Here is a 448,805-nt window from a genome sequence, read left to right on the forward strand (position 1 = left end):
CCTCCCAAAGTGTAACGGAGGCGCGCGATGGTGGGCTCAGAGCGGTCGGAAATCGCTCGTCGAGTGCAATGGCATAAGCCCGCCTGACTGCAAGACTGACAAGTCGAGCAGAGACGAAAGTCGGCCATAGTGATCCGGTGGCTCCACGTGGACGGGCCATCGCTCAACGGATAAAAGGTACGCCGGGGATAACAGGCTGATGACTCCCAAGAGTCCATATCGACGGAGTCGTTTGGCACCTCGATGTCGGCTCATCACATCCTGGGGCTGGAGCAGGTCCCAAGGGTTCGGCTGTTCGCCGATTAAAGTGGTACGTGAGCTGGGTTTAGAACGTCGTGAGACAGTTCGGTCCCTATCTGCCGTGGGTGTCGGAGTTTTGCGAGGATCTGTCCCTAGTACGAGAGGACCGGGATGGACATACCTCTGGTGCACCGGTTGTCACGCCAGTGGCATGGCCGGGTAGCTAAGTATGGACGGGATAACCGCTGAAAGCATCTAAGCGGGAAACCCACCTCTAAACCAGAGCTCCCTTGAGAGCCGTGACAGACCATCACGTCGATAGGAGGCATGTGGAAGGGCGGCGACGCCTGAAGCTAAGCCTTACTAATCGCTCGATCGGCTTGATCCCAACCCCACACAACCGCGCCATGCGCAGCAGCAAGTCTGCTTGACGCAAAAAAAGCCGGTTCGATACATCCTCATCCTCACTTGCACGTTCAAGCATATGCCTTGTTGGAAGGAGCGTCGGTCTTGTGCCTCGGTGACCTGGTGGTCATGGCGAGGTGTCAAACACCCGATCCCATCCCGAACTCGGCCGTGAAAAGCCTCCGCGCCAATGGTACTGCGTCTTAAGACGTGGGAGAGTAGGTCGCCGCCAGGTCGCTCAGGCACAAGAGACAATCTCTCCAAAAACAAGCTGCTTGCTTCTTCAAACTCAAAACCGAAAGGCCCCGCACTCAATATGAGACGGGGCCTTTCGCTGTTGGCAGATCAGAAACGCGCCGGTAGGCGTTGCCTGTGTATGCATGCGGTGAGCTTGCTAGCCGCCTTTATTCACCAGGGTGGCGAGCGGTCTGGTCGCCGCGTTGAGATGATCAACGTTGGGCTGTATGGGCGCGCGTCGTCGGCCGCCGCGCTGACGGCGGCGTGACGGTGTCGGAGTTGGTGGTGGAGGGGATTGGGTGACGGCTGGGGCACGCTGCCCCGGTGCTCAGCAGATGAGCCGGGGCATGCGGCCGAGGGCGAGGTGGATGATCGCCTGATCAGGCGCGCTGGTCGGCAGGTGCACCTTGATCTGCGTCTTCATCTCCACGATACGCGCGGCGGTCTTCACCAAGCGCAGCCGCAAGGTGTCGAATTGCACCGTGCGCCAGCGGGAGCGTTTCGGCATCAGCGAGCGCAGGCTCCACAGCAGCCAGTACGCCCCGGCGTGCAGGAACAGGCGGAACTGGTTGGCCGTCGCCTTGGTGCAGGAGGTCCGGTCTGCGGCAAGGTGGGATTTCCAGGCTTTTATATGATTTTCCGCCTGTCCCCTCGCGCAATACAGGCCGGCATACAGCCAGCGACCCGTGCCGTGGCGTAGGTTGGTGACGATGAAGCGGCTGTCGGTGCCCTGGTCTCCTGCCTCGACGCGCGCGACGATGCGGCGGACCCGGCTCCAGGTGCTGGCCCCGTCATAGAATTCCTTGAAGCGGCGCACCTTGTCGGCTCCGGGCATGGCCTGGAAGCGCGCCGCGGTGCTGGCCTCCAGCGTGGTGACGTGACGGCGCAGTGTGCTGCTGGTCGGCAGACCGAGCACGTAGTCGAGCCCCTCCGCCTCGCACCAGTCCAGCACCTCCGGGCAGGCGTAATGGCCGTCGGCGCGCAGCAGGATCTCGGTCTTGGGCCAGTTTGCCCGAATGGCGCGGAGCAGGCGACGCAGGAAGGTCCGGATCTCCGTCCCCTTGGGCCGCTTGGCTGGGCGCAGCACAGCGGTGACAAAGCGGCCGTTGCCGTCGAAGACAACGATGGGCTGGAAGCCGTACTCGTCATAATGGGCGTTGAACAGGCGCAACTGCTGACCGCCATGCACCGTGTCGAAGGTGTCGTCTACATCCAGCACGATGCGCTTGGGCACCTGGCGAAAGGACGCGCAGTAGAGATCGACCATGGCTCGGCCCATGCGCAGCAGTGCGCGGGTATCCGGCAGGTTCTCCAGGCGCGAGATGGTGGCTTGCGAGCAAAGGTCACGCTCGGACGGCAGGCGTTCCAGGGCCATCTTGAACAGCGGGTCGGAGCGTAGGCTGCCGGCGTCGTTGCCGTCCTCGTAGCCCGCCGCGATGGCCAGCAGGCGAAAGCCGATGATGTCGGCCAGCGAATGCACGGTGCGCGTTGGATCGCGCGGGTCCTCAATACAGGCGGCCAGCCGATCGGCAATCCGCAGCCGCTTCGCCACCTCCCGCAGCACCAGCAGCCCGCCATCGGAGGACAGGCGGCCGCCATCAAAGCGCCCGATCACCGGCTTTCCAGCAACGGGTGACAGGCCGGGCAGCGGCAGGGTATGATCAACCATGGCGGGTGGGCGCTCCGGAAACGGCAGGAGTTGGCGTCAGCACCCAAATCCTACGGCCGCTCAACGGATGCCGCTACACCCGCCAACCCTCATGAATTTTCCCGGCTAGAGCTCGGAACGTGTCAACGACTGTGAGACAGCCCGAGTTATGAATTAGGCGTACGCATCCGGTGAGTGACGCGGGTGCGGATCGAATCGTTCAGCGTGCTGCTCGGTGGATTTGGATGAGTTCCTTAAGGCTTTCGACGCCATCTTCGGTCAGGGCATGGAACCACTGCTCGCCTGGGCCGAACACGGCCAGGCAACCGTCCTCCGGCTCCAGCTCGATGGCAATGTCGATCAGCCATTCGACGTCCTCGCCGAGGATCTCGGCGACGCGCTCCATGGTCACGAGGTTGCGGGTTCTGGCCATGGTTCCTCAGGTCGCCGTGGTCGCCTCGTGCAGCCGCTTCCATTCCCAGGGCAGCAGTTCGTGCAGCTTGGTCTGCGGCAGATCGTTGATGCGGGCCAGGACGTCGGCCAGCCACGCCTGGGGATCGATGTCGTTCATCTTTGCCGTCACGATCAGGCTGTACATGGCGGCGGCGCGCTGCCCGCCTCGATCCGATCCGCAGAATAGCCATGCCTTCCTGCCAAGGGCGATTCCACGCAACGCTCGTTCGGCAGCATTGTTGGTCAGGCAGACCCGTCCGTCACGCAGGAAGCGGGTGAAGCCTTCCCAGCGGGTCAGCATGTAGTCCATCGCCTTGGCCACCGGCGCGTGCTTCGACATCCCGGCCCGGGCCGTTCGCATCCAGTTTTCCAGTTCCTCGACCTGGGGCTTGGACAGCTCTGTGCGCACCGCCAGACGGTCGGCTGCCGAGCGCCCGAGGGCTTCGCGCTCGATGTCGAACAGCGGGTCGATGCGCCGCACCGCCTCCAGCGCCAGCGGAGAAATCGGGGGCGCCCCCTTGCCGCGCCGCTTGTTGGCGGCGATATCGGCGAGTTCGAAGAATTTCCGACGCGCGTGCGCCCAACACAGGACCTCGGCCACGGGCTCCGGCTGGCGGCTCGCGTCGTAGAGGCGGTTGTATCCGGCATAGGCGTCGGCCTGCAGCACTCCGGCCCAACCGGCCAGATGTGCCTCGGGATGCCCGCCGCCACGGTCGCGGGAGTAGTGGAACAGCGCCGCCGGTGCCGCCGCGCCCGCGAAGGGGCGATCGTCGCGCACATAGACCCAGATGCGGCCGGTGTCGGTCTTGCCCTTCGCCAGCACCGGCACGGTCGTGTCGTAGCTTCGCTGGCCCTTCGGGCTCGCCGTGCAACCGCTCCGCCGCCAGCACATGCGCTGCGAGCCGGTCGAGCAGCGGCTTCAGCACGCCGCAGGCCGCCCCCACCTGGTCGGCCGCGGTGGACAGGCTGATCTCCATGCCCTCCTTGGCGAAGCGCTCGCACTGGCGGTTCAGCGGCTGATGCTGGCCGAACTTCTCGAACAGCAGCGTGGCCAGCAGGTTCGGCCCCGCCCAGCCGCGCGGCGTGGTGTGGAACGGTGCCGGCGGCTGGCTGATCGTCTCGCAGTCCCGGCAGGAGAATTTCTCGCGCACCGTCTGGATGATTTTCCACCGCGCGGGAATGCGCTCGGCCGTCTCGGTCACGCTTTCACCCAGCTTGCACAGCCGGGTCGAGCCGCAGCATGGGCACACCGCCGGCGCCGGGATCACGACGCGCTCGCGCGGCAGGTGCGCCGGGAACGGCTTGCGCGACGGCGCCTTGCGGGTGATGCGGGCCGCGCCGGTCGCCTCGGCCACCTGTTCCGCCGCCAGATCGTCCTCGCCGACGCTTGCCTGCGCCTCCTCCAACTGGAATTCGAGCTGGCCGAGCAGTCGGGAGGTCCGTTCGGAGCGCCGGCCGTAGAGGTCGCGCTGGAGCTTCTCGATCTGGAGCTTCAGGGTGGCGATCAGCGCCTGGTCGCCGGACCGTTCGGCCCGCGCCTGGGCGGCGTCCGCCTCGGCCAACGCAGCCCGGCCACGCGCTTCGATCAGCGCGGCGCGCAGGGCGTCGATGGTGTCGGGCAGGGCGTCCATGGGGCCGGATTGTACCCGGAAACCCGCACCGATCCTCGCTCTTCCCGCCGGAGAGCGGCGGGTTGATTCACTGTGCCGCAGCCTATCCGGCCGAGCGCGGTCTCCAAGTCTGCTGCGGATTGCGCCAGTCGATGGCGTCGAGCAGATACGCGAACTGGGACGCGGAAATGGCCACGGCTCCGCTGGCCGGGCTGGGCCAGATGAAACGGCCCCGTTCAAGCCTCTTGGCGTACAGCGACATGCCGAGCCCGTCATGCCACAGGCACTTCACCATGTCACCGCGACGTCCACGGAAGACGTATAAATCGCCGGCATGGGGATCGCGGCCAAGACCCTCCTGGACCTTCAGCGCCAGAGAGTTCATCCCGCAGCGCATGTCGGTGACCCCGCCCGCCAGCCAGACCCGAACGCCCGAGGGGACCGGGATCATGCCGACCGTCCCGACAGCGCGGCGATCACCGTGCCGACCAGGGCCGGATCGACCGGGCCGGTGATGCGCAAGCGCGCCGTCGCGAATTCGACCTCGATGAGACCGGCTGGTGGGGCCGCTGGCGCCGCTGTCGGCTCTGCCACCTCCTCCGGTGCCGGAGCGTCGGTGGCGACGGTGATCGGCATGAAGGCGGGCAGCCGGGGCTGCTGACCGAAGAACTGGCGGCGCCAGCGGTACAGCAGGCTGACGTCCACGCCCAGGCGCCGGGCGACTTCGGTCGCCTTGACGCCCGGCTGGAACGCCTCTTCGACCAGCCGCAGCTTCTCCTCGTCGCTGAACTGCCGCCGCCGCTCCTGGCCCGTGATCACCTCGACGCGTTGGATAGTCATAGGGACTGCCATAGGGATAGCCATAGGGACAGGCACAATGATTCAGCTTCCCCGCTCGGTCACAAGGCGGCGCTCGGCGGAGGGGTACGCTATAGCGTTGTGCGTTTCATATTAAACGCACAACGCTATAGAGCTTCGAGGGTTGCGTATTTCGGCGAATTCGCCCAGGCGTTTCGGTTGAAAGCGCCCACCGTTTCGGCGAAGCCGCCCACCCGAATTGAAAGCTGGTGGGTGCCGGGGCCGAACCCTGGATTTACGTTATGAAGGTTGTGGGTTTAGTTGCCAAGCACCGGCCTTAGGTGTCGGGGGTTTCGCAGGCGGCGTCGGCCTTGGTGCGGCGCATGGGGTCGCCATGCAGGTCGATGCGGTAGGCCCGGTGCACGAGGCGGTCGAGGATGGCGTCGGCGTAGGTGGCATCGCCGATGAGCCGATGCCAGTTGGCCACGGGAACTTGGGTGGCCAGCATGGTTGCGGCCCGGTCGTGGCGGTCGTCGATCACCTCCATCAGGTCCAGGCGCTGAGCCGCGGTCAGCTCGGTCATCGCCCAGTCATCCAGGATCAGCAGGTCGAGCCGGGCGATCCGTCGCAGCAGCCGGGCGAGCGAACCGTCCAGGCGGGCGGTGGCCATATCGTCCAGCAAGGCGGGTCAGCCGGGTGTAGAGTACGCTGTGGCCTTCCCGCGCCGCCTGGTTGCCGAGTGCACAGGCCAGCCAGGTCTTGCCGATCCCGGTCGGGCCGGTGATCAGAACCGGCCGGTTCTCCGTCACCCAACGCCCGGTGGCCAGCTCGCGCACAACACCGCGGTCGAGCCCACGCGGGGTGCGCAGGTCGAGATCCTCCAGGCAGGCAGTCTGGCGCAGCCGGGCGCGCTTCAGCCGGCTGGCGAGTGCGGTGTTGGCCCGCTCCGCCGCTTCCCGCTCGATCAGCGTGCCCAACTGCTCGTCGAAGGCCAGTTGGCCGCGATCGGGCAGGCGTTCCAGCGCCTCCAGCCCCTTGGCCATGCCGTACAGCCGCAACTGGCGCAGCCGCTCGTGGTTGACGTGCTTCATCATCGTGTCTCCGTCAGTGATAGTAGGAAGGGCCGCGCAGATTGGCGTGCTCGCCGGCACCGGCCGGGTCCGCCGACGTGGCGGGGGGCGCCGCCAACCAGCGCTGGACGTAGCGGTAGGATCCGACGTTGGCCTCCAGCGCCGCCTGGCAGGCCTGCTCCAGCCGGCTGGTGCCGTGGGTGGCCGCTAGGCGGATCAGGCCGATCCCGGCCCGCACCGCCTGTTCGGGATGATCGGCGCCGGCCAGGATGCGCGCGAACAGCAGCGCGGCGGCCGGGCCGATGGCGGCCAAATCGGCCTGAATGGTGTCGGGGGTGAAGCGGGCAACGGCCCGGTGGTTGACAGGGCGATGGGCGTCCAGCGTCACGGTGGCGCCATCCTGCCGGCGGACATGGCAGGCCATCCGCTTGCCGCGCAGGAAGACGCTGATCACGCCGGCAGTGCTGTGCACGTCGACCGTCTTGCCGATCAGCGTGTCGGGCACTGAGTAGACGCCGCCGTCGAGGGCGAGATGATAGTCGGGCGGCACCTTGTGGCGAGCCCAAGTGCCGGGCACGAAGCGGTCCGGCGGCAAGGGGCGCAGGGTCGGCTTCTCCTCGGTGGCGAACAAGCCGGCGCGCGTGTCCTGTGGCCTGCGGCTCAAGGGAGCGGCGTTGAGGGTGGCCAGCTTGTCGCGCAAGGCTGCGTTGGCAGCGTCCAACGTGGCGAAGGGCGTATCGCGCAACGGGGCCAGCACCCGCCGCTCGACCTGCTGCACACCGTTCTCGGCGCTGGGCTTATCGCGTGGGCGCCGGACCCGGGCCGGCAGAACGGCGGTGCGGTAGTGCCGGGCGAGATCGTGATAGGCCGGGTTGATCGCCGGATCGTAGAAGGAGGCGTGGCTGACGCCGACCTTGAGATTATCCGGCACCAGCTTGCCCGGCACGCCGCCCAGATGTTCGAACAGCCGGACGTGCGAGGCCAGCCACTCCTCCGCCTGCTGGGTCCAGGTCGCCTCGGCATAGACGTAGCCCGAATACGGCAGACAGGCGACAAACACCTGGGCCTGTCGCGCCTCGGCGCCGAGCCCGACGCTCAGCGTCATCCCGGCGTAATCGACCTCGATCGCCGCCCCCGGCCGATGCTCCCGGCGCAGACGCGGCTCGGCATGGGCACCCTGCCATGCCCGGAAATGCTGGACGAATTGGGTGTAACGATAGCCGCCGGGATGGACCTCCAGGTATTCCTCCCACAGCAGCCGCAGCGTTACGCCACGGCGGCTGAGTTCACGGCTGATGTGCTGCCAGTCAGGCACCGGGCGCGCCGACGTGACCGGAGGCGGGAACAGCCGCTCCTCCAACTCGATGTCCGTCCAGCCCAGCACATCCGCGTACCGCAGCCCGGAGGCCCGTAGCCGATCCAGGTAATCGCGCACGGTGCTGCGCGGCAGCCGGCAGGCATCGGCAATCTGCCGTTGGCTGGCGCCGAACTCATCCCGCAGACGAAGGACTTCTCTGATCCGCCGCATGTCCGAACTCGCTCGGGGCATCCCGATCCTCCTTGGCCTGTGCCGTGGAAAGATCATGGGGATGCCAAAGGCTGGTTCGGACCCTGACACCACCACCCCTACGGGTGGGCGAATTCACCGAAACGGCTGGGCGCTTTCACCGTTCTGCCCGGGCGCTTTCCGCCGTTCCCGTTGGGTGCTTTCCGCCGAAATATGCAGAATCCCATCGAAAGCGTGTTCGCCACCGTCCGCCACCGGACCGTCCGCACCAAGGGCGCGCGCTCACAAGAAACCGCCAAGCTGATGGTTTTCAAACTGATCACCGCCGCTTTGAAGACCTGGCGCCGTTTGCAGGGCGAAAACCAGTTGCCCAAGGTCATCCAGGGCGTCACATTCCGCAACGGCATCGAGGTCACCGAGCCCGCGTCACAGAACGCCGCCTGACCAGACCGTCACCCAGTTTCCCGCATAGCTCGGCGCGGGCAAATGCATCATGGAGACCAGCCGTGTCGAGGGAGGGCTCTGGCTCCGCTTCCAGTATCGGCAGGCTGGCCGGAGTTCGCTTGAGCAGTTCATCCAGCTTGTCGTGGGCACTCTCGACACTCTCCGCCACGGCACGAACAGGATCCGGCGAATGAGCCCTGCGCAGCAAGCAGCCGGTGTCCCGCAGCCGCATCTCCAGCCCGGCGCGGTCGATGCCCTTGCGGTTGGCCGACAGGCTCTTCGGTGCGTGGCACAGCGTCACCCACGCCGTCCTTGCGTTCTGTCCATCCGCGAGAACTCGATTGCTCAGCACGGTTTCCATCGCCGTGCGGCCGTGGGTGCCGTCGCCAAGCTCCAGCACCGTAACCCGGACAAAGGCCAGGAAATGCCGCAGATCGTCGTCGGTCGCGACGGACTTGAATTCCTCTTGCCAGAGGGCGCGCAGGAGACTCAGCAGACTGGTCAGCGCCTGCTTTTCCTTCGTGTTGGCAGCCGCGCGTTCGATGGATGCCGCCGGCGGCAGGCCTGCCATCCGCGACAACACCTCGCGCAGACGAGCGCGGACGGTCTCTGGGCTTTCCGGCCCGACGGCAAGCACGATGCGGTCGCGTGCCGCATCGAGAGGACGGTGTGGATCGGTGGCCCCGGCGGCGTGCTGGCGCAGGAACTGCCGCCAGGTCTTGCCCATTTCGGAGGCCGGACGCGCGGAGTGCTCGATCCGTTCGTCGGTGTCCTGGCCGGTTTCGCTGGCCACATGCTCGAGCGAGGTCGAGTTTGGTAGCCCGAAAGGTGTTGCTCCGGCGAGCAGGTGGACGAAAAGATCGGCGCCCACCTCATCCTGGAAGCGGCCGCCCCCGGACATGGCGGCGCCACCGGCACTCTGCCGGTCGGCCTTGCCGCCGACGTTGCTCCCGCTGGACTTTGGTGCTTTTGCCATGATCACTGGATAACCGCAGGGTGATTATGGGTTTTCCCTGTGGTATGCCCTATTATGCTGGCTGACGGAACCCGTCGCCGATGTTGTTCACAACTCAAGTCGCGCCAGTCCGTCGACCGCCTGCCCCATGTTGCGCAAATGGGCATGATGGGTGAAGAACAGCACCTGCGTCGAGGCGGCAAGCCCAGCAAGGACGTTCAAACCGGCTTCCGCGCGGTCGTCGTCGAAATTGACGAACAGGTCGTCGGCGATGAAGGGAACCCGCACACCAGCGGCAATCGACTGTTCGACCGCCGCCAGTCGCAGAGCGAGGAACAGCTGATCCCTCGTGCCCTCGCTCATGCCTTCGATGGAGACAAGGGTCTCCCCATCCTGCCGCAGCCCCAGCAAACGCGGTGTCGATGGATCGTGATCGATCCGGAAGTCGACGAAGCGTCCGAGGGTCAATGTGCGGAAAAGCGTGCCGGCGCGCGTCAGCAACGGCGCCTGCCGGCGCGCGCGGTATTGTTCGACCGCGCGGCTCAACAGAAGCTGCTGCGCCCGTTTGAGCACATAGAGGTCCGCCTCGGCCTTCATGTCCGCCTTTGCCGCCTCCGCGTCGGCCGCGGCATCGGCCGCGCCATGGGAGGACTGGCCCAGGCTCTGGAACACCATCCGGGCCTCACCAAGCGCATTGGCCGCTTCGGCCACCTCCTTGTTCAGCGCTTCTAGCGTCTGGCCCAATGTGGCCGACTGGGAGGCCACCATGTCGGGATCGCAGGCTTCCCAGGCGGCGATGAGATCGGCAAGCGGCAGAGCGTCGCCATCCGCGACGATCTGCCGTTCGGCCTCAGCCAGCCGGGCAAGGCGTTCCTGATGGGCTTTCGACCGGTCGAGGAGCGGAGGCAGAAGCGCGACCTCGGCAACTTCGGCGCGGTTCATGAAGGAGCCCAGGCGATCGAGTGCGATGGTTCGATCGATGGCGGCGCGATCCATGTCCGCCTGATGCTTCTTCCGCTCGGCCTCCAGCGTCTCGACCTCCTGTGCGACCGAACGCGCCTTGGCCAAACGCTCCCGAAGAGCGTCGAGCGTCCGCATCGGGTCTGCCTGTACGTCCATCTGCGCGTCGGCTGCCAGCGCCTCCACCTCCGCGTCGAAGGACTTGCGGTCCTTGCCGATGATGTCGAGCCTGCGGTCGTGTGCGGAGATTCCGTCAAGGATGCCCCGCAATTCCTCGACCAGTTCGAGCCAGTGGTCGATACCCGCGATGTCCGCGGCGATTCCCAGCCGCGCCGATGCCTCGGTCCAGTCGGTGACCGCAGCCTGCAAGGCCCGGCGATCCTGGATGTCCTGCCGCTCGCAACGGGAGATACTCTCCTCCAGGGCGGCGAGCTTGGCGTTTTTCTCGCGGAACGCCTGCTCCAGGATCTCGCCCTTCATCCGTTCACGGTCGGCAGCCGCCAGCAGCGGCGACAGCCGGTCGTTCTCCGGCGAAACCGTCAAGGCCCTTGCAAGGATGCCGACCGCTTCGGCCCTGCGTTCCATCAGGCGCGCGGCCTGCCGCCGGGCCTCGGCCGTCTGGCGATGAAGATCCAGCGCGGCGCGACGTTGGGCAAACCAGGCGCGCAGCCTCAGCGGCGTCAGGGGCGGCAGTCCTTGCGCGCGAAGGCGGTCTTCCCAGGAGATCGTTTGTGCGGATAGCGCGCTCTCAGCCTCCTGTACGGCCTTTTCCGCCTGCTGCCGCGTCAAATCCAGGAGGGCCTGCTGGTGGTCCAGGGCAGTCAGGCGCGCGGACTCCTCGGCGGTCGCGTAGCGGCGGTCGGCGATGGCGTCGGCGTCCTGAAGCGCCGCCGTGAAATCGTCGCCGAGCGCCTGGGCCTCCGCGGCGCGGCCCTGCCGCAAATGGGTGCCGATGGCCGTCCACAGATCATCCCGCGCCTGCCGCGCCCTAAGAACCTTGTCCGCCGACACCGCCTGCCCGGTTTGAGCCAGCAAGCCGCGCTGGGTTCCGAGCTGTTCGATCTCGTTTTCCAAGCGGCGGAGTTCGGCCTGGTCGCTTTCCAATCTGGTGGCGAGCTTGAGTTCCGCATCGGAGGCGGCCTGGAGTTCTCCATCATCGAATTCGCAGAGCATGGCCAGCCGGTCGGCGCCGCCCTGCCAAGGAGCAAGGGCCGCCAGCGCCAGCTGCGTCTCGGCGTCCGCGCGCTCGATGTCTGCCTGGGCTTCGGCACAACGGTGGTCGATGTCGTCGCCCAGCCCACGGGCAAGACCGATCACGGCCCGGAGCTCGTCCAGCCCTTCGGCGACGACCGCGTCGGCCAGGTCCTCGCGCAGTGTCCGGGCATCGGTCCGCAGGTTTTCGAGCTCCCCATCCCGCGCCCCCAGGCCGTCGGCGAGGCTGAGGTGACGTTTGGCGATGTCGCGAAGCTTCCTGACCTCAAGGCCGGATGGCAGGTCGCCGGGTAGGGTCAGTTCCGTGCGCAGGGATGTCGCGCGTTCCAGCAGCCCTTGCCGCTCGACCGTCAGCCGGTCCAGATCGGTGACATCCTTGGTGATCCCGCCCCGCTTTTCGATCAGGCGCTCGATGTGCTCGCCAAGCGCGGCGATGGAATCTGGTTGGAGCCGGCTCAGCTTTTCCGCCATGTCGTCGCGGTGCCGCTTGGCCGCATCATGGGCTTCGCCCGCCTTCGTCAGGGCCGCCAGCAAGGTCCGCGCCGCGGTATCCTCCGCGGGTGAGAAGACGGTCACCGCTCCTTCCGCGGCGATCTCGGCCAACAGGGCGGCCCGCGACCGCATTGCGGTGCCGATGCGGCGCAGCCGTTCGGCGTCGTCGCGCTGGGCGGTCAGCGTATTCTGCCGTTGCAGCAGATCCCGAAGGGTCTGTTCGCAAGCCTCGACCTTCGCCTGCGCGTCGGACCATTCCTTGGGTCTGAGCTGCGCCTCGCGCATGGTTTTCAAACAGGCATCGAGTTGCCTTTCCGCGGCAACGAAGGTCCGACGGGCGGCAGCGCGCTTGCCCCAGATCGCATCCAGTTCGTTGTCGAGCGCCTCACGAACCTTGCTGATTTCCGTCAGTCCGGATCCGGCGGCGAACAGGGCCTGCCCCAGATCGTCCGAAGCCTGAAGCATTGCTTCGCCGCCGTTGCGCAGTCCGGCTTGGTCCAGGCTGAAGCCGGCGCTGAAGGTTTCGCGGTTCAGGCCGTGCAGCAGGGCCGACAGTTGACCTTCATCCAGGGGGCGGTCCGTCGCATCGATCAGGCTCTGGTCTCGGGACTTGCGGCGCCGGCAGGCCAGGTGCCGTCCATCCTCCTCGAGCACCGCGCCGATGCGCAGAAGCGCGTAATCGAAGCGGAAATTGAAGGGGCTGCGCATCGGAAAGCCGAACAGCAGGTCGGAGACGGCCGAGAGAGTGGTCGATTTTCCCGCCTCGTTGGGGCCGTAGACCATATGGAAATCGGGAGCTCCCGCCTGGAAGGGCAGGCGGCAATCCTCGAAATGGCCATAGCGTTCCAGATGGAGTTCGGCAAACCGCATCACTCTGTCTCCTTACCGGTGAGGCGGGCTTCCAGCGCACTTCCCGCAATCGCCAACAGAGCCTGCCAGTCGTCCCGTGTCGCCATGGCGGCGAGGCTGTCCTCGTCGAATTCCCCGGCCCTGGCCGCCGCGGTCAGGAAGGGAAGGAGGTCCGCCTTCAGGTCCTGGGCCAGTTCCGGCGATTGGCGGACCTCGGCCAGCAGAGCCATGATGTCCTCCGCGGCCCCGTCGGCGACCGGCGCCGAACCGGGCATGGTGACGTCCAAATGAACCTTTTCGATCCACAGGTCCGGCGCGACCGCGGCGGCCAGGGCGCGCACGGTGTCGCGCTGGGTCGCCCGTCCGTCCTGAAGTTTGCCGGCCAGGGACGTCGAGCCGGTCAGCACCACACGGGCGACGGTCGGACGTCCGTCGGACAGTTCGGCATGCCGGTTGGCGAGGGCGGTGCGGATCGCGGCGTCGATCTCGTCCGGCTTGCTGATTCCGGTGCAGTCCACCTTCACCCGAAGCCAGCGCACGGTGTCCAGCGGCACATGGGTCAGACGGGCGACGGCGCCGTCCTCCACCTCCACATGGACAGCCCCCTTCGGTCCGGTCTCCCGGATGTTCCGGCCCTGGAGGTTGCCGGGGAACACGATGTAGGGCGATTCGGCGACGACGGTGAAGTCATGCACATGCCCCAGCGCCCAATAGTCGTAATGGCGGGCCCGCAGATCGTCGATGGTGCAGGGTGCGTAGGTCGCGTGTCCCGGATGGCCAGTCAGCGCGGTGTGAAGAAGGCCGATGTTGAAATGATGCTCCACCCGGTCGGGATAGCCGGCGGCGAGATTGTCGGTGACATGGGCATTCGGAAAGCTCTGCCCGTGGATCGCGACGCCCAGATGGTCGATGACGTGGGTGTGCGAGCGGCGCGGCCTGAACTGCTTCACGGTGTCCGGCCAAGGCAGCGACCGGGTCAGGGCGGAGGCCGCATCATGATTTCCGGACAGCCAATAGACCGGGATGCCTGCCGCCGCCAGCCTTCCCATCGCGCGGGCGAAGTAGAGACCGGTGCCCATGTCCTTCCAGTCGCCGTCGAACAGGTCGCCGGCGATCAGCACGAAATCCACCGCCTGATCGCAGGCATAGGCGACCAGATTGTCGAAGGCCGCCCGCGTCGCGCCACGCACTTCCTCCGCCGGCACCCCGTCGTAACGTGACAAGCCGTGCAAGGGGCTGTCGAGGTGGATATCGGCTGCGTGGAGGAAGTGGAAACTGCCCATAGCCAACCCTCGATTTTCGAATATAGTGCGAAATCACTCTACTTCAGGCGGTGGACATCATCATGGAATCGACCGTAGGCGTCAACGTTATGGAGTCTCGTACTGAAACAGCGAGTTCCGCGCTGGCGATCGACGCCGTGATCACTCCCAAAATCAGCTTCGCCACCCATCAGAGCGCCGTTCCTGTCCTTCGTGATCTCCGCCTGATCAACCTGGGTGGAGAGCCGCTGCAAAACATCGTGGCCGAGATCCTGGCCGACCCGCCGGTCTTCGAGCCGGTGCAATGGCGCATCGACCGCATCGCCGCAGGTGGCGAGGCGCACATCACCAAGCGCGACCTGCGGCTGAACGCCGGATTGCTGTTCCAGTTGAACGAAGCGATCCGTGCGACGGTGACGCTGCGGGCCACGGCGGAGGGCATGGATGGCGGCGATGCCGCCGAGCGCGTGCTGCCGGTCGAGCTGCTGGCCCGTAACGAATGGGGCGGTGCCTCGGCGATGCCGGAACTGCTGGCCGCCTTCACCCTGCCGAACGACCTGGCCGTCAGCAGACTGATCAAGGCGTCGAGCGACGTGCTGCGGCGCGGCGGCCGCCCGGACGGCATCGAGGGATACCAGTCGAAGAGCCGCACGCGGGTGCATGAACTGGCCTCAGCCATCTGGTCGGCCGTGGCGTCCCTGCGCCTGACCTATGCCGAACCGCCGGCCAGCTTCGAATGGCAGGGACAGAAGGTGCGTTCGCCCTCCCAGATTCTGGAGACCGGGCTGGGGACGTGTCTCGACACGGCGCTGCTGTTCGCGGCGGTGCTGGAGCAGGCCGGCCTTTATCCGGTGATCGTCGTTACGCGCGGCCATGCCTTTGCGGGCGTGTGGCTGCAACCGCAGGAGTTCGCCACCCTTCTGGTCGATGACGCCGCCAGCCTGCGCAAGCGCGTGGCGCTCCAGGAGCTGGTGCTGTTCGAAACCACTTTGGCCACCGGCGGGCACCCGTCGCCCTTCTCGCGCGCCATCGCCCAGGCCAACCGCCAGATCGACGAGGAGCGCGAGGGCGAGTTCGTCATGGCGCTCGACATCCGCCGCGCCCGGATGCAGCGCCTGCGCCCGTTGGCTCTGGCGGAAGCCGCATCGTCGGGGACGGGGCAGGGGACGGCGGAAGCCGACATCGTCCCGATGGGGGATGTCCTCGAAGCGGCTCCGGCCCTGCCCGATTTCGATCTCACCGAGTCCAGCGAGACGCGGGACGGGGTCGCCACGGCGGAAGGACGGCTGGACCGTTGGCAGCGCAAACTTCTGGACCTCACCACGCGCAACCGGCTGCTCAACGTCAAGCCGGGTGCGACCAGCATCCGCCTGATCTGTCCCGATCCGGCCACGCTGGAGGACAGGCTTGCCGACGGCGCCAGCTTCCGCGTCGTGGCGGCCCCGGCGATGGACGGGGGGGCCGGCCGCGACACGAATTTGCACCTCCAGCGCACGGGAGAGGAGCTGGAGGCCGCCTATGCCCGCGACGCCATGGAGCGCGGCGAGATCCTGTCGCCCATGCCGACCGACAAGCTCGATGCGCAACTGGTCGACCTATACCGCAAGACACAGCTCGATCTGGCAGAGGGCGGCGCCAACACGCTGTTCCTCGCGGTGGGCTTCCTGGTCTGGAAGAAATCCGGCAGCGACACGCGCCATTACCGCGCCCCGATCATCCTGTTGCCGGTGAAGCTGCAAAGGCGCAGCGCACGGTCGGGTGTGCGTCTGTCCAGCCACGAGGACGAACCACGCTTCAACCTGACCCTGTTGCAGATGCTGCGCCAGGATTTTGAACTCGACATTCCCGAGCTGGCCGGGCCGTTGCCGGTCGACGAGTCCGGGATCGACGTTCCGCGCATCTGGACCCTGGTCCGCCGGGCGGTGCGCGACATGCCGGGCTTTGAAGTGGTCGAGGACGTGGTGCTGGGCGCCTTCTCCTTCGCCAAATACCTGATGTGGAAGGATCTGGTCGACCGCACCGACGCCTTGAAGCGCAATCCGGTGGTGCGGCACCTGCTGGAAACGCCACGCGACGCCTATGCCGGCCAAGGGGAGCCGCCCCAGCCGTCAAAGCTGGACGAGCTTGTCGCGCCGGAGGAGCTGTTCGCGCCGCTCGCCGCCGACTCCTCCCAGCTGGCGGCGGTTGTCGGCTCGGCGCAGGGATGCGACTTCGTGCTGGATGGCCCGCCGGGCACCGGCAAGTCGCAGACCATCGCCAACATGATCGCCCACAATCTGGCGCTTGGCCGCACCGTGCTGTTCGTCGCGGAAAAACGGGCGGCTCTGGACGTAGTCCATCGCCGGCTGGTTGCTCATGGCCTTGGTCCGTTCTGCCTTGAGCTGCACAGCAACAAGGCATCCAAGCAGGATGTCCTGCGCCAGCTCGACGCCGCATGGACCACGGCGGAGGTGCCGCCGGCCGAGCTGTGGAGCCGCCGCGCGGCCGAACTCAAGACCAGTCGCGATCGGCTGAACGATTTCGTCCGGGCGCTGCACCGGCGGCACGCCAACGGCCTTACCCTCTATAGCGCCATCGGGCGGGTCGCCCGGGACGGCGCGGCCGCCGCGTTGCGTCTGACGTGGACGAGAGGGATGGAGCACGCTGAAACAGATCTGGAAAGCCTGCGGGACACCGCCCACAGGCTGGATCTGCACCGCGCGACGGCATCGCCGGAGAACCGGGCCGCCTTCGGGCATATCGGGCGGACCGAATGGTCGAACGCTTGGCAGGCCGAGTTGCTGGCCGCTGCCGCCGCGCTAGCCACCGCCTCCAAGACATTGGAGTCGGCCCGCGCCCGGCTCGCCGACGGGCTCGGTACCGCTGTGGGTGGAGACCGGCGCGGCCTTGCCGCTGCCGCCGCCCTGGCCCACGCCCTGGGAGAGGTCGGTGAGCTGAATCTGGGATTCGCCTTCACGCCCGATGCGGCCAGGATGATCGAGCAGGGCACGCGGGTGCTGCCGTTGCTCGGTGCATATCGGACGGAGGCCGCGCTGCTCTCTCGCCCGATGGATCCCGAGCGGGTCAAAGCCATGCCCCTGGCGGAACTCGATGCCGAATGGGCAGCGGCGGGCGAGGCGATCTGGCCACTGTCGTCGCTGCGGAAGAAGGCGGTGGCGAAGCGGCTCGACCCCAGCGGGACCGCTGATCCGGAGACCGATCTTCCCCGGCTGCGCCGGTTGCAGGAAATCCTGGCCGAGATCGACGGCCTTCCCCAGGCGCAAGCGCTTCCCGGCTGGCGCGGAGTCGCCACCGATCCGGACCGGCTGGACCGCAAGCTGAAGGCTGCCGGAACGGTGCGGGCGGCGCTTGGCGGTGCTGCGCAAAGCCCCGATCAGCTGATCGCCCTGCGGACATCGCTCAAGCGGCTCTGCACCGAGGCCGGTGACCTGCTGGCCCCCGAAGGGGTGGTCGGGCAGGCGATGCGGCAGTATCTCGACAGCCATGCCGCCTTCCTGGATGCCAAGGACGCGTTCGAATGCACCGCCGGTGCGCCGGAACCGGTCGACGGCGCCGATCTGTTGGCGGAGTGTCAGACCATCGCCGCGGCGATGGCGGCGCGGCCGACGCAGCTGAATGCCTGGACGGCGTGGCAGCGCGCGCGGCAGGCTGCGGTGCAGCAGGGATTGGACGGGCTGGTGGCGGCGGTGGAGAATGGCACCGTCCCGCCCGGCCTTGCGGCGGAGGCCTTCGACATCGCCTATGCCCGCTGGTGGGCGGACTGGGCGATCGACATCGAACCGCTGGTTCGTGACTTCAACGTCACCGAACACACGGATACCATCGGCCGCTTCCGCGCTCTGGATCACGAGTTCGGCGAACTGACGCAACTCTATATCCGTGCCCGGATCGCCGGCGGCATCCCGGCCAAGGACTCGAAGTCGCCGCCCGCCGGCTTCGGCACGCTGGCGCATCAGTTGAAGCTGCAGAAGCGGCACAAGCCGGTCCGCCAGCTGGTGGCGGAGATTGGGCCGGCGCTGACCACGCTGACCCCCTGCCTGCTGATGAGTCCGCTGTCGGTGGCACAGTTCCTGCCGCCGGAGATGCCGCCGTTCGATCTGGTCATCTTCGACGAGGCATCGCAGATCACGCCGTGGGACGCGGTGGGCGCCATCGCCCGCGGCCGGCAGCTGGTGGTCGCCGGCGATCCCAAGCAGATGCCGCCGACCAGCTTCTTCGATCGCGGTGCCGGTGCGGAGGACGATGACAGCGAGATCGAAACCGATCAGGAAAGCATCCTGGAGGAGTGCCTGGGCGCCCGCCTGCCGCAACGCCGCCTGACCTGGCATTACCGCAGCCGGCACGAAAGCCTGATCGCCTTCTCCAACCACCGTTACTATGACGGCGACCTGATCACCTTCCCCGCCCCGGTGACGCGGGAGACGATGGTCAGCCTGCGGCAGGTCCCCGGCGCCTGGTCGCGCGGCAAGAACCGCAACAACCAGACCGAGGCCGAGGCGGTGGTGAGGGAGGTTCTGCGGCGCCTTCTCGACCCCGCCTTCGTCGATGAACGGGGCAACCGCCTGACGCTTGGGGTCATCACGCTGAATTCGGAACAGCAGAAGCTGATCGAGGATCTGCTGGACCGCGCCCGGCGGCGCTACCCCGAACTGGAGCCCTATTTCGCCGAGGATGCGCCTGAGCCCGTCGTGGTCAAGAATCTGGAGACGGTCCAGGGCGACGAGCGCGACGTGATCCTTCTGGGCATCGCCTATGGGCCGGAAACGCCCGATGCCCCAACGATGCCGATGAATTTCGGGCCACTGAACCGCGACGGCGGCTGGCGGCGACTCAACGTCGCCATCACGCGGGCGCGTCGGGAGATGGTCGTCTTCACCTCCTTCCCGCCCAACCTGATCGATCTCAACCGCACCAGCTCGTCCGCCCTGCGGGATCTGCGGCATTTCCTGGAATATGCGGAGCGGGGAACGCGGACCTTGGGGGAGGCGGCCGGCGCGTCCGCCGGTTCGGCGAACTCCCATTTCGAGCAGGCGGTTGCACAGGGACTGGGCGGGCGCGGCTGGACGGTGGTTCCGCAGGTCGGGGTGTCCCGCTTCCGCATCGACCTCGGCGTGGTGCATCCCGATCGTCCGGAAGATTATCTGATCGGCATCGAATGCGACGGTGCGTCCTATCACGGTGCCGCAACGGCGCGGGACCGCGACAAGGTGCGCGAGGCGGTGCTGAGGGGACTGGGCTGGTCCCTGGCGCGGGTATGGTCGACAGAGTGGTGGATCGATCCGGAGGGGGCGCTGGACCGGCTCGACGCCGCGCTGAAGGAGGCCTTGGAACGGTCCACGTGCCGAAGCGGTCGCCGCGCCTGTGACGGCGGAGGCGCCGGATGTGGTGCTCGATCTGGGGGCGGACGGAGAGGATGGCTCCGACGAGGCCGAGACCCCGATGGAAACCGAGGACGACCAAGCGGCCTATGGCGGGGAGTATCGGCGGACGGATTTCGGCGCCATCGCCGGCATCGATCCGGACCGGTTCCAGGAGAACGACTATTCCGCCATTCTCAAGGAGATGGTGTTGCAGGTCGTCGCGGCGGAGGCGCCGATCCGCGACAGCCTCCTGGTCGAGCGCATCGCCCGCGCCCATGGATTCAAGCGTTCCGGCCGCCAGATCCGGGAGCGGATCATGGCGGTGGCGCGCGGTGTCGCCCATGTCGAGACCGAGCATACCGGCGCCAGCTTCGTCTGGCCGGACGCGATGGTGGTCGCGGCGTGGGAAACGGCCCGGTTTCCCAACACTGGCGCTGATGTCCGATCCATCGAGGACATCGCCCTGCCCGAGCTGTCGGCCGCCATCCGCGGCTGCATCGATGTCGACGATCCGCTGACGGGTGCGGCCCGACAGTTCGGCATCAGAAGGCTGAATTCAGCGGCCCGCGACCGGCTAAAGATGGCGAAGCCGCTCGAGGGGCATATCAGGGAGTAAGGGCTTGTGTCATGGCAAGTCAGTTCTGCCGCCTCTCCACGGCTGTTTGAACGGGGGGGCTACCAAGATACCGCGACGAAGCCTTATGGCGCGTTCGGTAAAGGCCAAATCCTGCCCCGCAACCAAATCAAGCCAGCAATCCCCAGGGGTTGCTGGCTTTTTCGTTGTCATAGTCCTATCCCATGGTGCTGCGGATGCCCGTGTCGGCAATGGCCTGTCCGCGGCCATGGTCCATGACTCGAAAGGGCCGGACGGGGCGGGTCTGACCCGCTCCCGTCCGGCCTCCTCATCCCCTCCGCATCGTCAAGAGCTGGGCGCCAGAGCCTTGACGAATTGCTGGAGGTTCTGACGCATCATGTCGATGTAGGTCGCGGCAGGGCCGTCCGCCGGCGACAGCGCGTCGGAATAGACCCGTCCGCCGATGCGCGCTCCGGTTTCCCGGCTGATCTGTTCGAGCAGGCGCGGGTCGGCGATGTTCTCGACAAAGACCGCCTTGATCCTGTCCTTCTTGATTTGGCGGATCAGCTTGGCGATGTCGCCGGCCGCCGGTTCCGCCTCGGTCGACAGGCCGACCGGGGCGAGGAAGGTGACGCCATAGGTCTTGCCGTAATAGCCGAAGGCATCGTGCGAGGTGACGATCTTGCGGTCCTTGCGCGGAATCGGCTTCAGCGCCGTCTTGATCTCGGTCTCGACCGCGTCGAGCTTGGACCGGAAGGCGGCGTGGTTGGCGCGCAGCGCGTCGGCCTTGTCGGGGGCGACGGCGATCAGCCCCTTCAGGATGTTGTCGGCATAGATCCTGGCGTTGGCGACCGACTGCCAGGCATGCGGGTCGAAGGCATGACCGTGCTCATGCCCATGGTCATGATCATGCCCGGCCTCCTCATGTTCCTCCTCGCCGGCGATCGGCTTGACGCCGGTGCTGGTGACGGTGATCGGCCCCTTGTAGCCCGACGCCTTGACCAGCCGGTCCATCCAGCCTTCCATCCCCAGCCCGTTGGTGACGACGAGGGCGGCGCCGCTCAGCGCGCGGGCATCGGCCGGAGTCGGCTCATAGACATGGGCGTCGCCGTTGGGGCCGACCAGCGTGGTTACCGCGACCTCGTCGCCGCCGATCTGGTGGACCATGTCGCCGAGGATGGTGAAGGTGGCGACCACCTTGACCGGCTCGGCCAGGGCGGGAAGGGCGAACAGCGCCAGGGCCGCCGCCAGCGAGGCGGCGAATGTGCGTTTCATTGGGGGAACTCCAGGGAAAGGACCTTGGGGGAAGCGGAGCGGGCCATCGGGGTCAGGCCTCCAGATGGCGGCCGGGAAACCAGCGGATGCGCAGGCTGCCGACCCGGCCCAGGGACAGGGACAGCAGATAGCCGGCCCCGGCGACCAGGACGATGGCCGGGCCGGACGGCAGGTTCAGATGGTAGGACAGCAGCAGCCCGCCGACGCCCGAGGCGAAGGCCAGCGCCATGGCGGTCAGCGCCAGGGTGGTGATCCCCTCCGCCCAGAAGCGGGCGGACGCGGCGGGAAGCATCATCAGGCCGACCGCCATCAGCGTGCCGAGCGCCTGGAAGCCGCCGACCAGATTGAGCACCACCAGCACCAGGAAGATCAGATGGCAGACGGCGCCCAGCCGGCCGCGCGATCCGCCAACCGCACGCAGGAAGCCGGGGTCGAAGCATTCCACCACCAGCGGGCGGTAGAGCAGGGCCAGTGTCAGCAGCGTGGCGGTGGCGATGCCGGCGACCAGCAGCAGCCCGTCGTCGTCGACCGCCAGGATGGTGCCGAACAACACATGCATCAGGTCGATGTTGCTGCCGCGCAGCGAGACGATCAGCACCCCGCCGGCCAGCGAGATCAGGTAGAAGGCGGCGAAGCTGGCGTCCTCGCGCAGCGAGGTCACCCGCGACACCAGCCCGGCCAGCAGCGCCACCGCCAGCCCGGCGAGGAAGCCGCCGATCCCCATCGCCCACAATGACAGGCCGGCGGCGAGAAAGCCGATGGCGGCGCCCGGCAGCACCGCATGGGACATGGCGTCGCCCATCAGGCTCATCCGCCGCAGCACCAGCATCACCCCGACCGGGCCGCAGCCCAGCGACAACGCCAGGCAGGCGGCGAGCGCGCGGCGCATGAAGGCGAATTCCAGGAAGGGGTCGATCGCCAGTTCGGAAAGGGTCATGCCGTCGGTCTCCGGCAGGGGCCGGCCTTGTCGTCCCAGCCCTCCGCCATGGCGCGGGCGCGGGCGAGGTTGTCCGGGGCCAGCGCCTCGGCGGTGCGGCCCCAGGCGATCGGCTCGCGCGCCAGCAACAGCGTGTCGGGGAAATGGCCGCGCACCTGATCCAGGTCGTGCAGCACCGCGATCACGGTGCGCCGCTCGCCGTGCCAGCGCCGGACGATGTCGAGCAGGTCGGCCGTCGTCTTGGCGTCGATGGCGGTGAAGGGCTCGTCCAGCAGGATCAGGCGGGCGTCCTGCACCAGCATGCGGGCGAACAGCACGCGCTGGAACTGGCCGGCGGACAGGGCGGCGATCGGGCGATGCCCGAAGCCGGACAGGCCGACCACCGCCAGCGCCTCCTCCGCCCGCTCGATCAGCGCTCGGCCGATGGGGCCGAACAGGCCGACCCGCCGCCAGTGACCCAGCAGCACGGTGTCGAGCACGTCGATGGGAAAGTCGCGCTCGACATCGGCCTGCTGGGGCAGATAGGCGATGTCGGCGACGGTCAGGCCGTTCAGGGTCACCCGGCCGTCGAAGGGGCGGAGCGCGCCGACGATCGCCTTCAGCAGCGTGCTCTTGCCGGCGCCGTTCGGGCCAACCACGGCGGTCATCGAGCCCCGGCGGAATCCGCCGCTCAGATGATGGACCGCCGGATGCCGCCGGTATCCCAGCGTCAGGTCGGTCAGCCCGACCAGCGTGTCGGCCGCGGCGGCGGAGACGGACATGCTCATGCGGGGAGCCCCCATTCCAACGCCCAGGCGACGGTCAGCCAGAGCAGGACGCACAGAAGGGACGCGACGGCGATCCGCGTCGTCGCGGAGGCCGCCAGGGGCGAGCGGAAGCGGTCAGTGCTCATCATGGTCCAGGCAGAGCAGAAGACGGGGGGCTCCCGACGGGTCGGCGGGCGGCGAGCGATGGACGAGGCCGCGCCCGCGGTTGCCGGGCCATCCCTCCCCCTTCAGCAGGGCGACATGGCCGGTCCGCAGCGACTGGACGCGGCCGGGATCGGACAGCACCGCTCCGTTGTCGCCCTGGCCCAGCGCCGAACGGGTCAGGGCCTCGTCGGGCACCCACTGGGTTCCGGCGCCGTGATAGGTGCAGAGCAGGCGGAGGCCGACATGATCGACGTGGAAGAACCGGCAGCCGTCGCCCGACAGGCTCTCCAGCCGCAGCCGAACGGCGGTGCACCCGACGATGCCGGCATAGACCCGCAGCAGATGGATGATGTCGTGCAGCAGCGGCCCGTCGATCCGGCGCGGCGGCAGTGCCGCGGTCAAATCCTCCCCGGCCTGATCGGGGGAGGTCGCGAGATGGCAGGACAGCCGGTTCGCCGCGATCCGCGCCCCTTGCGCCCCCGCGCCTGCCGGCAAGCGGCGGCGCCAGACCGCCATGGTCACCTCGGAGCGGCGGATGACGGACAGGCCGCCAGCCGTGCGGCAGAAGGCGACATGACCGTCGGCGGCACCGTTCGTCCCCCGGTCCGCCGTCGACGCGGCGGCGGACCGGGAAATGACGGCGGACCGGGAATGGGGAAGGCTGAGCATGCGGTCTCGGCGGAAAAGCGAAGCTATCAAAGTAATGTTATATCATAACGTACATTGCAAGCGCGCTCTTGTGCCGCCGGGCTTCCGGGACCAGGCTTTCGGGGTCGGGCTTTCGGGGCCGGGCTCCCGACGAGAAGCCCCGAAAGCCCGGCGGCTCGGAAGTCCCCGGTCAGAATCTCATCGAGAAGGTCAGTTCCGCCGAGCGCGGCCGGCCGAGCACCCAGCTCGTCGTGTTGCCGGCGACGGCATAGACCTCGTCGAACAGGTTGAAGGCGCGCAGGCTGAGCGTGCTGGTGTCGGTCGGACGATAGTCCAGCCCGGCATTGACCACCGTGTAGGATGGACGGACGCCGCTGTTGGCGGCGTCGGCGTAGGTCTGGCCGACATACTGCACGCCGGCCCGTACTTCCCAGTCCGGCAGGAAGGCCCAGCTGGCCCAGGCGTTGGCGGTGCGTTGCGGCACGCCGGCCGGCACGTTGCCGGCATAGGAGACGGCACGGCCGCCGACGGCCTGGGTGAAGTCGTCGTATCGGGCCCGCAGCAGTGCGCCATTGACGTCCACCCTCACCCCCTCCCACAGGCCGAGCGACAGCGACGCCTCCACCCCGCGCGAGGATTGCTGGCCGATCTGCACCGTCACCCCCGGCTGGTTGGGGTCGGTGGTCAGCAGCTTGTCCTTGACGATGTGGTAGGCGGCGAGCGTCCATTCGCCCCGCCCGTCGAGGACGGATTGTTTGACGCCGACCTCGATCTGCCGCCCGGTGGACAGCGTGAAGTCCTTCTGCGCCGGCGACAGCGAGATCAGGTTGCCGACCGGATCGACGGCGGTGGCGTATTGGCCGTACAGCGCCAGACCGGGGGCCAGCTCGTACACCGCGCCGGTGCGCCAGCTGGTGGCGTGGAAATCCTTGCTGTAGGCGGTGCCCGCCGCCAGATCCCAGCGCTCCACCGTCGGGGCGTCATGGCGGATGCCGCCGACCAGCGACAACTGCGGCGTCACCGACAGCCGATCTTCGGCGAACAGCGCATATTGGCGGGTGCGCGACCGGCTGCGCGGCGAGGTGCCGGCGGTATTGAGGAACAGGCCCGGCGCCGGGTCGAAGGGGTCGACCATGCTGGAGCCGCCATAGGGTGAATTGTTGGTGTGCTTGAACTCGATCCGGTTCAGGTCGAAACCGCCGACCATCTCGTTCCTCATGCCGAACAGGCTGCTGCGCCAGGTCGCGTCGAAGCGGTCGCCGACCTGCCGCTGGTCGTGATAGATCTCGATGTAGCTGTCGCGCCGCACCTGCCCGCCGGCGGCGGTCCAGGCGTAGTTCTCCACGTCCCGCCAATGGCGGTGGCTGGTCAGTTGATAGGCGGTGTTGCGCAGGGTCAGCGCGTCGGACAGCGCCCATTCGGCCTTCAGCTGGTTCCAGTTGTCGCGATAGCGGATGTCGCTGTCGGCCACGTTGAAGTTGCGGTGGCGCAGCGCGCGGTCGAGCCGGCCGGCGATCAGCGGCGTGCCGAAATATTCCTGCGGCTCCTGGTCGCCATAATCGTTGGACAGGGTGACGGCGAAATCGGGCGTGGCCTGGAGCTTCACCGCGCCGGACACCGCCAGATTTTTCATGTCGCCGCGGTCGACCCAGCCGTTGGAGCGGTTGCCGCTGACGTCCAGCCGGTAGGACAGCGTCTCATTCACCGGGCTGCCGCTGCCGATGGCGGCGCGCCGGGTGCCGTCGGTGCCGATGCCGACCATCGCCTCGTTGCGGAACTCCGTGGTCGGCCGCCTGGGCACCACATTGACCACGCCGCCGATCGCCCCCTCGCCATAAAGGACGGAGGCGGGGCCGCGCAGCACCTCGATCCGCTCCGCCGACCATGTGTCGAAGGGGAAGGTCACGGTGCCCGACCCGACATAGAGCCGCGTGCCGTCATAGAGCTGCATCACCGAACCGTGGCCGGCGAATCCGCGCGTCGCCAGCGACGTGCCGCCATTGCCGGGGGCGCCCAGCGAGGTGAAGCCGGTGGCGTTCTGGGTGACGGCCTCGGTCACGCTGGTCTGGCCACGCTCGCGGATGGTCCGGCCGGCGATCACCTCGACGCTGGCCGGGGTTTCCAGCGGGGTGAGGTCCAGCCGGCTGCCGCCGCTGTTGGGCCGGTCGAGCGCCAATCCGGGCGCCAGTCCGGACGGGGCGGCGTCCGCCGGGCGGCCGGTCACCGTGACGGGGGCGAGCGTCAGCGGCGGGGGCGGCGGCGGGGTGGCGTCCTCGGCGTCGGCGGGGAACGGCGCGACGGAGGCGGCGACCAGAAGCAGGGTCGCCAGCGGGGCGGAGGGGCGGCGCGAGGCGAAGCGGGCGGGTGGCATCGGGTGAGTGTCTCCAGGGTGGCTTGGGAAAAGGGCATGAGGGGGCGATCCGCGAAGGCGGGGCTTCGCGGTGGGGGGATGGTTCGGGAAGCCTCGGACGGCGTCAGGGGGCGGGGCGGCGGCGCATCAGCCAGAGGAAGAAGGCGCCGCCGACCAGCGCGGTGGCCATGCCGACCGGGATTTCGCGCGGGGCGAACAGCGTGCGGGCGGCGGCGTCGACCCACAGCAGCAGCAGCGCTCCGCCGAGCGCCGCCACCGGCAGCAGCCCCCGCAGATGGCCGCCGACCAGCAGGCGGGCGATGTGGGGCAGCACCAGCCCGACGAAGCCGATGCTGCCGCAGGCCGACACCAGCGCGCCGGTCATCAGGGCGGTGACGGCGAACAGCTCCAGCCGCAGCCGTCCGGGGTCGCCGCCGAGCGAGCGGGCGGCGTCGTCGCCCAGCGCCAGCGTGTTGATCCTGTCGGCGCGCAGCCACAGCCAGCCGAGCCCGCACAAGGTGGTCAGGGCGGGGGCGGGCAGCACGCTCCAGCGCGCGGTGCCGAAGCCGCCCATCATCCAGAACAGGGCGGCGTCGGCGCTGCGGTCGGCGCTCGCGACGATCAGCGTGTTGGTGACGGCGTGCAGGATGAAGGCGACGGCGACGCCGGTCAGCACCAGCCGGTCACTGGTCACACCGCCGTCGCGTCCGCGCGCGGCGGCGAAGACCGCCAGCATGGCGGCGAGCGCGCCGAGGAAGGCGGCTGTGGGCAGGCTCAGGGACTGGCCCAGGGCCTGGCTCAGGAATTGCCAAACGCCGCCGATCACCGGCAGCGTGGCGATGGCGCCGGCGAACAGGATGACGCTCACCGCCCCGACCGAGGCGCCGGCCGACACCCCGAACAGATAGGGGTCGGCCAGCGGGTTGCGCGTCACCACCTGCAACACCGCCCCAACCGCCGCCAGCCCGGCGCCGGCCAGCGCCCCCAGCAGCACGCGCGGCAGCCGCAGCTCCCAGACGATGTTGCGCTCCGCCCGGCTGATGCCGTCCGCCGGGAAGAGGCCGGGCCACAGCTCGTGCGAGACCACCGACCAGACGGTCGGCAGCGGGATGCGGGCGGCGCCGAAGCCGACCGCCGCGACCAGGGACAGCAGCAGAATGGTCGCCAGCAGCAGGCAGAGCGGCGGAATCCGCGGGCGGCTCATGGCTGGAACAGCTCCGGGTGCAGCGTGCGGGCCATGCGTTCCAGCGCGTCGACGTCGCGTGTCGAGGGCGTCTGTTCGGCATAGGTCAGGACGATGAACTGGCGTTTGCGCACCGCCTCGACATCGGCCAGCTGCGGGGCGGACAGCAGATAGCGGATGGCGGCCTCGGCCGGGACGCGGTGGTCGCTGACGATGATCCATTGCGGGTCGCGCCGGGCCATCTCCTCCCAGCTGACCCGGACATAGCTGTCGGGGATGTCGTCGAAGATGTTGCGGCCGCCGGCCAGCTCCATCAGCAGGCTGGTCATGCCCTCGCGCCCAACCGACAGCGGGGCGGCGTCGGTGTGGCAATCGTCGCAATACATCACGCGCGGCCTTTGCGTGGCTCCGCCGATCCTCCGGGTCACCGCGGCGACGCGGCGGCGGAAATCGGCCACCATCGCCTCGGCCCGGTCGGCGATGCCGAAGATGCGGCCCAGCGCCAGCAGATCGGCATAGAGGGTGTCCATGCTGATCGGCTCGCGCCGGCCGATGCGGATGCAGCTTTCCCGCAGCGTGTAGGTGGCCACGCCCAACTCGGCGAGGCGGGCCGGGGTCAGGCCGCGCGCCTCGTTGAAGCCGTAACTCCAGCCGGCGAACAGGAAGTCGGGGTTGGCGGCCAGCACCGCCTCCAGCGTCGGGGCGCGGTCGGGCAGCTGGGGCAGGGCGGCGACCACGCCGGGCGGGGCGATCAGGTGGCGCTCGGCCCCGGCGATGCCGGACACCGCGACCAGCCGGTCGGCCAGACCGAGATCGATCATGGTCTGGGTCATGTTGACGTCGTTGACCATCGGCCGCTTGGGCGGAGCGTCGAAACGCGTGGTGTCGAAGCAGTTGGCGATCTCGACCGGATAGCCGGCCGGAGGGGTTTGGGCGAGCGCCCCCGCAGGGATGGCGGGGGCGAGGGCGAGGCCGAACGCGGCCAGGAGGGTACGGACGGGGGCTGGGGGCATGCGGGGTCCAGTCGGGAGGGCGGCGGAGGGAACGGGACTGGGGAGGCGGAACGGGGGAAGCGGAACGGGGGTCAGAGGGGCGACAGCTCGATGCGCAGCCGGCCGTCGCCGGGGTGGCGGTCGACAGTGGCGGCGACCCGGTAGACGGCGGTCAGGCGCTCGGCGGTCAGCGCCTCGTCCGGGACGGCGTCGGCCTGAAGGCGGCCATCCTTCAGCAGCAGGAGGCGGTCGCACCAGCGCGCGGCCAGATCGATCTCATGCAGCGTCATCACCACGGTGATGCCGAGCGAGCGCACCAGATCGAGGATGGCGAAGCGGTGCTGGATGTCGAGATGGTTGGTCGGCTCGTCCAGCAGCAGGATGCGCGGGCGCTGGGCCAGGGCGCGGGCGATCATCACCCGCTGCCGCTCGCCGCCCGACAGCTGTTCGACCGGGCGGTCGGCCAGGGCCGCGAGATCCAGCCGGGCCAGAGCCTCGTCGACGATGGCGCGATCCTCCGCCCCGTCTCCGGAAAAGACCGAACGGCGATGGGCCAGCCGCCCCATGGCGACCACGTCGCGCACGGTGAAGCCGAGGGCGGGGCTGCTGTCCTGCGCCTGCAACGCCAGACGGCGGGCCAACGCCGCCGGCCCGACGGCCCGCGGATCGGCTCCCTCGACGCGGATGGTTCCGGCCGAGGGGGCCTGAAGCCCGGCAAGGCAGCGCAGCAGCGTCGATTTGCCGGAGCCGTTCGGTCCGAGAATGCCGAGGACCATCCCCTCCGCGACGCTGAAGCCGATGTCAGACAGGACCGCGCGGCCGGCCAGCCGGCAACTCAGCCCCGTCACCGCGATGGCGGGGGAGCGGGCGGCCGGGCGGCCGGGGTGGGAGGCCGCGATGGGGAAAGGCGTGGGCGTCATCCGTGCTTCCTGCCGTGGCGGGCGGAGCGTGTGGGCGGACGCCTTGCGGCATGCGGGGCGGAACCGGTCGCGGAATCCGGGCACGCGCATGGCAAGCGTTCCACCGGGACACCCCGCCCGAGGACGTTGATCGTGGTGCTGGCAGGTCTCCTGGCTTGCGGGTCGTCGCCGGTCCGTCCAGCCTTCCCAGCGCCGCGAGGGGCGCCAGTGGCGGAAAATGACGGATCGGCTCGCCGCTCACAGTTGCGGGGGCAGCCCCGGTCTCGCCGCTCGGCGCGGCTCACCGGGTTCCCTCTTAGCTTCCGGCGGATGCCGCCGGAAGAACCAGAACCGGGGATAGTGATGAGCGAGCCGGCGTCGGCGGTCAAGACCGGCATGGGGGAGGCCGCGCGATTTCCCCGACCCGGTCCATGCCTGGCGGGTTCGCGGGAGTGTCGCCCGCACAGCGATCCGGAGAAGGGGTGTCGTCATGGTGGTTCGGCTGTTCGTCGCAACGGAGCATCAAAATGTTATGTTATAACATAACGTATCTGTTCGATCGGGACAGGGCAAGCGGAAGATCGTCGCAAGAATGCTCGTGCCTGCCTGGGCGACGACCCGGCTGCCATCGTCGCCCGGTTGCGTCAACCCGCCGGTCGCCGGTCTCAGTCGGCCTCGGTGCCTCAAACGCGTTGCATGGTTTCATATGAAACGATATGGTTGGCCCAACCGATCAATGGCCGGCGATCCTCCGGGAGGGCAGGGGGGCGTCGCCGGCACCTGTGGAGAAACCGGATGTCCAAGAATTTCGCCTCGCATGCCGACCTGGACGAGAAGACCGTCAGTTTCGACAAGCTGTCGGACAATGCCTACGCCTACACGGCGGAGGGCGATCCCAACACCGGCATCGTCATCGGCGACGACGCGGTGATGGTGATCGACACCCAGGCGACGCCGGTGATGGCCCAGGATGTCATCCGCCGCATCCGCGAGGTCACCGACAAGCCGATCCGCCATGTCGTGCTGTCGCATTACCACGCGGTGCGGGTGCTGGGCGCCTCGGGCTATGCGCCGGAACAGATCATCGCCAGCGAGGACACCCGCGACCTGATCGTCGAGCGCGGCGAGGCCGACATGGCGAGCGAGATCGGCCGCTTCCCCCGGCTTTTCCGCGCCGTCGAATCGGTTCCCGGCCTCACCTGGCCGACCATCACCTTCCGTGGCCACATGACGCTATGGCTCGGCTCGCTGGAGGTGCGCTTGCTGCAACTTGGCCGTGGCCACAGCAAGGGCGACACGGTGGTCTGGCTGCCCCGGGAGAAAATCCTGTTCTCCGGCGATCTGGTCGAGTATGGCGCCACCCCCTATTGCGGCGACGCCTACTTCACCCATTGGCCGGCGACGCTCGACGCCATCGCCGCCCTGGAGCCGGAGAAGCTGGTGCCGGGCCGCGGTGCCGCCCTGACCACGCCGGAACAGGTGCGGGAAGGGCTGCGTGGCACCCGCGCCTTCACTGCCGAGCTGTTCGAGCTGGTGAAGCAGGGCGTCGCCGCCGGCAAGGATCTGCGGACCGTCTACAAGGACAGCTACGCCGTGCTGAAGCCGAAGTTCGGCCATTGGGTGATCTTCGACCATTGCATGCCCTTCAACGTCACCCGCGCCTATGACGAGGCGTCGGGCCACAGCGATCCCCGCATCTGGACCGCCGAGCGCGATCTGGAGATGTGGCGCCAGCTGGAAGGCTGACGCCACCTCCTCCCGTCGGGCGGCGCCGATCAACTGGAGACGATCAGCCTGCGACAATCAGCCTGACATGGCGCTTGCGGCCGGCCGACAGCACGGCCGGCGCGGTCAGGGTCGCCGCCTCGTCGCTCACCGGCTGGCCGTCCAGCCGGGCGCCGCCCTCGCGGATCAGCCGCCGCGCCGCCCCCTTGGAGGCCGACAGGCCGGCGGCGACCAGCGCATCGACCAGCGGCACGCCGTCGGCCCCCGCCTCCCGCCGCAGGGTGATCTCCGGCAGGCCGTCGCCGCCGGGCGCAAAGGGGCTGCCGGCCGCCGCCGCCGCCTTTTCCGCCTCCGCCGAACCGTGGCACAGGCGGGTGGCCTCCGTCGCCAGGATGATCTTCGCCTCGTTGATCTCCGCCCCCTCCAGCCGCTCCAGCCGGGCGATCTCGTCCAGCGGCAGCTCGGTGAACAGGCGCAGGAAGCGGCCGACATCGGCATCCTCGGTGTTGCGCCAGAACTGCCAGAAATCGAAGGGCCTCAGCGCGTCGGCGTTCAGCCACACCGCCCCGCCGGCGGTCTTGCCCATCTTGGTGCCCGACGCGGTGGTCAGCAGCGGCGTGGTCAGGCCGAACAGCTCGCGCCGCTCGACCCGGCGGGCCAGCTCGATGCCATTGACGATGTTGCCCCACTGGTCGGACCCGCCCATCTGCAACAGGCAGCCGTGGCGCCGCGACAGCTCCAGGAAATCATAGGCCTGGAGGATCATGTAGTTGAACTCCAGGAAGGTCAGCGGCTGCTCGCGCTCCATCCGCTGGCGCACCGACTCGAAGCTCAGCATGCGGTTGATGGTGAAATGGCGGCCGATGTCGCGCAGGAAGGGCACATAGTCCAGCCCGTCCAGCCAGTCGGCGTTGTCCACCATCATGGCGTCCGCCGGGCCGTCCCCGAAGCTCATATACTGGCCGAAGACTCCGCGCAGCCCGGCGGCGTTGGCGGCGATCTGCGCGTCGTCCAGCATCGGCCGGGTGGTGTCGCGGAAGCTGGGGTCGCCGATCCTGGTGGTGCCGCCGCCGATCAGCACGATCGGGCGGTTGCCGGTGCGCTGAAGCCAGCGCAGCGCCATGATCGACAGCAGATGGCCGACATGCAGGCTGGAGGCGGTGGCGTCGAAGCCGACATAGGCGGTCAGCACCCCGCCCGGCGCCGCGGCGGCGAGGCCCGACAGGTCGTCGGCCGGATCGCTGCATTGATGGAGAAAGCCGCGCTCGCGCAGGATGCGCAGGAAGTCGGCGGCATTGGACCGGCTGGCGTTGGACTGGGTCGGCATCAGGACGTCTCCAGGGTTGGCCGGGCCGTCCGGAGACCGTCTCTGTCGGGAAGAGAACCATGGCCGCCGGACTTGCGACGGCATGGTTTCGGGTATGACCGATAAACGCCGCGCTATGGGAGCGGCGGATAATACATCGGAGAGATGGGGGCGATGCGGTCGGTCATGGCGACTTCCCTACACCGCCCTCCCGCAAAGATCCAGGGGGAACCGGGGAGATCCGGGGGGCAGGCGATCAGTTCCGGCCCAGCATCTGCCGGCGGGCCAGCGCGCGGTGCAGCTGCATGCGCTGCGACACCGTGCGCAGGCGGGTGCTGCGGGCGCCGGGGGCGAACAGCCCGTCGAGATTCTGGCCGAACATCTCCCAGCTGCGCAGCGGCCCGGTATCGATGTGCAGGAAGTGGGAGCGCGGATACCAGCCCACACCGCCGCGCTTCAGGTCGAGCGCGCTGCGGTGCGCGTCGGGCAGGCGCGCCGGCAGCGTGATGTCCAGCGCCCGGCCGACCAGATGCTGGCTGTGTTCGGCGACGCCCAGGCTGCGCGCGGCCAGCATGGCGTTGGTTTCCGGCGTGCGGAAGGCCGACAGGATGGTCGCCTTGGATTGGCCGACGGCGTCGAGGATGTCGGCCAGGAAGTCGAGCGTGCCGACGTCCACCGGCCCTTCCTTGTTGGCGCGGTGGTCGCGCAGGAATTTGGCGAGGTCGGTCATGGCGTCGGGCAGCGGGCCGGACCCGTCGCGGTAGGGGCCGTCGAAGCTCTCGCCGGTGTGTTCGTTCCTCAGGCTGAGGCGGCGCGGCGCCGCCGGGGCGGCCAAGGCCCGGTCGGACATCAGCACCAGGGCGCCGCAGCCGATCAGCAGGCTGCGGCGCTTCAGGGAGAGGGGGGAGGAGGACATGCGGTCGGTCGATTCTTTTGCGGAGGCAGCGTCAGGTCAACAAAATGGCGGCCGATTCGCAAACGCAAAGTGGCGGCGCATGGCGCGGCTGCATGAAAAGCGGGGGCGTAAGCGGGGGCGACCGCGGGTCACAACAGACGCTGCGCCTTGAAGCTGGTGTGCCGTCCGCCCTTGCCGATCACCAGATGGTCGTGGATGACGAGGCCGACGGCGTTGGCGGCGCGGACGATCTCCTTGGTCATCTCGATGTCGGCGCGGCTGGGGGTGGGGTCGCCGGACGGATGATTGTGCACCAGGATCACGGCGGCGGCCGACAGCTCCAGCGCCCGTTTCACCACCTCGCGCGGGTAGACCGGGGTGTGGTCGATGGTGCCGCGCTGCTGCACCTCGTCGGCGATCAGCGTGTTCCTGCGGTCGAGGAACAGCAGGCGGAACTGTTCCGTCGGCTCATGCGCCATGGCGGCGGAGCAGTAATCGATCAACGCCTGCCAGGAGGCGAGCGCCGGCCGGTCGATCACCCGCTGTCGCAGGGCGCGCAGCGCCGCCGCCCCGACGATGCGCACGCTGGCGACGGCGTTGTCGGTGCCGAGCGACACCCCGTCGGCCTTCAGGCCGCGCAGCCTTTCCGGCGGGGCGTTGACCACACCCCAAAGATCGCCGAAGGTCCGGATCAGCAGCTTGGCGAGCGGTCTCACGTTGCGCCGGGGGCTGACGGCGAACAGCACCATCTCCAGCAGCTCGTAATCCTCCAGCGCGTCGGCGCCGCGGTCGAGGAAGCGGCGGCGCAGCCGGTCGCGGTGGTCGAGATAGTGGGGATCGCCGTCCTCCACCCCCTCCTCGGCTCCGCCGTCCGGGGCGGTGGTCATGTCGGCGGTCATGTCGGCGGCGGCGCCGGACCCGGCGGCATCGGCATCGGTCCGGGCCTGCCGGTGGTCCGGGAATGGCAGAAGACCGGCGGTGGCGCCGGCATCGTCCATTTGCGGCTCTCCGCCCTTGCCCGCCATGCCCTTGCCCGCCATCCCGCCGGCCTTCCGGCCGCGTCCCCCCGTGCTCTGCCCTGCCATTCTGCGGTCTGCCATCGGTCATTGCCATGCGTATGTATGGCAATGACTATAACGTCTGAAGGCGCGAGCGCACAGGGCCGGCGCTCGCGCGGGTGGAGAAACCGCCCGGATTTCCGTCCGGTCAGTCGGCGAGGCCGGGATGTTCGTCCGCCTGCCGGCCGGGCAGCATGCGGGCCAGCACGCCGTCGCGGCGGATGAAATGGTGCCACAGCGCCGCCGCCGCATGCAGGGCGGCCAGCGCCAGGATCAGGTTCGCGGCAAGCTCGTGGATCTCCTTCACCGAGCGGCCGAGGTTGCGGTCCACCTCGAGGGGGGAGGGGATGGTGAACAGGTCGAAGAATGTCAGAGTGGTGCCGCGCAGCCAGGCCAGCACCACCCCGATCAGCGGAACCGCCAGCATCAGGGCGTACAGCCCGAAATGGACGGCATGGGAGGCGCTGCGCTCGGCCGGCGTCATGTCGGCGGGCAAGGCGGGGGTGCCGCGGGCGAGGCGGAGACCGATCCGTGCCGCGACCAGCCCCAGCAGAGCCAGACCAAAGGAATAGTGCAGCCACCAGATGGTGGCGCGCATCGGATTCCCACGCTCGTAGATATCCACGATGAAGGTCAGCAGATACAGGCCGACGATCAGCAGGGCGATCAGCCAGTGCAGGGTCTTCTGGGTTGCGCTGTAGGTGGTGGGCATCGGACGGGCTCCGGAGGAACGCAGGCTCGGGTCAGGCGGTGATGTTGAGCGTGCGGCCACGGTTGGGATCGGTCGGAAGGCTGGGGGCGCCGCCGGGCGACTCGGCGGCCTTGGCCGAAGCGCTTTCCTGCGTGTCGTTGTCGCGGTCGCCATCGCTGTCGATGGGAGCCGGGGCGGGGGCGGCCATGGCCGTGGGGCGGCTCTGCAACGGCGACGGCATCGAGGACGGGGAGGAGAGGGCGGTCAGCATCGGCGGTGATCCTGTCAGGGGGGCCCCGCATCGCGCTGGCCGGAACGGCCGCGGACGGGGCTTTCCCCACCGGTCTATCCCGCCAAACTTACAAGGGGCTTACGGGCGGGCTTACGGGGTGGCTTGCGCAGCGCTGGCGGCGGGGGGCGGAAAGCGCAGGGTGAAGGTGGCGCCGCCGCCGGGGGTGTCGTCGACCGAGATGGTGCCGCCATGCGCCGCCATGGTGCGGGCGACGATGGACAGGCCCAGGCCGGCGCCACCCGCGCCGTTTCCCGTGCCGCCGCTACGGTCGCGGCCACCCTGCCAGAACCGTTCGAACACGTGGTCGCGCAGGGCCGGCGGAACGCCGGGGCCACGGTCGATGACGCGGAGCAGGGGGGCACCGGTGGCGGACAGCGCCGGTTCGACGCTGACCATGCTGCCGGCGGGGGCGTGGCACAGGGCGTTCTCCACCAGATTGCGCAGCGCGCGGAACAGCGGGTCGTGGACGCCGCGCACCGGCAGCGGCCGCTCGTCCGCCGCCAGCTCTCCCACCACCTCGATCAGACGGCCCCGGCCCAGCGCCAGCGGTGCCAGATGGGCCGACACCTCCACCGCCAGCCCGGCCAGATCCACCGAGTCGGCCGGGCCGATCCGCAGGGCGTCCAGCCGCGCCAGGTCGAGCAGCTGATCGACCAGACGGGCCATGCCGGCGACATCCTCGCTGATCGCCGCACCCGGCGCGCCGATCAGCGCCAGATGGGCGTTCAAAACCGCCAGCGGCGTGCGCAGTTCATGCGCGGCGTCGGCGATGAAGCTGCGCTGGGCCTCGTACCCCGCCTCCAGCCTGTCCAGCGCCTGGTTGACGGCGCGGACCAGCGGCAGCACCTCGCGCGGCATGCCCTGTTCCGGCAGCCGTTCCGACACGCTGTCCGGCCCGATCGCGGCGGCGCGCGCGGACGCGCGGCGCAGGGGCCGCAGGCCGCGATGGATGATCACCAGATTGACCAGGATCAGAATCAGGGCGAAGGGCAGCCAGATCCAGCCGAAATGCTCGATGAACTCCTCCAGCAGCCATTCGATGTGCAGCTCCTCCTCGGCGGAGGCCACCTGGATCCAATAGCTCCGGCCGCCGACGCTGATGCGCTGGCTGAGGCCGTAGAGCGGCGTTCCGGCGGTCGGGCCCGGCACCCGGAAGACGCTGCGCGCCCGGTCCGTCGCGGTCGGGTCGAGCGGCCCGATCGCCCCGTCGGATCCGAACAGCAGCCGGCCGTCGGCGTCGATCACCGCGAAGGAGGCGGCGTTCACCCGCAGCATCGCCTGGACCGACTCGGGCAGGCCGGTGTTCAGCCGGTCATCCGGCGCACGGATCGCCTTCTCGATCACGCGGACGACGCCGGACAGGGTGCGCTGGCGCATGCGGTCGTGGCTGCTCTTGAACTCGACATAGAGCAGCAGGGCCGTGGTGGCGACCGCCAGCAGCGTGACCAGCACCAGCCAGCGCGCGATGGCGGCCAGCAGCGACGGCGGGCGGCCGGTCACCGCCCGCGCTCCCCGCCACTGTCCCCGCCAGTCCCTCCGCCGCTTTCCTGGCCACCGTTTTCCGGGCCACCGCTTTCCGGGCCACCGCTTTCCGGGCCGGTCTCCGCCGGGGTTTCGGTCAGGATATAGCCGATACCGCGCAGGGTCTGGACGCCGGCGGTTGCGCCCGCGGCTTGCAGCCGCTTGCGCAGCCGGTGGATCAGCACCTCCACCGCGTTCGACCCGATCTCCTCGCCGAAGCCGTACAGGCCGTTCTCCAGCGCCGTCTTCGACACCACCCGGCCGGCGCGGCGCAGCAGCAGTTCCAGCGCATCCAGCTCGCGCCGGCTCAGATCCAGCGGCCGGCCGGCGACGCTGGCCAGCCGGGCGTCCGAATCGAAGGCGACGTTTCCCTGTTGCAGCACCAGGCCCAGCGCCGCTCCCGGCCGGCGCAGCAGGGCGCGGATGCGCGCCACCAGCTCCTCCAGCGCGAAGGGCTTCACCAGATAATCGTCGGCCCCCAGGTTGAGGCCCCTGACCCGGTCGTCCACCCCGTCGCGCGCGGTCAGCACCAGCACCGGGGTGGTGTCCGCCCGTGCCCGCAGCGCCGACAGCAGCGTCAGCCCGTCGGCATCGGGCAGGCCGAGGTCGAGCAGCACGGCGTCGAAGGCGGCGACCGCCAGGGCGGCCGACGCGTCCTCCGCGCTGTGGACGAGGTCGACGGCGAAGCCGGCCTTGCCCAGCCCCTCGGCGGTCAGGGTGGCGAGCCGGCGGTTGTCTTCGATCAGCAGCAGCCGCAAGGGGAGGATTCCGGGACCGGTGGACGGGAGGGGGGAGGCCGCGACTCTCCCCCTTTTGCCCGGCCGCCGCAAGCCGGCCTGGTCACGCCGCAGCGGCCGGTCGGCTCAGATGATGGCGGTGTCCGGGATGCTGCCGGTCAGCACGGCGCGGACATTGTCGGCGATCATGTGGCCGGTGCGGATCCGCGCCTCGTCGGTGGTGGCGCCGATGTGCGGGGTCAGGATCAGGTTCGGCACGCCGTGGAACGGGTTGTCGGCCGGCAGCGGCTCCGTCGCGTAGACATCCAGCAGGGCGCCGCCGAGATGGCCGCTTTTCAGCGCGGCGGCCAGTGCCGCCTCGTCGACGATGCCGCCGCGGGCGACATTGACCAGGATGCTGCCGGGCTTCAGCCGGGCGATCACCCCGGCGTTGACCAGATCGTGGGTTTCCGGCGTATAGGGCAGGTGGAGCGACAGCGCGTCGGCCGTCTCCCAGAGGCGGTCGAACGACACCTTCTCCACCCCCGTCCGGGCCCAGACCGGATCGTCGGCCGGCACATGCGGGTCGGCGGCGATCACCGTCATGTCGAGCCCCTGGGCGCGGCGGGCGACAAGGCGGCCGATGCGGCCGAAGCCGACGATGCCGAGCGTCCTGCCCGACACCTCGCGCCCGATCAGCCGGCCGCGCGGCCATTTCCCGGCGACCACGTCGGGCGTGGCGAAATAGGTGGTGCCGCGCACCAGCATCATCAGCCCGGCGATGGCCAGTTCGGCCACCGAAACCTCGTTGGCGCCGGTGGCGGGCAGGACGGCGACGCCGCGCTGGCGGCAGGCCGGCACGTCGATGTTGTCCAGCCCGACGCCCAGCCGGCCGACCGCCTTCAGATTGGGGAAGGCGTCGAAGAAGGCGCCGCGGATCTCGGTCTCGTTGCGGATGCAGATGGCGCGGGCATCGGCGCCCATCGCATAGAGTTCGTCCAGGCGCCGGTAGAGCGTCTCGTCATAATGGACGTCGAAGTCGCGGCGCAGCTCGTCCACCGCGCTCGGCTGCATGAATTCGGATATGATGATGTCGGGCATGGCGGGAGGCTCCGCTGGGAGGGGCGTTGGATGCGGGGCGGATCAGAGCGTGATGCCGGCGGCGTCCAGATAGGGCTTCAGGTTCAGAAGCTCGATCGTCGTTTCGCCGGCTTCCAGCTTGGGGCGATAGGCCTCTTCCGCCGCCTCGCGGGCGGCCGCCGCCTTCAGCGTGTCGGCGGCGAGATCGCGCGGCACCACCACGACACCGTCATCGTCGGCGACCACGATGTCGCCCGCCGACACCATCACGCCGCCGACCACGATCGTGGTGTTGATGTCGCCCTTGGCGTCGGTCTTGCTGGTGCCCTTCATGTTGGTGCCGCGGCAGAAGACCGGAAAGCCCATGTCGCGGATGGTGGCGGCGTCGCGCACGCAGCCGTCGATCACCAACCCGCCCAGCCCGCGGGCGACGGCCGACGCGGTCAGGATGTCGCCCCAGGGGCCGGCCTCGGTCATCCCCTTGAAATCGACGACCAGGATGTCGCCCGGCTTCGCTAATGCCACCGCGATGTGGATCATCAGGTTGTCGGTCGGCCCGCAGGACACGGTCAGCGCCGGGCCGCACAGCCGCATGCCGGGGAACAGCGGCTTGATCGGGTGGCCCATGGCGCCCTTCTTGCCCATCGCCTCGTGCAGGGTGGCCGGAGACTGGGCGCGCAGTGCCTCGACCGTGGCGGCGTCGGGGCGAACGAAATCCTTGTGAACGGTCATGTCGGGAACAGCCTTTCTGAAAAGAACGGAATCCGGGTCCTGATGTCCCTGATTGTTCCTGTGACGGGTGTGGAAATATGTATAAACAATTATTAGAATATACTACCGCAACAAGAAACATCGAAACGACGGTTGATCTGAGAAAAAACGCCTATACGATGGATTATGACGTTGGGTGACGCTGATCCGGCGCGGTGCCGCCGGGAAAAAGCAACTTGAAGATGCCGCATCCGCATGGGCGATCATCCCGTGGCGGTTACCCAGGGCGATCTTCCGGCGGATTTTCGCCGGAACAGGTTCGGAGAACCGCCTTTGGTTGTCGTCCGGGCCGCAGGGCGGATGCGAACCGAAGGAGGCGATGTATGGTGATGAACGCGCATTCCGCCGTTCAGTGTGGATCGTCGGCGACGCCCTCCACCGCGGCTGGGGCTGGCCGGTTCGGCGCCCTTTCGCGCGGGTTGCGGCGGCTGACCGCCTTGGCGATCGCCGCGGTCGCCGGGCTGGCGGCGCCCGGCGGGGCCTGGGCCGCCTATCCGGAGAAGCCGATCAGCCTGATCGTCGGCTATGCGGCCGGCGGCGGCTCCGACTTCATCGTCCGTTCGCTGGCTCCCTTCCTGGAGAAGGAGCTCGGCAATGGGGCCCGGGTGATCGTGATGAACCGTCCCGGTGCCGGCGGCGAGATCGGCTTCGCCGCCATCGCCGACGCCGCTCCCGACGGCTACACCATCGGCCTCATCAACTCGCCCAACGTCGTGACCATTCCGATCGAACGGCATGCGCGTTTCGCGCTGGACCGGCTCGACCCGCTCTACAATCTGGTCGATGATCCCGGCTCCTTCGTGGTCCACAAGGACAGCCCCTTCAAGTCGTTGGCCGATGTCGCCGCCTTCGCCAAGGCCAACCCCAACAACGTGACGGTCGGCACGACCGGCATCGGCTCCGACGACCATCTGGCGATGCTGATGTTCCAGCGCCTGACCCAGACCCAGCTGACCCATGTGCCCTTCCCCGGCAGCGCCGATGCCCATCGCGCGCTTCTGGGCCGGCATATCCAGGTCACCTCGATGAACATCGGCGAATCGGCGCGGGCCCGCGAGGGCGATCCGATCCGCATCCTGGGCGTGATGACCGAACAGCGGTCGGAGCAGGCGCCGGATGTCCCGACCTTCAAGGAGATGGGGTTCGACGTGAAGATGTCGTCGCTCCGTGGCCTCGCCGCCCCGGTCGGCCTGCCGCCGGACATCCGCGCCCGGCTGGTGGAGGCCATCGACAAGGCGGTGAAGCATCCGGAATTCCAGGATCTCGCCCGCAATGCCTATCAGCCGTTGCGCCTGCTGCCCCCCGATCCCTACGCGGCGGAACTGAAGGTGCAGGAGGCGACCTTCCGCGCCATCTGGAACGAGACGCCCTGGCTGAAGTGAGGGGCCGCGCCCGATGGGGGAAAGGCGCCGGCGATCGCCGGCGCCTTTTCCTTTGCGGGCGGCTCCTTGAGGCTGCCCCGCCAGTCAGCCTCGCCTGGGGCTTACTTCAGCCACGGGTTGGTGGCCCACAGCTCGCGCAGCTCCTTGGTCGATTCGGCCAGCTCGGCGGCGTATTTCTCCGGCGGCAGCAGGCGGATCGGCTGGTAGAGCTCTTTCGCCTTGGCCTGGAATCCCGGATCGTTGGCCGCCTTGTCCAGCGCCTCGACCAGCTTGGTCCGCACGTCGGGCGGCAGGCCCTTGGGGGCCGCGACGCCGCGCAGCGACGACATCAGGGCGGCGAAGCCCTGCTCCTTGAAGGTGGCGACGCCGGGGGCCTGGGCCACCTTCTGCTCCGACATCACGCCCAGGATGGTGACGGGATCCTTCTGCTTGTACTGCATCACCTCGCCGATGTTCACGGCGCTGAGCATGATCTTCTTGTTGGCCAGCGCCGCCTCGTTGGCGGCGGAGCCCTGGAAGGGCACATGGGTGAAGGTCACGCCGGCCTGGCGCTGGAACACCAGCATCGCCAGATGGTCGTCGGAGCCGATGCCGGTGGTGCCGACGGTGACGCCGTTGGGGTTGGCCTTGGCGAAGGCGACCACGTCGGCCAGGGTCTTGAACTGTCCCTCGGCGTGGACCGCGAAGGAGCTGGGATCGTCGACCAGATTGTAGAGCGGGTCGAGCCGGTCCAGCGAATAGCGGGCCTGGCGTTCGATCGGGATGGCGTTGACGTTGGGCGAGTTGATGGCGCCGATGGTGTAGCCGTCGGGAGCGGCGTCGGCGATGGCGGCGAAGCCGATCTCACCGCCGGCGCCCGGCTTGTTCACCACCTCGACCCGGCTGCCCTCGCCCAGCTGCTTTTCCAGGAAGGGCGCGAGCGCGCGAATCAGCAGGTCGGTGCCGCCGCCGGCACCGAAGGCCACGATCATCGTGATCGGCTTTTCCGGATAGGCCGCCTCGGCGGTGTTGGCCGACAGGAACAGCGCGCCGGCCGTGGCCGCCAGAGTCAGTGCTTTCCAGACCTTCATGGTTCCCCCCTTCGATCATGCGCGGCGCAGGCGGCCTGATGCGGCATGCCGTGCGCATTAACGGGGCGGTGTCCGAACCGGTGCATCGCGACTCGGCAGCCATACCGGCGGATTTGGCTGTAATCGCGCAGGGAACCGGACGGGATGCCGCCTGATGTCAGAGGATATCTCTACATCGTAAATAAAATATGTTCAATGTCGCGGCGCAACATTCTGACTCATCGCGGCAATACACCGCAGAATATTCGAATTGATTCTGAATATTCCAATATGATCAAATAAATACTGCGTAATCACCGATAATTGTGATGTTTCTTGCTGGAATTCACGGGCCGGGCATAAGTCGAGGAACGCCGGGGTGCAATTGTCTTCCGGCGGTGGCGGGCCGGCGGCTATGGATGGGAGGTTGTATATCTCCCATGCGATTTGCCAAACCTCTCTCACGGCTTCCCTTTATTGGAGAGAAAGCATTTATCTCCAATCCTGCCGGTACGTTCCGCGTTTTCCGTTTCCCGCGATCGCCGGTTCCGTTCGGTCGGCGATCGTCCGGAAAGCCGGTCGGCGGTGATGCGGATCCGGACCGTTGCCGGGCGTTGACAGTCGGTGGGCACCGCACTATGGTGCGCGCCTTCAATCGAGCCGCCGAGCGTCCAGGAACAGCATCATGAAAATCGTCAACTCCCTGAAGTCGATGAAGACGCGCCACAAGGCCTGCCGCGTGATCCGCCGCAAGGGCCGCGTCTACGTCATCAACAAGCAGAACCCCCGTTTCAAGGCCCGCCAGGGCTGATCGATCCGCAAGGGTCGATCGACTGCGAGGCCGGGCATCATGCCCAGCCTCTCCGTCATCGGGTGTTTACGCAAGAGCCGCGCCTTCGGGTGCGGCTCTTGCGTTTTGGGGCTCTTGATCGGGAGCGGCATCGTCTTGTGCCGGGTGTCTTGTCTTAGGATCGTGGCGGATGGTACGTGTGGCGGACGAGTTCGCCGCAACGGGATGAGGACCGCCCGCGATGAAGATGCCGGTGCCGGACAGCGGAATCATCGCCCGCCGCCGGGAGATCGTCGAGGCGCTGCGCGCCATCGTCCCGGGCGAGGGCGTGATCGTCGACGAGAACGAGCTGCGCGCCTATGAGTGCGACGGGCTGACCGCCTTCCGCCAACTGCCGATGGTCGCCGTGCTGCCCGGCACGGTGGAACAGGTGTCGCAGGTGCTGAAGACCTGCAAGGCGATGGGGGTGAAGGTGGTGCCGCGCGGGGCCGGCACCTCGCTGTCGGGCGGCGCCCTGCCGCTGGCCGACGGCGTGCTGCTCGGCATGGGCAAGTTCAAGCGCATCCTCGACATCGACTACGCCAACCGCTGCGTCACGGTTCAGCCGGGGGTGACCAACCTCGGCATCTCCAACGCCGTGGCGCATGAGGGCTTCTATTACGCCCCCGATCCGTCCAGCCAGATCGCCTGCACCATCGGCGGCAACATCGCCGAGAATTCCGGCGGCGTGCATTGCCTGAAATACGGCCTGACCACCAACAATGTGCTGGGGCTGGAGATGGTGCTGATGGACGGCACCGTCATCCGGCTCGGCGGCAAGCATCTCGACGCCGGCGGCTACGACCTGATGGGCATCGTCACCGGGTCGGAGGGGCTGCTGGGCGTGGTGACCGAGGTCACCGTGCGGATCCTGAAGAAGCCGGCGACCGCCCGCGCGGTGCTGCTCGGCTTCCCGACCAGCGAGCAGGGTGGTGATTGCGTGGCCGCCATCATCGCCGCCGGCATCATCCCCGGCGGGATGGAGATGATGGACCGTCCCGCCATCCACGCGGCGGAGGATTTCGTCCATGCCGGCTATCCGCTGGATGTCGAGGCGCTGCTGATCGTCGAGCTGGACGGCCCGGCGGCCGAGGTCGACCATCTGATCGACCGGGTGGAGGCCATCGCCCGCGAGCGTGGCGCCTGCTACGCCCGTGTCTCGACCAGCGAGGAGGAGCGGCTGGCCTTCTGGGCCGGGCGCAAGGCCGCCTTCCCGGCGGTGGGGCGGATCAGCCCCGACTATTACTGCATGGACGGCACCATCCCGCGCAAGGCGCTGCCGCTGGTGCTGAGACGGATGCAGGAGATGTCCGACCGCTGCGGCCTGCGCGTCGCCAACGTCTTCCATGCCGGCGACGGCAACCTGCACCCGCTGATCCTCTATGACGCCAACAAGCCGGGCGAGCTGGAGGCGGCGGAGGAATTCGGCAACGACATCCTGCGCCTGTGCGTCGAGGTCGGCGGCGTGCTGACCGGCGAGCATGGGGTGGGGGTGGAGAAGCGCGACCTGATGACCGACCAGTTCGACGAGGCCGACCTGCGACAGCAGCAGCGCCTGAAATGCGCCTTCGACCCCGACGGGCTGCTGAATCCGGGCAAGGTCTTCCCGACGCTGCACCGCTGCGCCGAGCTTGGCCGGCTGCATGTCCACCAGGGGGAGCTGCGCTTCCCCGACATCCCGCGCTTCTGAGGGGGCGTCCGCCGCCATGACCATCACCATCCTGAAGCCGGAAACCACCGCGCAGGTGACCGAGGCGGTGCGCTGGGCGTTGTCGGCCGGCGAGCCGCTGGAGATCCTGGGCGGCGGCAGCCGCCGCGGCCTGGGGCGTCCGGTGCGGGCCGCCCACGGGCTCGACCTGTCCGCCCTGTCCGGCATCGTCGCCTACGAGCCGGAGGAGCTGGTGCTGACAGCGCTTGCCGGCACGCCGATGGCGACGATCCGCGCCCTGTTGGCCGGGCGCGGGCAGCATCTGGCCTTCGAACCTCCCGAGGGCGGGACTTTGGGAGGTTTGGTCGCCTGCGGGCTGGCCGGGCCGCGCCGCATCGCCGCCGGGTCGGCCCGCGACCACACGCTGGGGATCGCCGGAGTCAGCGGCCGGGGGGAGGCCTACAAGGGCGGCGGCAAGGTGGTGAAGAACGTCACCGGCTATGATGTGCCCAAGCTGATGGCGGGATCCTTCGGCACGCTGACCGCGCTGACCGAGATCACGGTGAAGGTGCTGCCGGCGCCGGAGGACACCGCGACCCTGCTGCTGGCCGGTCTGGACGATTCGGCGGCGGTGGCGATGCTCGACCGCGCCCTGCGCAGCCCCTACGAGGTGTCGGGGGCGGCCCATCTGCCGGCGGCGGCTGCCGCGCGGTCAGGCGTGTCCGCCATCGCCGGGGCGGGCGGGGCGGTGACGCTGGTGCGGCTGGAGGGCTTCGGCCCGTCGGTCGCCGCGCGCGTCGCCATGCTGCGCGAGGAGCTGCGGGCCGACGCCGTGCTGGGCCGCGACGAGTCGCTGGCGCTCTGGCGGGAGGTGAGGGATGGGGCGTGTTTCGGGGGAGTGGCTGCCGACGGCCCCCATCTCTGGAAACTCTCCGTCCCCCCCGCCGCCGGCCCCTCGACCGTCGCGGTCCTCCGCCGGACGCTCGACGTCGAGGTTTTCTATGACTGGGGCGGCGGGCTGGTCTGGCTGGCGCTTCCATCCGACACGGCGGCGTCCGACTCGGCAGCAACCATCCGAAGCGCGCTGACCGCCGGCGGCCACGCCACGCTGGTGCGGGCCCCCGAGGCGGTGCGCGCCGCGACCGAGGTGTTCCAGCCCTTGCCCGAGCCGCTGATGGCGCTGAGCCGCCGGGTCAAGGAGAGCTTCGACCCCAAGGGCATCCTCAACCCCGGCCGCATGTATGCGGGGCTGTGACGGGACGACCGAACGCGATGCAAACCAACTTCTCGCTGGCCCAGCTGGCCGACGCCGCCATCCGCGACTCCGAGCGGATCCTGCGCAAATGCGTCCATTGCGGCTTCTGCACCGCGACCTGTCCGACCTACACCATCCTCGGCGACGAGCTGGACAGCCCGCGCGGCCGCATCTACCAGATCAAGGACATGCTGGAAAAGGGCGGCCCGCCGCCGGAGACCACGGTCAAGCACATCGACCGCTGCCTGTCCTGCCTGTCCTGCATGACGACCTGCCCGTCGGGCGTCCATTACATGCATCTGGTCGATCACGCCCGCGCCCATATCGAGGCGACCCACAGCCGTCCGCCGGCCGACCGGGCGATGCGCGGCCTGATCGCGCGGGTGCTGCCCAACCCGCGGCTGTTCCGGCTCGCCCTGCTGGGGGCTTCGCTGGGGCGGCCCTTCCGCGTCCTGCTGCCGAAGCGGCTGTCCGCCATGCTGGCGCTCACCCCGGCCAGCGTGCCGGCACCGAGTCCCAGCGACCGGCCGGGCGTCCACCCGGCCGAGGGGACGCGCCGCAAGCGGGTCGCCCTGTTGATCGGCTGCGCCCAGCGGGTGCTCGCCCCGCAGATCAACGAGGCGACCATCCGCCTGCTGACCCGCCACGGCGTCGAGGTCGTGGTGTCGAAGGGAGCCGACTGCTGCGGCGCCCTGACGCACCATATGGGCAAGGAGGATCTCGCCCACGCCGCCGCGAGGAAGACCATCGACGCCTGGACCAGGGAGATCGAGGGGGAAGGGCTCGACGCCATCGTCGTCAACGCGTCCGGCTGCGGCACCAGCGTCAAGGATTACGGCCACATGTTCCGCGAGGATCCGGCCTATGCCGCCAAGGCGGCGCGGGTGGCGGATCTCGCGAAGGACGTCACCGAGCTGTTGGACGGGATCGGGCTCTCCCGCCCGGTGGTGGAGACCGGGCAGGCCATCGCCTATCACTCCGCCTGCTCGATGCAGCATGGCCAGCGCATCAAGGAACCGCCGCGCGCCCTGCTGCGCGCCGCCGGCTTCCAGGTGAGGGAGATCCCGGACGCGCATCTGTGCTGCGGCTCCGCCGGCACCTACAACCTGTTGCAGCCGGAGCTGGCGGGGGAGCTGCGCGACCGCAAGGTCGCGGCCATCGAAAGCACCGGTGCCCAGGCGGTGGCGGCCGGCAATCTCGGCTGCATCGCCCAGATCGCGTCGGGTACCGGCCTGCCGGTGGTCCACACGGTGGAGCTGCTGGACTGGGCGACCGGCGGACCGCTGCCCGACGCGCTGGCCGGACGGGCGGCCTTCCGGCCGGGCGGGGCGCCTCGGGCGTGAGGGGGGCGTGACAGGCCGGGGCTTTCGGGCGACCACAATTCTGTGTTTATCTGCGCGCATCTGTGTCAGAAAATCCGCCCGCCTCACCGCCTATCGTCCCAGCCCGCCCGTCCAGGTCACAGCCTTGTCCTTGCCACCCACGGAAAACATCGGCATGAGCGCCGGCTACGGAATCACCCACCGCCTGTCGGCCTGGGGGGTGCACATCTTCACGGCCAGCGGCGCCGTGCTCGGCCTGCTCGGCCTGCTGGCGGCGGCGGCGGGCGACGCCAAGCTGTGCCTGATGTGGCTGGGCATCGCCCTGGTCGTCGATGGCGTCGACGGCACGCTGGCCCGTCGCGTCTCGGTCAAGCAGGTGCTGCCGGGGATCGACGGTTCGGCGCTCGACCTCGTCATCGATTACCTGACCTATGTCGTGGTGCCGGCGGTGTTCATGCACCGGTTCGGCCTGCTGCCCGGCGGGCTGGTCAGCGTCGGGCTGGCCGCCTGGGTGCTGCTGACGGCGCTCTATTGCTTCGCCAATGTCGGGATGAAGAGCGGCGACAATTATTTCGTCGGCTTCCCGGCGATCTGGAACGTGGTGGCCCTCTATCTCTGGCTGCTCGACCTCAGCCCCTGGTTCAACGCGGTGGTGGTGGTGGCGCTGGGGCTGTTGACCTTCACCACGGTCAAGTTCCTGCATCCCTTCCGCGTCAAGGCGCTGATGCCGTTGAACATCGGCGTGACCAGCGTCTGGCTGCTCTGCTGCATCGCGCTGGTGGTGCTGGAACCGGCGCGGCCGGGCTGGCTGTTCGGCCTGTGGCTGGCGACCTCGCTCTATTACGGCGCGGTCTGCGCCTGGCGGACTTTCCGCGGTCCCTGATGTCCGGCCCATCCGGCCGGGGAACCACGCCCGCGTGACGGGCGTTGCCGGGGAGGCGAGCCCGCCACGGCAGAGGAGGATCCCCGTCTTGCCCTCAGGCCACCTCCACCCGATCAGGCCCCGCCCGATCCGGATCGGCACCGCCGGCTGGAGCATTCCCAGCCATGCCGCGCCGGCCTTTCCCGCCGCCGGCACGCATCTGGAGCGCATCGCCCGCGTCCTGCCGATGACCGAGGTGAACAGCAGCTTCCACCGGCCGCACAAGCCGGAGACCTGGGCGCGCTGGGCGGCCTCGACCCCGCCCGGTTTCCGCTTCGCGGTGAAGCTGCCCAAGGCGATCAGCCATGACGCCCGGCTGATCGGCGCCGAAACGGCGCTGGAGCGCTTTCTGGCCGAGGCCGGGATGCTGGGCGACCGTTTCGGTCCGCTGCTGGTGCAGCTGCCGCCCAGCCTGGGCTTCGACCGGATGGTCGCGGAGGATTTCTTCGCCCTGCTGCGCGCCCGTTTCGACGGCGACGCCGTGTGCGAGCCGCGCCATCCCTCCTGGTTCACCGACGCGGCCGAGTCCCTGCTGGCCGCCCATCATGTCGCCCGCGTCGCCGCCGATCCCGCTCCGGCGCCGGCTGCGGCGGAGCCCGGCGGCTGGGACGGGCTGCGCTACTGGCGCCTGCACGGTTCGCCGGTGATGTACCGCTCCGCTTACGAACCGGCGGTGCTGGACGCGCTGGCCGAACGGTTCCAGGCGGAGGCGGCGTCGCGGCCGGTCTGGTGCGTCTTCGACAACACCGCCGACTTCCACGCTCTTGACGACGCGCTGGCGACGATGGCGCGGCTGGGGGCGGCCGAGGCCTGACCCGGCCCCTGACCCGGCTCCGGTGACCTGCCCGGCTCGCCATTCGGGGCGCCTCCAGCAGGGCCGAGACAGTGGATTGTTGCAAGATTATGATCCGCGGGAAGCCCTCCGAATTGGGGGCCGTGGCATCCTGGCGGAGCGGTCATGGAGTTCATCGTCCTACTGCTGGTCTTCGGCGTCGCCGTCCACCGCTTGAACCGGCGGCAGAACGAGCAGCGCATGGAGATCGCCGCGTTGCAGCGGCGCCTGGACAGGCTCGGGGGCCAGCCCGCCGCGGAGGTCAGCGCGGTGCCCGTGACGGCCGAGCCGCCGGTTCCGGCGGAGGACATCCCGCCCGAACCGGTCTTCGCCGACGAACGGGCCGACGAACGGGCTGACGAACAGGCCGACCAACCAGCCCGGCCGCCCGAACCGGCGCCTCCGCCGCCGCGCTCGGGATGGCGCGAACTGGAGGAGTCGCTGGCCTCGCGCTGGCTGATCTGGCTGGGCGGCGGCACCATGGCGCTGGCGGCGGCCTTCTTCATCAAGCTGTCGGTCGATCATGGCTGGCTCGGGCCGTCGGTCCGGGTGGCGCTGGGGCTGCTGGCCGGGCTGGGGTTGATGGTGGGGGGCGAATGGCTGCGCCGCCGGCCGATGCAGCGCGCCGTCGCGGCGTTGCGGCCGGATTACGTGCCGCCGGTGCTGACCGCCGCCGGCCTGTTCACCGCCTTCGTCAGCGTCTATGGCGGCTTCGCCCTGTTCGGGCTGTTCGCACCGCTGGTCGCCTTCGCGCTGCTGGCCGGACTGTCGCTGGCCGGCATCGGCCTGTCGCTGCTGCAAGGGCCGCTGATCGCGGCGCTGGGACTGCTGGCCGGCTATGTCTCCCCGCTTCTGGTCTCCACCGGCAATCCCGACGCCTGGAACCTGTTCGCCTATCTGCTGGCGCTGAACGGCGCCGGGATGGCGGTGGTGCTGTATCGCGGCTGGCGCTGGCTCGGCTGGGGCGCGCTGGCCGGTGCCGGGCTGTGGCCGTTCTTGTGGATGATCGACCCGTGGCGCGGCGGCGACGCGCTGCCGACCAGCCTCTATCTGCTGGTGACGACGGCGCTGTTCCTGGTGCCGGCGGTGTTGGGCGTGCTGGACCAGACGCCGCCGCAGCCGGTCCCCGCCAGCGGCTGGCGCACCGCGCTGCCGGACTGGATCCGGCGCAAGCGCCGCCATCCCGCCGACCGGTTGGCGATGATGGCGATGTGGGTGTTCGGGCTGCTGGTCGTCGCCGTCACCGGGCTCGATTCGCACGGCTCGGTGTCGCTGGCCGCACTCGCCCTGTTCGCCCTGCTGGCGCTGGTCGGCGGGCGGCGGACGGAGCGGATCGCCGGCATCGCCTGGATCGCGGCGCTGGCGGTGCTGCTGTCGCTGGAGTCCTGGAGCCTGCCTTACGTCCCGTCCAGCCCGCCGCCGTTGAATGCGCAGGGCCAGCCGCTGATCGCCATCGATCCGGCCGGCTATCCGGCTTCGGTCGTCCGCTTCCTGTGGGTGGCGGCGGGATTCGCCGCCCTGTTCGGCGTCGGCGGCTTCATCGCCTTGTGGGAGGCGCGGCGGGCGGCACTCTGGGCCTCGCTCTCGGCGCTGGCGCCGCTGGCCCTGCTGACGCTGGCCTATGCCCAGGTGAAGCCGCCGGAGACCGGCATCGGCTGGCCGGCGGCGGCGCTGGGGCTGGCGGCCCTGCTGGTCGGCGCCACCACGCCGCTGGCCCGCCACCGGCACCGGCCCGGCGCTTCGCTGGGGCTGGCCGCCTTCGCCGCCGGGGCCACCGGCGCCATCGCGCTCGGCGCCACCATGCTGTTGCAAGAGGCGTGGCTGACCGTGGCGCTGGCGATGCAGGTGCCGGTTCTCGCCTGGCTGGAGCGCCAGCTCGCCCTGCGCGAGCTGCGCGGCGTCGCCCTGCTGGTGGCCGGCGCGGTCCTGGTGCGGCTGGCGGTCAATCCCTATGTACTGGATTACGAGGGCTATGGCTGGATCGCCTACGGCTACGGCCTGCCGGCGCTGGGCTTCCTGCTGGCGGCGCGGGTGATGCGCGCGGCGCCGGACGGCAAGGGCGACGATCCGGTCGTGATGGTGCTGGAGGCCGGCGCCCTGGTCTTCACCACCCTGATGCTGTCGCTGGGCATCCATCGCTGGATGTCCGGCAGCCTGGAGGCCGCACCGTCGACCCTGGCCGAGGTGGCGCTGCACACGCTGTCCTGGCTCGGCCTCGCCCTGCTGCTGGCGGCCGACCGGCGGTGGAACGCGCGGGCGGTGGCGGTGTGGGGCCGGCGCCTGCTGGTCCTGCTGGCCGCCGCGACCGCCCTGCTCCTGCATCTGGGGGCGTTGAACCCGCTGTGGAGCGACGAGTGGGTCGGCGCGTGGCCGGTGGTCAACCGGCTGCTGCTGGCCTATGGCGCGCCGGCCGTGCTGGGGCTGCTCTATCTCTGGTACGACCCGCCCCCCTCGCGGGCCTTGCGCAACGCCGCCCCGGTGCTGCCGCTGCTGCTGCTCGCCGCCAACCTGGCGCTGGAGATCCGCCGCAGCTTCCAGGGGCCGGTCCTGTCCGGCTTCGAGATGTCGGACGCCGAATGGTACGGCTATTCCGCCGGCTTCCTGCTGCTGGCGGTGGCGATGCTGGTGGCGGGGATCCGCGCCGGCTGGGGATGGATGCGCCATGCCGGGCTGATCCTGGTGCTGGCGGTGGTCGCCAAGGTGTTCCTCAGCGACATGTCGGACCTGGAGGGGATGTATCGCGTCGCCTCCTTCCTCGGCCTCGGCCTCAGTCTGGTCGGCACCGGCTGGCTCTATCAGCGGCTGCTGCGCCCATCCCCCGGCCCGGCGGATGATTTGTTGGACGAACGGACGCATTGACAGGCCCGGCGGCGGGCGCTCCCATACGGGGACGGATGGGCCGGGATGAACCCGGCCCGCTCAAGCGGAGGAGCAAGGCCCGATGACGCGCGAGACGCACATGACCCGCGAAACGCACGGCACCGCCTATCCGATCCTGCCCGACGGCGAGGAGGGCTTCACCGTCGAGGCGGCGCGGATGAAGTTCGGCCCCGGCATGCTGGCGGAGCTGGGCGGCGACGCGCTGGCGCTCGGCATGACGCGGGTGGCGCTGTTCACCGATCCACGGGTCGCGGCGACGGCGCCCTTCGCCATGGCGCTCGAGTCGCTGAGGCGGGCCGGCGTCGATGCGGTGGTCTATGACCATTGCCGGGTCGAGCCGACCAGCGCCTCCTTCCTCGACGCCGCCGCCTTCGCGCGCGACGGCGGCTTCGACGGCTATGTCTCGATCGGCGGCGGGTCGGTGATCGACACCGCCAAGGCGGCGAATCTCTACGCCACCCACCCGGCCGACTTCCTCGCCTATGTCAACAAGCCGCTGGGGGAGGGCATCCCGGTGCCCGGCCCGGTCAGGCCGCACATCGCCTGTCCGACCACCTGCGGCACCGGCAGCGAGACCACCGGCGTCGCCATCTTCGACCATGTGGAGATGCGGGTGAAGACCGGCATCTCGTCGCGCCATCTGCGGCCGAGCCTCGCCGTCGTCGATCCGCGCACCATCGACAGCCTGCCGCCAGGCGCCATCGCCGCCACCGGCTTCGACGTGCTGACCCACGCCATCGAGAGCCATACCGCGCGCCCCTTCCGCTCGCGCCCGAAACCGGAGCAGCCGACGGCGCGCCCGCCCTACCAGGGCGCCAACCCATGGTCGGACATCGGCAGCCTGCAAGCGATCCGGCTGGGCGGGCAATGGCTGGAACGGGCGGTCAACGACCCCGACTGCCTGGAGGCGCGCGACGCCCTGATGTTCGCGGCGACGCTGGCCGGTCTGGCCTTCGGCAATGCCGGGGTGCACATCCCGCACGCCATGTCCTATTCGGTGGCGGGGATGAACCACAGCTTCACCGCGACCGGCTATGAGGCGGTTGAGCCGATGGTGCCGCACGGCATCTCGGTGGTGCTGAACGCGCCCGCCGCCTTCCGCTTCACCGGCCTGGCAGCACCCGAGGCCCATCTGCGCGCCGCCGAGGCGCTGGGGGCGGATGTGCGCGGTGCGGCGCCGGCGGATGGCGGCGAGCTGCTGGCGACCCGGCTGATCGCGATGATGCGGGCGACCGGCCTGCCGAACGGGCTGTCGGCGCTGGGTTACGGCGAGGCCGACATTCCGGGGCTGGTTCGGGGCGCAGCGGCTCAGCAACGCCTGCTGACCATCGCCCCGCGCCCGGTGTCGGAGGAGGATCTGCGCGGGCTGTACAAGGATGCGATGCGTTACTGGTGAGGGGTGCGAGGCGCGCCGCCTTCGAGTTTGGCGAGGGTGGCGGCTTGGCGGCGGGCGAACTCGTCGGTGTTTCCCTGCGCCGAGGCGCGGGGGCAGCGGCCTGGGCGTTCTCCAACGTGTCCAGCAGGCTCTCGGCGCGGTTGTAATCGCCTTTTTAAATGGCGGCGCGGGCCTCCGCCAATGTCGGGCGGTCATCCGGGCCGGCGGCCTGCTCCAATGCGGACACAGCTCCCGCATTCTGCTCGGCGTTGAGCCATTCCCAGATCGTTCCGGCGAATGTGGAGAGCGTATCGGTCATGGAAGCGCGCAGCTTTGGGGAGAATTGCACGCATCGTGCCATATGGGTGAAGTTTGCAACAAGCTGGACGTGTCACGTGCGGGCCGGCGCGCCGACAATGGCCCTCTCCCGTCCCGGGAGAGGGAGGGGACCCACGAAGTGGGGAGGGTGAGGGGTATGGCAAGAATCAAGAACCGCATGGTTCCTTGGATCACCCCTCACCCTTCCCACCGCTTTGCGGCGGGCCCCTTCCCTCTCCCGGGGCGGGAGAGGGAGACAGCTGCATTTTCCGCGAAAGGTTGCCGGGAACACCGCGCCGTTATAGGAATGATAACCTATATCCGCGCGGAGTCCCCATGCACCCCGTTGCCCGGTTTCCCACCCCCTTCACCATTCCACGCCGCCATCGCGCTGGCGGCGTGGAACAACTGAACAGGGGCCGGAAAACCGTTTCACGGTGTTTCAAACGTTCCATCCGCTCCAGCGAAACAGGGGTGCCGACATCAGAACTGATCCTCGCTCAGCGCCATCACCGTGTTGCGGGCGCTGGCGATGGTCGGCAGCAGGGCGGGGGCGGTCGCCAGAACCTGCTCGGCATAGAAGCGGGCGACAATCAGCTTGGCTTCCAGGAAAGAGGCGTTGGCGCCGGGCCGGCGCAGCCCCTCCATCGCCGTCATCGCCGAGCGCGCCAGCATCCAGCCGCCGGCAACATTGCCCCACAGCTTCAGATAGGCCACCGCGCCGGCCGCCGCCCCTTGCAGGTCGCCCTCGGCCTGGGTGGCGACCATCCAGTCGATGGCCTTGTCGAGCGCGTCCAGCCCGGCCGACAGCTCGCTGCGGATCACCGCGAGGTCGTCGCCGGGGGCCGTTCCCAGTTCCGCCACCGTCGCCCGCATGTCGGCGACGAAGGCCCGCGCCGCCGCCCCCTTGTCGCGGCCGGTCTTGCGGAAGGTCAGGTCGTTGCCGTGGATGCCGTTGGTGCCCTCATAGATCGGGGTGATGCGGGCGTCGCGGTAATGCTGGGCCGCCCCCGTCTCCTCGATGAAGCCCATGCCGCCATGGATCTGCACGCCGGTGGAGGCGACCTCGCAGCCGATGTCCGTCGACCACGCCTTGACGATCGGGGTCAGCACATCGACCCGCGCCAATGCTGCGGCGCGCACCGTCGCATCCGCGTGGTGGCGGGAGATGTCCAGCTGCGTGCCGGCATAGAGCGCCAGAGCGCGGGCGGCTTCCGTCTTGGCCCGCATGTCCAGCAGCATGCGGCGGACGTCGGGATGCTTGATGATGGCGACGCCGGACCCCTTGGGATCGGCCAGATCCTTGCTCTGCACCCGGCTCTTCGCGTAGTCGCGGGCCTGCTGGTAGGCGCGCTCGGCGATCGCGACGCCCTGGATGCCGACGCCGAGCCGGGCATTGTTCATCATGGTGAACATGTATTCGATGCCGCGGTTCTCCTCGCCGACGAGGTAACCGATGGCGCCCTCGTCGTCGCCATAGGCCATGACGGCGGTCGGGCTGGCCATGATGCCCAGCTTGTGCTCCAGGCTGGCGCAGCGCAGGTCGTTGCGCCGGCCGGGCGTGCCGTCGGCCTCGGGCAGGAATTTCGGCACGATGAACAGGCTGATGCCCTTGATGCCGGCCGGGGCGTCGGGCAGGCGGGCCAGCACCAGATGGATGATGTTCTCCGTCAGGTCATGCTCGCCATAGGTGATGAAGATCTTCTGGCCGGTGATGCGATAGCTGCCGTCGCCGGCCCGCGCCGCCCGGGTCCGCACCGCGGCGAGGTCGCTGCCCGCCTGCGGTTCGGTCAGGTTCATCGTCCCGGTCCACTCGCCGGAGATCATCTTCGCCAGATAGACCGCCTTCTGTTCGGCGCTGGCATGCTCGGTCAGCAGATCGACCGCACCCTGGGTCAGCAGCGGGCACAGGCCGAAGGACAGGTTGGACGACTGCCACATCTCGTTCACCGCGAAGGCGACGGTCCAGGGCAGGCCCTGCCCGCCATGCTCCGGCTCGAAGGGCAGGCTGTTCCAGCCGGCCTCTGTGAACTGGGCGTAGGCGTCCTTCCAGCCGGTGGCGGTGCGGACGACGCCGTTTTCCAGCGTCGCCCCCTCCTTGTCGCCGATCCGGTTCAGCGGGGCGAGCACGCCGGAGGCGAATTTGCCGGCCTCCTCCAGGATGGCGTCGACCAGATCGGGGGCGGCGCCGTCGCAATGGGGCAGGGCGGCGATGGCGTCGAGGCCGACCACCTCGTTCAGGACGAAGCGCAGATCGTCGACCGGAGCGGTGTAGGTCATGGCGGAACGGATCTCCCAGGGCGGATTTGTTCGGAGCGGATTGTTTGGTTCACCTATAGGTCAACATACAGCATCGCATGGTCCTTGGCGAGAGGGCGGGATGCCGCGCGTCCTGAAAGGCGAGGATCAAAGGCTGGGCCCGCCACGGGGCGGCCTCAACCCCTCCCCGAACTGGCACGGCGTCTGCATGGATGGTTTCGCCTTCCATCGGGGCCTCTCACACGGGGATCGACCCATGACCTACGCTTCCGCCCTCGGCAATCCCAGCGACACCGCCGCCCAACAGGCCCGCGCCGCCCGCGGTCCGGCCAATGTGGAGGCCGCCGTGCGCAATGCCAGCGCGAAGACCGGGGTCGATTTTGCCTACCTGATGGAAAAAGCTGCCGTCGAGAGCGGATACCGCACGGATGTGAAGTCCTCCTCCTCGTCGGCGACCGGGCTCTACCAGTTCATCGACAGCACCTGGCTGCAAACCATGAAGGACCATGGCGCCGACCATGGCCTCGGCAAATACGCCAGCGCCATCCAGACCCGCGGCGACGGCCGCCCCTATGTCTCCGATCCGGAGATGAAGAAGGAGATCCTGGACCTGCGCAAGGACCCCAACGTCTCCGCCCTGATGGCCGCCGAATACACCCGCGACAACAAGGAATATCTGGAGGAGACGGTGGACGGCAAGATCGGCTCGACCGAGCTGTATCTGGCGCATTTCCTCGGGGCCGGCGGGGCGTCCAAGTTCCTGAACGCGATGCAGGAGAATCCCGGCCGCACCGCCCGCGACGTCTTCCCCGACGCCGCCGCCGCCAACAAGAACGTCTTCTATGACAAGAGCAGCGGCAAGGCGAAGTCGTTGCAGGAGATCTACGACCGCTTCGCCTCCAAATTCTCCGAGAATCCGCTGTCCAGCTTCGCCCCGGCCCAGGTGGTGAACGACGCGGTGCGCAAGCGGGACATGCCCGATGGCTTCACCACCCAGGTGCCGATGGCTCCGGTCAAGGCGCTGAACGGCACGCCGCTGTCGATCTATCAGGTGCTGGCGCTGAACGCGCTGGAGACGCCGGACGAGGTCGACAGCGTCAGCGGCCGTCCAGCCCGCCTGCGCGACAAGGAGCACCGCCGCATGCGCGACGAGCCGGTCCGCACCGATCAGGCGGCCGGCAACGGCGTCGCCGTCGGCTTCGGGTTGGGGCTGGGCCGGATCGTCGGCTCGGAATCGGCGACCCCGGTCGCCTCGGCCACGGCGGGGGCGGCTGGAACCGACGTGGTCGCCAAGGCGGCGTGAGGTCGGAGGCGGGGCAGGCGGCCGGGCGGCGGGGGCAAAATGCCCTACTCTGGCGCTTTGACTTGATCGCCGGATGGGTGCAAGGTCGCGCCGTTTTTTGGCGCTCACCCCTCAGGACCGATCATGAGCAACCAGCAGCCCGCCGTCACCTTCGAGGAAATCCGCGCGCTCGTGCGCAACCTGCCCGGCCCCGACCTGGAGGCCGGCACCGCGGCCCTCCAGCGCGAACGGCAGCTGACCAAGCCGGCGGGCTCGCTCGGCCGGTTGGAGGAGATCGCGCAATGGATGGCGACCTGGCAGGGCCAGCATCCGGCCGAGGTGCGCCGGCCGCGCGTCGCCGTCTTCGCCGGCAACCATGGCGTGGCCGCCCGCGGCGTCTCGGCCTATCCGGCCGAGGTGACGGTGCAGATGGTCGCCAACTTCCAGACCGGCGGTGCCGCGGTCAACCAGCTCTGCGAGGTGGCCGACGCCGACCTGCGCGTCTATGAGCTGGATTTGGACAACCCGACCGCCGACTTCACCCAGGGCCCGGCCATGGGCGAGGAGGAGTGCTGCCGCACCATGGCCTACGGCATGATGGCGGTGGAGATGGGTGTCCAACTGCTGGCGCTGGGCGAGATGGGCATCGCCAACTCGACCTCGGCGGCGGCGCTCTGCCTCGCGTTGTTCGGTGGCGAGGCGGCCGACTGGACCGGCCGCGGCACCGGCGTCGACGATGCCGGGCTGGCCCGCAAGATCGCCGCGGTCGAGGCCGGCGTCGCCGCCAACCCGCAGGCCAAGGACGACCCGTTCGAGGCGCTGCGTCGCCTGGGCGGTTACGAGTTCGCCGCCATCGCCGGCGCCATCCTGGCCGCCCGTGTCGCCCGCGTCCCGGTGCTGCTCGACGGCTTCGCCTGCACCGCCGCCGCCGCCGTGCTGTACAAGGCCGATCGCCGCGCGCTCGACCATTGCATGGTCGCCCATCGCTCGGTCGAGCCGGGCCACAGCCGCCTGATGCGGGCCATCGGCAAGGAGCCGCTGCTCGATCTCGGCATGCGGCTGGGCGAGGGCTCCGGTGCGGCGCTGGCGATCAACATCGTCCGGGCGGCCACCGCCTGCCATGCCGGCATGGCGACCTTTGCCGAGGCCGGCGTCAGTACCCAGGGGTGATGCGGAGCGGGGGCGTTAGCCCCCCACCCTCACAGCATCCCGTCGGCCAGATCGCTGATCGCCGCCGACAGGAACAAATCCAGCATCACCAGCGCCGCCGCCGCCAGTCCCGACAGGGACAAAGCGGTGCGCAGGACGAACCACTGGTAGGTCAGCATCGCCATCATCACGCCGAAAACCAGCGATTCGGACAGCATCTCCGGCAACAGGCCGGCGGCGGACAGCAGGATGGCCGGCAGATAGATCGCCATCTGCACCACCGCCGACCAGTTGTAGGCGGTCAACGCGCCGGGATAGAGCTCTTCCTTGCCGAGCAGCGCCGCTATGCGGAACAGGGCGAGCGGGAAGGCGGTCCAGCTGACGACATAGGCGATGCCTTCCACCGTCACCAGTTGCAGGACTGGCGTGCCGTCGAGCTGGCCCCACAGCCGGATCACCAGCAGCAGGGCATAGGCCGGCAGCACCACGACAGCCGCATGGAAGGAATTCAGCGCCCCGTCCGGGGTGCGGTCGAAGAACTCCATCCCCGTCCGGTCGAAGCGGGCCAGCCGCCAGGCGCCGGTCAGCGCGGACAGGATGGCGGGGGCGGTCAGCGGCATCGTCTTGTCCCGGTCAGGCGTCCTACCCCGCGAGGCGTGCGAAGACGCCCGTCAGGATCGACTCGTAGATGGCGGTCAGCTGGCGCAGATCCTCCACCGAGCAATATTCGTCCACCTTGTGCATGGTCTGGCCGACCAGCCCGAATTCCACCACCGGGCAGACATTCTTGATGAAGCGGGCGTCCGACGTGCCGCCGGTGGTCGAATAGTCCGGCCGGCGCCCGGTCACGCCCTCCACAGCCTCGGCCACCAGTTCGGTCAGCGGGCCGGGCGGGGTGACGAAGCTGTCGCCGGAGCAATAGACCTCCAGCTCATAGGCGCCGCCGACGGCATCGAAGGTCCGGCGCAGCCATGCCTCGATGCCGGCCGGGGTATGGGCGTCGTTGAAGCGGATGTTGAAGGTCGCCTTGCCCTGGGCGGGGATGACGTTGGTCGCCGCGTTGTCGACGTCGATGGTGGTCAGCGCCAGGGTGGAGGGCTGGAAATGCTCGGTGCCCTCGTCCATCGGCTGTTCGGTGATGGCGGCCAGCATGCGGACCAGCCGCGGCAGCGGGTTGTCGGCCAGATGCGGATAGGCGACGTGGCCCTGGGCGCCGAACACGGTCAGGAAGCCGGTCAGGCTGCCGCGCCGGCCGATCTTGATCATGTCGCCCAGCGCCTTGGGGTTGGTCGGCTCGCCGACGACGCAGGCGTCGATGCGTTCGCCGCGCTCGGTCATCCAGTCCAGCACCTTGCGGGTGCCGTTGACCGCCACCCCCTCCTCGTCGCCGGTGATCAGCAGGCTGATCGAGCCGGCGGGCGGGCCGTCCTGAAGGCGGCGCGAAACGGCGGCGACGAAGGCGGCGATGGCGCCCTTCATGTCCACCGCGCCACGGCCGAACAGCCGCCCGCCCATCACCGCGCCGGCGAAGGGATCGACCGTCCAGCCGCGGTCGCCCGGCGGCACCACGTCGGTGTGGCCGGCGAAGCAGAAATTGGGCCCCTCCGTGCCGAGCCGGGCATAGAGATTCTCCACCGGCTCCGTCCCTTCCTGCTGGAAGCGCAGGCGGTGGCAGGTGAAGCCCATCGGTGTCAGCGCCGCCTCCAGCACGCCGAGCGCGCCGTCGTCGCGCGGCGTGACGCTGGGGCAGCGGATCAGATCCTGGGCGAGGGCGACGGGGTCGATGGTCATGGAAGGTCCGGATTCGCAAGCCATGGTCCCGCCCCGGCCTCTTGCCCAAAATGGTTTTAAGCAGGAGGCCGGAACGGGCTTAGAAGCGGATCAATCGCGCAACAGGTCGTTGATCGCGGTCTTCGAGCGGGTCTTCTCGTCGACGCGCTTGATGATGACGCAGCAGTACAGGCTGGGGCCGGGCGTGCCGTCGGGCAGCGGCTTGCCGGGCAGCGAGCCGGGGACGACGACCGAATAGGCCGGGACGCGGCCGACGAAGACCTCGCCGGTGTGGCGGTCGATGATCTTGGTCGAGGCGCCGATGAAGCAGCCCATGGAGATGACCGCTCCCTCCTCGACGATCACGCCCTCGACGATCTCGGAGCGGGCGCCGATGAAGCAGTTGTCCTCGATGATGACCGGGTCGGCCTGCAGCGGCTCCAGCACGCCGCCGATGCCGACGCCGCCCGACAGGTGGACGTTCTTGCCGATCTGGGCGCAGGAGCCGACGGTGACCCAGGTGTCGACCATGGTGCCGCTGTCGACATAGGCGCCGACATTGACGAAGCTCGGCATCAGGATGACGCCGGGGGCGACATAGGAGGACTTGCGGGCGATGGCGCCGGGCAGGGCGCGGAAACCGGCATTCTGGAACTGGCCTTCGGTCCAGCCCTCGAACTTCGGCGGCACCTTGTCGTACCAGGAGGAGCCGGCGGGGCCGCCGGGGATCATCTCGTTGGCGTTCAGGCGGAAGGACAGCAGAACCGCCTTCTTCAGCCACTGATTGACCGTCCAGCCGCCGGCGGTCTTCTCGGCGACGCGCAGGTCGCCGGCGTCCAGCGCGTCCAGCGCCGCGTTAACGGCGTCACGGACGGGGCCGGTGGTGGCGGTGGTGAGATCGGCGCGGTTTTCCCAGGCGGCGTCGATGGTGGCTTGGAGGCTGGCGTGGCTCATGGCGCGGTCGTTCTGCTGTCGATTGTCCAAGGGACGGCACCATGGAGCCGGTCCGCTCCCCTGTCAACCACACCCGGTTCGGCGACCGGCCGCAAGGCTCTAGACCCCCGCCACCGCCGCCAGCCAGGAGGGCAGATCGTCGACGGTGTGGTCGATATGGACCCCGGCGCCGACGCCGGCCTTCTCATACTCCTTCTCGCCGCGGACCCAGATCGTGGTCATGCCCAGCGCATGGGCGGGGGCGAGGTTGCGGGCGATGTCCTCCACCATGCAGGCATCCGCCGGATCGACGCCGTGGCGCTCCACCAGCGTGGCGTAGGGGCGGGGATCGGGCTTCGGCACATAGCCGCCGGCGGCGATGTCGAACACCGCCTCGAAGCGGTCGAGGATGCCGAGCCGGCCGGCGACATTCTCGGCATGGCGGACCGAGCCGTTGGTGTAGATGATCTTGCGGCCGGGCAGCGTCGCCAGCGCGTCGTCCAGCAGGGCGGAGGGCTGGATGCCGGTGACGTCGATGTCGTGGACATAATCCATGTAGGCGACGGGATCGACGTCATGTTCCGTCATCAGGCCGCGCAGCGTCGTGCCGTAGTCGCGGAAGAAGCGCTTCTGGCGGACCCGCGCCTCGTCCATGCCGATGTTGAATTGGGCGGCGATGAACTCGCTGATCCGGCGGTCGACCTGGGCGAACAGGTTGCAGGATGCCGGGTAGAGCGTATTGTCAAGGTCGAAGATCCAGACGGCGCGGTCGCGGAGCGCGGCGGGCGGCCTGAGGGCGGGAGCGGGCGCCGGTGCGGCGGAGGAGGTCGGGACGGTCATCCCCCGAGAATGGGGCCGCCGGCCGCCGGCGGCAAGGCGCTTTGCGGGGCCGGCGCCGGCCGGTGCCCTTCCCGCCGATCCTCGCCATCGGGGGTTCCCCGCCTCGTTGGTTGATTGAAGATTAACCCTTAAAAGGGTAGCATGCGCCGGAGGTTGCAATGCCTTGCAGCCCGAAGTTTTCGCCAGCCCGCCTTGTGGTTTGCCCAATCTGGGATCGCCGTGGACCTTCTCCTGACAACCGGTATCTCCGCCTCCGACGCCGGCCAGCCCGGTTCCGTGACGCTGGTCGCGCTGTATCCCGGCCCGGCTCTGCGGCTGGATCCGTCCCTTGCCGTCGCCGAGGCGAATGCCGAGGCGGAGGACATGATGGACAGCGACCCGCGCTGGCTGCCGGAGCTGCGCAACTGGCTGTCGGGGGCCAGCGTGGCGCCGGGATTGCGGTCGGTTCCGGTGGAGTCGCTGCGCGGGATCATGATCGTCGAATGGGCCGGCGTGCCGTTGCCCGACGGCGGCTTCCTGCTGCTCGGCCGCGACGACACGCTGGAACGGCAGCTGCGTCACACGCTGACCGAATCGCGGCGGCGCTACAAGGATTTGGTGGAGGTCTCGTCCGACTTCGCCTGGGAGACCGGGCCGGACGGCGGTTTCGTCTTCGTCAGCCACAAGGGTGCCCTCGGCTATCCGGCCGATGCGCTGATCGGCCGCGACCCGCGCAGCCTGGCGCTGGAGGAGGCGGAGGATCTGCCCCTGCCCTTCGATTGCCGCCGCGCGGTCGACCAGACGGAGCTCTGGCTGAAGAGCGCCGATGGGACGCCGGCCTGCGTCGTCGCCTCCGCCCTGCCGCTGTTCGGGCCGCAGGGCGACTGGATCGGCGCCCGCGGCGTCTGCCGTGACGTGACGGAGCAGGTGCTGCGCTCCAACGAGCTGGCGCGCATCCGTTACCGCGAGCGCCTGCTCGGCCACATCGTCCACACCCTGCGCGACCGGCTCGATGCCGCGGAGGCTCTGGCCGTGGCCGCGACCGAGACGGCCAGGGCGCTCAGCGCCGACGGCTGCCGCATCTACCGGGCGGAGGAGGGGGCGGTGCCGGGCGGCACCCGCGTCGTCCTCTCGCTGGTCGCGGAGTTCGGCGCCAAGCTTCCGGAGGTCGGCACCGCCCTGCTCGACCGCATCGCTACCGGCAAGGGGCTGGTGGTCGACCGGTTGGGCGATGTCCAGCTGATCGGCGAGCGGACCGAGTACCGGCAGGCGGTGAATGGCGCGCTGCTGGTCTGGCGCACCGCAGATTCGGAACCCTGGGACGATGACGACCGCCAACTGATGGCGGGCGTCGCCGACCATATCGGCATCGCCCATGCTCATCTCGCCTATCAGGAACGGCTGCGCCGCCTGTCGGAGCGTGACGGGCTGACCGGCCTGTTCAATCGCCGCACCTTCTTCGAACGGCTGGACGAATCGATCTCCCGCCCGGACAGCGGCCCTTCGGCGTTGCTTTATGTCGATCTCGACAATTTCAAGGCGGTGAACGACCTGCATGGTCACCAGCAGGGCGACGCGGTGCTGAAGGCCATCGGCACGCTGCTGTCCACCGGCGTCCGGCCCGGCGACCTGCCGGGGCGGCTGGGCGGCGACGAGTTCGTCCTGTGGCTGGGCCGCACCGACGAGGCGAAGGCCCGCATCGTCGCGGAGCGGCTGCTGACCGGCATGCGCGAGCTTGCCCACCTGTCGGCCGGTCCCGAAAAGCCGCTGGGCCTGTCGATCGGCATCGCCGTTCACAGTCCCGGCCGCGGCGAGACGGTTCGGGAGTTGACCGAGCGCGCCGATGCGGCCATGTACCACGCCAAGAAGAGCGGCAAGGGCCATTACGCCCTCGCCCCCGCCCATCAGGTCTGTTCGCCCGACAGTTCCGCCGCGGAGCCTGCCCCGTGACCCCGCCAGCCACCCCGCGTTCCGAAGCGTTCGATCCCGCCGACTATGAATCCGCCAAGCGGATGGTGCAGAGCGAGGATCCGGCGATCCGCCGGAAGGTCGCCGAGCATCCCAAGACCCGGCCGGAATTGTTGTATTTCCTCGCCGCCGATGCCGCGGCCGAGGTGCGGCGCGCCATCGCCACCAATGCCGGCACGCCGCGCCAGGCCGACCTGCTGCTGGCCAAGGATCGCGAGGTCATGGTGCGGCGGGCGGTGGCGCAGAAGATCGCCCGCCTGTTGCCCGAACTGTCGGCGGATCAGGCGATCCAGATCGAACGCCTGACGGTGGAATGCCTGGAAACGCTGGCCCGCGATCAGGCGAGCGAGGTACGCGGCATCCTGGCCGAAGCGCTGAAGGATCTGCCCAACGCCCCGCACGGCGTCATCAACCGGCTGGCCCGCGATGTGGAGCTGTCGGTCTGTGCGCCCGTCCTGCAACATTCGCCGATCCTCACCGAAGAGGATCTGACCGACATCATCATGAAGGGGCCGGTGCGGGGCGCGATGACCGCCATCGCCAGCCGGCACAATGTCTCGGCCTCCGTCGCCGACGCCATCGCGCGGTCGGACGACGAGGCGGCGGTGACGGCGCTGCTCGGCAACCCCTCGGCCCAGATCCGCGAGGAGACGCTCGACCGCATCCTCGACCATGCGCCGCAGCACGAGCCCTGGCATTCACCGCTGGTCCGCCGCCCCCGGCTGCCGGCGCGGGCGGTGGCGCGGCTGGCCAGCTTCGTCGCCGACAGCCTGCTGAAGGTTCTCCAGGACCGCGACGATCTGGAGCCGGAGGCGGCGCGCGGGCTGGTCGAGGCGGTGCGCCAGCGGGTGGGGCAGGCCGCGGCGGCGGTACCCGGTCTGCCGCTCGGCCCGGTCGATTTCGGCGAGGAGACGGCCGGCGGTGCCGCCGCCGGGCCGGAAAAGCCGGTCGAACGCCCCAGCGACAAGGCGGCCCGCCTGAACAAGGAAGGCAAGCTGACCGAGAAGCTGATCGAAGGCTCGATGGTGGAGGGCGACCGCGGCTTCGTCATGGCGGCGCTGGCGGAGCTGTCGGGGATTCCGCTGCCGGTGGTGGACCGCATCGTCGCCACCCACGCGCCGCGCGCCGTGACCGCGCTGGTGTGGCGTACCGGACTGTCGATGCGCTTCGCCCGGCAGGTCCAGCTACGGCTCGCCCAGATTCCGCCAAAAACAGCGCTTAATGCTCGCGACGGCACCCATTACCCGATGACCGACGAAGAGATGCGCTGGCAGCTCGAATTCTTCGGCGTCGAGGCGAAGGCGTGACGTTTTCCACTGCTCTCGGATTTTCTCCGGCATGCGTGTCGCCTTTCTCGCCTTCTTCGTCGTCCTGATCGCGGCATCCACCGGTTTCGCCGCCCCGCCGCGCGAAACGCCGGAGGAGCGCGAGGTCGCCGCGACCTTCGACGCCGCCCGCAGCGCGCTGGCCGAAAAGCGCGGATCGGCGGTGATCCCGCTGCTGAGCCGCAATTCGGTCAAGGCTCTGGAGTCGGTGCGCGAGGCCGCCCGTCAGCCCGGCGATGCGCCGTTGCAGCGGCTGGAGCCGGCGGAACGCTTCGCCGCCATGGGCTTGCGCCGCTATCTTGGCCCGGCGGAACTGCGCCGCATGTCGGTCGGCGACATCGCCAACTATGCGCTGGCCGCCGGCTGGCTCGGCCCCAACATCATCGCCCGCAGTGGGCTGGGGCCGGTGCGGGTGAAAGGCGACCGGGCATCCGGCCTGCTGATGGTCGACAACCGGCCGGCGCTGGTTCCCGCCGACTTCGTCCGGGAGGGCGGGGCCTGGCGCATCGACCTTGCCAGCGTCTTCACCTTCGGCAGCCAGATGCTGAAAGGTTTCGCCGCCATGTCGGGCAAGGACGAGACCGCCTATATCGCCGATCTCCTCGACCGGCTGCCGGCCAAGCCGGGTGCGATGAAGACGCGGTGAACCGCAGGGCATCATCCCTCCAATGATCCTCATCGGGGCGATTCGAGCGATTGCTTAGACTCGCGCGGCTTCCACCATGTGTTGGCGCCGACGGTCGCCTGCCGGGAGCGGATGGGCCAGCTGATCGACGCCCGCAATCTGCTGGCCCATCATGTCCGCAGCGTCTACGGCTCCGGCGACTGGATGGCGCGCCGGGGCGGGTCCGCCGCCTGACCCTTCCGCATCCGGACGGCATCAGTCGGCGAGACCGATCGCCTCCTCGATGATCGCCTGATCCAGCTTGGCGCCGGTCAACATGGCGCCGGTCAGGTCGGCACCGGTCAGGTCGGCCTCGCTGAGATCGGCACCGGTCAGGTCGGCACCGGCCAGATTGGCGCCGACGAGATTGGCCTTGCGCAGATCGGCCTTGCACAGCGACGCCTGGCCCAGCCGGGCGCGTTGCAGGTTGGCGCGCCAGATATGGCCGCTCATCGTCTGGATATGGACCGGGCCGAGCTGGGCGCCGGTCAGATTGGCGCCGGTCAGGGTGGCGCGCTCGAAATTCACGCCGCGCAGGTCGGCGTTGGAGAGATCGGCCTTGCGCAGGTCGGCCAGCGACAGGTCGGCGATCGCCATCGACGTGCCGGACAGGTTCGCCCCGCGCAACGCGATGCATTGCAGGATCGCCGCCGACAGGTTGATGCCCTCCAGCATCCGTCCGGACAGATCCAGGGCGGAAAGGTCGGCGCGCTTGCCGGTCTTGCCGCCGCTGTCGATCCAGGTCAGATGCTCCATCAGCATGTCGCGGAGATCGTCCTCCGGATTCTCCAGCGTCTTGGCGAGAACCGCCGCCTGGAGGTTGGGAGAGCGCATCTGTGCGGCGTCCAGGATGGCGCCGATCAGGGTGGCGCCGGTGAAGTTGGTGCGGTTGATGGCGCAGCCGGTCATCACCGCCCCCGACAGCCGGGCTCCCGAAAGGTTCGCCTCCGTCAGGTCGGCGTCGGTCAGGTCGCAGCCGGTCAGGTTGGAGCCGGTGAGGTTGGCCCGCATGAATTTCGTGCCGCGCAGGATGGCGTCGGTCAGGTCGGTCTGCATGACGAAGGCGTTGGCGACCTTCGCCCGCGACAGGTCGGCGCCGCGGATGGTCGCCGCCGTCAGTTCGGAGGTGAGGACGGAGTCCTCATGTTCATGCGCGTACATCGCGCCGCTGGAATCATAATGCAGCAGCGTGCCGTCGCGCAGGTCCACCTCCACCAGGGTCGCCTCGCTCAGAACCGCGCCGCGCAGGCAGGCGCCGCGCAGGTCGGCCCGCCGCAGATCGGCCTTCTCCAGATTGGCGAGCCTGAGGTCGGCGGCATAGAGATTGGCGTTGGCGAGGTTGGCGCCGGTCAGCCGGGCGCTGAACAGCTTGGCGCCGGACAGGTCGGCGTCGGACAGGTCGATGCCGGACAGATCGAGATGCGACAGGTCGCGCATCTTCAGATTGGCACGGACGCCGCCGGGCTGGCTCTTGCGGAAGGCCTGGTGCCGCAACAGGATCGCGTTGAGCTGGCTTTGGTTCAGCTTGGTTCGCGGGCTGTTGGACCCAAAGCCCTGGGCGGACGACATCGCCGGGATACCCTCTCTGTGTGGTTGCCCATACTGTAAAAGAGTCGCCAAAATTTCGTTAAGGGTCTGCGAACTGTGACAAGCTTGGGACCGATAACCACCGATCGCAAGGCGGATCTTCGGTCACGGGCGCGGGTCGGGCGGGAAAAAGCCGTTTGTGACGGTTGACTCGGCCCGTCCGCTTCTCTATGGTCCGCCGACCTGTCTCCCGCAAAGCCGATAGACCGGGTACCCCGGCCCCATGCCGGGTATCTCCGCCAGTCCGCGAATTTCGCGCACTGGCGCTTTCGTGCTTGTGCGGGTGGCGGCTCTGACGCTGGACCCGGAACTGGGGAACGAGTATCGCATGTTCGAAGGCCTGACCGGACGCCTGGGCGACATCTTCGACAAGCTGCGCCGCCGTGGCGCGCTGACCGAGGAGGACGTCTCCGCCGCACTGCGCGAGGTTCGCGTGGCGTTGCTGGAGGCCGACGTCGCCCTGCCCGTCGTCAAGCAGTTCGTCACCCAGGTGAAGGAACGCGCCGTCGGGCAGGAGGTGCTGAAGTCGGTCACCCCCGGCCAGCAGGTCATCAAGATCGTCCATGACAACCTCGTGGAGATGCTGGGCGAGGGCTCCGAGATCAACCTGAACGCCGCCGCCCCGGTGCCGGTGCTGATGGTCGGTCTCCAGGGCTCGGGCAAGACCACCAGCACCGCCAAGATCGCGCTCCGCCTGAAGACGAAGGAGCGCAAGAAGGTCCTGATGGCGTCGTTGGACGTCCGCCGTCCGGCCGCCCAGGAGCAGTTGAAGGTTCTCGGCGAGCAGACCGGCGTCGCCACGCTGCCGATCGTTCCGGGACAGGATCCGGTCGCCATCGCCAAACGCGCCATCGAGACCGGCCGTCTCGAAGGCTATGACGTCGTCATGCTCGACACCGCCGGCCGCCTCGCCATCGACGAGGAGCTGATGGCGGAGGTCGCGGCGGTCCGCGACGCGACCAAGCCGGTGGAAACCCTGCTGGTCGCCGACGCGATGACCGGCCAGGACGCCGTCACCGTCGCCACCAATTTCAACGACAAGGTCGGCATCACCGGCATCGTGCTGACCCGCATCGACGGCGACGCGCGCGGTGGCGCCGCCCTGTCGATGCGCCAGATCACCGGCAAGCCGATCAAGCTGCTGGGCGTCGGCGAGAAGATCGACGCGCTGGAGCCCTTCCACCCCGACCGCATCGCCGGCCGTATCCTCGGCATGGGCGACGTGGTGTCGCTGGTGGAGAAGGCCGTCGAGACCATCGACAAGGACGAGGCTGAAAAGCTCGCCCGCAAGATGGAGAAGGGCCAGGGCTTCGACCTCGACGACATGGCGATGCAGCTGAAGCAGCTCCGCAAGATGGGCGGCATGTCCGGCCTGATGGGGATGCTGCCGGGCATCGGCAAGATCAAGGACCAGCTGAAGGACGCCAACGTCGACGACGGGATGATCAAGCGCCAGGAGGCGATCATCTCCTCGATGACCAAGGCGGAGCGCAAGAATCCCGACATCATCAAGGCTTCGCGCCGCAAGCGCATCGCCGCCGGTTCCGGCACCTCGGTGCAGGAGGTCAACAAGCTGCTGAAGCAGTTCGAGACCATGCGCGGAATGATGAAGCAGGTGCAGAAGCTGGGGAAGAAGGGGATGCTGCGCGGCGGTCTCGGCAATCTGCTGCCCAAGGGTTTGGGCGGCTTCGGCGGGAAGGGGCCTTTCGGCTGATCCGACCGCCTCACCAGTTCATCTGACAACCGTTTGACTTGAGAAGAGAAAGTTTCGACCAATGGCTCTGAAGATTCGTCTGGCTCGCGGTGGTGCGAAGAAGCGTCCGTTCTACTCGATCGTCATCGCGGACGCCCGCAGCCCGCGTGACGGCCGCTTCATCGAGAAGATCGGCACCTACAACCCGATGCTGCCGCGCGAGCATGAGCAGCGCATCATCCTGGACGCCGAGCGCGCCAAGCATTGGCTGTCGGTCGGCGCCCAGCCGACGGAGCGTGTCGTCCTCTTCCTGGCCAATGCCGGCCTGGTCGAGAAGCCCGCCGTCCGCGAGACCCCGAAGAAGTCGGCTCCGAAGGCCAAGGCGCAGGAGCGTCTGAAGGCCGAGGCTGCCGCCGCCGCTGCCGCCGCCGAAGCCTAAGGTTGGGACAGAGGTCTGGGTTGAGGTCGTGACGACGTGCCGGGTGCTCCTTCGATGACCGTCAAAATCTGTGTCGGCCAGTTCGCGGGATCGCACGGCGTGCGGGGGCTGGTGAAGCTGCGCAGCTTCACCGCCGAACCCGCCGACATCGCGACCTATGGCCCGCTGTCGGACGAGGCCGGCGCCCGCCGCTTCACGCTGACGCTCCAGGGCATGGTCAAGGATAACTTCCTGGCCAAGGTCGATGGGGTGACGAGCCGGGAGCAGGCCCAGGCGCTGGCGGGGGTCCGGCTCCATGTCGACCGCGACGCCCTGCCGGCGACGGAGGACGAGGACGAGTTCTACCATGCCGACCTGATCGGTCTGCGGGCGGAGCTTGCCGATGGAAGCCTCTACGGCACGGTGAAGGCGATCTATGACTTCGGAGCCGGCGACGTGCTCGAAGTCCGGACCGCCGGCGGGCCGCTGGAGATGCTTCCCTTCTCCAAGGCCTGCGTGCCGGTGGTGGATGTCCGGGGCGGCCGCATCGTCGTCGATCTTCCGGCCGTGATCGAGGCCCGCGAGGGTTCCGGTGACGACTCGGAGGATGAGGGGGGCGAGGGTGGAGACCAGAGCGGGGAGGCGGGGCCGTGAATCACGGCGCCGACGGCCCGCGGGTCTGGACGGCCAAGGTTCTGACGCTGTTCCCGGAGATGTTTCCGGGGCCGCTCGGCCACTCGCTGGCCGGCAAGGCGTTGGAAAATGGAGTCTGGGCGCTGGAATCGGTGGACATTCGCTCGTTCGCGCGCGATAAACACCGCTCCGTCGACGACACCCCCTTCGGCGGAGGGGCCGGCATGGTCATGCGGCCCGATGTGCTGGACGCGGCTTTGACCGCGACGGCGGGACCTGTGGGGGCACCGGGACGCGGCCGGGCGATCTATCTGTCGCCTCGCGGACGGGTGCTGAACCAGGAACTGGTCAAGGAGCTGGCCGCCACCCCGGTGGTGACGCTGCTCTGCGGCCGGTACGAAGGGGTGGACCAGCGGGTCCTCGATGCGCACGGCCTCGAAGAGGTCAGCCTCGGGGATTTCGTGCTGTCCGGCGGGGAACTCGCCGCGCTCAGCCTGATGGATGCCGTGGTGCGTTTGCTCCCCGGCGTCATGGGCAACGTGGAGACGGCGGGCGAAGAGAGTTTCGAACGGGGGTTGCTCGAATACCCCCACTACACCCGGCCGGCGGTCTGGACCGACGGGCAGGGTGTGGAGCGCGCGGTGCCGGAGGTTCTGCTCTCCGGACACCACGGAAAGGTCAAGGCCTGGCGGCTGGCCGAGGCGGAGAGGATCACGGAGGCCCGACGGCCGGACCTGTGGTCGCTCCACCAGGCGGGCCGTCCGGCGCAAACTGTTACGAACAAGGGTCGACGGCAGGCTCGCCGGCGCGACCCGAAACCGGAGTGACGGTCCGCCGCGAGGCGCGCCGATAGAAAAGGGGTAGTGCTATGAACCTGTTGCAGCAGCTTGAGCAGGAGCAGATCGAGAAGGCCCTCGGTGGCAAGACGATCCCGGAGTTCTCCTCGGGCGATACCGTCCGCGTGAACGTGAAGGTCGTCGAAGGCACGCGCGAGCGTGTCCAGGCCTATGAGGGCGTCGTGATCGCCCGCAAGAACGCCGGCCTGAACAGCTCCTTCACCGTTCGCAAGATCAGCTATGGCGAGGGCGTGGAGCGCGTGTTCCCGCTGTACTCCCCGCGCATCGACTCGATCGAGCTGGTCCGCAAGGGCGCCGTCCGTCGCGCCAAGCTGTACTATCTGCGCGATCTGCGCGGCAAGGCCGCCCGCATCGCCGAGCGCACCACCGGCCGCGGCATGGTCAACGGCCGCCGGGCCGCCGAGTAAGGCGCCTTTCGGTTCGGTTCAGGTTCATAGATTTGACGCCCGGCCAGCCGGCCGGGCGTCTTCTTCCCGTCACCATCAGCAAAGCTTAAGGAGTAGGCGCCATGAAGCGCACGTTCCAGCCGTCCAAAATCGTGCGTAAGCGTCGTCATGGCTTCCGCGCCCGCATGGCCACCGTCGGCGGCCGCAAGGTGATCGCCCGCCGCCGCGCCCGCGGCCGCAAGGTTCTGAGCGCCTGATCCCCGCGATGGCGGCGCCGGACCATAGGGTCGGGCGCCTGATGCGGCGGCCGGAATTTCTGGCCGTGGCCGGGACACGGCGCAAGCATGTGGCTCCCGGCCTGATCCTCCAGGTGCGCCGGCACGACGACAAGCAGCGGCCCGCCGATGGTGGACCGCCGATCCGTCTCGGTTTGACGGCGAGCCGCAAGGTCGGCAACGCGGTGGTGCGCAATCGTGCCCGCCGCCGTTTGCGTGAGGCCGCGCGGCAGATTCTGAGCGTTCATGCGGCGCCTGGCCATGATTTCGTGCTGGTCGCCCGCGGCGACACGGCCGAGCGGCCGTGGACCGACCTGCTCGGCGACCTGACCGCCGGGCTGAAGCGTCTCGGCCTGTGGCGCGAGGCGGAAGGGTAGGGGGCCCGCGACATCATGTTTCGCATCGCCGGCCTCAGCCCGCTCGCGCATCTGCTCCGCGCCCTCGTCTATCTCTATCGCTGGACCTTGTCGCCCTTCGTAGGCTGGCAGTGCCGTTTCCAGCCGACCTGCTCCCGCTACGCCATCGAATCGCTGGAAAAGCACGGAGCCATCCGGGGGGGATGGCTGACGCTGCGCCGGCTCGGGCGTTGCCATCCCTGGGGCGGGTCAGGCTGGGATCCCGTGCCCGATCCCGCCGCGCCACCGGCGCGCATGATGCCGCATCGCTGCGGTTCGCGGGAAAAAGGGCATGCGGCGGTTGCCCAGCCCGGCGAAAACCCGTAACAAGGCCGCGCACACGCCGCCCTTCTTTCAAAGGCCCCACGGCAACCGGGACGCCATGACCGACCAACGCAACCTCATCATCGCGATTGCCCTGTCGATCGCCATCCTTCTGGGCTTCCAGTATTTTTACGAGAAGCCGCGGGTGGAGCAGCAGAAGCAACTCGCCGCCCAGCAGGCCGCCCAGACGGAGCAGTCGGTGCCGGTGCCGGCCCCCGGCGTGCCCGCCCAGCTGCCCTCCGGCATGAGCACGGCCGAGGTCGCGAAGGAGCGTCCCGTGCTGCTCGCCGAGCAGATGGCGGCCGGCACCCGGGTGAAGATCGACACGCCCGCCCTGCACGGCTCGGTCAACCTCGTCGGCGGCCGCATCGACGACCTGACGCTGGCCCAGTATCACGAGACCCCGGACCCCAAGAGCCCGGAGATCGTGCTGCTGGCCCCGGCCGGCACGCCCGCCGCCTATTACGCCGAGTTCGGCTGGGTGCCGCAGGGTGCCGGCGTCGCCACCCCGACCGCGACCACCCGCTGGACCGCCGATGGCGCCGCCCTGACCCCGGAAAAGCCGCTGACCCTGAGCTGGGACAATGGCCAGGGGCTGGTGTTCGAGCGCAAGATCGCCGTCGATCCCGACTTCATGTTCACGGTGACCCAGACCGTGCGCAACACCGGCGCCGCCCCGGTCACCCTGCTGCCCTACAGCCTGGTGTCGCGCAGCGGCACGCCGCACACGTCGGGCTACTACATCCTGCATGAAGGCCCGCTCGGCGTCTTCAACGGCTCGCTGACCGAAGAGAAGTACGACGACGTCCGCAAGGCCGGCTCGATCGCCAAGGACACCACCGGTGGCTGGATCGGCATCACCGACAAATATTGGCTGGTGTCGCTGGTGCCCGACCCGAGCGAGAAGGTCACCGCGCGCTTCCTCTACAACCAGGTCGCCAACGCCGACCGCTACCAGACCGACACCATGGGTGCCCCGGTCACGGTGGCGCCGGGCGCCTCGGCCGAGAACACCGGCCGCCTGTTCGCCGGCGCCAAGCAGGTGAAGCTGCTGGACGGCTACTCCGAGAAGCTGAACATCAAGAATTTCGACCTCGCGATCGATTTCGGCTGGTTCTACTTCCTGACCAAGCCCTTCTTCTACGCGCTGGATTTCCTGGGCCGCATCATCGGCAATTTCGGCATCGCCATCCTGGTGCTGACCGTCTGCGTCAAGGCCGTCTTCTTCCCGCTCGCCAACAAGTCCTATCAGGCGATGAGCAAGATGAAGGCCCTGCAACCCAAGATGCAGGAACTGCGCGAGAAGTTCAGCGATGATCAGGCGCGCATGAACCAGGAGCTGATGGCGCTTTACAAGCGCGAGAAGGTCTCCCCGGTGTCCGGCTGCCTGCCGATCGTGATCCAGATCCCGGTGTTCTTCTCGCTCTACAAGGTTCTGTTCGTGACCATCGAGATGCGGCATGCGCCCTTCTTCGGCTGGATCCACGACCTGTCCTCGCCCGATCCGACGACCATCTTCAACCTGTTCGGCCTGATCCCCTGGGATCCGCCCGCCATGCTGCATCTCGGCCTGTGGCCGCTGATCATGGGCGTGACGATGTGGTTCCAGCAGAAGATGAACCCGGCACCGCCCGATCCGGTCCAGGCGAAGGTGTTCCAGTTCCTGCCCATCGTCTTCACCTTCATGCTCGCCGGCTTCCCGGCCGGTCTGGTGATCTACTGGGCCTGGAACAACACCCTGTCGGTCCTCCAGCAATGGACCATCATGAAGCGCATGGGCGTGAAGGCCTGACCGGCCTCCCTCCTCTGCCCAGTTTGTGAGATCTGCCGCCGGCAAAGGCCCTTGACGGGACTTTGCCGGCGGTATGTTTTTCAGCCCATCCCAACGAGAGCGCCCGCCATGACCACCTCCGACACGCCGACCCCCAGCAGCCCCAGCATCGTTTCCGGCTTCGACGAGGCCGCGCTGGAGGCCGGCAGGCTGCTGTTCGCCAAGGAGTGCGACTTCGTCTGGGGCGCCAACGCGCTGAACCAGCTGCCGGAGGCCGACCTGCCGGAGGTCGCCTTCGCCGGCCGGTCTAATGTCGGCAAATCGAGCCTCGTCAACGCGCTGACCGGGCGCAAGACCCTGGCCCGCACCTCCAACACGCCGGGCCGCACGCAGCAGCTCAACTTCTTCAACCTCGGCGACCGGCTGAAGCTGGTGGACATGCCCGGCTATGGCTACGCCAAGGAATCGAAGGAGAAGGTGGAGGCGTGGAACGACATGGTCCGCCGCTTCCTACGCGGGCGAGTAACCCTGCGCCGGGCGCTGGTTCTGATTGATTCCCGCCATGGACTTAAACCCAATGATCATGAGATCATGGAGATGCTCGACCGCACGGCGGTGCCTTATGTCGTTGTGCTTACCAAGGCGGACAAGGTGAAGGAGGCCGATTTGGACAAGGTGCGGCGCGCCACCGAACTCGGGTTGAAGAAGCATCCAGCTGCCTTCCCCGACATTCATGTGACCAGCTCCGAAAAGGGCCTTGGCATCGCGGAGCTTCGCGCCAGTCTCGCGTCGCTCGCCCTCGTCGCGGAATAGGGCGAAGCGGCGATGGGCGGCCTTTCTCCCGCGCTGCTGTTTCTGATCCAGTCTCTGCTGCTGATCGCCGGGCCGTTCTTCCTGTGGCGGCTCGGCGGCGGGCGCCACATCGCGCCGATGGTGGTGATCCAGATCCTGTTCGGGGTGGCGCTCGGCCCGTCGCTGCTCGGCCGGCTGGTGCCGGACCTGTGGGGGGTGCTGTTCGCGCCGGCGGCCCTGGCGCCACTGTCCGGGCTGGCGCTGATGGCCGTGCTGTTCTTCGCCTTCCTGACCGGCCTGCATCTCGATCCCGCCGAGTTCCGCGGTCGTGGCGGGGCGTTCGCCACCGTGGCGCTGTCCAGCATGCTGGTGCCGACCCTGTTGGGGGTGGGTCTGGGCTGGTGGCTGGCCGGGGCTTTTCCCGCCATGACCGGTCCGCGTGCCACCCCCGGCCTGTTCGCCGCCGGTTTCGGCATCTGCGTCGGCGTTACCGCCTTGCCGGTGCTGGGCGCCATCCTGCGCGAGATGGATTTGCTGGGCGAGCGGGTGGGGCGGCTGGCGCTCGGCTGTGCCGCAGTGAATGATGCGCTGTTGTGGTTGCTGATCGCCGCCGTTCTCGCCTGGTCGACCGCGGACGGCGGTGATCGCTGGACGGTCGCCTGGGTGGGGGTGTTCGGCTTTGTCTATGTCGGGGTGATGGTCCTGGCGGTGCGCCCGTTGCTCGACCGATTGCTGGAGCGGGTGGTGCCGGACGGGCGGATGGGTGATACCGCGGTGGTGGTGACCTGTGCCGCGCTGCTGGCGTCGGCCGCGGTGACCGAACTGATCGGGCTGCATTACATCCTGGGTGCCTTCGTCGCCGGCAGTGCCATGCCGCGCCGCCATGCCGCCGCGATCCTCGACCGGCTGGAACATTTCTCCACCCTGATCCTGCTGCCCTTCTTCTTCACGCTGACCGGTTTGAAGGTGACCTTGACGCTGGACGATCCGGCGCAATGGACGGTCTTGGCGCTTGCCAGCCTCGCCACCCTGGCCGGCAAGATGGCGGGCACCGCGCTGCCCGCCCGCCTGACCGGGGAAAGCTGGCGGGATGCGCTCAGGCTCGGCACGCTGATGCCCTGCAAGGGGCTGATGGAGGTGATCGTGCTGACCGTGCTGCTGGAGGCGGGGGTGCTGTCCGCGTCCTGCTTCTCGGCGATGGTTCTGATGGCGGTGGCGGTCACCGCCCTGACCCAGCCGATGACCCGGCTGGCCGGCTGGCGCCGTCCGGTCGCCGCCGCTGTCTCCGGCGCCCGGTCGCGGGGTGTGTGACCGTTAAATTCACCCCTAGGCAACCGCCCGGCCTTTCCGTTAAAGAAGCCCGACAGTCCAACCCGACAAAGGGCATCCTCCCGTGCAGACTCCCTCCCGTGACGAGTGGCTCGCCAAGGCCCGCACCCTGTCCGAAGCGCTGCCCTACATGCGCCGTTATGCCGGGAGCACCTTCGTCATCAAGTATGGCGGGCATGCCATGGGCGATGCCAGCCTGGCGGAGCTGTTCGCGCGCGATATCGTCCTGCTGAAGCAGGTCGGCATCAACCCGGTGGTCGTCCATGGCGGCGGCCCGCAGATCGGCCAGATGCTGGAGCGGCTGAAGATCAAGTCCAGCTTCATCGACGGCCTGCGCGTCACCGACAAGGAGACGGTCGAGGTGGTCGAGATGGTGCTGGCCGGCTCCATCAACAAGCAGATCGTCGCCGCCATCAACAGCGCCGGCGGCCGCGCCGTCGGCCTGTCGGGCAAGGACAGCAACCTGATCACCGCCCGCCGGCTGGAGCGCGTGCAGCGCGACCCTGACAGCAACATCGAGAAGGTGCTGGATCTCGGCTTCGTCGGCGAACCCTACAAGGTCAATCCGCAGATCCTGCATGCGATGGCCCAGTCGGACATCATCCCGGTGATCGCGCCGGTCGGCTTCGACGTGAAGGGCGACACCTACAACATCAACGCCGATACGGCGGCCGGTGCGGTCGCGGCGGCGGTGAAGGCAGCGCGCTTCTTCCTGCTGACCGACGTCGCCGGCGTGCTCGACAAGGAAAAGAAGCTGATCGAGAGGATGTCGCTGGAGGATGCCCAGAGGGCCATCGCCGACGGCACCGCGTCCGGCGGCATGATCCCGAAGATCGAGACCTGCATCGGCGCGGTGGAGCAGGGCGTCGAGGCCGCGGTCATCCTCGATGGCCGCGTGCCGCATGCGCTGCTGCTGGAGATCTTCACCGAGGGCGGCGCCGGCACGCTGATCGGCAAGGCCTGATCCGTCGACGGGGACTGCTGGGGGGACCAGATGACCGACCTGCGCAAGGAGCTGCTCCGCCAGATGCAGGCCATCCGCGAGCGGATGGACCCGAAGCTGGTGGAGCGCGCCAAGCTGGCGGCGTTGGGCAAGGTCCCCTATGACAGCGACGCGGCGAAGGAGGCGGTCGGCCATTTCCTCGACGCCAAGCGGGATGGCGGCGCTTTCCGCCGCAAGCTTGAGCAGGCGCTGAAGGCCGAGGGGGCGACGCTGGATCTCGACGGGGAGAAGGCCGCGCCCGAGAAGCCGAAGCGCGGTGGCCGGCTGACGTAAATTGCCCCTCTCCCGGGGCGGGAGAGGGGCGGGTTACCTACGCAAGGAGCACCGCCTTGCTGCATGTCTTCGTCAATGACGGCGGCCTGTTGCGTTGGGCGAGGGGGGCCGCGGAGGACGCGGCGCCGCTGCCCGACAGCACGGTCTGGCTCGACCTGATCAACCCGACGCCCGACGAGCTGTCGCGGGTGGAGGCGCTGATCGGCACCGGCCTGCCGACCCGCGAGCAGATGGCGGAGATCGAGGAATCGAGCCGGCTGCGCATCGCCGGCGGGGTGCTGACCATGACCGTCACCGCGCTTGTCTGGGCCGACACCGACGAACCGCGCATCGCCACCGTCAGCTTCGTTCTGGCCGGGCGGCGGTTGGTGACCATCCACGACATCGATCCCCAGCCCTTGCTGGCCTTCCGCCGCCGCGCCATCCACGGCCGGGTGGCGGCCTCCCGCGGCGAGCTGGTGCTGGCGGCGCTGGTGGATGGGATGATCGACCGCACCTCCGTCGTGCTGCGGCGGACCGGGGTGGAGCTGGACGCGCTGAACCGGCGCTTCTTCCGCGGGCGCAAGCTGCGGTCGCGCGGCGAGACGCTGGATGACGCCCAGACGTTGAAACGCATCGGTCATGCCGGGCATCTGATCGGCAAGGCGCGGGTCAGTCTGGCCAGCCTGACCCGCATGACCGATTTCCTGGCGCGCGGCGATGGCTGGCATTCCGGCAAGGCGGCGCGGCGCTGGGCCAAGACCACGTTGCAGGATCTGCGGGGGTTGGACCAGTATGCCCGTTTCCTGTCCGGCAAGGTCGCCCTGGCGCTGGACACGGCACTCGGCCAGATCAATGTCGAGCAGAACGAGATCGTCAAGATCGTCTCGGTCCTCACCGTCCTGCTCTATCCGCCGATCCTGGTGACCAGCATCGGCGGCATGAATTTCACCGACATGCCGGGGCATGAATCGCCCTTCGGCTATCCCGGCGCCCTGGGGCTGGTGCTGCTGTCGGCGCTGCTGCCGGTGATCTATGTGCGGCTGAAGCGCTGGATGTAGCGTATTTCCACAATGTGGCCGGCGGATCGTCCGCCGCGCTTTCCTTTTGACACGACCGTCCGCCGGCGGCAGGATGGGCGCATTCCAGGGGGGTCCCGACAGGGGGCTGAGATACCAACGGCCAAACGGCGCGAAGCGCCATCGGCAGCGTGGTGACCCTTTGAACCTGATCCGGGTCATACCGGCGAAGGGAGGGACCTCGTGACGGGCCGATTTCCGCCCCGTCCGGCCGAGCAAACCCCGCCAGTCCGGGGACCCATGACAGGGAATCGGCCCGCACGATGATACCGCACCTCCGTCCGCAGTCCCGGGTTTGTCCGCCCAACTCCGACGGAGAAACCCAATGCCCAAGGACTTCAACGAGAACGCCATCCGCATCTCGACCGGCCCGCTGCCGTCGTCGCGGAAAATCCATGTGCCGGGCACGCGCTTTCCCGACCTGCGCGTCGCCCTGCGTGAGATCGCGCTGTCGGGCGGCGAGCCGCCGCTGACCGTTTATGACGCGTCAGGCCCCTACACCGACGAGACGGTCGCCATCGACGTGCGCGCCGGTCTGGCCAAGCATCGCCGCGACTGGATCCTGGCGCGCGGCGATGTCGAGACCACCGACGGCGGCGTGCTGCGCGCCAAGGGTGGCGGGGCGGTGACCCAGATGGCCTATGCCCGCGCCGGCATCGTCACCGCCGAGATGGAATATATCGCCGTCCGCGAGAATCTCGGCCGCGCCGCCGCCTTGGAAGCGGCCCGCGACGGCGAGGATTTCGGCGCCGAGATCCCCGACTTCATCACCCCGGAATTCGTTCGCGACGAGGTGGCGCGCGGGCGGGCGATCATCCCGTCCAACATCAACCATCCCGAGTCGGAGCCGATGATCATCGGCCGCAATTTCCTGACCAAGATCAACGCCAACATCGGCAACTCCGCCGTGACCTCCTCGATCGAGGAGGAGGTGGAGAAGATGGTGTGGTCGATCCGCTGGGGTGCGGACACCGTGATGGACCTGTCCACCGGCGCCGACATCCACCAGACCCGCGAATGGATCCTGCGCAACTCCCCGGTTCCGATCGGCACGGTGCCGATCTATCAGGCGCTGGAGAAGGTGAAGGGCAAGGCCGAGGACCTGACCTGGGAGCTGTTCCGCGACACGCTGATCGAACAGGCGGAGCAGGGCGTCGATTACTTCACCATCCATGCCGGGCTGCGGCTGGCCCATATCCCGCTGACCGCCAAGCGGGTGACCGGCATCGTCTCGCGCGGCGGCTCGATCATCGCCAAATGGTGCCTGGCGCATCACCGCGAGAATTTCCTCTACGACCATTTCGCCGACATCGTCGAAATCTGCCGCGCCTATGACGTGGCGCTGTCGATGGGCGACGGCCTGCGGCCGGGCAGCCAGGCCGACGCCAACGACGCCGCCCAGTTCGCCGAGCTGGAAACCCTGGGCGAGCTGACCAGGATCGCCTGGGCGCGCGACGTCCAGGTGATGATCGAGGGGCCGGGCCATGTGCCGATGCACAAGATCAAGCACAATGTCGAGAAGCAGCTGGCGCTGTGCGGCGAGGCGCCCTTCTACACGCTGGGGCCGTTGGTGACCGACATCGCGCCGGGTTACGACCACATCACCAGCGCCATCGGCGCGGCGATGATCGGCTGGTTCGGTACGGCGATGCTCTGCTACGTCACGCCGAAGGAGCATCTGGGTCTGCCCGACCGCGACGACGTCAAGGCCGGCGTCATCGCCTACAAGATCGCCGCCCATGCCGCCGACCTCGCCAAGGGCCATCCGGCGGCCCGGCTGCGTGACGACGCCATGTCGCGCGCCCGCTTCTCCTTCCGCTGGCGCGACCAGTTCGCCCTGTCGCTCGATCCCGACACGGCGATGGCCTACCATGACGAGACCCTGCCGGCGGAGGGCGCCAAGACCGCGCATTTCTGTTCGATGTGCGGGCCGAAATTCTGTTCGATGAAGATCACGCAGGAGATCCGCGACGCCGCGGAGTCCGGCATGGCCGAGATGTCGCAGAAATTCCGCGAATCGGGCGGGGAGATCTACCAGCCGGCGGCGGAGTGAGGTCCTGGCGTTGCTGCCCCTCCCTCTCGAAGAGGGGGAGGGATGGGGAGGGGGCATCAACGCCCCCAACTCACCCCGCGTACCGGATCTCCAGCACCTCGACCTGTTCCATCCCCGCCGGTGTGCGCACGTCGACCATGTCGCCCTCCCGCGCCTTCAGCAATGCGCGGGCGATGGGGGAGATCCAGCTGACATGGCCGCGGTCGGGATCGACCTCGTCGGCGCCGACGATGGTGACGGTGTTCTCGGATCCGTCCTCGCGGGCATAGGTGACGGTGGCGCCGAAGAAGACCTGTTCGCGGTTCTTCTGGTCCTGCGGATTGACCACCACCGCCGATTCCAGCCGCTTGTTCAGGAAACGGATGCGGCGGTCGATCTCGCGCAGGCGTTTCTTGCCGTAGAGATAGTCGCCATTCTCAGAGCGGTCGCCATTGCCGGCGGCCCAGGACACCACCTCCACCACCTTCGGCCGCTCCACCCGCAGCAGATGGCGCAGTTCCTCCTGCATGCGCTGGAAGCCCGGCGGGGTCATGTAGTTCTTGAAGCCTTGGGGCAGCGGTGCCGGATCGTCGAGATCGTCGTCGTCCGGCGTGTCGTTCTCGCGGGTGAAGGCCTTGCTCATGGTCCGACCTGTCCTGTGGCGGGATGATGACGTCCGGGAAAAGGAAAAGGCGCCTTTTCGGCGCCTTTTCCCGTTTCACAGCGTCCGGTGGGCCGTTCGGCTTACCGCTTCCACCAGCCGCGGCGCGGCTTGGCGTCAGCCTCGGTCTCTGCCGGTGCGGCGTCGGGCTCGCTGGCCGGGGCGGGCGCCTCGGCAACCACCGGAGCCGCGACCGGCGCTGCTTCGGCCGGGGCCTCGGCGGCGGCCTTGCGCTTGCGCGACGCCTTCCTGGCCGGAGTGGCCTCGGCGGCGGGGGCCGGAGCTGCTTCCACCGGAGCCTCGACCGGAGCGGCGGCGACCTTGCGCTTGCGACCCCTGGCGGGGGCCTCGGCAACCACCGGGGCAATCACCGGGGTGGCGACCGGCGCGGCCTCGGCCGGGGCCTCCGCGGCGGCCTTGCGCTTGCGCGACGCCTTCTTGGCCGGCGCGGCCTCGGTGACGGGGGCCGGAGCGGCCTCCACCGGAGCCTCGACCGGAGCGACGGCGGCCTTGCGCTTACGGCCCCTGGCGGGGGCCTCGGCAACCACCGGGGCAACCACCGGGGTGGCGACCGGCGCGGCAGCGGCCGGCGCCGCTTCGGCCGGAGCCTCGGCGGCGGCCTTGCGCTTGCGCGACGCCTTCCTGGCCGGAGCCTTGGCCGCTTCGGCCGGAGCCGGGGCGGTCACCGGCGGTTCGGCGGCAGGCACCGGCACCGGGACATCCTCGGCTTCGGGAGCCGTGTCGCCGGCCAGGATCCAGTCGAGGTCGGACGCCTCGGCCGTGGCCGGAACTGGGGCGGCCGGAACCGGGGCGGCCGGAACCGCGGCGGTCTCGGCCGTGGTCACGACCTCCTCGCCACCGTCCACACCCTCCACACCGTCGCGACGCGACCGCCGGCGGCCACCGCGCTTGCCGCGGCGACGCTTCTTGCGGCCTTCGCCGTTGCGATCACCGGCATCGGCGCCGAACTCGTCCTCACCCTCATCCTCGTCGGCATCGTCGCTCTCGCCGTCGGAGTCGGTGGCGGGCTCGGAGATGGCGACGGTGGAGATCGCCTCGGCGGCAACCGGAAGGTCGGCCGGCAGCCCGACGGGCTGATCGGCCAGGTCGGCGTCCTCGTCGGTCTCCTGACCGGCCTCGTCCATCTCGGCCTCGCCCTCGGCGCTCTCGCCTTCGACGCGGCCGTCCTCGCGGTCACGGCCACGACCGCGGCGGCGGCGGCGGCGGCGGCGGCGATCCTCGCCGGTACCGTCGCCGTTGGCGCCGACGGTCTCGGCGCGTTCGCCGGCCTCTTCGGCCTGGACGGCTTCGGCTTCGACCTCCGGCTCCTCCGCCGGCTCGACCGGCTCGGCGGCGAGCGCGCGGTCGGTCTCGGCCATCACGCGGTCGGCGCTGACCAGAGGACCGTCCTCGTCGGGCAGGCGGGCCTTGTTGCGCTCCAGACGATGGTCCGGGGCGATCAGGCTGTCGTCGGCCTGGACCATGACGCTGAAGGCGTGGCGCTCTTCGATCTTGGCCAGCTCACCGCGCTTCTGGTTCAGGATGTAGAGCGCGATCGAGGTCGGCACATAGATGCTGATCTCGGCCGACCGCTTGCGGATGCCCTCCTCCTCGATGGCGCGCAGGACGTGCAGCGAGGCGGATTCGACCGAGCGGACGACGCCGGTGCCCGAGCAGTGCGGGCAGCGCTCGAAGTTGGTCTCCAGCAGCGACGGGCGCAGACGCTGGCGCGACAGCTCCAGCAGGCCGAAGGCGGAGATGCGGCCGAGCTGGATGCGCGCCCGGTCGTTCTTCATCGCCTCCTTCATGCGGCGCTCGACGGCGGCGTTGTTCCGCGGCTCCTCCATGTCGATGAAGTCGATGACGATCAGGCCGGCCAGATCGCGCAGACGCAGCTGGCGCGCCACCTCGTCGGCGGCCTCCAGGTTGGTCTTGTAGGCGGTTTCCTCGATGTTGCGCTCGCGGGTCGATTTGCCGGAGTTGACGTCGATGGAGACCAGCGCCTCGGTCGGGTTGATGACGATGTAGCCGCCGGAGCGCAGCTGCACCACCGGGCTGTGGATGGCGTCGATCTGGGTTTCCACCTGATAGCGGTGGAACAGCGGGATCTGGCTGTCGCGGTAGAGCTGGACGCGCTGGGAATGGCCCGGCATCAGCATGTCCATGAACTCGCGCGCCGTGCGGAAGCCGGCCTCGCCCTCGACCCAGATCTCGTCGATGTCGTTGGAATAGAGGTCGCGGATCGACCGCTTGATCAGGTTCGCCTCTTCATAGATGAGGCAGGGCGCCGACGACTTCAGCGTCTGTTCGCGGATGTCGTCCCACAGGCGCAGCAGATATTCCAGGTCGCGCTTGATCTCGGGTTTGGAACGCTCCAGACCGGCGGTGCGCAGGATGACCGCCATGCCATCGGGAATGTCCAGGTCGGACAGGATTTCCTTCAGGCGCTTGCGGTCGGCCGGGTTGGTGATCTTGCGGGAAATCCCGCCGCCACGGCCGGTGTTGGGCATCAGGACGCAGTAGCGGCCGGGCAGCGAGAGATAGGTGGTCAGGGCGGCCCCCTTGTTGCCGCGCTCCTCCTTCGTCACCTGCACCAGCATGACCTGCCGGCGCTTCACCACTTCCTGGATCTTGTAGGAACGCAGCGGGCGCGAGCGGCGGCGCTGGGTTTCCGCCTCCTCGTCCTCGTCGCCGCCGACCATGTCGGGGGCCTCGGCGGGCTGGGCGGCGGCCCCGGGGGCGGCCCGCTCCTCGCCGGTCTCGCCCTCCTCGGCGGCGTCCTCGCCGCCATTCTCCTCGTCGCCCGCCTCATCCGACGCCTCGGCGGCGATGGGGGAGGGCATCGGCGACCATTCCTCGACGACCTGTTCGGGGCGGATCGGCTCGGCCATCACGGCGCCGTCGGCGGCGGCCTCGGCCCGGGCCTCCGCCTGCTCCTCCAGCCGGCGCTCCTCGGCCAGCAGGGCCTCGCGGTCGGCCATCGGGATGCGGTAATAGTCGGGATGGATTTCGGAGAAGGCGAGGAAGCCGTGGCGGTTCCCGCCATATTCCACGAAGGCCGCCTGGAGCGAGGGCTCGACCCGCGTCACCTTCGCCAGGTAGATGTTGCCCTTCAACTGCTTGCGGCTGGCGATCTCGAAGTCGAGTTCTTCCAGCCGGTTCCCACTGACCACGGCGACCCGGGTTTCCTCCGGGTGCGTGGCGTCCACCAGCATGCGCTTGGCCATATACGATCCTCAACGGCGCGACCCAGGGAACCCGCGCGACCGGTCGGGCCGCCTGGACGCAGCGTCAGTTGTGGGTGAAGCATACGGCACGACGGACCGGAACCGCCGAACGGCGCTGACGAAAGCAGCCAGGACGGCCCGGTCGACACGCACCGGACTGCCGCCTTGCGGCCACAGCCAGCTTCGAGGTTTCGTCCTCTCACCGCCAACCCGAACGCGCCACCCCGCGACGTCCCTCCGGCGCGGATGGCCGGACAGGCGGTGTCGGAGGCGACGCCGCAGCCCCCTGGTCGGCCCCGTGACCGGCGATCGGCTGTGCTTCGGATCGATTGGATCGATGTCCGGAGACCAGCGAATCGGCGCTCATTTAAGGATTCCGGCCGGAATCTGGCGAATTGCGGTCTGTCGCAAAGATACCATAGACAAGCGATCCCTCTTGCACAACGCGGAAATGCGGCGATTCGGTGAACAAGTTCGTCGCGGGGAGGCGGCGGCGCGTCCCGCCGCCGGCGCGGTCCGCCCGCGGCCTTCCGGCCCCGCTTCCCGGCGGCACTGTTGCAGGAACGGCACCCCTGTCCGGAATTGGCCCCGGTTCCGATGATCCGCGTTGAGAGCGTTGAATTGACTGGGCTATAGCTGGGCGGCCAGTGTTCAGTTCCGCCGCCGAGGAGATTTGATGCCACGGCTGCCCAGCCTGCCGACCATCGCCGGACCCTCCCCCCTTCCGCCTGCCGACCGTTTGGCGCGCGGGTTCGTTCGGCGTGCGCTGGGCCTGCTTCTGTCGCTTCTGCTGGCGCTCCTGCCGCTCGGCTTCGACGCGGCCGGAGAGGCGATGGCCCAGACGGCGATGACCCAGACCACGGCGGCCCTGCCGTCCGCGCCGGCGCCGCGCCCGGCGGTGGTCGACGCCCGGCTCGGCATCCATCCCGACAAGACCCGCTTCGTGCTGGAGCTGAGCGACGCGGTGTCCTTCACCGTGTCGGTGGCCACGGATCCCTACCGCGTCATCGTCGATCTGCCGGATCTGGTCTGGCCCGGCGGATCGCTGCCGGTCGAGGGCAAGGGGGTCGTCGCCCGCTACCACCACGCGGCCGGCGGCCCGCGCGGTACCCGGCTGACCTTCGAGACGGTGGGCCCGGCGCGGCTGCGCGAGGGCTACATGATCCCGGCGCGCGACGGTCACCAGCCGCGCCTCGTGCTCGACCTGGAGAAGACCACGCCGGCCGAGTTCCGGCAGCTCGCCCTGGCGGGGAAGGAGGTTGGCGGCAAGGAGCCGGTGACGATGAGCTCCATCGTCTCGTCGGCGATGGCGGTTCCGGCTCCACCCGCGACGGAGCCCGAGACCATCGCGACCGCACCGCCGCCCTTCGCGCCGCTGCCGCCGATCCCGCCGGCCCAGCTCATGCCGGCCGCTCTGCCCGCTCCGCCGCCACCGCCGGAGAACAAACCGCCGACGGTGGCGGAAAAGCCGCTGATCGTGCTGGATCCCGGCCATGGCGGACAGGACCCTGGCGCCATCGGCGTCGGCGGCATCTATGAAAAGGACATCACGCTCGCCACCGCCAGGGAGGTGAAGCGCCAGCTGGAGGGAACCGGCCGCTACCGGGTGAGGCTGACCCGTGACAGCGACGTCTTCATCCGCCTGCGCGACCGCGTCGCCATCGGGCGCGAGGCCGGGGCCGACCTGTTCATCTCGCTGCACGCCGACAGCATCAGCAGCGGCGAGACGCGCGGCCTGTCGATCTACACCCTGTCGGACAAGGCCTCCGACCGCGAGGCGGAGATGCTGGCGGCCAAGGAGAACCGGGCCGACGCCCTGGTCGGGCTCGACCTGTCGGGCGAGAACCAGCTGGTCGCCAACATCCTGATCGATCTGGCCCAGCGCGACACGATGAACCATTCCAAGCGCTTCGCGACGCTGGCCTTGCAGAGCCTGGGGCGCGACGTGCCGCTGATCCCCAGCCGGCCGCACCGTCAGGCCGGCTTCGCCGTGCTGACCGCGCCCGACGTGCCGTCGGCGCTGATCGAGATGGGATATCTGTCGAACCGGCAGGATGTCGGGCTGCTGACCTCCTCCGCACACCGCGAAAGGCTGGGGCGGGCGCTGGCGCGCACCATCGACAGCTATTTCCGTTGGCTGCACAGCCCGCAACGCAACTGAGCGGGGCCTTGGCCCTCGGGAGTCCACCTCCTTTGCGCCGGCGCTTTCTTGCGTATGCCCTCTGCGCGTCACATTTCCCTGACATGACGGGAACGGGTGCGGTGCTTCGCGGCGTGGCGGTGTAGGATGCGCCGCCCTGTCAGGCATGGCCGCGGCCCGGACCCGGAATGGGCGGGCCTTCGCCATGCCGTTCGTCGTTTCTTGCGGGATTGGTCATGCGCCTTCTTTTGTCCTTGCTGATGGCCTTCGTGATGCTGGCGCTCGCCGGCGCCGGCGGGCTGGTCTTCCTCTTCGAGCATTACGACCACGACCTGCCCGACTACACCAAGCTGGCCAACTACGAGCCGCCGGTGACCACGCGCATCTATGCCGGTGACGGGCGCCTGATGGCCGAATTCGCCGCGGAACGGCGCATCTTCGTGCCGATCGACGCCATGCCGCGCATGGTGATGAACGCCTTCATGGCGGCGGAGGACAAGAATTTCTACGCCCATCAGGGTGTCGACCCCATCGGCATCCTGCGCGCGGTCCTGACCAACATCGAGAATTTCGGCCGCGAGCGCCGGCCGGTCGGCGCCAGCACGATCACGCAGCAGGTTGCCAAGAACATGCTGCTGACCAACGAGGTCTCCTTCGCCCGCAAGATCAAGGAGGCGATCCTGGCGGTCCGCATCGAGCGGGCCTTCAGCAAGGACCGCATCCTGGAGCTGTATCTGAACGAGATCTTCCTGGGCAACCGTTCCTATGGCGTGGCGGCGGCGGCGCTGAACTATTTCAACAAGGCGCTGGACGAACTCAGCATCGAGGAGGTCGCCTTCCTCGCCGCCCTGCCCAAGGCGCCGTCCAACTACAACCCCGACCGCCAGCATGACGCCGCCATCGCCCGCCGCAACTGGGTGATCGGCCGCATGGCCGAGGACGGCTACATCACGCAGGAGGAGGCGAAGGCCGCGCAGGGACGGCCGCTGGTCACCCGCAAGCGCGATGAACAGGAGGTGGTGACCTCCGAATATTTCGCCGAGGAGATCCGGCGCGAGCTGGTGAAGCTCTATGGCGAGCAGGCGCTGTATGAGGGCGGGCTGTCGGTGCGCGCCTCGATGGACCCGGTGCTCCAGGCCACCGCGACCAAGGCGTTGCGCGACGGGCTGATCGCCTATGACCGCCGCCATGGCTGGCGCGGGGCCGTCGGCAAAATGGAGAATTTCGACAATTGGCCGAAGAAGCTGGCCGCCATGCCGCCCCCCGCCGGGTCGGACGGCTGGAAGCTGGCGGTGGTGCTGAAGGACGATCAGGCCGACGGGCTGGACATCGGTCTGGCCGACGGCAGCCGTGGCCGCATTCCGCTGTCCGAGCTGCGCTGGGCCCGCGCCTCCAAGGACGGCGACATTGCCGGCCCGGCGATTCGCAAGCCGTCCGACGTCGCCAAGCTGGGCGATCTCCTGCTGGTCGAACCGGTGAGCGGCCCGGTCGCAAAGGATGAGGACGAGAAGCCGGCGAAGAAGGGGGACAAGGCGGCGGCCAAGGATCTGCCGCCGGGCAGCTACGGCCTGCGCCAGATCCCGCAGGTGCAGGGCGGCCTCGTGGCGCTCGACCCCCACACCGGCCGCGTGCTGGCGATGGTCGGTGGCTTCTCCCCCGCGATGAGCGTGTTCAACCGCGCCACCCAGGCGCTGCGCCAGCCCGGTTCGTCCTTCAAGCCCTTCGTCTATCTGACGGCGCTGAACCAGGGCATGACCCCGTCCTCGCTGGTGATGGACGCGCCCTTCTCCTATGATCCGGGCGGCGGGCAGCCGGTGTGGCGGCCCGAGAACTACAGCCGTGAATTCTACGGCCCGACCCCGCTGCGCGTCGGCATCGAGAAGTCGCGCAACGTCATGACCGTCCGCCTGGCCCAGCATATCGGCATGGACAAGGTCAAGGCGCTGGTCGAGAAGTTCGGCATCGTCGACAATCTCCAGCCCTATCTGCCGATGTCGCTGGGGGCCGGTGAAACCACGGTTCTGCGGCTCGCCACCGCCTACGCCATGCTGGACAATGGCGGCAAGCGGGTGGTGCCGACCTTCATCGACCGTGTGCAGGACCGCAACGGCAAGACCGTCTTCCGTCACGACAACCGCCCGTGCGAGGGCTGCGCCAACGTCCCCTGGAGGGAGGGGATGGGTGTCCCGGCGGTGCCCGACACCCGCGAGCAGGTGAACGACCCGCGCACCACCTACCAGATCGTCTCGATCCTGGAAGGCGTGGTCCAGCGCGGCACCGCCGCGGCGCTGCGCTCGCTCGGCAAGCCGCTGGCCGGCAAGACCGGCACCACCAACGACAGCTACGACGCCTGGTTCATGGGCTTCTCGCCCGATCTGGTGGTCGGCACCTACATCGGCTTCGACCAGCCGCGCTCGCTGGGCGGGCATGAGACCGGCGGGTCGGCGGCGGTGCCGGTGTTCAAGGAGGTTATGCAGGTCGCGTTGAAGGACAAGCCGGCGACCCCGTTCCGCGTGCCGCCCGGCCTGCGTCTGGTCCGGGTGAACCCGGCCAACGGCCAGCTGGCCCAGCCCGGCGACAGCCGCGCCATCTGGGAAGCCTTCCTGCCGGGCACCGAGCCCAATCCCGACCAGCCGCCGGTGGTGCTGGACGGGTCCTCGCAGGCGGCCGGCGCGATGACGGGCGACCCGAACGCCACCGCCGGCTTCGGCACGCCACAGCCCGGCGTGCCGGCTCCGCCGACCGCGGCGACGCTGGGAACCGGCGGGCTCTACTGAGGAAGGCTCCGGCGGGAAATCTGGCGGGAAATCAAAGAGGGGCGCCCGGCCTTGGGCGCCCCTTCCTCATCGTGCCGCCTTCACGCCGCCGTCACTGTGTCGCCGCCGTCCGGCTCCCCGACAGGGATGCCATGGCGTCGACCGGGCAGGCGCCGAGCGGGCGCAGATCGGCTTCCAAGGCTGCGAACATCGCGCGGACACCTTCCTGGTTGACGTGAAGGGCGTCCATGAACAGCTCGTCCCTGTCCACGGCGCGGCGGGCGTCGATCACGGTGACGCCGGCGGGCAACCGGCCCTTCAGCTCGTCGAAGAAGGCGTCGAAATTCCTCAGCTTGCGGGCATAGGTCGGGAAATAGGGGGTGATCACCACCGCCACCCGTGTGCCTTTGGCCTGGGCGCTGCGGATGACGCCGTCCAGCGCCTGCCAGTTGGCGTCGTCGGCGGTCATCATCTCGTCCGGTGCCGCCGCCAGCTGGGCCTTCAGCGGTTCGGGGATGGCGCCGACCAGGGTGCGGTCGGCGGCGGGTTTCAGCAACCCGGCGACCAGCCGCATGGTCTGGTTGTTGTTGAAGGTCATCAGGTGGAAGGCGTGGTTGGCCATCCACAGCGCCTCGTTCTCCCGCCGGACGAAGGCGTCGATGCGCGGCGAGTAATGGGCCAGCAGCGGCAGGTCGGCGAGGTCGTGCGGGCTGTCGACCACGCCGGTCGGCTCCAGCACCAGCAGGCGCGGGGCACCATGCCGCTCGACATAATCCTCCCACAACAGGGCCGACAGCACGGTCGGCGCCCCGCCCATCCCCAGATTCAACGCCCGGCCGCAGGTCATGTCCTGCAGGGCGGAGACCGGGAAATGGTTGTCCGCCCGCGAATTGCCGAGCACCAGGACGTCGGCGGGCCCATCGCTCCGCCGCGGCTCCGCGGTGAGGGCCGCCTTCACCATCAGGGCGCCCGGCTGCTTCTCCGGCATGGTTGGCGCCGGCATGGTGGCGGGTGGTGCCGGTTCCGCCAGGCGATAGACCGCCATGAAGCGGTCGCTGGAGTGCAGCAGCAGATCGCCCAGTGCCGAGGCCAGAACCCGGTCCATCGCCGTGACGGTGGCCAGGATCAGCGCGATGCAAGCCAGAAGGCGGTACATGGGAGGGGTCTCCGTCCGGTCAGAACTGGAAATAGATGAAGGCGTGGTTGGCGAAGCTGCCGAACAGCAGCATCACCAGGATCAGGGCCGAACAGGCCATCGAGCGGGCCACCACATTGGTCCCGGCATAGCGCCGGCCCGCCCCGCGCTCGACCAGCGCGTCGACCATCAGCACGATCAGCCCGGTGACGGCGACGCGGACCAGCGAACTGGCCTGGAGGTTGCCCTGTTGCAGGCCGAAATCGCCATGGGCGATGATGCCGAGGATGGTCCAGACCGTTTGCAGATTGTCGGCGCGGAAGGGCAGCCAGGTCAGCGTGACCACGGCGAAGACCAGCCCGATCATCACCAGCCGCCCGGCCGCCAGCACCGGGCCGCCGAGGCGCCAGGGGCTGAGGGCGGCCAGCCGGCGCAGCCCGTCCTCCACCAGCATCAGCCCGCCATGCAAGGCCCCCCACAGGACGAAGGTCCAGTTGGCGCCGTGCCATAGGCCGGAGACCAGCATGGTGATGACGACGTTGCGGATGCGCAGCCAGCGCGTGCGGCTGCCGCCCATCGGCACATAGACATAGTCGCGGAACCAGCTCGACAGCGAGATGTGCCAGCGGCGCCAGAAATCGCGCATGCCGGTGGAGAAATAGGGCCGGGCGAAATTCTGGCACATGGTGTAGCCGAAGATCTGCGCCAGCCCGATGGCGATTAGCCGCCTTTATTCACCAGGGTGGCGAGCGGTCTGGTCGCCGCGTTGAGATGATCAACGTTGGGCTGTATGGGCGCGCGTCGTCGGCCGCCGCGCTGACGGCGGCGTGACGGTGTCGGAGTTGGTGGTGGAGGGGATTGGGTGACGGCTGGGGCACGCTGCCCCGGTGCTCAGCAGATGAGCCGGGGCATGCGGCCGAGGGCGAGGTGGATGATCGCCTGATCAGGCGCGCTGGTCGGCAGGTGCACCTTGATCTGCGTCTTCATCTCCACGATACGCGCGGCGGTCTTCACCAAGCGCAGCCGCAAGGTGTCGAATTGCACCGTGCGCCAGCGGGAGCGTTTCGGCATCAGCGAGCGCAGGCTCCACAGCAGCCAGTACGCCCCGGCGTGCAGGAACAGGCGGAACTGGTTGGCCGTCGCCTTGGTGCAGGAGGTCCGGTCTGCGGCAAGGTGGGATTTCCAGGCTTTTATATGATTTTCCGCCTGTCCCCTCGCGCAATACAGGCCGGCATACAGCCAGCGACCCGTGCCGTGGCGTAGGTTGGTGACGATGAAGCGGCTGTCGGTGCCCTGGTCTCCTGCCTCGACGCGCGCGACGATGCGGCGGACCCGGCTCCAGGTGCTGGCCCCGTCATAGAATTCCTTGAAGCGGCGCACCTTGTCGGCTCCGGGCATGGCCTGGAAGCGCGCCGCGGTGCTGGCCTCCAGCGTGGTGACGTGACGGCGCAGTGTGCTGCTGGTCGGCAGACCGAGCACGTAGTCGAGCCCCTCCGCCTCGCACCAGTCCAGCACCTCCGGGCAGGCGTAATGGCCGTCGGCGCGCAGCAGGATCTCGGTCTTGGGCCAGTTTGCCCGAATGGCGCGGAGCAGGCGACGCAGGAAGGTCCGGATCTCCGTCCCCTTGGGCCGCTTGGCTGGGCGCAGCACAGCGGTGACAAAGCGGCCGTTGCCGTCGAAGACAACGATGGGCTGGAAGCCGTACTCGTCATAATGGGCGTTGAACAGGCGCAACTGCTGACCGCCATGCACCGTGTCGAAGGTGTCGTCTACATCCAGCACGATGCGCTTGGGCACCTGGCGAAAGGACGCGCAGTAGAGATCGACCATGGCTCGGCCCATGCGCAGCAGTGCGCGGGTATCCGGCAGGTTCTCCAGGCGCGAGATGGTGGCTTGCGAGCAAAGGTCACGCTCGGACGGCAGGCGTTCCAGGGCCATCTTGAACAGCGGGTCGGAGCGTAGGCTGCCGGCGTCGTTGCCGTCCTCGTAGCCCGCCGCGATGGCCAGCAGGCGAAAGCCGATGATGTCGGCCAGCGAATGCACGGTGCGCGTTGGATCGCGCGGGTCCTCAATACAGGCGGCCAGCCGATCGGCAATCCGCAGCCGCTTCGCCACCTCCCGCAGCACCAGCAGCCCGCCATCGGAGGACAGGCGGCCGCCATCAAAGCGCCCGATCACCGGCTTTCCAGCAACGGGTGACAGGCCGGGCAGCGGCAGGGTATGATCAACCATGGCGGGTGGGCGCTCCGGAAACGGCAGGAGTTGGCGTCAGCACCCAAATCCTACGGCCGCTCAACGGATGCCGCTACACCCGCCAACCCTCATGAATTTTCCCGGTTAGCGAATAGCCGGCGAAGTCGCCATAGATCTGCAAGGAGAAGCAGAAAAGCCCGATCACATGCTGGAGCGCGTTGAAGAACTCCGGCTGATGGAAACGGGCATCGACCACCACGGCGGCGTTGTCGGCCAGCCCGATCTTGAGGAAATAGCCCCAGATCACCTTTTCCAGCCCGGCGAAACGCTCCTCGAACGGGATGTCGCGCGGGCGCTGCTGGATTTGCGGCAGCAGGTCGCGCGCCCGCACGATCGGACCGGCCACCAGTTGCGGGAAGAAGGCGACGAAGGTGGCGTAGCGGACCAGCGAGCGTTCGGGTTCCTTCACCTCGCCGCTGTAGAGGTCGATGCCGTAGCTGAGATTCTGGAAAGTATAGAAGGAGATGCCGACCGGCAGCAGGATGTCCAGCGTCCGCCGCCCGACCTCCATCCCCAGCGAGGACAAGGCGATCACAGCGCTGTCGGCGAAGAAATTATAGTATTTGAAGAAGAACAGCATGCCCAGGTTGGCGCCCAGGCTGATGAACAGGTACAGCTTCCTGGTCCGGCGGTCGGGCGAGTCGGCGATCTTCAGCCCGCAATAGAAGTCGATGAAGGTGCTGAGCGCCAGCAGCGCGCAGAACCGGTAATCCCAATAGCCGTAGAAGATATAGCTGGCGACCAGCAGGAAGGGTGTGAAGGCGTGCGTGCGCGCCAGCGCCATGAAGCCGGCGCTGAACACGGTGATGAACAGCAGGAAGTTCAGGCTGGTGAAGCTCATCGTGCCCCCGGTGGAGATGGTCGCGCGTCGATGCGGCCGCGCGGGGAACCGGCCCCGTGGGGGCGCGCAGGAAAGTCCCCCTGCGCGGTCGCGCAAGAAAGGCGAGGAACGAGGCCGACGATACCCTCGATTTCGGGGATTCCCCGCCGCCGCGGTGGGGTTGCGCCGCTGGATATGGGACGTACTCTGAAATGAACCGCGACGATGGGTCCGAACGGATAGGGCCTTCAAGCGGGGGCTGGACCATGCTCCAAAGTGGCAAGCCTTCCCGGAGCGGGAGTCCGGCCGGGGTCATTAAGGGGGTGCAAGGCGGGAAGGGAGCCGCTACATATGCGGACGACGAATTTTTCAACTCTGGCTGACGAGGAGGCACCGCCATGCGGGCCGAGATCGAAGCGGCCGCCGGCGAGATCAGAGAATCGCTGGCGCTGCTGAGGAGGCATCTTTGACTGGGACAATGCACTGCGGCGTCTCGACGAACTGAACAACCTCGCCGAGGACCCCAAGCTTTGGGACGATCCGGCGCGGGCCCAGACCATCATGCGCGAGCGCACCCAGCTCGACACCTCCGTCGCCGGCTACCGCGCGCTGGAGCGTGACCTGTCCGACAGCCTGGAACTGATCGAGATGGGCGAGATGGAGGAGGACGCCACCGTCGTCGCCGATGCGGAGGCCCAGCTCTACGGCCTGCGCGACCGCGCCAACAAGCTCCAGATCGAAAGCTTGCTGTCGGGCGAGGCCGATGCCAATGATTGCTTCGTCGAGGTGAATGCCGGCGCCGGCGGCACGGAGGCCCAGGATTGGGCGCTGATGCTGATGCGCATGTACACCCGCTGGGCGGAGCAGCACGGCTACAAGACCGAATGGCTGGACGAGACGCCGGGCGAAGAGGCCGGGATCAAGTCCGCGACGGTGCAGATCAAGGGCCACAACGCCTATGGTTGGCTGAAGACCGAGGCCGGCGTGCACCGTCTGGTGCGCATCAGCCCGTTCGACAGCCAGGCGCGGCGCCAGACCAGCTTCGCCGCCGTCTCGATTTCCCCGGTGATCGACGACAAGATCGACATCGAGATCAACGAGAAGGATTGCCGCATCGACACCTACCGGGCGTCGGGCGCCGGCGGCCAGCACATCAACAAGACCGACTCGGCGGTGCGCATCACGCACATCCCGACGAACATCGTGGTGAGCTGCCAGCAGGAGCGCTCGCAGCACAAGAACCGCGCCAAGGCGTGGGACATGCTGCGCGCCCGCCTGTATGAGCGGGAACTGAAGATCCGCGAGGATGCCGCCGCGGCGCTGGAGGCCACCAAGACCGACATCGGCTGGGGCCACCAGATCCGCTCCTATGTCCTGCACCCCTACCAGATGGTGAAGGATCTGCGGACGGAGGTGGAGACCTCGCAGAGCCAGGCGGTGCTGGACGGTGCGCTCGATCCCTTCCTGGAGGCGGCGCTCGCCTCCCGGATCAAGGGGCAGAGCGACGATGCGCACGCCGCCGGGGGCTGACGGGTCGAAAGGAGGGGAGGGCGGTCGCTTGCGGCCGCCCTTTTCGATTCGAGAGCGCAGTCCTCTGGGCGTCTTTGGCCCATGGTGTCTTTGGAATGAAAGGCTGGGCTTGGCTGTTTCAACAGGCTGCCATCCCAACGATTCGGAGCAACCGATCCATGAACAGGCTTCTTCTTCCGGCCCTTTGCGGTGCCCTGCTGCTGGCAACCCCTGCCTTCGCCGCCTGCGACTCCGACAACCTGCCCGACGAGATGCGCCGGGCCTTCCTCACCGGCGCGCAGGAGGCGCTGAACGAGCATGGCTTCAACGCCGGGCCGGTGGATGGCAGGATGGGCTCGCGCACCCGTACGGCGATCCGCTCCTACCAGCGCGCGGCGAAGCTGCCGGTCGATGGCTGCGTCAGCCAGGGGCTGCTCGACCACCTGAACTTCACCCAGCCCAAGATCTACGGCCCCGGCAAGCGCCGCTGACCTTGATTTCCCATGCGATTCACGCTTCAGACGATTCCGTCCGAACCGATCGCGCCCTAGGCCAGCATGTCGAGCAGTCGCTGGCTGTTCTCCTGCGTCGCCTTCAGGACCTTGGCGTTCGCGGCGAAATCCACCTGGGCGGAGGTCAGGTCCACCACCACGGCCGGGTCCAGGTTGCCGGCCGCGACCTGCTCGGACGCCGCCTCGGCGCGGGCCTGGGCGTCCTGCAAACCGTCGAGGGCGCTGGCCTGCGGCCGATAGGGCGTGGCGGTGGTGGCGGACCCGATATCCATGGCGTGCCGTCCGGCTGGTTGAACGGCCAGGATAGAGGGTGAGGGTTTAGGGTTGGTGAATAGGGCCGCTCAGGCCGCCGCCGGCCGCTCCGCCAACCGGTCGGCCAGCCGCCCGAGGAAGGCCGTGGCCTCCGCCGGATCGGTCACGCTCCAGGTCGCGGCCGTCTCGGCGGGGTTGTCCATCACCCGGATGCCGATCCCGCCACGCCCGCCGCGCTCCGCCAATGCGCGGAAAGCGTCCTCGTCCGTCTCATCGTCGCCGAGATAGACCGGCATATGGCCGTTCCCATCCAGCCCCAGGGACTCCAGCAGGGCGAGCACGGCGCGACCCTTGTCCCAAGGCAGGTTGGGGCGAAGTTCGAACAGTTCCTTGCCGCCGGTCACGCGCAGGCGCGGCTGGGCTGCGACCACCGCGCGGACGGTGTCGGCGACCAGGGCCTTCTCCGGCGGCGCGACCTGCCGGGTGTGGATGGCGATGCCGAAGCGCTTGCGCTCCACCAGCGCACCGGGGATGTCGCCGAGCCGGTCGCGCAGATGCCGTTCCGCAAGGTCGAGATCGGGGACATACTCCACCCCCACCTGTCGGCGCAGCCGCGGACCGCGCAGATCGAAGCCGTGGCTGCCGGCGTAAACCAGCCCATCCACCCCCACCATCGCGGTCAGGTCGTCGAGATCGCGACCGCTGACGAACGCGACCGGGCAGAGCGACGACAGACGGCGCACCACCGCGCGCGCCTCCTCCGGCATCACCGCCAGGTCCGGCCGGGGCGCGATGGCGGCCAGCGTGCCGTCATAATCGAGGAACAGGGCGGGAGTCCGGCCGCCGAGAGATGCGATGAACGCGTCGAACTCGGCAAAGGCGGATGGAGGGGAGATGGGCAAGGCTGAATCCTCGACACCGCTGTCTATCGGGATGCGGCGGCTGATCCGGACCGATCTGCAATTGGCCTGTGCCGGCACGCCACGCCTGGATAACAGGTTGAGCGGGGCCATGGCCTCATCCTTGAGCACAACGCAGCTTTGCTGTTGCTGACAGGCAACAGGAGATATCCAAAAAAAAGCTGGCACGCCCGGAGTGGCGGCTTTGGGGGTTGCGGCGCCCCTGGCTTCTGGTACTGTTGCAGTGCAGCAAGCGATTGCTGCTTCGCCCTTCTTGGGCGTTTCCTCCCTAAACTCAAGGCCGCTGCCTTCAGCGGCCTTTTTCTTGCCAGAAATCCCCCTGGCAAGGCAACCCCTGACAAAGGTCATAGCGCTGCGATTTTGTCGCTCCGGCGCCGGGGTTTGGCGGGGGGGCTGCCGCTGCCGACGTCGCCTGCGGCTTTGGCAAGTCTCCTGCCATCGCGGTGGTGGTCCGTCCGCCGGAATTTTTCGTGGGCCGGCAGGCGATGGCGGATCGGGAGCGAAAAACCGCCGCAGGGGGACGGAAGGGCTGCCCCTGGCGCCGGAACTGTCGTATAGATCAAAGCGAAACGCCGATCCGTCCTCATCCACAGGAGCCTTTCCCATGGACATCGCCATCATGGTCCTCGCCGTCGCCTTCTTCTTCTGGCAGACCATCACCGATTGAACAGGCCTCCACCGATCGGGTGGATGTGATTGGACGAATGGGAAGGGCGGCCCCTGTGGGTCGCCCTTTTCCATGTCGCCGGTGATGATCGGCCTGCGGTTGATGGGGACAGCCGGCGGGGCTCCCCATCAATCGGCGGCGATCGGCGGCTCCAGCCGGGCATGGGCCGAGGCGATCAGTTGCAGGGTCTCCATGATCGAGCCAATGGCTTCATGAAGGTCCGCCTGCTCGTCGCCGCGCACGGTCGCCAGAAGCGTTTCCAGCTCGACCGCGGCGTTCTGAAGACTGGCACAGGCATGCTCCAGATGCCGGCAGGGGCCGGTTTGGTCGGAATGGTCGTCCCGGCCGTCCGCTTGGGCGGTCTCCTCATTTGCAGAATGCAAACGGGTCGCAGGTTTGCCGCCCCGCGTTGCGTTCCGGTTTGCAAAATGCAAATGGACGCCGTTGCCCGTCGCCCGTGTCCCCAATTTTTTCCGCATCATGGGCGTGCCCTCGTTCGGTCCTGCCGACGATGCGCAAGTCCCGTGCCACCTTGTGACCGTTGGTTGCGGATGACGTGGGGAAATGGTCGCCCGTCACTCCGGCCACAGGCGGGCGGCGCCCCGCATTCCGCTTTCCGCGCCATGGCGGGCGATCGCCATCCGGGTGCGCGGTGTCGCCGCGAGGGCCCAGGAGCCCCATCGCCGGGTCACCGCCCCGCACAGGCCGGGCAGGGCGGACAGGCCGCCGCCGACCACGACGACATCCGGATCCAGCAGGTTCAGCACCGGGGCCAGGGCGCGGGCCAGCGCATCGGCATGGCGGGCCAGGGTCGCCGTCGCGGCGGCATCGCCGGCCAGGGCGCGGACGGCGATCTCCGGCGGGTCGAGGGTCTCGCCATGCAGGTGGCGGTGCAGGCGCGACAATCCGGCTCCGCAGAGCGCGGTTTCCAGGCAACCCGGCTTGCCGCAGCCGCAGGGAACCGGGGGGCCGTCCGCCGGCTCGCGCCAGGGAAGCGGGGCATGCCCCCATTCGCCGGCCAGCCCATTGGCGCCGGGCAGGATGCGGCCATCCACCACGATGCCGCCGCCGACCCCGGTGCCCAGAATGACGCCGAACACCACCGGGGCTCCCACCGCCGCTCCATCCGTCGCCTCCGACAGGGTGAAGCAGTTGGCGTCATTGGCGATCCGCACCGGCCTGCCGATCCGCCGCGCCACGTCGTCGGCGAAAGGCCGGCCGTTCAGCCAGGGCAGGTTGACCGCGCGCACCCGTCCGGCGGCGGCATCGACCACGCCGGGCAGGCTGATGCCGAAACCACCGCGTCCCGCCGGATCGAGGACCGCCACCGTCTCCGCCAGCGCTTCCAGCGTCTCGTCATATCCGCGGGGGGTTGGCCGGCGGTCGCGGGCCAGTTCCGCCCCGTCCCGGTCGAGCGCCACGGCGGCGATCTTGGTGCCGCCCAAATCGATTCCGACTCGCATGACTGTCGCCGTCCGGGTGATGGGAATGAGCGAATGACCGAATTCAGGGGCAATCCTATACCGCCTGCCCGTCCGGTGGGCCAGGACCGCTTCCACACCGGAAGGGTCAGTCCACCCACCCCGGAAGAGAGGGCCGGAAGAGAGCGGGCGACCAACCTTTGCCCCGTCGGGGCTTGGGGGACGCATCACTAGAGTCTCAACAGCGCATCCTTCACTGATCGGCGTCTTGAGATGTCCATGGACCGTTCTGCCCCGAACCAGTCTTCGCGCGCCCGGCGGGCCGCTCCGGGCCATCACGATCCCGCCACCAACCCCGGCCGCGGCTCCGTGGGCGCCACGGCCGTCGAGAGCCGCGATGGGCTGGTTCTCGCCTTTCTTGCCCGCAAGAGGCTTCTGGTGCTGGTCGGCGATGCCGGGTCGGGGCGGCCCGCGCTGTTCCGCCAGCTGGTCGATCATGTCGCGGCGGACGGCGCCATGGCGTTGCCGGTCATGGCGTCGGTCGGCGCGGAGCTGGAGGATCTGATCGGTGCCGCCGGCAGCGGGGCCTTGCCCGATCTGGCCGTCGGTGAGAATGGAGGCGAGGATGGGGTCGAGGTCGATTTCGACGGGCTGATCACGGCGCTGGAGGAGCGGCTGGAGCTTGCCGGTTCCGGGCTGCTGGCGGTGGACAATGCCGCCGTGCTGGCGCCACCGGTGCTGGCCGATCTGGTCGAACTGACGCGGGCGGAGACGCCGAGCGGCCGCTTCCTGCAGGTGTTGCTCTGCGGCACGCCCGAACTGGAAGGGACATTGGCGCGGGCCGGGCTGGCGGATGCGCTGCGTGACACGGGCGTGATCTACCGGCTCGCACCGGGTGGTGGCGGTGCCGATGATGCGCGCGAGGCTCCCCGTCCGGCGCCGGTCATGGCCGTCCCGCTCCAGACCCCGCCAGCGAATGACCGGCCCGCAGGGCGATGGCAGGATCAGGAGGAGGAGCGTTGGAGCGAGCGTGAGGCCGCGACAGTCACCGCTCCGGACATGGCCCATCCTGACGGCGGCCGTGGACATGGCGACCACGGGACCGTGGGTCATGGGACTTTCGACCAGGATTTCGACCGGGGGCCGGAGCCGGGCATGCGGGCGCCGCGTCGGGCCGCGCTCCTTGCCGGAGCGGCGCTGACCACGCTGGTCCTGCTGGGGGCCGCCGGAGCGGCGATCCTGACCGCGATGCCGGGAGGCACGACCGACCGCGCCCTGTCGATGATCGAGGATGGATGGAGCCATACCCGCGATGCGGTCGAGCGGACCCTGCGGGATGTGACCGGCGGCAAGGCCCCTGTCGCCGGGCGGCAGGCCGCCGATACCCCGCCCGCCTCCGCCGCTCCGGTCGGCCAGCCCGTCGCGCCGCAGGCCACCGCTGTGAACACGCGGACGGTCGCGACCGCGGCGACGTCGCCGGCAGTGCCGGCTATATCCCCGGCCACTGCCCCGGTAGCGGCCGCTCCGGTCGAGACCGCGCCGCAGCCACAGCCACAGCCATTGGCCGCCGCCAAGCCCGCCGCCTCGCCGGGCAACACCGAAGCGGCGCCGGGCGTGGCGTCGCTGCCACCGCTGGAGGATCCGTCGGCAAGCGCCGCGCTTCCCGCCGCGCCGCGTGCCGCGGTCCCCGACGCCGACACCCTCCAGCGCGTGCGCGCGATGGCCGATCAGGCCCGCCGCCAGATCGCCGGCAAGCGCCTGACCACCCCCCCCGGCGACAACGCCTACGAGACGGTGCAGCGCATCCGGCAGATCGCCCCGTCGGCACCGGAGGCGGCGGAGTTGCTGACCGCCATGACGGATATCTATCGCCGCTGGGCGATGCAGGCGGAGCGCGACGGCGACTGGTCGGAGACGAAACGCTTCTACGAGCGGGCGCAGATGATCATGCCCGACAGTGCCGATCTGGCCGAACGGATCCGCGCGGCGAGCGAACAGCGGGTCTATGAGGGCCCCTCCGGCGGAGCTTCCACGGGGACCGGCGCCGGTGCCCCCGCGGCGCCGGTGAAGGCCACTCCCGGTCTGGGCGACCGCGACTCGGTGCTGGCCCTGCTGCGCAACCCGGCGGACCTGTCGCGCGCGCTCCAGGCCGGCGCCAGCGCCGACACAAGGGTGGACAGCGGCAAGACCCTGCTGATGCTCGCCGCCGAGCAGGGGTTGCCGGATGCGGTGCGCGTGCTGCTGGACCGTCATGCCCGCACCGACCTGCGCACCTCCGACGGCGCAACGGCGGTGATGTATGCCGCCTGGGAGGGCCATGACGCCGTCGTTCGCGCGCTTGCCGATGGCGGCGCCGACCTCGACACCACCAACAGCGACGGCAAGACCGCGCTGATGGCCGCCGCGGCCCGTGGACATGAGGATGTGGCCCGCACGCTGATCCAGCGCGGGGTGATGGTGGACCGCGCCACCGCCTTCGGCTGGTCGGCGCTGATGTATGCCGCCAACAACGGTCACGAGGCGGTGGCGAAGCTGCTGCTCGACAGCGGCGCCAACCCCTATCGCATGGACGCCAACGGGAATTCCGCCCTGACGCTGGGCGCGCTGCAAGGGCATGTCCAGGTGGTCGAGGCGCTGAAGCCGCGCTGACGGGTGTCCGCCCTCCAGACGGCCGGCGGTCTCACTGGTCCAGGCGGACGGAGCCGCGCCACAGCCCGGCGCTCTGTCCGCCGGTGCCATAATGGAAGACGCCCGGCCCGTCGGGCTGGCCGTTGCTGAAGCGTCCGGCGAAGCGGCTGCCGTCGGTGAAGGTCATCACGCCATAGCCGGACATCAGGTCGCCCGACCACTCCCCCTCATAGGTCTGGCCGCTGACGAACCGGTAGACCCCCGCCCCCTCCCGGATCGGCCGGCCGAGCCCCGAGTTCGACGAGGGCTGGGCCCAGGTCCCCTCATAACGGTCGCCGCCGGAGAAGCCGTAGCTCCAATAGCGGCTGTCGGGGCGGCCGCGCGCCCGTTCCGCGGCGGTGCGGGCGTCGCCGGCCGCCCGCGCCGCCCGCTGTTCCGCCTCCACCGCCGGGCTCCCCGGCATGGTGGTGCCGGATGGCCCGGTCTCCGATGGCCCGGTACCGGAGGGCATGTCGGGAAAGCCGCGCGGCTGTTCGGTCCCGATCGGATCGGAGCTGCCGAAGGAAGGGCTGGTCTCCACCGGGCCGCGGGCGCGGGCGGCGAGCGGCGTCGGGTCGGTCCAGCGGGCGGTCAGCGCACCCGCGGTGAGATAGCCGGTCCGCTTCGACGCATCGCGTACATGCAGCCAGCTGCCATTCGGCACGGCCTCCAGCACCGTCACGGTGCTGCCGGCGGCCAGCTGCGCGACACCTTGCGCCCCCACGGCCGGCCGGTCGAACAGGACGCCCGGTCTCGCCATTTCATAATCGCCGGGCGGCAGGCTGGCGCCGGTTACTGCCGGCGGCTCCTTCGTCGCGGTCGTGGCCGGCGTCTTGGTGACGGCAGGGGCGCCGGCGGGGGCGGCGGCCGGCACCAGCACGAGGGAAGCGCCCAGCCGGTCCTGTAGCCAGGGCAGTTGCCGGCCATCGCTGCGTTCGGCGACCGCGCGCGCCACCTCGGCCAGCGAGTCACGGAAGGCGACGCCGGGCTTGACCATCTCACGCGCCAGCGCGGCGGTGAAAGGGTCGGGGGTCTTCCCCGATTTGGTCGGCACCGGCGGCGCGCCGGGGCGATGGGCGTAGACGACGAACAGGCCCTCTGCCTCCATCGGCGTGCCCAGCGCGCCGCCGCCGACCCGTTGGGCCAGGGTTTCGGCGACGCTTGGGTCGATCACCACCACGATCTTGCGGCCGCTGTCCCGCAGGTCGCTCAACAGAGTGTCGAGATCCAGGGCGCTGCGCGGCAGATCCTCGGCCCCGGCGGGGGCGGCGTCGGTGGGAAGCAGAAACTCCCGCTCCCCCAGCCCGACGGCGAGGCCGGTGTAGTAGACGAAACCGAGTTCCGCTCCGGACAGCGTCTCGCGGAAGCGCTCCAGCGCCGATTCCATGGCGACACGCCCGACATTGTCGGCCCGCGCCACCGCGAAGCCGGCGCCGCGCAGGGCCGACGCCATGGTCGCGGCGTTGGCGGCGGTCTGGTCCGGCCGGCTGTCGAGGCTGGCGTAGCGTCCATTGTCGATGATGAGCGCCACACGTTTGCCGCCCTCCGCCAGCGCACCGGCGGAGGGGATGGCGGACAGCGAAGCGGTCAGCAGCGCCGCCGTCAGGACGGTCGCCCCAAGCCGTCGCCGGCGTTGGGCGGCATGGCTGCCGGAGCAATGGACTGGCTGGCTGGCGGTCGGGGTCGCGGTCGTCGTCACGGCGTTGCTTCCTTCGTCTTCGCGGCGGCCTCCAGCCAGGGCGTGGTCCCGTGCGGCGCCGGTTGGCGGGGGCGTGCCGTCGCCGGGAGCATAGCCTGTTCCGCCAGCCGGGAAGCCCGCTCATTCGGAGCGTGGGCCGAGGCGGCGTTACCCCGCGCGGACGACGGGCCGCCGGATCACAACGCCGGGATGTCGCGATGTATCGCTTTCCCTCCGCGGCGAAGCCGCTTATATGACGGTCCTTCGCAGACAACGAGGTTCGCCATGCCGCCCGCCAAGCCGTCCGTCGTCCGGATGTCCGACACCGAAATCGCCCGCGTGCAGATGTATCTGCGCAAGACGCTGGGCAACCCCAAGATCGTGATCGAGCCGCCGGCCAAGGCCGGCCAGTCGGCCGAAGTGACGGTGGATGGCGAGTTCTTCGGCACGCTGAACCGTGACGAGGACGAGGGCGAGGTGTCCTACGCCCTGAACGTCGTCATCCTGGAAGAGGATCTGCCGGAGCCGCCGGCCATTCCGCGTCGCTGATCACCGCTTTTCGATCTAGCGGCCATGGGCGCGAAGCTCCGCCGCCAGGGAGGCCAGCAGGGTCTGGCCTCCCGACAGGCTCAGGCCGCGCACCAGCACGATCGCCCTTCGTCCGCCGCGCCGATGCATGACCAGCCGCACGTTGCGGCTGCCGGCGGCTTTCAACTCCGCCTTCACCGCGTCGTTGGGCGCCACGCTGCCGGTGACCAGCTTCATCTCCGCCTTGTGGCCGTAATCGCGCGTCGGATCGATCCAGGCGACGAACAGCGGCTTGCCGCCGACCATCGGATAGAGCGCCAGGTCCCGGATCGTCTCATGGGGATGGATGCGGGCGCCGTCCACCGTCAGTCCGCGTTCGGTCACGCCCAGCCGTACGGCGCGGCGGCGGACCGTGTCGGTCAGCATCACCACCCACAGCAGCAGCACCGGCACCGCGCAGAAGACGGCGAGCCATTGCAGCATGCTGGACAGTTGGTCGGGCGCCAGCCCGGCTCCGGCGATGAAACCGGTCGCCAGCAGTCCGGCGACCAGCAGATAGCGGGTGCGGATCGTCGGGATCATCACCGGCCTCGCCACGAACACGGCGCCGGCGACGCCGTCCTCACGGGTGATCTCGAGGCTGGGGGGTGGCTTGGTTGCGGACATGTCGCGGGGGAGTTGCAGGAAGCGGGCGTGATCCTGTTCCGGCAGGGTGCCGGCCGTCCAGTTCTTTCGCCTGTCCGCAACCCTGGTGCCGGAACCGGGGCGGTGATAGTTTGCGGTCGGGATGATTTCCGACCTAACCGACAAGACCGACCCGTTGCGAGGGACCGCCGCCCGTGACCTCCCCAAATCCGCAAGATGTCCGGGGGGCGAGCGCGTCCCGGCAAATGCCGAGCCCGGCTGACGTCATGGCCGTGGCCGACATTGTGGCCGACGTTGTGGTTAGGGCGCGCAAGCTGTCGCTGGTCTATGCCACCGCGGACAAGCCGGTCACCGCGCTGAGCGAGGTCGACCTGACCATCGCGCGCGGCGATTTCGTGTCGCTGATCGGTCCCAGCGGCTGCGGCAAGACCACCCTGCTGCGCGTGATCGCCGATCTGGAGCGCCCGACCTCCGGCAGCATCGCCATCGAGGGGATGACGCCGGAACAGGCGCGGCTGAAGCGGCTCTACGGCTACGTCTTCCAGGCTCCGGCGCTCTATCCCTGGCGGACGGTGGAACGCAACGTCATGCTGCCGCTGGAGATCATGGGGGTGGCGCGTGCCGAGCGCCAGGCCCGCGCCCGCGAACAGCTGGAGCGGGTCGGCCTGTCGGGCTTCGAGCGCAAGTTTCCCTGGCAGCTGTCGGGCGGCATGCAGCAGCGGGTTTCCATCGCCCGTGCCCTGGCGCTCCAGCCCGACCTGCTGCTGATGGACGAACCCTTCGGCGCGCTCGACGAGATCACCCGCGACCATCTGAACCTGCATCTGACCCAGCTGTGGCGGGCGACCGGCAAGACCTGCGTCTTCGTCACCCATTCGATCGCCGAGGCGGTGTTCCTTTCCACCCGCATCGTGGTGATGAGCCCGCGCCCCGGCCGCATCCTCGACGTCATCGACTGCGCCAGCCTGCCGCGCGAGCGCACGCTCGACATCCGCGAATCGCCGGAATTCGCCGCCATCGCCCACCGCGTCCGTGAAGGGCTGAAGCAAGGGCACAGCTACGATGATTAGGCGGGCGCTTCCGGTGACGGTGATGACGCTGCTGCTGCTGGCGGCGTGGTATGGCGGGGCGGCGTGGCTGAACTGGCCGCAGGCGGCGGAGACGCTGGCCCGCGCCGACAAGCCCGCCGGCTTCGCGGATGTGCTGGCCCAGGCCTATGCGATGAAGCGGCCGATCCTGCCCACCCCCGATCAGGTTCTGATGGAGCTGTGGAGTTCGCTGACCGGCTACGCCCCGACCAGCCCGCGCAACCTGCTGTTCCATGCCTGGGTGACGGCGGAGGCGGCGTTGACCGGGCTGGCGATGGGGTTGGTGCTGGGCATCCTGCTGGCCGCCGGCATCGTCCACACCCGCACGCTGGAGGCCAGCCTGCTGCCCTGGGTCATCGCCTCGCAGACCGTGCCGATCCTGGCCATCGCGCCGATGATCGTCGTCATTCTCGGCAACGTCGGGCTGACCGGGCTGCTGCCGAAGGCGGTGATCTGCATGTATCTGTGCTTCTTCCCGATCACCGTCGGCATGGTGAAGGGGCTGCGCTCGGCCGATCCGCTGTGGCTCGACCTGATGCGCACCTATTCGGCCAGCGGGCTGCGCGCCTTCTGGTCGCTGCGGCTGCCGGCCTCCATGCCCTTCCTGTTCGCCAGCCTCAAGGTGTCGGTCGCCATCAGCGTGGTCGGCGCCATCGTCGGCGAATTGCCGACCGGCGGGCAGGCCGGGCTGGGGGCGCGGCTGCTGTCGGGGTCCTATTACGGCCAGACCGTGCAGATCTGGGCGGCGCTGATCATGGCATCGCTGTTGTCGGTGGCTCTGATCGCCGTGGTGCGCGGGTTGGAGCTGGTCCTGCTGGGCCGGGCGGGGGCGCGATGAGCGGTTTGGCGAACGATCCGACGAGGAATCCCTACCGCACCAGCCTGCGCACGGCCGTCGATTGGGGGCTGGTCGCCATCGCCCTGCCGGCGCTGGCCGCATTGGCCCTGCCGTTGGGCGTCCAGGCTGGCGCCTCCGTCAGCTGGTTCGGCGGAACCATGGCGCCGCTGTTCCTGATCGGGGCGGTGCTGGCCGTCGTCGCCGGCGCGTCGGCGCCGAAGCGGGTCTGGGGCGCCTGGGTGGAGCTGGCCGGCGTGGCGCTGGCCTGGCTGCTGCCGCCGCATCTGCTGAATGAGGGGCTGGATCTGTCGGCCGATTGGGGGCTCTGGCTGTTCCTGCTGGCGGCGACGCTGCTTTTATGGCGGGTGATGGGGGTGCTGGCCGGCGTGCCGGGCTGGACACGCTCCGTCATCGTGCCCGGCCTGTTCGGGCTGGGCCTGCTGGTGGGGTGGGAGGTGCTGGTCCGCGGTTTTCAGGTGCCGGCGATCCTGCTGCCGCCGCCCAGCCGCATCGCCTTGGCGCTGGCCGCCAACGCCCCGGTGCTGTGGGACGATTTCCGCCAGACCGTGCTGACCTCCGTCCTGCGCGGCTCTGTGATGGGCTGCGGCGCGGGCTTCCTGGTGGCAATCCTTGCCGACCGTGTGCCCTTTCTTGCCCGTGGATTGCTGCCGCTCGGCAATCTCGCCAGCGCCATTCCCGTGGTGGGCATCGCGCCGATCATGGTGATGTGGTTCGGCTTCGACTGGCAGTCCAAGGCCGCCGTCATCGTGGTGATGACCTTCTTTCCCATGTTGATCAACACGCTGGCGGGTCTCGGCAATTCGGAGCGCATCCAGCTCGACCTGATGCGCTCCTACGGCGCCGGCTATGGCACGACGCTGGTCAAGCTGAGGCTGCCCAACGCGTTGCCCTTCCTGTTCAACGGGTTGAAGATCAATTCCACCCTGGCGCTGATCGGAGCCATCGTCGCCGAGTTCTTCGGCACGCCGGTGGTCGGCATGGGATTCCGCATCTCCACCGAGGTGGCGCGGATGAATCTCGACATCGTCTGGGCCACCATCGCCGTGGCGGCGCTGACCGGCTCCGGCCTTTATGGTGCGCTGGCTCTACTGGAGCGGGTGACGACGGCCTGGCATCCGTCGATGCGGCGGCGCTGAGTGGTGGCGCCGACTGGCGGCGCTGGCACGCCCGTTGCTTTTACCCCGCCGTTCCAGCCGGCAGGGGAGGTGGGCATGGCCGACATCGTCATTTTGAAGCATGTTCGTCTGGCGCGGGCGCTCCAGGTCCTCGAGACGGCCGCGGCCTCCCTCGATGGCGAGCTTGCGGCCCTCTCCGCCGCCGGACGGGCCGGTCTGCTTGGCGATCATGCCGAGGAGGCCACGCTGCTGCGCACCTATGTCCGCACGCTGCGCATCCTGTTGCAGGCGATGACTCCTGACGAGGTCGAGGAGGCTGGCCTCGCCGAGCGTCATGCCCTGGCGGAGGCCGCGGTCGCCCGTTGCGCCGCCGTCTTGCGGGCGCTGGAACCGCCGGCCGGTGGCGGCGCCGTGATCGGCATCGCTTGACGAGCGTTGTCGCGAAGCCGACAGGACTTGACGCCCTTCGGCCGGCGCCATACTGCCGTATGGCTGGGATGCGGAATGGCTTTCCCCTCTCCGTCGCCGGACCGCCGCGCTATAGTGGCGGCCGCAACGAACAGTCGAACCGGCCCGGAAAAAGGATGCCGGCGCAAAAGGGTGTGATGAGGCTTCTCGTTTCCAATCTGACCCACCGCTATGACGACCTGACCGTCCTGGACGGCATCGACCTGACCTTGGCGGAGGGGGAAATCCTGGCCGTGATCGGCCCCAGCGGCTGCGGGAAATCGACGCTGCTCGGCATCGCCGGCGGCATCGTCGCCCCGACCTCCGGCTCGGTCCGGGTCGAGGGCGAGGTGCCGGACGGCTGCCTGAACCCGATCACCTTCATCTTCCAGGATTTCGCCCTGCTGCCCTGGCGCAGTGTGGAGGACAACATCGCCCTGGTGCTGGAGCATCATCCGCTCTCCTCCGCCGAGCGGCGCGAGCGCATTGACAGCGGCCTGCGCCGCATGGGGCTGTGGGAGTTCCGCAAGGCCCTGCCCAAGCAGTTGTCGGGCGGCATGCGCCAGCGGGTCGGCATCGCCCGCGCGTTGGCGGTGCGCCCGGCGATGCTGCTGCTGGACGAACCGCTGTCGGCGCTCGACGCCCAGACGCGCGAGCTGCTGATGGATGATTTCCTGGAGCTGTGGCGGCGGGAGAAGACCACCGCCCTCTACGTCACCCACAATCTGGACGAGGCGCTGCGGCTGGCCGACCGTGTCTGCGTGCTGAGCCGCCGCCCCGGCCGCATCCGCGAGCTGGTCACCATCGAGGAGCCGCGCGAGCGCCGACGGGAGCCGTCGGCCCAGGCCCATCTGGCCGAGGTGCGCGACCGCCTGTGGCACCTGATGAAGGCCGAAGCCCAGATGGCCGACCGGGAGATCGCCCGTGCCTGACAGCCTGAACCCCACCACCGCGCCCACCGTCTCCGCAATCGGCCAGCCCGTCCGTTTCCGCGGCGGTGGCTTCACGGTGAAGCGCCATCCCTGGGCGGCGCTGGCCGCCTTCGCCCTGCTGATCGGACTGTGGGAGGGGGCGAGCCGCCTCGGCCTCGCCAGCCCGCTGTTCCTGCCGCCGCCGAGCGCCGTCGCCCGCGCGCTCGCCGGCATGGTGGCGGACGGCTCGCTGTGGCTGAACCTGAAGGCGTCGCTGGCGCGCATCGCCGTCGGCTGGGTGCTGGGCACGGCGGCCGGCATGCTGGTCGGCTTTTCCATGGGCATCTTCTCCACCGCCCGCGCGGTCGGCGTGCCGCTGGTGTCGGCCTTCTTCCCGATCCCGAAGATCGCGCTCTTGCCGCTGTTCATCCTGTGGTTCGGCATCGGCGAGCCGTCGAAATTCGCCACCATCGGCTTCGGCGTCTTCTTCCCCACCGTCATCGCCACCTACAGCGCCATCGACCAGGTGCCGCGCAACCTGATCCGCATGGCGCAGAGCTTCGGCCTGCCCTGGCGGGCGATCCTGCGCTCCATCGTGTTGCCCGGCGCCCTGCCGGGCATCCTTGCCGGCTTCCGCATCACCGCGTCGATCGCGCTGATCCTGGTGGTGGCGGCGGAGATGATCGGCGCGGAATACGGCATCGGCGCCTTCGTGCTGATGGCCGGCAACCTGATGCAGACCGACACGCTGCTGGCCGGGGTGCTGGTGCTGTCGCTGCTGGGGCTCGCCATCGGTACCGTGCTGTCGCAACTGGAGCGGCGCCTGCTGAACTGGCGCTGACCGCATGCTGAACAACCTTGAGCATCCTCGGGAGGATTTCCGTCCATGACCCTCGTCCGCCTCACCCGGCGCGCCCTGATCGCCACCGCCGGCGCCGCCTTGGTCACCAGCTCCCTGATGTCCGCGGCGCTGGCGCAGCCGCTGGAGAAGGCGACGGTCGGGGTGCTGGCGCTGTCCTCCTCCGGGCCGATCTTCATCGCCAAGGCCAAGGGCTATTTCGCGAAGGAAGGGCTGGACGTCGAGCTGAAGATGTTCACCTCGGCCCAGCAGGTGCCGGTCGCCGTGACCTCGGGCGATGTCGATTTCGGCGTCACCGGCCTGACTGCCGGCTTCTACAACCTCGCCTCGAAAGGGGCGGTCACCATCATCGCCGCGCAGAGCCGCGACGAGCCGGGCTTCCCCTTGAGCGCCTATCTCGCGACCAACGCCGCCTATGACGCCGGGCTGAAGTCGCCGGCCGACCTGAAGGGCAAGCGGATCGCCATCACCACCGTCGGTTCGACCTTCCATTACATGATCGGTCTGCTGGCGAAGAAGCACGGCTTCACCGTCAAGGACGTCACCATGGTGCCGTTGCAGGACGTGCCGAAGATGGTCGCCGCCTTCAGGGGCGGGCAGGTCGACGCCATCATCGCGCCGTCCACCGTGTCACGGCAGCTGGTGGCCGACGGCGCCGGCAAGATGCTGGGCTGGGTCGGCGACGAGACGCCCTGGCAGCTCGGCGCCCTGTTCACCGCGCCCAAGACGATGAAGGACCGCCGTCCGCTGGTGGAAAAGTTCGTCCGCGCCTACAAGACGGCGCTGGCCGAATACCACGCCGCCTTCAATGGCAAGGACGCGTCCGGCGCTCTGGTGAAGGGCCCCGGCTATGACGAGCTGCTGACCATCATCGCCGACGCGACCAAGCAGAAGCCGGACATCGCCGCCGCCGGCCTGCCCTATGTCGATCCGCAGGCCCGCCTGCTGGTGGACGACATCGTCAATCAGGTGAAGTTCTGGCAGTCCGAGGGTCAGGTCGACAAGGCGCTGGACCCGATGTCGGTGATGGACCTCAGCGTCGCCGGGCGGTGACGATATCAGCCCTCTCCTTTATCTTTGAGCAAGGAGAGGGCTGATTCTCTTTATTTTTCGCTCGAATTTTCGCTCTTTTCTATTAGGCGAATGGATGCGTGAATTGTTGCTAGATAATAATAGAATATCCAGCTATAGAATATTGGCTTGTCATAGTCTTCCTGTTGTTTCTCATCGTGGTGCCGGATTCCGAACCTGTTTGCTATCTCAAATAATGATGCCTCATCTTTCTTATGAAGAACTTCTTTTAGCTTTGGCCTGAGGTACTCTAGAACGTCAGCAAGATCTCTGATGGCGTCGCGACGATCGTTCATTGATGAGCGGGATCTTCGGAATTTTATCTGAGCTGATTCTATCCTTTCTGTAATATTCCTTGGGGTTGCTGTTGGAAGCGAAGCACTGAAAAGGCCCTCCAAGCCAGATTCTGGGAGTGTTAGAATTTCGCCCCCAATAGAAAGTTCATAACCTGCGCCGTATAAATTAAGTATTTTATTCGCTTTTTCTCTAAACTCTTGTCGACCTTGAGTTCTGTCAAAAGTACTACAGTGCCATCCGCAATCAGAATAACTGTGGTACGTTCGATCAATCGGCTTTGAGCAATTATCGTATAAGAATTCAATAATATCAAACAGATCATCTTCAGAGTAGCTGTTTATCATCTGACTTATTGGAGTCATATTTCTTTTTCTTAATTCGATCAGTATGATGGCTTCAATATCATCTCCTAGAAGCCCATGATTAAATCCTGTATCAACGCAATAAAATCCAAGATTTTCCTGAAAATATCCTTCTAATTCAAGAGACAAATACAAACTTTTAAACAAAGTTATAACTGAATTTAAATCAAGTCCGTGCGAAAGGGGATTTTTTCCTGTCCGTACTGAGTAGTATGGCTTTTCTCTTTTGTGGATGATTTTCATGGTATTTTGATTGCCCGCGTGAATTGATCCTTCTATGTTAAGATCTTTCGATAGCTTCAATAGAACGGCGTCAGATATTCCTCGCAGGGCGCTCTTTGAATAAACCCACTTGCTATTTACCATTACGTCTTTGGGAGGAGCGATGCCATACTCGGAAAGAAATATATCAATTTCTCTGAATGTAAATTTTGACTGAAGCTCCCTTCCAATTTTATCGATTAGTGCCATTTTCTCTGAAGGATTCATCGATGCCTCTGAGAAATTCGTTCGATATTAGGGGAAAAGAGGATTTTCCCAACAGATAGTGTTTTCAGCCTATGATCTGGAAGCTCTGTAGCAAACACGCGAGAATGTTAGCTTCGTGCCTCCAGTTCAATGCCGTCAAGGTGCAGCAATGCAGTCTCCATAAAAATTTGCTCGACTCCTGTCTGTACATGGAAACTGAAAAAGCATCACACCGCCAGATAGGCCGCCCTCACCGCGTCATCGGCCATCAGCTCCGCCATCGTGCCGGCCCAGCGCGGGCGTCCCGTCTCGATGACGCAGGCGCGGTCGGCGACGGAGGAGGCGAAGGACAGGCTCTGTTCGGACAGCAGCACCGACAGCCCCTCCGCCTTCAGCCGCCGCACCGCGTCGGCCATCTGCCTGACGATCAGCGGCGCCAGCCCCTCCGACGGCTCGTCGAGCAGCAGCAGCGACGGGTTGCCCATCAGCGTGCGGGCCAGGGTCAGCATCTGCTGCTCGCCGCCGCTCATCCGGGTGCCGCGTCGCCCGCGCATCTCCGCGAGGTTGGGGAACAGGGCGAACAGCCTCTCCGGCGTCCAGGCCGGGGCGCCGGGGCGGGGCGGCTGGCGGCCGACCTCCAGATTCTCCTCGACCGTCAGGTCGGCGAAGATGCGGCGATCCTCCGGCACATAGCCGACGCCGAGCCGGGCGATGCGGTGGGCGGGCAGGGCGGACAGGTCGCGGCCATCGAAGCGCAGCACCGCCGCGCGCCGCTCCACCAGCCCCATGATCGCCTTCAGCGTGGTGGTCTTGCCGGCACCGTTGCGGCCCATCAGCGCCACCACCTCGCCACGGCCCACCGTCAGGGCGATGCCGTCGAGGATGTGGGCGCGGCCATACCAGGACTGGAGGCCGTCCACCGTCAAAAGCGCGTCGCTCACGCCTCGCCTCCCAGATAGACGGATTGCACGCGGGGATCGGCGCGCACCTGATCCGGCGGGCCCTCGGCGATGAGGCGGCCGCGGTCGAGCACCAGCACGCGGGTGGCGTGGCCGAAGACGGCGTCCATGTCATGCTCGGTGAACAGCACGGCGAGGTCGCGCTCACGCACCAGCTCCGCCGTCAGCGCCATCAGGGCGAGCCGCTCGGCCGGCGCCATGCCGGCGGTCGGCTCGTCCATCAGCAGCACCGTCGGTTCGCTCGCCAGCGCCATCGCCAGCTCGACCCGCTTGATGTCGCCATAGGCCAGCACGCCGCAGGGCCGGTCGGCTTGGGGACCCATGCCGACCCGCTCCAGCAGGGCCAGCGCCGGCTTGCGGAACTGGGCGGCGGCGGGACGCCACAGGCCGAACAGCCGGCGGGCGCGCGACAGCAGCACCATCTGCACATTCTCCGCCACCGTCATCGAGGCGAAGGTGGCGGTGATCTGGAAGGTGCGCCCGACCCCCAGCGCCCAGATGCGCCGGGGCGGCAGCCCGACCAGCTCGGCGCCGTCCAGCCTGACCGACCCCGAGTCGGGGCGGAGCTGGCCGTTCAGCAGGTTGAAGCAGGTGCTCTTGCCGGCGCCGTTCGGGCCGATCAGCGCCAGCAGGTCGCCGGCGCGCAGGGTGAAGGAGACGCCGCCGACCGCCTGCACCCCGCCGAAGGAGCGGTGCAGGTCGCGCACCACAAGCTCGCTCATGCCCGCCTCCCGCCAAAGGATGAACGCAGGCCGGACAGGAAGCCGACGATGCCCTTGGGGAAGGCCAGCACCAGGGCGACGATGGTCAGGCCCAGCGACAGCCGCCACCAGTCGGTAAGGCTCATCACCTTGGCCTCCAACAGATGGAAGGCCACCGCACCGGCCAGCGGGCCGGCGACGGTCTGGAGGCCGCCCATCAGCACCATCACCAGCGCATCGACCGATTGCGGCACCGCCAGCAGGCTGGGGAAGACGCTGCCCTTGGCGAAGGCGTAAAGCCCGCCGGCCAGTCCCGCCGCACTGCCGGCCAGCACGAAGGCCATCCATTGGAAGCGGCGCACGTCGATGCCCACCGATTCGGCGCGCAGGGCCGAGTCGCGCCCGGCCCGCAGCGCATAGCCGAAGGGGGCGAAGGCCGTCCGGCGCAGCAGCCACAACGCCCCGCCGCACAGAGCCAGCGTCAGCCAATAATAGGCGGCCTTGCCCGCCGCCCAGCCCGACGGCCAGACGCCGAGGATGCCGTTGTCGCCGCCGGTCACCGCGTACCATTGGAAGGCGACGGACCAGACGATCTGGGCGAAGGCCAGCGTCAGCATGGCGAAATAGAGCCCCGACCGCCGGACGCAGAACCATCCAGCCACCAGAGCCCCAATCCCGGCCAGCAGCGGCGCGCCCGCCAGCGCCAGCGGCATCGGTGCGCCCAGATGCTTGACCAGCAGGGCCGAACCATAGGCGCCCAGCCCGAACCATGCCGCATGACCGAAGGACACCAGCCCGCCCAGCCCGATCAGCAGATGCAGGCTGGCGGCGAACAAGGCGAGGATCACCACCTCGGTCAGCAGGATCAGGGCGTAATCGCCGGCGACCAGCGGTGCGGCGACCAACAGCGCCAGCAGGACCAGCGCCCACAGCCCGGCATGGCTCCCGGCGGACAGCGGCACGGTCACCGTGGCCGGGGCGGTCGGCGGCGTCTCCTCGGCCCGGCCGAGCAGGCCGTGTGGGCGCAGCACCAGAACCACCGCCATGAACAGGAAGACGATCACCAGCGTGATCTGAGGGAAGACCAGGATGCCGAAGGCCTGCAACTGGCCGATCAGCAGCGAGGCGAGGAAGGCGCCGGTCAGGCTGCCCATGCCGCCGACCACGACGACGACGAAGGCCTCGACCACGATCGCCATGTCCATGTGCAGCGTCACCGCCTCGCGCGGGACCTGAAGGGCGCCGCCCAGCCCGGCCAGCGCGCAGCCGAGGACCAACACCCCGGTGAACAGCCGCGCCGGATCGACGCCGAGCGTGCTGGCCATCTCGCGGTCCTGGGTGGCGGCGCGCACCAGCGTGCCCCAGCGGGTGCGGTTGAACAGCAGCCACAACAGCCCCAGCACCAGCGGCCCCAGACCGATCAGCACGAGGTCGTAGAGCGGGAAGGGTTGGTCGAGAATGTCGACGGAGCCCTTCAGTCCCGGCGCCCGGCGGCCCAGCAGATCCTCCGGTCCCCAGATCCAGGCGGTCAGATCCTGCACCACCAGCACGACGCCGAAGGTGCCGAGAAGCTGGAACAGCTCCGGCGAGCGGTAGAGCCGGCGCAGCAGCCCGATCTCCATCACCGCCCCCATCACGCCCGTCAGCACCGCCGCGGCGGCGACCGAGCCCCAGAAGCCGGCCGGCGTGCCGCCGAAGCGCTCGATCAGCGACCAGCCGGCATAGGCGCCGACCATGTAGAAGGAGCCATGCGCGAAATTCACGATCCGCGTCACGCCGAACACGATGGTCAGCCCCGACGACACCAGGAACAGCGTCGCCGCGGTCGCGAGCCCGCTGAGGGCCTGGACGAGGAGGAAGGACATGGGGATGACCGCTTCGGTGGCGGGCGCCGGCAGCCCGATGCCTTATTCCGCCGGCCGCATCTTGCGGGCGGCCTCGTCCGGCGGCAGGTAGTTGGCGCCGTCGGCATAGCGCCAGTCCTTCATGGTGCCGCGCCCGTCCTTGACGGTGGTGACGCCGACATAGGCGCCCATGGTCGCCTGATGGTCGGATGCGCGGAAGGTCACCGGGCCGACCGGGCTGTCGATGGTCAGGCCGGCCAGCGCGTCGACGATCGGCTCGGCATTGGCGGATTTGGCCTTGGTGATTCCGGCGGCGACCGCCTTCATGGTGATGTAGCCGACCAGCGAGCCCGCCTTGGGCGATTCCTTGAAGCGCGCGGTGTAGGCGGCGACGAAGGCCTTGTGGGCGGGGGTGTCGATCTGGTCCCAGGGATAGCCGGTGACGATCCAGCCCTCCGGCGCCTCCTCCTTCATCGGCTCCAGATATTCCGGCTCGCCGGTCAGCAGGCTGACGACCTTGCGGTTGCGGAACAGCCCGCGCCCCTCGCCTTCGCGCACGAATTTGGCGAGGTCGGCTCCGAAGGTGACGTTGAAGATGGCGTCGGGCTTGGCGGCGGCAAGCGCCTGCACGGTCGGGCCGGCCTCCAGCTTGCCCTGCGCCGGCCATTGCTCCGCCACGAACTCGACGTCGGGGCGCTTTTCGCTCAGCATCTGCTTGAACCACGCCACCGCCGACTGGCCATACTCATAGTTGGGGGCGACGGTGGCCCAGCGCTTGGCCGGCAGCTTCGCCGCCTCCTCCACCAGCATCGCCGCCTGCATGTAGGTGCTGGGGCGCAGGCGGAAGGTGTAGCGGTTGCCCTTGGACCAGGTGATGGCGTCGGTCAGCGGCTCGGCCGCGACGAAGGGAATCTTGTTACGCGCGGCGAAATCGGCGACGGCCAGCCCGATGTGGGAGAAATAGGTGCCGGCCAGCACGTCGATCGCCTCGTTGCTGACCATCTCCTGGGCGACGCGCACTGCGTCGTCGGGCTTGCCGGCATCGTCATGCGAGACGACCTGAAGCTCGCAGCAGCCGATCACGCCGCCGGCCGCGTTGATCTCCTCCAGCGCCAGCTGCCAGCCCTGGCGATAGGGGATGGTGAAGGCGGGCAGGCCGGTGTAGCTGTTGATCTCGCCGACCCGCACCGGCGCGCCGGAGAACCTGGCCGATTGGGCTATGGCGGGGCCGGCGAACGCCGCGGCGCAGAAGGCGGCGGCCAGAGTGGCGGGGACAAGGACCTTCGCCAGCGGCGAGGTGGTCGGGCGGCGGTGCTTCATCCTGCGGGGACCCCGGTTCGGTAAGAGACCAGCGGCGTGCGTGTCCGGGTCGCGGTGCGACGCAACACACCGCGTTCATAGCAAACCCCGCGCAAAAGTCACCGACTGATCGGCGCCTTTCCCTCCTACGGCCCCTCCCATGGCCTGTCCCGCGGCCCGTTCCGATGCGCGTCCGACCGGGCGGCGGCCTACATCAGGCGGGCCAGCAGCGTCATGAACTGTACCCGCTCCTCCTCCGTCAGGGGGGCCAGCGTGCGCTCGTGGGCGGCGGCGGCGTTCGCCGTCAGGTCGACGACCAGGGCCTGGCCGATCCGCGTCAGACGGACGCTGGTGCGGCGGCGATCCTGCGGGTCGGGCTGGCGTTCGACCAGATTGCGCTCCACCAGCCGCAGGATGACGCCCTGGGTGGTCGCCGGGTCCATGTAGGTCAGCCGGCCGAGCTGGTTCTGCGACAGCGGGCCTTCGGCATGAAGGGTCGCCAGTGCCGACCATTGCGTCGGTGTCAGCATCGAATCACCGATCAGGTCGATGAAGATCGACGATGCCCGCTGGTGGGCGCGGCGCAGGCGGTGATGAGCCTGACCGGCCAACTGGTAGTCGTCGGGAGGCAGTCGTCCGAAGTCGTCCATGGCGCAGGCCCGTGGTTCGCGCCCGCCTTCGGTCCGGGGCGAAGGCTGGGGCGGGCGTGGACCGCCGCTCCCGGCTGCGTGGGCAGGGGTGTGCGGCGCTTCCCGCCTGTCGCCACCCCGTCTGTCCATTATGCGTTCCTCATGGAAAGGGTAGGAAACACAATGGCCGCGGTGCAACCTTCGCAGATGCGTCATAGAGCCACAGGACTGTAATCGTTACCAGACGCGCAACAATAGAAGCGCCGCCGGTTCGGAAATAAGCTACGGGTCGGTTCTCCTCGAATTGGGGCCGTCATCCTCCTGGCGTCATGGCCGCGGCATCCTGTTAAGCGGTGCCGGCCGCCGCATCTTGTCGCCTGTTCTTCGTCACGGGGCCCGCTTGGGCGGATAGCTGTCGGGCGGAGCGGTCTTCTCCTGCGGGCTGACGGTGTCGCCGCTTTCCGGTGGCGTCACGCCGCCCGGCGTATAGGGCGGGGTCGTGGCGTCGGGCGGGCGCTTGGTCGAAGGCGGCGGGGGCGGGGTGTCGAGTCGGCGTGTCATGCGGCACCTTTCCGGATCGGAAAACCTGATGAACAACCGCGTGGCGGCCAAGCGGTTCCAAGCAAGAAGCCCAGGCTGCCGCCAGTTCCATCCGAATAATCTATGACCTTCATCTTAGGACCATGGCAAAAGGGGGCTGAAAGCAAGCCCGTCATTGATGTCGCCGTCATTACCCCATCGATTTCTTTTTGTTGCGTCGACACCACAGGACGCGGCAAAAGCGGCGATGCGCGGGCTTCACTGTTGCGTGGGAAGCACGGTTTGTTGTGTCTTTGCCGAGGATGTGCCGTCATCGGTTCCGGCAAGGACCAGTTGAACGGGCGCGTTCCACCAAGGAGCCGAACTCCCGGCCCAGTGAGCCGACCGAACCCAGCCAAGAGCGGTGACTCCATGAAAACCAGCACCTTTTCCATTCTCGCCCTCGCTCTTGCCTCGACCGGGCTGACGTCGCTTCCCGCCGCCGCCCAGGATGACCTGCAGCGTGGCGAAACCGTGCTGGAGCGCCGCCGGCCGGAGCTGGAGCAGCTCGGGCTGCGCGCCGGCTCCTTCCTGTTCCTGCCGCGGGTGGAGGCTGGCGCCACCTATGACAGCAACGTCTACGCCACCCGCGACGATCATAAGGACGACGTCATCTGGACCGTCCGGCCGCGGCTCGACATCAAGTCCGACTTTTCGGAACATGCGCTGAACTTCTCGGCGTCGGCCGATGCCGGGCGCTACAGCGACCACACCCGTGAAAACTTCACGGACTATGCCGTTCAGGCCGACGGGCGTTTCGATGTGAACAAGGGCGGCGCGCTGGACGGCCGGCTGTTCCACCGCCGCAACCATGAGGGCCGCGGCGACATCAACAGCCTCCAGGGCTATGCCGAGCCGGTGACCTATCTCACCAGCGGCGGTGAGGCGGGCTATACCCAGCGCTTCAACCGGCTGCGCGCCCGCCTGTCCGGCTCGGCCCAGTACATCTCCTATGACGATGTCGATCTGGTCGGTGGCGGCATCGCTCCCCAGGGCGACCGCGACCGTTGGGAGTACGCGACGGTCGGCCGTGTCGGCTATGAGTTCATCGACGGCTACGAGGCCTTCGTCCAGGGCACCTATTCCTGGACCCGCCACAAGAACGACCGCGACGCCTTCGGCATCGACCGCGATTCCGACGGCTATGAGGTGGTGGGCGGTCTCGCCACCGATCTGACCGGCCTGATCACCGGCGAGGTCTTCGCCGGCTATCTTGTCCGCAACTACAAGGATTCGCGGCTGGAGGACTTCAGCGGCCTGTCCTTCGGCGGGCGCGTGAACTGGGCGGTCACGCAGCTGACCGGCATCAGCGCCACCGCCAGCCGTCAGGTGCGCGAGACCTCGGCCAGCCCGGGGCTGGGCAGCGCGTCCAGCTACACCCGCAGCCTGTTCGCGCTGGGCGTCGACCATGAACTGTTGCGCTCGCTGGTGCTGAACGGCCGGTTGCAGTACCGCCAGGACGATTTCAACGGCAATGACCGCAAGGACAAGGTCTACACCGGCAGTGTAGGCGGAACCTATCAGATGAACCGCTATCTCTATCTGACCGGCGGCTATACCTATGAAAAGCGCAACTCCAACCTGAACAGCGCGGATTACAGCGATAACCTGATCTATCTGCGTCTCGGCGCGCAGATGTAATCCGGTGGGCCGGGATCGACCGTCCGGAAAGTCCAGGCCGAAGGTCCTAAAGGTTCCGCTGAACAGGGCAGGGCGTCCGTCCTATGACGGGCGCCCTTCTCTTATGCCTGCTTTTATTATCGACGGCGATGTATTGCCCGGATCCGAAGGCGGTAATTCCTCTCCACTTTTTCCCAAGCGCTTGCGAGTTGCTAGTCTCCACCCGAATTCAAGGGCGTGACCACAGAGCGCCGCGGCAGGCATCCACCAGCCAGGGAAAGGGTTTTAGGGATGAATCGACGTCATGTGATCCGTGCGCTGGGCCAGGGGATTGGATTGGCGGCGCTCGCCGTCGCCATGGTCGGCTGTGCCGGCAACGACGCGCCGATGGAGGCGGCCGGCGCCGGTCAGATCGGCGAATACCGTCTCGGTCCCGGCGACGCCCTGCGCGTCATCGTGTTCGGCGAGGAGCAGCTGTCCGGCGAGTTCCGCGTGGATGGCACCGGCAAGGTCGCCATGCCGCTGATCGGCGAGGTCTCGGCCAAGGACCGCAGCACCCGTGATCTGGAGAAGGAGATCTCCACCCGTCTGGCCGCCGGTTACGTCAAGGATCCGAAGGTCAGCGTCGAGGTGCTGAACCATCGGCCGTTCTTCATCCTGGGCGAGGTGCGCAACCCCGGCCAGTACCAGTATGTCAACGGCATGACCGCCCTGTCGGCGGTGGCGATGGCCGGCGGCTACACCTACCGCGCCAAGGAGGATTATGTCCTGATCACCCGCGGCAGCGATCCCAAGAAGGAGATCCGCAAGGCCCCGATCACCACCGCGGTGATGCCGGACGATGTCGTCCGCGTGCCGGAGCGCTATTTCTGAGCGACGGGAATAGAGAGGGAGGGGCGGCGGCGGAACGGCCGTCTCTTTCCCGAACGCCGGTCAGGTGTCGAGGGTGTCGCCGCCCTTCTTCTGACCGGACGGCATGCGTTGGTTGGGGGGAACCACCGGATCGCGCGAGGGTCCATGCGGCGGGGTGGTGCCGGCGGCCTCGTCGTCGGTGCCGAGCGGTGCGGCGGCGGGATCGAGGGCAGGGACCTTGTCGCCGGTCAGCCCGCGATCGATGTCGGCGCGCATCCGGTGGGCTTCGGCGCTGGGCGTGGTCGGCGTGTCATTGCCCGACTCGGGACGCAGGGGATCGGTCATGATCGGACTTTCGCGTAGGGCTGACCGAGGAGCGGCCAGGGTCCTTTTCCAACCGCCTCCAACCGCCGAGGGTTCCCTGTCCGTGGCGTTCGTGGGACCATTCCCGGTCAGGCGCGGTTGAGACCATGGGAGTGTGCGATGTCCGACACCGGCATGACGTTCCTGGCGTTCGGCATTCCCGCCCTGGTGGTCACGCTGTTCGTCGTGGCGACGCTCCTGATGGTGCGGAACCGGGGGTGGGGGCGGCTCTATTGGGCCTTTTGTGCGCTGCTGATCGGTTTCGGCAGCGCTGGCGTTGCCGGATCCCTGTGCTGCTTTCCCCCGCTGGAGCTGCCGGATGGCACGATCAGCGGGGAAATGCCGCCCACCTTCGGCGCGGGGTTGATGGTCACGGCGATGGGATGCGGCGCAACGCTGCTCGGTCTGTTCGGCCTGGCATACCGGAGCCGTCTGCGCGGGCGTCGCGGCGTCGGGGCGGGATAAGCCGGCAGGTCCGCCGCGAAACGACGCCATGGACCCCGCATAGGGAAAGGCCCCGAAAGGCGTTACCTTTCAGGGCCTTGGCGTGGTGCCGGATACAGGAATCGAACCCGTGACCTTCTGATTACAAATCAGCTGCTCTACCAGCTGAGCTAATCCGGCGCTCCCGTCGCTCGCGGGAGGCACACCTTAGCGTCCCTTTCCCGTGCAAACAAGCACTTGAGAACGCAGGCGGCGGTGCCCGCCTCACTCGCGCAGGCGGGCCACTTCGTACAGCGCCACCGCGGCGGCGTTGGAGACGTTCAGGCTGCCCACCGGCCCGCCGGTCGGCAACCGGGCGATGGCGTCGCAACGCTCCATGGTCAGCCGGCGCAGACCGCTGCCCTCCGCCCCCATCACCAGCACCGTCTTCCCGGTGAGATCCAGCTTCGCCAGCGTCGACGGCCCCGATTCGGCCAGCCCGACCGACCAGAAGCCGTTCTGTTGCAGGTCGGTCAGCGCGCGGGCCAGATTGGTGACGCGGACCAGCGGCACCGCCTCCAGCGCGCCCGAGGCGCTCTTGGCCAGAACGCCGGTCGTTTCCGGCGCGTGACGCTCGGTCACCACCACGGCGCGGGCGCCGAAGGCGGCGGCGGAGCGCAGGATGGCGCCGACATTGTGCGGGTCGGTCACCTGATCCAGGGCGACGATCACCGCCGACGGCTCGGACGCCAGCTCGTTGCACAGATCCTCGATGCCCAGTTCGGGCAGCGGCGAGGCGTCGATGACGATACCCTGATGCACGGCCCCCGGTGGCAGCATCCGATCAAGTTCCACCCGGTCGGCCGGCGATGCTTCTGGCCGCTGAAGTCCGCGAGCCCGGGCCTCTGCGATCACCGGCTCCAGTGCCGCCCGGCCCGAGTCGGTGACCAGCAGGCGGTGGATCCGCCGTTCCGGATTGGTCCAGGCGGCGGCGACCGGATGCAGGCCGTACAGCAGCACGCCGCGTGCCGCCGGGGCGCGGCCGCCCTTGGTCGCCCCCCGGCGCCCGCGCCCGGCATCGTCGGTCTGGTCCTGCCGGGATGCGGCGCCGTGCTGCGGCTGATGTTGCGGTTTGGCGCCGGTCCGCTCCGCCTGCCGTTCGGAATTCCGGGGGGAAGCGGGGCTGGAGCCCGGGTGTCTGGAGCGCGTCATGGGACCCACGAGGAAGGGGAGGGGACCGCCGGAATCGGCGGCGGAATTTTTTCTGGTGTGAACCGCTTAACCCGTGTTGACAAGGTCTGAAAAATTCGCATATTGCCGAACTCCGCGGCGGGCACTGCCAGGCCGCGGACTGGAAGGGTGGCCGAGTGGTTAAAGGCAGCAGACTGTAAATCTGCCCGCGTACGCGTACGCTGGTTCGAATCCAGCCCCTTCCACCACTACATTCCACGGCTTGTCCGTGATCGCGTTTGCCCCGGACGGTCGCGCCGGCGGGATGGCTCGGGCGGGTGTAGCTCAATGGTAGAGCAGAAGCCTTCCAAGCTTACGACGGGGGTTCGATTCCCCTCACCCGCTCCAATCCCCTGCGCGCCACGGAGAACCGATCTCGGCCGGGCCATTGTGTGCGTCCGGAACGTCGGGAACGAAAGACCAAAGCGATGGCGAAGGCAAAGTTTGAGCGGAACAAGCCGCACTGCAACGTTGGCACGATCGGCCACGTCGACCACGGCAAGACGTCGCTGACGGCGGCGATCACGAAGGTGCTGGCGGAGTCCGGCGGCGCGACCTTCACCGCTTACGACCAGATCGACAAGGCGCCGGAAGAGAAGGCGCGCGGCATCACGATCTCGACGGCCCATGTCGAGTACGAGACGACCAACCGCCACTACGCGCACGTCGACTGCCCGGGCCACGCCGACTATGTGAAGAACATGATCACCGGCGCCGCCCAGATGGACGGCGCGATCCTGGTGGTGTCGGCCGCCGACGGCCCGATGCCGCAGACCCGCGAGCACATCCTGCTGGCTCGCCAGGTCGGCGTTCCGGCGCTGGTCGTGTTCATGAACAAGGTCGACATGGTCGACGATCCGGAGCTGCTGGAGCTGGTCGAGCTTGAGGTTCGCGAGCTGCTGTCGTCCTACCAGTTCCCCGGCGACGACATTCCGATCACCAAGGGTTCGGCCCTGTGCGCCCTCGAGGACCGTCAGCCGGAGATCGGCCGTGACGCCGTTCTGGCGCTGATGCAGACGGTTGACGAGTACATCCCGCAGCCGGAGCGTCCGAAGGACCGTCCGTTCCTGATGCCGATCGAGGACGTGTTCTCGATCTCGGGCCGCGGCACCGTTGTGACCGGCCGCGTCGAGCGTGGCATCGTGAAGGTCGGTGACGAAGTCGAGATCGTCGGCCTGAAGGCGACGGTGAAGACGACGGTGACCGGCGTCGAGATGTTCCGCAAGCTGCTCGACTCGGGCGAGGCCGGCGACAACATCGGCGCGCTGCTGCGCGGCACCAAGCGCGAGGACGTCGAGCGCGGCCAGGTTCTGGCCAAGCCGGGTTCGATCACCCCGCACACCAAGTTCAAGGCCGAAGCCTACATCCTGACGAAGGAAGAGGGCGGCCGTCACACCCCGTTCTTCACCAACTACCGTCCGCAGTTCTACTTCCGCACGACGGACGTGACCGGCATGGTCTCGCTGCCGGAAGGTGTGGAGATGGTGATGCCGGGCGACAACGTCGCCATGGAAGTCGCGCTGATCGCACCGATCGCCATGGACGAGGGCCTGCGCTTCGCCATCCGCGAGGGTGGCCGCACCGTCGGCGCCGGCGTCGTTGCCAAGATCGTCGAGTGATGCTATAAGCCTGCCTCCCCCGCCGAGCTTCGGTTCGGCGGGGGAGTTCTATCTGGGTAAAGAGTGTGGCTGGGCTTCGGCGACGCCGCTCTGGAAAGTTCTTCCGAAAGTCGGGTCGAAAGGCCTTGACACCGCCGCCTAAAGAATGCTTTAAGCGGCGTCCCACGCCGGAAGGTGTGGCTGGACGGAGATAGGAGTGTAGCTCAATTGGTAGAGCACCGGTCTCCAAAACCGGGGGTTGGGGGTTCGAGCCCCTCCACTCCTGCCATCCCGTCCCAATAACGGCCGTCTCAACAGCGGTTAGGGTAAAAAGCGGCGCCCTTCATAGTCGCTTCGGAGCTCGCACGGTTCGCACGATGGCTAAAGTCAATCCCGCAGAATTCGCGCGCGAGGTCCGCCGCGAGGTAGCCAGGGTCACCTGGCCGACCCGCAAGGAAACCGGCATCACGACCGCCATGGTCTTCGTCATGGTCGTCGTCGCCGCCCTGTTCTTCCTCGTCGTCGATCAGGTGCTGGCGGTTGCCGTCCGCTTGATCCTTGGGCTGGGAGGCTGAGACATGGCTGCGCGCTGGTACGTCGTTCACGTCTATTCGGGTTTCGAAAAGAAGGTCTCCCAGGCGATCCGCGAAAAGGCGGCTCAGAAGGGTCTGGAAGACAAGTTCGAGGAAATCCTGGTCCCGACCGAGGAAGTGGTCGAGGTGCGCCGGGGTTCCAAGATCAACACCGAACGCAAGTTCTTCCCCGGCTATGTCCTCGTCAAGATGGACCTGACCGACGAATCCTGGTCGCTGGTGAAGAACACGCCGAAGGTGACGGACTTCCTGGGTGGCGGCGGCAAGCCGCAGCCGATCTCTCAGCGCGAGGCCGAGCGGATCATTCATCAGGTGCAGGAAGGCTTTGAGCGCCCCAAGCCCTCGATCACCTTCGAGGTGGGCGAGCAGGTTCGAGTGAGCGACGGCCCCTTCACCTCGTTCAATGGCGTCGTCGAGGAAGTCGACGAAGAGAAGTCCCGCCTCAAGGTGGCGGTGTCGATCTTCGGCCGTTCCACGCCGGTCGAGTTGGAATACACCCAGGTCGAAAAGATCTGAGCGCAAGGTTCCAAAGTGTTTCGAGTCGGAGCTGCCGGTGCTTGCATCGGTGGCTCCATTCTGTTGCGGGAGGCTCGCCATGGCCGAACCGCAAAGCCCCGCGGCGCCAAGCCGGACCATCCGGTCCAAGGCGTGAGGCGTCGTCTTAGGAGGTTGTGAGATGGCGAAGAAAATCGTCGGTTACATCAAGCTGCAGGTCCCGGCCGGCAAGGCCAACCCGTCGCCGCCCATCGGCCCGGCGCTCGGTCAGCGCGGCCTGAACATCATGGAATTCTGCAAGGCGTTCAACGCCAAGACGGCGGACCTGGAAGTCGGCATGCCGATTCCCGTGGTCATCACCGCCTATGGCGACCGCACCTTCACCTTCGTGACCAAGACCCCGCCGGTCAGCTACTTCCTCAAGAAGGCTTCGGGCAAGGACAAGGGTTCGACGACCCCCGGCAAGGGTGGCTTCGTCGGCCAGGTCACGACCGCGCAGATCCGCGAGATCGCCCAGAAGAAGATGGCCGACCTGAACGCGCACGACGTCGAAGCCGCCGCGACCATGATCGCCGGCTCCGCCCGCTCGATGGGCCTCGAAGTGGTGGAGGGCTGATCCTATGGCGAAGCTGGGCAAGCGTCTGACCGACGCCTACAAGACCGTCAACCGCGACAACTTCTACGCGCTCGAAGAGGCCGTCACCCTGGTCAAGGGTGCCGCCAAGGCCAAGTTCGACGAGACGATCGAGATCGCGATGAATCTCGGCATTGATCCGCGCCACGCCGACCAGATGGTCCGCGGCGTCGTGAACCTGCCGAACGGCACCGGCAAGACCGTCCGCGTCGCGGTGTTCGCCCGTGGCGCCAAGGTCGATGAGGCTCTGGCCGCCGGCGCCGACGTGGTCGGCGGCGACGACCTCGCCGAACAGATCCTGGCCGGCAACATCAACTTCGACCGCTGCATCGCCTCGCCCGACATGATGGGCGTGGTCGGCAAGCTCGGTAAGGTTCTCGGCCCGCGCGGCCTGATGCCGAACCCGAAGCTGGGCACCGTGACCCCCGACGTCGCCGGCGCCGTCAAGGCCGCCAAGGCTGGCGCGGTGGAGTTCCGTGCGGAGAAGACCGGCATCATCCATGCCGGCGTGGGCAAGGTCAGCTTCTCGGAAGAGGCGCTGGTCCAGAACATCCGCGCCTTCATCGACGCCATCACCCGTGCCAAGCCGACCGGCGCCAAGGGCCAGTATGTGCTCAAGGTCTCGCTGTCGTCGACCATGGGCCCGGGCCTGAAGCTCGACCTCGCCACCGTGTCGGCTGCGGCCGGCGCCGCGGCGTAACCGACCGTCTTTCGCCGCCGGCGCCTTCGGGTGACGGCGGCGACCGGGTGGATGATCCAAGGGGCCTCGCCCTGGCGGATCGCCCGCCCACCCCTGTCCGAGACCGCAGGTGTCCGACCCTTCCCCGGAAGGCGAGGGCTTAAAATTCACCGGCGCAGACAGGAGTTGAACCCGTTGACCATTCCGGTCCCCGCCGCGGCGGGGCCACCGGTTCAGGAACGGCTTGAACTTCTGGGACAGGTTCGCCGGACCTCCGGCCCGCGAGGGCGGGGGGTTCATGTAAACCTCTGTACAAGGAGGCGATCCGTGGATCGTACACAAAAAGAAGCGACGATCGCGGCTCTGCAATCGAAGCTCCAGGACACGGGCCTGGTGGTGGTCACCCACCATCTTGGCCTGACGGTGAAGGAAGTCACCGACCTGCGTGCGAAGGTTCGGGCTGCTGGCGCCAGCTTCAAAGTGACGAAGAACCGGCTCGCCCGTCGTTCCCTTCAGGGGACGCAGTTCGAGGGCCTGGACGGTCTCTTCAAGGGACCGACGGCGATCGCCTTCTCGAAGGATCCCGTCGCGGCCGCCAAGGTGGTGGCCGACTACGCGAAGACCAACGAGAAGCTGAAGATCGTCGGCGCCAGCCTCGGCACCCAGATTCTGGACGCGGAGGGGGTCAAGGCCCTCGCCTCGCTCCCGTCGCTGGACGAACTGCGTGGCCGCCTCGTGGGCATGATCCAGACCCCGGCGACCCGTATCGCCGGTGTCCTCCAGGCTCCGGGCGGCCAGGTCGCCCGCGTGCTTGCCGCCTACGCGAAGAAGGACGACGAGGCAGCCTAAGCTGGCCCGCAAGGCCAGTCGGACTCACTCGTTTTTTATACCCCCAGAACTCAAGTCGTTTGGAGTAGTAACATGGCTGATCTGCAGAAGCTCGTCGACGATCTGTCGGCCCTGACCGTCCTGGAAGCCGCCGAGCTGTCGAAGCTGCTCGAAGAGAAGTGGGGCGTCTCCGCCGCCGCTCCGGTGGCCGTCGCCGCCGCCGGCCCGGCTGCTGCCGCCGCCGCCCCGGTCGAAGAGCAGACCGAGTTCACGGTGATCCTCGCCGATGCCGGCGACAAGAAGATCAACGTGATTAAGGAAGTCCGTGCGATCACCGGCCTGGGCCTGAAGGAGGCCAAGGACCTGGTCGAGGGCGCTCCGAAGCCGGTCAAGGAAGGCGCCACGAAGGACGAGGCCGCCAAGATCAAGAAGCAGCTTGAAGAGGCCGGCGCCAAGGTCGATATTAAGTAAGACCTTGTTGCGTTACGGATCATACAGTTCCACGCCGGACGGCGGTTGGTTCCCCAGGGAACCTGCCGCCGCACGGCGTTTTCTGCCTTCCGCCGGACCGGGCTCGCCCGGCCCGGCTCTTTCCGTCCCCATCATGGGGATGGCCCGCGCGGGCGCCCTCGGGACATGTCGACACCAGTCGGCTTGATCCTGCGGTCGGTTGAACGGTCGGTATAACGCGCATCACGTACAGACGTTTGGGGACATCCATGGCCAAATCCTTTACGGGTCGTAAACGTGTTCGGAAGAGCTTCGGGCGCATCCCGGAAGTCACCCAGATGCCCAACCTCATCGAGGTGCAGCGCAGCTCCTACGATCACTTCCTGCAAATGGACGTCGCCCCGGAAAAGCGGGCGAACCTGGGCCTGCAGGAAGTCTTCAAGTCGGTCTTCCCGATCAAGGACTTCTCCGACCGCGCCGTGCTGGATTTCGTCAAGTACGAGCTTGAGCAGCCGAAGTACGACGTCGAGGAGTGCCAGCAGCGCGGCATGACCTTCGCCGCGCCGCTGAAGGTCACCCTGCGCCTGTCCGTGTTCGACGTCGAGGAGGATACCGGCCTCCGTTCGATCCGCGACATCAAGGAGCAGGACGTCTACATGGGCGACATGCCCCTGATGACGGCCAACGGCACCTTCATCATCAACGGGACCGAGCGCGTCATCGTCTCCCAGATGCACCGCAGCCCGGGCGTCTTCTTCGACCATGACAAGGGCAAGACCCACGCGTCGGGCAAGTATCTGTTCGCCGCCCGCGTCATCCCCTACCGCGGTTCCTGGCTCGACTTCGAGTTCGACGCCAAGGATCTCGTCTATGTGCGCATCGACCGCCGCCGCAAGCTGCCGGCCACCACGCTGCTGTTCGCTCTGGACGGCGCGGACACCGAGGCTCTGCGCGCCGAGCGCAAGGCGAACCGCAAGGACCTGCTGCCCTACGAGGCGCAGGGCATGTCGAAGGAAGAGATCCTCAACTACTTCTACGACACCATCACCTACTCCCGCTCCGCCGGCGGTTGGAAGACCCCGTTCAGCGCCGAGCGCATGAAGGGCGTCAAGCTGGTGTCCGACCTCGTCGATGCCGCCACCGGCGCCATCGTCGCCGAGGCCGGCGCCAAGATGACGCCGCGCGCCATCAAGAAGCTGGTCGAGGCCGGCCTGACCGAGCAGCAGGTCTCCACCGAGGAGCTGACCGGCCGCTATCTCGCCGTCGACATCATCAACGAGCGCACCGGCGAAGTCCTGTTCGAGGCCGGCGACGAGCTGTCGGCGAGCGATCTCGACAAGCTGGAGAAGACCGGCGTCGACGAGCTGCCGGTGCTGGCGATCGACCATCTGAATGTCGGCGCCTACATCCGCAACACGATGAACGCGGACCGCAACGCCAGCCGCGAAGACGCGCTGATCGACATCTACCGCGTCATGCGTCCGGGCGAGCCGCCGACCCTGGAGTCGGCCGAGGCCCTGTTCTCCGGCCTGTTCTTCGACAGCGAGCGCTACGACCTGTCGGCCGTCGGCCGCGTCAAGATGAACGCCCGTCTGAACTTCCAGACCGACGACCAGATGCGTGTTCTCCGCAAGGAGGACATCCTGGAGATCCTGAAGGTCCTGGTGAACCTGAAGGACGGCCGCGGCGAGATCGACGACATCGACCATCTCGGCAACCGCCGCGTCCGCTCGGTCGGCGAGCTGATGGAGAACCAGTACCGCGTCGGCCTGCTGCGCATGGAGCGTGCGATCCGCGAGCGCATGAGCTCGGTCGAGATCGACACGGTGATGCCGCATGACCTGATCAACGCCAAGCCGGCCGCCGCCGCCGTGCGCGAGTTCTTCGGCTCGTCGCAGCTGTCGCAGTTCATGGACCAGACCAACCCGCTGTCCGAGATCACGCACAAGCGTCGTCTCTCGGCGCTCGGCCCGGGCGGTCTGACCCGCGAGCGCGCCGGCTTCGAGGTGCGCGACGTGCATCCGACGCACTACGGCCGCATCTGCCCGATCGAGACGCCGGAAGGCCCGAACATCGGTCTGATCAACTCGCTGGCGACCTACGCCCGCGTGAACCAGTACGGCTTCATCGAAAGCCCCTACCGCAAGGTCATCGACGGCAAGGTCACCAACGAGGTGGTCTATCTGTCGGCGATGGAGGAGGGCCGCTACGTCGTCGCCCAGGCGAACGCCGAGCTGAACCCGGACAACGGCTTCGCCGCCGATCTGGTGTCCTGCCGCCAGGGCGGTGAGTACCTGATGTTCCGGCCCGAGGCGATCGACCTGATCGACGTGTCGCCGAAGCAGCTGGTGTCCGTCGCCGCGGCGCTGATCCCGTTCCTGGAGAACGACGACGCCAACCGCGCGCTGATGGGCTCGAACATGCAGCGTCAGGCGGTGCCGCTGGTGAAGGCCGACGCCCCGCTGGTCGGCACCGGCATGGAGGCGACCGTCGCCCGCGACAGCGGCGTGACCATCGTCGCCAAGCGCTCCGGCATCGTCGACCAGGTGGACGCCACCCGCATCGTCGTCCGCGCCACCGACAGCTCGGACAGCACGGCGCCGGGCGTCGACATCTACAACCTGCTGAAGTTCCAGCGCTCCAACCAGAACACCTGCATCACCCAGCGTCCGCTGGTGAAGGTCGGTGACCGGGTGAACGCCGGCGACATCGTGGCCGACGGCCCGTCGACCGATCTGGGCGAGCTGGCGCTCGGCCGGAACGTGCTCGTCGCGTTCATGCCGTGGAACGGCTACAACTTCGAGGACTCGATCCTCATCAACGAGCGCATCGTCAAGGACGACGTCTTCACCTCGATCCACATCGAGGAATTCGAGGTCATGGCCCGCGACACCAAGCTGGGCCAGGAGGAAATCACCCGCGACATTCCCAACGTGGGTGAGGAGGCTCTGAAGAACCTCGACGAGGCCGGCATCGTCTATATCGGCGCCGAGGTCCGTCCGGGCGACATCCTGGTCGGCAAGGTGACGCCGAAGGGCGAGAGCCCGATGACGCCGGAAGAGAAGCTGCTGCGCGCCATCTTCGGCGAGAAGGCCTCGGACGTCCGCGACACCTCGCTGCGCCTGCCGCCGGGCGTCGTCGGCACCATCGTCGAGGTCCGCGTGTTCAGCCGCCGCGGCGTCGACAAGGACGAGCGCGCGCTCGCCATCGAACGGGCCGAGATCGAGAAGCTGGCCAAGGACCGCGACGACGAGCGCGGCATCCTGGAGCGCAGCTTCTACACCCGCCTGAAGGAAGTGCTGATCGGCCAGACCGCGCAGTCCGGCCCGAAGGGCATGAAGGGCGGCACCGTGCTGACCGACGAGGTGCTGGCCGGCCTGTCGAAGGGCCTGTGGCGCCAGATCGCCATCGCCGACGAGCAGGTGATGGAGACCGTCGAGAACCTGGCCAAGGTGTTCGACGACTCGATCAAGGCCCTGCAGGACCGCTTCGAGAACAAGGTCGACAAACTCCAGCGCGGTGACGAGCTGCCGCCGGGCGTCATGAAGATGGTCAAGGTCTTCGTCGCGGTGAAGCGCAAGCTTCAGCCGGGCGACAAGATGGCCGGCCGTCACGGCAACAAGGGTGTCGTCTCGCGCATCATCCCGCAGGAGGACATGCCCTATCTGGAGGACGGCACCCCGGTCGATCTGGTGCTGAACCCGCTGGGCGTGCCGTCGCGCATGAATGTCGGTCAGATCCTGGAGACCCATCTCGGTTGGGCCGCCTCGGGTCTCGGCAAGCAGATCGGCCGCGCGGTCGACCAGTACCGTCTGGCGATCCGCCAGAAGGCCGAAGGCGCTCCCCAGCTGGAGGCCCTGCGCGGCACGCTGAAGTCGGCGTATGGCGAGGTGACCTACAATGAGGACATCGCCGACATGACCGACGGCGAGCTGCTGGAGCTCGGCGGCAACCTGCGCAAGGGCGTGCCCTTCGCGACGCCGGTCTTCGACGGCGCCCGCGAGGAGGACATCTGCGTCCATCTGGAACGCGCCGGCTTCGACCGGTCGGGCCAGTCGACGCTGGTGGACGGCCGTACCGGCGAGACCTTCGACCGCAAGGTGACCGTCGGCTACATCTACATGCTGAAGCTGCACCACCTGGTGGACGACAAGATCCACGCCCGGTCGATCGGCCCCTACTCGCTGGTCACCCAGCAGCCGCTGGGCGGCAAGGCCCAGTTCGGCGGTCAGCGCTTCGGTGAGATGGAGGTGTGGGCGCTGGAAGCCTACGGCGCCGCCTACACGCTGCAGGAAATGCTGACGGTGAAGTCGGACGACGTGTCCGGCCGCACCAAGGTCTACGAGGCCATCGTCCGCGGCGACGACAACTTCGAGGCCGGCATTCCGGAGTCGTTCAACGTGCTGGTCAAGGAGCTGCGCTCGCTCGGCCTGAACGTCGAACTGAACCAGCGGTCCTACTGAGCCGATTTGACGTGACCAAACCCCGGAACGGCGTGTTCGTCGTTCCGGGGTCATGCACTGCCCTTAACCGACAACGCGGCGATGCCAGCGGGAGACGGTCATGAATGAGTTGATGAACATTTTCGGCCAGGTCCAGGGGCCGCAGAGCTTCGATCAGATCCGCATCCAGATCGCGAGCCCCGAGCGGATCCGGTCCTGGTCCTACGGCGAGATCAAGAAGCCGGAAACCATCAACTACCGCACCTTCAAGCCGGAGCGCGACGGCCTGTTCTGCGCCCGCATCTTCGGCCCGATCAAGGATTACGAGTGCTTGTGCGGCAAGTACAAGCGCATGAAGTATCGCGGCATCATCTGCGAGAAGTGCGGCGTCGAGGTCACGCTGTCGAAGGTCCGGCGCGAGCGCATGGGCCATATCGAGCTGGCGTCCCCCGTCGCGCATATCTGGTTCCTGAAGTCGCTGCCGAGCCGCATCGGCCTGCTGCTCGACATGACGCTCAAGGATCTGGAGCGCATCCTCTATTTCGAGAACTACGTCGTCATCGAACCGGGCCTCACCCCGCTCAAGCTGCATTCGCTGCTGAGCGAGGAGGAGTACATGAACGCCCAGGATGAATACGGCGAGGACGCCTTCACCGCGTCGATCGGCGCCGAGGCGCTGCGCATCATGCTGTCGGCGCTCGACCTCGACGAGGAGAAGAAGCGCTGCCGTGAGGATCTGCGCGACACCAACTCCGAGGCCAAGCGCAAGAAGCTGGTCAAGCGCCTGAAGCTGATCGACGCCTTCCTGGCCTCGCAGTCGCGGCCCGAATGGATGATCCTGGAAGTCATTCCGGTGATCCCGCCCGAGCTGCGTCCGCTGGTCCCGCTCGACGGCGGCCGCTTCGCCACCTCCGACCTGAACGACCTGTACCGCCGCGTCATCAACCGCAACAACCGCCTGAAGCGGCTGATCGAGCTGAAGGCGCCGGACATCATCGTGCGCAACGAGAAGCGCATGCTTCAGGAGGCCGTCGACGCGCTGTTCGACAACGGCCGCCGTGGCCGCGTCATCACCGGCGCCAACAAGCGTCCGCTGAAGTCGCTGTCCGACATGCTGAAGGGCAAGCAGGGCCGCTTCCGTCAGAACCTGCTCGGCAAGCGCGTCGATTACTCGGGCCGTTCGGTCATCGTCGTCGGTCCGGAGCTGAAGCTGCACCAGTGCGGCCTGCCGAAGAAGATGGCGCTGGAGCTGTTCAAGCCCTTCATCTACGCCAAGCTGGAGCTCTATGGCCTTGCCTCCACCATCAAGGCCGCCAAGCGGATGGTGGAAAAGGAACGTCCCGAGGTGTGGGACATCCTGGAGGAGGTCATCCGCGAGCATCCGGTGATGCTGAACCGGGCGCCGACCCTGCACCGTCTCGGCATCCAGGCCTTCGAGCCGACGCTGATCGAGGGCAAGGCGATCCAGCTGCACCCGCTGGTCTGCACCGCCTTCAACGCCGACTTCGACGGCGACCAGATGGCCGTGCACGTTCCGCTGAGCCTTGAGGCCCAGCTGGAAGCGCGCGTCCTGATGATGTCGACCAACAACATCCTGTCGCCCGCCAACGGCAAGCCGATCATCGTGCCGTCCCAGGACATCGTTCTGGGTATCTACTACATCTCCATGGACCGCCCCGGTGAGAAGGGCGAGGGCATGGTGTTCGCCACCGTCTCGGAGATCGAGCAGGCGCTGAACGCCAAGGTCCTGTCGATCCATGCCAAGATCAAGGCGCGCTACGTCGGTGTCGACGACGAGGGCAACGAGAAGATCAGCATCGTCGAGACGACGCCGGGCCGCATGCTGCTGTCGGAGATCCTGCCGCGCAACCCGAAGGTGCCCTTCTCGCTGATCAACCGCGTCCTGACCAAGAAGGACGTCGGCAACGTCATCGACGCCGTCTACCGTCATTGCGGTCAGAAGGAGACGGTGATCTTCGCCGACCGGCTGATGAAGCTCGGCTTCGGCCACGCCTGCCGCGCCGGCATCTCCTTCGGCAAGGACGACATGGTCATCCCCGTCGCCAAGGAGAAGCTGGTCAACGAGTCGAAGGAGCGGGTGAAGGAGTTCGAGCAGCAGTATCTCGACGGTCTGATCACCCAGGGCGAGAAGTACAACAAGGTCGTGGACGTCTGGTCGGAATGCACCGAGAAGGTCGCCTCCGAGATGATGAAGGCGATCTCGACCACCGAAGCAGGCAAGCCGGTCAACTCGGTGTACATGATGGCCCACTCCGGCGCCCGCGGTTCCGCCGCCCAGATCCGTCAGCTCGCCGGCATGCGCGGCCTGATGGCCAAGCCGTCGGGCGAGATCATCGAGACGCCGATCATCTCGAACTTCAAGGAAGGCCTGACCGTGCTGGAGTATTTCAACTCCACCCACGGCGCCCGCAAGGGTCTGGCCGACACCGCCTTGAAGACGGCGAACTCCGGTTACCTTACCCGCCGTCTGGTCGACGTGGCGCAGGACGCCATCATCGTCGAGCATGATTGCGGCACCGAGCGCGGCATCACCGTCAAGGCGGTGATCGACGGCGGCGAGGTCATCAGCCCGCTGGGTGACCGCATCCTCGGCCGCACCGCGGTCGGCGACGTGATCGACCCGCTGAACGGCGAGCTGATCATCGAGGATGGCGGCCTGATCGACGAGCCGACGGTCGACCGCATCGAGCGGTCGGGCATCGACTCGGTCAAGATCCGCTCGGTCCTGACCTGCGAGACCAAGGACGGCGTCTGCGCCAAGTGCTATGGCCGCGATCTGGCCCGCGGCACGCTGGTGAACACCGGCGAGGCCGTCGGCGTCATCGCGGCGCAGTCGATCGGCGAGCCGGGCACCCAGCTGACGATGCGCACCTTCCACATCGGTGGTGCTGCGCAGCGCGGTGCCGAGCAGAGCCAGATCGAGGCGGCGTTCGACGCCACGGTGCGGATCAACAACCGCAACGTCGTCATGAACTCGTCGGGCATCCCGGTCGTCATGGGCCGCAGCACCGAGGTGATCCTGCTCGACGAGCAGGGCCGCGAGCGGGCGCGTCACCGGGTCCCCTATGGTGCCAAGCTGCTGGCGGACGAGGGCGTGAAGGTCGAGCGCGGCGCCAAGCTGGCCGAGTGGGACCCCTACACCCTGCCGATCATCACCGAGCGCGCCGGTACCGCCCGCTACATCGACCTCGTGGAAGGCATCTCCATGCGCGAGGTGATGGACGAGGCGACGGGCATCAGCTCCAAGGTGGTGGTGGACTGGCGCCAGCAGCCGCGCGGCGCCGATCTGAAGCCGCGCATCGCGCTGGTCGATGACCGGGGCGAGCTGATCACCCTGCCGAACGGCCTGGAAGCCCGTTACTTCATGTCGGTGGACGCCATCCTGTCGGTGGAGAATGGTGCCGAGGTCCGCGCCGGCGACGTGCTGGCCCGTATCCCGCGCGAGTCGTCCAAGACCCGTGACATCACCGGTGGTCTGCCGCGCGTGGCCGAGCTGTTCGAGGCGCGTCGTCCGAAGGACTTCGCCATCATCTCGGAGATGAGCGGCCGCGTTGAATTCGGCAAGGATTACAAGACCAAGCGCCGCATCGTCGTCCGCAACGACGAGACCGGCGACGAGAAGGAGTATCTGATCCCGAAGGGCAAGCACATCTCCGTGCAGGAGGGTGACTATGTCGAACGCGGCGATCTGCTGATGGACGGCAACCCGGTGCCGCACGACATCCTGGCGGTGATGGGTGTGGAGGCTCTGGCCGACTATCTCATCAACGAAATCCAGGACGTCTATCGACTTCAGGGCGTGAAGATCAACGACAAGCACATCGAGGTGATCGTTCGCCAGATGCTGCAAAAGGTCGAGATCACCGACGCCGGCGAGACCACCTTCCTGGTGGGCGAGCAGGTCGACCGTCAGGAGTTCGACGAAGAGAACGAGAAGACCATCGCCGAGGGTCTCCAGCCAGCGCATGGCCATCCTGTTCTCCAGGGCATCACCAAGGCCAGCTTGCAGACGCGATCCTTCATCTCGGCCGCGTCGTTCCAGGAAACCACCCGCGTCCTGACGGAAGCGGCGGTCGGCGGCAAGGTCGACAATCTGGAAGGCCTGAAGGAGAACGTCATTGTCGGCCGTCTGATCCCGGCCGGCACCGGCTCGGTGGTGAACCGCCTGAAGCTGATCGCCGCCGAGCGTGACCGCGAGGCGGCCCTGGAGGCCGGCGCTCCGGAGGAAACTCCGGCCCTGCCGACCCCGGGCGAGGAGAGCAGCGCCGCCTGATGCGCCGCTGACCAGTTGGGTGTTAAAAAAGTCCGGGTGCTTCCGAGAGGAGGCCCCGGACTTTTTCTTTGTCCGGCTTTTCCCTTGCCCGGATTGGGGGGATGACATGATAGGGCTGAGGCTGATCGGGTTTCTCAGGGTGGTCCTCGCCACGCTCATCCTGCCGGCGGCCACCGGATCGGCCCTTGCCGACCCAAAGGCAACGGCTGTGGCGGGATACCGGTCGATGACCGTCGCCTCACCGGTGCGGGGCGGCGGGGTGATGATCGGCATCTGGTATCCCGTCGGCAGCGATGACGATGGTGGGGGCGGCGCGCTTGTCGGGGGTAGCCGGGTTTTCGAGCCGACCCCGGCCCGAATGGGCGCGCTTCCCAAGGGACGCCATCCCCTGTTGGTGATGGCGCATGGCGGATTGCGCGCGGGACGTCATATCGGAGACTGGCTTGCGGCCGGGTTGGCGGGGGCTGGCTATGTCGTGGCGCTCGTCGAACCCGCTGGGTTCGAGCCGGATGGCGCCGGTGTGCTCAAGGAACTGCCAGCGCGGCCCGCGGACATGAGCGCGGCGATTTCCGCGCTGCTTGGAGACGCCGCGTTGTCATCGGCGATCGAACCCGGACGGATTGGCGCGGTTGGGCTGTTGCGTGGCGGAACCTCGATCATGGCGCTGCTCGGAGGGCGAATCAGTGGTGAAGGGTACGCAAGCTTGTGCGAACGCTCACCGGGTGATCATGATTGCCGTTGGTTTGCCAGGGCCGGCATTTCCTTCTCCGGTCTGGATCTCGGGCCGGTGGGGGCGGACCTCCGTGACGCTCGGGTGGTGGCCGGTGTGGCCGTGGCCCCGGAATTGACCAGTGTCATGACGCCGGAGGGGCTGACCGCGGCCAGCCGCTCGATGTCTGTTCTGCTGCTCGGCGAGGCGCCGATACCAGGGGCGACGGCGGACGATCTGACCCGCTTCCTGCCGCCCGGACGTCTTCGCTCCATAACGGGGGCGACCCCCTTCAGCCTCTTTCCGACTTGTGCCGCCCAAGCGGCCGCGCTGTTGCGGGAGGATGGGGAGGATGATTCCCTTTGTCGTGAGGAGGCCGGTCGAAGCCGTATGGCCATTCACCGGGAATTGACCGACCTGATCGTCCGCGCGCTGTCTGAGACCGGGCTGCCCCCGATGATGGCCGATCTTCGGTGACGGTTTGGTGGGCCGGTCCCGGTTCTCCGTGCCAAACGCAGGAAAGGATTGTTTGACTAGGGAAGTGGATTAGCCTGATCTGCGCCACTTGGGAGCCAACAATGATGCCGCCGTCGTTGAATTTCGGTCTGCTGCTGTTCCCCGATGTTACCCAGCTCGACCTGACCGGTCCCTACGAGGTGCTCGCGCGCGTCCCTGGGGCGAGCTTGCATCTGCTGTGGAAAGACCGGACGCCGGTCCGCTCCGACATGGGGTTGAGCATCCTGCCGACCACCACCCTGGCCGACTGTCCTGTGCTGGATCTTCTGCTGGTTCCGGGTGGTCCTGGCGTGCATGCGCTGATGGTCGACGAGTTGGTGCTCGACTTCATCGCCGGTCGGGCGTCGTCCGTCCGCTGGCTGGTTGGCATCTGCACCGGCACGCTGGTGCTCGGCGCTGCCGGACTGCTCCAGGGCCGTCGCGCCGGCACCCATTGGAACTCCCGCCATTATCTGCCGAGATTCGGCGCGGAACCGTCGGATCGCCGGGTGGAGGTCGACGGCGCGCTGTTCACCGGCGGCGGGGTGACCGCAGGGATCGATGTGGCGTTGCGGGTGGCGGCGGAGATCGGCGGCGATGAACTCGCGCAACTGATCCAGCTTGGCATCGAGTATGACCCGGAGCCGCCGTTCGACGCCGGCACGCCGGGAAAGGCGGGCGAGGCGTTGACCAACCGCTTGTTGTCGCGGATGGCACCCCGCATGGCGGAGCGTGATGCGGCCGTGGAGGCGGCGACCCGGCGGTTGGCGCGCGACGCGGAGCGCGCAGGCAGGCCCGTTTCAAACGCGGCGCAAAGCCCGCTTGACTCCATCGACCCCTTTCCCTAAAGTCCGCGAACTTCAGAGGACCCCTGGGGCGACCCGTGCGTCCGTTTGAATCCACCGATCCCGCCGGTCGGAGTGTTCCGATCGGCTTTCGCTCATTCAGCCCGCTCGGAACGGTCTCGTTCCGCAGGCGGGCTTTTGCTTCGTCCGGCTCCGCCGGCCGAGTGATCTTGAAGGGATGAAGGGCAGATATGCCGACGATCAACCAGTTGATCCGTAAGCCGCGCGAGCCGTTGGCCGCGCGCAACAAGGTTCCCGCGATGGAGGCCTGCCCGCAGAAGCGTGGCGTCTGCACGCGCGTTTACACCACCACCCCGAAGAAGCCGAACTCGGCGCTCCGTAAGGTCGCCCGCGTTCGTCTGACGAACGGCTTCGAGGTGACGAGCTACATCCCTGGCGAGGGTCACAACCTCCAGGAACACTCGGTGGTCATGATCCGCGGCGGTCGTGTGAAGGATCTTCCCGGCGTTCGCTACCACATCATTCGCGGCACGCTGGATACCCAGGGCGTCAAGGATCGTAAGCAGCGTCGTTCGAAGTACGGCGCGAAGCGTCCGAAGTAAGGAGAACTCACGATGTCCCGTCGTCATCGCGCCGAGAAGCGTGAAGTCCTGCCGGACGCCAAGTATGGCGACCGCGTCCTGACGAAGTTCATGAACTGCCTGATGCTGGACGGCAAGAAGTCGGCCGCCGAAGGCATCGTCTATGGTGCGCTCGGCCGCATCGAGGTCAAGACCAAGAACGACCCGGTTCAGGTCTTCCACGACGCCCTCGCCAACGTGAAGCCGCACCTGGAAGTCCGTTCGCGCCGCGTCGGCGGTGCGACCTATCAGGTTCCGGTCGAGGTCCGTTCGGACCGCGCCCAGGCCCTGGCCATCCGTTGGCTGATCAGCGCCGCCCGCGCCCGCTCGGAAAACACCATGACCGAGCGTCTGTCGGGCGAGCTGCTCGACGCCGCCAGCCAGCGCGGCACCGCCGTGAAGAAGCGCGAAGATACGCACCGTATGGCGGAAGCCAACAAGGCGTTCTCGCACTACCGCTGGTAAGGTTCACGCCTGCCCTGGTGATTTTGCATGCCCCGTTCGCACGCCCTCGACCGTTACCGCAACATCGGCATCATGGCCCACATCGATGCCGGCAAGACGACGACGACCGAGCGCATCCTGTTCTATACCGGCAAGTCCTATCGCATGGGCGAGGTCAATGACGGCACCGCCGTCATGGATTGGATGGAGCAGGAGCAGGAGCGGGGCATCACCATCACCTCGGCGGCTACGACCTGTTTCTGGCGCGACCACCGCATCAACATCATCGACACGCCCGGCCACGTGGATTTCACCATCGAGGTCGAGCGGTCGTTGCGCGTTCTGGATGGCGCCGTCGCCATCTTCGACGCGGTCGCGGGGGTCGAGCCCCAGACCGAGACCGTGTGGCGGCAGGCCGACAAGTACGGCGTGCCGCGCATGGCCTTCGTGAACAAGATGGACCGCGTCGGCGCGGACTTCGACGGCTGCGTCGCCATGATGGCCGACCGCCTTGGGGTGAAGCCGCTGGTTCTGCAACGTCCCATCGGCAAGGAGGCCGGCTTCTCCGGAATCGTCGATCTCGTCGAGATGCGCGCGACCGTGTGGAAGGCCGAGACGCTCGGTGCCGAATTCGAACACACCGATATTCCCGAGGATCTGGCCGGACCGGCCGCAAGCGCCCGTCAGGCGCTGCTGGAGGCCGTGCTCGACCTCGACGAGGCGGCGATGGCCGCCTATCTGGAGCGTGGCGAGGAGCCGGCGCCCGACGCCCTGCGCGCCCTGATCCGCAAGGGCACGATTTCCGGGGCCGTCGTTCCCGTGCTGTGCGGTTCCGCCTTCCGCAACAAGGGCATCCAGCCGATGCTGGACGCCGTCGTCCAGTATTTGCCGGCGCCCAACGACATCGGCGCGGTTAAAGGCCATGCCGTCGGCGGCGAGCGGTCGGAGGAGCGGGCGGCCAACGACAGCGCGCCCTTCTCCGGCCTGGCCTTCAAGGTGATGAACGATCCCTATGTCGGGACGCTCACCTTCTGCCGCATCTATTCCGGCACCGTCGGCGTCGGCGATTCGCTGCTGAACCCGGTGAAGGGCGATCGCGAGAAGATCGGCCGCATGCTGCTGATGCACGCCAACAGCCGTGAGGACATCGAGCGCGCCCACACCGGCGACATCGTCGCCTTCGCCGGGCTGGAGCACACCGCGACGGGCGATACGCTGTGCGATCCGGCCAAGCCGATCGTCCTGGAGCGTCTCGACATTCCCGAGCCGGTGATCGAGATCGTGGTGGAGCCGCGTAGCGACGCCGACCATGAGAAGATGGCGGCGGCTTTGAACCGCCTGGGCCACGAGGATCCGTCCCTGCGGGTCGCGCTCGACCGCGAAAGTGGCCAGACCATCATCCGCGGCATGGGCGAACTGCATCTCGACATCATCGTCGATCGCATGAAGCGGGAATTCCGCGTCGATGCCGCGGTCGGGGCGCCCAAGGTCGCCTACCGCGAGACGGCGCTGCGCCCTGCCGAGATCGATCACACCCATGCCCGCCAGACCGGTGACCGCGCCCAGTACGCGCGCGTGACGCTCAAGCTCGAAGCGCTGGACCGTGGCGCCGGCTTCGTCTTCGAGAACCGGGCCGGAGGCTTGCCGCGCGAGTTCGTCGCCGGGGTGCAGAAGGGCCTGGAGGCCGCGAAGGACAGCGGTGTCGTCGCCGGCTATCCGGTGGTGGATGTCAAGGTGACGCTCACCGGCGGTGACGCGCACGACATCGACTCCTCGCCGCTCGCCTTCGAGCTGGCGGCGCGCACGGCCTTCCGCGAAGCGATGGCGAAAGCCGCTCCGGTGCTGCTGGAACCGCTGATGCGGGTCGAAATCATCACGCCGGACGACTATATGGGTGATGTCATCGGCGACCTGAATGGCCGCCGCGGGCAGATCACCGGCATGGACCAGCGCGGCAACGCGCGAATCGTCACGGGACTGGTTCCCTTGGCGGCCATGTTCGGCTATGTGAATTCCCTGCGCTCCATGAGTCAGGGCCGCGCGCAGTACAGCATGCAGTTCGACCATTATGAGCCGGTGCCACAGGCCATCGCGGAGCATGTCCGCGCCAAGGTGGCCTGAAGACCGCTGGAACGATTGAGAAACGGAGAGACCACCCCATGGCCAAGGCAAAGTTCGAGCGGAACAAGCCGCACTGCAACGTTGGCACGATCGGCCACGTCGACCACGGCAAGACGTCGCTGACGGCGGCGATCACGAAGGTGCTGGCGGAGTCCGGCGGCGCGACCTTCACCGCTTACGACCAGATCGACAAGGCGCCGGAAGAGAAGGCGCGCGGCATCACGATCTCGACGGCTCACGTCGAGTACGAGACGACCAACCGCCACTACGCGCACGTCGACTGCCCGGGCCACGCCGACTATGTGAAGAACATGATCACCGGCGCCGCCCAGATGGACGGCGCGATCCTGGTGGTGTCGGCCGCCGACGGCCCGATGCCGCAGACCCGCGAGCACATCCTGCTGGCTCGCCAGGTCGGCGTTCCGGCGCTGGTCGTGTTCATGAACAAGGTCGACATGGTCGACGATCCGGAGCTGCTGGAGCTGGTCGAGCTCGAGGTTCGCGAGCTGCTGTCGTCCTACCAGTTCCCCGGCGACGACATTCCGATCACCAAGGGTTCGGCCCTGTGCGCCCTCGAGGACCGTCAGCCGGAGATCGGCCGTGACGCCGTTCTGGCGCTGATGCAGACGGTTGACGAGTACATCCCGCAGCCGGAGCGTCCGAAGGACCGTCCGTTCCTGATGCCGATCGAGGACGTGTTCTCGATCTCGGGCCGCGGCACCGTTGTGACCGGCCGCGTCGAGCGTGGCATCGTGAAGGTCGGTGACGAAGTCGAGATCGTCGGCCTGAAGGCGACGGTGAAGACGACGGTGACCGGCGTCGAGATGTTCCGCAAGCTGCTCGACTCGGGCGAGGCCGGCGACAACATCGGCGCGCTGCTGCGCGGCACCAAGCGCGAGGACGTCGAGCGCGGCCAGGTTCTGGCCAAGCCGGGTTCGATCACCCCGCACACCAAGTTCAAGGCCGAAGCCTACATCCTGACGAAGGAAGAGGGCGGCCGTCACACCCCGTTCTTCACCAACTACCGTCCGCAGTTCTACTTCCGCACGACGGACGTGACCGGCATGGTCTCGCTGCCGGAAGGTGTGGAGATGGTGATGCCGGGCGACAACGTCGCCATGGAAGTCGCGCTGATCGCCCCGATCGCCATGGACGAGGGCCTGCGCTTCGCCATCCGCGAGGGTGGCCGCACCGTCGGCGCCGGCGTCGTTGCCAAGATCGTCGAGTGATGATGCTTCCGGCAGCCGCAGCGATGCGGATGCCGGAAGGAAGGGTAGGGCGGCGGGGCGACCCGCCGCCGGTTGAAAGAGACGGGTCGTCCTCCCCGCGCGAGCGGGGAGGACGACCCGCCGGTTCTAGCCATCGGGCGTCGGCATTCGGGACCGCCCGCCTGTCAACCCAGCTTCCTTCGAGCCGAGGGGAGATTCAGGATTGACAGGCGGGCGCTGAGCGCCTAGAGATTACGCCCTCTGGATTTTGGGTTGGTGGTAGGCAGCTTCGGCCTAGACGCAGCCCGAGACGAACGGCTCAGGCGCGCCTCCCAGCGAGGCGCGCCGTCTGCTGATCGAAACATCCCCTCCGCGCCATCCGCGCAGGGGATGTTTCTTTTCGTATCGGCCCGTCGCATCGGTCACAGTGTCGCCCGTCGGCCCCGTTTCGGTGGTTCGGCGCGCGGCCTTGCGCTGTCGGCGATGCCCCGAAGCAAGCTCGTGGAGTTCCGGTGACGCGTCCGCGTCATCGCTAGAAGGTGCAAGGGACGTTTGGACATGGACAGCCAGAACATCCGCATCCGTCTGAAGGCGTTCGATCATCGCGTGCTCGACCAGTCGACCAGCGAGATCGTCAACACCGCCAAGCGGACCGGCGCGCGCGTGCGGGGCCCGATTCCCCTGCCGACGCACATCGAAAAGTTCACCGTGAACCGTTCGCCGCACATCGACAAGAAGTCGCGCGAGCAGTTCGAGATCCGCACCCACAAGCGCCTGCTCGACATCGTCGACCCGACGCCGCAGACCGTGGATGCGCTGATGAAGCTCGACCTCGCCGCCGGCGTCGACGTCGAGATCAAGCTCTGATTTTGGTTGGTAAGGGACCTCTCCGGTAAGCGGATGTCCCTGGTCAGGAGATAAAGAACAATGCGATCCGGTTTGATCGCGCAGAAGGTCGGCATGACCCGCGTCTTCACGGACGACGGCCAGCATGTTCCGGTCACTGTGCTGAAAGTCGACAGCTGCCAGGTCGTCGCCGTTCGCACCGAGGAGAAGGATGGCTACACCGCCGTCCAGCTCGGCGCGGGCGCCATCAAGGTCAAGAACGTCAACAAGCCTGAGCGTGGGCATTTCGCCAAGGCGCGTGTGGAACCGAAGCGCAAGCTGGTCGAGTTCCGCGTCGATGCCGATGCCCTGATCGAGGTCGGTGCCGAGCTGTCGGTCACCCACTTCGTCGCCGGCCAGTACGTCGACGTCACCGGCACCTCCATCGGCAAGGGCTTTGCCGGTGCGATGAAGCGCTGGAACTTCGGTGGTCTGCGCGCCACGCACGGCGTGTCGGTGTCGCACCGTTCGCACGGTTCGACGGGTAACCGTCAGGACCCCGGCAAGGTCTTCAAGAACAAGAAGATGGCCGGTCATCTCGGCGACGAGCGGGTCACGGTCCTGAATCTTCAGGTCGTCGCCGTCGACGAGGCCCGTGGTCTGATCATGCTCAAGGGTGCCGTCCCCGGCGCCGAGGGCGGTTGGCTGCGCATCCGTGACGCCGTCAAGAAGAAGGCTCCGGAAGGCCTGCCCTTCCCGGCCGGCATCAAGTCTGCTCCGGCGGCGGAAGCCCCGGCCGAGACGCAGGAGTGAGCGCCATGAAGGCCACGATCAAGAATCTGAACAACGAAGCCGTCGGCGAGATCGAGCTGTCGGACGCCGTGTTCGGTCTGCCGGCCCGCACCGACTTGCTGGCCCGCATGGTGAACTGGCAGCTGGCCAAGCGCCGCTCCGGCAACCACAAGACCAAGGGCATCAGCGAGATCAGCGGCACGACCAAGAAGCCCTACGGGCAGAAGGGCACCGGCCGGGCTCGTCAGGGCTCCATCCGTTCGCCGCAGTTCCGCGGCGGTGCGACCATCTTCGGCCCGGTCGTGCGTTCGCACGCCCATGAGCTGACCAAGAAGGTCCGCAAGCTGGCGCTCAAGACCGCCCTGTCGGCCAAGGCCGCCGAGGGCAAGCTGATCGTCCTGGAGGCTGCGGCCGCCGAGACGCACAAGACCAAGGAGCTGGCGGCCCGTCTCGCCACCCTCGGCCTGACTTCGGCGCTGATCATCGATGGCGCGAACCTGGACGAGAACTTCGCCAAGGCTTCGCGCAACATCCCGCTGATCGACGTGCTGCCGGAGCAGGGTGCGAACGTCTACGACATTCTCCGCCGCGACACGCTGGTCCTGACCCGCAACGCGGTCGAGCAACTGGAGGCTCGCCTGAAATGAGCAAGCAGTCGAAACCTGCGGTGAGCCAGGAGCGGATGTACGACCTGATCCTCGCTCCCGTCATCACCGAGAAGTCGACGTTGGTGTCGGAGCACAACCAGGTCACGTTCCGCGTGCCGCTCACGGCCTCCAAGCCGGAGATCAAGGCCGCCGTTGAAGGTCTCTTCAACGTCAAGGTGACCGCGGTCAACACCCTGGTTTCCAAGGGCAAGACCAAGCGGTTCCGCGGCACCATCGGCCGTCGCTCGGACTTCAAGAAGGCCGTCGTCACCCTCGCCGAGGGTAACAAGATCGACGTGACCACGGGCATCTGAGCGGGAGTGTGATCCGATGGCTCTGAAGCAATACCGCCCGATTACGCCGTCGCTCCGCCAGCTGGTCATCGTTGACCGCTCGGAGCTGTGGAAGGGCAAGCCGGTCAAGACCCTCACCGAGGGCCTGACCAAGTCTGGTGGCCGCAACAACACCGGCCGCATCACCGCGCGCCGGATGGGTGGCGGTCATAAGCGCACCTATCGTCTGGTGGACTTCAAGCGTCGCAAGTTCGACGTTCCGGCCACCGTCGAGCGGCTCGAATATGATCCGAACCGCACGGCCTTCATCGCGCTGATCAAGTACCAGGATGGGACGCTGTCCTACATCCTGGCGCCGCAGCGCCTGAAGGTCGGCGACACCGTGATCTCCGGCGAGCGCGTCGACGTGAAGCCCGGCAACGCGATGCCGCTGAAGAACATCCCGGTCGGTTCGATCGTGCACAATGTCGAGCTGAAGGCCGGCAAGGGTGGTCAGGTGGCTCGTTCCGCCGGCACCTACCTGCAGCTGGTCGGCCGCGACGGCGGCTACGCCCAGCTGAAGCTGCCTTCGGGCGAGCTGCGCATGGTTCGTGGCGAGTGCATGGCCACCCTGGGTGCCGTGTCCAACCCGGACCAGATGAACACCAACCTTGGCAAGGCCGGTCGCAACCGCTGGCTGGGCAAGCGTCCGTCGGTCCGTGGCGTCGCCATGAACCCGATCGACCACCCGCATGGTGGTGGTGAGGGTCGCACCTCGGGCGGCCGTCATCCGGTCACGCCGTGGGGCAAGCCGACCAAGGGCAAGAAGACTCGTCACAACAAGAAGACGGATGGCCTGATCCTGCGCCGCCGTCATTCGAAGTAAGGAGGTCGAACGATGGCACGCTCCGTTTGGAAGGGCCCGTTCGTCGACGGCTATCTGCTGAAGAAGGCGGACAAGAGCCGGGCTTCGGGCCGCAACGAGATCATCAAGATCTGGTCGCGTCGTTCGACCATCCTGCCGCAGTTCGTCGGTCTGACGTTCGGCGTCTACAACGGCCACAAGTTCCTGCCGGTTCTCGTCACCGAGCATATGATCGGTCACAAGTTCGGCGAGTTCGCTCCGACGCGGACCTTCTATGGCCACGCGGCGGACAAGAAGGCGAAGAGGAAGTAAGCCATGGGCAAGTCTGCCAACCCCAGCCGGGTCGCGGAGAACGAGGCTCTGGCCCGCAATCCGATGATCCGCACCAGCCCGCGGAAGCTCAACCTCGTCGCCCAGCTCATCCGGAACATGGATGCCAGCCGCGCCGTTGCCGAGCTGACCTTCTCCAAGCGCCGCATCGCCGGCGAGGTGAAGAAGGTCCTGCAGGCCGCGATCGCGAACGCCGAGAACAACCACCAGCTCGACGTCGACCGTCTCTACGTGTCGTCGGCGACGGTCGGCCGCGCTCTGGTGATGAAGCGCTTCCACGCCCGTGCCCGCGGTCGCGGCGCCCGGGTCGAGAAGCTGTTCAGCAACCTGACGATCATCGTGCGCGAGCGTGACGCCGCCGTTGCCGAGGGGGCCGAGTAATGGGTCAGAAAATCAATCCGATCGGGCTGCGCCTCGGCATCAACCGGACCTGGGACAGCCGTTGGTTCGCCAAGCGCGACTACGCCAACCTGCTGCACCAGGACCTGAAGCTGCGCGGCTATCTGCAGGGCCGTCTGCAGCAGGCCGGTTGCTCGCGCGTCGTGATCGAGCGTCCGGCCAAGAAGGCCCGCATCACCATCCACTCGGCCCGTCCGGGCGTGGTGATCGGCAAGAAGGGCGCGGACATCGAGAAGCTGCGTCTCGAGCTGTCGAAGATGACCGGCAGCGAGGTGAGCCTGAACATCGTCGAGATCCGCAAGCCGGAGATCGACGCCCGCCTCATCGCCGAGAACATCGCCAGCCAGCTGGAGCGCCGCGTGGCGTTCCGCCGCGCCATGAAGCGCGCCGTGCAGTCCGCCATGCGTCTGGGCGCCCAGGGCATCCGGATCAACTGCTCCGGCCGTCTCGGCGGCGCGGAGATCGCCCGCATGGAGTGGTACCGCGAGGGCCGCGTTCCGCTGCACACCCTGCGCGCCGACATCGATTACGGTGTGGGCACCGCCAAGACCACCTACGGCACCTGCGGTGTCAAGGTGTGGGTGTTCAAGGGCGAGGTCATGGCTCACGACCCGATGGCGCAGGACAAGCGCATGGGGTCCGAGCCGGTGTCGACCGACGGCGAGCCGCGCCGCGAGCGGCACGATCGCCGCGACCGTCGCGAGCGCTCCGAGCGCTCCGAACGCGAGTAAAGGGGCCGAGCGATGCTTTCTCCCAAGCGCACGAAATTCCGTAAGGCCCACAAGGGCCGCATCCACGGCAACGCCAAGGGCGGCACCGCCCTGAATTTCGGCTCCTACGGCCTCAAGGCCCTGGAGCCGGAGCGCATCACCGCCCGTCAGATCGAAGCGGCCCGCCGCGCGATCACCCGTGCGATGAAGCGTCAGGGCCGCGTCTGGATCCGCATTTTCCCGGACCTCCCGGTCTCGACCAAGCCCGCCGAAGTCCGCATGGGTTCCGGTAAGGGTTCGCCCGAGTACTGGGCGGCCCGTGTCAAGCCGGGTCGCATCCTGTTTGAGCTGGACGGCGTGCCGGCGGATGTGGCAAAAACCGCCTTCGCTCTGGCGGCCGCGAAGCTGCCGATCAAGGTGAAGCTGGTGACCCGCCTGGGCGGTGTCGAGGAGACCGCGGCATGAAGGCCGTAGACATTCGTACGAAGAGCGCGGACGAGCTGAACGATCAGCTCCTCCAGCTCAAGAAGGAACAGTTCAACCTGCGTTTCCAGAAGGCCTCCGGCCAGCTGGAGAACACCGCGCGGGTGAACACGGTGCGCCGCGACATCGCCCGCATCAAGACCATCCTCGGCGAGCGTGCCCGCTCCGCCGACGCCGGCAAGTAAGGGGGATCATCCATGCCTCGCCGCGTTCTGCAGGGCACGGTGGTCAGCGACAAGTGCGACAAGACCGTTACGGTTCTCGTCGAGCGCCGTGTCATGCACCCCGTGTACAAGAAGTTCATTCGTCAGTCGAAGAAGTACGCCGCCCACGACGAGGGCAACCAGTACAAGGTCGGCGATACCGTTTCGATCATCGAATGCCGCCCGATCTCGAAGTCCAAGCGTTGGACGGTCGTGACGGAGTCCGCCGCCGACAGCGGCGCCGCGTGATAACGAAAGGTCGTAAACAATGATCCAGATGCAAACCAACCTGGAAGTCGCCGATAACAGCGGGGCGCGCCGGGTGCAGTGCATCAAGGTGCTTGGCGGGTCCAAGCGGAAGGTCGCGACCGTGGGCGACGTCATCGTCGTCTCGGTCAAGGAGGCCATTCCGAAGGGCCGCGTCAAGAAGGGCGACGTGCATCGTGCCGTCATCGTCCGCACCGCGAAGGAACTGCGTCGGGAGGACGGGTCGGCGATCCGTTTCGACCGGAATGCCGCCGTGCTGATCAACAAGCAGGGCGAGCCGATCGGCACCCGTATCTTCGGGCCGGTCACTCGCGAGCTGCGCGGCAAGAAGTTCATGAAGATCATCTCGCTGGCGCCGGAGGTGCTGTGATGGCCGCCAAGATCAAGACCAAGGACAAGGTCGTCGTCCTGACCGGCAAGGATAAGGGCAAGACCGGCGAGGTGCTCCAGGTTTTCCCGAAGGAGAACCGCGCGGTTGTCCAGGGCGTGAACGTGGTGAAGAAGCACCAGCGCGCCAGCGCCCGCTCGCAGGGTGGCATCATCGAGATGGAGGCGCCGATCAACGTCTCCAACCTCGCTCACGTCGATCCCAAGGATGGCAAGCCGACCCGCGTCGGTTTCAAGATCCTTGAGGATGGCCGCAAGGTGCGTGTCGCCAAGCGGTCCGGCGAAGTCATTGACCTGTGAGGACCCGGGCATGACCGCACGTCTGAAAGAAGTTTACGATTCCAAGATCCGCGCCGCTCTGAAGTCGGAATTCGGCTACAAGAACGACCTGGAAGTTCCGCGGATCGAGAAGATCGTGGTCAACATGGGTGTCGGCGAGGCTGTCGCCGACTCCAAGAAGATCCAGCTCGCCGTGGCCGAGATGGCCGCCATCACCGGTCAGAAGCCGGTGGTGACCAAGTCGCGCAAGTCGATCGCCCAGTTCAAGCTGCGCGAAGGCATGGCGATCGGCTGCAAGGTCACGCTTCGTCGCGACCGCATGTACGAGTTCCTGGATCGCCTGGTGACGATTGCGTTGCCGCGCGTCCGTGACTTCCGCGGTATCCCGGGTGACAGCTTTGACGGCCGTGGCAACTACGCCATGGGCGTCAAGGAGCAGATCATTTTCCCGGAGATCGATTACGACAAGATCGATCAGATCCGCGGCATGGACATCATCATCGTCACTTCGGCGAAGACCGACCAGGAAGCCAAGGCTCTCCTGAAGGGCTTCGACATGCCGTTCGTGAGCTGAGGCTGGAGCACGACCATGGCTAAGACCAGTGCCATCGAAAAGAACAAGCGTCGCGCCAAGCTGGCCAAGCAGTACGCGAACAAGCGTGCGCGCCTGAAGGCGATCGCGAACGACAAGACCCTCCCGCCGGAAGAGCAATTCGCCGCCCGCCTGAAGCTGGCCGAACTGCCGCGCAACTCCTCGAAGGTGCGCATCCGGAACCGCTGCGAAATGACCGGGCGTCCGCGCGCGTTCTATCGCAAGTTCAAGCTGTCCCGCGTCACGCTCCGCGAACTGGCCTCGACCGGCCAGATTCCGGGCATGACGAAGTCGAGCTGGTAAGGAGGGTCCGAGAATGTCTTTGAGCGATCCGCTCGGCGATATGCTGACCCGCATCCGCAATGGTCAGCACGCCCGTATGTCCGTTGTGGTTTCCCCGGCGTCCAAGCTGCGCGTCAACGTCCTGGAAGTTCTGAAGCGTGAAGGCTTCATCCGCGGCTGGTCCGAGGAAGAACTGCGTCCGGGCGTCAAGAACCTGAAGATCGAGCTGAAGTACCACGAAGGCGAGCCTGTCATTAAGCAGATCGCCCGTGTGTCGAAGCCCGGCCGTCGCGTCTATTCGAAGATCGCCGACCTGCCCCGCGTCTACAGCGGTCTGGGTCTGTCGATCCTGTCGACCCCGCGCGGCGTGATGTCGGACAACGAGGCCCGCGCCGCCAACGTCGGCGGTGAAGTCCTCTGCCGCGTGTTCTAAGGGGGATTGGCAGATGTCGCGCATTGGCAAGCATCCCGTGCCGGTCCCGGCTGGCGTCGACGTAAAGGTCGACGGTCAGCAGGTGACGGCCAAGGGCAAGCTGGGGCAACTCAGCCTGACCCTGATCGACGACATCACCGCCTCGCTGGAAGACGGCAAGGTGGTGGTGAAGCCGGCAAATGACAGCAAGCGCGCCCGCGTCATGTGGGCGACCTCGCGCACCCTGATCAACAACATGGTCACCGGTGTCAGCCAGGGCTACACGATCAACCTGGAAATCAACGGCGTCGGTTACCGCGCGGCCGTGCAGGGCAAGGAGCTGGTTCTCCAGCTCGGCTTCTCGCACGACGTCAAGTACCCGATCCCGGAAGGCATCACGATCAAGTGCGACAAGCCGACGGCCATCTCGGTCAGCGGCTATGACAAGCACAAGGTCGGTCAGGTTGCCGCCGAGATCCGCGGTTGGAAGAAGCCGGAGCCCTACAAGGGCAAGGGCATCAAGTACGAGACCGAAACCATCCTGCGCAAGGAAGGTAAGAAGAAGTAACCGCCATGCTGAAGCCAAAGCAACTCCACGAGCGCCGCAAGCAGCGCGTGCGCGCGCAGATTGCCAAGAAGGCCGGCGGGCGCGTTCGCCTCTCGGTCTTCCGGTCCAATCTGCACATCTACGCCCAGATCATCGACGACGAAAACGGCAAGACGCTCGCGTCGGCCTCGTCGCTCGAGAAGGAGCTGCGCGAGCAGCTCAAGCACGGCGGCAACGTCGATGCTGCCAAGCGCATCGGCGAGCTGATCGCCGAGCGCGCCAAGGCCGCTGGGGTCACCGAGGTCGTGTTCGATCGCGGTGGGTATATTTACCATGGCCGGGTCAAGGCCCTGGCCGACGCCGCCCGTGAGGGCGGGCTGTCGTTCTAAGGAGGCCCGGATATGGCACGTGAACGTGGGGAGCGGGACAACCGCGACCGGCAGCCGCGCGAGCGGGAAGAAAGCGAGCTGATCGAAAAGCTCGTCGGCATCAACCGCGTCGCCAAAGTCGTCAAGGGTGGCCGTCGCTTCGGCTTCGCCGCCCTGGTCGTCGTCGGTGACGGCAAGGGCCGCGTCGGCGTTGGTTCGGGCAAGGCCCGCGAGGTCCCGGAAGCCATTCGCAAGGCGACCGATCAGGCCAAGCGCGGCATGATCCGTGTTCCGCTGCGCGAAGGCCGCACGCTGCATCACGACAGCAACGGTCACTTCGGTGCCGGCAAGGTCGTGCTGCGGGCGGCTCCGGCTGGTACCGGCATCATCGCCGGTGGTCCGATGCGCGCGATCTTCGAGGCTCTCGGCGTCGCTGACGTCGTGACCAAGTCGATCGGCACGTCGAACCCGCACAACATGATCAAGGCGACCTTCGACGCCCTGACCCAGGTCACCAGCCCGCGGTCCGTCGCGGCGCGCCGTGGTCGTCGCGTGAGCGACATCCTCGGCCGTCGCGAGGCCGGCGCCGGACAGGAGGCCTGATCATGACGGAGAAGAAGACCGTCGTCGTGACCCAGATCGGCAGCCCGATCGGCCGCAAGCACGACCAGCGCGAGACGCTGGTCGGTCTGGGTCTCAACAAGCTGCACCGGACCCGCGAGCTGGAGGACACTCCGGCCGTGCGGGGCATGATCGCCAAGGTCGCGCACCTGGTCCGCGTCGAGAACGAGGGCTGAGATCATGACCAAGCTGAATGACCTGCGTGACAACGCCGGTGCCCGCAAGGCGCGCATGCGCGTCGGTCGCGGTATCGGTTCCGGCAAGGGCAAGACCGCTGGCCGCGGCGTGAAGGGTCAGACCTCGCGCACCGGCGTGGCGATCAACGGCTTCGAAGGCGGGCAGATGCCTCTGCACCGCCGCCTGCCGAAGCGCGGCTTCCGGAACATCTTCGCCAAGGAATATTCGGTGGTCAATCTGGGCATGATCCAGAAGGCCATCGACCTCGGCAAGCTGAACCCGGCCGAGACCATCGATGCCGCGGCGCTCAACGCCGCCGGCGTCACCGGCAAGGTGAAGAAGGACGGTGTCCGTCTGCTGGGCAAGGGCGAGCTGACCGCGAAGGTTTCCTTCACGGTCGCCGGCGCTTCCAAGTCGGCCATCGAGGCGATCGAGAAGGCGGGTGGCAGCGTCACGCTGACCGCTGCCGCCGCCGAAGCCGCCGAGTAAAGTCCCGCGACAAGCCCGTGCTTGCGCGCGGGCTTTCGTGGCACTACAAAAAGCGAAGTCGCGAGGGGCGGCCTGCGTCATGCAGTGCCGCCCCGTTCGCGCTTACGGGACAGGGATTGGACCATGGCATCAGCGGCCGAGCAGCTTGCCGCCAACATCAATTTCGGGGCTTTCTCCAAGGCGACCGAGCTGAAAAAGCGGATTTGGTTCACCTTGGCGGCCCTGATCGTCTATCGGCTGGGCACTTACATCCCGATTCCGGGCATCGATCCGCATATCCTGCAGGACGTGTTCAAGCAGCAGGGCAGCGGCATCCTCGGCATGTTCGACATGCTGGCCGGTGGTGCGCTGCACCGCATGACCATCTTCGCGCTCAACATCATGCCGTACATCTCGGCGTCCATCATCGTGCAGTTGCTGACCGCCGTGTCGCCGCAGATGGAGGCCATGAAGAAGGAAGGCGAGGCCGGGCGCAAGAAGCTGAACCAGTACACCCGTTTCGGCACGGTGGCGCTCGCCACGGTGCAGGCCTATGGCCTCGCGGTCGGTCTGGAGTCGATGCGCGGCTCCACCGGGGCGGCGGTCGTCGATCCCGGCCTGTTCTTCCGCATCGCCACGGTGATCACCCTGGTCGGCGGCACCATGTTCCTGATGTGGCTGGGCGAGCAGATCACCGCGCGGGGCATCGGCAACGGCACCTCGCTGATCATCTTCGCCGGCATCGTCGCGGAACTGCCGCGCGCGCTGGTCAACACGCTGGAACTCGGGCGCCAGGGCGCGCTGTCCACCCTCTTCATCGTCCTGATGCTGGTGATGGCGGTTGGCGTGGTGTTCTTCATCGTCTTCATGGAGCGCGCCCAGCGCCGCCTGTTGGTGCAATATCCCAAGCGCCAGGTCGGCAACCGGGTGTTCGGCGGCGAAGCGTCGCACCTCCCGCTGAAGATGAACACGGCCGGCGTCATTCCGCCGATCTTCGCCTCGTCGCTGCTGCTGCTGCCGCTGACCGCGGTCGGCTTCGCCGGTGGCGAGGGGCCGGAGTGGCTACAGGCGGTGTCGCGCTACGTCGCGCACGGCACGCCGCTCTACATGCTGCTCTATGCCTCGCTGATCGTCTTCTTCTGTTTCTTCTACACCGCCATCGTCTTCAACCCGACGGAGACCGCCGACAACCTGCGCAAGTATGGTGGGTTCATCCCCGGCATCCGTCCGGGCAAGAACACCGCCGACCACATCGACTATGTGCTGACGCGGTTGACGGTCATCGGCTCCGCCTACCTTGTGGCGGTTTGTCTCCTCCCTGAAATCCTGATATCCCAGCAATCGGTTCCGTTTTATTTTGGCGGCACCAGCCTGCTGATCGTGGTCACCGTCACGATGGACACGGTCGCGCAGATTCATTCCCATCTGCTGGCCCACCAGTATGAGGGATTGATCAAGAAATCGAAGCTTCGGGGGAGAAGGTAATGAACCTCATACTGCTCGGTCCGCCGGGCGCCGGGAAGGGGACCCAGGCGCGCCGTCTGGAAGACACGCGTGGTCTGGTGCAGTTGTCCACGGGCGACATGCTCCGCGCCATGGTGGCGGAAGGCGGACCGCTCGGGCAGCAGGCGAAGGAGATCATGGCCGCCGGCAAGCTGATGCCGGACGAGCTGATGGTCAGCATGATCGCCGAACGCATTTCCAAGCCGGACGTCAAGAACGGCTTCATCCTCGACGGCTTTCCGCGCACCGTGGCCCAGGCCGAGGCGCTGGACAAGATGCTGGACGAGAAGGGCCTGAAGCTCGACCATGTGATCGAGATGCGGGTGGTCGATGACGTTCTGGTGGAGCGCATCACCGGCCGCTACACCTGCGCCAAATGCGGCAAGGGCTATCACGACAGCTTCGAGAAGCCGAAGGTCGAGGGTGTCTGCGATGCCTGCGGCAGCACCGAGTTCAAGCGGCGCGCCGACGACAACGCGGAGACGGTGACCACCCGTCTCGCCCAGTACCATCAGCAGACCGCTCCCATCCTGCCCTATTACCAGGGCCGGGGCGTGTTGAAGGCGGTGGATGGCATGGCCGACATCGACGAGGTTACCAGACAGATCGAAACGATCCTCGTAAACTGAGGGCTGTTTCGGTTCCGATATGAAAAGGGCCGCTGCCTCGGGACTGAGGCGGCGGCCCTTTTTTTCTAGGACGGGCAGGAACCCGCGTCAGCGGGCGGAGGGGGAGGACGGGCTGCCGATGGCGCCGGGCGGATGATCGGCTCCCGGATGATCGGGCCCCGGATGATCGGACATGGTACGGTAGCGGGCCAGGACCCAGCCGAGATGGGCGGTGACCGCATTGGCGGCGGCATCCGGATCGCGCCGGGCGATGGCCTGATGGATGGCGCGATGATGCTCGATCATCAGCGCCTCGTGGTTCTCCATATAGGGCTCGGTGTGCTTCATCTCGACCATGTTGCCGAGGATGTCGCGGATGGTCGACAGCAGGTGCAGATAGACCGGGCTGCCGGATGCCTGGGCGAGGGCGACATGGAAATCCATGTCGTCGGCGGCCCGCCCGCCATCGCGGTCGGTCTCGCTCATCGCCGCCAGGATGCGGCTGATCGTGTCGACCTGCTCGGGCGTCGCCCGCTCGGCGGCGCGGCGGGCGGCCCAGCTTTCCAGCGCCATGCGGATTTCGACGAGGTCGCACAGGTTCTGGTGGGTGCTGCGCACCATGGCGGTCAGGGCGCCGTCCATCACGCCGGCCGACGACACCACGCGGGTGCCGCCGCCCTGGACGGCGGTCAGGAAGCCCTGGGTCTTCAGCTTCTGCAGGGCGGCGCGGACGGACACCCGGCTGACATGCAGCTGTTCGGCGAGCTGTCGTTCGCCCGGCAGACGCTCCCCCGGCACCAGCTCGCCCCGCGCGATGCGGTCGAGAAGCTGTTGGGCCACCCACTCCGAAATGCGCTGCGAGGAGGAGGGGACGTGAGCGCTGTCGTCGGTGCCGGACACGGGTGGTTCCCCTTTGGTCGGAAAGCTGTTCTTCAGCGGTTGGTCATACCGGTAGCGGTCCCCGCGGGTGCGGTCAATGGCTGACAGGCCCCTTGGAGCGCCTTGCCCACCGGACGGAAAAACATGGGTGGCGCCCTGGCGTTCCCACGCCTCAGCGGCTGGCCCGGCGGGCGATCAGGATGCCGCCCAGGATCACCGCGGCGCCGACCGCCTGCCACCGACCCAGCGGTTCGTTCAACAGGATCCAGGCGAGGATCGCGGCGGCGGCCGGCTGCATCAGCAGGCTGACCGACGAGAAGGAGGCCGGCAGATGGGCCAGCGCGTAGGCGATCAGGCTTTGGCCACCGGCATGGCTGAACAGGGCCAGCCCAACCAGCGCCGCCCAGCCGGAGGGGCCCGCCGGCAGCATCGCCTCGCCGTCATGAAGGCTGAGCGGCAGCAGAACCGCGGCGGTGATGGCGCCGCTCCAGGTCATGATGGTGGCGGTGGAGAATTCGCCGCGCAGATGGCCGACCGACAGGATGTAGCCGGCATAGAAGATGGCGGTCAGCAGCCCCAGCGCGTCGCCGAACAGATGGTCGGCGCTCAGTCGCAAGCTCTGTCCCATCAGCACGACGGCGCCGGCCAGCGCCAGCAGCATGCCTAGGACGAAGCGGCCGGTGATCCGCTCCTTGAACAGGAACCAGGCGGCCGGGGCGACGAACAATGGCGCGAAATTGGCCAGCAGCGTGGAATTCGCGACCGAGGTATAGCGGATCGACGTGTGCCAGATCGCGAGATCGCCGGCGAAGAACAGCCCGGCCAGCGACAGCCGGCCATAGTCGGCGAGGCCGGAGGGGCGGCGGCTGGCGCGTCCGCTCCCGCTCCGGGATTCGCTGGCCATCCACAGGGCCAGAAGCGGCGTCGCCAGGGCGGTGCGCCAGAATCCGATGGCGGCCGGCCCGACATCGGACAGGCGGACGAAGATCGGGGCGAAGGCGATGCCCAGGGCGCCGAGCAGCAGGGCGATCAGGGCAAGCCGTTGCGTCCGCTGCGCATGATCGACGGAAAAAGAGCTGGCATCTGACATGCCCCCTTATAGCCGTGGTCCGGAGGACGGGCCAGCGGGGTGCGCCTCATGGCTGCCGCGCGCCTCCGGGTTCTCCCCGGAGGCTGTCGGGCAATCGGCGTCTCAGCGCGGACGGATGCGGCGCAGCGACACCGCCTCGTCGTCCTCCGCACCGTAATCGTCGTAATGGATCGGGCAGCGGCCATCGGCGCGCGGCTGGTCCTTCACGGTGGCGGGGAACCAGTCGCCCTCCGATTCCACCTGCACCCGCATGCCGGGCTGGCACAGCGAAGCCCCGGCGGGATAGTCGCCGCCGGTACCGGCCGGAGCCTGCATCCGCGGGGCCTGGCCGGGGCTGGGGACGCCGCCGGGCGGGATCGGGCTCAGCGCCGGGGCCGGGCTGGCGGCCGGCTTCTCCTGGTCGCAGAAGGCGGTGCAGACCGTCTTGGCGATCACCTGTCCGCCGCAGCTTCCGCCGAAGCAGTCGCGGTAATCGGCGTCGCAGCGCGCCTCGCAGCTGCTGTTGCCGCAGGAATAGGAGCTGTCGAAATCGCCGACCGATTTCTTGATCGGCTTCTTTTCCGCCTGCTGGCGGTTCACATAGGCCTGATACTCGTAGAGCGCGCGGGACCGCGCCTCGTTGACGCAGGCCTGCTGCGACATGCCGCAATTCTGCCGGCAGTAGTTGCGGTTCTGCTGGCACTGGTTGACGCACAGCCGGCCTTCGGCCGATGTCGGCGGGATCAGGCTGTATTGCGTCTCGTAGATGGGGCCGCAGGCGCTGAGCAGAGCCATCACGGCCAGACAGAGGGTGAGCAGGCGGAGCATGCGGTGGGTCTTCCGGGTGGGTTCGCGCGGGAAAGGCCGTCAGGGTAACATTTTGCCGTTCGTGCTACCACCTTCGGCCGTGCTTCCGCCGCGCGCCTTGCTTCGTTAGTGTGCATCATGGCTTCCTCACCGTCCGAACACCGCCAGCCCGTCACCGCTCCCGCACCGGCGCCGCGCGCGGCAACCCCCTTGCTCGGCCCCGGCGATCCGCCGCCGGCGACCACGCTGAATCCCGATGCCGGCGGCCCCCTGCTGCTGGTCTGCGATCACGCCTCCCGCGCGATTCCCAGGAGCCTCGGCGACCTCGGGCTTCCCGAGGAGCAGCTTTGCCGCCACATCGCCTACGACATCGGTGCCGCCGAGGTGACACGCCGGCTGGCGGCCCGATTCGGCTGCACCGCGGTGCTGTCCGGCTTCTCTCGGCTGGTGATCGACCCGAATCGGGCGCTGGAGGATCCCACCGCCATCCCGGTGGTCAGCGACGACGTGGTGATCCCCGGCAACCGCGCGCTCGACGCCGAGGCCCAGACGCGGCGGGTGGAGGCGCTGTTCAAGCCCTACCACGCCGCGGTGGCGGCGGCGGTGGCGGCGATCCGCGCGGGTGGGCGGGTGCCGATTCTGTTGTCGGTCCACAGCTTCACCCCGGCGATGCGCGGGGTGGCGCGGCCCTGGCACATCGGCGTTCTCTGGGACAATGACCCGCGCCTGCCGGTGCCGCTGATGGCGGCGCTGAAGGCGGACGGCCGCTGGTGCGTCGGCGACAACCAGCCCTATTCCGGCCGCGGCACGCTGGGCGGCACGGTGGAGACCCACGCCACCCCCGCAGGCTACCCGAATGCTTTGCTGGAGGTGCGCCAGGATTTGATCGCGACGCCGGAGGGGGCCGATCTGTGGGCAGGGGTGATCGGCGACGCGCTGGAGCCGCTGCTGTCCCTGCCGTCGCTGGCGGTGATCGACCATCATCCCCGGGCGCCGGCCTGAACGCGCGCCCCCGAACCTGCTGAAGGAAGCGCCGTGACCGAACCGTCCTTCACCCTCGGCCTGGAAGAGGAATATCTGCTGGTCGACCGTGGCACGCGCGACATCGTGCCCAGCCCGCCGGACGAGATGCTGGAAGCCTGCCAGGATCAGGCGCCCGGCCGCATCCATCCGGAATTCCTGCGCTGCCAGATCGAGGTGGGGACGCCGGTCTGCGGGACCCTCCAGGAGGCGCGGGCCGAACTGGCGTCGCTGCGCGCCACCGTGGCCGGGGTGGCCGACCGCTATGGGCTGGCACCGATCGCCGCCTCCACCCATCCCTTCGCGGCGTGGGAGCCGCAGAAGCACACCAACCGCGACCGCTACAACATGCTGGCCCGCGATCTCGGCGCGCCGGCCCGCCGGCTGATGATCTGCGGCATGCATGTCCATGTCGGGATCGAGGATGACGACCTGCGCATCGACCTGATGAATCAGGTCCGCTATTTCCTGCCGCATCTGCTGGCGCTGTCGACCTCCTCGCCCTTCTGGCGCGGACGCGACATGGAACGCCGTTCCTACCGCCTCAGCGTCTGGCACGAGCTGCCGCGCACCGGCATGCCCGCCGGCTTCCAGAGCTTCGGCGAATACCAGAGCCATGTCGCGGTGCTGGTCAATGCCGGGGTGATCGAGGATGCCAGCAAGCTGTGGTGGGACATCCGTCCCTCCTCGCGCTTCCCGACGCTGGAGATGCGCATCACCGACATCTGTACCCGTCTGGACGATGCGGTGACGGTGGCCGCCCTCTATCGCTGCCTGCTGCGCATGTTGTGGCGGCTGAAGCTGCGCAATGTGACGTGGCGTCCCTACAAGAATTTGCTGATCGAGGAGAACCGCTGGCGGGCCCAGCGCTATGGGCTGGACAGCGGGCTGGTCGATTTCGGGCAGGGGCGCATCGTGCCCTACGCCGACCTGCTGGATGAGATCATCGAGCTGACCCGCGAGGATGCCGCGCATTTCGGCTGCGCCGTCGAGGTCGAGCGGGCGCGCGAGATCCTGGCGCGCGGCACCAGCGCTCATCGGCAGATCGCCATCCACCGGCAGGCGCTCGCCGACGGCGCCGGCGAGGAGGAGGCCCTGCGCCGGGTGGTGGACTGGCTGGCCGGGGAGACGATGGTCGGCGTGCGCTGACCATTGGCGCTGACCATCGGCGGATTGGCGGTCAGCTCAACGGCGTGTCGAACAGATGGGCCTCGCCCTGGACATGGATGCGCACGCGGCTGCCGATCCGTGGCAGCTCCATGCTGGAATGGCGCAGCAGCAGCGGGCCGCGATGGCCCGGCGCATTTCCCAGCGAGACCGCGACCTTGCAGACCGAGCCGCCGAACTCGACGTCGATGACGCGTCCCCAGCCTCCGCCGGGCCCGCCGGCGCCATTGGCGGGAAGCTCATGGTCCTCCACCACCAGCCGGAGCTGTTCCGGGCGCAGCATGATCTCGGCGGCACCGCGCCGGGGACCGGCGGAAACCGCCAGCCGCCCGAGGCTGCACAGCGCCCAGCCATTCTCCAGCTCCGCCGGCAGGATGATGGCGTCGCCAAGGAAGGTCGCGGTCTCGCGGTCGCGCGGCCGGCGGTACAGCTCCTGGGGCGGGCCGACCTGGGTCAGGCGGCCTTCGCGCATCACCGCCACCTGATCGGCGAAGGACAGGGCCTCGGCCTGGTCGTGGGTGACGAGGATGGTGGCGATGCCGGCTTCGCACAGCACGCGGGCGACGGTGCGGCGCAGCGAGTCGCGCAGGCCGGTGTCGAGGGCGGAGAAGGGCTCGTCCAGCAGCATCAGCGCCGGCTTGCGGGCCAGCGCGCGGGCCAGTGCGACGCGCTGCTGCTGGCCGCCGGACAGCTCGTGCGGCCGGCGCTCCAGCATCTGCGGGCCGAGTTCCACCGCCTCCAGCAGTTCCAGGATCCGGCTGCGGCGGTTCGCATCGCTGCGGTCCAGGCCGAAGCCGATGTTGTCGGCGATGCTCAGATGCGGGAACAGGGCGCCGTCCTGCGGCACATAGCCGATGCCCCGGCGATGGGCCGGCACCATCTCGGCGCCATCGACCAGCGGGCGCCCGTCCAGCACGATCCGGCCGCCGTCGGCGGTCTCGAAGCCGGCGACGATGCGCAGCAGCGTGGTCTTGCCCGATCCGGAGCGGCCGACGATGGCGGTCCGGCTGCCGACGGGCACCGTCAGCTCGACATCCTCCAGCGCCACCGCGTCGCCATAACGCTTCGCCAGTCCCTGAACCTGAAGAAAACTCATCGTCCGGCGGCCCGCTTCGATTGGAGGTGGAGAAGGATCGTCATCGGCAGGGAGGCGGCGACCATCATCACCGCATAAGGGGCGGCGCCGGCATAGTCGATCTCGCTGGTCATCGCCCAGAATTCGGTGGCGAGCGTGCGCGTGCCGCTGGGCGCCAGCATCAGCGTCGCCGTCAGCTCGTTGGTGATGCCGAGCGCCACCATCGCCATGCTGGCGGCGGCACCGGGGGCGGCGAGCCGGAAGGTGATCTGGCGCACCGCCTGCAACGGCGTCCGGCCCAGCGCCATGGCGGCGCGCTCCAGTTCGACCGGTGCCTGGGCGATGCTGGCGCGCAGCCCGACCAGGGCGCGCGGCAGGAACAGCAGCAGATAGGCCAGCAGCACGGTGCCGACGGTCTGGTAGAGCGGCAGGGCGACCCGCACGGTGATCGTCACCAGCGCCAGCGCCACCACCACGCCGGGCAGCGAGCCGACATAATAATGGCAGGCCTCCAGCACCCGCTGCAACCGGCCGGGGGCGCGCACCGACAGCCAGGCCATCGGTGCCGCGGCCAGCGTGGTCAGCAGCGCCCCGGCCAGCGCCAGCGCCATCGTTTGCAGGATGGCGCCGCCGATGTCGGCTCCCTGCCAGATGCGGGCGCCGCCGATGGCGAGCCAGCGGCCGAGCGTCAGCATCGGCACGCCCAGCGCCAGCGCCGCGAACAGCAGCGGGATCAGCAGGCAGGGCAGGGCGGCGCGGCCGAGTCTCGCCGGGGCGGCCCGCCGCGCGGCGCCGCTGCCGACGCGGGCATAGCGCTCCCGGCCGCGCAGCAGCAGCTCGCCGCCCATCAGCCCCAGGCAGAGCAGCACCAGCACGCCGGCCAGCATGTTCGCCGCCGGTCCGTTGTAGGCCGACTGGAACTGGTCGACGATCGCCGTGGTGAAGGTGTCGAACTGGATCATCACATAGAGGCCGTATTCGGCCAGCAGATGCAGCCCGATCAGCAGGCAGCCGCCGCAGACCGCCAGCCGCAGCTGCGGCAGGACCACCGTCAGGAACACCCGCCAGGGACCATGGCCGAGCGAGGCGGCGACATCCTCCATCGTCGGGTCGAGCCGGCGCAGCTGCGCCGCCACCGGCAGATAGAGGAAGGGGGAATAGGCCAGGACCGAGACCAGGACGGCGGCGGCCAGACCATGCAGGCCGGGGGCGACGGTGACCCAGGCATAGCTGTGGACGAAGGCGGGGACCGCCAGCGGCGCCACCGCCAGCCAGGCCCAGAAGCGCCGTCCGGGCAGGTCGGACCGCTCGGTCAGCCAGGCCAGCGTCACCGCCACCACCACCGACAGCGGCAGGGTCAGCAGGACCAGCAGCAGCGTGTTGACCAGCAATTCGCCGACCCGGCGGCGGAAGACCAGTGCCACCACCGTGTCCCATCCGGTCTGGATGGTGATCCACAGCACGAAGGCGAGCGGCATGAGGGCCAGCGCCGCGACCAGCGCGGTGACGGCGAGGACGGGCGGCGACGGGCGGCCGGTTCCCCGTGCCGTGACCAGCGGTGCGGCGGCCCGGAACGCGGTCCGCTTGCGGAGCGGCGGGGATGGCGATTGTTGTGGGGGAAAAGCGATGGCGGCGGACTCCGGAACCGGCCCCGTCCGGGTGGACGGGGCTGGACTGCCGTCGCCCGCGGCCCGATGCCACGGGCGACGGCAGTAGGGATTACAGCAGGCCGGCCGCGGTCATCAAGTCGGTGACAGCCTTATTGTTGAGCGCCTCCGGCTTGACCTTCGGGGCCTGGAGCTTGTCGAGCGGTTCCAGCCTGGCATTGGAGGCGACGCCGCTGGCCACGGCATATTCGTAGGAATCGCCGTCGCGCAGCACTTCCTGCCCGCCCTTGCCGGTCAGGAACCTCACGAAGGCCTCGGCCTCGCGCTTGTTCTTGCTGGAGGCCAGGACGCCGGCGCCGGAGATGCTGACGAAGGCGCCGGGATCGCCGTTGCGGAAATAATGCAGGGCGACGTTCTTGCTGTTCTCGCCGCCGGTGCGGGCCTGATCGCCGACGTAATAGTAATGGTAGATCACCGCCCCTTCGATCTCGCCGGCATTCACCGCCTTCATGGCGACGCTGTTGCCGCGATAGGGCTTGGCGTTCTCCTTCATCGCCTTCAGCCAGGAGGCGGTGGCCGTCTCGCCCTTCAGTTGGAGGAGCGCGCCGACGATGGCCTGGAAGTCGGCCCCGGCCGGCGAGGCGGCCCAGCGGCCCTTCCATTCGGGGGTGGCGAGGTCGAGCAGCGACTTCGGCAGCTTGTCCCGGGTCAGCTTGCCGGTGTTGTAGGCGAAGACGGTGGAACGGGCGGCGATGCCGACCCAATGGCCGTTGGCCGGGCGGAAATTCTCCGGCACCGAGGCCAGCGTCTCGGCGCCGAGCGGCGCGAACAGCCCGGCATTGTCGACCAGCGCCATCGCCGGCGAATTCTCGGTCAGGAACACGTCGGCGGGGGAGGCGGCGCCCTCCTGCACGATCTGGTTCCCCAGCTCCATGTCGCTGCCGTTGCGCACGGTCACCTTGATGCCGGTCTCGCGGCTGAAGCGCTCCACCCATTCCTTGGCCAGGCTGGCGTGCTGGGCGTTGTAGACCGTGATTCCCTCGGCGCTGGGTGCCGTCTGGGCGGAAGCCGACCCGGTGAGGGCCGCGACCGGCAGGGCGGCGAGCGCCGTGGCGAGGGAGAGCGAGCGGATGAACCGGGAGCGGGAGATCTTCATTCCAACCTCTTTTGCGGGCGGGCTGGCCTTTCGGGCCGCGCCATCCCCGCCTTTTAGTCCTTCCCTCGGCTTGCTGCAACTTGTTCTCATTCGCGCGATTTTGGCCGTTCGTCTTCGCGTCGGCCGATCCAACCGCCTTGACGCGCGCGTGAGGTGTCCATAGGCTTGCCCACCGTCGATACCGCTGGAACGCGGGTTGAACAGGGCTGGCAAATAAAAAGCTGAAAAGCGGGGAAAGGGCCGTTCCACCATGGGCGGCCCTTTTTCAACATCAAGGGGAGGGGGGCATGGCGGGCGCCAAGTTCCTGAAGTTCGACACGCAGAGCCTTCATGCGGGTCAAAGGCCCGATCCGGCGACCGGGGCGCGGGCGGTCCCGATCCATCTGACCTCCTCCTATGTCTTCGACGACGTCGACCAGGCGGCGGCGCTGTTCAATCTGGAGCGGCCGGGCCACATCTATTCGCGCATCTCCAACCCCACTGTCGCGGTGCTGGAGGAGCGGCTGGCGACCCTGGAGGGTGGCGTGGGCGCGGTCTGCACCGCCAGCGGCCAGGCGGCGCTGACGCTGGCGATCATGACGCTGATGGGGGCGGGCGGGCATATCGTCGCCTCCTCCTCGATCTATGGCGGCAGCCGTAACCTGCTGGCCTATACGCTGCCGCGATTCGGCATCACCACCAGCTTCGTCCATCCACGCGACTTCGATGGCATCCGCGCGGCGATCCGCCCGGAGACCCGGCTGGTCTTCGGCGAGGTGCTGGGCAATCCGGGGCTGGAGGTGCTGGACCTGCCGAAGGTCGCGGCGATCGCGCATGAGGCCGGCATTCCCCTGCTGATCGACTCGACCTTCACCACCCCCTATCTCTGCCGGCCCTTCGAGCATGGCGCCGATCTGGTCATGCATTCCTGCACCAAGTGGCTGGGCGGGCACGGCACCGTCATCGGCGGCGTGGTGATCGACGGCGGCCGTTTCGACTGGGAGGCGTCCGGCGGCTTCCCGACCCTGACCGAGCCCTATGCCGGCTATCACGGCATCGATTTCGCCGAGGAATACGGCCCCGCCGCCTTCATCGCCCGCGCCCGCGCCGAGGGGCTGCGCGATTTCGGCGCCTGCATGAGCCCGATGAACGCCTTCCAGATCCTTCAGGGGGTGGAAACCCTGCCGCTGCGGATGAAGGGGCACATCCACAACACCCGCAAGATCGTCGGCTTCCTGGAAGGGGAGCTGTATGCCGAGAAGGGGGCCGTCGCCTGGGTCTCCTATCCGGAACTGGTGGATCATCCCGACCATGCGCTGGCCGCCCGGCTGCTGCCGCAGGGGGCCGGCTCCATCATCTCCTTCGGCATCCGGCCCGGCGCTCAAGGCGGTGGCCGCGAGGCCGGGCGCCGCTTCATCGAGTCGCTGAGCCTGTTCTCGCACCTCGCCAATGTCGGCGACGCCAAGTCGCTGGTGATCCATCCCGCCAGCACCACCCATGCCCAGCTCGATGCCGAGGCGCTCGCCGCCGCCGGGGTGGGGGAGGACATGATCCGCCTGTCCATCGGGCTGGAGGATTGCGACGACCTGATCGACGACCTGAAGCAGGCGCTGCGCGCCGCCACCAAGGGCTGAGGGCCGCGCCATGCAGCTGACCGTCAACGGAACCCCCGTCTTCGTCCACACCGGCGGCCGGGAGATCGATCCGGCGCGTCCCCCCGCCCGTCCCGCAGTGGTGCTGATCCATGGCGCCGGCATGGACCACGGCGTGTGGAGCCTGCAAAGCCGCTATCTGGCCCACCATGGCCGTTCGGTCCTGGCGGTCGATCTGCCGGGCCATGGCCGCTCCGGCGGCGAGCCGCTGGGCAGCATCGCCGCCCTGGCCGACTGGGTGGTCGCCCTGCTGGACGCCGCCGGGCTGGAGCGGGCGGCGCTGGTCGGTCATTCCATGGGCGCTCTGGTGGCGCTGGACGCCGCCGCCCGCCATGGCGGCCGGGTCGAGTCGGTCGCCCTGCTGGGCGTGGCGGAGCGGATGCCGGTCCATCCCGACCTGCTGGCCGCCGCCCGGGCCGGCGAGCAATCGGCCACCGGGGCGGCCACTGGGGCGGCCACCGGGGCGGCCATCGAGATGGTGATCGGCTGGGGGTTCGGTCCGCGCGGCCATGGCGGTGCCCAGGGCGGCGGCTGCCCCATTCCGGGGCTGGCGCTGATTCCCGGCGGACGCCGGTTGATGGCGTCGCTGCGGCCCGGAGTGCTGGGGGTCGATCTGGCGGCCTGCGATGCCTATGCGCGCGGGGCCGAGGCGGCGGCGGCGCTCGGCTGCCCGGCGCTGTTCCTGCTGGGGGCGCTCGACAGGATGACGCCGGCCAAGGCCGGGCGGTCGCTGGCGGCCCGCGTCAAAACGGCGCAGGTGGTCGTCCTGCCCCAGACCGGGCACATGGTGATGAGCGAGGCTCCCGACGCGGTGCTGGAGGCGTTGACGCCCTTCCTGTCCCTGCGGCGGGAATGATGGGGCCGGAGCCGGCGCGCCGGGTCGGGGTCGACCCTGACATGAACCATTAACGCCCCTTGATTACCCTGGATGGTGGGACCGCATCCGTCCCGCCATCGTCAGCAGGGTTGGGGGTGCCGTCATGCCATCGGACGATTGCCGTCAGGCCGCCACCCGCGACGCCCAGGGCGATCCCGGTCAAGCCGATCCTGGTCATCCTGACCTGGATGACCTGATCGCCCTGGCGAAGCTGCTGCGCGTCAGCAAGGCCCGCTACCGCACGCTGTTGGAGGCGGTGCCGGTCGGCATTCTGCATGCCGACGCCGGTGGCCGGGTGCTGTTCGTCAATTCCCGGCTGGCCGGCATCACCGGGCTGTCGCCCGACCGTTTGCTCGGCGCCGGCTGGCTCGACGCCGTCCATCCCGAGGACCGGGCGCGGGTCGCGGCGGATTGGCGGATCGAACCGGCCGGAGAGGGTCGTTCCGCGCCGCGCTCCACCGATTTCCGTTTCCACGACCCCGATGGGGAGGGTGCCGAGCGTCGCGTGCTGTGCCAGCGCGTCGCCCTGGAGGAGGGCGGCTTCATCGCCACCGTCACCGATGTCAGCGAATATGTGCATACCGCGAACGCCCTGCGACTGTCGGAGGCGCGCAATGAAGGGATTCTCGACACCGTCGCCGAGGCGATCCTGACCATCGACGAGGCCGGTATCCTGATCAGCTTCAACCGCGCGGCGGAGGCGATGTTCGGTGTCGTGGCCGACGATGTGCTGTGGCGCCCGCTTGGCCGTCTGATCCCCCTGGCCGATCTGCTGGAGGCGGGGGGAGAGCGGCTGGACTTCGCGCCCGGCCAGACGATGGCGCTGGTCACCCGTGACCGGGCGGCGGAGGCGGAGCGTGCCGACGGCACCCGCTTCCCGGTGGAGTTGTCGGTCAGCGCCAGCGAGGTGGAGGGGCGGCGGCTCTACACCGCCATCCTCCGCGACGTGACCGAACGGCGTCGGGCCGAGGCCGAACTGCTGGCGGCCAAGGCGGCGGCGGAGGCCGGCGACCGCGCCAAATCTACCTTCATCGCCGTCATGAGCCATGAGCTGCGCACCCCGCTGAACGCGGTGATCGGCTTTTCCCAGCTGCTGGAGCTCCAGGCCGGGGATGCCGCAGGCGACGGGCAACTGCTGAGCTGTGTCGACGCGATCGGTCAGGCCGGACGGCGGCTGCTGGCGATCATCGACGACATTCTCGACATGGCGCGCGTCGAATCCGGGGGACTGTCGCTGTCCGAGGGGGTGGTGGATCTGTTCGCGCTCGTCGAGCGCTGCGTGGCCGACCTGCGCTTCCAGGCCACCCGCCAGGGGGTGACGGTGTCGGTCGCGCTCGACGGCGATCTGCCGCCGCTCCGTGGCGACTGGCGGCGCCTGGGGCAGGCGCTGGGCAACCTGCTGTCCAACGCCATCAAGTTCAGCCATCCGGGGGCGGAGGTCGCCCTGGCGGCGGCGATCGCCGAGGATGGCTGGGTGGAGCTGTCGGTGCGCGACCAGGGCGTCGGCATGCGGCCGGAGGACATCGACAGGGCGCTGGCGCCCTTCGCGCAGATCGATCAGGCGGCGACGCATCATCACGAGGGTGTCGGGCTGGGGCTGCCATTGGCGCGGCGTCTGGTCGAGGCTCATGGCGGCGTGCTGCGGCTGGACAGCGCGCCGGGCCTGGGCTGCACGGCCACGCTCCGTCTGCCGCCGTCGCGCATCATGACCGTCGAGGAACTGCTGGCGTCCCTGTCCTGATCCGGCGACCGCTCTGGCCTGATCCGTCCGGATGTGCCAGAAGCTGACCGCAGAGGTGTCAGCTTGGGAAAGGCAGGTGTGCGATGGCCGGTCCGGATGGGCGCAAGGATGCGGTGGTGCTGGTCAGTGGCGGGCTCGATTCGACCACGGTGCTCGCCATCGCCAAGGCCGAGGGCTATCGGGTCAACGCGCTCAGTTTCCGCTACGGCCAACGCCATTCGGTGGAGTTGGAGGCGGCCCGGCGGGTGGTCGCGGCGATGGGGGTCGAGCGGCATGTGATCGCCGACATCGACCTGCGCGCCTTCGGCGGTTCGGCCCTGACCGACGCCATCGCCGTGCCGAAGCATGACAGCGCCGCCGATCTGGAGGCCGAACTGGGGCAGGGCATCCCGGTGACCTATGTGCCGGCGCGCAACACCGTCTTCCTGTCCTTCGCGCTGGCCTGGGCCGAGACATTGGGGGCGTCCGACCTGTTCATCGGCGTCAACGCCCTGGATTACTCCGGCTATCCCGACTGCCGGCCCGAATATATCGCGGCCTTCGAGACACTGGCCAATCTGGCCACCAAGGCGGGGGTGGAGGGCGGCAGCCGGTTCCGCATCCATGCGCCGCTGATGACCCTGGACAAGGCCGCCATCGTCCGTCGTGGGCTGGAACTGGGGGTGGACTATAGCCTGACCCATTCCTGCTACGACCCGACGCCGGCGGGCCTATCCTGCGGGGCTTGCGACAGCTGCCTGTTGCGCCTGAAGGGTTTTTCCGAAGCTGGAACGACCGATCCGATTCATTACGATACCGGAAAGAATGCCTGACCGATCGGATCGTTCCGATAGCGTTTCTTATTTCCAGGGCGTCTCGGCCCACAGCTTGCGGAAGTCGCTGTCGAGCTGGGTCAGCTCGGCGGCGAAGGCGTCGGGGGCGACGATGCGCAGCGGCTGGAAGGTCTCGCGGGCCTTGGCCTGGAATTCCGGATCCATGGCGGCCTTGGTGATCGCATCGATCAGGGTGCCGCGAATTTCCGGCGGCAGGCCCTTCGGCGCGCCGATGCCGCGCATCGACACCATGTCGATGGCATAGCCCTGCTCGCGGAAGGTCGGCAGGTCCGGCGCCATGTCCCAACGCGACCGGCTCATCACCCCCAGCATCCGCACCGGGTCGCCGCCGGCCAGGCCGCGCAGCCCCTCGCCCAGATTCTGGTTGGTGATCTGGATGTGCTGGCCCAGCATCGCGCGGTAATTCTCCGCGCTGCCGGGGAAGGGGACATGGGTCAGATGGACTCCGGCCTGCCGCTCCAGCAGCACCATCGCGAGATGGTCGTCCGAACCGATCCCGGTGGTGCCGACGGTCAGGGTGCGCGGATTGGCCTTGGCGTGGTTGACCACATCGGCGACGGTGTGGAAGGGGCTGTCGGCGCGGACGGTCATCACGCCCGGGTCGTCGATGACGTTCACCAGAGGATCCAGCCGGTCCAGGCCATAGCGGGCCTGGCGTTCGATCGGGATGGTGATCAGGTTGGGCGTGTTGATGAAGCCGATGGTGTAGCCGTCGGGAGCGGCGTCGGCGATGGCGGCGAAGCCGATCTCGCCGCCGGCGCCCGGACGGTTCAGCACCACGATCCGCGCGCCGCCCAGATTGCGCTCGATGTAGGGCGCCAGCATGCGGGCGGTCACGTCGGTCGAGCCGCCGGCCCCATAGGCGACGATCATGGTGATCGGCTTTTCCGGATAGGCGGCCTGGAGCGCCGGGCTGGCGCCGGCGCTCAGGATCAGGCCCGCCAACGCCATGCCGGCGAAGGACGCGGCTCGGCGGCAGGCCGCGCGCAGGAAGTGGGTCGCTGCTGTCATCATCTTTCCCTCTGATTTTTCTGATCGGCTTATTGGGGCCCCTGACCAGGGTCGCGCCCCCGGATATACGCGTGTATGATCGGATGAAATCCGTATCCATGCGAGCAATTTGACGCTGATGCCCAAGCAAAAATCCGATGAAGTGCCGATTGATCCGGATTTATAAGGGCGCATTGATGGGATGATTCGACCAAGAGGGGTGTATCTTCCGAAGCTTGCGCAACTCCATCGGCGAAAGAGGCTTGGGGGCGGATCGGCGGAGGTGGCCGGCCGCAGCACAGGCGTCCCGCCTCGTTGAAGCAGAGGTCGCGGCCAGCGATCCCGTCGCCATCACATGCCTGAGAGAGCGGACATCCATCCAATGACACATATTTCGAGATCGCCCAGGCCGCCGGCTTCCCGGCTGAGATCGCCCCAGGATTTCGCCGCCGGGCTGTTGTTCGGGGGCATCGCCCTTGGCGGGCTGTGGTTGGCGCGCGGCTGGTCGGCCGGATCGCTGGCGATGATGCAGGCGGGCTTCTTTCCGCGCCTCGTCTGCTATCTGCTGCTGGCGACCGGGCTGGTGACGATGCTGCGCGGCTTGACCGCCGAGGCGCCGGCGACGCTGGGCTGGGCATGGCGGCCGTTGATCGCCATCACGGTCGCGGTGGTGGCGTTCGCCGCCCTGCTCGACAGGCTCGGGCTGGTGCTCGCCATCCTGGCGTTGATCTGGATCGGCGGGCTGGCCGGCCGGCCGTTGCGTCCCGGACCCTTCACCGCCCTATGGGCGACGCTGGCGTCGGTCTGTGTCGCCATCTTTTCCTGGGGGCTGGGCTTGCCGCTCCAGATCTGGCCATGACCGACGTCTTCGCCAATCTCTGGCTTGGGCTGGGCGTGTCGGTCGAACCGATGAATCTGGTCTACTGCTTTCTCGGCGCCCTGATCGGCACGCTGATCGGCGTCCTGCCCGGCCTGGGTCCGACGGCGACGGTGGCCCTGCTGCTGCCGATCACCTTCTATCTGCCGCCGGTCGGCGCGCTGATCATGCTCGCCGGCATCTTCTACGGCGCCCAGTATGGCGGCTCCACCACCGCCATCCTGGTCAAGCTGCCGGGCGAATCCTCCTCGGTCATGACCTGTCTGGACGGCAACGCCATGGCGCGCCAGGGCCGCGGCGGTGTCGCCCTGGCGACGGCGGCGCTCGCCTCGCTGTTCGCCGGCATCGTCACCACGCTGGTCATCGCCATCGCCGGCCCGCCGCTGGCCGGGGTGGCGCTGGCCTTTGGCCCGTCGGAATATGTGGCGCTGATGCTGGTCGGCCTGATCGGCGCGGTGATCCTCGCCCATGGCTCGGTCGTGAAGGCGGTGGCGATGATCCTGATCGGGCTTCTGCTGTCGATGGTCGGCACCGACGTCAATTCGGGGCAGATGCGCTTCACCTTCGACATTCCGCAGCTCTATGACGGGCTGGATTTCGTGCCGCTCGCCATGGGTCTGTTCGGACTGGCCGACATCATCATCAACCTGGAGGAGACGGAGGGCCGCGGCATCGAGCCGTCGCCGATCCACAGCCTTTGGCCGAGCTGGGCGGACTTCAAGGAGGCCTGGCCGGCGGCGGTGCGCGGCACGGCGCTGGGGGCCTTCCTCGGCATCCTGCCGGGCGGCGGCGCCACGCTCAGCGCCTTCTCCTCCTACGCGTTGGAAAAGAAGGTGGCGCGCGATCCCGCCGCCTTCGGCAAGGGCGCCATCCAGGGCGTCGCCGGGCCTGAGGCCGCCAACAATGCCGGCGCCCAGGCCAGCTTCATCCCGATGCTCAGCCTCGGCATTCCGTCGAATGCGGTGATGGCGCTGATGATCGGCGCCATGATGATCCATGGCATCACGCCGGGGCCGCAGATCATGACCAAGCAGCCGGAGCTGTTCTGGGGCATGATCGCCAGCATGCTGGTCGGCAATGTCATGCTGGTGGTGCTGAACCTGCCATTGATCGGCATCTGGGTACGGTTGCTGCGCGTGCCCTACGCCTATCTGTTCCCGGCCATTCTGGTCTTCTGCTGCATCGGCACCTACAGCCTGCGCAACGACGTCTTCGACGTGGCGGTGATGGCCGGCTTCGGCCTGTTCGGCTATGTGCTGAAGAAGCTCGACTGCGAGCCGGCGCCGCTGCTGCTCGGCTTCGTCCTCGGTCCGCTGCTGGAGGAGAATCTGAGCCGGGCCATGCTGCTGTCGCAGGGCGACCTGACCGTCTTCGTCAGCCGCCCGATCAGCGCCGGTCTGATGGCGGTCGCCGCCGGGCTGCTGGTCCTGGTCCTGCTGCCGGCCTTCCGCCGCCAGCGCGAGGTGGCCTTCAAGGAATAGCCGGGGGGCGAGATCGCGACGCCGGATCCTGCGGCATCAATGCCGTGGGATCCGGCTCTTGCCATATAAGATAAAATTTTATATAAAAGTATATCGACTTATCCGGATTAAGCTGTTCGGGGTAAGCAGGGAGCGCATCATGGCCGCCACCGCCTGGATGGGACAACGCCTGAACCGCCGCGCCGCGCGGGCCGTGTTGCGCGAGCATCGCCGGGCCAACGCCCGCAAGCGTGTCTGGACCCGCGATATCGCCCGCCTGATGCTGGTCGCCTCGGTCCTGGTCCTGGGCGTGCTGGCGGTGGAGATCGGGCGCAAGGCCGTTACCATCCTGAGCCACAGCGCTACCCAGAACACGGTCGAGATCACCGGCTGAAACGGATCTCAGGGCAGGACGACCACATAGCGCTTGGTGGTGGTGGCGACCACCGTCCAGCTCCCCTGGAATCCCGGTTCGATGACGAAGCGGTCGCCGGCCTTCAGGGGCCATGACCGCCCATCCTCATGGGCGACGACGCTCTCGCCCTCCAGGATCTCGCAATATTCCCACTCGTCATAGACGATGCGCCAGGACCCCGGCGTCGATCGCCAAGTGCCGGCGAAGCGCTTGCCGTCGGCCGACTCGTAGCCGTTCCATGTGGTGAAGACCGGAGCCCCCGACAGGAGGCGGTCGGCCGCCGGGGCGCCGGTCTCGGGCGTGATGCCGGCAAGGTCGGGCAGAGGGGACAGGATCACGGGCGGCGCTCCTTCTTCAAATCGCCAGCAGGGCCGGCAGGTCGCGGATCGACTCCAGCCGGCGATACTGCTCGTCCGGCACCTCGGCCTCCTCATGCGCCCAGGTGATGGCGTAGGGGATGTGGACGGCGTGGGCGCCGGTGGCCAGAACCGGCAGGATGTCGGAGCGTAGCGAGTTGCCGACCATCAGGAAACGCGCCGGGTCGATGCCGTGACGATCCATCACCCGGCGGTAGGTCGCCGGGTCCTTCTCGCTGACGATCTCCACCGCATGGAACCGCTCCGACAGGCCGGAGCGCGCGATCTTGCTCTCCTGGTCGAACAGATCGCCCTTGGTGATCAGCACCAGCCGGTGGCGCCCGGACAGCTTCTCCACCACTTCCGCCACGCCCGGCAGCAACTCCACCGGATGCGCCAGCATCGCCTTGCCAAAATCGATCAGGCTTTGCAGGTCGCGGGCCGGGACATGGCCGTCGGTGACCGCGATCGCCGTTTCGATCATCGACAGGACGAAGCCCTTAATGCCATAGCCATAGACACCGAGATTGGCCCGTTCGGCCTCCAGCAGGCGGCGGTCGAGGTCGGCGGGATCGGCGGCATGGGCGAGCAGGGCGCGGAACCGGTCCTGCGTCATCGAAAACAGCGATTCATTGTGCCAGAGCGTGTCGTCGCCATCGAAACCGATGGTGTCGATGCCCGGCGGGAGGAGGGGGAGGGGGCTGTTCATCGTCCGTCCATCGGCCTGCTCGCGCGCTCGCGCGATTGATCAGTAAGTAAAACAATACATCGCCCAAGTCGGTCCGGCTTGTCCAGCGGATGTCGATGCGCAGGTTCCTTATTGTCTGTGTTGCTGACGGTAAGTATCCGCAATGACGATTTTGCCACAGATCGGTGACATTCCATGGTGAGTTCTTCGCTGCCTGCAAAGCGGGCATGTTGCCGACGGGGGTGGCAACATGGCGGAAAGGAGCGTAATTATATTTCCACACAAGGAGGACGTGATCGCCGACCGGCGGACCCTCCATAACAAGACATCTCAGGAATCTCCATCATGGCCACCATGCTGCATTCGGCCGAAGCCGGCCGCACCACCTCGACCTTCGCCCATGTCGTCGAGGTCGCTTCCAACCTGTTCGGCCTGTGGCGCCAGCGCGTTATCACCCGCCGCGAGCTGGGTTATCTGGACGACCGCATGCTGCAGGACATCGGCTTCAGCCGCCTGGATGCCGAGCGCGAGATGTCCAAGCCGTTCTGGCGCGAATGAGCGCTTGCACGCCGGCCGGCGAACGCATCGAAAAAGGCCGCTTCCGTTGATCGGAAGCGGCCTTTTTCATTGCCCGGATTTCGGGGTGCCTAAAAACTGATCAGCTTAAAAACTGAGCATCTCAGAACGAAGAAGCCCGCCGCCGGATGACCGGCAGGCGGGCTTTTACTTGACGCGTCGGGCAAGGGCAGGGTGGAGACCCGCCCCCGTCTTTCAGATGCAGTAGTGCTTGAGCGGCTCGAAGCCGTTGAAGCAGACGGCCGAATAGGTGGTGGTGTAGGCGCCGGTGGCATGGATGCGCACGCGGTCGCCGGCCTTCAGCCCCATCGGCATCCTGTACTCGGCGCGCTCATACAGCACGTCGGCGCTGTCGCAGGTCGGGCCGGCGAGGATCACCGCCTCGCGGTCGTCGTCCTGCCCGTCGATGGCCTCGTCGCCCAGCACCTCGATCGGGTACTGGATCGCCTCATCCATCGTCTCGGCCAGACCGCCGAACTTGCCGATGTCGAGATAGACCCAGCGCTTGGCGTCTTCGGCCGACTTGCGCGACACCAGGACCACTTCGCTCTCGATGATGCCGGCGCTGCCGACCATGCCGCGGCCGGGCTCGACGATGGTTTCCGGCAGGTGGTTGCCGAAATGGGTGCGCAGCGAGTCGAAGATCGCCTGGCCGTAGGCGGTGCATTCCGGCACGTCGGTGCGGTAGCGGGTGGGGAAGCCGCCGCCGAGGTTGATCATGCCGAGATCGACGCCGAGAACCTCAAGCTCGCGGAACAGCTGCGCCACCTGGAAGATGGCATGGTCCCACTGCATCAGGTCCTTCTGCTGCGAGCCGACATGGAAGGACACGCCATAGGGCTGGACGTCCATGTCGCGGGCCTTCAGCAGCAGCGCGCGCGCCATCGCCAGATCGCAGCCGAACTTGCGCGACAGCGGCCATTCCGCCCCTTCGCCCGAGGTCAGGATGCGGCAGAAGACGCGGGCGCCGGGGGCGGCGCGCTCGATCTTCTCCAGCTCCGGCTCGCTGTCGAAGGCGAACAGGCGCACGCCCAGCTCATAGGCGCGGCGGATGTCGCCTTCCTTCTTGATGGTGTTGCCGAAGGAGATGCGGTCCGGGGTGGCGCCGGCGGCCAGCGCCATCTGGATTTCCGGGACGGAGGCGCAGTCGAAGGCGGAGCCGAGACGGGCCAGCAGGCCGAGGATTTCCGCGGCCGGGTTCGCCTTCACCGCATAGAAGATGCGGGCGTCGGGCAGGGCGTCATGCAGATCGTTGTAGTTCTGCTCGACAACGTCCAGATCGATGACGAGGCAAGGGGTCTGCGGGCGCTGCTCTTCGAAAAAGCGCGCAATCTTCTGGGTCATCTCAGTCTCCTGGGACGCAAGATGATGGAACGGAAAGGGCGAAGTCGGGGGAACGGAGCGGCCCAGCGCGAACCGATCGGCGAAAAAAGCCGATCAGGCGCTCAGGCCGCCAATACTGGATTGCCCCGTACAGAAGCCGGTTCTGTCCGTATGGTCCAGGAGCGAGGGAGTTCGGAGACGGGTGAGCGCGCGCCCACCCACAACAACATCAACCATCGTAACCTCCAAGTCGCCGCCTTGTTTAAGGGACGGTCGGGGATCACGCGTTACGTCGTTGCATAACCACATCTCGGAGACGCCGAGGGGCGGGCCAGCGGCACGTGCGCTTGCGAGTTCGCGTTACATAGATCCAACGGGATCGGATTCAAAGTGAAAAATGCCCCACGTCCCAAAAAAGTGGCAGGCCGTCGGGGAGCTAGGAAAACCGGAGCGATTTCATGGACTTGACCGCGATTCTGACCATGGAGGAGATGGGGTTGCGGTTGCTGGCCGCCGCCTTTTGCGGGGCGCTGCTCGGGCTGGATCGCGAAATGCGGGGCAAGGCGGCGGGGCTGCGCACGCATACGCTGATCTCCATCAGCTGCGCCCTGACCACCATGGTCGCGCTGGAGCTTTTCGCCGGCTTGCAGGCCGGCGGCGGCGAGCGGCCGAGCGACCCGGTGCGTGTCATCCAGGGCGTGGCGCAGGCGGTCGGCTTCATCAGCGCCGGCGTGATGTTCCGCTCCGGCGACAGCGTGCATGGCGCCACGACCGCCGCGGTCATCTGGATGGCGGGCGGGCTCGGCATCGCCTGCGGTGCCGGCTTCTATGGGCTTGCCGGTATGACGCTGGCGCTGTGCCTGGGCGTGACCGTCCTGTTCACCCTGCTGATCGACCATTTCCCTCCGCCGGGACGGGCGGTGTCCGGCGATCCCCGTTCCGATGAGGCGCGCAAGCCGCGGGAGCGCCGCCGCGTCGCCCGGAACGCGGCCCGAGATGCCGGCCCCCCGGATGCCGCTGCTACTGGCCGGATCAGGCGGATCGCCCGCTCTTCGCCGCGGGGATGACCAGCAGCCGGTGGGACAGCAGCGCCCCCAGCGCCACCAGACCGATGGTCCCCATCATCGGCAGGGCGGTGCCGTTGTTCATGTGGCCGACGACGATGCCGATGACGGCGGCGATGGACATCTGGGCGAAGCCGAGCAGCGAGGAGGCGAGCCCGGCCATGGTGGGGTAGGGGCCGACCGCGTTGGCGGTGGCGTTGGGCAGGGTCAGTCCGGCGCCCAGGATGAACAGGAAGACCGGGACCACGATGGCCGCCAGATGCAGGACGCCGGCCAGCGCCAGCCCGCCGCCCGTCAGCCCGCCGCAGAGCGACAGCAGCGTGCCGATCCGGATCATCCGCGCGCCGCCGAGCCGCCGCGTCAGCCGCCCGGCCAGGAAGGAGCCCAGCATATAGCCCAGCACCACCGCGCCGAAGCTGGCGCCGAACTGCGCCGGGCTCAGATGCAGCTGTTCGATCAGCACGAAGGAGGAGCCGGAGATGAAGGAGAAGATGCCGCTGTAGGAAAAGGCCACCACCAGCACGGAGCCGAGAAAGCCGCGGTTGCGCAGCAGAAGCAGATAGTTGGCGGCCAGCCGGCCGGGCTGGAGGGCCTCCTCGTCGCGCTGCGCGTTGGTCTCGGGCAGGAGAAGCCACACCGCCGCCAGGATGGCGCAGGCGAAGACCGTCAGCAGGACGAAGCTGGCACGCCAGCCCGACAGTTCCATCAGCACGCCGCCCAGCATCGGCGCCACCGCCGGGGCCAACGCCATCGCCATCGCCATATAGGCGAGCACCGTGGTCGAACGGTCGCGGCCGAAGACGTCGCGCACCACCGCGCGGGCCACCACCGGTCCGCAGCAGGCGCCGAGCGCCTGGAAGAAGCGGGCGGCGATCAGCCCTTCGATGTTGCTGGTCAGGGCGCAGACGGCGCTGGCCGCCAGATAGATCGCCACCCCCACCAGCAGGGTCGGCCGCCGGCCGAAGCGGTCGGACATCGGGCCATAGACCAGCTGCGACACCGCGAAGCCGACCAGGAAGATCGACAGCGTCAACTGCACCGTGGCGACATCGGTGTCGAACACCCGCACCAGCGTCGGCAGCGACGGCAGATAAAGGTCGGTGGAGAGCGGGCCGAAGGCGACCAGCGCGGTCAGCAGGACGCGGATCGTCAGGGAATCGGGACGGGGCATCGGGGCGGCTTGCCGAGGGAAGCGGAAACGGGGCGGCACTGTATCAGATGAAACCACGGCCACCAGCGCGCATCGCGCACGGCATCCCCGCCGCCAACGCCCGCCGTCCGCTTGTCCGTCCCGCTTATTTTTCCGGCAACACCATGCGGATGCAGCGCGACAGCACGGTGTTGCCGGTCATCTCGCGATAATTCTGGATGATGATCGGCTCGGCCGCCTTGCACTGGTCCAGGCTGGCGAATTCCAGCGTGGTCGGGCCGCCCTGGTTCAGTATGAACAGCAGCATGAGAACCCGTTCCATCCCGGCATCCCTCCCTTTCAGCCGGCCGTCAGCATGGCGCGGGCGGCGGCGGCATCCTGCACGATCTGGTCCTTCAGCGCGGCGAAGCTGGGGAACTTCATTTCCGGCCGCAGGAAATCGATCATCCGCACCCGCAGGTGCAGATCGTACAGGTCCAGATCGACGTCGAACAGGTGGGCCTCCAGCCGGGCGACCGTGCCGTCGACGGTGGGACGGGCGCCCAGATTGGCCACGCCCGGCAGCCAGACGGTCTCGCCGCCGCGGTCGACCCCGGCGCGGATGGCATAGACGCCGAAGGCCGGGCGCAGATACTCGCCCAGCTCGATGTTGGCGGTGGGGAAACCGATGGTGCGGCCGCGCTGGTCGCCATGGACGACGCGCCCCTCGATCTCCCAGGGGTGGCCCAGCACATGGGCGGCTTCGCGCGGCCGGCCGGCGGTCAGCGCGTCGCGCACGCGGGTGGAGGAATAGACGCCGCCCTGTTCGTCGGACACCGGTCCGACCTCCGTCACGCCGAAGCCCTGGGCGTGCCCGGCGGCCTGAAGGAAGGCCGGATCGCCCGACCGCCTGTGGCCGAACAGGAAGTCGTAGCCGCAGACGACATGGCGCACGCCCAGCCCGCCGACCAGCACCTCGTCGACGAAGGCCTGCGCGGTCTTGTGGCGGAAGCCGTCGTCGAAATGGCAGACGATCAGCTGGTCGACGCCCAACGCCTCGATATGGCGGGTCTTCACCCGGAAGGGCGTCAGGCGGAAGGGCGGGTCGTCGGGGCGGAAGACGCTGCGCGGATGCGGCTCGAAGGTGACCACGGCCGATGGGACGCTCATCTCGGCGGCAAGGCGCTGGGCGGTGCCGATGACCGCCTGATGCCCGCGATGGACGCCGTCGAAATTGCCCAGCGCCACGACGGCGCCGCGCTCCTCGGCCGGCAGGTCGGCGGTGTGTCTGTACAGTCGCATGCGCGCCCCGGTGCTGTGGGCGGACCCCGGCGGGTCCGCTTGCTCGGGCGTCTATATAGACCGACGCCGGCGCGGGGTAAACGCGCCGGCGCGCTTTACGATGGCGAGCGGGCCAATTGGCGGCGGGCAGGCCGATTGGCCGGGGCTCAGCCGCGGGACGGCACCATCAGCAGCGCCTCGCCCTCGACCACCACGGTCTCGCCGACGGTGCAGACGGTCTTGATGACGCAGCGGCGCTTTTCCGGGATCAGCTCGGTGATGGTGGCGCGGGCGGTGACGGTGTCGCCGGCGCGGACCGGGGCCTTGAACTTCAGCGTCTGGCTCATGTAGATGCAGCCCGGCCCCGGCAGCTTGGTGCCGAGAACCGCCGAAATGAAGCCGACCGTCAGCATGCCGTGGGCGATGCGGCCCTGGAACATGGTGGTCGCGGCATATTCCTGGTTGATGTGGACCGGGTTGGTGTCGCCGGAGATGCCCGCGAACAGGACGATGTCGGCCTCCGTCACCGTCTTGGCGAAGCTGGCCGTCATGCCGACGGACAGGTCTTCGATGCAGTAGCCTTCGGTATCCTTGCGGACCTGACGCACGTCGTCCATCGCAGCAATTCCTCTTTCTCTCGGTGCCTGTTCCAGCGTCTGGCGCCCGGGCGCCGCGCCGTTCGCCGCGATGCGTCATGTGCAGCGCAGCGAGGAGAATGGCACCACGTCTCCTCCAAAAAAGCAAAAAAATCTCTAACGGTTGCTTCAAGTCGGCGGGGTGGGCGATTGCCCGGTCCGGCAGGCGCCGTGACAATGGAGAGGCATCTCCCGCCGCCGGATTACTTCCAGTCGGAGGTATAGGGGGCGGAATGATGCAAGATCAGTGGGTTACTGTAAGAGTCATATCGCTTTGACGGAGTGGGCGCCCTTGAGGGCGACTTTTGAAGGAAACGCCGGGATGGCGGCACCAAAGTCTGTTTCTTTTCAGGGGCCTGACCATCCGGTGACTGTTGGTTCGCCGACGCAATAAATGATCGGCGGCGGATGCGGCGAATCGGAAGCCGTCTTCGCCGCGCCGCAGCATTACTTTCCGGACCCAGGGTGCGACACTGTGTCGCTTCTTCCGCTGGCATCATCACCAGTGCCGCCGCTGGCCGCGCCGCGGCGGCTGTCGCGCTCGGCGACCTGGCTGGCGGGGGCGAGCTGGTCCACCTTCTCCTCCACCTTTTCGCGGGCGGTGTCGGTGGGCTGCTCCGACGGCTTGACCTCGACCTTCACCGGGGCGGTGCCGTCCTCGATCATGTCCAGCTTTCTGGCGGCGGATCGCGACAGGTCGATGACTCGGCCATCGACATAGGGTCCGCGGTCGTTGACGATGACGTCGACGCTCTTGCCATTGTCCTGGTTGGTGACGGTCGCCTTGGCGCCCAGCGGCAGGGTCCGCGACGCGGCGGTCGGCTTGTTCTGGTTCATCGGTTCGCCGCTGGCGGTGGTGCGGCCATGGAATTTCTGGCTGTAAAAGGACGCTTCGCCCTTGTGGACCAGGATCGGTTCGCCATCCTCATGCTCGACATGCACGGGTGGAACCTTGGCCTTATCCTTCGCCAGCGCCGGGACGGCGGTCCCGCTCAGGGTCGTGGCGGCGATCGCCAGGACGATGATGCGTGTTGTCTTCATCGGTACACCTCCAACCGCGGACCAACGCCGTTCAAGGAAAAGAGTTCCCATGCCGGGGGGCAGAAAGACATCGCCGCTATTTCCGGTTTCCAATATCTTGACGAATTCGGATCCCGGGGCCTTTCCGAGGAGCCATCCCGCTTCCAACACAACGGTCAGGGGAGAAAGCATGGCCGATGATGCTGCCTGGACTGCAACCGCCTCCGGGATGACGGCCCCGTTCGACAGCGCCGGGGGGGCGTCTGCCGCCTCGGTGGAACCGCGCCATGTCGTGATGCGCGATATCGCGATGCGTGACGGGGCGCGGCTGCGCGTCGCCGTCTGGCCGGTGCCGCGGCGGGTCCACGGCACGGCCCTGGTGCTGACCGGGCGGGCGGAGTTCATCGAGAAATATGCCGAGACCGCGGCCGCGCTCGCCGCCCGCGGCTTTCGCGTGGTGGCGGTCGACTGGCGCAACCAGGGCCTGTCCGACCGGCCGCTGCCCAACCGGCAGATTCATCATCTGACCGATTTCGCGACGCTGGTGGACGATCTCGACGAGCTCCATCGGCAGGTGGTGGCGCCGGTGGCGGCGGAGACGGGCGGACCGCTGATCCTGCTGGCCCACTCGATGGGCGCGCTGGTGGCGACTCTGGCGCTGGCCCGCCATTGCGACGACGATCCCGGCCGCTATGCCGCCGTGCTGCTCTCGGCGCCGATGTACGCCGTCAACAGCGCGCCGCTGCCGCGCTGGCTGATGCGGGGGCTGGCCGCTCTCGCCCTCGCCTGCGGCTTGGGCACGCGCTACGCGCTGGGGCAGGGCGATTACGATCCGGCGAATGGGCGCTTCCGGCCGGGCAACCGGATCACCTCCGATCCCCGGCGCTATGCCGCCTTCCATGGCCCCTATGCCGCGAGGCCGGAGCTGCGCGTCGGCGGCGTCAGCTTCGCCTGGGTCGCCGCCGCCCTGGATGCCGAGGATGCGCTCCGCCATGCCCTGCCGCTGGAGCGGGTGCGCACGCCGGTGCTGCTGCTGAGCCCGCCGGACGACCGGGTCGTGCGGGCCGAGGCGCACCACGCGGTGGCCGCGCGGCTCGGCAACGCCCATCTGATCGACTATCCGGGGGCGCGGCACGAGCTGCTGATGGAGTGCGACGCCATCCGCGACCGGGTGTGGGCGGACATCGACGCCTTCCTCGACAAGACGCTTGCGCCCGATGGCGGCCCCGTCGTCGGATAGCCTTCTTCAGGACCAGAGGTGCCCAGCAGCATGACCGATTTCTGGACGGCGTCCGGCTTCCACCTGTTGACCCGCGACGCCGACAATCATCTGGCGGTGACGCCCGATTTCCTGCGCGCCTACCTGCTGCGGCCGGAGATGCGCCCGCCGGAGGAGGCCTGCGACGCCGAGCGCACGCTGCACGCCGCCTTGCTGGACGAGCCGGCGCGCAGCGTGCCCGCCCCGCTGCTCGGCGCCATCGCCGATCCGGACGCGCGGGAGAATTTCCAGGTCTGGCTCGCCTTCCGTGACCGGCTGCTGGCCGCCGGGACGCTGGAGGGCTGCTATATCCGGCTCTTCCGCGAGGGCGCGCGCGGCGTGCCCGGCCTGTTCATCGACCAGCTCGCCCATGCCATCCTGCGCGGCATCCTCGACGGAACCCCGTCCGGCCTGCGGGCGCGGGCGGGGGAGCTGTTCTTCCGCGAACAGACGGTGTCGCTGGAGGATGGCCGTGTCCGTCTCGCCGATGCCGAGACGGTGGAGGTGATGGCGGCGTCCGGCGGCTTCGGCTCGCTCGGCCGGCTGGTGGTGGAAGCCGGCACCGCGCCGCGCGGCGTCGAGCTCGACATCCTGGACGAGACCAACCATCCGCTCTACTGGGGCCGCGACGCCCGCCACGACACCGTGCTCGACATCACCTTCGCCGCCGCCGGGCTCGACGCGCTCGCCCGTGTGCTGGAGGCGTGGGTGGCGCATTTCCTGGGGGTGACGGTCAACATCCAGCCGGTGCGGAGCATCCACGACGACCGCTGGGTCTGGCATGTCGGGCTGGACGGCGCCGCCACCGCGATCCTCAACGACCTCTACAACGGGGTGGAGGTGGGGGAGGACCGGCTCGCCCGCATCCTCGCCCTGTTCCGCCTGGAGTTCGCCGACCCCGCCGCCATGCGCCCCGATCTCGCCGGGCGGCCGGTCTATCTCGGGCTGGCGATGACCGAGGGACGGCGGCTGGCGCTGAAGCCGCAGAATCTGCTGGTCAATCTGCCGCTGGCCCCGGTGGCGTGAGGGCGCCGGCTCACCCTCCCAGCAGCGCGCCCACCGGCTTCAGCGGCTCATGCGCGTCGAACAGGATCTTGAGGATCGCCAGGATCGGCACCGCCAGCAGCGCGCCGGGGATGCCCCACAGCCAGCCCCAGAACAGGATCGACACGAACACCGCGATCGGGTTCAGCGCCAGCCGCCGCCCGACGATCATCGGGGTCAGGAAATTGCCCTCGATCGTCGTCAGCGCCACGAAGGACAGCGGCGGCAGCAGGATGGTTCCGATGCCCTCGAAGGTCATCACCGACACCAGGAACAGCACGCCGGTCATCACCGCCGGACCGATGAAGGGAATGTAGTTGGCCAGCGCCACCAGGACCCCCCACAGCGCCGGGTTGGGCAGTCCCCACAGCCACATCACCAATCCGGTCGCCAGCCCCAGCATGGCGTTGATCAGGGTGATGGTCAGCAGATAGGCGGCGATGTTCTGCTGAAGCGTCGCCGCGACCATGGCGTAATGCACGCGGTCGTCGACGTCGCGCATGGTGCCGATCAGCGCCTCCAGCGAATGCCGTCCCCGCGCCAGGAAGAAATAGAGCAGCACCTGAAGGATCACGACGTTGGCGAGCACCGATTCGACCTGGCTGACCGCCTGTTCCATCAGCGACGGGCCGCGCACCACCACCTCGCGCGCCGGGCCGGTCTCGTTGCCGGTCTCCTGGGTGATCTGCTCGATCTGGCGCGAGGCCTCGCGGGCGCGCTCGATGCCGGCGCGGATGTCGCCCAGCTTGAATTCCAGCTCGTGCAGGACCCGCGGCATGCGGTTCACCCACTCCGCCGCCGGGGCCGACAGGGTGTAGACCGCCAGCAGCACCCCGCCGAACAGGGTGATCACCAGGACGGCGGCGCCGATCCCCTCCGGCACGCCGACCCGGTACAGCGCGCGGACCAGCGGCCGCAGCAGGAAGCTGAGGATCAGCGCCAGCATGATCGGCAGCAGCACGTCACGCCCGAAATACAGCATGAACAGGACGGCGATGACGAACAGCCCGACGGCGGCCACCGCCAGCGGATCGCGGCGATGGCCGGGTGGGGGCAGGGGGGCCGTCGCCGGTTCCGGCGTGCCGGCGGGCGGGGCCTCCGGGGCCGGGTGGGGTGAGGCCGGATGGGCGGGTGCCGGGGGGTGCTGGGCGAACGGACTGCGGTCTGTCATCGCGGTGGCCGGGCCTCCGAAGGGCGGCGCTTGACGGTGGCGCCCGATCCTCCGATCTAGGGGAGTGTTTTGCCGGACCGCGCCGCTCGCGGTCCCGCCCGTCCCTGCCGGAGACCCAGTCGCGATGCGCAGCCCGTTTCCCCTGATGAACGTTTCCGCCGGCCTTTTGGTTCTGGGCCTGCTCACCGCCGGGCTGATGCCGCGCCCGGCGGCCGCGGACGACGTTGTCGGCCGCTTCTCCAACGACTGGACCGGCAACGGCCTGCAGGTCCAGGCCATCGAGGATCCCAAGGTGAAGGGCATCACCTGCCATCTGGTCGATTTCGACCGCAGCCTGATCGACCGGCTGAGCAAGGGCAACTGGTTCGAGGATCCGTCCAACGCCTCCATCGCCTGCCGTCAGACCGGGGCGGTGACCGTCGGCGACATCGACCTGTCGCAGAAGGGGGAGGAGGTCTTCTCCGAGCGGAAGAGCCTGATCTTCAAGTCGATCGCCATCCGCCGCATCTATGACCGGCCGAACGACACGCTGGTTTATGTGGTGTACAGCCGGCAGGTGAAGGACGCCTCGGCCAAGACCTCGATCTCCACCGTGCCGCTGTTCAGCGCCAACGCCACCTGGACGAAGGGCAAGCCGGCGGCGAAGTGAGGGCGCCGCGCCCGAGTCTTCACCTGTGGTGCTTCCGCCTGCCGTGCCTCACCCGACGATCCGCCCCAGCCGCACCGCCGTCTGGCCGGACTTCACGCGGCGGGCGGGCATGATCAGGACGCAGTCGTCATAGGGGGTGGTGATCGCATGGTCGTCGTCCCAGCCGATGACCGTGCCGGCGCGGCCGATCACCTCCATCCCGACGAAGGGGGCGGTGAAGCGGAAACGCTCGCTCGACGCGGTGACGGCCTCGGTCACCTCGACCACGCGCTGCGGTTCGCTGCGCGGGCGCAGGCGGGGGCCGTTCGCCGGCGGCGCGATTGCCTCGGGAGGGATCATCTCCAGCCCAAGCAGCAGGCGCAGGCAGCTTTCCAGCGCGACGGTCGCGGTCTCCGCCCGCCAATGCTGGCCGCATTCGACCAGGATGGCGGTGCGCGAGCCCTCCGGTTCGGCGAATCCGCCGTAATCGATCAGCCGCTTGCCCCCGGCATGCCCACCATCCGCCACCACCCAGGCCGGATAGCCGAGGCCGAGCGCCAGATCGCGCCCGCGATTGGTCCGGCCGCACAGGGTCAGCGGCGCGGTGTCCGCCGTCATCGAATGGAGGTCGAGCAGCAGGTCCGCCGACTCATAGACCGGGCGCAGGATGCGGGCCCGCCGCAGCTCCGCGCTGTCGCGCCGGCCGTCGAGATGCTCCGGTGACCACAGGCGGTTGAAATCCTCGTCGAGATAGCGCGAGGCGTAGGGGTTCCGGGGATCGAAGCCGGCATAGGCGGCGGTGTTGGCGAAGACGAAGGTCAGCCGCCCGCGCGCCGGCCGCAGCCCCATCCGCAGCAGCGCGTCGAGCGCGATGGCGCCGCACAGCTCGTTGCCGTGGACCAGCGCGTTCAACACCACATGCGGCCCCGGCTCCGCCGCCGATAGGCTGGTGACATGGTCGATGCCGGTATTGCCGCGCCGGTGGGGGGCGATGTCCGGCGGGGTGAGTTCGACGGGGGCGAAGAGGGGATCGGTCAAGCGGAAGGCTCGCCAGCGGTGGGCGTTCTCAACAGTATGGCGAACCAAACGACCCCGCGCCAGTGCGGCCGGATCGGATGCCACGGCTTTTTTGGCCGGCGGGCCCGGCGCACTGTTGCGGCGGCATGGCAGGATCATGAAGAATTGGCGTCGACGGCGGCTTGACGCTTGGGTTATAGGATTTCCCTGACCGATCAATGGCGTCGGTCGGGCTTGCGCCTCCACAGCTCGGGTTTTCCATGTTTGGTCGTCTGGTCGGAGCCGGTCGATGAGCCTCGTGATCGATGACGTGCTTGTCCGCAACGATCCGGCCGGCCATCGCCTGCCGGTGCTGTTCGATTCGCCGCACAGCGGCAGCGTCTATCCCGCCGATTTCCAGGTGATCTGCCCGCTTCCCCTGCTGCGTCAGGCCGAGGACACCCATGTGGAGGAGCTGTTCGCCAGCGCTCCCGACCATGGCGCCACCCTGCTGTGCGCGCTGTTCCCCCGTACCTGCATCGACGTCAACCGCGCCGTTGACGACATCGACCCGGCGTTGATCGACGGCGACTGGCCGGCGCCGCTGCGTCCGACCCCGCGCAGCACGCTGGGCATGGGGCTGATCCGCAGCATGCTGCGGCCGGGCGTGCCGCTCTATGACGGGAAGCTGCCGGCCGCCGCGGTGGCCGACCGCATCGACCGCTATTACCGGCCGTACCATGCGCAGATGCGGCTGGCCCTGGACGGTCTGGCGGCGCGGTTCGGCGTGGTCTGGCACGTCAATTGCCATTCCATGCCATCGTCCTTGCGGCCGGACGGGCGCGACCCGCTGGCGGTGGATTTCGTCATCGGCGACCGCGACGGCACCACCAGCGAGCCGGGATTCGTCCGGCTGGTGGCGGAGACCCTGCGCGGTTTCGGCCATCGCGTGGCGATCAACGATCCCTACAAGGGGGTGGAACTGCTGGCGCGCTACGGCGAGCCGGCGCGCGGCCGCCATTCGATCCAGCTCGAGATCAACCGGCGCCTCTACATGAACGAGGACACGCTGGAACGCCACGACGGTTTCGTCCGGCTGAAGGGCGAGATCGACATGCTGATCCGCCGCATCGCCGACTATGCCGGCCAGCATGTCCTGGGCCGCGCCGCGGAATAGGGAACGCGTGACGGATCGCCCGCCGCCGGCGGCGGCGGGGTCCCGGCGGGCGGATTGGCGGGAGCTTGGCGGAGCCCGGTCAGTCCCGGTTCACCTGCTGCCGCGCGATGTCGAGGAACTGCGCCATCTGCTTCTCCACCCGGTGATCGGAGATGTCGACGCCGCGGGCGTGCAGGTCGGTGCGCAGCCGGTCGCGGATGTCGTGCGGGCCGGGGGTGGCGATGTCGGTGTCCACGATCTGGCGGGCATAGGCCTCGGCCTCGGCCCCGGACAGCCCCATCAGGTCGGCGGCCCATTCGCCGGCCAGCCGGTCGCGCCGGGCGCGGATGCGGAAGAGCAGGTCCTCGTCGTGCTGGAACTTGGTCTCGAAGGCCTTTTCGCGGTCGTCGAAGGTCGTCATGGGACCCAGGCTCCTTTATTGGTTTCACTCCCCTTGGTAAGGATTATATAGCCCGGACGCGGGGTCCGTCACTGTCCCGCCGCGTCGCAGCCGAAGATATTCCGCAACGTCTTCCAAAGCGTCGTCCGGCACCGCGTTTTCGAAGACCGCATCACGACAGACAGGGCAAGGCATGTGCAGCGTGATCCTCCTGCGTAGACCGGACGCGACCTGGCCGCTGGCCCTCGCCGGGAACCGTGACGAGATGGCCGGGCGGCCCTGGCGGCCCCCCGCCCGCCATTGGCCCGACCGCCCCAATGTGGTCGCCGGTCTCGACGAGCTGGCCGGCGGCTCCTGGATGGGGCTGAACGACGAGGGGGTGGCGGCGGTCATCCTCAACCGCTTCGGCACGCTGGGGCCGGAGGCCGGCAAGCGCTCGCGCGGCGAGCTGGTGCTGGACGCGCTCGACCATGCCGACGCCGCCGACGCGGCGCGCGGCTTCGCCCATCTCGACATCCGCGCCTACCGCCCCTTCAATCTGGTGATCGCCGACAACCGCGACGCCTATCTGGTGGTCCATCGCGGCGCCAACCCGCGCCACCGGCCGGAGGTGTCGTCGATCCCCGCCGGCGTCCACATGCTGACCGCCTTCGAGCTGGACGACCCGCAGGATCCGCGCACCGCCTTCTACCGCCCGCTGTTCGCCCATGCCGTGCCGCCCTCCGCCGACGCCGCCGACGCGGAGTCCTTCGGCTGGGGCGGCTGGCCCGAGCTGATGGGCAGCCGCATCTGGGAGGGGACGCCGGACGAGCGCGGCGCCATGGACTTCCTGCTGCCCGGCGGCTTCGGCACCTCGTCCAGCTCGCTGCTGGCGCTGCCCGCGGTGGAGCGCCCGGACCTGAAGCCGATCTGGCGCTTCGCCCCCGGCCGCCCGCACGCCGTGGACTATGCGCCGGTGGCGCTGTGAGGAATGGAGCGGCGGCGGCACAATCCTGCCCTCCGCCCCCCGTCGTTGTGTTCGCTCCCCCGGCTTGCTATATCACTGAAGCACATTCCTGGGCCGGCAAGCTCGCTTGACCGGTCCTTACGTATTTGGACGAAACACGCGATGACACGACGCCGGCGCATCTACGAAGGCAAGGCCAAGGTACTCTTCGAAGGTCCGGAGCCGGGCACCCTGGTGCAGTACTTCAAGGACGACGCCACCGCCTTCAACAACCAGAAGAAGGGCGTCATCACCGGCAAGGGGGTGCTGAACAACCGCATCTCCGAGTATCTGATGAGCCGCCTGTCCGAGATCGGCGTGCCGACGCACTTCATGCGCCGCCTGAACATGCGCGAGCAGCTGGTGCGCGAGGTGGAGATCATCCCGATCGAGGTCGTCGTGCGCAACGTCGCCGCCGGCAGCCTGTCGAGCCGCTTCGGCATTCCCGAGGGCACGCCGCTGCCGCGCTCGATCATCGAGTATTATTACAAGTCGGACGAGCTGAACGACCCGATGGTCTCGGAGGAGCACATCACCGCCTTCGGCTGGGCGGCTCCGCAGGATCTCGACGACATGGTCGCGCTCAGCTTGCGCGTGAACGACTATCTCTCCGGCCTCTTCCTCGGCATCGGCCTGCGGCTGGTGGACTTCAAGCTGGAGTTCGGCCGGCTGTGGGAAAATGAGGAGATGCGCATCGTCCTGGCGGACGAGATCAGCCCCGACAATTGCCGGCTGTGGGACGTCAAGACCAACGAGAAGCTCGACAAGGACCGTTTCCGCCAGGATCTGGGCCGTGTCGAGGAAGCCTATCAGGAGGTCGCGCGGCGCCTCGGCATCCTGCCGGAAGGCGGGCCGAGCGACGTCAAGGGTCCCAAGACGATCCAGTGATCAGTTACCATCCCCTTCCACCAACACCCCAAAACGAGCGGACATCCGATGAAGGCCAAGGTTCACGTCACCCTCAAGCGCGGCGTTCTCGACCCCCAGGGCAAGGCCATCGCGCACGCGCTGCACACGCTGGGCTTCGACGGCGTCGAGGACGTCCGCGCCGGCAAGGTGATCGAGCTCCAGCTCAAGAGCACCGACGAGGCGACCGCCCGCAAGGAGGTCGAGGCGATGTGCGGCAAGCTGCTCGCCAACACCGTGATCGAGGATTACGCCATCGAGCTGGTGGCCTGATCCACCCGGTCCGGGGCATGGGGCGCGGCCGATGAGCATCGCCTATCTGGCCGCGCTCGACCCCATCTTCGCCGAATGCCTGCGTGTCGGCGGCCCGGTGATCCGCGACTTCGTCCGGCCGACCGGCTTCGTCGGCCTGCTGCGCATGGTGATGGAGCAGCAGCTGTCCACCAAGGTGGCGCTGGCGCTCTGGGCCAAATTGCAGGAGCGGGTCGGCGGCCCGGTGACGCCCGAGGCGATCCTGGCGCTCGACGATGAGGCTTTGCGTGCCTGCGGCTTCTCCCGCCAGAAGATCGGCTATGCCCGCGGCCTCGCCGAGGCGGCGGCGGGCGGCCTGCTCGATTTCGACATCATCCATGACCTGCCCGACGAGGAGGCGATCGCCCGGCTCGTCGCGCTGAAGGGCATCGGCCGCTGGAGCGCCGAGGTCTATCTGATGGCCGCGCTCGACCGGCCGGATATCTGGCCGGTCGGCGATCTGGCGATCCAGCTCGGCGTCCAGCGGCTGAAGGGCTGGGCGGACAGGCCGACGGCCAAACAGCTGATCGAGGTGGCGGAGCCTTGGCGGCCATACCGTTCGCTGGCCGCCAGGCTGGTCTGGCATCATTACGTGGCGCTTCAGGAGCAGGCGAGGGCGGCGCGCAAGGCCCGCCCGTGAGAGCCTTCACCCCGCCAGCACCGGCAGCCGCCATCCCGCCAGCGTGATCTCCACCGGCAGCCGCGCCAGCACATCGCCGTCGCCCTGCACCGCGTCGGCGAACAGCCCGTCGCCTGCCGGCCCCTCGATCCGCACGCGCTTGGCCGTCACCACCCGGTAATCCGGGAAATGGGCCAGCCGTCCGCCGGTGACGCCCCAGACATAGCGCAGCGCGTTCAACCGCCCGCCGCGCGGGAACAGGCAGACATGCAGTTCCGGCTCGGTCAGCCGGGCATCGGGCGCGCAGACGAACCGGCCGCCGTAGAAATGTCCCTTGGCGACGATCACCGACGCCACCTCCTGCGCTTCGCCGTCGTCGAGCGTGACGAGATAGCGGTGGTCGGGCCGGGTCGCCAGCTGGACCAGCGTTTCCGCCACATAGGCGCCCTTGCCGATCAGCCGCTTCACCTGTGGATCGACCTGCTCCACCACCCGGGCGTCCAGCCCGACCCCGGCCATCATCGAAAAGATGCGGCCATTGGCCTGGGCCGGCCAGATCACCGCCCGCCGCCCGCCGGCGATCGCCGCGGCGATGGCGTCCGCATCGGTGCCCAGCCCCAGTTCGGCGGCCAGCACATTGGCGGTCCCCATCGGCACGATGCCGAGCGGCAGCGGCCGCCCCGCTTCCGCATGGATCGCCAAGCCGTTGATGACCTCGTTGATGGTGCCGTCGCCGCCGGCGGCGATCACGGCATCGACGCTGGCGGGATCGGCGGCGCGGGCGAACTCCTCGGCATCGCCGCGCTTGCCGGTCGGCTTGACGGCGACGCTCAGCCCACGGGCCTCCAGCCGGGCGACCACGGCGCGCAGCCGCCGCGCCCGCCGGCCGCCGGCCGTCGGATTGTGGATCACCAGAAGCCGCCGTACCTTGATCGCCGCATCGCCGCCATGGCCGCCATCGCCGGCGTCGATCGCCGGACCTTCATCCATCAGCACCGTGTCACGCACCGATTCGCTCTCCCTGACCGGCGCATGGGGCGCCTTCTGTTGCGGAATTTTGAAGGATTTGCGGCTCTGTCATTTCGGTAAAAAATCAATGCTGTGACAGCGCGCGAAATTGCTGTGACGAATAGGTGCGGTCATCTCAAATGATTGTCAAGGTAGGTGCTTTCCTTTATACCGCAGTTGTCTTGATGGCCACCGGTCATGGCGACGACGGAGCGGAAGATGGACGCCGTCCCAGCGGTCAAGCGTTACCGCAGCATTTGGATATCCGACGTTCATCTGGGAACGCGCGGTTGTCAGGCGGAACTGCTTCTGGATTTCCTGAAGCACACCGAATCGGATCACCTGTTTCTTGTCGGCGATATCGTCGACGGCTGGCGGTTGAAGAAAAGCTGGTACTGGCCGCAGGCGCACAATGACGTGGTGCAGAAGATCATGCGCCGCGCCCGCAAGGGGGTGGAGGTCTATTACATCCCCGGCAACCATGACGAGGCGGCGCGCGACTATGTCGGGCTGCAATTCGGCGGGGTGCAGGTGGTGGATGAATGGATCCACACCACCGCCGACGGCAAGCGGCTGCTGATCACCCATGGCGACAAGTTCGACGCTGTGGTGCGCTATGCCAAATGGCTGGCCCTGCTGGGCGACCATGCCTATGTCGCGCTGCTTCAGGTCAACACCGCCTTTAATTGGATTCGCCGCAAGCTCGGCTTCAATTACTGGTCACTGTCGGCCTACCTGAAGCACAAGGCGAAGACCGCCGTCGAATTCATCGGCAAATATGAAGAGGCGCTGGGCGAGGAAGCCCGCCGGCGCAAGGTCGACGGCGTCGTCTGCGGCCACATCCACACCGCCGAGATGCGTGACATCGAAGGAATCCTCTATTGCAACGACGGCGATTGGGTCGAGTCCTGCACCGCCTTGGTCGAGCACGACAATGGCGCGCTGGAGATCATCCATTGGGCGGAGGTCATGGCCCGGCGGGTGCCGGCCACCAGCCCCGGCACGGACAAGATCACGGCGAAGGAACGGGAAGCGGCGTGAACATCCTGATCGTCAGCGACGCGTGGCACCCGCAGGTGAACGGCGTCGTGCGCACCATCGGCACCGTCCGCCAGGAACTGGAGGCGATGGGCCATTCCGTCGAGGTGATCGGCCCCGACCGTTTCCGCACCCTGCCGATGCCGACATATCCGGAAATCCGGCTGGCGTTGGGGGCCAAGCGCCGGCTGTGGGCGATGATCGAGGGCATGCGCCCCGACTGCATCCACATCGCCACCGAAGGGCCGCTGGGTTTCGCGGCGCGGGCCTATTGCCTGAAGCATGGCAAGCCCTTCACCACCGCCTACCACACCCGCTTCCCCGAATATGTGCGCGACCGCGCGCCGATTCCGCTGGCCCTGTCCTACGCGGTGGTCCGCCGGTTCCACAAGCCGTCCTCGGCGGTGATGGTGGCGACCCAGACCATCGAGGACGCGCTGAAGGGCCGCGGCTTCACCAACATCCGCCGCTGGACCCGCGGCGTCGACACCGAGCTGTTCCATCCCCGCGACAAGGGCTTCCTCGACCTGCCGCGCCCGGTGTCGATGTATGTCGGCCGCGTCGCGGTGGAAAAGAACCTGGAGGATTTCCTGCGCCTCGACCTGCCCGGCACCAAGGTGGTGGTCGGCGACGGTCCGGCGCGGGAGGACCTGCAACGCAAATACCCCGGCGTCCATTGGGTCGGCGCCAAGCATGGCGAGGATCTCGCCAGGCATTACGCCGCCGCCGACGTCTTCGTCTTCCCGTCGCGCACCGACACCTTCGGGTTGGTCCTGCTGGAGGCGCTGGCCTCGGGCGTGCCGGTGGCCGCATATCCGGTGCCGGGGCCGCTCGATGTGGTGAACGGTTCGGGCGCCGGCTGCCTGGACGAGGATCTGAAGCGGGCGGTCGAAGGCGCGCTGACGATTTCCGGCGAGAAGTGCCGCGACTATGCGCTGGGCTATTCCTGGCGGAGGTCGGCCGAACAGTTCCTGTCGAACCTGCGGCCCTTCACCTGACCGCTTCCGGCCGGCGCGGTTCCGCCGTGCGGTTTCAGCCGGCGCGGTCTCCGGCGAGCGGCGGCGTTTCCCGCCGCCGCTGCCCGACACCGCCGCCGTTCCTCAGGCGTTGGCGCAGCAGCAGGCGCGTGCGTGCCCGCGCGTCGTCCACCAGCGGGACGATCGCCAGCAGCACCAGGAAGCCGGCCAGCGGGACGGTGCTGATATAGCCGACATATTTGAAGCCGGCCGCGCCGATGACGCCGCCGCCGCAGAAGGCGGTCAGCAGGGCGAACAGCACGCCCAGACGCGGCCAGTTCGCGTGCACCGGCTGGTAGCGCGCCGATTCCTTGCCGAGATTGATGTAGACCAGCTTGCCCAGCTCGATCCCGATGTCGGTGACGACGCCGGTCATGTGGGTGGTGCGGATCTCCGCGTTGGAGACCTTGGTGATGATGGCGTTCTGCAACCCCATGATGAAGCACAGCAGCAGAACCGTCGCCGGGGTGAACAGCGCCCGGTGTTCGTCCAGGCTGTTGCCGAGAAACCCGAATCCCAGCAGCAGCAACGCCTCCCAGAACAGCGGGTAGGCATAGGCGCTGTGCATGCGGTGATGCCGGCCCCAGCTGATGAGGATCGTCGAATAGGCGGCGCCCGAGGCGAAGGACGCCACCGACGCCAGCCCGGTCGCCAGCGCCACGAGATTCCCCAGCACCAGATTGTCGGCGATGGACGAGACGATGCCGGACATGTGCGAGGTGTATTGCAGAACCGCCAGCAGCCCGCCCGCGTTGATCGCCCCGGCGACGAAGGCCAGCGACACGCCGAGATGGATGTTGGCGCGTCTGGTTCGCTTGGTCTCCGAGATCGAACGGAGAAATGAGACCGGCATGCTGCACCGTGGGACGGAGGGTTGCAAACCAGGATAGCGGATGGACGGGGCCGGGGACAATGCGGCGGGGTGGCGGCAGGGATGCCGAGACGGCGTGGATTGAAGCGGTGGGCGCGGCTGTTCGTTCCCCTTGGTCCGGTTCGCGCTTCATGGTTCCTTCGTCGGGCCTGCGCCACTCCATCGCACCGGCCCCTGTTATGAAGCGGTGGCCGCGTGCTAAGGTGCCGCCGGGCGCGCGGCCGGTGGTCCGTATCGGGGGGACCGGCGACGCGCCCGTTGTCGTATGTTTCCAGTTCCGGACCTTGATGCTGCATTCCCTCTACCGTGGCCTGACGAGCGTTGCCGGGCCGGCGGTGCGCTTTTATCTCGACCGCCGCCGTGCCGTCGGCAAGGAAGACCCCGCGCGCCAGCCGGAGCGGTTGGGCACGGCGTCCCGCGTCCGGCCCGACGGCCCGCTCGCCTGGGTCCATGCCGCCAGCGTGGGAGAGGCCAATTCGGTCCTGGTCCTGATCGGGCGGTTGTTGGACGAGGCTCCCGACCTGACCGTGCTGATGACCACCGGCACCGTCACCTCGGCCGAGCTGATGGGCCGGCGTCTGCCGGCGCGGGCGATCCATCAATATGTGCCGGTCGATCTGCCGGATGCCGTCGACCGCTTCCTCGATCATTGGCGGCCCGACGCCGTGCTGTGGACGGAATCGGAGATCTGGCCGAACCTGCTGTCGGGCATCCGCGACCGCTCCATCCCGGCCGCCCTGGTCAACGCCCGCATGTCCGAACGCAGCTTTTCCCGCTGGCGCAACGCGCCGGGTCTGATCGGCGGCCTGTTGTCCACCTTCCAGGTCACGCTGGCGCAGACCGAAGGCGATGCGGACCGGCTGCGCCGGCTGGGTGCCACCGGCGTCGCCAGCGTCGGCAACCTGAAATTCTCCGCCGAGCCGCCGCCCGCCGCGGCCGACGCGATGGATCCGCTGCGGGCGGCGCTGGCCGGACGGCCGGTCTGGCTGCTCGCCAGTTCCCATCCCGGCGAGGACGGGATCGCCGCGGCGGTGCATGCGGCGCTGGCGCCGGCACTGCCCGGCCTGCTGACCGTCATCGCCCCGCGCCATGCCCATCGCGGCGACGCCATCGCCGAGCTGATGCGGGCGCGCGGGCTGCCGGTGCGGCAACGGACGGCCGGGCATTTGCTGCCGGGGCCGGAGCATGCCGTCTATGTCGCCGACACGATGGGGGAGCTGGGGCTGTTCTACCGCGCCGCGCCGGTGGTGTGCATGGGCGGCTCCTTCATTCCCCATGGCGGGCAGAATCCGGTCGAGCCGGCGCAGCTCGGCTGCGCCGTGCTCTATGGTCCGCACATGTTCAATTTCGGCGAGATCACCCACATGCTGGAGGCGGCCGGCGGCGCCTTGCCGGTGGCGGACGGCGACGCCCTGATCCGCGAGACCCGCCGGCTGCTGACCGACGATCGGGCGCGCGACCGCGTCGTCGCCGGCGCCGCGCGGGTGACGGCCGACAACCGGCGGATCATCGACCGGGCGTTGAGCGCGCTGGCCCCGGTGCTGGGCGCGGCCGGCATCGGCACCGCCGCCTGACGGGACGCCCAGCCGTGAAGACCCCCGCCTTCTGGTACCGGCCGCCCGGTCTGGCCTCCGCCCTGCTGGCGCCGCTGGGGGCGCTCTACGGTCTGGCTGGCCGGCGGCGCATCGCCGGAACCGTGCCGCGCCGGATCGGCGCGCCGGTGGTCTGCGTCGGCAATCTGGTGGCGGGCGGTGCCGGCAAGACGCCGGTCGGGCTGGCGCTGATCGCCGCCTTGCGGGCGCGCGGCGTCGCCGTCCACGCGCTGACCCGTGGCCATGGCGGGCGGGAGGCCGGTCCGCTGGCGGTCGATCCGGCCCGCCACACCGCCGCCGACGTCGGTGACGAGGCGCTGCTGCTGGCCGGCGCCTCCCCCTGCTGGGTCGCCCGCGACCGGGTGGCGGGGGCGGAACGGGCGGTCGCCGCCGGGGCGGGGGTCATCGTCATGGATGACGGCTTCCAGAATCCGGCCCTGTACAAGGATCTGGCGCTGATCGTCGCCGATGGCGCGGTCGGCTTCGGCAATGGCCGGCTGGTGCCGGCGGGGCCGCTGCGGGAGCGGGTGGCCGACGGCCTCGCCCGCGCCGACGCCCTGGTGATCCTGGGCGAGGATCGCCACGGCGTGGCGGCCCTGGCCGGGGGCCGTCCGGTGCTGGCGGCCCGGCTGGAGCCCGATCCGCGGGTCGCCGCCACGCTCGCCGGCCGTGACATCCTCGCCTTCGCCGGCATCGGCCGGCCGGAGAAGTTCTTCGCGACGCTGGAGGCGCTCGGCGCCCGCATCGCCGACGCGGTGCCCTTCGCCGACCATCATCCCTACCGCCCGGCCGAGCTGGCGGCCCTGATCGGGCGCGCCCGGGCGCTGGGTGCCGTTCCGGTCACCACCGCCAAGGACGCGGTGCGACTGCCGCCCGATCTGCGGGCGAAGGTCACGGTCCTGCCGGTGTCGGTGCGCTGGGCGGAGGAGGGAGCGGATGATGGGCCGCTCGCCGCCCTGCTGACGCGATTGTTGCTGAAAGGAAGCGCCGATGGCCAAGCCGCGTAGCCCGTTGCGGAAATGGCTGGAGCGCCGGATCGGCTATCCGGTGGAGGCGCTGCTGGTGCATGGTGTCTGCCGGCTGTTCCGGGCGCTGCCGCTCGACCGCGCGTCGGCGCTCGGCGGCTGGATCGGGCGGACGGTGGGGCCGTGGCTGCCCAACAGCGCCCGCGCGCGGCGCAACCTGACCCGCGCCTTTCCGGAGAAGGGCGGGGCGGAGATCGACGCGATCATGCGCGGCATGTGGGACAATCTCGGCCGCACCATCGCCGAATATCCGCATCTGGAGCAGATCGGCCGCGAGCGGATCGACATTGTCGGCATCGAGCATGTCGATGCCCTGCGCGACGACGGCAAGGCCGGCTTCATGGTTTCCGGCCATCTGGCGAACTGGGAGGTGCAGTCGGTGGCGGCCCGTCTGCGCGGGCTGGAGCTCGGGCTGGTCTACCGCGCGCCCAACAACCCGATGGTCGGTGAATTGCTGGTCAAGCTGCGCGGCGCGGCGACCGGCACCCATATCCCCAAGGGGCCGGACGGCGCGCGGATCCTGCTGCGCCACCTGACCAAGGGCGGCCATGTCGGCATGCTGATCGACCAGAAGATGAATGACGGCATCCCCGTCCCCTTCTTCGGCCGCGACGCCATGACGGCACCCGCCGCCGCCGTTCTCGGCATGAAGCTGAAGCTGCCGCTGTGCGCGGCGCGGACGGAACGGCTGGAGGGCGCCCATTTCCGCGTGACCGTCCTGCCGCCGGAGGAATACCCGACCAGCGGCGACCGCAACGCCGATGCGCGAATTCTGATGGAACGGTTGAACCGTCTGTTGGAGGATTGGATCCGCGACAAGCCGGCGCAATGGCTGTGGATCCACCGCCGCTGGCCTGATTGAGCGCCCGAACCCATCGTCCGAAGGCCCGCCCGCGATGACCCTGCCGCTCGACCTCCATCTGCTGCAACTCTATCTGGTCGCCGTCTTCGTCCTGGTGCTGGCGCCGGGACCGGATTCGCTGCTGGTGCTGACCCGCAGCATCGCCGACGGGCGACAGGCCGGGGTGGTGGCGACGGTCGGGATCTGCGTCGGCAACACCGTCCACTCGCTGCTGGCCGCCGCCGGCATCTCCGCCCTGATCGCGGCCTCGACCGCGCTGTTCGACCTGCTGCGCTATGCCGGCGGCGCCTATCTCGCCTGGATCGGCCTGCGCGCGTTGTGGAGCGTCTGGATCAGCCGGGGCGACGAACCGGTTCCGGCGGTCGAGGCCCCGGCTCCGTCCCGCGCGGGCCGCGTCTTCCTCCAGGCGCTGCTGACCAACCTGCTGAACCCGAAGATCATCCTGTTCCAACTGGCCTTCGTGCCGCAATTCATCGCCCCCGCGCTGGGCCATGTCGCGTTGCAGACCTTCATCCTCGGCAACATCATCTCGGTGCTCGGCGGCCTCTATCTGGTCGGCATCGCCGCGCTCAGCGCCGGCGCCGCGCGGCGGGTGCTGTCCAGCCCGCGGGTGCGCCGGGCGATGGACGGCGTCGCCGGGGTGCTGTTCCTCGGCTTCGCGGTTCGGCTGCTGCTGACCGACCGCAAATTCGCGTGAGCCCTCCTTACCCCAGTCCTCCTTATCCCAATTCCCCTCACCAAAGATCGTCCTCATCCTCCGCCCCGGTGTCGACATCGAAGGTCGCGGCTTGGCGCACCACCGGATGGCGCTCCTTCCACTCCTCGAAATCCGACACCACCGCCGGGCGGAGGCCGAGCGCCAGCACCGGGCAGCCGCCGCCGCGCCCGGCGTCCAGCCGGTAGAGCAGCTTCTTCATCCAGGTGGTGCTGGCGCCGTACTTGTTCTGGAAATTCTTCATCTCCACCCGCCGGGCCACCTCGGTGAACAGCGGGATCAGCTCGGCGCTGCGGGTCAGCAGGACGCCGGCGTTGATGATTCCGCATTCGTAGAAGGTGCGGGCGGCGTAGAGATCGCGGTCGAAGGTCTGGTCCTTGCTGTTCCATTCCAGGTCGAAGGACACGCGCCCCTTCACGAAATCGATCTTGTGGCCGTCGATGAAGCCGTTGACCTTGTACAGCTCCTCGCGCTGGCGCTGTTCGGTCACGGTCTGGCCGCGGTTCTTGCCGGCGATGCGGCGCTTCTCCTCATGCGTCACGATCATCTTGGTGATGAACAGGTCGCCGCGGATGCGCGTCTCGTTCCAGCCCAGCGGATTCAGCATCCGCTCCATCGTCTTGGCGATCTGCGACTTGTTGCCGCCGGACGCCACGATGTCCTCGGTGCGGATGCGGAACTCCATCAGCCGTTCGGTGATCTCGCGGAACTCGGCCGTGCAGGCATGGGCCAGGATGCGCGCGGCGTTGCGGTAGCTGTGCACCTCGTACAGCTCGAGAAAGCCAGGCGGGAACAGGTCGCCCAGGTCGGGATCCCGCGCCTCGATCAGCGGGGCCTTGTCATGGATGCAGGCAAGCAGGGTCATGGCGGCACATGCGCGATGGAAAACGGCGCCACCATGGCGGCTGCCGCCCGGCAAATCCACCCTTTCCGCCTGCGGGTTCCGCCCATGGCGGCACCGGGGGCCGATCTGGCGGCCATTCTATCACCTATGGTAAGGTCGCCCGCGCGCCGGGGTGGAAGAAACACGGCCAATTCGCCGGGGGACCGTGATGAGCGACGAATTTCTGTTCGCGGAGGAGGAGCCCGCCGTCGAGGCGCCGGGCGAGGCTGCCGAACCGGTCGAGCCCTGGCTGATCCTGATCGTCGATGACGACCCGGCCATCCACGCCACCACCAAGATGGTGCTGCGCGGCTTCAGCTTCGAAGGGCGCCCGGCGCAGTTCCTGTCGGCGGCGACCGCCGGCGAGGCGCGCGGGCTGCTGCGCGACACGCCGGCCATCGCGGTGATCCTGCTCGACGTCGTGATGGAATCCGACGACGCCGGCCTGCGTCTGGTCCGCTTCATCCGCAACGAGCTGAACAACCGCCGTGTCCGCATCATCCTGCGCACCGGCCAGCCGGGGCAGGCGCCGGAACGCGACGTCATCCTCAGCTACGACATCAACGACTACAAATCGAAGACGGAACTGACGGCGCAGAAGCTGTTCACCTCCGTCGTCGCGGCGCTGCGCGGCTACCAGGACATCACCGCCATCGAGGACCATCGCGAGGGGCTGGAGCGCATCCTCGACTCCTCCTCCACCCTGCTGGGCAAGCGGACGATGGCGGAGTTCGTCCGCCACGCCGTGGCGCAGATCGTCGCCGTCTGCCCACCGGGCGACGGGGTGGCGCTGGTCAGCCGCCTCACCGATGGGCCGCGTCCGGCGGAACCGCTGGTGCTGGGCGGCGCCGGCCGCCATGCCGGGATGGAGGGGACGCTGCTGTTCCTGGCCCTGCCGCCCGATGCGGCGCAGGTTGTGAGAGCGGCGCTGGCCGATGGCCGCAACCGCTATGAGCGCGGGCACAGCGTCCTGGTCTTCCGCTCCGCCACCCGCCGCCACGACACCGTGGTCTATCTCGGCCATGGACGGGCGTTGAGCGCGGACGAGCGCCGGCTGCTGGAGGTGTTCTGCGCCAAGGTCGCCATCGGCTTCGACAATGTCCACCTCTATGAGGAACTGACCGAGCTGAACCGCAGCCTGGAAGGGCAGGTGGCCCAGCGCACCCGCGATCTGGTGGCCGCCCGCGAGGCGGCGGAGGCGGCGCGGTCGGAGGCGGAGGCGGCCAATCAGGCCAAATCGCTGTTCCTGGCGACCATGAGCCACGAGATCCGCACGCCGATGAACGGTATCCAGGGCATGCTGGAGCTGCTGGAGCATACCAGCCTGACCGGCGACCAGCGCGAACTGGTCAGCGTGGTGCGGGAATCGGCGGGCGCCCTGCTCACCATCATCAACGACATCCTGGACTTTTCGAAGATCGAGGCCGGGCGTCTCGATCTGGAGCGGGTGCCGGTGGCGCTGGCCAATGTGGTGGAGGGGGTGGCCGACACGCTGGCGCCCAGCGCCCGGGCCAAGGGGCTGTCGCTGGTCACCTACATCGATCCCGATCTGCCGGCCGAGGTGCTGGGCGATCCGGTCCGCATCCGTCAGGTGCTGTTCAACATCGCCGGCAACGCGGTGAAATTCACCCAGAGCGGGTCGGTGACGGTGCGGGTGGAACTGGCCCATTTCGATGGCGACCGCGTCACCATCCGCGTCGCGGTGATCGACACCGGCATCGGCATCGCCAAGGAGGACCAGAGCCGGCTGTTCCGCCCCTTCACCCAGGCGGAGGTGTCCACCACCCGCCGTTTCGGCGGCACCGGACTGGGGCTGTCGATCTGCCGGCGTCTGGCCGAGCTGATGGGCGGCGACGTCGGCGTCACCAGCGAGGTCAATGCCGGTTCCACCTTCTGGTTCACCTTCGCCGCCGAACTGGTCTCCACCACGGTGGACGAGCTGCCGCAACGGGCCCCGTTGCAGGGCGTGACCGTTCTGCTTCTTGTCGCCGATGAGCAGGAGCGCGGCTTCCTCGCCCGCTATCTGAACGCCGACGGCGCCCAGGTGGTCGAGGCGGCCAATGCCGCCGTGGCGCTGGACACCCTGTTGCCGACCGCCGCCTGCGATGTTCTGGTCTTCACCCATTGCACCGACGTCACCGCGCTTGAGAGCGACCCACGCGGCCGGGTGCGCGGCCGCGTGCTGATCGGCGGCGAGACGTTGAAGGCGGACGAGCCGCCGCCGCCGGGAGCCTCCGGCGCAGGGGCCGGAACCGTTGTCCTGAGCCGGCCGGTGCGGCGGGGCGGGCTGGTCCGCGCCGTTCTCGCCGCCGCCGGTCGGGTGGCCGCCGGAGAAAGCGGGCGCGGCGACCAGCAGCCTCAACCGGAGCCCGCCGCCCTTGCCGCCGGCCGGCGCCGCCTGCCGACGGTGGAGGAGGCGCGGGCGCGCGGCCGTCTGATCCTGGTGGCGGAGGACCATCCGACCAACCGTCAGGTCATCCAGCGCCAGTTGACCCTGCTGGGCCATGTGATGGAAACCGCCGAGGACGGCCTCCAGGCCCTCGCCCTGTGGCGGGCCGGCGGCCATGGCCTGCTGCTGACCGACTGCCAGATGCCGGAGATGGACGGCATGGAACTGGCCCGCGGCATCCGCGCCGCCGAGGAGGCCGGCGGGTCGCCGCGGCTTCCCATCGTCGCCATCACCGCCAACGCGACGGAGAACGAGGCGCAGCTCTGCCTGCTCGCCGGGATGGATGACACGCTGGCCAAGCCGGTCAGCCTCGCCGATCTGCGCCGGGTGATCGACCGCTTCCTCCCCCCGTTGGAGGGCGAGGATTGGGAGCCGGAGGAAGCCGGTGACCAACCGCGGGGCCATCAGCTTCAGGACGACCATCCGCAGGACGGGCCGCGGCGGGACGGGCCGATGTTGAACATGCCGGCCGGGACCGCGGGGTTGCATCAACCCGCTCGTCATGGCACCCCCGCTCCCGTCTTCACCCCTCCCGTCATCACCGCCGGGCTGCCGCCGCTCGATGTCGAGGCGCTGATCGCGCTGTTCGACGGTGACGGTGACTTCGTCCGCCATCTGCTGGGCGAGTTCGTCACGTCCAACAGCGCGTCGCATCGCTGGCTGACCGAGGCGCTGGCCGGCGGGAGTTGGGACGAGGTGCGGCAGGCCGCCCACAAGCTGGCCGGATCCTCGCGCACCGTCGGCGCCCGCGACCTTGCCGAGGCCGCCGCCGCGGTGGAGCTGGCGGTGCTCGACCAGACGCTGGACGGCATCGCCGCCTTGGCCGCCCGCGTCGATGTCGAATTGAAACGCGTCATCGCCCACATCGAGACGGTCTGAGCCTACCGCTCCAGAGGCTGTAGCGAAACCGACATGGACGTCCCCTTGTCGCCTTTGCGACATGGGGACGATGTCCGCCTCCATCAGAAAATTCCAGTTTTTCCCGTGCTTTGGCCGGCTTTCTCCGGCTGGCACGCCGTTTGCTGTTCTGGCGGTGTCCGGTTTGGTGCCGGTCCCAACCCCACATGCGCGCCACAGCGAAGCGGAAGCCAAGGAGAACGGGATGCACATCGTCGTCTGTATCAAACAGGTGCCCGACAGCGCCCAGATCCGCATCCATCCCGTCACCAACACCATCATGCGGCAGGGTGTGCCCGCCATCATCAACCCCTTCGACCTGTTCTCGCTGGAAGAGGCGCTGCGGCTGAAGGACAAGGTCGGCGCCCGCGTCACCGTGCTGACCATGGGACCGCCGATGGCGGAGACCTCGCTGCGCAAGGCGCTGTCGCTGGGGGCCGACGACGCGGTTCTGCTGACCGACCGCAAGTTCGCGGGCTCCGACACGCTGGCGACCTCCTACGCCCTGACCTCGGCCATCCAGAAGCTGGCGGAGGAGGAGCCGGTCGACATCGTCTTCTGCGGCAAGCAGACGGTCGACGGCGACACCGCCCAGGTCGGTCCCGGCATCGCCACCCGGCTCGGCTTCGAACAGCTCACCTACATCACCAAGATCGAGGATCTGGACATCGCGTCCAGGGAGATCGTGGTGCAGCGCCGCTCCGAAGGCGGCGTGCAGGTGCTGAAGACGAAGCTGCCCTGCATGATCACCATGCTGGAGGGCACCAACACCATCCGCTTCGGCAAGATGGACGACATGTTCCGCGCCGCCCGCTACGAGCTGAAGAGCTGGAGCCGCGACTTCACCGGCGCCGAGGAGGGCCGCGTCGGCCTGAAGGGTTCGCCGACCGTGGTGTCGAAGGTGTTCGTGCCGAAGCCGCGGGCGGAAAAGGCCAGGATGATCGAGGCCGCATCCGATAGCCCCGACGCGATGGCCGCCGCCGCCATCGACGCCATCTTCGCCGCCCAGCCCAAGCTGGCCGACGATTTGCTCGCCCGCGCCGCGGCCGGGCTCTGACGATCAATCCGCGGGAGACCCGACGATGAGCGAACCGAGCAAACCCCAGGGCCGCAAATTCCAGCTTCCCGAACACCTGAAGGTCTACAAGGACGTCTGGGTGATCGTGGAGCAGGAGCGCGGCATCGTCCATTCCGTGTCGCTGGAACTGCTGGGCGAGGCCCGCAAGCTGGCCGACAAGCTGGGGGTGGAGGTTGGTGCCGTGGTGCTGGGCGCCGAGAGCCCCGACCTGAACCGCATCTGCGGCGACGCCATCGGCTATGGCGCCGACATCGTCTACAAGGTGGCCGACCCGGCGCTGGCCAACTACCGCACCGATCCCTATTGCCGCGTCATGACCGAGGTGGTGAACACCCACAAGCCGGAGATCGTGCTGCTGGGCGCCACCACGCTGGGCCGTGATCTGGCCGGTGCCATCGCCACCACGCTGGCGACCGGCCTGACCGCCGACTGTACCGAGCTGGACATCTACGCCGACAACCGCTCGCTGGCCGCCACCCGGCCGACCTTCGGCGGGACGCTGCTCTGCACCATCCAGACGCTGGCCTATCGGCCGCAGATGGCGACGGTGCGCCCGCGCGTCATGGCGATGCCGGAGCGCGACGACGCCCGCACCGGCCGCGTCATCGAAATCCGGCCGGACCTGCGCGAGGAGGACATCGTCACCAAGGTCCTGACCTTCATCGCCGACCGCGAGCAGAACGAGGCGCAGCTGGCCTTCGCCGACATCATCGTGTCGGCCGGCAAGGGGCTGGGCAAGGTCGAGAACATGAAGCTGGTCTTCGACCTCGCCAAGGTTCTGGGGGCCGAGGTCGGGGTGACCCGTCCGCTGGTCCAGGCCGGCTGGGCCACCAACGACCGTCAGGTCGGGCAGACCGGCAAGACGGTGCGGCCGAAGCTCTACATCGCCGCCGGCATCTCCGGCGCCATCCAGCATCGGGTCGGCATGGAGAAGTCGGACCTGATCCTGGCGATCAACACCGATCCCAACGCGACGATCTTCGACTTCGCCCATCTCGGGCTGGTCGGCGACGCGCTGAGGATTTTGCCGGCGCTGACCGATGCCTTCGGCCGCCGCCTCTCCGTCAACCGCATGGCCGGCTGACCGCCGGACGAGAAAGGAGCCTGTCGACATGGTCGAAAAGTTCGACGCCATCGTCATCGGTGCCGGCCCGTCCGGCAACGCCGCGACATACACGCTGGCCAGCCGAGGGCTGAAGGTCCTCCAGCTTGAACGCGGCGAATATCCCGGCGCCAAGAATGTCCAGGGCGGCATCATGTACGCCCATGAGCTGGAGAAGATCATCCCGGATTTCCGGGACGATTGCCCGACCGAGCGCCACATCATCGAACAGCGCGTCTGGCTGCTGGGCGACGACAATTACGTCGGCACCAACTACCGCTCGGAAGCCTTCAACTCCGACAAGCCGAACCGCTACACCATCATCCGCGCCAACATCGACAAATGGTGGGGCGAGCGGATCCGCAAGGTCGGCGGTCTCCAGATCTGCGAGACCACGGTGACCGAGTTGATCCGCGACCCGTCGGGCAAGGTCATCGGCGTGCGCACCGACCGCGAGGGCGGGGAGATCCTGGCGGATGTCGTGATCATGGCCGACGGCGTCAACGCCCTGCTGGCCAAGCGCGCCGGTCTTCAGCCGGAAGCGGCGCCGGAGAATGTCGCGCTGGCGGTCAAGGAAATCCTCTTCATCGATCCCGAGCTGATCCAGCAGCGCTTCGGCATCAAGGAGGACGAGGGTGTCGTCATCGAGATCATGGGCAAGGTGACCAAGGGGATGGTCGGCACCGCCTTCCTCTACACCAACAAGGAATCGCTGACGATCGGCATCGGCTGCCTGATCTCCGATTTCAAGAACGGCTCCTGCCCGCCTTACAAGATGCTGGAGGATCTGAAGAACCACCCCGTCATCAAGCCGCTGATCGAAGGGGCGGAGATGAAGGAATACGCCGCCCACATGATCCCGGAAGGCGGCTACAAGGCGGTGCCGCAGCTCTATGGCGACGGCTGGATGGTGGTCGGCGACGCCGCCCACTTCAACAACGCCGCCCATCGCGAGGGCTCCAACCTCGCCATGGCCTCGGGCCGGATGGCGGCGGAGACGGTGCTCGACCTCAAGGCCACCGGCAAGGCCTATACCGCCTCCAACCTCGCCGCCTACAAGAAGAAGCTCGACGACAGCTTCGTCATGAAGGATTTGAAGAAGTATCGCGAGCTGCCCGGCATCATGCATGGCAACAAGCAGTTCTTCGGCGCCTATCCCGACGAGATCACCGCCGCCGCCCACAACTGGTTCACCGTGGACAGCGTCGACAAGAAGTCGAAGGAGAAGCAGATCATGAAGTCCTTCATCAAGCGCCGCTCGGTGATGGGACTGGTCGGTGACGCAATCAAGCTGGTGAGGGCCGTGCGATGAGCATCATGGTGAAGGTCGAAGAGAAGCTCTATCAGAACCGCTACATCGTCGATGAGAGCCGGCCGCACATCCAGATCAAGAGCGTGGAGGCCTGCCAGACCTGCGAGAAACAGGCTTGCACCGTCTGCTGTCCGGCTGCCTGCTACAGCAAGAACGAGACCGGGGGCGTGACGCTGGTGACCGACGGCTGCCTGGAATGCGGCACCTGCCGCGTCGTCTGCCAGGACAAGGGCAACATCGCCTGGGACTATCCGCGCGGCGGCTACGGCATCAGCTACAAGTTCGGCTGAGCGGGTCTCTTTGGTGTTTTACCCCGGATCTGGATGGCCTCCGCGCAGGGCTGCGCGGGGGCCGATTCGTGTTCGGGGGTGGCAGCGGAAATCAGCAGCCACCCCTCCGCAATAGCTCCGCGGCCTGCCCCAGCGCCCGCTGCAACTCCGCCGGGAAGTAGGGCTTGCGGACGAAGCCGAAGGGGTCGCATGCGGCGGCGCGGTACCGGGTCTCCGCATCGGCGAAGGCGGAGGTGAAGATGCAGCGGATGCCGGTCTGCGCGCGGATCGCCGCCGCCGCCCCGATCCCGTCGCCCGGACCGAGCAGGCGGACATCCATCATCACCACATCGGGACGCAGCCGCAGGGCCGCCTCGATCGCGGCATCGGCATTGTCGGCGATCCCAACGATGACGAAGCCGAGCATGCCCAGGATCTCTTCCAAAGCCATGGCGGCCAAGCTCTCATCTTCGACGATGAGGATCCGCAAGGGGGGGTCGGAGGCGGGCGGTGGGTATGTCATCATGCATGCACAAAGTCTGTCACAGCGATTCTACAGGACCGGCGCGGTTGGCGAACCTGAAAAGCATGGTGTTATGACCAATGGCACAGCCCGGGTCCGAGACATGGAGCCTTTGGGGAAGCTTGGCCGGCAAAGGCGAATTGCTCCTGTTTTTCACCAGCGCGGCGCACCATCTCTATGCCATGGCTGTTTTCACCAGCGGGAATCGCGGACCCGTCCTAGCTCCTTTCGGATATCCGGGTTGGACGGGGGGACGGGCGCTTCCCTCCCAATGAGGAGACCGGTGATGGACCTGCGTGTCTGTTTCGAAAACATGGAAAGCGTCAACGTCAACGACGCGGCGATGATGAAGCACTACACCAGGAGCTATCTGGCGGATTTCGACCCGGAATGGGCGGGCTTCATCATGCTGCCCCATGACGAGACCATACGGGCGACGATGGAGCCGGCCTGGCAGGTGTTGATCCGCGATGCGACCGCGCGGACTGAACAGCAGCTGCTGCGCTATATCGACGAGAACCCGATGGCGGCCTATCACGTCCATGTCTACCGTCGCGACGACGGCCCGAACGAGCGCAAGATCCACTGACGGTCTCCACTGGCGGCATTCACGAACGACGACGGGGGCGCCATGGGGCGCCCCCGTCCGCCGAACTCCGTCGCGCGGCGGTTCAGCCGACCGGCGAGCCCAGCAGGCTGTCCAGCGGGACGAAGCGGTCGGCCATCTTGCGCGCCTCCTCCTTGTGGACCTTGAAGGTCTTTTCCGCGATGGCGTTGGACACGACGAAATCCTGATAGGCGCGTTCCAGATGGAAACGGTAGCGCGCCGACGTGCCGTCGTCGTCCAGCCCCTCCATCCCATGGTCCGCCGACAGGTAATCGTGGAAGCGCTGCAGGATGTGCAGGCGGTTCACGTTGACCACGCGCTGGTCATAGGTGACGTGGAAGAAGCGCAGGAAGTCTTCCGCGGTTTCCAGATCGTCGAGGTCGTCGGTGAATTCGCTCATCGTCGAAGGCTCCTCACGCATGCTGCTGGGTGGAAGGGGAGGGGCCGCAGCCCTCCTGGTCGCAGATGTTGCCACAAGCGCCGCAGGCGACACCGTCCAGACGTATGTCGGTCAGGTGAATTTCCGCCAGGCGGATGTTCTTATCAAGAAATTGTGACGGTATCGCTGCGCCCCGGTTAATTGGGGGGCTGTTCAGGCGGTCATCCAGCCGGGCTTCGATGCGGTTGATGTGGTCGATCAGGCAGGCGATGGCCTTGCCGACCGGGTCCGGCATCAGATGATGTTCCAGATCGATGCCGTGGTCCGGCAGGGGAGCGTCGGAGGACCGGCGCTGGGTTTCCGGCCGCACCACCCGGCCGGGGATGCCGACCACGGTCATGCCCGGCGGCACCGGCTTGGTCACCACCGAATTGGCGCCGACCCGCGCGTTGGCGCCGACGGTGATCGGCCCCAGGATCTTGGCGCCGGCCCCGACCAGCACGCCGTCCATCAGCGTCGGATGCCGCTTGCCCTTGGTCCAGGAGGTGCCGCCCAGCGTCACCCCGTGATAGAGCGTCACATCGTCGCCGACCTCCGCCGTCTCGCCGATCACCACGCCGGCGCCATGGTCGATGAAGAAGCGGCGGCCGATGCCGGCGCCGGGATGGATGTCGATGTTGGTCAGCGCGCGGGCGAGATAGGAGAGGAATCGCGCCGGCCAGCGCAGCCCCCGCCGCCACGCCGCGTTGGCGAAGCGGTACATCACCAGCGCATGGATGCCGGGATAGCAGGTCAGCACGTCGAAGACGTTGCGTGCCGCCGGGTCGCGGTCGAACACGCAGGCGACGTCCTCGCGCAGCAGGGCGAGAATGCCGGGTGTGGCATGGGGGGCGGTGCCGGAAATCGGAGCGGTCCGGGTCATGTCATCGCCTCCAGGCAGGCCTCCAGAAAGGCGTGCAGCTCCTCGGGCGTGGGCGGCCGCTTGGCGCGGGTGGCGAGTGCGCGCACGCGTGGCAGCACCGCTTGCGCCATGCTGTCGTCGCAGGCGATGCCCAGCCCTTCATAGGCCAGCTTCACCGCCGCGGTCCCGGAATGCTTGCCCAGCACGATGCGGTGTTCGCGCCCGACCTCGGCCGGGTCGAAATTCTGATAGGTGGCGCGGTCGCGCAGCAGCCCGTCGACATGAATGCCGGCCTCATGGGTGAAGACGGCGGCGCCGACGATCGACTTGTTGACCGCCACCGGCCGGTTGGAGGCCCGTTCCACCAGATCGCTGATGGCGCCGAGCGACCGCGTCTCCACCCCGCTGTCGATGTGGTAGAGGTGCTTGAGCGACACCACGACCTCCTCCAGCGGCGCGTTGCCGGCGCGCTCGCCCAGCCCGTTCACCGTGGTGTTGACATGGGTCGCGCCGCCCAGCACCGCGGCCAGCGAATTGGCGTTGGCGAGGCCAAGATCGTCATGGGCGTGGATCTCGATCTCCAGGTCGGTGGCCCGGCGCAGCCGTTCGATGCAGGCGCGCGTCTGGAAGGGATCGAGCACGCCCAGCGTGTCGGCGAAACGGAAGCGCCGCGCGCCGGCGGCCTGCGCCACGCTGGCGGCGGCGATCAGGAAATCCATGTCGGCGCGCGACGAATCCTCGCCGCCGACGCTGACCTCCAGCCCATGGTCGCGCGCCTGCTTCACCCGGCGTTCGATTTCCGCCAGCGCCCAGGCGCGGCTGCGTTTCAGCTTGCGGGTGATGTGGATGTCGGACACCGGCATCGACAGATTGACGAAGCCGACATCGCAGGACAGCGCCGCCTTCAGGTCGGTGTCGTGCATGCGGCACCACACCATCAGCCGGCCCTTCAGCCCCAGCGCGGCCACGGCGCGGATGCCCTCGCGCTCCTCCTCGCCCATGGCGGGGATGCCGATCTCCTGTTCCGGCACGCCGGCGGCGTCGAGCGCCTTGGCGATGGCGATCTTCTCGTCGAGCGTGAAGGCGACGCCGGCGGTCTGCTCGCCGTCGCGCAGCGTGGTGTCGTTGATGGTGGCGAAGGTGGTGGGCATGAGGGCACCTCGCGCACGGGGAACAGCGGTCCCCTTTGGAGAATGTCGCAGACCGGGCCGGGAACCCGCCCCGACGGGGTGTCGTCGGGCGGGGTGCCGGGACGGGCCACCGGCCCGGTCTGCGATTCCGGTGTTACGAGTAAACGGGTGCGAACTCTTTCGGCCGTCCGGCCTCCTGCTGCCAGTAGGGCGACAGGCTGCGCAGCTTGGCGATGATGCCCGGCACCACGGCGATGACCCGGTCGATCTCCTCCTCCGTCGTGTCGCGCGACAGCGAGAAGCGGGTGGCGCCATGGGCGGCGGTGTAGGGCACGCCCATGGCGCGCATGACGTGGCTCGGCTCCAGCGATCCCGAGGTGCAGGCCGAACCGGACGACGCGGCGATGCCGGCCTCGTTCAGCAGCAGCAGGATGGCCTCGCCCTCGATATATTCGAAGGCGATGTTGCAGGTGTTGGGCAGGCGGTGGTCCGGGTTGCCGGTGACGAAGCAGCTCGGCACCGCCGCCAGGATCGCCCGTTCCAGCTTGTCGCGCAGCGCCTTCACCCGCGTGTTCTCCTCGCCCATATGGACGAGCGCCAGCTGGGCGGCGGCGCCGAGCCCGACGATGGCGGGCGCGTTCTCGGTGCCGGCGCGGCGCGAGCGTTCCTGATGACCGCCGCGCAGCATCGGGCGGAAGCGCAGGCCGCGCTTGACATAGAGCGCGCCGATGCCCTTGGGGGCGTGCAGCTTGTGGCCGGACAGCGACAGCATGTCGATGGCGCTGTCGGCCAGCTTCATCGGGATCTTGCCGACCGACTGCACCGCGTCGGTGTGGAACAGCGCGCCGACCTCCTTGGCCATGCGCGCCAGCTCCTCCACCGGGAAGATTGTCCCGGTCTCGTTGTTGGCCCACATGAAGGAGACGATGGCGACCCGGTCGGACAGGGCCGCGCGGTAGGCGTCCATGTCGAGGTCGCCCTTGCCGTCCACCGGGATGCGGTGGACGGTGCAGCCGCGCTTCTTCTCCAGATACTCGCAGAGCGCCAGCACGCCGGGATGTTCGACCACGCTGGTGATGATCTCGCGCTTCTTCGGATAGGCCTCCAGCGCCGACAGGATGGCGGTGTTGTCGCTTTCCGTCCCGCCGGAGGTGAAGACGATCTCGCTGTCATGGGCGGCCCCCAGCAGGGCCTGGACCTGGCGGCGCGCCCATTCGATCTTGCCGCCCACCGCGGCGCCGAAGCCGTGCATCGAGGACGGGTTGCCGAAATGCTCGGTGAAGAGCGGCAGCATCTCCTGCAACACTTCCGGATCGACGCGGGTGGTGGCGTTGTTGTCGAGATAGATGGCCTGGTTCATGGTCTGACGGCTCATGGCTTCGTGCTCCCCTTAGCCCGCATGGGCCGGCATGAGGGACGCGGGCTTGACCCGCACGAACTCGCCGAGCTTCTCGACCAGCTTCATCTGCACGCCCATCATCGTGCCGGCCGACTGCGAACAGCCGGAACAGGCGCCGGAGAGCCGCACATAGATGTCCTTGCCGTCGATGTCGACCAGTTCCACGTCGCCGCCGTCGCGCTGGATCTGCGGGCGCATCTCCTCGATGGCGGACATGATGACCTTCATGCGCTGAACGTTGGTCAGCTTGGGCGCCGCCGCCGGCTCCGCCCTCGGTTCCAGCGGCTTGATGGCGTCGAGCCCGACGGTGCCGGGGGCGTGTTTCGCGGCGGGCTTCAGCGCGCCGGTCTTGGCCAGCACCTCCTCCAGCACCTCCTCGATCTTCTCGTGGCAGGTCTGGCAGGAGCCGCCGGCCTTGGTGTAGTGGGTGACCTCCTCCAGCGTGGTCAGGCCATTGACGGTCACCGCGCGCTCGATCATGGCGGCGTCGACGCCGAAGCATTTGCAGACCAGTTCGCCTTCCTCATGGTCGTCCTCCCACGCCTCGCCCTTGTAGTTGGCGATGGCGGCGCGCAGCGCCTCGGCACCCATGACGGAGCAGTGCATCTTTTCCGGCGGCAGGCCGCCGAGATACTCGGCGATGTCGCGGTTGGTCAGGGTCAGCGCCTCGTCCACCGTCTTGCCGATGATCATCTCGGTCAGGGCGGAGGAGGAGGCGATGGCCGAGCCGCAGCCGAAGGTCTGGAACTTGGCATCCAGGATGATCTGGCTGTCGGGATCGACCTTCAGCATCAGACGCAGCGCGTCGCCGCAGGTGATGGAGCCGACCTCGCCGACCGCGTTGGCGCTGTCCAGGACACCGGAGTTCTTCGGATTGAAGAAGTGTTCCTTGACCTTGTCGGTGTAGTTCCACATGTCGCTGCTGCCTTTCCGTGGGGTGCGCGCCTAGGGGAAGAGCTGTCCGGGAAGAGTGTCCGGGGCGGGATCAGTGAGTGGAGTAGGGGGCCGACGACCCGCAGCCCGACGAGGAGGTCGGCGAGGAGGTCGAGCAGGAGCCGCCGCCTTCACCGCCGGCCGAGAAGGATTTGCCGCAGCCGCAGCTGCTGGTCGCGTTCGGGTTGTCGAATTTGAAGCCGGAGCCTTCGATGCCCTCGACGAAATCGACCACCACGCCGCTGAGGAAGGGCTGGCTGTTGGCGTCGACGAAGATGGTGACGGGGCCGAAGCTCAGCACAGCGTCGTCGTCGGTTGCCGCCGCTTCCAGACCCATCTGGTATTTCAGCCCGGCGCAGCCGCCGTCGGTCACCGCGATCCGCAAGCCGGCGGCGGCACCGCCCGACTTCGCCAGGACCCGTTCCAGGGTGGAGACCGCCGCATCCGTCAGAGTCACCATGTCCCGCCTCCTCAAACCGCGTCGCCGGGGATGCCGGCCGATCTGGGGAGGTTAAAAGCAAAGGGTGTGCCAACTTATCAAGTTATTGATTCTAAATGATTGTCAGGTCTGAAAGGGCTGGCGAATGTCTGACATAGTTTCGCTAACCAACATTTTTGTCGGGTTTTGCGCGTGTCGCTTTTGCGACAGCCGCGACACTTCGCCGCACAAAAAAATTATGGTCTTTCACGGCGCCCGCGCGCGTACCATGGGCCGTCGTCGGTGCGTCGGATGGTTGATTTTCTCAACGGAAAATCCGGACGGATGTCCGGGCAGCGGAAAGGCGAGGGACAGGATGGCGATGGAGGATATGGACGGGCAGCCGATCGAACTGCGGATATCGAACGGCCGCATGGCCTTCGGCGACGTGCCCGAACCGGTCGACGAGTTGCTGCAAGAGGCGGTGAAGGCCCGCGACGTGCCCGACGCCTGCGAGGCTCTGCTGTGGGAGGCCCACCGCAAGGGGCCGCGGGTGCTGCCGGTCTTCTACGCGCTCTATAAATTCTACTTCAACCGCAAGAAGCTGGCGGAGGCGGAGCGGGTGGCCCGCATCGGGCTGGACGCGGCGGCATTGCAGGGTGGCTTTCCCGCCGACTGGCCGCGGCTGAGGGGCGACAGCACCGACTGGACGGCGGCCGGACCGGCGCGTTTCTTCCTGTTCACCATGAAGGCGCTGGCCTTCATCGAACTGCGCCGCCACAATCGCGAGAAGGCGCTGGCGATCCTCGCCAAGATGGCGGAGATCGACCCGGCCGATCAGGTCGGCTACGGCACCATCGCCGCGCTCGCCAGAGGGCTGGAGGGCGGGCTGGAGGGAGAGGGCGGGGCGGCGTAGCGGCCCAGCCCGATTGAGCGGCCCCTCACAAAAAAGCCCCCCGGCCCAGGGGGGAACCGGGCCGGGGGCAGCGGGGATCCGCGTCTCACGACGCACTCACGACGCGCTCTCTCACGTCGGGAGTTATTGCGGCCTCACCGGGGTGGTGGGGCCGCAAACCGGTCAGGCGGCGATGGATTCCAGGGCCGGATAGTCGGTGTAGCCCTTGGCGTCGCCGCCGTAATAGGTGTTGCGGTCCGGCTCGGCCAGCGGCGCCTCGGCCCGCAGGCGCAACGGCAGGTCCGGGTTGGCGATGAAGGCCTCGCCGAAGCTGACCGCATCGGCCTCGCCCTTGGCCAGCGCCGCATCGGCGTCGGCCCGGCTGTAGCCGCCATTCAGGATGAAGGGGCCCTTGTAGACGGCGCGCAGGGCGGCGGCGGCATGGGGCGCGCCCTCCGGCGGCGCCATGTGATGGCCGGGGCGGCCTTCGATCACATGCAGATAGGCGAGGTTGAAGGGGTTCAGCGCCTTGGTGACCGCCAGGAAATGCGGCAGCGGGTCGCTGTCCCTCATGTCGTTGAACACGCCGGTCGGCGACAGGCGGACGCCGATGCGGTCGGCGCCGACCGCATGGGCCGTGGCCTCCAGAATCTCCAGCAGGAAGCGGCAGCGGTTCTCCACCGATCCGCCATACTGGTCGGTGCGGGTGTTGGTGCTGTCGCGCAGGAACTGGTCGATCAGATAGCCGTTGGCCGCATGGATTTCGACGCCATCCAGACCGGCATCGAACACCGCGCGCTTGGCGGCGTCGGCGAAATGGCGGACCAGGACGGGGATCTCCGACGTTTCAAGGGCGCGCGGAACCGGGAACGGCTCCATGCCGGCGCCGGTGAAGAGCTGGCCCTTGGCCGCGATGGCCGAGGGAGCGACCGGGGCGGCGCCGTTCGGCTGGAACAGCGGGTGGGAGATGCGGCCGACATGCCAGAGCTGGGTGACGATCCGCCCGCCCGCCGCATGCACCGCCTCGGCCACCGCGCGCCATCCCAGCGTCTGGGCGTCGGTGTGGATGCCCGGCGTGTTGGGATAGCCCTGGGCGGTGTCGCAGACCTGGGTCGCCTCGGTGATGATCAGGCCGGCCGAGGCGCGCTGCGCGTAATAGTCGGCGGTCAGCGCCGTCGGGCAATTGCCGTCGCCGGCGCGGCCGCGGGTCATCGGCGCCATGATGACGCGGTTCGGCAGCTCGATGGCGCCGAGGCGCAGCGGCGTGAACAGATCCGGCGTGGCGGTGCTGTGCGACATGGCGGAAATACCCTCCGTTGGACAATTGGCTTGTCGGGTAACCGGGTGTATGTATGTGAGTACATACTTGAAGCAAAGCCTGCCGCTTGTCAAGTATGTATCTGCATACTTATTATCAAGCCGAAGCGACCGGCTGGAGAGGGACGGGCTTTGGACGCAAGCAAGGAAGCCGCGGGCAAGGACGATGGCGGCTGTTGCCCCGGCAATGGCAGCGAGGGCGAGGGCGGGGGGCGCCGGCGCGACCGCGCGGCGACCGAAAACGCGTTGCTTGACGCCGCCAAGATGGTGTTCGCCGAACGCGGCTTCGACGCGGCGACGACGCGCGAGATCGCCGGCCGGGCCGGGGTCAACGAACAGCTGATCCAGCGCTATTTCTCAGGAAAGAGCGGGCTTCTGCTGGCGGTGGTGGAGCGCTATTGGCGCGAGGAATCGGGCGGCTGCGCCTTGCCGCCGCCGGATGAGGATCTGGAGACCGACCTTGTCCATTTCCTGCACGCCCAGTTGAAGCACAGCTGGGCGTGCCGCGACTTCACCCGTGTCGTGCTGGCCCGCGCGCTGGTCGATCCGGCGATCGCCGACGAGATGGCGCGCACCCTGTCGCAGAGCCGGATTCCCTGTCTGATCAAGCGGCTGGAGGGCCATCGCGACCGTGGCGCCATCGCCGCCGACGCCGATCTCGCCAATGTGGCGGCCGGCATCGCGACGCTCAGCTTCGGGCTGGGCTTCCTCGATCAGGTGGTGTTCGGCCGCGACGATGCCGGCATCTGCGCCATGGTCGGCACCCTGGCCCACACCATCGCCCACGGTCTCACACCCCGCTGACCGTTCACTCGGCCGCCGCCGCCGCCGCCGCGCGGCTGGTCCGGCGGTGGTTGTGCACCGCGTCGGCGGTGAACACCGCCAGCGCCACCCAGATGCAGGCAAAGGTGATGGCATGGCCGCGGGTGAAGGCCTCGCCATAGACCAGCACGCCGAGCAGCAGCTGCCCGGTCGGCCCGACATATTGCAGCAGCCCCATGGTGGTCAGCGTCAGCCGCCCGGCGCCGATCATGAACAGCACCAGCGGCACCGCCGTCATCGGTCCGGCCAGCACCAGCAGGATGCTTTCCCCCCAGCCATGGCCGAAGGCGCCGCCGCCGCCCAGCCACAGCAGATAGCCCAGCGCCGCCGGCAGCAGCAGGGCGGTTTCGACCAGCAGCCCGATCAGCGGGTCGATCGCCGCCTTCTTGCGCACCAGGGCGTAGAAGCCGAAGGACAGCGCCAGCGACAGGGCGACCCAGGGCACCGCGCCATAGCTGGCGACCAGGCTGCCGACGCCGGCGGTGGCGATGGCGACCGCCAGCATCCGGCCGCGGCTGAGCCGCTCATGCAGGAACAGCACGCCGAGCAGCACATTGATCAGCGGGTTGATGAAATAGCCCAGGCTGGCCTCGACCAGCCGGCTGTTCACCACCGCCCAGATGAAGACCGTCCAGTTGACGGTCACCAGCAGGGTGGTGACCACCAGGACGCCGAGCCGGCGCCAACTGCCGACCGCCGTGACGATCGCCGCCGGCCCCCGGGTCGCCAGCACGATCGAGCCGACCAGCACCACCGTCCACACCACCCGGTGGGCGACGATCTCCACCGCGCCGACATCGCCCAGCGATTTGAAGAAGACCGGGTTGACCAGCCCCCAGATCAGGTAGGAGGACAGCGCCGCGACGAACGCCGCGCTTGTGGAGGTCGGGGCCTTGGCGGGCGTCGGTATCGAGGACATACCGTCCGTTTAGCACATTGTTTGGGCAATTCGGCAGCGGTCGGCCGGACATGGCCGGGCTGCGCCGCCGGCATCGCTGTTTGTCCGCCGGGGCGCGGGCATGAAAAAGCCCCGCCGAAGCGGGGCTCTTCCGATCCTGCCGGAGCCGCGACGCCGTCAGGCGGCGGTGGCGACGCCCTTGTCGGCCAGCAGGGCCTGCAACTCGCCCGACTCGTACATCTCGCGGACGATGTCGCAGCCGCCGACCAGCTCGCCCTTGACGTAGAGCTGCGGGAAGGTCGGCCAGTTCGAATATTCCTTCAGACCCTGGCGCAGGCCCGGATCCTCCAGGATGTTGACGCCCTTGAACTTGACGCCGGTGTGGCTCAGCACCTGGACGACGGCGGCGGAGAAGCCGCACTGCGGGAACACCGGGGTGCCCTTCATATACAGCACGACGTCATTGTGCTTGATGTCCTGCTCGATGCGCTCGACGACGGTTTGATCGACCATGGCTCGATAACCCTTCCGATGCGGCCCGGCGCGGCCGGGGCCTTGTTCACTGCGACATGCGTTGACGGGGCGCGGCCTCAGGCGCCTTCCGGCACTTTTCTCAGGCGCCTTCCGGCACCGCGGTGGTCAGCGCCAGGGCGTGCAGTTCGCCGCCCATCTTTCCCTGGAGGGACGCGTAGACCATCTGGTGCTGCTGCACCCGGCTCTTGCCCTTGAAGGCGGCGGAGGTGACGAGCGCGGCATAATGGTCGCCGTCGCCCCGCAGATCCGCGATCTCGACGACCGCGTCCGGGATGCCCTCCTTGATGAGCTTTTCGATCGTGGCGGCTTCCATCGCCATGGGTTCAGTCCTCGCTCTGTTCGGGATTGCCCCGCCCGGGCACACGCTTCGCAAGATAGAGTAGGAGCGGACGGGCCGTTTGTCATCCTCCGGCAAGTCTTTGCCGCCCTGCGGAAGATGGGGTGACGGCCCGGCCGGTCCAGCCGGTCAGGCGCCGAACACGCGCTTGAACACGGTGTCGACATGCTTGGTGTGGTAGGTCATGTCGAACATCGGCTCCAGCTTGTCGCGGCCGATATGCTTGGCGATGTCGGCGTCGTTCGACAGCAGGTCCAGATAGTTGCCGCCCTTCTCCCACACCTGCATGGCGTTGCGCTGCACCGCCTTGTAGCTGTCCTCGCGGCTCATGCCGGCCTGGGTCAGTGCCAGCAGCACGCGCTGCGAGAAGACCAGCCCGCCCAGATCATCCAGGTTCCGCTGCATGCGCTCCGGATAGACCACCAGCTTCTCCATCATGCTGGTCAGGCGCACCAGGGCGAAATCCAGCGTGACGGTGGCGTCGGGGCCGATCATGCGCTCGACGGAGCTGTGCGAGATGTCGCGCTCGTGCCACAGCGCGACATTCTCCAGCGCCGGGACCACGGCGGAGCGCACGATGCGGGCCAGACCGGTCAGATTCTCCGACAGGACCGGGTTGCGCTTGTGCGGCATCGCCGACGAGCCCTTCTGGCCGGGGTGGAAATACTCCTCCGCCTCGCGCACCTCGGTGCGTTGCAGGTGGCGGATTTCCGTCGCCAGATTCTCGATGCTCGACGCGATCACGCCCAGCACGGAGAAGAAGAAGGCGTGGCGGTCACGCGGGATGACCTGGGTCGACACCGGCTCCACCGACAGGCCGAGCTTGGCGGCGACATGCTCCTCGACCCGCGGGTCGATGTTGGCGAAGGTGCCGACGGCGCCGGAGATGGCGCAGGTGGCGATGTCCTGGCGCGCCTGGACCAGACGCTCGCGCCCGCGGGCGAAGGCGGCGTAATGGCCGGCCAGCTTCAGCCCGAAGGTCGTCGGCTCGGCATGGATGCCGTGGCTGCGGCCGATGGTGACGGTGTTCTTGTGCTCCAGCGCCCGGCGCTTCAGCGCCGCCAGCAGCGCGTCCATGTCGGCCAGCAGCAGGTCGGCGGCCTGGGTCAGTTGCACGGCCAGGCAGGTGTCCAGCACGTCCGACGAGGTCATGCCCTGATGGACGAAGCGGGCTTCCGGACCGACATGTTCGGCGAGGTTGGTCAGGAAGGCGATGACGTCGTGACGGGTCTCGCGCTCGATCTCGTCGATGCGGTCGATCTCCCACTTGCCGCGCTCCCACACCGCCTTGGCGGCCTCCTTCGGGATCACGCCCAGCTCGGCCTGCGCGTCGCAGGCGTGCGCCTCGATCTCGAACCAGATGCGGAAGCGGTTTTCCGGCTCCCAGATGCGGGCCATCTCTTGGCGGGTATAGCGGGGGATCATCGGCACTCTCCGGAGGATGCGGGCGCTGGATTGGACGTGGCTTGCGGAACTCTTCGGCACGCGCGCGCGACCATAGCGGCGCCGGCATGCGTTTTAAAGCCTCGCGATGGCTCCCCTTCGTCCGGGCGGCCGGCGGCGTTAATCTTCGCACCCGGATTGTTGCCGGCCGAAGGGAATTCCCACCTATGGCGGGGCGGGCGGACTTTCCGCGAATCCTCTGTGCGCGCGCCGCTCCCCGCCGGTTTGCCCATCCCGGAGCGAGGAAAACAGTCAAAGAGTCGCGCCGGGGTGGATTTGATTGGCTTGCGGTTGAATCCTTACGGGCATTAAGCAACACTTGTACGGCGTCCCGGGGGCGACCCCGACCGGCGTTTCGCAAATCGTCCAAGACAGGCCATCCGAAGGGAGCCCTTTTTGTCCGACCCCGTCGCCGAGCTGGTCCGCGCGCCGTCGCGCTCGTCCGACGAGGCGCGGCTGTACCGCCTGCAATTCCTGGCGTCGATGGTGCTGGTGTCGGCGCTCGTGCTCGGGCTCGGGCTCTACTTCGTCTGGCAGCATTGGGCCGACCTGGAGCATGATCTGGAGCAGAGCGAGGCGCGCTATGTCCAGGAGCAGCGCCAGGCCCTGGCGCAGGAGGTGGAGAATGCCCAGTCCTACCTCGCCTACATGCGCTCGCGCGTCGAGCCGCTGCTGAAGGAGCAGCTGCGCGCCCAGGTGGACGAGGCCTATTCCATCGCCCGCAGCATCCATGACCGGGAAAAGGACATCCTGCCCGAAAAGGCGGTGAAGGAGTCGATCAAGGAAACGTTGCGGCCGCTGCGTTTCTCCGGCGGGCGCGGCTATTACTTCATCAGCGACCTGAACGCCGACACGGTGCTGATGCCGGTCGATCCGTCGCGGGAGGGGACGTCCCCCTTCGCCACGCCCGATCCGCAGGCGGCCGCGGCGGCGCGCGAACTGATGCGGGCGGTCCAGGATCCGAGCCTGCGCGGCTTCGCCCGCTATCGCTGGCATCCACCGGACGATCCGGCCCATACCGCAGACAAGCCGGCCGGAGACAAAACGGCCCCGGTCACCGACAGGCCCGCCATCGACAAGCTGGCCTTCGTCCGCCGTTTCGAGCCCTATGGCTGGGTGATCGGCGCCAGCGATTCCCTCAGTGCGGTGGAGGCGCGTCTGCAACGCGAATCGCTGGACCGGCTGCGCGCCTTCCGGTTCGGCGAGACCGGCTATATCGGCGTGCTGCGCCAGGACGGGCAGGTGCTGCTGTCGCCCACCGCTCCGGCGTCGGAGGGGATGAACGCCCGCGACCTGCCGTGGAAGACCGAACGCGATCTCGTCATCCGCCTGCTGGAGCTGGGGCGCCAGGGCGGCGGGGAGTTGCGCTATGACTGGATCCATCCGGTCACCGGCCAGCCGACGCCGAAGATGGCCTATGTCGCGGCCCCCGGCGTCTGGGGCTGGATCCTGATCGCCGGCTTCTACATCGATGATGTCGGCAAGGAGATGGAGATCCGCCGGGCGGAGATCAGCCGGGGCGTCAACCAGCGGGTCTGGACGACCGTCGCGGTGCTGGCGCTGGCGCTGGCGGCGTCGGTCGGCGTGTCCTGGCTGGTCACCGGCTGGATCCGGCGCATCGTCGGCTCCTACCAGCAGCGGGTCAGCCACAGCGACAGCATGCTGCGCGAACGGGCGCGCCAGCTCTATCTCGCCAATTTCTTCGTCGATCACGTGTCGGAGATCGTCGTGCTGGCCGACGCCGGCCTGCGCATCACCTACGTCAATCCCTTCGGTTGCCAGGCCCTGGGCGGGACGCTGGAGGATCTGGTGATGGGGCAGGCCGACCTGCTGAAGCGCTTCGCCGCCGAGGGCGAGAATGCCGCCAGCCATTACGAGACCGTCTACCACACCGCCGACGGCCGCATGCTGGAACTGGAGGTCACCGCCAGCCGCATCACCTACGAGGGGGAGGTCTATTACTCCGCCATCGCCCGCGACGTCAGCGAGCGCAAGCGGGCCGAATGGCAGCTGCGGCTGTCGGCCAAGGTGTTCGACAACGCGTCGGAGGGCATGTTCGTCGCCAACGACCAGCGGCAGATCGTCGCCGCCAACGACGCCTTCTCCCGCATCACCGGCTATGGGCGGGACGAGGTGCTGGGGCAAGGCCCCGGTTTTCTGCGTTCCGACCGCAACCCTCCGGGCTTCTATGCCGAGCTCTGGGCGCAGCTGCGCCGCGACGGCCATTGGGCCGGCGAGATCTGGAGCACCCGGAAAAGCGGCGAGGTGTTCCCGGAATGGCTGAGCGTCACGGTGGTCAGGAACGAGGATGGCGCCGTCGCCAACTATATCGCCGCCTTCACCGACATCACCGAAACCCGCGCGCAGGAGGAGCGGATCCGCCATCTGGCGCAGTTCGATTTCCTGACCGATCTTCCCAACCGTTTCCTGCTGCGCGACCGGCTGGAGCGCGCCATGCTGGCCGCCGGGCGTCACGGCTCCCGGGTGGGGCTGCTGTTCGTCGATCTCGACCGCTTCAAGACCATCAACGACAGCCTGGGCCATCAGGTCGGCGACAGCCTGCTGCGCGAGGTGGCGGCGCGGCTGGTCGGCACGGTGCGGGCCAGCGACACGGTCAGCCGGCAGGGCGGCGACGAGTTCATCATCCTCATCGGCGACATGGACGACGGCGAGGCGGCGGGCATCGTCGCGCGCAAGGTGCTGCGCTCGGTGTCGGAGCCCTATCTGATCGACGGGCACGAATTGCAGGTCACGCCGTCCATCGGCATCGCCATCTATCCCGACGACGGCACCGGCATCGACGCCTTGCTGAAGAGCGCCGACATGGCGATGTACGCCGCCAAGGAGGGCGGGCGCGCGACCTACCGCTTCTTCACGCCGGAACTGAACCGCCGCGCGTCCGACCGTCTGTGGACGGAGAACAATCTGCGCCGGGCGCTCGCCAACAACGAGCTGGAACTGCATTTCCAGCCGCAATTCTCGATGGACGGCCGGCGCCTGATCGGGGCGGAGGCGCTGGTGCGCTGGCGCCAGCCCGACGGCACGCTGATCATGCCGGGGCAGTTCATTCCGGTGGCCGAGGACACCGGACTGATCCTGCCTTTGGGCGACTGGGTGCTGGGCGAGGCCTGCCGCCGCGCGGCGGAGCTGATGCGCCACCGCACCCTGGTGATCGCCGTCAACCTGTCGGCGGTGCAGGTGCGCCGCCCCGGTCTGGCGGAGCGGGTGGCCGGTTGGCTGGCGGCCTACGGCGTTCCCTCCTCGGCGCTGGAGCTGGAGGTGACGGAAAGCGTCCTGATGGACGAGTCCGACGTGGTGTCGGAGACCTTCGCCCAGTTGCGCGAGATGGGGGTGCCTGTCGCCATCGACGATTTCGGCACCGGCTACTCGTCGCTGGCCTATCTGAAGCGCTTCCGGGTGGACAAGCTGAAGATCGACCGCAGCTTCGTCAGCGGCCTGCGCGCCGGCAATCCGGACAGCGGCGCCATCGCCGAGGCGATCATCGGCATGGCCCGTTCCCTGCGCATGCAGACCCTGGCCGAAGGGGTGGAGACGGAAGAACAGTACGACTGCCTCGCCAGGCTCGGCTGCGACCAATGCCAAGGCTATCTGCTGGGCCGCCCGATGCCCTACGAGGAGTTCCTGGCCCTGGTTCGGCGCGATGCCGGCATGGCCGGGAACCGGGTGGCCGAAGTGGTCGCCGAGGTGGTGGACTAGAGTCCGTCTGAACCGATCGCGCTCTGGGCGCGCGCGGGGTGTCGTTCCGACCTCAGCCGTAGCGCAGCAGCCGTGTCCCGTTCGCCTTCAGCCAGGCCCGCGGCCAGTCGACGCCGCGGCCGGCGGTCAGGCTGGCGCACAGCGCCCAGAAGCGCTGGGAATGGTTCATCTCGCGCAGATGCGCCACCTCGTGCCCGACGACATAATCCAGCACCGGCTCCGGCGTCAGGATCAGCCGCCAGGAGAAGGACAGCCGGCCGGTCGAGGAACAGCTGCCCCAACGGCTCTTGGTGTCGCGGATGGTGACGGCGGCGACGCGGGCGCCGATGGAGGCGGCTTTCAGGCGGGCGCGGGTCGCCAACTCGCGCTTGGCTTCGGCGGTCAGGAAATCGCGGACGCGGCGGGCGACATGCTCGGGCTGGCCGCCGACCAGCAGGGCGCCATCCTCGATCCGGCTCGGGCCGCGCAGGGCCGGGTCGTGGCGGATGACATGCTCGACCCCGAGATAGGGCACGCTGGCGCCGTCGGCGAAGGGCAGGGACGGCGGCATCGCCGCCAGCCGCGCCCGCAGCCAGCCGTCATGCCGGCCGACGAACTGGCGGGCGTCGGTTTCCGACACGCCGACCGGCACCACCACCTCGACCAGACCGCGGCCGGCATCGACGCGCAGGGTCATGCGGGTGGCCCGCGCGCTTTCCCGCAATTCCAACGGAACCGGCAGGCCGGATATCTCCAGCGCCCGCGGCGGCTGGGGCGGTCGGGGCGGCCGGGCGGCGGTTCGCCGGCGGCGGCGCGCCGGGGCGGGGAGAGTGGCGGGGAGGGGGGAAGGGCCGCGTTGCACCATGGCGTCTTATAGCGCGGCGACCGCCGGATGCGGAAGCCTCCTCCGCCCTTTGTCCGACTGGCGCAAGGCGGTGGTTTCGGCTTAAGGCGTTAGGGCTTTCGAACGAACCTAGGCCATGGATTGGACCGAGGTCACATTTGACACGATCGATCGGGGCACAAGATAAAGCAGAGGTAACGCGGTGGTCTGGAGATAGCCATTTTTCGCCGGTTCCGCCGCTTACTTGCTTGTGATTGGTCCTCCCCTCAGCCTTGCCGGACATATGCCGATGCCTCTCATTCCAGAACGGACGCCGACACGCGAGGATTGGCTGGACGCCCTGCTGTCGGCCGAGGGCCACCCCCAGGCCCTGCTTGGCGCGGACGGGCGGGTTCTGGTGGCCAATCGCGCCTTCGCCGACGGTCTCGGCCGTCCGGCCGCCGCGGTGGAGGGGCGTCCGCTGGCGGAGCTGCTGCCGGCCGACGGGGTGGACGGGATCGGCAGCCTGCTGCGGCAGGTGATGGCGACCGGGGCGCCGGCGCGTGCCGTGGGCCCGGTGCCGGGTCTGGCGGGGATATCGGCGCTGACATGGGCGTTGACCCCGGTGCCGGATGCCGGCGGGCGGATCCGCGCGGTGGCGCTGGCCGCCGACCCCGCCGCCGCCCTGACCGCCAAACTGGCCGCCGATCTGGCCGAAGCCCGGACCGAGGTGATGCGGGCCCGCGCCGACGCCGAGCGCGCCCGCACCGCCAAGGGCAAATTCCTGTCGGCGGCCAGCCACGACCTGCGCCAGCCCTTCCAGGCGATGCATCTGTTCCATCATCTGCTGAGCAGCCGGCTGACCGATCCCGCCGCCATCGAGCTGGCGAACCGGCTCGAGCAATCGATCATCGGCGGCGAGACCCTGCTGCGCGCCCTGCTGGAGGTCTCGGCGCTGGAGGCCGGGCTGGTCACCGCCAAGCCGCGGGTCTTTCCGGTCGATGACCTGCTCGCCAGGATGCTGGAGGAGTTCGGGCCGGAGGCGGAGGCCAAGGGGCTGCGCTTCAACGTCCACCCGCTGGATGCAGAGGTCGCCAGCGACCCGGCGCTGATGGAACGGCTGTTGCGGCCGATCCTGGCCAACGCCCTGCGCTACACCCAGTCGGGCGGCGTGCTGCTGGCGGCGCGGCGGCGCGGCGCCACTCTGCGTATCGAGGTGTGGGACACCGGCATCGGCATCGACCCCGCCCATCACGCGGTGATCTTCGAGGATTTCCACCAGCTCGGCAATCCCGGACGCGACCGCAAGCAGGGACTGGGCCTCGGCCTCGCCATCGTGCGGCGGCTGGCGCAGGTGCTGGGGCATCCGGTGACGGTGCGCTCCCGGCCGGGCAGGGGCTCGGTCTTCGCGGTGGAGGTGCCGCTGACCGGCGCGGATGGCGACCGGGCGGGCGGCGACTCGTCCGACAGCGAGCCCGAGCCGGGCGCCGGGCCTTCATCAGCCGGGCCTTCATCAGCCGGGTCCCCGTCAGGCGGTGCGGCGGCCGGCACGGTGCTGGTGATCGAGGATGATGCCATGCAGCTGGAGGGCATCGGGCTGCTGTTGCGGGGCTGGGGCTACGAGGTCATCCCGGCGCGCGGCATCGACGAGGCCTGCGCCGGGCTGGACGGCGCCGCCACGCCCCCCGACCTCGTGCTGTCCGACCTCCGCCTGTCGGGGCCGGAGAGCGGCATCGACGCCATCCAGGCGGTGCGGGCCCGTTGCGGGCGGCGGGTGCCGGGGGTGATCGTCACCGGCGATACCGACCCCGACCGGCTGCGCAGCGTCGACCGCAGCGGCTTTCCCCTGCTTCACAAGCCCTGCGATCCCGCCGTCCTGCGCCGCCTGCTCAGCCGCAGCGTGACCGGAGGTCCGGACGGCGCTCCCGCCGCCGGACAGAGGACCGACCCCGCCGGTTTCCGCTGACCAATCCGCTTTCGCGCGTTTTCGATCCGCAACATTTCCTTCGGGTTGTTTTTCCGCGCCATGGAACCGCGAATCGGCGCCTTGACAGACCTCGTCCCGCATGGTCAGTGTGACCGTTAGGGCAACAAAACAATTTTGTAACCGACCATTGTGCCGCCGGCCTGTTTTCGCAAGCGCGCACAACGCCGTATGCGTCTGCCATCAAAACTTCACGGAAGCATCGCGGGACGGCAACCCGTTGCCCTCATGACAACCGCGACCCATACCGGGACAGGGAGACCCACCGCATGTTGACCCGCCGCAAGCTTGCCCTCCTGACGGGCGCCGCCGCCACCACCGCGCTGCTGCTCGCCGCCCTGCCGGGTGCCGCCCTGGCGCAGGGCAGGACGGTGATCGATTTCTGGCACGGCCTGCCGCAGCCGCTGGGCGGCCAGCTGGAGCAGATCGTCAAGGATTTCAACGACAGCCAGCAGGCGGTCCAGGTCAACGCTTCCTACAAGGGCAGCTATCCGGAGACGATGCAGGCGGCCATCGCCGCCTTCCGCGCCGGCAACGCCCCGCACATCGTGCAGATGTTCGAGGTCGGCACCGCCACCATGATGGCCGCCGGCCCGGCGGTGAAGCCGGTCTACCAGCTGATGCAGGAGACGGGCGCCTCCTTCGACCCCGACGCCTACATCCCGGCGGTGAAGGGATATTACTCGTCCAAGGACGGGAAGATGATGGCGCTGCCCTTCAACAGCTCCACCGCCATCATGTTCTACAACAAGGACGCCTTCCAGAAGGCCGGCCTCGATCCGGCCAAGCCGCCGGCGACCTGGCCGGAGCTGATCGAGACGGCGAGGAAGCTGAAGGCGTCGGGGTCGAGCTGCCCCTTCACCACCTCCTGGCCGACCTGGGTGCAGTTGGAACAGTTGGGCGCCATCCACAACACCCCCTTCGCCACCCAGGCCAACGGCTATGGCGGGCTGAACGCCGAGCTGAAGATCGACGCCCCGGTCTATGTCAAGCATGTCCAGACCCTGATCGACATGCAGAAGGAGGGGCTGTTCAAGTATGGCGGCCGCGACAACAAGCCGGACGCGCTGTTCCCGTCGGGTGAATGCGCGATGATCCAGGGCTCCTCCTCGCTGCGCAGCCGCATTTTGAAGGAGGCGACCTTCGCCTGGGGCGCCGCCCCGCTGCCCTACTGGCCCGAATTCGCCAACAACGACCCGAAGAACGGCATCATCGGCGGCGCCACCTTCTGGGTGATGACCTCGCCCAAGCGCACCCCGGCCGAATACAAGGCGGTGTCGGAGTTCTTCACCTATCTCGCCAAGCCCGAGGTCGATGCCAAGTGGCACATGGACACCGGCTATGTCCCGGTGACGCTGAAGGGCATCGAGATCGCCAAGGCGCAGGGCTATTACGAGAAGAACCCCGGCGCCGACGTGCCGGCGGCCCAGCTGACCCGCACGCCGACCACCGAGAACAGCATGGGCCTGCGCCTGGGCAACCTGCCGGAAATCCGCAACATCATCCAGGAGGAGCTTGAGAAGGCCTTCCAGGGCCAACAGGACGCCAGGCAGGCCCTCGACGCCTCGATCAAGCACGGCAACACCGTGCTGCGCAACTTCGAGCGCGCCAACAAGGGCTGATCGGTTGGTTGTAACCTCCCTCTCCCGCCCCGGGAGAGGGAAGGGGCCCGCGAAGCGGGAAGGGTGAGGGGGGATCCAAGGAACCATGCGGTTCGGAAGTCTTGCCTTGCCCCTCACCCTCTCCACCGCTTCGCGGCGGGTCCCCCTCCCTCTTCCGGGACTGGAGAAGGCGTAAAAAGAGAAAGACCATCCCGTGCAGCGTCGCGTCACCTTCGACAACCGGCTGTTGCCCTATCTGCTGCTGGCGCCGCAGGTGTCGGTCACGCTGGTGTTCTTCATCTGGCCGGCGGCCAACGCCATCTGGCAGTCGGTGCATCTCCAGGACGCCTTCGGCATCCGCAGCGAGTTCGTCTGGTTCGAGAATTTCACCAATGTGCTGGGTGACCCGAACTACATCGACACGCTGAAGGTGACCGTCGTCTTCAGCGTCGCGGTCACCGTGCTGGCGATGGGGGTGGCGCTGCTGCTGGCGGTGCTGGCCGATTCGAAGATCAAGGGGGCGCAGGTCTACAAGACGCTGCTGATCTGGCCCTATGCGCTGGCCCCCGCCGTCGCGGCGGTGCTGTGGATCTTCATCTTCAATCCCGACATCGGCTCCCTGGGCAAGGGCTTGCGGGCGCTCGGCTATGACTGGGACTACCGGCTGAACGGCGGTCAGGCGCTGGTGATGGTCATACTCGCCGCCAGCTGGAAGCAGGTGTCCTACAATTTCATCTTCTTCCTGGCCGGTCTCCAGGCGATCCCGCGCTCGGTGATGGAGGCGGCCAGCATCGACGGCGCCGGGCCGGCGCGGCGGTTCTGGACCATCACCTTTCCGCTGCTGTCGCCGACCACCTTCTTTCTGCTGGTGGTCGACATGGTCTACGCCTTCTTCGAGACCTTCGGCACCATCCACGCCCTGACCCAGGGCGGGCCGGGCAAGGCGACGGAGACGCTGATCTTCCGCGTCTATCAGGACGGCGTGGTCAACAACGACCTTGGCGGCTCCTCGGCGCAGTCGGTGATCCTGATGGTGATCGTCATCGCGCTGACCGCGGTGCAGTTCCGCTTCGTCGAGCGCAAGGTCCATTACTCATGAAGACGACCCGTCTCATCGATCTGGTGCCGCATATCGTCCTGATCGCCGGCGTCCTCATCTTCGCCTATCCGATCTATGTGACGCTGATCGGCTCGACCTGGGATTCCGGCACCATCGGGCGCGGCGAGCTGCCGCTGTGGCCGGGCGGGCGGGGGATGGCCAACTACGCCCAGGCCTGGGCCGGCGAGGCCGGCGAGCGGGCGCTCTACACGCCCGTGCGCATCATGATGCTGAACAGCCTGGTGATGGCGCTGTCCATCGCGGTCGGCAAGATCGCCATCTCCATCCTGTCGGCCTATGCGGTGGCCTTCTTCCGCTTCCCGCTGCGCATGGCCTTCTTCTGGCTGATCTTCATCACCCTGATGCTGCCGGTGGAGGTGCGGATCATCCCGACCTACAAGGTCGTCGCCGATCTCGGCCTGATCAACAGCTATGCCGGTCTGGCCATCCCGTTGATCGCGTCCGCCACCGCGACGCTGCTGTTCCGCCAGTTCTTCCTGACCATCCCGGACGAGCTGCTGGAGGCGGCGAAGATCGACGGCGCCGGGCCGGTGCGCTTCTTCATCGACGTGGTGCTGCCGCTGTCGCGCACCAACATCGCCGCCCTGTTCGTCATCCTCTTCATCTATGGCTGGAACCAATATCTCTGGCCGCTGCTGGTCACCAGCAGCACCGACATGGAAACCATCGTCACCGGCATCACCAAGATGATCGGCACCGGCGAATCGGCCAATGACTGGCACCTGATCATGGCGACCACGGTGCTGGCGATGCTGCCGCCGGTGGCGGTGGTGGTGCTGATGCAGCGCTGGTTCGTCAAGGGTCTGGTCGACAGCGAAAAGTAAGACGCGGGCGAAGGGAAAAGAACAATGGCAACCGTTGAAATCCGCGACGTCCGCAAATCCTACGGCCCGGTCGAGGCGATCAAGGGCGTCGACATCGCCATCGGCGACGGCGAGTTCCTTGTCCTGCTCGGTCCGTCCGGCTGCGGCAAGTCGACCCTGCTTCGCATGGTCGCCGGGCTGGAGGGCATCACCGGCGGCGAGATCGCCATCGGCGAGCGCGTGGTCAACGATCTGGACCCCAAGGACCGCGACATCGCGATGGTGTTCCAGAACTACGCGCTCTATCCGCACATGACGGTCTTCGACAACATGGCCTATGGCCTGAAGATCCGCGGGCTTCCGAAGGCGGAGATCCGGGCGCGCGTCGACAAGGCGGCGGCGATCCTCGAACTCGGCCGTTTCCTCGACCGCCGGCCGAGCCAGCTGTCGGGCGGCCAGCGCCAGCGCGTCGCCATGGGCCGCGCCATCGTCCGCGAACCCGCCGCCTTCCTGTTCGACGAGCCGCTGTCGAACCTCGACGCCAAGCTGCGCACCCAGATGCGGGTTGAGATCAAGCGGTTGCAGGACCGGCTCGGCATCACCAGCCTCTACGTCACCCATGATCAGGTCGAGGCGATGACGCTGGCGGACCGCATCCTGGTGATGAACCATGGCGTCGCCGAGCAGATCGGCACGCCGCTGGAGGTCTACCAGCGTCCGGCAAGCCTGTTCGTCGCCGGCTTCATCGGCTCGCCGCCGATGTCCGTGCTGGACGGCCGCATCGACGACCATGGCGGGGCGGTGCTGCTGCCCGGCGGGCAAAGCCTGTCGCTGCCGCGCCCGCGCCCAATCGACGCCGGCCGCCCGATCAAGCTCGGCATCCGGCCGGAGCATCTGGCCGTCGCCGAGGCCGGCTTCTCCCCCGGCTTTTCCATCGAAGTCGAGCTGGTGGAGGCGCTGGGGGCCGACACCGTGGTCTATGGCCGTCTGGCCGGCGGCGAATCGCTGCTGGTCCGCATGGCCGGCATTCCCACCGTGCGCGAGCGCGACCGGCTGACGGTCGTCCCGCAGGCCGACGCCCTGCATCTGTTCGACGCGGCGACCGGGCGCCGGGTGGAGTGAGAAGCTCTCCCTCTCCCGAGGCGGAAGAGGGCGTCGAGGCGCCCCCTCAGAAATCCGAACAGCGGCCCTTGAACTCCCAGTCGCCGTAGCGGGTCGGTTCCGGCCCCTTCGGGCCGCCGATCTCGCCGGGCTTCTGTTCAGGGCCTTTGGGTTCCGCTGCCTCTGTGATGGTGGTGTCGGCCACCGCCTCGGCGGCGTCCTGCTGCGGCTTGGTCGGTTCGGTCATCATATCCATCGCGATACTGTGGACATCCGGGCGGGCATCTTGAACGCCGGCTCGGTTCGGACCCATATCTGGGGACGGAGTGGATCACTCCATCCCGGCCCATCCTGAACCGATATGGCGACCATGACCAGCTATCTGAAGACCACCATCCTCCTTGCCGGGCTGACGGCGCTCTTCATGGCGGTCGGCTTCCTGCTGGGGGGCAAGACCGGCCTCGTCATCGCCTTCGTCGTCGCCTTGGGCATGAACCTGTTCAGCTACTGGAATTCGGGCGACATGGTGCTGTCGATGTATGGCGCCCGCGAGGTCGACGCCTATTCCGCCCCCGAATTCCATGGCATCGTCGCCCGGCTGGCGGAGCGCGCCGGCCTGCCGATGCCGCGCGTCTACATCATCGAGAACGACCAGCCCAACGCCTTCGCCACCGGCCGCGATCCGGAGCATGCGGCGGTCGCCGCCACCACCGGCCTGCTGCACCGCCTGACGCCGGAGGAGATCGCCGGCGTGATGGCGCATGAACTGGCCCATGTGAAGAACCGCGACACGCTGATCATGACCATCACCGCCACCATCGCCGGTGCCGTGTCGATGCTCGCCAATTTCGGCCTGTTCTTCGGCGGCTCCAGCAATGACGAGCGCGGCGGCAATCCGCTGGGCATGGTCGGCGCCATCCTGGCCGCCATCCTCGCCCCCATCGCCGCCACCCTGGTGCAGATGGCGATCAGCCGCACCCGCGAGTTCGAGGCCGACCGCATCGGCGCCGAGATCTGCGGCCGCCCCAACTGGCTCGCCGACGCGCTGGCCAACATCCACAACAGCGCCACCCACATCCCCAACCAGCAGGCCGAGGCGCATCCGGCGACCGCCCATCTGTTCATCGCCAACCCGCTGAGCGGCGCCAGCATGGCCAGCCTGTTCTCCACCCACCCCGACATGGGCGAGCGGGTGGCCCGGCTGCGCGCGATGGCGGCCCCGGCCGGCGGCTTCGGAGGTGGTTTCGCGGCTGCCCAGCCCCAGCCGCGGGATGGCCGCTCGCCCTGGGGTGCGCCGCCGCAGGGCGGCGGGGGAAACGCCGAGGGCGGCTTCATGCCGCGGAACCGGCGCGGCCCCTGGGGCTGATTGGGCGCTGACCTCCGCGACCGTCCTCTGGTAAAGGATTGCGCGCCGAAGGGGTGGGCGACTACCCTTTCGGCACGCGCTCACCCATGACGGTCGCCAGGGGAAACTTGCATGTCCGACGCCGTGAAATACCGCCTCGTCACCCGGTCCGATTTCGATGGTCTCGTCTGTGCCGTCCTGTTGAAGGATCTCGGCATCCTCGACGAGATCAAGTTCGTCCATCCCAAGGACATGCAGGACGGCAAGGTCGAGATCACCGGCCGCGACATCACCACCAACCTGCCCTATGTCGATGGCGCCCATCTGGTGTTCGACCATCACCTGTCGGAGACCATGCGCGTCGGCGAGAAGCCCAACTACGTCATCGACCCCAAGGCGCCGTCCGCCGCCCGCGTCGTCTATGAGTATTATGGCGGGAAGGAGCGCTTCCCCACCATCTCCGACGAGATGATGACGGCGGTCGATCAGGCCGACTCGGCGCAGTACCAGCGCGAGGACATCCTCAACCCGACCGGCTGGACCCTGCTGAACTTCATCATGGACGCGCGCACCGGGCTCGGCCGTTTCCGCGAGTTCCGGGTGTCGAACTACCAGCTGATGATGGATCTGATCGACCATTGCCGCAGCCTGGACATCGCGCGGATCCTGGAACTGCCCGACGTCAAGGAGCGGGTGGAACTCTACACCCAGCATGCCGAGCTGTTCGTCGACCAGCTGAAGCGCTGCGCCACCGTGCGCGGCAACGTCGTCGTGCTCGACCTCCGCAAGGAGGAGACGATCTATGCCGGCAACCGCTTCATGATCTACGCGCTGTTCCCCGACACCAACGTCTCCATCCATGTGCTGTGGGGGCTGAAGCGGCAGAACACCGTTCTGGCCTGCGGCAAGTCGATCCTGAACCGCAGCGCGAAGACCGACATCGGCCCGCTGATGCTGCAATATGGCGGCGGCGGCCATCAGGCGGCCGGCACCTGCCAGATCGGCAACGATCGGGCCGAAGAGGTGCTGGAGGCCATCGTCGCCCGCATGCGGGCCGACGGGTGAGGATGACCGGCGGGGTATCGAGAGATTGAGCGCTTTTCTTCCGTTCCCCGACGGCGCCCTGTTCGACATCGGCTGGCTGTCCGCCCTGGCGGACGAGGTGCCGCGCGCCGAGGCGCTCGACCGCGCCCGTCCGGTGGTGGCGGGCGCCATCCGCCGCACCGACGCGGCGGGGGCGGCGGCGCTGGCCGCCATCGACGCGCTGGTGACGGGCGCGGCGCTCGACGCCATCCCCGCCCTGCTGGCCGCCGAAACCGAGGGCCTGCCCGAGGCCGCGGCGGCGAGCGAGCGCTCGCTCCATGATCTGATGAGCCGCGTCGCCTACAAGCGGCGCGAGCTGATGCCGCTGTTCCCGCCGCTGATCGAACGGATCGCCGCCGTCCATGCCGCCGCGATCCAGGCTTGCGGCCGGGCGCGCTGGCGGCTGATGGCGGCGCGGGCGCGGCTGCGGCCGGGCCGCCCCTCCAGCCCGATCCAGGGCGCCGGCACCCGTTATGTGAAGAGCGACCGTTTCGACGCCCGCGCCGCCGAGAGCCTGCCAGCCATCGACCGCACCCGCGCCGACCGCATCCTCAAGCGGCTGGGCGAGGTACCGGTGCCGGACGAGCTGGAGCTTCGCCCGCTGGATGACGGCGACGATCTGTGGACGATCAGGGCTGGCGGCGCCAGCCGCTTCATCCTGCGGGTCGAGCGTGACCGGCGCGGGCCGTTCTACATGGTGGAGGATGTCGGGCCGCAGGCGGCGTGAGCGAGCGCTCAGTCTCCCGCCAGCCCCCACAGCAGCAGCGCCACCAGCCCGACCAGCAGCAGAGCGGCGACGGCGGAAAGAGCGAGCGCTCGTCCGATGTCGGCGGGGGTGGCACGGGCGCGGCCGTCGCCGATCCAGCTTTCGGTGATGACGACGCCGCCGTCGCGGTGCGGACCGCCCAGGGCCAGCCCCAGCGCCCCGGCCATCGCGGCGATCGGCCAGCCCATGTTCAGCGACGGATGCTTGCGGGCGTCGCGGCCCAGCGCCCGCAGCGCGGCGCCGGCCTTGGCGGTGGCGATGAAGGGGGCGGCCAGCGCCAGCAGCAGCCCGGCCAGCCGGGCGGGCAGGGCGTTCAGCGCGTCGTCCAGCGTCGCCGCCGTCGATCCGAAGCGGCCATGGCGGATGCCCGGACTGCCGAGCGCCGCGTCGGCGCCGTCCATCGCGGTCCAGACGAACAGGCCGGGCAAGCCGAGCAGGGCATAGCCGAAGACCGGCGCCACCAGCTTGCGGTCGAAGGCGCGGGCCGCCGCCTCCACCGCCGCGCGGGCGACGCCATGTTCGTCGAGCCCATAGACATGGCGGCGGGTCAGCGACTGGATCGCCTCCTGCCCGGCGACGACCCCGCCGCTTTCCAGCGCGCGGCGCACCGCCCGCACCCGGCTCCAGGCCGCCCGGCCGCGCAGGCCGCAGAGCAGGCCCAGCAGCTCCACCATCCAGCCGCGGCCGATGGAGCCGATCCATTCGACCAGCAGCCCGGCCGCCACCGCGATCAGCAGCAACGCCAGCACCACCAGCGCGCCACGGATCACCTGCGCCGACTTCCCGCGCTCGGCCCGGTTCAGGCGGGCGTCGGCGGCGTTGCAGAAGCGTTGCGCCAGCTTCGCCGGGTCGGGCAGGACGCGGTCCAGCCAGTCGCCGAACAGCGCATCGATTCCGAGCGCCAGCAGCAGGAGCAACAGCGGGCCGGGGCCGCCGAAGGCCGAACCGAACATGAGGTCTCCGCGTGATGGGGGCCGGTCGCCGGGGTGAAATGGTCTGGGGGGTGACGCGGTCTACTTCGCGCCGGCCTGGCGCAGCAGGGTGCCCACGCGGGCGTTGCGGCTTTCCTGCGCCCAGTTCAGCGCGGTCCGGCCGGTGAAGTCGGAGCGGTCGACCTTGGCCCCGGCCTTCAGCAGGCGGTCGACCACGTCGGCCCGGCCGTTGCGGGCGGCCACCATCAGTGGGGTCATGCCCTCGCGGTTCTCCAGATCGACCTTGGCGCCCTTCTTCAGCAGCAGGTCGACAAGCTCCGAATGGCCATTCTCCGCCGCGCTCAGCAGCGGGGTGTTGCCGGCCTTGTCGGCGCGGTTGACGTTGGCGCCATTGTCGAGCAGCAGGCTGACAAGCGCCGGGTTGGCGCGGTCGATGGCGCTCAACAGGACCGTCTTGCCATGGATATCGGCCTGGTTGGGGTTCTCGCCGCGCAGCAGGGCGCCCTTCGCCTTGGCGACATCCCCGTCATTGACCGCCTGCATCAGGCCGGTGTCCTGGAACAGGCTGATCTGGGCGAAGGCCGGAGCGGACACCGGCAAGGCGGATACCGACAGGCCGGCGGCGAACAGGGTGGCGAGCAGGAGCCGCTTCATGGCGGGGATCCTTCCTTGACAGCATGGGTGCCGGATACTAGCCAGAAGACCGCCGTCTTTGCCAGATCGGCCTTCATCGCCCAAGCCGGCCCGATCGACCCTTGGCGGTCTCCCGATCCATGCCCCGCGATCCGCCGGCCCCCGCATCGCGGTCCTGACCCGGAACCTTGCCCCCGCCGTCCGGTTGGATCCGGATCATCCGCGAATCCTGTCACGCGAAGGGGGTAGGCATGATCGAAAGCCATGACCACAAGCCGACCACGGTCGACTCCAGCGCCTGGACGGGAGACGCCGCCACCGGCGCCAATGCCACGCTGCGCGAGGCGGTGGCGGTCTTCGACAGCCGCGACGCCTTGCAGAACGCCGTCGACGACCTGACCCTGGCCGGCTTCCAGCGTCATGAGCTGAGCCTGCTGGCCAGCGACGAGACCATCCGTGAGCGGCTTGGCGATGATTCGCCCCGCGACGCCGACAGCCTCGCCCATGATCCCGACGCCCCCCGGCAGGCCTACCTCTCTCCGGAGGATGTCGGCAGCGGCAAGGGGGTCGCGGTGGGTTTCCCCGCCTATGTCGGGGCGATCATCGCCACCGGCGCGGTTCTGGCCACCGGCGGGACGGCGCTGGCCGCCGCCGCCGCGGCCGCGGCGGCCGGCTTGGGCAGCGGGGCGGCGGGGTCGTTCCTGTCGCAATGGATCACCGACAAGCGCAACGAGCCGATGCTGCAACGGCTGGATGCGGGCGGCATCCTGCTGTGGGTGGCCGTCGGCGACGCGGCGCGCGAAGCCATGGCGCTGGAGATCCTGAACCGCCACGCCGCCCGGCCGGCGGAGACCCATGATGTCCGGCAAAGCGGATCGATGTGAGCGGATCGCTGTGAGCGCTTCGCCGTGTGGTGGCGGTCTCAGCCCCGGCGGCCGCGACGGATCAGGGCGTCGGCGGTGAAGTCCTCCGGCGTCAGCGGCGCGTCGAACTGCGGCGGTGGCTGGCCGTTCTCCATCCCGCGGGCGGCGTAGCGGTCGGCCGTCAGGTCGAAGGCGAACTCCACCGTCGGCAGCAGGACCGGAACCTGCCAGTGCGGCAGGGTGTGGGCCTCGGCGTAGCGCAGGAGGTCGCCCTTGCCGTTGTAATGTTCCGAGGCCAGGATCTGCCAGCTGTCCTCGTCCAGGTAGAAGGTGCGGTCGGGCAGGGCGTGCTTGAAGTTCGGCTTCAGCCGGGCATCGACCACCCAGACCCGGTGCATCTCGTACCGCAGGAATTGCGGGTTGGGATGGCCGGGCCACAGGGTGTCGCGCATGGCCAGGTTGGGGTTGACCAGCCGGTGGGCGTTGTACGGCATGTACATCTCGCGCCGGGTCACCAGCGTGTAGTCGAAGCGGTCGAGCGCGCCGCTGAACATGTCCAGCATGTCGGCGGTGCAGATGCCGCCCGTCACCGGGTCCGGCGTGTCATAGGCGAAGTCGGGCGCCGGCACCACGCGCCCGCGCTCCCCCTCGCGCACCCAGGCGCGGGTCCGCGTGGCGATCGGGTCGAGCGTGCCCTGGAGGATCAGGCTGCCGCCCGCCTGCTCCTTCGGGTCGAGGATGGTGCGGCGGTAGAGCAGCGGCGGCGCCGCCATGTCCCCGGCGGCATAGGGGGAGAGGAAATCCTCGCGCAGCCTGCTGAAGGACCGGGTGCCGTCGCCGGCCTGCACAACGGTCAGGCTGGTGCGCGACAGCGGGCCGCCGCGCCAACGCAGCTTGTGGTTCCACATCGCCTGGACGCCGTTGGCCGGGATGGGGAAGGGCACGCCGACCGTGGCGTCGCGCAGAGCCATCCCGTTCTCGCCGACGGCGGCGCGGCCGGCGTTGGCCAGCGAGGCGTCATAGATCCGTTGGGGGGCGGCGGCGCTGCGGCGGCAGGGGAACAGCGCCAGCTGGAAGCTTTCCGGGTATTTCGCCAGCAGCGCCTGCTGCCCGGCGGTCAGCCGGACCTTGTAACGCTCGACATCGGCGGCGGTCACGGTGAACCAGCGGACATCCTCGATGTAGGGATCGGGCGACGGACGCCCCGGCACATAGCCGCGCGGCGGTTCGGTCAGCCCGCCGGTCCAGGGCGGGATCGCCCGTGTCCGGTTGCCCGCCCGCACCGCGCCGAAGGGCGTCAGCTCCTCGCCCAGCCGGGGCACGCCGACATCGGCGGGAGGCGTGGGCGGCGCGGCATTCGCCGGTGGGGTACCCTGTGCCAGGGCGGGCTCCGCCGCGCTCGCGGCGGCGGCCGAGGCGGCGGCGCCCAGCAGCAGGCCGAGGGTCTGCCGCCGGTCGGGGCGGAACCCGGTCGGACCGCTCATGCCGTCGGCCGCTCCGCGCCGGCCAACTCCTTGCCGATGGCCTCGCAGGTGGCGGCGAAGACCGCGCGCAGCCGGTCCGCCGCTTCCGTCAGACGGGCGAGTGGCGCGCCTTCGGCGGCGGCCTGCTCCAGCAGGCGGGCGGCCTCCGCCAGCGGCTTGGCGCCGGCGTTGCGCGACGACCCCTTCAGATTGTGGGCGCAGGCCCGCACCCAGTCGCGGTCGCCATCGTCCAGCGCCATGCCCAGGTCGGCGACCACGCCGCGGCCGATGGAGACGAAATCGTCGAGCAGTTCCGCCAGCATCGCCGCATCGCCGCCGCACAGGGCGCGCAGGCTGCCCAGCTCGACCAGCGGCTCCCGGCCGGCGGAGGAGGACGGCGCGGACGTCCGGTCCGCCACCCGATCGGCCATTTGATCCGTCGCCGGGGCCGGCGGCATCCAGCGCGCGAGCGTCGCGGCCAGTTGCGACAGCTCCAGCGGCTTGCTCAGCACATCGTCCATGCCGGCGGCGAGATAGCTTTCGATGTCGGCGGGAGCGGCGTTGGCGGTGATGGCGATGATGGGCAGGCGGGTGCCCGTGTCGGCCGGGGCCTCCCCGGAGCGGATCCGGCGGGTCAGCTCGAACCCGTCGATCTCGGGCATCTGAACGTCGGTCAGCAGCAGGGCATAGCGGCGCCGGCCCTGTCGCATGGCGTCGAGCGCCGCCAGCGCCTCCGCCCCGCCAGGCGCCATCTCGGCGGCATAGCCCAGCGCCTGCAACTGCATCAGCAGCACCTTGCGGTTCACCGGATTGTCTTCCGCCACCAGGATCAGGCGCCCGGCGGCCATCGCCTCTTCCAGGGTCGGGGCCGCCGCCGGCCCGGGCGCCGCGGTCTTGGGTGCGGTCTTGGGCGCGGTTACGGTCGCGGGCGGGGCCGTGGATGGTTCCGGGGCGTGGGCGGCGGGCTGGGGTTGGAGTTGCGGCTGGGCGCCGAGCCGGCCGGCGGCGACGGCCACCGCGCGGAGCAGGACCAGCCGGCGCAGCGGCCGGCTCAGCACCACCGCGCCGGCTTCCGTTCCCCGCGTTCCCGGAAGGGGACCGGGATAGGGCGATCCGCCGGTCTCATGGCAGAGCAGGACCACCGGCGGCCGGGCTTCGCCGCTGCGGCGGCCCAGCTCGTCCGGCGCGAAGGCGGCGGCGGGCACATGCAGCGCCTCGTCGATGGTGACGACGCCGACGGCGCAACCGGCCTCGCGCGCGATGCGGGCCTGGGCGGCCAGTTCCGGCGGGGAGGCGGCGGGCAGCACGCGGGCGCCGGCCTGCTCCAGATAGCTGGCGAGGAAGCCGCGCTCCGTGTCGTCGGGCACCCCCAGCAGAACCGTCAATCCCGTCAGCTCGATCGCCTCCTGCGGCTCTTCCGCCGACGGCGGAAGGGCGCCATGGGCCATCGGCAGGCGCAGCCAGAAGATGGAGCCGGCGCCGGGGGTGCTTTCCACCCCGATCTCGCCGCCCATCAGCGCCGCCAGCCGGCGGCTGATCGACAGCCCCAGCCCGGTGCCGCCGAAGCGCCGGGTGGTGGAGCTTTCCGCCTGGGTGAAGGGCTGGAACAGCCGTTGGCGCGTGGTCTCGGTGATGCCGATGCCGGTATCGCAGACGGCGATGCGCAGAATGGGCTCCGTCCCGGTCCCTGTCCCCGGCCCGGCGCCGTCGGCCGCCGGTTCCAGTTCGGCGCGCAGGATGACCCGGCCGGATTCGGTGAATTTGATGGCGTTGCCGGCCAGATTGAACAGGATCTGGCGCAGCCGCACCGGATCGCCCAGCAATGCCTGCGGAATCGCCGGATCCACATAGGTCAGCAGCGTCAGCCCCTTGGCCCCGGCGGCCGGGGCCAGCGTTTCCGCCACCCCTTCGACCAGCGAGGGGACCGACAGAGCCACCCGCTCCAGATCCATCTTTCCGGCTTCGATCTTCGAGAAATCCAGGATGTCGTCGATGATCCGCAGCAGGGCGTTGGCCGATTCGCGCATGGTGCCGACGGTGTCGCGCTGGTGGTCGTCCAGCTCCGTCCGTTCCAGCAGGCCCAGCATGCCCAGCACCCCGTTCATCGGCGTGCGGATCTCGTGGCTCATGGTGGCGAGGAAGGCGGATTTGGCCTTGGTCGCCTCCTCGGCCTGCTCGCGGCTCTCGCGCAGCTCGCGCGTGCGTTCCGCCACCCGGGTCTCGATCGACTGGATCTGGTCGAAGGCGCGCAGCGCCGCGATCACCGTGGTGAACAGGCCCTCCGCTGACAGATCGGCCTTCGGCTTGTAGTCGTTGATGTCGTAATCGACGATCACGTCGCGTTGCGGCGCCTGTCCGGGCTGGCCGGTGCGCAGGATGATGCGGACGTCGCGGTTGCCCAGCTCGTCGCGGATCCAGCGCACCAGCTTCAGGCCGGAATCATCCTCCTCCATCACCACGTCCAGCAGGATCACGGCGATGTCGCGCCGGTGTTCCAGCACGGCGCGGGCATCCGCCGCGGTGAGGCAGCCGATGAGGTCGAGCCGCCGCCGCTGGAAGACGACGTCGTCCAGCAGCAGTCCGGTCATCGAATGGACGTCGGCCTCGTCATCCACCACCAGGATGGTCCAAGGGGGCGCGGCCGCATCGATGGCGGCGTCACGCGCCTCATGGGCGGCGCCGGGAACGGAGGCGGCGCCCGCCGCCTCGTCGGCGAACAGGATTTCGTCGTCGTCGGGGACGCCGGTGCTCATGCGGGTTCGGTCTCCAGCGATACGGGCGGCGGCGGTGCGGCGGTGGGCGGTTGCGGGGTGGCGGCGGTCTTCGGGATGCGCAGGGTGAAGGTAGTTCCATCGCCGGGAACGCTGTCAACCGAGATCCGCCCGCCCAGCGACTGGGTGACCAGATTGAACACGATGTGCAACCCCAGCCCGCTGCCGCCGGTGCCGCGCCGCGTGGTGAAGAAGGGCTCGAACACCTTGGGCAGATTTTCCGCGGCGATGCCGACGCCGTCGTCGGAGAAGCGGATTTCCACCTCGCCCTCGGACAGCTCGTCGACATCGATCACGATGTGCCCGTTGCAGTCCTGCGGGAAGGCGTGGGTCAGCGCGTTCATCACCAGATTGGTCATCACCTGGCTCAGCGCGCCGGGAAAGCTGTCCAGGACGATGCCGGGCGAACAGGCGATGGCGACGCGGTGGGGGCTCTTGCGCAGGGTGGGGCCGAGCGAGGTCACCACCTCGTCCAGATAGGCCAGCAGGTCGAAACGGCGCCGTTCCTCGCTGGTCTGGTCGACGGCGACCCGCTTGAAGCTCTGGATCAGCTCGGCGGCGCGGGTCAGGTTCTGCTCGATCAGCCGGGAGGCTTCGCTGGCGGTGGCGACATAGGCGGCGAGTTCCGATTTCCTCATCGTTCCGCGCTCGAACGTCTCGGCCAGCTGGCCGGTCCGGCCGGAGAGGTGGGTGGCGCAGCTGAAGGCGATGCCGATCGGGGTGTTGATCTCATGGGCGACGCCGGCGACCAGCAGGGCGAGCGAGGCCATCTTCTCCGCCTGGACCAGATTGGCCTGGGTCTCCTTCAGGTCGGCGTAGGCGCGTTCCAGCTCCTGCATCGCATTGAAGATCTCCTCGGCGGAACGCGCTTCGACCGTCACGTCGGTCAGGGTGCGGACGAAGCCGCCTTCCGGCAGCGGGTTGGTCCGCACCTCGACGATGCGGCCGTCTGGCCGGCGGCGCTTGAAGGTGAAGGGCTGGTCGACCATTCCGGCCGGTTCGTCCGCGTCGCCGCCGTGTCCCGGCCCGGTCCCGTAGGTCAGATAGAGGTCGGGATCGTCGCCCATCTCGCCGAATTCGCCCTGGCGGCGCTGACGCGCCACCACGTCGGCGAAAGGCGGATTGCCGGCGAGCGCCGTCGGCGGGACGTTCAGCAGCTCCGCCGCCCGGCGGTTCGCCGTCACCACCCGGCCGTCGCCGTCGACCTTGATGATTCCCTGGTCGGTGTTGTCCAGCGTGACCTGAAGCACATTGCGCTCATGCGCCAGATCCAGTTCCGCCCGCACCCGCTCGGTGATGTCGGACATGGTGCCGGTCAGGCGCCGGGCGCGGCCGTAGGCGTCGCGCTGGGCGGTGGCGCGGTCCTCGATCCATGCCCACTGGCCGTCCCGCCGCCGCATGCGGTAGACGGCGGTGTAGGCCATGGCGCGGTCGCGCAGCCGCCGTCGCGAGTCGACCATCACCCGTTCGGCCTCGTCCGGATGCAGCAGCGAGGCCCAGGTCGCCGCCGTCATCGGCAGTTCGCTCGGGCCGTAGCCGAGCAGAAAGGGGAACTCCTTCGACCACCAATATTGTCCGGTCTCCAGATCGTAATCCCAGACGGAGGAGCGGGTCGCGGTGATGGCCAGCGCCAGCCGCTTCTCGCTCTTGCGCAGGGCGGCCTCCTCCTGGCCGAGCCGGGCGAGCATCGCGTTGTGGGCCTGGATCACCCGCCCCAGCTCGTCCGCGGCGCGCCAGTCCACCGGCTGGTGCCCGCCGCCCCGTTCGGATTCCAGGATGGAGGCGACCAGCCGGTTCAGCGGCCGCCCCACCGTCAGGCGCAGCGCCGCCAGCGCCGCCGCGACGGTGCCGCCCAGCATCAGCAGAAGCAGCACGGCGGCGCTGACCACCTCCTGGCGCAGCTGCTCGCGCACGGCGGCGTCGCCGTAATGCAGGGTGAGGGTGCCGATCCGGCCGGTTTGCGAAGGGATCGGCCGCCGTTCGACGCCGGTATCGCCGCCGGACGGGCAGCCCTGCGCCTGCGGCCGGGGCGGCCAGCTGAACAGCCTGCCGGCGAGATCGTCGCTCACCTCGATGCAGGTCACTTCCCGGTTGGCGCCGATCGCCCGCATGGCGTTGCCGATCATCTGGTCGTCGAGGGTCCGCAGGATATTCGACAGGGCCGGCGCGTTGATGTCGGCGATGGACGCCACCTTGCCCCGCAGCGTCTCCTTCAGATCGGCGTAACGGTCACAGAAGAACAGGGTCGAGAACAGCGAGACCGCCACAACCAGACTGGGGACCAGAATCAGCAGGAATTTGGCCGATACAGTCGGGATGCGCCGCCACGCCTCAACGATCCTGGTCATGCATTGCCGTTCCGGACGTTTGTGATTGGACGGTCGGGTGTTGTTTTGGCGGTCGGTGACCGCGGCGGATCGTCGCGGCGTCCGGCCTGGATCGGGGTCCGGCCCCAAGCCCGACCCCGGTTCCGGCGGCGCGGCATGCGGCTCGGTCGTTCGTCCGAAAAGCTTCTACCCCGTTATGCGCGGCCCGTCCATGGGGGGAAGCCCCAGCATCCGCATCGGACCGGGCGTATTCGGGAAAAACCATCGCGCTCCAAGGGAAAAGGTCAATTCTTCATTGTATCTTGCTTGAGATGGGGCGATTGCCTGCACTACTGTGCATACGCACATAGTGCAGGTTTCGCGCGCATCCGTATGAATGCGGCCAGGGCTGCCGATCGGTTGAGAGGATTTATGGATTTCAAGACGACCAACACAGGCGATGCGACCGAAGTCGGGATGACGGGGCGCCTGGAGTTCACCGACCATGACCGGCTGCGCGACATCGTCGAACTGCTGGAGACGCCCGGCATGCGGCGCTTCATCATCGAGATGTCGGGGCTGGAGTTCATCGACTCCGCCGGTCTCGGCATGCTGCTGATCCTTCAGGAGGAGGCGGAGACCCGCAACATCAAGATGATCGTCCGCTGCCCTCCGGGAGATGTGAGACGGTCGATCGATCTGGCGCGGCTGGGCGAGATTCTCACCCTCGAAGCCTGAGCCGCCGGGCGCCTTTCGCAAGGCCGGTCTCTGTCCGATGGGAGTGTGCCGCATGGACGGCGTTCATCACGATTGCGCCGGCGACCGTCCGGCCGAGCCGGCCTTGCGCGGCTTCAGCCTGCTGCGCGACAGCGTGCCCGCCGAGATGGCCGCCCGCGTGGTGGCGCGTTTCGGCGGAACGGCGCATGGACGGCCGGACTGGCGACCGGACGGGCCGCCGGGCGGTCAGCCCGACGAATCGGGCAACCCTGCGGGTCGGGCGATGGAAACGCTGCTGATGGAGCGGGCCGACCGCGACCGCCTGCGCGCCGCCTTCGATCGCCGCCCGTTCCTGACGGTGGAGCTTGGGGAAGGGGTGGACGAGGCGGCGGCCTTGCAGGACGACTGGTCCGGCGTGCCCGCGGCGGATCATCCCGACCTGCCGGGATTCTATCTGTCATTGACCACCGGGACCGCCTATGGCCTGCAATGCCCGGTGCTGGTCTGCGACGAGCTGGAGCGGCGCGGCGTGCTGGAGCCGCAGCGCCGTTCCAGCGTGGAGCTTTGCCTGCATGAGGCGGTCGCCAACGCCATCGTCCATGGCAATCTCGGCCTGTCCAGCGCGGTGAAGGGCGAGCCCGGCGGCTATCGCCGCTTCAGCGAGATGATGCGCGACCGGCTGGAGGATCCCGCCGTGCTGCGCCGGCGCCTGGACATCTTCTGCCGCTGGACCATGCACGGCATCGCCATCGCCGTGGTGGACCAGGGCGGCGGTTTCGACGCCGACCTGGCCCCGGCGGTTACCGGCAACAAGGCGCGCTCGGGCCGCGGCTTCGTCTTCATGCGCTCGCTGGCCTCGCGGGTGACGGTGACCGATGGCGGACGCTGCACCGTCCTCCAGTTCGACCGCTGACGGAGCCGCCATGGCCGCGCCCGCCCTGTCGCTGTCGGATTGCCGTGTCCTGATCGTCGACGACAATGAATTCAACCGCAAATCGCTCGCCCTGGTGATCCGCCGGGCCGGCATCACCGACATCGCCTTCGCCGAGAACGGACGGGAAGGGCTGGCGGCGGTCGACCGTTTCCGCCCCGACCTCGTGCTGCTCGACGTCGACATGCCGGTGATGAATGGCTGGGAAATGTGCGAGGCGCTGCGCCGCAACGCGACGCACGAGGAGTTGCCGGTGCTGTTCCAGACCGCGCTGGACAGCGACGACGAGCAGGTCCGTTGTTTCGAGGCCGGCGGCAACGACTTCATCTCCAAGCCGATCAAGCCGGGCGAATGCGTGGCCCGCGTCCGCCATCAGCTGGAAAAGCGCAAGCTGTTCAACGACCTCGCCACCTTCCGCGAGCGGGTCCAGCGCGAGCTGTCGCATGCCCGCGCCATGCAGACCTCGCTCCTGCCGGAAAACCGGCGGCTGGTCGAGGTGGCGGAGCGCTACGGCCTCACCCTCGATGCCCATTTCGAAACCTCGTCCGAACTGGGCGGCGATTTCTGGGGGCTCTACCCGCTGGGGGATGGGCGGCTCGGGCTGTTGATGGTCGATTTCGCCGGGCATGGCATCACGGCGGCGATCAACACCTTCCGCCTGCACACGCTGATCGACCGCCTGCCGATGCAGCACATGGCGCCGTCGCAATGGCTGGGACAACTGAACGCCGCGTTGAAGGACGTGCTGCCGACCGGCCAGTTCGCCACCGCCTTCTTCGGCATCCTCGACCTCGCCATCGACACGCTGACCTTCGCCGCGGCGGGCTCGCCCAATCCGGTGCTGGGAACGCCGGGCGGCCCCAAGCGGAACGGGCCGGACATCCGCCTGCTCGATTCGGCGGGGCTGGTGCTGGGCGCCTCGCGCCGGGCGCGGTATGTCGACCAGAGCCATCGCCTGCCGCGTGGCGGCTTCCTGTTCCTCTACAGCGATGCCCTGATCGAATGCGGCGGGGAGGGGACCGCTCCGCTGGGCCAGGATGCCGTCCCCGATTTCGTCCGTGACGGGCTGGCCCGCGACCGCCAGCACCCGTTGCGCCCGATGATGGACAGCTTCTATGCCCGCACCAGCCTGCCGCTGCGCGACGATCTGACCGCCGTCTGGGTCGCCCGGCGGGCCTGAGGCCCGACCGGCGAGAGAGGATGATCAGGGCGCGAACTGTTCCTTCAGGATGCGCTCCTCGAAATTCAGCTCGGGGTCGAACAGCAGGGTCAGGCCGACATCGCGGCACTCCTGCACCTCGACCCGCAGAACCTCGCGCACCTCGGTGAAGTCGGCGACGGCGCTGACCGGGCGCTTGGTCTCCTCCAGCACGTCGAAGGTGATGCGGGCGGCATGCGGAAGCAGGGCGCCACGCCAGCGCCGCGGGCGGAAGGCGCTGATCGGGGTCAGGGCCAGCACCCCGGCGTTCAGCGGGACGATCGGGCCATGGGCCGACAGGTTGTAGGCGGTGCTGCCGGCCGGCGTCGCCACCAGGGCGCCGTCGCAAATCAGCTCGGGCAGCCGGACCACCCCGTCGATGGTGATGCGCAGCTTGGCCGCCTGGCGCGTCTCGCGCAGCAGCGAGACCTCGTTGATGCCGAGCGCCTCGACCCGTTCGCCATTCATCCGCGTCGCCACCATGCGCAGCGGATGCAGCCGGACATGCTGGGAGGCCACGATGCGCTCCGCCAGATCCTCCTCGCGGTAGGCGTTCAGCAGGAAGCCGACCGACCCGCGATTCATGCCGTAGACCGGGGTCGGTCTTTCGCGGTTGCGGGTCAGCGCCCGGTGCAGCGTTTCCAGCAGGAAGCCGTCGCCGCCCAGCGCCACCACCACGTCGGCCTCGTCGGCGATGGCGTTGCCATAGCGGTGGACCAGCCTGGTGCGGGCGGCGCGCGCCTCGTCGGTGTCGGCGCAGGCGAAGGCGATGCGCAGCGCGTCGGGCGCGGGCAGCAGGGGCGCCTGCGCATCGGCGGACGGGATGTCGGCTGGCTGCATGGTGGCCTTCGGGGCGGCTGGGTCGGTCATGGCGCGACCATAGCGCAGTCCGGCCTTCCGGCAAAACCATCGCGCGGTGACGAAGCGATGCAAAACAGCGCAACCGTCGGCCGCACCCCTTGGCCACACAACGGGAAAGGGGGCCGCGGACGGCCCCCTTTTTCACCATGCGGGACGGATCGGCCGGGGTTACTCGGCCATCTCCGACACCATCTCCTCGTCGTCGTCGCCGGAGGTGCGCTTCGGCCGGCTGCCTTCGGTATAGTCGAAGGCCGGCTTGTCGTCCTTGACGGTGACCTTGACCAGACCGCCCTTGCTGAGCTTGCCGAACAGCAGCTCCTCCGCCAGCGGCTTCTTGATGTATTCCTGGATCACCCGGCCGAGCGGGCGGGCGCCATAGAGCGGGTCATAGCCCTTCTTGCCCAGCCACTCGCGCGCCTCCTCGTTCAGCTCGATGGACACGCCGCGGTCTTCCAGCTGCGCTTCCATCTGCATGATGAACTTGTCGACGACGCGGTTGATCACCTCCTGCGTCAGCGGCGCGAACGGGATGATCGCGTCGAGGCGGTTGCGGAACTCCGGCGTGAACATCTTCTCGACCGCTTCGATGTCCTCGCCGACCCGGCGGTCACGCTCGAAGCCGATGGCGGGCTTGGCCATGTCGGCCGCCCCGGCGTTCGAGGTCATGATCAGGATGACGTTGCGGAAATCGACGATCTTGCCGTTGTGATCGGTCAACTTGCCGTGGTCCATGATCTGCAACAGGATGTTGAACAGATCCGGATGGGCCTTCTCGATCTCGTCCAGCAGCAGGACGCAATGCGGGTGCTGGTCGATGGCGTCGGTCAGCATGCCGCCCTGGTCGAAGCCGACATAGCCCGGCGGGGCGCCGATCAGCCGCGACACCGTGTGCCGCTCCATATACTCCGACATGTCGAAGCGGGTCAGCTCGATGCCGAGCGTCATGGCGAGCTGGCGGGCCACCTCGGTCTTGCCGACACCGGTCGGGCCGGTGAACAGGTAGTTGCCGATCGGCTTCTCCGGCTCGCGCAAGCCGGCCCGCGCCAGCTTGATCGCCGAGACCAGCGCGTCGATCGCCTTGTTCTGGCCGAAGACCATCGTCTTCAGGTCGCGCTCCAGGTTCAGCAGCGTCTCCTTGTCGTCGCGGCTGACCGACTTCGGCGGGATGCGGGCGATCTTGGCGACCACCGCCTCGACGTCCTTCACGCCGATCTTCTTGCGGCGCTTGTTCTCCGGCAGCAGCATCTGCGCCGCCCCGACCTCGTCGATGATGTCGATCGCCTTGTCGGGCAGCTTGCGGTCACCGATGTATTTGGCCGACAGCTCGACCGCGACGCGGATGGCGTCGTTGGTGTAGGTGACCTTGTGATGCTTCTCGTAATAGGGCTTCAGGCCCTGGAGGATCTTGATCGCGTCCTCGATCGACGGCTCGTTGACGTCGATCTTCTGGAAGCGGCGGACCAGCGCCCGGTCCTTTTCGAAATAGCTGCGGTATTCCTTGTAGGTGGTCGAGCCGATGCAGCGCAGCGAACCCGACGCCAGCGCCGGCTTCAGCAGGTTGGACGCGTCCATCGCCCCGCCCGAGGTGGCGCCGGCGCCGATCACCGTATGGATCTCGTCGATGAAGAGGATGGCCCCCTCCGTCGCCTCGAGCTCCGACACGACGGCCTTCAGCCGTTCCTCGAAATCGCCGCGATAGCGCGTGCCGGCCAGCAGCGAGCCCATGTCGAGCGCGAAGATGGTGGCGTTGCGCAGCACCTCCGGCACTTCCTGCTGGACGATGCGGCGGGCGAGGCCCTCGGCGATGGCGGTCTTGCCGACGCCGGGGTCGCCGACATAGAGCGGGTTGTTCTTCGACCGCCGGCACAGGATCTGGATGGTCCGTTCGACCTCCTGCTCCCGGCCGATCAGCGGATCGATCTTCCCGCCCGACGCCTTCTTGTTCAGGTTGACGCAATAAGCCTCGAGTGCTTCGCTGCCTTTTTTCACGACCTTCTCCGCCGCCGCCTCGTCGTCGGCGCCCGAGACCCGCTTGGTATCCGAGCGGCCCGGAGCCTTCGCGATTCCGTGAGAGATGTAGTTGACCGCGTCGAACCGGGTCATCTCCTGCTCTTGCAGGAAATAGACCGCGTGGCTCTCGCGTTCAGAGAACAAGGCGACGAGCACGTTTGCTCCCGTCACCTCCTCACGTCCCGACGACTGGACGTGGATGGCCGCACGTTGCAGAACCCGCTGGAAGCCAGCCGTCGGCTTGGCGTCGTCGGGCCTGTTCGTGATAAGGTTCGCAAGCTCGTTGTCGAGATAGTCAGAGAGTTCCGCGCGCAGTCGGTCGAGATCGATCCCGCAGGCGCGCAAGACGGCGGTAGCATCGGAGTCTTCGGTCAACGCGAGAAGCAGATGTTCGAGCGTCGCGTATTCATGCCTGCGCTCGTTCGCGTGGGCCAGGGCTCGGTGCAGCGTCTGTTCCAGGTTACGCGACAGCATGTGTGGGTCTAATCCTTTTCTAACGTGCATTGCAGCGGGTGCTGGTGCTGGCGCGCAAAGTCCATCACCTGCGTGACTTTCGTCTCCGCCACCTCGTAGGTGAACACGCCGCACAACCCCACACCCCGCCGGTGCACATGCAGCATGATCTGGGTCGCTTCCTCGCGCGATTTGCTGAAGAAGCGTTCGAGAACGAGAACGACGAACTCCATGGGAGTGTAATCGTCGTTCAGCATCAATACCTTGTACATCGACGGCTTTTTTGTCTTCGGCTTGGCCTTTACGACCACGCCGCTGTTCGTGCCGTCGTTGCCCCGCTTGTCAGAGTCGGCCATGGTCCCAGTCGAATGTCATCGCGATGCACTGTCACTGGAATGATATGGTCATTTCGGCCGTGCTGGGAAGGGGCCGTTTTCGGTTCCCCTCCATTTGGCAGACCCTCCTTTGGTCCACAGGCCCTTCCGTTACCCAGGAATAGGAGACACCTCTTTCGGATGGGCCGCAATCGGCGGAAAACCCTAGGCGTCGTTCGGGGGAAAACCCTAGGCGTCTTTCCTGGCGCCGCGCCGCAAAAAGGGCCGCCGTACCGGGACGCCGAATGCGAAACGGCCCGGCATCCCTGTCCGGGGTGCCGGGCCGCTGCGATGTGATCCGTCAGGTGGGCTCGGATACCCGGCGCTCAGGTCCCGCCTTTGCCCCGGCCCATCCCCATCGCTCAGGCGGCGACCGGCTTCTTCGACAGGATCTCGACGGTGGCGTTGACGCGGGCGCTCAGCGGGGCCAGCGCCTCGGTGGCGATCTTGACGGTCAGTTCCTGCAGCTTGGTGCTCTCGGCCAGCAGCGCGTCCAGGCTGGACTTGGTGTAGGCGCTTTGCAGCTCGACCAGCTCCTGGATCGTCTTCACCGCCAGCAGGGACTTGGCGTTCGACACACCCTTCTCCAGCGAGGACTGGGTGAAGGCGGCGACCTGCTTGCCGGCCTCTTCGGCGCCCTTGGCGACCACGGTGCCCGACTTGACCAGCGCGTCGACATTCTCCTTGGTGAGAACGGTCAGCTCGTCATAGCTCTTCAGCACCTTGGCGGACGCCTTCTCGATCTGCTCCTGCTGGGCCTTCACCAGGCCCTCGACATTCTGCTTGGCGGTGGCGATGGCGTCTTCGACGGACTTGGTGACGGCGGCGATCTGGTCGGACATGGGTAAGCTCCTTGCGCTCTCTTTTGGGGGGCGACCGCGCGGCCCCGGCGAAGCGGCGGCCGGACGCGGCATGGACTTCGGTCCCTCGGACCCCGTCAGGGCGGGCGCCCGAGCTATGTTGCACTGCAACATGAGCAAAAGATAGGCGGAGCCGGGCGCCGAGTCAACGGGCGAATTGTGCGCTGCACAAAATCTTCCGGCGCGCAGGAGGATGCCCCGTGACGGCTTGTTTGGCGGCCCGGTGGCAATCCGGATGCGCACGCAAAACGGCCCGGCAACCGCGTGAGGGTTGCCGGGCCGTCGGCGATGCCGGGGCTTGGCCGAACAGCGGTTCGGCCCCCCTAAGTCGGCAGCCGTCCCGTCAGGCGGCGATCGGCTTGGAGAAGGTCTCGACCGTCGCGGTGACGCGGGCGTTCAGCGGGGCCAGCGCGTCGTTGGTGACCTTGGTGCCCAGCTCCTGCAGGCGGCTGGTCTCGGCCAGCAGCGAGTCGAAGCTGGACTTCAGGAAGTCGTTCTGCAACTCGACCACTTCCTGCAGGGTGCGGGCGGTCAGCAGGGCCTTGCCGGTGGTGATGGACTTGTCCAGTGCCGACTGGCCGTAGGCGACGACCTCGCGTCCCAGATCCTCGGCGCCCTTGGCGGCGATGGTGCTGCTGGCGATCAGCGCCTCGACATTGGCCTTGCCGGCGGCCTGGAGATCCTCGTAGCTCTTCAGCAGCTGCGCGGCGGTCTTCTCGAACTGCTCCTTGGCGGCGGTCGCGGTCTGCTCGAACTGCTTGACCGTCTGCTCCTGGCCAGCCTTCACCAGGCCCTCATACTGTTCCTTGGCCTGGGCGGCGACGGTTTCGAGCGACTTCGGCGAGAACTGGTTCATGGCGCGCGTTCCTTCCTGGCTGATGGCGGCCCGGCTGATGCCGGCTTTTGGATGATGGACCTGATTTGCTGACCTGACTTGCTGACCTGTCTGGCGAGACCGGCCGCCGCCATGCGTGGCACGGGACCCGCCGGCGGCGTGGCGCGTTGCGTTTTCACGCTGTGCAGCCGTCGCCGTGACGGTCCCGGCACCGCGTGGAATACCGGGGAATGCTGCACTGCAATATAAGACTTTTATGGGCTAAGCACGGCGCGGTGTCAACAGTCCGATCGGAGGGTATCGGGCGTACCACCCTTCAGCCGCGCCGCGTCCCGGCCGCGCGAAATTCCATCCGCGGCCTCGTCCCCGCCGTTGTCGGCCGGCGCCGTCGATGGCCTTGATGGCGGAATTCTTTAACGAAGACTTTACCGAGGCTGCGACAAGTGTAGCGTGGCCGTGGGCGGCATCCGCCCTGGCCAATGGTCAGGTGCGGCGCTTGGACGCGGCGCGCCCGACCGTCCGCTCTCAAGGCCGCATTTCGGGACCCTTTCGATCATGACCTATTGCCTTGGCATCAAGACCCGCGACGGCCTGATCGGTCTGTCGGACGGCCGGATCACCAGCGGCTCGCAACTCTCGTCGGCCCGCAAGGTGACGATGATGGGCAGCGGCGGCGACCGCTTCTTCATCATGAATTCCGGCCTGCGCAGCGTCCGCGACAAGACGCTGGCCTATCTGCGCCGCGACATGCAGAAGCGCCGGGGCGAGTCCTATCCCACCATGCTGGACGCGGTGTCGGCCTTCACCGCCTGCCTGCGGCAGGTCGCCGCGGAGGACCGGGAGTCGCTGGAGGCGTCCAAGCTGAATTTCAACCTGCACGCCATCATCGGCGGACAGTTGGCCGAGGACCGCGAGCCCTACATGTTCCTGGTCTATCCGGAGGGCAACTGGATCGAGGTGGACGAGCGCACACCCTACCTGTCGATCGGCGCCACCGCCTATGGCAAGCCGATCCTGGACCGGGCGCTGACCTATGGCACCGACATGCAGACGGCGCTGAAGCTGGCCTATCTCTCCTTCGACAGCACCCGCTTCTCGACCAACGACGTCGGCTTTCCGATCGACATGGTGTCCTACCACGCCGAATCGCGCAGCTGGCGCCAGTCCAACTATGATTACGACGATCTGGGCGAACAGCGCCAGTGGTGGAACCGCAACCTGACCGAACTGGCCCGCCGCATGCCGGACGGCCCGTGGGTCGAGACGCTGGTGCCCGAGGAGATGCGCGTGCGCCGGACCGCCGACGAGACGGCCTGATCCGGTATCCGCGCCGACCGGCGCGGCGGCGGCATCAGTCCCGCGGAAGGGCGCTCAACAGCAGCGCCCCGAAGGGGGCGGTCGGACCGACCAGCCCGTAATGGCCGCGTCCGTCGCGGCCGATCCGCACCTCGAAGAAGACGCCGCCGTCGGCCAGCTGGCCGGAGGAGGGCAGGGTACGCGGCGCGTCGTCGGGAGCCGGCAGTCCGGGAAAGGCGATGCCGGTGGCGTCGATGCCGCGCAGAAGCTCCGGGAAGCCGGCGTCGGTGAAGCGGCTCGACGGGTAGCGGTAGGCGGTGAAGAACCACTGACCGCCCCGGCAGCCGCTGATCAGCCAGTAGAAGCCGTTGGAGGGCAGCCGCAGCCCGTCCGGCGGCGGGTCGAAGGCCCCGTCCTCGCGCAGGCGGCCGATGAAGCTGTCATATTGCGTGGCATCGAGTTGCAGCGTCGCGGTGCGGCCGCGGGCGGCGGAGAACGGGTCGGCCAGGGTCAGGCGGGCGAGGTCGGTCGCCTCGATCACATGGGCTTCCACGGCCGCGCCGCCGCGGTCGGCCTCCCGGACGATGTCGTAGGTCCGCACATGCCGGTTGTAGTCGGCGTTGAAGATCAGGCGGAAGCGGTCGGCGCCATCCTTGCCGCAGCTCGACCGCAGATCGTCGCCGTTCAGGTAGCTGAACCAGGTCAGCTTGCGCGCCAGCGGATTGTCGGTCGGCCCGAGCGAACCGCAGCCGGCGAGCGCCAGCAGCGATGCCGCCATGGCCGCCGCGGCGATGGCGCGGGCGGTCCGGTGGCGGCGGACAGGGAGCCTTGCGGTTCTTTGTTGACCCTGGTTCATTGTCGCTTGCCTCGCGTCGGCGGCCCCTGGTAGGTGGAGCATGAAGGGTGAAACGGCAAGCCCGGCCCTGCCGTTTCCACCGCTTCCCAATTCCTAATCCCCAGGACCCGCGATTTTGGCCACAAACACCGAGAAAAGCCAAAGCGGTAAATTAACGAATTCATGCTAGACACTGATTTCGCACGAATTTACCATCGAACCAAGCACCAGGATCTAGCGGTTGGCGGGGCCATCATGAGTGTAACGCGCAACACCGTTCGTAACGGATTGTTTCCGTTCGCCTTTCGCGCGGCGGATGCGGCCGGTGGGCGGAGTGCGGCGGGTGTCGGTCGCCATCTGCTCGCGGCCGCCGCGCTGCTGGGGATGGTGACGGCCGGGTCCTGCCTGTCCGCGGCCGAGGCGCTGGCGGCGAAGGCCGCGGCCATCGTGGTCGATGCCCGGACCGGGCAGGTGCTGATCGACCAGGACGCCGACGCCATCACCCATCCGGCGTCGCTGACCAAGATGATGACCCTCTACCTGACCTTCGACGCGCTGGAGGATGGTCGCCTGACCCTCGACCAGCAGTTGCCGGTCTCGTCCTGGGCGGAGAGCATGTCGCCGACCAAGCTCGGCCTGCGCGCCGGCCAGACGCTGAAGGTGGAGACGGCGATCCTCGGCCTCGTCACCAAGTCGGCCAACGACGCCGCCGTCGTCCTGGCCGAGGCGCTGGGCGGCACCGAATCCCGCTTCGCCGAGATGATGACGCGCAAGGCCCGCGAGCTGGGGATGCGCCACACCGTCTACCGCAACGCCTCCGGCCTGCCGAACATGGAGCAGGTGACCACCGCCCGCGACTATGCCGCGCTGTCCCGCGCGCTGATGCGCGACCATGCCAAATACTACCCCTATTTCAGCCGCCGCAATTTCGTTTATGGCGGCCGGACCCTGCCCAACCACAACCGCCTGATGTCCCGCTACGAGGGCATGGACGGCATCAAGACCGGCTACACCGTCGCCTCCGGCTTCAATCTCGCGGCGTCGGCGGTGCGCGACGGGCGGCGTCTGGTCGGCGTGGTGCTGGGCGGCAAGTCGGCCGTCTCGCGCGACAACAAGATGGCGGCGCTGCTCGACCAGGCCTTCGGCCGGCCCAACCGCGGCCGCGACGACGAGCCGGTGGTGGCGAGCCTCGACACCAGCCGGTCCGACGCCGTCGACGGCGAGGGGGACGATGATGACGAGGATACCGAAGAGACGGTGGTGAAGGCCGCCAAGCCGGTCCGCGCCTCCTTGCAGACCGCGGCGGTCCCGGCCGCCCCGGAGCGGCCGGAGAAGTCCGCCGGCAATGCCTCCTCGCGTTGGGGGGTTCAGGTCGGCGCCTTCTCCAGCAAGGCGGCGGGCAACAAGGCGGTGGCGCAGGCGGTCAAGCAGGCGCCGTTCCTGCTGCGCTCGGCCAAGGCCAGCGTGGTCGAGGCGAAGACCGGCAAGGACACCGTCTATCGCGCCCGCCTGATCGGTCTGGACGAGAAGGATGCCCGCAAGGCCTGCTCCGTCCTGACCAAGAGCGGGCACCATTGCGTCGCCGTGTCGCCCGGCGAGCGCGGCTGACGCCCGTCCCTTTCCGTTTCGGGAGTTACCCACGCGCCGCGGCGGCGCATCCCTTGAGGAACGCCAGCGCCGGCGCCAGCGCGCCGGCCAGCCCCTCCGCGAGCAAGGCCCGTCGCGCCGGATCGGCTTTTGGCCGATCGAGCTCCGCTTCCAGGGCGCGGGCCGCCCGGCGCAGGTCGAGGCAGCCATATTGGCCCGACACGCCGGCGATCTTGTGCGCCATCGCCCCGGCGGTGCCCAGGTCTTCCTGTCTCAAGGCCTCGTTCAGCGCCTGCCCGTGCTCGCGCAGCACCTCGGCGGTTCTTTCGATCAGTTCGGCGGCACGGGCGGCGGGCAGAATCTCCCGCATCGTCCTGATCGCCCCCTCGTCGAATGCCGGTTCGGCCGCCGGTTCCGCCGCCGTCGGCGCCGGCCGCGCCGACCCATCCGGCAGACCCGCCAGCATGTCGAGCCGCAGCGGCTTGGCCAGCACGCCGTCGGCGCCGCAGCCGGAACAGCGGTCGTTGCCCCGCCAGCCGGCGCTGGCCGTCAGCATCAGGATACGCGGCGCCGCACCGTGCGGCAGCCGGCGGATGGCCCGCACCGCCTGGTCCCCCGGCAGGTCGGGCAACTCCAAATCCATCAGGATCAGGTCGAAGATGGTGTGTGTGGCGGCGGCGACCGCGGCGGCGCCATCCGCCACCGCCACCACCCGATGGCCGGCCCGTTCCAGCACGGCGCGTGCGGCGAGGCGGGTGACCGTCTCGTCCTCCACCAGCAGAATATGCATGTGGGACGTGCCCCCCGTCCGCTCCGCCGTCATGCCGGCCCGCTCTTTCCGGTTGATGTGAGGAGATCAGTTTATAGCGTTGTGCGTTTAATATGAAACGCACAACGCTATGGCTTTATGTCTGACGATCGGATTCACGCTTCAAATCGATTCCGATTTTACGCGATCCGATCTAGCCGGTCCGACGCCGTCGCGCATCCCCACGGTCGGGGAATCCGTTTTACGCGATCCGATCTACATCTGGGTGAACATCGGATCCTCAATCCGGTGCAGGCGGCCGGCGCCGGTCATCGCGGCGCGCAGCAGCAAGGTCTTGCGGCGGGCGGCGGCGAGCTTGGTCACCGGCGCCTCGCGCAGGATTTCCGCGCCATAGGCGTCGGCGACCATCACGCCGCAGTCCGGCGGGATCAACTCGGTCGGGAAACCGTCATCGACGGCGAAATAGAAGGCATCGCACCAGTCGCGGTATTCCCGCCATTTCTGGTCGGAGCGGAAGTCGGGCACGCCGCTCTTCACCTCGATGATCAGGATGCCGCCGGCCTCGTCGATGGCGAGCACATCGGCCCGCCGGCCGCTCGCCAGCCGGAATTCGGTCAGGCTGGCATAGCCGCGCATCGCCAGAGCCCGCCGCACGCCGCGGAAGATCGGCGGGGCTCCCCCGGCCGGCAGGCCGGGATCCTCAGGACCAGCCGGCAGGCCGGGCTTGCCGGGGCGGGAGTCCGCATCGGATACCGATGCGGCGATATCGTCGCTCATCGGGCGCCACCACCATCGAAACAGGAACGGGTCAGGAACATGACTGGGACAATGACCGGTCCGCGGCCTGGTGCCAAGGGGCAAAAGCCGGGGGGCCGGATCAGCCCAGCCAGATCAGCCTGTCCGGATCAGTCCGGCAGGATGACGGGCGGCAGGGGGGCCGGTCGGCAGCGGTCACGCGGCAGGCTGCGCTCGGCCGGGAACACCAGAACGACGGAGGTGCCGACACCGGGCTGGCTGGTCAGTTCCATCCGTCCGCCATGCATCTCCACCAGCCGCTTGACGATTGGCAGCCCCAGGCCGGTCCCGCAGGAGTTGCGGGCGATGGTGGAGTCCGGCGGATCGAACGGGTCGAGAATGCGGGGAAGATCGGCGGTCGGGATGCCGACACCGGTGTCGGCCACCATCACGCCGATCCCGCCATCGGGCATCAGGTGAGCGGTCAGCACCACCTCGCCGCCAGGGCGGGTATGGGTGACGGCGTTGGATAGCAGGTTGGTCAGCATCTGGGTCAAGGACTGGGCGTCGCCTTGCAGCAGCGGCAGGTCGGGCGCCACCTCGCGTCGCATGATGACGCCGCCTTCCGCCGCCGCCTCCCGCAGGGCGGTGACGACCCGCAGCGAAAGCATGTCCAGGTCGACCCCTTCCGCCGCCATCGGCATGCCGCCGCCGTCGAGCCGCGACAGCTCGAGGATGTCGTCGATCAGCGCCAGCAGATGGGTTCCGGCATCGCGGATGTCGCCGACATAGCTGCGGTAGCGCGGATTGCCCAGCGGTCCGAACGCCTCCGTCAGCAGCATCTCCGAGAAGCCCAGCACCGCGTTCAGCGGCGTCCGCAACTCGTGGCTCATCTGCGCCAGGAAGGCGCTCTTGGCGCGGCTGGCGGCCTCCGCTTCGCCGCGGGCGGCGCGGGCCTCGGCCTCGCGCAGCCGCAGCCGCTCCTCGTTCAGCTTCAGCATGGTGACGTCGGTGTAATGGACCAGCACGCCGCCCGGCACCGCATGTTCGCGGCTGAGCAGCCAGCGCCCGTCCGCCAGGGGCACGACCATCGGCGGCTCCAGCCGGTGATGGCGGTCCAGCCTCGCGGCGATCCAGGCGGCGCGTTCCTCTTCCGTGGCCAGGCGCGGGTCGGCCAGGGCGAAGCCGCGGGCCAACTCCTCGAACGGCACGCCGGGAACAAGCCTGTCGGCGATGGTCGGCAGGTCCCTCTTCAGCCGCTCATTCGCATGAACCAGCCGGTCCTCATGATCGAACAGGGCGAAGCTCTCGGCGCTGAGGTCCAGGGCGGCGGTCAGGTTCTCGGCCAGCGCCTCGGCGATGGAGGAAGTCTCGGGGCCGAGATCGGTCAGGACGGCGCACAGCCCGCCGGGCGTCGGACCGGCCGCCACGCGCCAGCGCACCGGTATGGTGCCGCGCCATGCCGAAACGGTGCGTTGCACCGGGCCGTGCAAGGCATCGGCCAGCGTGGCGAACAGGGTCGGACAGGCGGCATCGGTGCCGCCGCCGCGCAGCCGCCGTCCGGCCAGCGGAGCGATGCCCAACAGCCGCTCCGCCGCCCGATTGGCCGAGCGCCATTCCAGATCGGTCAGCGCGCCGGCGCCGTCATGGAGCGCCTCCAGTATCGCGACGGCGTCCGGAAGTTGCAGCATGGCGAACAGCATCGGATCGGCGGACGGGAATTCCCCGGACCCGGTCCCATCACCTTTGCCATCGGCGCAAATCTGCGTGTCGCAATCCATCCCGGCATCATTGCGAACTATTCCTAACAAACGCTGAAGGTCGGGGTGGAACCATCGCCGGATATTTAGCGAATCGCGGCAGAACAGCGAGGGTGGCCAGGAAATACTTTGGATTTACCGAAAAAACAATGAAAGATTTGATTGTGAGTGACACCCTGACCTTCCCGTGCGATCCGCCGAATGGCGGGCTTTGCAACAAGCCATGCCTTCCCTACTGTTGGGTCCCATCAAGATATGCGGCATGGGAAGCAGGTGGAACCGTGAATGGCAGCCACGATGACGCCGGTGGCGCTGTGCCGCCGCTGCTGGTGTTCGGCGCCGATGGGCGGCTGGCCGACTGGACGCCGGCGGCGTCGGTTCTGCCGGGACTGGCCGGTCGCCTCAGCATCGGCCTTCAGGCCCATGAGCTGGAGTCCCGGTTGTCCGACGGGCCGGAGGCCGGAGCGCCCCCGGCGCGCAGGACGCAGACGCTTGCCGGGGGGGGAGCGCTCTGGTGGTTCGGCGGCTCCCCGTCCCGCTCGCCGCCCCCGGCCGAGCCGATGCGTGATCCGGTCGGCCGCCTTTTCGCGGCGGCGAGCCATGACCTGCGTCAACCTCTGGCCGCGCTGTCCCTGCTGATCGGCACGCTGGACAGCCGGCTCGATCAAGCGACCGGTGTCCGGCCCGAGGGGGGAACAGCCGCTCGCGACCTGTTGCGTTCGATGGCGCAGGCCGTTGAATCGATGCGCAGCATGGTCGACGGCCATTTCGACCTCGTCCGCCTGGAAAGCGGGCTGATCGAGCCGGACATCCGCACCCACGCGGTGAACGGGGTGCTGATGCGTTTGGCGCTGGAGGTGGCGCCGCGTTTCGCCGACCGTGGGCGGCATTTTACCGTGATGCCCTGCTCGGCCATGGTGAGAACCGATCCCGCGTTGCTGGAGCGGCTGCTGCATGGGCTGGTCGCCCACATCCTGCGTGGCACGGTGCGTGGCCGGGTGCTGCTCGGCTGCCGCGCCTGCGGCGACAGGCTGCGCATCGAGCTGTGGGACAGCGGCCTGGGCCTGACACCGCAACGGTTGGGATCCCTGCGGACCGAACTGGCGAAGCCGACGGGGGAGGGGGCGGGACTCCTGGGGCTCGATCTGACGCTGGTGCGCGGCCTTGCCTGCAAGCTCGGCCTCGGGGTGGAGATCCGGTCGGTTGAGGGACGGGGAACCGTTTTCACCGTTACGGTTCCGTTGTCCGTCGAACTGGAGGCGGGGGGCGCCGCCGAGGCGGCAGCCCTTTCCGGACGGGCGGCCTCCTCCCCGAACGCCCTTCCGAACGCCCCACCGAAGGCCAGCGCCGCGGACATCAGCCGCAGCCGTATCCTGGTGATCGAGGACGATCCCATGGTGCTGGCGGCGTTGGAGGCGCTGCTGGCGCAATGGGGGTGCCGAATCGTCGGGGCCGAGTCCTACGACATGGCGGTCGAGCGCATCGGCCGGGCGCCGGAGCCCGTCGACCTCATCATTTCCGATCTGCGGTTGAGGGGGGCGGCGAATGGAATCGTCGCGATCCGACAGATCGCCAAGCTGTTCGATCATCCGGTGCCCGGCATGATCCTGACCGGCGACACCGACCCCAAGCGACTGCGCGAGGCGCGCTTGTCCGGCTATCCCCTGCTTCACAAGCCGGTGGCGCCGCTCGCCCTGCGTGCCGCCGTCGTCCGCCTGATCGGCCGTGAACCGGTTTGATCGGCGGAAGAATGCGAATGAATTCTTCGCGTTCCGGAGAATTCCGGGGAGAAAAGCATCAGCGTTGTCGAACTTTGCCACCGTGCGATTACGTTTCTGAAACAGCGGCCGAGCTTATGCGGCAAAATGTCACTGGTGCGGTCCTATCATCATTGGGATAACGACCATGATGATCCCCCCAATGGTTAGAAAGATATCTTCTTTTGGTTTAGAACTGAACTTTAACATACCTATTTATGCCTTCCCTTCGCTATGATCCGATCCGGCCATTCCCTGTTCGAATGGGTTGGGTGGAGGTGTTCGGATGAAGCGGCGGTATCTGGAGGGGGGACGGACGCCGGCGCTATCGGTGATCGTCATCGCCGGGTTGTTCCTGTCGCTCGCAGCCTTTCTGCTTATCCGCAGCGCGACCCGCGATGCCGCGCATGCTCTGGCGGACCGTCAGGCGATCCAGCTCCAGGATGAGCTGAAGGCGCGTTTCGAACAGCAGAGCCTGCTGCTGCGCGCGCTCAGCGGTCCGTTGACCGGCCCCGCCCCGGTCACGGATGCCAGCTTCGCCACCGCTGTTGGTCCATTGCTGCCGCTCTATCCGAATTTGCGCGCCGTCGCTTGGGCGCGCCGGATCGCCGGGCGGGACGTGCCGTTGCTGGAACGGGCGATGCGGTCGGCCGGACACAGCTTCTTCACCGTGCGCGGTGCGGGGCCGGGCGGGCGCGATGCCGACGATCGATCGCCCGCCGATGAATTCGTCAATGTCCTCGTCGAGCCGCGCTCCGCCGACGGGCTGATCGGGCTGGACATGGCCGCACTCCCCGGCCAGCGCGACGTGCTTGTCCGCTCCTGCGCCGCCAACCGTGTCATCATCGCGGAAGGCGAGCCGCTGAAGGCGGAGCTGGGGATGAACACCGCGCTGATCTACCTGCCGGTCTATTCCCGCGAGGTCGATCGCGATGACGGGCTGGCCGAGGGCCGCCCGCTCTGCGACGTGCTGACCGGCTTCCTGTGGACCGGTTTCGATGTCGGGCGGTTGCTGCGGGATTCGGCCCGCCGGATCGGCTTGACCGTCGGCGACGCCTATCTGCTGGAGTCCCCGGAGCGGTCGGATGGGGCGCCGCCGCGCCTGCTGGCCGCCGAAGGGGCGCTCGGCGATTCCGGCGCGCTTTCCCATCCGCCGGAGCGGCCGCTCTCCGTCGAACAGCTCACCGGTCCCGCGGCGGCGCATGTCATCATCCGCGACATCGCCTATGGCGGACGGGTCTGGCGGCTGATCGTGCTGCCGCAAACGGCGCATTCGTTCGGCGCGGAGGACCGGCTGGCCTGGAGCATGCTGATCGGCGGTCTTCTGTTGACCGCCGGTGTCGCCGCCTACGTCCTGCGGGAGGCGCGGACCAAGCGCCTGTTGCAGACCGAGGCGCGGGCCCGCGCCGCCATGGCCCGCGCCCTGCGCGAGAGCGAGGAACGCTTCCGGCTGGCCCTGCGCTGTTCCAAGGTCACGCTGTTCAGCCAGGATCGCGAGCTCCGCCATTTATGGGTTTACTGCCCGCGCGCCGACCTGCGGCCGGAACGGATGATCGGGCACACCGACGCCGACCTCTTCCCGGAGGAGGAGGCGGAGCGGATGTCGGCGATCAAGCGCTCCGTGATCGACAGCGGGGCCGGGGCCCGGTGCGAGCTGCAACTGACCTATGGCGGCAGCCGCCGGGTGCTCGATCTGTCGGTCGAGCCGATGCGTGACGACACCAGCGCGGTGACCGGCATCATGTGCGCCGCCATCGATGTGACCGAATCGGCCGCCATCCGGGAGGCGCTGGCCCGTGCCCATGCCGAGGCGGAGCGGGCCAACGACGCCAAGAGCCGCTTCCTCGCCGCCGCCAGCCACGATCTGCGTCAACCTTTCCAGGCCATGAGCCTGTTCCATCACATCCTGATGTCGAAGCTGGACGATCCGGGTCAGCGCGAGGTGGCGACCAAGCTGGGAGAGGCGCTGACCGCCGGCAACATGCTGCTGTCGACCCTGCTCGATACCTCCGCGCTGGAGGTCGGCACCATCAAGCCGCGGGTCGTCGATTTCAAGGTTCAGACGATCCTGAGCCGCTTGACGGTGGAGATCGGCGACCAGGCGACCGACCGGGGGCTGCAACTGCGGACGGTCCCCAGTTCCGCCCGCGTGCTGAGCGATCCCATCCTGCTGGAGCGGATGGTGCGGAACCTGCTGGTCAACGCCCTGCGCTACACCGGCGAAGGCCGCATCCTGCTGGGGTGCCGCCGCCGCTCCGACGGCCAAGGCGGGTCGCGCCTGTCCATCGAGGTGTGGGACACCGGCCCCGGCATCGCCGAAGCGGAGATGACGGCGATCTTCGAGGATTTCTACCGCTGCGGCACCGACCAGCGTGACAGCGGGGGCGGGCTGGGGCTGGGGCTGTCCATCGTCCGCCGCATGGCCCAGGTGCTGGACCACCCCGTCGCCGTGCGGTCGCGGCCGGGACATGGCACGATGTTCGCCGTCAGCGTGCCGCTGGCCGAGCGGCATCGCGCCTGCTGCGCCGCCGCGGAATAGGGCCGCCGCCCGTCTTCCGTCATGCCGCACCGCGCAATCGTGGCAGTTCCGCCGGCCTTTCCGCTTTTCCATCCGCAGCCACGCAAGTTTCGGTTATGCTGCGTTTGCTCACTGATTCGAAACGGAACCAGTAACCAAGCTGCAACAATGGCTTGACGACTTTATTGATGTAGGTCATTGGGCGCCCTCGCCATAGGGGCTATTTCTTTCGCACAAGCACACTCCTTGGCGAAAGCTTGGAGGGTGAAGGTTCCGCTTCGACGGAACCCAACAAGATGGGGCCCGGCCCGTCGCCATGGCATGCCCTCCCAGGGGCGCCGGCGGCACGGGAATCCGGGCTTGGGAGGATACGGCCTGCCGCCGCGACGGATGCCCTGGTCACCGGGTCATCCGTTCCGGTCTCCGGCATTCGGGTTTCCGCCGCTTCCGGCGGGGTCCGTTGGTCGGGCGCCGCGATCCTTTTCAGGAGCATTCTAGTATGGACACCGCCATCGCCGCCGCCTCCTCCGCTCCGGCGGGTCGCAGCGGCATCGTTCAGACCGGCAGGAACGGCAGCCCCATGATCGAAAACGTCACCTTCGAGGAAATCCGCGTCGGCCAGCAGGCCAGCCTGTCGCGCCGCCTGACCATGTCCGACATCGAGCTGTTCGCGACGGTGTCCGGCGACCTCAACCCGTCCCATGTCGACGAGGATTACGCCGTCGACCACAAGGTGGTCGGCCATGGCATGTGGTCGGGCTCGCTGATCTCCGCCGTTCTCGGCACCCTGCTGCCCGGCCCCGGCACCGTCTATGTCGGCCAGGATCTGCGGTTCGAGCGCCCGGTGCTGCTCGGCGACATCGTCACCGTCACCGTGACCGCCAAGTCCAAGGACGCGGTGCGCAACACGGTCGTCTTCGACTGCCTGTGCGTCAACCAGGACGGCCGCACGGTCGCGACCGGCGTCGCCGAGGTGATCGCCCCGACCGAGAAGGTCCGCCGCGCCGCGGCGGAGCTGCCGCAGGTGCAGGTCATCCGCCATGACGGCCACGAGCTGATGCTGAAGAAGTGCGAGTCGTTGCCGCCGGTGCCGACCGCCGTCGTCCATCCCTGCGACGAAAGCTCGCTGCGCGGCGCCGTCGAGGCGGCCGAGGCCAACCTGATCGATCCGGTGCTGGTCGGGCCGGCGGCCAAGATCCGCTCGGTCGCCGACGCCCATGGCCTCGACATCTCGCGCTACCGCATCGTCGATGTCGCCCACAGCCATGCCTCGGCCGAGACCGGCGTGCGGCTCGCCCGCACCGGCGAGTGCGAGGCGGTGATGAAGGGCAGCCTGCACACCGACGAGCTGATGGGCGAGGTGGTGAAGAAGGAGACCGGCCTGCGCACCGGCCGGCGCGTTAGCCACGTCTTCGTGATGAACGTTCCGACCTACCCGCGGCCGCTGCTGATCACCGACGCGGCGATCAACATCTATCCGACGCTGGAGGACAAGGTCCACATCGTCCAGAACGCCATCGACCTCGCCAAGGTGCTGGGGGTCGAGGTGCCGCGCGTCGCCATCCTGTCGGCGGTCGAGACGATCAACACCAAGATCGCCTCGACGCTGGAGGCGGCGGCGCTGTGCAAGATGGCCGACCGCGGCCAGATCACCGGCGGCGTGCTCGATGGTCCGCTGGCCTTCGACAACGCCATCAGCCGCGAGGCCGCCATCACCAAGGGCATCAAGTCCGAGGTGGCCGGTCAGGCCGACATCCTGCTGGTTCCCGACCTGGAGGCCGGCAACATGCTGGCCAAGCAGCTGTCTTTCCTCGCCCATGCCGACGCCGCCGGCATCGTGCTCGGCGCCCGCGTGCCGATCATCCTGACCAGCCGCGCCGACACCGTCCGCACCCGTCTGGCCTCCTGCGCCGTGGCCGTGCTGTCGGCCGCCGCCCGCCGCCGCGGCGCCGCCTCCGCGGCCGAGTGAGAGAATCCAAGCCCATGCCCAACGCGATCCTCGTCATCAATGCCGGCTCCTCCAGCCTGAAATTCTCGCTGTTCCGGGATCAGGACGGCGGGGATCCGGTGGTCACCATCAACGGCCAGATCTCGGGCATCGGCACCCAGCCGGTGTTCGAGGCCAAGGACGCCCAGCGCCGTCCGCTCGCCGAGAAGAGCTGGGGGGCGGGGGAGGCCGGCGACCGCACCGCCCTGCTGTCCTATCTGCTCGACTGGATCGAGGAGCGGCTGGACGGGGCGACGCTGATCGCCGCCGGCCACCGGGTGGTGCATGGCGGCGTGCGCCATGCCGCCCCGGTGCTGCTGACCCCGGCCGTGCTGGAGGAGCTGGACGGTCTGGTGCCGCTGGCGCCGCTGCACCAGCCGCACAATCTCGCCGCCATGCGGGCGCTGGCGGAGGCGCATCCGGAGCTGCCGCAGGTCGCCTGTTTCGACACCGCCTTCCACCGCAACCAGCCCTGGCAGGCGCAGACCTTCGCCATCCCGCGCGAGCTGACGGAGGAGGGCGTGCGCCGCTACGGCTTCCACGGCCTGTCCTACGAGTATATCGCCCGCCGCCTGCCGGAGATCGCGCCGGATCTGGCCGACTCGCGGGTGGTGGTCGCCCATCTCGGCAGCGGCGCCAGCATGTGCGCCATCCATGGCGGGCGCAGCGTCGACAGCACCATGGGCTTCACCGCGCTCGACGGCCTGCCGATGGGCACCCGCTGCGGCACCATCGACCCCGGCGTGCTGATCTATCTGATGCGCAAGGGCATGGATGCCGGCGCCATCGAGAAGCTGCTCTACAACAAGTCCGGCCTGCTCGGCGTGTCGGGCATCTCCAACGACATGCGCGCCCTGCTGGAAAGCGGCGACCCGCATGCGCAGGAGGCGGTCGAGCTGTTCTGCTTCCGCATCGCCAAGGAGACCGGCGCGCTCGCCGCCTCGATGGGCGGGGTGGATGCCGTGGTGTTCACCGCCGGCATCGGCGAACGCTCCGCCCCGGTGCGGGCGCGGGTCGGCGACAAGCTGGCCTGGATGGGGATCGAGATCGACGCGGCGGCCAACGAGGCCAACGCGACGAGGATTTCGACTCCGGCCAGCCGCCTGCCGGTCTATGTCATCCCGACCGACGAGGAACGGATGATCGCGCTGCACACGCGGAAGCTGCTGACGGGGCGGTGAGGGTTTGCTGGGGGCGCCTGCTGACGGTGCCCCCGACATCTCCCTGGAGCCCTGTCCCCATTCGGTGCTAGCTCACCCCTGACATCAAGCATCCGTTCGGGGAAGCCGTGGTCCGGCCCTATCTGCCGTTGAACGCCCTGCGTGCCTTCGAGGCGTCGGCGCGGCATCTCAACTTCACCCGCGCCGCCATCGAGCTGCGCGTCACCCAGGCCGCCGTCAGCCATCAGGTCAAGCTGCTGGAGGATCGGCTGGGCGCCAGCCTGTTCCACCGCCTGCCGCGCGGCCTCGCCCTGACCGACGAGGGACGGGCGCTGTTGCCGACGCTGGAGGAGGCGTTCGACCGCATCGGCGGCCTGCTCGACCAGTTCGAGGGCGGGCGCTTCCGCGAGGTGCTGACGGTCGGCGCCGTCGGGACCTTCGCCGTCGGCTGGCTGCTGCCCCGCCTGCCGCGCTTGCGCGAGGCGCATCCCTTCGTCGACCTGCGCCTGTCCACCAACAACAACCGTGTCGACATCGCGGCGGAGGGGCTGGATTACGCCATCCGCTTCGGCGACGGCGCCTGGCACGGCACCGACGCGGTCCGGCTGTTCGATGCGCCGCTGTCGGTGCTCTGTCCGCCGGAGATCGCGCGGCGCCTGCGCGAACCGGCCGATGTCGGGCGCGAGACCCTGCTGCGCTCCTACCGTTCGGACGAATGGCCGGGCTGGTTCGCCGCCGCCGGGGTCGAGCCGTCGGCGATGCCGCCGGTCAAGGGACCGGTCTTCGACTCCTCCTCGCTGATGGTGGAGGCGGCGATCCAGGGGGCCGGGGTGGCGCTGGCCCCGGTGGCGATGTTCCGCCGGCCGCTGGCGCTCGGCCTGATCGAACAGCCCTTCGCCGTCACCGTGTGCAAGGGCGCCTATTGGCTGACGGCGCTGAAGTCGCGGCCGGAGACGGCGACCATGCGCGCCTTCCGCGACTGGCTGTTCGCCATGATCGCGGAAGGCGCGGCAGGGTAAGGGGGAGGCCGCCCTTACCGGTGCGCCCGCCACCACGCCATCAGCCCGGTGGTGGAGCTGTCATGCGCTCTCTCGGCCGGGCCGCTCTCCATCTCCGGCAGGATGGTGTTGGCCAGCTGCTTGCCCAGCTCGACGCCCCACTGGTCGAAGCTGTTGATGTCCCAGACGATGCCCTGGACGAAGACCTTGTGCTCGTAGAGCGCGATCAGGGCGCCCAGCGTCGCCGGGGTCAGGCTCTCCATCAAGATGGTGTTGGACGGGCGGTTGCCGGGGAAGACGCGGTGGGGCACCAGCGCCTCGACCTCATCCGCCGGCTTGCCGGCCTTGACCATCTCCGCCCGCACCTCGTCGGCGGTCTTGCCGCGCATCAGCGCTTCCGCCTGGGCGAATACGTTGGACAACAGGATGCGGTGATGGGCGCCGGCCTCGGCGCCGATCGGGTTGTGGGTGGTCGCCGCCGCCACGAAGTCGCAGGGGATCAGCGAGGTGCCCTGGTGGATCAGCTGATAGAAGGCGTGCTGGCCGTTGGTGCCGGGCTCGCCGAACAGCACCGGGCCGGTCTGGTAATCCACCGGCTCGCCGCCGCGGGTCACCGACTTGCCGTTGCTCTCCATGTCCAGCTGCTGGAGATAGGCGGGGAAGCGGTGCAGATACTGGTCGTAGGGCAGCACCGCATAGGACGAGGCGTCCCAGAAATTGCGGTACCAGACGCCGAGCAGGCCGAGCAGCACCGGCATGTTGCGCTCCAGCGGCGCCGTGCGGAAATGCTCGTCCATCGCATGGGCGCCGGCCAGCAGCTCGGCGAAGCGCTCCGGCCCGATGGCGATCATGATCGGCAGGCCGATGGCCGACCACAGCGAATAGCGGCCGCCGACCCAGTCCCAGAAGCCGAACATGTTGGCGGGGTCGATGCCGAACTTGCGCACCTCCGCCTCGTTGGTGGAGACGGCGACGAAGTGCTTGGCGACATGCGCCTCGTCCGTCGCGCTCTCCAGGAACCAGCGGCGGGCGGAATGGGCGTTGGTCAGCGTCTCCTGCGTCGTGAAGGTCTTGGAGGCGATGACGAACAAAGTCGTCTCCGGATCCAGCCATTTCAGCTGCTCGGCCAGATGGGTGCCGTCGACGTTGGAGACGAAATGGAGCGCGACATGGGCATGGGCGAAGGGCTTCAGCGCCTCCGTCGCCATGACCGGGCCGAGGTCGGAGCCGCCGATGCCGATATTCACCACGTCGGTGATCGGCTGGCCGGTGTAGCCGCGCCAGTCGCCGTCGCGCACGGAGGTGGCGAAGGCGTCCATCCGCTCCAGCACGGCGCGCACGCCCGGCATCACGTCGCGGCCATCCACGGTCACCGGGCGGTCGGAGCGGTTGCGGAGCGCGCTGTGCAGGACCGCGCGCTTTTCGGTCAGGTTGATCGGCTCGCCGCCGAACATGCGGGCGCGGGCGCCCTCGACATCCTGCTGGCGGGCGAGGTCGAGCAGCAGGCCGACCGTGTCCCGGGTGATGCGGTTCTTCGAATAATCGAGGAACAGCCCCGCCGCCTCCAGCGAGAAGGCCGTGAACCGGCCGGGATCGGCGGCGAACAGCTCACGCATGTGCGTGCCGGCCATGTCCTGGCGGTGCTGGGCGAGGGCGGTCCAGGCGGAAGAACGGGTCAGCGCGGTCATGATGCTTTGGACTCCTTGACGTCAGCGGTCCTTTGACGCGGGCCCTTTGCGGGGCGTGGGGAGCCTAGCACCGACAACCGTCCACGGCCACGGCGCAAAACGCGGCGGCCGGCACCGCCGATCGGCCTATGCGGGACGGCAGAGGAAAAGCCGGCCCGCGCCTCAGCTCCCCCCGTCGATCGTCCGCGTCGGGGTGACGCCCTCCGGCTTGCCGACCAGCACGGTCAGCAGCGTCGCCGGGTCGAGCAGGCGCCGCGCGACGCGCTTGATGTCGTCCTGGGTCACCGCGTTGATGTAGCGGTCGCGCTGGTTCAGGTAGTCGATGCCGAGATTGTCGCGCTTCACCTGCAACAGGATGCGGGCGATGGCCTGGGTCGAGCCGAGTTGCAGCGGGAAGGAGCCGGTCAGGAAGGTCTTGGCGTCGGCCATCTCCCGGTCGGTCAGGCCGTCCCTGGCCATGCGCGCCCATTCCTGGCGGATGATGTCCAGCGCCTGACCGGCCTTGGCGTTGACGGTGGAACCGCCGGCCATCACCAGCGCCGCATGGTCCATCGGGATCAGGTAGCTGTAGACGCCATAGCTGAGGCCGCGCTTCTCGCGCACCTCCTCCATCAGGCGGGAGCCGAAGCCGCCGCCGCCCAGCACATAATTCATCACCGTGGCGGCGTACCAGTCGGGATCGTCGCGCTTCACCCCCGGCTGGCCCATCAGCATGACGGTCTGCGCCGTCGGCCGCGGCAGCAGGATGGTCTGGCCCTGCCCGGACATCGTCACATCCGCGACCGGCTTCGCCTCGGCCTTGGCCGGCAGGGCGCCGAACACCCGGTCGAGCGCCTTGCCGAGATCGTCGGGCGAGATGTCGCCGGTGGCGGCGACCACCAGCCGGTCACGGCCGAACTGATTTTTCACGAAGCCGCGCAGATCATCCGGGGTGATGGCGGGAAGGGTTTCGAGGCTGCCCCGGCTCTCGCCGCCATAGGGGTGATCGGGGAAGGCGGTGGCGTAGAACTGGCGCCGGGCCACATAGTTGGGATCGGCGAGATCCCGCTTCAGGCCGGCCATGATCGAGGCCCGCATGCGGTCCAGCGAGTCGGGCGTGAAATGCGGCTCGGTCAGGGCGAGCCGGGTCAGGTCCAGCGCATCGTCGCGATTCTCGGTCAGGGTGCGCAGCGATCCGCTGAAGCCGTCGCGCCCCGCGGTGAAGCCGAGCGCGATCGCCTTGTCCTGAAGCCGGGCCTGGAAGGCCTGCGAGTCGTAGGGGCCGGCGCCTTCGTCCAGCATGGTGGTGGCGAGGTTGGCCAGCCCCTCCTTGCCCTTGGGGTCGGTGCCGCCGGCCCCGTCGAAGACCCATTCCAGCGCCAGCACCGGAACCTTGTGGTCCTCGACAAGCCACGCCTCGATCCCGCCGGGGCTGACTACCCGCCTGATGTCCATGGCCCGGGCGGGGAGGGCGAGGGCGAGGATGGCGAGCAGCAGCGTGGCGACGCCCGCCCGCATGGAGAAATGACGCACGCTCATCCTCAACTGTCCTTTCCCGTCGGCGGCAGCAGCAGGCCGGTGACGTGGTTGGTCTGGCTCAGCACGGCGCGGGCGGCGGCGTTGACCTGATCGGCGGTGACGGCATCGATGCGCACCGGCCAGTTTTCCACCTCGTCGAGGCTCTGGCCGGTGGCGAGTGCCGCACCCAGCGTCTGCGCCGGACCGGTCAGGCTGTCGCGGGCGTAGGCCGCGGCGGCCAGCATGCGCTTGCGGGCGGTGGCCACCTCCTCCTCCGTCACGCCGGAGGCCAGCAGCTTGTCGACCTCGGCCCACAGCGCCGATTCCAGCTTGTCCATCGGCACCCCGGCGGCCGGGCTGGCGCCGACGCTGAGCGTCGCCATGTCCCAGGCGGTCGGGCCATAGCCGAGCCAGGCCGAGGTGGCGAGCTTCTGGTCGATCACCAGACTGCGGTAGAGGCGCGAGGTGCTGCCGCCGCTCATGATCTCGGCCAGCACCTGCAACGCGTAGGCCTGCTGGCTGGGGTCGAGGCGGTAGGAGGGGGCGACCCACAGGCGGCGGACCGAAGGCTGGCGCACCTCGGCGTCACGCAGGACCACCTGACGCGACGAGGTCAGCGGCGGTTCGGTCACGCGGCGGCGCTCCGGCACCGGGCGGGCGGGAATGGCGCCGTAATAGCGTTCGGCCAGAGGTTTCAACTCGGCCGCCGTCACGTCGCCCGACACCACCAGGATGGCGTTGTTGGGTGTGTACCAGGTCTTGTAGAAGCGCTCCGCCATCTCGCGGGTCAGGGCCGACATCTCCTGCGGCCAGCCGATCACCGGGGTGCCGTAGGGGTGGTGGACGAACAGGGTGGCGTTGATCTGCTCGCCGATGCGGTCGGCCGGCTCGTTCTCGATGCGCTGGCGCCGCTCCTCGATGATGACGTCGCGCTCGGGATAGACCACCGCGTCGGTCAGCTTCAGGTTGGCCATGCGGTCGGCCTCCATCCGCATCACCATCTCCAGCCGGTCGCGGGCGACATTCTGGTAATAGGCGGTGTAGTCGTAGCTGGTGAAGGCGTTGTCGCGTCCGCCATTCTTGGCGATGATCCGGCTGAATTCGCCGGGCTGGATGGTGTCCGTTCCCTTGAACATCAGATGTTCCAGGAAGTGGGCGATGCCGGACTGGCCGCGCTCCTCGTCGGCCGCCCCCACCCTGTACCAGACCATGTGGGTCACCACCGGCACCCGGTGGTTGGGGATGACCACGACCTGCATGCCGTTGGCCAGGGTGAAGCTTTCGGGGAAGAACACCCCCTTTTCCGCCGCCTGGGCGGGCCGGATCCCGAGGGGTATCGGCATCGGCGCCGGCGTCGGCGGAGCGGCGACGGTCAAGGTCAGGGCGAGAAGTCCGGCCGCGGCGAGGCGGCGGGCTGAGGAACAGGCGGGCATGGGGGCTCCCGGAGCAGGAGGTCCGAATCGAAAGGGGCGCCCTCCGCTGGGAAAGGCGCCCCCCGAAACTGGTGTGATGCCGCGCCCGGGACAAGGCTCGACCATGCGAGGCGAACCGTGCGGGCGCGGGCGGGGTCCGTTTAGAACAGCCCCTCCAGCGGCGCCTTGCGCTTGCGCTCGATGGTCGGGGTGGCGGCGCCGTCGACCGGCTTGCCCTGGGCCTGGGCCTCGCGCAGGCGCTGCTGCTCCTTGCCGGGATCGACGATGGAGACCGGCGGCTCTTGCGTCTGCCAGAACAGCAGCGAATCGATCCAGCTCTTGTCGGCGACGATCAGCTGGGTGGTTTCCTGATCGACCTTGGCGCGGATGTTGGGGTCGATACCGTCGCGCGCCGCCGCCTGGGCGACCAGCGACTTCTCGCCCGCCGTCGAACCGGCGGTCTTCGCCGCGCCGCGCGCGGCGTTGCCGAACACGGCGCCGGCGGCGGTCTGGGTCGGGGTGGCGTCCTGCGGGCGCGCGGCGCCGGGGCGCGGCTTGGGCAGATCCTGCATGCTGGGCGGCAGGGTCAGCGGAGCGCGGGAAACGACGGAGAATTCGTCGGGGCTCTGGCGGTCGAGACCGATCGACCGGCGCACATCCGAGCAGCCGGCGAGCGTCATCGCCGCGAGCGCCAGCCCGATGAGCGGAAGCCGCGCCAACGGAAGCCGATTCCGGGGGAAGGAGAGGGCGGAGGAGATGCTGGTCACGTTCGGAGGATCCCGTCGTCTGTCACGTCGTTGCGACCCGGCTCGGAGGTCGAGGCCGCATGGTCAGCGCTCGCCGGAGGTTATAGCGCCACCGGCGACGGAACTCTTACGACTTTTCGCGGCCCGCGAACAGTCCGTCGATCAGCAGCAGGACCACGCCGACGCTGATTCCGCTGTCGGCCACGTTGAAGGCCCAGAAATGCCAGCCGGCGAGATGGAAATCGAGGAAGTCGACCACCGCGCCATGCATCAGCCGGTCGGCGACATTCCCCACCGCCCCGCCGATGATGAAGCCGAGCGCCAGCGCCACCAGCCGCCGTTCGGCCTGCCGCAGCCAGGAGATCAGGCAGACGGCGATCACCGCGGCGACGGCGCTGAGGATGTAGGGCATCATCGCCCCGCCGCCGGCGAAGGTGCCGAAGCTGACGCCGAAGTTCCACACCAGAACGAGGTTGAAGAAGGAGGTCACCTCGATGACATGCGGCACCGGCTGCATGACCTGTTCGAGGATCCACCATTTGCTGATCTGGTCGAGGGCGACGACGATCACGGCGACGATCAGCCCGAACAGCCAGTGGGAATGGGTTCGGTTGGCGACGAAGGCGTTCATGGGGCCATACATCTTTCTTCTCCCCTCCGGGGAGAGGGTCGGGGTGAGGGAGATGCGCGGCGACGGGCGTCCGGCGGGCGGATCCCCCTCACCCTAACCCTCTCCCCGCTTTCGGCGGACCGGAGGTCCGTCTGTCGCGTCAGCGCAAAGGAAGTTTGCACGTGAGCGGGGGGGAGAGGGGATAGAGCCGCGGCTGTGGAGGCTGACCTCATGCCACCGCGTCGGCGCAGCGGACGCAGAGCGTCGGATGATCGGCGACCGTGCCGACCTCCTCCAGGACCTTCCAGCAGCGCTCGCACTTGCCACCCTCGGCCAGAGCCGGGGCGACGGCGATGCCGGGAACGTCGGGCAGGGTGAAGGCGCCCTCCGGCGCCGCCGCGTCCGTCACCTCGATGGCCGAGGTGATGCAGACATCCTGGAAATCGACATCGGCCAGCAGGGCCTTGGTCGCGGCGTCGACGAAGACGGTCGGATCGGCCTGGAGAGACGAGCCGATGGTCTTGTTGGCGCGCTCCAGCTCCAGGGCGCCGGTGACGACGCGGCGGACGGTGCGCACCGTCTCCCACTTGGCCGCCAGCGCATCGTTCCGCCACGCCGCCGGCACCTCGGGGAAGCCGCGCAGATGCACGCTCTCCTCGCTCCAGCCCAAACCCTCAGGCCGGGCGAGCCATGCCTCCTCCGCGGTGAAGCAGAGGATCGGGGCGAGCCAGGCGGTCAGGGTGGAGAACAGATGCTCCATCACCGTCCGCACCGAGCGGCGGCGCACCGAATCGACCGCGTCGCAATAGAGGCTGTCCTTGCGGACGTCGAAATAGAATGCCGACAGCTCGACCGCGCAGAAGTTATGCAGCGCGACGAACAGGGCGTGGAAGTCGTAGGCATCGACCTTCTCGCGGACCAGCGTGTCCAGCTCCGACAGGCGGTGCAGGACCCAGCGCTCCAGCTCCGGCATCTCCGCGGCGTCGATCCGCTCGGCCGGGCCGTAGTCGGCCAAGGCGCCCAGCAGGTAGCGCAGGGTGTTGCGCAGGCGGCGGTAGAGGTCGGCCTGGGTCTTGATGATCTCCTTGCCGATGCGCAGATCCTCCGAATAGTCGGAGTTGATGATCCACAGCCGCAGGATGTCGGCGCCATACTGGTCGCAGACCTCCTGCGGGGCCACCACGTTGCCGAGCGACTTGGACATCTTGCGGCCCTGCTCGTCGAGCACGAAGCCGTGGGTCAGCACCGCGTTGTAGGGCGCCCGGCCGCGGGTGCCGCAGCTTTCCAGCAGCGAGGAGTGGAACCAGCCGCGATGCTGGTCGGAGCCTTCCAGATAGAGGTCCGCCGGCCAGGCCAGCTCCTCCAGCCGCTGCTCCAGCACGAAGGCGTGCGAGGAGCCCGACTCGAACCAGACGTCGACGATGTCGCGGACCTGCTCGAACTCGTCGGCGGCATAGGAATTGCCGAGGAAGTCCTGGGGATCGCGGGCGAACCAGGCGTCGGCGCCCTCCTGCTGGAAGATGTCGGCGATGCGGGCGAACACCGCCTCGTCACGCAGGACCTCACCGGTCGCCTTGCGCACGAACAGCGCGATCGGCACACCCCAGGCGCGCTGGCGGCTGATGCACCAGTCGGGGCGGCTCTCGATCATCGAGCGGATGCGGTTCTCGCCCTGCGGCGGCACCCAGCGGGTATCGGAGATCGCCTGCAAGGCCACCTTGCGCAGCTCGTTCGTCTCCATCGAGATGAACCATTGCGGCGTGGTGCGGAAGATCAGCGGCGCCTTGGACCGCCAGCTGTGCGGGTAGCTGTGCTTGATGCGGTTGCTGGCCAGCAGCGATCCGACCTCCCCGAACGCCTCCAGCACCGCCTTGTTGGCGGGGCCGGGCTTGCCCTGGTCGGTGTAGACGGCCAGACCGGCGAACAGCGGGACATGGGCGTAATAACGCCCGTCCTCGCCCACCGTCTGCGGCACCTCGATGCCGTTGGCCTGGCCCAGGCGGAAGTCGTCCTCGCCATGGCCGGGGGCGATGTGGACGAAGCCCGAGCCGGCGTCGGTCGTCACGAAATCGCCGGCCAGCAGCGGCACCTTGAAGTCATAGCCCTTGCCGTTCAGCGGGTGGCGGCAATAGGTGCCGGCGAGGCGCGAGCCGGGGAAGCGGTGCAGCTGCTTCCACTCGGTGATGCCGGTCTCCCGAGCCACGCTCTCCGCCAGCGCCGTGGCGAGCACGAGGCGCTCGCCGACCACCGCCTTGGAGCCTTCCGCGACCGCCGTGACCTTGAAGGTCGCGTATTCGATCTCGTCGCCATAGGCGATGGCGCGGTTGCCCGGCAGGGTCCAGGGGGTGGTGGTCCAGATGACGATGCTGGCCTCGTCGACCTCCGGTGCCGAGGAGCCCCAGACGGGGAAGCGGGCGAAGACGGTGGTGGAGGTGTGGTCGTGGTATTCGACCTCGGCGTCGGCCAGCGCGGTCTTCTCGACCACCGACCACATCACCGGCTTGAAGCCCTTGTAGAGGCCACCGTTGAGCGCGAACTTGTGGATCTCGCGGACGATCTGCGCCTCAGCCGGGAAGGTCATGGTGGCGTAGGGCCGCTTCCAGTCGCCCTCGACGCCGAGCCGGCGGAACTCGGCGGCCTGGATGCCGACCCATTCCTCGGCGAACTGGCGGCATTCGGCGCGGAACTGGATGATCGGGACGTCATCCTTGTTCTTGCCGGCCTTGCGGTATTTCTCCTCGATCTTCCATTCGATGGGCAGGCCGTGGCAGTCCCAGCCGGGGACATAGTCGGCGTCGAAGCCCTGCATCTGGCGGAAGCGGACGATCACGTCCTTCAGGATCTTGTTGACGGCGTGACCGATGTGGATGTTGCCGTTGGCGTAGGGCGGGCCGTCATGCAGCACGAACTTCTTGCGGCCCTTGGCGCCGGCGCGCAGCTTGCCGAACAGGTCCATCTCGGCCCAGCGCTTCAGCAGCTCGGGTTCCTTGGTCGGCAGGCCGCCGCGCATGGGGAAGTCGGTGCGGGGCAGGAAGACGGTCGATTTGTAATCGCGGGTCATATCGGATCCCTGGGGGAAAGCATCACCGTCGGGCGGCAGGCAGGACGAGCCGTCACGCCACCCGGAACACAGCAGGTCTCTATCCCGGCCCTCCTCAGAGAGCCGGGCCGGTAATTCGCGCGCGATGCGCCGGGGCGCGCATCATCATCGGGATCCGCAACGAGACGTCCATGGCGCCGGATATTAGCGGCGCGGGCCGCGCGGTCAAGGATCGCTCACAGGCGCCCCAGGGTAATCTTGTTCCGCTCCGGAGCGGCGATGTCCGGCCGGGAACCCTTCCTTCCTTACGGGGGGCTCGAGGGGCGATGCCCGCCGCAGGCCGGCCTCGCTCCGGTGTGCGCTCACTTCTCGGTGGCCATAATATTCATAATATTTCTTAGCGTGCCTAGTGAATACGAGCGCATTATTTTGCGCATCAATGAAAAATACAAGCGCGTGTGTATTATTTTGTGACAAGAATCCATTTGCATTATTTTTTTATCGAGACTGTAATTGAGTCGAACGCAAGAATTTGCGTTCAAATAATATGATCAATTATTATCTTTCATATCTGTGTGTGCTGCCTGAAAAAGCATAGCACAAGCAAGCAAAGGGAGTTTCGAATGTCGGATGTCGCAGAGGCTATCCCGACCACTCGGGTGGTCAGCAAGGACATGGTGAAATCCGCCGAGGATATGTTCGCGCAAGGCGTCACGTTGTCGGACGCGGCGGTCTTCCTCTACGGTGACTATGCTCCGAACATCAACGATCTGGCGGAGGTGCTGATCGCCGTGTGGGCCGATTCCCTGGGGGTCGGCACGGCCAGCCCCAACACGAGCAAGCTGACCAACACGCTCTACAACGCCGGTGGCGACGCCAGCGGCGGCAATTGGACCCGCAACGACTGCCAGAAGGCCGCGCAGAAGGTCTACGGCGTCTGGCACAGCGGCCTCGTCCGCAAGAGCCTGTCGGACACGGGCGCCATTCCCTATCCCTCGACCAATGTCTACTCATCGCCGGACATCATCTGCAACGGGGCGACCAGGGCGACGGACCAGCAGCTCTCGACCTGGACGTCGACCTCGGGATGGAACACGGCCCCCTGGGTCAATCCGGTCAACGGCCAGAATTACGTTTATGTCCGTGAGAAGAACCTTTTCCCGGATCAGCTCGGCGGCTCGGTGTCGCTGTACGCCTACCGTGCCAGCATCGGCATGAGCCTGCCGTCGACCTGGCAGCTCATCCGCACGGAAAGCGGCGCCGCCCGCGCGGTCGTGCAGGCGGTCGCCCAGAACGCCATCGGCATCAACAGCCTGGATCCCTTCCTCTTCAACCCGGGCAGCTCGGGCCCCGAGCATGTATGCTTCGTGGCGCTGTTCTCGACCTCCTATTTCCGCAACCCGAGGCCGAGCGACAACAACTTCGACGCGGTGCGCTGGCTGACCTGGAACGGCAGCACCGGCTGGCACAACGCCGATGTGCCGAGCACCAAGGCGCTGGCGCTCGGTCTCGCCAACCTCAACGCGACGTCCGAGGCGTTCCGGATCGAGGCGGTCTGCAACAATGTTCCGGTGGGCACCACCGTGCGGTTGGTGTCGACCGACGCCCAGGGCGGTTTTGACAGCGGCGCGCTGCGAGCCACCCGTCCGGATGAGGTGCTGTCGCTCACCGTGACGCTCCCCGGCAAGCATGACGGCACCGTCAACGTGACCGTTCTGACGGCGGACGGCAAGGCGCTGCCGAAGGGAGCGGAGATCGACCTGCGTTATCATTGGCTCGTCGAACCCGATCATCCGGAGTTCGTCGAGGTCGCCCGCCATCTGCTCCTCACCCGGAGCGGCCTGGAGGCGGATGGCCGCGGCGCGCTCTACATGGGCAACTTCCTGCTGACGGGCGGCGCCTGATCGCATACCGGGCGTCCGGCTGGTCTCCGCCCCGGCGGGGCCGGCCGGACGCCTTTTCGTCGCGGACGCCGCAAGCGGGAGCCGCGCGATCCCCTTTGACCGTGATCGCCGTCAAAGGAAGCCGGGTTCCTCCTCATCGTCATATCCGATGATGAGAAATTCAAATCCATGTCATTTACCCATGTGAAATAAGAATAATGCGAATGGATTAGGGGGAGACGAGATGTCGGATTTTGAGGATGTCGCGGATGTCGAGCGGGGGATCAATTCGGATCTCGTCAATTCCGCCGAGGGCCTGTTCGCCCAGGATGCGACGCTGTCGGAGGCGGCGACCTATCTTTACGCGAACCATAATCCGAACATCGATGATCTCGCCACGGTCCTGACCGCGATATGGGCCGAGTCCCTGGGGGTCGGCTCCGCCGATCCCAACACGGCCAAGCTGACCAACACCCTCTACAACGCCGGCGGCGACGCCAGCGGCGGCAATTGGAGCTACGATTCCTGCCGGGATGCCGCGCGGAAGGTGTTCACCGTGTGGCACGGCGGGCTCATCCGCAAGAGCCTGACGGATCGGGGCACCATTCCCCAGCCATCGGCCGGCTTCCACGGGTCGCCGGACATCATCAGCAACGGGCCGGTCAAGGCGACGTGGGCGCAGCTCGCGGCCTGGACTTCGGCTCTGGGCTGGCGGAGAGCTCCCTGGGTCGATTCCGCCGGCGACCGGACCTATCTCTACGTCCGCGAGAGGAACCTCTTTCCGGACCGGCTCGGCGGCACGGTGTCGCTGTTCGCCTGCCGCGCCGGGATCGGCATCGGCCGACCATCGGACTGGCAGCTCGTCGGCGCCACCGGCGATGGCGATACGGCGGGCGCGGCGATCCCCACCGTCGGCCGCAACGCCATCGGCATCAACAGAACGACGCCGTTCGTCTTCGACCCGGCCGGTTCGCGCCACCCGGACCCGTGCTTCGTGGCGCTGTTCTCGACCCCCTATTTCCGCAACCCGCCGCCGGGCGACCGGAATGCCGAGGTGGCGCAATGGCTGGCCTGGAACGGCGCCGCCGGCTGGCGCAGCACCGCGGTGGCGGGCACGGCGCCACGGACGCTGGGCCTCGCCAACCTCGACGCGACGCCCGAGAGGTTCCGCATCGACGCGGTCTGCCATGACGTCCCGGTGGGCACCCTGCTGTGGTTGCGATCGGCCGATGACGAATGCGCGATCGACGAATGCGCGATCGATGGCCGCGCGATCGATGGCGGCTGGGTCGGTGGCGGCCCGCTGACGGTGACCCGGCCGGACCAGCGGCTGTCGCTCATGGTGACCCTTCCCGGCAACCATGACGGGGCCGTCGCCGTGACCGTCCTGGCGCCGGACGGCGGAGCCTTGCCCAAGGGGGCGGCGATCGACCTGCGCGCCTTCTGGCTCGCCGCCCCGACGGGGCTGGAGGCTGCCGGCCACGCCGCGCTCTTCATGGGCAACTTCATCCTGACCGGCGGCGGCTGATCACTCCTCCCCGGCCTGAAAGACCGGCGGGGGATCAAATAGCGCTGGCAACCGGCCGGCGGCAAAATTACGGTGTCCCGGCCGAGTGGGTCCGGGGTGCCGGCCGTTCGCCGCACTCGGCGCGAGCGGGAGCTTTTTTCTGGCATGATCGACCAGCGGACGAGCGACTTCCTGTCGGAATTCCTTGCCTCTCCCAACCGGGACCCCGCGGTGCTCGACCGTTTCCTGTTGCATGGGCCGGAACGCGGGGGCCGGGCGGCCAGGCCGCGCCTGAAGATCGCCTTCTTCGATTTCTGGCCGGAGTTCGATCCGTCCGCGAATTTCTTCGTTGAGATCCTGTCGTCCCGCTTCGACGTCTCGGTCGTCGACAATGACAGCGACCTCGCCATCCTGTCGGTGTTCGGCGAGCGCCACCGCGAGGCGCGGACCGCCCGCGCCCTGTTCTTCACCGGCGAGAATGTGCGCCCGCCGCTCGACGGCGTCGACATGTCGGTGTCGTTCGACCGCATCGACCATCCCCGGCATTACCGCCTGCCGCTCTATGTGATGCATGCCTGGGACCACCGGCGCGAAGGGGCGACCCCGCATTTCTGCCATCCGGTCCTGCCGCCGGTGCCGCCGACGCGGGAGGAGGCGGCCAAGCGGAAATTCTGCGCCTTCCTCTACAAGAATCCCCACTGCGCCCGCCGCAACGACTTCTTCCAGATGCTGTGCGCCCGTCGCCATGTGGAGTCGGTCGGCTGGCTGCTGAACAACACCGGCAGCGTGGTGAAGATGGGCTGGCTGCCGAAGATCCGCGTCTTCGCGCGCTACCGCTTCGCCTTCGCCTTCGAGAACGCCGCCCATCCCGGCTACCTGACCGAGAAGATCCTGGACGCCTTCCAGGCCGGGACGGTTCCGCTCTATTGGGGCGATTCCGGCGTCCTGCGCGATGTCGCCGCCGGCAGCTTCATCGACGTGTCGCGCTACGCCTCCGACGAGGAGGCCATCGAGGCGATCCTGGCCATCGACGACGATTACGACAGCTACCGCCGTTATCGCGGCACGGCGCCCTTCCTCGGCACCGAGGATTTCTATTTCGATGCCTATCGTCTGGCCGAATGGATCGAAAGCCGCCTGTAAGAGGCAATTCGCGGAGATCATGATGAAGGGGAGGGCGTCGCGATGAAGCGTGTGCTGCTGAACTATGCCGACGGCGCCTTCACCACAGCGCAGAAATACAACGCCAAGACCGGCCTGTCGGTGGGTGGTTTCGAGGGCGTGGCGATGATGGGGCGGCGGCACATCGATGCCGGCTTCGCCGCCCGCAACGCGCATATCCTCGGCCAGCCGCGCGGCGCCGGCTATTGGCTGTGGAAGCCCTATTTCATCGACCTGCTGTTGCGCGAGCATCTGCGGGACGGCGACATCCTGTTCTACAGCGACAGCGGCGCCCATTTCGTCCACAGCGCCGATCCGGTGATCGAGCTGTGCCGCCAGCGGCGCGACCTTCCCCTTCTGCTGTTCACGCTGGAGGATGAGCACCGCAACAGCGTCTGGACCAAGCGCGACTGCTTCCACTACATGGGGCTGGACCAGCCGGCCTATGCCGGGGCGCCGCAAATCCTCGCCAGCTTCGTGGTCTGCGAGCGCGGGCCTGCGACGATGGCCTTCGTCGCGGAATGGCTGCGCCATGCCGAGGACGCCCGGATCCTCACCGACGCGCCCAATGAATGCGGCCTGCCGGACTATCCCGATTTCCGCGACCACCGCCACGACCAGAGCATCCTCAGCCTGCTCGGCCGCCGCTGCGGCGTGGCGACCATCCCCGACATCTCGCAATGGGGCGACGACCGCCGTCCGGCCGGGTTCCCCCGCATCATGGAACACACGCGCTGGCGGGATTAGGAGCGGCGATGGCGGACGGAGGGTTCAGGGGATGACAGGCTTCGCCCGCGCCGCGGCGGCGGAGGCCCGCGGCGATCTCCCGCAGGCCAGGGAGCTGTATCTCGACCTTCTGCGGGCCGACCCGCGCGATGCCGCCGCCCTGCACCGGCTCGCCATGGTCGAGCTGCGGCTGGGTCGTCCGGGGGAGGCGGTGACCCTGTTCCAGAAGTCGCTCGCCATCGCCCGGAACCTGGAGGTCCTTCTCGATTTCGGTGCGGCGATGGCCGGCATGGCCCGCTGGGATGCCGCCGCGACGGTCTATGCGGCGGCGCTGCGGGTCGGCCCCGACTCGGTCGATGCCCAGTATGGTCTGGCGCTCGCCCTGCACGGCCAGGGACGGCCGGGGGACGCCGAACCCCATTACCGCAAGGTTCTGGCCACCCACGCCCATCTCGGCGAGGTCCACAACAATCTCGGCGTCGCCCTGCTCGACCTCGGCCGCTTCGCCGAGGCCGCCGCCGCCCACCGCGAGGCGGTGCGGCTGGATCCCGGCGACGCCGCCGGCTGGGGCAAGCTCGGCGTCGCGCTCCAGCGGATGGGCGACGGCGGAGCGGCGGAGGCGGCCTTGCGCAAGGCCGCCGGCTTCGCCCCGCAGAGCGCCGAACACTGGTACAATCTCGCCTGTGTGCTGGAGGCGGGCGGTCGCGCGGCGGAGGCCGCCGGCGCCGCCCGGATCGCCGTCGCCCTCGACCCGGCGGAAGCCGCGAACTGGCTGGCGCTGGGCAACGCCGCCCAGGCCGCCGAGCGGCGGGAGGAGGCCTGGCGGGAAACGGCTTGGCGGGCGGCGGCGGCGGCGGTGCGGCTGGCGCCGTCCGATCCGGCGGCGCGCAACAATCTCGCCAACGCCCTGCGGTCGCTCGGCCGCCTGCGGGACGCGGTGGTGGAATACCGGGCGGCCCTGGCCCTGCAACCCGATTTCCCGGTCGCCGAGATCAATCTCGCGCTCGCCCTGTCGATCCTGCGCGAGGCGGAGGGGGCGCTGGCGGTCCTGCGCGGCCTGACCGCCCGGCAGCCGGCCAATGACGAGGCGTGGCGGCGGATGGGGCGCGTGCTGGTCGATGCCGTCCGGCCCGACCTCGCCGTCGCCGCCCTGCGCAACGCCATCGTCCTGCTGCCCGGCGATCCGGAGAGCCATGCCGATCTGGCGATGGCGGCGGCGATGTGCGACTGGAGCGGGCAGTCGGCCGAGGCCTGCCGGCGGGTGCTGCGGCTGGCGCCGGGGCACGCCGCCGCCCTCGGCCAGCTCTTCCGCCAGCAGCGGGCGCTTTGCGACTGGCGCGGGCTGGACGGGCTGGAGGCGCTGCTGCTCCGGCGGGCGCGGGAGGGGGCGGAGGGCGTGTCGCCGTTCGACCTGCTGTCCTGCGATTCGTCCCTCGCCGACCAGATGGCCGTGGCGGCCCGCTGGGCGGCGGCGAAGTCCCGCGACGCGGTCCCCGTAAATATGCCCGCCGCCATCCCGTCCGCCGCCGCGTCAGCCGACCGGCGCCTGCGCGTCGGCTACCTGTCGTCGGATTTCCGCGAGCATGCGATGGGCCATCTGATGGTCGACGCGCTGGAGACGCACGACCGCTCGCGCTTCGCCGTCACCGCCTATTCGACCGGCATCGACGACGGCAGCGCCCTGCGCCGGCGGTTCGAGCGCTCGCTGGAACGCTTCGTCGATCTGCGCCGCCACAGCGACGCCGATGCGGCTGCGGTGATCGCGGCGGACGGCGTCGACATCCTGGTCGACCTGACCGGCTTCACCACCTTCTCGCGCACCGCGATCCTGGCCGCCCGCCCGGCGCCGGTGCAGGTCAACTGGCTTGGCTATCCGGGAACGCTGGGCGCCTCCTTCGTCGACTACATCCTGGCCGACCCGACCGTGATCCTGCCGGGTGAGGAGCGCTTCTTCACCGAGCGGGTGGTGCGGCTGCCGGATTGCTACCAGCCCAACGACCGCCGGCGGGTCATCGCCGACGCCACGCCGTCGCGCGCGGCCTGCGGGCTGCCGGAGGACGGCTTCGTCTTCTGCTGCTTCAACAGCACCCACAAGCTGACGCCGGCCCTGCTCGACGGCTGGGCGCGCATCCTCGCGGCGGTGCCGGACAGCCTGCTCTGGCTCTATGCCGGAAATCCGCAGGCCGCCGACAACCTCCGGCGCGAGGGCGAGGCCCGCGGCAACGACCCCCGCCGCCTCGTCTTCGCCGCTCCCTTGCCCCATGCCGAGCATCTGGCGCGGCACCGGCTGGCCGACCTATTCCTCGACACGCTGCCCTACAACGCCCATACCACGGCCAGCGACGCCCTGTGGGCGGGGCTGCCGGTGCTGACGCGGCGGGGGACCACCTTCGCCGGGCGGGTGGCGGCCAGCCTGCTGCGGGCGGCCGGGCTGCCCGAACTGATCGTCGAGGACCAGCAGGCGTATGAGGCGGCGGCGATATCGCTCGCCCGCTCGCCCGGAAGGCTCCGCGACCTGCGGCACCGGCTGGCGCGCGCCCTGCCGACCTGTCCGCTGTTCGACACGCCGCGCTTCACCCGCCATCTCGAGGCGGCCTATCGCGCGATGTGGGACAATCACCGGTCCGGCGCCGGGCCGCGGCACATCACCATCGCCGCCGAAGCGGGGCCGGTCGGCTGGAACCCTGATCAGGAAGGAAAGGCATATGACAGTCGATGACAGCGCCGGACAGAGGCTTTCGCGGCGGCTCAACATCGTCGTTCCCTATCGGGACCGCGAAAGCCATCTGCGCGAGTTCGCTCCGTGGGTGAGCGCCTATTTCGATCGGCTGGAGCCGCCGATCGACTACCGCGTCACCATCGTCGAACAGGAGGACGGGCTGCCGTTCAACCGCGGGGCGTTGATGAATGCCGGCTTCCTGCTGGGCGAGGCGTGGAGCGACTATGCCTGTCTGCATGATGTCGATTATCTGCCGGTCGACGCCGATTATTCCTGGGCCGACCGCCCCACGCCCATCCTGTGGTATGGGGCCGAACAGCGGCCGGTGGCGCCGGGCGTTTCCGACCGTACGGTGACGACCAATCTGGAAAGCTCGATGGGCGGGGTTCTGCTGATGCCGAACGCGGTGATGCGGCAGGTCGATGGCTATTCCAACGGCTATTGGGGCTGGGGGTACGAGGATTTCGATTTCTCGCTGCGCATCCGGGCGCGGCAGCTTCCCACCAGCCGGCGCAAGGGGCGCTTCCAGCCGCTTGACCACCGCAACGACGGCTTTACCCCCGAGGCGGCGCCGTCGCCGATCTCCCTGGTCAACCGCCGGGTCTTCCAGGAGCTGTGGTCAACCGGCAAGATTCCGGCCGGCGACGGGCTGTCCTCGCTGGCCTTCGAGGTGCTGGACCGCCGCCCCTGCGCCGGCTGCATCGCGGGAGCGGAGGAGCGCTGGGAGATCGTCCGGGTCCGTTTCGCCCACGCCCCCCGGCCGGACCAGGCCGAGGCGGACCGCGCCGCCGCCCAGGCTCGCGAGGACGGCGCCTGAGGACGGCGACTGAACGGGGCGGCGTGCTTTCCGGAAAGGAAGGTTTGGGCGGCGGGCGCCGCCGCCCCTTCTCCTCACATGCTCGACTTGCCGCCATGGGCCGACGACCAGCCGACCGGGTCGTTCAGGAACTTCTCGACCTCGGACAGGGTGTTCTCGTCGAAATATCGGTTCTCGCGCGCGACCTTCAGCACGTCCCACCAGGTGCACAGCGCGTGCAGGCGCACGCCGATGGCGTCCATGTTGACCTTCGACTGCGGGAAGATGCCGTAGTGGAAGATGACGAAGGTGTCGGTCACCTGGGCGCCGCCGTTGCGCAGCGCGGTGACGAAATTCTCCTTGCTCTTGCCGTCGGTCGCCAGATCCTCGACCAGCAGGACGCGCTGCCCCTCGGTCAGCAGTCCTTCGATCTGGGCGTTGCGGCCGAAGCCCTTCGGCTTCTTGCGCACATACTGCATCGGCAGTTCCAGCCGGTCGGCGATCCAGGCGGCGAAGGGGATGCCGGCGGTCTCGCCGCCCGCCACCGCGTCGATGGCCTCATAGCCGATCTCGCGCTCGATGGTGGCGACGGCGAAATCCATCAGTGCCTTGCGGGCGCGCGGAAAGGACACGATGCGGCGGCAGTCGGTGTAGACCGGGCTGGCCCAACCCGAGGTGAAGATGAACGGCGTCTCGGCGTTGAAGTGCAGCGCCTTGATCTCCAGCAGGATCTTGGCCGCGGTGGCGGCGATGGTGGCCTGATCGGGCAGGGACGACATGACGGAGGCTCCGGGAAAACGGTGATCGCCGCCCTGTGTAGCGGGGGAGGGCGCGATTCGCAATTCCCGACGATCCCCCGCGGCGGTGACCCGAGCCGCCTTGCTCAGGCCGTCCGCACGCTGAGGATGTAGCTGTCGACCTCCGTCCGCAGCCGTTCCATTTCCCGGCGCAGTTCGGTCGCGGCGGCGGCCAGTTCGCCGGCGGTGCGGTCGGTGCCGACGATGGTGTCGTGCACGCCGGCCAGCGTGCCGGACATGGCCGTCACCGCGCCCGAGCCGTCATTCATCGCCCGCAGGATGCCCTGCGCCGCGTCCGACTGGCGCGACACCGAGTCGGCGATGGCCGCCCCGCTGTCGCGAACCGCCTCCACCGTGCTCGACACCCCGTCCATGGCCTGCACCGCATCGTCGACGATGGCCTGGATGCCGGCGATCTGGCCCTGGATGTCCTCGGTGGCGCGGGCGGTCTGGCCGGCGAGATTCTTCACTTCGTTGGCGACCACGGCGAAGCCCTTGCCGGCCTCGCCGGCGCGGGCGGCCTCGATCGTCGCGTTCAGCGCCAGCAGGTTGGTCTGGCTGGCGATGGAGTTGATCAGACCGACCACGTCGCCGATCCGTCGCGACGCGTCGGCAAGGTCCCTGATCCTGTGCGCCGCCTCGCCGGTCCGCTGGACGGCGTCGGCCGTCATCCGGGTGGCCTGCCCGCTGTGGCGGCCGACCTCGTCGATCAGCCCTCCCAGCCCGTCGGCGCCGGCCGCGGCGTCGCGCACGATGCGGGCGGCGCTGTCCGCGCGACCGCGCAGGTCGCCGATCTCGCCCGCCGCGCGCCCGGCATCCTCGGACATCAGGCCGGCGGTGGATTGCAGCTGCTCGCTGGTGGCGCCCAGGCCGCGCAGGATGGCCGCGGTCTGGTGGGTGAAACGGTCGGTCGCCTCGCCCAGGGTGGCGAGCTTGCGCAGATCCCGGGACTGCCGCTCTTCCTCCTCCGCCCTGCGGCGATCGAGATCGGCCGCCTGGCTCTGCATCAGCATCACGGCGGCGGTCACCCGGCCGATGGCGTCATCGACGGGATAGTCCAACGCGATGTCGCGTCGCCCATGGCCGATGCCGGCGATCCCGTCGGCGGCGCGGTCGAGCGGCCGGGTGATCGAGCGGCCGATGCCCAGCGCCAGGATCGCCGAGCCGACGATGGCCAGCGCGGTCACCGCGCCGATCAACGCGTAGGCATAGATCGTGATGGAGTCGGACTCCTTGCTGTTCGCCTGGTTCTCCGTCCGGATCAGGGTGGACAGGGCGTCGTTGCGGTCCTCCAACTGATGGAAGCGCTCCAGAAAGGCGGGAAGCCCGGCCTTCGCCTTCGCCGTGTCGCGCAGGGCCAGATCGACCAGATTTTCCGCCGCGCGGATATATTCCTCCATCGGGCCGAGCAGGTCGCCCACACCCTTTTCGACGGTGGGGCTGAGGGCGAGGCGCCGGTTGGCGTTCAGCGCCTCGCGGAAGGTCTCGGCATGTTCCTTGATGTCCTTGCGCACCTCCTCCCGTTCCGCCTCGGTTCCGTCCGGCCCGACCAGGAGGGCGGCGAGCACGTCGGCGCGCAAGGCATCGTGCATCATGTCGCCGGTCTGGTGGTTGGCCAGGGCTTCGGCCGTGGTCAGAACCTGCTCGTTCGCTCTGTCGACCACCCAAAGCGCCGAAATGCCGACGCCCCCCACGATCAGCAAAGCCAGAGCAAAGGACAAAGGCAGCAGAGAAAGTTTCCGGGACAATGTCAGAACGGACATTCGCGCAACCCTTCATTGGTGCACAAAATGGGTTTGGCGTATCATCCGTGCATCATAGGCAATTTAATGTGTGTTCTTCCATAGGGGTTTTTAGGGATGTTGCGCGGGCGCCCGGCCACCCGCGCGCGATCGATCAAGCCGTGCCGCGGACGCTGCCGAGGAAGCGGTTGACCTGGGTGTTCAACAGCTCCGCCTGTTTCGACAGCTCGCCCGACGAGGCGAGCAGGCGCGTCGCACCGCTTCCGGTCTCCGACGCCGCTTGCAGGACACCGCCGATCGAGGCGGAGACCTCGTTGGTGCCGGCCGCCGCCTGCTGGACGTTGCGGGCGATCTCCATGGTGGCGGCGTTCTGGCCGTCGACCGCCTGGGCGATGGTGCCGACGATGCTGTTCACCTCGCCGATGGTGGCGGCGATGCTCTGGATCGCCTGGACCGCGTCGGCGGTCGCCGTCTGGATCTCGGCGATCTGCTGCGAGATGTCGCCGGTCGCCTTGGCGGTCTGGTTGGCCAGGCTCTTGACCTCGCTGGCGACCACGGCGAAGCCCTTGCCGGCCTCGCCCGCGCGCGCCGCCTCGATCGTCGCGTTCAGCGCCAGAAGGTTGGTCTGGCCGGCGATGGAGTTGATGAGATTCACCACATCGCCGATCTGGTTGGCCTTGGACGACAGGCCGTCGACGATGCGGTTGGTGCCGTCGGCCTGATCGGCGGCCTGCTTGGCCTTGCGGCTGCTTTCACCGATCTGGCGGCCGATCTCGGCGATGGAGGCGGCCAGCTCCTCGGCGGCGGCGGCCACGGTCTGGACATTGACCGACGCCTGTTCCGACGCGGCGGCGACGGTGGTCGCCTGGGTCTCGGTATGGTCGGCGGTGGTCGCCAGCGACTGCGCCAGGCTCCGCACCTCGGTGGAGGAGGCGGCGACGCTGTCGACCACGCCCTTCACCTCGCTCTCGAAGCGGTTGGCGAGCGCCGCCATCTCGGCCCGCTTGCGCTCCTCGGCCGCGTGTTCCGCTTCGGCCTGACGGCGGCGGAAGGCGTCGGCCTCGACCGCGTTGGCCTTGAACACCTCGACCGCGCCGGTGATCTGGCCGATCTCGTCCTTGGACTCCGATGCCGGGACGGCGACCGTCAGGTCGCCCTTGGCGAGCGTCAGCATCGCGTTGGTCAGCCGGCGCAGCGGGCGCAGGGCCGCCACCGTCCACAGCCCGAAGGCGGCGGCCATCAGCAGGGCGACACCGCACAGCGACAGCATCAGCGTCTGGAACCCGCTGGCGACGCCGCGCGCCCGCGCGGCGATCTGCTGGTTCTTGCGCTCTTGCAGGTCGATGAAAGCGTTGATGCGCTTCAGCCATTCATCGAAGCCCGGACGGGCGTCCTGCATCAGGATCTTCTGGGCGGTGGCCATGTCGTTGGCCTTGCGGGCGGCGATCACCGACTTGATCGCCGGCAGGGTCTTCGCCTCGATCTCCTTGATACCGGCCAGCAGGGCCCGCTCCTCGGGCTCGATGTCGGTCATGCTGGCGAACATGGCGTCGAGCGGCTTGGCGGCCTCGTCGTAGAAGGCGCCCAGCCGGTCGATGGTGGCCAGAATCGATGAGAGGATCGCCGGATCGCCGATCAGCACCACGTCGCGCAACGCGATGGCGCGGTCATGGACGCTGCCGCGGAAATTGATGGCATAGCGTTGCTTGACGCTGTTCACATCGTTGATGCGGGTCAGATCGGAGTCGATCTTCCGCACCTCGCGGACTCCGATGACGGTCAGGCTGATCAGAAGCACAAGAACCACGCCGAAGCCGAGGAACAGTCTCGTGCGGATCGTGGCGTGCCGGGAAAGGAACATGTCGGCGCATCCCGTCGAAGTTGGCCCGGAAGGGGCGGTAGGCGATTTCCTACCAGGAAGATGTTACCTAATTGGATTACTCAAAATGCGTATCGCCATGCGGGCCGGCAAGGCCGCGGGCGCGGCGGCGGCGAATAAACGGGCGGGTTGCGGATCGGGCACACTGCCGCAATATGCGGAGCCCGGACCCCGATCCGGGAAACCGCCTTGGATGCGCCGATGCCCGCCCAGCCCACCCCGTTCCGCGCCCGCAGCCTGTTCCCGCTGTCGGTCCTGGCCCTGATTCCGGCCCTGCTGATGCCGCCGCTGGCCGCTTTCCCCGCCTTCGCCGCCGACCAGCCGGAGAGCGGCAAGGCGGAAACCGCCAGGACGGAGGCCGGCAAGTCCGATGACCTCCAGGGCTTCGATCCCCAGCGCAGCGTCACCAGGCACAGCCTGCCGCTGCCGGACGGGGCGCTGGCCTATAGCGCGACGGCCGAGTTCCTGCCCCTGCGTGACGGCGCCAAGGAGGAGCTGGCGGCGCGCATCTTCACGGTGGCCTACAGCGCCGAACCGAAGACGCCGTCGGACGGGCCGCGCCCGGTCACCTTCGTCTTCAACGGCGGGCCGGGGGCGGCGTCCGCCTACATGCATCTGGGGGCGGCGGGACCGAAGGTGGTCGCCTTCGGGCCGGATGGCGCCCTGCCGCCGCCGCCCGCCCGGCTGGTCGACAATCCCGACAGCTGGCTGGCCTTCACCGATCTGGTCTTCATCGATCCGGTCGGCACCGGTTTCAGCCGGGCGGTGAAACCCGACGAGACCGAAAAGCGCTTCTGGTCGGTGGACGGCGATGCGCGGTCGATGGCGGAGATCGTCCGCCTGTGGCTGACCCGCAATGGCCGCTGGTCGTCGCCGACCTTCCTGGCGGGGGAGAGCTATGGCGGCTTCCGCATCGCCAAGATGGCGGACGAGCTGATCAACCAGGTCGGCCTGGCGGTGAACGGGCTGATCCTGGTCTCGCCCGTCGTCGATTTCGCCGCCATCGACGAGGACGGCATCCTCGCCCCGGCCTGGAAGCTGCCGTCGATGGCGGCATCCGCCGCCGCGCTGGGGCGCACGCCCGGCACGCCGGAACAGGCGGCCGAGGCGGCGGAGCGCTTCGCCCTCGGCCCCTACCTGTCCGGCCTGGCCGGTCTCGACTATGGACGGCTCGACGCGGGGCGGGAGGTCTTCGCCGAGGTCGCCCGCCTGACCGGCCTGCCGGAGGAGACCGTGCGGCGCCAGCGCGGGCGGGTGCCGATGGGGGTCTTCACGCGCGATCTGCTGCGCGACCGCGGACGCGTCCTCAGCATCTATGACGGCACCTTCACCGCACCCGATCCCGATCCGGGGGCGGCGCGTTCGCCGTTCGACGCCTTCCTGAAGGGCACGGTGCCGACCTATACGACGGCCTTCGCCGCCTATGCCCATGACACGCTGGGGGTGCGGACCGACACGCCCTACCGCCTGCTCAGCGACCGGGTGAACCGGAACTGGGAATGGCCGCGCATGACGGTGCCGAGCGCCGTGGACGCGCTCCAGACGGCGCTGACCCTTCAGCCGGCGCTGCGGGTGCTGATCGTCCATGGCCGCACCGACCTGATCACGCCCTACATGGCGTCGCGCTGGGTGGCGTCCAGGCTGGAGTTGCCGGAGGGGGAGCGCGGCCGGGTGTCGGTGACGGTCCATCCCGGCGGGCACATGATGTACACGCGGGCCGAAAGCCGGGCGGCGCTGGCCGCCGACGCCCGCGCGCTGATCGCCGACAGCCTGCGGACGCGATGAACGGCCGTCGCCGGAAACGGGAAAGGGGCGCCCCGGCGGGGGCGCCCCTTTTCGTGTGCCGGGTTGCCGGCGCGGATCAGAACAGGCGCAGGATCGACTGCTGCGACTGGTTGGCCAGCGAGAGGGCGATGGTGCCGAGCTGCTGCCGGGTCTGGAGCATCAGCAGGCTGGCGCCTTCCTCGTTCTGATCGGCCAGCGTCAGCTTGCTGGCGCCTTCGGTCAGCACGTCGCTGAACTCCTTGGTGAAGGTCTCGCGGGTCGTGATGATGTTCAGGTTGGTCGACAGCGATTGCGAGGCGGAGCGGATCGTCGATTTGGCGTTGTCCAGGCCGGCGACCGCCTTGTCGATGTCGGCGCGGTCCATCCAGCTGTTCTGCGCGCCGTCCAGCTTCAACCCCTGGCCGCTGGTCGACAGGTTGACCGCGGTGACGGTGATTGAGTTGGTGTTGCGTTCGTTCAACTGGACGGTGATGTCGTTCGACGTGTTGGCGTCGGAGATCTGCTTGGTGACGATGTTGGCCGAGCAGTTGTGCGAGGCCGCCTGCTTGATCGTCTTGGCATCGACATCCAGGCGCACCGTGCCGCTGTCGAAGGTGAAGGCCTGCTCGCCGCCGTTCAGCTTGCCGTCGCCGCGGTCATTCATGCCGTCGCGGGTGACTTGGGCGCCGTTGGAGTTGGTGACCTGGATCTGGATGTCGACCTTCTTCTGGATGACCGAGACGCCGTTGCCCTGGTTGTTCGCCGCTTCCAGCAGACGGCGGTCGACCGTGAAGGACACGATCGTGCCCGACGCGAAGCTTTCCGAGATCTTCTTGGTCAGCGCGTTGGTGGCGCTGGTCGTCACCGTCATCTCGCGCACCACGCCGGCCGTGGTGGCGCCGGTCAGGGTGATTGTGCCGTTGGTGCCGACCGTGGCGGTGGCGACGTCCTTGCCGGAGAGGCGGCCGCTGCCGGTGATGGCGGCGGCGATCGAGGACTTCAGCTGGGTCGCCACGTTCTTGGCGGCGTTCTGGCCGGTGGCGACGTCGCCGCTGGTGGCGGTGTAGCTGAAGGACTGGCCTTCCACCGTGATGGTGAAGATGTCGCCTTCCTCGACGGTGCCGCTGACGTTCACATTGGACACCTGGGCCGAACCCGACTTGGCCGGCGACAGCAGCTTCGCCTCGATGGTCTGGCTGTTGTCGAAGTAGGAGATGGTGCGGCTCTCGTCGCCGTCCGACACGATGAAGTCGCGCGAGCGGCCGTTGGCGCCGCGCACCTCGATCTGGACGTCGGAGAAGCTGCCGAGCGTGCTCGACATCGTGCCCGACAGCTTCAGCCCGACGAAGCCGTGATCGTTCTCGGCCTTGGAGATGTCGGCGGTCTTGCCCTCGATCGAGCCGTCGCCCTTGATGCGGATGGCGTAGGTGTCGGGGGCGATGACGTTGGTGACGCGGGCGTTGTCGACGCCGACGATGGTGTTGACGGCGGCACGGGACGCGCTGGTGCTGTCCATGCTCATGCCGTTGCCGTTGATCAGGTTCTTGCCGCCGAAATTGCTGTCCGCGGCCAGCTTGTCGATCTGGTCGCGCAGCGTGTTGAACTGGGTGGCGAGCGACTTGCGGGTGGCGATGGAGGCGGCGTCGTTGCCCAGTGCGGCATAGGCGGCGGTGGTCAGGCCCTTGGCCTGGTCGACCAGCGAGTCGATGGCGGTCAGGCCCTTGTCGGCGGCCTGGATCGTGCTGATCGACTGGCCCATCGCGTCCTTCAGCGACGACAGGTCGCCGGCGCGCTGGTTCAGACCCTTGGCGGCGAAGAAGGAGGTGGGACCATCCAGAGCCGAATTGATCTTGTTGCCCGTCGACAGGATGTTCTGCTTCTTGTTGATCTGTTCCTGCGTGCCCTGCAGTTGCAGCAGGTTGGTGCGCATCGCGGCGGTCAGGGTCACATTTCCGGCCATGGTCCTAGTCTCCTTCTGAGGCTGTCCCCGCGCTTGGTCTTTGACCGGCGAGGCAACGTGCGTTTTCCTGACATCCCTGTTTCAAACAACGTGCCAACCGCGGAGCCATGGAATAAGCCATTGATATGTATGGAAAATAAAAAGCGGCCCGGCAAAAAACGCAGGGTGTGGCCATACCCGTTCGGACGGGCGGCAGGAAAAGAGTCCCGGAATCTTTTGCCGGTGATGGACGGTTCTGCCGATGTCCCCGGCGGTAAGATTCTTCCCAGCGGCGGGCCGGTACGGCTATGGTCGGGCTCCAAACCACGTCCCGGACAGCGGACGCATGGCCCGGCGAGGGCCACAGCAGGCAACGGAGAAGCATCATGACCGGTCGGATCGACGCGCGCCTGGCGGAACTGGGCATCGAACTGCCGCAGGCCGCGGCCCCGGTGGCGGCCTATGTGCCCTACACCCTGTCGGGCAACACCCTCTACATCTCGGGCCAGGTCACGGTCTGGAACGGCGAGCGCAAGTTCGTCGGCAAGGTCGGCCAGGACTTCTCGGTCGAGCAGGGCAAGGAGGCCGCGCGCCTGTGCGCGCTGAACATCCTGGCCCAGGCCAAGGCCGCGCTGGGCGGCGACCTCGACCGCGTCACCCGCGTGCTGCGGCTGGGCGGCTTCGTCAATTCCGGCGCCGACTTCCACGATCATCCGCTTGTGATCAACGGCGCGTCGGAACTGATGCGCGACGTCTTCGGCGAAGCCGGCCAGCATGCCCGCGCCGCGGTCGGCGCCCCGTCGCTGCCCGGCAATGTCGCGGTCGAGGTCGACGCGATCCTGGAAGTGGCCTGACCCGCATCAGGACGGCATCAGCGTCTTGCCGCAAAGCGGCATCGGGCTTACCTCCTTGCCATGGTTCAAGGAGACCCATGCATGCCCGACGGCAACGACGCGATCACCGTCAAGGTTCTGACCGGGATCGGCGAGGCGGACCAGCAGGGCTGGGACGCCTGCGCCGGTCCCGGCAATCCCTTCCTCTCCCACGCCTTTCTCCTGGCGCTGGAGGAGTCGGGCTCGGCGACCGGCAAGACCGGCTGGCAGCCCAGCCATCTCGTCGCCCATGACGGCTCCGGCCGCATGGTCGGCGCGGTCCCGGCCTATCTGAAAAGCCATTCCTATGGCGAATATGTCTTCGACCATGCCTGGGCGAATGCCTATGAGCGGGCCGGCGGCAGCTATTACCCCAAGCTCCAGGTGGCGGTTCCCTTCACCCCGGTGCCGGGGCCGCGGTTGCTGGTGGCGCCCGGACCGCGGGCCGTCGCCGTCGCCGACGCGCTGATTGCGGCGCTGGAGCAGGTGGCGGAGCGCTATGGCGTCTCTTCCGTCCATGTCACCTTTCCGGAGCGCGGCGACTGCGACCGGCTGGGCGAGGCCGGCTGGCTGCGGCGGCTGGGGGTGCAGTATCATTGGCACAACCGCGGTTATGGCAGCTTCGACGCGTTCCTCGACGCCCTGAACTCCCGCAAGCGCAAGGCGATCCGCAAGGAACGGCGCGAGGTCGCCGACAGCGGCGTCCGCCTGCACACCCTGACCGGCGACGCCCTCAAGCCGGAGCATTGGGACGCCTTCCACCGCTTCTATCTCGACACCGCCGACCGCAAATGGGGCGGCGGCTATCTCAACCGCCGTTTCTTCGACCTGCTGGGCCGGACCATGGCCGACCGGGTGGTGCTGGTGATGTGCGAGGATGGCGGCGAATGGGTGGCCGGCGCGCTGAATCTGCTGGGCGACGACGCGCTGTACGGCCGCAACTGGGGCTCCGACGGGCGCTACCGCTTCCTGCATTTCGAGGCATGCTATTACCGCGCGCTCGATTTCGCCATCGAGCGCGGTCTGGCGCGGGTCGAGGCCGGCGCCCAGGGCGAACACAAGATCCAGCGCGGCTATCTGCCGGTGCCGACCTATAGCGCCCACTGGATCGCCGATTCCGGCTTCCGCCGCGCGGTGGAGCGCTATCTCGACCAGGAACGCCCGGCGGTGGACGCGGAGATCGGCGCGTTGGGCGACGAGCTGTCGCCGTACCGGCGGGAGGGCTGAGCCCCCGTCCTACCCCATCAGGCCCAGCCGGCCAGCACCGTGGCGGCGTCGCTTTCCCGCAACGGGGCGCGTTCCGGCGGCGGCGCGCCGTCGACCCGCAGGCCCATCAGCGTTTCGACCAGCGGTTCGGGGCCGGTTGACACCCGGAGCTGTCCGCGCGCGGCGATCTGCGGATGGGCGGATACCTCATCCAGCGTCGGCAGCGCCTCGAAGCAGCAATCGACGGGATCAAGCAGGGCCCGCCATTCCGCCAGGGTCCGGCTGGCGAACAGGGCCTCCAGCTCCGCCGTGAGGGCGGTTTGCGGCAGGGGATCCGCCTGCCGGGCGATCCAGTCGGGGCGGCCGACCGCCTCGCAGAAGCCGCTCCAGAATTTCGCCTCCAGCGCCGAAAGGGTGGCGAAGCGGCCGTCGGCGGTGCGGTAGAGGCGGTAGCAGGCGGCCCCGCCCGACAGCAGCGCCTCGCCGCGTTCCGGCAGGATGCCGCGCGCCGCCGCTGTCAGGTTCAGCCCCTGCCAGCCCAGCACCGATTCCATGATCGACAGGTCGAGGAAGCAGCCCTGTCCCGACCGTTCCCGCCCGAACAGGGCGCCGGCCACCGCCAAAGCCGTCTGCTGGGCGGAGGCGAAATCGGCGACCGGCAGGTAGCTGATGACCGGCCGCTCCGGCAGACCGGAGGCGTCCAGTCCGCCGCCGACCGCCATGTAGTTCAGGTCGTGTCCGGCCCGCGCGGCATAGGGGCCGTCATAGCCCCAGCCCGACAGGCTGGCATGGACCAGCCGCGGGTTGAGCCGCCGCAGCCGGTCGCGCCCCAGCCCCAGCTTGTCCATCACGCCCGGCCGGTAGCTCTCGATCAGCGCGTCGGCCTTGGCCAGCAGCCCCTCCAGCGCGGCGCGCCCGTCCGCCGCCTTCAGGTCGAGGCGCACCACCGTCTTGCCGGCATTCAGCAGCTTGTAGGCGGCGGTGGCGCCGTCGCCGTCCACCGGTCCGAGCCGGCGCAGGGGATCGCCGCCCGGCGGTTCCACCTTCACCACCGTGGCGCCGAGATCGCCCAGCAGCTGCGCCGCATGGGGACCGGGCAGATATTGCCCGAGATCGACGATGCGCAGGCCGTTCAGGAAGGGCAGGGGCATCGCGCGCTCAGCCCCCGGTGACGCTCATGTGACGTCCGACCGCCGGACCCTGGTGGCGGCGGTCGATGATGAAGTCGTGACCCTTGGGCTTGCGGATGATGGCTTCGCGCACCGCGTCGATCAGCGGCCCATCCTCGTCGCTGACGCGCAGCGGCGTGCGCAGGTCGGCGGCGTCCTCCTGGCCCAGGCACATATAGAGGGTGCCGGTGCAGGTCAGCCGCACGCGGTTGCAGCTTTCGCAGAAATTATGGGTCAGCGGGGTGATGAAGCCGACGCGCTGGCCGGTCTCCTCGACCCGGACATAACGGGCGGGGCCGCCGGTGCGGTGGTCGCTCTCGGTCAGGGTCCAGCGGGTCTGAAGCTCGGCCTTCAGCATGGTCAGCGGCCAATACTGGTCGATGCGGGCGCCCTCGCCGATGTCGCCCATCGGCATCACCTCGATGAAGGTCAGGTCGAAGCCCTGCTCGCCGCACCAGGCCACCATGCGGTGGATCTCGTCGTCGTTGACGCCCTTCAGCGCCACCATGTTGATCTTGATCTTCAGCCCTGCGTCCTTGGCCGCCTGGATGCCGCCCAGGATCTTGTCGAGCTTGCCCCAGCGGGTGATGGCCTGGAACTTGTGCGGATCCAGCGTGTCGAGCGAGACGTTGATCCGCCGCACCCCGGCATCAAACAGCCCGGCGGCATGCTTGAACAGCATGGTGCCGTTGGTGGTCAGCGTCAGTTCGTCGAGATCGCCCGACTCGATGTGGCGGCCGAGCGAGCGGATCAGCCGCATCACGTCGCGGCGGACCAGCGGCTCGCCGCCGGTCAGCCGCAGCTTGCGGGTGCCCAGCTTGACGAAGGCGCTGCACAGCCGGTCCAGCTCCTCCAGCGTCAGAACCTCCGCCTTCGGCAGGAAGCTCATGTCCTCGGCCATGCAATAGACGCAACGCAGGTCGCAGCGGTCGGTCACCGAGACGCGCAGATACTCCACCTTGCGGCCGAACGGGTCGATGAGCGGCGCTGGCCGCTCGGCAAGATTGGCTGGCGATTGGGCTGCGGACACGGGATCGATCATCGCTGGACTCCAGGGGCGACCTCTGGCGGGCCGACCCAGTATATGTTCGCCGCACGGACGATATGCAACGATTGCGGTAGCCTATTCCACATCACGGTATGCCGACTTTGACGGTGATCAAGGGGCGGTGGCGTCACACCAGCTTTTGTCGCACCGCTCCCGGTTGCGTGGCCCGCATGGCCTCCTCGCGCTCGCGCAGGTCGTCGTCGGTGGTGCGCGGCACCGGCGGACGGCCGAGCGCGAAGGGCTCGCCGACGCGCTCGAACTGGTCGCGGACGCGGCAATCCTCGCACATGCGGATGCGGTTGGCGGCCTCCGGCGTGGCGAACATCGGGTGCTTGCCGGCGAGCGCCGTCACGATCTTCTCGATCGAGGACCGGCTGGCGAAGGGCTTGCCGCAGGAGACGCAGCAGAAGGGTTCCTCCTCCTTGATCACGCTGGCGCCGCGCGCCCGGTCGCGGAAATCGATCTCCGGCACCAGCGAGATGACCTTTTCCGGACAGGTGGTCCGGCACAGGCCGCACTGGACGCAGGCATCCTGGGCGAAGGACAGCATCGGCTTGTCGGCATTGTCGAGCAGCGCCCCGGTCGGGCAGGCGCCGACGCAGGCGAGGCAGAGCGTGCAGCCCTCGACATCCACCGCCACCCGGCCGAAGGGGGCGCCCGGCGGCAGCGCCAGCACCTCCACCGGGGCGGGGGCGACCTTGTGCAGGTGGCGCAGCGCCAGCATGGTGACGCCGCGCTTCGACCCCATCGGCAGGAACATGCCGGCTTCGACCGCGTCCGCCGGCAGAGCCCACAGCGTGTCGGCCACCGCGTCGGGATCGGCGGCGTCGATCACCGCCACCCGGCCGGAGCCGTAGCCGAGCCCGCTGAAGGCGGCTTCCGCCAGCCCGACCTGGGAGGCGAGCCCGGCGGTCTCCCCCTCATTCTCCGGGCCGGTCAGCACGCGGACATGGGTGCAGCCATAGGCCAGCGCCAGCGCGAACAGGTCGAAGCCGACCTGCGTCACCTCGTTCAGGGCGAAGGGCAGCACGCGGGCCGGCAGGCCGCGGCCATGCCGGGCCATCAGGCCGACCAGCGCGTCTCCGTGGCGCGGGTCGTGGATCAGCAGCGCCGGGGCCTTTCCGCCGGCCTTGGCGTAGGTGCCGAGCAGCGTGCGCAGCCGTTCATGGACGGTGGCGGCCGGCGGCAGGGCATAGGTCGCCGCCCCGGTCGGGCAGACCGCGGCGCAGGACCCGCAACCGGCGCAGACATGCGGGTCGATGGCGACATGGTCGCCGTTCGGCGTCACCGCCCCGGTCGGGCAGACATCCAGGCAGCGGGTGCAGCCGGTCTTGCGGCTGCGCGAATGGGCGCAGAGCTCGGCCTTGAAATCGACGTAGCGCGGCTTGTCGAACTCGCCGACCAGATCGGCGATCTCCAGCAGGGCCTTGGCGACCTGGGCCGGGCTGTTCGGGTCGGGGCGCAGATAACCGTCACGGCGCTTGTGGTCGGGGAACAGCGGCGTGCCGCCGGTCAGATCGAGGATCAGGTCGCAACGGGCCGACGCTCCCTGCCGCACCGGCTCGAACCCCAGCGCGCCCCGTGAGGAGGGCAGTGCCGGGGCGTAATCGTCCACCACGATCTCGAAGGCGCCGAGCCAGCCGCGGGCGGCGCGGATGCGGCCGCGGAAGATCGCCGCGTCCATCACCGGCGGCGGCGGGATGTCCCGGGCGCTGGTCAGCAGGATGGTCACGTCCAGCCGCTTCGCCAATTCCCGCCCGGCCTCGATGGCGCGCTCGTCGCTGCCATAGACCAGACAGCCACCCTCGGACCTCAGGGTCAGCGCCCCGGTGGGCGGGATCGGCAGCGCCGCCTCGGCCAGCAGGGCCGCGATCTTCGGCAGCGCCTGGGCGCCCTCGTCCGACCAGCCGGCGCGTTCGCGGATGTTGGTGAAGCTCAGCGCCGCATCCGGCGCCCCCTCCGCCGCGACCTCGCTGAACAGCGGCGCCTCCTGCGTGCAGGCGACCAGCAGCGGCTGCCCGGTGGCGAGTGCCGCCTCGAAGCGGTCGAGCTGCGCCCGGCAGAGCTGGCTGTGCACGGTGACGGCGCCATCCCCGCTATCGCCGCCGCCGCAGGCCTTGCCCAGCGCCGCCCCGTCCAGCGCGATGCTGTGCGCGCAGTCGCAGACGAGCACTGTCCGATCGCCGATCTTCATCGTCCCCGAAACTCCCTTGGCTTGGGGCCGCCGCCCCTGGCTGTCGACAGTCATATGGGGGAATGCGGCGCGATGGGAATGGGAATTTCGTCGGGGGCGGCGCCAGGGGAAGCCCAGGGGGAAACCGCGGATCGGCGAGGCAAGCTCCGCGCAAGGCGTGGCAAATAATCATCGAATATTCCGGCATTATTATGCCATAGGATAAAATGTCACATTTTGACAATTTAATGACATACGTGGAAAGTGTATGGCCCTCAGTATGGAATCCCAATCCAAAGCTTCAGGTGAAGAGGTGTAATGGTGGAAGACGCGCTCGGTTCTTTCAGGCTTAGGACCCAGATCGCCTTGATCAGCCTTGTCAGCATCCTCGGGCTGGCGATCCTCGGCGCGGTGTTCCACATCGAAAGCTCCAGGCAGGACGAGATTCGCCAGCAGGCCGAACAGGCGGTGCTGCGGACGGAAACCCTGAAAACCCTGCGCATCCAACTGCTGAACGGCCGGCGGGTCGAGAAGGATTTCCTTCTGCGCCGCGACGCCGACCTGCCCGGCCGTCATGCCGGATTGATCACCGAGATGGCGGGGACGCTGGACGGGCTGCTCGCCGTTCTGCCGCCCGGCGCCGCCGCCGACCGGCTGCGGCGGGCCGGCGGGGAACTCGCCGCCTATGGCCGGCAGTTCGCCGAGGTGGCCGACCGCCAGGGCCGGATCGGGCTGGACGAGAACAAGGGGTTGCAGGGCACCTTGCGCGGCGCCGTCCATTCGGCCGAGGCGTCCCTGGCCCGCCATGACGACCAGCGGCTGCTCGCCGGGCTGCTGATGATGCGCCGGCACGAGAAGGATTTCCTGGCGCGGGGCGACGGCAAATATGTCGACAGCTTCGGCGCGGCGGTTGCCGCCTTCCTCAAGGCGCTGGACGGATCGGCGGTGCCGGAGACGGAGCGGGCGTCGATCCGGGCCGCCATCGACTCCTACCGGCGCGACTTCACCGCGCTCGCCGCCGCCTTGCTGGGACTGTCGGGCGAGATCCGGAAGATGTCGGACATCTACGGCCGGCTGGAGCCCCTGCTTATGGAGGCGGAACTGGAGCAGAAGGCGGAGCGGGCGGCGGCGGAGGCGGGCTATGCCGCCATCCGCGACGAGGTGCGGCGGATCATCTGGCTGTCGCTGGTCACGGTGGCGGTGCTCGGGCTGGCCGGGGCGCTGCTGGTCGGCCGGTCCATCGCCGGGTCGGTGTCGCGGTTGACGCGGTCGATGCGGCGCATCGCCGCCGGCGATCTGGAGGCGGCGGTGGACGGGACCGGGCGCCGGGACGAGATCGGCGAAATGGCGCAGTCGCTTCTGGTGTTCCGCACCAACGCCGCCGATTTGCGGCGCATGCAGGCGGAGCAGGAGGCCCAGAAGGCGCGCGGCGAGGAGGAGCGCAGGCGCCAGACGCGCGAGCTGGCCGACCGTTTCGAGACGGCGATGCATGGCGTGGTGGCCCAATTGTCGGCCTCGGCCGGCCGGATGCAGGACAGTTCCCGCGCCCTGTCGGTGATGGCGGAGGATGGCCGGGCCCGGGCGACCTCGGTCGCCGCGGCGACGGAGCAGACCTCGGCCAATGTGCAGACGGTCGCCGCCTCCTCGCAGCAGATGGCGGCATCGATCGGCGAGCTGACCCGTCAGATCACCGAATCGGCGGTCATCGCCCGCCGGGCGGCGGAATGCGCCCAGACCACCAACGGCAGCGTCCGCGCTCTCTCCGATCAAGCCCAGCGCATCGGCGAGGTCGTCACCCTGATCTCCTCGATCGCCAGCCAGACCAATCTTCTGGCGCTGAACGCGACGATCGAGGCGGCGCGGGCGGGGGAGGCCGGCAAGGGCTTCGCCGTGGTGGCGAGCGAGGTGAAGACTCTCGCGACCCAGACCGCCAGGGCGACGGAGGAGATCGCCGCCCAGATCGAGGCGATGCAGCGGGCGACCGGCGGTGCGGTGGAGTCCATCGCCGAGATCGACCGCACCATCGGCGAGATCAACAGCATCGCCACCGGTGCCGCGTCGGCGATCGAGGAGCAGGACGCGGCGATGCGCGAGATCGCCCGCAACGTCCAGCAGGCGGCGCGGGGCACCCAGGATATCGCCACCAGCATCGGCGGCGTCCAGCGCACCGCCGACGGCACCGGCGAGGCGGCGCAGCAGGTGATGGAGGCCGCCAACACCCTGCACCGCGACACCGAGAACCTGTCGCGCGAGGTGGACCGCTTCGTCAGCTCGGTCCGCGCGGGGTGAGGATGGGGGGCGTTACGCCCCCGGATCGTTGGCATTGGGGAAGAACAGCTGTTCGCCGTTGATGGTGTAGTCGGCGATCGCCTTCTGCCCCTCGGCCGAGACCAGCCAGTCGACGAAGGCCTGGCCGTCGGCCGCCTTGACGTGGGGGAATTTGGCCGGGTTGACCAGCATGACGCCATACTGGTTGAACAGCCGCTTGTCGCCCTCCACCAGCACCGTCAGCGGGCCGCGGTTCTTGAAGTTCAGCCAGGTGCCGCGGTCGGTCAGGGCATAGCCGTTCATGGCGGCGGCGGTGTTCAGCGTCGGGCCCATGCCCTGGCCGATCGAGCGGTACCAGCCGCCCTCGGCCTTGGCCGGATCGAGGGCGGCCGTCTTCCACAGCGCCAGTTCGGCCTTGTGGGTGCCGCTGTCGTCGCCGCGCGACACGAAGGGGGCCTTGGCCTGGGCGATCTTCGACAGCGAGTCGGCGACATCCCTGCTGCCCTTGACGCCGGCCGGATCGCTGGCCGGGCCGACGATGACGAAGTCGTTGTACATCACCGGCTTGCGCACCGGCGCGAAGCCTTCGGCGACGAACTTCTCCTCCGACGGCTTGTGGTGGACGAACAGCACGTCGGCGTCGCCGCGCTTGGCGAGGTCGATGGCCTGGCCGGTGCCCTTGGCGACGACCCGCACCTCGATCCCCGTCCTGGCGGTGAATTTCGGCAGCAGCGAGCCGAACAGCCCCGAATCCTCGGTCGAGGTGGTGGAGGCCACCGTGATGAAACGGTCGGCGGCCCGCGCGACCGGCGGCAGGGCGCTCTGGACCAGAGCGGTCAGGGCCGCGACGGCGGCACCCAGCACGAAAGAACGGCGCAGCATCACTTGTCTCCTCAACAGGCGCTGTTGCCGGTGAGGCATATAGCAGTCCGGCTTTGCTTGCAAAGGCCCGCCAAGCCCATGGTGAACAGGTCGCAGCCCATACGCCCGCATGCCTTCCCCCGGATGCGCCCGAATGGGTCAGGCCCGCTCCCCCCGCTCCTTCAGCAGGGCCGCCGTCAGGTTGACGGCCAGCGACAGGGTCATCAGAACCAGGCCCAGCGCCAGCGCCATCGGCAAATCGCCCTTGCTGGTCTCCAGAGCGATGGCGGTGGTCATGACGCGGGTGATGTTCTCGATGTTGCCGCCGACGATCATCACCGCCCCGACCTCCGCCGAGGCGCGGCCGAATCCGGCCAGCACGGTGGTGACGAGGCTCCAGCGCGCCTCCGACAGCAGGGTCGCCAGCCGGCGCAGCGGGCCGGCGCCGGTGACGCGCAGCAGGTCGTCATACTCGACCAGCAGATCCTCGACCGTCTGGCGGGCGAGCGAGGCGACGATCGGCACGATCATCACCGTCTGCGCGACGATCATCGCCGTCGGAGTGAACAGCAGCCCCAGCACGCCGAAGGGGCCGGAACGCGACAGCAGCAGATAGACCACCAGCCCGACCACCACCGGCGGCAGCCCCATCATCGTGTTCAGCGCGATGGCGACGCCGCGCCGGCCGGGAAAATTCAGCGCGGCGACGGCGGCCCCCAGCGGCAGGCCGATCAGCGTCGCGGTGGCGACGGCGGTCAGGCTGACCCGCAGCGACAGGCCGATGATCCGCATCAGTCCGGCGTCCAGCGAGCCGATCATGGAAAACGCCAATGTCAGGGCTTGGGAAAAATCCTGCATGAAGTCCAATTCACTGGGGCGGGGCTTGTCCATCCGGCGGCGCTCGCCCACACTCGCGCGCATGAGCACTATCATGAGTCTTAAGACCTTCACCATAGCGCCGGACCCGGCCGACCCCAGGCTGACCGAGCGTGTCGGCGGCCTGGACCAGGACGGCCGCGCCATCGAGACCGCCGTGACGGTCGAACGGCCGTTGACCCTCTATCTGAACGGGCAGGAGATCGTCACCATGATGACGATCGGCGACTATCCCGACTGTCTGGCCGTCGGCTATCTGCTGAACCAGAACATGCTGCGGCGCGATGACCGCATCACCGCCATCGATGTGGACGAGGAGACGGAGACCGTCATCGTCCGCACCGAACGCGCCACCGACTATGAAGCCAAGCTGAAGAAGAAGACGCTGACCTCCGGCTGCGCCCAGGGCACCGCCTTCGGCGACGTGATGGAGACCTTCGAATCCGTCCGTCTGCCGGCCGATGTGCGGCTCCACACCTCGTGGATCTACGCCCTGTCCAGGCAGATCAACCTTCAGCCCAGCCTGTATCTGGAGGCCGGCGCCATCCATGGCTGCGTGCTGTGCCAGGGGGACCGGCCGCTCGTTTACATGGAGGATGTCGGCCGTCACAACGCGGTGGACAAGGTCGCCGGCTACATGCATCTGAACGGTATTCCGGCATCGGACAAGATTTTCTACACCACCGGGCGGCTGACCTCGGAGATGGTGATCAAGACGGTGCAGATGGGCATTCCGATCCTGGTCTCGCGCTCCGGCTTCACCGCCTGGGGGGTGCAGCTGGCGCGGCAGGCCAACCTGACGCTGGTCGGCCGGGCCAAGGGCCGGCGCTTCATCGCGCTGGCCGGCGCCGACCGGCTGGTGTTCGATACCGATGCATCCGGGGGCGATGACGAGGACCGGAGTCATGGACGCAAGGGAAGCCGCGATGACGACTGACTCAGCCCGCTCCGCCATTGGACACCGCGACATCGGCGGCGTGCTGCTGGCCGGCGGCCTGTCGCGCCGGATGGGCGGCGGCGACAAATGCCTGCGCCCGCTCGGCGGACGCAGCATCCTGGAACGCATCGTCGCCACCGTCCGGCCGCAGGTCGGGCCGCTGGTGCTGAACGCCAACGGCGATCCCGCCCGCTTCGATCATCTGCATCTGCCGGTCGCGGCCGATGTGGTGGAGGGCTATGCCGGGCCGCTCGCCGGCGTGCTGACCGGCATGGAATGGCTGCGCGGCACCGCTCCCGGCATCGCCTGGGTCGCCAGCTTCGCCACCGACGCGCCCTTCATCCCGTGCGACCTCGTCACCCGCATGGTGTCGGCGTTGGAGCGGGAGGGCGCCGACCTCGCCTGCGCCCGCTCGGGCGGGCAGGATCATCCGGTCTTCGGGCTGTGGCCGATCCGTCTGGCCGGCGACCTGCGCCGCGCCATGGTGGAGGAGGGCCTGCGCAAGGTCGATGCCTGGACCGCCCGCCACCGTCTGGCCGTCGCCGATTTCGCCATCGATCCAGTCGATCCCTTCTTCAACACCAACCGGCCGGAGGATCTGGCCGAGGCGGAACGCCTGCTGGCGTCGGGGCGGGCATCATGACGGAGCGGTTGGAGCGCATCGAGACCCTGGCGCTGGGCATCGTGGTGGAACGCCGCCGTGGCGTCACCGTCTGGGCCGACTGGAGCTGGCGCCCGGTTTCGGTCATCCCCGGCGCCGGGCCGGTCGAGCCGCCGGGCCGCCTGCTGCGGGAGGGGGAGGGGTGGAGCCACAGCCACGCCGCCACCCTGACGTTGGAGCTGTTCCGCACCGACACCGAAGGCTATCGACTGAACCTGTCCCAGGATCCGCCGCGCCTGTGGGTGGTGATGCGCCCCGGCCCGGACGGCTTGTCGCTGGTGCCCTTCACCGTCACCGCGTCCGCGCATGAGGGCGAAGGCTATCAGGTCGGCACCGATGTGGTGGAGACGGTGCCGATGCCCGACGAGGTGATCGGGCTGGTCCGTGATTTCGTCGAGCAGCACCATGTCGACGTCCCCTTCCACAAGCGCGAGCGCAAGCGCCATTTCGACAAGGAGGAGGGACGGCGGTGAGCGGAGAAGCCTTCCTGTCGCGCTGGTCGCGCCTGAAGCGCGCCGGGGCCGAACCCAAGCCGGCGCCAGCCGGGTTGCCGCTGCCGGTTGAGGAGGCCGCGGCGAGTCCGGTTGCCGTCGCCGACCCGGCACCGGCGGAGTCCGGCGAGCCGCCGGCGGAAGACCCGCTGAAGGATCTGCCGCCGGTCGAGGAGTTGACCGGCGACTCCGACTTCACCCCCTTCCTGCGCGCCGAGGTGCCGGAGGATCTGCACCGTCAGGCCCTGCGCAAGCTTTGGACCTCCGATCCGATCTACGCCAACGACGACGGGCTGAAGGATTACGCCGACGATTACGCCAGCCTGTTCAGCGGCGGGGTTCCGGTGAAGACCCTCTACCGCGTCGGCAAGGGCTTCCTCGACACGCTGGACGAGGTGGCGGAGCAGGCCGCGCCCTCTCCCGTCCCGGGAGAGGGAGGGGACCCGCGAAGCGGGGAGGGGGAGGGGCGGTCCAAGAATTCCGAACCCGCCTGATTCTTGCGCCCCCTCACCCTTCCCTCTCCCACGGCGGGAGAGGGGGCTTTCACCCTCGCAAAACCGCTTTCAAAATGCGACCGCCCACCCCGCCGGTCCAGACAGGCTCAAAACAAAGGGGCGCTCTGTTAGCGCGAGCATAGCGCGTTGATAAAGTTTGATTTGCCCCCTCTTTAGGGTGCGTCCTCGGTTGACAAACGGATGGCTTAACCCTTTTTATTATCCGACTGTGAATTGCTAAGTCACTGTAAGGCAATGGCTTTTCGCAGGTGCGTCAAAATGGGGCACGGGGAGCGGTTCCAATAACGGCGCGCGGTTCGTCCGCGGACGCCGGCACCCCCGTCTTGCTCGTCCGGGAGGAGTTTGCGGCGCGTGTCCAGGGCCGTCGATCACACTGTCCCCCCCGCCCTCGCGGAGGAGGAGCTGTTCCGTGCGCAGGTCTATGCCCTGCTGGCGCAGCTGCTGGCGCGTCCGCCCGACGCCGCCTTCCTGGCCGCGCTGGGGGGATTGGCCGGCGATGGCGGCGAGTTCGGCACGGCGCTCGACCGGCTGGCGGAAGCGGCGCGCGGCGGCGATCCCGCTGCGCTGGAGGAGGAGTTCACCACGCTGTTCATCGGCGTCGGCGGCAGCGAGCGCACCCCTTACGGCTCCTTCTACCTGACCGGCTTCCTCAACGAGAAGCCCCTGGCGGCGTTGCGCGTCGACATGGCGCGGCTGGGCATAGCCCGGGCCGACGGCGTGTCCGAGCCGGAGGACCACATCGCCGCGCTCTGCGAGATGATGGCCGGCCTGATCGCCGGCGCCTTCGCCCCGGAGGATGGCGGGCCGGTCGGTCTCGACGGGCAGCGGGCCTTCTTCGACCGCCATATCGGCTCCTGGGCCGGGCGGTTCTTCACGGATTTGGAGACTTCGCCCTCGGCCCGCTTCTATCGGGCGGTCGGCGCGGTCGGACGGAGTTTCCTGGCGGTCGAGGCGCAAGCCTTCGACCTTGCGGCGTAAAGGGTGAGGAGCGGAGCCATGACGCGGAACGCGGTCAAAGCCACGGATGAAGCTGTCAAACAGGGCAAGGATAGGCAAGGCGACGACAGGGGGCTGGCCCGCCGCGACCTGTTCCGCGTCGCCGGTCTGGGTGCCGGTGCGCTCGGTGCCGCCGCGGCCGGTGTGACCGCCGCCGGTGGAACGGCCGAGGCGGCCCAGGCGGAGACGCCGGCCACCGGCTATCGCGAGACCGACCATGTCCGCAAGGTCTACGAAGTCAGCCGCTTCTAAGGGGAACGCCGCCATGCTGATCAAGAAAAGCCCGGCCACCTCCGGCGGCCGCCACCTCGCCCGCAGCCTGACCCAGACGCCGGCCACCGCCACCGGCGTGGCGGCCAGGGGATTTACGGTTGACCGCCGGGCCTTCCTGCGCAATTCCGGCATCGCCGCCGGTGGCGCCGCGCTGGCCTCTGCCATGCCCTTCGGCATGGTGCGGAAGGCCGACGCCGCCACCGCGACCGCCGTCGCCGGCGCGCCGGTCAAACAGGTCAAGTCGGTCTGCACCCATTGCTCGGTCGGCTGCACCGTGGTGGCCGAGGTCCAGAACGGCGTCTGGATCGGCCAGGAGCCCGGCTTCGACAGCCCGATCAACCTCGGTTCGCATTGCGCCAAGGGCGCTTCGGTGCGCGAGCACGCCCATGGCGAGCGCCGCCTGCGCTATCCGATGAAGATGGTCGACGGCAAATGGACCCGGATCGGCTGGGACCAGGCGATCGAGGAGGTCGGCTCCAAGCTGCTGGCGATCCGCGAGCAGTCCGGTCCCGATTCGGTGTTCTGGCTCGGCTCGGCCAAGCACAGCAACGAGCAGGCCTATCTGTTCCGCAAGTTCGCGGCGCTGTGGGGCACCAACAACGTCGACCATCAGGCGCGCATCTGCCATTCCACCACGGTGGCCGGCGTGGCGAATGTCTGGGGCTACGGCGCCATGACCAACAGCTATAACGACATTCAGAAGTCGCGGGCGCTGTTCTTCATCGGCTCCAACGCCGCCGAGGCGCACCCCGTCGCCATGATGCATGTGCTGAAGGCGAAGGAGCAGAACGCCGCCCCGCTGATCGTCGCCGACCCGCGCTTCACCCGCACCGCCGCCCACGCCAACGAATATATCCGCTTCCGTCCCGGCACCGACGTGGCGCTGGTCTGGGGCCTCCTCTGGCACATCCTCCAGAACGGTTGGGAGGACAAGGACTATATCGCCAAGCGCGTCTACGGCTTCGACGACATCCGCGCCGAGGTCGCCAAATGGACGCCGGAGGAGGTGGAGCGCGTCACCGGCGTTCCCGGTTCGCAGCTGAAGCGCGTCGCCCGCACGCTGGCCTCCAACCGGCCCGGCACGCTGGTCTGGTGCATGGGCGGCACCCAGCATCATATCGGCAACAACAACACCCGCGCCTATTGCGTGCTCCAGCTGGCGCTGGGCAATGTCGGCGTGTCGGGCGGCGGCACCAACATCTTCCGCGGCCACGACAATGTGCAGGGGGCGACCGATTTCGGCGTCACCTCCGACAGCCTGCCCGGCTATTACGGTCTGGCCGAGGGGGCGTGGCGCCACTGGGCGCGCGTCTGGGACCTCCCCTATGACGGCATCCTGAAGCGGTTCGCCTCCAAGGCGCTGATGGAGAGCACCGGCATCCCGGTGTCGCGCTGGTTCGACGGCGTGCTGGAGGCCAAGGAGAATCTCGACCAGCCGAACCCGCTGAAGGGCATGGTCTTCTGGGGCCACGCGCCGAACAGCCAGGTCCGTCTGCCCGAGATGAAGAAGGCGATGGAGAAGCTGGAGCTGCTGGTCGTCGTCGATCCCTATCCGACGATGACGGCGGTGCTGTCCGACCGCAAGAACGACTTCTACCTGCTGCCGGCGGCGACCCAGTTCGAGACCTCCGGCTCGGCCACGGCGTCGAACCGCTCGGTCCAGTGGCGCGACAAGATCGTCGAGCCGCTGTTCGAATCGAAGACCGACCACGAGATCATGTATCTGTTCGCCAAGAAGTTCGGCTTCGCGGCGGATCTGGTCAAGAACATCAAGGTCAACGGCAACGAGCCGGTGATCGAGGACATCACCCGCGAGTGGAACCGCGGCATGTGGTCGGTCGGCTATACCGGCCAGTCGCCGGAGCGCCTCAAGCTGCACATGCGGCATCAGGCCACCTTCGACAAGACGACCTTGCGCGCCGTCGGCGGCCCGTGCGACGGCGATTATTTCGGCCTGCCCTGGCCCTGCTGGGGCACGCCGGAGATGAAGCATCCCGGTTCCGCCAACCTCTACGACACCTCGCTGCCGGTTGCCGAGGGCGGCGGCGCCTTCCGCGCCCGCTTCGGCGTCGAGCGCAACGGCGTGACGCTGCTGGCCGAAGGCTCCTATCCGGAAGGGTCGGAGATCAAGGACGGCTATCCGGAAGTCACCATGGCGATGCTCCAGAAGCTGGGCTTCGACGCCGACCTGACGGCGGAGGAGCTGGCGGTGATCCAGAAGATCGGCGGCGACAAGATCGGTGCGGTATCCTGGACGACCGACCTGTCCGGCGGCATCCAGCGCGTGGCGATCAAGCATGGCCTGAACCCGCCCGGCAACGCCAAGGCGCGCTGCGTCGCCTGGAACTTCCCGGACCCGGTGCCGATCCACCGTGAGCCGCTCTACACCCCGCGCCGCGATCTGGTCGCCAGCTACCCGACCTACAAGGACACCAAGTCCTGGCGCGTGCCGACTCTCTACAAGTCGATCCAGGACCGCGACGTTTCCAAGGAATACCCGATCATCCTCACCTCCGGCCGTCTGGTCGAATATGAGGGCGGCGGCGACGAGACCCGCTCCAACCCCTGGCTGGCCGAGTTGCAGCAGGACATGTTCGTCGAGATCAACCCGTTCGACGCCAACAATGCCGGCGTCAAGGACGGCGAGCTGGTCTGGGTCGAGGGTCCGGAAAAGGGCCGGGTGAAGGTCAAGGCGATGGTGACCGAGCGGGTCGGCCGCGGCGTCGCCTTCATGCCCTTCCATTTCGGCGGCGTCTATCAGGGGCAGGATCTGCGCTCCAAATACCCGGCCGGGGCCGACCCGATCGTGCTGGGCGAGGCCGCCAACACGGCGACCACCTACGGCTATGATTCGGTGACCCAGATGCAGGAAACCAAGACCACCCTTTGCCGCATCCAGGCGGCCTGACGCGCGGGAGTTTGAACCATGGCCCGGATGAAATTCCTGTGCGACGCCGAACGCTGCATCGAGTGCAACGCCTGCGTCACCGCCTGCAAGAACGAGCATGAGATCCCCTGGGGCATCAACCGCCGCCGCGTCGTGACCATCAACGACGGCAAGCCGGGGGAGCGGACGATCTCGGTCGCCTGCATGCATTGCTCCGACGCGCCCTGCAAGGCGGTCTGCCCGGTCGATTGCTTCTATCAGACCGCCGAGGGCGTGGTCCTGCACAACAAGGACCTGTGCATCGGCTGCGGCTATTGCTTCTACGCCTGCCCGTTCGGCGCGCCGCAATATCCGCAGGCGGGCAATTTCGGCAGCCGCGGCAAGATGGACAAATGCACCTTCTGCTCCGGCGGCCCCGAGCCCGACAATTCGGAGGCCGAGTTCAAGAAATACGGCCGCAACCGCTTGGCGGAGGGCAAGCTGCCGCTCTGCGCCGAGATGTGCTCGACCAAGGCGCTGCTGGCCGGCGATGCCGACAAGGTGTCCGACATCTACCGCGAGCGCGTCGCCGCCCGCGGTTTCGGCTCCGGCGCCTGGGGCTGGAACACCGCCTATCAGACCAAGTCGGGTCAGGAGCGCGGCCAGCCCGGCGGCTCCGTCTTCCAGGGCGCCGGCGGTGCGGCCGGTGGGGTCCCCGTGCAGAAGCAGGGGCTGTGACGGTGACGGTCTCGGGGGCCGCCCTGCTGGCGTTCGGCGCCGTCCTCCTGCTGGCCGGCTGCCAGGAGGAAGGGGCGCCGCGTCCGGTCCATCTGGACAAGGGCGTCTATCAGGGGGCGGCCGACACGCCGCTGACCGCCGAGCAGTTGCGGGCGTTGCGGCAACGCAGCGCCTATCAGGGCGTGCGATAGGGAGCGTCCGATGGAAGGTCATCCGATGAAGACGGCTGTCGCCGCTCTGGTGCTCGGCATCGGTCTCGCCGGTGGCGCAATGCCTGCCGCCGCCCAGTCCAGCGTCCGCGTCGGCGGTTCGGTGGCGGAGCAAGAGGTCGACCGCGACGGGCCGATGGTGGTGCCGACCCAGATCATGGGCCAGAGCCGTGGCGACGGCTGGCACGACATCCGCATGGGCGAGCGGGGCACCGTCTCGATCCCCAACAAGCAGGCCGGCGTCCTGATCCAGTCGGAGGGCGAGGCGTGGCGCGCCCTGCGCAACGGGCCGCTCAGCGCGTATGGCTCCTGGGTGCTGGGCGGCATCCTCGCCCTGCTGGCCCTGTTCTTCCTGGTCCGCGGCCGCATCCGCATCGATGGCGGGAAGACCGGCCGCACCATCGAGCGCTTCAACGCCTTCGAGCGCGGCGTCCATTGGCTGACCGCCGGCAGCTTCGTCGTGCTCGCCGTCTCCGGCCTGAATCTGCTCTATGGCCGCCATACCCTGTTGCCGCTGATCGGGCCGGAGCCCTTCGCCGCGCTCAGCCATTACGGCAAGCTCGCCCATAATTTCCTGGGCTTCGCCTTCATCCTGGGGGTGGCGCTGATCTTCGTGATGTGGGCCCGCCACAACATCCCGTCGCGTCATGACCTGACCTGGTTCCTGAAGGCGGGCGGCCTGTTCTCCAAGGGCGTCCACCCGCCGGCCCACAAGTTCAACGGCGGCCAGAAGGTGATCTTCTGGTCCACCGTGGCCGGCGGGGCGGCGCTCGGCTTCACCGGCGTGCAGCTGATCTTCCCCTTCAGCTTCGCCACGCTGGAGGAGATGCAGCTTTATCAGCTGGCCCATGCCGCCATCGCCATCATCATGATCGCCATCATCCTGGCGCACATCTACATCGGCTCCATCGGCATGGAGGGCGCCTTCGACGCCATGGGCGATGGTCAGGTCGAGCTGCAATGGGCGCGCGAGCATCATTCGCTGTGGGTCGAGGAGGTCACCGGCGAAAAGGCCGATCACGGTCCCCATCACCGGACACCGGCGGAGTGATTTGTCCCCTCCCCCGCCCAGCGGGGGAGGGTTAGGGTGGGGGGCCAACCACCTCCCAGGACGCCGCCATGACCACCCACCTCGCCGACCGTCAGGCCGTCATCGACGGCTGCCTCGCCATGAACCGGCTGGGCGTCAATCAGGGCATGTCTGGCAACCTGTCGCGGCGGATCGATGGCGGTTTCCTGGTCACCCCGACCAGCATGCCCTATGACGCGTTGACCCCCGCCGACATCGTCGAGATGGGGTTCGACGGCACCTATCTCGGCGAGCGCCGCCCCTCGTCGGAATGGCGCATCCACCGCGACATCCTGCGGGCGCGGCCGGACATCTGCGTCGTCCTGCATGCCCACCCGACCTTCGCCACCGCGCTGGCGGTGCATGGGCGCGGTATCCCGTCCTTCCATTACATGGTGGCGCTGGCCGGTGGCGACTCGATCCGTTGCGCTCCCTACGCCACCTTCGGCACCCAGGAACTGTCCGACCATGCCCTGGCGGCGCTGGAGGGGCGGTTGGCCTGCCTGCTGGCCAATCACGGCATGATCGTGCTGGGCACCAGCGTCCAGTCCGCCCTGGCGCTGGCGGTCGAGGTCGAGACGCTGGCCCGCCAATATCTCCATGCCCAGCAGTTCGGCGAGCCGGTGATCCTGCCGCCCGACGAGATCGCCCGGGTGGCGGAGAAGATGCGGCGGATGAAATACGGCCAGCCGATCGACGATGCGGACGCGCCGGAAGACACCGCCCGGCCGCGTCTGTGAAACTCCGGCTTACGGCCCGATCCGCGTCATCGTGGTGCTGGTGGCGAGATGGCCGGCCGGCTTCAGGGCGGCGACCCGCAGCAGCGGCTTGGCGCCGCCGACCGCCTCGACCTGGAGAGGACGCTCTTCCGCCGGCGGTTCATAGACGGCGGGCAGGGCGATGGTGATGCGGGTGCCCTGGCCGGGTTCGCTCGCCACCTCGATATCGCCGCCGAGCATGGCGGTGTAATGGCCGACCAGCGTCAGGCCCAGCCCGGCGCCGCGCGGCTTGCCCTGGCCGCGGGTGGCCACGGCGCCGTTGCCGGCGCCCTGGACGAAGGGCTGGAACAGCCGGCCGGTCTGGGCGGTGGGAAAGCCGCGGCCGGTGTCGGCGACGGTGAAGCGGTACCAGCGGGCGCCGTCGCGCTCCAGCTTCTCGGCCGACAGGGTGACGGTGCCGTCCTGGGTGAATTTGCAGGCGTTGTCGAGCAGGTTCAGCAGGGTTTGCCGCAGCTTGTTGAAATCCGAATGCATCTGGCCGAGCCCGGCCGGCGCCGACAGATCCAGCGCGTTGCCATAGAGGTCGGCGGCCGGCATCGACCGCTCGCGCGCTTCGGCCAGCAGCCGGTTGACGTCGAAATCCTGTAGGCAGACATCCATCACCCCGGCCTCGACCTTGGCATAGTCGAGAATGGCGTCGACCAGACCGGTCAACTGCTCGCCGGTCCATTGGATATGCTCGACATCCGCCGCCAGCTCGGCCACGCCCAGCCGATGCAGGTCGGACATCAGCGTCTGGCTGGCATTGACGATCTCGGTCAGCGGTCCGTGCAGTTCATGGCCCATATTGACCAGGAAGTCGCTCTTGGCCTGGCTGGCGGCCTCGGCCTTCGCCTTCTCCCGCAACAGGCGGGTGTGTTCGATCTCGGCCTCGCGGCGCTCGCGCTCGGTATCCTCGGCGATGCCGCGCAGGGCGTCGACCGCGCGGGCCATGCTGGCGATCTCGTTCCGGCCGCTCAGCGCCGGCAGGGTGAGGTCGGTGCGGCCGGCGGCCAGCGCCGTCACCGCGTTCGCCATCGTCCGCACCGGTCCGGCGACGCTGCGCTGGAGCAGCCAGAGGGTGACCAGACCGGCGAGCAGCAGCAGCCCGCCGACCCACAGGGCGACGCTGGTATAGCCCGACAGTCCATCGGTCAGCGTGCCGCGCAACGCCTGGGTTCCGGCCTCGGCCCGGCGCCGGATCTCGCCCAGATTGGCGGCGATGCCGGCGGCGTTGGCGGCCATCGCCTCGGCGCGCAGAGTGTCGTCCTCGGCCACCGACGATTCGATGGCCGCCAGCACGCCGCCCGCCTTCGCCAGCAGGGCGCTCACCTCGTCGATGGTCTGTTTGGTGCCGGGAACCCAGAGATAGCGGTTCATCTCGGTCAGCCGGTCGCGGGCGATGGCGAGCTGGGCGCGCATCGCCTCGGCGTCCTGCGGGTCGCGGCGGTCGACATAGCGGGTGAGATGGTCCTGCATCAGCAGGGTGGCGATGGCGGCGTCGCTGGCCAATGCCGTCGAATCGACGCCGCCGGCGTTCTTCAACTGGTCGAGCTTCTGGCGGGTCTGGGCGACCAGCGGTTCCAGCACGCCGGTCATCTGGCCGTTGCGGTCGCCGCGCAGCGCGATCAGCTTCTGCACCGCCGCCCAATAATCCTCCAGCGCGGCGCGGGCCTTGTCGACCCCCTGCCGGTCGGCGCCCTCCACCACGCCCTTCGCCAGCGTGTCGAGCCGCTCGCGCAGCGTGTCATGCCGCCAGGAGGCGTCGAGCAGGCTCTGGTCGTCGCCATAGGTCAGATGGTCGCGGACCGCGACCTCCATGTCGCGCAGGCTGATGTCGGCGTCGGCGGCCGCCTGCGACAGGTCGGCGCGGCCGGAGAAGGCGCCGATGTCGCGCGACACGCTGTGGAACCAGGCGAGGCCGACCAGGGCCAGCAGGACCACCAGGCCGAGCGCCACGGCGAAGCCCGCGCCGACCCGCGCCGACAGGGTCATGTCGCGGAACCGGGTCCGGCCGCCGCTCCGGGACAGAATGCCGTTCCGCTTCACACCGACTCCCGCTCGCGCTGTGCCTGACGATTTCCGCGCGCGACCGGCCACAACCATTCGGACCTGTCGGCGCGCGGCGCGGATTGTAGCTTGGCTAACCCCCCAGGCAAACAGACAAGTGTGCGACGGAGTACCGCCAAAGGTCAGGCGGCATCCCCGGCGCTGAAAGCGTAGGCATGCATGCCCAGGCTGCCATGTTCGAAGCCGGCATGCAGCCGCTCGGTCTTCGGCCGCGGTCCCGCCGCCCCCAGCGCCACCGGCAGCGGCAGGAAATGCTCGTCGGTCGGATGCGCCCGGCGGGCGTCGGGGCAGGCGGCCAGCCAGTTGCCGACCGCCTCCGCGTCGCCGGCCTCCAGCGTCCTGTCCAGCCAATCGGCGAAGCCGGTCGCCCAGGGGGCGGCGCTGGTTCCGCCGAAGCGGAATTCCCGCAGATTGTGGACGGCGCCGCCGCTGGCGAGGATCAGCACGCCCTCGCGCCGCAGCGGCTCCAGCAGCCGGCCGAGCGCGATGTGGTCGGCGGCGCTGCGGTAGGGCATGACCGAGAATTGGGCGACCGGGATGTCGGCCTGTGGATACATCAGCGTCAGCGGCACCCAGGCGCCATGGTCCAGCCCCTGCGACGGGTCGGTGACCGCTCCGGTCAGCGCCATGACCCGTTCGGCCAGCGCCGGCGCGCCCGGCGCCGCGTAGCGCATGCGGTAGAGCGCGTCGGGGAAGCCGTAGAAATCATGGATGGTCTCCGGCGCCGCCGCCGTGCTCACCGCCGGCACCCTGGTCGTCCAATGGGCGGAGACCGCCAGGATGGCGCTCGGCCGGCCGAGCCTTTGGCCCAGCTTCGACAGGAAGTCGCGGCCGGCGCTGTCCTCCTCCAGGATCAGGGTGGGGGAGCCATGGGAGACGAAGACGGAGGGGAAGGTCTCGGACATCGGTGAACGGAACTCCAGCCGGGCGGTGGGGCGACAGGGGAGGGGGCGACAGGGGAGGAGAGTGGCGACCGTTCCATTCGACCAAAGAAAAACCCCGGCGCCAAGGCCGGGGTTTCTCAAAGACCGTCGTTCACGGTGCAATAATCGGTGCGGCGGAACCCGGTCGGCCTTTTTCAAGGCCGGCTGACCGATGAGGGACCGATCAGTGCAGGTGCTTCGGCAGTTCGCCGATCGACTGCTCGATCAGCTTGTCGGCCTGGGCCGCCGGCAGGCCGCCGGCCAGCACGCGCTGGCTGGCGCCGATCGCGACGTCGACCGTCAGGTTGCGGACCTCGGCCAGCGCCGCGGCTTCCGCCTGGGCGATGCGGTCCATGGCCTGGGCCTCGCGGCGCTTCAGCGACGCCTCCAGGTCGGTGGCCGCCTGGGTGCGCAGGCGGGCGGCCTCCTCGCGGGCGTGGGCCATCACGGCCTCCGCTTCCTTCTGGGCGTCGGCCAGACGGCTCTGGTAGCCGTTCAGCAGGGCCTGGGCGTCCTTGTGCAGACGCTCGGCCTCGTCCAGTTCGCCGCGGATGCGCTCGGCGCGGCCGTCCAGCAGGGTGCCGATCGCGGCCGACGCCTTCTTCCAGACCAGGGCCGCGAAGATGACGAAGGCGATGGCTACCCAGAATTCAGGTGCGTTCATCCCCGGCGCTCCTCAAGCACGGCCGCGACGGCGGCGTCCGCCTGGGCCGGATCGACATCGACACCGGCCAGGCGGCCGGCGATGTCGCGGACGATGCCGGTCGACTCGGCGCGGATGTTGGCCAGGGCCTGGTCCTTCGCCGTGGCGATGGAGGCCTCGGCGCTGCGCAGGCGCTCGGCGATGTCGGCGTTCAGCTGGCCCTGGCGGGCCTGGTTGTTCGCCTCGATCTCGGCGCTGACCTGGGCGATGACGCCCTGGGCCTCGGCGCGGGCGCCGGCGAGGGACTTCTCGACCTGGGCCAGGATGGCCTCGGCCTCTTCCTTCAGTTGGGCTGCCTTGGCGAGATCGCGCGAAATGCGCTCCTGCCGCGCCTCCAGAACCTCGGCCACGCGCGGAAGCGCCTTCTTGGACATGAGGTGGTAGAGAACGCCGAAGGTCAGAGCCAGCCAGAAGATCTGGGTCGGGAAATTGGCGGGATTGAGCTGCGGCAGGCCGCCGGAAGCGTGCTCGCCGCCGTGCGCCGCGTTCGGAGCGTGCTCCGCCGCGGCCGCGAGCGCGGTGCCGGCCATCGTGGTGAGGGTAACGAGCGAAGCGCCCGCCACTCCCGACCAGCGGGCCAGCCGGCCTTTGGCCAACAGGTTCGGCATGATCGGTCCCCCTAGGCAAAGGAGCGGCGCCGAAACTTCGGTGAGGAAGCCCGGCGCCGCGTCAGAGCTGTTTTTTTGAAAGCCGCTCTGGCCTTAGGCGAACAGGATCAGGAAGGCGATCAGCAGGGCGAACAGCGCGACGGCTTCCGTCAGCGCGAAGCCCAGAATGCCGATCGGGAAGACCTTCGGCTGGACGGCCGGGTTGCGGGCGATCGAGCCGATCAGGGTCGAGAAGATGTTGCCGATACCCAGGCCGACACCGGCGAGGGCGATGACAGCCAGACCGGCACCGATGAACTTGGCGGCTTGAGGATCCATTGTACTCTCTTCCTCTAGGTAAGGGTGAACGTGTTGGAACTGTTGAGGTGAACTTGTGTCCGGCCGGTGCCGGGAGCGGCTCAGTGCAGCTCCAGCGCGTCGCGGATGTACAGGCAGGTCAGGATCGAGAAGACGTAGGCTTGCAGGAAAGCCACCAGGAACTCGAAGCCGGTCAGGGCGACGTTGATCGCCAGCGGGACGAGGCCGGTGACGAAGCCCAGCGCGCCGAGACCGCTGATCATCATGACCGTGAAGCCGGCGAAGACCTTCAGCATCGTGTGACCGGCCATCATGTTGGCGAACAGTCGGATCGAGAGGCTGACGGGGCGCATCACGTAGGAGATCACCTCGATCGGGATGAGGATCGGGGCGAGCGCCACCGGAGCGCCGTGCGGCATGAAGAAGGAGAAGAAGTGCAGGCCGTGCTTCAGCAGGGCCAGGATGGTCACGAACACGAACACCGTCGCCGCCAGCGCGAAGGTCACGATGATGTGGCTGGTGAAGGTGAAGGTGTAGGGGATCATGCCGATCATGTTGCCGATCAGCACGAACATGAAGATCGAGAACACGAACGGGAAGTAGGGCTTGGCGTCATGGCCGGCGTTGTCGCGCACCAGATTCGCGACGAACTCGTAGAACATCTCGGCCAGCGACTGCAGGCGGCCGGGAACCATCGACTTGTTCGCCATGCCCATCACCAGCAGGGCGTAGATCGCCGCCACGGCCACGACCATGAAGAAGGCCGAGTTCGTGAACGACACGTCGTAGCCGCCGAGCACGATCTGGAACAACGGGTTGATTTGGAACTGGTGCAGCGGATCCAAGGTCGTCCTCGCTCAGTGTGCGTCGCCGTCTCGGCGCTCGTTGTCGTCCCCAGTGGGCCGGCGGTAGCCGGCGGCGATGCCGAAGCCGGTGACGGCCCGGTAGACGTTCAGGACTCCCGCCGCGGACCCCAGAAAGAACATGATGATCAGTCCCCAGGGCGCGGTGCCGAGCCAGCGATCGAGCAGAAGCCCGCCGCCGACGCCGACCACCATGGCCGCGACCAACTCCGTCCCGATGCGCCAGGCGGTGCCGAGAGCGCCCTGCGGCGGACGGTGGTATTTGCTACCGGGTCCGCCCGACCAGCCACGTTGCCCCTCACGCGCCTTCCGCAACCGGGCCTCGAGGTCATCCAGGGGATCGGGGGGCGATTTGTCGGTCATTTCGCCTCTCAGTCACCCTAGGCCCGCAGCCATGCGAAAGCGGCGAGACCATACGGGCGGGGCGTTACCCTGTCAAGTCGCAAAACCTGTGGTGTAAGTCATTGAAAAGAATAGAAAAGTCACGAAGACTCGTCGATTTTGCCGCGCTGCGGCGCGTTGTCCCGCTCCATCCTGCGAAAAAACCCGGTGGTATGACCGCTTTTCAGGGGTTTTTCGCCGCTTTTCACCCGGTCCGGGGGCGGTCCGGGGCCGGTCCGCCCCTCTCAGCCGGCGATCCGGGCGGACAGGTCCTGGGCGATCTTGTCGGCGGCGGTGCCGCCCGGATACACCCCGACGAATTTCCCGTCCGGACCCATCAGGTAAATAAAGCTGGAATGGTCCATCAGGTATTCGTCCGGCTTCGCGTCCTTTTGCGGTGCCTTGGCATAATAGACCCGATAGGCGCGGGCGGCGTCGCGCACCTGCTCCGCGGTGCCGGTAAGGCCGACCAGCCGGGGATGGAACAGGGCGACATAGTCCTTCATGTGCGCCACTGTGTCGCGGTCCGGGTCGATGGTGATGAAAACCGGCTGGATTTGCTCCGCTTTCGGCCCCAGCTGGTCGAGCGCCTGGGCCATCACCCCCAGCTCGGTCGGGCAGACGTCGGGACAGTAGGTATAGCCGAAATAGATCAGCATATACTTGCCGCGGAAATCGACGTCCGTGACCAACTTGCCCAGTTGGTTGCTCAGGGTGAAGGGACCGCCGATCGGTACGGCCGACTTCGTGCCGCTTTCCACCGTGCCGGTGGCGCTGCGCACTTGCCACCAGGCGATTCCGGCGGACACGGCGATGGCGAGGACGGAGGCGGCGGCGATGCGCAGGAATCGAGTCTTCATGGTGCGTCAGGAATGGGGCCGTCCGTGGCCCAGGTCAAGAGGGGGGCGGCATCGGGGCGCGGGGATTATGACGATCGGCGGGCCGATCGGGGGTGAGGATCGGGAGGTAAGGATTGGAGGGGGGCGGCCGTCAGGCCGCCCGCGCCGCCGCCCGCCGTCCGCCCGCCGCCAGATGGTCGCCGATGCGCCTGTCGGCGCGCTGGATGTGTTCGAACAGCCAGTCGCGCAGCAGCGCCAGCAGCTCGTCGGCGACGGAGTCGCCGGCCTCCAGGCGGCGGTGCAGCGCCTCGGCGCGGGTGCGCAGGGCGTCATGCTGGGCCTTGTGGCCCGCGGCGTCGGGATAGCCGCTGCGCTCCATCAGCCGTTCCTCCTGGTCGAAATGCAGCGCGGTATAGGTCAGCAGCCGTCCGACCGCCTCCTTCAGCGCCTTGGCGGCCGTTCCCCGGTCGCCGGCGCGGGGGGGCCGGGCCAGCGCCGCCGCCTCGTTCATCAGGGCGATCAGGATCATGTGGTCGGTGTCGATCGCCTCCTCGCCGACCGCCAGCCCGTCGCTCCACGGCATGAAGCAGTCCGGCGCGTCGGCCGGGGCGGTGTGCAGCTCGGCCAGCGGGGCGGCGTTGATCGATCCGACATTGGTCAGGAAGGCATCGACCATGCCGCGCAGGCCCTGGGCCTGCCGCGACAGCCCGCCGGCGGCGTCCAGCAGCGCCTCGGCCGAGCGTTCGGTTTCCAGCGCCGCCCCCGACACCGCGTCGATGCTGGTGGAGACCTGGCGGGTGCCCTCCGCCGCCTCGCCGGCGCTGCGGGCGATCTCGCCGGTGGCCGCCCCCTGCTGCTGGACGGCGGCGGCGATCGAGGTGCCGATCTCGTCGCTGCGGGCGACGATGACGCCGATCTCGCGGATCGCGGCGACGGCGGCGCGGGTCGCCTCCCGCACCTCGGCGATGTGCTGGCCGATCTCCTCGGTGGCCTTGGCGGTCTGGTTGGCCAGATTCTTGACCTCCCCGGCCACCACGGCGAATCCCTTGCCCATCTCGCCGGCCCGCGCCGCCTCGATGGTGGCGTTCAGCGCCAACAGGTTGGTCTGGCCGGCGATGCCGGCGATCAGATCGGCGACCTCGCCGATCCGCTGCGCGGCATGGCCCAGCCCGTCGATCTGCGCGCCGGCCCTGCGCGACGCCTCGACCGCCTGGGTGGAGATGGCGGACGAGGTCACCACCTGCTCGCCGATCACGGTGATGGAGCCGGTCAGCTGTTCCGCCGCCGAGGCGACGGTCTGCACGCTGCTGTTGGCCTGTTGCGAGGCGCTGGCGACGGAGGTCGCCTCGCGCCGGTTGCGGTCGGCGGTGGCGGACAGGGCGCGGGCGGTGGTCTCCAGCGTGCCGACGGCCGATCCGACGCCGCGGATCGTCTCAGCGATGGTGGCGTCGAATCGGTCGGTCAGACGCTTCAGCGCCTGGGCCCGCTGTTCGGTGACGCGATGCTCGGTCTTCTGCCGCTCCCAATGATGGGCTAGGTCGATCTGCTGGACGCGGAAGACCTCCACCGTGCGGGCCATGGCGCCGATCTCATCGCCGCGGCCGAGGCCGGGGACGGTGACCGCGCTGTCGCCGCCGGCCAGATCCCGCATGACCCGGCCCAGCCCATCCAGCGGCCGGACGATGGCGCGGCTGACCAGCAGGGCGAGCAGAACCGCCGCCAGGGCGATCAGCAGGCCGGTGCCGGCCAGCCGCAGCGCCGCTTGGCGGAAGGCGACATCGACGTCGTCGATGTAGATGCCGGAGCCGACGAGCCAGCCCCAGGGGGCGAAGCCCTTGACATAGGACAGCTTCGCCACCGGCTCCGCCGCCCCCGGCCGGGGCCACAGATAATCGACGAATCCGGCGCCGTCGGCCTTCACCACCCGCACGAATTCCCGGAACAGCCGCTTGCCGTTGGGATCGGTGGTGTTCGAGACGTCGGTGCCGTCCAGTTCCGGCTTGATCGGGTGCATCACCATCCGCGGGGCGAGGTCGGTGATGAAGAAATACTCGTCGCCGTCGTGCCGCAGCGTCTTCAGCGCCGCCTTGGCCCGCGCCTGCGCCTCGGCGCGGGGCAGGGCGCCGGCGCGCTCCTGCGCCTCGTAATGGGTGATCAGGCTGTGCGCGACCTCGACGACGTTGCGGGTCTTGTCCTGGCGGTCGGCCATCATCTCGGCGCGCAGGCCCATCAGGCTGACCGCGGCGACAAGGACCAGCCCGAGCCCGGCCGCCGCCAGGATCAGTCCGATCTTGCTCTTGATGCTGATGCGTTCGAACAAGGCAACGGTCACGGCAGCAACCCCCTCCGGCAATAAAATGGCGGTGTCCCTATAATTTTCGGGACTTTTGCCGCGGCGGGGCGGGGCGTCAAGATTATTTGTTTGTGTGGCTTACGTTTCGTTCACCAGAATGTCGTAATTGCAACCATAATCGAGTGTGCCGTGCGACAATCAGGCGCGGCTGGGCGGGCGCGGCCAAGTCAAAAGGACGGGCGGGAGGCGTTGTCGTCACGCCTCCCGCGCAACCGCCGGAAGACCGGTCGCGCTCAGAGCACCGTCAGCATGCTCGCCACCAGCGGGTGGCGGACGATGTCCTTCTCCGTCAGCCGGACGACGGCGATTCCCTCCACCGCCTCCAACCGGCGGGCGATGTCGGACAGCCCCGACAGGTTGTCCAGCAGGTCGGTCTGGTCGGGGTCGCCGGTCAGCACCATGGTGGAATGCCAGCCGAGCCGGGTCAGCAACATCTTGATCTGGGCATAGGTGCAGTTCTGTGCCTCGTCGATCACCACGAAGGCGTTGTTCAGGGTGCGGCCGCGCATGAAGCCCACGGGGGCGATCTCGATGGTGCCGTCGGCCATCAGGGCGCGCAGCCGCTTGGACCCCAGCCGGTCGGTCAGCGCGTCGTAGAGCGGGCGCAGGAACGGCGCCATCTTCTCGTGCATGTCGCCGGGCAGATAGCCGATGCTCTCACCCGCCTCGATCGCCGGGCGGGACAGGACGATGCGGTCGACGCTGCCCGATTCCAGCGCCTCCACCGCCGACGAGATGGCGAGATAGGTCTTGCCGGTGCCGGCCGGACCCAGCGCCACCACCAGATTGTGCGCCTTGATGGCGTCCATCAGAAGCTTCTGGTTGGCGTTCTGCGGCTTGACCTTGCGCAGATAGCTCTGGTCGCGGCGATCCTCATTGCCACCAAGGGGGTCCCAGCCGACGCTGGCGCGGCTGCTCATGCCGGGGAAAAGCGGGCGGACGGAGGAGTCGTCGTCCGCCGCGGCGATGCCTTTGCTCGAACGCTTGGCCATGTCGCATCTCCTCGAATGGTGGGGGTGGCGCCGGAATTGATCGAAACCAAGGCGGCCGGAACCGGGCCGGGCACAAAAAAAGCCTCCCACGGGGGGAGGCTCGATCGGTCGGAATGTCGCGTGCCGGGGACTGCCGCGCCGGGTGCCGCACCGGATGCCGTGTCCGGACGGCGCGCCGGTGCCGGAGATGCCGGTGCGGGCGGACGCGGGCGCTGCTCTGTGGGCGAAACAAGGTGCAAGAGAACCTCGTCGTCATTGTTGGACCACGCAAGTCCGACTGTAGCGGTCTCAACACGCGGCGTCAGGCGAAATTGCGGCCGACGCAAAATATTCATACCAGATGTGGTGTGGGTGCCGCAGGAAAGCCGGCGAAGGCGGGCTCGGTAACCCTTTCCGCCGAGCCGGACCGGCTGCCGGATAGCCTTCCGGCTGAGGCGGGCGAAAGGCTTTGCCGCTGCCACGGGCATTCATTACTATGGTCGCCCAAGGGGGAAATCGGAAGACATGCTGCAACCCTGGTCTGTCCATGCGGATGGCGGGCCGCGATTGACGGTCGTCGCGCCCGGCGATGGCCGCGGGGATGCGCCTTCGTCTTGCGGCGGGCGGCAGGCGGCGGCGTGGCTTGCGATTGTCATCCCGGCGGACGGGGAAACTCTTGAATCCGACCGGTGTGGACGGCTAGAAGGCGCTGATTGGCTGGCTCGATGCCGGGGCTGCGCGATGGCGGTTGCGGGCGCACGGGTGAACCGGACGCACGGCACGGGACGGCGGGAACGAACGGGAAGGCTACGGTGAGCAGCGCCAGTCAGGTCGCCGAACGGGATGCGCCGTTCCAGTTGCGTGGCAACTCCTTCACCATGATGGTGCTGAAGGTTTTCGCGCCCACATCGCCGGATTTCTTCACGCAGCTCAGCGTCAAGGTGCGCCAGGCGCCCAATTTCTTCCGCAACGCGCCGGTCGTGCTGGATTTCGACGATCTGCCGGAGAGCGTCGTCTTTGATCTGGGCGCTTTCGTGGCGCAGGTACGGGCGCTGCATCTGCTGCCGGTCGGCTTCCAGGGCGGGCCGCAGCCGGTGCGCGAGGCGGCGGCGGCCGTCGGGCTGACGCCGATGCCGTCGGGACGCGCCGCCAAGCTGGAGGAGGTGGTGAAGGCCCCCGATCCGCGCCAGCACGACCAGCAGGCGCCGATCCCGGCGCCGCAGGTGCTGATCGAGGTCGTCCACCGTCCGGCCGTGGTGGTGACTGACCCGGTGCGCTCCGGCATGCGGGTCTATGCCGAGAAGACCGACCTGATCGTCGCCAGCTCGGTCTCGCCGGGGGCGGAGCTGCTGGCCGACGGCAACATCCACGTGTATGGCGCGCTGCGCGGCCGGGCGCTGGCCGGCTTCTCCGGCGACACCGGCGCCCGCATCTTCTGCCACAGCTTGGAGGCAGAGGTGCTATCGGTCGCAGGCAATTATCGCGTCAGCGAAGACATCGGCAGTGACTTTTATAAGAAAGCCGTGCAGGTTTTCCTGCGCGATGGCGTTCTCAGCATGGAACTGCTGAAGAACGCCTGAGGGTTGTAGCGACGGACTGTTGTCCGGGGGCTGAAGACTTCGGACTGAGTCGGTATCGGTGACGGCAACTTTGGGATTATGGGAGAGGCTTCGTTGAGCAAGATCATCGTCATGACCTCCGGCAAGGGCGGTGTCGGCAAGACGACCTCGTCCGCGGCATTCGCGACCGGGCTGGCGCTTCGCGGCTTCAAGACGGTCGTCATCGATTTCGACGTCGGGCTGCGCAACCTCGATCTGGTGATGGGATGCGAACGCCGGGTGGTCTTCGACTTCATCAACGTCATCAATGGTGAGGCCAAGCTCAACCAGGCGCTGATCAAGGACAAGCGGATCGAAAATCTCTACATCCTCCCGACCTCGCAGACGCGCGACAAGGACGCGCTGACCCGCGAGGGGGTGGAGAAGGTGCTGAACGAGCTGTCGAAGGAATTCGACTACATCCTGTGCGACAGCCCGGCCGGTATCGAGCGCGGCGCCCTGATGTCGCTCTATTTCGCCGACCACGCCATCATCGTCACCAACCCGGAAGTCTCGTCGGTGCGCGACAGCGACCGCATCCTGGGCGTGCTGAACTCGCGCTCCCGCCGGGCGGAGCAGGGGCTGGAGCCGGTGACCCAGCAGCTGCTGCTGACCCGCTACGACCCCGAGCGCGTCGAGAAGGGCGAGATGCTGAAGGTCGACGACGTGCTGGAGATCCTGGCGATCCCGCTGCTCGGCGTCATTCCGGAAAGCCAGGCGGTGCTGCGCGCCTCCAACGTCGGCATGCCGGTGATCCTCGACGAGGCCTCCAACGCCGGTCTGGCCTATTCCGACGCGGTCGGCCGCTTCCTGGGCGAGGACATCGAGCACCGCTTCGTCACCCCCCAGAAGAAGGGCCTGTTCAGCCGGCTCCTGCGGAGGAGCGCATGAGCATCTTCAGCTTCTTCCGCTCGGCCCCGCGGCCGTCGGCGGTCCAGGCCAAGGAGCGGTTGCAGATCGTCATGGCGCATGAGCGCGCCGGGCGCAGCGGCCCCGACTATCTGCCGATGCTTCAGCAGGAGCTGCTGGCGGTGATCGCCAAATACGTCAACATCGACGAGAACAAGGTCGAGGTGAAGCTCGACCGTGGCGGCGACTGTTCGACGCTGGAGGTCAACATCGAGCTGCCGGCCCGCGAACAGGCCAAGGCGACCGCGGCCAAGGCGGGCGACAAGCCCGCCGGCAACGACGATGCCGCCGCCAAGCGTCCGGCCGGCGGCGCCGTCGGCAATGCCGGCGCGAAGAAGCGCGGCTAAGTGGTCCCGTCCGGTTTCCGCGCCGTCATGCTCCCTGAAATCCCTCCGGTGCGGCCGCAACGGGGGGATTTTCGCATTCTGGCGGATGCGGATCGGGGCGCGCGACGGGCGGCGGCATCGGACATAGGCCGTCCCTGATCCTCCGTCCGGGTTTACGGCCGGGCGGCAACGGGGTATCAACAAAGATAAGCCGCGTGAAAGCCCAATGGCTCCAATGGCCTGCGAATGGCGCGCCGGAGGTGCCTGCCGGGGCTGTCCGGCGGCGTATCGATCACGGGAAGAGGGTGCCGATGTTCCTCGATTGCTCGTCGCTGATCGCCGAGAACCCGCCGCGGCCGTCGACCGGAATCGCGGTCACGGACATCGACGGCGACGGCGCCTTCGAGCTGGTCGTGGCCGGCTACCGCACCGCCAACCGCGTTCTGAAATGGGTGGACGGCCGTCTGGTCGACATCGCCCCCCCGCTGCTGGCCGATCCCGCCGGTCCCGCGCTGGGGCTGGCCGCCGCCGACATCGACGGCGACGGGCGGGAGGAGCTCTATGTCGTCAACAGCGACCGCGCTACCGGGGCGAAGGACATGGCCGACCGGCTGTTCGCCTGTTTCGGCAAGCATTGGCTCGACCTGTTCGCCCAGTCGGAGAATGCCGGGGCGGCCAACCACACCGCCGCCGGCGCGGTGGCGGCCATCGACCGCTGGGGCCATGGCCGCTACGGCTTCCTGGTGGCGACCGACGGCGGCCCGCTGCGCCTCTATGAGCTGACCCGGCGCGGCCGGTTGGAGGATGGGGCGGAGGAGGCCGGGCTGGACGCCATCGGCGCCGCGCGCGGCGTCACCATCCTGCCCATCCTGTCCGACCATATGGATGTGGTGACGGTCAACGACGGCGGCCCCAACCAGCTGTTCCGCAATCTGGGCGACGGCAATTTCGAGGAGATCGCCGAGGAACGCGGCATCGCCGATTCGCGTCCCTCCGGCCGGGCGGTGGCGGCGCTCGACGCCGATGGCGACGGGCTGTTCGATCTGGTGGTCGGCACCTGGGACGGGGCGCAACGCCTGTTCCATCAGCGCATGGGCGGCAGCTTCGTCGAATCGGCCGATGCCGACCTGTCGATGCCCGGCCGCATCTTCACCGTCGTCGCCGCCGATTTTGACAATGACGGCTATCCGGAGCTGTTCTTCCACGCCCATGGCGAACCCAACCGCCTGTTTGGCTGGCGCGACGACCAATGGCGGGAGCTGGAACTGGGCGACGCCGCCGAGCCGAAAGGGTTGGGCACCGGCGCCGTCGCCGCCGACATCGACGGGGATGGCCGGCTGGAACTGGTGCTGGCGCACGGCGCCGCGCATGCTTCGGGCCACGACGCCTTGCAAGACGTCGCCGACGGCGCGGCGCAGCCGCTTTCGATCTACCGTCCGGCGGCAACCAGCAATGGCTGGCTGCGCGTCCAGCCGCTGACCCCCTTCGGCGCTCCGGCGCGCGGCGCGGTGGTCAGCCTGATCGCCGGCGGGCGCCGCCAGCGCCGGGTGGTTTGCGCCGGCTCCGGCTATCTCTGCCAGGGTGAGCCGGTGGCGCATTTCGGGCTGGGGTCGCTGCACGAGGTCGAACAGATCGAGGTGCGCTGGCCCGACGGCATCGTGGTGACGGTGGACAACCCGCCGGCTGACCGGCTGCTGACCATTCCCTACCCGCCGGAATAGGCGGACCGGCGCCGCTGGGGTCGCCGACCGATGGCGCCGCAAATATTTCGGCGTTGCAACAGGTAGGGTCTTTCCTGTCGGCTTACGTCACATTAAAGTGCTTTTCGTTGCGGCGCCCGCGCTGCGGGGCAACGCGTGGCATGTCGATTCGGACATAATCCGTCGGCGCCGCCGGTTTCCGCCGCAAGCGGGTGCATGCCGATTGGATCCCTATCGATTGTCCAGGCCCATTGGATCCTGGCCATCGGGCGCATGCTGGACCGCGCGGCTCTGGGAAGCGGGAGACCGGGAGGCACATGTCACGACGCGACGTTCCCCTGACGGGGGTGGAACGCTTCTTCGATCCGGATGAAGTCATCGTTTCCAAGACCGACCTGAAGGGGCGAATCACCTACGCGAATCGGGTGTTCCAGCGGGTCGCCGGCTATGGCGAGAGCGAGTTGATGGGCGCCCCCCATTCCATCGTCCGCCATCCCGACATGCCGCGCTGCGTCTTCAAGCTGCTGTGGGACACGCTGGCGGCGGGGCGGGAGATCTTCGCCTATGTCGTCAACCGTGCCCGCAACGGCGACCATTACTGGGTCTTCGCCCATGTCACCCCCAGCTTCGACGCCGACGGGCGGGTGATCGGCTATCACTCCTCCCGCCGGGTGCCGGAACGGTCGGCGCTGGACAAGGTCGTTCCACTCTACCGCCAGCTTCTGGATCTCGAGAACAGCCATGCCGACCGCAAGCAGGGGATGGAGGCCGGATTCGCCGCCGTCCTCGCCCTGCTGGCCGAGAAGGGGATCGGATATGACGAATTCGTCTTCTCCCTCTAGCGCGTCGTCGCTGACGCGGGCCGGCGGCCTGGCCGTGCTGGGCGGGGTGGCCCTGGTGGCCCTGCTGGCGGTCGATCTTTTGGCGGTGGGCGGACCGCCCCTGCGTGCCGGGCTGGCGCTGGCCGGTCTGGCCGCGCTCGGTGGTTCGGTCGCCTGCCTGCGCCGCACCGGTGCCGTGCTCGACCAGCTGATCCGGGTGAACCGTGCCGTCGCCGCCGGCGATTTCGAGGCGCGGGTGATCGGCATCCGCGAGGGCGGGGCGCTGGGCGAACTGATGCACGCCACCAACGACGCCATCGACCGCACCGACGCCTTCGTGCGCGAGGCGACGGCCTCCATGCATGCGGTGTCGGAACATAAATATTTCCGCCGCATCGTGCTGCGCGGCATGCAGGGCGGCTTCCTGCACGCCAGCCGCACCATCAACGCGGCGACGGAGAGCATCGCGCGGAAGGTCGCCGGCTTCGCCGGCGTGACCCGGCGGTTCGAGGGGCAGATCCAGAGCGTGTGCGGCGAGGTGGCCGACACCGCCCACCGGCTGGAGGTCTCCGCCCGCGCCATGGAGACCGATGCCACCCAGGCCACCGGCAAGGCGTCCTCGGTCGCGGCCTCCGCCGCCCAGACCGGCAGCAATGTCGGCAGCGTCGCCGTCGCGACGGAGGAGCTGTCCGCCTCGATCGCCGAGATCGCCCGCCAGATCGGCGAGGTCGCCCAGGTCGCCGAAACCGCCGCCGGCGAGGCCGAGCGCTCCAATGCGCTGATCGGCACCCTGTCCGGCGCGGCGCGCACGGTGGGCGACGTCGTCACCCTGATCAACGACATCGCCAGCCAGACCAATCTTCTGGCGCTGAACGCCACCATCGAGGCGGCCCGCGCCGGGGAGGCCGGCAAGGGCTTTGCCGTGGTGGCGCAGGAGGTCAAGCGGCTGGCCGACCAGACCGCCAAGGCCACCGGCGAGATCGCCGCCCAGATCAACGGCATCCAATCCTCCACCGACCAGGCGGTCGGCGCCATCCTCGGCATCGGCCGCACCATTCAGTCCATCAACCACATCGCCGCCGGCATCAGCGCCGGGATCGAGCAACAGGGCTCGGCGGTGCGCGAGATCGTCGTCAATATGGAACAGGCGGCATCCGGAACCCGAGCGGTGTCCGACGACATCCGCGACGTCACCGACGCCGCCGGCCGCACCAGCGGCGCCGCGCATGACGTGTTCGCCGCCTCCGAGCGCATGGCGGCGGAGGCCGACCGCCTGACCCGCGAGGTCCGGCATTTCCTGGAGGAAATGCGGGGCGTCGCCTGACCGCCGCTTCGCACCGGGGATGTTCCCGGCGGCGCGGCAACTGCTCGGCGAATGTGCATGGAATATGTTGGAGATTCGATAGTTTCGGATCTGATCTGGCGTTTTTTGCGACATTAAGGAATTTTTGTTGCGAATTTGTGGAGAATTCATATTGTCTGGTCAAAACATGAGTCGCTTGGCGACAGTCCGCTGAGCAACCAAACGCCAGCCTGCCTTCTGTTTCAGCATGCTAACCGGATGACAAATCTGAAAAATCGGGTGCGTGCGGGGCGTCTGCGGCCAGGTGTCGCGGAAACCGTGGGGATGGACGCCCGCGGGCCACGCCGGGAATGTTGGCACGGTTTTTGATAAAGGAAACTAGGGACGGTCATGACGGGGGACAACACGATGAGCATGGCGGGCACCGATCTGTTCGAGCTGTCGCGGGGTGTGCTGGATGTCGCGTCAAAGAAGGTGTCCTTGATCGAGGACATCACCCGGCGCACCAAGATGCTGGCCATGAACGCCTTGATCGAGGCGGCGCGGGCCGGCGACGCCGGGCGCGGTTTCGCCGTCGTCGCCAACGAGGTTTCGGAGATCTCGACCCAGGTCAACAGCATCACCAAGGAGCTGCGGTCGGAGATCGTCGCCCGCGTCGATCATCTGACCACCACCGGCAGCGCCATGGTGCAGGAGATGCACGGCAAGCGGCTGGCCGACCTGTCGCTCAACATGATCGAGATCATCGACCGCAACCTGTATGAGCGGTCCTGCGACGTCCGCTGGTGGGCGACCGACAGCGCGGTCGTCGATTGCGCCGCCGACCCGACGGAGGAGGCCCGCCGCCACGCCTCGCGCCGGCTGGGCGTCATCCTGGAATCCTACACCGTCTATCTCGACCTCTGGATCGCCGACCGCAACGGCACGGTGATCGCCAACGGCCGGCCCGACCGTTATCCCGGCGCCCGCGGCGCCAACGTGTCGGACGAGCCCTGGTTCCGCCAGGCGTTGGCCACCCGCAATGGCGGCGAGTTCACCGTCGGCGACGTCGCCCGCAATCGCGGCCTCGATGACCGCGTCGTCGCCACCTACGCCACCGCCATCCGCCGCGACGGCGAGGCGGACGGCGACTCGATCGGCGTGCTCGGCATCTTCTTCGACTGGGAGCCGCAGGCCGCCGCGGTGGTCGAGGGCGTGCGGCTTGAGGCCGGCGAGCGCGAGCGGTCGCGCTGCCTGCTGCTCGACGCCCGTCATCGGATCATCGCCTCGTCCGATGGCCGTGGCCTGCTGACGGAGGTTGTGCCGCTGCGCCGCAATTCCGGCGGCATGGGCCATTACATCGACGACAAGGACCGTCTGGTCGGCTATGCCTTGACCCCCGGCTACGAGACCTACAAGGGGCTGGGCTGGTACGGGGTCATCATCCAGGACCGGTGACGCGGGATCGTCAAGCCGGTCGCCTTCGAGAACAGGGCCGGGATACACTCCCGGCCCTGTTCCGTTTCGGGATTCCAGAGCATGCCGGCCCAGCGCCTGACCGTCAGCCGCGAGACCTTCCCCATCCGCGGCGCCTTCCGCATCTCGCGCGGCGCCAAGACCGAAGCCGCCGTCGTGGTGGCGGAGGTGACCGACGCTCTCCATCGCGGCCGCGGCGAATGCGTGCCCTACGCCCGCTATGGCGAGAGCGTCGACGGCGTGGCCGCCGCGCTGGAGGCGATGGGCGATGCGGTGGCCGGCGGGCTCGACCGCGAGGCGCTGGCCCGGATGATGCCGCCGGGTGCCGCCCGCAACGCGCTGGACTGCGCCCTGTGGGACCTGGAGGCCAAGCGTGGCGGCGTTCCGGTCTGGCGGCTCGCCGGTCTGGCCGAACCGCCGGGGCCGCTGGTCACCTGCTACACGTTGAGCGTCGACGCGCCCGAGGCGATGGCGGCGGCGGCGCGCGAGCGGGCGCCGCGCCATCCGCTGCTGAAGATGAAGCTGACGGGGGAGGGCGACCTCGACCGGGTCCGCGCCGTCCGCGCCGCCGCTCCCGCCGTACGGCTGGTGGTCGACGCCAACGAGGGCTGGACGCTGGAGCAGCTGCGCGGCTTCGCTCCCGTCCTCGCCGGGCTGGGCGTGGAAATGATCGAGCAGCCGCTGCCCGCCGGCCGGGACGAGGCCCTGCGAGGCATCGATTGTCCGGTGCCGCTGGGCGCCGACGAGTCCTGCCACGGGCTGGAGTCGCTCGACCGGCTGCGCGGGCTCTACCGGGTGGTGAATGTCAAGCTCGACAAGACCGGCGGCCTGACCGAGGCGCTGGCGATGACGCGGGCCGCCCACGCCTTGGGCTTCGAGGTGATGGTCGGCTGCATGGTCGCCACTTCGCTGGCGATGGCGCCGGCCATGCTGGTCGGGCAGGGCGCGCGCTATGTCGACCTCGACGGCCCGCTGCTGCTGGCCCGCGACCGCGAGCCGGGGCTGATCTATGACGGCGCGCTGGTCCAGCCGCCGCCGCCGGAGCTGTGGGGGTAGTCCCGCTTCGCGTCACGCCCCCTGCACATAGGGCGGCGGGGGCGTCCCCACCGACGCGGGCACGAAGGGCGCGTCGGCCAGCCCGTCCACCTTGGCGGCCATGACGAAATCATTCTCGTGCAGACCCCTGATCTTGTGGGTCCAGAAGGCGACGGAGCAATGGCCCCAGCCATAGCGGATTTCGGCATGATGCCCTTCCGCCTCGCACAGGGTGCCGACCTGGACGGCGAAGGCCTGGGCCTGGGCGAAGTCGGGGAAGGTGAAGGCGCGCTCGATGCGGTCGGGCTCCTCCTTCAGGACCCAGCCCGGCACCTGCACCAGATAGGAGGCGGCCATGGCGCGGTCCATCGGCGGGATCCCGCCGCGGCAGGGCTCGCAGCTCTTGCCGGCCAGATCCTGCGTCGTCGGCGCTTGCGATGTCATCCCGATCTCTCCCCTGTTGGTAGGTTGGGCGCTATGGCTTCATGTCTGGCGATCGGAGCAACGCTTCAAATCGATTCCGATTTTACGCGATCCGATCTAGAAGCTTACGCCCACAAGCTTGGGGGCGCCGTGCCGCTTCGGCAAGCCCGGCGCCCCGTCCGCGCCCGCCAGACGCGTTTTTGGAAGCGATCCGATGACCGACCCGCGCACCGACCTGCCTTTCGCCGATTACCAGTATCCGACGCGGCCGGTGGACGGGCCGCGCCTCGCCATCGTCGGCGAGGCGCCGGGGGCGGAGGAGGCGCGGCGGGGTCGTCCCTTCGTCGGGCGCAGCGGCAAGCTGCTGGACGACTCGCTGGCGGCGGTGGGGATCGAGCGGGCCGAATGCCTCGTCGCCAACGTCTTCCGCCATCAGCCGCCCGGCAACAAGGTCGGCCACTTCTTCTCCTCGCGCGCCCGCGCCCGCAAGGAGGGGCGGGAGATCGACGAGAGCTGGGGCGCCTTCGGCACCTCGGACCGGCTGCTGGCCGATTTCGCCGGCGAGATCGAGCATCTGCGCGCTACCCTGGCCGACTACCGCCCGTCGGTGATCGTCGCGCTGGGCCGCACGCCCACCTGGGCGCTGACCGGCGAGAACGGCATCCTGCAACTGCGCGGCAGGATCCTGCCCTGCCGCCTGCTGGCGGGGGTGGAGGTGGTGCCGACCTTCCACCCCAGCTATCTGCTGCGCGGCCAGCTGGTGGAGCAGCCGACCTTCCTGGCCGACCTGCGGCTGGCCGTGTCGCGCCTCAGCCGTTAGGAAGAAGACGCCAGATCGTGGTTTCGCGCGCCTCGCGGTCCTCCAACTCCAGAGAGGTCGGGACGGTGTAGGTCGCGACCTTCTCGACTCCGCTTCCGGGGAAATAGGCGCGGCCGGGATCGCCCAGCAGGACCAGCGTACCGGTGGCGGCCACCCCGCGCAGCCAGGCGGTCACCCGTTCCGCCATCGGCCGCTCGTAACAGACGTCGCCGGCCAGAACGACATCGATGCCCGGCAGCGGCCGGCCGACCAGATCGGCGCTGACCGGCTTCACCTCCACCCCGTTGGCCTCGGCGTTCAGCGCGATGGCGGCCAGCGAGAAGCGGTCGATGTCGCAGGATTGCACCCGCGCCGCTCCCGCCATCATCGCGGCGATGCCGACCAGCCCGGTGCCTGCGGCAAAATCGAGCACCGACCTGCCGGCAACCAGCTCGGGCCGGTCGAGCAGCAGCCGCGCCACCGCCTGTCCGCCCGGCCAAGCGAAAGCCCAGTATGGCGGTGGCAAATTCGTGGCGGCCAAGGTCTCCTCGGTCGCCTCCCAGAGCGGCGTCACCTCGGTGGCAAGATGAAGCTTGATTTCCGGCAGCAAAGGCGTGGTTGTCAGCGCCGTGTTGTCGCGGACGAAATCTGATGGGGATGCGTTGTTCATACGAGGATTCCCAGGGGGCTCCGCTGTTGCGGGAGGGGCGGGTGACGGCGTTTGAATGTTACACATTTCAAACGGTGTAGACACAGCCGCGAACCCGTGTTACCCGTTTCTTCCAGGGGAACACAGAGGAATTGGGGGAGTCATGCGGCAGAGGGGAACCGCCATCGGCCTTTCGTTTGCGGCTTTGATCGCGTTGAGCCCCCTTGCCGTGTCGACGGCCTCCGCACAGGACGGCAATTGCGTCCGCACCGTCCGCTCGATTTCCGACTTCACGATCCGCGGCGATGCCTGGACCTGGTGGGATCATGCTGCCGGCCAGTATGAGCGCGAACACCGCCCGGCCATCGGTTCCGTCCTCGTCTTCAAGCGCGGCGGCCATATGCGCCGCGGCCATGTCTCGCTGGTCAGCGCGGTGATCGACCGCCGCACCATCGAGGTCGACCATAGCTGGATCGACGGCGACGGTCTGCGCCGCGGCATGCGGGTGGTCGATGTGTCCCGCAACAATGACTGGTCCGCCGTCCGTGTCTGGCACGAGCCGACCGACCAGCTCGGCATGCGCGTCTATGCCGCCTATGGCTTCATCCTGCCGGACGGCGAGTCGGAGGCCCCGCGTGGCGGCCGCATGCTGGACGCCGGCGACCGCGGCATGGACCAGGGCTTCGCCAGCAGCCCGCGCGGCCGCGTCAAGGCCGATGGACCGCGCATGATGCAGGCCTCGCTGCAACCGCAGAAGGGCCACATGGTTTCAATTCCGGGCCGCAAGCCGCAGAGCCTGTCGGCCACCGCCGTCGCCTCCCGTACCCCGCAGAAGCCGCAGCGCATCGATGTCGCGGTTCTGCCGGCGCGCAAGCCGGCCGGCGCGCATGTCGTGCCGGTGACGGTCGCCGAACTGCCCAGCGGCCCGCATCGCGCCGCCGCCCCTGTGCGCAAGCCGGGTGTCGCCAATTCTGTCCCCCAGATGGCTGAGACCGGTGAACGTTGAGCGGAGTGTCCGTCAATAGTTCAGGGAGGGCGGGGCTTTGCTCCGCCCTTTTTGTTTGCGGCCATTATGTTTGCGCGGGCCGGCTGGCATGCGCCTCCGCCGGGCCCGCGCCAATCTTCCCGGTTTAGATCTTCCCGGCCAGGATCGCCGCCAGCACCAGCCAGCCGAACCAGCGGTTGGACTTGAACTTCTCCAGGCAGTCGCCCTGATCGTCGGGCCGCCAGGTCGCGACCTGCCAGGCCAGTTGCAGCGCCGCCAGCGACAGCACCGGCAGGAACAGCCCGCCGAGGCCCGCCAGACGCCCGGCGATGCCGATGCCGACATAGGTCAGCGTGTAGAAGCCGTAGATCCAGATCTTGCTTTGGTCGCCCAGGCGCAGCGCGGTGGACTTCACGCCGATACGGGCATCGTCCTCCTTGTCCTGATGGGCGTAGATGGTGTCATAGCCCAGCGTCCAGGCGATGCCCGTCACATAAAGCGCCAGCGCCGGCCAGCCGACGTCGCTCCGCACCGTGGCCCAGCCCAACAGGGCGCCCCAGTTGAAGGTCAGCCCCAGGAAGGCCTGCGGCCACCAGGTGATGCGCTTCATCAGCGGATAGGTGAAGACCAGCAGCAGCGACAGCACACCCAGCCCGATGGCGGTCATCCCCAGTTGAAGCAGGACCAGCAGCGACACCAGAAGCTGGGTGGCCAGGAAGGCCAGCGCCTGCCGCACCGACACCTGTCCGGACGGGATCGGGCGCGAGCGGGTGCGCTCGACCATCGCGTCGAACTTGCGGTCGAGGATGTCGTTGACGGTGCAGCCGGCGCCCCGCATCAGCACCGCGCCGACGCCAAACAGCGCCATCAGCCACAGCAGCGACGGCCAGTCCCGGAAAGGCTGCGGCATGGCCAGCGCCAGGCTCCACCAACAGGGAAACAGCAGCAGCCAGGTTCCGATCGGGCGGTCGAGCCGCGCGAGCGTGACATAAGGGCGCAGGCGGGCCGGAATCCGGCGGGCGATCCAGCCATCCTGGCGGATATCGGTGTAGCCGGACTGGGGCAGAGTCGGGCCGGAGAATGCTGTGGGCATGACGGCGGTGCTTCCGCTGTGCTATGGAGATGACGGAACGGGCGATGGCGGCGAGGGTATCGGGCCGCCACCGGCGCGGCAAGCGTGGCGCGCCAGATGTTATGCGCCAAGTGTGGTGCGCCATCGGACGGAGAAGCGGGTTCCGGTGGTGGTGCGGCGAAAGGCACCGCCGTGGACCGTCGAGATTGCAGTTCCGGGACTTGCACGCGCCAAAATCGTACCAATACTGTTTCTTAGTTTGAACTTCAGTGGTTTGCAATCCTAAATGGACCTGAGCGCAACACCGGACCGTTTCGCCATCGTCATCGATGACGAGTCGATCATATTGGCCGGGATGGAGATCATGCTGGACACCTGGGGCTATCAGGTGCTGGCCGCCGAGGATGTCGAAACCATCCTGGCGAAGCTGCCCGGCTGTCCGGTTCCAAATGTGATCCTGTCCGATTACCGGCTGCGCGACGGCTGGTCCGGCATCACCGCCGTGCGGGCGGTACGCGAGGCCTGCGGTGCGGCCATCCCCGCCATCATCCTGACCGGCGACACCGGGGCGGAGCTGCTGGCCGCGGCCCAGGCCGACGGCATCCGCATCCTGCACAAGCCGGTGCAGCCCAACGACCTGCGCCGACGGATCGACGCCCTGATCGCCGCCGCCTGACCGGACCTTCCCCTGCGTTGCCTCCGGCCTTGCCCATACCCGCATGGCTGGTGTCTGGCCTGCTGACTTGTCCACCCGCGGCCGGCTATAGTCGGCGCCGCCCCGCGGAGACGAAGACCATGGCCGACCCGATCAAGACCCGCCTCTATGTCGACAGCCCGCTGGCCGAAGGCCAGTCGGTCGGGCTCGATCATGAGCGCGCCCATTTCCTGCGCCATGTCCTGCGGCTGGACCGCGGCGACGCGGTCGCCGTGTTCAATGGCCGCGACGGCGAATGGCGGGCGGTGATCGACGGGTTCGGCAAGGGCTGGTGCTCGCTGACCCTGGCCGAACAGCGCCGCGAACAGGACACCGGCCCCGACCTGTGGCTGGTCTTCGCGCCGCTGAAGAAGGGGCGCATCGATTTCGTCGCCGAAAAGGCGACGGAGATGGGAGTGTCCCGCCTCTGTCCGGTCTTCACCCGCCGCACCGATCCCAACCGCGTCAATCTCGACCGGCTGCGCGCCAACGCGGTGGAGGCGGCCGAACAGTGCGAGCGGCTCAGCGTGCCGGACCTGGCCGACGCGCTGCCGCTGGACCGCGCGCTGGCCGCCTGGCCGGCCGAGCGCCGGCTCTATCTGTGCGCCGAGGCGGGGGCCGCCCGTCCCATCGCCGAGGTGCTGCGCGACGCCGCCGCCGGACCGGCGGCTCTGCTGGTCGGGCCGGAGGGTGGCTTCGACCAGTCGGAACTTGACGAACTCGCCAAACTCCCCTTTGTTGTTCCGGTGGGGTTGGGTCCGCGTATCCTGCGGGCCGATACGGCGGTGGTGGCGGCGCTGGCTTGTTGGCAGTCCTTGGCCGGGGATTGGACTGCCGGGGGAAGCGACCGGCGTCCGCCTTTCCGCGCGCCGAGCCCTTAACCGGCCGTCATCCGGCCGTTCCTCCGTCCACTTCCCGCGAGAGACTTCATGTCCGCACCCCCGACCACGCGCGGCGAACCCATCACCGACCGCCGCCAACTGGCGGCCTATCTCGAATCCGGCTGCAAGCCGGCGCCGGACTGGCGCATCGGGACCGAGCACGAGAAATTCGCCTACCGCACCTCTGACCTGCGGCCGCTGACCTATGACGGACCGGACGGCATCCGTGAGCTGCTGACCCGGATGACCCGTTTCGGCTGGCAGCCGGTGGAGGAGAAGGGCAACATCATCGCCCTGGTCCAGGACAAGGCCAACATCACGCTGGAGCCCGGCGGGCAGGTCGAGCTGTCCGGCGCCCCGCTGGAGACCCTGCACCAGACCTGCGCCGAGGTGCATCGCCACCTGCGCCAGGTGAAGGAGGTCGGGGCCGAACTCGGCATCGCCATGATGGGGCTGGGCTTCCAGCCGAAATGGACGCGCGGCGACATCCCCTGGATGCCCAAGGGCCGCTACAAGATCATGCGCGACTACATGCCCAAGGTCGGCTCGCTCGGCCTCGACATGATGACGCGGACCTGCACGGTGCAGGTCAATCTCGACTTCTCCTCCGAAGCCGACATGGTGAAGAAGTTCCGGGTGTCGCTGGCGCTCCAGCCGATCGCGACGGCGCTGTTCGCCATGTCCCCCTTCACCGAGGGCAAGCCGAACGGCTTCCAGAGCTTCCGCAGCCATATCTGGACCGACACCGATCCGGACCGCACCGGCGACATCCCCTTCGTCTTCGAGGACGGCTTCGGCTTCGAGCGCTATGTCGATTATCTGCTCGATACGCCGATGTATTTCGTCTATCGCGATGGCGCCTACATCGACGCGGCGGGCCAGTCATTCCGCGATTTCCTCGACGGCAGGCTGCCGGCGCTGCCGGGCGAGCTGCCGCTGATCACCGACTGGGCCGACCACACCACCACCGCCTTCCCCGAAGCGCGTCTGAAGAAATATCTGGAGATGCGCGGCGCCGACGGCGGCCCGTGGCGCAGCCTGTGCGCGCTGCCGGCCCTGTGGGTCGGGCTGCTCTATGATCAGGTGGCGCTCGACGCGGCCTGGGATCTGGTGAAGGGCTGGACGATGGCGGAACGCGCGCATCTGCGCGCCGAGGTGCCGCGGTCGGGCCTGCGCACGACGTTCCGTGACGGGACTGTGCGCGATGTGGCGCTGGAGATGCTGGCGATCGCCCGCGACGGTCTGGCGCGGCGCGCCCGCAACGACAATTGGGGCGACGACGAGACCCACTTCCTCGACACGCTCCAGCTCGTCGCCGAGACCGGCCGCAGCCCCGCCGACGAGCTTCTGGAGAAGTTCAACGGCCCCTGGGGCGGCAGCGTCGATCCGGTGTTCAAGGAATACGCGTACTGAGTGGTCAAATGGGGGCTGGCGTCCGTGCGTCAGCCCCCGTTTTTACGCCGCCACCGGCGCATGGGTGATGCAGCTCTTGGAGCACACCTTGGAGCAGCTTTCGCAGCCGATGCAGTTGGCCGCCTCCTTGACCGTCATGATCTTCTTCTCGGCCTCGTCGTCGAAGGCGTCGACGATGTCGCCATCCTCGGTCAGGCCGATCATGTCGAGCACGCCGCGCCCGCAGACCTTGAAGCAGCGGCCGCAGCCGATGCACTGCTTCTGGTCGATGGATTGGACGAATTTCGGGGTCCAGCTCTGACCACCGCGGGTGGTGCCGGTCAGGAATTCTGCCATGGGGAATGCTCCTCTCGGGGAAAGGGTGCGCCTAAGCTCTTCTTTGGCGATGGAGGGTTACGCCGTCTCCAGCGCCTTCAGCGCCGCCCGCTTCTCCGTCAGGGTTTTGAAGGCGTCATAGGTCTCCTGCGCCACCGTCAGGATGGACTGCCAGTTCTGCGGCAGCTCTTCCGACAGATCATGCAGATCCATCTTCTTCTGGGTGGCGCGGGCGTTCAGCTTCTTGATCTCGTCCTTCAGGGCGTCGATGTCGCTCATGGTCGTGGTCCCGGTCGATCAGAGGTTGGCGACATCGGGATATTCCCGGATCAGCTCCACCGCGTCCTCGACCAGCTTGGCACCGTCGGCGGCCAGCTTTTCGATGCTGGGGAAGCCGAAGCGGTGGACGTCGCGCAGCGTCTTCGACACCACCACCAGCCGCCCGGTGGTGAGGATCATGCGGCCGAAGCCCTCGTGGCTCATCTTCATCATCGGCGAGGCCATCATGCCGGTCCGCTTCTCCACCGTGACGCCGACCGCCTTGTAGAACAGTTCCAGCCGCCACAGCGTGTCGGGGTCGGGATCGCCGATGATCGGGATGGCGGCCCGCGCCTCCCTGTCCAGGATGAAGGGGGCGAGCAGGGCCTCGTCGGGCTTGCCTTCCCAGGCGCCATAGCTGTCCTCGGCACGGAACAGCAGCACCAGCGTCTTCACGAACTGGTCGGCGACGGATATCTCGGCCACATCAGCCATGCTCAGACCTCCTCCTCGTCGAAATGGAATGCGGGCGTCTCGCCCATCGCCTTGCGCAGCCAGGGCGGCGGGTTGCCGTTCAGCGTCTGGACCAGCTTGTCGAGCAGGGCGGGGATGGCTTCGGTCGCCTCGACCTTCACCGGATGGATCTTCTTCGCCACCACGCGGGCGGCGGCCGAGGCGCCGATGGCCGACAGATAGAGGATGGCGACGTCGGCCAGCGCCTCCAGCTTGGGCACCAGCTTGTCCTCGTTGCCGTCCTCGAACATCGAGCCGCCGAACTGGAAGGTCTCCAGAAAGGCATGGCCCTGGCGGTCGACCTGATAGACGGCGATGTTCTTGGCCCAGCCGAAATGCGCATCGACATGCTGCATGTCCTGGGTGCAGAAAGCGACCTTCATCGATCCTCCTTTGGTCGGGCGTGGGGCCTGCACCACGCTCAGACGGCGTTGCATCCGCATGATCCGCCTCCGCAGCCGTGGGATTCCCCGTGGTGGTCGTCGTCGTGGCCCTGACCGCCATGACCGTGCTCGTGGTCCATCTCGCGGGCGAGGAACCGGTTGCCGATGTCGCATAGCAGCTCGCGCGTGCCGCGGTAGCCGACCTGGACCCGCAGCCCCGCCCCCAGCCGGTCGAACATCGGCAGGCCCATGCGGTGCAGCGTCACGCCGATCCGGGCCGCCCCCTGCCGCCCGTGCGAGTTGGAGACGATCAGGTCGGCGTCGCGCGCCAGAGTCTCCACATCGGAATGGTCGCCGACCATGATGGTGGCGGCCTTCAGCCGCTCCAGCACCGGGCTTTGCGTCGGCGACACCGCGGCGACCACCTCCGCCCCCATGTCGGCGAGGAAGCCGGTGACGGCGTAGAGCAGGTCGGGCTCCAGCGCCACGGCGATGCGTTTGCGGCTGAAGAAGAAATGCCCGTCCAGCATGGCGTCGACCAGGCTCTCGCGCTGGCGGCGCAGCCGGGCGGGAACCGGCTTGCCCGACAGCTCCATCAACAGGCGGATCAGCTTGTCCGACGCCTCCAGCCCGGTCAGCCGGCTGAAGAAGTGGCTGGGCACGTCGGTCTTGAGCTCCAGCGCGTTGCCGGCGATGCGCATATGCTCGCCGACCACGATGGTGGCGGCCGACGCGCCCATGGCGCGGATCTGATCGACCGTCACGCCGCCCAGCGAGGTGGCGGTGAAGTCGGTCGGCTGGCGCCCCGCCATCGACAGCGACAGGTCGGGCAGCAGGATCGGCGACAGGCCGAAGCCCTCGATGATGTCGCGCAACTCCTCGACGTCGCCCGGCGACAGGTGGCTGCCGGCCAGCACATTGACCTGGGTCGGGATGCGCACCGGAGAGGGTTCGACCAGCCGCTCCACCATGGCGGTGACGGCGGCGGCGAAACCGTCCTCGAAGCCGCCGGCGAAGTCGGGGGTGTTGGCGAAGACCAGCGCGGTATCGGCCAGGTCGGGATTGCGCTGGCGGAACAGCGTGTATTGCCCGCCCATATCCTCGCCCTTGGTCTCGGTGACGCCGGTGGTGGCGACGCCGATCATGGCGGGCTTGTTGCGCTCGATGATGGTGCGGATCGCCTGTTCGAGATTGTCGTAACCGCCGAGGATGGTGGCGACCTGATCCATCGCCGTGGTTTGCAGCGGGATCGCCTCGCGGAAATGGCGGACCAGCAGGACCAGCCCGAAGGCGGTGCAGCCCTGCGAGCCGTGGAACAGCGGCAGGCAGCGGTCGATGCCGAGATAGGCCAGCGCCGCCCCCAGCGGCTGGCTCATCTTCAGCGGGTTGGTCGAGGCGGCCTTGGCGGCGGAGGGGAAGCGCTGGATGTGGGACATCGGCCTTACTCCGCGGCCATCGAAGGCGTCAGCAGGGTGGAGGAGGGGCCGGACTCCCATGGCGCCGGCTGGCGGACCTGCCGCCAGATCGGGTTGGACAGCGTCTTGTCGATTTCCTCACACAGGTTGACGATGCCGTCATAGCCGGCATAGGCGTGGTGGCGCTCCTGGTTGATGTCGAGCCAGGGAACCTTGGCCTTCAAGGAGATGAACTGCGAGCGGCCGCCGGACATCATGATGTCGGCCTGGTTGTCGGCCAGCATCTTGTGGATGTCGCGCGGCTTCAGATCGTCCCACTGGTGGAACTCCTCGCCCTTCATCTTCCTGATGCGCTCCTTGTCCTCCTTGGTCGATTTCTTGGTCGAGGTGCCGAGGATGGTCAGCCCGGCGCCTTCCAGCGCGCTGACCATCGACCAGCTCTTGACCCCGCCGGTGAACAGCAGGACGCGCTTGCCGTCGAAGCGCGGCTTGTAGGGTTCCAGCCGGCGCCAGACCCGGCTCTCCTCGCGCGCGATCACGCCTTCGGCGCGGTCGATCAGGCTCTTGTCGGCGCCGCGCTCCACCAGCATGCGGGTCATGGTGCGCAGCGTGTCCGACATGTCGGAGACCCCGTAGAAGGAGCCTTCGAAATAGGGGATGCCGTAGCGCTCCTGCATCTTGCGGCCGACATTCACCAGCGCCTGGCTGCACACCATCATGGTGACGCGGGCGCGGTGGGCCTGCGCCACCTCCTGGTAGCGGCCATCGCCGGAGATGCAGGACAACAGGCGGATGCCGATCTCGTCCAGCAGCGGCTTGACCAGCCACAGCTCTCCCGCGAGGTTATATTCCCCGATGATGCAGACGTCGGTCGGGGTGGTGTGGTCGGGTTCGACCGTGCCGATGACATGGTCGAGCAGGGCCTCCCCGGCCAGCTTGTTGCCGAGATTCTTCGATCCGACGAAGCCGGGAGCATCGACCGGGATCACCGGTTTGCCCAGCTTCTGGCTGGCGAATTTGCACACCGCGGCGATGTCGTCGCCGGTCATCGCCGGCACGCAGGTCTGATAGACGAAGACCGCCGGCGGGTCGTATTGCTGAACGATCTCCTTGATGGCGCGGTAGAGCTTCTTCTCGCCGCCGCCGATGACGTCCAGCTCCGAGAGATCGGTGGTGAAGCCGGTGCGGTAGAGTTGCGAGCCCGAGGATTTGGCGCCGCGGTTGTCCCAGCTGTTGCCGAGGCAAGCGATCGGGCCATGGACGAGATGGGCGGCGTCGGCGATCGGTTGCAGCACGATCATCGCCCCGTCATAGGCGCAGCCGCCGGCCGCCGCCCCCGGCTTCAGCGATTTGGTGCAGCCCTTCTTCTTCTCCTTGGCCGACTTGGCCTGGTTGGTCGCGCAGCCCGGTTCGTTGAAGACATCCTGGATCTTGTCCTGGAGCATGCCCGCTTCTCCCATCCTGGCGCCGGAAATGGCTCTGGGGGAAGAGATGCAGGGGGCGTGCCAACGCATAAGATATTGATATAAAACACTATCTCTGAGCAGGTCATTGTGCGATACCCGACAATGGCGGGCTTTGTAGGGTATCGCACAGCGTCGCCCACGGGGCCGTGTCGGTTTCGCTCCCGGCGCGGCGGTTCAGCGGGCCAGCACCCGGGCGGCGTTCTTGGTCTCGGAAACCGCCGACGCGCTCCGCATGTTGGTCGACATGTCGCCGGTCGCGGCGCTCTGTTCCACCACGGCGCCGGCGGAAACGGTAACGAATTCCAGCGGATTCGACATCGATTGCCGGATGGCGCCAAGCGATCAGACGACCTCCACCAAGACTGTCTGCATTCCTTCGATCTCCTTGGAAATCTGCGCGGTCGCGTTCGCCGATTGGTTGGCCAGATTTCTGACCTCGTTGGCGATCGAGCTGATGACATCGACGATGCCACCCATCGCCTTGGCGACCTCCGACAGTCGTCCGGCATCATTGTGACGGTGCTATTGGTTTTGAAAACAGGCGCATGCGGGAAATGCAAGAAATCCGCCCATGCCGTCCTCTTTCAGGGGCGATGGATCGGAGCGGGCATGACGATGACCTCATCGACGCTGTCGATGATCCGATACCACGTCCGCCCGCAGGGAGGACGGCCGTCAGGGGATTTGGGACGGGAGCCGGGATCGGAGTTCAATAAGCATCAGACAGACTCTGGCCTTTTGATTTCTCGTGCGACCGCTCCGGGGGGTGAGCCGGGGCCGGCATCAAGGGGGATGCCGGCTTCGACGGACCGGCCGTCAACTGGCGCGAACCTCCTGGATGAAATGGTCGACCTCGGTCGACAGCCGCGCCGCTTCGTCGAACAGGGCGGCGGCCGCGTCCAGCACCTGCTGGGCGGCCTCGCCGGTGCCGTGCGCAATCTCCTGGACGCCGCCGATGTTGCTGGAGATCTCCTGGGTGCCGATGGCGGCCTGCTGGATGTTGCGGGCGATCTCGCGGGTCGCGGTGTTCTGTTGTTCCACGGCGGAGGCGATCGTCGCCGAAACCTCGTTCACCTGAGTGATGATGGTGGCGATGTTCTGGATGGCGTCGACGGCGCTGTCGGTCGCCATCTGCATCGCGGAAATCTGGGTGGAGATTTCCTCCGTCGCCTTGGCCGTCTGGGTCGCCAGCCCCTTCACCTCGCTGGCGACGACGGCGAAGCCCTTGCCGGCTTCCCCGGCGCGCGCCGCCTCGATGGTGGCGTTCAGCGCCAGAAGATTGGTCTGGCTGGCGATCTGGTTGATCAACTGCACCACGGCGCCGATGTCGCGCGCCTGCTCCGCCAGCATCTGCACATTGCGGGAGGCTTCGTCGGACCGCTGGGTCGCCGCCCGCGCCACTTCGCCCGATTGGGTGACCTGACGCGAGATCTCGCCGATGGAGGCGGTCATCTCCTCCGCCGCCGCGGCGACGGTCTGGACATTGGCCGACGCCTCTTCCGAGGCGGCGGCCACCAGGGTGGCGCGGTTGCGTCCGTTCTCCGCCATGCCCGACAGATCCTGGGAATTCGCCTTCATCCGCCCGGCCGATCCCGTCACCTGTCCGACGATGGCCTTCACCTTGGCTTCGAAGCTGTCGGCCATGCGGTTCAGCGCCTCGCGCTTTTCCTCCTCCGCCCGGGTCCGCATGAGGTTGACCTCCTCCTCCATGGCCCGGTTCTGGATCAGGCTTTCCTTGAAAAACTCCAGCGACCGCGCCATCGCGCCGATCTCGTCCCGGCGGTCGAGGTCGGGAATGGCGACATCCAGCGTGCCATGGCTCAGCCGTCCCATGGCGTCGGTGATCCGCAGGATCGGCCGGGCGACGAAGCGGCCGATCAGCAGGCCGAGCAGCGGCACGACGAAGAGGATGGTGCCCAGGGTGGAGACCGTCAGGACCTTCGCCAGCAGAGCGGTCGGCGCCAGGATCTTGGCGCGGTCCATCGACACCCCGACATACCAGGTGACGCTGGGCAGATTGCGGATGCGGAAGAAATGCACCTCGCGGTCATCGCCGGTGTCGATCACCGCTCCCTCCGCCGGCTTGTGACCGAAGGGTTTCAGGACGGCGTTCGCATCGGGATGGACCAGGATCTGGCCGTCGCCATCGGCCAGGAACAGGAAGCCCTTGCCCTCCAGCCCGAAGGAGCCGAGGAAGCCGACGAGCATGTCCAGCGTCAGGTCGGCGCCGGCGACGCCGCGCAGCTTGCCGGCGGTGACGAGCGGCTTGGCCGCGGTGACCACCAGCTTCTTCGTCGTCGCGTCCTGATAGGGTTCGGACAGGGTCAGCCCCTTGGCGGCGACGGCGGATTTGTACCAGGGGCGCTGGCGCGGGTCGTAGCCCGCCGGCGGCGGCACCGGGTTGAAGGTGGTGAAGCGCCCGTCCGCCTCGGCCCCGAAATAGACCTCCGAGAAGGTGTCTTGCAGGATCGGCCTCGATACGATGGGGAGGAGAGTCGCGTCGGCGGCGGTGGCGATGTCGTCGGCGACCAGACGGATCAGCATCAGACGGCCTTCCAGCCATTTCTCGATACCGTCGGAGGCCGCTTCCCCGGCCGTCCTGATCTTGCCGTCGATCTCGTCGTCCAGCGATCGGGAGGAGATTTCATAAACCCACAAGCCCAGCGCGCCGACCGAAAGCGTGATCAGGATGGTCGCCGCCGCGAGAATCTGATGAATGAATTTCCGCGGCTTCTGCCCATTTCCGGAAATGGACGTCGACTGGGTCATGCTGTCTCCCAAGGTCGGAATGCGTCTTGCGCCGATCGACGAAGGACCGATCCGGGAGAGTATAAGGTCAGCGGACAGTGATGGGACCCGCCAAAATCAAGTCACCGGTACAATTCATATATTTGAAACATTGAGCCTTCGGCATCATGGATGCATCGTTCCCTTGCGCAGGAGGCCGCTCTATTTCCCGATCCCGGCGCATATTGATTGCTGTTCGGGATAATTATCCAGCGCAGCGATTCAAGAGGCTGACTCTTTGAGGGCTATGTTTGCCGGAGACCATCCCACCCATGATGATGGCGGCATGGCGCCATCATCATGGGTGGGTGACATAAAGAAAGCCGGGAGGCGCCGTCGCGGGCGCTTCCCGGCCTGAGGGAGCCGGCGGGCCGGAGGGATGGAAACCCCGGCCCGTCGGGTGGGCTGCAAGCGATGCTCTGGAACCGCCGTCCTGAACAGCCGGTCAGCGGATCAGGTCGAACGAGTAGTCGGTCTGGCCGACGATGTTGGTGTTGGCGTCGATGTCCTCGAAGATCCGGTCGAGGATGCGCACCAGCACGTTCAGCGCGCCCTGGTAGCCCCAGGTCGGGTAGCGGTGGTGATGGTGGCGGTCGAAGATCGGGTAGGTCAGGCGGATCAGCGGAACCTTGGTGTCGCGCTCCAGATACTTGCCGTAGCTGTTGCCGATGATGTAGTCCACCTTGTCGGTGAAGATCAGCGAGCGGAGGTGCCACAGATCCTTGCCGCCATGGGCGGCACCCGAGGCGCCGAAGGGCGAGCCGTCCAGCGCCTTCTGGACCTGCTTCTCCCACTTCTTGGAGCCGGAGGTGGAGAGGATGTGCACCGGCTCCGCGCCCAGCTCCAGCAGGAAGCGGGTCATGCCCAGGCAGAAGTCCGGGTCGCCATAGACGGCGAAACGCTTGCCGTGCATGTGGGTGTGGCTGTCGGCGATGGCGTCGACCAGACGGCCGCGCTCCAGCTTCAGGCTGGCCGGCACCGGCTTGCCCGACAGTTCCGCCAGCTTCAGCAGCAGCTCGTCGGTGGCGGTGACCCCCATCGGGTAGTTGAACTTGGCGACCTGCTGGCCCTTCTCCTTGCAGAATTGCAGGGTCTGGGTCGTGTTGTATTCCTGCATGGAGAGGGTGGCCTTGGCGTGCAGGGCCTGCTTGGTCTCCTCGATGGTGGTGCCGCCGTCATACATGCGGTACTCGCCATCCATCGGCGTGTCGAAATTGTCGGACACGTCGGACAGGATTTGCAGCTTCACGCCGAATTCGCCGGCGATGCGCTTCAGTTCGCGGTTGTTGCCGACGGCGAAACCGTCGAAGCCGGGGATCAGGTTGATCTGCTCGGTCTTGGGCGTGTCGAAATTCTCCGACGTGCCCCAGAAGTTGGTGAGGATCCCCTTGATCATGTTGTCGTAGCCGACGATGTGGCTGCCGACGAAGGCCGGGGTGTGGGCGTAGGGTACCGGGAAGTCGGCCGGCACGCTGTCCTTGTTCTTGGCGTTGGCGATGAAGCCCTGCAAATCGTCGCCGATCACCTCGGCCATGCAGGTGGTCATCACCGCGATCATCTTCGGCTTGTAGAGCGCATAGGCGTTCGCCAGCCCGTCGATCATGTTGTTCAGGCCGCCGAACACCGCCGCGTCCTCCGTCATCGACGAGGAGACGGCGCTGTTCGGTTCCTTGAAGTGGCGGGTCAGGTGGGTGCGGTAATAGGCGACGCAGCCCTGGGAGCCATGGACGAAGGGCAGGGTGCCCTCGAAGCCCTGGGCGGCGAACATCGCGCCGATCGGCTGGCAGGCCTTGGTCGGGTTGATGACCACCGCCTCACGGGCGAAGTTCTTCGCCTTGTACTCTTCGGACTTCGTCCATTCGGAGACGCGGGCGACCTCCTCGTCCGAATGGCCGTATTCGAACTCGGTCTTCTTCTTCTCGAACATCGCCGCGTATTCGGGCTGCCGGAAGAGGGTGTAATGGTCGAGGACCTTGTCGGCGCTCTGCGAAAGCTTGTCGGTCATTGTCGAATTCTCCTGTTCCAGAGGCCGATGGTCAGAACGGGGCCTTCATCACGCCCCAGACGGGGTTGTTGATGGCCAGGTCCATGTCGCGGGCGAAGATCGCGAAGCCGTCATAGCCGTGATACGGGCCGGAATAATCCCAGCTGTGCATCTGGCGGAACGGCAGGCCCATCTTCTGGAACACGTATTTTTCCTTGATGCCCGACGCGACGAGGTCGGGACGCAGCGCCTCGACGAACTTCTCCAGTTCGAACGCGGTGACGTCGTCGTAGATCAGCGTGCCTTCCTTCACATAGTGCGGCGTGCGCTGATAATCGTCGTTGTGGGCGAACTCGTAACCGGTGCCGATGATCTCCATGCCGAGGTCATGGTAGGCGTCGACGACGTGGCGCGGACGCAGGCCGCCGACATAGATCATCACCTTCTTGCCGTTGAGCCGCGGCTTGTACTTGGCGATGACCGCGTCGATCAGCGGCTGGTAACGGGCGATGACCCTCTCGGCGTTCTCCTTGATCTTGTCGTCGAAGAGAGCGGCGATCTTGCGCAGGGACTCGGCGATCTGGCTCGGGCCGAAGAAGTTGTATTCCATCCACGGAATATTGAACTTCTCCTCCATGTGGCGCGCGATGTAGTTCATCGAGCGGTAGCAGTGGATCAGGTTGACCTTGGCCTTCGGCGTGTTCTCCAACTCGGCCAGCGTGCCGTCGCCCGACCATTGGGCGATCACGCGCAAGCCGATCTCCTCCAGCAGGATGCGGGACGACCAGGCGTCGCCGCCGATGTTGTAGTCGCCGATGATGGTGACGTCATAGGGGGTGGAGACGAAATCGGCCTTGGGTTCCGTCTTCTCGAACACCCAGTCGCGGATGGCGTCGTTGGCGATGTGATGGCCCAGCGACTGGGACACGCCACGGAAGCCTTCGCAGCGCACGGGGATGACCGGCTTGCCGATTTCGGCCGACTTGGCGCGGGCGACCGCCTCGATGTCGTCGCCGATCAGGCCGATCGGGCATTCCGACTGGATCGAGATGCCGTTCACCAGCGGGAACAGCTCGTTGATTTCCTCGATGACCTTGTGCAGCTTCTTGTCGCCGCCGAAGACGATGTCCTTCTCCTGGAAGTCGGAGGTGAAGTGCATCGTGCCCCAGCTGTCGACACCGGTGTCGCCGATGTAGTAGTTGCGGCGGCCGGACCAGGAATAATAGCCGCAGCCGACCGGACCGTGGGAGATGTGGATCATGTCCTTGATCGGACCCCACACCACGCCCTTGGAGCCGGCATAGGCGCAGCCGCGGATGGTCATGACGCCGGGGATGGACTTGACGTTCGACTTGACGCCGCAGTCCTTGGCCTCTGCCTCCAGCACGTTCAGGTGCTTGGCGCGGCGCTTGCGGGATTTTTCGGGATAGGCTTCGAGGACTTCGTTGACGAGGTTCTTGACGTCGACCGTGGTGTTCTCGGACAGGCTCATAGCCGGCCTCCTGCTTGAATGTTCGCGCCGCTGCAGCGCGTGACCGAGCCCCTCCCTCCCTCGCCGTCGCCCCTGTGCGTGCCCCCTGGGCATGCCCTTTCGGGGGTGTGTTGGGTCGGCGTTGTGCGGGGCTGGGGATGGGGCCAGTGTTCAGGCGGTCCCCCCCGCGCGGGCGGCGCGGGGGGGCCGGTAGGCAACCGTCGCTACGCCCGGGGTCAGGCGCCGGCCTTCGCCGCCTCCTTGGCGGCCAGTTCGGCGAGCTGCTGCTCCTCGGTCTTCATGATGCCGAAGTCCATCAGCATCTCTTCCAGCTCTTCCATGGTGATCGGGGTCGGGATGCAACCCTGGCCGGAATTCGCATGGATCTTGTTGGCGAGCGCGCGGTATTCGCCGGCCTGCTTGCTGTCCGGGGCGTATTCAATGACCGTCATGCGGCGCAGCTCGGCATGCTGGACGATGTTGTCGCGCGGCACGAAGTGGATCAGCTTGGAGCCCAGGCGCTTGGCCAGCGCGTCGGCCAGATCCCATTCCTTGTCGGTCTGGCGCTCGTTGCAGATCAGGCCGCCGAGACGGACGCCGCCGCTGTGCGCGTATTTCAGAATGCCCTTGGCGATGTTGTTGGCGGCGTAGAGCGCCATCATCTCGCCGGACATGACGATGTAGATTTCCTGGGCCTTGTTCTCGCGGATCGGCATGGCGAAGCCGCCGCACACCACGTCGCCCAGCACGTCGTAGGACACATAGTCCACGTCGTCATAGGCGCCGTTCTCCTCCAGGAAGTTGATCGAGGTGATGACGCCGCGGCCGGCGCAGCCGACCCCCGGCTCCGGGCCGCCGGACTCGACGCACTTGATGTTCTTGTAGCCGACCTTGAGAACGTCCTCGAGCTCCAGATCCTCGACCGAGCCGGCTTCGGCGGCCAGATGCAGGACGGTGTCCTGGGCCTTGGCGTGCAGGATCAGGCGGGTCGAGTCGGCCTTCGGATCGCAGCCGACGATCAGGATCTTCTGATCCAGCTCGACCAGCGCGGCCAGCGTGTTCTGAGAGGTGGTGGACTTGCCGATACCGCCCTTGCCATAAAAGGCGATCTGACGCAGAGGCGCTTTGGCCATGTGGGTCGCTCCTGTGCTTGGGTCGTGGAAGTGTGGTCCGATCCGGTGCGGCCGGTTCCTGGCCGCTTCGGATGACTTGGATTGCACGACCCGTGCCAGAGCGAGAAACATCCTTAGGTTATTGGTTTTATTGAGTTATTTACTGTACCGGCATTCCCTCTCTCTTTGTCGGGGTCCCGACATACACGACAAAGCCCGACATTTTGTCTGGTCTTTACCGCCCGTCGCCCAGCGCCTCGCCGGCGACGACGATGCGGAGCGCCAGCTCCTCGACCGCCTCGTCGCGGTCCATGTCATAGAGCAGCTGCGCCAGCAGCCGGCCGCGCGCCAGCAGGCGGCGGGCCAGCGCCGGATCGGCGGGCTTCACCAGAAGCGCCGCGACCAGCCGTTCGCCGGTAAGGCGGGCGAGCGCGTCACAGCGCTCGACCAGCCGCTGTTTCAGGGTATCCACGGCAGCCGGGCGGCCGGCATGGCTGAGGTCGGCGCAGAAATGATGAAGGCTGCGCAGTTGGCGCAGCAGGGCGGCGAACAGCAGGTCGTCCAGCTCGCCGCCGGCGGCGGCCTTTTCGATGAGATCGAACAATGTGTCGGAAAGCCGCCATGCCGCCGACAGCCAGTCGTTCATCGCCTTGCGGTCGGCCGGCTCGACGAAGGGGCCGGATTCCTCCTTGGTCTCCTCCTGGTCGTCGAGGTTGCGCAGCGCGATGACGATCAGCCCGTCGGCCTGGGCCAGCGTGGCGAGGCTGGCATGCAGCGCCTTCAGTCCGCGGTTGGCGACGAATCCCTCGATCGCCTCGGTGGCGCGGCGCAGGGAATAGCGGGCGAGCCGGCGCGACTGGTGGACGACGACCTGAAGCGCGCCGCCGCCGCCCAGCGCCTCCAGCGCCATCCGCCGCACCTCGAAGCGCAGCAGGGCGCGGGCCAGCCGGTCGATGCCGCCGACATCAATGGGGCGGTCGTCCCTGGTCAGCGCGTCGGCGGTGGCGCGGGCGTCCGCTTCGATGGCGGTGATCACCGCCTGGAGGTGGCTCTTGCCGCCGCCGCGCATCCGGCCGACCAGCGCCCGCATCGCCTCGGCGAGATCGACGGCGCCGGGCAGGCTTTCCTCATGGTCGGTGCGGCCGGCCACCAGCCGGTCGATCAGATGGTCACGCACCCCCGGCAGCAGCACGTCGGTGATGATCTGGCCGATCGGGCGCAGCAGCGCGTCGAGCATCCGCCCCTGCGGCTGGCCGACCAGCGCCGGCAGCGGGTTGACCGGCTTGGGCACCAGCCGCGGCCGGTGCGGTTCCAGCAGCTCCAGCACGGCGTCGCCGCGCAAGGGCGTGATGGCGCCGCGCAGCAGCTGGGAAAGGCGCAGGGCGGTGCGGGCCTCGGTGACGCCACGCGGCGGGGTGTCGCCGGGTGGGACCGTGTCGGGGGCGGATGTCCGGGCAGGCGTCTGCTCGGGCGCCGGCGTGGGGCGCCGGCGCCGGCTGTCGTCATACTTGGTCGGCCAGAAGGCCATGCGGGTGCCGCCGGATCGTAAGCGTCGCTGTAGCTGAGTATGGGGACGCAATGCCTGGCTTCAAATGGACAATGTTGCGACATGCGGCGACACGGCCCCGGCGGCCTCCCTCGGCGGTCATGGCGGTAGGGGCTTGGCACGCGCCGGCTTATGCAATATCCATATTCATAGTAATGATATTTGGGCGGAGCTGGCGGGCGTGGCGGATGGGAGCGTGATGGGCGATGCGGACGGGCGGGCGGCCGATACCGAAACGTCACCCGAGTCGCCCGATCAGTCGCACGATCATCCGGGGCTGGAGCTTCTGGCCCAGCGCGCCCACCGCACCAACCTCGTCAATGTGCCGGCCGCCCTGCTGTGTGGCGAGGCCTACAACGACGAACCGCGTCGCCTGCGCATCGGCGCCACCCGTAGCGAGCATGCCGCCCTGTTCGAGGCGTTGGATGAAAGCCCAGACGCGCTGACGGCGTCGGACCTCTTCCAGCGCTACATGGCGGAGCTGTTCGGGGTGAATCCCGATTTCTCCGGGGCGGAGGGGGCGGATGGGCGGCGGCGCTTCCGCGCCAGCTATCTGCGTCTGCTGAAGGGCTGGATGTTCGACAGCAACCGGGCGGAGGGGGCGGTGCTGAAGGGCTGGGTCGAGAGCCGCTTCGGCCTGCTGCCGACCTTCCATGGCGAGCCGATCCGCCGCTTTTCCTCCGACGCCTGGGCGGCCTATGGCGAGCAGAAGCAGTCGACCCGCTTCCACAACAACAACATCCACCTGCAACTCGATCTTCTGTATGAGTTCTGCCAGTGGACGATCCGCCGCGGCTGGCCTGACGCCCCGATGCCCAACTGGGCCTCGCACATCCGGCTCTACCGCGGCGTCAATGATTTCGCGGAGCATCATGTCGTCGCCCGGCCCGACAAGCGGACGGCGGTGCTGCGGCTGAACAACCTGTGCTCCTTCTCGATCGACCGCGACATCGCCGGCCAGTTCGGCGACCACATCCTGGACGCCTGGGTGCCGTTGTCCAAGCTGGTCTTCTTCCGCGACATCTTGCCGCGCTACCCATTCCAGGGCGAAGGGGAGTATCTGGTGATCGGCGGGGATTACCGGGTGGGTGTGTCGCTTCTCTGACAACCTCAAGGCCCGGCGACGGCCTGTGGGCCGGTCGCGGGGCGCACCAGGAAAGGGCGGGCTTTCGCCCATGGCATGACCGATCCGACGATTCCGACGCCCGAAATCCGCTCCCCCGAAATCCGCTCCCCCGAAATCCGCTCCAGGGCGCTCGGCGCCTATCTCGGGCTCGCCTGCGGCGATGCGCTGGGCGCCACGGTGGAATTCCTGACCAAGGGCGAGATCGCCCATCAATATGGCGTCCACAAGCACATCAAGGGCGGCGGCTGGCTGAAGCTCGCCGCCGGCCAGGTGACTGACGATACCGAGATGTCGCTGCATCTCGGCCGCGCCATCCTGTCGGGGCCGGAGTGGGAGGCCCGCCGCGCCGCCGAAGAGTTCGCGGTCTGGCTGAAATCCGTGCCGGTCGATGTCGGCGACACCACGCGCCGCGGTATCCGCCGCTTCATCATGCACGGCACGCTGGAGGAGCCGGAGACCGAATACCATGCCGGCAACGGGGCGGCGATGCGCAACCTGCCGGTGGCGCTGGCGACGCTGGGCGACGACGCGGCGTTCGAACGCTGGTCGGTGGAGCAGTCGCGCATCACCCATTGCAACCGGCTGTCCGACGCGGCGGTGATCGCGCTGGGCCGGATGGTGCGGCGGCTGGTGCTCGGCGGCGGCATCCTCGCCGCGCGGGAGGAGGCGAACGCCCTGATCGCCCGGCACCGCCAGTTCAAGTTCGAACCCTATCGCGGCCTGTCCACCGCCTTCGTCGTCGATACGGTGCAGACCGTCTTCCATTATTACTTCCAGACCGATTCGGTCGAATCCTGCGTGGTCGAGACGGTGAACCAGGGCGGCGACGCCGACACCACCGGCGCCATCGCCGGCATGCTGGCCGGCGCCACCTATGGCGTGGAGTCGATCCCGCCGCGCTGGCTGCGCAAGCTGGACCGCGAGGTGCATGACGAGATTTGTCAGCAAACCGACGCGCTGCTGGCCCGCGCGCCGCTGTTCCGGGGGAGATGAGCGATGGCCGACGTGATTTTTTATGAAAAGCCCGGCTGCGGCGGCAACGCCCGGCAGAAGGCGTTGCTGGAGCGGGCCGGTCACCGGCTGGAGGTCCGCGACCTGCTGGCCGAACCCTGGACGCCGGAGACGCTGCGTCCCTTTTTCGGTGACCGTCCGGTGGCGGACTGGTTCAACCGCGCCGCCCCGGCGGTGAAGAGCGGGGAGGTGGTGCCGGAGGCGATGGACGAGGCGGCGGCATTGGCGGCGCTGGTCGAACGGCCGCTGCTGATCCGCCGCCCGCTGATGCGGGTCGGCGAGCGCCGCGACTGCGGCTTCGAGACCGATCGGGTGGATGCCTGGATCGGGCTGGGGATCGGGCTGGGGGACGCCGTTCCGACGGACGGAAAGATGGAGGGCTGTCTTCGGCCGGACATGCCGCCCTGTCCGAAGCCGTGATGGGCAAGCCCCGATCGCCGCGCCGCTTCCACTGGAAGCCGTCGGGGCAAACCGCCGCCGCCGTTAACCTGACTTCGCCGCCTCCGCCGGAAGCCGTGTCCGTGCGTGACCTTCCGCCGCACCTGTCGTAGGTTGTCGTCCCCCCGAGGCGACGACCAGCGGCAGACGAGGACAACCATGTGCGAACTCCTGGGCATGAGCGCCAACGTGCCCACGGACATCTGTTTCAGCTTCGCCGGCCTGATGCGCCGGGGCGGGCAGACCGGTCCGCACCGCGACGGCTGGGGCATCGCCTTCTATGAGGGGAAGGGCTGCCGCACCTTCCATGACCCGGCCCCCAGCAGCGAATCGGAGATCGCCCGGCTGGTCAGCCAATATTCGATCAAGTCCCGCACGGTGATCTCGCACATCCGCCGCGCCAACCGCGGCCGGGTCTCGCTGGAGAACACCCACCCCTTCACCCGCGAGCTGTGGGGCCGGGTGTGGACCTTCGCCCACAATGGCCAGTTGAAGGGCATCAAGGACCGTATCCTCACCTTCTACGAGCCGGTCGGCAGCACCGACAGCGAACACGCCTTCTGCTGGCTGCTCGACCAGATCCGCATGCAGTATCCCGAGCCGCCGAAGAGCACCGGGGGGCTGATGCGGCTGATCCGCCATCTCGCCGCCGATCTGGGAACGCTCGGCGTCTTCAACATGCTGCTCAGCGACGGGCGCCATCTGTGGTGCCATTGCGCCACCAACCTCGCCTGGCTGACCCGCAAGGCCCCCTTCGGCGCCGCCACCCTGCTCGATGCCGACATGAGCGTCGATTTCTCCAAGGAGACGACGCCCAACGACGTCGTCACCGTCATCGCCACCCGTCCGCTGACCAGGAACGAGGCCTGGACGGTGATGCGGCCGGGGGAAATGGCGGTCTTTCGCGGCGGGGCGCTGGTGACCCGCTGAACCGTTCGCGGTGATTGTTGCTTGGGCAGAGACGATCTTTCGCGCACAATCCGGCTTAACCGACGGAAAACAAACGGGCATCTTGCACGTGATACAACGGCCGGCTCCCCTACGGCCGCAACAAGCAAGAGGCTCCTTCCGTCATGACCAAGATCCTGCATGTCGATTCCAGCCCGCTCGGCACCGCCTCGGTCACCCGCCAGCTGACCGCCTCCATCGTCGAGGCTCTGGTGAAGGCCGATCCGGCGGCCACCGTCGTCACCCGTGACGTCGCCGCCAACCCGCCGGCCCATCTGGATGCGGAGCTGCTGCCGGTCCTCAAGCTCGGCGTTCAGGATGGTCTGAGCGATCGTCAGCGCGAGGAGCTGGCCCTGACCAACGTCCTGCTCGACGAGTTCCTGGCCGCCGATGTCGTGGTCGTCGGCGCGCCGATGTACAACTTCTCGGTCCCGACCCAGCTGAAGGCCTGGATCGACCGCCTCGCCCAGGCCGGCCGCACCTTCCGCTACACCGAGAATGGTCCCGAGGGTCTGGCCGGCGGCAAGCGCGTGATCGTCGCCTCGGGCCGTGGCGGCGTCTATTCGACCAACCCGGCGCTGGCCGGTCTGGACCACCAGGAAGCCTATCTGCGCTCGGTGTTCGGCTTCTTCGGCATCACCGACGTCAGCTTCGTCCGTGCCGAGGGCGTCAGCATGGGCCCGGAGGCCAGGGACAAGGCGCTGGCCGGCGCCGCCAAGGTGATCGAAGAGCTGGTCGCCGCCTGAGTTTGAAGCCGGGGGGCGGGGTTCGGCCCTGCCCCCCGGGCTCTTTTACCCTACTGGAACGCCACCTCGGCCAGACTGCGCAATTTGCGGGAGTGCAGCGTTTCCATCCCGTGCCCGCGCAGCAGTTCCATCGCCAGCACGCCGATCTTCAGATGCTGGTCGACCCGCTCGCGGTAGAAGCGGTCGGCCATACCCGGCAGCTTCAGCTGCCCATGCATCGGCTTGTCCGACACACACAGCAACGTCCCGTACGGCACACGGAAGCGGAAGCCGTTGGCGGCGATCGTCGCGCTTTCCATGTCCAGCGCGATAGCGCGGCTCTGGCTGAAGCGCATCAGCGGCTCGCGGTGGTCGCGCAATTCCCAGTTGCGGTTGTCGATGGTGGCGACCGTGCCGGTGCGCATGATGCCCTTCAGGTCGAAACCTGACAGGCCGGTCACCCGCTCCACCGCCGTCTCCAGCGCCCGCTGCACCTCGGCCAGCGCCGGCACCGGCACCCACAGCGGCAGGTCGGCGTCGAGCACATGGTCCTCGCGGACATAGCCATGCGCCAGCACGTAATCGCCCAACCGCTGGGTGTGGCGCAGTCCGGCGCAATGGCCCAGCATCAGCCAGGCATGCGGGCGCAGCACCGCGATGTGGTCGGTGATGGTCTTGGCGTTCGACGGCCCGACGCCGATGTTGACCAGCGTGATGCCATTGCCGTCCGGCCGCTTCAGGTGATAGGCCGGCATCTGCGGCATGCGGGTCAGCCTGCCGTTGGCGATGTTCTCCCGACCGCCCAGATTCAGGTTGGGGGTGATGATGTCGCCCGGTTCGACGAAGCTGTCATACTGCGTGCGATAGGCGGCCAGCTCGGCATCGCCGGTCGGCTCCATGATCTCGCGCGACAGCCGGATGAACTCGTCGACATAGAACTGGTAGTTGGTGAACAGGACGAAGTTTTGGAAATGCTCCGGTGCCGTCGCCGTGTAGTGGCGCAACCGGTGCAGCGAGAAATCGACGCGCGGCGCGGTGAACAGCGCCAGCGGCTTTTCCGCGTCCGGCCCGGTGTCGCAGGTGCCGTTGACGATGGTGTCGTCCATCCGCGCCAGATCGGGCAGGTCGAACAGGTCGGGCAGCCGGGTCAGCCGGTCCGGCGGCAGGTCGCCTTCGACATACATGCCCTGGGGGAAGGCGAAATGGATCGGGATCGGCTCCTCGCTGACGCCGACCTCCAGCGGGACATCGTGGTTGCGCAGCAGAAGGGTGAATTGTTCCAGCAGATAGCGCTCGAACAGGTCGGGCCGCGTCACCGTGGTTGAATGGACGCCGACCCCCTCGACGAAGCCGTAGGACAGCCGGGTATCGACCGCCGCGCCGGACACCGCCGTCAGGCGGACATAGGGGTAATGCGCCCGGTTACGCCCGCCTTCCTCGTCGCCCTGGGTGTAGGCGGCGAAGCGGTGGCGCAGGAAAGCGGTGTTGCGGTCATAGATGTCGCGCACACAGGCCAGTGCGGCTTTGGCATCGGTGAAACGCCCGGCCGACCCGGGCTGGAGCGGGGCTTTATCAGTCATGCCGTCAAAGATGGAGTACGAACGACCGGCTGGGAAGGCCGAAATTCGGCCAACCCGGTCGGCACCCAGGGCTCCGAATCCGTGTTAACGGATATTAACGTCGAGGATAGCGTTGAGGTAATCGGTGTCCCAGCCTGCCAGCTTCCTGCGGAGCTTGATGCTGGTGGGTCTGGGAGTGGCGGCCGGCTTTTTGGTGGCGCGCCGTAATCCGGAGCGCGGCCGGGCGGGTTCGGCGGCCTTGCGGACGAGGTTGATGGCGAAGTGGCGGACGACGGCCATGTTCAGGGGGCCGTGGCCTTTGCGCAAGCTTGTCGATATCGGCGGCGTGATCGAGCGTCTCCGGCGGTGCGCTGGTGAAGAAACTCTCGATCTCGTCGCGCAGGGTGGGCTGGTTGGCTTTGACCGCCAGCAGATAGTCGGCCCCGGCGTCGCGAACGGCCTGGGCGATGGTGGCGTTGCAGGCGATGGCGTCGATGGTGACGATCGCGCCCTTGAGCCCGCCCTCGGTCGCCAAGCGCTCCAGCAGAACCGGAATGGCCGCCAGTTCGCTGGCTTTGTCCTCGACGGCCTCCTGGCCGAGGACCAGGCGGCTGGTGGTGGCGAAGGCCGAGACCAAGTGCAAAGGGGCCTGTCCGAGGACGCGGTCATGGCTGCGTCGCGAGGTCTTGCCGTCGATGGCGACCAGTTCCGGCCGGTCGGGCCACGCCTCGCGCACCCAGGACAGGAAGCAGTCCTGGAACAGGCCGGACGGGATCCGGTTCATGAACACGGTCAGCCAGCGTCCGCTCGGCACCCCATGGTGATAGGGCTGGAAGCGCCGCAGAAAGTCGAGCCGCGCTTCACCCCAGGCGGCGATCGCCTCGTAATCCTCGCAATCCGCGATCGTCCCGCACACCGCCAGAAGCAGGATCTCCGGTAACGGATAGGCGACCCGCCAGGGAGCACGCGGGTCGTCGATCCGCGAAAAATGTTCCAGCAGCGCCTTCAGCCGCGATTTCTCACCAAAGCCGGCTTCGATCGAACTCATGGGGGGACCTTCCAAGACGAGAGCCTCCACCGAATCAGAAACTTCCCAATTCGTAAACCGCTGTTAACCCGACTTCGGAGCCCTGGGAACGGCTCGACGCCATTGACAGGCGTGTGGCCTGCCTCTATCACCAGAGGCATTGTCGGCGGTTTTCCCAGGCGCAAGCCGGGAGATTAAAAGGGAACGACGGAAGCGACAGGCGTCCAAGCCTGATGCAAGCCGTGGCTGTCCCCGCAACTGTGAGCGGCGAGTCGGCGCCAGAAAGCCACTGACCGGAAATCCTTGGGATCCCGGTCGGGAAGGCGGTGCCGGATGACGACCCGCGAGCCAGGAGACCTGCCTCCGACAGCGTCACTCTGCCTTCGATCGGGGTGTGTCGAAGGTGCGGAAACCCGTCGTGGTGACGCGTCCATTGGCGTTGCCGCGGCCGGATTCCGGGATGATTCGTCCTCCCTGAAGCATGTCGCAGGTGAATGGTTCTCCAGACGCGAGGCCTCGCGTCGTGGCGTCCGTTCGGCAACGCCCGTTCAACGGTTCCGGTCTCCGGAGCCGGCATGGATGTGTGGCCCCGGACGGGTGGCTTTGCGGCCGCACCGCTTGTCCGAGCGCGCCTCCATGCCTGCAGCAGGACGTGGCAGAGCATGCAGACAAGCCGTTCCATCACAAATCTTGGCAGGAATTTTTGCGTCCGGGTCGCTTTGGCCGGGCTCGGGGTCGCGGCCGGAGCATCGGCCGCTTCAGCGGACGACCTTCAGCTAACCCCCTTGGAGATCACGGCACCGAAGGGCATGGCGGTGCCGCAGGAGCAGGCGACCATCGCCTCCAGCGTGATCGGCGGCGAGGAGATCGAGCGTCAACAGATCCGCCGTCTCGACGATGCCTTGCTGCTGGTTCCCGGCGTCAGCCTGTCGGGCCGGCAGGCGCCGGGCGGCGCCCAGACCGTGCGCCTGCGCGGGTTGGGACCGCGCAACACCCGCGTCTTCATCGACGGCGTCGAGATGAGCGACACCAGCCAGTCGCAGTCGCAATATCCGGCCGGCGAGATGGACACCGCCGACATCGAGCGCATCGAGGTCCTGCGCGGGCCGCAGCCCGGCCGCTTCGGGCCGGATGCCGGCGGCGGCGTGGTCAACATCGTCACCCGCCGCCCGGCCGGTCTGTTCGGCGGACAGGTCGGCGCCGAATATGGCAGCTTCGACACCAAGCGGGCGAACGCATCGGTATCCGGGGCGCAGGACAGGGTGGAGTACCGCGCCTCCCTGTCCGGCACCCATTCCGGCGGCTATTCGGATTTCAGCCGCTGGCGTGGCGGGCAGGACAAGGACCCGTTCCGGCAATGGGCCGCCGCCGGCCGGATCGGCGTCCAGGCGACCGAGGAGCTGCGGTTCGACGCGACGGCGCGCTATCAGCGCAAGACGCTGACCTACGATCCCGCCACCCGCGACAATGACTGGTCGCGCGACGAGACCGAGCGGTTCCTGCGCCTGGGCGGGTCGCTCGACAGTCTGGGCGGCAGGCTGGTCCACAGCTTCGGCATCGCCAACACCACCAACACCCGGCAGTATTGGGGCGAGGGAACCCGGGGCGACACCTATGACGGCCACAAGACGCGGCTCGACTATGCGGCGACCGCCAAACTGTCCGACCGGGTGACGCTGGGCTACGGTGGCGATGCGACCCGCGAGAGCATGGAGCAGCACACGCCGGGCTTCGCGCCGCTCGCGCCGGACATGCGGTCGCACAACTGGCGCGGCGGCGGCTTCGCCACCGTCGGCGTGACTCCGGTGGCGCCGCTCGACCTGTCGGCGACGATCCGCGGCGACCGCCACAGCGACTATGGCGGGACGGGAACCTGGCGGCTCGGTGCCGCCTACCGGATCGAGCAGAGCGGGACGACGCTGCGCTCCAGCTACGGCACGGCATGGCAACCACCCTCGCTCTACGAACGGTTCGATCCCTGCTATGGGCGGGCCGACCTGCGGCCGGAACGCAGCCGCGGCTGGGACGCCGGTGTCGAGCAATCGCTGCTGGGCGGGCGACTGACCGCCGGAGCGACCTACTTCCAGGCCGCCACCCGTGACCAGATCAACTGGCTGTACGGTCCGGCGGCCAGCCCGGCCTGTTCGGGCGGCGGCTATGTCAACGTCGACCGCACCAAGGCGCAGGGCGTGGAGCTGGAACTGGCCGCCCGCCCGACCGTGACCATCGACCTGCGCGCCGCCTATTCCTGGCAGAGCGTGGTCAACGCCAACACCGGGCAGCGGCTGCGCAATCTGCCGCTTCACCAGGGCAGCGCGTCGGTCGGCTGGCGCTTCCTGCCGGCGGCCTACGCCAATCTCGGCCTGCGCTATCGCGACATGATCGAGAATTACGGCACCGGCAGCGCCTTTCTCACCGCCGATCTTCGGCTGTCCTACGAGCTGACCGATGCGGTGACGCTGCATGGCCGCGTCGAGAACCTGTTCAACCGCCGGTACGAGGAGGTCTACGGCCACGCTGCGGCGGGCCGCTCGGCTTACGCAGGCCTGTCCGCGCGCTTCTGACCCCGCCCCACCCAAGAGTTCGTTCCATGAGCACCGCGTCTTCCGTGGCCTCGCACGTCGTCGAGGAACCCGGCATGGGTCGGGTCGAGATCTTCCCCCTGCCCACCGATCAGGATCTGCTGCTGGCCCTGCTGAAGGATGCCTTCGAGGTCTGGTGGCGGGACATCGTGTTCGGCACGCTGGTCCAGGGGGCCGTCTTCGAAATCCGCGCACCCAACGCGCCGCGCAAGGTGTCGCTGTTCGACGGCTACCTGACCGTCGATTTCGGGGCATGGCATTTCCATGTCTGCATCGGCTCCCACCGGGGCACGCCGCGCAACCCGGTCGATCCGGAGCTCGCCCGCATCCGCCGGACCGCGCGGGCCGAGATGTACCGCGTCCTGGGAAGCGACGGCGCACCGCGGAGCTGGGGCCTGCGGCTGTTCAACGGCAAGGGAGACCAGCAGATGACGCTGTTCTTTCCCAACCCCTTCCTCGGCGAGAACGACCGCATCCTGAAGGAGCCGGACTGGAGCCGCCTGTCGATGTGGGACCGGTTCCGTGAACGCTATCTCGGGCTGATGCCCGATCCGCTCGACCGCAGCGGGAGGGGGTTCCGGTGCGCCGGCTGACCCTTCGCCTGACAGCGGCCTGTCTTCTGAGCGCGGCCATCCCGGTGGGGATGGCCGTTGCCGCCGGTCTGCGGGCGGCGTCGGCCACGGTGTGCGGCGACCAGTATCTTCTGGCGCTTGCCGATCCCGGCCAGATCGCCGCCCTGTCGCCGCAGGCCGCCGATCCCTGGCTATCGCTGCTGGCCGGCGAGGCGGTCCACCACCCGCAAGTCCGGCCGAGCGCCGAGGCCTACCTGTCGCTCGGCGTCGGGGTGGTCCTCGCCAATGGCTGGAGCGACCACAAGACCCTGGATTTGCTGGAACGCTTCGGCGTGAAGGTGGTGCGCATCCCGCTGGTCGAACGGTTCGAGGACATCGAGACGGTGACGGCCACGGTCGCCGAGGCCTTGGGGCATCCCGAACGCGGTGCGGCTCTGAACGACGCGGTCCGCCGGCGGCTGGCCGCGCTGCGGGCGGAGAATGCCGGTGCCGGCCGCCCCGCGCTCTACCTGCGCCCCGGCGGTGGCAGCGCCGCCGCCGGAACCTTCGTCGACGCGGTGATGACGGCGGCCGGCCTCACCAACCAGGCGACCGCCGAAGGACGGTCGGGCTGGACCGGCTACGACCTGGAACGCTTCGTTCTCAACCCGCCCGAACTGCTGGTGACCAGCTTCTTCGAGAGTCCCGACCGGTCGCTGCGGCGCGCCTTCGGAGAGCATCCCGCCTTTGTCCGCCGAGCCTCGATCACCCCAGCGGTTGCGGTGCCCGGCAAGACATGGGTGTGCAGCGGCTGGTTCCTCGTCGAGGCGGCCGAGTCCCTGGCCGGCGGACTGCGGCGGCTCCCACCGTCCTCTTCAACCAACCGGGGGCCTTGATCGATGCGCACTCTGCCTCTGCTGTCCGGACTGGCCGCCGCCCTGCTGGCGGTATCCGCGGCCGGTCTCGCGATCGGCTACGCGCCGCTTCCGCTGAGCGGCGTGATCGCCGGCGTCTTCGGTTACGGCGATCCTTTGACGGCCGCCGTCGTCCGGGAAATCCGCCTGCCGCGTCTGCTCCTCGGGATCGAGGTCGGGGCGGCGCTGGGCATCGCCGGCGCGGCGCTCCAGGGATTGTTGCGCAACCCGCTGGCCGAGCCGGGACTGATCGGCGTTTCGGCGAGCGCCGGCCTGGGCGCGGTCGTCGCCTTCTATTTCGGCTTCGCGGCGCTGTCGCCCTATGCGCTCCCCGCCATGGCGATGGCTGGCGCCCTGGTGGCAACCGGCATCGTGCTGGCGGTCGCCGCCCGTAGCGGCGATGGCGGTGGCAGCCTGACCCTGATCCTGGCGGGGATCGCACTGTCCAGCCTCGCCATCGCGCTTACCTCCCTGGCGATGAACCTCGCGCCCAACCCCTATGCCGTCACCGAGATGCTGCTGTGGCTGATGGGATCGCTGAAGGACCGGACGCCGGCCGACGCGCTGACCGCCTTTCCCTTCATCCTGGCCGGCGGCGGCCTGCTGCTCGCCACCGGCCGCGGGCTGGATGCCCTGACCCTGGGCGAGGATGCGGCCCGCAGCCTGGGGATCGATCTTGCCCGGCTGCGGCTGGCCGTTGTCGGCGGCAGCGCCGCGGCGGTCGGGGCGTCGGTGGCGGTCTCGGGATCGATCGGCTTCGTCGGGCTGGTGGTGCCGCATCTGCTGCGCCCCCTGGTCGGGCATGAGCCCGGCCGCCTGCTGCTGCCGAGCGCGCTTGGTGGTGCGGTGCTGGTGACGCTGGCCGATCTGGCGTCCCGCCTGATCCCCACCGCGCAGGAGGTGATGCTGGGCGTCCTCACCGCGCTGGTCGGCGCCCCCTTCTTCCTTGTCCTCATCCTGCGCGTCCGCCGGGAGGCATGGTGACGATGCTGTCCGCTTCCGCAATCACCCTGCATCTGGGCGGGCAGCCCATCCTGGACGGCGCCGGCTTCACCGCCCGGCGCGGCGCCGTCACCGGCCTGATCGGGCCGAACGGGGTCGGCAAGTCCACCCTTCTCCGGGCGGTCGCCGGCCTGCTGCCCCATGGCGGCGACGTCCGCTTCGACGGCCAGCCGCTGCCAGCCGACGGCAGGGCGCGGGCACGCCTGCTCGGCTATCTGCCGCAAGGCCACCATGTCCATTGGCCGCTGACGGTCCGCCGCACGGTGGCGCTCGGACGGCTGCCGCATCTCGGCCCGCTCGGGCGGCAGGGACGGGGGGATGACGACATGGTCGAGCGGGTCATGGCGGCCACCGGTGTCGCCGGGCTTGCGGCGCGCGCGGTGCCCACCCTGTCGGGCGGCGAGCGGGCGCGCGTGATGCTGGCGAGGGTCCTGGCGGCGGATGCCCCGGTCCTGCTCGCCGACGAACCGACGGCGGCCCTCGATCCCGGCCACCAGCTCCGCATCATGGCGCTGCTGCGGGCCGAAGCGGCCGAGCGGCACCGTGCCGTCGTCGTCGTGCTCCACGACCTGTCGCTGGCCGCGCGCTGTTGCGACGACCTCGTGTTGCTGATGCCGGACAGGCGCGTGATCACAGGAGACGCCGCGACGGTTCTGACGCCTTCCCTGCTGCGCGAGGCCTATGGCGTCTCCTTCGCCGTGACACAGGCCGCCGGCACCCCGGTGGTGCTTCCCCAATGCCCAGCCATGATCCAATCCGGAGACTGACCAGCCATGACCATCGATGTGATCGTCTGCGAAACCTGCCGTCAGCCCGGCACCGGAGCGGCTGCGGACTCGGGAGCCGGGTGGACCGGAGCGATGTTCGCGGCCCTGCTCGAAGGGGTTCTCGCATCCGCCGGGGCTGACGATGTCCGTGTCGGCACCATGCGCTGCTTGATGAGCTGCCGCCGACCCTGCGCCGTCCATATCCGCTCGCCGGGGCGCATGGGATATGTCCTCGGTGACTTGGCCCCCGAACGGTCGGCCGTCGAGGCGCTCGTCGGCTATCTGCTGGCCTATCGTGCGACCGACAGCGGTGTCGTCGCGTACCGGGACTGGCCGGATGGCGTCAAAGGCCGCTTCGTCGCACGGATTCCCGCCCCTGACATGCAACCTTTGGGAAAATGACGCTTATCCCAGGTGCGGCTCTTCGGCTATTGTGCCGCACTCGCAACGGACGGATCCACGGACCGGCATGAGCTCGACCCAGGACAGACTGCGACCCGCGCGACGGGCCGGCCTTGCGGCCGGTGCGATCGCGCTGCTGTTGCAGATCGTCGCCTGGGCCTGGATGCCGGCCATGATCGCATCCGCCAACGCGGCGGAGAGCGGCGGGGTCGTCATCTGCACCGCGGATGGTTTCAAGACCGTGGCGCTGGACGATCACGGTGCCGCGGGCGATCCGGCCCGGTTCGGATTGACCAAGTCCACATCGAACGGGCCCGACACAGGCAAGCGCGATCCGACGATTTCCAGCGGCTCCTGCCCACTCTGTCCATTGGTCGGCGGGCTGGCGATGCCGCCGCCGGATCTGCGGATGGCGCGGGCGTCGGTCGGGCGCCACAGTCCGGAATCGTTGCCCGGCGACGCGATTGCCGCCGGTTGGTTCCTGTCCACCCTCCAGGCCCGCGCGCCACCGGTCTAAGGCCGGAATTACCGGATCGCCGCGCGAGACCGTCGCGCCGCGTTCCGCCCTTGCCGACCTTGGAATGCTCTCCGGACGGCAGTTCCAGCGCCGTCGAGCTGTGCGCGACTGCCCTGGAACTGCCGGGCTACGCCCTGGTCAATCCGTGGACTGGGTAGGGTTGGGGCAGCATCCGGGTCGATGGCGGCGTCGAGACCCTGTTCGACCGGTGTTGCTCCCTGCCTCCTGCCAGCGGCGATGATGCCGATTTCCGGGCCACGAGAAGCCGGGGCACGGTCGGCGCACTGCCGGGGGCAGGGCGGGCCGTCATCGCCGGCATGACGGTCAAGTTCCCAGACCGGGCGTCTGTCGCACCGCACCTTATTCTTCCGAAGGTCCGCTCCATGCACGAGCAACGGCCGATCGCCACCCAACCTCTTGCCGTGGAGGCAGCGCCTGGTCTGGCCTCCCGGACAGAGGCGGCGCGCTGGTCCTTGCCGCTTTCGTTCGCCTTGCACGCCGGGATGATCGGGCTCGTGACCGGTTTCCATGCACCGCCGGATCCCCCGCCGGCGGTGGTGTCGGTGGAGCTTTCCTTTGTCGCGGCTGCGGCGGAACCGGCATCACCAGCGGAGCCGGTCGCGGAATCGACAGTGGGAGCGGACACCGGCGCACACTCCGAACCGGCTCCGGAACCGGCGGTGGCGCCGGCACAGCCATCGGACACCCGGAACACCGAGCCGGAGATGCCGCCCGATGTCGCGAGACCGCCGGTCGCCGAGCCGCAGGCCGAGAAGTCGCCGGCTGAGGAGCCGCCAATTGACGAATCGCCTGTCGCGGAGGTGTCTATGCCGGTCCTGGCGGAGCCGGCGAACGTGGAAACGCGACCGCCCGTTCAACCACCCGTTCCCGCGCGCCGGCCACCGCATAGCCCCCTGCGCCGCGATCCATCTCCCACTAGGCCGACGCCGGCTGCGGTCCCCCCGGCGGGCAGGGCCGGAGCAACGGAGGAACAGACGGCACCGACTCCCGCAGTGCCGGCGGTCCAGACGACCGCACCGGCGGCGCCATCCCCGGACGCGCCCCTGAAATCCGACAGGCAGGCCGCCGATTATTTCGGCGCGATCCAGGCAAGGCTGGCCCGTCACAAGGTCTATCCACCGGCCGCGCGCCAGAGGCGTCAGGAGGGCGTCGTGCTGGTCCGTTTCACCATCGTCGCCGACGGCACCATCACGGGCTGGGCGGTCGTCGAGGGCTCCGGACACGCCATCCTCGACCAGGCTGCGGAGGAGATGATCCGGCGGGCGTCCCCGCTTCCCCCCATCCCTGCGGAGATGGGCCGCACCCGCATCGACATCACGCTTCCCGTTCGTTTCGCGCTGCAATGACGAGCCTGTTCCATCCTGGCCCGGTTCCCTCGGCGGCCGGGCGCTCTCTATTCGGAGATGCCATGACATACCTGCACACGCTGGTCGCCGGCCCGCTTGAACGGGGAGCGGCGGCTGTTGCCGGTCTGCCTCCAGTGGCGTGGCGGTTCACCCGCGCGGTCCTGTTCGTTCTGGCGATCGCCCTGTCCGCAGCGGCGGGCGGGGAGGCCGCCGCCCATGCCTTTCTGACGGATACCGAACCGGCGGACAGCAGCCGTCTGGAGTCCGCGCCGTCCGAGATCCGGTTGACCTTCAACGAACCGGTCACGCCGATCCTTGTGCAACTGCTCGATGCGGCAGGCCGCCCAGTCGCCGGGGAAAAGCCGGTGGCGGGGCCGGACGGCAGCGTCCGGCTTGCGCTGCCGACTCCCCTACCAACCGGCCTCTACACCGTCAGCTACCGCGTGACCTCGGCGGACGGACATCCGGCGGCCGGCACGCTGCGGTTCGGTGTCGGGGTCACACCGCCGGCTGAGGAAGTTGCCGACAGGGTGGAGGCAGGACCAGCGGGGGCGGAGGCGCCGGCCCTTGCCGCAGTCGCGGTGCGGGCGCTGCATTTTGGCGCTTTGCTCGCCGCGACCGGCGGCGGCCTGTTCCTGGTGCTCGTCTCGGGACGCTGGTCGCCGTTGAACCGGCGGCTGCGGCCGGGTCTGGGATTGATCCTGTTGACGGCGGGACTGTCGGCTGTCCTGCTCGTCGTTCTGAACGGCATCGTTCTGAACGGTTCGGCGCCCGGCACGCCGCTGTCTCCGGCCGCCTGGGCGCAGGGATGGACGACGGGGTGGGCAAGTTCGGCAGGCGTCAGCGCGGCAGTGGCGCTGCTGGCCTTGCTTGCCGTCGCGGTCGGGCTGGCCCTGGAGGCGGATCACGGTGCCGGTCCAATCCTGCTTCTGTCCGCCGCGGCGATCGGTGCCGTGTCGCTGGCGCTTACCGGTCATGCCGCGACGGCGCCGCCGCGGTGGCTGAGCGCTCCGCTGGTGGCGCTGCACGGGCTGATGGCGGCATTCTGGATCGGCGCCCTCTGGCCGCTGGCCGTCGCCTTGCGGACCGAACCGGCCGGTGAGGCGGCGCAGCTGATCCGGCGGTTCTCGCGGCTGGCGCTCGTGGCCGTGGCGCTCCTCGTCGCTGCCGGCGCGCTGTTGAGCCTCCTGCAAATCGAACGGCCGGCGGCGGTGCTGGCGACCGGCTATGGTTGGCTCTGGCTGGCAAAGATGGCGGCCGTCGGCGTCCTGCTTGCGCTTGCCGCCTGCAACCGGTTCTGGCTGACGCCGGCTCTCGGCATCGCGGGTGGCAGGGGAGCGGTGGCGTTGCGGCGGACGATTTGGGCCGAAGTGGCCGTCGTCATCGCCGTGCTTGTCGTCACCGCGGCCTTCGCGTTGACGCCGCCTCCGCGCGCAGTCTCTGTTCCGGCGGAAAGTCCGGTGGCCGGGACCATGGCGGAGATCGAGCCGGTTCGCGATGCCGGATATGTCACATCGATCTCCCGCGGTGACCTCGTCGCCCTGATCGAAGTGACACCGGCCCATCCCGGCCCCAACCGGGTGACCGTCCACCTGTCCCGTCCCGACGGGCGCCCGGTCGATCCGGCCGATGCCGACCTGGAATGGAGCCTGCCGGCTGCGGGCCTGGCGCCGGTCCGCCGCTCTCTGACGGCTTCGGCGGCCGGCGTGTTCGGTGCCGATGATGTCGACCTGCCGATGGCCGGGCGCTGGTCGCTGCTGCTGGAGGTCCGGGGTGGGGAGACCGGACCCGCGACATTCCGGACGGACGTGCCCGTCGTACCCGAAGACCAATCGAAGGAGGTCAAGCCATGACGCCGAACAAGATCGGACGCGGGTTCTTTTGGAGTCTTGGCGCCCTGGCCATCGCTGCGCTGGCTGGCCTGGTCGGCTGGCAGATCCAGCGCGTCGGCAGCGGTCACGGCGTTGCGGCGGACGCCCTGACCAAGCTCGGCGGCCCCTGGTCGCTGACCGATCAGACCGGCCAGCCGCGCACCGATCGCAGTTTTCCCAGCAAGCTGCAGGTGATGTTCTTCGGCTACCGCTATTGCCCGGACATCTGCCCGACCGAGCTCCAGGCCATCGCCGAGACGCTCGACCTGCTGGGCGCCGATGCGTCGCAGGTCCAGCCGCTGTTCATCAGCATCGATCCGCAGCGCGACACGCCCGCCGCGCTTGCCGAATACACCGCCCTGTTTGATTCCCGCATCCTCGGCCTGACCGGAACCCCCGATCAGGTCGCGGCGATGGCGACGGCGTTCCGCGTCTATTATGCGCGGATCGAAGCCAAGGACGGCGGGGCGGACGATTATCTGATGGATCACTCGGCCTTCGTCTACCTGACGGACCGCACCGGCGCCGTTGCCGGTGTCGTGCCGCCGGGCACCAAGCCGGCGGACCTCGCCGGCATCATCCGTACCCGACTGAAATCCTGACCCCTCTTGAAAGGACATGACGATCATGCGTATTGCGACACTCGCGGCCCTGTTGATGTTCGCCGCCGGCACCGCGTTGGCCCATGGCTACAAGGCCGGTTCCATCGAGATTGAACATCCCTGGGCCCGCGCCACGGCGCCGTCCGCCCAGAACGGGGCCGCCTATCTGGTGCTGAACGGAACGGGCAAGGAGAGCGACCGGCTGCTGTCGGCCGCCACCCCGGTCGCGGAGAAGGCGGAACTGCATACGCACCTGATGGACAATGGCGTCATGAAGATGCGCCCGGTCGATGCCATCGAGGTGGCGCCGGGTTCCCCGACGGCGCTTCAGCCCGGCGGTCTGCATATCATGCTGTTCGGTCTGAAGCAGCCCCTGGTCAAGGGGAAGGCCTTTCCGCTGACCCTGACCTTCGAGAAGGCCGGTCCCGTCACCGTTCAGGTCGATGTTCAAGGCGCCGGGGCCGCGGCACCGTCGCACGAGGGCATGGGGGATTCTCACAAGACGCACTGAGGCTGGGCGGGGGCGCCGGCCGGCTGTCGACCGGCGCTCTCATTCGCAGCCTGCCGCCCGGTTCATGGATGCCATCGGTTCGGAGGAAACCATCGGCTTGTTCCATGTATCGGTTCCACAACGGCTGATAGGTCTCGCCATGCCCATAAGGGACATGGTATTATCCCACAAGTATCCCTGGTGATTTCGGCAGGCCCCGCGACGTGAAGCCGGATATGGCGACGACCCCCGACGGAATGCGGCGATTTGCACGGCACGGCCTGTTGGCCGCTGCCGTTGCCCTGATCGTGCAGATGGTCGCCTGGGCGTGGATGCCGGCCTGGACTGTGTCTGGCGGCGGGACCTCCGCCCAGTTCACGGCCATTTGTACGCCGGACGGGGTGAAGGTCGTGGCCTTGGACGATGACGGTCTGGTCGTCGAGCTTCAGCCGTCTGTGTTGCCGACGGAAAAAGCGCCCGCAAGCAAGGCCGAAGGCCAGTGTCCGCTGTGTCCGTTGATCGGCGGATTGGGATTGGCCCCAACCCAGGCGACCGTCATGCCGTCGGACGTCGAGCGTCATGGCCCGACACTGCTTCCAGGCAACCAGATCGCCACCGGCTGGTTCCTCGCCACCCTCCAGGCCAGGGCTCCCCCGTCCTTGGGATGATGCGCCTTCGCGGCCGCTTGCTTGATCGCCAGAACGATCCGGCCGCGCCTGCCTGACAGCGAACGCACAGCGTCCATCGTCGAACCGTCCGGAACCTCCCGGCCGCTCAAACGTCTTTTGTGCGAGCGGTTCCCTGGGGCGTGACCGGCCGGCGATACAGACGGCGCGAAGCCTGAGCGCGGGGCGCAATCCTGCCACCACTGCGACGTGACGCCGCGAGGGTCCACCGCCCGTGGACCGGCGAGCCATGCCGCTTTTCCGATAAACGGCCGGTGTCCACGGCCAGTTCTCAAGGATCGCAATTCGTGACGACCCTTTCCGTGCGCCTGCGCGCGTCCTGCCTCATCGTGCCCGGCCTGATCGCCATCGCCTGTCCCGCCGCCTCCCAGCAGCAGAGCAACCCGGCACAGGGGAGCGCCTTTCAGTTGGACGCCGTCACCGTCACGGCGACGCGCAGCGAGAACAACAGTTTCGACGTGCCGGCATCGGTGTCCATCCTCACCCGCGAGCAGCTGGATGATGCCCAGGCCGCGAACCTCTCGGTGCTGCGCAAGCTTCCCGGAGTCGATCTCGGCGGAGGCGCCCGCCCGGCCGGCCAGATTCCGACGATCCGCGGCTTGCAGGGGCCGCGCGTCATCCTGTCCGTCGATGGCGCCCGGCGCGATTACGCCGACAACATCCGCACGCCGCTGCTGATCGACCCGGACATGGTGCAGCAGATCGACATCGTGCGCGGCTCAGAATCGGCGCTCTACGGCAGCGGCGGCATCGGCGGCGTCATGGCGCTGCGCACTCTGGAGGCCGATGACATCCTCGCTCCCGGCCGGACCGTCGGCGGCCGGGCGAAGATCGGCTTCCGCAGCGCCGACCACAGCGTTTCGACCAACCTGACCGGTGCCGCGCGCAGCGGCGGTGTGGATATCCTGGGCAGCGCCACCCTGCGCGACGCCGGACGCATCCAGACCGGTGATGGGAACGGCCTGACCAACGACCAGCAGCTGAAAAGCGGGCTGTTCAAGGTCGGGGCGACGCTGAACGAGGGCAACCGGGTCCAGCTTTCCTACCAGAAATTCGCCGACAATCTGGTCACACCCAGCAATCCCGGCGGCAGCGACGCCTTCGGCCTGTTGCAGAGGCTGAAGCGGCGGCAGGACCAGTTCACCGGCAGCTACGCCTTCCACGACGACGGCCGGAAGTGGATCGACGGCAGCGCCACCGCCTATTACACCAAGCTGCGCTTCGCGACGACGCCCTACACCGCCGGGGTGACGGCCACCGATATCGAGATGGCGACCGCCGGCGTCGCGTTGCAGAACAGCACCCGCATCGAGATGGCGCCGTGGCTGCGCCATCGGATCACCTACGGCGTCGACGCCCACCGTGACCGTGCCCGCAACCGCGACGGCGGTGTCGCCAACGCGGTCCAGCCGGATGGCGAGCAGATCTCGCAGGGCCTGTTCCTTCAGGACGAGGTGACCATCGCCGAGGATTGGACGCTGATCGGCGCCGTCCGGCATGACCGCTACCGGCTGGAGCCAGTGGGACAGGCATCGTCCGACAATCAGCGCCTGTCGCCCAAAATCGCTCTGAAATGGCAGGTCCGGCCCTTTCTCGGCCTGTTCGTCGGCTATTCGGAGGCGTTCCGGGCGCCGACGCTGGGTGAGACCTATCAGAACCTCGGCACCACCCGCGCCCTCTTCAACTTCCGCCCCAATCCGGGCCTCAAGCCCGAGACCAGCCGGACCAAGGAGGCTGGTTTCACGCTGGCCTTCGACGATGTGCTGACCGGTGGCGACGCGATGCGGCTGAAGACCACTGTCTTCACCGAGACGGTGGATGACATGATCACCTCGGCCACCATCGGCCGCTACACCCGCGCGGCACCCTTCTCCGGCACCGGGCTGATCTTCCAGAACCAGAACGTCGCCAAGGCGGATCGCCACGGCGGCGAGGTGGTGGCCAGCTACACCGCCGGCGGTCTCGACGTCGGCATCGGCTATTCGCATCTGCGGGCCAAGGACGCCTCGACCGGTGCCGGGCTGTTCGCCCCGCCCGACAAGGTCACGCTGGGCACCCGCTACCGCTTCGAGTCCGGTTGGTCCGTCTGGTGGACCGGCCAGTTCGTCGACGAGCAGCACCGTGACGCGACGGCGTTGCGTCGGCGTGACGGCTATGGGCTGCACGACATCGGCGTGACCTACGACCGCGACTGGTACCGGGTCGATCTCGGCGTCACCAACCTGTTCGACAAGGCCTACGCCACCTACCAGCAGTCGCAGACGACGACCTACACCTACGAGGAAGGCCGCAGCGTCAACCTGACGCTGAGCGCGCGGTTCTGACCCGGTCACCATCCCGCCCCTTCTTCCCAAACGAGGAGTTCCCCCGATGACCGTCCAGCGCGCCGCTTTCGCCGGCCTTGCGATCCTCGGCCTTGCGGCCTGCTCCACCACCGTGCCGGTACCGGACATCATGCCGGTCACGGTGACCTTCGCCCTGACGGCCAACGGCAAGCCGGCACGCTGCGGCGAGCCGCTCGGACCGCTCGGGGCGGGCGGCACCCCGGCGATGCTGCACGACGCGCGCTTCTATGTGCAGGATGTCGCCCTGATCGATGCGGCGGGGCGGGCGGTTCCGCTGACGCTGGCGCAGAATGACTGGCAGACGGCGTCGGTCGCCCTGCTCGACTTCGAGGACGGGTCGGGCGGATGTGTCGGCGGCACGCGGGCGACCAACGCCACGGTGACGGGGAGCGTGCCGGCCGGCCGCTATGCCGGGCTGTCCTTCACCGTCGGCGTGCCGCCGGCCCTGAACCACACCAGCACCGAAAAGGCGGCCCCGCCGCTGGACATCGCCGCCATGGGATGGAGCTGGCAGGCGGGTCGGAAATTCATGAAGGTGGAGGTCGATCCGAACGGCGGGGTCGCCAAGTCCGGCGGAGCGAAGGCCAGGACCTGGTACGTCCATCTCGGCTCCACCGGCTGCACCGGCAACCCGGCGGACGGGGAAAGCGTGTCCTGCACCAACGCCAACCGGCTGCCGGTGACCGTCGCCGCCTTCGATCCGGTGAGCCAAGCCGTTGCGCTCGACCTGTCGGCGCTGTTCGACGGCAGCGCGCTGGGCCGGGACCGCGGCGGGGCGGTCGGCTGCATGAGCGGCCCGACCGACCCGGAATGCGGCCCGGTGTTCCGGCAGCTCGGCCTGTCGCTGGAGAGTGGGCGGCCGGTGACGCCCGGATCCTCACCGGCCTTCGCTGCGGTCACCAAGCCGGTTTCCAAGCCATGACCGGCCGGTTCCGGCGCATCCTGGCCGCAGGAGTCGCCGTCCTCGCGCCCGTCCTCGGGTTGGCGACGGCGATGCCGGTCCTGGCGGCGGACTGGACATGGTCGCTGCCGGGCCATGTGCCGGAGCCGCGCGTGCCCGCCGACAACCCGATGTCGGCGGTGAAGGTCGAGCTGGGCCGGCGGCTGTTCTACGATACCCGCCTGTCCGGCAACGGGACCATCGCCTGCGCCTCCTGCCACATCCAGGCGAAGGCCTTCACCGACGGACGGGCGCTGTCGCCGGGATCGACCGGCGGGCTGACCCACCGGAACGCCCAGCCGCTGGCGAACAGCGCCTGGAATGCCACCTACACCTGGGCGAACCCGGCGCTGGTGTCGCTGGAGCGGCAGATGGAGGTCCCGCTGTTCGGCGACGACCCCGTCGAGATGGGGGTGACCGACGCCAACCGGGCGGCGATCCTGGAGCGGCTGCGCGCCGATCCCGTTTATCCGCCGCTGTTCCGCCAGTCCTTTCCCGACGAGGCGGAGCCGCTGACCATGGCGACGGTCATCAAGGCGATCGCAGCCTTCCAGCGCGGCATCGTATCGGTGGACAGCCGCTATGACCGCTATCTCCAGGGCAAGGCCAGCCTGAGCGAGGCGGAGACGCGGGGCATGGCCCTGTTCTTCGGCGAGCGGGCCGAGTGCCACCATTGCCATGGCAGCTTCAATTTCAACGATCAGGTCGTCCACGCCCGGAGCCGGGAGGTGGAGACGCCGTTCCACAACACCGGCCTCTACAATCTGGACGGCGCCGGGGCCTATCCCTTCCCCAACCGCGGCCTGTTCGAGTTCACCGCCAAGCCGGAGGACATGGGCGCCTTCCGTGCGCCCAGCCTGCGCAACGTGGCGGTGACCGGCCCCTACATGCATGACGGTGGCATCGCCACGCTGGCGGCGGTGATCGACGCCTATTCCGATGGCGGCCGGGCGGTGCGTTCGGGGCCGTTGAAGGGCGACGGCCGCCTCAACCCGCACAAGAGCGGCCTGATCTCCCGCATCGGGCTGACGCCGCAGGAAAAGCGCGACCTGCTGGCCTTCCTGGGAGCGCTGACGGACGAGACCCTGCTGACCGACCCGCGCTGGTCGGATCCCTGGAAGAAATGACGATGAGGAAAGCGGTGCGCCCCGATCATGCGGGCGTGTGGTGGATAGAAAAGATCCATTTTCATGAATCATGAATTGACTCTATCAGTGAATCTAAAATAAAAATGAAACAGGCAAGAACGATGAAGAGAATATTGCCCAGGAAATTGGGCGTATATTCTGATTTATTGTCTTTGTCTTTTTCAAATACAACAGGAGGACAACGATATGACCATCAAGATCGCCAAGAAGCAGACCCTGTCTGTGGCCGGCCGCGCGGGCGCCTGCTGCGGGTCCTGCTGCGCCCCGGTCGGCGTGAACTGATCGGGAGGGCCGCCGCCCGCCGCACCGCGTGGTGGCGGCCCGTTCCGCCGAAGGCGAGGCCGTGCCCATGAAGATCGGTTTCAATTTCACGCTGGGAGAGACGCTGCCCCTGGTCCGGAGCCTGCTGGCATCGGGCCGCATCGACTATGTCGAACTGCTCATCGACAATTTCCTCGCCGTCCCGGAGGAGGAGTTGGCCGCCGGTTTCGACGTCCCGGTCGGCTTTCACATCATGTTCTCCAAATTCATCGAGGCCGACGAGGCGGCGCTGGACAGCCTCGCATCGCGCCTGCGCAGCCTGATCGACCGCATGAACCCGCTCTATGTGTCGGATCATGTGGCGCGTTTCACTCATGACGGGCGCCAACTCTACCACCTCGCCGAGATCGACTATGCCGCCGATTACGGGCGCGTGCGCGAGCGTGTGGACTGGTGGCAGCAGCGGCTGGGACGGCGGCTGTTCCTGGAAAACTACCCCTCCATCCTGGACGGCGGCCACGACGCGCCGGCCTTTTTCGAGCGGCTGTGCCGGGATACCGGCTGCGGGGTGTTGTTCGACGCCTCCAACGCGGTTTGCGCCCATCTCAATTGCGGCGTGCCGCTGGAGGCCTGGGATGGCGTCATCGACGCGAGCCGCCATTTCCACACCGCCGGCTACAACCTGTCGATCCTCCAGCCGCATCTGGTCCTGGACACCCATGACCGTGCCTTGTCCGAAGCGACCATGGCCTTTCTGGAGAGCCGGCGTGGCCTGTTCGACAAGCCCGGCGCCACCATGACCTACGAGCGCGACGACAATTTCGATGAGGCGGACATCGCGGCGGACCTCGACCGTCTGCGCGCTCTCTTCGTTCGCGACCCCGTCGCTCCCGCCTTGGAAAGGGCCGTGCCGTGACCATGACCGCGATGACGCCGGGCTGGGCGAAACGGCTGGTCGACGCCGACCTGCTGGGGGCGTTGACCGTGCCGGCCCGCCAGGGCGACTATCCGCGCGCCTCCCGCGCCTTCGTGCGCATCGACACCAGTCTGCGCATCTACTGGCATACGCTGTTCGACATCTGTCCGGGCCTGCTGGACCTGTCCGGCCCGGACGGGCTGTCCATCTTCCGCCCCTTCATGGCCTGGGCCGCGGATGAACGGCTGTCGCTGAATTGGACCTATTATCTGTGGGTGGACGTCTGGCTGCGCCGCTCGCCCTTCGCCGGCCGGGTGACGCCCGAACTGCGGCTGTCGCTGATCGGCGCGTCGGCCGCCCGATGGGCCACCGGCGACCGGTTGGAGGCCGGCGGCATCGTGCTGTCCGGTCTGGACGCCGCCGATCTGGTCTGTGGCTGGAAGGCGCGGAGCATCGATGCCGGCCGCCAGGTCGAGCGGATCGGACTGGAAGACCCTCTGCCGACGGCGCCGGAGCCTTTCGGCTTCTTCACCGTCCCAGGCGGGGAGTTGGATGGCGGCTTTCCCGGCTGGACGCCGATTCCACGGTGACGCGCACAACCGCGCTCCGAACGGCGCTCGGCCGAATGTCCCTCTGCCGGGCGGTGGTGGCGGAAGCGGCCTTCTGGCGCGGGTACCTGGCGTTGCTTTTCACCTTCCTCCTGGCCCAGACGGCACCGCAGATCGATCTCGCGCTGCTCGCCCGGTCTCCGGACGGCGCCGTCGCCGCCTATGTGGTGGTGGTGCGGCTGGCGCTGCTGGAGACGGTCGCCACCATGGCGCTCGGCTCCGTCGCCTCGGTCGCGGCGAGCCGCGCGGCGGCGTCCGGATCTGCGTCCGGAGCTGCGTCCAGAGCTGCGGCGTCGGAGGTGAGTGGGGCGCTGTGGCTGGCGGCGCTGGCCGGCGGCCTGTTCGCCCTGGCCGGCGCGCTCGCCTACCCGTTCGCGCTCCCGTGGGTGGCGGGCGGGGATGCCGGGGTCGGCGCCATGGCGGCGGCTGCCTTGCCTTGGTTCATCGCCACCACCCCCATCCGCATGGTCGGCGGGACGGCGGCCTTCCTGCTCCATGCCGTCGGGCGGGGCGGGCTGGCGATCCGCTGGAAGTCGATGGAGCTGGCCGCCCGCGCCGGCGTAGGATTCCTGATCGTCGACCGGATGGTTCCCGGCGCCGCCGGCTGCTTCGTCGCCGCCCTGCTGGTGACGGCGCCGTCGGCGGTCTGGGCGGTTGCCGCGTTGCGCGTCCATGCCAGTGATGGCGGCAGGCCTGACCGTGCCTGGCTGTCCGTCAGGCTCAGGGCCGCGGCGTGGGAGTCGCAGCGGCTGCTGTCCTTCCATCTGCTCGGCCTGGCCACGCTGGCGCTGTTCGCCGCCCCGCTCGGTGGCGGTGGACGGGAGCGGCTGGAGGCCTACGCCGCCGCGTCGGTGCTGGTGCTGGCGTTGTTCGCGCCTTTGGTCGCGCAACTGCGCTTCCTGGCGATGCGGCTGGCCGGCTGCTCTGCGGCCGACGTGGCCGTGATGGTCCGCGCCCGGTTGGCCTGGGGGATGGCGGTCGGGAGCGCGGCCGGCCTGACGCTGGCCGTGGCCGGCGATGGGCTTGGGCGGTGGGTTTACCACCAGGAGGGGCGCTGGTGGTCGGCCCTTGTGTGCGCGCTCGCTCTATCGGTGCCCTGGCGGGTCGTCGGCAACATGTTGCGGGCCGCCTTGCAGGCCACCGGCGGCTTCGCCGGGGTGGCGCGGGCCGACGGCCTGTTCGGCTGGCTGTTCGGCTTGCCGCTGACCGCGTTGGGGTTGTGGTGGGATTGCCCCGCCCTTGCCGCCGGCGCTCTGCTGTTGCCGGAGGTCGCCGCGGTGGTCTGGCTGTGGAGCCGTCTGGCCCGCGCCGCGCGGACCGGGGCAGGCGACTCCACAACCATGCAGGCTCAGTCCACCGTGTCGGTGGCGGGCAGGTGATGTTCGTGCCAGACGGCGTTCAGGATGCCGCAGGCGAAGGCGAAGCCGACGCCGAGGACCCAGGCGAAATACCACATGGCCGGTGTTCTCCTGTGTTGGGGATGATTCAATAGAGGCTGGAGGGGTTGCGCTGGATGTCCGCCGGCCCGACCCGTCCGCGCAGGACGCGGAAGATCAGGCCGGTGTAGGCCAGGATCAGCGGCAGGAAGATCAGCGTCGCCACCAGCATCACCAGCAGCGTACGGTGGCTGGAGGAGGCGTCCCACACCGTCAGGCTGGCCGACGGGACGATGCTGGAGGGCATCAGCATCGGGAACATGCTGACCCCCGCCGTGGCGATGATACCGGCGATGCCGGTGGCGCTGGCGATGAAGGCGGCGCCCGGCCTGTCCTTCAGGGTGGCGATGAAGGCGCAAGCCGGGCCGAGCACGCCCAGCACCGGCGCCGCGACCGTCCAGGGATGGGATGCATAGTTGGCGAGCCAGCCGCCCGGCCGCAGCTCCACCTGCTTGAACAGCGGGTTGGACGGCCCATCGGTCACCACGGTTCCGACCAGGGCGTAGCCCGGCAGCCCCAGCGCGACCCACAGCCCGGCCAGCAGGAACAGTAGGATGGTGACCGGCGCGCCGGCGCGGACATAGGCGGCGGCGCGTTGCCTGACTGCGCCGTCGGTCTTGAGGGCGAGATAGACGGCGCCATGGGTGGTCAGCATGGCGAGCGACAGCAGCCCGGCCAGCAGGCCGAAGGGGTTGAGCAACTCCAGCAGCCCGCCGCCCTCGTAGAACACGCGCAGGTCGCCGTCGATGCGGAAGGGCACCCCTTGCAGCAGGTTGCCGAAGGCGACGCCGAAGACCAGCGACGGCACCACCCCGCCCGCCACCAGGGCGGCGTCCCAGAAGCCGCGCCAGCGGGTGTCGGCGAACTTGTTGCGGAACTCGAACCCGACCGGGCGCAGGATCAGCGTGACCAGCACCAGGAACAGCGCGATGTAGAAGCCGGAGAAGGCGGCGGCATAGATCGCCGGCCAGGCGGCGAAGATGGCGCCGGCCCCCAGGATCAGCCAGACCTGATTGCCGTCCCACACCGGGCCGATGCTGTTGATGGCGACGCGCCGCTCCAGGTCGGTGCGGGCGACCAGCGGCAGCAGGGCGGCGACCCCCAGATCAAAGCCGTCCATCACGGCGAAGCCGATCAGAAGGACGCCCAGGAACAGCCACCAGATCAGGCGGAGATGCTCGTAATCGAACAGGATTTCCATGGTCGGATCCTCAGGCGGCCGGGATGGGCTGTGGGGCGGGGGAGGGAGGCCGCAGGGCGTCCGCCGGGCCGATGCGGATGTATTTGCGCATCAGGATCACGTCGACGATCAGCAGCGAGGTGTAGAACAGGACGAAGCCGGACAGCGAGAACAGCACCTGTCCGGCCGACAGCGCCGAGGAGGCGAGGAAGGTCGGCAGTACGCCGTCGATGGCCCAGGGCTGGCGGCCATATTCGGCCACGACCCAACCCAGCTCCGCCGCCAGCCAGGGCAGCGGCAGCGACCAGACGCAGATCCTCAGGAACAGCGGATGATCGAAGTCGCGGCGGCAGGACCGCCAGAAGGCGATGGCGAACAGGCCGATGAAGAAGAAGCCGAGCCCCACCATCACCCGGAAGCTCCAGAACAGCGGCGGGACGGCGGGGATCACGTCGTTGGCCGCCCGCGCGATGGTGGCGTCGTCCGCCGTCCGTGGATCGGCCACATAGCGCTTCAGCAGCAGGGCGTGTCCCAGATCGCCGGCCCGTGCCGCCAGCGTGGCGCGGGCCTCGGCGTCGCCACGGTTGGCGCGCAACCGCTCCAGCGCGTCGTAGGCGATCAGGCCGTTGCGGATGCGGGCCTCCGCCCGCCGGACCAGATCGTCGATGCCCGGCAGCACCGTGTTGGCCGAGCGGGTGGCGATCAGCCCCAGCGCCCAGGGGACGGTCACCGCCGCGTGGTTCTCCCGCGCCTGCTGGTCGGGAATGGCGAACAGGGTGAAGCCGGCCGGAGCCGGTTCGGTCTCCCACATCGCTTCGATGGCGGCCAGCTTGACCTTCTGGTGCTCGCTGACGGTGTATCCGCTCTCGTCTCCCAGCACGGCGGCCGACAGGGCGGCGGCCAGCCCGAATGCCGAGGCGACGATCATCGAGCGGGTGGCGAAAGCGCGATGACGGCCCTTCAGCAGATACCAGGCGCTGACCGACAGCACGAAGATCGAGCCGGTGACATAGCCGGCGCTGACGGTGTGGACGAATTTCGCCTGCGCCACCGGGTTGAACAGCAGATCCCAGAAGGAGGCCAGTTCCATCCGCATGGTGTCGGGATTGAACTCCGCACCGACGGGGTTCTGCATCCAGCCGTTGGCGATCAGGATCCACAGCGCCGACAGGTTGGAGCCGATGGCGACCAGCCAGGTCACCGTCAGATGCCCGAGCTTCGACAGCCGGTTCCAGCCGAAGAAGAACAGCCCGACGAAGCTGGATTCCAGGAAGAAGGCCATCAGCCCTTCGATGGCCAGCGGGGCGCCGAAGATGTCGCCGACATAGTGGCTGTAATAGGCCCAGTTGGTGCCGAACTGGAACTCCATGGTGATGCCGGTGGCCACCCCCATGGCGAAGTTGATGCTGAACAGCTTGCCCCAGAACTGGGTCATGTCGCGCCAGATCGGCCGGCCGGTCATGACATAAACGCTTTCCATGATGGCCAGCAGGAAGGACAGCCCCAGCGTCAGGGGCACGAACAGGAAATGGTAGAGCGCCGTCATGCCGAATTGCAGGCGTGACAGGCTCATCGGATCGAGATCGAACATCGTGGGTCTTCGAATCCTCAACGCGGCGACGCCGACAGCGTCAGATGGCGGTCCATGGCGGACGCATCGACGACCGGGCGGTGCGCGCCGTCGAACAGGAACATCCGCATCGCCACAACCACGCACAGCTTGACCAGCAAGGTCGCCGTGATGGTGCGGGAGAGCGGGGAGTGGAAGAAGCGTGACCGGGCCGCCGGGCGGTAGGGATCGCAGGGTGGAGCGGATGCTTCACCGTCGCCTCGCATGCTCATATCGGGTCCTTTCGGACAAGGGGAAGGCGTTCGGCCCGATGGGCCGGCGCGGCTGTCTGGATGGCGGCTCGGTCAGATCGCTGGAGACGGGGGCGGGAGCGGCGGCGGTCCGCGCGGCCAGGCGCTGCCCGAAGGCCGGCCTGTAAGCGTGTCGGAGGAGGCGGGAATGGGGCGCCAAAGGACGGGGCGCGACGCCGGCACCGGGCATTCGACGGGAGGCGGCGTCTGGCTGTTGCCGTGCAGCAGTGGCAGGCAGAACAGGCAGAAGGCTCCGCCATGCGCATCATCGACGGGAACCCCATCGGTGCGCCGGCTTGGGGCGGTTTCGGCGGCGATGCGCTCGCCGGTTCGCCGGTCGATGACGACGAGGCCGGCGGAGGTGCAGATGACGATGCGGTCGCCGAGCAGCTCCTGCGCGAAGGGCGGTGCAAAGGGCAGTGCGGAACCGGCGGACGGGGGCGGCAGGCCGGCGGCCAGGATTTGCAGGGTCAGCAGGGCCAGACAGGCCAGGGCGCCGATGCGCAGCCGTGTAAAAAGGCCCGTAGCGTTCGGCGATGTCTGCCGTGGACAGCCGGACGCGGCGCGGCCGGTGGCGGCGCGCGGCGGTCGGTCTGGAAACGGCGGGACATCGGTCATGGCGGATGGCTTCGCGGTCAAGGCCGCGCGAATGGGTTCAGCGAGCGGGAGGTGGCGGCCACGCCATCCTTTCCGTTTGTATTGAGTCCGCACGGTGGCGGATCCCCGGCACGGAGGAGGCTTGGTTTGCTCGGACGGGCCGCAGGCGACCGCGGGAGAGATGCCGGGGCATTCTGTCCGTCACGCAAGGACTCCAGGCATGTCCATGGACCGCGGCATCGGGATGCCACGCGGTGGAAGCGCCGTTCGGAGTGCGGACGGAAAGGGAAGGGAGCGCCGGCTCAGCCGGCGGCAGGCGGTGCGCGGGCCTGGAGACTGGACAGGAACCAGCCGGCCGCGATCACGTCGCCGGGCAGGGTCCGGGCATCGGTCATCGCCATGCTCTCGGCGGGAATGGCCGTCTGCACCTGTGGCGGGAGCCCGGCACCAGTGACGGTCGGGCAGAGCGGGCAGTGATCCTTCGCCGCATTGCCGGAACCGGAGCCGTCTTCGGGGGCGACCGGCTGGCCGTCGGACCCGATGAACACTGTCTTGAAGCCGTTCGGGGAACAGATGGTGACGGCTTCGGCACCCGCCGGGGCTCCATCCAGCGCCATCGCCGGCATCACCATGCTCCACACCATCATCTGGAGCACAAATGCCATCGCGCCGGCCATAAGGCCGACCCGGCGGATGCGGTCGATGAGGGGGGGGAGGCGAGGCACGGGACCCGTTTGCTCCTGGGGGGCCGCCATCGGGCGAGACGGTCAAGTCATTGCACGGAACACGGATCCGGGCAAGTCATTACTCCGAAAAGGGGCATCGGGCTGGCTGGCCTTGCGATGCCTGTCCACTCAGAAGGTCTTGGTGCCGTTGAGAAGGATCTTCCGGCCTTCGCCGCGCGCCGCGCGCCCGTCGAGATACCTGTAATACGGCGTGAAGTAATTGCGGTCGGTCAGGTTCTTGGCGAAGAGCCCGACCGAGAACCGATCGCCAGTGTAGCTGGCCGACGCGTCGATCGTCGCGTAGCCGGCGGTCTTGTAGAGGTTCATCTGGTCGATGTTGGCTGACGACACCGCATGGATCCCGCCACCCACGCGCCAGCCCTCACTGTCCGCGGTGCGGGTGTCGTAGTCCAGCCACAGACCGCCCGAATGGCGGGGAACGCCCGGCAGCGTCGATCCCGCCGGCGCGCCATTGGGAATGTCCGCGGTCAGCTCAGCCCTGGTGTAGGCGTAGTTCGCGATCAGCTTCCATGGGCCCGACGGCTGCCAGACCAGATCGGCCTCGAAGCCTTTCGACATCTGCTGGCCTTCGGGAATGCTGGTCAGCATGAAGGGGTCGGTCGGGTTGGTAACGGGGACGTTCTCCCGCTCGATCCGAAAGGCGGCCAGGCTGCCGGAAAGCCCCGTCCCGCTGTCGAACTTGACCCTGATTTCGGCCTGGCGGGAATATTCGAGCTTGGGGCTGCCGGCGTAGAAGGTGAAGGGATTGGCCTTCATGCCTTCGGAATAGCTGGCGAACGCCGAAATCCGGTCGGTCAGGTCATAGACGGCGCCGATGCGGGGCAGGATCCGCGTCTCGTTGAGCGTGTCGGTGCGGGCATAATTGATCGATACCGAATCCATTCCCAGATAGGCCAGCCGCAGGCCGCCCAGGAGATGGAGCTTTCCGAGCGTGGATTGCAGAGCTGAGCGAAGCCGCCCGCCGTCGTGTAGGTGGCGTCGCCGTCGGTCATGGCCAACCCCTGGGGCATGGTCCATTTCGGCCATGCCGACGGGGTCAGCAGATCCACCGAGCCGACCGGCATCATGTCCATATACATCAGCAACCCTTCGGCAATGGTGGTCACGCCCTGATCGCGCAGCAGCTGCGGCGTCACGACCACGACCGATTGCGGCGTTTCCTTCAACGGGGTTTCCGTCTTGGTCGCGCTGTTCGTGGTAACGGCCCGATATCCGTCGATGACGGCGCCGTCTTTGCCTGCATAGAGCGTGATCGGTTCCAGTTGCACAGCGTCCTGAGCCGAGACAGTGCCCGTCGACAGCACCACGGCGCCGACCAGCAGGAGTGCGCCCTGTCCATGAGTGAACGTCATGAGGGATGATGCACTTTCATAAAGAATGGGTGATGTCCGATCATCGGTCAGCCATTTCCCACGGCCGGCCGTCGCCCAGTTCGCCCGGAAGCGCGGCATGGGGATGGTGCAGGCGCGCAGAAGAGAGCAGGCGTGACGGTCACGCCATGCCAAAGGCTTCGCTCGTGATGCGGATGGAAAGGGGAGGGGGGTGCCGGTTCAGCCGGCGGCAGGCGGCGCGCGGGCCTGGAGACTGGACAGGAACCAGCCGGCCGCGATCACGGCGCCGGGCAGGGCTCTGGCGTCGGCCGCCGCCATGGTCTCGGCAGGCAGGGACGTCTGCGCCTGCGGCGGAAGCCCCGCACCGGTGACGGTCGGGCAGAGCGGGCAGTGATCCTTCACCGGGCCGGTGGCCCCGGAGCCATCATCGGTGGGGGCCGGAGGAGCCAGCCCATCCGACCCGACGACAATCGTCTTGATGCCGTCGGCGGAACAGATGGCGATGGTTTCCGCATCCGGCGGCAGTCCGTCCAGCGCCATCGCCGGCATCGTCGCGCTCCACACCATCATCTGGACAACGAACGCCAGCGCTCCGGCCAGAAGGCCGGCTCGGCGGACGCGGTCCATGACGGAGCGGGAAAAGAACACGGGGGATGGTCGCTTACGGCAGGTACCGCCGAAGGTTGCGGCAGCCATGTCATCGCACGGAAGCGGAAGCCGGGCAAGCCACAACGCAGAGCCGGTGACCCGGGCCGCAAGGCATCCCATCGGACGGACGGGCGCCGCCGTCCGATGGGATGAGGCTGGTCAGGCGCCCTGGTGAAGGCGCTGGTTGAACAGCGGCCCCTGGCTGTAACGGTGCAGTGCCTTGGCGGCGGCCAGGACCGCGAGGTCCGCCAGCGGCTCGATGATGATGACGCTCATGTAGGCGGCGCCGAAGCTGGCGACCTCCGCGAGGTTCTCCGCCGTGAAGCCGTGGCCGTAGATGGCCCAGAAGGCGACCCAGGCGACGATGCCGCCCTGATAGGCGGTGGAGAGTGCGAGAGCCTGCGAGTATTTCAGCTCGACATAGGGGGTGGCGGCCGGAACGATGCGCTTCGCCAGCAGGCCGATTCCCCACAGCGGCACCAACAGCGTGGTGACGTTCATGCCGTACTGCGGCAGGTCGAAGGGAGCGAAGAACACACCCTGGATCAGCAGGCCGGCGGCGAGGCCGATGGCGGCGGCACCGGACCCGAACAGCAGCAGCAGGGTCGAGCCGAGGATGAGGTGGACCTCCGACACGCCCACCGGATGATGCGGCAGAACTTCGAAGAAGCAGAAGACGAGAGCCGTGGTGATCAGGCTGCGCAGCGCCAGCGAAACGGCCCCGCCATTGTTGCGGATGGCATCGAGCGCCATTTTCCCGGCCAGCGCGAAGGCGCCTGCCGCCGTTGCGTAGCTGAGGAGGATCTTGGCGCCGTCGACGACGCCGGGTTCGATATGCATGCCGCTTTCCCTTTTCCGAACCTGCCCAGAAATGAGTCGGGATGGCCGCCGCGGGGGCAGCCGCGCGCGTCGTTCCCCGATCCTCTGGAGCGGCATGCCGGATGGATGGCTTGCGGAAAGCGGGCCGGTCGGGACCGTGCATCGGCAAGCGATCACCGGGGCACCCCGCCCGAGGATTTTCGTCTGGTTATGGCAGGTCTCCTGGCTTGCGGGTCGTTGCCACGCCGTCCGGCCTTCCCGGCGCGGCCAGTCTCCCGAGGGGAGCCAAGCGCCAGTGACACGGATTTGGACGATGCGGCTCGCCGCTCACAGTTGCGGGGGCAGCGCCGGACTTGCTACCGATCCCTGACGGGGGTGGCGCACCGGCTTCCCTCTTAGCCCCGCAGCATAACGATGCGGGGAACCATAACCATCCCCACGGTAGGGTGGGTCGCCCCCGCCGTCAAGGGCGACTCCCGGTGTTCGCCCGATGCCGGCACGGCCTGCCGGATGGCGGGCTTTTCTTTGGAAAAGGGACATGATCGAGGTCAGGACGACGATCCGCTTCGCGGTGTCCGATGTGAAACTTCGTACAAAAAGCGTTCGTCCAAAGTATCGCGCCTGGGCTATGGTGTCCCGCATCGTGTCCTGGGCACGGTTTCAAGGTCGGCGGAGCGGGATGCTGCTGAAGCGGAACGGACGGGGACGGGTGTGGCGGACCGGCTGTTTGGCCGGAGCGGTCGCATTGCTGTTCCAGATCGTTTCCTGGGCCTGGATGCCCGCCTGGATTTCGTCGGCCAGGGCCGAAACCAATCGGATCGTGATCTGTACGGCGGACGGGTTCAAGACCGTGGCTCTGGACGATCACGGTGTCCCGGCCGACCCGGACGGCGCCCCTTCCGATGCGGGCGTTACCGATGGCTCCTGCCCCTTGTGCCCCCTGGTCGGCGGTCTGGCGATGCCGCCGCTCGGCCCGCTTCCGGTGACCGTCGGATTCTTGCGGCATGGGCCCGAGTTCCTGCCTGGCAGCCGCATCGCCGCCGGGTGGTTCCTATCCTCCCTTCAAGCCCGGGCGCCTCCGGCCAACGGTTGATCCGTCCTTGGCATCGGTGGGGTTCAGACCTGCCGGTGCCGCTCCATGACCGATTGACCGGAGCTTCCGCATGCCCGACACCTGTTTCGGGGACGCGGCCGTCGCGACAGCGCTCTCCCCCGTCGTCCCGCCCGATCGCGCGGTGAAGACGGACGAACCGCTGTTCGACGCCGTTGCCACCCCCAATGACAGCGGCACCCGCAATGGCCGCCTCATCTTCGTTGCCGTTCTGACCGCTTATTTCGCAATCACCCTGTTCGCCTGGCTGCGCCTCGGGGCGTGGCCGATGGCGCTCTATTCCCTGATCGTCCTTGCCTTCGCCATCTGGTCGGTGATCGGCGATGCACGGCGCCGGCGGCAGTCCGAGCGTATCCGCGTCTGGCCGGACCGCACCCTGGTCGAACGCATCGACGGGGCAGGGCGGCGGACCTCCAGCGAATGGCAGACGGGCTGGCTGCGGCTGATCGTCGAGCACGGTCGGCCCGGCGGCCCATGTCTGCGCCTGACCAGCCATGGCCGGTCGGAAACGGTCGGCGCCTTCCTAACCGGGCGCGAGCGGCTGGATCTGGCGAACGCGCTGGCGCGGCATCTCGGCCCGGCGGCCGTATCGCGTTGATCTGCCAATACATTGCTAGCGGCTCTTCTGCGCCCATAGGACGGAGCGGCCGATCCGGCAACGGCATGTCTGCCTTCTTTCCCGCCCACTTGAAATGGCGGCGGCATTCGGTTGCGGCTGAAGGCCCGCCATGTGCGGGGTGTCCCGTTGTCGCGCACGCACATAACCGGCATCCGCCATTTCGATGCGCTAAAAGCTTGATTGGTAAGTTTCTTCACCATCCTCGCTCAGGCCAATCTGGGCGCCTCGCTCGGATCACCGCTGCTGATAGTCTCCTTTCGGGCGAACTGCCTGTTGATCTACAGCTCGCCTCTGAAACTCTTAGGGCCTGTTGACATTCATCGTGTTACCAAGACGGTAGCGACGAGGTTAATGGCAGCGGCGAAGCTTGTATCAGTTTTGTCGTATCGTGTGGCGATGCGTCGGAATTCTTTGATTTTGCAGAAGAAGTTCTCGACCAGATGGCGCCATTTGTACATCTCGGCGTCGTGGGGAATCGGGGGAGATCGGTTGGCCTTGGACGGAATGACGGCGACCGCGCCTCGCTCGGCGATCAAGATACGGATGGCGTTGCTGTCGAAGGCTTTGTCAGCCAGCAAGGCGGAGAATTCGATACCGTCCAGCACCGGTTCGACGCCGACGCTGTCATGTCGCTGGCCCGGCAGCAGGATGAAGCGCCCAAGGTTCCCCAACGCATCGACGACGGCCAGGATCTTGGTCGTCAGCCCGCCACGAGAGCGACCGATGGCCTGAGCCTGAGTCCCCCCCTTGCGCCGGTACCGTGCTGATGCACCCGGACAATCGTGCCATCAATGATCGCGTACTCGAAGTCCGCGTCGCTCGATAAAGCGGCGAAGACCTCGTCGAAGACACCGGCCTTGGCCCATCGGCGATAGCGCTGGAACACCGAGTTCCAATTGCCGAACGCTGCGGGCAAGTCCCGCCAGGGCGCTCCAACGCGGACGATCCACAGGACCGCCTCCAAAAACAGGCGATTGTCCGCTGCCGAGCGGCCAGGGTCGCCCACTTTGCCGGGAAGAAGCGGCGCTATCCGCTCCCACTGATCATCTCGCAATACAATCCGATCCAAGGCCACCTCCCTTTTGGTAGCCTTGAATCAAATTTCTACGACCACCGGAAGCCTCTTCTCAACGCGAATGTCAACAGGCCCTAGCCCCCGCCAGTTCGGCGAAGATCGCCAGCAGGCCGGTGCCGGCCGATGGTTCCAGCACGCGGTCGTCCGGCGTCAACGCCGCCGCGGCGGCCACCACCGCGCCGAGCGGCAGCGGCGTCGAGAATTGCTGCCGGGCCTGGCTTTCCTCGGAGCGCCGGGTCTGGCTGGGCAGCAGCGCTGCCACCCGCTCCAGCATCGCCAGGAACGCCGCCGGAGTCTTGGCACGGGCGCGCATGGCCGGACCGAAACGGCGCAGAAGCAGCAACTGCGCCGCCTCGCCGGCATCATAGGCCAGCTTCCAGTTCCAGGCGCCCTCGGCGTCGGAACCGCCGAACGCCGCGGTCATCGCCGCGCGCAGCATGCCGGCATCGACGGCGCGGCCGTGTTCGAGATCGGGCAGCAGCCGTTCGGCGGCGGCGTACAGGGCGGACGCGGTGCACCCCGGCGTCGGAGACACGACGGCCTCAGCGGAGACTCGGGATTCGGCAATCAAGGTCATGGCGGAGGATCCGGGAGAGCAGGAGAAACCAGGGGCCGGGGGATGCTCTCTCGATCCGCTCCGGCTCAACCACGCCCCGCTGCCCTCGTCCTCTACCCGCCGCCGGGATCGAAGGGCGGGTTGTAAAGCTCGTAGGGGTTGCCATCGGCAAGCTGCCCAAAGGGCGTGAGCACGACCTCGCCACCGCGTCGAGCGACGGCACAGAGAATAAAGCGGGTCTCGCCGGTGCGGGCGTCGGTGCCCTCCACCAGCGCCAGATCGCCGGCCGCCGCGGCACGCAACAGCGTCGCGAAATTCGTCTTGATAAAGTCGGGGATCGGCATGGGGCTCTCCCAAAAGAAAGAAGCCCGGCGCGGCGGCCGGACTCGAAAAGGAACAGGATGGCGGACATGGATCAGGAGCCGACGAGGCGGCGTTCCGCCGCGCGGATGGTGGCCAGTGCCGCCCGGAATCGCGCGGTGCCGTGCTCCTGACCGAGATCGCGGTTCGCCGCCACCGCCCGGCAGGTGGCGTGGATGTCGGCGTCGCTCACCATCTCCGGCGCCAGCCGGGTTAGGGTTTCGTCGGCGTCGATGGCGGCCCGGACCTCGGCCCGAACCTTGTCCTCCACGAGACGCGGCAGTCTGTGCTCCCGCCGCACCACACCGTCCGCCAGCCACGTCTCCAGGATGTCGTTGGTCGAGACGCTGCGGATGACGTCGGCGGTGATCAGCACCGCCATGCCGCCGAAGCCGTCCGGCCGCATGGCGGTGCAGGTGAACGCGGTGACCGCCGTGACATAGGGGAGGGCGGGCGAACGGCGCACAATGTCTTGTAGAACGAAGGTCCAGGACAAGCCGCTGAGATCGAACGCCACCACCCCATCGGTGACGCCGGCGTCGGGCAAACGCTGGGACAGGAAGGGCACCAACCGGCCGGGGACCGAGGCGGATGCCGCCAGGGCGGTCCTCACCTCCCCGATGGAAACGGCAATGCTCTCGCGCGGGCCGAGCGCGGCATGGAGCAACAGCCCGCCCCCGGTTTCCTCGATGTCGAAGATGCGGGTGAGGACCAGATGTTCCAACGGCGTCAGGTCGGCGAATGAAATCGGCTGTTGAACGACGGTGGGATCGTGGAACTCCACCATGGCGGCCTCCTCAAAGGACAAGGACGAACGTGGAGCGGCCGAAGCCGCTCCACGCGTTCGCAATCACGCGGCCACCGCCTCGGTCGGGACCGGAGCTTCACCGTCGCCGGTCAGGAAAGCCGGCAGGACCTCGGTGTCGTCCCCTTCCGCACCGGCATCCCCCTCCATCGACGCGTCCGTCGGCGGACGCAGTGGTTCCGGCAGCCAGCCGCTGCCGGCGAGCAGCCGCTCGGCCTCCTTGGCCATGTCGGGTTTTCGCAGATGATCGATCAGCTGCGCCGCCTCCGGACCACGGGCTTCGCGCACCGCCTCCAGAATGCGCGCCTTGGGCACCCGGCCGAGATAGGCATCGACCGTCGGCGCCCAGCCGGCCGCCGCCATGTCGAGACCGACCGCCTGGGCCAGGGCATCGGCGTGGGCCAAGCGCTGCGGGTTGCGGTTCCACGGCTCATGGACGGCGTTGACGCCGAAGGAAACGCAGTGGGCGAACAAGGCCGCCCGGCTGTCGCCGTCGAACGCCGACAGCGTGGCCCAAAGATCGGCGGCGGCCTGCGGCAACTGGCCGCCCCAGGAACGTTGACGGGCGTCGATCGCCTTGGCCGAGGCGCTGGCGGCCAGATCGGGCGGCTGCACGCCGAAGCCGGCGCTCTTCAGCTCCAGGTCCAGGCAGGACCCGCCGCCGCGCTGGTAAAAGCTCCGCAGGCACAGCGCGTGCAGCGCCGCCAGGAAGGCGATGTCGGGATCGCCGGCCACCGCATCGCGCAGGGCCAGGGTGCGATGCACGCTCAGTTCGGTCAGCAGCCGGTCGGGCAGCGGCCGCAGCCCCTCCTCTTCCTTCGGCGCCTCCGGTCCCACGACCGACACGGGGGCCGGTGCCGAAACCTGGGCGTTTCCGGTGATGATCGCCGGCTGGGCGGCGACCGCCCCACCCGCACCAGCCGCCGATGGGGTGGCCACCTGCCCATCGTTGCCGGGCACGGCCACCGGCTCGACCGGCGCCTCGTCCTCCGGCCGCACATAGCCGCGGTCGATTTGGAGTTGCCCCTCGGCATCGACGCTGACGAAGACCCCGGCCCGCGCCACCTCCGCCGTCTCGTAGACCGCCGGCCGATCCTCGAGCGCCCGCAACGCGACGTCGATCTCGACGAACCGTTGCGCCACCGCGTCCAGTTCCCCGGCATCGGCCGGGTCGTTCCCCTCCAACCGCTCATACTCGGCGTGCAGCGCGTCGTAGGTCGCCTGTTCCGCCTCGCTGAGTGGCACCGGCTCGCCGCTCAGGCGACGCAGCCCCCGGCTGTGGCCGTAGGGAAAGGCCAGCGCCACCTCGACCCACTTCCAGCCCTCGGCCCGGACGGTCGCCGCCTCGGCCTCCAGCATCTCCGCCACCAGCCGGTCGAGCAGCGCCGGGTCCTGCAACCAGCCGCCATCGTCGTGCAGGAACAGGTCACGCATCACCACCCCGCCAGCCGCCTCGTAAGCCTCAAGGCCGACGAACAGCGCCCGCTTGTCCGAGGCCCGCACCGCTCCCTCGGTCAGCAGCCGGCGGATCTGATAGGGCTCGCGGCTGTAGGCCTTCGACAGCGCCTCCCACACCTGCTCCTGCCGCGCCTGGTCGTCGGTGACGGTGAAGGCCATCAACTGCTCCAAGGTCATCTTGTCGTCGGCGTAGGCGTCGAGCAGCGGAGCGGCGACGGTGGCCAGCTTCAGCCGCTGCTTGACCACACCGGCGCCGACGAAGAAGCGGGCGGCGATCTCCTCCTCGCCGAGCCCGGCCTCGCGCAGGGTCTGGAAGGCGCGGAACTGGTCGAGCGGGTGCAGCGGTTCGCGTTGCAGGTTCTCGGCCAGCGAATCCTCCTCGGCAAAGCCGCCGGTCCGCACGACGCAAGGCACCGGCTGGGTCTTGGTCATGCGCTTCTGCTTGACCAGCAGTTCCAGCGCCCGGAAGCGGCGCCCGCCGACAGGCACCTCGTAGACGCCGGTCTCGGCCCCCTCGGCCCCCTCGGCGTCGAGCACCGGGCGGACGGCGAGGCTGTGCAGCAGGGTGCGCCGGGCGATGTCCTCGGCAAGCTCCTCGATCGAGACGCCGGCCTTGACCTTGCGGACGTTGGCCTGGGACAGCACCAGCTTGTTGAAGGGGATGTCGCGCGAGGCGTTCAGGACGATCTTGGCGGTGGCCATGGCGGTAATCTCCGCAACGGGCGGCCGGGAGCCTCTCTCCCGATCTCCTCACCCGTTCACCCCACCCCCACCATCCTCGTCCTCTCCCCTGGCCGAGCCTCACCAGGTGTCCGACACGATGCCCGCAGTCCGACCGGTGCCTTGCCGGGACCAGCGGCAGCGCGCATGATCCCAGCCGGTCGACAGGGGGGAGAGCCGCCGATGTTCGTGGTGGATGAGGCGATGGCCGAGGCGGTGCAGCGGGCGTTCGACGAGCAGGGCGAATGGCCCGCCGTGGCGGAACTCCGGCGCCACATGCCGATGGCCGACAACGCCAACGCCCTGCGGACGGTGCGGACCATCGCCTTCTGGCGCCTGCGTCCGGATCCTGCCCGGCAAGCGCCGACAGAATAAGAGGGACACGGTCGGACCCGACGGTCTTCCGCATCCCCCCGGTTGAGGCCAACGACCCTTTCTCAGGCGACTGCTTGCTCTTCGCCCTCGACATCCGCCGGCATAAGGGCCAACAGGTAATCGGCGGCCTTGGAAGCGGCACTGGCGGCGCGGACGATGGCGTGATCGTCGGCCCGCAGCACGTCCAACCAGCTGCCGATGTAATCGGCATGGCGGACGGTCGGCACGATGCCGAGCGCCGCGCAGAGATAGGCCGAGGCGATTTCCGCCACCAGCTCCTCGAAGGCATATTTGCGCGAGCCAAAGGCACCGGACAGGTCGCGGCCCAACCGGCTGGGATGGCCGGTGCTGTGCCCCAGCTCGTGCAGCGCGGTGTGGTGCCAGTTCACCGGCTCGAAGAAGGCCTGGGGAGGCGGCACCTGAACGTAATCATGCTGGAGATTGTAGAAGGCCCTGGCGCCGCCGATGCGGACATCGACCCCGCTGGCGCGGATCAGTGCTTCGGCCCGCGGCAGGATCAGTCCTGCCGCGATCGGCGGCGGCGCCGAGGCGATGTCCTCCGGCAGGCCTTCGCACTGATCGGTGTTGAAGACGGTGAAACGTTTCAGGAAAGGAATGGGCTGGGCGTCGTCGCCCGTCTCCCGCGCGCGCCGGCGCTCACGGTCGGGAACGAAGCGGTCGGCATAGACCAATGTGGTGCCGCGCTCGCCCCGGCGGACGGTGCCGCCCAGCGACCGGGCTTGCCGGTAGGTCAGCCAGTTCTGGCCAGAGAAGCCGCCGGCGAAAACGGCGCCCCACAGGATCAGGACGTTGATGCCGCTGTAGCTGCGGCCGGAGACGACATTGCGCGGCAGTCCAAGGGGTGCGACGGCGCCGGAGGTTCCCCAGGGCTGCACCCAGGGCAGCCGCCCGGCTTCCAGCTCGGCAATGATGCGGGTGGTGATCTCGGCGTACAGGCTGGCGCGTCCGGCAGAAGAGCGGACGGGGTAGGGGGCATCGGGCATGGCGGGTCTCCCTGACGGACCGGCCGGAGGCCTTTCCTCCCGCTTCCAAGCCCGTCATGGTTCCCCTCCCGGCCCTCTCCCTTTTCGGCGTGGTGCCGCAACAGATGACAGGGGGTTCCGGATTGCCGATTTCGATCCTCTGGCGCCCTCTCACCCAGGCTCCATTGGCGGGGAGCTTGGCGCGGATGGCCTATGTCATCGTTGGAGCCCGCCCTCAGGATGGTTATCCACACCAAAATCGACGGGCCGCTCAACGGCAGGATACAATGTGGCAAGAAGCCGTTAGACTCGGTGCGCGCCAAGCGCGTCTGCCGATCCTTGGGATCACCACCGTCGTTTCTATATCGTTCTCATCATGACCGCCGCACGCCACATCATTGCCCTGCTCAAGAGCCACATCGCCGGGGATGAACAGCAGTTCCTCTCGGTGGCGATGCAGGTTGCTGCGCTTGAAGCGCGCCAGGGACACGGCAAGCTGGCCCAGGAACTGCGCGACCTGATCGATGCAGCCAAGGTCCGGCCGAGCGCGGTCGAGCGGCGGCCCGGCGGCCCCGTACCGCTGGTTCAGCCGAAGGGCGAGCTGGCGAACCTGTTGTCTGTCCGATATTCGGACGTGCGGCTCAACAGCATGGTGCTGACCGACGGCGTCGAGCGGCGCCTGCGGCGTACGCTTCTGGAACAGACGCAGCAGGAACGGCTTCGCGCACATGGCCTCGTGCCGCGCCGCAAGCTCCTGCTCGTCGGACCGCCCGGGGCGGGCAAGACGATGACGGCGGCGGCGTTGGCCGGTGAACTGCGGCTGCCGCTGTTCACCGTCGTGCTCGACGGTCTCATCTCCAAGTTCATGGGGGACACGGCGGGCAAGCTGCGGCTCGTGTTCGAGGCGATGGCGGCGACTCGGGGTGTGTACTTCTTCGACGAGTTCGACGCGCTTGGCGCCCGCCGCACGGCCGATAACGATGTCGGTGAAATCCGGCGCGTTCTCAACTCCTTCCTGCAATTCCTGGAGCAGGACGACAGCCAGAGCCTGATCGTCGCGGCGACGAATCATGCGGATTTGCTTGATCGGGCCTTGTTCCGCCGGTTCGACGACATTCTGGAGTACACGCTGCCCGATGCCGCCTTGATCGAGCGGTTGCTCAAGGCGCGTCTCGTCGCGTTCACGGTGGACCGGATCGATTGGAAAGCCGTCGCGGAGGCTGCCGTCGGCCTGAGCCATGCCGAATCGACCCGCGCTGCGGATGAAGCCGCCAAGGCCGCCGTGCTCGACGGCGGTATCACGATCACCACCGAAGCGTTGCTCGCGGCCATCGCGGAGCGGCGCGCCACTACGGAATAGCCGCAGACCGTGCCGATGCCCGATACTCCGCGCGACCGGCCGCACCTCCACGTCGAAGGCGGCGGCACCTCCGAGCCCTACAGCCCCCACCGCAGAAGATCACGCCCCGTCCACTGCCGTTGCGCGACCGTGAGGGCCACGCGCAGGCACTCGAACGGGCCATCGGCGAAGCGCTCGCGGGCGGACGCCGCGAGATGGCGGCGCGGGAGCCCGACATCGCCGAAGGCAGGCCGGGCTTCTATCTGGAGGTCGAGATCGCCGCTGCCGAACGGGCCGCCATCGACCAGCTCGGCGACCGCCGCAAGGCGGTGGAGGTCGTCGCCGTCCGCGATCCCGGCGATCCGGCCGGGCCGGTTGCCGCCACGGTGTTCGTCCCGGCCGGCGCCGAGTCGTTCTATCTGGACAAGGTGGAAGCCTACCGGACCGAACAGACGGCCAAGGGCCACCCGAAGAACCAAGCTCTGGTCACCCGCCTTGAAACGGTGCGCGTGGCCACCGTGCGCTCACTGTTCACCGATGCGGACGCGCTGTATCCGCCCCCCGGTCAGGCGATCTGGTGGGAGGTTTGGCTGCGTCGCGGCACACGGCCCCCGTTTGAGCGAGTCGCCGGGCGGTTGAACGTGCCTGTGAAGCCGCACGCCGTCCGCTTTCCCGAACGGGACGTGGTGCTCGCCCTGGCCGATGAGGCCACGATGACCCGGCTGGTGCGCAACAGCGACGCCGTGGCTGAATTGCGGGCGGCCAAGGACACGCCGGCCATGTTCCTCGCCATGGATGGGGCCGCTCAGCGGGAGTGGACGGATGAGCTTCTCGGTCGCCTGACACCGCCGGATGGCGCTGCCAGCGCTGTTTGCCTGCTCGACAGCGGCGCTACGGCGGGACACCCGCTGTTGCGCCCGGCTCTTGCCGATGCTGACCTGCACACGGTCAATCCGGATTGGGGCGTGGCCGACACCGCTGGCCGGTGGTTGGGGCACGGCACGGCCATGGCGGGGGCCGCGCTCTACGGCGATCTGCACGCGATCCTGGAGACGGCCGATCCGGTCACCCTGTCCCATCGGCTGGAAAGCGTGAAGATCCTGCCGCCCGACGGCGTTCCGGACAACGAGCCGGAGTTGTACGGCGCGCTCACCGGTGAAGCCATCGCCCGCGCCGAGGTGCAGGCGCCGTTCCGCAACCGAGTCGTCTGCATGGCGGTGACCAGCCCGAGCCCGTCACGCGGGAGGCCGTCGTCGTGGTCGTCCGCCATCGATCAGCTTTGCTTCGACGAAACCGGGCGCCGCCTCGTGGTCGTTTCGGCCGGCAACATCCGGGATGACCTCGATCCGGCCGCCTACCTCGACCGGAACGATCTGGAGCCGGTCGAAGACCCTGCCCAGGCGTGGAACGCGCTGACGATCGGTGCCTGCACGGACAAGATCACCATCACCGATCCGGCCTATGACGGCTGGGCGCCTCTGGCTCCCGCGGGAGATCTTTCTCCGCGCAGCCGGACGTCGGTGTTGTGGGATCGCCAATGGCCGATCAAGCCCGAGGTGACGTTCGAAGGCGGCAATCTCGCTGGGGATGGCCGCTTTCCGCCGGAAGCCATCGACGACCTGCAACTGCTGACGACCCATTACCGGCCCGCGCGACGCCTGTTCGACACGCTGGGCGACACCAGCGGCGCCACGGCCCTGGCGGCCAACATGGCCGCCCGGATCATGGCGGCCCGGCCCCGGCTGTGGCCGGAGACGGTGCGCGGGCTGATCGTCCAAGCCGCGGAATGGACTCCGGCAATGCGGGCGCGATTCGACGCCTGCGGCGGAAAGCGCCAGATGCAGGCGTTGTTGCGCCGCTATGGCTATGGCGTGCCGGACCTCGGGCGGGCTCTGCTGAGCGCCAGCAACGACCTCACCCTCATGGTCGAGGACGAGGTGCAGCCGTTTCAGCGCGACGGCAGCACGGCGACGATGAAGAACATGAACCTGCACCGGCTGCCCTGGCCGCGCGACGAGCTGGAGGCGCTTGGCGAACTGCCCGTGGAACTGCGCCTTACGCTGTCGTACTTCGTCGAGCCCAATCCCGGTGAGCGCGGCTGGACGCGGCGGCACCGCTACGCGTCGCACGCCCTGCGTTTCGCCGTCAAACGCGCGACCGAGCCGCTGGACGACTTCCGACGCCGCATCAACAAGGCGGCCCGCGAGGAGGAGGAAGGGGGCACGGCCACAGCGACCGGTAGCGACGGCTGGCTGCTCGGCACCCTGCGCGACCGCGGCTCGATCCATTCGGACTGGTGGCGGGGAACCGCGGCCGAGCTGGCGTCGCGCGACGCCATCGGCGTCTTCCCGGTCGGTGGCTGGTGGAAGGAGAAGCCCTTCCTGGATCGCTGGAGCACGCCGGCCCGTTACGCCCTGATCGTCTCGATTCGCGCCCCCGGCGCACCGGTGGACATCTACACGCCGGTCGCCACGCGCCTGGCGATCCCAACCGTGATCGGACTCCGCCGGTAGTTCGCCGGCCGCGTGCTTACTGGGTGCTTACTGGCACCCCCGAAGACCGAGTCGGCCGGAAAGCAAAAAGCCAGCCAACCCATTGGATTGACTGGCTTTCTTGATGGTAGCAGCGGCCCGCTACCGACGGGACAGTAATGATCGGCTGACCATAACGGTGGCCTGCTGACGGGCGGGCAACTGTCGGGCTGCCAGGGTTACCAAGGAAACTTCGGCTCTGCGGAAAAGCGGGTTGATCGCGCTCGCTTAGGTTAAGCGCCTTCGTGCGCGTCGGCCGGCGTCCAGGCAGCATACTCGCCCACTCTCCCGTCACGGCAGGCGGGCGGCCTCCAGGTCCTCCTGCACCCGGCCCAGCACATCCAGAGCCCCATCGTGCGCCCACAGAGCAGCCCGAAGGGCGCCCCCGTAGGCACGATGCTGACCGGCCGGCAGGCTGGCCACGGTCTCGGCAAGCCACCGCTCGATCTGCGGCGGGCAGGCCCCAGCCTTGCCCCAGCGGATCGCCGTCTTCGACGCCACGCCCGCCACCTCCGACAGCGGCTGGCGCCACTCGCTGCCCCACAGGGCCTCCGCATCATCCTGCCACGTCATCGGTGGCCTCCTCCTCGTTGGGATCGGTGTAGCCGGTGCCGGTGTCGACCCGGCCGCGCAGCACCGGGGCCGTCGGGCCAAGATCACGGGAGAGGCGGTAGAGATAGGCCGTCCCGATGCCGGCGTCGCCGCCGGTCTCGCCCGCCACCTCCACCAGATCCTCGCGCTGCCAACGGCGGGCGTAGTTCTTGGCGGTGTTGGGGCTGGCGCCGGCCCGCTCGGCCAGCTCGGCGCACGTCATGGCTTCGCCGCAGCGCAGCGCCGCCCACAGACGCTGGGCGACCCGGTCCGGATTGGCGCGGGTCCGAACGTAGCCCGGCGCCCGCGGCTTGCGTGCCGCCTTCGGCGGGGCTGGGGTCGGAGGAGGGACCGACGCCGGTAGCGGATCGGGAGCGGGCGAGGCGTCCACCACCAGGGCGGCGGCGCTCCACATGCGGCGGACGTCGCGCGGCGGGATCCGCCGCAGCGCGTCGAGCCAGCGGGCGCCGACCAGACCTGCCAGTAGGTAACACCGCACCGGCCGCTCCTCCTCCGGCGCGGTGCCCTGCTGGCGCAGGCGGATGACACGGACGCGCCACAGCGTGATGTCGCGCGGAAGATCGAGCGCGGCCACCGCCGCGGCTGTCTGCGGCGGGGAGGCCGGGCGCATCTCGTTCAGATCCAGGTCGGGCACCGCCAGGCCGTCCGGCCAGGGCAGGATGAGGTCGACGCCGCCGGCACGGTCGGCGGCGTGACGCTGAGTCCGGGACAGGCTGATCATCGCAGCCCCGGTATCATCCACGACCATCTGACTTATCTCGCAGCTCTCGCAGCGCGGGGGTATCCTGCTCGTACTTCACGCGCAGGGAGACGGGATATCCATATTTTTTCTCGACGTACCCGAGATCAGGCTTGTTTATCCAGTTGGCGAAACTGCCGTTTTCATAATACCGCTTGCGCGGCCCAATGTCGGCAGGCGTGACCTTCTTCTCCCAGGTCGCGCGCGGCCCTGGGGCCGTTCGCGCCACCTGCGTGATGCCCTGGGAGTCCGCAAGCCAAACCAATCGGGTTGACCACGGTTTTCCATTTATCTCGGTCACCAATGTGACGGGGTAATAGCGCTTCGGAGAAGCCCTTGTCGCGTGCAGCCAACTCCTCAAAGTTTCTGTATCGGCATGGCCGATGGCGACAATCTGACCACCGTCGATGCTGACGCGGACATTTTGGTTTCCGTACATGCGGAACACGGGGGTGATGTTTTCTCTGGACTTCCGGCCCGCCAACGTGCGGATTTCTTCGCGTGCCGCGCGCACGGCGATGGCGCGGATCACTTCTTTCGAGGGGACTGTTCGGTCGTAAAATGTCTCGTAGAATTCAGCCACGTATTGCTCATGGCGGGCGACAATATCGGGGAACATGGAAATGGCGCGCATGGTCAGTCTCCCGGTTGGCGCGACGCAGGGCAGCGCCGCAATGAGGCCCGGCCGTTACCGGCCAGGATCTGGACGATGGACTAGTGCGGGGCGCGTAGGTGTCAGACGATGCGGTCGCGCATCGTCTGACAGTAGCGCAGGAAGGTCCCGCGCGTGACGCGCTCAGGAGCGTCCACCACGCGGCGCGCCGTCTCGACCAGCGCGATGCGCCGAGCCGTCCACTCTTCGCCGCAACCCCACGCGGCGGCAAATCTCGCCTTCTTGACCGCGCCACAGCCGGCGCGGGATATCCAGCTCACCACCCGCGCCACCTCGCCAATGGTGCCGCCCCGTCTCAAAACACTGTCGGGACGAGCGCCGCGCCGAAGGTTGCGCCTACGCGCGCGAAGAGGATGCATGCTGTTCTTGGCGATCAATGCGGTCCTGCTGCTCATTTTTCTCTCCGTTCTTTCGGGCTGCCTCTTGCCGCCCTCTCGCTCTGCCGCCCGGAGTGATCCAGGCGGCCGGTGAGGGGGTGATGGTTACGCTCCGCGCGCCTTATCCGCCTTTCCGGCGGCCCACCAGATCGCCGCACCAGGAACAACGATGGGCCAAAAGGCCGCCGCAGCTGCGCCTATGCCCGCACAGGCGACTCCCAGCCAAGCGGCATAGACCGCCCGCATGAGGGTCTGTTGGGCGGGCCCCAACCCGCGATCATCGGGGGTGAGGTGGCCCCAACCGGCAAGGGCGCCGGCCGCTGCGCCAACGATTGCCCCTATAGCGGGGACGATCCAGTAATACTGTTCCATCCATCTTCTCCTGCCGGCTCTGCCGGCTGCTATTCGGTGTCCAAAACCCCCACCAGGGGGAAGCTTGGGGAGACGCCAGAACTGGCCGGGCGGTGAGGGGATGGTCAGGCGTTGCGGCGGATGCCGGCGGCGATGCGGCGGCGCTCGGCGGCGTCGAGGCGGCTGCCGTCCCAGTGGCAGCCAAACGCGGTCTTGACGGTATCGACGATCATGCCGCGCGCATCGGCGCGGGCGAAGAAGCGGTCGACGGTGCTGGCGGCGCAGGCCTCGGCGACGATGGCGTCGGTGCCGCGAGCCGATTCAGCGACGATCCAGGTGGTGGTGATCATGATGGGCCAGCCTTTCTTTGCCGGGGCGCCTACAGCCTATTGCCGTCGTCGCCGTTTCTGTGTCCGTATTAAAGCGGACATTGGTTGTTCGCGCAAGAGGGAAAAGCGCAACCAACGCAGGAAAATCATTCTTGCGAGCGGATCGCGCCAACCCGCTTTTCCGGAGAGCCGAAACTTCGGAACCTAACGATTTTCCTCATGCAGTCTCACAGTCATCGCCTGTAGTTAATCGGCAATGGTGGAGTGCTGGAGCGCGTGATCCATAGACCGTGAATGAGCGCCGTAGATCGGCAGATACTTCTGTACCTAAGTATTTCTTTGATCCATGCCGTCGCGCGGCACTCCGTCGCATCTTGCGTCACAATTTGTCACGAAATCGGCCGGAACCGCCGATTGCCTCGCAATTTGCATACTAAGTTATGCAATCATTACTGGCGCGAAATCAATTACCCCCTTTGAGGATATTTTTGATCGCGCTATTGTGTATTCGCGAGTGCGGCCCTGCTCCTAAGAGTGGGGCCGGGGGAGTGGGAGTTCCCCCGGCTCGCGAGTCCCTGGATTGGACCCAGGCACCAACCATTGTCTGCCCCCTCGTACGCGAGGACGGACGCCGCCCACTGTCGGCCCGACGCCGCTTGTGTAGCAATTGGAGTGCCTAAGTGTGTCCGCTTTTTCTCAGGATCGTCCCTACTTGCCGCGCCGCAGCCGCGCACCAGGGGCGCCGTCGTTCAGCAGCTCGATCCCCTCGTTCAGCAGCGCGCGCAGCACGGCATTTATGGCCGTGGTCGTTGCGTTGATCGGCCCGTCTATCGCTTCCCAGCGCTTGATGGTGTTCGCCGATACCGGGCTGAACTGAGAAGCCTCCTCCGCCAGCTTCTGCTGCGGCCAGCGCAGCAGCGCCCGAGCGGCCCGGAGTTGCTCCCCCTTTAGCTCCAACACAGTCACGTCAATCCCCAAATTAGCTGTTTGGCTAAAACTAGCACTAAATAGCTTGACCGCCAAGATCTGCCGAGTTAACTAATTAGCCAATGGATAGGCCATAAAGCCAATGGAGATAGCTTTGACCCGCCGCTCGCTCCTTCTCGCTGCTGCCGCGCTTTCCCTGTTCAGCGGGCCGGTTGCCGCCGATAGCCTGAAACTCCGCATTGCCACTGAGGGCGCCTTCGCCCCGTGGAACGCCACCACCGCTGACGGCAAGATCGTCGGCTTCGAGGTCGATCTCGTGCATGACCTGTGCCGCCGGATGGAGGCGGAATGCGAGGTCGTTGCTCAGGATTGGGACGGCATCCTGCCCGGCCTCCAGCAGGGCCGATATGACGCGGTGATCGCGGGCGTCAGCATCACCCCCGAGCGCGAGCGAGTGGTCGACTTCAGCGCCGCCTATGCCGCCGATCCGGCCATGTTCGCCGTCCAGCACGGTTCGCCGCTCGGCGGCGCCTTCCCGGTTATCGCGCGGATCGACCTTGCGGCTGGTGATGGCCAGCCGGGCGTCGCGGCGATGGCGAAGGCGCTGGAGGGCAAGACGGTGGCCGTCCAGGTGAACACCATTCATGAGCGAATGGTTGAAGCGTTGTTCCCCGCTGCTCGCGTCCGCGCTTACGAGAAGCTCGATTATGCGGCGCTCGATCTGGCCGCCGGCCGCGTCGACGCGCTGCTGGGCAACCGTTCGGCGCTGGAGGCCATCATGAAGGCTGACGGGCGGGTGGCTGTGGCTGGGCCGACGTTCAGCCGTGGCGCGCTGGGCGCCGGGGTGGGCGTTGCCGTGCGCAAGGGCAACCCGTTGGCCGCACGCTTCACCCAAGCTATCGCCAGCGCTGGAGAGGATGGCACCGCCTCGCGTCTGTCGGCGCAATGGTTCGGCTACGACGTTTCCGTTCGGTAGCCGTGAGGAGGCGCCCGGCCTTTGGCGAGGCCGGGCGCCCGATACCGGACGACGGCAGATCGTCCGGCAATTCGTTCCCATGGAGAGCAAACACCGATGAGAACCAACAAGGGCGACGATACCACCGGCGGCGCCGGCAACGAAATGGCGGCCGGTGACGGCAGGCTCGGAGCCGATACCAGCCTGATCCCCGCGCTCGGAATGACCGTGCGTGAGGCGGTTGAGGCTGTACGGCGGCTTTTCGCAGAGCACGAGACGGATGAAACCGTGGCGACTCGGTGGATGCCGATGATCGACGCGATCCTTGCCACCACGCCGCACACGGTCGGCGACACGATGGCGATCCTCGATCAGCTGCTGTGCCCCGAAACTGGCCTGCCGTCCTACACCACCGCCGCCGGGAAAGCGGACGTCACAGCCTTGTCCAGCGTTCGGGCGTTCCTCGCCGGCATTCAGGTCTCGCACCAGATCCGGGAGGCGGCGGGCATCCCGTGCATGGAGGCGGCCTTTGCCGCCGAAGCGCCCGCCATGCTGAACGTCCCGGCAGTGCCGGCCGACCGCCTGTTGGAGGCTGCCGCCGTCCAGGCTGGCATCACCACCGAGCAGGCGCGGCTGGTCTATGACGCGATGATGGCCCCTTTCTTAGGGAGGGCCGCGTGACCAAGATCCTCCAGTTCCGGCCCGCGGCGATCCAGCCGCCGGCCTGCGAGGTGGTCGTCCAGCGCCGCGCGGTAGGGCAGGCGCTGGACTGGCAGCAGGCCATCGTTGCCGAGGCCCGGCGCTACCCGCACGGTAGCCCGGATCTCGTCCGCTACCTGAAGGACTCCGGGTTGCTGCCCCGTTGCAGTTTCCTCTCCTCCGAGCGGGAGGGCGGGCCGCTACTGTTCCGGTTCATCGGCAGGCCGGCGTTGGACACGCTTGGCGAAGCCTGGGGCCGGATGGTGCTGGGCAAGCCGGAGGTGGAGGACCCCCATTGCGAGTTCTCGGCGGCCATCGCGCGCGAGTATGCCGAGGCAATCGAGAGCGGCGAACCGGTCGTCAACGAGGTGGCGGTGGTCGGGATTGGGAAGCCGTTCAGCTTCAGCCATGCGCTGATCGGCTGGCAGAGCGGGCGTCACCGGGCCATTCTGTCGGCGGTGAAGATGCACGACGTGCAAGGTCCGAGATCACTGCGGCCGGTCGGAACCGCATCAGATGCAGCGTGATCCTGCCCTCGCCGGGCTGGTGAAACATGATGGTCGGGTGGCGGTCGAGGTGGCGCTCGCCTACCGCCCGCTCCGTCCAGATACGGGAGACATTGGTTTCGACCAGGGCGGCCAAATAGTCCGGCTGCCACCGGTCGACCGCCTCCAGCCGGTTGATCCGGCCCGACATGTGGAACAGGTCACGATGCCCGCCGCGCCAGTCCGGATGCACCCACCCGCTGGACATCATCGCCACCGCGCCGCGCGTCTCGCGGGCCTCCGGGCTGGCGGCGAAGCAATAGGCGTCGGGCGGGGCGTTGCCGGCGTCATAGAAGGCTGTCAGGTCGGTGAGGCGGGCAGCATAGGGCCGGGCGCGGCAATCGAGCAGGATGGACGCTTGGACGGCCACCACCTCGTCCTCGGCCGTCGTCAGCCCGACCCAGAAGCACGGGACGGCGGACGGCTTTGGCAGCAGCTCAAACCAACTGTCGCGGTGGCGCGCGTTCAGCGCCTCCAGCGCCTGCCAGTCATCCGACACCACTGGACGCAGACCTTGCGCGGCGGCGATTTGCGACAGGCTGTCGCGTAAATAGCTGAGGTCCGCCGCCTCGGTCTCCGGGAGAGCGGCGGCGAAGTTTGCAGCGGGCATGTCGAAGCTCCTTTTTGGGTGTTGCTGGCCGTAGGGCCATCATTCAGGAGTATGCTTGCCCGCCCTATCTCGCATCCAGCCATAGAACAGCGTTGCGCAGCACGCCAAATCAGCGAGCATGCCGGGCACGCTGTTGGTTGATACGTCATGCGCGAGCCATGCCAGCGCGGAAATGGCGAACAAGAAGCGCATCGTTGCGGGTTGGGCGCTCCAGCGGGCGGCGGACGCCGCCACGGTGCCGATGGTGGCCCATGCCGAAGGCCAGCCCGCCCAACTGGCCCACGCCAGCGCCGCCAGGGCGGGCATGGTGGCCGCGAACGCGGCGCGGCACCACAGGGGGCGGGCGCCAGCCGGCCACGCTGTCGCGGCTTGTAGCAGCGACAGGAAGGTGGCCGCCGCGCCGGTGGTGGCGCCAATCAGAAGGTAATGGGCAGCGAAGGCGAGGGCGCTTGCGGCCTGTCCAGCCAGCAGAACGCGGCGCGTGCGAGCCAGAGGCCACAGCGCAATCAAGATAAATCCGGCCATGCCAAAGGCTCCGGCCAGAGTGTTCTGGTCGAACATGCAGGCTCCGTTTTTGGTTGCGCCTATTCGTTGAGTGCCGTTGGTCCAGAGTGCTTTATAAGAACGTCCATGATGTCTCTAGCGAGAGCGGAGTGGCGGTCGTTCCTTGCCTTCTGGTGATGCCTAACTTGGTCCTGAAGCTCCGTAATCTCGCGCATCAACTCGGCAACGGTTTCTTGATGTTCGCGCCGCAGCTCTACAAGTCTTACGCCGAGATTGTTTCCATCGGCAATTTTCTTATAGTAATTCAGGATGAACATTCGCACTTCAGCAGAAAGATTGTCTGCGCCATCGGGAAGCCCGCTTTCAATATCTGAAACAAGGCCACCTACGGTCTTTCCCCGAAGTTGGGCAATTTCGCCCAGATAGTTCCAGACAGAGGGTTCGAGCTTCATGCTCGTTCTTCTGCCGTTCACAACAAGGTTCCGTGACATCAATGCTGACATTTGGCGCCGACCTCCTGACAGCACTCTAGTGCATACCGGGGCGTGCCCCAATAAGGGAGCGCCCCGGTATGCGATCACTTTGTCGCGCCTACGGTGCTCGCTTTGGCGCCATCAGCGCGCAATCCCCTTTGTCTTCTCATAGCTGCGGTATGCGCCAAGGCCGAGCAACGGCACCAGCAGCCCCATCAGCGTGTCGGTGTCGATCTGCGGCATGGGCGTGCCGGGCGACCAGATCGACAGCCCCCAACCCATCAGCGGATAGCCGACGGTCTGGACCAGCAGGCCGATGACGCAGACCCAGCCGGCGGCCGGGCGCCAGCCGGAGACGAACAGCGACGGGTTGCTGGCCTCCGCGGCGTTCACCTGGAGCTGCGAGGCGTCGCCGGCCTGGAGCATGGCGACGAGCTGTGCATTCGCCGACGCGGCGGCTTTCGCCTTCGCGTCCGGGTCCGGGATCTTGTCGAGCAGATCGGCCAGCAGCGGCGTCAGGGCGGTGATGAGGGGGATAGCGACAGCCATAGTTGCCTCCTTCTGGGCATGAAAAAGCCCGCGGCCGGGATGGCGCGGGCGGTCAGTGGTCAACTCTTCTGGATGCGTCGATTTTTCGGACCAAGGACGTGGCCGAGAAAATCGACGCGGGCACGATCACTTGGGGGCGCCCAGCCCCCTCTCCCACAAAGCGGCCTCGGTGTCGCGGCGGGTCAGCAGCCCGCCCACGCCCGGCCAGAGCCGCTTCATCAGCCGGAACTGCTCCGGCACCTCGGACAGCTTCCCGGCGGCGATCAGGTCGCGGATGGACCGCATCTCGCGCCGGCTGTCCCAGGATGGTTGCCCGCGCTCGCCCATGCTGGCGCCGCGGTTGTAGACGAGGCTGACCAGCGCGCCGAAGCACAGGGGCGGCACGGCGACCGATCCGGGGAAGGCATCGGCGGTCATCCGCTCGAACTTCGGCAGGGTGCGGTCCCGGAAGCAGGTGTAAGCCGCATCCCAGGGCACGACGACGGCGCCCAGCTTGGCGGCGAGATCCTTAGCCGGCATGCCCGAGACGCCGCAGGACCGCCCCAGCGCCGCGCGGGCGGCCGGGGGCAGCGTAGGCCAGTCCAGCGCCAGGTCGTCGGCGTCGTGGTGGGCGAGATCGTAGCCGATGCCGATGGTTACGCCGCTCTCGCCGCCCGGCCATGTCGGGTGGACGTAGCGGGCCTCGTAGGTCCGGCGGCTAGTCACCTCGGCGAAGACGATCATGTCGACTGCCTCGGGATGGGTCAGCGGGGTCACGGTGATAACTTCCGGCGGCATGGTTCAAGTCCTTCTGTTTGTGGGTTCGGTCGGTTGGCCGAGACGGAGGAACCCGCCGCACATCGCGCGGCGGGCGGTCGAGAGGAGTTGGCCGAGCAAAAGGAGCGCGGCGTCCTTGTCGCCGCCGCAGGCATCCAGCGCCTGCTGCACCTCGGTCTCTGCGGGGGATGGGGCGTCAGGCACGGGAACCTCCAGGCAGGCATGAAAAAGGCGCCACGCGGGCGCCGGACGGGTGGGGTTTGGAGTGTTGTCGCGCTCGATGGTCAGGCCACCGGGATGTAATCGAACACCATGTTGGCGTTGCCGGCGGCCACGCGGGTAATCTTCAGTGCCTGGTCACCGCTGGCCTTCTTTTTTTGCACAGTATAATCGGTCACCGGGCGGACCATGGTGTATTCGTCCATGCCGATGTTGAGTGCGTCGAGCGTCGGCGTGAACTGAGGGTTGGTCGTGGACAGGATCGCGACGACGTTCAATGAGTTGACCGCCCCCACGTCCATGGCCAACAGACCGGCCTGAAGCTCCGCCATGGTGTTGCCAACCGCCTGAAGTTGCGCCGGCGTGGCGGAGGTGGTCAGCGTGCCGGCGCCGGCATTCCACGCCATGGAGTAGGCCGTCGCCACCCAAGCCGAGCCGGTCCAACGCCTCAACGGAGTAGCGTACCCGTCAGTGCTGATGAGGAAGGTCAACGAGGTGTTGGGTGGCGTGCTGTAGGTCGGCGTTACCGTGTCGATGCTGGAGAAGGCAGACAGGTCCAGAGAGGTCACACCGGGCCGTGTGGCGATCCAGCCGGGCGTGGTGACATACTGCTGGCCGTAGGCGATGGTCGGCGGCGTGAAATTGGCGGTGTAGCCTCTCCCGTTGCCGATGCTGATGCGCAGTTCATCAATGAGACCTGTAAGGGCTTTTGCCCCATTCGCGCTTGTGGGTTTGAACCCGCCAATCCACGTCTGGTAATTTCCGCTTGCAACGTAGTTGCTGGTGTCGCTGACCGAGCCCAGAAGCACGCCGTCCGCAAAAATGCGCGTTGTGCCACTAATGCGATTGGCGAGCAAATGGTGCCATCCGATAGACGGCGACCAGCTAACCTCCATCACCACACCGGCGGAGGACGACACCCGAAGTGCTGCCCCCTCTCTATAGAACAGAAAGTCCTGGTTCGCGACAAGATACTCCCCCGCACAGACCAACCCCTGTTGGGTGTATGGGGCGCCATCGACGTACAGTTGTAGGTCGATGCAAAAATCCCCGGTACCGAACGCCACTATCTTTGCATCAAGGCTGAGGACATCGGAGGCTTGTCCGAAAAACTGAAGCGCCCCACCCCCAAACTGGTAGGTGGATGCGTTAATCTTCGCGGTCGTCGGAGCAATCCACCGGCCATCTTTCACCGTCCGAGCGTTTCCGTTGGCGGCGACCATCGCTGTGTTTTGGGAAAGCTCCTTCACCCACTTCTGACCAACTGACCCATCGAACACCCACAGCAGCGTGGTCATGTCATCGTTGGTCAAGTTGCCGGGCGTGAAGTTGGCGATGTAGCGCGGGTTTCCGTTGGTAATGCGAATAGCGTCGAAGTAACCGTCACCGATAGCGGGGGGATTGTTCCAGGCACCTACCCACAAGTTGCCGACGCTGCCCGGCGTGGTGAATTGTGTAGAAGGCGCTGCTATGGCACCAGCGATACCATTGACATAGACACACCATCCCCGGCCTTCCCGAACAAAGGCGAAATGGTTCCATCCGGTTGCCGGAGCGGGTCCAGTCGCGATTGCGCTTCCATTGACGTAGAAGGTCGTGCCGGAAGGGCCTGCGCCGCCCCGCATAGACCCGGAATCCGGGTTCTGACCAATCTGGAAGATTGCGAGGGAACCACCCGCAGGAATGTACGCCCAGGCTTCTACGCACCATTTGGTATAGTTGCCGAAATACAGAGGGTGACCCGCTGCCGGATTGTCGGGAAGCAGCCATTGCGCGAACTGAGACCCGCCCGTATATAGACTGGTACTATGCCCGCCGCGGGCCTGCGCGCTGGAAAGAGCCGCGGCGTTGGTGAAGGCGAGGGTCGTGGTAGTCGTACTGAAGGCACTAGTGCCGTAGCTGCTGCCCGACGAGTCCAGCGTCACCACATCGCCGTTCGCGCCTTCGAAATGCAGAAGGACTACGGTGCGGTCATCGGCGGTGTAGGGAGCGGTCGGCGGGGTGAAGTTGGAAATCCAGACGGCCTCGCCCCGCTTTATCCGCACCTCGTCGATATAGCCGGCCATGATCGAGGAGTTGTCGCCAACTCCGCCGAAGTAATGATAGGGGCCGCCCATGGTGATTGAGCCGGTGCCGACGGTGTGGCTGCCGATCTGCGTGCCGTTGAGGAAAATGTAAAGCGTGCCGCCGTTGCGCACCACGGCCAAATGGTTCCAGCTGTTGACCGCCGGCACGACGCCGGTGCCGACGCCGTTGGCGACGTTCCAGCTGGAGTTGTCGGTACTGATGTAGGCGGTGATCGCTCCGCCGGCGCCGTTGGTACGGATTTGCATTCCGTAGGCGTTGTTGCCGGCGCACCACAGGCAGCCGTCGGCGGTATTGGTCTTGTAGAACCACAGATCGGTGGTGAAGTTGTTGTCGCCCAGCGCCAGATCGGCGTGCGGCGTGCTGGCCCAACCGATGACGCAGCTGCCGCCGGCGCCCAGCTTAAAACTGGTGGTGCCGAATTTGGCCTGCTCGTTGGAGATCGTCGCGCCGGTACCGCCGAGTAGGATCGGTCGGCCGCTGTTCGCCCGATCCTTCAGAACCTGTCCGCCGTGGCCGTCATCGAAGGTGAACAGGTGAACGGTGTCGGCGTCGGGAACGAAGGCGGCGGCAGGCGGAGTGAAGTCGGAGGTGTAGCGGGCGACCTTCGAAATGCGGACCTGATCCTGCCAGCCGGAAATCGGATTGTTGCCGTTGTTCATGGCGCCGATACCAAGCGGCATCGCGGCATAGCTGATGGCGTCTCCGACCCCGGCGCTGCCAACTCCGTTGATATAGAGTTTGGAGACGCCGTTATAGCGGACCCACGCCACATGATAGGAAACGTCAGGTTGTGCGACAGTGGCATGGGTCCGGGTGGCACCGTCATAGTAGTAAAACTGCTTGGACGTACCGTTGACGCCAATCTGGATGCCAGCCGAGCCGCCGGTGTTACCATCCAAGAGGACGTGATACGCCTGCGACGAAATGCTGGAGAAACGGACGAATGTCTCGTAGGTGATGTTCTGTGTGCTGCCAAAAGCGATCTTGTAGCTGGCCGGAACCCGCCAGTAGCTCGCCCCATCGAACCAACCACAGTGCGTGCCGAACAGCGTGACGCCGCGCTCGTCGAGGATCTCGGTGGAGCCGTTGACTCCGTCACCGTGGATCAACAGCTTGGTCGCGCTGTCGATGACGGCACCAGCCGTGTTCGTCATCGACACCACGCCGCTGGTAATGGTCGTGCTGTTGCTCGGGTCGCGGACGTAGTCGGTGGCATTGGTATACGGCACTCCGAATGTCTGGCCCGCGATCTGCTCGTATGCCGCCAGCACCGACTTGCCGGTCAGGGTGGTGGTGCCGCCGCTGCTCATGTAGACGACGGGCGACTGCGAGACGGTGGCAGCAGCCGAGCCTACTTGATAGCCGGTCCCGGCCGGGTTGACGATCAAGGCCTTGCCGGCGTCGGATGAGCTAATGGCCGGAAGGTTGACGCCAGCGGCAGCAGCGGCAGCAGCAACTGCGGAGGCGTCAGCCGCAAGGCGATCGGCGTGAGCGGCGTCCTTGTCCGTCTCCACGGCCGAGCGATCAGCCGCCACAGCGATCCGATCGGCAGCCGTGGCCTGGGCGTCCGCATCGGCGGCCAGCCTATCCGTGTGCGTGGCCGCCTTGTCCGTCGCAACAGCCTGACGGTCGGCAGCGGTGGCGGTGGCCGCGGCGTCGGCCGCCAGCCGGTCGGTATGCACCGCGGTCTTGTCGGTGGCCACAGCCTGACGGTCAGCAGCGGCGGCAACGGCGGCGGCGGCGGCGTTGCCCTCGCTGGTGGCCGCCGCCGTCTTTGAGGCGTTGGCCGCTGTGGCACTGCCTGCGGCGGCTGTCGCGGCAGCGGCGGCTGCCGCTTGGCTGGACACAACGGTGTCGGCAATCCCTGCCACGGTCTCGCTGGCGGTGGCCAAGTCGCTGGAGTGCCGACGCCAATTGGCCGCCATCCCGCCGACACCCGACAGGCCGAATTTGTTGGAGACCGAGTTGTAGACGCCGAGATTGTATTGTTTGAGACGGTCGATGGCATCCCAGAAAGCTTGAGGCAGATTCATTCCTTGAACTCCTCCATTTCGCCCCGGTAGTTGGTGTGGCGAGGCGAGACATAGACTTGACTGTGGTCGTTCGCGCGACGGTAGAGGCCGCCGTAGAGTGTGTTTTCAGCGGCGTCTGCAATGTTCGGGATGTAAACCAGAGGTTTCCGCTTGCCTGTGCGGAGCGCCATCTTGAACAGCTCATTACGGAGTTTGCGGTCGTTGACGCCGCGGTCGATCGTGATCGTGCGCTTCACGATCCCAGGTTCCACCCAAACAGACCCGCCGGCCCCAGCGATCACGTCATCATTATCCTTCACGCCTTCACCGCTCGCACCGACGTGACGGCTAAACGTCAGACCGTCGCCGGCCCAAGCCATTCCGACCCGGTAACCGGTATCGTCGCTGCCGTCGGGCCGGTATGCGCCACCCCACAGGGTCCACCGGATCACGGTGACTGGAACCAACGGGACGATGGCTCGCAGATTGGTGGGCAGGAGCGCGATGTCCCTCGGATCGAGGTCGCCGCGCATCTGGTTCGGCGCGCCGGCCGGCATGTCCTCCGGATCGGTCAGCGACGGTACGACGTTGAGGTCGAGACCGTCGACAACTGTGGTCGCCACCAGTTCGCCGTCGAGAAAGCCCTCCATGCGGAAATAGGCGTCCTGGCGCAGGTTGGTGTCGTAGAGGCCGGCGTGCGTCAGAAGGATGGGGTTGACCCAAGCAAGCTCGATCACCACAGGCGCGATCGGCGCGCCGGTCACCGGGTGTCCAGTACCGAGCTGTGTGCAGATCGCCCGGTTGGAGAGCGGGGTGGTCAGGATATTGGATAGGGGGGATGTGGCGGTCCATGGCACGTTGCTGGTGACGGTGCAGGGGTTGTCTGTGGACGGGTTTTGCACCTCGTTCCGGTCGGCCACATAGGCGAGTGTCGTGCCAGCCATGTCAGCGCTCCACGAACAGGGTGGCTCCGCCGCCGCGGTCCCGATTTGTCCGGCCGGTGATGACCAGCGGTCCACCGGCCTCGAAGCCCGCGATGTCGTCCACTACGGTCACGGCGCCACCGATCCAGAGGCCGGGGGCGCCGTCCCTAACCTTCAGCTGGTAGGCCTGCGGCGGCCAAGCCTTCTCGGCCAGCCACAGCGGCGCCTCGGCGTCGGCGTCGGCCTTCAGGGTCAATGCGGTTTCAACGCGGTCGGTCTTGGCCGACACGCCATAGGCGGCGGCGATCACTGGATCGGTCGCGCTGTCCGACTCCCGCCATTGCTGGGTCCACAACGCGGCGTCCGCTGCGGTGGCATCGGCCGCAGCCTTGCCGTTGGCGCCGGGGTTCTCTGCGTAGAGGACCGTCACCTTCTTGGTGGGCGTGACGCTGTTGCCGGCGACGGGTTTCAGCCCATCTGTCGCCCCGCTCGTCTTGCTGTAGGTTCGGGTCGGCACGGCCGCCGTCGCGCGCGGCAGGCGCGTTACCACCAGCCGGTCGGCCAAGTCGATGAACCATCGGCCGCGTGGCACGCTGCCGACGAGCTTACCATAGGCGTCCCGGTGGGTGCGGCCGTCGCCGGCTGGCAGATATAGCCCGACGGTGCGCGGAATCGCATCCATGCCGCTGACGTCGGCCGCGCTGACGATCGCACCATGCGTTATCGCCAGGAAGGCGATCAGCTCGCCGATGTAGCGGCGCCAGACCCCGCCGGTCTTGTCGCCTTTGCACTCGACCCGAAAGTCGTCGTAGTGGACCGAGGTGTGGATATAGCCGGTGGCGGTGTCGACCCGGAACTGGTCGGAGCCGGGATTGCCGGCGGTCTTGGTCACGGCCACACCGCCAGACCACCCGCGCGGCACGTCCTCGATTGGCAGACCGCCGTTGACAGACCAGACATGAAGCAAGCCCCCCCGATCCGATCCGAGGTCGATCACGCCAAGGTAGGTTGGCGCCGCAAATGGGCAGTGACCAAAGCAACGTTCCCGCAACGTGTTCTTCAGCTCCGCCGGCCCCTCATACCCGCCGGTGCCGGCATACTTCGCGGTGTCGGGCTGGATCGGCGTATCGAAATCCAGCTGCCGGTCATAGACCGGAAGCTTCAGCGTGGTGACGTCCGGACCGATCATTCCGGCCTTCGCCCGCCAGACCGTCACCGCGGTGGACAGCGGCGCGCCGGTCGCCACCACCCGTTCGGTGACCGACTGGATCAAGTAGTCGGTCAGCAACACGTTGAGCGGGCGAGCCGTCAGCGGGACGCGCAGCCATGCCCCGGCGGTGATGTCGTAGACCGAGGCGTAGCGCGGCAGATCATCGGCCGCGTCCTTCCGGACGTTCGCCAGGCCCATGTCGTCGATCTCGGCCCGCGCACCATCGGCAGCCGCCCGCACAGCCACCGATGCCCACTGGCTGACCAGAGGCAGCCAGGTCACGCATGCCGGATCATCATCGCTGCGGGATTGGTAGGCGACGGAGCCGGCGCAGAGCGGCCAGCGGTGTTGGTGTCCCGTGGTCTTGTGGTAGGCCACGAGATCGTACAGATGCACATCCATGTGGATCTCCCTTATGCTGCCCGCCGCGGCTTCTGATCCGCGATTTCGGATTTGAGCGCTTCGACTGTCCTGATCAGCCTGGTCAGCAGCACGCCGCGCTGGTCCTGTGCGGCACCCTCTTCGTCGTGCAGGGCTTGCTTGATCTCAACGATCTGGGCGTTGAGCCGCCGCAGCTCGGCCAGGATGGCGGCGTTTCCGTCGCCGCCCCGCACCGGCGGCACCGGGGCGGCCGGCTGATAGCTGGCGATGCCGGCGGGGTAGCGGTCATTGGCGGCCGTTTGATATATGCCGGCGATCCGGATCGAGTCAGCGCTCGACGCGACCGCCGCGCCGCCCCCCTGCCACAGCAGCTCTGGCCCCTGCTCGCCCACCCACACCGCGCCGGGCGGGGTGGCCAGGGTGCCGGTCGCAAAGCCTGGGATGCCGCGCTCGTGCGCCCAAGCCCGCATAGCGCCCTCGTATTGGTCGGCCTTGCCGTAGGCGGCGAGCCAGGAGTTGATCGCCCAGGCGTTGGCCTCGCCGGTGTAGCCGACCGACCGCAGGATCGACATCCAGGCATCGGTCGACACCTTGTCGCCCAGCGACGCAATATCCGGGCTCGCGGTGTATCTGTATGGATTATTGGCCCAGCCAAGCTTCTCATCCGCCGCCCTAAGAACCTGATAGGTGGCGTCCGGTCCCTGCGCGCGCGCCCAAGTCATGATCCCCGGTAGGGTGCCAGTCGTCAGGCCAGCGAGCATCTGCGGCAGGGTCGCGCTGGATTTGGTGCCCGTCAGCTGTTCCAGCGGCGCCCTGAAGCCCTGCATCACGACGTAGCTCTGGGCCATGATGCCGGTGATGTCTTCCAGCTTGCCGTAGTTCTTTTGCCCCAGCGCTGCCGCCTCCGTTCGCGCCCGCTGAAGTTCCTTCAGCTGATCCTGGGCGACTTTCAGGTCGGCCTCGGCCGTCGCCGCGGTGGAGGATGGCGTGACGGTGCCAAGCTCCTTTTCGGCCGCCATCACCATGTCGTAGAGCGCTCGGGCGGTTCCGGCCGAGTTCTCCTTTTCGATCGTCGTCAAGGTCTGGCCGAGGCTGATCAGGTTGGTGCGGGCGGTGTCCTTTTCTTCATCACTCTTTTTGGTCGAACGAATGATCTCCAACGCGGCATCCCATTGCCGTTTGGTCTCCGTCAGCCGCTCCTGCGGGCTGATCGGCGCGTCCTGGCTGATGGCGAGGGCATCACGGGCGGCGGCGAATTGCTTGGCCGCCTGGGCAACCTTCAGCGCGCCGTCCTGAAGAGTGGAAATGAAGGTCTGCCTTGCGGTGATTTCCTGATCGTACCAACCAAGAACATCGGCCTGCGCTAGAGAAAAGGCTCGCGCCGCATATTCGGCGGCCTGTAGCTGCTTCAGCTGCGTGGTGTCATAGCCCTTGTCTTCTGCCTGCGACAGTTCGACTTTTTGCTGCTGTTGGAGCGCCAGCAAACCAGAGTCGCGGTCGCGACCGATTACCCCATACGTCCGGCTGTTGATGTCGGCGGTATAGGCTGTAAGCGCCGCCAGCTTCTCCTTTTTCGCTGCCTCGGCCTCCAGCCCCTGGACATATTTCAGACCACCGAGATAGGCGGCGTCTTGGCCGTCCTTCACCGCCTGCTGGAATTCACGCTGCTGGCGCAACGCCAACTCCAGCGTGTCAGCGTCTCCGCCACGATTTTCAGCGCGCAGCGCACGGACGTGCAGGTCTTGGGCGGCTTGGGTGACCTTGTTTTGTTGCTCCAGGGCCGCTGTTTGTGCCTCCAGGCCCTGAACATATTTCAGACCACCGAGATAGGCGGCGTCTTGGCCGTCCTTCACCGCCTGCTGGAATTCACGCTGCTGGCGCAGCTGCAATTCCTGAGCGTCGGCGGCGCCCCCCTTACCCTCCGCGCGCAGAGCGCGGACATTTAGGTCTTCGGCCGCTTGGAGACGCGTCGCCGCAGTCTCGTTGTCCTGCCACGCCTTGGTCAGCTGCGCCACCGCCGCCTTTTGCTGTTCGGCGCTGATGGTGCCTGCTGTCAACTGGCCATTCAGATCAGCGAGCGCAGCCCGCAGCTGGTCGCCAGTCAACGTACCAACCGCCGCCGCGTCAGACACTCCTTGCCATACATCCCGCAGAGCCAGCACCTGCGGGCCATACATCCCGGCCTCTGACAGCTGGGCATCGGCGCTTGCCCGCCAGGAAGGGTTGATGGCCGTTTCGACCGCCGCGCTACCATCGCGCAGCGCCGACAAGACGCCAATGTTGCGCTGCCAAGCCGCAGTGAATCCGGACACGGCGGTGCCGTACTGGTCGCCCGTCAGCACCCCGTCGCGAAGGGCTGCGTTCAGCGCCTCCATCGCTGAACGCAGGTCGCCGAAACGCAGGGTGCCGGATGTCGCGGATGCGTCGACCTGATCGAGCACGTTACCGAGCGCGGACACCCCGGCGAACTTGGGGTCGAGCCCGAGCGCCTTCACTCGGTCGGTCGACGTCGCCCGCGCGCCTGGATCGACCAGTTGCGTAATGGAGAGATCGCCGGCCCTGGTCTGGTAGCCGACCGACGTCAGATAGTCGTCCTTCAGCTTCGCCGTGTATTTTCCCGCCATGTCCGCTACTTCGGCGGCGGTATAGCCAAGCGCAGACAGAGCTGGCCGGAATGCCTCGAACTGGATCTCCGCCTGCTTGGTGACGGCGGAGACGCCCCGCAGCGGCTCCACCGCCGGTCCCAGCCCCATCATCGCGGTGATGCCCTTGCGGGCGGCGGCGGTCAGCTCGGTCTCGGTTGCCAGTCCGAGCCGCGACGCTGTGTCCTTCCAGTCCGTGACGCTGACCTTGACCTGATCTCCAAGCTGCTGGGAGGCTTCGGTCCATGCCTTGATCTGGTTCGAGGTTGGATCAAGCGCCGAATTCATGGCATCAATCTGCGCTCGGAAATTCTTTCCGAAACTCACATCCGCCATGAACTCGTTGATGTCGGTCTTGGTGCTGTTCTTGACGGCTTTCAGCACGTCTTCCGACGCAGAGATCAGCCCCTGGCTGACGTTGTGGCGGATACCGGCAATGACCGCTTCGTCCAGCGTGTCGTAGGAGGCGCCCAGTTGCCCCGACGGTCCGCCGTCCCTGGAGCGAAACTTGCCATCCTTGGATTCCACGGCGATGCCAAAGCCGCCATTCGTCTTTCCCCCAACCAGGGCGATGAATTGCTTTGTCGCGGCATCGATGCTCTGGAGCAGTTGCTGCGCCTGTTCGGCGCTGCCATTGTTATCGGTGGCGGCGCCGGCGAAGGTCTGCCTGCCGTCAACATATTGCACCCCGGCGCCGGCCGCCGGCTTCCCACGGTCCTTTCCAAAAAGACCACCCAGCAACTGGCTGCCGATGGCGACCAGCGGCGCGAAGGGCTGGGCACCGGGGATGAACATCATGGCGGTGGCGGCGGTGTTACCGATGCCTCCGATCACGTTCCCCGACCGGAAGTTCTGGAAGGCGTTGAAGCCGTAGCCGACCGCCCCGAGCGCATTGCCCCAGGTTGGACCGCCAGCCGCCTGAGCTCCCGTGCCGGTGCTGGCACCCTCGCCGCCGGCCAGCGTGCCGGTGGAGGTCTTGGCGACCGCAGCCGCCTGCGGCGCCGTGTATCCGATGTTTGACAGCCCAGGGATCGGCGTGTTCAGGAAGCCCTTGACGCTGCTGATCGCGCTGTTCGAACCGAAGATGCCGTCCGTCTTCAGCAGGCTTCCGAGTTGGGAGAAGCTGTTGGCGATCCCTTGCGGGCCGCCGGCCTGGACAACCTGACCGGGGATGCCCGCGCCCTTGATTCCACTGGCCGCGCCAATGACGCTCAGCAGCGCGCCGAGCGCCTGCTGGGTGCCATCCACCATGAAGTCGCCGGCTTGCTGTGACGACTGCGCAAAGGTGACGGCTCCCTGCGCCGCCTCCTTCTGTGCGGCGGTCAGCTTCTCGGCAGCGGTGGACACGCCGTCCGATGCCATGCCAAGCCGCGCGTCAATGTCGTCGGCAGCGGTAGATACGCTATCCATCGACTTGACGGTCGACAAAGCCGCCGATACGGCGTCGCGCTGCGCGGTGGTCAGGTTCTGGGTGGTCGCAGCCTGAGACGTGGCTGCGCCTTCAGCGCGAGCGGCCATACCCTCGACAGCGGTATTGGCGGTCTGGACGGACTTCCCGAACCGCTCGACATAGGTCACCGTTTCGGTCGGCAGGGCGCGGCCTTGAGTCAGGTACTGCTGCACCCGTGTCGGGCCGGCGTTGTAGGCAGCGGCGACCATGTTCCAATCGCCGCCGAACTGCCGGCCGAGCATCGCCAGGTACTTGATGCCGCCTCGCACATTCTCTCGGGTGTCGGTCGCATCGACGCCGAGCCATTTCGCCGTCGCCGGCATGAGCTGCATGACGCCCTGCGCCCCGGCGCTGGAGGTCAGCAGCCGGCCGTCGTCGCGGTGCTGGCGAAATCCGCTTTCGAGCTTTCCGATGGCGAGCGCGACTGCCTCTGGCACGCCCTGTGCGCGGGCCTCGGATCGGAGCAGATCCTCCACCTGACCGCCATCCCTGATCGCCACCGGCAGGGGGGCTCTGCCGGTCAGCGCCTGCGGATCGAGCGCCACGGCAGCAGCGGAGCCGGCCTGCTGCACCCACATCGCGTTGGACGGCGACGAGCCGAGGCCGCCGGACACGCTGGTCACGATCCGGCTGAGGCTGCCCGGATCGTTGGCCGGTCGCGGGGCATTGTCGTTCGCCGCGCCGATCGGCCCGGACATCAGCTTGGTCAGCGTGCCGGTCAGCCACGTCTCGGCTGGTTTCGTCACTGTCGCGCGGAAAAAGACCCGCTTCAGGTCCTCGGCCAGGGCTTTGCCGGCATCGCCCGCCTTCTTCGCGCCGACGACCACATCCTCGAAAGCCGTGGTGATCGGCTGCGCCAGATTGGCGGCGTTCTGGGCGGCGTCCTGCAACTGACTGTTGACGCGCGCCAGCTCGCCCGCCTGACGGATATACGCCTGTGTGCCGGCGTCGGTCAGGTCAACACCTTTGTCGCGCAGCGTGTTGGTGGTTTGCAGGATCGCCACCGCCTTGGCGCGTTCGGCGTTGGATTGGCCCAGCATGCCGAATTCAGCGTTGGCCAACTCCACCGCCCTGCGCTGCTCGGCCGCCATCTGCGCGAATTCCTGCGACCGCCGCGCCGCATCGCGCGCCAGGATGCCGCGACCGATGTCCTGGATCTGGCCAGCATCCTTGGTCGGTGCCAGCCCGCGCTTGCGCGCCTCGGCCAGGGCCTCGTTGGCGAGCCCTGCTTCCCGCGCGGCATTGGCGCCACGGCCCCAGGCGTCGGCCAGTCGCAGAGCGTCGTCGGTTTGCTGCTTCAGCGTGGCGTCGAACTGTGCCGCTTGGACCTTGCGCTGGGCATCGTCCACCGCCCGCAGGCGGCTCACGATGGCGTCATAGGGCTCGATTGTGCCGCGCGCCACCTCTGCCAAGGCATTCTGGTGGATCTCGGCCTCGCGCACCGCGGCGGTGGACTGGCCGTAGGCACGGGCCACCAGATCGGCGCCGGCCACCTCTGCGGCGGCGGCCCGGTTGCTGTCGTCCACCGCCTGGACGAGTTGGGCACGCGCCATGCGGGCGGCCTGGATGCCCTCCAGTTCGGCCGCTTTCGCGCTCTTGCCGGCATTGGTCGCCGCCATCTCCGCCTGCACCCTGGCGGTTTCGATGACGCGCTCGGCACCGACTTTCTGCATGACCGCCAACAACCTGTCGTTGGCCGCGGTCAGGTCGGAGATGGTCAGTGCCTCGTCCAGCGGCAGGCCGTCCCGCTGCGTCGGCTTGCGGCCGGGGATCGGGGTGCCCGCGGGAGCCGGCGGGAGCAATGGCGCCCTGCCGGTCAACGCTCCCTCGGAAAGGGTGGGGTTGGGCCGGGCCTTCGCCAAGCCGATGAACCACCCGAAGGGGTTCGGGAACTCCGTCTCTCTGGAGAAGGTCGGGAACTGGAAGTTCGCCGGGTCCTTGATGAAATTCGAAACCTCCTTCAGCAGGTCGGCCCCGACGATCTGCACCGTAACCACGATGGGGTGTTCCGCGGCGGCGTTCAGCAGCTCGTTGTAGGCGTGGGACAGGTCTTCCATCGCCTGCCCGGCCGGGCTGAGCGACTCGCGATGCAGGCCAGAGAACCGATCTTTCAGTGCACCGACGGCGATGGCGAGCGCTTTCTCCCGGTCGCCATGCTCCAGGGCGGCGCGGGCGGCTTCGTACTGCGCCACCGAGAGGGCGCCGGTCTCCGCCGCCATCTCGCGCAGTCCCTTGACGCCGGTGGTCAACCAACCGGTCAGCATTCGGCCGGCATCGGAGGTGCCGCCGAAGACGCTGCCCATATCGATCGACAGCGAGCCGATGTCGCGGGCGATCTGCTCGCCGGCCAGCTTGCGGGTGTTGACGATATTCTTGACGACGGTGTTCGCCTCCTCACGCGAGGCGCCGCCACCCATCATACCGTCCGCAACGCTGCGCATTTGCTCGGCCGTCATGCCGGCCTGATCGCCGGTCGCCTTCAGCAGGACGGTGAACTCGCGCAGTTCGGCGGAGATCGTGTTCGCCCGGCCGAGCACCAGGCCAAAGCCGACAGCCAGCGATCCCACCCCCATCACCGTCAGCGCGGTGGTGGAGGTGAGAAGCGCCATCGCCCGGGACAGGCCGCCGACCGCACCCACAGCCTGCGGCGCCTGCTGGAGCATGGCGACCACCGCGGACTGGCCGGAACCGACCTGGACGACGAAATCCTGGATCTGGTAGCCGAGGTTCAGCGTCTCGTGCGCGGCCAGCTTTGTGCTGGTCGCGCTGCGGGTCGCAAGATCGTGCTGCTCCCGTAGCTTCGCCGACAGGGCGGCGTGCTGATCGGCAGTCAGCCTGATCCCGCCGACGCCATCCGTCAGCGCCTTGTCGAGCAGCGCCTGCCGCTCGGTCAGCTTCTCAGTGGCGCCGAAAGTGCGATCCAGGGTGCCCACCAGCCGCTGGAGCGCCTCCTCCTCCTTCTTCGCCGCGATGGCCGCGGGGGAGAGGGAGGCCGCGAGCTTGGCTTCATCGGCGGCCAGTTGGTCCAGCGACACGCCAGCCGCCGCCGCAGTGCTTCGGAGCCGGTCCAGGGCCTCCGTGTATTTCAGCGCGTCGCCGGCCTCCTTGTCGAAGGAGGCAACCGTCTTGCGATAGGTGACGGGAGCGTCGAACTGCTCCATCGCAAGGCTGGCCTCCCACTCGGTCGCCAGCTTCGCCTTGGCTTCGCGCGCTCCCCATTGGTCCATGGCGATCTGCGCTTCCCAGGCGGCGGCAACCTGCGCCTTCGTCTGGGCGATCCGCTCGCGCTGCTGGAACTCTTCGAGCGCCAGCAGCCCTTCCCATTCGGTGGCGAGCTTCGCCTTGGCTTCGCGTGCCCCCCACTCGTCCATCGCCAATTGCGCTTCCCAATTGGCCGCGACGTTGGTCTTGGTCTGGGCGATGCGCTCTCGGGCGGCAAACTCCTCCTGAACGAGGATGGCCTGCCATTCGGAGGCGGTGGCCTCCGCCGCCTTTGTGGCTTGGCCGGCGGAGCGCGCGGCAGGATCGTGGGCGGCGGCATAGGCGTTGAGCAGGCGGGTTGCCTCGGCCTCCTCCACACCAGCCCGGCGGATGGTGGCCTGCAACTTCGCCAGTCCGGCCACATACTTCTGCTGGGCGGCGTCGGTCAGCCCGAGCGAGACGCGGTAGGCGTCCAGTTCAGCGTCCGCCGCCGCGAACGCCGCGGTGATGTCGTCCAGGCGCTGCACGCTGCCGTCGTCCCCGAAGGTGATGGAGCCGGTCCCGCTCGATCCCCGTCCGGTGGTGGCGTAGCGGGTGGCGCCGATGGTTGCGGTGTTCGCCGTCTGGCGCGACAGGCCGACCGAGTCGTTGATGGCCTTCTGCGCTGCGGACACGCCGCGCAAGCTGGCCTCCAGCCCCTTCGCCCCGGCCGCCCACTCGGCAAAGCTGGTGTGCCCGGCGTCGAAAGAGGTGTTCAGATCCCGGAGGGCGCGGGCGGCGCGGTTCAGCCCGTCGGACATGCTGCCGGCGGTGGCATACACCTTGTCCAGCGCGCCAGCCCAAGAGCCGGCCGAGGCCGTGGCGGCGGCCATGCCAGCCGACAGCCCGCCGGCCGCTGCGTTCGCCGCTGCCGCGCCGGCTTCCACGTCCTTGAAATAGCGCGCCACCGCTACCCGCGCCTTTTCGGCGGCGGCCTCCATCTTGGCCGTGATGGTGGCGCGAAGCTCCTCCTTCTCGCCCGCCTTGGCGCTGCTCGCCTCCAGGTCATCCAGCGCCCGCTGATACGGCGCGATGGCCCGCGCGACGGCGGCAGCCTCCCGCTTGGTCCGGTCGAACTTGTTGGCGAGCTGGTCGTACGTCTGGGCGTGGCGCCTTACCCGCTCGTCGGCACGCTCCACGGTGCCGGCGTAGGAGTCGATGGCTTTCCCGGCGGCTGCGGCGCCGGCTGCAACCTCGTCGGTCGCCTTCTTCGTGCCCTGTCCAGCACGCTCCGCCTTCGCCTCGGTGGCGCTGAAGGCGTCGCCCAGGCCCGTGACCGCGTCGGTCGCCTTCTTGGCGCCAGCCGACACACCGTCTTGGAAGCCTACGTCCAGGCTCTCGATCTGATCAGTCATGGGCGTGCCTCGCATAAAAAGCGACCCATCGGACTTGATGGGCGCTTTTTCAGAGAATTCTAGGGTTAGACTCTCCAAAAAGCGGAGAGCAAACTAAGCGCCCTACAGCTTGGAGGAATGCTATGGCGGAGATACCGGCGATTAAATTCGCTCAGAGGCACAAGCCTCTACATCTTCATTCGACCCAAACGATTGGAACGATAAACAATACGCAACCGATTTCCATTGGAGTTCGGGAGAGTATTGTTTATTCGCCTGATGAAAAGGCTCCACTTAGAAGCTTCTACGTTGATATTTCCATTATCGAGGACAAAAAAGCGTCAGCTCTTTCATCAATTCCAGAGAGTGATATTCCAGAAATACTTGCTGCCCTCGGCGGCTTCAGTGGGGTAATTACAGCGCAGCAAAGCTTTGTGCTGCGTCATGCGTTCTTCAACGCAACTCCGTTTATTAGGTTTTCACTCATGGATGGATATAAAGGATCGTTAGGGTTTGGTGTGCAGATATATAATTCTGACGTTAATCGGGACGCCAACTTATCCGCATCGTCGTTCGGAAACGCAGATCCATTACTTGTAAACACTATCAAAATGCTTCGTCAGGCGCAGGACATGATTTCAAAGGTAGCGAAGAGCAGTTAGCGCCTCGGTAGGATGATGATGGCGGGGCTCTCAACGCGCGTTCCTTGACGTCCACGCGAGAGCCCCTGCTTCTTGCCGGTGGCCCAGACCTGCCGACGCTTCAGCCGGTACTGGTTGGGGAAATCCATCGTGTAGACCCGCTTGACCTCCACGAGGTCGCCAAAGCGGGAACGGATCGCCTTCACGGCGCCATCGAACAGGCCGGGCGGCACCGGGAAGGATAGCGACTGCCCCCCGATCAGCTGCACGTCGACCTTGCGGCTGTAGGGCAGCACGTTGCCGATGATGATTTCGGTGATGGTGGGGGACAGCGCCGCCGGGTTGAACTGCGCCGCCGGGACGAACCGGCCGGCGGAGTCACCCTTGCCCGCATAGGCGGAGGCGCTGTCCTTGATGCCGAAATAGAAGCCGTCCCGGTAATGCGCCGTCTTGCCCGTGGCGGGGTTCAGCGGTGCGGAGGATCGGGGCGGGCTACGGTTGATGAGGAACGACAGGGCGAAGGTGCAGACCGCTTCCATGATCGAGAACCGGTAGACGATGCGACCGCCATCTGCCGGCCGGACCGCGGTCTCGGGCGCACCCTCCACCCCATCGACCCAGCGCCGGTACCGGCGGGAAGCCCGGCCGGCGGCAATCAGCCGGTCCCGCTCGGTGATGGCGATTTCCGCCAGCCGGCGGGACTGCGCTTCCGGAGAGAGCGCCCGATCCACGAAGACCCGAAGCCGGGCGTTGAAGGCTGCCGCTTTCGCCATGGGTCACTCCGTCGTCGGCTTCTTGTTCGCCTCCTTCACCTTCTCCGCCCACCACTCGGCATAGACGCCGTCCATGGCGCGGAGCAGGCGGAGAAGGAGGGGGAGGTCGTGCCCGTGGTCGGCCGCATAGGCGCGGGCCACCGACCACGGGATGTTGCAGGGGCTTGGAGGCCCCATGCCTCCGCCCCGCCATTGCCGGTCGTCGGAGAGCGCGTGCCAGGCACGCCATGCCCACCGGCACCACGGCAGGGGTTCGACCGCCTCGCCCTCGTCATCCAGGCGGGCGGCCACCATCTCGGCCGCGTCGGGGTCATCCTCCGCAAGGTCGGCCAGCAGATCGTTGCTGTCCGCCTTGCGGTTGAGATGGTCCCGTAGGGCCGCCGTCAGTTTCCCTCGGCTTCCTTCGCGTCGGCCTCGCGGTCGGCAGAAACCATGCCGGCGGCGGTGAAGGCCGCGGTTGCGAGTTCGGAGAAATCCGGATCGCGGATGGTGTCGCAGAACTCCTCGAAGGAGACCGGGTTGCCGTCGTCGTCCGTCATCTTGACGTCGATCAGGCAGTGCTTGATCAGGCACTCGATGTTGATCGAGCGCTTCATCGCCACCGGCAGCTTCTCCGGATCGCCGCCGAAGCCCTTGGCGGCCTTGCGCTGCTTGGACGCCTGGGCGTCCTGGTACTCGTCGGTGAAGCCGCGGGTGAGGATCTGGAGATCGAGATCGGGGTCGGGGCGCTTCCAGGCGCCGGTGGTGAGGGCGGTGGAGCTGCGCTTCAGGGAGGCGAGGTTCGCCATGGCGGTAAGTCCTTGATCTGGTCGTTGGTCGGATGGGTGCGCGATGAAAGGGCGGGCGCCGACCAAACGCCCGCCCACGGCCCGCGCGTGCCGTCATGCCGCCGGCAGGGCCGGCAGCCTCTTTCCCGTGGTCGTCGGGGTCTCGTCAGGCTTGGAAGAGGTGCCGGTACTGCTCCGGAACCTCGATGCGGATCGGCCGGTCCACGCGCTCGATCACGGCTTCCTCGCCGTCTCGCAGCACGCGCCCATCAGGACCGGCCGCATAGGCGCGATACCAGCCCTCGGTGTCGTTGACCTCCACCACGCGCTGGAGCTTCTCGCCCGTCTCGCCGTCGAACACGGACACGAACTTGGCGCCGGGGTCGCCTGCCTTTATGTGCATCGCCGCCCCCTTACCGAACGAACTCGAACCGGTTCACGATCAGCTGCGCCCCGGTCACGGCATCCTTGGAGGCGGTCAGTTTGACCGGCAGCATGACGTCCGTGTTCTTGCCGCTGACGTTGGGGTCGCCTTCCTTCGGGATCAGCCTGGGCGCATCCCAAACCAGCGCCTGGGTGCCCTTCTGGAGGCGGGTGTTGATGGCGGTGGGGGTTGCCTGCGACACCTTGGCGAGCAGATCTGCGTTGCCGAAATGGGTATCCAACTCCACCGTCACGTCGCAGGAGCCGTCCACCACGTCGACGGACGCCGGAGCGAAGTCCTCGCCGTCGGCTGCGGCGTCGATGGCGCGCAGGTTGTTGGCGATTGTGAACTTCAGGCCCTTGGCCCAATTGGGCTTGCCGAGGGCGACACCGCCCTCGCCGATCCTCCCGCAATTGGCGGAGAAGGCCAGGACCGGATAGAGCCCGCTGTCCGGCGCCTCGTCCGGCAGCGCGTCCAGGGTGGTCGTGCCGGGCGTTCCGGCCTTCATGCCCATGAAGCTGATGCCCCCGGTGGCCTTTTCCTTGGCCTGCCCGCCGAACTCCATGCTGCCCACCCGCATGCCGCTCTGCGGCAGGAAGGTCGGCGGCGTGTGGTCCATGAAACCACGTTCCAAAGTCACACCCAGCTTCAGCACGCCGTTCATCAGGACATCGCCGAAGAAGACCCGGATCGTCTTGCTGCTGCCGTTGTCGACGGCCCAGCCCGCCGGCAGGTTGTCCAGCGTCAGCTTGTGGGCGGAGATGCCGATGATGCGACCCCACCAGCGGTTCATGGTGTCGGCGACGAAATGGTAGGCGCCACCGGTGTCCCCGACCTTCGCCCATTGGCCGATCTGAAGGCCCAGCGTCGTGAAATCCAGGGCGGTGCTCTGGAGGCCGTCGGCGACCGCCTGAATGTCGCCGGCAGCCCCCTCGAAGCCGCAGACCTTCATGCGCGCCGTGGCTGCCGCAGTGTTTTCATCCACGAGGCCGGCGGCGGCGAAGGCTGGGGCGGTGGTGCTGCCGGTGGTGACCTTCGCCAGCTTGCCGCGGTTACCAGCGACGCCGAAGCCCGAGAAGTAGACCAGATGGCCCGCAACGAAGGCGGGGCCGGCGGCGACCGCCACCACCTGGGATGAGTTCGTGACGCTCTGGATCACGCTCCCGGCGACGCCGTCGTTGTCGCGGCTGGGCGTGTTGACCCAGTAATTGCCGAAGGCGCTCTCCATCTCACTCGACAGGAGGCAGCCATCGACCGGGTAGTGCCATTCGATGCCGATCTGCCCGTCGTTGGTCTGCCCGACCAGCGTCGGGTCGGAGTTCATCCGGTCGTCGCGGATGTCGCCGGAGTCGATGGTGACCGTCTTGTTCGACAGGCCGATGGAGGTCACGCGCTGCTTGCGCATGCGCGGGGTGGTGGGGGTGGTGCCGTACGTCGTCTCGGCGACGCCGGCAAGGCGGACACGGTTGGAACTGGACATGGGCGGCTCCTTTCAGCCGGGCATGAAAAAAGCCGCTCGGGCGGTGCCGGCGGCGGGGTGATCGTCAGGTGGATTGGGGGCGCGTCAGGCGGTGAAGTGATCGGGTTCTTCGCCGGCCGCGTCTTCTTCCGTGGCCGGCGGCTCCGTGTGGTGGCTGTCCTCGGGCTCCTCCGTCTCGGCGATCTGGCCGAGATTGACGCGGTCCCCCAGGGTCAGCACGTCGCCCAGGTCGGCATCGGTGACCTCCTGGCCGACGGCGAACCGGCGGGTTGCGGTGTTGAAGGGCTTGGTGACGATGTATCGGGCCATGGTGGCTATCCTCTCTTCCAGTCGATGACGATGTGCATGCCCCACCAGCTGCCGGTGTCGTCCTTGACGCCGATGGGGTCGAAACGGATGTCCTGAAACTCGACGGCGCCGATGTCCTGCCCCCGGCACATTTCGGCGAAGGCGGTCAGCAGCTCGCGGGTCAGCTCGGAGCCGGTGCCGACCGGCGCGAACACGAACAGCATCAGCGAGCCGGTTTCCTCCCACCGATCGGTGTCCGGGCTGCCGGTGCCGATGCTGGCCTGCCCCCACAGGTCGCCGTCGATCAGCACCCGCCCCCAGGCGTTGACCACCGGCTGGTTGGTGCTGGGGTCTATCGGGCCGTAGGGCTGCGGCGGCGTGATCGGCTCGTTGTCCCATTCCAGAGGGCAGTCGCGCGGCGCGACGTCCGGCCAATTGGCCCGGATGAACGCGCGGATCGCGTTGAAGGCTTGGATCGTCGCCATGGGGTCAACCCTTCGCTTCCATCCACCAGCCGCCGATGCGCTCGCCGGGGGTGGAGACCGTCAGCGTCTGGCCGCCGCCGGTCCAGGCGCCGTTCGCGATGGTGGGCTTGATAATGACCAGATCGCCCTTCTGCGGCCCGCCGGCCGGGAAAGCGGTTTCCGCCAGGGCGTCGGCCGCGACGATGACCGAGAAGGTCCGTTGCGCGGCGCTGCCGTTCAGGGTGTCGCTGCCGGTCTCCCGCCAGAACGCTTGTACGATCACTTCGGTGAAGACGGGTTGCAGGCGGCGCAGCACAACCGGCTTGCCGCGCTTGCCGATCATGCGGGCTTCACGGGAGCGGGCCATGGGCGCCTCAACGGATGCAGTCGACGAAGCCGCCGGCCCGGAGCGCCGCCAGCACATCGGCCGGAAGCGCGGAGCCGCCGGCCCCCATGCTGCCGACCCAATATTCCGTGCGGCCGGTGCCGTCGGTCTCTTCGGCCTTCACCGCCAGATCCCGGTCCCTGGACTCCCAGCGCAGGCGGACCAGCCGCTTCACGGCGTCCTGAAGCTCGGTGGGCACCTTGCCCAAGGCCCAGCCGGACGAGATGGTCACAGCGGCGGCAGATCGGCGCCAGGGGACGACGCAGCCGGCGGCACTCAATCGCTCGATCAGTCCGGCCTTGCTCATCGCGCGATAGCTGGCGGGGTCCAGCGTGGAACCGCTGACCGAAACCACGGAGACCCGGGCGGGGCGGCGCCACGGCAGGAACAGAGCCTCGGCGCCACCTGCTTCGTCGACGCTGAAGGTGACGATCGCTATTTCCTCGCGGAAGGTCGGCGGTGCATCGCCGGCATCGTCACCCCGCACCCCGCAGGCGGCGGCCACGAGGTCGGAGGCAGACAGCGCCTCTGCCTCCAACCATGCGTCGAACAGGGTGTCGTCAGCGTCGATGCCGAGTTCGGTCTTCAGGGCTCCTGTGGAGCACAGGCGGCGGTCTGCCGCGGGGGTGGTGACAGTGACGATGGGCATTTGCGGGCCTCCTTGACGGTGACCGCCCCGATCACCGCGACCATCAGCAGGGCAATGGGCCAAACCCAGCAGAACCGTGGGGCGGAGCCGGTCAAGCTGATGGGCGGAGGCGCGGGCGGCATGGATCAGCCTTCGCCGGCCGGCTTGCTGCCCTTCGCAGCGCCCTTGGCATCGGGCGGACCGATCAGGCCGGCCTTTTCCAGCCCCTCCACCAGATCGGGGCGAAAGTCGCGCTGGACGCCTTCCGCCAGTTGCTCGGTCTTGATGCCGTCGTGGGAGTAGGGGAAGGGCTTCAGAACCTTGTGCATGCTCGTGTCCTTGTTCAGGAGTGGCGGGGCGGCAGATGCCGCCCCGGATATCAGGCGACCGGCGCGTTGCGCGGATGGCCGAGGATCGCGGTAGCGCCGATGGTCCCGCCGGTGGAGGCGCCGGCCGAGACCAGAGAGAGGCGTACGAACCGCTTGTTGCCGCGATAGCCGAGCTTCTTGACCTTGTTGTCGTCGGTCGCCGCGAAGGTGGCGGCCGCAACGGTGCCCAGCAGATCGTCGGCCGCGACGGGGGAGCCGTCGGACAGGTCGGAAGCGTTCCCCTCGATCAGAGCCGGGGTATAGGTGCCGTCGGTCAGGGTGCCGGACTGGATCACGAACTCCAGGCTGTTGAAGCCCCTCGTGTCGATGATCGCGCCGTTCGTGGTGGTGTTGGAGGCGATGGCGCCGATGTTCAGCGCCACCAGGGGGGCGAGGTTGTTGTGAAGGTCGCGCATGGCGATGATCTCCGGGTTCAGATGCGCGAAAGGCGCCCAGCGGGCGCCCTTCTCGCGGTGTCGGGGATTTTGTGGATCGTTACGCGGCGATCTTCAGCTTGCGGATCGCCTCGGGCTGACGGACACCGCCGCCGGTGCGCATCCGGCCGCGGAACACCACCAACCCGTCGTCGGCGCCGGTCGTGTAGTCGGTCATGAAGCTGACGGCGATGCGGTCCACGATGATGTAGCCGCGCTTGTAGTCGCCGAAGGCGATGGGGAAGGAGCCGGCCGCGACGTCGGGCATGTCCGGGCATTCGGCATAGGTGGCGCCGAGGATCGTGTTCGGCACCCCGTTCGCCAGACCGGGCAGCCAGAGAAAGTTGCCCTCGCCGTCCTTCAGCTTGCGCACCTTGCCCAGCGTCCGGCGGTTCAGCGTCCAGATGCCGTTGCGGGCATAGGCCGTCTTCAGGTCGTGGTACAGGTCGATCAGGCCGTCGCCGGTCAGGCCGGTGGCGTTGCCCGACACGGTGAAGGCGACATCCGGGTTGACGAGGATGCCTTCCGCCTGGTTGTTCGAGCCGGCCCCGCCGACCCACTCCTGCCCCTGCTTGACCGAGAACTGCTCGGACGACTCAGACCGCAGCTCGGCCAGCAGGTCATACCCGCTGTCCTCCAGCATCTGCTGGGAGATTTCGAACCGGGCGATCATCTCGGGCGCCAGGATCTCGATCATGCCGTACTCGGGGTCGCCCGTGTTGCCTCGACCGCCCTTCTCCCCGACGCGCGTTGCCCCGGCGGTGCCGGTGCGCTTCGGCTGCTTCCATGCCTCGACGCCGATGGTGCGGACGGTGGACAGGACGCGGGCGGGCGTCTGCTCCACCACGTCCTTCAGGATGTCCGCCTGGAGGTCAGGCGGCGCCAGCAGGTAGCCGGCGCCGGTGTCGTCGGACTTCACCAGCGCAGCCTTGCGCTTGTTCAGCAGATCCATGTCGTCGCGGCGGCGGTCGTTCACATGGGTGCGCATCACCCGGTCGAACGCCTCGCGGTGCTCGGTCGCCTCCTTGTCGCCCTTGGGGCTGCCAAGGCTGGCGCGGTTCATCGCCGCCTCGATGCGGTCCAGCTGCTCCTGCTGCGCCTTGGCGGTCTGCTCGGACAGGGTCAGCTTCTGGTTGAGCCCCTCGGCCCTGTCCATTGCCGCATTCAGGCGGGTCATCTTGTCTTCCAGCAGCGTGTCGCGCCGCTTTTCGTTCTCCTCGCTCGTGTCCTTGAACTCGGTCCAGGCGTTCATCAGGTCGTTGACGACCTTTTCGACGGCGTTGTCGGCCATGATGGCAATCCTCAGCGTGAAAGAGTTTTCAGGGTGTTGGTCGCCCGCGTGAGCGCCGCGACCGCGGCAGCCTGTCCGTCCTCGTCGCGAGGGGCCGGCGGGGGCTGGTGCTGGTCATCGTCGCGATGACCGGCGGAGAAGGCCCGAGCCATCGCGGCAACGCGCTTGGCCTGGGCATGCGAGAAGCCTTCCCCGTCGCGGAGAAGGCGCTCGAACTCACGGATCGCCGGGCCGCCCTCAGCGGCGTTCGGCATGAGGTCTTTCGGGGTGCGCTGGAACAGGGGCAGCATCGCCGACCGGGCGTGTGCGGCCTTCGCGTCCTTCTTGCCCTTGGCCGGCACCACCGTATCGGCGAACCCGGCATCCTTCGCCGCCTGGGCGCCGAACCACGTCTCGGCCGCCACCCAATCGACCAGGGCCTTCCGCTCCTGGCCGGTGCGCGCGGCATAGATGTCGACGATGCCGGACTCCAGCTGATCCAGGATGTCCGCTTCCTTGCGCATCACCTCGGCGTCGCCGATGGCGAAGCTCCACGGCTTGTGGATCATGACGTGAGCGCCTTCGGCGATGCGGATCTCGTCGCCGGCCATGGCGATCACGCTGGCGATGCTGGCCGCGATCCCGTCGATGTGGATCACGATGTTCGCCTTGTGGCGGGCGAGCGCCTGATAGATCGCCACCCCGTCGAAGACGACGCCGCCGGGGCTGTTGAGCCGGACGTTGATCGTGTCGACCGACAGGGCGTCGATCTCCTTGGCGAACTCCTCGGCCTGAATGCCGTCCCACCAGCCGCCGATGTCCCCATAGACGTAGATGTCGGCCTCGGTGGCGTCGGCAGTGGCGGAAACGCGGGCGTGCCCCGGTCCAAGCGCCATCGGCGCGCGGTTCATCGCTTGCCCGGCAGTCAGCAGGGCGGTGTCGATCAGCGGTTTCGGCATGGTCAGTCCTCGGGCTGGCCGTCCAGCTTGGACAGGACGGTGTTCAGGTTGTCGGAGGCGCCCCGGATCAGGCTCTCGTTCTCGCCGGACAGCACCCGGCCGGCGTTCTGCCGGGGCGGTGGGCCGGGCGGTGGTGGAGGCGCGGCGCCGCCTTCGTCCGGCTTGCTGGCGGCCTCCAGCGATCCGTCGTCGCGCACCCGCGCGTAGTTGCTGGGCACATAGTGGGCGTCGCCCCCCTTGAACCCGTCCATGTCCTCCATTCCGAGGATCTGGTTCGCGGTCAGGCCGGCAACCCCGAACATCTTGGCGTAGAAATCCGCCCGGTCCTTCGCCGCGCCGCGCAGCAGCTCCGTGTCGAAGAACTTGAAATACAGGCCCTGCCGCCGCTCCTCGGGGGTCAGCAGATCGCACGTCAGCGTCGTCCCGACTCGGCGGTGCCATGGACGGACGGTGTGGACGTTGTGGGCCAGGAACATCTGCTCCGAAGAGGCATAGGTCGCCGTCTTGTCGGCGATCCCGACCATGATCGGCAGAACACCCCACTGTCGGCAGATCAGCATGTCTTGATACAGCCGGGTCGCAAGGTGCTCCGCGTCCACCCCCGTCATATCCATAGGAATGAACTTGCCGTTGCTCCCTAAAACCAGCGGCTTGCCGCTGTTCTTCCCACCGGCGTAATGGGTCTTGATCCAATTCGTCAGGCGGTTGTGTTTCGTCTCGTCCAGATCGTCGGTAACGCTGTAGACCCCCGTCGTCTGGACGCCTTGGCCGAACCGCTTGGCGTGGGCATCCTGCGCCGCATCGGCCAGCCCGATCACCTCGCGGGCCAGTTTCACCATGTTGAGGCCGTTCCGCCCGTCCCAGCTCGGCCCGCGGATATGCAGGATCCGGTCGTTCGGCACCTCCTCGCCGTTCACCCGGTAGAGCGGTGATCGATCGTATGGATCGGAGCGCTTCTCGACGGACACCTCGCCGGCCTCGAAGGGGAACATTTCGTGGATGCGACCGCGGCCGACCCTGTTGATGAAGCCGAACCCGCCGCCCTGGAAGGCGGCATGCAGCATCAGCGTCTCGCGGAACTGCTGCGTGTTCATCCAGCTACACGGCTTGAACTGCATCAGGTCGTAGAGGGGATGGTCGACGGCCTCCGCCCGATTGCCGGTAACGGGGTCCTTCCGCATCAGCTTGCAGGGGACCGTGGACACGCCGTCCGCGATCAACAGGCCGCAGCGCAGCGAGGTCGGGGTCTCCAGCGCCGTCTGCCAGTTCACATGGACGCCGGCCGACGTCGGGCCACCCCCGACCAAATCGCGCCAGAACTCTTCCGCGAACGCCGCCGCGTTCCGCTGGGAAACCTCTTCGGCCGAAGCCGCCTTCGGCTGGGGGCGGAGGTGCGCGGTGATCCAGTTCATCATGCCCATGCGCCACCCCTATTCCTCGTCCGCATCGTCGAACTCGTCCGTGTCCCACACGGAGCGAGGTTTGGCCGGCTGGCCGACCGTGCTCGGCTTGAGCGCATTCACCACCGCGTCGACGCCGTCGATTTTGTTCGGCGACATCTCGGCTTCCTTCTTCGGCAGGATCGTTCCGTCCACCCGCCGGCTGACCACGGCGTTGGAGGCCATCCAGTTCATCACCGGGTTGTTGTCGTGCCGCAGCTTCGACGGCCCAGCCTTCACCCGCGCCTCCAGTTCCTTCGCCGGATCGGTGACGTTGGTGGCGTTCTTGTGCAGCACCTCGGCGAAAGCCTCGCCGCCGTCGTTCAGCCGGCTTGCCATCATCAGCGCCGCCGCGAACTGGTCGAAGATCGCCTTGCGGGCACCGTAGCGGCTGCGCCACTCGCGAACCGTCTTCTCCACCTCGGCGTGGTCGACCCAATCGCCGGGCGTCAGGATCAGGTGGCCCTGCTTCGCCCAGGTCCGGTATGGAGCCGGCCCCTTGCCCTCGGCATGGTCGGGATGCAGAAGCACCGCCTCCGGCAACCAGAACCGCGTCTTGATGAGCAGCCGCCCGGCCTTGTCGAATGCGATCAGCGCCAGGGCGGTGATGTCGTCCTTGTCGGCGAGGTCGCCGCCGATCCAGCACTCCAGCCCGTCGAAGTCCTTCCAATCGAGCGAGTCGTCGCCGCATGCCGACCACTGCGCCATGTTCAGCCAGGCCGAGGCGGCGTTGAGCCAGACGTTCAGGCGCTTGGTCTTGAACTCGCCCTCGCTGGCGGGGCTGGCCTTCGCCTCCTTCGAGTAGCGCCGCATGCTGTCCAGCGTCGGCGTGACGCCCAGCATCGGGTTCGCCTTGATCCACACCCGCTCGTCGAAGGGGTCGTCCCCCTCGTCCAGGGTGAAGATGATGCCGAAGTAGTGGTCGGCTTCAAACACCCCCTCCAGCACCTTGCAGACGAAGGTCCGCTGCTCGTAGCAGACGCCGGCCATGTTGTAGCCGGCGGTGGTGATCGCCCAGATCATCGGGTTCTTGCGGGCGCCGTCCGCAGACCGCACCACATCGTAAAGCGCCCGGTCCTTGTGGGCGTGAAGCTCGTCCAGAATGCCGACGTGCGGGTTATGTCCGTCCTGCGTCGACCCCTTGGCGTTGATCGTCTGGATATACCCGTCGTTCTCCGAGCAAGTGACCGACCGTGCCCAGGGCGTCACCCCATAGGCTTCCTGCAGGGCCGGCGTCCGCTCCACCATCTTCTTGGCCGGGTTGAAGACCTTGCGGGCCTGTTCGCCGGTCGTGGCGCCGATGATGATCTGCGGCCCGACCTCCCCCTCGCAGCACAGGCAGTACAGCGCCACCCCGGCGGTCAGCGTCGACTTCGCACCCTTGCGGGCCATCTCGATGTAGACGCTCGAAAAGCGCCGGTAGCCGTCAGCCTTCCGCCGCCACCCGAAGATCGCCGCCAGGATGAAAATCTGCGGCGGCTCCAGGGTGATCGTGCTGCTGTGCCATGTGCCTTCGACGTGCGGCAGCTTCTCGATGAAGTCGCACACGTCGTTGGCGTGCCAGACATCCCAGCGATAGGGCCAACCCTTCCGCTTCTTGTCGTCCAGGTGCCGCTTGCATGCCAGCCGCACCCACCGGCAGGCGACGATCCGCCGGGCCACCACATCGCGGGCGTAACGGTCGGCGATGCCGGCATAGTCGCGGGCGTGGCCGGTGCTGGACTCCTTATCGACGGGTTCCGATGCCGTTGCGCGCGAACGGGTTTGTCGTTTTGCCGCCATCGCCACCCACCTTCAGCCGGCTCTTCGCACCGAAGATCCCGAACTGTTCGGCCATCTTCCGGGCCTCCATCAGGTGCGCGGCAGGCGGGACGCCGCCCGAGCGCCACGCCTCCACGATGGCGCCCTGGAGGTTGCAGTATTGCGCGAACATCGTGCTGTCGCGCTCGGTCGCCAGCCGGCCGGTCGTTACCCGGCCGATGTCGTCGATCCAAACTTCCTCGCCGGCCGCGGTCAGCCAGTCCGGCTTCGACGGCAAGACGTCGGGTTCGATCACCTCCACCTTGCCCGCGTCGCGGCATGGCTGGATGGTCCCGCGGGCCGCCTTCGTCGACGGCAGCTCGGGCTTGGGTCCACGCTTCATCGGCGGCCTCGAATTTTCCAGGGGGCCGGAAATTTAAATCGCATGCGCAGAAATTTGGCCCCCCACCGGTTCCCCGGCCCCGCCCTGGTGGAGATTTCACCCCCTCCCCCCTACCCCCTGCGGATCAGCCGCGAACCCGCCCGAAAGCCTGATCCCGAGCCGTCCGTTTGCTGTGGTGGGGGTGGCACATGGAGCGGAGGTTCGACCATTCCAGCCGCAGGTCCGGGCGTTCCCTGACGCCCTGGATGTGGTCCACGTCCGTGGCTCGCTCCCCGCATCCGGTGACGCAGCACAAGGGGTGCGCCTTCAGGAACCGCGCCCTGAGCTTCCGCCAATCGCTGTCATAGCCACGGCTGGAGGCGGAGCCTCGCGCCTGATCGTGAGCCTTGCGCTTCTGCTGCGGTGTCTTCCAACCGGGGGAGCGGAACATCGGGGGGCGTGTGGGCATGCGGTTACTTCCTCCTCCAAGGCGATGTCGCCGCATCCAGTTCCTTCGCGGCGTTCTGGATGATCCGCAGCTCGCGCTCCACCACCTCCAGCAGCGGGTTCACGTCCGCCTGATCCTTCCGCTTCACCAGCGGGCCGACGGTGCCGAGCTTGGTCTCCGCGTCCTCCTTCCGCGCCACTGCGAGGCAGTAGGTGGCAAGGATCGGCAGGTTGAACGGCGTGAGCCGCTGACCCAGAGCTGCGGCCATCTCCTGCCACACGGCGCTTGCCCGGCTGTTCGCTGCGACGCTGGCCGGAATGGGATGGGCAACCTGCGCCACTGCCGCGCCCGTGGTTTTCCCTGTGGTGCGTTTCGCCATGGTTCCGCCCCCGCTGTAGCCGGCCAAGCGCTTCAGGCCGCTGTCCGGGCTTCTGTCGCGCCGACGCGGCCTTCCCGTTCAGCCGTGGTGGTGGGGGCTGGCGCCGGCGCAGCGAAACCGCCCACGGCACCCACGGCAAGGCACCCGTCGGTAACGCCCCGCAACAGGGGCCGAACGAACCGGGAGGCGTCGGCGTACCCTTCGGCGACGGCTTGCCGCTCCACCGCGTCCGCCACATCGGCGATGCTCTGGGAAAGGGGCTTGCCTCTCATGATCACGCCACTTCCTTGCGCTCGGTGAGGACGGCGTGGGTGAGGCTGCGGAGGTCTTCGGCCACAGCCCGCACGTCTTCGGCCACGCCTTCCACGGTGCGGGCGATGGTCGCCATCGAGGCCGCCGTCTCCGCCTGGGATTGCGCCGTGAGTTCCAGCGCCTTCACCACGGTCCCCGCATCCGGGCCGGGGATCGGTCGGCGGGTCCAGACCAGCAGCCCGAACACCACGGTCAGGGCGGCGATGGCGGCAAGCTGGGCGGTTGGGGAAAGCCCGGCAATGTGGGTCAGCGTGGAGCCGACATCGGGCAGGGGGATGTTTTCCATGGGCGGCGTCCTTCGGGGCGGGTTCTGTGGGGTGAAAGGGGTAGGGGTTAGATCTCTCTCTCCCTCTCCCTCTCTCTTGGATGCAGTCACAAAGTCTGTGACAGACATTGCGACAGCCGTTGCGGCATGCCCTGTGTCAGGGGTTGTGACCGGGTGTGTCGCGCGTCAGCGACACATGCGGCGGTTGGCCGGAAAATCTCTCCGAGGTAGCGATTTTCCCTCTCGCTCCTCCGCCGCGCTCTCCGTAGGGTGCAACCAAGGCGAGCGAACAAGCCGCCACGAATTGAACCCCTGATAGCGAACCAAGGAGAAAGCCATGACCGCCACGTTCACCAGCAAGACCGCCGCTTCCAAGGCCGCCCGTGCTGCCGGTTTCGAGGATGGCACCTTCACCACGGTCCAGACCGAGGGCGGTTGGACCTACCAGGGCACCGAGACTCCCCCCACGCTGGCGCTGGTGCCGCCCGCTGGCGAGCAGGGCACCGAGCAGCCGCCGCAGGACGACACCGCGACCGGCGGGCAGGCCGACGAGCAGCCCACCCCCGCGCCGCAGGGTGACGCGCTGAAGGCGGCGCCCAAGGTGACCTTCACCGGCTCGGCCTTCCCCACGGTGGACCACGCCATCGCCTGGGCGAAGTGCGACGGGTTCGCGAAGAACCGCATCAAGGTGGAGCCGGTGCTGGGCGGGTTCCTGTTCCGCCCCTTGGCGGAGGGGGAGAAATACGAGGCCGCCGGCTCCGCCCCGCGCGCGGCGGGCTCCGGTCCCGCCTTTCCCGCCCCCGGAACGAAAAAGCGAATCCTGATCGACATGGTGTGCCGCGAGGGTGGCACGACCATGAAGGAACTGGAGGATGCTGTCGGTTGGAAAAAGTGCAGCGGCACCCTCAACGAGTTGGATGAGACCTTCGGCCTCGAACTCGAATACCGGAAGAAGGGCAAGGAAGGTCGCTATTACGGCACCTTCCCGGCGGCCTACGCCCCGGCCAGCGCTGAACCGGAACAGGCTGCCGCTTGACGCCACACCCACGGCACCACGCGAAGGGGCGGGCTTTCCCGCCCCTTTCTGCTGTCCTGATATTCCGTCCAGAAACAGGACGCTTTTTCTGTTGCGCTGTATCCAAAAACTGGATATAAATTCTTCATTCACAACGGGGGCGACGATGGGCAAGCTGCTGACGGGTTCAAACTGGTTTCTGGAGGTGCGCATTCGGGAGCATTTCCCCTGCCACTTCCATGTGATCGGCAAGGACTTCGAGGCGCAGATCGACGTCGAGACCTTGGAACCCATCGTCGGCACCATGCCCCGCGCCGTGGCGAAGGAGGTTCGGAAATGGGCTGAGGAGAACCGCCAAACGGTCGTCGCCGAATGGAACAAGTGCAACCCGGCGCGCCACTACACCCTCAAGACGAAGGAGGAACCCAATGAATAACCCGCCCCGGATCGAAACGGTGTCCATGAAGGGCACCGTCCTAACCGTCGGATGGCAGGACGGCACCGTCGATGACATCGACATCGCCGGTTGGCTTGCAACCCCGGCTCCGCCGGAGGCCGACATCCTGAACGATCCTGCCGTGCTGGCGAACCCGCACGTCGCCCATTGGGGAACCGTGGTGGCGTGGGACGAGTCCGGGGATGTCGGCATCGACCACCACCACCTCCGGCTTATCGCCGCAGAGCAAAAGCCCTTCGGCCCGTCAGAGCTTTCGGTGTGGCAGTCGAGCTTGAACCTGTCCAACCAAGGCGCGGCCGCTCTGCTGGGCGTGGGGGTCAGCACCTTCCACACCTACAAGAACGGCTCCACCACGATCCCGCCGTCCATCAAGATCGCCTGCCGAGCGATTGCGAAGGACCCGGTTCTGTTCGAGGCGCACTATAAGCCCACCCCGAAGCGAGGGAGGCCGCGCAAGGCGGCATAGCCCACCCGCATCACCGAGCAACCCGATTTCGTCGGGTTGCCGCACCGAGCCGCGTTCCTCCGGGGACGCGGCCTTTCGGCGTCTGCGCTTCCCTGATGCGTGGGAATTGTCAGTCTTGAGGCCAAGGGGCGGAACCGAGAGCATCGGCAATGCGCGAGGCTTCCCGCGCCAGCAATTCCACAGCACCCATGCGGGTGGTCGCGTCGTTCAATCCGAGCTTGCGCAGAGCTTGCGCGGTTTCGAGTTGCGCGTCTGCGAGCCGGGTGATCGCATAGGCGACCGCAAATGCCCCATCGCGGGAGGCGCGGTCTTCAATGGCCGCCTCGATCTTCTCGTTCTTCATGCGCATAACCTCCCTTGAGGACGGGGGCTCTCGTTCGTTCGCGCAAGAGGCCCCCGTAGGTCTACGAAACGAAAATCAGACCCCCGGACCCCTCCCGTAGGTCTACGAAACCTTCGCGGCATCCCCACCGGCGGCCAGCGCCTGGACCAGACCGTTCAGCGGGGCGCGCGGCTCGAACTCCGTCCCACGGCCGACTCCGTAGACCGGCCGGAACCGGCAGGCGGGATAGGCCATGGAGAGGCACACCAGCGTTTCGCCGGATCCGGTCGGAACATCGAAGGTGCCGGCCGGCAGATCGCCCAGGTCGGCCCGCAGCGCCTCCGCCACCGAGGCCATGACCGGGAAGGCCAGATGACCGCTTGTCGCGTCGAACAGGTGCGGCCACGCCCGCGCGATCTCCGGCGCCGTCCACCAGCGCCCGGCCGACAGATCACCGCCGGGCGCGATCTCGACCACGAAGAGGCCCGCCTCCTTCAGCGCCCGGCTGGCGTTGCCGCAGGAGAAGCACACGACACCCGGCAGGCCCGCCTCGCGGACATGCTGGGCGATCACCGCGGCGCGGAGCGCCTTACGGTGCGGGATCGTCAGGGGCGACATCGCCCACCTCAATCTCCTGCGGGAACTCCGCCTTGATCCGCCCCGGGTCTCCACCGAAGAAGCACAACACGTTCTGGTGACCGCGTCCGAGCTTTCGGGAGGCGGTGAACTGCCGGCCGGCTCGGAGCGCCAGGCTACCGATCGGTGTCGCCAGCACAGCCTCGTTGTAGAAGCCGAGGCCGGCGTCGAGGAAACAGGCGATGTTGTCGCCGAGGAAGTTGCGGTAGAAGCCCCGCTCGTCCCGGACATCGCCGATCTTCACCACGGCGAAGCGGTTGGGCTTCAGCCGGCCGCACGCCTGTCGGAAGATGTCCCGATACCAGCTGATGAAGCGGTCGTAACTTTCGAACGCCGAGCCGTCCTTCTCGCCCTTGGAGTAAATCTCCAGATCGTAATAGGGCGGGCTGGTGAACACCAGATCGTAGAGGCGGCCGGCGGGCAACAGGCTGTCGATCTTGGCGCTGTCGCCTTCGATCCACACCGGCTCATGCCGAACCTGCGCCAGCCGTTCGGGCGGCAGCCTGTCGCGAACCTTCAGCCACTGCGCCCGGTTCGCCTGCACCTGTTCGCCGCGCAGTTCCACGCCGGTATAGGCATAGCCCAGCGTCGCGGCGATGACGCCCTTGGTGGCCTCCCCACCGAACGGATCCAGGATGGCCGCACCAGCGCCGGGGGTGAACCACCGGAACACCAGCTCGGCCAGCACCGGGTCGAAGGCTGAGCCGCCCACGGCGCTTCCACGCCGCATCCAGTCGGTGGCGACGTTGGTGTCGGGGAGGTGTTCCCGCCCTTCCTCCGCATGCACGCCAAGCGCGGTCCAGGCGGCCTTGCGGTCGCGCCAGTAGCCTTGCTTGGCGTCCAGAACGGTGAAGGGCGGCACGCCGAACCGCTCCACCAGCGACTTGCCGCTCGCCCCCGCCTTCGTGTCAGCGCCGGCCCCATCGGCGCAGAGCGCTTCAAGGTCCGCCGCGTCGAAGCCGATGGCGTCCATGTCGACACCGAGGCCCTGTAGGTCTGCCAGTTCTGCGCCCAGCAGCGCGTCGTCCCACCGGCCGAGTTCGGACAGGCGGTTGTCGGCGATGACGTAGGCGCGTCGCTGTTCTGCCGAAAGGTGGGCCAGCGCCACCGTGGGGGCGGTCGCGGCGTCGGGATGGTTCGGGATGGACAGGCCGCGGTCTCGCACCAGCTTGGCCGCCGTCCAGGTGCCATGCCCGGCCACCAGCGTGCCATCGTCGCCGATCAGCAGCGGCCGGGTCCACCCGAACTCGGTCAGGCTGGCGACCAGCCGTTCGATCTGTTCGGGGGAATGCGTCTTCGGGTTCCGGTCGTAGGGCTTCAGCCCTTCGAGCGGAAGGTAATCAATCCTGATCCCAGGCTTCACAGTGAACTCCGCGCCAAGACGCGGACACGCGAAAAAGACCGGCGCGACTCCATCGCCCGGTGAAAAGCAGTTGCGGTGTCCGAGTCGGTCTTGACCTGAACGGGTTACTGCGTCCGTATGCGCCCCGTCGCCTCGCGAGCGATGACGGGATGGACGATCAACCGGCTCTGGTCGGACGTGCGGGTCTAGCGCTCGCGGTGAAAGGGTGCGTCACCACCCGTGTAACCCCCGTCTCCGGTCTCCACCGGCTGGGCATGAAAAAGCCCCGCATCTCGTATCCGAGTTGCAGGGCTGATTTTCACGCCCCCCTTTCGGGGGCATATCGAAAGAAGCACGAAGTCGTATCCGCGTCAACTATTTCGGGTTGGCGCGGCGCTTTAGCTCCGTTTTGGCTACCGCATATAGGTCTGACATCGTATCCCCAACGGCTACATATAGCCGGTCGCCCAGCTTGATCGAGCGCCACATGCGCCGCTGCTGCTCCTGCCGATCCAGCCCGTCAAGGTCTTCGGTCACGGTCATAGGCACCGGGATCCCGTCTGCACCCAGCACATGGGTGCGGGTGACCGCGCTGGGCAGCCGGTAGACATCACCCACGGCGTCCAGCCCGATCCGCAGAGCGATCTTCGCGCGGCGGAGGATGTTCTGGTTCGTGCTGGCGACAATATCGGTGATCGCCCGGTCCAGCAGCACCACCCCCTCCACCATGGTCCACGGGCTGGTCCCCTCGTAGGAGGGCATGGCTTGGCAGGTTTCGCGGGCAAGGTTCAGCCGGCTACCCGCGTCGATGGCGAAGTCTTCCCATGAGCGGCCCGCGCTATCGTCGACCACCACCGCCTCGTCCTTCGGCTCGCGGGCGCCGGCTACCACCTTGGCGTCCTGCGCCATGCGGTCCCCTGCCTCCCACTGGCGGGTGGTCAACAGATCGCGCTGCCGGATCACACCGAGCGCGGACAGGGCGCGGGCGCGCGTCTTGCCGGCGACCGCCGTCTGCTCCACCACCCGGCCGCGTGCCGCGCGGTGCTGGTTCGGCGTGGTGGAGCCGACGCGCGCCACCTGCTCGGCCTGCACCACCTGCTCGGCGTCCTTCACGCCCTTGGCTTTCGCCAGCAGGATCTCGGTGACCAGTTCGGTCACGTCTTCCACGCCGCCTTCAGCCCGGCGGTAATGGCGGCGGAGGAGCACCCGGCCGCGCTGCTCCACCTCGGCCGTGTAGACGTCGGGGAGGTCCGTCCGGCGCTGGGCCGGCGCGGTCAGCGTGAGGACGACGGGCAGGCTGGCGGGGGCGTCGTCGGCAGGGGCGGGGGTCTTCGTGGCGGGCTTCATGGGGGCACCTTGGTAATCAGGGGCTACTGGAGGGGCTGGGCGGGGCCACCGGTCACAGCAACTCGCGTTGGGGGAAAATCTCTGCGATCAGGTCGGTCGGCGCTTCGCAGCCGCGTTCGTCGGGCTTTGCGCCCCAGGCGGGCAGCCAGACCGATTTGTCGCGCCATTCGGTCAGCCGCAGCCGCCAGACCGGACGGGTAGCCGGCGAGGACCGGCCGAACATCGGCTCCCGCTGGCCGGCCGGAGCCGTTGGTTCGGACAGCGCAAGGCCGCTGCGGGAGGCGGTCAGTTCGGGGAATGGCGCCGAGCGGGCGTCAAGCTGGGCTGCAATCCGGCTGTTGAACCACGCAAGGGAGCCGACCGGCTCTTGCTTCAGCTTCTTGCGGCGGGCTTGGACGCTGATGAACAGGCCCTCGCATAGCGCCAGATCCACACCCTGGTCGATCCAGGCGGCGGCCATTTCCTGATCGGTCTCGGCCGGCCGGCGGCGGGCGTGCTGCGGGCCGAATGCCTCCACCAGGGCAGCGTCGAAAGCGTCGATGATCGCTGTCGGGCTGAGAACCGTCCTATCTCCATTTCCCGCGTCTGCTGTAGCAGCAGAAGCAGCAGCTATAGCAGCTATATTCGGGGCAACGACGTTGAGGGGAGGGGGCAACGACGTTGAGGGGACAGGGCAACCACGTTGAGGGGAGGGGGTAACGGCGTTTGGCCCTCCCCCCAACGTCGTTGAGGGGGTAGGGGGTAAACGTGGTTTAGGGGGTAGGGGTATGACGTTGCTCCCTCCCCCCAACGTCGTTGAGGGGGTAGGGGGTAACGTCGTTAGGGGGGTGCCGGGCGCGCGGCGTGCGGAGAGGGCGTCGAGCATGATCCGGTATTCGCGCGGCCGGTGGGTGCTCTGGTCCTCCAGCGCAACCAACGACAGCACGCCGAGCGTGACCAGTTCCTGAACGGCCTTCCGCGTCGCCACCTCGGACATACCGACGGCGGCGGCCACGGATCCGATGCTCGGATACACGCGGGTGCCATCGTCGGCGGCGTAGCGTGCCAGCCGCAGCAAGACGAATTTCGGCGTGCTTCTGATGTCGGCCGCCCAGACCATATCTTCGACTGGTTGGCTCATGGATCGCTCCTGTGTGTCGGCCGCTCGGCTCTATGCATCGCCGTGCGGGTCCAGGGAGGCGGCGGAGGAAACCGGCAGTTTCTCCAGGATGGTGAGGCTCCGGCGCTTCGTGATCCCGCACGGGCGCCAGCCGGCACGGAGGAAGCAGTTGCCGGGGGGATTGCCCTTCACCTTGCGCGGGTTGACATAGGTGTAGAGGCGTTCTCCCGGCCAGCGCTTCCAGGCCAGTTCTTCAGCGGCGAGAATCAATTCGCTTGCCACCCCAGCCCCTTCGTTGCGGAAGATCGCGCAATTCACGCCCTGTTGCCCGTCGCGGCTCTCGAACTTCCGCCAAGCGAACAGGGCGCGGGCGCACGGCGTCAGCAACACCATCTTGTAGCCCGGCCCGACGTAGAGCTTCGGATCTCTGCCATCGGCGTAGACATAACGGGAATAGTGGCGTTGGAAGAGGGCAAGGCCGGCCGGATCGCCGTCCTTCACCTCGATCCACGTTTCGCCGTGAAGGGCGAAAAGGAGCTGCGGGGCAGGCGGGGGAGCCGGGGCTTTCACCGGCGCACGCCGCGGGCGGGATGGGGCGCTCACTTTCGCCTCCCGTTGCAGCCGCTCGGCCGCATCGGACAGGCAGAGAGAACGCGCCCGGCAGGTGGGGGACTCCACCAGCGCCTCCCGAGAGAGGCGCTGAAGGAACTCCACGCTGAATGTCACGCCCTGCGCTATGTCCAGCGGGACGGGCATCTACACCTCCCCGCCCTTGCCGGGCCGCTGCTCCAGCTTCACGCGATGCACGATCTCCACCTTCTCGGGGATCGACATGGCGATGACGAAGCAACCCACGATGATGGCGCAGCTGATCTGCTGGGCGGGCGGCAGGCCCTGCCAGCCCCACATGCACACCAAGACGAAGCCCCACCCAAGGGCGGTACGGCCCCGCGCCCACAGCCGGCGCAACGCCGCTGTCAGGCGCTGCCAGCGCGTGCGGTGCTGTTCCATGGCGTCAGCCCTCCCCGCCAGCGCTGGGAAGCGTGGGCGGCCATGTGATGGACTCCACGCGCTTCAGCGCATCATCCACTGTCCAGAGGGGCGGCTGCTGGGTATCGGAATGGGGTCTGACGGAGGCGAGCACGCGAGCGAAGACGCCGGCCGCGCTCAGGTCCATCGGCTGCTTCTGAGAGGAGAGCTTCGGGCTTATCACCATGTCCCGCTTCAGCCCCTCCATGAGCTGCCGCAGCAGCGCGGGGGAAGCTCCAGCCGTGGCGTTGCAAAGCTCCTTCAGCCCCGCCGGTGACAGCGAATAGGGCTGGAGGTATCGAACGAGGATCGCCTGCCGGCATTCGTCATCCGGCTCCACGATGTCGAGATGAAGGCCGAAGCGGCGCCAGATCGCCGGATCCACATCGTCGGCCCGGTTCGTTGCCGCCAACATGGTGCCTGGGAACTGGTCGATCTTCTGAAGCAGCGCGATCACGATGGCGTTGCGTTCCTGTCCAGCGCTGCTTTCGGCGGCGCGGCGCTTGGAGCAAACCGAGTCGAACTCGTCCAGGAACAGCACACAGCTATCCGCCTGCTCAATCACGGCGTCGAACAGCGCATTGATGTTCTTCCCCGTCTCACCGAGGTAGCAACTCGTCAGCGAGGCCATATTGACAACCACCAGCGGCAGGCCGAGGCGGGCGGCGAGGTGGTGCGCCAGCGTGGTTTTCCCGCAGCCGGGCGGGCCGAACAGCAAGGCGGAACGCCTGGGCTTGAGGCCCACCGCCTGCAACTCCTTCACGGACCCCAACTCGACGCGCCACTGGTGAACAGCGGCCCGGATCGGCCGGCTGAGGATGGGCGCCTCGGCCTCGCTGGGCATCAACACCTCCGCAAAGCGGCGGATGGCGGTGTTCGGAACAAAGGCTTTGGACATCATCAACCCCGCTTCGAGAAGTCGTCGTCTAAGTGCTGCCAGTCTTCTTCGGCCGGCTCGGCGTCATCGGCCTGCGGCTCGGGCGGCTTGCGCGATCCGGCCCCCTTCCGGCCGCCCTTGCCCTTCTTGTTGGGGGCGGGCGTGGGTTCGGGCGCGGGTGGCTGAAGCTCGGGCGGAATGTCCATCCCGTCGGAGCCGGTGGCTTCGCACCATCCCAACTCCCAATGGGCGCGGTTCGGGTCCGATGCAGCGAAGGGATTGGCCGTCATCGGCACGCCGGCCAGTCCGTCCTCGTGCCCCTTCGCTTTCGCCTCTTCCGGGGTCATCGCCGCCGGCTGGGCAGCGCCGCCCTGGTCCGATCCGGCATCGTCGCTCGAACCGTCGTCATCCGGCTTCGACTGGTCCAGATGGTCCTCCAGGTCCGTTTGATCGGGATCGGCTTCCGCCTCGTCCTTCTTCTTCCCTTTGGGCGGTTTCGGGTTGAGCGGGATATCGCGGTTGGAGCCTTCGCCGTACCCCAACGCTTCCTTGTAAAGATCGAAGATCGCTTCCGCTTCCTGTTGACTGGCCGCGTCTCTCTCGCGCTCGTCCATCCAAGTGATGATCTTTCGCATCACCTTCGTGCTGAAGCCGACCGCCTTTGCCTCGGCGAAAATGGCCTTGATGTCTTCCTGAATAGCCTTGATTTCGGCCCGCAGATTTCTAATGCGGGTAACCAAAGCCCGCAGCCGCTCGGCCGCAGTCCCCCCTACGTCTGACATGACTTCACCTCAGTAATTCTCAGGTTGGGATGCAGCGCCTCCAAGAGGCGCTTCTTCAGCTTGTAGACGTCCGTCAAGTAGCCTTTGGCATCCTCAAGGACGAAAACGCCTTGACTTGTGCGGTAACTGAAATCGCCGATGTATGTGCAGACCAACACGCCGTTGACGTGGAGCGGAAACTTTGGCTGTCGCACCAGTTCCCGGATCAGCCCAAGCCGCTCCCGCTGGCGAAGCACAGACCAGCGGTTGGCCTCCAACGCGCTCGCGAAGCTGATCCCGTCGACCACCGTGCGGCGGGCGCGATACTTGCTTTTCGGCTCCGCCGGCTGCTGGCCGACGCCTGCGGCCCGCAGAAGCCGCTGCTCGCGCTGGGCGATCAAGAACGCCTCGATCTGCCGTTGCGCCGACGGGCCGAGCGACGGCACATGCGACGGCACATGCACGCCCTGCCCCTTGCTGCGACCACCGCGGCGGGCCATCACCACCTCCAGAGGTAAGTCGGGAGGAACGGCATGTGCAGCGCCGCCAGCTTGGCCGCGAGCCGATAGTCCGGCCGCTCGCGGATCCAGTCACGCCACCAAGATTGGCGGCAGTCCATGATCCAGTGCAGCGCTGGACGGCGCCATTCCGGGTGTTCCGACAGCGCGTAGAAGGCGGCCACCTCGATCCGGTCGACGGCCGGGTCGTTGAGGTGCTCCAGCACCGCCGTCAGGGTCCGCGTGATGCGGGCGCCCATTTCCGACGGTTCGTCGCAGTAGCCCGGCCCCGGCCGACTGCCAGCACGAATAACCCCGTCGATCATGGACAGCAGCGCGGGTGCCCGCTGGCGCCAGCCAGGGAGGCCCGACACGCGGGCGCACCAGCTATCCAGCGCCTGGGAGTCAGGCTTCGGCAGGCGGGCCACCAGCGCCGGGTAAACCGGCGGTAGGGCAGCCGGCAGCGGCCGGGGGGTATTCGGGATCCAGTGGTAGCGCACCAGCAGCTCGCCAATGGAAGGCGTGCCGCCGGCCCGTTCGGCGTCTTCGGCGTCCAGCACGAACGCCGCGCGCTTCTCCGCCCCGTAGATGCCATGGTGGAGCGCGGTTGCGGCATGGCTCCACACCAGCCGCTCGCCGCCAGCACCGTCGGGGACGACATCCACCTCCACGTCCGTGCCCCACGGCGTCTCTATGGTGCGGCGGGTTCCGGTCATCGTCCGACCTCCAAGGCAAGCGAGAGGTCGCGGCGCAGAATGGAGGAACCGTCCCTCTCTGCGACGACGGCGAAGCCGAACCGAACCCACGTAAGCGGGCGCTTGCTGGAGACGTAGATCAAAGCATCAGGCATTCCGTCCGCGACCATTCCGAGCGCGGCCACAGCCACCCGAATGACGTCCATCCGGGCTTTGATCAGTTCGGTCCCGACGCCTTTACCGCGGTGCGTCGGCAACGTCGCAGCCGGCCCGAGCAACCAATGTCGGCGGGAGTCCCCCAACGGCCCATAGGCGCCGATCCCGACAACTTCGCCGTCCCGTTCAGCAACGAAAAACCAGCGCCGCTCGTAGCGAAACCGCATCATGGCGTAGAGCGTGCCTTGCGGTAGCCACGGCAGAAGCGGAGCGAATTGCGGCGCCAGTGTCGACGCCTCATCTTGGCGCATCGGGCGGATCATGCCGGCACCTCTTCGGCCTGCTGGGCACGAGCGGCCAGCGCCGCGCGGATCGTCGCCTCCGGCATGGGCGGGCGGGCGCCATCGGTCTCGTACCGATCGAGCAGCCGGAGGAGCTGCATGTCGGACATCAGCCGTGCCTGGTCTTCCCAAGCTGGGTAATCGCCGGGCTGCTCCAGGGCGCGGCGGCACGGGGGAATGTGGCGCCAGCGGGTATCCGAGAAGCCGCGGATGAACACCACCCACGCATAGGAGGTCGCGGTGGATGCTTCTTGCGCCACATAGCCGGCAACCATCGGCAGGCGCTCGGCGAACTGTGCGATCAGGGCGGGCGGGTGCTGCTGGAACAGGTTGAAGCGCTCCAGCGTCTCCATCCAGGTTCCGCGGACCAGCATGGCGCAGCCGTACCGGGCCGATTGCTTTGACCAAGCGGAGCGTTGGATCTTCATTCGGCCCGTTGACATCGCACCAGACGGGCGCCTGAGGCGGCTTCCACTCGGGCGGCGGCAAAGCCGGATCCACATTGTACGGGGGCTGGATCATGCCGCCCTCCGCCGGCCAGCGCCGCGCACCCGGGTCTCGTGCGCCAGCGCAGCGCCGAAGTGGTCGGCGATGATCTGGTTAACCTTCACCACGAGGTCCGGCCGGCGGAACAGCACATGGACGTTGCAGTTCTTGAAGGTGCGGATCAGGAAGTATTCGGTTTCGACGGTGCCGCCGAGCTGCTGGCGGGACACCTCCGACACCATCGCCGCAGCGTCGCCGCAGTGATCCTTGGGTGGCTTCTCGTCCACGATGTGGAAGATGCGGTCCAGGTCCCGCATTTCCTCACGGCTGCCACCATGGTGGTTCCAGCCGCCATACTCGGACAGGGCGCGGTTGAAAATCAGCTTGTCGCCCAGGCGATAGGCCGGGTTGCTGGCGAACTTCCGGTCCAGGCGCATGAACAGGTTGATGACGCCGCGCTTGAAGATGGCATCCGACTCAGCCGTCAGGCGGGCGAAGGTGGCGACGAGGTTGTCGCGCGTCACTTCCGCCGGATCGGTGCGGTTCTGGTCCCTGAACGCCGCAACCTCCTTGGCGTCCATAAGGTTCAGTAGGCCCAGCGCTCCCATGATGTGGTTCCAAACCGCGCCGTCGAGGTTTCGGCGTATTTCTTCGACCACCTTGTCGGTTCGGCCCTGCTCAATATCGTAGCCGCCATTATTCAGCGCGCTTCTGAGGCAGGGGTAATCGGTGCCGCCCACCTCCTTGTGAACTCGCACAGCTTCGGCCAGCATCTGGACGCCACGGGTATAGAGGTCGAGCGCCCGGTTGCGCTTCGCCACGATTTCGTCGGCCGATCCCTTGCGGATCAGCTCGGTTCCCTTCGCCTCGATCATGACCGCGCCCCCTCGGCGGGCAGCCGGTCAATGTTGCAGTGGTGGACCTTGCAGGTCAGCGCGACGACGAACGGGTTTGCATCCCAGGCAGTTGCGCCGTTGATGCTGTTCCATAGGTCGCGGAACCAGCCGCGCGGGTCCATGCCGGAAAGTTCCTCGTAAGTCTGCGCCGGGCACCCTTCGGCGAGCGCGTCCTCCTCGCTGATGTCCTGGAGGCGCTGAACCCGCACATCCTCCACCACCAGGGTCAGACGACTTGCCCACCTGGGCATGTGGATCGAAGGCCGCCAGGGGCCATCTGCGCCGAGCACGTCACCGAGCCAGTGATGCCACGTTGCCCCTGGGCACCGGTCATAGTTGAAGGACGGCCCCCGCCCCTCATCAGGCCCGTCCCATGCATTGATCTCGACAAAATCGGGAGTGGCGGCATAGGCGATCTGCGGGCCGTCGCCGGTCATGCCCGTCTGCCAGTTTTCCCGCACCCACAGCCGGTCGCCGACCGCATAGCGGATCAGGTCGATGTTGCCGGGCTTCAGGAGAAATGACGGCCCGAATACGCCCAAGGCGTCCAGTGCCGCGGGCTTGGTGATGATCCTCCTCGTCTGCGTCTTTCGGCCGGCGAGCAGCGCCTGGATCATCGGCGCGCTGAAAATGATGGGAATGTCACGCGGCATGGGGCACCTCGGTTGTGGCCGGGGGGACCGCTTTGCGGCTCTTGGCGCAGAAGCGAAGGCCGTGCAGGGGGCAGGTGATGATCCCGTCGGCCGGCACGGAACCCAGGCGGAACCCGCGGTGCGGGCAGATCGGGCCGTGGTCGGTGTCGACCATCGCGGCCTCTCCCATGTGCCGGCGCAAGGACAGCACCGGCTCCAGCCCCGCGAACTGGTAGGTGATCGTTGCCGCCACGCACCGGAGGCGGCGGTACTCGATGGGCGGGTGTGGCACCGCGCGCCGCGTCAGCCCGAAGTCGATGGTGCAAAGCGGATAGTTCGTCGCCATGCCCGGACGGATCTCGGTCTTCTTCGCTCCGAAAGTCCGCTGCATCGCGCCCGACCAGAAGCGCGTGTCGATGTGGTAGTGCTCCCACGGGAACCCGAAGTGTTCTGCGTCCGTGTGCTTGGGGCCGAGCACCGGCCAGTGCCCGACCTTGCCGGAAAGCGGGTATTCGATGGTCGGGACGAGGTAGAACCGGCCGACAACCGGCGGCTCCATCAGCTCGTCCACCTTCTGGATTTTCTTCTTCCGGGCCACAGTCAGCCCTCCTGTTCATTGGCCGGCGCGCGGCGACGCGCGGACTCGGCCGCCTGGAGCGTTTTGATCGTCAGGGCGTTGTTGGTGTAGGTGCGCCACAGCTTCGGCATGGTCCGGAGTTCGTCGCCGAAGGTCCGCATGAGGCGGGCATTCTCGGCCTCCAGTTGCTGAATGGAGGCCATCACGCGCCCCCCTTCAGAACCGGAACCCCGTCCCAAAGCTGGCCGTCCAGCAGCCGGCCGGCGGCCTTCTTACCGAGGCGATCCAGCACCCAAGCATCGGAGCCATAGGCCATAAGCCCTGACGTGATCCCGCCATCCGGTTTCACGATGACCGACCGGCGCGCATCAAGCAGATCATCCCGCTCGGCTTGCCGGCGCGGCGCCCACTCCCCCCACTGCTTGAACATGTACGGGATGCCATGGGCGGCGCAGAAATCGCGGGCGGCCCGGTGCCAATCTGGATGGCTCGGCCGCGCACCGTGCCCGCTCTCACCACCAGAAATCAGCCACTTCAGGAACTGCCAACCGGTCCAGTCCACCAGCCCCAAAGCGGGTTCGTAGCTGACGAAGGTGTTCCAGCCGGCGGCGGCGATCCGGAGCATGTGCGGGTGGCGCTCGTTCGCGCGTGCTTGGTCTTCGGCGGTGCAGCCGATCAGCACGTTCGGAAGCGGCCAGGGGAAGGGCGTTTCATCCTCCTCCCAGCGCGATCCCTCACGGTATTCATCGTCAATGTGCTTGCGGACGGAGCCGAACAGCTTCCACACCCGGTCAGGCGTGTTGAGGTACTGCGCTGCCCGTTCTGGCCTCTTGGTCAGCACTTGGAAGGTGTGGCGGCTGCCCAGCGCCATCACGGCGAACAGGCGATCAAGGAACTCGTCGGGCACGGCCTCGTGGAAGACATCGCCCATGCTGGTCAAGAACCAGCGCGCCGGGCGCCGCTTGTTGAGCGGGGCCAGAACATCGGCCTCCGACAGGTTCACCTTGCCGGTCCACTTCCCCCTGCCGCCCGAGCGGGTGGCGAGACCGGCATACTTCGCCATCCCCATAGCCTCCAACCGGGCGGCCATGGGCGCGG

Annotated in this window: 423 protein-coding genes, 4 tRNA genes, 2 rRNA genes, 5 pseudogenes and 4 riboswitches (2 of these 438 only partly in view); of the genes and pseudogenes, 217 read left to right on the plus strand and 217 right to left on the minus strand. The window is 68.0% G+C overall.

Going from position 1 to position 448,805, the window contains the following annotated elements:
• Both AZL_RS02450 and rrf read left to right on the plus strand, forming a co-directional pair.
• Positions 1-628 (plus strand): 23S ribosomal RNA (locus AZL_RS02450) (it extends 2,117 nt beyond the left edge of the window).
• Positions 629-764: 136 nt separating this feature from the next.
• Positions 765-880: ribosomal RNA gene (gene rrf / locus AZL_RS02455) — 5S ribosomal RNA — on the plus strand.
• Between the two features lie 330 nt (positions 881-1,210).
• Here the strand turns inward: rrf and AZL_RS02460 are convergent.
• The 7 genes and pseudogenes from AZL_RS02460 to istA form a co-directional block, all read right to left on the minus strand.
• Entirely contained in the window at positions 1,211-2,551 is a 1,341-nt protein-coding gene (locus tag AZL_RS02460; protein ID WP_012973088.1) for an IS1380-like element ISAzs3 family transposase, read from the minus strand.
• 199 nt (positions 2,552-2,750) lie between these two features.
• Positions 2,751-2,963: a hypothetical protein gene (locus AZL_RS02465; RefSeq protein WP_012973089.1), complete on the minus strand. Its 213-nt coding sequence runs from the start codon at positions 2,961-2,963 to the stop codon at positions 2,751-2,753.
• A 6-nt stretch (positions 2,964-2,969) separates the two neighbouring features.
• Positions 2,970-4,614 (minus strand): IS66-like element ISAzs20 family transposase gene (locus AZL_RS02470; RefSeq protein WP_076611226.1). Its coding sequence is split into 2 segments (ribosomal slippage): positions 2,970-3,843 and positions 3,842-4,614, totalling 1,647 coding nucleotides; the frame shifts between segments, so codons are not numbered across the junction.
• An 82-nt stretch (positions 4,615-4,696) separates the two neighbouring features.
• The gene (gene tnpB, locus AZL_RS02475) at positions 4,697-5,044 is read right to left on the minus strand and encodes an IS66 family insertion sequence element accessory protein TnpB (RefSeq protein WP_012973092.1); all 348 of its coding nucleotides are present in this window, start codon (positions 5,042-5,044) and stop codon (positions 4,697-4,699) included.
• Positions 5,041-5,433, minus strand: coding sequence for an IS66-like element accessory protein TnpA (locus tag AZL_RS02480; protein WP_012973093.1), 393 nt, complete (start codon positions 5,431-5,433; stop codon positions 5,041-5,043). The genes tnpB and AZL_RS02480 overlap by 4 nt, the downstream gene beginning before the upstream one ends.
• A 295-nt stretch (positions 5,434-5,728) precedes the next feature.
• Positions 5,729-6,485, minus strand: a pseudogene (gene istB / locus AZL_RS02485) (IS21-like element ISAzs2 family helper ATPase IstB).
• A gap of 10 nt (positions 6,486-6,495) precedes the next feature.
• Positions 6,496-8,010 carry an IS21 family transposase gene (gene istA / locus AZL_RS02490; RefSeq protein WP_012973096.1) on the minus strand — a complete coding sequence of 505 codons (1,515 nt, stop codon included), beginning with the start codon at positions 8,008-8,010 and terminating at the stop codon, positions 6,496-6,498.
• 177 nt (positions 8,011-8,187) lie between these two features.
• On the opposite strand from istA, the pseudogene AZL_RS02495 reads away from it, so the two are divergent.
• Positions 8,188-8,412 (plus strand): annotated as a pseudogene (locus tag AZL_RS02495) (IS256 family transposase); the annotation flags it as partial.
• On the opposite strand, the gene AZL_RS02500 reads toward AZL_RS02495, so the two are convergent.
• From AZL_RS02500 to AZL_RS02510, 3 genes are all read right to left on the minus strand, one after another.
• Positions 8,381-9,388 carry a hypothetical protein gene (locus AZL_RS02500; RefSeq protein WP_042442393.1) on the minus strand — a complete coding sequence of 336 codons (1,008 nt, stop codon included), beginning with the start codon at positions 9,386-9,388 and terminating at the stop codon, positions 8,381-8,383. The pseudogene AZL_RS02495 and the gene AZL_RS02500 overlap by 32 nt on opposite strands.
• Positions 9,389-9,475: 87 nt before the next feature.
• Complete coding sequence (locus AZL_RS02505) at positions 9,476-12,901, minus strand: ATP-binding protein (protein ID WP_042442395.1); 3,426 nt, start codon at positions 12,899-12,901, stop codon at positions 9,476-9,478.
• On the minus strand, positions 12,901-14,163 hold the full coding sequence (locus tag AZL_RS02510) for a metallophosphoesterase family protein (RefSeq protein WP_012973100.1): 1,263 nt from the start codon (positions 14,161-14,163) through the stop codon (positions 12,901-12,903). Before AZL_RS02510 ends, AZL_RS02505 begins: the two co-directional genes overlap by 1 nt.
• Before the next feature lie 1,169 nt (positions 14,164-15,332).
• On the opposite strand from AZL_RS02510, the pseudogene AZL_RS02515 reads away from it, so the two are divergent.
• The 3 genes and pseudogenes from AZL_RS02515 to AZL_RS36725 form a co-directional block, all read left to right on the plus strand.
• Positions 15,333-19,397: pseudogene (locus AZL_RS02515) on the plus strand (DUF4011 domain-containing protein); the annotation flags it as partial.
• A gap of 307 nt (positions 19,398-19,704) precedes the next feature.
• Positions 19,705-19,752: pseudogene (locus AZL_RS36805) on the plus strand (hypothetical protein); the annotation flags it as partial.
• Between the two features lie 138 nt (positions 19,753-19,890).
• Complete coding sequence (locus AZL_RS36725; protein ID WP_042442398.1) at positions 19,891-20,118, plus strand: hypothetical protein; 228 nt, start codon at positions 19,891-19,893, stop codon at positions 20,116-20,118.
• Between the two features lie 303 nt (positions 20,119-20,421).
• On the opposite strand, the gene AZL_RS02525 is transcribed toward AZL_RS36725, so the two are convergent.
• The 8 genes from AZL_RS02525 to AZL_RS02560 all read right to left on the minus strand — a co-directional run bounded on the left by AZL_RS02525 (position 20,422) and on the right by AZL_RS02560 (position 29,292).
• Complete coding sequence (locus AZL_RS02525; RefSeq protein ID WP_012973103.1) at positions 20,422-21,351, minus strand: metal ABC transporter solute-binding protein, Zn/Mn family; 930 nt, start codon at positions 21,349-21,351, stop codon at positions 20,422-20,424.
• 52 nt (positions 21,352-21,403) lie between these two features.
• Positions 21,404-22,288 (minus strand): metal ABC transporter permease, encoded by an 885-nt coding sequence (locus AZL_RS02530; RefSeq protein WP_012973104.1) that lies wholly within the window; start codon positions 22,286-22,288, stop codon positions 21,404-21,406.
• Positions 22,285-23,049 carry a metal ABC transporter ATP-binding protein gene (locus tag AZL_RS02535; protein WP_012973105.1) on the minus strand — a complete coding sequence of 255 codons (765 nt, stop codon included), beginning with the start codon at positions 23,047-23,049 and terminating at the stop codon, positions 22,285-22,287. Before AZL_RS02535 ends, AZL_RS02530 begins: the two co-directional genes overlap by 4 nt.
• A gap of 120 nt (positions 23,050-23,169) precedes the next feature.
• Entirely contained in the window at positions 23,170-23,868 is a 699-nt protein-coding gene (locus AZL_RS02540; RefSeq protein ID WP_012973106.1) for a DUF1826 domain-containing protein, read from the minus strand.
• 169 nt (positions 23,869-24,037) lie between these two features.
• The gene (locus AZL_RS02545; protein ID WP_012973107.1) at positions 24,038-26,218 is read right to left on the minus strand and encodes a TonB-dependent receptor; all 2,181 of its coding nucleotides are present in this window, start codon (positions 26,216-26,218) and stop codon (positions 24,038-24,040) included.
• A 103-nt stretch (positions 26,219-26,321) separates the two neighbouring features.
• On the minus strand, positions 26,322-27,401 hold the full coding sequence (locus AZL_RS02550) for a FecCD family ABC transporter permease (protein ID WP_012973108.1): 1,080 nt from the start codon (positions 27,399-27,401) through the stop codon (positions 26,322-26,324).
• Positions 27,398-28,393 (minus strand): ABC transporter substrate-binding protein, encoded by a 996-nt coding sequence (locus tag AZL_RS02555; RefSeq protein WP_012973109.1) that lies wholly within the window; start codon positions 28,391-28,393, stop codon positions 27,398-27,400. The genes AZL_RS02550 and AZL_RS02555 overlap by 4 nt, the downstream gene beginning before the upstream one ends.
• Positions 28,394-28,464: 71 nt before the next feature.
• Complete coding sequence (locus AZL_RS02560) at positions 28,465-29,292, minus strand: ABC transporter ATP-binding protein (RefSeq protein WP_012973110.1); 828 nt, start codon at positions 29,290-29,292, stop codon at positions 28,465-28,467.
• Between the two features lie 122 nt (positions 29,293-29,414).
• A riboswitch (cobalamin riboswitch) is annotated at positions 29,415-29,636 on the minus strand.
• A 430-nt stretch (positions 29,637-30,066) separates the two neighbouring features.
• Here AZL_RS02560 and AZL_RS02565 point away from each other — a divergent pair.
• Positions 30,067-31,017 (plus strand): MBL fold metallo-hydrolase, encoded by a 951-nt coding sequence (locus AZL_RS02565; protein WP_042442400.1) that lies wholly within the window; start codon positions 30,067-30,069, stop codon positions 31,015-31,017.
• A 43-nt stretch (positions 31,018-31,060) separates the two neighbouring features.
• Here AZL_RS02565 and tyrS read toward each other — a convergent pair whose 3' ends face one another.
• The 9 genes from tyrS to AZL_RS02610 form a co-directional block, all read right to left on the minus strand.
• A complete protein-coding gene (tyrS, locus tag AZL_RS02570) occupies positions 31,061-32,323 on the minus strand; it encodes a tyrosine--tRNA ligase (protein ID WP_012973112.1) in 1,263 nt (420 codons plus the stop codon).
• Between the two features lie 235 nt (positions 32,324-32,558).
• Positions 32,559-33,218: a YcbK family protein gene (locus AZL_RS02575; RefSeq protein WP_012973113.1), complete on the minus strand. Its 660-nt coding sequence runs from the start codon at positions 33,216-33,218 to the stop codon at positions 32,559-32,561.
• A gap of 128 nt (positions 33,219-33,346) precedes the next feature.
• Positions 33,347-34,297 (minus strand): RadC family protein, encoded by a 951-nt coding sequence (gene radC, locus AZL_RS02580; protein WP_247894255.1) that lies wholly within the window; start codon positions 34,295-34,297, stop codon positions 33,347-33,349.
• A 106-nt stretch (positions 34,298-34,403) separates the two neighbouring features.
• Positions 34,404-34,967: a cytochrome b gene (locus tag AZL_RS02585; RefSeq protein ID WP_012973115.1), complete on the minus strand. Its 564-nt coding sequence runs from the start codon at positions 34,965-34,967 to the stop codon at positions 34,404-34,406.
• A 31-nt stretch (positions 34,968-34,998) separates the two neighbouring features.
• Complete coding sequence (locus tag AZL_RS02590) at positions 34,999-35,217, minus strand: hypothetical protein (RefSeq protein ID WP_042442402.1); 219 nt, start codon at positions 35,215-35,217, stop codon at positions 34,999-35,001.
• Positions 35,218-35,328: 111 nt separating this feature from the next.
• A complete protein-coding gene (locus AZL_RS02595; RefSeq protein ID WP_012973116.1) occupies positions 35,329-36,738 on the minus strand; it encodes an ATP-binding protein in 1,410 nt (469 codons plus the stop codon).
• On the minus strand, positions 36,735-37,517 hold the full coding sequence (locus AZL_RS02600; RefSeq protein ID WP_012973117.1) for a response regulator: 783 nt from the start codon (positions 37,515-37,517) through the stop codon (positions 36,735-36,737). The genes AZL_RS02595 and AZL_RS02600 overlap by 4 nt, the downstream gene beginning before the upstream one ends.
• Positions 37,518-37,622: 105 nt before the next feature.
• Positions 37,623-38,576 (minus strand): hydroxyacid dehydrogenase, encoded by a 954-nt coding sequence (locus AZL_RS02605; protein WP_012973118.1) that lies wholly within the window; start codon positions 38,574-38,576, stop codon positions 37,623-37,625.
• Positions 38,577-38,618: 42 nt separating this feature from the next.
• Entirely contained in the window at positions 38,619-39,287 is a 669-nt protein-coding gene (locus AZL_RS02610; protein WP_012973119.1) for a 4-carboxy-4-hydroxy-2-oxoadipate aldolase/oxaloacetate decarboxylase, read from the minus strand.
• A 362-nt stretch (positions 39,288-39,649) separates the two neighbouring features.
• Between AZL_RS02610 and AZL_RS02615 the strand changes: the two genes are divergently transcribed.
• Positions 39,650-40,708 carry a tripartite tricarboxylate transporter substrate binding protein gene (locus AZL_RS02615; protein ID WP_148219170.1) on the plus strand — a complete coding sequence of 353 codons (1,059 nt, stop codon included), beginning with the start codon at positions 39,650-39,652 and terminating at the stop codon, positions 40,706-40,708.
• Positions 40,709-40,809: 101 nt separating this feature from the next.
• On the opposite strand, the gene AZL_RS02620 is transcribed toward AZL_RS02615, so the two are convergent.
• Positions 40,810-41,778: a tripartite tricarboxylate transporter substrate binding protein gene (locus AZL_RS02620; protein ID WP_012973121.1), complete on the minus strand. Its 969-nt coding sequence runs from the start codon at positions 41,776-41,778 to the stop codon at positions 40,810-40,812.
• Positions 41,779-42,442: 664 nt separating this feature from the next.
• On the opposite strand from AZL_RS02620, the gene ykgO reads away from it, so the two are divergent.
• The 8 genes from ykgO (at position 42,443) to AZL_RS02660 (ending at position 52,841) form a co-directional block, all read left to right on the plus strand.
• A complete protein-coding gene (ykgO, locus tag AZL_RS02625; protein WP_012973122.1) occupies positions 42,443-42,568 on the plus strand; it encodes a type B 50S ribosomal protein L36 in 126 nt (41 codons plus the stop codon).
• Between the two features lie 220 nt (positions 42,569-42,788).
• Positions 42,789-44,276 (plus strand): FAD-linked oxidase C-terminal domain-containing protein, encoded by a 1,488-nt coding sequence (locus tag AZL_RS02630; RefSeq protein WP_012973123.1) that lies wholly within the window; start codon positions 42,789-42,791, stop codon positions 44,274-44,276.
• Between the two features lie 16 nt (positions 44,277-44,292).
• A complete protein-coding gene (gene glcE / locus AZL_RS02635; protein WP_012973124.1) occupies positions 44,293-45,489 on the plus strand; it encodes a glycolate oxidase subunit GlcE in 1,197 nt (398 codons plus the stop codon).
• A 17-nt stretch (positions 45,490-45,506) separates the two neighbouring features.
• Positions 45,507-46,832 carry a glycolate oxidase subunit GlcF gene (gene glcF / locus AZL_RS02640; RefSeq protein WP_012973125.1) on the plus strand — a complete coding sequence of 442 codons (1,326 nt, stop codon included), beginning with the start codon at positions 45,507-45,509 and terminating at the stop codon, positions 46,830-46,832.
• Between the two features lie 154 nt (positions 46,833-46,986).
• Entirely contained in the window at positions 46,987-47,694 is a 708-nt protein-coding gene (gene pcsA, locus AZL_RS02645; protein WP_012973126.1) for a phosphatidylcholine synthase, read from the plus strand.
• 88 nt (positions 47,695-47,782) lie between these two features.
• Positions 47,783-48,547, plus strand: a complete 765-nt coding sequence (locus AZL_RS02650; protein WP_042442405.1) for a DUF72 domain-containing protein — start codon at positions 47,783-47,785, stop codon at positions 48,545-48,547.
• 144 nt (positions 48,548-48,691) lie between these two features.
• Entirely contained in the window at positions 48,692-51,424 is a 2,733-nt protein-coding gene (locus tag AZL_RS02655; RefSeq protein ID WP_012973128.1) for a DUF2339 domain-containing protein, read from the plus strand.
• 82 nt (positions 51,425-51,506) lie between these two features.
• Positions 51,507-52,841, plus strand: coding sequence for a hydroxyacid-oxoacid transhydrogenase (locus AZL_RS02660; protein WP_012973129.1), 1,335 nt, complete (start codon positions 51,507-51,509; stop codon positions 52,839-52,841).
• Between the two features lie 154 nt (positions 52,842-52,995).
• Here AZL_RS02660 and AZL_RS36200 read toward each other — a convergent pair whose 3' ends face one another.
• Complete coding sequence (locus tag AZL_RS36200; protein WP_158305956.1) at positions 52,996-53,139, minus strand: hypothetical protein; 144 nt, start codon at positions 53,137-53,139, stop codon at positions 52,996-52,998.
• A 482-nt stretch (positions 53,140-53,621) separates the two neighbouring features.
• Positions 53,622-55,418, minus strand: coding sequence for an acyl-CoA dehydrogenase (locus AZL_RS02665; protein ID WP_012973130.1), 1,797 nt, complete (start codon positions 55,416-55,418; stop codon positions 53,622-53,624).
• Positions 55,419-55,653: 235 nt separating this feature from the next.
• On the opposite strand from AZL_RS02665, the gene AZL_RS02670 reads away from it, so the two are divergent.
• Entirely contained in the window at positions 55,654-56,700 is a 1,047-nt protein-coding gene (locus tag AZL_RS02670) for a hypothetical protein (protein WP_042442407.1), read from the plus strand.
• Between the two features lie 123 nt (positions 56,701-56,823).
• Positions 56,824-57,849 carry a nicotinate-nucleotide--dimethylbenzimidazole phosphoribosyltransferase gene (gene cobT / locus AZL_RS02675; RefSeq protein ID WP_012973132.1) on the plus strand — a complete coding sequence of 342 codons (1,026 nt, stop codon included), beginning with the start codon at positions 56,824-56,826 and terminating at the stop codon, positions 57,847-57,849.
• Positions 57,850-57,878: 29 nt separating this feature from the next.
• Here the strand turns inward: cobT and AZL_RS02680 are convergent, their stop codons facing one another.
• From AZL_RS02680 to AZL_RS02695, 4 genes are all read right to left on the minus strand, one after another.
• The gene (locus AZL_RS02680) at positions 57,879-58,448 is read right to left on the minus strand and encodes a hypothetical protein (protein WP_012973133.1); all 570 of its coding nucleotides are present in this window, start codon (positions 58,446-58,448) and stop codon (positions 57,879-57,881) included.
• Between the two features lie 22 nt (positions 58,449-58,470).
• Positions 58,471-59,619, minus strand: a complete 1,149-nt coding sequence (gene dapE, locus AZL_RS02685; protein ID WP_042442408.1) for a succinyl-diaminopimelate desuccinylase — start codon at positions 59,617-59,619, stop codon at positions 58,471-58,473.
• Positions 59,620-59,709: 90 nt separating this feature from the next.
• Positions 59,710-60,552 (minus strand): 2,3,4,5-tetrahydropyridine-2,6-dicarboxylate N-succinyltransferase, encoded by an 843-nt coding sequence (dapD, locus tag AZL_RS02690; RefSeq protein ID WP_012973135.1) that lies wholly within the window; start codon positions 60,550-60,552, stop codon positions 59,710-59,712.
• A gap of 99 nt (positions 60,553-60,651) precedes the next feature.
• Positions 60,652-61,371: a pyrimidine 5'-nucleotidase gene (locus AZL_RS02695; RefSeq protein WP_012973136.1), complete on the minus strand. Its 720-nt coding sequence runs from the start codon at positions 61,369-61,371 to the stop codon at positions 60,652-60,654.
• Between the two features lie 219 nt (positions 61,372-61,590).
• Between AZL_RS02695 and AZL_RS02700 the strand changes: the two genes are divergently transcribed.
• From AZL_RS02700 to AZL_RS37375, 4 genes are all read left to right on the plus strand, one after another.
• Positions 61,591-63,300: a sensor domain-containing diguanylate cyclase gene (locus AZL_RS02700; protein WP_042442409.1), complete on the plus strand. Its 1,710-nt coding sequence runs from the start codon at positions 61,591-61,593 to the stop codon at positions 63,298-63,300.
• Complete coding sequence (locus AZL_RS02705) at positions 63,297-64,625, plus strand: DUF2336 domain-containing protein (RefSeq protein ID WP_012973138.1); 1,329 nt, start codon at positions 63,297-63,299, stop codon at positions 64,623-64,625. The genes AZL_RS02700 and AZL_RS02705 overlap by 4 nt, the downstream gene beginning before the upstream one ends.
• A 31-nt stretch (positions 64,626-64,656) precedes the next feature.
• Entirely contained in the window at positions 64,657-65,289 is a 633-nt protein-coding gene (locus AZL_RS02710; protein WP_012973139.1) for a hypothetical protein, read from the plus strand.
• 78 nt (positions 65,290-65,367) lie between these two features.
• Positions 65,368-65,502, plus strand: a complete 135-nt coding sequence (locus AZL_RS37375) for a hypothetical protein (RefSeq protein WP_256373227.1) — start codon at positions 65,368-65,370, stop codon at positions 65,500-65,502.
• A 21-nt stretch (positions 65,503-65,523) separates the two neighbouring features.
• On the opposite strand, the gene AZL_RS02715 is transcribed toward AZL_RS37375, so the two are convergent.
• A complete protein-coding gene (locus AZL_RS02715) occupies positions 65,524-66,876 on the minus strand; it encodes a pentapeptide repeat-containing protein (RefSeq protein ID WP_012973140.1) in 1,353 nt (450 codons plus the stop codon).
• A 346-nt stretch (positions 66,877-67,222) separates the two neighbouring features.
• On the opposite strand from AZL_RS02715, the gene ffh reads away from it, so the two are divergent.
• The 15 genes from ffh (at position 67,223) to thiC (ending at position 80,154) form a co-directional block, all read left to right on the plus strand.
• A complete protein-coding gene (gene ffh, locus AZL_RS02720) occupies positions 67,223-68,608 on the plus strand; it encodes a signal recognition particle protein (RefSeq protein ID WP_012973141.1) in 1,386 nt (461 codons plus the stop codon).
• Between the two features lie 61 nt (positions 68,609-68,669).
• Positions 68,670-69,026, plus strand: coding sequence for a 30S ribosomal protein S16 (gene rpsP / locus AZL_RS02725; protein WP_012973142.1), 357 nt, complete (start codon positions 68,670-68,672; stop codon positions 69,024-69,026).
• 54 nt (positions 69,027-69,080) lie between these two features.
• The gene (rimM, locus tag AZL_RS02730; protein ID WP_012973143.1) at positions 69,081-69,659 is read left to right on the plus strand and encodes a ribosome maturation factor RimM; all 579 of its coding nucleotides are present in this window, start codon (positions 69,081-69,083) and stop codon (positions 69,657-69,659) included.
• Positions 69,660-69,718: 59 nt separating this feature from the next.
• On the plus strand, positions 69,719-70,465 hold the full coding sequence (gene trmD, locus AZL_RS02735) for a tRNA (guanosine(37)-N1)-methyltransferase TrmD (protein ID WP_247894319.1): 747 nt from the start codon (positions 69,719-69,721) through the stop codon (positions 70,463-70,465).
• A gap of 41 nt (positions 70,466-70,506) precedes the next feature.
• Positions 70,507-70,902: a 50S ribosomal protein L19 gene (rplS, locus tag AZL_RS02740; RefSeq protein WP_012973145.1), complete on the plus strand. Its 396-nt coding sequence runs from the start codon at positions 70,507-70,509 to the stop codon at positions 70,900-70,902.
• A gap of 101 nt (positions 70,903-71,003) precedes the next feature.
• A complete protein-coding gene (gene rpmH, locus AZL_RS02745; RefSeq protein ID WP_012973146.1) occupies positions 71,004-71,138 on the plus strand; it encodes a 50S ribosomal protein L34 in 135 nt (44 codons plus the stop codon).
• A 65-nt stretch (positions 71,139-71,203) separates the two neighbouring features.
• Positions 71,204-71,533, plus strand: coding sequence for a ribonuclease P protein component (gene rnpA, locus AZL_RS02750; RefSeq protein WP_247894256.1), 330 nt, complete (start codon positions 71,204-71,206; stop codon positions 71,531-71,533).
• A 15-nt stretch (positions 71,534-71,548) separates the two neighbouring features.
• The gene (gene yidD, locus AZL_RS02755; protein WP_012973148.1) at positions 71,549-71,878 is read left to right on the plus strand and encodes a membrane protein insertion efficiency factor YidD; all 330 of its coding nucleotides are present in this window, start codon (positions 71,549-71,551) and stop codon (positions 71,876-71,878) included.
• A 55-nt stretch (positions 71,879-71,933) separates the two neighbouring features.
• On the plus strand, positions 71,934-73,667 hold the full coding sequence (yidC, locus tag AZL_RS02760) for a membrane protein insertase YidC (RefSeq protein ID WP_012973149.1): 1,734 nt from the start codon (positions 71,934-71,936) through the stop codon (positions 73,665-73,667).
• Between the two features lie 108 nt (positions 73,668-73,775).
• Complete coding sequence (yihA, locus tag AZL_RS02765) at positions 73,776-74,459, plus strand: ribosome biogenesis GTP-binding protein YihA/YsxC (protein ID WP_012973150.1); 684 nt, start codon at positions 73,776-73,778, stop codon at positions 74,457-74,459.
• 12 nt (positions 74,460-74,471) lie between these two features.
• Positions 74,472-75,749 carry a cation:proton antiporter gene (locus AZL_RS02770; protein ID WP_012973151.1) on the plus strand — a complete coding sequence of 426 codons (1,278 nt, stop codon included), beginning with the start codon at positions 74,472-74,474 and terminating at the stop codon, positions 75,747-75,749.
• Between the two features lie 82 nt (positions 75,750-75,831).
• On the plus strand, positions 75,832-76,731 hold the full coding sequence (argB, locus tag AZL_RS02775; protein WP_012973152.1) for an acetylglutamate kinase: 900 nt from the start codon (positions 75,832-75,834) through the stop codon (positions 76,729-76,731).
• 30 nt (positions 76,732-76,761) lie between these two features.
• Complete coding sequence (locus AZL_RS02780; RefSeq protein WP_012973153.1) at positions 76,762-77,043, plus strand: hypothetical protein; 282 nt, start codon at positions 76,762-76,764, stop codon at positions 77,041-77,043.
• Positions 77,044-77,099: 56 nt separating this feature from the next.
• On the plus strand, positions 77,100-78,083 hold the full coding sequence (locus AZL_RS02785) for a CorA family divalent cation transporter (RefSeq protein WP_012973154.1): 984 nt from the start codon (positions 77,100-77,102) through the stop codon (positions 78,081-78,083).
• Between the two features lie 76 nt (positions 78,084-78,159).
• Positions 78,160-78,293: riboswitch (TPP riboswitch) on the plus strand.
• A gap of 133 nt (positions 78,294-78,426) precedes the next feature.
• A complete protein-coding gene (thiC, locus tag AZL_RS02790) occupies positions 78,427-80,154 on the plus strand; it encodes a phosphomethylpyrimidine synthase ThiC (RefSeq protein ID WP_012973155.1) in 1,728 nt (575 codons plus the stop codon).
• A gap of 70 nt (positions 80,155-80,224) precedes the next feature.
• Here the strand turns inward: thiC and greB are convergent, their stop codons facing one another.
• Both greB and AZL_RS02800 read right to left on the minus strand, forming a co-directional pair.
• The gene (gene greB, locus AZL_RS02795) at positions 80,225-80,776 is read right to left on the minus strand and encodes a transcription elongation factor GreB (protein ID WP_012973156.1); all 552 of its coding nucleotides are present in this window, start codon (positions 80,774-80,776) and stop codon (positions 80,225-80,227) included.
• Positions 80,777-80,877: 101 nt separating this feature from the next.
• Positions 80,878-84,021: an Rne/Rng family ribonuclease gene (locus tag AZL_RS02800; protein ID WP_012973157.1), complete on the minus strand. Its 3,144-nt coding sequence runs from the start codon at positions 84,019-84,021 to the stop codon at positions 80,878-80,880.
• Positions 84,022-84,697: 676 nt separating this feature from the next.
• On the opposite strand from AZL_RS02800, the gene AZL_RS02805 reads away from it, so the two are divergent.
• Complete coding sequence (locus AZL_RS02805; RefSeq protein WP_012973158.1) at positions 84,698-86,182, plus strand: N-acetylmuramoyl-L-alanine amidase; 1,485 nt, start codon at positions 84,698-84,700, stop codon at positions 86,180-86,182.
• A 215-nt stretch (positions 86,183-86,397) separates the two neighbouring features.
• Positions 86,398-88,938, plus strand: coding sequence for a penicillin-binding protein 1A (locus tag AZL_RS02810; RefSeq protein WP_042442411.1), 2,541 nt, complete (start codon positions 86,398-86,400; stop codon positions 88,936-88,938).
• A gap of 91 nt (positions 88,939-89,029) precedes the next feature.
• On the opposite strand, the gene AZL_RS02815 is transcribed toward AZL_RS02810, so the two are convergent.
• The 4 genes from AZL_RS02815 to AZL_RS02830 all read right to left on the minus strand — a co-directional run bounded on the left by AZL_RS02815 (position 89,030) and on the right by AZL_RS02830 (position 93,146).
• Positions 89,030-90,073, minus strand: a complete 1,044-nt coding sequence (locus AZL_RS02815) for a hypothetical protein (protein ID WP_012973160.1) — start codon at positions 90,071-90,073, stop codon at positions 89,030-89,032.
• A 19-nt stretch (positions 90,074-90,092) separates the two neighbouring features.
• A complete protein-coding gene (locus AZL_RS02820) occupies positions 90,093-90,737 on the minus strand; it encodes an MBOAT family O-acyltransferase (protein WP_012973161.1) in 645 nt (214 codons plus the stop codon).
• A gap of 206 nt (positions 90,738-90,943) precedes the next feature.
• Positions 90,944-92,284, minus strand: coding sequence for an IS1380-like element ISAzs3 family transposase (locus AZL_RS02825; protein WP_012973088.1), 1,341 nt, complete (start codon positions 92,282-92,284; stop codon positions 90,944-90,946).
• 73 nt (positions 92,285-92,357) lie between these two features.
• Positions 92,358-93,146, minus strand: coding sequence for an MBOAT family O-acyltransferase (locus AZL_RS02830; protein ID WP_012973162.1), 789 nt, complete (start codon positions 93,144-93,146; stop codon positions 92,358-92,360).
• Between the two features lie 377 nt (positions 93,147-93,523).
• On the opposite strand from AZL_RS02830, the gene prfB reads away from it, so the two are divergent.
• A protein-coding gene (prfB, locus tag AZL_RS02835; RefSeq protein WP_148219171.1) for a peptide chain release factor 2 occupies positions 93,524-94,655 on the plus strand; the annotation gives its coding sequence in 2 pieces (ribosomal slippage) (positions 93,524-93,592 and positions 93,594-94,655; 1,131 coding nt in all).
• A gap of 158 nt (positions 94,656-94,813) precedes the next feature.
• On the plus strand, positions 94,814-95,125 hold the full coding sequence (locus AZL_RS02840; RefSeq protein ID WP_042442413.1) for a peptidoglycan-binding domain-containing protein: 312 nt from the start codon (positions 94,814-94,816) through the stop codon (positions 95,123-95,125).
• 56 nt (positions 95,126-95,181) lie between these two features.
• On the opposite strand, the gene AZL_RS02845 is transcribed toward AZL_RS02840, so the two are convergent.
• From AZL_RS02845 to AZL_RS02860, 4 genes are all read right to left on the minus strand, one after another.
• Positions 95,182-95,418: a hypothetical protein gene (locus AZL_RS02845; protein WP_012973165.1), complete on the minus strand. Its 237-nt coding sequence runs from the start codon at positions 95,416-95,418 to the stop codon at positions 95,182-95,184.
• Between the two features lie 69 nt (positions 95,419-95,487).
• Positions 95,488-96,300 carry a trehalose-phosphatase gene (gene otsB, locus AZL_RS02850; protein ID WP_042443426.1) on the minus strand — a complete coding sequence of 271 codons (813 nt, stop codon included), beginning with the start codon at positions 96,298-96,300 and terminating at the stop codon, positions 95,488-95,490.
• A gap of 813 nt (positions 96,301-97,113) precedes the next feature.
• Positions 97,114-97,467 carry a hypothetical protein gene (locus AZL_RS02855; RefSeq protein WP_012973167.1) on the minus strand — a complete coding sequence of 118 codons (354 nt, stop codon included), beginning with the start codon at positions 97,465-97,467 and terminating at the stop codon, positions 97,114-97,116.
• Between the two features lie 93 nt (positions 97,468-97,560).
• Positions 97,561-98,448, minus strand: a complete 888-nt coding sequence (locus tag AZL_RS02860; protein ID WP_012973168.1) for an ROK family protein — start codon at positions 98,446-98,448, stop codon at positions 97,561-97,563.
• 237 nt (positions 98,449-98,685) lie between these two features.
• On the opposite strand from AZL_RS02860, the gene AZL_RS02865 reads away from it, so the two are divergent.
• Entirely contained in the window at positions 98,686-101,055 is a 2,370-nt protein-coding gene (locus AZL_RS02865) for an ankyrin repeat domain-containing protein (protein ID WP_148219172.1), read from the plus strand.
• 31 nt (positions 101,056-101,086) lie between these two features.
• Here AZL_RS02865 and AZL_RS02870 read toward each other — a convergent pair whose 3' ends face one another.
• On the minus strand, positions 101,087-102,772 hold the full coding sequence (locus tag AZL_RS02870) for a caspase family protein (protein ID WP_012973170.1): 1,686 nt from the start codon (positions 102,770-102,772) through the stop codon (positions 101,087-101,089).
• A gap of 264 nt (positions 102,773-103,036) precedes the next feature.
• On the opposite strand from AZL_RS02870, the gene AZL_RS02875 reads away from it, so the two are divergent.
• On the plus strand, positions 103,037-103,300 hold the full coding sequence (locus AZL_RS02875) for a DUF3126 family protein (RefSeq protein ID WP_085088058.1): 264 nt from the start codon (positions 103,037-103,039) through the stop codon (positions 103,298-103,300).
• 15 nt (positions 103,301-103,315) lie between these two features.
• On the opposite strand, the gene AZL_RS02880 is transcribed toward AZL_RS02875, so the two are convergent.
• Positions 103,316-104,089 (minus strand): hypothetical protein, encoded by a 774-nt coding sequence (locus AZL_RS02880; RefSeq protein ID WP_247894257.1) that lies wholly within the window; start codon positions 104,087-104,089, stop codon positions 103,316-103,318.
• A gap of 101 nt (positions 104,090-104,190) precedes the next feature.
• Between AZL_RS02880 and AZL_RS02885 the strand changes: the two genes are divergently transcribed.
• From AZL_RS02885 to AZL_RS02915, 7 genes are all read left to right on the plus strand, one after another.
• The gene (locus AZL_RS02885; protein ID WP_012973173.1) at positions 104,191-104,994 is read left to right on the plus strand and encodes an ABC transporter ATP-binding protein; all 804 of its coding nucleotides are present in this window, start codon (positions 104,191-104,193) and stop codon (positions 104,992-104,994) included.
• A complete protein-coding gene (locus AZL_RS02890; protein ID WP_012973174.1) occupies positions 104,987-105,850 on the plus strand; it encodes an ABC transporter permease in 864 nt (287 codons plus the stop codon). Before AZL_RS02885 ends, AZL_RS02890 begins: the two co-directional genes overlap by 8 nt.
• 239 nt (positions 105,851-106,089) lie before the next feature.
• Entirely contained in the window at positions 106,090-107,007 is a 918-nt protein-coding gene (locus tag AZL_RS02895; protein ID WP_012973175.1) for an ABC transporter permease, read from the plus strand.
• A gap of 75 nt (positions 107,008-107,082) precedes the next feature.
• Complete coding sequence (locus tag AZL_RS02900) at positions 107,083-107,415, plus strand: hypothetical protein (RefSeq protein ID WP_148219174.1); 333 nt, start codon at positions 107,083-107,085, stop codon at positions 107,413-107,415.
• Between the two features lie 176 nt (positions 107,416-107,591).
• Positions 107,592-108,365 carry an ABC transporter ATP-binding protein gene (locus tag AZL_RS02905; RefSeq protein ID WP_012973177.1) on the plus strand — a complete coding sequence of 258 codons (774 nt, stop codon included), beginning with the start codon at positions 107,592-107,594 and terminating at the stop codon, positions 108,363-108,365.
• A complete protein-coding gene (locus tag AZL_RS02910; protein WP_012973178.1) occupies positions 108,358-109,185 on the plus strand; it encodes an ABC transporter permease in 828 nt (275 codons plus the stop codon). Before AZL_RS02905 ends, AZL_RS02910 begins: the two co-directional genes overlap by 8 nt.
• A 45-nt stretch (positions 109,186-109,230) precedes the next feature.
• Positions 109,231-110,256: an ABC transporter substrate-binding protein gene (locus AZL_RS02915; protein WP_012973179.1), complete on the plus strand. Its 1,026-nt coding sequence runs from the start codon at positions 109,231-109,233 to the stop codon at positions 110,254-110,256.
• A gap of 50 nt (positions 110,257-110,306) precedes the next feature.
• Here AZL_RS02915 and AZL_RS33970 read toward each other — a convergent pair whose 3' ends face one another.
• The 7 genes from AZL_RS33970 to AZL_RS36205 all read right to left on the minus strand — a co-directional run bounded on the left by AZL_RS33970 (position 110,307) and on the right by AZL_RS36205 (position 117,394).
• On the minus strand, positions 110,307-111,422 hold the full coding sequence (locus tag AZL_RS33970; protein ID WP_197540146.1) for a hypothetical protein: 1,116 nt from the start codon (positions 111,420-111,422) through the stop codon (positions 110,307-110,309).
• Positions 111,423-111,628: 206 nt separating this feature from the next.
• Positions 111,629-112,342, minus strand: coding sequence for an ABC transporter ATP-binding protein (locus AZL_RS02920; protein WP_012973181.1), 714 nt, complete (start codon positions 112,340-112,342; stop codon positions 111,629-111,631).
• Positions 112,339-113,082 (minus strand): ABC transporter ATP-binding protein, encoded by a 744-nt coding sequence (locus tag AZL_RS02925; RefSeq protein ID WP_012973182.1) that lies wholly within the window; start codon positions 113,080-113,082, stop codon positions 112,339-112,341. Before AZL_RS02925 ends, AZL_RS02920 begins: the two co-directional genes overlap by 4 nt.
• On the minus strand, positions 113,079-114,926 hold the full coding sequence (locus AZL_RS02930) for an ABC transporter permease (RefSeq protein ID WP_012973183.1): 1,848 nt from the start codon (positions 114,924-114,926) through the stop codon (positions 113,079-113,081). The genes AZL_RS02925 and AZL_RS02930 overlap by 4 nt, the downstream gene beginning before the upstream one ends.
• A 42-nt stretch (positions 114,927-114,968) precedes the next feature.
• Positions 114,969-116,225: an ABC transporter substrate-binding protein gene (locus AZL_RS02935; protein WP_012973184.1), complete on the minus strand. Its 1,257-nt coding sequence runs from the start codon at positions 116,223-116,225 to the stop codon at positions 114,969-114,971.
• Positions 116,226-116,413: 188 nt separating this feature from the next.
• On the minus strand, positions 116,414-116,854 hold the full coding sequence (locus tag AZL_RS02940; RefSeq protein WP_052293613.1) for a MarR family winged helix-turn-helix transcriptional regulator: 441 nt from the start codon (positions 116,852-116,854) through the stop codon (positions 116,414-116,416).
• A gap of 366 nt (positions 116,855-117,220) precedes the next feature.
• Positions 117,221-117,394 (minus strand): hypothetical protein, encoded by a 174-nt coding sequence (locus tag AZL_RS36205; RefSeq protein WP_158305957.1) that lies wholly within the window; start codon positions 117,392-117,394, stop codon positions 117,221-117,223.
• Between the two features lie 390 nt (positions 117,395-117,784).
• On the opposite strand from AZL_RS36205, the gene AZL_RS02945 reads away from it, so the two are divergent.
• Both AZL_RS02945 and AZL_RS02950 read left to right on the plus strand, forming a co-directional pair.
• Complete coding sequence (locus AZL_RS02945) at positions 117,785-119,053, plus strand: outer membrane beta-barrel protein (RefSeq protein ID WP_012973186.1); 1,269 nt, start codon at positions 117,785-117,787, stop codon at positions 119,051-119,053.
• Positions 119,054-119,323: 270 nt separating this feature from the next.
• Positions 119,324-119,905, plus strand: coding sequence for a polysaccharide biosynthesis/export family protein (locus AZL_RS02950; protein ID WP_042442417.1), 582 nt, complete (start codon positions 119,324-119,326; stop codon positions 119,903-119,905).
• Positions 119,906-119,965: 60 nt separating this feature from the next.
• On the opposite strand, the gene AZL_RS02955 is transcribed toward AZL_RS02950, so the two are convergent.
• Complete coding sequence (locus tag AZL_RS02955; protein ID WP_042442419.1) at positions 119,966-120,229, minus strand: hypothetical protein; 264 nt, start codon at positions 120,227-120,229, stop codon at positions 119,966-119,968.
• 138 nt (positions 120,230-120,367) lie between these two features.
• Between AZL_RS02955 and AZL_RS33240 the strand changes: the two genes are divergently transcribed.
• The gene (locus tag AZL_RS33240; RefSeq protein WP_052293614.1) at positions 120,368-120,712 is read left to right on the plus strand and encodes a hypothetical protein; all 345 of its coding nucleotides are present in this window, start codon (positions 120,368-120,370) and stop codon (positions 120,710-120,712) included.
• An 83-nt stretch (positions 120,713-120,795) separates the two neighbouring features.
• Here the strand turns inward: AZL_RS33240 and AZL_RS02965 are convergent.
• Both AZL_RS02965 and rlmB read right to left on the minus strand, forming a co-directional pair.
• Positions 120,796-120,871, minus strand: a tRNA-Thr gene (locus AZL_RS02965).
• 84 nt (positions 120,872-120,955) lie between these two features.
• Positions 120,956-121,882, minus strand: a complete 927-nt coding sequence (gene rlmB / locus AZL_RS02970; RefSeq protein WP_042442421.1) for a 23S rRNA (guanosine(2251)-2'-O)-methyltransferase RlmB — start codon at positions 121,880-121,882, stop codon at positions 120,956-120,958.
• A gap of 141 nt (positions 121,883-122,023) precedes the next feature.
• Between rlmB and AZL_RS02975 the strand changes: the two genes are divergently transcribed.
• The 41 genes from AZL_RS02975 (at position 122,024) to AZL_RS03175 (ending at position 154,374) form a co-directional block, all read left to right on the plus strand.
• Positions 122,024-122,109: transfer RNA gene (locus AZL_RS02975), tRNA-Tyr, on the plus strand.
• A gap of 65 nt (positions 122,110-122,174) precedes the next feature.
• A tRNA-Gly gene (locus AZL_RS02980) sits at positions 122,175-122,248 on the plus strand.
• An 80-nt stretch (positions 122,249-122,328) separates the two neighbouring features.
• Entirely contained in the window at positions 122,329-123,519 is a 1,191-nt protein-coding gene (gene tuf, locus AZL_RS02985) for an elongation factor Tu (RefSeq protein ID WP_012973190.1), read from the plus strand.
• 192 nt (positions 123,520-123,711) lie between these two features.
• Positions 123,712-123,787, plus strand: a tRNA-Trp gene (locus tag AZL_RS02990).
• Between the two features lie 88 nt (positions 123,788-123,875).
• Positions 123,876-124,073, plus strand: coding sequence for a preprotein translocase subunit SecE (secE, locus tag AZL_RS02995; protein ID WP_012973191.1), 198 nt, complete (start codon positions 123,876-123,878; stop codon positions 124,071-124,073).
• A 3-nt stretch (positions 124,074-124,076) separates the two neighbouring features.
• Positions 124,077-124,607, plus strand: coding sequence for a transcription termination/antitermination protein NusG (nusG, locus tag AZL_RS03000; RefSeq protein ID WP_012973192.1), 531 nt, complete (start codon positions 124,077-124,079; stop codon positions 124,605-124,607).
• Positions 124,608-124,767: 160 nt separating this feature from the next.
• Entirely contained in the window at positions 124,768-125,202 is a 435-nt protein-coding gene (gene rplK, locus AZL_RS03005; RefSeq protein ID WP_012973193.1) for a 50S ribosomal protein L11, read from the plus strand.
• A 4-nt stretch (positions 125,203-125,206) separates the two neighbouring features.
• Complete coding sequence (rplA, locus tag AZL_RS03010) at positions 125,207-125,920, plus strand: 50S ribosomal protein L1 (protein WP_012973194.1); 714 nt, start codon at positions 125,207-125,209, stop codon at positions 125,918-125,920.
• A 306-nt stretch (positions 125,921-126,226) separates the two neighbouring features.
• Positions 126,227-126,748 carry a 50S ribosomal protein L10 gene (gene rplJ, locus AZL_RS03015; protein ID WP_012973195.1) on the plus strand — a complete coding sequence of 174 codons (522 nt, stop codon included), beginning with the start codon at positions 126,227-126,229 and terminating at the stop codon, positions 126,746-126,748.
• 72 nt (positions 126,749-126,820) lie between these two features.
• Complete coding sequence (rplL, locus tag AZL_RS03020; protein WP_012973196.1) at positions 126,821-127,198, plus strand: 50S ribosomal protein L7/L12; 378 nt, start codon at positions 126,821-126,823, stop codon at positions 127,196-127,198.
• A 248-nt stretch (positions 127,199-127,446) separates the two neighbouring features.
• On the plus strand, positions 127,447-131,640 hold the full coding sequence (gene rpoB, locus AZL_RS03025) for a DNA-directed RNA polymerase subunit beta (protein ID WP_012973197.1): 4,194 nt from the start codon (positions 127,447-127,449) through the stop codon (positions 131,638-131,640).
• 100 nt (positions 131,641-131,740) lie between these two features.
• Complete coding sequence (gene rpoC / locus AZL_RS03030; protein ID WP_012973198.1) at positions 131,741-135,913, plus strand: DNA-directed RNA polymerase subunit beta'; 4,173 nt, start codon at positions 131,741-131,743, stop codon at positions 135,911-135,913.
• A 226-nt stretch (positions 135,914-136,139) separates the two neighbouring features.
• Complete coding sequence (locus tag AZL_RS03035) at positions 136,140-137,099, plus strand: alpha/beta hydrolase family protein (protein ID WP_148219175.1); 960 nt, start codon at positions 136,140-136,142, stop codon at positions 137,097-137,099.
• A gap of 101 nt (positions 137,100-137,200) precedes the next feature.
• Positions 137,201-137,965, plus strand: a complete 765-nt coding sequence (locus AZL_RS03040; RefSeq protein WP_012973200.1) for a DJ-1/PfpI family protein — start codon at positions 137,201-137,203, stop codon at positions 137,963-137,965.
• A gap of 188 nt (positions 137,966-138,153) precedes the next feature.
• Positions 138,154-138,525, plus strand: a complete 372-nt coding sequence (gene rpsL / locus AZL_RS03045) for a 30S ribosomal protein S12 (protein ID WP_012973201.1) — start codon at positions 138,154-138,156, stop codon at positions 138,523-138,525.
• Positions 138,526-138,537: 12 nt separating this feature from the next.
• Positions 138,538-139,008 (plus strand): 30S ribosomal protein S7, encoded by a 471-nt coding sequence (gene rpsG / locus AZL_RS03050; RefSeq protein ID WP_012973202.1) that lies wholly within the window; start codon positions 138,538-138,540, stop codon positions 139,006-139,008.
• A gap of 27 nt (positions 139,009-139,035) precedes the next feature.
• Positions 139,036-141,108: an elongation factor G gene (gene fusA, locus AZL_RS03055; protein ID WP_012973203.1), complete on the plus strand. Its 2,073-nt coding sequence runs from the start codon at positions 139,036-139,038 to the stop codon at positions 141,106-141,108.
• Positions 141,109-141,146: 38 nt separating this feature from the next.
• Positions 141,147-142,337 (plus strand): elongation factor Tu, encoded by a 1,191-nt coding sequence (gene tuf, locus AZL_RS03060; RefSeq protein ID WP_012973190.1) that lies wholly within the window; start codon positions 141,147-141,149, stop codon positions 142,335-142,337.
• A 537-nt stretch (positions 142,338-142,874) separates the two neighbouring features.
• Positions 142,875-143,183 (plus strand): 30S ribosomal protein S10, encoded by a 309-nt coding sequence (gene rpsJ, locus AZL_RS03065; protein ID WP_012973204.1) that lies wholly within the window; start codon positions 142,875-142,877, stop codon positions 143,181-143,183.
• 60 nt (positions 143,184-143,243) lie between these two features.
• A complete protein-coding gene (rplC, locus tag AZL_RS03070) occupies positions 143,244-143,954 on the plus strand; it encodes a 50S ribosomal protein L3 (RefSeq protein ID WP_012973205.1) in 711 nt (236 codons plus the stop codon).
• A 5-nt stretch (positions 143,955-143,959) separates the two neighbouring features.
• The gene (gene rplD / locus AZL_RS03075; RefSeq protein WP_012973206.1) at positions 143,960-144,580 is read left to right on the plus strand and encodes a 50S ribosomal protein L4; all 621 of its coding nucleotides are present in this window, start codon (positions 143,960-143,962) and stop codon (positions 144,578-144,580) included.
• The gene (locus tag AZL_RS03080) at positions 144,577-144,894 is read left to right on the plus strand and encodes a 50S ribosomal protein L23 (protein ID WP_012973207.1); all 318 of its coding nucleotides are present in this window, start codon (positions 144,577-144,579) and stop codon (positions 144,892-144,894) included. The genes rplD and AZL_RS03080 overlap by 4 nt, the downstream gene beginning before the upstream one ends.
• A gap of 16 nt (positions 144,895-144,910) precedes the next feature.
• A complete protein-coding gene (rplB, locus tag AZL_RS03085; protein WP_012973208.1) occupies positions 144,911-145,738 on the plus strand; it encodes a 50S ribosomal protein L2 in 828 nt (275 codons plus the stop codon).
• A gap of 12 nt (positions 145,739-145,750) precedes the next feature.
• Positions 145,751-146,029: a 30S ribosomal protein S19 gene (gene rpsS / locus AZL_RS03090; protein WP_012973209.1), complete on the plus strand. Its 279-nt coding sequence runs from the start codon at positions 145,751-145,753 to the stop codon at positions 146,027-146,029.
• Between the two features lie 3 nt (positions 146,030-146,032).
• Positions 146,033-146,428, plus strand: a complete 396-nt coding sequence (gene rplV, locus AZL_RS03095) for a 50S ribosomal protein L22 (RefSeq protein ID WP_012973210.1) — start codon at positions 146,033-146,035, stop codon at positions 146,426-146,428.
• The gene (rpsC, locus tag AZL_RS03100; RefSeq protein WP_012973211.1) at positions 146,428-147,177 is read left to right on the plus strand and encodes a 30S ribosomal protein S3; all 750 of its coding nucleotides are present in this window, start codon (positions 146,428-146,430) and stop codon (positions 147,175-147,177) included. The genes rplV and rpsC overlap by 1 nt, the downstream gene beginning before the upstream one ends.
• Positions 147,178-147,189: 12 nt before the next feature.
• Complete coding sequence (gene rplP, locus AZL_RS03105; protein ID WP_012973212.1) at positions 147,190-147,621, plus strand: 50S ribosomal protein L16; 432 nt, start codon at positions 147,190-147,192, stop codon at positions 147,619-147,621.
• Positions 147,618-147,824 (plus strand): 50S ribosomal protein L29, encoded by a 207-nt coding sequence (gene rpmC / locus AZL_RS03110; RefSeq protein WP_012973213.1) that lies wholly within the window; start codon positions 147,618-147,620, stop codon positions 147,822-147,824. Before rplP ends, rpmC begins: the two co-directional genes overlap by 4 nt.
• Positions 147,825-147,836: 12 nt before the next feature.
• Entirely contained in the window at positions 147,837-148,091 is a 255-nt protein-coding gene (gene rpsQ / locus AZL_RS03115; RefSeq protein WP_012973214.1) for a 30S ribosomal protein S17, read from the plus strand.
• A gap of 19 nt (positions 148,092-148,110) precedes the next feature.
• Positions 148,111-148,479, plus strand: a complete 369-nt coding sequence (rplN, locus tag AZL_RS03120) for a 50S ribosomal protein L14 (protein WP_012973215.1) — start codon at positions 148,111-148,113, stop codon at positions 148,477-148,479.
• A complete protein-coding gene (gene rplX / locus AZL_RS03125) occupies positions 148,479-148,796 on the plus strand; it encodes a 50S ribosomal protein L24 (RefSeq protein WP_012973216.1) in 318 nt (105 codons plus the stop codon). Before rplN ends, rplX begins: the two co-directional genes overlap by 1 nt.
• Before the next feature lie 10 nt (positions 148,797-148,806).
• A complete protein-coding gene (rplE, locus tag AZL_RS03130; RefSeq protein ID WP_012973217.1) occupies positions 148,807-149,349 on the plus strand; it encodes a 50S ribosomal protein L5 in 543 nt (180 codons plus the stop codon).
• Positions 149,350-149,364: 15 nt separating this feature from the next.
• The gene (gene rpsN, locus AZL_RS03135) at positions 149,365-149,670 is read left to right on the plus strand and encodes a 30S ribosomal protein S14 (RefSeq protein WP_012973218.1); all 306 of its coding nucleotides are present in this window, start codon (positions 149,365-149,367) and stop codon (positions 149,668-149,670) included.
• Between the two features lie 13 nt (positions 149,671-149,683).
• Positions 149,684-150,082, plus strand: coding sequence for a 30S ribosomal protein S8 (gene rpsH, locus AZL_RS03140; protein WP_012973219.1), 399 nt, complete (start codon positions 149,684-149,686; stop codon positions 150,080-150,082).
• A 13-nt stretch (positions 150,083-150,095) separates the two neighbouring features.
• Positions 150,096-150,629, plus strand: a complete 534-nt coding sequence (gene rplF, locus AZL_RS03145) for a 50S ribosomal protein L6 (protein WP_012973220.1) — start codon at positions 150,096-150,098, stop codon at positions 150,627-150,629.
• A gap of 5 nt (positions 150,630-150,634) precedes the next feature.
• On the plus strand, positions 150,635-150,997 hold the full coding sequence (gene rplR, locus AZL_RS03150) for a 50S ribosomal protein L18 (protein ID WP_012973221.1): 363 nt from the start codon (positions 150,635-150,637) through the stop codon (positions 150,995-150,997).
• A gap of 12 nt (positions 150,998-151,009) precedes the next feature.
• On the plus strand, positions 151,010-151,579 hold the full coding sequence (gene rpsE / locus AZL_RS03155) for a 30S ribosomal protein S5 (protein WP_012973222.1): 570 nt from the start codon (positions 151,010-151,012) through the stop codon (positions 151,577-151,579).
• A 2-nt stretch (positions 151,580-151,581) separates the two neighbouring features.
• Positions 151,582-151,773: a 50S ribosomal protein L30 gene (gene rpmD, locus AZL_RS03160; RefSeq protein WP_012973223.1), complete on the plus strand. Its 192-nt coding sequence runs from the start codon at positions 151,582-151,584 to the stop codon at positions 151,771-151,773.
• A 4-nt stretch (positions 151,774-151,777) separates the two neighbouring features.
• Positions 151,778-152,263: a 50S ribosomal protein L15 gene (gene rplO, locus AZL_RS03165; protein WP_012973224.1), complete on the plus strand. Its 486-nt coding sequence runs from the start codon at positions 151,778-151,780 to the stop codon at positions 152,261-152,263.
• A 123-nt stretch (positions 152,264-152,386) separates the two neighbouring features.
• Positions 152,387-153,727 carry a preprotein translocase subunit SecY gene (gene secY, locus AZL_RS03170; protein ID WP_012973225.1) on the plus strand — a complete coding sequence of 447 codons (1,341 nt, stop codon included), beginning with the start codon at positions 152,387-152,389 and terminating at the stop codon, positions 153,725-153,727.
• Complete coding sequence (locus AZL_RS03175) at positions 153,727-154,374, plus strand: adenylate kinase (RefSeq protein WP_012973226.1); 648 nt, start codon at positions 153,727-153,729, stop codon at positions 154,372-154,374. Before secY ends, AZL_RS03175 begins: the two co-directional genes overlap by 1 nt.
• A gap of 87 nt (positions 154,375-154,461) precedes the next feature.
• Here the strand turns inward: AZL_RS03175 and AZL_RS03180 are convergent, their stop codons facing one another.
• The 3 genes from AZL_RS03180 to AZL_RS03190 all read right to left on the minus strand — a co-directional run bounded on the left by AZL_RS03180 (position 154,462) and on the right by AZL_RS03190 (position 157,129).
• Positions 154,462-155,253 (minus strand): FadR/GntR family transcriptional regulator, encoded by a 792-nt coding sequence (locus tag AZL_RS03180; RefSeq protein WP_012973227.1) that lies wholly within the window; start codon positions 155,251-155,253, stop codon positions 154,462-154,464.
• Between the two features lie 151 nt (positions 155,254-155,404).
• Entirely contained in the window at positions 155,405-156,322 is a 918-nt protein-coding gene (locus AZL_RS03185) for a DMT family transporter (protein ID WP_012973228.1), read from the minus strand.
• A 102-nt stretch (positions 156,323-156,424) separates the two neighbouring features.
• Entirely contained in the window at positions 156,425-157,129 is a 705-nt protein-coding gene (locus tag AZL_RS03190) for a hypothetical protein (RefSeq protein ID WP_012973229.1), read from the minus strand.
• A 117-nt stretch (positions 157,130-157,246) separates the two neighbouring features.
• Between AZL_RS03190 and AZL_RS03195 the strand changes: the two genes are divergently transcribed.
• Positions 157,247-158,110 carry an N-formylglutamate amidohydrolase gene (locus tag AZL_RS03195; RefSeq protein WP_052293615.1) on the plus strand — a complete coding sequence of 288 codons (864 nt, stop codon included), beginning with the start codon at positions 157,247-157,249 and terminating at the stop codon, positions 158,108-158,110.
• A gap of 33 nt (positions 158,111-158,143) precedes the next feature.
• Positions 158,144-159,277 carry a carboxylate-amine ligase gene (locus AZL_RS03200; protein WP_012973231.1) on the plus strand — a complete coding sequence of 378 codons (1,134 nt, stop codon included), beginning with the start codon at positions 158,144-158,146 and terminating at the stop codon, positions 159,275-159,277.
• Between the two features lie 31 nt (positions 159,278-159,308).
• Here AZL_RS03200 and AZL_RS03205 read toward each other — a convergent pair whose 3' ends face one another.
• From AZL_RS03205 to AZL_RS03215, 3 genes are all read right to left on the minus strand, one after another.
• On the minus strand, positions 159,309-160,391 hold the full coding sequence (locus AZL_RS03205) for an ABC transporter ATP-binding protein (RefSeq protein WP_012973232.1): 1,083 nt from the start codon (positions 160,389-160,391) through the stop codon (positions 159,309-159,311).
• Positions 160,388-161,848, minus strand: a complete 1,461-nt coding sequence (locus AZL_RS03210; protein WP_012973233.1) for an ABC transporter permease — start codon at positions 161,846-161,848, stop codon at positions 160,388-160,390. Before AZL_RS03210 ends, AZL_RS03205 begins: the two co-directional genes overlap by 4 nt.
• A gap of 241 nt (positions 161,849-162,089) precedes the next feature.
• A complete protein-coding gene (locus AZL_RS03215; RefSeq protein WP_012973234.1) occupies positions 162,090-163,133 on the minus strand; it encodes an iron ABC transporter substrate-binding protein in 1,044 nt (347 codons plus the stop codon).
• 287 nt (positions 163,134-163,420) lie between these two features.
• Here AZL_RS03215 and AZL_RS03220 point away from each other — a divergent pair, with 287 nt between their 5' ends.
• The 4 genes from AZL_RS03220 (at position 163,421) to queC (ending at position 168,194) form a co-directional block, all read left to right on the plus strand.
• Entirely contained in the window at positions 163,421-164,746 is a 1,326-nt protein-coding gene (locus AZL_RS03220; RefSeq protein WP_012973235.1) for an O-acetylhomoserine aminocarboxypropyltransferase, read from the plus strand.
• A 10-nt stretch (positions 164,747-164,756) separates the two neighbouring features.
• Positions 164,757-165,620 (plus strand): alpha/beta fold hydrolase, encoded by an 864-nt coding sequence (locus AZL_RS03225; RefSeq protein WP_012973236.1) that lies wholly within the window; start codon positions 164,757-164,759, stop codon positions 165,618-165,620.
• Positions 165,621-165,744: 124 nt separating this feature from the next.
• Complete coding sequence (locus tag AZL_RS03230) at positions 165,745-167,382, plus strand: PAS domain-containing sensor histidine kinase (protein ID WP_012973237.1); 1,638 nt, start codon at positions 165,745-165,747, stop codon at positions 167,380-167,382.
• Positions 167,383-167,465: 83 nt separating this feature from the next.
• Positions 167,466-168,194, plus strand: a complete 729-nt coding sequence (gene queC / locus AZL_RS03235) for a 7-cyano-7-deazaguanine synthase QueC (protein ID WP_012973238.1) — start codon at positions 167,466-167,468, stop codon at positions 168,192-168,194.
• A 27-nt stretch (positions 168,195-168,221) separates the two neighbouring features.
• Here the strand turns inward: queC and AZL_RS03240 are convergent, their stop codons facing one another.
• Positions 168,222-169,229 carry a tripartite tricarboxylate transporter substrate binding protein gene (locus AZL_RS03240; RefSeq protein ID WP_012973239.1) on the minus strand — a complete coding sequence of 336 codons (1,008 nt, stop codon included), beginning with the start codon at positions 169,227-169,229 and terminating at the stop codon, positions 168,222-168,224.
• A gap of 358 nt (positions 169,230-169,587) precedes the next feature.
• On the opposite strand from AZL_RS03240, the gene AZL_RS03245 reads away from it, so the two are divergent.
• The 3 genes from AZL_RS03245 to AZL_RS03255 all read left to right on the plus strand — a co-directional run bounded on the left by AZL_RS03245 (position 169,588) and on the right by AZL_RS03255 (position 171,936).
• Positions 169,588-170,064, plus strand: a complete 477-nt coding sequence (locus AZL_RS03245; protein WP_042442434.1) for a tripartite tricarboxylate transporter TctB family protein — start codon at positions 169,588-169,590, stop codon at positions 170,062-170,064.
• Positions 170,061-171,563 carry a tripartite tricarboxylate transporter permease gene (locus tag AZL_RS03250; RefSeq protein WP_012973241.1) on the plus strand — a complete coding sequence of 501 codons (1,503 nt, stop codon included), beginning with the start codon at positions 170,061-170,063 and terminating at the stop codon, positions 171,561-171,563. The genes AZL_RS03245 and AZL_RS03250 overlap by 4 nt, the downstream gene beginning before the upstream one ends.
• 139 nt (positions 171,564-171,702) lie before the next feature.
• Entirely contained in the window at positions 171,703-171,936 is a 234-nt protein-coding gene (locus AZL_RS03255) for a hypothetical protein (protein WP_042442436.1), read from the plus strand.
• Between the two features lie 8 nt (positions 171,937-171,944).
• On the opposite strand, the gene AZL_RS03260 is transcribed toward AZL_RS03255, so the two are convergent.
• Both AZL_RS03260 and AZL_RS03265 read right to left on the minus strand, forming a co-directional pair.
• A complete protein-coding gene (locus tag AZL_RS03260) occupies positions 171,945-172,295 on the minus strand; it encodes a cupin domain-containing protein (RefSeq protein WP_012973242.1) in 351 nt (116 codons plus the stop codon).
• 16 nt (positions 172,296-172,311) lie between these two features.
• Positions 172,312-173,022, minus strand: coding sequence for an HAD family hydrolase (locus tag AZL_RS03265; RefSeq protein ID WP_012973243.1), 711 nt, complete (start codon positions 173,020-173,022; stop codon positions 172,312-172,314).
• Between the two features lie 324 nt (positions 173,023-173,346).
• Between AZL_RS03265 and AZL_RS03270 the strand changes: the two genes are divergently transcribed.
• Positions 173,347-173,559, plus strand: coding sequence for a DUF1127 domain-containing protein (locus AZL_RS03270; RefSeq protein WP_042442439.1), 213 nt, complete (start codon positions 173,347-173,349; stop codon positions 173,557-173,559).
• Positions 173,560-173,772: 213 nt separating this feature from the next.
• Here the strand turns inward: AZL_RS03270 and AZL_RS03275 are convergent, their stop codons facing one another.
• On the minus strand, positions 173,773-174,921 hold the full coding sequence (locus tag AZL_RS03275) for a type III PLP-dependent enzyme (RefSeq protein WP_012973244.1): 1,149 nt from the start codon (positions 174,919-174,921) through the stop codon (positions 173,773-173,775).
• A gap of 437 nt (positions 174,922-175,358) precedes the next feature.
• Between AZL_RS03275 and AZL_RS03280 the strand changes: the two genes are divergently transcribed.
• Positions 175,359-175,967 carry an MgtC/SapB family protein gene (locus tag AZL_RS03280; RefSeq protein ID WP_012973245.1) on the plus strand — a complete coding sequence of 203 codons (609 nt, stop codon included), beginning with the start codon at positions 175,359-175,361 and terminating at the stop codon, positions 175,965-175,967.
• Here AZL_RS03280 and AZL_RS03285 read toward each other — a convergent pair.
• From AZL_RS03285 to AZL_RS03300, 5 genes are all read right to left on the minus strand, one after another.
• A complete protein-coding gene (locus AZL_RS03285; RefSeq protein WP_042442441.1) occupies positions 175,933-177,135 on the minus strand; it encodes a multidrug effflux MFS transporter in 1,203 nt (400 codons plus the stop codon). The two genes, AZL_RS03280 and AZL_RS03285, sit on opposite strands and share 35 nt — an antisense overlap.
• A 124-nt stretch (positions 177,136-177,259) precedes the next feature.
• Complete coding sequence (locus tag AZL_RS36565) at positions 177,260-177,436, minus strand: hypothetical protein (protein ID WP_173380466.1); 177 nt, start codon at positions 177,434-177,436, stop codon at positions 177,260-177,262.
• Between the two features lie 17 nt (positions 177,437-177,453).
• The gene (locus tag AZL_RS03290) at positions 177,454-178,395 is read right to left on the minus strand and encodes a bifunctional riboflavin kinase/FAD synthetase (RefSeq protein WP_012973247.1); all 942 of its coding nucleotides are present in this window, start codon (positions 178,393-178,395) and stop codon (positions 177,454-177,456) included.
• 146 nt (positions 178,396-178,541) lie between these two features.
• Positions 178,542-178,991, minus strand: a complete 450-nt coding sequence (locus tag AZL_RS03295) for a MaoC family dehydratase (RefSeq protein WP_012973248.1) — start codon at positions 178,989-178,991, stop codon at positions 178,542-178,544.
• Between the two features lie 465 nt (positions 178,992-179,456).
• Positions 179,457-180,050, minus strand: coding sequence for a septal ring lytic transglycosylase RlpA family protein (locus tag AZL_RS03300; protein ID WP_012973249.1), 594 nt, complete (start codon positions 180,048-180,050; stop codon positions 179,457-179,459).
• A 169-nt stretch (positions 180,051-180,219) separates the two neighbouring features.
• Between AZL_RS03300 and AZL_RS03305 the strand changes: the two genes are divergently transcribed.
• Positions 180,220-181,269, plus strand: coding sequence for an alpha/beta hydrolase (locus tag AZL_RS03305; protein ID WP_247894258.1), 1,050 nt, complete (start codon positions 180,220-180,222; stop codon positions 181,267-181,269).
• A gap of 30 nt (positions 181,270-181,299) precedes the next feature.
• Entirely contained in the window at positions 181,300-182,313 is a 1,014-nt protein-coding gene (locus AZL_RS03310; RefSeq protein WP_042442443.1) for a DUF6352 family protein, read from the plus strand.
• Between the two features lie 10 nt (positions 182,314-182,323).
• Here AZL_RS03310 and AZL_RS03315 read toward each other — a convergent pair whose 3' ends face one another.
• A complete protein-coding gene (locus tag AZL_RS03315; protein ID WP_063828217.1) occupies positions 182,324-183,502 on the minus strand; it encodes an AI-2E family transporter in 1,179 nt (392 codons plus the stop codon).
• 124 nt (positions 183,503-183,626) lie between these two features.
• On the opposite strand from AZL_RS03315, the gene AZL_RS03320 reads away from it, so the two are divergent.
• Complete coding sequence (locus AZL_RS03320; RefSeq protein WP_012973253.1) at positions 183,627-184,151, plus strand: CreA family protein; 525 nt, start codon at positions 183,627-183,629, stop codon at positions 184,149-184,151.
• 48 nt (positions 184,152-184,199) lie between these two features.
• On the opposite strand, the gene AZL_RS03325 is transcribed toward AZL_RS03320, so the two are convergent.
• Complete coding sequence (locus AZL_RS03325; protein ID WP_042442445.1) at positions 184,200-185,168, minus strand: succinylglutamate desuccinylase/aspartoacylase domain-containing protein; 969 nt, start codon at positions 185,166-185,168, stop codon at positions 184,200-184,202.
• 268 nt (positions 185,169-185,436) lie between these two features.
• Between AZL_RS03325 and AZL_RS03330 the strand changes: the two genes are divergently transcribed.
• Positions 185,437-186,303 carry an N-formylglutamate amidohydrolase gene (locus AZL_RS03330; RefSeq protein ID WP_012973255.1) on the plus strand — a complete coding sequence of 289 codons (867 nt, stop codon included), beginning with the start codon at positions 185,437-185,439 and terminating at the stop codon, positions 186,301-186,303.
• 79 nt (positions 186,304-186,382) lie between these two features.
• On the opposite strand, the gene AZL_RS03335 is transcribed toward AZL_RS03330, so the two are convergent.
• On the minus strand, positions 186,383-186,703 hold the full coding sequence (locus AZL_RS03335) for a DUF1476 domain-containing protein (RefSeq protein ID WP_012973256.1): 321 nt from the start codon (positions 186,701-186,703) through the stop codon (positions 186,383-186,385).
• 172 nt (positions 186,704-186,875) lie between these two features.
• Between AZL_RS03335 and AZL_RS03340 the strand changes: the two genes are divergently transcribed.
• The 4 genes from AZL_RS03340 to AZL_RS03355 all read left to right on the plus strand — a co-directional run bounded on the left by AZL_RS03340 (position 186,876) and on the right by AZL_RS03355 (position 189,504).
• Positions 186,876-187,649 carry an NRDE family protein gene (locus tag AZL_RS03340; protein WP_012973257.1) on the plus strand — a complete coding sequence of 258 codons (774 nt, stop codon included), beginning with the start codon at positions 186,876-186,878 and terminating at the stop codon, positions 187,647-187,649.
• 141 nt (positions 187,650-187,790) lie between these two features.
• A complete protein-coding gene (purC, locus tag AZL_RS03345) occupies positions 187,791-188,555 on the plus strand; it encodes a phosphoribosylaminoimidazolesuccinocarboxamide synthase (protein ID WP_012973258.1) in 765 nt (254 codons plus the stop codon).
• 48 nt (positions 188,556-188,603) lie between these two features.
• Positions 188,604-188,846: a phosphoribosylformylglycinamidine synthase subunit PurS gene (gene purS / locus AZL_RS03350; protein WP_012973259.1), complete on the plus strand. Its 243-nt coding sequence runs from the start codon at positions 188,604-188,606 to the stop codon at positions 188,844-188,846.
• 31 nt (positions 188,847-188,877) lie between these two features.
• Complete coding sequence (locus AZL_RS03355) at positions 188,878-189,504, plus strand: DNA-3-methyladenine glycosylase family protein (RefSeq protein WP_012973260.1); 627 nt, start codon at positions 188,878-188,880, stop codon at positions 189,502-189,504.
• 6 nt (positions 189,505-189,510) lie between these two features.
• Here the strand turns inward: AZL_RS03355 and AZL_RS03360 are convergent, their stop codons facing one another.
• Positions 189,511-190,491, minus strand: coding sequence for a diacylglycerol/lipid kinase family protein (locus AZL_RS03360; protein WP_012973261.1), 981 nt, complete (start codon positions 190,489-190,491; stop codon positions 189,511-189,513).
• A 219-nt stretch (positions 190,492-190,710) separates the two neighbouring features.
• Here AZL_RS03360 and AZL_RS03365 point away from each other — a divergent pair, with 219 nt between their 5' ends.
• Both AZL_RS03365 and AZL_RS03370 read left to right on the plus strand, forming a co-directional pair.
• The gene (locus AZL_RS03365; protein WP_042443443.1) at positions 190,711-191,532 is read left to right on the plus strand and encodes a UDP-2,3-diacylglucosamine diphosphatase; all 822 of its coding nucleotides are present in this window, start codon (positions 190,711-190,713) and stop codon (positions 191,530-191,532) included.
• Complete coding sequence (locus AZL_RS03370) at positions 191,529-192,527, plus strand: glycosyltransferase family 4 protein (protein ID WP_012973263.1); 999 nt, start codon at positions 191,529-191,531, stop codon at positions 192,525-192,527. The genes AZL_RS03365 and AZL_RS03370 overlap by 4 nt, the downstream gene beginning before the upstream one ends.
• Before the next feature lie 34 nt (positions 192,528-192,561).
• Here AZL_RS03370 and AZL_RS03375 read toward each other — a convergent pair whose 3' ends face one another.
• A complete protein-coding gene (locus AZL_RS03375) occupies positions 192,562-193,398 on the minus strand; it encodes a YoaK family protein (protein WP_012973264.1) in 837 nt (278 codons plus the stop codon).
• 305 nt (positions 193,399-193,703) lie between these two features.
• Here AZL_RS03375 and AZL_RS03380 point away from each other — a divergent pair, with 305 nt between their 5' ends.
• The 4 genes from AZL_RS03380 to AZL_RS03395 are packed head-to-tail and all read left to right on the plus strand — an operon-like array spanning position 193,704 to position 197,592.
• A complete protein-coding gene (locus AZL_RS03380; RefSeq protein ID WP_012973265.1) occupies positions 193,704-194,990 on the plus strand; it encodes a 3-deoxy-D-manno-octulosonic acid transferase in 1,287 nt (428 codons plus the stop codon).
• 14 nt (positions 194,991-195,004) lie between these two features.
• Complete coding sequence (gene lpxK, locus AZL_RS03385) at positions 195,005-196,015, plus strand: tetraacyldisaccharide 4'-kinase (RefSeq protein WP_012973266.1); 1,011 nt, start codon at positions 195,005-195,007, stop codon at positions 196,013-196,015.
• Positions 195,999-196,895, plus strand: a complete 897-nt coding sequence (locus AZL_RS03390; protein WP_012973267.1) for a lauroyl acyltransferase — start codon at positions 195,999-196,001, stop codon at positions 196,893-196,895. The genes lpxK and AZL_RS03390 overlap by 17 nt, the downstream gene beginning before the upstream one ends.
• Positions 196,896-196,929: 34 nt before the next feature.
• Entirely contained in the window at positions 196,930-197,592 is a 663-nt protein-coding gene (locus AZL_RS03395; RefSeq protein WP_012973268.1) for a LysE family translocator, read from the plus strand.
• 37 nt (positions 197,593-197,629) lie between these two features.
• On the opposite strand, the gene AZL_RS03400 is transcribed toward AZL_RS03395, so the two are convergent.
• Positions 197,630-198,475: a BglII/BstYI family type II restriction endonuclease gene (locus tag AZL_RS03400; RefSeq protein ID WP_042443445.1), complete on the minus strand. Its 846-nt coding sequence runs from the start codon at positions 198,473-198,475 to the stop codon at positions 197,630-197,632.
• Positions 198,476-198,662: 187 nt separating this feature from the next.
• On the opposite strand from AZL_RS03400, the gene AZL_RS03405 reads away from it, so the two are divergent.
• The 5 genes from AZL_RS03405 to AZL_RS03425 all read left to right on the plus strand — a co-directional run bounded on the left by AZL_RS03405 (position 198,663) and on the right by AZL_RS03425 (position 205,621).
• Complete coding sequence (locus AZL_RS03405) at positions 198,663-201,821, plus strand: hybrid sensor histidine kinase/response regulator (RefSeq protein WP_042442448.1); 3,159 nt, start codon at positions 198,663-198,665, stop codon at positions 201,819-201,821.
• A gap of 223 nt (positions 201,822-202,044) precedes the next feature.
• Positions 202,045-202,896, plus strand: coding sequence for an electron transfer flavoprotein subunit beta/FixA family protein (locus AZL_RS03410; protein ID WP_012973271.1), 852 nt, complete (start codon positions 202,045-202,047; stop codon positions 202,894-202,896).
• 25 nt (positions 202,897-202,921) lie between these two features.
• Complete coding sequence (locus tag AZL_RS03415; RefSeq protein ID WP_012973272.1) at positions 202,922-204,001, plus strand: electron transfer flavoprotein subunit alpha/FixB family protein; 1,080 nt, start codon at positions 202,922-202,924, stop codon at positions 203,999-204,001.
• A 28-nt stretch (positions 204,002-204,029) separates the two neighbouring features.
• Positions 204,030-205,331 (plus strand): FAD-dependent monooxygenase, encoded by a 1,302-nt coding sequence (locus tag AZL_RS03420; protein WP_012973273.1) that lies wholly within the window; start codon positions 204,030-204,032, stop codon positions 205,329-205,331.
• A complete protein-coding gene (locus AZL_RS03425; protein ID WP_012973274.1) occupies positions 205,328-205,621 on the plus strand; it encodes a ferredoxin family protein in 294 nt (97 codons plus the stop codon). Before AZL_RS03420 ends, AZL_RS03425 begins: the two co-directional genes overlap by 4 nt.
• Positions 205,622-205,712: 91 nt before the next feature.
• On the opposite strand, the gene AZL_RS03430 is transcribed toward AZL_RS03425, so the two are convergent.
• The gene (locus AZL_RS03430) at positions 205,713-206,051 is read right to left on the minus strand and encodes a response regulator (RefSeq protein ID WP_247894259.1); all 339 of its coding nucleotides are present in this window, start codon (positions 206,049-206,051) and stop codon (positions 205,713-205,715) included.
• A gap of 358 nt (positions 206,052-206,409) precedes the next feature.
• Here AZL_RS03430 and AZL_RS03435 point away from each other — a divergent pair, with 358 nt between their 5' ends.
• Complete coding sequence (locus AZL_RS03435) at positions 206,410-206,712, plus strand: hypothetical protein (RefSeq protein WP_042442450.1); 303 nt, start codon at positions 206,410-206,412, stop codon at positions 206,710-206,712.
• Positions 206,713-206,794: 82 nt separating this feature from the next.
• On the opposite strand, the gene nifW is transcribed toward AZL_RS03435, so the two are convergent.
• From nifW to AZL_RS03465, 6 genes are all read right to left on the minus strand, one after another.
• The gene (gene nifW / locus AZL_RS03440; RefSeq protein ID WP_012973276.1) at positions 206,795-207,130 is read right to left on the minus strand and encodes a nitrogenase-stabilizing/protective protein NifW; all 336 of its coding nucleotides are present in this window, start codon (positions 207,128-207,130) and stop codon (positions 206,795-206,797) included.
• A gap of 13 nt (positions 207,131-207,143) precedes the next feature.
• A complete protein-coding gene (gene cysE, locus AZL_RS03445; protein WP_371304228.1) occupies positions 207,144-207,980 on the minus strand; it encodes a serine O-acetyltransferase in 837 nt (278 codons plus the stop codon).
• Positions 207,981-208,027: 47 nt separating this feature from the next.
• Positions 208,028-209,161 (minus strand): homocitrate synthase, encoded by a 1,134-nt coding sequence (gene nifV / locus AZL_RS03450; RefSeq protein WP_012973278.1) that lies wholly within the window; start codon positions 209,159-209,161, stop codon positions 208,028-208,030.
• 133 nt (positions 209,162-209,294) lie between these two features.
• Positions 209,295-210,515: a cysteine desulfurase NifS gene (gene nifS / locus AZL_RS03455; protein WP_012973279.1), complete on the minus strand. Its 1,221-nt coding sequence runs from the start codon at positions 210,513-210,515 to the stop codon at positions 209,295-209,297.
• Positions 210,516-210,530: 15 nt separating this feature from the next.
• Complete coding sequence (gene nifU, locus AZL_RS03460; protein ID WP_012973280.1) at positions 210,531-211,454, minus strand: Fe-S cluster assembly protein NifU; 924 nt, start codon at positions 211,452-211,454, stop codon at positions 210,531-210,533.
• 70 nt (positions 211,455-211,524) lie between these two features.
• A complete protein-coding gene (locus tag AZL_RS03465; protein ID WP_012973281.1) occupies positions 211,525-211,932 on the minus strand; it encodes a HesB/IscA family protein in 408 nt (135 codons plus the stop codon).
• 334 nt (positions 211,933-212,266) lie between these two features.
• Between AZL_RS03465 and AZL_RS03470 the strand changes: the two genes are divergently transcribed.
• On the plus strand, positions 212,267-212,806 hold the full coding sequence (locus AZL_RS03470; protein ID WP_247894260.1) for a hypothetical protein: 540 nt from the start codon (positions 212,267-212,269) through the stop codon (positions 212,804-212,806).
• A 162-nt stretch (positions 212,807-212,968) separates the two neighbouring features.
• On the opposite strand, the gene AZL_RS03475 is transcribed toward AZL_RS03470, so the two are convergent.
• Positions 212,969-214,084 carry an alkene reductase gene (locus AZL_RS03475; protein WP_012973283.1) on the minus strand — a complete coding sequence of 372 codons (1,116 nt, stop codon included), beginning with the start codon at positions 214,082-214,084 and terminating at the stop codon, positions 212,969-212,971.
• Positions 214,085-214,234: 150 nt separating this feature from the next.
• Between AZL_RS03475 and AZL_RS03480 the strand changes: the two genes are divergently transcribed.
• Complete coding sequence (locus AZL_RS03480) at positions 214,235-214,906, plus strand: TetR/AcrR family transcriptional regulator (RefSeq protein ID WP_148219177.1); 672 nt, start codon at positions 214,235-214,237, stop codon at positions 214,904-214,906.
• A gap of 4 nt (positions 214,907-214,910) precedes the next feature.
• On the opposite strand, the gene rarD is transcribed toward AZL_RS03480, so the two are convergent.
• The 4 genes from rarD to purB all read right to left on the minus strand — a co-directional run bounded on the left by rarD (position 214,911) and on the right by purB (position 218,118).
• Positions 214,911-215,843, minus strand: a complete 933-nt coding sequence (rarD, locus tag AZL_RS03485; RefSeq protein ID WP_012973285.1) for an EamA family transporter RarD — start codon at positions 215,841-215,843, stop codon at positions 214,911-214,913.
• Positions 215,844-215,999: 156 nt separating this feature from the next.
• Positions 216,000-216,335, minus strand: a complete 336-nt coding sequence (gene grxD, locus AZL_RS03490; RefSeq protein WP_012973286.1) for a Grx4 family monothiol glutaredoxin — start codon at positions 216,333-216,335, stop codon at positions 216,000-216,002.
• Positions 216,336-216,435: 100 nt separating this feature from the next.
• Positions 216,436-216,675 (minus strand): BolA family protein, encoded by a 240-nt coding sequence (locus AZL_RS03495; protein WP_012973287.1) that lies wholly within the window; start codon positions 216,673-216,675, stop codon positions 216,436-216,438.
• 147 nt (positions 216,676-216,822) lie between these two features.
• Complete coding sequence (purB, locus tag AZL_RS03500; RefSeq protein WP_012973288.1) at positions 216,823-218,118, minus strand: adenylosuccinate lyase; 1,296 nt, start codon at positions 218,116-218,118, stop codon at positions 216,823-216,825.
• Between the two features lie 414 nt (positions 218,119-218,532).
• Between purB and AZL_RS37485 the strand changes: the two genes are divergently transcribed.
• Positions 218,533-221,853, plus strand: a complete 3,321-nt coding sequence (locus tag AZL_RS37485; protein WP_052293616.1) for a bifunctional diguanylate cyclase/phosphodiesterase — start codon at positions 218,533-218,535, stop codon at positions 221,851-221,853.
• A 52-nt stretch (positions 221,854-221,905) separates the two neighbouring features.
• Here the strand turns inward: AZL_RS37485 and AZL_RS03510 are convergent, their stop codons facing one another.
• Positions 221,906-222,697: a M48 family metallopeptidase gene (locus AZL_RS03510; protein ID WP_012973290.1), complete on the minus strand. Its 792-nt coding sequence runs from the start codon at positions 222,695-222,697 to the stop codon at positions 221,906-221,908.
• A gap of 268 nt (positions 222,698-222,965) precedes the next feature.
• On the opposite strand from AZL_RS03510, the gene AZL_RS03515 reads away from it, so the two are divergent.
• From AZL_RS03515 to AZL_RS03535, 5 genes are all read left to right on the plus strand, one after another.
• Positions 222,966-224,621 (plus strand): ATP-binding protein, encoded by a 1,656-nt coding sequence (locus tag AZL_RS03515; RefSeq protein ID WP_042442453.1) that lies wholly within the window; start codon positions 222,966-222,968, stop codon positions 224,619-224,621.
• Positions 224,622-224,908: 287 nt separating this feature from the next.
• On the plus strand, positions 224,909-226,261 hold the full coding sequence (gene ugpB, locus AZL_RS03520; RefSeq protein WP_012973292.1) for a sn-glycerol-3-phosphate ABC transporter substrate-binding protein UgpB: 1,353 nt from the start codon (positions 224,909-224,911) through the stop codon (positions 226,259-226,261).
• A gap of 193 nt (positions 226,262-226,454) precedes the next feature.
• Entirely contained in the window at positions 226,455-227,339 is an 885-nt protein-coding gene (gene ugpA / locus AZL_RS03525; protein ID WP_012973293.1) for a sn-glycerol-3-phosphate ABC transporter permease UgpA, read from the plus strand.
• Positions 227,336-228,184 carry a sn-glycerol-3-phosphate ABC transporter permease UgpE gene (ugpE, locus tag AZL_RS03530; protein WP_012973294.1) on the plus strand — a complete coding sequence of 283 codons (849 nt, stop codon included), beginning with the start codon at positions 227,336-227,338 and terminating at the stop codon, positions 228,182-228,184. Before ugpA ends, ugpE begins: the two co-directional genes overlap by 4 nt.
• Before the next feature lie 24 nt (positions 228,185-228,208).
• Positions 228,209-229,285 (plus strand): sn-glycerol-3-phosphate import ATP-binding protein UgpC, encoded by a 1,077-nt coding sequence (locus AZL_RS03535; protein WP_012973295.1) that lies wholly within the window; start codon positions 228,209-228,211, stop codon positions 229,283-229,285.
• A gap of 46 nt (positions 229,286-229,331) precedes the next feature.
• Here the strand turns inward: AZL_RS03535 and AZL_RS03540 are convergent, their stop codons facing one another.
• Complete coding sequence (locus AZL_RS03540) at positions 229,332-229,520, minus strand: DUF1674 domain-containing protein (RefSeq protein ID WP_042442455.1); 189 nt, start codon at positions 229,518-229,520, stop codon at positions 229,332-229,334.
• Between the two features lie 114 nt (positions 229,521-229,634).
• Here AZL_RS03540 and htpX point away from each other — a divergent pair, with 114 nt between their 5' ends.
• The 3 genes from htpX (at position 229,635) to AZL_RS03555 (ending at position 232,419) form a co-directional block, all read left to right on the plus strand.
• Positions 229,635-230,630 carry a zinc metalloprotease HtpX gene (htpX, locus tag AZL_RS03545; RefSeq protein WP_197540147.1) on the plus strand — a complete coding sequence of 332 codons (996 nt, stop codon included), beginning with the start codon at positions 229,635-229,637 and terminating at the stop codon, positions 230,628-230,630.
• A gap of 111 nt (positions 230,631-230,741) precedes the next feature.
• Complete coding sequence (locus tag AZL_RS03550; protein WP_012973298.1) at positions 230,742-231,674, plus strand: exopolyphosphatase; 933 nt, start codon at positions 230,742-230,744, stop codon at positions 231,672-231,674.
• Positions 231,675-231,699: 25 nt separating this feature from the next.
• Entirely contained in the window at positions 231,700-232,419 is a 720-nt protein-coding gene (locus AZL_RS03555; protein ID WP_148219178.1) for a hypothetical protein, read from the plus strand.
• A gap of 8 nt (positions 232,420-232,427) precedes the next feature.
• Here AZL_RS03555 and AZL_RS03560 read toward each other — a convergent pair whose 3' ends face one another.
• Positions 232,428-233,411: a cobalamin biosynthesis protein gene (locus AZL_RS03560; RefSeq protein ID WP_012973300.1), complete on the minus strand. Its 984-nt coding sequence runs from the start codon at positions 233,409-233,411 to the stop codon at positions 232,428-232,430.
• A gap of 60 nt (positions 233,412-233,471) precedes the next feature.
• On the minus strand, positions 233,472-234,044 hold the full coding sequence (locus AZL_RS03565; RefSeq protein ID WP_042442457.1) for an ankyrin repeat domain-containing protein: 573 nt from the start codon (positions 234,042-234,044) through the stop codon (positions 233,472-233,474).
• A gap of 230 nt (positions 234,045-234,274) precedes the next feature.
• Between AZL_RS03565 and AZL_RS03570 the strand changes: the two genes are divergently transcribed.
• Positions 234,275-234,907: a hypothetical protein gene (locus AZL_RS03570; RefSeq protein WP_012973302.1), complete on the plus strand. Its 633-nt coding sequence runs from the start codon at positions 234,275-234,277 to the stop codon at positions 234,905-234,907.
• Positions 234,908-234,945: 38 nt separating this feature from the next.
• Here AZL_RS03570 and AZL_RS03575 read toward each other — a convergent pair whose 3' ends face one another.
• From AZL_RS03575 to AZL_RS03585, 3 genes are read right to left on the minus strand one after another with little or no spacing between them, the layout of a single operon-like run.
• A complete protein-coding gene (locus AZL_RS03575) occupies positions 234,946-236,370 on the minus strand; it encodes a DUF1329 domain-containing protein (protein WP_012973303.1) in 1,425 nt (474 codons plus the stop codon).
• The gene (locus tag AZL_RS03580; RefSeq protein WP_012973304.1) at positions 236,367-239,102 is read right to left on the minus strand and encodes a response regulator; all 2,736 of its coding nucleotides are present in this window, start codon (positions 239,100-239,102) and stop codon (positions 236,367-236,369) included. Before AZL_RS03580 ends, AZL_RS03575 begins: the two co-directional genes overlap by 4 nt.
• Positions 239,099-241,468 carry an ATP-binding protein gene (locus tag AZL_RS03585; protein ID WP_042442459.1) on the minus strand — a complete coding sequence of 790 codons (2,370 nt, stop codon included), beginning with the start codon at positions 241,466-241,468 and terminating at the stop codon, positions 239,099-239,101. Before AZL_RS03585 ends, AZL_RS03580 begins: the two co-directional genes overlap by 4 nt.
• 390 nt (positions 241,469-241,858) lie before the next feature.
• On the opposite strand from AZL_RS03585, the gene AZL_RS03590 reads away from it, so the two are divergent.
• Genes AZL_RS03590 through AZL_RS03600 form a run of 3 tightly spaced genes read left to right on the plus strand, consistent with a single transcriptional unit; the run spans position 241,859 to position 244,254 of the window.
• A complete protein-coding gene (locus AZL_RS03590; RefSeq protein WP_012973306.1) occupies positions 241,859-242,164 on the plus strand; it encodes an STAS domain-containing protein in 306 nt (101 codons plus the stop codon).
• Positions 242,165-242,216: 52 nt separating this feature from the next.
• Entirely contained in the window at positions 242,217-243,056 is an 840-nt protein-coding gene (locus AZL_RS03595; RefSeq protein ID WP_042442461.1) for an ATP-binding protein, read from the plus strand.
• A gap of 10 nt (positions 243,057-243,066) precedes the next feature.
• Positions 243,067-244,254, plus strand: coding sequence for a PP2C family protein-serine/threonine phosphatase (locus AZL_RS03600; RefSeq protein ID WP_042442462.1), 1,188 nt, complete (start codon positions 243,067-243,069; stop codon positions 244,252-244,254).
• A gap of 24 nt (positions 244,255-244,278) precedes the next feature.
• On the opposite strand, the gene AZL_RS03605 is transcribed toward AZL_RS03600, so the two are convergent.
• The 5 genes from AZL_RS03605 to AZL_RS03625 form a co-directional block, all read right to left on the minus strand.
• Positions 244,279-245,142, minus strand: coding sequence for an NAD kinase (locus AZL_RS03605; RefSeq protein WP_247894261.1), 864 nt, complete (start codon positions 245,140-245,142; stop codon positions 244,279-244,281).
• Between the two features lie 159 nt (positions 245,143-245,301).
• Entirely contained in the window at positions 245,302-247,617 is a 2,316-nt protein-coding gene (gene clpA / locus AZL_RS03610) for an ATP-dependent Clp protease ATP-binding subunit ClpA (protein ID WP_012973310.1), read from the minus strand.
• An 8-nt stretch (positions 247,618-247,625) separates the two neighbouring features.
• Entirely contained in the window at positions 247,626-247,952 is a 327-nt protein-coding gene (gene clpS / locus AZL_RS03615) for an ATP-dependent Clp protease adapter ClpS (protein WP_012973311.1), read from the minus strand.
• Between the two features lie 380 nt (positions 247,953-248,332).
• Positions 248,333-248,812 (minus strand): phasin family protein, encoded by a 480-nt coding sequence (locus AZL_RS03620; protein ID WP_042442463.1) that lies wholly within the window; start codon positions 248,810-248,812, stop codon positions 248,333-248,335.
• Positions 248,813-249,173: 361 nt separating this feature from the next.
• Positions 249,174-249,686: a phasin family protein gene (locus tag AZL_RS03625; RefSeq protein WP_012973313.1), complete on the minus strand. Its 513-nt coding sequence runs from the start codon at positions 249,684-249,686 to the stop codon at positions 249,174-249,176.
• A 534-nt stretch (positions 249,687-250,220) separates the two neighbouring features.
• Here AZL_RS03625 and AZL_RS03630 point away from each other — a divergent pair.
• Positions 250,221-250,982, plus strand: a complete 762-nt coding sequence (locus AZL_RS03630) for a proteasome-type protease (RefSeq protein WP_012973314.1) — start codon at positions 250,221-250,223, stop codon at positions 250,980-250,982.
• 34 nt (positions 250,983-251,016) lie between these two features.
• Here AZL_RS03630 and AZL_RS03635 read toward each other — a convergent pair whose 3' ends face one another.
• Positions 251,017-251,817 carry a hypothetical protein gene (locus AZL_RS03635; RefSeq protein ID WP_247894262.1) on the minus strand — a complete coding sequence of 267 codons (801 nt, stop codon included), beginning with the start codon at positions 251,815-251,817 and terminating at the stop codon, positions 251,017-251,019.
• Positions 251,818-252,051: 234 nt separating this feature from the next.
• Here AZL_RS03635 and AZL_RS03640 point away from each other — a divergent pair, with 234 nt between their 5' ends.
• Positions 252,052-253,404: a D-alanyl-D-alanine carboxypeptidase family protein gene (locus AZL_RS03640; RefSeq protein ID WP_148219179.1), complete on the plus strand. Its 1,353-nt coding sequence runs from the start codon at positions 252,052-252,054 to the stop codon at positions 253,402-253,404.
• 25 nt (positions 253,405-253,429) lie between these two features.
• On the opposite strand, the gene AZL_RS03645 is transcribed toward AZL_RS03640, so the two are convergent.
• From AZL_RS03645 to AZL_RS03655, 3 genes are all read right to left on the minus strand, one after another.
• Positions 253,430-254,173, minus strand: coding sequence for a response regulator (locus tag AZL_RS03645; protein ID WP_148219180.1), 744 nt, complete (start codon positions 254,171-254,173; stop codon positions 253,430-253,432).
• A gap of 234 nt (positions 254,174-254,407) precedes the next feature.
• On the minus strand, positions 254,408-254,929 hold the full coding sequence (locus tag AZL_RS03650; RefSeq protein WP_012973318.1) for an MmcB family DNA repair protein: 522 nt from the start codon (positions 254,927-254,929) through the stop codon (positions 254,408-254,410).
• Positions 254,930-255,057: 128 nt separating this feature from the next.
• Positions 255,058-256,578 (minus strand): sensor histidine kinase, encoded by a 1,521-nt coding sequence (locus AZL_RS03655; RefSeq protein WP_063828231.1) that lies wholly within the window; start codon positions 256,576-256,578, stop codon positions 255,058-255,060.
• A 350-nt stretch (positions 256,579-256,928) separates the two neighbouring features.
• On the opposite strand from AZL_RS03655, the gene AZL_RS03660 reads away from it, so the two are divergent.
• Positions 256,929-258,386 carry a hybrid sensor histidine kinase/response regulator gene (locus AZL_RS03660; protein ID WP_042442468.1) on the plus strand — a complete coding sequence of 486 codons (1,458 nt, stop codon included), beginning with the start codon at positions 256,929-256,931 and terminating at the stop codon, positions 258,384-258,386.
• Positions 258,387-258,690: 304 nt separating this feature from the next.
• Entirely contained in the window at positions 258,691-260,943 is a 2,253-nt protein-coding gene (locus AZL_RS03665) for a CHASE domain-containing sensor histidine kinase (RefSeq protein ID WP_012973321.1), read from the plus strand.
• 19 nt (positions 260,944-260,962) lie between these two features.
• On the opposite strand, the gene AZL_RS36210 is transcribed toward AZL_RS03665, so the two are convergent.
• Entirely contained in the window at positions 260,963-261,121 is a 159-nt protein-coding gene (locus AZL_RS36210) for a hypothetical protein (RefSeq protein WP_158305958.1), read from the minus strand.
• A 381-nt stretch (positions 261,122-261,502) separates the two neighbouring features.
• Here AZL_RS36210 and AZL_RS03670 point away from each other — a divergent pair, with 381 nt between their 5' ends.
• The 3 genes from AZL_RS03670 (at position 261,503) to AZL_RS03680 (ending at position 265,088) form a co-directional block, all read left to right on the plus strand.
• A complete protein-coding gene (locus AZL_RS03670; RefSeq protein ID WP_012973322.1) occupies positions 261,503-262,891 on the plus strand; it encodes a bifunctional enoyl-CoA hydratase/phosphate acetyltransferase in 1,389 nt (462 codons plus the stop codon).
• A 14-nt stretch (positions 262,892-262,905) separates the two neighbouring features.
• Positions 262,906-264,090: an acetate/propionate family kinase gene (locus AZL_RS03675; protein ID WP_012973323.1), complete on the plus strand. Its 1,185-nt coding sequence runs from the start codon at positions 262,906-262,908 to the stop codon at positions 264,088-264,090.
• 107 nt (positions 264,091-264,197) lie between these two features.
• Entirely contained in the window at positions 264,198-265,088 is an 891-nt protein-coding gene (locus AZL_RS03680) for a LysR family transcriptional regulator (RefSeq protein ID WP_012973324.1), read from the plus strand.
• Between the two features lie 14 nt (positions 265,089-265,102).
• Here AZL_RS03680 and pgi read toward each other — a convergent pair whose 3' ends face one another.
• The 6 genes from pgi to ileS all read right to left on the minus strand — a co-directional run bounded on the left by pgi (position 265,103) and on the right by ileS (position 274,081).
• Positions 265,103-266,755 carry a glucose-6-phosphate isomerase gene (gene pgi, locus AZL_RS03685; RefSeq protein WP_012973325.1) on the minus strand — a complete coding sequence of 551 codons (1,653 nt, stop codon included), beginning with the start codon at positions 266,753-266,755 and terminating at the stop codon, positions 265,103-265,105.
• 162 nt (positions 266,756-266,917) lie between these two features.
• The gene (locus AZL_RS03690) at positions 266,918-268,273 is read right to left on the minus strand and encodes a M16 family metallopeptidase (protein ID WP_012973326.1); all 1,356 of its coding nucleotides are present in this window, start codon (positions 268,271-268,273) and stop codon (positions 266,918-266,920) included.
• 2 nt (positions 268,274-268,275) lie between these two features.
• The gene (locus AZL_RS03695) at positions 268,276-269,685 is read right to left on the minus strand and encodes a M16 family metallopeptidase (protein ID WP_086935331.1); all 1,410 of its coding nucleotides are present in this window, start codon (positions 269,683-269,685) and stop codon (positions 268,276-268,278) included.
• A 140-nt stretch (positions 269,686-269,825) separates the two neighbouring features.
• Positions 269,826-270,383, minus strand: a complete 558-nt coding sequence (locus AZL_RS03700) for a DUF3035 domain-containing protein (RefSeq protein WP_247894263.1) — start codon at positions 270,381-270,383, stop codon at positions 269,826-269,828.
• A gap of 154 nt (positions 270,384-270,537) precedes the next feature.
• Positions 270,538-271,053: a signal peptidase II gene (gene lspA / locus AZL_RS03705; RefSeq protein ID WP_012973329.1), complete on the minus strand. Its 516-nt coding sequence runs from the start codon at positions 271,051-271,053 to the stop codon at positions 270,538-270,540.
• A 196-nt stretch (positions 271,054-271,249) separates the two neighbouring features.
• The gene (gene ileS / locus AZL_RS03710; protein ID WP_012973330.1) at positions 271,250-274,081 is read right to left on the minus strand and encodes an isoleucine--tRNA ligase; all 2,832 of its coding nucleotides are present in this window, start codon (positions 274,079-274,081) and stop codon (positions 271,250-271,252) included.
• Positions 274,082-274,683: 602 nt separating this feature from the next.
• On the opposite strand from ileS, the gene AZL_RS03715 reads away from it, so the two are divergent.
• From AZL_RS03715 to AZL_RS03740, 6 genes are all read left to right on the plus strand, one after another.
• Positions 274,684-275,964, plus strand: coding sequence for a hypothetical protein (locus AZL_RS03715; RefSeq protein ID WP_148219182.1), 1,281 nt, complete (start codon positions 274,684-274,686; stop codon positions 275,962-275,964).
• Positions 275,965-276,187: 223 nt separating this feature from the next.
• On the plus strand, positions 276,188-277,471 hold the full coding sequence (locus tag AZL_RS03720) for a hypothetical protein (RefSeq protein ID WP_012973332.1): 1,284 nt from the start codon (positions 276,188-276,190) through the stop codon (positions 277,469-277,471).
• Positions 277,472-277,615: 144 nt separating this feature from the next.
• Positions 277,616-278,593, plus strand: a complete 978-nt coding sequence (locus tag AZL_RS03725) for a glycosyltransferase family 10 domain-containing protein (protein WP_042442472.1) — start codon at positions 277,616-277,618, stop codon at positions 278,591-278,593.
• 42 nt (positions 278,594-278,635) lie between these two features.
• Entirely contained in the window at positions 278,636-279,358 is a 723-nt protein-coding gene (locus tag AZL_RS03730) for a hypothetical protein (protein ID WP_012973334.1), read from the plus strand.
• Between the two features lie 31 nt (positions 279,359-279,389).
• A complete protein-coding gene (locus AZL_RS03735; protein WP_012973335.1) occupies positions 279,390-282,056 on the plus strand; it encodes a tetratricopeptide repeat protein in 2,667 nt (888 codons plus the stop codon).
• Positions 282,043-282,873, plus strand: coding sequence for a galactosyltransferase-related protein (locus AZL_RS03740; RefSeq protein ID WP_012973336.1), 831 nt, complete (start codon positions 282,043-282,045; stop codon positions 282,871-282,873). Before AZL_RS03735 ends, AZL_RS03740 begins: the two co-directional genes overlap by 14 nt.
• 74 nt (positions 282,874-282,947) lie before the next feature.
• On the opposite strand, the gene AZL_RS03745 is transcribed toward AZL_RS03740, so the two are convergent.
• The 3 genes from AZL_RS03745 to AZL_RS03755 all read right to left on the minus strand — a co-directional run bounded on the left by AZL_RS03745 (position 282,948) and on the right by AZL_RS03755 (position 287,252).
• Positions 282,948-283,631 carry an orotate phosphoribosyltransferase gene (locus tag AZL_RS03745; protein WP_012973337.1) on the minus strand — a complete coding sequence of 228 codons (684 nt, stop codon included), beginning with the start codon at positions 283,629-283,631 and terminating at the stop codon, positions 282,948-282,950.
• A gap of 104 nt (positions 283,632-283,735) precedes the next feature.
• Entirely contained in the window at positions 283,736-285,412 is a 1,677-nt protein-coding gene (locus tag AZL_RS03750; RefSeq protein WP_012973338.1) for a methyl-accepting chemotaxis protein, read from the minus strand.
• 133 nt (positions 285,413-285,545) lie between these two features.
• Positions 285,546-287,252, minus strand: a complete 1,707-nt coding sequence (locus tag AZL_RS03755; RefSeq protein WP_012973339.1) for a methyl-accepting chemotaxis protein — start codon at positions 287,250-287,252, stop codon at positions 285,546-285,548.
• 219 nt (positions 287,253-287,471) lie between these two features.
• Here AZL_RS03755 and AZL_RS03760 point away from each other — a divergent pair, with 219 nt between their 5' ends.
• Entirely contained in the window at positions 287,472-289,055 is a 1,584-nt protein-coding gene (locus AZL_RS03760; RefSeq protein ID WP_012973340.1) for a S10 family peptidase, read from the plus strand.
• Positions 289,056-289,131: 76 nt separating this feature from the next.
• Here the strand turns inward: AZL_RS03760 and AZL_RS03765 are convergent, their stop codons facing one another.
• Positions 289,132-290,994 (minus strand): flagellin, encoded by a 1,863-nt coding sequence (locus AZL_RS03765; RefSeq protein ID WP_012973341.1) that lies wholly within the window; start codon positions 290,992-290,994, stop codon positions 289,132-289,134.
• Positions 290,995-291,359: 365 nt separating this feature from the next.
• Between AZL_RS03765 and AZL_RS03770 the strand changes: the two genes are divergently transcribed.
• Entirely contained in the window at positions 291,360-291,827 is a 468-nt protein-coding gene (locus AZL_RS03770) for a RidA family protein (RefSeq protein WP_012973342.1), read from the plus strand.
• An 81-nt stretch (positions 291,828-291,908) separates the two neighbouring features.
• On the plus strand, positions 291,909-293,072 hold the full coding sequence (locus AZL_RS03775) for a GNAT family N-acetyltransferase (protein WP_012973343.1): 1,164 nt from the start codon (positions 291,909-291,911) through the stop codon (positions 293,070-293,072).
• 17 nt (positions 293,073-293,089) lie between these two features.
• Here AZL_RS03775 and AZL_RS03780 read toward each other — a convergent pair whose 3' ends face one another.
• The 3 genes from AZL_RS03780 to AZL_RS03790 all read right to left on the minus strand — a co-directional run bounded on the left by AZL_RS03780 (position 293,090) and on the right by AZL_RS03790 (position 297,462).
• Complete coding sequence (locus AZL_RS03780; protein ID WP_012973344.1) at positions 293,090-294,202, minus strand: CaiB/BaiF CoA transferase family protein; 1,113 nt, start codon at positions 294,200-294,202, stop codon at positions 293,090-293,092.
• 7 nt (positions 294,203-294,209) lie between these two features.
• Entirely contained in the window at positions 294,210-295,262 is a 1,053-nt protein-coding gene (moaA, locus tag AZL_RS03785; RefSeq protein WP_012973345.1) for a GTP 3',8-cyclase MoaA, read from the minus strand.
• 133 nt (positions 295,263-295,395) lie between these two features.
• Entirely contained in the window at positions 295,396-297,462 is a 2,067-nt protein-coding gene (locus tag AZL_RS03790; RefSeq protein ID WP_012973346.1) for a 4Fe-4S dicluster domain-containing protein, read from the minus strand.
• 345 nt (positions 297,463-297,807) lie between these two features.
• Between AZL_RS03790 and AZL_RS03795 the strand changes: the two genes are divergently transcribed.
• Complete coding sequence (locus AZL_RS03795) at positions 297,808-299,730, plus strand: methyl-accepting chemotaxis protein (RefSeq protein WP_148219183.1); 1,923 nt, start codon at positions 297,808-297,810, stop codon at positions 299,728-299,730.
• Positions 299,731-299,742: 12 nt separating this feature from the next.
• Here the strand turns inward: AZL_RS03795 and AZL_RS03800 are convergent, their stop codons facing one another.
• Both AZL_RS03800 and AZL_RS03805 read right to left on the minus strand, forming a co-directional pair.
• Positions 299,743-300,591, minus strand: a complete 849-nt coding sequence (locus AZL_RS03800; protein ID WP_012973348.1) for a substrate-binding domain-containing protein — start codon at positions 300,589-300,591, stop codon at positions 299,743-299,745.
• Between the two features lie 138 nt (positions 300,592-300,729).
• Complete coding sequence (locus AZL_RS03805) at positions 300,730-301,491, minus strand: ABC transporter permease (RefSeq protein WP_371304224.1); 762 nt, start codon at positions 301,489-301,491, stop codon at positions 300,730-300,732.
• Positions 301,492-301,501: 10 nt separating this feature from the next.
• Here AZL_RS03805 and fdhD point away from each other — a divergent pair, with 10 nt between their 5' ends.
• The 11 genes from fdhD (at position 301,502) to AZL_RS03860 (ending at position 310,941) form a co-directional block, all read left to right on the plus strand.
• Entirely contained in the window at positions 301,502-302,383 is an 882-nt protein-coding gene (gene fdhD / locus AZL_RS03810) for a formate dehydrogenase accessory sulfurtransferase FdhD (RefSeq protein WP_012973350.1), read from the plus strand.
• Complete coding sequence (gene mobA, locus AZL_RS03815; RefSeq protein WP_012973351.1) at positions 302,373-303,026, plus strand: molybdenum cofactor guanylyltransferase MobA; 654 nt, start codon at positions 302,373-302,375, stop codon at positions 303,024-303,026. The genes fdhD and mobA overlap by 11 nt, the downstream gene beginning before the upstream one ends.
• Complete coding sequence (locus AZL_RS03820) at positions 303,023-303,517, plus strand: DUF3305 domain-containing protein (RefSeq protein WP_012973352.1); 495 nt, start codon at positions 303,023-303,025, stop codon at positions 303,515-303,517. The genes mobA and AZL_RS03820 overlap by 4 nt, the downstream gene beginning before the upstream one ends.
• Complete coding sequence (locus AZL_RS03825) at positions 303,514-304,029, plus strand: DUF3306 domain-containing protein (protein ID WP_012973353.1); 516 nt, start codon at positions 303,514-303,516, stop codon at positions 304,027-304,029. The genes AZL_RS03820 and AZL_RS03825 overlap by 4 nt, the downstream gene beginning before the upstream one ends.
• A 372-nt stretch (positions 304,030-304,401) precedes the next feature.
• Complete coding sequence (locus tag AZL_RS03830) at positions 304,402-305,028, plus strand: TorD/DmsD family molecular chaperone (RefSeq protein WP_012973354.1); 627 nt, start codon at positions 304,402-304,404, stop codon at positions 305,026-305,028.
• Positions 305,029-305,046: 18 nt separating this feature from the next.
• A complete protein-coding gene (locus AZL_RS03835) occupies positions 305,047-305,298 on the plus strand; it encodes a formate dehydrogenase (RefSeq protein WP_247894264.1) in 252 nt (83 codons plus the stop codon).
• A gap of 13 nt (positions 305,299-305,311) precedes the next feature.
• Complete coding sequence (locus AZL_RS03840) at positions 305,312-308,227, plus strand: formate dehydrogenase subunit alpha (protein ID WP_012973355.1); 2,916 nt, start codon at positions 305,312-305,314, stop codon at positions 308,225-308,227.
• A gap of 18 nt (positions 308,228-308,245) precedes the next feature.
• A complete protein-coding gene (gene fdh3B, locus AZL_RS03845) occupies positions 308,246-308,923 on the plus strand; it encodes a formate dehydrogenase FDH3 subunit beta (protein WP_012973356.1) in 678 nt (225 codons plus the stop codon).
• 2 nt (positions 308,924-308,925) lie between these two features.
• The gene (locus AZL_RS03850) at positions 308,926-309,114 is read left to right on the plus strand and encodes a hypothetical protein (protein ID WP_148219184.1); all 189 of its coding nucleotides are present in this window, start codon (positions 308,926-308,928) and stop codon (positions 309,112-309,114) included.
• Positions 309,115-309,139: 25 nt separating this feature from the next.
• On the plus strand, positions 309,140-310,183 hold the full coding sequence (locus AZL_RS03855) for a formate dehydrogenase subunit gamma (RefSeq protein ID WP_148219185.1): 1,044 nt from the start codon (positions 309,140-309,142) through the stop codon (positions 310,181-310,183).
• A gap of 68 nt (positions 310,184-310,251) precedes the next feature.
• Positions 310,252-310,941 (plus strand): class II aldolase/adducin family protein, encoded by a 690-nt coding sequence (locus AZL_RS03860; RefSeq protein ID WP_012973358.1) that lies wholly within the window; start codon positions 310,252-310,254, stop codon positions 310,939-310,941.
• 9 nt (positions 310,942-310,950) lie between these two features.
• On the opposite strand, the gene AZL_RS03865 is transcribed toward AZL_RS03860, so the two are convergent.
• From AZL_RS03865 to AZL_RS03910, 10 genes are all read right to left on the minus strand, one after another.
• On the minus strand, positions 310,951-313,008 hold the full coding sequence (locus tag AZL_RS03865) for a sensor histidine kinase (protein WP_148219186.1): 2,058 nt from the start codon (positions 313,006-313,008) through the stop codon (positions 310,951-310,953).
• Between the two features lie 143 nt (positions 313,009-313,151).
• Positions 313,152-313,934: a DODA-type extradiol aromatic ring-opening family dioxygenase gene (locus AZL_RS03870; protein ID WP_012973360.1), complete on the minus strand. Its 783-nt coding sequence runs from the start codon at positions 313,932-313,934 to the stop codon at positions 313,152-313,154.
• A 202-nt stretch (positions 313,935-314,136) separates the two neighbouring features.
• Positions 314,137-314,616: a F0F1 ATP synthase subunit B gene (locus AZL_RS03875; RefSeq protein WP_012973361.1), complete on the minus strand. Its 480-nt coding sequence runs from the start codon at positions 314,614-314,616 to the stop codon at positions 314,137-314,139.
• On the minus strand, positions 314,613-315,263 hold the full coding sequence (locus AZL_RS03880; protein ID WP_012973362.1) for an F-type H+-transporting ATPase subunit B: 651 nt from the start codon (positions 315,261-315,263) through the stop codon (positions 314,613-314,615). The genes AZL_RS03875 and AZL_RS03880 overlap by 4 nt, the downstream gene beginning before the upstream one ends.
• 93 nt (positions 315,264-315,356) lie before the next feature.
• Positions 315,357-315,581: an ATP synthase subunit C family protein gene (locus tag AZL_RS03885; protein ID WP_012973363.1), complete on the minus strand. Its 225-nt coding sequence runs from the start codon at positions 315,579-315,581 to the stop codon at positions 315,357-315,359.
• An 80-nt stretch (positions 315,582-315,661) separates the two neighbouring features.
• The gene (locus tag AZL_RS03890) at positions 315,662-316,405 is read right to left on the minus strand and encodes a F0F1 ATP synthase subunit A (RefSeq protein ID WP_012973364.1); all 744 of its coding nucleotides are present in this window, start codon (positions 316,403-316,405) and stop codon (positions 315,662-315,664) included.
• A 12-nt stretch (positions 316,406-316,417) separates the two neighbouring features.
• The gene (locus AZL_RS03895; protein ID WP_012973365.1) at positions 316,418-316,786 is read right to left on the minus strand and encodes an AtpZ/AtpI family protein; all 369 of its coding nucleotides are present in this window, start codon (positions 316,784-316,786) and stop codon (positions 316,418-316,420) included.
• 263 nt (positions 316,787-317,049) lie between these two features.
• On the minus strand, positions 317,050-317,664 hold the full coding sequence (locus AZL_RS03900) for an SCO family protein (protein WP_012973366.1): 615 nt from the start codon (positions 317,662-317,664) through the stop codon (positions 317,050-317,052).
• 130 nt (positions 317,665-317,794) lie between these two features.
• Positions 317,795-319,975, minus strand: coding sequence for a bacteriohemerythrin (locus AZL_RS03905; RefSeq protein ID WP_012973367.1), 2,181 nt, complete (start codon positions 319,973-319,975; stop codon positions 317,795-317,797).
• Between the two features lie 254 nt (positions 319,976-320,229).
• Positions 320,230-320,988 carry a PhoH family protein gene (locus AZL_RS03910; protein WP_012973368.1) on the minus strand — a complete coding sequence of 253 codons (759 nt, stop codon included), beginning with the start codon at positions 320,986-320,988 and terminating at the stop codon, positions 320,230-320,232.
• A 791-nt stretch (positions 320,989-321,779) separates the two neighbouring features.
• Here AZL_RS03910 and minC point away from each other — a divergent pair.
• From minC to dgcA, 8 genes and pseudogenes are all read left to right on the plus strand, one after another.
• Positions 321,780-322,547 carry a septum site-determining protein MinC gene (gene minC / locus AZL_RS03915; RefSeq protein ID WP_042442480.1) on the plus strand — a complete coding sequence of 256 codons (768 nt, stop codon included), beginning with the start codon at positions 321,780-321,782 and terminating at the stop codon, positions 322,545-322,547.
• A 93-nt stretch (positions 322,548-322,640) separates the two neighbouring features.
• The gene (gene minD / locus AZL_RS03920; protein ID WP_012973370.1) at positions 322,641-323,456 is read left to right on the plus strand and encodes a septum site-determining protein MinD; all 816 of its coding nucleotides are present in this window, start codon (positions 322,641-322,643) and stop codon (positions 323,454-323,456) included.
• Positions 323,453-323,701: pseudogene (minE, locus tag AZL_RS03925) on the plus strand (cell division topological specificity factor MinE); the annotation flags it as partial. The gene minD and the pseudogene minE, both read left to right, overlap by 4 nt.
• Before the next feature lie 410 nt (positions 323,702-324,111).
• Positions 324,112-325,521: a CRTAC1 family protein gene (locus AZL_RS03930; RefSeq protein WP_012973372.1), complete on the plus strand. Its 1,410-nt coding sequence runs from the start codon at positions 324,112-324,114 to the stop codon at positions 325,519-325,521.
• 296 nt (positions 325,522-325,817) lie between these two features.
• A complete protein-coding gene (locus tag AZL_RS03935; RefSeq protein WP_012973373.1) occupies positions 325,818-326,342 on the plus strand; it encodes a PAS domain-containing protein in 525 nt (174 codons plus the stop codon).
• Positions 326,317-327,645, plus strand: a complete 1,329-nt coding sequence (locus AZL_RS37490; protein WP_012973374.1) for a methyl-accepting chemotaxis protein — start codon at positions 326,317-326,319, stop codon at positions 327,643-327,645. Before AZL_RS03935 ends, AZL_RS37490 begins: the two co-directional genes overlap by 26 nt.
• Before the next feature lie 369 nt (positions 327,646-328,014).
• The gene (locus AZL_RS03945) at positions 328,015-329,061 is read left to right on the plus strand and encodes a methyl-accepting chemotaxis protein (protein ID WP_012973375.1); all 1,047 of its coding nucleotides are present in this window, start codon (positions 328,015-328,017) and stop codon (positions 329,059-329,061) included.
• An 81-nt stretch (positions 329,062-329,142) separates the two neighbouring features.
• Positions 329,143-330,135 carry an N-acetyl-D-Glu racemase DgcA gene (gene dgcA / locus AZL_RS03950; RefSeq protein WP_012973376.1) on the plus strand — a complete coding sequence of 331 codons (993 nt, stop codon included), beginning with the start codon at positions 329,143-329,145 and terminating at the stop codon, positions 330,133-330,135.
• Between the two features lie 12 nt (positions 330,136-330,147).
• Here dgcA and AZL_RS03955 read toward each other — a convergent pair whose 3' ends face one another.
• Complete coding sequence (locus tag AZL_RS03955; RefSeq protein ID WP_012973377.1) at positions 330,148-330,558, minus strand: 4a-hydroxytetrahydrobiopterin dehydratase; 411 nt, start codon at positions 330,556-330,558, stop codon at positions 330,148-330,150.
• 193 nt (positions 330,559-330,751) lie between these two features.
• On the opposite strand from AZL_RS03955, the gene AZL_RS03960 reads away from it, so the two are divergent.
• Positions 330,752-331,357, plus strand: a complete 606-nt coding sequence (locus AZL_RS03960; RefSeq protein ID WP_012973378.1) for a uracil-DNA glycosylase — start codon at positions 330,752-330,754, stop codon at positions 331,355-331,357.
• On the opposite strand, the gene AZL_RS03965 is transcribed toward AZL_RS03960, so the two are convergent.
• A complete protein-coding gene (locus tag AZL_RS03965) occupies positions 331,347-332,006 on the minus strand; it encodes a class I SAM-dependent methyltransferase (protein WP_012973379.1) in 660 nt (219 codons plus the stop codon). The genes AZL_RS03960 and AZL_RS03965 overlap by 11 nt on opposite strands.
• A gap of 208 nt (positions 332,007-332,214) precedes the next feature.
• On the opposite strand from AZL_RS03965, the gene AZL_RS03970 reads away from it, so the two are divergent.
• Complete coding sequence (locus AZL_RS03970; RefSeq protein WP_247894265.1) at positions 332,215-332,991, plus strand: CHAP domain-containing protein; 777 nt, start codon at positions 332,215-332,217, stop codon at positions 332,989-332,991.
• A gap of 124 nt (positions 332,992-333,115) precedes the next feature.
• Here the strand turns inward: AZL_RS03970 and ubiA are convergent, their stop codons facing one another.
• Entirely contained in the window at positions 333,116-334,063 is a 948-nt protein-coding gene (gene ubiA / locus AZL_RS03975; protein ID WP_012973381.1) for a 4-hydroxybenzoate octaprenyltransferase, read from the minus strand.
• Between the two features lie 265 nt (positions 334,064-334,328).
• On the opposite strand from ubiA, the gene AZL_RS03980 reads away from it, so the two are divergent.
• From AZL_RS03980 to AZL_RS03990, 3 genes are all read left to right on the plus strand, one after another.
• Positions 334,329-334,718 carry a response regulator gene (locus AZL_RS03980; protein WP_012973382.1) on the plus strand — a complete coding sequence of 130 codons (390 nt, stop codon included), beginning with the start codon at positions 334,329-334,331 and terminating at the stop codon, positions 334,716-334,718.
• Positions 334,719-334,837: 119 nt separating this feature from the next.
• Positions 334,838-335,617, plus strand: coding sequence for a 16S rRNA (uracil(1498)-N(3))-methyltransferase (locus tag AZL_RS03985; protein WP_012973383.1), 780 nt, complete (start codon positions 334,838-334,840; stop codon positions 335,615-335,617).
• A 48-nt stretch (positions 335,618-335,665) separates the two neighbouring features.
• Positions 335,666-337,030, plus strand: a complete 1,365-nt coding sequence (locus tag AZL_RS03990; protein WP_012973384.1) for a glutamate--cysteine ligase — start codon at positions 335,666-335,668, stop codon at positions 337,028-337,030.
• A gap of 42 nt (positions 337,031-337,072) precedes the next feature.
• Here the strand turns inward: AZL_RS03990 and fdxB are convergent, their stop codons facing one another.
• The 13 genes from fdxB to AZL_RS04045 all read right to left on the minus strand — a co-directional run bounded on the left by fdxB (position 337,073) and on the right by AZL_RS04045 (position 350,262).
• Complete coding sequence (gene fdxB, locus AZL_RS03995) at positions 337,073-337,366, minus strand: ferredoxin III, nif-specific (RefSeq protein ID WP_012973385.1); 294 nt, start codon at positions 337,364-337,366, stop codon at positions 337,073-337,075.
• Between the two features lie 57 nt (positions 337,367-337,423).
• Positions 337,424-337,624, minus strand: coding sequence for a CCE_0567 family metalloprotein (locus tag AZL_RS04000; RefSeq protein WP_012973386.1), 201 nt, complete (start codon positions 337,622-337,624; stop codon positions 337,424-337,426).
• An 18-nt stretch (positions 337,625-337,642) separates the two neighbouring features.
• Entirely contained in the window at positions 337,643-338,098 is a 456-nt protein-coding gene (locus tag AZL_RS04005) for a NifX-associated nitrogen fixation protein (protein ID WP_012973387.1), read from the minus strand.
• 2 nt (positions 338,099-338,100) lie between these two features.
• A complete protein-coding gene (gene nifX, locus AZL_RS04010; RefSeq protein WP_247894266.1) occupies positions 338,101-338,559 on the minus strand; it encodes a nitrogen fixation protein NifX in 459 nt (152 codons plus the stop codon).
• On the minus strand, positions 338,538-339,935 hold the full coding sequence (gene nifN / locus AZL_RS04015; protein WP_012973389.1) for a nitrogenase iron-molybdenum cofactor biosynthesis protein NifN: 1,398 nt from the start codon (positions 339,933-339,935) through the stop codon (positions 338,538-338,540). Before nifN ends, nifX begins: the two co-directional genes overlap by 22 nt.
• Before the next feature lie 5 nt (positions 339,936-339,940).
• Complete coding sequence (gene nifE, locus AZL_RS04020; protein ID WP_012973390.1) at positions 339,941-341,359, minus strand: nitrogenase iron-molybdenum cofactor biosynthesis protein NifE; 1,419 nt, start codon at positions 341,357-341,359, stop codon at positions 339,941-339,943.
• Between the two features lie 195 nt (positions 341,360-341,554).
• The gene (locus AZL_RS36680) at positions 341,555-341,698 is read right to left on the minus strand and encodes a hypothetical protein (RefSeq protein WP_193760102.1); all 144 of its coding nucleotides are present in this window, start codon (positions 341,696-341,698) and stop codon (positions 341,555-341,557) included.
• 24 nt (positions 341,699-341,722) lie between these two features.
• Positions 341,723-341,857, minus strand: coding sequence for a hypothetical protein (locus AZL_RS37380; RefSeq protein WP_256373229.1), 135 nt, complete (start codon positions 341,855-341,857; stop codon positions 341,723-341,725).
• 339 nt (positions 341,858-342,196) lie between these two features.
• A complete protein-coding gene (locus tag AZL_RS04025) occupies positions 342,197-344,149 on the minus strand; it encodes a methyl-accepting chemotaxis protein (protein ID WP_012973392.1) in 1,953 nt (650 codons plus the stop codon).
• Between the two features lie 463 nt (positions 344,150-344,612).
• Positions 344,613-346,172 carry a nitrogenase molybdenum-iron protein subunit beta gene (gene nifK, locus AZL_RS04030; RefSeq protein ID WP_012973393.1) on the minus strand — a complete coding sequence of 520 codons (1,560 nt, stop codon included), beginning with the start codon at positions 346,170-346,172 and terminating at the stop codon, positions 344,613-344,615.
• 31 nt (positions 346,173-346,203) lie between these two features.
• Positions 346,204-347,643, minus strand: coding sequence for a nitrogenase molybdenum-iron protein alpha chain (gene nifD / locus AZL_RS04035; protein ID WP_012973394.1), 1,440 nt, complete (start codon positions 347,641-347,643; stop codon positions 346,204-346,206).
• A 215-nt stretch (positions 347,644-347,858) separates the two neighbouring features.
• Positions 347,859-348,755, minus strand: coding sequence for a nitrogenase iron protein (gene nifH / locus AZL_RS04040; RefSeq protein ID WP_012973395.1), 897 nt, complete (start codon positions 348,753-348,755; stop codon positions 347,859-347,861).
• A 214-nt stretch (positions 348,756-348,969) separates the two neighbouring features.
• Complete coding sequence (locus AZL_RS04045) at positions 348,970-350,262, minus strand: hypothetical protein (protein WP_012973396.1); 1,293 nt, start codon at positions 350,260-350,262, stop codon at positions 348,970-348,972.
• 199 nt (positions 350,263-350,461) lie between these two features.
• Here AZL_RS04045 and AZL_RS04050 point away from each other — a divergent pair, with 199 nt between their 5' ends.
• The 5 genes from AZL_RS04050 (at position 350,462) to AZL_RS04070 (ending at position 354,549) form a co-directional block, all read left to right on the plus strand.
• Positions 350,462-351,385, plus strand: a complete 924-nt coding sequence (locus AZL_RS04050; protein WP_012973397.1) for an NAD(+)--dinitrogen-reductase ADP-D-ribosyltransferase — start codon at positions 350,462-350,464, stop codon at positions 351,383-351,385.
• Positions 351,386-351,505: 120 nt separating this feature from the next.
• Positions 351,506-352,399 (plus strand): ADP-ribosyl-[dinitrogen reductase] hydrolase, encoded by an 894-nt coding sequence (draG, locus tag AZL_RS04055; RefSeq protein ID WP_162470994.1) that lies wholly within the window; start codon positions 351,506-351,508, stop codon positions 352,397-352,399.
• Positions 352,400-352,402: 3 nt separating this feature from the next.
• The gene (locus tag AZL_RS04060; protein ID WP_012973399.1) at positions 352,403-352,837 is read left to right on the plus strand and encodes an ArsC/Spx/MgsR family protein; all 435 of its coding nucleotides are present in this window, start codon (positions 352,403-352,405) and stop codon (positions 352,835-352,837) included.
• Between the two features lie 177 nt (positions 352,838-353,014).
• Entirely contained in the window at positions 353,015-353,785 is a 771-nt protein-coding gene (locus AZL_RS04065) for a class II glutamine amidotransferase (RefSeq protein ID WP_012973400.1), read from the plus strand.
• Positions 353,786-353,928: 143 nt separating this feature from the next.
• The gene (locus AZL_RS04070; RefSeq protein ID WP_012973401.1) at positions 353,929-354,549 is read left to right on the plus strand and encodes an FMN-dependent NADH-azoreductase; all 621 of its coding nucleotides are present in this window, start codon (positions 353,929-353,931) and stop codon (positions 354,547-354,549) included.
• Between the two features lie 50 nt (positions 354,550-354,599).
• Here AZL_RS04070 and AZL_RS04075 read toward each other — a convergent pair whose 3' ends face one another.
• Entirely contained in the window at positions 354,600-356,108 is a 1,509-nt protein-coding gene (locus AZL_RS04075) for an AMP nucleosidase (protein ID WP_012973402.1), read from the minus strand.
• Between the two features lie 94 nt (positions 356,109-356,202).
• Positions 356,203-357,135 (minus strand): ISAs1 family transposase, encoded by a 933-nt coding sequence (locus AZL_RS04080; protein WP_247894267.1) that lies wholly within the window; start codon positions 357,133-357,135, stop codon positions 356,203-356,205.
• 129 nt (positions 357,136-357,264) lie between these two features.
• A riboswitch (cobalamin riboswitch) is annotated at positions 357,265-357,494 on the plus strand.
• Between the two features lie 405 nt (positions 357,495-357,899).
• Here AZL_RS04080 and AZL_RS04085 point away from each other — a divergent pair.
• The 19 genes from AZL_RS04085 (at position 357,900) to mbnM (ending at position 376,462) form a co-directional block, all read left to right on the plus strand.
• Positions 357,900-359,678, plus strand: a complete 1,779-nt coding sequence (locus AZL_RS04085) for a TonB-dependent receptor plug domain-containing protein (protein WP_247894268.1) — start codon at positions 357,900-357,902, stop codon at positions 359,676-359,678.
• 26 nt (positions 359,679-359,704) lie between these two features.
• Entirely contained in the window at positions 359,705-360,289 is a 585-nt protein-coding gene (locus AZL_RS04090; protein WP_012973405.1) for a DUF7676 family protein, read from the plus strand.
• Positions 360,277-361,143, plus strand: a complete 867-nt coding sequence (locus AZL_RS04095; RefSeq protein WP_012973406.1) for an ABC transporter substrate-binding protein — start codon at positions 360,277-360,279, stop codon at positions 361,141-361,143. Before AZL_RS04090 ends, AZL_RS04095 begins: the two co-directional genes overlap by 13 nt.
• Before the next feature lie 3 nt (positions 361,144-361,146).
• Entirely contained in the window at positions 361,147-362,145 is a 999-nt protein-coding gene (locus AZL_RS04100) for a FecCD family ABC transporter permease (RefSeq protein ID WP_012973407.1), read from the plus strand.
• A 2-nt stretch (positions 362,146-362,147) separates the two neighbouring features.
• Complete coding sequence (locus AZL_RS04105; protein WP_247894269.1) at positions 362,148-362,930, plus strand: ABC transporter ATP-binding protein; 783 nt, start codon at positions 362,148-362,150, stop codon at positions 362,928-362,930.
• A gap of 6 nt (positions 362,931-362,936) precedes the next feature.
• A complete protein-coding gene (locus AZL_RS04110) occupies positions 362,937-363,332 on the plus strand; it encodes a DUF1636 domain-containing protein (protein ID WP_012973409.1) in 396 nt (131 codons plus the stop codon).
• Between the two features lie 67 nt (positions 363,333-363,399).
• Positions 363,400-363,849: a DUF2946 family protein gene (locus AZL_RS04115; RefSeq protein ID WP_052293617.1), complete on the plus strand. Its 450-nt coding sequence runs from the start codon at positions 363,400-363,402 to the stop codon at positions 363,847-363,849.
• A gap of 1,013 nt (positions 363,850-364,862) precedes the next feature.
• Positions 364,863-365,216 (plus strand): energy transducer TonB, encoded by a 354-nt coding sequence (locus AZL_RS36215; RefSeq protein WP_052293618.1) that lies wholly within the window; start codon positions 364,863-364,865, stop codon positions 365,214-365,216.
• 62 nt (positions 365,217-365,278) lie between these two features.
• Positions 365,279-367,069: a copper resistance protein CopC gene (locus tag AZL_RS04125; RefSeq protein ID WP_158305959.1), complete on the plus strand. Its 1,791-nt coding sequence runs from the start codon at positions 365,279-365,281 to the stop codon at positions 367,067-367,069.
• Positions 367,066-367,689 (plus strand): SCO family protein, encoded by a 624-nt coding sequence (locus AZL_RS04130; protein ID WP_012973412.1) that lies wholly within the window; start codon positions 367,066-367,068, stop codon positions 367,687-367,689. Before AZL_RS04125 ends, AZL_RS04130 begins: the two co-directional genes overlap by 4 nt.
• 16 nt (positions 367,690-367,705) lie before the next feature.
• Positions 367,706-368,200 carry a copper chaperone PCu(A)C gene (locus tag AZL_RS04135; RefSeq protein WP_012973413.1) on the plus strand — a complete coding sequence of 165 codons (495 nt, stop codon included), beginning with the start codon at positions 367,706-367,708 and terminating at the stop codon, positions 368,198-368,200.
• A gap of 215 nt (positions 368,201-368,415) precedes the next feature.
• The gene (locus AZL_RS04140) at positions 368,416-368,847 is read left to right on the plus strand and encodes a DUF2946 family protein (RefSeq protein WP_052293619.1); all 432 of its coding nucleotides are present in this window, start codon (positions 368,416-368,418) and stop codon (positions 368,845-368,847) included.
• Positions 368,848-369,152: 305 nt separating this feature from the next.
• A complete protein-coding gene (locus AZL_RS04145; protein WP_247894270.1) occupies positions 369,153-371,189 on the plus strand; it encodes a TonB-dependent hemoglobin/transferrin/lactoferrin family receptor in 2,037 nt (678 codons plus the stop codon).
• A 46-nt stretch (positions 371,190-371,235) separates the two neighbouring features.
• A complete protein-coding gene (locus tag AZL_RS04150; protein ID WP_012973416.1) occupies positions 371,236-372,132 on the plus strand; it encodes an MbnP family copper-binding protein in 897 nt (298 codons plus the stop codon).
• Complete coding sequence (locus tag AZL_RS04155; protein WP_012973417.1) at positions 372,129-373,277, plus strand: methanobactin export MATE transporter MbnM; 1,149 nt, start codon at positions 372,129-372,131, stop codon at positions 373,275-373,277. Before AZL_RS04150 ends, AZL_RS04155 begins: the two co-directional genes overlap by 4 nt.
• A gap of 207 nt (positions 373,278-373,484) precedes the next feature.
• Positions 373,485-373,580, plus strand: coding sequence for a methanobactin (gene mbnA / locus AZL_RS33980; protein ID WP_083916249.1), 96 nt, complete (start codon positions 373,485-373,487; stop codon positions 373,578-373,580).
• A gap of 67 nt (positions 373,581-373,647) precedes the next feature.
• Positions 373,648-374,475 (plus strand): methanobactin biosynthesis protein MbnB, encoded by an 828-nt coding sequence (mbnB, locus tag AZL_RS04160; RefSeq protein WP_042443476.1) that lies wholly within the window; start codon positions 373,648-373,650, stop codon positions 374,473-374,475.
• A 2-nt stretch (positions 374,476-374,477) separates the two neighbouring features.
• Positions 374,478-375,065, plus strand: coding sequence for a methanobactin biosynthesis protein MbnC (gene mbnC, locus AZL_RS04165; RefSeq protein ID WP_247894321.1), 588 nt, complete (start codon positions 374,478-374,480; stop codon positions 375,063-375,065).
• Positions 375,062-376,462: a multi antimicrobial extrusion protein MatE gene (gene mbnM, locus AZL_RS04170; protein ID WP_148219188.1), complete on the plus strand. Its 1,401-nt coding sequence runs from the start codon at positions 375,062-375,064 to the stop codon at positions 376,460-376,462. Before mbnC ends, mbnM begins: the two co-directional genes overlap by 4 nt.
• Here the strand turns inward: mbnM and cydX are convergent.
• The 10 genes from cydX to AZL_RS04210 all read right to left on the minus strand — a co-directional run bounded on the left by cydX (position 376,432) and on the right by AZL_RS04210 (position 383,721).
• The gene (cydX, locus tag AZL_RS33815) at positions 376,432-376,539 is read right to left on the minus strand and encodes a cytochrome bd-I oxidase subunit CydX (protein WP_063828218.1); all 108 of its coding nucleotides are present in this window, start codon (positions 376,537-376,539) and stop codon (positions 376,432-376,434) included. The two genes, mbnM and cydX, sit on opposite strands and share 31 nt — an antisense overlap.
• Before the next feature lie 29 nt (positions 376,540-376,568).
• Entirely contained in the window at positions 376,569-377,720 is a 1,152-nt protein-coding gene (gene cydB, locus AZL_RS04175; protein WP_012973421.1) for a cytochrome d ubiquinol oxidase subunit II, read from the minus strand.
• A 10-nt stretch (positions 377,721-377,730) separates the two neighbouring features.
• Entirely contained in the window at positions 377,731-379,290 is a 1,560-nt protein-coding gene (locus tag AZL_RS04180) for a cytochrome ubiquinol oxidase subunit I (RefSeq protein WP_012973422.1), read from the minus strand.
• A gap of 17 nt (positions 379,291-379,307) precedes the next feature.
• A complete protein-coding gene (locus AZL_RS04185) occupies positions 379,308-379,541 on the minus strand; it encodes a hypothetical protein (protein ID WP_012973423.1) in 234 nt (77 codons plus the stop codon).
• A 72-nt stretch (positions 379,542-379,613) separates the two neighbouring features.
• Complete coding sequence (locus AZL_RS04190; protein WP_042442494.1) at positions 379,614-380,177, minus strand: hypothetical protein; 564 nt, start codon at positions 380,175-380,177, stop codon at positions 379,614-379,616.
• Positions 380,178-380,458: 281 nt separating this feature from the next.
• Complete coding sequence (locus AZL_RS04195) at positions 380,459-380,881, minus strand: DUF2946 family protein (protein ID WP_158305960.1); 423 nt, start codon at positions 380,879-380,881, stop codon at positions 380,459-380,461.
• A gap of 129 nt (positions 380,882-381,010) precedes the next feature.
• Positions 381,011-381,784 carry a TonB-dependent siderophore receptor gene (locus tag AZL_RS33985; RefSeq protein WP_052293620.1) on the minus strand — a complete coding sequence of 258 codons (774 nt, stop codon included), beginning with the start codon at positions 381,782-381,784 and terminating at the stop codon, positions 381,011-381,013.
• Positions 381,697-382,353 (minus strand): TonB-dependent siderophore receptor, encoded by a 657-nt coding sequence (locus tag AZL_RS36830; RefSeq protein WP_012973427.1) that lies wholly within the window; start codon positions 382,351-382,353, stop codon positions 381,697-381,699. The genes AZL_RS33985 and AZL_RS36830 overlap by 88 nt, the downstream gene beginning before the upstream one ends.
• A gap of 99 nt (positions 382,354-382,452) precedes the next feature.
• Positions 382,453-382,881, minus strand: coding sequence for a DUF2946 family protein (locus tag AZL_RS04205; RefSeq protein WP_247894271.1), 429 nt, complete (start codon positions 382,879-382,881; stop codon positions 382,453-382,455).
• Positions 382,882-383,040: 159 nt separating this feature from the next.
• On the minus strand, positions 383,041-383,721 hold the full coding sequence (locus AZL_RS04210) for an energy-coupling factor ABC transporter permease (protein WP_012973429.1): 681 nt from the start codon (positions 383,719-383,721) through the stop codon (positions 383,041-383,043).
• A gap of 173 nt (positions 383,722-383,894) precedes the next feature.
• Positions 383,895-384,144: riboswitch (cobalamin riboswitch) on the minus strand.
• Between the two features lie 94 nt (positions 384,145-384,238).
• On the opposite strand from AZL_RS04210, the gene AZL_RS04215 reads away from it, so the two are divergent.
• Both AZL_RS04215 and AZL_RS04220 read left to right on the plus strand, forming a co-directional pair.
• Positions 384,239-384,793 (plus strand): DUF2946 domain-containing protein, encoded by a 555-nt coding sequence (locus AZL_RS04215; protein ID WP_247894272.1) that lies wholly within the window; start codon positions 384,239-384,241, stop codon positions 384,791-384,793.
• A gap of 70 nt (positions 384,794-384,863) precedes the next feature.
• Positions 384,864-385,409 (plus strand): DUF2244 domain-containing protein, encoded by a 546-nt coding sequence (locus AZL_RS04220; RefSeq protein WP_012973431.1) that lies wholly within the window; start codon positions 384,864-384,866, stop codon positions 385,407-385,409.
• Positions 385,410-385,747: 338 nt separating this feature from the next.
• On the opposite strand, the gene AZL_RS33990 is transcribed toward AZL_RS04220, so the two are convergent.
• The 5 genes from AZL_RS33990 to AZL_RS04250 all read right to left on the minus strand — a co-directional run bounded on the left by AZL_RS33990 (position 385,748) and on the right by AZL_RS04250 (position 390,386).
• Positions 385,748-386,505, minus strand: a protein-coding gene (locus tag AZL_RS33990; protein ID WP_148219189.1) for an IS5-like element ISAzs9 family transposase whose coding sequence is annotated in 2 segments (ribosomal slippage) — positions 385,748-386,178 and positions 386,178-386,505 — 759 coding nt in all. Because the reading frame shifts where the segments join, the coding sequence is not laid out codon by codon here.
• A gap of 64 nt (positions 386,506-386,569) precedes the next feature.
• Positions 386,570-387,082 (minus strand): hypothetical protein, encoded by a 513-nt coding sequence (locus tag AZL_RS04235; protein ID WP_012973434.1) that lies wholly within the window; start codon positions 387,080-387,082, stop codon positions 386,570-386,572.
• Positions 387,083-387,174: 92 nt separating this feature from the next.
• Positions 387,175-387,405, minus strand: coding sequence for a DUF6117 family protein (locus tag AZL_RS04240; RefSeq protein WP_012973435.1), 231 nt, complete (start codon positions 387,403-387,405; stop codon positions 387,175-387,177).
• A gap of 71 nt (positions 387,406-387,476) precedes the next feature.
• Positions 387,477-388,208: a hypothetical protein gene (locus AZL_RS04245; RefSeq protein ID WP_012973436.1), complete on the minus strand. Its 732-nt coding sequence runs from the start codon at positions 388,206-388,208 to the stop codon at positions 387,477-387,479.
• 63 nt (positions 388,209-388,271) lie between these two features.
• Entirely contained in the window at positions 388,272-390,386 is a 2,115-nt protein-coding gene (locus AZL_RS04250; RefSeq protein WP_012973437.1) for a ParB/RepB/Spo0J family partition protein, read from the minus strand.
• A 201-nt stretch (positions 390,387-390,587) separates the two neighbouring features.
• On the opposite strand from AZL_RS04250, the gene AZL_RS04255 reads away from it, so the two are divergent.
• Positions 390,588-390,779 (plus strand): hypothetical protein, encoded by a 192-nt coding sequence (locus tag AZL_RS04255; protein ID WP_247894273.1) that lies wholly within the window; start codon positions 390,588-390,590, stop codon positions 390,777-390,779.
• Between the two features lie 62 nt (positions 390,780-390,841).
• Here AZL_RS04255 and AZL_RS04260 read toward each other — a convergent pair whose 3' ends face one another.
• A complete protein-coding gene (locus AZL_RS04260) occupies positions 390,842-391,783 on the minus strand; it encodes an ArdC family protein (protein WP_012973438.1) in 942 nt (313 codons plus the stop codon).
• A 355-nt stretch (positions 391,784-392,138) separates the two neighbouring features.
• Between AZL_RS04260 and AZL_RS04265 the strand changes: the two genes are divergently transcribed.
• Positions 392,139-393,122: an AAA family ATPase gene (locus tag AZL_RS04265; RefSeq protein ID WP_012973439.1), complete on the plus strand. Its 984-nt coding sequence runs from the start codon at positions 392,139-392,141 to the stop codon at positions 393,120-393,122.
• A 119-nt stretch (positions 393,123-393,241) separates the two neighbouring features.
• Entirely contained in the window at positions 393,242-395,614 is a 2,373-nt protein-coding gene (locus AZL_RS04270) for a S8 family peptidase (protein WP_247894274.1), read from the plus strand.
• Between the two features lie 309 nt (positions 395,615-395,923).
• Here the strand turns inward: AZL_RS04270 and AZL_RS04275 are convergent, their stop codons facing one another.
• From AZL_RS04275 to AZL_RS04305, 6 genes are all read right to left on the minus strand, one after another.
• Positions 395,924-396,205, minus strand: coding sequence for a hypothetical protein (locus AZL_RS04275; protein WP_042442503.1), 282 nt, complete (start codon positions 396,203-396,205; stop codon positions 395,924-395,926).
• Positions 396,189-396,992 (minus strand): helix-turn-helix domain-containing protein, encoded by an 804-nt coding sequence (locus tag AZL_RS04280; protein WP_012973441.1) that lies wholly within the window; start codon positions 396,990-396,992, stop codon positions 396,189-396,191. Before AZL_RS04280 ends, AZL_RS04275 begins: the two co-directional genes overlap by 17 nt.
• Positions 396,979-397,617, minus strand: coding sequence for a hypothetical protein (locus AZL_RS04285; protein ID WP_012973442.1), 639 nt, complete (start codon positions 397,615-397,617; stop codon positions 396,979-396,981). The genes AZL_RS04280 and AZL_RS04285 overlap by 14 nt, the downstream gene beginning before the upstream one ends.
• 101 nt (positions 397,618-397,718) lie before the next feature.
• Positions 397,719-398,051 (minus strand): hypothetical protein, encoded by a 333-nt coding sequence (locus AZL_RS04290; RefSeq protein ID WP_042442506.1) that lies wholly within the window; start codon positions 398,049-398,051, stop codon positions 397,719-397,721.
• A gap of 458 nt (positions 398,052-398,509) precedes the next feature.
• Complete coding sequence (locus AZL_RS04300) at positions 398,510-398,734, minus strand: hypothetical protein (protein ID WP_042442510.1); 225 nt, start codon at positions 398,732-398,734, stop codon at positions 398,510-398,512.
• Positions 398,735-399,421: 687 nt separating this feature from the next.
• Entirely contained in the window at positions 399,422-399,673 is a 252-nt protein-coding gene (locus AZL_RS04305) for a hypothetical protein (protein WP_042442512.1), read from the minus strand.
• Positions 399,674-399,794: 121 nt separating this feature from the next.
• Here AZL_RS04305 and AZL_RS04310 point away from each other — a divergent pair, with 121 nt between their 5' ends.
• Both AZL_RS04310 and AZL_RS04315 read left to right on the plus strand, forming a co-directional pair.
• Positions 399,795-400,616: a transporter substrate-binding domain-containing protein gene (locus AZL_RS04310; protein WP_148219190.1), complete on the plus strand. Its 822-nt coding sequence runs from the start codon at positions 399,795-399,797 to the stop codon at positions 400,614-400,616.
• Positions 400,617-400,712: 96 nt separating this feature from the next.
• On the plus strand, positions 400,713-401,276 hold the full coding sequence (locus AZL_RS04315) for a hypothetical protein (RefSeq protein WP_012973445.1): 564 nt from the start codon (positions 400,713-400,715) through the stop codon (positions 401,274-401,276).
• A gap of 420 nt (positions 401,277-401,696) precedes the next feature.
• Here AZL_RS04315 and AZL_RS35245 read toward each other — a convergent pair whose 3' ends face one another.
• The 9 genes from AZL_RS35245 to AZL_RS33255 all read right to left on the minus strand — a co-directional run bounded on the left by AZL_RS35245 (position 401,697) and on the right by AZL_RS33255 (position 420,251).
• Complete coding sequence (locus AZL_RS35245) at positions 401,697-402,449, minus strand: hypothetical protein (protein ID WP_012973447.1); 753 nt, start codon at positions 402,447-402,449, stop codon at positions 401,697-401,699.
• A gap of 39 nt (positions 402,450-402,488) precedes the next feature.
• Complete coding sequence (locus AZL_RS04325) at positions 402,489-403,010, minus strand: YgjV family protein (protein ID WP_012973448.1); 522 nt, start codon at positions 403,008-403,010, stop codon at positions 402,489-402,491.
• A gap of 23 nt (positions 403,011-403,033) precedes the next feature.
• On the minus strand, positions 403,034-403,405 hold the full coding sequence (locus AZL_RS34005) for a ribbon-helix-helix domain-containing protein (protein ID WP_158305961.1): 372 nt from the start codon (positions 403,403-403,405) through the stop codon (positions 403,034-403,036).
• A 162-nt stretch (positions 403,406-403,567) separates the two neighbouring features.
• Entirely contained in the window at positions 403,568-403,975 is a 408-nt protein-coding gene (locus tag AZL_RS04335) for a 3TM-type holin (protein ID WP_012973450.1), read from the minus strand.
• Positions 403,976-404,101: 126 nt separating this feature from the next.
• Entirely contained in the window at positions 404,102-404,752 is a 651-nt protein-coding gene (locus AZL_RS33245; protein WP_012973451.1) for a hypothetical protein, read from the minus strand.
• A 263-nt stretch (positions 404,753-405,015) separates the two neighbouring features.
• A complete protein-coding gene (locus AZL_RS33250) occupies positions 405,016-409,071 on the minus strand; it encodes a LamG-like jellyroll fold domain-containing protein (RefSeq protein WP_012973452.1) in 4,056 nt (1,351 codons plus the stop codon).
• On the minus strand, positions 409,068-409,994 hold the full coding sequence (locus AZL_RS04355) for a hypothetical protein (protein WP_012973453.1): 927 nt from the start codon (positions 409,992-409,994) through the stop codon (positions 409,068-409,070). Before AZL_RS04355 ends, AZL_RS33250 begins: the two co-directional genes overlap by 4 nt.
• A 1-nt stretch (position 409,995) precedes the next feature.
• Positions 409,996-411,585: a hypothetical protein gene (locus AZL_RS04360; protein ID WP_012973454.1), complete on the minus strand. Its 1,590-nt coding sequence runs from the start codon at positions 411,583-411,585 to the stop codon at positions 409,996-409,998.
• An 11-nt stretch (positions 411,586-411,596) separates the two neighbouring features.
• Positions 411,597-420,251 carry a transglycosylase SLT domain-containing protein gene (locus AZL_RS33255; protein WP_052293623.1) on the minus strand — a complete coding sequence of 2,885 codons (8,655 nt, stop codon included), beginning with the start codon at positions 420,249-420,251 and terminating at the stop codon, positions 411,597-411,599.
• 122 nt (positions 420,252-420,373) lie between these two features.
• Here AZL_RS33255 and AZL_RS35250 point away from each other — a divergent pair, with 122 nt between their 5' ends.
• Positions 420,374-420,892, plus strand: a complete 519-nt coding sequence (locus AZL_RS35250; RefSeq protein ID WP_148219191.1) for a hypothetical protein — start codon at positions 420,374-420,376, stop codon at positions 420,890-420,892.
• On the opposite strand, the gene AZL_RS04370 is transcribed toward AZL_RS35250, so the two are convergent.
• Together AZL_RS04370 and AZL_RS36835 are read right to left on the minus strand one after the other, a co-directional pair.
• A complete protein-coding gene (locus tag AZL_RS04370) occupies positions 420,889-421,644 on the minus strand; it encodes a hypothetical protein (protein WP_012973456.1) in 756 nt (251 codons plus the stop codon). The genes AZL_RS35250 and AZL_RS04370 overlap by 4 nt on opposite strands.
• Before the next feature lie 3 nt (positions 421,645-421,647).
• The gene (locus AZL_RS36835; protein WP_247894192.1) at positions 421,648-421,821 is read right to left on the minus strand and encodes a hypothetical protein; all 174 of its coding nucleotides are present in this window, start codon (positions 421,819-421,821) and stop codon (positions 421,648-421,650) included.
• Between the two features lie 36 nt (positions 421,822-421,857).
• Between AZL_RS36835 and AZL_RS36500 the strand changes: the two genes are divergently transcribed.
• Positions 421,858-422,019 carry a hypothetical protein gene (locus AZL_RS36500; RefSeq protein WP_162470990.1) on the plus strand — a complete coding sequence of 54 codons (162 nt, stop codon included), beginning with the start codon at positions 421,858-421,860 and terminating at the stop codon, positions 422,017-422,019.
• A gap of 8 nt (positions 422,020-422,027) precedes the next feature.
• Here AZL_RS36500 and AZL_RS04380 read toward each other — a convergent pair whose 3' ends face one another.
• The 16 genes from AZL_RS04380 to AZL_RS04465 all read right to left on the minus strand — a co-directional run bounded on the left by AZL_RS04380 (position 422,028) and on the right by AZL_RS04465 (position 434,097).
• Positions 422,028-422,432, minus strand: coding sequence for a hypothetical protein (locus AZL_RS04380; protein WP_042442520.1), 405 nt, complete (start codon positions 422,430-422,432; stop codon positions 422,028-422,030).
• Positions 422,433-422,577: 145 nt separating this feature from the next.
• Complete coding sequence (locus tag AZL_RS04385; RefSeq protein ID WP_042442522.1) at positions 422,578-422,814, minus strand: hypothetical protein; 237 nt, start codon at positions 422,812-422,814, stop codon at positions 422,578-422,580.
• A 10-nt stretch (positions 422,815-422,824) separates the two neighbouring features.
• Positions 422,825-424,315, minus strand: a complete 1,491-nt coding sequence (locus tag AZL_RS04390; RefSeq protein WP_012973458.1) for a phage tail tube protein — start codon at positions 424,313-424,315, stop codon at positions 422,825-422,827.
• 84 nt (positions 424,316-424,399) lie between these two features.
• Positions 424,400-424,624 carry a hypothetical protein gene (locus AZL_RS04395; RefSeq protein ID WP_042442524.1) on the minus strand — a complete coding sequence of 75 codons (225 nt, stop codon included), beginning with the start codon at positions 424,622-424,624 and terminating at the stop codon, positions 424,400-424,402.
• 5 nt (positions 424,625-424,629) lie between these two features.
• Positions 424,630-425,088 (minus strand): hypothetical protein, encoded by a 459-nt coding sequence (locus tag AZL_RS04400; protein ID WP_012973459.1) that lies wholly within the window; start codon positions 425,086-425,088, stop codon positions 424,630-424,632.
• Between the two features lie 4 nt (positions 425,089-425,092).
• Entirely contained in the window at positions 425,093-425,434 is a 342-nt protein-coding gene (locus AZL_RS04405) for a hypothetical protein (RefSeq protein WP_148219192.1), read from the minus strand.
• A 7-nt stretch (positions 425,435-425,441) separates the two neighbouring features.
• Positions 425,442-426,101, minus strand: a complete 660-nt coding sequence (locus AZL_RS04410; RefSeq protein WP_012973460.1) for a hypothetical protein — start codon at positions 426,099-426,101, stop codon at positions 425,442-425,444.
• A gap of 125 nt (positions 426,102-426,226) precedes the next feature.
• The gene (locus tag AZL_RS04415) at positions 426,227-426,409 is read right to left on the minus strand and encodes a hypothetical protein (RefSeq protein ID WP_012973461.1); all 183 of its coding nucleotides are present in this window, start codon (positions 426,407-426,409) and stop codon (positions 426,227-426,229) included.
• Between the two features lie 50 nt (positions 426,410-426,459).
• Positions 426,460-426,864 carry a hypothetical protein gene (locus AZL_RS04420; protein WP_012973462.1) on the minus strand — a complete coding sequence of 135 codons (405 nt, stop codon included), beginning with the start codon at positions 426,862-426,864 and terminating at the stop codon, positions 426,460-426,462.
• 79 nt (positions 426,865-426,943) lie between these two features.
• Positions 426,944-428,173, minus strand: a complete 1,230-nt coding sequence (locus AZL_RS04425) for a phage major capsid protein (RefSeq protein WP_012973463.1) — start codon at positions 428,171-428,173, stop codon at positions 426,944-426,946.
• 11 nt (positions 428,174-428,184) lie between these two features.
• Positions 428,185-429,111, minus strand: a complete 927-nt coding sequence (locus AZL_RS33260; protein WP_052293624.1) for a head maturation protease, ClpP-related — start codon at positions 429,109-429,111, stop codon at positions 428,185-428,187.
• A gap of 2 nt (positions 429,112-429,113) precedes the next feature.
• Entirely contained in the window at positions 429,114-430,532 is a 1,419-nt protein-coding gene (locus tag AZL_RS04435; protein WP_012973465.1) for a phage portal protein, read from the minus strand.
• Positions 430,533-430,541: 9 nt separating this feature from the next.
• Positions 430,542-432,332, minus strand: coding sequence for a terminase large subunit (locus AZL_RS04440; protein ID WP_148219193.1), 1,791 nt, complete (start codon positions 432,330-432,332; stop codon positions 430,542-430,544).
• Entirely contained in the window at positions 432,277-432,693 is a 417-nt protein-coding gene (locus tag AZL_RS04445) for a hypothetical protein (protein WP_042442528.1), read from the minus strand. Before AZL_RS04445 ends, AZL_RS04440 begins: the two co-directional genes overlap by 56 nt.
• 452 nt (positions 432,694-433,145) lie before the next feature.
• On the minus strand, positions 433,146-433,499 hold the full coding sequence (locus AZL_RS04455) for a P27 family phage terminase small subunit (protein ID WP_148219194.1): 354 nt from the start codon (positions 433,497-433,499) through the stop codon (positions 433,146-433,148).
• Positions 433,500-433,773: 274 nt separating this feature from the next.
• The gene (locus AZL_RS04465; RefSeq protein ID WP_042442532.1) at positions 433,774-434,097 is read right to left on the minus strand and encodes a hypothetical protein; all 324 of its coding nucleotides are present in this window, start codon (positions 434,095-434,097) and stop codon (positions 433,774-433,776) included.
• 316 nt (positions 434,098-434,413) lie between these two features.
• On the opposite strand from AZL_RS04465, the gene AZL_RS33265 reads away from it, so the two are divergent.
• From AZL_RS33265 to AZL_RS04480, 3 genes are all read left to right on the plus strand, one after another.
• A complete protein-coding gene (locus AZL_RS33265; protein ID WP_012973469.1) occupies positions 434,414-435,112 on the plus strand; it encodes a DUF3489 domain-containing protein in 699 nt (232 codons plus the stop codon).
• 145 nt (positions 435,113-435,257) lie between these two features.
• The gene (locus AZL_RS36220) at positions 435,258-435,527 is read left to right on the plus strand and encodes a DUF4160 domain-containing protein (RefSeq protein WP_042442533.1); all 270 of its coding nucleotides are present in this window, start codon (positions 435,258-435,260) and stop codon (positions 435,525-435,527) included.
• Positions 435,528-435,552: 25 nt separating this feature from the next.
• Positions 435,553-436,014: a hypothetical protein gene (locus AZL_RS04480; RefSeq protein ID WP_148219196.1), complete on the plus strand. Its 462-nt coding sequence runs from the start codon at positions 435,553-435,555 to the stop codon at positions 436,012-436,014.
• Between the two features lie 109 nt (positions 436,015-436,123).
• Here the strand turns inward: AZL_RS04480 and AZL_RS04485 are convergent, their stop codons facing one another.
• The 18 genes from AZL_RS04485 to AZL_RS04570 form a co-directional block, all read right to left on the minus strand.
• A complete protein-coding gene (locus AZL_RS04485; RefSeq protein WP_148219197.1) occupies positions 436,124-436,357 on the minus strand; it encodes a hypothetical protein in 234 nt (77 codons plus the stop codon).
• 102 nt (positions 436,358-436,459) lie between these two features.
• Positions 436,460-436,954, minus strand: coding sequence for a hypothetical protein (locus AZL_RS04490; RefSeq protein WP_012973472.1), 495 nt, complete (start codon positions 436,952-436,954; stop codon positions 436,460-436,462).
• Positions 436,926-438,335: a site-specific DNA-methyltransferase gene (locus AZL_RS04495; RefSeq protein WP_012973473.1), complete on the minus strand. Its 1,410-nt coding sequence runs from the start codon at positions 438,333-438,335 to the stop codon at positions 436,926-436,928. The genes AZL_RS04490 and AZL_RS04495 overlap by 29 nt, the downstream gene beginning before the upstream one ends.
• A gap of 354 nt (positions 438,336-438,689) precedes the next feature.
• A complete protein-coding gene (locus tag AZL_RS04500; RefSeq protein ID WP_012973474.1) occupies positions 438,690-439,661 on the minus strand; it encodes a hypothetical protein in 972 nt (323 codons plus the stop codon).
• A gap of 52 nt (positions 439,662-439,713) precedes the next feature.
• Entirely contained in the window at positions 439,714-440,781 is a 1,068-nt protein-coding gene (locus AZL_RS34010) for a helix-turn-helix domain-containing protein (protein ID WP_012973475.1), read from the minus strand.
• A 30-nt stretch (positions 440,782-440,811) separates the two neighbouring features.
• Positions 440,812-441,516, minus strand: coding sequence for a hypothetical protein (locus tag AZL_RS35260; RefSeq protein ID WP_012973476.1), 705 nt, complete (start codon positions 441,514-441,516; stop codon positions 440,812-440,814).
• On the minus strand, positions 441,517-441,771 hold the full coding sequence (locus tag AZL_RS04515) for a hypothetical protein (protein ID WP_042442539.1): 255 nt from the start codon (positions 441,769-441,771) through the stop codon (positions 441,517-441,519). It abuts the gene before it with no gap.
• A 4-nt stretch (positions 441,772-441,775) separates the two neighbouring features.
• Positions 441,776-442,690: an AAA family ATPase gene (locus AZL_RS04520; RefSeq protein WP_012973477.1), complete on the minus strand. Its 915-nt coding sequence runs from the start codon at positions 442,688-442,690 to the stop codon at positions 441,776-441,778.
• Entirely contained in the window at positions 442,690-443,448 is a 759-nt protein-coding gene (locus AZL_RS33820; RefSeq protein ID WP_012973478.1) for a DUF2312 domain-containing protein, read from the minus strand. Before AZL_RS33820 ends, AZL_RS04520 begins: the two co-directional genes overlap by 1 nt.
• Positions 443,436-443,927, minus strand: coding sequence for a DUF1064 domain-containing protein (locus tag AZL_RS04530; protein ID WP_052293625.1), 492 nt, complete (start codon positions 443,925-443,927; stop codon positions 443,436-443,438). Before AZL_RS04530 ends, AZL_RS33820 begins: the two co-directional genes overlap by 13 nt.
• Entirely contained in the window at positions 443,927-444,640 is a 714-nt protein-coding gene (locus AZL_RS04535; protein WP_042442541.1) for a hypothetical protein, read from the minus strand. Before AZL_RS04535 ends, AZL_RS04530 begins: the two co-directional genes overlap by 1 nt.
• On the minus strand, positions 444,637-445,098 hold the full coding sequence (locus AZL_RS36225) for a GNAT family N-acetyltransferase (RefSeq protein WP_042442543.1): 462 nt from the start codon (positions 445,096-445,098) through the stop codon (positions 444,637-444,639). Before AZL_RS36225 ends, AZL_RS04535 begins: the two co-directional genes overlap by 4 nt.
• Positions 445,095-445,490 carry a hypothetical protein gene (locus AZL_RS36230; protein ID WP_158305962.1) on the minus strand — a complete coding sequence of 132 codons (396 nt, stop codon included), beginning with the start codon at positions 445,488-445,490 and terminating at the stop codon, positions 445,095-445,097. Before AZL_RS36230 ends, AZL_RS36225 begins: the two co-directional genes overlap by 4 nt.
• Positions 445,491-445,634: 144 nt before the next feature.
• Positions 445,635-446,477 (minus strand): DUF4942 domain-containing protein, encoded by an 843-nt coding sequence (locus tag AZL_RS04550; RefSeq protein ID WP_012973482.1) that lies wholly within the window; start codon positions 446,475-446,477, stop codon positions 445,635-445,637.
• Positions 446,474-447,151 (minus strand): hypothetical protein, encoded by a 678-nt coding sequence (locus AZL_RS04555; protein ID WP_012973483.1) that lies wholly within the window; start codon positions 447,149-447,151, stop codon positions 446,474-446,476. The genes AZL_RS04550 and AZL_RS04555 overlap by 4 nt, the downstream gene beginning before the upstream one ends.
• A complete protein-coding gene (locus AZL_RS04560; RefSeq protein WP_012973484.1) occupies positions 447,141-447,728 on the minus strand; it encodes a Rieske 2Fe-2S domain-containing protein in 588 nt (195 codons plus the stop codon). Before AZL_RS04560 ends, AZL_RS04555 begins: the two co-directional genes overlap by 11 nt.
• A gap of 2 nt (positions 447,729-447,730) precedes the next feature.
• Complete coding sequence (locus tag AZL_RS04565; protein WP_042442545.1) at positions 447,731-447,910, minus strand: hypothetical protein; 180 nt, start codon at positions 447,908-447,910, stop codon at positions 447,731-447,733.
• Positions 447,910-448,805, minus strand: the 3' portion of a protein-coding gene (locus tag AZL_RS04570; protein WP_012973485.1) for a phage Gp37/Gp68 family protein. 94 nt of this gene lie beyond the right edge of the window; only the last 896 of its 990 coding nucleotides appear in the window; its start codon lies beyond the right edge, outside the window; it ends in the stop codon at positions 447,910-447,912. Before AZL_RS04570 ends, AZL_RS04565 begins: the two co-directional genes overlap by 1 nt.

Origin of the sequence: Azospirillum sp. B510 (assembly GCF_000010725.1) — a bacterium.
Classification (GTDB): domain Bacteria; phylum Pseudomonadota; class Alphaproteobacteria; order Azospirillales; family Azospirillaceae; genus Azospirillum; species Azospirillum lipoferum_B.

Bases quoted from the DNA above. Each gene is read 5' to 3' on its own strand.
- AZL_RS02460 (WP_012973088.1), bottom strand. From the start codon at position 2,551: ATGGTTGATCATACCCTGCCGCTGCCCGGCCTGTCACCCGTTGCTGGA.
- AZL_RS02465 (WP_012973089.1), bottom strand. From the start codon at position 2,963: ATGGCCAGAACCCGCAACCTCGTGACCATGGAGCGCGTCGCCGAGATC.
- tnpB (WP_012973092.1), bottom strand. From the start codon at position 5,044: ATGATCCCGGTCCCCTCGGGCGTTCGGGTCTGGCTGGCGGGCGGGGTC.
- AZL_RS02480 (WP_012973093.1), bottom strand. From the start codon at position 5,433: ATGACTATCCAACGCGTCGAGGTGATCACGGGCCAGGAGCGGCGGCGG.
- istA (WP_012973096.1), bottom strand. From the start codon at position 8,010: ATGCCCCGAGCGAGTTCGGACATGCGGCGGATCAGAGAAGTCCTTCGT.
- AZL_RS02500 (WP_042442393.1), bottom strand. From the start codon at position 9,388: ATGGCAAAAGCACCAAAGTCCAGCGGGAGCAACGTCGGCGGCAAGGCC.
- AZL_RS02505 (WP_042442395.1), bottom strand. From the start codon at position 12,901: ATGCGGTTTGCCGAACTCCATCTGGAACGCTATGGCCATTTCGAGGAT.
- AZL_RS02510 (WP_012973100.1), bottom strand. From the start codon at position 14,163: ATGGGCAGTTTCCACTTCCTCCACGCAGCCGATATCCACCTCGACAGC.
- AZL_RS36725 (WP_042442398.1), top strand. From the start codon at position 19,891: ATGGTGGTCGCGGCGTGGGAAACGGCCCGGTTTCCCAACACTGGCGCT.
- AZL_RS02525 (WP_012973103.1), bottom strand. From the start codon at position 21,351: ATGAAACGCACATTCGCCGCCTCGCTGGCGGCGGCCCTGGCGCTGTTC.
- AZL_RS02530 (WP_012973104.1), bottom strand. From the start codon at position 22,288: ATGACCCTTTCCGAACTGGCGATCGACCCCTTCCTGGAATTCGCCTTC.
- AZL_RS02535 (WP_012973105.1), bottom strand. From the start codon at position 23,049: ATGTCCGTCTCCGCCGCCGCGGCCGACACGCTGGTCGGGCTGACCGAC.
- AZL_RS02540 (WP_012973106.1), bottom strand. From the start codon at position 23,868: ATGCTCAGCCTTCCCCATTCCCGGTCCGCCGTCATTTCCCGGTCCGCC.
- AZL_RS02545 (WP_012973107.1), bottom strand. From the start codon at position 26,218: ATGCCACCCGCCCGCTTCGCCTCGCGCCGCCCCTCCGCCCCGCTGGCG.
- AZL_RS02550 (WP_012973108.1), bottom strand. From the start codon at position 27,401: ATGAGCCGCCCGCGGATTCCGCCGCTCTGCCTGCTGCTGGCGACCATT.
- AZL_RS02555 (WP_012973109.1), bottom strand. From the start codon at position 28,393: ATGCCCCCAGCCCCCGTCCGTACCCTCCTGGCCGCGTTCGGCCTCGCC.
- AZL_RS02560 (WP_012973110.1), bottom strand. From the start codon at position 29,292: ATGACGCCCACGCCTTTCCCCATCGCGGCCTCCCACCCCGGCCGCCCG.
- AZL_RS02565 (WP_042442400.1), top strand. From the start codon at position 30,067: ATGTCCAAGAATTTCGCCTCGCATGCCGACCTGGACGAGAAGACCGTC.
- tyrS (WP_012973112.1), bottom strand. From the start codon at position 32,323: ATGCCGACCCAGTCCAACGCCAGCCGGTCCAATGCCGCCGACTTCCTG.
- AZL_RS02575 (WP_012973113.1), bottom strand. From the start codon at position 33,218: ATGTCCTCCTCCCCCCTCTCCCTGAAGCGCCGCAGCCTGCTGATCGGC.
- radC (WP_247894255.1), bottom strand. From the start codon at position 34,297: ATGGCAGACCGCAGAATGGCAGGGCAGAGCACGGGGGGACGCGGCCGG.
- AZL_RS02585 (WP_012973115.1), bottom strand. From the start codon at position 34,967: ATGCCCACCACCTACAGCGCAACCCAGAAGACCCTGCACTGGCTGATC.
- AZL_RS02590 (WP_042442402.1), bottom strand. From the start codon at position 35,217: ATGCTGACCGCCCTCTCCTCCCCGTCCTCGATGCCGTCGCCGTTGCAG.
- AZL_RS02605 (WP_012973118.1), bottom strand. From the start codon at position 38,576: ATGCCCGACATCATCATATCCGAATTCATGCAGCCGAGCGCGGTGGAC.
- AZL_RS02610 (WP_012973119.1), bottom strand. From the start codon at position 39,287: ATGACCGTTCACAAGGATTTCGTTCGCCCCGACGCCGCCACGGTCGAG.
- AZL_RS02615 (WP_148219170.1), top strand. From the start codon at position 39,650: ATGGTGATGAACGCGCATTCCGCCGTTCAGTGTGGATCGTCGGCGACG.
- AZL_RS02620 (WP_012973121.1), bottom strand. From the start codon at position 41,778: ATGAAGGTCTGGAAAGCACTGACTCTGGCGGCCACGGCCGGCGCGCTG.
- ykgO (WP_012973122.1), top strand. From the start codon at position 42,443: ATGAAAATCGTCAACTCCCTGAAGTCGATGAAGACGCGCCACAAGGCC.
- AZL_RS02630 (WP_012973123.1), top strand. From the start codon at position 42,789: ATGAAGATGCCGGTGCCGGACAGCGGAATCATCGCCCGCCGCCGGGAG.
- glcE (WP_012973124.1), top strand. From the start codon at position 44,293: ATGACCATCACCATCCTGAAGCCGGAAACCACCGCGCAGGTGACCGAG.
- glcF (WP_012973125.1), top strand. From the start codon at position 45,507: ATGCAAACCAACTTCTCGCTGGCCCAGCTGGCCGACGCCGCCATCCGC.
- pcsA (WP_012973126.1), top strand. From the start codon at position 46,987: ATGAGCGCCGGCTACGGAATCACCCACCGCCTGTCGGCCTGGGGGGTG.
- AZL_RS02655 (WP_012973128.1), top strand. From the start codon at position 48,692: ATGGAGTTCATCGTCCTACTGCTGGTCTTCGGCGTCGCCGTCCACCGC.
- AZL_RS02660 (WP_012973129.1), top strand. From the start codon at position 51,507: ATGACGCGCGAGACGCACATGACCCGCGAAACGCACGGCACCGCCTAT.
- AZL_RS36200 (WP_158305956.1), bottom strand. From the start codon at position 53,139: ATGACCGATACGCTCTCCACATTCGCCGGAACGATCTGGGAATGGCTC.
- AZL_RS02665 (WP_012973130.1), bottom strand. From the start codon at position 55,418: ATGACCTACACCGCTCCGGTCGACGATCTGCGCTTCGTCCTGAACGAG.
- AZL_RS02670 (WP_042442407.1), top strand. From the start codon at position 55,654: ATGACCTACGCTTCCGCCCTCGGCAATCCCAGCGACACCGCCGCCCAA.
- cobT (WP_012973132.1), top strand. From the start codon at position 56,824: ATGAGCAACCAGCAGCCCGCCGTCACCTTCGAGGAAATCCGCGCGCTC.
- AZL_RS02680 (WP_012973133.1), bottom strand. From the start codon at position 58,448: ATGCCGCTGACCGCCCCCGCCATCCTGTCCGCGCTGACCGGCGCCTGG.
- dapE (WP_042442408.1), bottom strand. From the start codon at position 59,619: ATGACCATCGACCCCGTCGCCCTCGCCCAGGATCTGATCCGCTGCCCC.
- dapD (WP_012973135.1), bottom strand. From the start codon at position 60,552: ATGAGCCACGCCAGCCTCCAAGCCACCATCGACGCCGCCTGGGAAAAC.
- AZL_RS02695 (WP_012973136.1), bottom strand. From the start codon at position 61,371: ATGACCGTCCCGACCTCCTCCGCCGCACCGGCGCCCGCTCCCGCCCTC.
- AZL_RS02710 (WP_012973139.1), top strand. From the start codon at position 64,657: ATGCGTGTCGCCTTTCTCGCCTTCTTCGTCGTCCTGATCGCGGCATCC.
- AZL_RS02715 (WP_012973140.1), bottom strand. From the start codon at position 66,876: ATGTCGTCCGCCCAGGGCTTTGGGTCCAACAGCCCGCGAACCAAGCTG.
- ffh (WP_012973141.1), top strand. From the start codon at position 67,223: ATGTTCGAAGGCCTGACCGGACGCCTGGGCGACATCTTCGACAAGCTG.
- rpsP (WP_012973142.1), top strand. From the start codon at position 68,670: ATGGCTCTGAAGATTCGTCTGGCTCGCGGTGGTGCGAAGAAGCGTCCG.
- rimM (WP_012973143.1), top strand. From the start codon at position 69,081: ATGACCGTCAAAATCTGTGTCGGCCAGTTCGCGGGATCGCACGGCGTG.
- trmD (WP_247894319.1), top strand. From the start codon at position 69,719: ATGTTTCCGGGGCCGCTCGGCCACTCGCTGGCCGGCAAGGCGTTGGAA.
- rplS (WP_012973145.1), top strand. From the start codon at position 70,507: ATGAACCTGTTGCAGCAGCTTGAGCAGGAGCAGATCGAGAAGGCCCTC.
- rpmH (WP_012973146.1), top strand. From the start codon at position 71,004: ATGAAGCGCACGTTCCAGCCGTCCAAAATCGTGCGTAAGCGTCGTCAT.
- yidD (WP_012973148.1), top strand. From the start codon at position 71,549: ATGTTTCGCATCGCCGGCCTCAGCCCGCTCGCGCATCTGCTCCGCGCC.
- yidC (WP_012973149.1), top strand. From the start codon at position 71,934: ATGACCGACCAACGCAACCTCATCATCGCGATTGCCCTGTCGATCGCC.
- yihA (WP_012973150.1), top strand. From the start codon at position 73,776: ATGACCACCTCCGACACGCCGACCCCCAGCAGCCCCAGCATCGTTTCC.
- AZL_RS02770 (WP_012973151.1), top strand. From the start codon at position 74,472: ATGGGCGGCCTTTCTCCCGCGCTGCTGTTTCTGATCCAGTCTCTGCTG.
- AZL_RS02780 (WP_012973153.1), top strand. From the start codon at position 76,762: ATGACCGACCTGCGCAAGGAGCTGCTCCGCCAGATGCAGGCCATCCGC.
- thiC (WP_012973155.1), top strand. From the start codon at position 78,427: ATGCCCAAGGACTTCAACGAGAACGCCATCCGCATCTCGACCGGCCCG.
- greB (WP_012973156.1), bottom strand. From the start codon at position 80,776: ATGAGCAAGGCCTTCACCCGCGAGAACGACACGCCGGACGACGACGAT.
- AZL_RS02800 (WP_012973157.1), bottom strand. From the start codon at position 84,021: ATGGCCAAGCGCATGCTGGTGGACGCCACGCACCCGGAGGAAACCCGG.
- AZL_RS02805 (WP_012973158.1), top strand. From the start codon at position 84,698: ATGCCACGGCTGCCCAGCCTGCCGACCATCGCCGGACCCTCCCCCCTT.
- AZL_RS02810 (WP_042442411.1), top strand. From the start codon at position 86,398: ATGCGCCTTCTTTTGTCCTTGCTGATGGCCTTCGTGATGCTGGCGCTC.
- AZL_RS02815 (WP_012973160.1), bottom strand. From the start codon at position 90,073: ATGTACCGCCTTCTGGCTTGCATCGCGCTGATCCTGGCCACCGTCACG.
- AZL_RS02820 (WP_012973161.1), bottom strand. From the start codon at position 90,737: ATGTGCCAGAATTTCGCCCGGCCCTATTTCTCCACCGGCATGCGCGAT.
- AZL_RS02825 (WP_012973088.1), bottom strand. From the start codon at position 92,284: ATGGTTGATCATACCCTGCCGCTGCCCGGCCTGTCACCCGTTGCTGGA.
- AZL_RS02830 (WP_012973162.1), bottom strand. From the start codon at position 93,146: ATGAGCTTCACCAGCCTGAACTTCCTGCTGTTCATCACCGTGTTCAGC.
- AZL_RS02840 (WP_042442413.1), top strand. From the start codon at position 94,814: ATGAACAGGCTTCTTCTTCCGGCCCTTTGCGGTGCCCTGCTGCTGGCA.
- AZL_RS02845 (WP_012973165.1), bottom strand. From the start codon at position 95,418: ATGGATATCGGGTCCGCCACCACCGCCACGCCCTATCGGCCGCAGGCC.
- AZL_RS02855 (WP_012973167.1), bottom strand. From the start codon at position 97,467: ATGATGCGGAAAAAATTGGGGACACGGGCGACGGGCAACGGCGTCCAT.
- AZL_RS02860 (WP_012973168.1), bottom strand. From the start codon at position 98,448: ATGCGAGTCGGAATCGATTTGGGCGGCACCAAGATCGCCGCCGTGGCG.
- AZL_RS02865 (WP_148219172.1), top strand. From the start codon at position 98,686: ATGGACCGTTCTGCCCCGAACCAGTCTTCGCGCGCCCGGCGGGCCGCT.
- AZL_RS02875 (WP_085088058.1), top strand. From the start codon at position 103,037: ATGCCGCCCGCCAAGCCGTCCGTCGTCCGGATGTCCGACACCGAAATC.
- AZL_RS02885 (WP_012973173.1), top strand. From the start codon at position 104,191: ATGGCCGTGGCCGACATTGTGGCCGACGTTGTGGTTAGGGCGCGCAAG.
- AZL_RS02890 (WP_012973174.1), top strand. From the start codon at position 104,987: ATGATTAGGCGGGCGCTTCCGGTGACGGTGATGACGCTGCTGCTGCTG.
- AZL_RS02900 (WP_148219174.1), top strand. From the start codon at position 107,083: ATGGCCGACATCGTCATTTTGAAGCATGTTCGTCTGGCGCGGGCGCTC.
- AZL_RS02905 (WP_012973177.1), top strand. From the start codon at position 107,592: ATGAGGCTTCTCGTTTCCAATCTGACCCACCGCTATGACGACCTGACC.
- AZL_RS02915 (WP_012973179.1), top strand. From the start codon at position 109,231: ATGACCCTCGTCCGCCTCACCCGGCGCGCCCTGATCGCCACCGCCGGC.
- AZL_RS33970 (WP_197540146.1), bottom strand. From the start codon at position 111,422: ATGAATCCTTCAGAGAAAATGGCACTAATCGATAAAATTGGAAGGGAG.
- AZL_RS02925 (WP_012973182.1), bottom strand. From the start codon at position 113,082: ATGAGCGAGCTTGTGGTGCGCGACCTGCACCGCTCCTTCGGCGGGGTG.
- AZL_RS02930 (WP_012973183.1), bottom strand. From the start codon at position 114,926: ATGTCCTTCCTCCTCGTCCAGGCCCTCAGCGGGCTCGCGACCGCGGCG.
- AZL_RS02935 (WP_012973184.1), bottom strand. From the start codon at position 116,225: ATGAAGCACCGCCGCCCGACCACCTCGCCGCTGGCGAAGGTCCTTGTC.
- AZL_RS02940 (WP_052293613.1), bottom strand. From the start codon at position 116,854: ATGGACGACTTCGGACGACTGCCTCCCGACGACTACCAGTTGGCCGGT.
- AZL_RS36205 (WP_158305957.1), bottom strand. From the start codon at position 117,394: ATGACACGCCGACTCGACACCCCGCCCCCGCCGCCTTCGACCAAGCGC.
- AZL_RS02945 (WP_012973186.1), top strand. From the start codon at position 117,785: ATGAAAACCAGCACCTTTTCCATTCTCGCCCTCGCTCTTGCCTCGACC.
- AZL_RS02950 (WP_042442417.1), top strand. From the start codon at position 119,324: ATGAATCGACGTCATGTGATCCGTGCGCTGGGCCAGGGGATTGGATTG.
- AZL_RS02955 (WP_042442419.1), bottom strand. From the start codon at position 120,229: ATGACCGATCCCCTGCGTCCCGAGTCGGGCAATGACACGCCGACCACG.
- AZL_RS33240 (WP_052293614.1), top strand. From the start codon at position 120,368: ATGTCCGACACCGGCATGACGTTCCTGGCGTTCGGCATTCCCGCCCTG.
- rlmB (WP_042442421.1), bottom strand. From the start codon at position 121,882: ATGACGCGCTCCAGACACCCGGGCTCCAGCCCCGCTTCCCCCCGGAAT.
- tuf (WP_012973190.1), top strand. From the start codon at position 122,329: ATGGCGAAGGCAAAGTTTGAGCGGAACAAGCCGCACTGCAACGTTGGC.
- secE (WP_012973191.1), top strand. From the start codon at position 123,876: ATGGCTAAAGTCAATCCCGCAGAATTCGCGCGCGAGGTCCGCCGCGAG.
- nusG (WP_012973192.1), top strand. From the start codon at position 124,077: ATGGCTGCGCGCTGGTACGTCGTTCACGTCTATTCGGGTTTCGAAAAG.
- rplK (WP_012973193.1), top strand. From the start codon at position 124,768: ATGGCGAAGAAAATCGTCGGTTACATCAAGCTGCAGGTCCCGGCCGGC.
- rplA (WP_012973194.1), top strand. From the start codon at position 125,207: ATGGCGAAGCTGGGCAAGCGTCTGACCGACGCCTACAAGACCGTCAAC.
- rplL (WP_012973196.1), top strand. From the start codon at position 126,821: ATGGCTGATCTGCAGAAGCTCGTCGACGATCTGTCGGCCCTGACCGTC.
- rpoB (WP_012973197.1), top strand. From the start codon at position 127,447: ATGGCCAAATCCTTTACGGGTCGTAAACGTGTTCGGAAGAGCTTCGGG.
- rpoC (WP_012973198.1), top strand. From the start codon at position 131,741: ATGAATGAGTTGATGAACATTTTCGGCCAGGTCCAGGGGCCGCAGAGC.
- AZL_RS03035 (WP_148219175.1), top strand. From the start codon at position 136,140: ATGACCGTCGCCTCACCGGTGCGGGGCGGCGGGGTGATGATCGGCATC.
- AZL_RS03040 (WP_012973200.1), top strand. From the start codon at position 137,201: ATGATGCCGCCGTCGTTGAATTTCGGTCTGCTGCTGTTCCCCGATGTT.
- rpsL (WP_012973201.1), top strand. From the start codon at position 138,154: ATGCCGACGATCAACCAGTTGATCCGTAAGCCGCGCGAGCCGTTGGCC.
- rpsG (WP_012973202.1), top strand. From the start codon at position 138,538: ATGTCCCGTCGTCATCGCGCCGAGAAGCGTGAAGTCCTGCCGGACGCC.
- fusA (WP_012973203.1), top strand. From the start codon at position 139,036: ATGCCCCGTTCGCACGCCCTCGACCGTTACCGCAACATCGGCATCATG.
- tuf (WP_012973190.1), top strand. From the start codon at position 141,147: ATGGCCAAGGCAAAGTTCGAGCGGAACAAGCCGCACTGCAACGTTGGC.
- rpsJ (WP_012973204.1), top strand. From the start codon at position 142,875: ATGGACAGCCAGAACATCCGCATCCGTCTGAAGGCGTTCGATCATCGC.
- rplC (WP_012973205.1), top strand. From the start codon at position 143,244: ATGCGATCCGGTTTGATCGCGCAGAAGGTCGGCATGACCCGCGTCTTC.
- rplD (WP_012973206.1), top strand. From the start codon at position 143,960: ATGAAGGCCACGATCAAGAATCTGAACAACGAAGCCGTCGGCGAGATC.
- AZL_RS03080 (WP_012973207.1), top strand. From the start codon at position 144,577: ATGAGCAAGCAGTCGAAACCTGCGGTGAGCCAGGAGCGGATGTACGAC.
- rplB (WP_012973208.1), top strand. From the start codon at position 144,911: ATGGCTCTGAAGCAATACCGCCCGATTACGCCGTCGCTCCGCCAGCTG.
- rpsS (WP_012973209.1), top strand. From the start codon at position 145,751: ATGGCACGCTCCGTTTGGAAGGGCCCGTTCGTCGACGGCTATCTGCTG.
- rplV (WP_012973210.1), top strand. From the start codon at position 146,033: ATGGGCAAGTCTGCCAACCCCAGCCGGGTCGCGGAGAACGAGGCTCTG.
- rpsC (WP_012973211.1), top strand. From the start codon at position 146,428: ATGGGTCAGAAAATCAATCCGATCGGGCTGCGCCTCGGCATCAACCGG.
- rplP (WP_012973212.1), top strand. From the start codon at position 147,190: ATGCTTTCTCCCAAGCGCACGAAATTCCGTAAGGCCCACAAGGGCCGC.
- rpmC (WP_012973213.1), top strand. From the start codon at position 147,618: ATGAAGGCCGTAGACATTCGTACGAAGAGCGCGGACGAGCTGAACGAT.
- rpsQ (WP_012973214.1), top strand. From the start codon at position 147,837: ATGCCTCGCCGCGTTCTGCAGGGCACGGTGGTCAGCGACAAGTGCGAC.
- rplN (WP_012973215.1), top strand. From the start codon at position 148,111: ATGATCCAGATGCAAACCAACCTGGAAGTCGCCGATAACAGCGGGGCG.
- rplX (WP_012973216.1), top strand. From the start codon at position 148,479: ATGGCCGCCAAGATCAAGACCAAGGACAAGGTCGTCGTCCTGACCGGC.
- rplE (WP_012973217.1), top strand. From the start codon at position 148,807: ATGACCGCACGTCTGAAAGAAGTTTACGATTCCAAGATCCGCGCCGCT.
- rpsN (WP_012973218.1), top strand. From the start codon at position 149,365: ATGGCTAAGACCAGTGCCATCGAAAAGAACAAGCGTCGCGCCAAGCTG.
- rpsH (WP_012973219.1), top strand. From the start codon at position 149,684: ATGTCTTTGAGCGATCCGCTCGGCGATATGCTGACCCGCATCCGCAAT.
- rplF (WP_012973220.1), top strand. From the start codon at position 150,096: ATGTCGCGCATTGGCAAGCATCCCGTGCCGGTCCCGGCTGGCGTCGAC.
- rplR (WP_012973221.1), top strand. From the start codon at position 150,635: ATGCTGAAGCCAAAGCAACTCCACGAGCGCCGCAAGCAGCGCGTGCGC.
- rpsE (WP_012973222.1), top strand. From the start codon at position 151,010: ATGGCACGTGAACGTGGGGAGCGGGACAACCGCGACCGGCAGCCGCGC.
- rpmD (WP_012973223.1), top strand. From the start codon at position 151,582: ATGACGGAGAAGAAGACCGTCGTCGTGACCCAGATCGGCAGCCCGATC.
- rplO (WP_012973224.1), top strand. From the start codon at position 151,778: ATGACCAAGCTGAATGACCTGCGTGACAACGCCGGTGCCCGCAAGGCG.
- secY (WP_012973225.1), top strand. From the start codon at position 152,387: ATGGCATCAGCGGCCGAGCAGCTTGCCGCCAACATCAATTTCGGGGCT.
- AZL_RS03175 (WP_012973226.1), top strand. From the start codon at position 153,727: ATGAACCTCATACTGCTCGGTCCGCCGGGCGCCGGGAAGGGGACCCAG.
- AZL_RS03185 (WP_012973228.1), bottom strand. From the start codon at position 156,322: ATGTCAGATGCCAGCTCTTTTTCCGTCGATCATGCGCAGCGGACGCAA.
- AZL_RS03190 (WP_012973229.1), bottom strand. From the start codon at position 157,129: ATGCTCCGCCTGCTCACCCTCTGTCTGGCCGTGATGGCTCTGCTCAGC.
- AZL_RS03195 (WP_052293615.1), top strand. From the start codon at position 157,247: ATGGCTTCCTCACCGTCCGAACACCGCCAGCCCGTCACCGCTCCCGCA.
- AZL_RS03205 (WP_012973232.1), bottom strand. From the start codon at position 160,391: ATGAGTTTTCTTCAGGTTCAGGGACTGGCGAAGCGTTATGGCGACGCG.
- AZL_RS03210 (WP_012973233.1), bottom strand. From the start codon at position 161,848: ATGCCGCTCGCCTTCGTGCTGTGGATCACCATCCAGACCGGATGGGAC.
- AZL_RS03215 (WP_012973234.1), bottom strand. From the start codon at position 163,133: ATGAAGATCTCCCGCTCCCGGTTCATCCGCTCGCTCTCCCTCGCCACG.
- AZL_RS03220 (WP_012973235.1), top strand. From the start codon at position 163,421: ATGGCGGGCGCCAAGTTCCTGAAGTTCGACACGCAGAGCCTTCATGCG.
- AZL_RS03225 (WP_012973236.1), top strand. From the start codon at position 164,757: ATGCAGCTGACCGTCAACGGAACCCCCGTCTTCGTCCACACCGGCGGC.
- AZL_RS03230 (WP_012973237.1), top strand. From the start codon at position 165,745: ATGCCATCGGACGATTGCCGTCAGGCCGCCACCCGCGACGCCCAGGGC.
- queC (WP_012973238.1), top strand. From the start codon at position 167,466: ATGGCCGGTCCGGATGGGCGCAAGGATGCGGTGGTGCTGGTCAGTGGC.
- AZL_RS03240 (WP_012973239.1), bottom strand. From the start codon at position 169,229: ATGATGACAGCAGCGACCCACTTCCTGCGCGCGGCCTGCCGCCGAGCC.
- AZL_RS03245 (WP_042442434.1), top strand. From the start codon at position 169,588: ATGACACATATTTCGAGATCGCCCAGGCCGCCGGCTTCCCGGCTGAGA.
- AZL_RS03250 (WP_012973241.1), top strand. From the start codon at position 170,061: ATGACCGACGTCTTCGCCAATCTCTGGCTTGGGCTGGGCGTGTCGGTC.
- AZL_RS03255 (WP_042442436.1), top strand. From the start codon at position 171,703: ATGGCCGCCACCGCCTGGATGGGACAACGCCTGAACCGCCGCGCCGCG.
- AZL_RS03265 (WP_012973243.1), bottom strand. From the start codon at position 173,022: ATGAACAGCCCCCTCCCCCTCCTCCCGCCGGGCATCGACACCATCGGT.
- AZL_RS03270 (WP_042442439.1), top strand. From the start codon at position 173,347: ATGGCCACCATGCTGCATTCGGCCGAAGCCGGCCGCACCACCTCGACC.
- AZL_RS03275 (WP_012973244.1), bottom strand. From the start codon at position 174,921: ATGACCCAGAAGATTGCGCGCTTTTTCGAAGAGCAGCGCCCGCAGACC.
- AZL_RS03280 (WP_012973245.1), top strand. From the start codon at position 175,359: ATGGACTTGACCGCGATTCTGACCATGGAGGAGATGGGGTTGCGGTTG.
- AZL_RS03285 (WP_042442441.1), bottom strand. From the start codon at position 177,135: ATGCCCCGTCCCGATTCCCTGACGATCCGCGTCCTGCTGACCGCGCTG.
- AZL_RS36565 (WP_173380466.1), bottom strand. From the start codon at position 177,436: ATGGAACGGGTTCTCATGCTGCTGTTCATACTGAACCAGGGCGGCCCG.
- AZL_RS03290 (WP_012973247.1), bottom strand. From the start codon at position 178,395: ATGCGACTGTACAGACACACCGCCGACCTGCCGGCCGAGGAGCGCGGC.
- AZL_RS03295 (WP_012973248.1), bottom strand. From the start codon at position 178,991: ATGGACGACGTGCGTCAGGTCCGCAAGGATACCGAAGGCTACTGCATC.
- AZL_RS03300 (WP_012973249.1), bottom strand. From the start codon at position 180,050: ATGAAGACAACACGCATCATCGTCCTGGCGATCGCCGCCACGACCCTG.
- AZL_RS03305 (WP_247894258.1), top strand. From the start codon at position 180,220: ATGGCCGATGATGCTGCCTGGACTGCAACCGCCTCCGGGATGACGGCC.
- AZL_RS03310 (WP_042442443.1), top strand. From the start codon at position 181,300: ATGACCGATTTCTGGACGGCGTCCGGCTTCCACCTGTTGACCCGCGAC.
- AZL_RS03315 (WP_063828217.1), bottom strand. From the start codon at position 183,502: ATGACAGACCGCAGTCCGTTCGCCCAGCACCCCCCGGCACCCGCCCAT.
- AZL_RS03320 (WP_012973253.1), top strand. From the start codon at position 183,627: ATGCGCAGCCCGTTTCCCCTGATGAACGTTTCCGCCGGCCTTTTGGTT.
- AZL_RS03330 (WP_012973255.1), top strand. From the start codon at position 185,437: ATGAGCCTCGTGATCGATGACGTGCTTGTCCGCAACGATCCGGCCGGC.
- AZL_RS03335 (WP_012973256.1), bottom strand. From the start codon at position 186,703: ATGACGACCTTCGACGACCGCGAAAAGGCCTTCGAGACCAAGTTCCAG.
- AZL_RS03340 (WP_012973257.1), top strand. From the start codon at position 186,876: ATGTGCAGCGTGATCCTCCTGCGTAGACCGGACGCGACCTGGCCGCTG.
- purC (WP_012973258.1), top strand. From the start codon at position 187,791: ATGACACGACGCCGGCGCATCTACGAAGGCAAGGCCAAGGTACTCTTC.
- purS (WP_012973259.1), top strand. From the start codon at position 188,604: ATGAAGGCCAAGGTTCACGTCACCCTCAAGCGCGGCGTTCTCGACCCC.
- AZL_RS03355 (WP_012973260.1), top strand. From the start codon at position 188,878: ATGAGCATCGCCTATCTGGCCGCGCTCGACCCCATCTTCGCCGAATGC.
- AZL_RS03365 (WP_042443443.1), top strand. From the start codon at position 190,711: ATGGACGCCGTCCCAGCGGTCAAGCGTTACCGCAGCATTTGGATATCC.
- AZL_RS03375 (WP_012973264.1), bottom strand. From the start codon at position 193,398: ATGCCGGTCTCATTTCTCCGTTCGATCTCGGAGACCAAGCGAACCAGA.
- AZL_RS03380 (WP_012973265.1), top strand. From the start codon at position 193,704: ATGCTGCATTCCCTCTACCGTGGCCTGACGAGCGTTGCCGGGCCGGCG.
- AZL_RS03390 (WP_012973267.1), top strand. From the start codon at position 195,999: ATGGCCAAGCCGCGTAGCCCGTTGCGGAAATGGCTGGAGCGCCGGATC.
- AZL_RS03395 (WP_012973268.1), top strand. From the start codon at position 196,930: ATGACCCTGCCGCTCGACCTCCATCTGCTGCAACTCTATCTGGTCGCC.
- AZL_RS03400 (WP_042443445.1), bottom strand. From the start codon at position 198,475: ATGACCCTGCTTGCCTGCATCCATGACAAGGCCCCGCTGATCGAGGCG.
- AZL_RS03405 (WP_042442448.1), top strand. From the start codon at position 198,663: ATGAGCGACGAATTTCTGTTCGCGGAGGAGGAGCCCGCCGTCGAGGCG.
- AZL_RS03410 (WP_012973271.1), top strand. From the start codon at position 202,045: ATGCACATCGTCGTCTGTATCAAACAGGTGCCCGACAGCGCCCAGATC.
- AZL_RS03415 (WP_012973272.1), top strand. From the start codon at position 202,922: ATGAGCGAACCGAGCAAACCCCAGGGCCGCAAATTCCAGCTTCCCGAA.
- AZL_RS03420 (WP_012973273.1), top strand. From the start codon at position 204,030: ATGGTCGAAAAGTTCGACGCCATCGTCATCGGTGCCGGCCCGTCCGGC.
- AZL_RS03425 (WP_012973274.1), top strand. From the start codon at position 205,328: ATGAGCATCATGGTGAAGGTCGAAGAGAAGCTCTATCAGAACCGCTAC.
- AZL_RS03430 (WP_247894259.1), bottom strand. From the start codon at position 206,051: ATGGCTTTGGAAGAGATCCTGGGCATGCTCGGCTTCGTCATCGTTGGG.
- AZL_RS03435 (WP_042442450.1), top strand. From the start codon at position 206,410: ATGGACCTGCGTGTCTGTTTCGAAAACATGGAAAGCGTCAACGTCAAC.
- nifW (WP_012973276.1), bottom strand. From the start codon at position 207,130: ATGAGCGAATTCACCGACGACCTCGACGATCTGGAAACCGCGGAAGAC.
- nifV (WP_012973278.1), bottom strand. From the start codon at position 209,161: ATGCCCACCACCTTCGCCACCATCAACGACACCACGCTGCGCGACGGC.
- nifS (WP_012973279.1), bottom strand. From the start codon at position 210,515: ATGAGCCGTCAGACCATGAACCAGGCCATCTATCTCGACAACAACGCC.
- nifU (WP_012973280.1), bottom strand. From the start codon at position 211,454: ATGTGGAACTACACCGACAAGGTCAAGGAACACTTCTTCAATCCGAAG.
- AZL_RS03465 (WP_012973281.1), bottom strand. From the start codon at position 211,932: ATGGTGACTCTGACGGATGCGGCGGTCTCCACCCTGGAACGGGTCCTG.
- AZL_RS03470 (WP_247894260.1), top strand. From the start codon at position 212,267: ATGGCGATGGAGGATATGGACGGGCAGCCGATCGAACTGCGGATATCG.
- AZL_RS03475 (WP_012973283.1), bottom strand. From the start codon at position 214,084: ATGTCGCACAGCACCGCCACGCCGGATCTGTTCACGCCGCTGCGCCTC.
- rarD (WP_012973285.1), bottom strand. From the start codon at position 215,843: ATGTCCTCGATACCGACGCCCGCCAAGGCCCCGACCTCCACAAGCGCG.
- grxD (WP_012973286.1), bottom strand. From the start codon at position 216,335: ATGGTCGATCAAACCGTCGTCGAGCGCATCGAGCAGGACATCAAGCAC.
- AZL_RS03495 (WP_012973287.1), bottom strand. From the start codon at position 216,675: ATGGCGATGGAAGCCGCCACGATCGAAAAGCTCATCAAGGAGGGCATC.
- purB (WP_012973288.1), bottom strand. From the start codon at position 218,118: ATGATCCCCCGCTATACCCGCCAAGAGATGGCCCGCATCTGGGAGCCG.
- AZL_RS03510 (WP_012973290.1), bottom strand. From the start codon at position 222,697: ATGGTGCAACGCGGCCCTTCCCCCCTCCCCGCCACTCTCCCCGCCCCG.
- AZL_RS03515 (WP_042442453.1), top strand. From the start codon at position 222,966: ATGCCTCTCATTCCAGAACGGACGCCGACACGCGAGGATTGGCTGGAC.
- ugpB (WP_012973292.1), top strand. From the start codon at position 224,909: ATGTTGACCCGCCGCAAGCTTGCCCTCCTGACGGGCGCCGCCGCCACC.
- ugpE (WP_012973294.1), top strand. From the start codon at position 227,336: ATGAAGACGACCCGTCTCATCGATCTGGTGCCGCATATCGTCCTGATC.
- AZL_RS03535 (WP_012973295.1), top strand. From the start codon at position 228,209: ATGGCAACCGTTGAAATCCGCGACGTCCGCAAATCCTACGGCCCGGTC.
- AZL_RS03540 (WP_042442455.1), bottom strand. From the start codon at position 229,520: ATGGATATGATGACCGAACCGACCAAGCCGCAGCAGGACGCCGCCGAG.
- htpX (WP_197540147.1), top strand. From the start codon at position 229,635: ATGACCAGCTATCTGAAGACCACCATCCTCCTTGCCGGGCTGACGGCG.
- AZL_RS03550 (WP_012973298.1), top strand. From the start codon at position 230,742: ATGTCCGACGCCGTGAAATACCGCCTCGTCACCCGGTCCGATTTCGAT.
- AZL_RS03560 (WP_012973300.1), bottom strand. From the start codon at position 233,411: ATGTTCGGTTCGGCCTTCGGCGGCCCCGGCCCGCTGTTGCTCCTGCTG.
- AZL_RS03565 (WP_042442457.1), bottom strand. From the start codon at position 234,044: ATGAAGCGGCTCCTGCTCGCCACCCTGTTCGCCGCCGGCCTGTCGGTA.
- AZL_RS03570 (WP_012973302.1), top strand. From the start codon at position 234,275: ATGATCGAAAGCCATGACCACAAGCCGACCACGGTCGACTCCAGCGCC.
- AZL_RS03575 (WP_012973303.1), bottom strand. From the start codon at position 236,370: ATGAGCGGTCCGACCGGGTTCCGCCCCGACCGGCGGCAGACCCTCGGC.
- AZL_RS03580 (WP_012973304.1), bottom strand. From the start codon at position 239,102: ATGAGCACCGGCGTCCCCGACGACGACGAAATCCTGTTCGCCGACGAG.
- AZL_RS03585 (WP_042442459.1), bottom strand. From the start codon at position 241,468: ATGACCAGGATCGTTGAGGCGTGGCGGCGCATCCCGACTGTATCGGCC.
- AZL_RS03590 (WP_012973306.1), top strand. From the start codon at position 241,859: ATGGATTTCAAGACGACCAACACAGGCGATGCGACCGAAGTCGGGATG.
- AZL_RS03595 (WP_042442461.1), top strand. From the start codon at position 242,217: ATGGACGGCGTTCATCACGATTGCGCCGGCGACCGTCCGGCCGAGCCG.
- AZL_RS03600 (WP_042442462.1), top strand. From the start codon at position 243,067: ATGGCCGCGCCCGCCCTGTCGCTGTCGGATTGCCGTGTCCTGATCGTC.
- AZL_RS03605 (WP_247894261.1), bottom strand. From the start codon at position 245,142: ATGACCGACCCAGCCGCCCCGAAGGCCACCATGCAGCCAGCCGACATC.
- clpA (WP_012973310.1), bottom strand. From the start codon at position 247,617: ATGCTGTCGCGTAACCTGGAACAGACGCTGCACCGAGCCCTGGCCCAC.
- clpS (WP_012973311.1), bottom strand. From the start codon at position 247,952: ATGGCCGACTCTGACAAGCGGGGCAACGACGGCACGAACAGCGGCGTG.
- AZL_RS03620 (WP_042442463.1), bottom strand. From the start codon at position 248,812: ATGTCCGACCAGATCGCCGCCGTCACCAAGTCCGTCGAAGACGCCATC.
- AZL_RS03625 (WP_012973313.1), bottom strand. From the start codon at position 249,686: ATGAACCAGTTCTCGCCGAAGTCGCTCGAAACCGTCGCCGCCCAGGCC.
- AZL_RS03630 (WP_012973314.1), top strand. From the start codon at position 250,221: ATGACCTATTGCCTTGGCATCAAGACCCGCGACGGCCTGATCGGTCTG.
- AZL_RS03635 (WP_247894262.1), bottom strand. From the start codon at position 251,817: ATGAACCAGGGTCAACAAAGAACCGCAAGGCTCCCTGTCCGCCGCCAC.
- AZL_RS03640 (WP_148219179.1), top strand. From the start codon at position 252,052: ATGAGTGTAACGCGCAACACCGTTCGTAACGGATTGTTTCCGTTCGCC.
- AZL_RS03645 (WP_148219180.1), bottom strand. From the start codon at position 254,173: ATGCATATTCTGCTGGTGGAGGACGAGACGGTCACCCGCCTCGCCGCA.
- AZL_RS03650 (WP_012973318.1), bottom strand. From the start codon at position 254,929: ATGAGCGACGATATCGCCGCATCGGTATCCGATGCGGACTCCCGCCCC.
- AZL_RS03655 (WP_063828231.1), bottom strand. From the start codon at position 256,578: ATGCTGCAACTTCCGGACGCCGTCGCGATACTGGAGGCGCTCCATGAC.
- AZL_RS03665 (WP_012973321.1), top strand. From the start codon at position 258,691: ATGAAGCGGCGGTATCTGGAGGGGGGACGGACGCCGGCGCTATCGGTG.
- AZL_RS36210 (WP_158305958.1), bottom strand. From the start codon at position 261,121: ATGACCTACATCAATAAAGTCGTCAAGCCATTGTTGCAGCTTGGTTAC.
- AZL_RS03670 (WP_012973322.1), top strand. From the start codon at position 261,503: ATGATCGAAAACGTCACCTTCGAGGAAATCCGCGTCGGCCAGCAGGCC.
- AZL_RS03675 (WP_012973323.1), top strand. From the start codon at position 262,906: ATGCCCAACGCGATCCTCGTCATCAATGCCGGCTCCTCCAGCCTGAAA.
- pgi (WP_012973325.1), bottom strand. From the start codon at position 266,755: ATGACCGCGCTGACCCGTTCTTCCGCCTGGACCGCCCTCGCCCAGCAC.
- AZL_RS03690 (WP_012973326.1), bottom strand. From the start codon at position 268,273: ATGAGCGTGCGTCATTTCTCCATGCGGGCGGGCGTCGCCACGCTGCTG.
- AZL_RS03695 (WP_086935331.1), bottom strand. From the start codon at position 269,685: ATGCCCGCCTGTTCCTCAGCCCGCCGCCTCGCCGCGGCCGGACTTCTC.
- lspA (WP_012973329.1), bottom strand. From the start codon at position 271,053: ATGTATGGCCCCATGAACGCCTTCGTCGCCAACCGAACCCATTCCCAC.
- ileS (WP_012973330.1), bottom strand. From the start codon at position 274,081: ATGACCCGCGATTACAAATCGACCGTCTTCCTGCCCCGCACCGACTTC.
- AZL_RS03715 (WP_148219182.1), top strand. From the start codon at position 274,684: ATGTCGGATGTCGCAGAGGCTATCCCGACCACTCGGGTGGTCAGCAAG.
- AZL_RS03720 (WP_012973332.1), top strand. From the start codon at position 276,188: ATGTCGGATTTTGAGGATGTCGCGGATGTCGAGCGGGGGATCAATTCG.
- AZL_RS03725 (WP_042442472.1), top strand. From the start codon at position 277,616: ATGATCGACCAGCGGACGAGCGACTTCCTGTCGGAATTCCTTGCCTCT.
- AZL_RS03730 (WP_012973334.1), top strand. From the start codon at position 278,636: ATGAAGCGTGTGCTGCTGAACTATGCCGACGGCGCCTTCACCACAGCG.
- AZL_RS03735 (WP_012973335.1), top strand. From the start codon at position 279,390: ATGACAGGCTTCGCCCGCGCCGCGGCGGCGGAGGCCCGCGGCGATCTC.
- AZL_RS03740 (WP_012973336.1), top strand. From the start codon at position 282,043: ATGACAGTCGATGACAGCGCCGGACAGAGGCTTTCGCGGCGGCTCAAC.
- AZL_RS03745 (WP_012973337.1), bottom strand. From the start codon at position 283,631: ATGTCGTCCCTGCCCGATCAGGCCACCATCGCCGCCACCGCGGCCAAG.
- AZL_RS03750 (WP_012973338.1), bottom strand. From the start codon at position 285,412: ATGTCCGTTCTGACATTGTCCCGGAAACTTTCTCTGCTGCCTTTGTCC.
- AZL_RS03755 (WP_012973339.1), bottom strand. From the start codon at position 287,252: ATGTTCCTTTCCCGGCACGCCACGATCCGCACGAGACTGTTCCTCGGC.
- AZL_RS03760 (WP_012973340.1), top strand. From the start codon at position 287,472: ATGCCCGCCCAGCCCACCCCGTTCCGCGCCCGCAGCCTGTTCCCGCTG.
- AZL_RS03765 (WP_012973341.1), bottom strand. From the start codon at position 290,994: ATGGCCGGAAATGTGACCCTGACCGCCGCGATGCGCACCAACCTGCTG.
- AZL_RS03770 (WP_012973342.1), top strand. From the start codon at position 291,360: ATGACCGGTCGGATCGACGCGCGCCTGGCGGAACTGGGCATCGAACTG.
- AZL_RS03775 (WP_012973343.1), top strand. From the start codon at position 291,909: ATGCCCGACGGCAACGACGCGATCACCGTCAAGGTTCTGACCGGGATC.
- AZL_RS03780 (WP_012973344.1), bottom strand. From the start codon at position 294,202: ATGCCCCTGCCCTTCCTGAACGGCCTGCGCATCGTCGATCTCGGGCAA.
- moaA (WP_012973345.1), bottom strand. From the start codon at position 295,262: ATGATCGATCCCGTGTCCGCAGCCCAATCGCCAGCCAATCTTGCCGAG.
- AZL_RS03790 (WP_012973346.1), bottom strand. From the start codon at position 297,462: ATGAAGATCGGCGATCGGACAGTGCTCGTCTGCGACTGCGCGCACAGC.
- AZL_RS03800 (WP_012973348.1), bottom strand. From the start codon at position 300,591: ATGCTGCGCCGTTCTTTCGTGCTGGGTGCCGCCGTCGCGGCCCTGACC.
- AZL_RS03805 (WP_371304224.1), bottom strand. From the start codon at position 301,491: ATGCGCGCGAGTGTGGGCGAGCGCCGCCGGATGGACAAGCCCCGCCCC.
- fdhD (WP_012973350.1), top strand. From the start codon at position 301,502: ATGAGTCTTAAGACCTTCACCATAGCGCCGGACCCGGCCGACCCCAGG.
- mobA (WP_012973351.1), top strand. From the start codon at position 302,373: ATGACGACTGACTCAGCCCGCTCCGCCATTGGACACCGCGACATCGGC.
- AZL_RS03820 (WP_012973352.1), top strand. From the start codon at position 303,023: ATGACGGAGCGGTTGGAGCGCATCGAGACCCTGGCGCTGGGCATCGTG.
- AZL_RS03835 (WP_247894264.1), top strand. From the start codon at position 305,047: ATGACGCGGAACGCGGTCAAAGCCACGGATGAAGCTGTCAAACAGGGC.
- AZL_RS03840 (WP_012973355.1), top strand. From the start codon at position 305,312: ATGCTGATCAAGAAAAGCCCGGCCACCTCCGGCGGCCGCCACCTCGCC.
- fdh3B (WP_012973356.1), top strand. From the start codon at position 308,246: ATGGCCCGGATGAAATTCCTGTGCGACGCCGAACGCTGCATCGAGTGC.
- AZL_RS03855 (WP_148219185.1), top strand. From the start codon at position 309,140: ATGAAGACGGCTGTCGCCGCTCTGGTGCTCGGCATCGGTCTCGCCGGT.
- AZL_RS03860 (WP_012973358.1), top strand. From the start codon at position 310,252: ATGACCACCCACCTCGCCGACCGTCAGGCCGTCATCGACGGCTGCCTC.
- AZL_RS03870 (WP_012973360.1), bottom strand. From the start codon at position 313,934: ATGTCCGAGACCTTCCCCTCCGTCTTCGTCTCCCATGGCTCCCCCACC.
- AZL_RS03875 (WP_012973361.1), bottom strand. From the start codon at position 314,616: ATGAACGCACCTGAATTCTGGGTAGCCATCGCCTTCGTCATCTTCGCG.
- AZL_RS03880 (WP_012973362.1), bottom strand. From the start codon at position 315,263: ATGCCGAACCTGTTGGCCAAAGGCCGGCTGGCCCGCTGGTCGGGAGTG.
- AZL_RS03885 (WP_012973363.1), bottom strand. From the start codon at position 315,581: ATGGATCCTCAAGCCGCCAAGTTCATCGGTGCCGGTCTGGCTGTCATC.
- AZL_RS03895 (WP_012973365.1), bottom strand. From the start codon at position 316,786: ATGACCGACAAATCGCCCCCCGATCCCCTGGATGACCTCGAGGCCCGG.
- AZL_RS03900 (WP_012973366.1), bottom strand. From the start codon at position 317,664: ATGAAGACTCGATTCCTGCGCATCGCCGCCGCCTCCGTCCTCGCCATC.
- AZL_RS03910 (WP_012973368.1), bottom strand. From the start codon at position 320,988: ATGGCCAAGCGTTCGAGCAAAGGCATCGCCGCGGCGGACGACGACTCC.
- AZL_RS03930 (WP_012973372.1), top strand. From the start codon at position 324,112: ATGTTCCTCGATTGCTCGTCGCTGATCGCCGAGAACCCGCCGCGGCCG.
- AZL_RS03935 (WP_012973373.1), top strand. From the start codon at position 325,818: ATGTCACGACGCGACGTTCCCCTGACGGGGGTGGAACGCTTCTTCGAT.
- AZL_RS37490 (WP_012973374.1), top strand. From the start codon at position 326,317: ATGACGAATTCGTCTTCTCCCTCTAGCGCGTCGTCGCTGACGCGGGCC.
- AZL_RS03945 (WP_012973375.1), top strand. From the start codon at position 328,015: ATGACGGGGGACAACACGATGAGCATGGCGGGCACCGATCTGTTCGAG.
- dgcA (WP_012973376.1), top strand. From the start codon at position 329,143: ATGCCGGCCCAGCGCCTGACCGTCAGCCGCGAGACCTTCCCCATCCGC.
- AZL_RS03955 (WP_012973377.1), bottom strand. From the start codon at position 330,558: ATGACATCGCAAGCGCCGACGACGCAGGATCTGGCCGGCAAGAGCTGC.
- AZL_RS03960 (WP_012973378.1), top strand. From the start codon at position 330,752: ATGACCGACCCGCGCACCGACCTGCCTTTCGCCGATTACCAGTATCCG.
- AZL_RS03965 (WP_012973379.1), bottom strand. From the start codon at position 332,006: ATGAACAACGCATCCCCATCAGATTTCGTCCGCGACAACACGGCGCTG.
- ubiA (WP_012973381.1), bottom strand. From the start codon at position 334,063: ATGCCCACAGCATTCTCCGGCCCGACTCTGCCCCAGTCCGGCTACACC.
- AZL_RS03980 (WP_012973382.1), top strand. From the start codon at position 334,329: ATGGACCTGAGCGCAACACCGGACCGTTTCGCCATCGTCATCGATGAC.
- AZL_RS03985 (WP_012973383.1), top strand. From the start codon at position 334,838: ATGGCCGACCCGATCAAGACCCGCCTCTATGTCGACAGCCCGCTGGCC.
- AZL_RS03990 (WP_012973384.1), top strand. From the start codon at position 335,666: ATGTCCGCACCCCCGACCACGCGCGGCGAACCCATCACCGACCGCCGC.
- fdxB (WP_012973385.1), bottom strand. From the start codon at position 337,366: ATGGCAGAATTCCTGACCGGCACCACCCGCGGTGGTCAGAGCTGGACC.
- AZL_RS04000 (WP_012973386.1), bottom strand. From the start codon at position 337,624: ATGAGCGACATCGACGCCCTGAAGGACGAGATCAAGAAGCTGAACGCC.
- AZL_RS04005 (WP_012973387.1), bottom strand. From the start codon at position 338,098: ATGGCTGATGTGGCCGAGATATCCGTCGCCGACCAGTTCGTGAAGACG.
- nifX (WP_247894266.1), bottom strand. From the start codon at position 338,559: ATGCGGATGCAACGCCGTCTGAGCGTGGTGCAGGCCCCACGCCCGACC.
- nifN (WP_012973389.1), bottom strand. From the start codon at position 339,935: ATGTCCCACATCCAGCGCTTCCCCTCCGCCGCCAAGGCCGCCTCGACC.
- nifE (WP_012973390.1), bottom strand. From the start codon at position 341,359: ATGCTCCAGGACAAGATCCAGGATGTCTTCAACGAACCGGGCTGCGCG.
- AZL_RS36680 (WP_193760102.1), bottom strand. From the start codon at position 341,698: ATGTCGAATCCGCTGGAATTCGTTACCGTTTCCGCCGGCGCCGTGGTG.
- AZL_RS37380 (WP_256373229.1), bottom strand. From the start codon at position 341,857: ATGGGTGGCATCGTCGATGTCATCAGCTCGATCGCCAACGAGGTCAGA.
- AZL_RS04025 (WP_012973392.1), bottom strand. From the start codon at position 344,149: ATGACCCAGTCGACGTCCATTTCCGGAAATGGGCAGAAGCCGCGGAAA.
- nifK (WP_012973393.1), bottom strand. From the start codon at position 346,172: ATGACCGACAAGCTTTCGCAGAGCGCCGACAAGGTCCTCGACCATTAC.
- nifD (WP_012973394.1), bottom strand. From the start codon at position 347,643: ATGAGCCTGTCCGAGAACACCACGGTCGACGTCAAGAACCTCGTCAAC.
- nifH (WP_012973395.1), bottom strand. From the start codon at position 348,755: ATGGCCAAAGCGCCTCTGCGTCAGATCGCCTTTTATGGCAAGGGCGGT.
- AZL_RS04045 (WP_012973396.1), bottom strand. From the start codon at position 350,262: ATGGCCTTCTGGCCGACCAAGTATGACGACAGCCGGCGCCGGCGCCCC.
- AZL_RS04060 (WP_012973399.1), top strand. From the start codon at position 352,403: ATGGCCGACGTGATTTTTTATGAAAAGCCCGGCTGCGGCGGCAACGCC.
- AZL_RS04065 (WP_012973400.1), top strand. From the start codon at position 353,015: ATGTGCGAACTCCTGGGCATGAGCGCCAACGTGCCCACGGACATCTGT.
- AZL_RS04070 (WP_012973401.1), top strand. From the start codon at position 353,929: ATGACCAAGATCCTGCATGTCGATTCCAGCCCGCTCGGCACCGCCTCG.
- AZL_RS04075 (WP_012973402.1), bottom strand. From the start codon at position 356,108: ATGACTGATAAAGCCCCGCTCCAGCCCGGGTCGGCCGGGCGTTTCACC.
- AZL_RS04080 (WP_247894267.1), bottom strand. From the start codon at position 357,135: ATGAGTTCGATCGAAGCCGGCTTTGGTGAGAAATCGCGGCTGAAGGCG.
- AZL_RS04090 (WP_012973405.1), top strand. From the start codon at position 359,705: ATGAGCACCGCGTCTTCCGTGGCCTCGCACGTCGTCGAGGAACCCGGC.
- AZL_RS04100 (WP_012973407.1), top strand. From the start codon at position 361,147: ATGCGCACTCTGCCTCTGCTGTCCGGACTGGCCGCCGCCCTGCTGGCG.
- AZL_RS04105 (WP_247894269.1), top strand. From the start codon at position 362,148: ATGCTGTCCGCTTCCGCAATCACCCTGCATCTGGGCGGGCAGCCCATC.
- AZL_RS04110 (WP_012973409.1), top strand. From the start codon at position 362,937: ATGACCATCGATGTGATCGTCTGCGAAACCTGCCGTCAGCCCGGCACC.
- AZL_RS04115 (WP_052293617.1), top strand. From the start codon at position 363,400: ATGAGCTCGACCCAGGACAGACTGCGACCCGCGCGACGGGCCGGCCTT.
- AZL_RS04125 (WP_158305959.1), top strand. From the start codon at position 365,279: ATGACATACCTGCACACGCTGGTCGCCGGCCCGCTTGAACGGGGAGCG.
- AZL_RS04130 (WP_012973412.1), top strand. From the start codon at position 367,066: ATGACGCCGAACAAGATCGGACGCGGGTTCTTTTGGAGTCTTGGCGCC.
- AZL_RS04135 (WP_012973413.1), top strand. From the start codon at position 367,706: ATGACGATCATGCGTATTGCGACACTCGCGGCCCTGTTGATGTTCGCC.
- AZL_RS04140 (WP_052293619.1), top strand. From the start codon at position 368,416: ATGGCGACGACCCCCGACGGAATGCGGCGATTTGCACGGCACGGCCTG.
- AZL_RS04150 (WP_012973416.1), top strand. From the start codon at position 371,236: ATGACCGTCCAGCGCGCCGCTTTCGCCGGCCTTGCGATCCTCGGCCTT.
- AZL_RS04155 (WP_012973417.1), top strand. From the start codon at position 372,129: ATGACCGGCCGGTTCCGGCGCATCCTGGCCGCAGGAGTCGCCGTCCTC.
- mbnA (WP_083916249.1), top strand. From the start codon at position 373,485: ATGACCATCAAGATCGCCAAGAAGCAGACCCTGTCTGTGGCCGGCCGC.
- mbnB (WP_042443476.1), top strand. From the start codon at position 373,648: ATGAAGATCGGTTTCAATTTCACGCTGGGAGAGACGCTGCCCCTGGTC.
- mbnC (WP_247894321.1), top strand. From the start codon at position 374,478: ATGACCGCGATGACGCCGGGCTGGGCGAAACGGCTGGTCGACGCCGAC.
- cydX (WP_063828218.1), bottom strand. From the start codon at position 376,539: ATGTGGTATTTCGCCTGGGTCCTCGGCGTCGGCTTCGCCTTCGCCTGC.
- cydB (WP_012973421.1), bottom strand. From the start codon at position 377,720: ATGGAAATCCTGTTCGATTACGAGCATCTCCGCCTGATCTGGTGGCTG.
- AZL_RS04180 (WP_012973422.1), bottom strand. From the start codon at position 379,290: ATGTTCGATCTCGATCCGATGAGCCTGTCACGCCTGCAATTCGGCATG.
- AZL_RS04185 (WP_012973423.1), bottom strand. From the start codon at position 379,541: ATGAGCATGCGAGGCGACGGTGAAGCATCCGCTCCACCCTGCGATCCC.
- AZL_RS04190 (WP_042442494.1), bottom strand. From the start codon at position 380,177: ATGACCGATGTCCCGCCGTTTCCAGACCGACCGCCGCGCGCCGCCACC.
- AZL_RS33985 (WP_052293620.1), bottom strand. From the start codon at position 381,784: ATGGATTCGGTATCGATCAATTATGCCCGCACCGACACGCTCAACGAG.
- AZL_RS36830 (WP_012973427.1), bottom strand. From the start codon at position 382,353: ATGCCGCGCTTCCGGGCGAACTGGGCGACGGCCGGCCGTGGGAAATGG.
- AZL_RS04210 (WP_012973429.1), bottom strand. From the start codon at position 383,721: ATGCATATCGAACCCGGCGTCGTCGACGGCGCCAAGATCCTCCTCAGC.
- AZL_RS04215 (WP_247894272.1), top strand. From the start codon at position 384,239: ATGATCGAGGTCAGGACGACGATCCGCTTCGCGGTGTCCGATGTGAAA.
- AZL_RS04220 (WP_012973431.1), top strand. From the start codon at position 384,864: ATGCCCGACACCTGTTTCGGGGACGCGGCCGTCGCGACAGCGCTCTCC.
- AZL_RS04235 (WP_012973434.1), bottom strand. From the start codon at position 387,082: ATGACCTTGATTGCCGAATCCCGAGTCTCCGCTGAGGCCGTCGTGTCT.
- AZL_RS04240 (WP_012973435.1), bottom strand. From the start codon at position 387,405: ATGCCGATCCCCGACTTTATCAAGACGAATTTCGCGACGCTGTTGCGT.
- AZL_RS04245 (WP_012973436.1), bottom strand. From the start codon at position 388,208: ATGGTGGAGTTCCACGATCCCACCGTCGTTCAACAGCCGATTTCATTC.
- AZL_RS04250 (WP_012973437.1), bottom strand. From the start codon at position 390,386: ATGGCCACCGCCAAGATCGTCCTGAACGCCTCGCGCGACATCCCCTTC.
- AZL_RS04255 (WP_247894273.1), top strand. From the start codon at position 390,588: ATGTTCGTGGTGGATGAGGCGATGGCCGAGGCGGTGCAGCGGGCGTTC.
- AZL_RS04260 (WP_012973438.1), bottom strand. From the start codon at position 391,783: ATGCCCGATGCCCCCTACCCCGTCCGCTCTTCTGCCGGACGCGCCAGC.
- AZL_RS04265 (WP_012973439.1), top strand. From the start codon at position 392,139: ATGACCGCCGCACGCCACATCATTGCCCTGCTCAAGAGCCACATCGCC.
- AZL_RS04275 (WP_042442503.1), bottom strand. From the start codon at position 396,205: ATGACGTGGCAGGATGATGCGGAGGCCCTGTGGGGCAGCGAGTGGCGC.
- AZL_RS04280 (WP_012973441.1), bottom strand. From the start codon at position 396,992: ATGGTCGTGGATGATACCGGGGCTGCGATGATCAGCCTGTCCCGGACT.
- AZL_RS04285 (WP_012973442.1), bottom strand. From the start codon at position 397,617: ATGCGCGCCATTTCCATGTTCCCCGATATTGTCGCCCGCCATGAGCAA.
- AZL_RS04290 (WP_042442506.1), bottom strand. From the start codon at position 398,051: ATGAGCAGCAGGACCGCATTGATCGCCAAGAACAGCATGCATCCTCTT.
- AZL_RS04300 (WP_042442510.1), bottom strand. From the start codon at position 398,734: ATGATCACCACCACCTGGATCGTCGCTGAATCGGCTCGCGGCACCGAC.
- AZL_RS04315 (WP_012973445.1), top strand. From the start codon at position 400,713: ATGAGAACCAACAAGGGCGACGATACCACCGGCGGCGCCGGCAACGAA.
- AZL_RS35245 (WP_012973447.1), bottom strand. From the start codon at position 402,449: ATGCCCGCTGCAAACTTCGCCGCCGCTCTCCCGGAGACCGAGGCGGCG.
- AZL_RS04325 (WP_012973448.1), bottom strand. From the start codon at position 403,010: ATGTTCGACCAGAACACTCTGGCCGGAGCCTTTGGCATGGCCGGATTT.
- AZL_RS34005 (WP_158305961.1), bottom strand. From the start codon at position 403,405: ATGAAGCTCGAACCCTCTGTCTGGAACTATCTGGGCGAAATTGCCCAA.
- AZL_RS04335 (WP_012973450.1), bottom strand. From the start codon at position 403,975: ATGGCTGTCGCTATCCCCCTCATCACCGCCCTGACGCCGCTGCTGGCC.
- AZL_RS33245 (WP_012973451.1), bottom strand. From the start codon at position 404,752: ATGCCGCCGGAAGTTATCACCGTGACCCCGCTGACCCATCCCGAGGCA.
- AZL_RS33250 (WP_012973452.1), bottom strand. From the start codon at position 409,071: ATGAATCTGCCTCAAGCTTTCTGGGATGCCATCGACCGTCTCAAACAA.
- AZL_RS04355 (WP_012973453.1), bottom strand. From the start codon at position 409,994: ATGGCTGGCACGACACTCGCCTATGTGGCCGACCGGAACGAGGTGCAA.
- AZL_RS04360 (WP_012973454.1), bottom strand. From the start codon at position 411,585: ATGGATGTGCATCTGTACGATCTCGTGGCCTACCACAAGACCACGGGA.
- AZL_RS33255 (WP_052293623.1), bottom strand. From the start codon at position 420,251: ATGACTGATCAGATCGAGAGCCTGGACGTAGGCTTCCAAGACGGTGTG.
- AZL_RS35250 (WP_148219191.1), top strand. From the start codon at position 420,374: ATGGCGGAGATACCGGCGATTAAATTCGCTCAGAGGCACAAGCCTCTA.
- AZL_RS04370 (WP_012973456.1), bottom strand. From the start codon at position 421,644: ATGGCGAAAGCGGCAGCCTTCAACGCCCGGCTTCGGGTCTTCGTGGAT.
- AZL_RS36835 (WP_247894192.1), bottom strand. From the start codon at position 421,821: ATGGGGCCTCCAAGCCCCTGCAACATCCCGTGGTCGGTGGCCCGCGCC.
- AZL_RS04380 (WP_042442520.1), bottom strand. From the start codon at position 422,432: ATGGCGAACCTCGCCTCCCTGAAGCGCAGCTCCACCGCCCTCACCACC.
- AZL_RS04385 (WP_042442522.1), bottom strand. From the start codon at position 422,814: ATGCACATAAAGGCAGGCGACCCCGGCGCCAAGTTCGTGTCCGTGTTC.
- AZL_RS04390 (WP_012973458.1), bottom strand. From the start codon at position 424,315: ATGTCCAGTTCCAACCGTGTCCGCCTTGCCGGCGTCGCCGAGACGACG.
- AZL_RS04395 (WP_042442524.1), bottom strand. From the start codon at position 424,624: ATGGCCCGATACATCGTCACCAAGCCCTTCAACACCGCAACCCGCCGG.
- AZL_RS04400 (WP_012973459.1), bottom strand. From the start codon at position 425,088: ATGGCGACGATCCAAGCCTTCAACGCGATCCGCGCGTTCATCCGGGCC.
- AZL_RS04405 (WP_148219192.1), bottom strand. From the start codon at position 425,434: ATGGCCCGCTCCCGTGAAGCCCGCATGATCGGCAAGCGCGGCAAGCCG.
- AZL_RS04410 (WP_012973460.1), bottom strand. From the start codon at position 426,101: ATGCCCATCGTCACTGTCACCACCCCCGCGGCAGACCGCCGCCTGTGC.
- AZL_RS04415 (WP_012973461.1), bottom strand. From the start codon at position 426,409: ATGCACAAGGTTCTGAAGCCCTTCCCCTACTCCCACGACGGCATCAAG.
- AZL_RS04420 (WP_012973462.1), bottom strand. From the start codon at position 426,864: ATGCGCGACCTTCACAACAACCTCGCCCCCCTGGTGGCGCTGAACATC.
- AZL_RS04425 (WP_012973463.1), bottom strand. From the start codon at position 428,173: ATGGCCGACAACGCCGTCGAAAAGGTCGTCAACGACCTGATGAACGCC.
- AZL_RS33260 (WP_052293624.1), bottom strand. From the start codon at position 429,111: ATGCCGAAACCGCTGATCGACACCGCCCTGCTGACTGCCGGGCAAGCG.
- AZL_RS04435 (WP_012973465.1), bottom strand. From the start codon at position 430,532: ATGGGCATGATGAACTGGATCACCGCGCACCTCCGCCCCCAGCCGAAG.
- AZL_RS04440 (WP_148219193.1), bottom strand. From the start codon at position 432,332: ATGGCGGCAAAACGACAAACCCGTTCGCGCGCAACGGCATCGGAACCC.
- AZL_RS04445 (WP_042442528.1), bottom strand. From the start codon at position 432,693: ATGAAGCGTGGACCCAAGCCCGAGCTGCCGTCGACGAAGGCGGCCCGC.
- AZL_RS04455 (WP_148219194.1), bottom strand. From the start codon at position 433,499: ATGGCGAAACGCACCACAGGGAAAACCACGGGCGCGGCAGTGGCGCAG.
- AZL_RS04465 (WP_042442532.1), bottom strand. From the start codon at position 434,097: ATGGAAAACATCCCCCTGCCCGATGTCGGCTCCACGCTGACCCACATT.
- AZL_RS33265 (WP_012973469.1), top strand. From the start codon at position 434,414: ATGACCGCCACGTTCACCAGCAAGACCGCCGCTTCCAAGGCCGCCCGT.
- AZL_RS36220 (WP_042442533.1), top strand. From the start codon at position 435,258: ATGGGCAAGCTGCTGACGGGTTCAAACTGGTTTCTGGAGGTGCGCATT.
- AZL_RS04480 (WP_148219196.1), top strand. From the start codon at position 435,553: ATGAAGGGCACCGTCCTAACCGTCGGATGGCAGGACGGCACCGTCGAT.
- AZL_RS04485 (WP_148219197.1), bottom strand. From the start codon at position 436,357: ATGAAGAACGAGAAGATCGAGGCGGCCATTGAAGACCGCGCCTCCCGC.
- AZL_RS04490 (WP_012973472.1), bottom strand. From the start codon at position 436,954: ATGTCGCCCCTGACGATCCCGCACCGTAAGGCGCTCCGCGCCGCGGTG.
- AZL_RS04500 (WP_012973474.1), bottom strand. From the start codon at position 439,661: ATGAAGCCCGCCACGAAGACCCCCGCCCCTGCCGACGACGCCCCCGCC.
- AZL_RS34010 (WP_012973475.1), bottom strand. From the start codon at position 440,781: ATGAGCCAACCAGTCGAAGATATGGTCTGGGCGGCCGACATCAGAAGC.
- AZL_RS35260 (WP_012973476.1), bottom strand. From the start codon at position 441,516: ATGCCCGTCCCGCTGGACATAGCGCAGGGCGTGACATTCAGCGTGGAG.
- AZL_RS04515 (WP_042442539.1), bottom strand. From the start codon at position 441,771: ATGGAACAGCACCGCACGCGCTGGCAGCGCCTGACAGCGGCGTTGCGC.
- AZL_RS04520 (WP_012973477.1), bottom strand. From the start codon at position 442,690: ATGATGTCCAAAGCCTTTGTTCCGAACACCGCCATCCGCCGCTTTGCG.
- AZL_RS33820 (WP_012973478.1), bottom strand. From the start codon at position 443,448: ATGTCAGACGTAGGGGGGACTGCGGCCGAGCGGCTGCGGGCTTTGGTT.
- AZL_RS04530 (WP_052293625.1), bottom strand. From the start codon at position 443,927: ATGGCCCGCCGCGGTGGTCGCAGCAAGGGGCAGGGCGTGCATGTGCCG.
- AZL_RS04535 (WP_042442541.1), bottom strand. From the start codon at position 444,640: ATGACCGGAACCCGCCGCACCATAGAGACGCCGTGGGGCACGGACGTG.
- AZL_RS36225 (WP_042442543.1), bottom strand. From the start codon at position 445,098: ATGATCCGCCCGATGCGCCAAGATGAGGCGTCGACACTGGCGCCGCAA.
- AZL_RS36230 (WP_158305962.1), bottom strand. From the start codon at position 445,490: ATGCTGGTCCGCGGAACCTGGATGGAGACGCTGGAGCGCTTCAACCTG.
- AZL_RS04550 (WP_012973482.1), bottom strand. From the start codon at position 446,477: ATGATCGAGGCGAAGGGAACCGAGCTGATCCGCAAGGGATCGGCCGAC.
- AZL_RS04555 (WP_012973483.1), bottom strand. From the start codon at position 447,151: ATGCCGCGTGACATTCCCATCATTTTCAGCGCGCCGATGATCCAGGCG.
- AZL_RS04565 (WP_042442545.1), bottom strand. From the start codon at position 447,910: ATGGCCTCCATTCAGCAACTGGAGGCCGAGAATGCCCGCCTCATGCGG.